A 461,373-nucleotide genomic window follows, 5' to 3' on the forward strand; every position below is an offset into this window, starting at 1 on the left:
ACCCGGACCTGTCCGGGTCAGGGGCCAGAACACCGGCATCCGTCCGGTGCTGGTTGCTCATGGGTGGAACGTTGATTATTCGGCCGGTTGTTCCGGGCCGGAGGCCTGCGAGTACTGCCCCTTCCGGGGGCGTGGAAAGCATGATCTTCGGACGGGAACCGGCCGGGCACGCTGTTGGGTGTCTGAGGGCACGGCCGCACGGCCTGTCTCTCGGTGCCGGCCCCGGTACAGCACCGCGCACGCGGTGCGTGACGGGTGGTCGGTCGTTGTTTGAGAACTGCACAGTGGACGCGAGCATCTGTGGCCAAGTTTTTAAGGGCGCACGGTGGATGCCTTGGCACCAGGAACCGATGAAGGACGTGGGAGGCCACGATAGGCCCCGGGGAGCCGTCAACCAGGCTGTGATCCGGGGGTGTCCGAATGGGGAAACCCGGCAGTCGTCATGGGCTGTCACCCACTGCTGAACACATAGGCAGTGCGGAGGGAACGCGGGGAAGTGAAACATCTCAGTACCCGCAGGAAGAGAAAACAACCGTGATTCCGGGAGTAGTGGCGAGCGAAACCGGATGAGGCCAAACCGCATGCGTGCAAGACCCGGCAGGGGTTGCGCATGCGGGGTTGTGGGATCTCTCGGTCATGGTCTGCCGGCCATGAGACGAGTCAGAAACCGCTGGCGTAGACGAAGGACATGCGAAAGGTCCGGCGCAGAGGGTAAGACCCCCGTAGTCGAAACGTCAGCGGCTCGTTGGAGAGACACCCAAGTAGCACGGGGCCCGAGAAATCCCGTGTGAATCCGGCGGGACCACCCGCCAAGCCTAAATATTCCCTGGTGACCGATAGCGGACAGTACCGTGAGGGAATGGTGAAAAGTACCGCGGGAGCGGAGTGAAATAGTACCTGAAACCGTGTGCCTACAAGCCGTGGGAGCGTCGCGCGGGGATTCGTCCCCGCGTCGTGACTGCGTGCCTTTTGAAGAATGAGCCTGCGAGTTTGCGGTGTGTTGCGAGGTTAACCCGGGTGGGGAAGCCGTAGCGAAAGCGAGTCCGAACAGGGCGCCCCAGTAGCACGCTCAAGACCCGAAGCGGAGTGATCTAGCCATGGGCAGGTTGAAGCGGAGGTAAGACTTCGTGGAGGACCGAACCCACCAGGGTTGAAAACCTGGGGGATGACCTGTGGTTAGGGGTGAAAGGCCAATCAAACTCCGTGATAGCTGGTTCTCCCCGAAATGCATTTAGGTGCAGCGTCGCGTGTTTCTTGCCGGAGGTAGAGCACTGGATAGGCGATGGGCCCTACCGGGTTACTGACCTTAGCCAAACTCCGAATGCCGGTAAGTGAGAGCGCGGCAGTGAGACCGTGGGGGATAAGCTCCATGGTCGAGAGGGAAACAGCCCAGAGCATCGACTAAGGCCCCCAAGCGTACGCTAAGTGGGAAAGGATGTGGAGTCGCACAGACAACCAGGAGGTTGGCTTAGAAGCAGCCATCCTTGAAAGAGTGCGTAATAGCTCACTGGTCTAGTGATTCCGCGCCGACAATGTAGCGGGGCTCAAGCGTACCGCCGAAGTCGTGTCATTGCGATATGTGCCCCCAACGGGGATCGTGATGGGTAGGGGAGCGTCGTGTGCCGGGTGAAGCAGCCGCGGAAGCGAGTTGTGGACGGTTCACGAGTGAGAATGCAGGCATGAGTAGCGATACACACGTGAGAAACGTGTGCGCCGATTGACCAAGGGTTCCTGGGTCAAGCTGATCTGCCCAGGGTAAGTCGGGACCTAAGGCGAGGCCGACAGGCGTAGTCGATGGACAACCGGTTGATATTCCGGTACCCGCTGTGAAGCGACAGACATCGAACCAGGCGATGCTAAGTCCGTGAAGCCGCCCCGGATCCTTCGGGTGAAGGGGAGTGGTGGAGCCGACGGACCAGACCTGCAGTAGGTGAGTGATGGGGTGACGCAGGAAGGCAGTCCAGCCCGGGCGGTGGTTGTCCCGGGGTAAGGGTGTAGGACGTCAGGCAGGCAAATCCGCCTGACACGTAGTCTGAGACCCGATGCCGAGCCGATTGTGGTGAAGTGGACGATCCTATGCTGTCGAGAAAAGCCTCTAGCGAGTTTCATGGCGGCCCGTACCCCAAACCGACTCAGGTGGTCAGGTAGAGAATACCGAGGCGTTCGGGTGAACTATGGTTAAGGAACTCGGCAAAATGCCCCCGTAACTTCGGGAGAAGGGGGGCCATCACCGGTGATCCGATTTACTCGGTGAGCTGGGGGTGGCCGCAGAGACCAGCGAGAAGCGACTGTTTACTAAAAACACAGGTCCGTGCGAAGCCGTAAGGCGAGGTATACGGACTGACGCCTGCCCGGTGCTGGAACGTTAAGGGGACCGGTCAGTCACTCTTCGGGGTGGCGAAGCTGAGAACTTAAGCGCCAGTAAACGGCGGTGGTAACTATAACCATCCTAAGGTAGCGAAATTCCTTGTCGGGTAAGTTCCGACCTGCACGAATGGCGTAACGACTTCTCGACTGTCTCAACCATAGGCCCGGTGAAATTGCACTACGAGTAAAGATGCTCGTTTCGCGCAGCAGGACGGAAAGACCCCGGGACCTTTACTACAGTTTGATATTGGTGTTCGGTTCGGCTTGTGTAGGATAGCTGGGAGACCGTGAAGCCGCCACGCCAGTGGTGGTGGAGTCGTCGTTGAAATACCAGTCTGGTCGTGCTGGATGTCTAACCTGGGTCCGTGATCCGGATCAGGGACAGTGTCTGATGGGTAGTTTAACTGGGGCGGTTGCCTCCTAAAGGGTAACGGAGGCGCCCAAAGGTTCCCTCAGCCTGGTTGGCAATCAGGTGGTGAGTGTAAGTGCACAAGGGAGCTTGACTGTGAGACCGACGGGTCGAGCAGGGACGAAAGTCGGGACTAGTGATCCGGCGGTGGCTTGTGGAAGCGCCGTCGCTCAACGGATAAAAGGTACCCCGGGGATAACAGGCTGATCTTCCCCAAGAGTCCATATCGACGGGATGGTTTGGCACCTCGATGTCGGCTCGTCGCATCCTGGGGCTGGAGTCGGTCCCAAGGGTTGGGCTGTTCGCCCATTAAAGCGGTACGCGAGCTGGGTTTAGAACGTCGTGAGACAGTTCGGTCCCTATCCGCTGCGCGCGCAGGAGTCTTGAGAAGGGCTGTCCCTAGTACGAGAGGACCGGGACGGACGAACCTCTGGTGTGCCAGTTGTTCTGCCAAGGGCATGGCTGGTTGGCTACGTTCGGGAGGGATAACCGCTGAAAGCATCTAAGCGGGAAGCCTGCTTCGAGATGAGGGCTCCCACCCACTTGATGGGGTAAGGCTCCCAGTAGACGACTGGGTTGATAGGCCGGATATGGAAGCGCCGTAAGGTGTGGAGTTGACCGGTACTAATAGGCCGAGGGCTTGTCCTCAGTTGCTCGCGTCCACTGTGTTGGTTCTGAAACCACGAACGACCCCACGCCCGTGGTGTGGTGCGGTTGAGTGTTTCATAGTGTTTCGGTGGTCATAGCGTGGGGGAAACGCCCGGTTACATTCCGAACCCGGAAGCTAAGCCCCAGAGCGCCGATGGTACTGCAGGGGGGACCCTGTGGGAGAGTAGGACGCCGCCGAACAAATTGTGACAGGGTTGGATCCCGAACTTCGGTTCGGGATCCAACCCTTTTTTGTTCTGCGTCACTTGAAGTTCACGTTGCGCCACGAGCATCCATCCCATGGGTACTGCTGCACTGCTCAGGGCCGCCGGTGTCGGAGTCGGTGACGAGGTGGTCGTGTCCGCCTTCGGGAACGTGGAAGTCGCCGAGGCTGTCACCCTTACAGGCGCGTTGCCGGTGTTCGCCGAGATAGATCCGGTGACCTACTGCCTCGCGCCGGCCGCTGTGGAAGCCGCCATAACTCCGCGGACGGCAGCCGTTGTTGCCGTCCACCGCTTCGGCAGGCAGGCCGACATCGCCCGGTTGCACATCCTCGGGCAGCGGCACAGCCTGCTGATACTGGAGCGCGGGGAGTCCGAGGGGCCGTACGAAGAGATCGCTCGGCGCAGGGCGCGGGCGGCCTATCTCGATGCGAAACTGCGGGGTGTTCGAACGCCCGACGGTGGCGACGGGCACACCTACCAGCAGTACGTCGTACGAGTGCCCGGGAACGGGCGCCCGGACCGGGACGCTTTTGCACAAGCCGTACGGGCCAAGGGGGTTGAGTGCAGGGTGCCGGTGAAGACGCCCGTGCACCGGCTGCCCGGATTCCGGCGGTGCGTGTCTCTGCCCGAGACCGAGCGGGCCGCCGACGAGACGCTGGCCCTGCCCGTGGACGCCTCGCTGACCAAGCGGGACATGCAGCGTGTCGCGTCGGCCTGCAACACGCTGGGCGGGTTGCTTCAGCCGGCTCTCTGAACCGTGGTTGGGAGCACAGGGCCGGTCAGGGTATGATCTATTCCGTTGCCACCGCGGGAAACCGCAGAACGGCAACAGGCCCCTATAGCTCAGTCGGCAGAGCGTCTCCATGGTAAGGAGAAGGTCAACGGTTCGATTCCGTTTGGGGGCTCCGACAGAAAGGCCCCGCCCTCCCGGGCGGGGCCTTTCTCATGCCCTGGCTCTCAGTCCTGGTGGAGACCCGGTACGCGCATGGCGAGGATCGCCATGTCGTCGGAGGGGGCGTCGGAGGCGAAGCGTTCCACGGCGCGCATGATGCGGGCGGCGACCGCGCCTGCGGTGAGGCCCGTGCAGGTCGTCAGGACATCGGCGAGGCCGTCGTCGCCCAGCATGTTCAGGCCCTCACGGCGCTCGGTGACACCGTCGGTGACGCACAGCAGGACGTCGCCCGGGTCGAGGGTGACCGTCTGCTCGTACAGATCCAGGTCCTCGAGGACACCGAGGAGGGGCTGCGGTTCGGCGGCGGGTTCCACGGTGCCGTTCTGGCGCAGGCGCAGCGGGAGGGGGTGGCCCGCGCACACCACCTTCAACTCCGCGCTGCCGTCCTCCTGCGGGCGCAGCTCGCCGTACAGGAGGGTGAGGAAGCGGCTGCGGGCGCCCTCGTCGAGGATGGCGGAGTTCAGGCGCTCAAGAACCGCCGGGCCGCTGAGGCCCTCGCGGGCCAGCAGCCTCAGGGCGTGCCGGGCCAGTCCGGTGACGGCCGCGGCGTTCGGGCCCGTACCGCAGACGTCGCCGATGGCGAAGCCGTAGGCGCCGTCGCTGATCGGGAACAGGTCGTAGAAGTCGCCGCCGACCTCGTTGCCCTCGCCGGCCGCGCGGTAGATGACCTCGACCTCGACGCCGTCGATGACGGGGAGTTCCGGCGGCAGGAGGCTGCGCTGGAGGGACTGGCTGATGGCCGTGCGCTCGGAGTAGAGACGGGCGTTGTCCAGGGCCAGGGCAGCCCTGCGGGAGAGGTCCTCGGCGAGTTCCAGGATCTCCTGCCGGAAGTGTTCGTCGGTCGGTTTGCCGAGTGTCAGCATGCCGATGACGCGGTTGCGGGCGACCAGGGGGAGGACCACGGTCTCGCCGCCCACCGCGGCGGCAGTGGTGAGTGTGGGGCCGATGCCGGAGGTGACCTGGTTGCTCGGGCCGCCGCTCAGGCCGAGGCTGCGCATGGAGGTGCGCAGGGCCGCCTGGTGGGCCACCTCGCCGGGCGCCGACCATACGCGGGCGCCGGGGGTGGGCACCGGGTCGGGCGGGGCCATCTTCGAGAGCAGGGACTTGATGCCGTCGATGAGTTCCTCGTCCTCGTGCAGGACGTAGGAGAGATACGGCTCGGAGGCCTGGTCGGCGATCGTGTAGACGGCGCACCAGGTGGCCAGGGTGGGGACGGTCATCTGGGCCATGAGCGCCAGGGTCTGGTCGCGGTCCAGGGTGCCGGCCAGCAGGTCGGAGGCCTCGACGAGGAAGCTCAGTGAGCCGCGGCGCAGTCGTTCCAGCTCGCCCAGGCGGGCCGACTCGACGGCCAGGGCAATGCGGTCGGCGGCGAACTGGAGGCGCAGCGCCTCCTCGTTGGAGTATCTGCCGGCTCCCTCCGCGGCGACGCCGAGAGAGCCGGTGAGGCGGCCCTCGACCTTGAGCGGGACGGTGACGACCGAGCGCATGCCGGTGCCGTTGAGGAGGGGGACCGCGCCGGGCAGAGCGGTGAGGTCGTCGTGGACGGCCGGCATCCGGGCGGAGCCGTAGCGGCCGGAGCCGGCCTCCACCGGGACGCGGGCGAAGCGCTGTCGGGCGGAGGGCAGGCCGGTGGAGGCGCGTACCTCGAGTTCGGTCTCGTCGTCGGTGGCGAGCAGGAGGAAGGCGGAGTCGCCGTCGAGCATGTCGCGGGCGCGTTCCACCGTGCGCTGGAGGAGGCTGTCGAGGTCGTCGGGGGCGGGTGAGCCGATGAACACCTCGAAGGGGTCGGTGCTCTGGTTCTCGGAGGTGTCGGAGGCGGCGACCCGCAACGGGGTCTGCAGGACGGCCCGTTCGTGGTCCCTGACGAGGAGGCACACGGTGGACGGATCGCCGTCCGCGTCGCGGACGCGCAGGTGGGAGGCGTAGACGGGGGTCACTCGGCCCTGGGCGTCCCTTATGCCGTAGCTGCCTTCCCAGCGGGAGAGTTGGAGTGCCTCCGCGATGCCGGTGCCGGTGCCGGGAGTGTGCGGCCAGGCCGCGAGATCGGTGAGCGGCTTGCCGGTGACCTGGTCGGCCCGGTAGCCGAAGAGCTCTTCCGCGTCCTCGTTCCAGGAGGAGATGGCACCGATCCGGTCGATCTGCACGACGGCGACGCGGACTCGGGTGTCGGCGAGGGGCAGGAGGTCGGACGGCAGTGCCGGACCGGCCGCGCGGGTGCCCACCGGGCGCTCGGGAATGTCGAGTTGGAACCAGACGGTCTTGTGGGTGGGGCTGTACTCCACACCCCAGCGGTCGGCCAGGGCCGCGCAGAGCTGGAGGCCGCGTCCGCCCTCGCGGTCGGGGCTGCCCATGGTGGCTGCCGAGCCCTGGAGTGGTACTTCGCGTTCCGGGTACCGGTCGGCCACCTCGATCCGTACGCCGTCGTCGCTGCGCAGGCACAGGAGGTCGGCGAAGGTGCCGGCGTGGACCACGGCGTTGGTGACGAGCTCACTGGTGAGGACCACGGCGTCGTCGATGATGTCGGCGAACCCCCACCCCTGGAGGGTGTCGCGGACGAAGGCGCGGGCACCCGCGACCGAGCGCCCGACGGGCTCGAAGCTGGCGGCCGCGCGCGCGGTGATCACAGAACTCCTCGACCGGTTCTCTGCGGGCATGGCTCCACGGCCGACCGGTTCGTCCCGCTGGTGCGGCAGGCCGTTCGTCGGCCGTGGGTCCGGGGGCTGGTCCCCCGGGATCAGTCCGGTGGTCATGTGTGCGGCCGCCCTCCGATGCCCGCTCGACTCCGTGCCGGCCATCGCCCGGGCCGGACGGACCGGCGTGGCTGGACAGCCGCATGCAAGGTTACTTACCTTCGCGGTTCGAGCTGATGCCGGTCTGCGGTGTTTCCGTCCGAAGGTGTCCGACGCCCGGAAACTGAGCGGACGATGTGCGAAGCTGCCGAACTGTTATGGCCTGGTTCGGTGGGGGTGAAACACTGGGCAGGCTTGTTGTTGCGAAGCTCAGGACAGGCGGGGTGTCTTCCGTGCCGGGCGGGCAGTGGCCTCGGGTGGCACTCCGGTCGGCCGGGCAGGTATCGCGGCAGTACAGGAACATGCACGAGTAAGCAGAGCAAACAGTAAAGACAGCTTTCACGGGTGCGCCGTGCGGTGATGCCCGAGCACAAGCAGTAACGGTCGACCCCTGCGGGAGGGACACAGTGGAGTCTGGCGCAGCGACGCGGGGCACGAACACGCGCGCGAAGGGCGGACGGTCCCTGAGTGGGCAGGGCAGGGCGCGGGGCGGGACCACCGAGGTGGACTCGGCGGCCCTGAACCGTTTGATGGTGGCCCTGGTGGCGATGCGGGACGGAAACTTCCGCAAGCGACTCACGGTGTCCGGTGACGGCCCGATGTCGGAGATCGCCGCGGTCTTCAACGAGGTGGCCGACCGCAATCTTCATCTGACGGGTGAGCTGGCGCGGGTGCGGCGCATGGTGGGGCGTGAGGGGAAGCTCACCGAGCGCCTGGAGACGGGGCCCTGCGAGGGCTCCTGGTCGACGGCGATCGACAACTCGAACGCGCTGGTGGACGACCTGGCACGACCCGTTTCCGAGGTCAGCCGGGTGCTGTCGGCGGTGGCCGAGGGCGATCTGTCGCCGCGGATGGAGTTGCGGACGCAGGCCACCGACGGATCGGGGCAGCCGCTGCGCGGAGAGTTCCTGAAGGTCGGCCGTACCGTCAACAACCTGGTCGACCAGCTGTCGAGTTTCACCGACGAGGTCACGCGCGTGGCCAGCGAGGTCGGTACCGAGGGCAAGCTGGGCGGTCAGGCCCGGGTGCGCGGCATGTCCGGTTCGTGGAAGGACCTCACGGACTCGGTCAACACCATGGCGGAGCGGCTGACGGCGCAGGTGCGTGACATCGCGCTGGTGACGACGGCGGTGGCCCGCGGCGACCTGTCACGCAAGGTCACCGTGCATGTCGAAGGCGAGATGCTGGAGCTGAAGAACACCGTCAACACGATGGTCGACCAGCTCTCGGCGTTCTCCTCCGAGGTGACGCGCGTCGCGCGCGAGGTGGGCACCGAGGGCGCGCTGGGCGGGCAGGCGCAGGTGCCCGGGGTGGACGGCGTGTGGAAGGAACTCACCGATTCGGTGAACACCATGGCCGGGAACCTGACGGCCCAGGTGCGCGGGATCGCGGAGGTGACGACCGCCGTCGCCAACGGCGACCTGTCACGGAAGGTGACCGTACCGGCGCGCGGCGAGGTCGCTCAGCTCGCCGAGACGATCAACCAGATGACCGAGACGCTGCGGATCTTCGCGGACGAGGTGACCCGGGTCGCCAACGAGGTCGGGGCCGAGGGGCAGTTGGGCGGTCAGGCGAATGTGCCGGGCGCCGCCGGTACCTGGAAGGACCTGACGGACTCGGTCAACACCGTGTTCCGCAACCTGACCACCCAGGTGAGGGACATCGCCGCCGTGACGACGGCGGTGGCCAACGGTGACCTGTCGCAGAAGGTCACCGTGGACGTGGCCGGCGAGATGCTGGAGCTGAAGAACACCGTCAACACGATGGTCGACCAGCTGTCCGCCTTCGGCGCCGAGGTCACGCGCGTGGCGCGCGAGGTCGGCGTCGAGGGTGAGCTGGGCGGGCAGGCACAGGTGCCGGGGGCGGCGGGGACCTGGAAGGACCTGACGGACTCGGTCAACACCGCGTTCCGCAACCTCACCGGTCAGGTGCGGAACATCGCCCAGGTGACGACGGCGGTGGCCAACGGCGACCTGTCGCAGAAGGTCACCGTCGATGTCTCCGGCGAGATGCTTCAGCTGAAGAACACCGTCAACACGATGGTGGACCAGCTGTCGAGCTTCGCCGACCAGGTCACGCGCATGGCCCGGGACGTGGGTACGGAGGGCCGCCTGGGCGGTCAGGCCCGCGTGGACGGCGTGTCGGGCACCTGGAAGGAACTCACCGACTCCGTCAACTCGATGGCGTCCAATCTGACCGGCCAGGTGCGCAACATCGCCCAGGTCACCACCGCGGTGGCCCGGGGCGACCTGTCGCAGAAGATCACCGTGGACGCGCGCGGCGAGATCCTGGAGCTGAAGAACACCGTCAACACGATGGTGGACCAGCTGTCGAGCTTCGCCGACCAGGTCACGCGGGTGGCCCGCGAGGTGGGTACGGAGGGCCGGCTCGGGGGCCAGGCGCAGGTGCCCGGTGTCGCCGGGGTGTGGCGCGACCTCACCGACTCCGTGAACGGCATGGCCGGAAATCTCACCGCACAGGTGCGGAACATCGCCCAGGTGGCGACGGCGGTGGCCCGGGGCGACCTGTCGCAGAAGATCACCGTGGACGCGCGCGGCGAGATCCTGGAGCTGAAGAACACCCTGAACACGATGGTGGACCAGCTGTCGTCGTTCGCCGAGGAGGTCACGCGGGTGGCCCGTGAGGTGGGTACGGAGGGCCAGCTCGGCGGTCAGGCCGAGGTGCAGGGCGTCTCCGGCACCTGGAAGGACCTCACCCAGTCGGTGAACGGCATGGCGAACAACCTGACCCTCCAGGTGCGCAACATCGCCGAGGTCACCACCGCGGTGGCCCGGGGCGATCTGTCGAAGAAGATCACCGTCGACGCCAAGGGCGAGATCCTCGAACTCGTCACCACCGTCAACACGATGGTGGACCAGCTGTCGTCGTTCGCCGAGCAGGTGACCAGGGTGGCGCGTGAGGTGGGCACCGAGGGCATCCTCGGCGGCCAGGCCCACGTGCCCGGGGTCACGGGCATCTGGAAGGACCTGAGCGACAACGTCAACCTGATGGCCAAGAACCTCACCACCCAGGTGCGGAACATCTCCGAGGTCTCCGCCGCGGTCGCCAGCGGTGACCTGACGCGACAGGTCACCATCGAGGCGCGCGGCGAGCTGGCGCAGCTCGCCGACACCATCAACATCATGGTGCGGACGCTGAGTTCGTTCGCCGAGCAGGTCACCAAGGTGGCCCGCGAGGTGGGTACGGACGGCATCCTCGGCGGCCAGGCGCACGTACCGGGTGTGGCCGGTACGTGGAAGGACCTCACCGAGTCCGTGAACCGGATGGCGTCCAACCTGACCGGTCAGGTGCGCAACATCGCCATGGTGACCACGGCCATCGCCAAGGGTGACCTGACGAAGAAGATCGACATCGACGCGCGGGGCGAGATCCTGGAGCTGAAGACCACCATCAACACGATGGTGGACCAGCTGTCCTCCTTCGCCGAGGAGGTCACGCGCGTGGCCCGTGAGGTGGGTACGGAGGGCCAGCTCGGCGGCCAGGCCCGCGTGCGGGACGTCGACGGCACCTGGCGGGACCTGACCGAGTCGGTGAACGAGATGGCCGGGAATCTGACCCGGCAGGTGCGGGCCATCGCGCGCGTGGCGACCGCGGTGACCCGCGGCGACCTGAACCTGAAGATCGACGTGGACGCGTCCGGGGAGATCCAGGAACTCCAGGACTACATCAACAAGATGATCGCCAACCTGCGCGACACCACGATCGCCAACAAGGAGCAGGACTGGCTGAAGGGCAATCTGGCCCGCATCTCCGCGCTGATGCAGGGCCGCCGGGACCTGGAGGACGTGGCCTCGCTGATCATGAGCGAGCTGACGCCCGTGGTCTCCGCGCAGCACGGCGCGTTCTTCCTCTCGATGCCGTTGGTCGACGGGGAGGACGTGAGCGTCACCGAGGACGACCAGTACGAGCTGCGCATGCTCGGTTCGTACGGCTACTCGCTGGGCTCCATGCCGACGTCGTTCCGGCCCGGTGAGGGGCTCATCGGGACGGCCGCCATGGAGAAGCGCACCATCCTGGTGGAGAACGCGCCCAGTGGCTACCTGAAGATCTCCTCGGGGCTCGGGGAGGCACCGCCGGCCCAGGTGATCGTGCTTCCGGTGCTGTTCGAGGGGACCGTGTTGGGCGTCATCGAACTGGCCTCCTTCACTCCGTTCACGCACATCCAGAAGGACTTCCTGAACCAGATCGCCGAGATGATCGCGACGAGCGTCAACACCATCTCGGTGAACACCAAGACGGAGCTGCTGCTGGCTCAGTCGCAGGAGCTGACCGAGCAACTCCGTGAGCGCTCTGCCGAGTTGGAGCAGCGGCAGAAGGCGCTGCAGGCTTCCAACGCCGAACTGGAGGAGAAGGCCGAGCTGTTGGCGCGGCAGAACCGCGACATCGAGGTGAAGAACACCGAGATCGAGGAGGCTCGGCAGGTCCTGGAGGAGCGCGCCGAGCAACTCGCGGTCTCCATGCGCTACAAGAGCGAGTTCCTGGCCAACATGTCGCACGAGCTGCGGACGCCGCTCAACTCCCTGCTGATCCTGGCCAAGCTGCTCGCCGACAACGCCGAGGGGAACCTCTCCCCGAAGCAGGTCGAGTTCGCCGAGACCATCCACGGCGCGGGCTCCGACCTGCTGCAGCTGATCAACGACATCCTCGACCTGTCGAAGGTCGAGGCGGGCAAGATGGACGTCTCCCCGACGCGTATCGCGCTCGTCCAGCTCGTGGACTACGTGGAGGCCACCTTCCGGCCGCTGACCGCGGAGAAGGGCCTGGACCTGTCGGTCAGGGTCTCCCCGGAGCTGCCGGCCACACTGCACACCGACGAGCAGCGGCTGCTCCAGGTGCTGCGCAACCTGCTGTCGAACGCGGTGAAGTTCACCGACTCCGGGTCGGTCGAGCTGGTCATCCGGCCCGCCCGGGACGACGTTCCGCAGGCCATCCGGGAGCAGTTGCTGGAGGCCGGTTCGCTGACCGACCCGGACGCCGACCTGATCGCGTTCTCGGTGTCCGACACGGGCATCGGGATCGCCTCCAGCAAGATGCGGGTGATCTTCGAGGCGTTCAAGCAGGCGGACGGCACGACCAGCCGCAAGTACGGCGGTACGGGGCTCGGGCTGTCCATCTCGAGGGAGATCGCGCAACTGCTCGGCGGTGAGATCCACGCGCAGAGCGAGCCGGGCCGCGGCTCGACGTTCACGCTGTATCTCCCGCTGTACCCCAGCGAGTTGCCCCCGCACGGTTACCAGCAGCCCATGCCGACGTTGGAGAGCGGCGGTCCGGCTGCGTCGACGGCGTCTGCCGACCCCGCGGTCGTGACACCGGCCGAGGTGACGCCGTACCGGGAGATCCAGAACGGTCCGGCCGCGCTGTTCCGGCGGCGCCGCAGGCCGCTGCCCCAGCTGGAGCGGCGGCCCGCTCCGCAGGCCCCCGAGCAGGGGTCCGGCACGGAGCAGGAGCAGGAGCCGGCGGCCCGGTCGCACCGCGGTATCCGGTTCGGCGGGCAGAAGGTGCTCATCGTCGACGACGACATCCGCAACGTGTTCGCGCTGACCAGCGTCCTGGAGCAGCACGGCCTTTCCGTGCTGTACGCGGAGAACGGCCGCGAGGGCATCGAGGTGCTGGAGCAGCACGACGACGTGGCGGTCGTCCTGATGGACATCATGATGCCCGAGATGGACGGTTACGCGACGACGACGGCGATCCGTCGGATGCCGCAGTTCGCGGGACTCCCGATCATCGCGCTCACCGCGAAGGCGATGAAGGGCGACCGTGAGAAGGCGATCGAGTCGGGAGCCTCCGACTACGTGACGAAGCCCGTCGACCCCGATCACCTGCTGTCGGTGATGCAGGAGTGGATGAGGGGCATGAGGGGGCATGAAGGGGCCTGAGGGCGACACCACGGGAGAGGGGGCGCGTGGGCGGCGCCCCCGCGGCGTGCGATGGTGGTGGAAGGCTTCGCCGCACACGGGGAATCGTTGTCGTGGTGTGCGCGAAGTTGTGTAGAAGTACGTGATCCGGGGAACCTTCTGGTCTCCTGCCGCGTTTCCGCTACGTGCACAGTGACATCACGGTGACAGGGTGTGGCGACAGGCGGGGTGCGGCTACGATGACCGGCACAAGGACGGGCGGCGCAAGGGAGTCGTCCCCTGGGGCGGCACCCGCCGGTGCCCATCCAGGTCCTGCGGACAGGGGAGGCCCCAAGCCGGGGCGAGGAGGGCGGGCCATGGTGCAGAAGGCCAAGATCCTCCTGGTCGATGACCGGCCGGAGAATCTGCTGGCGCTGGAGGCGATCCTCTCGGCGCTCGATCAGACGCTGGTACGGGCATCTTCCGGGGAAGAAGCGCTCAAGGCACTGCTCACGGATGATTTCGCGGTCATCCTGCTGGATGTCCAGATGCCGGGCATGGACGGCTTCGAGACCGCGGCGCACATCAAGCGGCGGGAGCGGACCCGGGACATCCCGATCATCTTCCTCACCGCGATCAACCACGGCCCGCACCACACCTTCCGCGGCTACGCGGCAGGTGCGGTCGACTACATCTCCAAGCCGTTCGACCCGTGGGTGCTGCGCGCGAAGGTCTCGGTGTTCGTCGATCTGTACATGAAGAACTGCCAGCTGAGGGAGCAGGCGGGTTTGCTGCGGCTCCAGTTGGAGGGTGGCGAGAAGGAGGCCGGGGAGCAGAAGGAGCCCGTCGGCCTGCTCGCCGAACTCTCCGCGCGGCTCGCGGCTGTCGAGGAACAGGCCGAGGCCCTGACCAAGCAGCTCAACGACGAATCCACCGACGCGGCCGCGGTGGCCACGGCGGCTCACCTGGAGCGCAAGCTCACCGGGTTGCGGCGCGCGTTGGACGCGCTGGAGCCGGGCACGGACCCCGCGTCGCCGATGCCGTCGCAGAACTGACCGGCAGGGTACGGCTCTTGCCGCTCACCCGGTGCGGTCCCGGGGTGAGGTGGCGTCAGTTCGGCGCCTCCGTCGAAGCGACACGAACGGGTGAAGCATCTGGCACGCGTGTCCACAGGCGTCTCCACCGGTAACCTCGCCCCCATGGCCTCACGTCCCTCCGCCGCCAAGCAGCCACCCGCGAAGAAGGCGGCTGCTTCCGCGAAGGCTCCGGCGAAGAAGGCCGCGGCCAGGAAACCGCCCGCGAAGAAGGCCGCGGCCAGGAAAGCCACTACGGCCAAGAAGGCCGCGGCGAAGAAACCCGCGCCCAAACCGGCTCCCAGCCCGACGGGCGGCGTCTACCGCCTGGTGCGCGCCCTGTGGCTCGGCCTGGCGCACGCCGTCGGGGCGGTCTTCCGCGGCATAGGGCAGGGTGCCAGGAACCTCGACCCCGCCCACCGCAAGGACGGCCTCGCGCTGCTGCTGCTCGGCATCGGACTCATCGTCGCCGCGGGCACCTGGGCCGACCTCGAGGGGCCCGTGGGCGACCTCGTGGAGGTCCTGGTCACCGGCGCCTTCGGCCGGCTCGACCTGTTGGTGCCGATCCTGGTCGCGGTCGTCGCCGTGCGCCTCATCCGGCACCCGGAGAAGCCGGAGGCCAACGGCCGCATCGTCATCGGTCTGTCGGCCCTCCTCGTCGGGGTGCTCGGCCAGATCCACATCGCCTGCGGCTCGCCCGCCCGCAGCGACGGCATGCACGCCGTACGGGACGCCGGCGGGCTCATCGGCTGGGGCGCGGCCACGCCACTGTCGTACACCGTGACCGATGTGCTCGCCGTGCCCCTGCTGGTCCTGCTCACCGTCTTCGGTCTGCTGGTCGTCACGGCCACCCCGGTCAACGCCGTCCCGCAGCGGCTGCGGCTGCTCGGCACCAAGCTGGGGCTCGTCCACGACCGGACGCCGGAGGAGTACGGCGAGCACGGCGACGACGACGAGCGCTACGAGGAGCAGTGGCGCGAGGCGTTGCCCGCGAGCCGCCGCGGCCGCGGACGGGCGCCCCAGGAGTACGGCCCCGGCATCCACGACATCGCGGAGCAGGAGGCGCCCTCCCGGCGACGCTCCCGCCCGCGCCGGTCCGCGGTGCCGCAGCCCGACACGAACCGGCCGATGGACGCCGTGGACGTGGCCGCCGCTGCCGCCGCCGCGCTCGACGGTGCCGTGCTGCACGGGATGCCGCCCTCGCCGATCGTCGCCGACCTGACCCAGGGCGTACGCGTGGGGGACCGCGAGCCGACCACGCCGACGCCGATCCCGGCCGCCCGTCCCCAGCAGGAGAAGCCCAGGGCGGGCGTCCTGGACATGACGAAGGCGCCGCCCGTCGAACCCCGAGACCTGCCCGCCCGCGCGGAGCAGCTCCGGCTCTCCGGTGACATCACCTACTCGCTGCCCTCGCTCGACCTGCTCACCCGCGGCGGTCCGGGCAAGGCGCGCAGCGCGGCCAACGACGCCATAGTCGAAGCCCTGCGGAAGGTCTTCACCGAGTTCAAGGTGGACGCCGCCGTCACCGGCTTCACCCGCGGCCCGACGGTCACCCGCTATGTCGTGGAACTCGGCCCGGCCGTGAAGGTCGAGCGGGTGACCGCGCTGACCAAGAACATCGCGTACGCCGTGGCCAGCCCGGACGTGCGGATCATCAGCCCGATCCCGGGCAAGTCCGCGGTCGGCATCGAGATCCCCAACACCGACCGGGAGATGGTCAACCTCGGTGACGTGCTGCGCCTCGCGGAGTCCGCCGAGGACGACGACCCGATGCTGGTCGCCTTCGGCAAGGACGTCGAGGGCGGCTACGTGATGGACTCGCTGGCGAAAATGCCGCACATGCTGGTCGCCGGCGCCACCGGCTCCGGCAAGTCGTCCTGCATCAACTGCCTGATCACCTCGGTCATGATGCGGGCGACCCCGGAGGACGTCCGGATGATCCTGGTCGACCCCAAGCGCGTGGAACTCACCGCCTACGAGGGCATCCCGCATTTGATCACACCGATCATCACCAACCCCAAACGGGCCGCCGAGGCGCTCCAGTGGGTCGTACGCGAGATGGATCTGCGCTACGACGACCTCGCCGCCTACGGCTACCGGCACATCGACGACTTCAACCGCGCGGTGCGCGAGGGCAAGGCCAAACCGCCCGAGGGCAGCGAGCGGGAGCTCCAGCCGTACCCCTACCTACTGGTGATCGTCGACGAGCTGGCCGACCTGATGATGGTCGCCCCGCGCGACGTCGAGGACGCCATCGTGCGCATCACACAGCTCGCGCGGGCGGCCGGTATCCACCTGGTGCTCGCCACGCAACGGCCCTCGGTCGACGTCGTCACCGGTCTGATCAAGGCCAACGTGCCCTCCCGGCTCGCGTTCGCCACCTCGTCGCTCGCGGACTCGCGGGTCATCCTCGACCAGCCCGGTGCCGAGAAGCTGATCGGCAAGGGCGACGGGCTGTTCCTGCCGATGGGCGCGAACAAACCCACGCGCATGCAGGGCGCGTTCGTGACCGAGGAGGAGGTCTCGGCCGTCGTCCAGCACTGCAAGGACCAGATGGCGCCCGTCTTCCGGGAGGACGTCGTCGTCGGGACCAAGCAGAAGAAGGAGATCGACGAGGACATCGGCGACGACCTCGACCTGCTGTGCCAGGCGGCCGAACTGGTCGTCTCCACCCAGTTCGGGTCGACGTCCATGCTCCAGCGCAAGCTGCGCGTCGGCTTCGCCAAGGCCGGCCGGCTCATGGACCTCATGGAGTCCCGGAACATCGTCGGGCCGAGCGAGGGTTCGAAGGCGCGTGACGTTCTTGTGAAGGCCGATGAGCTGGATGGAGTGCTCGCGCTGATCCGGGGGGAGTCTGAAGGGTAGGAGGGACGCGGCCGTTGCTCCGCAGCAGCCGGACGGCGGATCGTGACCCACCCGTAAGGGATCACCGCGCAACCGTTTCCCTTCGGCGTACGTCAACGTGAGGGAAGTGCCAAACCGCAGGTCCACCATCGGCATGTCGGGCCATTCCGATGGCGTACAAAGTCCTACCGCCCGGTTGCCCCACCCTTTTGTCATCCCCCTAGACTGAACCTCCAGCACAGGTGGCTACACGCTCGAAAGGCGCCCCCGTGTCCATCGGCAACTCTCCTGAAGACGAGCGTCCGTTCGAAGACGTATCCGAGGAAGCCCGCCCCTCCGTCGGCCGTGCGCTGCAGCAGGCACGCATCGCCGCCGGCCTCACCGTCGACGACGTCACCACCATCACCCGGGTCCGTATCGCCATCGTGCGCGCCATCGAGGCGGACAACTTCGAGCCCTGCGGCGGCGACGTCTACGCGCGCGGGCACATCCGAAGCCTGGCCAGGGCCGTGCAGCTCGACCCCGATCCGCTGATCGCCCAGTACGAGGCCGAGCACGGAGGCCGCCCGGCTCCCACCCCGGCCGCGCCCCTGTTCGAGGCGGAACGCATCCGCCCGGAGCGGCGCGGACCCAACTGGACCGCGGCCATGGTCGCCGCGATCGTCGTCGTGGTCGGCTTCGTCGGATTCACCATGGTCAAGGGCGGCGACGACGGCGGCAAGGAGAACGTCGCCGACGGCGCCACCCCCAGCACGTCCGCATCGTCCACCCCCAAGTCCAAGAAGCCCGCCGCCCCCGAGCCGGAACCCTCGGACAGCGCCATCGCGGCCGCACCGCAGGACAAGGTGACCGTCATGGTGAGCGCACCCGACGGGCGCAGCTGGATCTCCGCCAAGGACCACAGCGGCCGGCTGCTCTTCGACGGGCTGCTCAAGCAGGGCGACTCCAAGACCTTCCAGGACAGCACGAAGATCAACCTGGTACTCGGTGACGCCGGCGCGATCGACCTCTTCGTCAACGGCAAGAAGATCGAGGACGACTGGCAACCGGGGGCCGTGGAGCGCCTCACGTACACGAAGGGCGACCCGCAGGCCGGATAGCCGGATGCGGACGATGCCTCACCGGCGGGGCCGGCCCGGATCGGCCGGCCCCGATCGGTCAACCCCGTCGACGTGGGGTGTCGGCGGGACGAAGTAGTCTTGAGCCCATGCCTGAACGCCGCACCGTCGCACTCGTCACCCTTGGCTGCGCCCGTAACGAGGTGGACTCGGAGGAGCTCGCAGGCCGTTTGGAGGCGGACGGCTGGCAGCTCGTGGAGGACGCCGGAGAAGCGGACGTCGCCGTCGTGAACACCTGCGGCTTCGTCGAAGCCGCCAAGAAGGACTCCGTCGACGCCCTCCTGGAGGCCAACGACCTCAAGGGCCACGGAAGAACGCAGGCCGTGGTGGCGGTGGGCTGCATGGCCGAGCGGTACGGCAAGGAACTGGCCGAGGCGCTCCCCGAGGCCGACGGCGTGCTCGGCTTCGACGACTACACCGACATCTCGGACCGCCTCCAGACCATCCTGAACGGCGGCATCCACGCCTCCCACACCCCCCGCGACCGTCGGAAGCTGCTGCCGATCAGCCCCGCCGAGCGCCAGGAGTCCGCCACGTCCGTCGCGCTCCCGGGGCACGGCCCGGTGGACCTCCCCGACGGCCTCGCCCCGGCCTCCGGGCCCCGCGCGCCCCTGCGGCGCCGGCTGGACGGCACCCCGGTCGCCTCGGTGAAGCTCGCATCCGGCTGCGACCGGCGCTGCTCCTTCTGCGCCATCCCGTCCTTCCGGGGCTCCTTCATCTCGCGCCGCCCCAGCGACGTGCTGAACGAGACGCGGTGGCTGGCCGAGCAGGGCGTGAAGGAGATCATGCTGGTCTCCGAGAACAACACCTCCTACGGCAAGGACCTCGGCGACATCCGCCTCCTGGAGTCCCTGCTGCCCGAGCTCGCCGAGGTCGACGGCATCGAGCGGGTCCGCGTCAGCTACCTCCAGCCCGCCGAGATGCGCCCCGGCCTGATCGACGTACTGACCTCCACACCGGGGGTCGTCCCTTACTTCGACCTGTCCTTCCAGCACTCCGCGCCCGACGTGCTGCGCGCGATGCGCCGCTTCGGCGACACCGACCGCTTCCTGGAGCTCCTCGACACCATCCGGAGCAAGGCGCCGCAGGCCGGTGTGCGCTCCAACTTCATCGTCGGCTTCCCCGGCGAGTCCGAAGCCGACCTCGCCGAGCTCGAGCGGTTCCTGAACCACGCCCGGCTGGACGCCATCGGTGTCTTCGGCTACTCCGACGAGGAGGGCACCGAAGCGGCGACGTACGAGCACAAGCTGGACGAGGACGTCGTCGCCGAGCGACTGGCGCATGTCTCCCGGATGGCCGAGGAACTCGTCTCGCAGCGCGCCGAGGAGCGGGTCGGCGAGACCGTGCACGTGCTGGTGGAGTCCGTCGACGACGAGGAGGGCGTGTACGGGCGTGCGGCGCACCAGGCCCCCGAGACGGACGGCCAGGTGCTGCTCACGAGCGGCACGGGTCTGCGTCCGGGCCGTATGGTCGAGGCGAAGGTCGTCGGCACGGAAGGTGTCGACCTGGTGGCCGAGCCGCTCTTCCAGGGTTCGCCCGCGTTGAGTCAGGAGGCTGGCAGATGACGGGTGTCCCGGCATCCGCGGCGGGAGGCCCCTCCGGCGCGAGGAGGGCCTCGGCGAGTCCGGCGGGCCGCCGGAGGGCCGGCGGGACCGCGGGCGGTGACGCCTCCCGGACCTCGGTTTCCGGCGGCATGACCGACCGCGTCCCAGGCGGCAACGGCCACGGCAACGGCAACGACGACCGTGACAGCCAGTCGGCGCGGGGCGGGAAGATCACGGCGGCGGCCGTGAACCAGGCCAGCGTCTGGAACGTCGCCAACCTGCTCACCATGCTCCGGCTGGTGCTCGTACCGGCATTCGTCGCCCTCATGCTCGCCGACGGCGGGTACGACCCGGCCTGGCGCGCGTTCGCGTGGGCGGCCTTCGCCGTCGCCATGATCACCGACCTGTTCGACGGTCATCTGGCGCGCACCTACGACCTCGTCACCGACTTCGGCAAGATCGCCGACCCCATCGCCGACAAGGCGATCATGGGAGCGGCGCTGATCTGCCTCTCCGCGCTGGGCGACCTCCCCTGGTGGGTCACCGGCGTCATCCTCGGCCGGGAACTCGGCGTCACCCTGCTGCGTTTTCTGGTCATCCGCCACGGCGTGATCCCGGCCAGTCGCGGGGGCAAGCTCAAGACCCTCACCCAGGGCGTGGCCGTCGGAATGTACGTACTGGCGTTGACCGGGTGGCTGGCCACCCTGCGGTTCTGGGTGATGGCGGCGGCCGTCGTGCTCACCGTCGTGACCGGACTCGACTATGTGAGGCAGGCCATGGTGCTGCGCAGGAAGGGAATCATCGAGCGCGAAGCGGCGTTGAAAGAGCCGGAAGCTTGAGCTCCCGGGCTGCCGAAGTAGTGCGACTACTCACCGTCAAGGGTGGGACGCTCGCCGTCGCCGAGTCGCTCACCGGCGGTCTGGTCGCGGCGGAGATCACCTCCGTGCCCGGAGCGTCGAAGGTCTTCCGCGGCTCGGTGACGGCCTACGCCACCGATCTGAAGCACGAACTGCTCGGCGTCGACGCCACCCTGCTGGCGCAGCGCGGAGCGGTGGATCCGCAGGTGGCGGCCGAGATGGCGGTCGGCGTCCGCAAGGCGCTGGGCACCGATTGGGGCATCGCGACCACGGGTGTCGCCGGCCCGGATCCCCAGGACGGGCAACCCGTCGGGACGGTCTATGTGGCGGTGTGCGGGCCGACGGTGACGGATTCCGTTTTTGCCGGTGGTTTTGCCGGTGGCGGAAAAGTGGAGCATCTGCGATTGAACGGTGACCGGGCGGAAATTCGTATGGAGAGTGCACGGAGCGTACTCGCACTGCTTCTCGGGGAGCTTGCGGGCGAACAGACCGGGAATGAGCGGACACAGGATACGGAACGGAACGGGGGGTTTTGATGTTTGCAGCCCAGAGTGAACACGACATCGCTCCCCGCACGGCCGCAGCGCAAGGCGGTACGGTGGGGCGAGAAGGATCCGGATACACGGCCCGAGGAGGGAGCCACCGATGATTCTGCTCCGTCGCCTGCTGGGTGACGTGCTGCGTCGGCAGCGCCAACGTCAGGGCCGTACTCTGCGCGAAGTCTCCTCGTCCGCCCGAGTCTCACTCGGCTATCTCTCCGAGGTGGAGCGGGGGCAGAAGGAGGCTTCCTCCGAGCTGCTCTCCGCGATCTGCGACGCGCTGGACGTACGGATGTCCGAACTCATGCGGGAAGTGAGCGACGAGCTCGCCCTCGCCGAGCTGGCCCGGTCGGCTGCGGCGACCCCCAGCGAACCCGTACCCGCGTCGGTCCGTCCGATGCTGGGTTCCGTCTCGGTGACCGGCGTGCCACCGGAACGGGTGACCATCAAGGCGCCCGCCGAGGCGGTCGACGTCGTCGCCGCCTGAGCGGTGTGAAGGTGTGAGAGGCCCCGGCCGGGGTCCTTCCGGAAGACCCGGAGGGGCGCCGCCGGGGTTTTCGCTTGCCCACGGCTCCCCGGTGCGTGCGTTTGCCGGTCCGGTGTGTGGCGGCGATGGTTGAGGGAACGAGGGAGAAATCCATACGCGGTGACCAGCCTTGGAGGCGCGGATGTACGTCGTGAAGAGCCCGTTGTCCGACGAGAACCTGAAGACCGTGTCCGAGGCGCTCCAGGGAGCCCTTGTCGACCTGGTGGACCTCGCTCTGGTGGCGAAGCAGATCCACTGGAACGTCGTCGGGCAGCGCTTCCGCTCCGTGCACCTGCAGCTCGACGAGGTGGTGGCCCTCGCGCGGACCCACTCCGACACCGTGGCGGAGCGTGCCGCGGCACTGGGTGTCTCACCCGACGGGCGCGCCGCGACGGTGGCCGTCGGCAGCGGCATCGGGGTGACGCCCGAGGGCTGGGTCGACGACACGGCCGCGGTGGGCGCCATGGTGGACGCCCTGGGCGCGGTGATCGAGCGGATGCGCGAGCGGGTCGGTGCGACCGCGGAGCCGGACCCGGTGAGCCAGGACATTCTCATCTCGGCGACGGCGGATCTCGAGAAGCAGCACTGGATGTTCCAGGCCGAGAACGGGTGACGTGGCCCCGGGCGCTGTGCTGAGCGACGGGGTGGGCGTGCGGCACACGGGGCGTCCGCGGCCTGTGGCGGCTCCGGTGCGGCGGCCGGTGCGGGGCGCGGTGCGCCCGTGTGCCGTCGGTGCGCCCTGGCTGCCCGGATGAGTGCCCCTATAGCGTCCGGCTGGAGGTGCCGGAGGTGGGGGCCATGAGGGTGCGGGCAGTTCGCTGGGGTGCGGCGCTGGGGCTCGGGGCGCTGTGGTGGTGGGCCGTGGCGAGGCTGTTGCTCGTGCCCGAGGCGGGAGTGCTGGAGGCGGCGGTCGCGGCCGGGGGGTGGGGGCTGAGCGTGCTTCCGGTGCACTGCATGCCGAAGGCGCGGGCGGAAGGTGCCCTGGCGGCAGGGCGCTGGCGTCGGGCCTGGAACACGGGCGCGGCCGCCGTGCCCGGGACCGGCACACCGGTCGGCACCACGTCCGCGGTCGCCACGTCCACGGTCACCACGGCATCGCCGCGCCCCCGTCCGGGCGGGGAATCCGACCGGTGGTGAAGGCCGCCGCGGGGGCCGGGCCCGGCTGGCAGGTGGGGCACCAGTAGGTGGGGCGCTCGCGGGGACCATCGCCCTGGTCGGCCCGGCGGACCGGGGTGCGGCAGCGCAGACAGGGGCGGTCCGCGCGGCCGTATACGAACAGGTCCTGGCCGCGACGGCCGGTGGTGCTGCGGACCGGGCGGTCGCGGTTGTGCACCAACAGCTTCCTGGCGAACTCGGGCAGCTTCGCGGCGCGTTCGGCGGACAGTTCACCGACGGGGAGCCAAGGCGTGACACCGAGCAGGAAACAGAGCTCGCTCTTGTACACGTTGCCGATACCGGCGAGGTTGCGCTGGTCCAGCAGGGCTTCGCCGAGCGGGCGGGCCGGGTCCTGGAGAAGGTTCGCCAGCGCCAGGCCGGGGTCCCAGTCCGGGCCCAGGAGGTCGGGGCCGAGGTGGCCGACCACGCGGTCCTCGTCGGTGGTGCGCAGGATTTCGAGGACGGGCAGACGGTAGCCGACGGCGGTGCGGTCGGCGTTGCCCAGGATCGCGCGGATCTGGTGGGCGGGGCCGCCACTCCAGCGCTGCCCGTGCGCGTACACCCGCCAGGAGCCGTCCATCCGCAGGTGCGAGTGCAGGGTCAGACCGCCCTCGACACGGGCGAGCAGGTGCTTGCCGCGCGGGGTGACGTCCAGGAGGGCGCGGCCGGTCAGGTCGGCCGTGGCGAACCTGGGCACCCTCAGGTCGCTGCGGGTCAGCACCGTGCCCGCGAGGGCACTGTGCAGCCGCCGCGCGGCCTGCCAGACGGTGTCTCCTTCGGGCATGGGGCAAGGGTCGCACGCTCTCGTGCGGCGGGCGGGGCCGTTGGTCAGGGGCGCAGGCGCAGGCCTCGGGGGGTGGCGACGAAGCCCGCGGCCTCCAGAAGCGCCCCGAGCGGGGACGTCAGGGCGGAAACGCCGTTGAGGCGCTCCACCGTGACCGTGCCGAGGGAGCCCGCGCGCGCGGCCGCCGCGAGTGCTTCTGCCGCGGCCGGGAGGCGGGGGTCGTCGGCGGGCTCCCCGTCCGGGTCCGCGGGCCAGGCCAGTACCGTCTTGCCGCCGCGCTCCACGTAGAGCGTCAGCTCACCGTCGACGAGCACCACCAGCGAGCCCGCCTTGCGGCCGGGCTTGTGCCCGGCACCCGTCGGGGGCTCGGGCCAGCCCAGCGCGGCACCGTACGCGTTCGCGGGATCGGCGGCGGCCAGGACGACGGTCCGCAGGGTGAGGTCCGGGCCGGTGCGGCGGCCCGCGAAGGGGTCGTACGAGGGGCGTCCCCCGTGCTGCCGGGGACCGGGGGCGAGGTCGCGGGAGCCGTCGGTGGGCGGGGCGAAGCCATGGAGGGCGAAGGGGGCGGAGTCGCCGCCGAGGAGGCCGGAGCCGCCCTGGTCCGGGCGGTCCAGGCGGTCCGGGCCGTCCGGGACCGGGTTGGGGAGGGCCTCCCCCCGCTCACGGGCGTTGGCCGCCGCGCGGAGGCGGTCCACGGCGCCGTCCGTGGCGAACTGGGCGGCCCCCAGCCCTTCGACCACGTAGCCGCGCCGGGCCTGCCCGGTCTCCTCGAAGGCGGACAGGATGCGGTAGACCGCGGAGAAACCGCCCTCGACGCCCTCCGCCGAGACGGCGCCCCGAGTCACCACGCCGTGCCGGTCGAGCAGGGTGCGGGCCAGTGCGTGGGCGCGGACCGTGGGGTCGGTCTCCCGGTCCGGGAGCAGTGACCAGCGTCCGGCGACGGTCGGTGGGCCGGTGCGGGAGGTACCGCGGGCGGCTGCCGTGAGCGAGCCGTAGCGGCCGCGCGGTACCGGGCGCTTCGCGCGGTGGGCGGTCGAGCCCGCGGTGCGGCCCGAGCCCAGTAGGGAGCGCATGGGAGCGAGGGTGTCGTTGGTCAGCCGGCCGGACCAGACCAGGTCCCAGAGGGCGTCGGCCAGCTGGGGATCGGTGGCCTCGGGGTGGGTGGTGGCGCGGACCTGGTCGGCGATCTGGCGGAAGAACAGGCCGTAGCCGCCGGCGAGGGCGTCCAGCACCGACTGGTGCAGGGCGGTCGTCTCCAGAGGCTGTGCGGGCGGCAGGAGCAGCGGGGCCGCGTCCGCGAGGTACAGGGAGACCCAGCCGTCCTTTCCCGGAAGGGAGCCGGCGCCGGCCCACACCACCTCTCCGGCGGCCGTGAGCTCGTCCAGCATCGCGGAGGAGTAGTGCGCGACCCGGGAAGGCAGGACCAGCTTCTCCAGGGCGGACGCGGGCACGGACGCACCCTGCAACTGCTCGACGGCGCGCACCAGGCCGTCGACGCCGCGCAGCGTGTGCCCCCTGCCGATGTGCTGCCACTGGGGGAGGAACTGGGCGAGCGCGGCCGGCGGCACCGGCTCCAGTTCGTGCCGCAGGGCGGCCAGGGAACGGCGGCGCAGCCGGCGCAGCACGGTCGCGTCGCACCACTCCTGGCCGATCCCGGCCGGGTGGAACTCGCCCTGGACGACCCTGCCCGCCGCCGAGAGCCGCTGCAGGGCACCCTCGGTGACCGCCACGCCCAGCCCGAAGCGGGCCGCGGCGGTGGCCGACGTGAACGGGCCGTGGGTCCGCGCGTACCGCGCGAGGAGGTCGCCCAGCGGGTCCTTGACCGGTTCGGTGAACGCCTCCGGCACGCCGACCGGCAGCGCCGTGCCCAGCGCGTCGCGCAGTCGCCCGGCGTCCTCGACCGCCGCCCAGTGCTCGGTGCCGGCGATGCGGACCCGGATCGCGCGGCGGGCCGAGGCCAGCTCCTGCGCCCACCCCGGCTCGGCGCCCCGCTCCGCCAGCTCGGCCCCGGTGAGCGGGCCGAGCACGCGCAGCAGGTCGGCCACGCCCTCCACGTCCTTGACCCGCCGGTCCTCGGTGAGCCACCGCAGCTCGCGCTCCAGCTCGGCCAGCACCTCGGCGTCGAGCAGCTCGCGCAGCTCCGCCTGGCCGAGCAGCTCGGCCAACAGCCGCGAGTCCAGCGACAGGGCCGCCGCGCGGCGCTCGGCGAGCGGGGAGTCGCCCTCGTACAGGAACTGGGCGACGTATCCGAACAGGAGCGAGCGGGCGAAGGGCGACGGCTCGGGGGTGGTGACCTCGACGAGCCGCACCTTGCGGGACTCCAGATCGCCCATCAGTTCGACGAGCCCGGGGACGTCGAAGACGTCCTGGAGACATTCGCGGACGGCCTCCAGGACGATCGGGAACGAGCCGAACTCGCCCGCCACCTGGAGCAGCTGGGAGGCACGCTGACGCTGCTGCCACAGCGGGGTGCGCCTGCCGGGGTTGCGGCGCGGCAGCAGCAGCGCACGGGCGGCGCACTCGCGGAAGCGGGACGCGAACAGCGCCGAGCCGCCCACCTGGTCGGTGACGACCTGGTCGACCTCCCCCTTGTCGAAGACGACGTCCGCCGCGCCCAGCGGCGCCTGGTCCGCGTCGTACTCGGTGCCCGTCCTCACCGGCTCCTGGTCGAGCAGGTCCAGACCCATCAGGTCGGCGTCCGGCAGGCGCAGCACGATGCCGTCGTCGGCGTGCATCACCTGGGCGTCCATGCCGTACCGCTCGGAGAGGCGGGCGCCGAGCGCGAGCGCCCACGGGGCGTGCACCTGGGCCCCGAACGGGGAGTGCACCACGACCCGCCAGTCGCCGAGCTCGTCACGGAAACGCTCCACGACAATGGTGCGGTCGTCCGGGACGTGGCCGCAGGCCTGGCGCTGTTCGTCCAGGTAGGACAGCACATTGTCGGCGGCCCAGGCGTCCAGCCCGGCGGCCAGGAGCCGCAGGCGGGCCTCCTGCGGAGACAGTGAGCCGACCTCCCGCAGGAACGCGCCCACCGCGCGGCCCAGCTCCAGCGGGCGGCCCAGCTGGTCCCCCTTCCAGAACGGGAGCCGCCCCGGCACACCCGGGGCCGGAGAGACCAGCACACGGTCGCGTGTGATGTCCTCGATGCGCCAGGAGGTGGTGCCGAGCGTGAAGACGTCACCGACCCGGGACTCGTAGACCATCTCCTCGTCGAGTTCGCCGACCCGTCCGCCGCCCTTCTTGGGGTCGGCGCCCGCGAGGAACACCCCGAACAGGCCCCGGTCGGGGATCGTGCCCCCGGAGGTGACGGCGAGGCGCTGCGCCCCCGGGCGGCCGGTGATCTCGCCCGTGACCCGGTCCCACACCACGCGCGGGCGCAGCTCCGCGAACGCGTCGGACGGATAGCGGCCGGCGAGCATGTCCAGCACGCCCGTGAAGGCCGACTCGGGCAGCGAGGCGAAGGGCGCCGCCCGGCGCACCATGGCCAGCAGATCGTCGAACTGCCAGGTGTCCATGGCCGTCATCGCGACGATCTGCTGCGCCAGGACGTCCAGCGGGTTCGCGGGGACCCGCAGCGACTCGATGGCGCCGGTCCGCATCCGCTCGGTGACCACGGCGGCCTGGACGAGGTCGCCCCGGTACTTCGGGAACACCACGCCCGTGGAGACCGCCCCCACCTGGTGGCCCGCGCGGCCGACGCGCTGGAGCCCCGAGGCCACCGACGGCGGCGACTCGACCTGGACCACCAGGTCGACCGCGCCCATGTCGATACCCAGCTCCAGGCTGGAGGTGGCGACCACCGCGGGCAGCCGGCCCGCCTTGAGGTCCTCCTCGACCAGGGCCCGTTGCTCCTTGGACACCGAGCCGTGATGCGCGCGGGCGATGACGGCGGGCGCGCCCTGGGCGGCCCCGGAGCCGCCCATGAGCTCGGCCGGGGAGTGGTGCTCGCCCAGCGGCTCCCCGGTGGCCCGCTCGTAGGCGATCTCGTTGAGCCGGTTGCACAGGCGCTCCGCGAGACGGCGGGAGTTCGCGAACACGATCGTCGAGCGGTGGGACTGGACCAGGTCGGCGATCCGCTCCTCGACGTGCGGCCAGATCGACGGGCGCTCCGCCTTCTCCGATCCGTCGGCCACCGGGGAGCCTCCCAGCTCACCCAGGTCCTCGACCGGGACCACGACGGAGAGGTCGAACTCCTTGCCTGCCTCGGGCTGGACGATCTCCACCTTGCCGCGCGGGGACAGGAAACGGGCGATCCCGTCGACCGGGCGGACCGTCGCCGACAGGCCGATGCGGCGGGCCGGCCTGGGCAGCAGTTCGTCCAGCCGCTCCAGGGAGAGCCCGAGGTGCGCTCCGCGCTTGGTGCCGGCGACCGCGTGCACCTCGTCCAGGATCACCGTCTCCACGCCCGTCAGCGCGTCCCGCGCGGCCGACGTCAGCATCAGGAACAGGGACTCCGGAGTGGTGATGAGGATGTCCGGCGGGCGGGTGGACAGGGCCCGGCGCTCGGCGGGCGGGGTGTCGCCGGAGCGGATCCCGACCTTGACCTCGGGCTCGGGCAGCCCCAGGCGCACGGCCTCCTGGCGGATGCCGGTCAGCGGGCTGCGGAGGTTGCGCTCGACGTCGACGGCCAGGGCCTTCAGCGGGGAGACGTACAGGACGCGGCAGCGCTTTCGGTGGTCCGCGGGCGGGGGTGCGGCGGCCAGCTGGTCCAGGGCCGCGAGGAACGCGGCCAGCGTCTTGCCGGAGCCGGTGGGGGCGACGACCAGCACGTCCGCCCCCTCGTGGATGGCCCGCCAGGCGCCCGCCTGGGCCGCGGTGGGCGCGGAGAACGCACCCGTGAACCAGCCGCGGGTCGCGGCGGAGAAGCCGTCCAGGGCTCGGTGCGGAGTGCTGACCATGCGTCCATCCTGCACCCGGGCACTGACAACGGGCCTGAGCAGGCCGGACGTGGCCGTCCGGCCCGTTCGGCCCCGGCCCGGCGGGGTCGGACGGGGCCCGGCGGGGTCGGACGGGGCCCGGCGGGTCCGGTTCGGGGACGGGTGACAATGGCCGTATGGCGGAACAGGGCAAGGAACGGGCGCGGCACTGGCAGTACGCCGACCTGCCCGGCGTCGATCTGCTCCGGGCCCGCTACATCCACAAGACGTTCGTACGGCACACCCACGAGCACTTCGTGATCGCCGCCATCTCCGACGGCGTGGAGGTCTTCCACCACGGCGGCGGCGACCAGTACGCGGGGGCCGGGGCACTGGCGCTGGTGAACCCGGACACCCCGCACACCGGGCGGGCCGGGGTGCCGGAGGGCTGGCGGTACGGCGCGGTGTATCCGTCGCCCGAGGTGGTCGCGGCGATCGCCGCGGAGACCACCACCCTGCGCGGCACCCCGGGCTTCGTGCGGCCGGTGCTCGACGACCCGTACACCGTCCGCCTGGTGCACCAGGTACTGCGGGCCACCGACGAGGGCAACGCGCTCGCCGCCGACACACTGCTGCGGGTGGCCGTGACCCGGCTGCTGAGGCTGAACGGCGGGTCGCTGCCCCGACGCGAGGTGCGCACGGCCGGCGCCCGGACCGCCGCACGCGCGCGTGCCCTGCTGGAGGAGCGGATGGCCGCCCCGCCGACGCTGGAGCAGCTGGCCGACGAACTGGGCACCAGCCCGTTCGCGCTGCTGCGGGCCTTCAGGGACACCTACGGAATGCCGCCGCACGCCTGGCTCACCGACGCACGGGTACGGCGGGCGCGTCGGCTGCTGGACGCCGGGACCGTTCCGTCGGAGGCCGCCGTCGCGGTCGGATTCACCGACCAGCCGCACCTGAACCGGCACTTCGGCCGGATGGTGGGAGTGCCGCCGGGCGCCTACCAGCGCGAGCGCAAGAACGTACAAGACGTCCGGAGAGCGCTCCACGTACCGTCCGGGGTGTGGCATCAGAACAGACAACACTCGCGGACGTCCGGGACGGGGACGCACGGGGAGAAAAACCGGACGGCGCCGTCGTCCGGGACGCCCTGGGCGTCGGGATAGCCGTCGGACTCTCCGGATTCGCCTTCGGGGTGACCTCGGCCGGCAGCGGGCTCACGCTGCTCCAGACGTGTGCGCTCAGCCTTCTCGTGTTCACCGGGGCGTCCCAGTTCGCGCTGGTGGGGGCGCTCGCCGCCGGCGGGAGCCCGTTCACGGCCGCCGCCGGGGCGTTCTTCCTGGGGGTGCGCAACGCCTTCTACGGGCTGCGCCTTTCCCAGCTGCTGGCCCTCCCGCGCGCGGTGCGGCCGTTCGCGGCCCAGTGGGTCATCGACGAGACGGCCGCGGTCTCCCTCGCCCAGCCCACCCGGCGCAGCGCGCGGATCGGTTTCCTGGTGACCGGGCTCAGCCTGTACGTCCTGTGGAACCTCACCACGCTGCTCGGCGCGCTGGGCGCCGAGGCCATCGGGGACACCGGCGCGTGGGGCCTGGACGCGGCCGGCCCCGCGGTCTTCCTGGCCCTGCTCGCGCCGATGCTGCGCACCGGCACCGAACGGATGGTCGCCGGGCTCGCCGTCCTGCTGGGACTCGGTCTGCTGCCGGTCCTGCCCGCCGGTGTACCGGTCCTGGTGGCCGCGCTCGCGGCACCGGCGGTCCTGTGGGCACAGGGCCGTCGCAGGGGCACACCGCGCGGTGACGTACCGGGGGAGGACCGTTGAACATCTGGATCGCGATCGGTGTGACCGTCCTCGGGTGCTACGCCGTCAAGCTGGCCGGGCTGCTGGTCCCCGCCGGTGCCCTCGAACGGCCGCTGGTCAGGCGTCTGGCCGCGCTGCTGCCCGTCGCCCTGCTCGCCGCCCTCACGGCCCAGCAGACCTTCGCCGACGGGCAGACGCTGGTGCTGGACGCGCGGGCGGTGGGGCTCGCCGCCGCCGCCGTGGCGCTGATGCTGCGCGCCCCGTTCCTGGTCGTCGTCGGGGCGGCCGTGGTGGTGACGGCGGGGGTCCGGGCCCTGGGCGGCTGAGACCGGTGCCGGGTCAGCCGACCGGGCGGCCGTACGCCCTGAGCGCGCGCAGCGCGTCGATGGTCACCATGGAGCGCGCCACCAGGGCCGGGTCCGGCGCCCGCTCCATCGGGCCGGCACCGCCCTTCCTGAACTCGTGGGCGAACAGACGCTGTTCGAGCACCCGCGCGGTCAGCCGGACGAAACGCTCCGCGCGGGCGCGCGGGCTGTCGGCCGGGGGTTTCGGGGGCAGGGGGACCGATCCGGTTGATGACACGGGACGGACGTCAGGGCGCGCAGCGGTGTCGGCAGGCGGTCCCGGTTCGGGCCCACACGCTCGGGCGGGATACTGAGGGCATGCGGTTGACGGTCTTCTGGGAACGGATGGCGGAGTACTTCGGTACGGGCTACGCCGACACCTTCGCGCGCGATCACGTCATGTCGGAACTCGGCGGGCGCACCGTGCACGAGGCACTGAGGGCCGGCTGGGACGCCAAGGACGTCTGGCAGGTGGTCTGCGCGGTGATGGACGTGCCGCGGGAAAAGCGCTGATCGTCACAGAGACGGCCACAGGGCGGACGGCTGCCGGTGGTGTGCGCGAAACTTACTCCGTGGCACCCACAGACGAGACCGGGCAGGCGGCCCGGCACCCCTCGGCGCCCAGCGCGCCGCCGCCCCCCGGCCCGCCGGGTCCCGCTGCCCCGCCCGGCGCTCGCATGCCGCGCTGGCTGCCGCGCGCCATGGTGCTCGCGCTCGCGCTGATCGCCCTGTTCCAGCTGGGCAGTTGGGCCTTCCACGAACTCACGGGGCTGCTGGTCAACATCCTCATCGCGTTCTTCCTGGCTCTCGCCGTCGAGCCCGCGGTGAGCTGGATGGCCGCGCGAGGGGTGCGCCGAGGGCTGGGGACCTTCCTGGTCTTCCTGGGAGTGCTGATCGTGGCGGCGGGCTTCGTCACGCTGCTCGGATCCATGCTCGCGGGACAGATCATCAAGATCGTCGAGGATTTCCCGCAGTACCTCGACTCCGTCATCAACTGGGTCAACACCCACTTCCACACCGAACTGCGGCGGGTGGACATCCAGGAGGGCCTGCTCCGCTCCGACTGGCTGCGCAACTACGTGCAGAACAGCGCCACCGGTGTCCTGGACGTTTCCGCGCAGGTCCTCGGAGGCCTCTTCCAGCTGCTGACCATCGGGCTGTTCTCGTTCTACTTCGCCGCCGACGGTCCGCGGCTGCGGCGAGCCGTCTGTTCCGTACTGCCGCCCGCGCGCCAGGCCGAGGTGCTGCGCGCGTGGGAGATCGCCGTGAACAAGACCGGCGGCTACCTGTACTCGCGCGGGTTGATGGCGCTGGTCTCCGGCATGGCCCACTACGTACTGCTGGAGATACTCGAGGTGCCCTACGCGCCCGTGCTCGCCGTGTGGGTGGGCCTGGTGTCGCAGTTCATCCCCACCATCGGTACGTATCTGGCGGGTGCTCTGCCCATGCTGATCGCCTTCACGGTCGACCCCTGGTACGCGCTGTGGGTGCTGATCTTCGTGGTGATCTACCAGCAGTTCGAGAACTACGTGCTGCAGCCCAAGCTGACCGCGAGGACCGTCGACATCCACCCGGCGGTCGCCTTCGGCTCGGTCGTCATGGGCACCGCCCTGCTCGGTGCCGTCGGCGCGCTGATAGCCATCCCCGCGGTCGCCACCCTCCAGGCGTTCCTGGTCGCGTACGTGAAGCGCTACGACGTCACGGACGACCCCCGCGTGCACGGCCACCACCGCTCCGGCGAGCGGGGGAGCCTCGTCGCCCGCGCCCGGCGCCTCCGGAGCCGCCGACGGGGTGCGACACGACCCCGGAGTGGGGACACCGGGAACACCGGAGGCACCGAAGACCCCGGGGACTCCTGAGCGACGGCGGAGCCGTCGCCGGTGGGTGAACGCCTTGTGAGGGTGCCGCGTGGTGCGCTTGACACGAAAATCGAACATCTATTCTCATGGGTGTGCCGGTGAGGCCCGATGGCGGGTGCTATGGACCGGTTTGTGAGGGAAGGGGCCCCAGTTGTCCACAGGCCGGAGGTGCGCCGGGGCGCGTTGTCAGTGGCAGGCGCTAGCGTCGTCGACGTGAAGCGATCGAACCAAGCAAATCGGGTGGAACCCATGGCAGGAACCGACCGCGAGAAGGCGCTCGACGCCGCGCTCGCACAAATTGAACGGCAATTCGGCAAGGGCGCGGTCATGCGCATGGGTGACCGGACGAACGAGCCCATCGAGGTCATCCCCACCGGGTCGACCGCGCTCGACGTGGCCCTCGGCGTCGGCGGTCTGCCCCGCGGCCGGGTGGTGGAGATCTACGGTCCGGAGTCCTCCGGCAAGACGACCCTGACCCTGCACGCCGTGGCCAACGCGCAGAAGGCCGGCGGCCAGGTCGCCTTCGTGGACGCGGAGCACGCCCTGGACCCCGAGTACGCGAAGAAGCTCGGCGTCGACATCGACAACCTGATCCTGTCCCAGCCGGACAACGGCGAGCAGGCGCTGGAGATCGTGGACATGCTGGTCCGCTCCGGTGCCCTCGACCTCATCGTGATCGACTCCGTCGCGGCGCTGGTGCCGCGCGCGGAGATCGAGGGCGAGATGGGCGACTCCCACGTGGGCCTGCAGGCCCGGCTGATGAGCCAGGCGCTGCGGAAGATCACCAGTGCGCTCAACCAGTCGAAGACCACGGCGATCTTCATCAACCAGCTCCGCGAGAAGATCGGCGTGATGTTCGGCTCCCCGGAGACCACCACCGGTGGCCGGGCGCTGAAGTTCTACGCCTCGGTGCGCATCGACATCCGCCGGATCGAGACCCTCAAGGACGGCACTGAGGCGGTCGGCAACCGCACCCGCTGCAAGGTCGTCAAGAACAAGGTCGCGCCGCCCTTCAAGCAGGCCGAGTTCGACATCCTCTACGGCCAGGGCATCAGCCGCGAGGGCGGCCTGATCGACATGGGTGTGGAGCACGGCTTCGTCCGCAAGGCCGGTGCCTGGTACACCTACGAGGGCGACCAGCTCGGCCAGGGCAAGGAGAACGCCCGCAACTTCCTCAAGGACAACCCCGACCTCGCCAACGAGATCGAGAAGAAGATCCTGGAGAAGCTCGGCGTCGGCGTGCGGCCCGAGGAGCCGGCCGCCGAGCAGGGCACGGACGCCGCCGGCAGCACCGCTCCGGCCGAGGCGGCTGCGGCCCCGGCGGCCAAGACCACCAAGTCCAAGGCCGCCGCGGCCAAGAGCTGACCCGTGACACGACGAACCGACTGGGCCGAGTACGAGTTCGCCGCCTCCGGCGCCTCATGGGGGAGAGGCACCGGAGACGGCGCAGACCCAGCCGCGAGCGTTGACGGGACGGACGGGGACGCCGGCGGTACGGCCGGCTTCCCCGGTGAGGGCCCGGGCGGCGGCCGGCGCCGAGGCGGTGCCGGGTCCCGTCGTGCGGGCGACTCACGGGGGAGCGGCTCGCGTGACGGCGGGCCGCGCGGTGGGCGCAAACGCCGGGCCTTCGGTGAGGCGACCGCGGCGGACGGGGACGGCTCCTCCTCTTCGAGGGCCGAGCGGGAGGAGCCCGAGGGGGATCCGGTCGAGCGGGCGCGGGCCATCTGCCTGCGCCTGCTCACCGGGACCCCCCGCACGCGGAAGCAGCTCGCCGACGCCCTGCGCAAGCGGGAGATCCCGGATGAGGCCGCCGAGGAGGTGCTGTCCCGGTTCGAAGAGGTCGGACTGATCAACGACAGCGCCTTCGCGGACGCCTGGGTGGAGTCCCGGCACCACGGCCGGGGCCTGGCCCGGCGTGCCCTCGCCCGGGAGCTGAGGACCAAGGGAGTCGACGCCACCCTGATCGACGAGGCCGTCTCCCAGCTCGACCCCGAGCAGGAGGAAGCCACCGCGCGCGAACTCGTCGCCCGCAAGCTGCGCTCCACCCGCGGACTCGACCGTGACAAGCGGATCCGCCGCCTCGCCGGCATGCTCGCCCGCAAGGGCTACCCCGAGGGCCTCGCCCTGCGGGTGGTCCGCCAAGCCCTGGAAGAGGAGGGCCAGAACGGCGAGAACACCGAGTTCCTGGACGACGGGGGCTACTGAGGGGCCCCGCCCGGTGCCCGAACCGGCAGACCTGCCGTGCGCCAGGCCTGGAAACCGCCGATCAGGTCGGTGGCCCGGTGAAGTCCCAGCCGGTGCAGGGACTCCGCGGCCAGGCTGGAGGCGTACCCCTCGTCGCACACCACGACGACGCGCAGATCGTGACCGGTGGCTTCGGGGAGGCGGTGGCTGCCTTGCGGGTCGAGACGCCACTCCAGCTCGTTGCGCTCGACGACGAGGGCACCGGGGATGAGGCCGTCCCGGTCGCGCAGGGCCGCGTACCGGATGTCGACCAGCAGTGCCTCCCCGGCGCGGGCGGCCTCGTACGCGGGTACCGCCTCGATCCGTGCGTAGCCCGCGCGTACCCGCTCCAGCAGTTCGTCGATCCCGGGGGCACCGGCAGCCCGCTCGTGCGTCCCGCTCACTGCCAGTCCGCCGGGCGCTCGACCTGCTCCAGGCGCAGGGTCTGGCCGCTGCGGCTGTAGCGGCGCATCAGGGGCAGGGGCGGGTGGTAGGCGTGGACGGAGACCGCGTGCCGGTCGGGGGACTCGTTGAGCACCTCGTGCACGTGATGCCGGTCGAAGGCGCGGCCCTCACCGGCCGTCAGCCGGCGTTCCCGGTCCACGCCGTCGTTCAGTTCCAGCGTCTTCCAGCCGTCGGTGGGCAGCCGCACCGCGAGCGAGTTCTCCCGCAGCTCGCCCGCCGCGGTCATGAAGGCACCGAGGGATTCCCCGTGGTCGTGCCAGCCGGTGCCCGTGCCGGGCGGCCAGCCGATCAGCCAGGCCACGCTGCCGGCGGGTCCGTCGAGCCGTACCCAGGTGCGACCCTCCGGATCGAGCGGAAGCGCGGCGACCAGCTCGGCGTCGGCGGCGACGTGCCGTACGAAGTCGAGGAGTTCTGCCTGCGAAGGGCCGGGAGCAGAGGGGGAGCCCGCAGGGGAGGAGGGAAGAGCAGGGGAGGCAGACACGTGCACCGTCCTGAGGAAAGGTTCGCGGAGCGCGCACGGCAGCGGCGTGGAAGCGGCAAGCAGTACGCGGGAAAGAGGGAGCGCGAGTTCAGCAGGACGAGCGACACACGCAGCCCGCGTAGCGGACGAGGTCCATATGGACCCTCCGCCACAGGCGCACACAGGTGTCGGTCACGGACCGGAGTACACCACGACGACGCACACGGGATCAACTCGCCGTCAGCATGCGGACCCACCCGGAAGCATGCGGATACGGATCGTCCGCGCCCAGCACCTCAGCGCGATCCCGCTCCGGCCGCTGCCCGGGCCTCCGTCCCCGTTGTTCCCGTTGTTCCCGTTGTTTCCGTTGTTTCCGCTGTTTCTGCATCTGTTGGTCCGCCGAGCACCGTTTCGGCCGCCGCGTACAGGTCCGTCGGACGGACTCCGCCGAGCGCCGTGACCAGGTGACCGTCGGGGCGTACCAGCAGCACGGTGTGGGCCGCCGCCCCCGGATAGCTCTCCGCGACCAGCAGCTCGGCCGGATGCGGCAGCGCCGCCACGGCCGCCGCCAGCCGGGGCATGATCCCGGCGGACACCCAGTGCCTGCGCTCCCACACGCCGGTACCCGGCGCGATCAGCACCACCAGCAGCGCACCCCGGCCGAGCCGGTCCCGCAGCCGGACGAAGGTGCCGTCCTCCGCCGTGACCCGCACATCGGTGACCGGCGCCCCGAGGGGCGTGTCGACGGGAACCTCGCCTTCGAGGTCCCGGGGCGCGAGGGGCGACCCGGCGTGTCCGCCCGGCGCCCCCAGCGGCCCCTGCCCCAAGTGGCCGTCCACCAGGAGCGCGTCATGACCGCGGGCGGAGCCGGGGACGTAGGAACGCAGCCCTCCACCGCTCCGCAGCAGCGGCAGCGCCTGATCGGCGGCGCGCAGCCGGGCGGAGACGATCGCGCGCCGCTCGGCCTGGTAGCTGTCGAGCAGCGCTTCGTGGTGGCCGTGGTGCCAGGCCAGGGCCAGCTTCCAGGCGAGGTTGTCGGCGTCGCGAAGCCCCTCGTCCAGCCCGTGTGTGCCCAGTGTGCCGAGCAGATGCGCGGCGTCCCCGGCGAGGAACACGCGGTCCGCCCGCCAGCGCCGGGCGAGCCGGTGGTGGACGGTGTGGACCCCGGTGTCGAGCAGTTCGTACGGCGGCGTCGGGCCGCCGGCCCAGCCGGCGAGGGTCTCCCGGATCCGGGCCAGCAGCAGCTCGGGGGTGACCAGTTCCTTGCCCGGTGGCAGCAGCCAGTCCAGACGCCACACGCCGTCCGGCAGCGGACGCGCGGTGATCTCCCCGGCGAAGGGGCCGGAGGCGCGCCACGGCGGCATCCGGTGCAGCAACGCTTCGCCGGGCCAGGGAAGTTCCGTACGCAGCGCGGCCACGGCGTGACGTTCCACCGCCGTGCGGCCCGGGAAGCGGATGTCCTGGAGCTTGCGCACGGTGGAGCGGGGGCCGTCGCAGCCGACCAGATAACTGCCGCGCCACCACGTGCCCCTGGGGCCGCGGGTGTGCGCGGTGATGCCGGAGGGCTCCTGTTCGAGGGAGTCCAGACGGCTGTCCACGGCGACCTTGACGAGCCGTTCACGGGCGAGGGCCGCACGCAGGGCACCGGTGAGGACGTGCTGGGCGATGTGCACGGGGGCGGGCGCGGTGGTGTCGAAAGTGACCTCGTGTGTCACCTGCTTGCGCCGCATCGACCGCCATCCGGCCCAACGGGAGCCGGCCCGGGCCAGTGGCGCACCGGTCAGTCGCTCCAGCAGCGCCGTGGTGTCCTCGCGCAGCACCACCGACCGGGCAGGACGCGGTTCGTCCTTGCCCGGCCCCTCGTCGAGGACCACGCACGGCACCTCCTGACGCGCCAGCGCCAGGGCGAGCGTGAGCCCGACGGGCCCCGCTCCGACGATGATCACCGGGTCCACGGCGCGGCGCCCCCTGCTCGAAGTGACGTCCCGGAGGACAGGGAGGAACAGGACGATGGAGCAGGGTGCGCGATCACAGAACGTATGCAACCTACTGCCGGTGCTTGCGTCAAGTGACGGGCGCAGACGACGATCATGAAACCGGTCCGGTTCCGTCACATCACTTGACTGCTCGTCACACAGGCCCGACCCGTACCGGGATGATTTTCGCGAGCCCCCGATGCCCCCCTGCGCCCCGACATGGCTGTGGCCCGCCGGAAGGGCGGGCCACAGCCATGTCGTACGGAGGGGCGCGTCAGGTTTTGCCCGTCCCCGCTCCGCGCGTGTCCCCGACCTCGGCCGCGTTGAGGTCGTCGACCTCGGTGACACCGACGACCGCGCCCGTGCTGCGCTTGCTGCGGCGCAGGCGCTTCTCCAGCCAGGAGGCGAAGGAGGTGAGGGCGAAGTTGAGCGCGATGAAGAGCACGGACACCACCGTGAGGCTGGCGATGACGTTGGCGCCGTAGTAGCCGCTCATCGTGTTGGCCGCGGCGAGCAGCTCGGGGAAGGTGAGGACGGCGCCGCCGAGGGCGGTGTCCTTCACGATGACGACGAGCTGGCTGACGATGGCCGGGAGCATCGCGGTGACCGCCTGCGGCAGCAGGATCAGCCGCATCGTCTGGTTCTTGCGCAGGCCGATCGCCATCGCTCCCTCGGCCTGGCCCTTGGGCAGGGACAGGATGCCGGCGCGCACGATCTCCGCGAGGACGGAGGCGTTGTACAGCACCAGACCCGTGACGACCGCGTACAGCGGACGGTCGTCGGAGCTGACGCTGGTGTACTCGGCGAACAGGGCGAGACCGAAGATCATCAGGACCAGGACGGGGATGGCCCGGAAGAACTCGACCACGAGCCCGGCCGGGACGCGGATCCAGGCGTGGTCCGACAGCCGGGCGATGCCGAAGACGGCACCGAGCGGCAGCGCGATGACCACCGACAGCGCGGCGGCCTTCAGGGTGTTCTGCAGACCCGGCCAGATGTACGTGGACCACGGCTCGCCGCTGGTGAAGAACGGCTTCCACAGGAACCACTCCAGCTGGCCCTTGTCCTGGAGGGTGCTGAACACCCACCACAACAGGGCGCCGGAGGCAGCCAGGAAGACCGTCGTGAGGACGATGTTCCGCCTCTTGGCGCGGGGGCCCTGGGCGTCGTACAGGACGGAACTCATCGCTTCACCGCCACCTTCTTGCCCACCCAGCCGAGGAACAGGCCGGTCGGCAGCGTCAGAACCACGAAACCGAAAGCGATGACCGCGGAGATCAGCAGCAGCTGTGCCTCGTTCTCGATCATCTCCTTCATCAGCAGGGCCGCCTCGGCAACGCCGATGGCGGCGGCCACCGTGGTGTTCTTGATGAGCGCGATGAGCACGTTCGCCAGCGGGCCGACGGACGAGCGGAACGCCTGAGGCAGCACCACCTGGCCCAGGACCTGGCTGAAGCTGAGGCCGAGCGCGCGGCCGGCCTCGGCCTGGCCGACCGGCACCGTGTTGATGCCGGAGCGCAGCGCCTCGCACACGAAAGCCGAGGTGTAGAGGATCAGGCCGAGGACGGCGAGCCGGAAGTTGATCGTCTCGAAGTCGTCCGCGCCGAGATTGATGCCCAGCGTCTGGCTCAGGCCCAGCGACGTGAACAAGATGATGACGGTCAGCGGGATGTTCCGCACGATGTTCACGTACGCGGTCCCGAAACCGCGCATCAGCGGCACCGGGCCGACGCGCATGGCGGCCAACAGGGTGCCCCAGACCAGGGAGCCGACGGCGGAGAGCACAGCGAGCTGCACCGTCGTCCAGAAGGCCCCCAGCAGGTCGTAATCTTCAAGAAAGTCGAACACGATCTCCCGCGCTTCCGCGTGTAGGTATGCCCGCCCCGGTGCGCCGCCCCGCACTCGGGACGGCGCACCCTGTCAGGCGAGGCCTCAGCTCTTGACGTCGCCGATCTTCGGCGCGGGCTCGTTCTGGTAGTCGGCCGGGCCGAAGTTGTCCTTCACGGCCTTCTCCCAGGACTTGTCGGAGACCATGGCCTCCAGCGCCTCGTTGATCTTCGCCTTGAGGTCGCTGCCCTTCTTGACGCCGATGCCGTAGTTCTCGTTGGTCATCTTGAAGCCGGCGAGCTTGAACTTGCCCTTGAACTGATCCTGGGCGGCGTAACCGGCGAGGATCGAGTCGTCGGTGGTCAGCGCGTCGACGGCACCGTTCTGGAGACCGGGCAGGCAGGCCGAGTACGTCGGGTACGGCTGCAGCTGGGCCTTGGGCGCCAGCTTGTCCTTGACGTTCTGCGCCGAGGTGGAGCCGGTGACCGAACACAGCTTCGCGCTGTTCAGGTCCTCCGGCGCCTTGATCTTGTTGTCGTCGGCGCGGATCAGCACGTCCTGGTGGGCGAGCAGGTACGGGCCGGCGAAGTCGACCTTCTCCTGGCGTTCCGGGGTGATCGAGTAGGTGGCGGCGATGAAATCGACGTCACCACGCTGCAGCATGGTCTCGCGGTCGGCGCTCTTCGACTCCTTCCACTCGATCTGGTTCTCGTCGTAGCCGAGCTTCTTGGCGACGTACGTGGCGACGTCCACGTCGAAGCCCGCGTAGCCCTGCGGGGTCTTCTGGCCGAGACCGGGCTGGTCGAACTTGATGCCGATCTTGATCTTGTCGCCGCCGCCCCCGGAGGAGGACGAACCGCTGTCCTTGTCGCTGCCGCCCCCGCAGGCGGTGGCGGTCAGGGCGAGGGCGAGCACGGCGGCCGAGGCGGCGGTGACCTTGCGGAGCTTCATGGTGCACATCCTTTTGACTGGTGAAGTGATGCGGCCCGGTTCATCCGGTGACGCAAGTCGTCAGGGCGCGAGGGCGCCGTCAGTGGTGCAGGATCTTCGACAGGAAGTCCTTGGCACGGTCACTGCGCGGATTGTTGAAGAACTGGTCCGGCGAAGCGGCCTCGATGATGCGGCCGTCCGCCATGAACACCACGCGGTTGGCGGCGGACCGGGCGAATCCCATCTCGTGGGTCACGACGATCATGGTCATGCCGTCGCGGGCGAGCTGCTGCATGACCTCCAGGACCTCATTGATCATCTCCGGGTCGAGAGCCGACGTCGGCTCGTCGAAGAGCATGACCTTGGGCTCCATCGCCAGGGCCCGCGCGATGGCGACACGCTGCTGCTGGCCGCCGGAGAGCTGCGCGGGGTACTTCTCGGCCTGCGCGCCCACACCGACCCGGTCGAGCAGGGCACGGGCCCGCTCCTCGGCCTGCTTCTTGTCCTTCTTGCGGACCTTGACCTGGCCCAGCACCACGTTCTCGAGCACCGTCTTGTGCGCGAAGAGGTTGAAGGACTGGAAGACCATGCCCACGTCGGCCCGCAGCCTCGCCAGCTCCTTGCCCTCGTGGGGCAGGGGCTTCCCGTCGATCGTGATCGATCCGCTGTCGATCGTCTCCAGACGGTTGATGGTGCGGCACAGGGTGGACTTTCCGGACCCGGAGGGCCCGATGACCACGACGACTTCGCCGCGGGCGACCGTCAGGTCGATGTCCTGGAGCACGTGCAACGCGCCGAAATGCTTGTTGACGCTCTTCAGGACGACCAGGTCGCCGGTCGCAGCCACATCTTCCTTGGCCGCCGATACTTCGGTCATCGCTCTCAGGCTCCGTCCTCCTCGGTTTGGGAGGACAGTAGTAATCCTTCAGATCCGCGTCATTACATCTGAGGGGAATCTGAGCATCACGATCCGGTAGCAATCGGATACGTGTCGTGGCACTTGTGAGCAGGGCTCATTTCGGCCGGGTAACGGTACCGAAGCGCAACCGGAACCCTCTTGACTCCGTCCCCGTTCATCGGCGTCACTGCAAGGTGCACGCGCGTGCACACATTTTGTACGCAGACAGTTTTTACACAGGCAGAGCGTACGGCCGATGAACCGAAGGGGGACCGGATGAGACTGTTGCTCGTCGAGGACGACAACCACGTCGCCGCCGCCCTGTCGGCGATCCTGGCGAGGCACGGGTTCGACGTCACCCACGCGCGCAGCGGCGAGGAGGCACTCCAGGCGCTCGTCCCCGAGGCCGACGGCTTCGGCGTCGTCCTCCTCGACCTGGGCCTGCCCGATCAGGACGGCTACGAGGTCTGCGGCAAGATCCGTAAACGCACCGGCACCCCGGTGATCATGGTCACCGCCCGCTCCGACGTGCGCTCCCGCATCCACGGACTCAACCTCGGCGCCGACGACTACGTGGTCAAGCCGTACGACACGGGCGAACTGCTGGCCCGGATCCACGCCGTCAGCCGGCGCACCGTCCAGGAGGACGCCGTCGCCGCCGGTGAGGCCGAGCTGCGTCTCGGCTCCGTGCGCATCGAACTGCCGACCCGGCGGGTCAGCGTGAACGGTTCGGTCGTCCAGCTGACCCGCAAGGAGTTCGATCTGCTGGCCCTGCTCGCCCAGCGACCCGGGGTCGTCTTCCGCCGCGAGCAGATCATCAGCGAGGTGTGGCGCACCAGCTGGGAGGGAACGGGGCGCACTCTGGAAGTGCATGTCGCCTCCCTGCGCGCCAAGTTGCGCATGCCGGCCCTCATCGAGACGGTACGCGGAGTCGGCTACCGGCTCGTCGAGCCCGCGGCATAGCGTGGCCGGGTGCACACACGTCTGCTGCCGCTGCTCATCGTCCTGATGGCGGCCGTACTGCTCGCGCTCGGGGTTCCGCTCGCCGTCAGTCTGGCGCGTGCGCAGCAGCAACAGGTCGTCGTCGACCGGATCGACGACACGGCGCGCTTCGCGGCCCTCGCCCAGTTCGTCACCGAGCCGGCCGACCCCGTGGCCGGCGACGTCGACGAGCGCCAGGAGACCCTCAGCAGCGAGCTCCGCAGCTACCACGAGGTGTACGGCATCCGGGCCGGCGTCTTCCACCGCAACGACGTCCCGATGGCGCACGCGCCGGACGACTGGTTCCTGCCCGGGACGGGCGAGGTGCGCGACGCCTTCCAGGAGGCGCTGCTCAGCCGCCGCAGCCATGATCCCGAGCAGGTGTGGCCCTGGGAGCAGCGCAGACTGGTGGTGGCCTCGCCGGTCATCCGGGACGGCGACGTCGTCGCGGTCGTCGTCACCGACTCGCCCACCGCGCAGATGCGCTCACGCATCCTCCAGGGCTGGCTGATCATCGTCGTGGGTGAGGGGGCGGCGATGCTGCTGGCGGTCGGCGCGGCCCTGCGGCTGACCGGCTGGGTGCTCAAGCCCGTACGAGTCCTGGACGCCACCACTCACGACATCGCCACCGGGCGGCTGAAGTCCAGGGTCGCGGTGGCCGGCGGGCCGCCGGAGCTCCGGCGGCTCGCCCGGTCGTTCAACGAGATGGCGGACAACGTCGAGGGCGTATTGGAACAGCAGCGCGCCTTCGTCGCCGACGCCTCGCACCAGTTGCGCAACCCGCTCTCGGCGCTGCTGCTGCGCATCGAACTGCTCGCCCTGGAACTGCCCGAGGGCAACGAGGAGATCGCCTCGGTCCAGACCGAGGGAAGGCGGCTGGCGCACGTCCTGGACGACCTGCTCGACCTGGCGCTGGCCGAGCACAGCGAGGCCCAGCTCCAGGTCACCGACATCGGAGCCCTGGCCGCCGAACGGGTGGCGGCGTGGTCGCCCACCGCCGCGGCCAAGGGGGTCCTGCTGGCGGGGGACTGCCCGCCGACCACGGCGTGGGCCGACCCGGTCGCCCTGTCCAGCGCGCTGGACGCGGTCATCGACAACGCGGTGAAGTTCACGCCGGAGGGCGAGAACGTCGAGGTGGCCGTCTCCTCCAACGGTGACACCTCCACCGTCGTCGTCACCGACCACGGCCCCGGTCTGAACGGTGAGGAGTTGGCCCGCGTCGGGGACCGCTTCTGGCGCAGCGGGCGGCACCAGAACATCAAGGGCTCGGGCCTCGGCCTGTCCATCGCCCGGGCCCTGCTCACGGCGGGCGGCGGCTCGATCGCGTACGACCGCCACGAGCCGCACGGGCTGACGGTGACGGTGACGGTGCCGAGGAGCGCCCCCACGGGGGCGACCACGGGTCAGGGCTTGACGGACCGGTAGTACCGGCGTGCGCCGTCGTGCAGCCGGAGCGGATCGGTGTAGATGGCGGTGCGCACGTCGACCAACTGGGCGGAGTGGACGTGTGCCCCGATGCCGTCCCGGCTCTTGAGCACGATCCGGGTCAGCCATTCGGTGAGCCGCGGGTCCGTGTCCGCCCGTGTGATCAGCAGATTGGACACGGCCATCGTCGGGACGGTCGCGCCGTGCTGGCTACCGGGGTAGGCCGACTCCGGCATGTTGGTGGCCCGGTAGTGGCGCGTGGCACCACTCTGCCGGTGGAGCTGGGCGACCAGGTCGGCCGTTATCGGCACGAACCGCAGACCGGAGTTCTCGGAGAACGTCCGCAGGCCGTCCGTGGGCAGCCCGCCCGACCAGAAGAACGCGTCCAGCCCTCGCCCGAGCCGCTCCGGGCCGGTGTCGATGCCGTCCGCGGAGGGTCTGATGTCCTGCTCCGGGTCGATGCCCGCCGCCCTGAGCACCTGGTTCGCGATGAGCCGCACGCCAGACTTGGGCGGCCCGATGGCGACCCTCTTCCCCCGCAGATCGGCGACGGAACGGATGTCGGAGCCGGGCGGGACCACGAGCTGCACATAGTCGTCGTAGAGACGGGCGACTCCGCGCAGCTGGTCGGCACCGCGCTGGTCGCTCAGTCTGTACGTCTCCACCGCGTCGGCCGCCGTGATCGCGAAGTCGGCCTCTCCGGTCGCCACCCGGCGTACGTTCTCCTGCGACCCGTCGCTCGTCAGCAGCCGCACTTCGAGGTCCGGCATGTGTGTGCTGAGCGAGGTGCGCAGAAGCTCTCCGTATTTCTGGTACACCCCCGCGCGTATCCCCGTACTCAGGGTGACCGTCCCACGGGGCGGCTCCTCGCTCCAGGGGGCCAGCCACCACAGCAGCAGTCCGAGCGCCACGAAACCGGCGACCGCGCCCCGCAGGACCCGGCGCCTGCCGATACGGGACAGAGCGTTGGACATGGGCGCGATCCTGCCAGCCCGTACGCCCCGCTGACCAGGGCAGAGCGCACATACCCGGCCGGAAGGCGGGCAGGACGACGGACCGGACAATGCAGCCGGGACTGTCCGAGGCGGCGGCTAAAGTCACGGCATGAGCGCTTCGCCCGCCGACCTGGTCCGTGAGTTCCACCGTGCCTTCGGGCTGGACGCGCGCGAGACACCGACCGAGGTCTCCCCGGAACTCGCCGCCCACCGCGGCGAACTGCTCGCCGAGGAGGCCGCCGAGGTCGCGGAGGTGGCGGTGCACGGCCCGCTCGACCGGCTCGCGCACGAACTGGCCGATGTCGTCTACGTCGCCTACGGCACGGCGCTCGTCCACGGCATCGACCTCGACGCGGTGATCTCCGAGATCCACCGTTCCGACATGACCAAGCGTGGCCCCGACGGCCGGATCATCCGCCGCTCCGACGGCAAGGTCCTCAAGGGGGACCACTACGAGGCCCCGGACGTGTCCCAGGTGCTGCGCCGGCAGGGATGGACGCCGGGCGCGGAGGTCTGATCCGGGGTCTGGGCGGAGCCCGCTCCGCCGTCCCGGCGTGTCACGGCGAGCGCATACCCTGTAGGGCATGAGCAGCATCGACCGGAGCCAGTCAGTGGGCGGCACGCGCACCTACGAAGTCCGCACCTACGGGTGCCAGATGAACGTCCACGACTCCGAGCGATTGTCCGGGCTGCTGGAGGACGCGGGCTACGTCCGCGCCCCCGAGGGCGCCGACGGCGACGCCGACGTCGTCGTCTTCAACACCTGCGCCGTGCGGGAGAACGCCGACAACAAGCTCTACGGCAACCTCGGCCACCTCGCCCCGAAGAAGGCGCAGCGCCCCGGCATGCAGATCGCGGTCGGCGGCTGCCTCGCGCAGAAGGACCGCGACACCATCGTGAAGCGGGCCCCCTGGGTGGACGTCGTCTTCGGCACGCACAACATCGGCAAGCTGCCGGTCCTCCTGGAGCGCGCCCGCGTCCAGGAGGAGGCGCAGGTCGAGATCGCCGAGTCGCTGGAGGCCTTCCCGTCCACGCTGCCGACCCGCCGCGAGAGCGCCTACGCGGCCTGGGTGTCCATCTCCGTCGGCTGCAACAACACCTGCACCTTCTGCATCGTCCCGGCGCTGCGCGGCAAGGAGAAGGACCGGCGCCCCGGTGACATCCTCGCCGAGGTCGAGGCCCTGGTCGCCGAGGGCGTCTCGGAGATCACCCTGCTCGGCCAGAACGTCAACGCGTACGGCTCCGACATCGGCGACCGGGAGGCGTTCAGCAAGCTGCTGCGGGCCTGCGGGAGCATCGACGGCCTGGAGCGCGTCCGCTTCACCTCTCCGCACCCGCGCGACTTCACCGACGACGTCATCGCCGCCATGGCCGAGACGCCCAATGTGATGCCGCAGCTCCACATGCCGCTCCAGTCCGGCTCGGACGCGGTGCTGAAGGCGATGCGCCGTTCGTACCGGCAGGAGCGCTACCTCGGCATCATCGAGAAGGTCCGCGCCGCCATCCCGCACGCGGCGATCAGCACCGACATCATCGTGGGCTTCCCGGGGGAGACCGAGGAGGACTTCGAGCAGACCCTGCAGGTGGTGCGCGAGGCCCGCTTCGCGCAGGCATTCACCTTCCAGTACTCCAAGCGGCCGGGCACCCCGGCCGCCGAGATGGACGGCCAGATTCCCAAGAAGGTCGTCCAGGAGCGCTACGAGCGGCTTGTCGCCCTCCAGGAGGAGATCTCCTGGGAGGAGAACAAGAAGCAGGTCGGCCGGACCCTGGAACTGATGGTGGCCGAAGGGGAGGGCCGCAAGGACGACACCACCCGCCGCCTCTCCGGCCGTGCCCGGGACAGCCGCCTGGTGCACTTCACCAAGCCGGAGCAGGAGGTCCGCCCCGGCGACGTCGTGACCGTCGAGATCACGTACGCGGCCCCCCACCACCTTCTCGCCGAGGGCCCCACCCTGAACGTGCGCCGCACGCGCGCGGGTGACGCCTGGGAGAAGCGGAACGCCGAGAAGGCGGCGCGGCCGGCGGGCGTGATGCTGGGCCTGCCGAAGGTCGGCGCGCCCGAACCCCTGCCGGTCGCGGCGAGCGGCTGCGGCCGCGACTGACGGCGACCGGCCGGGGGCTCGCGGGCGGCCCGCGCGGGCTACGCTGCCGATCATGATGGTCGCCGCCGCAGTCTGCCCCTGCCCGCCGCTCCTCGTGTCCGAGGTCGCCGTGGGCGCCGCCCACGAGCTGGACGCCGCGCGGGCCGCGTGCAGGGACGCGGTCGGTGTGCTCGCCGACGCCCGTCCCGACCGGCTCGTGGTCGTCGGCCCGTTGCAGGGCGACGCGGGGCCCGAGCGCTACCCGGAGGGCAGCACGGGGTCCTTCCGCGGCTTCGGGGTCGATCTCGGGGTACGGCTCGGCGCGGACCAGGGCACGGCGACCGGACGGGAACTTCCCCCCGGGTTGGCGGTGGGCGCCTGGCTGCTGGAGCGGACCGGCTGGGCGGACGTCCCGGTCGAGGGACTCGGCGTGGGGGAACCTCTCGCGGCCGAGCGGTGCGTCCAGGAGGGAAGAGACATCGCCGCCGGTGCGGAGCGGGTGGCGCTGCTGGTGATGGGCGACGCCAGCGCCTGCCGCACACTCAAGGCCCCCGGCTACCTCGACGAGCGGGCGGCGCCCTTCGACGCGGAGGCCGCACGGGCACTGGGAGCGGTCGACACGGCGGCCCTGCGGGCACTGGACAGCGGCCTGGCGCGCGAACTCATGGTGTCCGGCCGGGCACCCTGGCAGGTCCTCGCGGGCGCGGCCGAGGGCACCGCCCTGGAGGGCAGCCTGCTGTACGAGGACGCTCCGTACGGGGTGGGCTACACCGTGGCCACCTGGTCGTAGCCACCGACCGGGTGCGACGCCGGCCTTGAGACTACGGACGGTCCGAGACTACGGACGGTCCGAGACGAGGGACGGCCGGGGGCGTGAGGCGCATCTCGTGCGCCTCACGCCCCCGGCCGTCCCTCGCCGTACCGCGCTCAGGAAGTGGGCGGCGGCCCCGCCTGCGGCGTGGTGCCGCCCGTGTCCGAACCGGGGTCGTTCTTGTGAGCGAGCCGGTCCATGGCGTGCTTGGCCTTGCCCGTGCCCGTCTGAATCCTGTCGCTGTACTTGCCCTTGGTCCGCTCGTCGACGGTCTTCGCGGCCTTGTCCAGCCCGTGCTGGATCTTGCCCTCGTGCTGCTGCGCGAGGTGTGAGACCTTGTCCTTGGCAGGCCCCAGCTTGGCCTTCATGTTGTCCAGGAGACCCATGGTCCACCTTCCCTCGCGGTGCGGTTCATGTGCGAAAACGCCCATATCCACTCCATACGGTACTCGGATGGAGGCTGTCCCGCCCGGCTGCGGCGTTTGCGAGACTGGACCGGTGAGCAGCGCATCCTCCGCCCCCCGGGTCATCGCCGTCGTCGGCCCCACCGCAGCCGGAAAGTCCGATCTGGGCGTGTTCCTGGCCCAGCAGCTCGGCGGTGAGGTGGTCAACGCCGACTCCATGCAGCTCTACCGGGGGATGGACATCGGCACCGCCAAGCTGACGCCCGAGGAGCGCGGGGGAGTCGCGCACCACCTCCTGGACATCTGGGACGTGACCGTCACCGCGTCCGTCGCCGAGTACCAGCGTCTGGCCCGGGAGCGGATCGACGCCCTGCTCGCCGACGGGCGCTGGCCCGTCCTGGTCGGGGGGTCCGGCCTCTACGTCCGCGGGGCCGTCGACAACCTCGAGTTCCCGGGCACCGACCCCGGCATCAGATCGCGCCTGGAGGAGGAGCTCACCCTGCGTGGCTCCGGCGCGCTGCACGCCCGTCTCGCCGCCGCGGACCCCGAGGCCGCGCGGGCCATCCTGCCGAGCAACGGCCGCCGTATCGTCCGGGCGCTCGAAGTGATCGAGATCACCGGTCTGCCCTTCACCGCCAACCTTCCCGGCCACGACTCGGTCTACGACACCCTGCAGATCGGCGTCGACGTGGCCCGCCCCGAACTCGACGAGCGCATCGCCGACCGGGTCGACCGGATGTGGGAGGCGGGTCTCGTGGACGAGGTGCGCGCACTGGAGGCGCAGGGGTTGCGCGAGGGGCGTACGGCCTCTCGTGCGCTCGGCTACCAGCAGGTCCTCGCGGCGCTCGCCGGAGGGTGCACCCTGGAGGAGGCGCGGTCGGAGACCGTGCGTGCCACGAAGCGCTTCGCGCGCCGTCAGGATTCATGGTTCAGGCGCGATCCGCGGGTGCACTGGTTGAGTGGGGCCGCGGCGGACCTCAGGGAACTTCCGCAGCTCGCGATGTCGTTGGTCGAACGACCGGTTACAGCCTGATCACGTCATGGCATCGGGTCGCCCAGGCCGTCATCCGGGCCTCTGGCGCCGTGCCATCATCGAGCTTCGATCGACCAAGTGGAGTCCAAGTTGGGAGGGCGCGTGGCGATGGAGGCCGGCCCTCGCGACACCGCACACGGCACCGAACACCTCACCACCGAGCGGGGTGCACCGGAGCAGGACCCCGACCGTCTCGACCCCGACCGTCTCAGCCCCGACGGGCCGGACGAGACACAGGGTGGAGTGACCGACGACGGCCCCGAGCCGGACGAGATGTTCGCGGGCGGCGACGAGGTCGAGGTCGAACTGCGCCCGCAGCGCCGGCTGCGCCTGTGGCAGCTCGCGCCCATCGTCGGCCTGGCCGCGGTCGGCTCGCTGATGTTCGCGTTCCCGCTCGCCTTCGACTTCGGCGACAGCGGTGCCGTGATCGCCATGCTGGGCCTGCTGATCTGCTCCTGCGCGGCCGGCTGGGGCATGATGGCCGCCCGCAGAGTGGGTCACACCTGGCCGGGGCTGCCGGCCCGGAGCACCGGACGCAGACCCGACTGGCGGGTCGTGACCGCCTACGCCGTGCTGGTCGCCGCGGTGGTGGCGCTGGCCGTCTGGCGGGTGGCCCGCCTCCGCTGACGCCCCGCGCGGGGTCGCGGCGGGGGCGCGCTGTCATGGCCACCCCGTACGATCGAGGGATGAGCACGCGGATCGCCTTCCTCAAGGGGCACGGCACCGAGAACGATTTCGTGATCGTCCCGGACCCCGAGAACGCCATCGACCTGCCCCCCGCCGTCGTCGCGGCCCTGTGCGACCGCCGCGCGGGCATCGGCGGTGACGGACTGCTGCACGTGGTGCGGTCCGCGGCGCATCCCGAGGCACGGCACCTGGCCGCCGAGGCCGAGTGGTTCATGGACTACCGCAACGGCGACGGCTCGATCGCCGAGATGTGCGGCAACGGAGTGCGGGTGTTCGCGCGCTACCTTCAGCGGGCAGGGCATGTGGCCGAAGGGGATGTCGCGGTCGCCACGCGCGGGGGCGTGAAGACGGTGCACATCGCCAAGACCGTGTCCGACGGCGGCTCCGCCGCGGGTGACATCACCGTCGGCATGGGCCGGGCACTGCTCCCCGACGGCGACGTCACCGTGAGCGTCGACGGGCGCAGCCGGCCGGCGCGGAACGTGAACATGGGCAACCCGCACGCCGTGGTTTTCGTGGACGACCTCGCGCACGCCGGTGATCTGTTCACCGCGCCCTCCTTCAGCCCCGTCTCGGCCTATCCGGACGGCGTCAACGTCGAGTTCGTGGCCGACCGGGGTCCGCGGCACGTGGCGCTGCGCGTCCATGAGCGCGGGGCCGGTGAGACCCGCTCGTGCGGCACGGGTGCCTGCGCGGTCGCGGTGGCCACCGCCCGCCGGGACGGCGTGGACCCGAGCGTCACCGGAACTCCGGTGACGTACACCGTGGATGTGCCCGGCGGCACCCTGGTGATCACCGAACGGCCCGACGGCGAGATCGAGATGACCGGACCGGCGGTGATCGTCGCCGAGGGAGTGATCGAGAAGGAGTGGCTGGAGAACCTGCCCCGCTGAAGTCCGGGCCGGCTCGGTATCCCAGATGCGCGGGGGCAGGAGGCCGACATCCGCGGGGTGTGGGGCGGATTTCGGCTTCGAGAGCATGACGCGCCCCCGGTCCCGTGGCGTGAAACCGCCGCAGTGCCGGGCTTCGCTCGATGGGGTGATCCGTTTCACGCTCGACGGGAGGCGGTCGGTCGCACGTGTTGAGGTCGGTAGCATCAAGCACCGGCCCGGACGGGGGACGAACGCCGTCCCCCGAGCCCGAGTCCGCCCTGGGGCGCGCCCGTCCGCCGGTCAACGCAGCCGGAGGTGCCCATGAACGCGGAGGCCGTGAATCCTGCGACCCCAGGTCCTGCGACATCGGGTCATGTCGCGCCCACAGGGGCCCGCAGGAAGGCCCGCCCCCGGCTCGACCTGCGCCGACTGGGCCGTGCCGCGCTGCTCGGCCCCGCCTCCCGCGACCGGCTCCCCGACGCCATCGGCCATGTGGTCGACGCCCATCGCGCCCACCACCCCGACGCCGCTCTCGAACCCCTGCGCCGGGCCTATCTCCTGGCCGAGTCCTCGCACCGCGGCCAGATGCGCAAGAGCGGCGAGCCGTACATCACTCACCCGCTCGCCGTGACCCTGATCCTCGCCGAACTCGGCGCCGAGACCACGACCTTGACGGCATCCCTGCTCCACGACACCGTCGAGGACACGGAGGTGACACTCGATCAGGTCCGTGAGCAGTTCGGTGAGGAAGTGAGCTACATCGTCGACGGCGTGACCAAGCTCGAGAAGGTCGACTACGGCGCCGCGGCCGAACCCGAGACCTTCCGCAAGATGCTCGTCGCCACCGGCAACGACGTCCGCGTGATGTCGATCAAACTCGCCGACCGGCTGCACAACATGCGCACCCTCGGCGTCATGCGTCCCGCGAAACAGGAGCGCATCGCCAAGGTGACCCGGGACGTGCTCATCCCCCTCGCCGAGCGGCTCGGGGTCCAGGCGCTCAAGACGGAACTCGAGGACCTGGTCTTCGCGATCCTGCACCCCGAGGAGAACGAGCACACGCGCGAGTTGATCCTCCGCAACGCCTCCCGCACGGACGACCCGCTCGCCGAGGTCGCCGACGAGGTGCGCAAGGTGCTGCGCGAGGCGGACATCCCCGCCGAGGTCCGCATCCGCCCCCGCCACTTCGTCTCCGTGCACCGGGTGTCCCGCAAACGCGGCCGGCTGCGCGGCGCCGACTTCGGCCGTCTGCTGGTGCTGGTGAACGAGGACGCCGACTGCTACGGGGTCCTGGGCGAGCTGCACACCTGCCTGACGCCGGTCGTCTCGGAGTTCAAGGACTTCATCGCCGTACCCAAGTTCAACCTGTACCAGTCGCTGCACACCGCGGTCGCCCGGGACGACGGCCAGGTCGTCGAAGTCCTCATCCGGACCCACCAGATGCACAAGGTCGCCGAGGCCGGTGTCGTCGCTCTGGGCAACCCGTACGCCGCCCCGGCCGAGGAGCAGTCCACGAGTGACGGCGAGCGCGTAGACCCGACCCGGCCCGGCTGGCTCTCCCGGCTCCTGGAGTGGCAGCGCGGCGCACCCGACCCCGACACCTTCTGGTCGACCCTGCGCGAGGACCTCGCCCAGGACCGCGAGATCACCGTGTTCCGCCCCGACGGCGGCACGATCGGTCTGCCCGACGGGGCGACCTGCGTGGACGCCGCGTACGCGCAGTACGGGGAGGACGCGCACGCGTGCATCGGCGCCCGCGTCAACGGCCGTCTGGCGACGCTGAGCACCACCCTGAAGGACGGGGACACCGTCCAGCTCCTGATGGGGCAGGACCCCGCCTCCGAGCCCTCCAGACAGTGGCTGGAGCACGCCCACACGCCCGCCGCGCGGATCGCCATTCAGCGCTGGCTGACCGCCCACCCCGAGCGGAGCGACCCGTCGGCCGCCCGGCCCGAGGAAGCCCGGCGGGCTCCCCGCCCCGTCGACGAGCCCGCCGCCCAGGCGCCCGGGGCGGTGCCCGGCCCCTCCACCGGAGCCCAGGTCCTGGCCGACCGGCCCGGCGCGGCCGTACGGCTGGCCGGCTGCTGTACGCCCGTACCGCCCGACGAGGTGACCGGCTTCGCCGTGCGCGGGGGAGCGGTCACCGTGCACCGGGTCGAGTGCGCCGCCGTGGCGCGGATGAAGAACGCGGGGCGCGCGGAGGTCGGCGTGCACTGGGGGGAGGGAGCCGAATGCCGGGTCACGCTCGTCGCCGAATCGTTCGTCCGGCCTCACCTGCTCGCGGACCTCACCGAGGCCATGGCCCTCGAAGGCGCCGAGATCGTCTCCGCGACCGTCGAGCCCCCGACCCATCAGCAGGTGCGGCACACGTACACCGTGCAGCTGCCCGACGCCGCGCACCTGCCCGCCCTCATGCGCGCGATGCGCAACGTGGCCGGTGTGTACGACGTGAGCCGGGCCAAGCCGCAGACCCAGGGCGTCTGACGGCACACGCGCGTGCGGAGCACCGCCCGGCCGTGAGCGCCCGCCGCGCCGCGGCCCCACCGTCCGAATGCCCCTCCGTCGGCCTACCCGATCGGGTGGGCCGGGAGCGCGCCGTCGCCGAGGCGCCCGCGCGCGCTGGTAGCCGTGGGCCATGCTGCTCACTCCCCACGGCCCGACCGCTCCCGGTCCGGCATCCGACCGTCCGGCATCCGACCATCCGACCTCCGACCGCCCGGCCGCCCCCGGACCGTCCGCCCATGGCGCGACCGCTCGCGCGGCGGTGCCTCGTGGCCGTCGACGGCGGACGTCCGCCGCGCTGCTCGCGTCGGCCGTCTCCGTCTGCCTCCTCGCCGCGAGTGCCCCGGCCACGCCGCTGGGCATCGGCGACCGCCTCTTCCCGCACCTGGGCAACCCCGGATACGACGTGGCGTCGTACGACCTCGCCCTCAGCTACCCCGGCACCAACGACAAGGCGCTCCGGGCCACCACGACGATCGTCGCCCGGCTGACCGCGGACCTGGACCGGATCAACCTCGACTTCGCCCACGGCACGGTCCAGTCGGTCGAGGTCGACGGGGCCCCGGCCGCCTTCACCACTGCCGGGGAGGACCTCGTGATCACGCCCGAGGGCGATCTGGACGCGGGTGAACGGACCCGCATCACCGTGCGGCACACCAGCGATCCGGTGCCGGCCGAGGGCCGCGACGGCGGCTGGGTGCGCACCGCGGACGGTCTCGCCATGGCCAACCAGGCCGACGCCGCGCACCTGGTGTTCCCGTGCAACGACCACCCGTCCGACAAGGCGATGTTCACCTTCCGCATCACCGCCCCCGAGGGGCACACGGCGGTCGCCAACGGCCTGCCGGCCGGTGTCGACCGCACACGCGGAGCGACCACCTGGACGTACCGCACCCGGCACCCCATGGCCACCGAACTCGCCCAGGTGTCCATCGGCCGCTCCACGGTCCTGCACCGCACCGGTCCGCAGGGGCTGCCGCTGCGCGACGTCGTCCCCACGAAGCACCGCGAGAAGCTCGAACCGTGGCTGGCGAAGACCCCCGACCAGATCGCCTGGATGGAGGCCAGGCTCGGCCGCTACCCCTTCGAGATGTACGGCCTGCTCATGGCCGACGCCTCCACCGGCTTCGCACTCGAGACCCAGACGCTGTCCCTCTTCGAGAGGGATTTCTTCACCGAGCCCGGCTCCCCCACGTGGTACATCGAGTCGATCATGATGCACGAGCTCGCCCACCAGTGGTTCGGCAACAGCGTCAGTCCTCGCACCTGGTCCGATCTGTGGCTCGGCGAGGGCCACGCCACCTGGTACGAGGCGTTGTACGCGCAGGAGAAGTCCGGCCCGTCCCTCGACGCCCGGATGAAGGCCGCCTACGAGGCCTCCGACCGCTGGCGCGCGGCGGGCGGACCCCCCGCCGCCCCCAAGGCCCCGGAACCCGGTCAGAAGATCAGCATCTTCAGACCGAGCGTCTACGCCGGAGCCGCGCTCGTGTTGTACGCCCTGCGCGAGGAGATCGGCCGCACCGCCTTCGAACGCCTGGAACGTCTCTGGGTGACCCACCACCAAAACGGCACGGCCACCACCGCCGACTTCGTCCGGCTCGCCTCCGACGTCGCGGGACGGGACCTGACGGAATTCCTGGAGTCCTGGCTCTACGACTCCAGGACCCCGCCCATGCCAGGCCATCCGGACTGGAAGTCCACGACCGAGCCCGGAGCCCAGTCCACGAGACTGCTCGCGCCGGTCGGGCATCGACCGGGTGGGAACCGGGAACAAACACGATGACGAGACGCCCCGTGCCGTGTCACCATCGTCAGGTCGCCGCGGCACGGGCGACGGGAATCTCCCGGAAGGCTCGTGCGTTGTGAACAGTGACGGCCGCATTCCGTCGCCACCTGCGACATCCCATCGACGTAAGGACCCAATGACCTCCTCTTCTTCCCCTTCCCAGGACACCAAGCGCCTCGCGCAGACCTACCCCGAGGGCCTCCGGGCCGATGCCCTGATGGAAGCGGACGTCGCCTGGAGCCTCGAGATCGACGGAGAGCGGGACGGCGACCAGTTCGACCGCTCCGAGCGCGCGGCCCTGCGCCGCGTCGCAGGCCTCTCCACCGAGCTCGAGGACGTCACCGAGGTCGAGTACCGAGAGCTCCGGCTGGAGCGGGTCGTGCTCGTCGGCGTGTGGACATCGGGAACCGCACAGGACGCCGAGAACTCCCTCGCGGAGCTCGCGGCCCTGGCGGAGACGGCGGGCGCCCTCGTGCTCGACGGAATGATCCAGCGCCGGGACAAACCCGACGCGGCTACCTACATCGGCTCCGGCAAGGCCGAGGAGCTGCGGGACATCGTCCTCGAGACGGGCGCTGACACGGTCGTCTGCGACGGTGAGCTGAGCCCCGGCCAGCTGATCCACCTCGAGGACGTCGTCAAGGTCAAGGTCGTCGACCGTACGGCCCTGATTCTGGACATCTTCGCCCAGCACGCCAAGTCCCGCGAGGGCAAGGCGCAGGTCGCGCTCGCGCAGATGCAGTACATGCTGCCGAGGCTGCGCGGCTGGGGTCAGTCGCTGTCCCGGCAGATGGGCGGCGGCAAGGCCGGCGGGCTCGCCACCCGTGGCCCCGGTGAGACCAAGATCGAGACCGACCGGCGCCGGATCCGCGAGAAGATGGCGAAGATGCGCCGGGAGATCGCGGAGATGAAGACCGGCCGCGACATCAAGCGCCAGGAACGCCGGCGCAACAAGGTGCCGTCCGTCGCCATCGCGGGCTACACCAACGCGGGCAAGTCCTCACTGCTCAACCGCCTCACGGGCGCGGGCGTACTGGTCGAGAACGCCCTGTTCGCGACCCTCGACCCGACCGTGCGCCGGGCCGAGACGCCGAGCGGACGGCTGTACACGCTGGCCGACACCGTCGGTTTCGTCCGGCACCTGCCGCACCACCTGGTCGAGGCGTTCCGCTCCACCATGGAGGAGGTCGGCGACGCCGATCTGATCCTGCACGTGGTGGACGGTGCGCACCCCGCCCCGGAGGAGCAGCTGGCTGCCGTGCGCGAGGTGATCAGGGACGTCGGCGCCACCGACGTACCCGAGATCGTCGTGATCAACAAGGCCGACGCGGCCGACCCGCTGACGCTCCAGCGGCTGCTGCGGACGGAGAGGCGCTCCATCGCGGTCTCGGCCCGCACCGGTCAGGGCATCGAGGAACTGCTCGCCTTCATCGACAACGAGCTGCCCCGTCCGGCGGTGGAGGTCGAGGCGCTCGTGCCGTACACGCACGGCAAGCTGGTCGCCCGCGCCCATGACGAGGGCGAGGTGATCTCCGAGGAACACACCCCGGAGGGCACCCTGCTCAAGGTGCGGGTGCATGAGGAACTGGCGGCGGAACTCACGCCGTACCTGCTCACGTCGGCCGCCCGCTGAGCCGGCGGCCCGCAGGAACGCAACGGCCCGCCCACTGCTCCGGCAGGGGGCGGGCCGTCGGCGGCACGCGAGGCACCGGCCCCGGGCTGCTCGGCCTTCGCCTTGTCGTCCGCGGAACCGCCGCACGCGGTCGAGGTGAGCGTCAGGGCGACGACGAGCCCGGTGGCGGCGAGAACTCCGCGATGCCGGGGCCGATGCCGAAGCCGGCATGGCGCGGACGTACCGGTGGAACGCATGACGCGAGCCCCCCCGTTGAATCCCGTGAACGCCCTGCCGGACATGTGCCCGTCCCCGGGTGCGCGGAGCACGCGGGAACGGGCACATCGGTCACTGTCCGGCGAACTTGTCGCTGACCGCGTCGTAGACGCCCTTGGCCTCGTCGCCCAGCCGGGGACCGGCCAGCCAGCCCGAGGTCACCGGGCCGATGGAGGTGTTGGACACCAGAGCGGGCTTGCCGTCCGAGCCCGCCGCGACCCAGCCGCCACCGGACGAACCGGCCGTCATGCTGCACCCGATCCGGTACATCGTCGGCTCGGACGTGTCGAGCGAGAGCCGGCCCGGCCGGTCCTCGCAACTGAACAGCTTCTGGCCGTCGTACGGAGTTCCGGCCGGGTAACCGGTCGCGGTCACGCTCTCCATGTCGGGCACCGCCGAGGCGTTGAAGTCCACCGGCAGAGCCGAACCGACCGTCTCCTCCAGCGACTTGCCGTCACCGCCCTTCTCCGGCGTCACATGGATGACCGCGAAGTCGTACGAGGCGCCGTCGCCACCGGTCGAACCGCCCTGCTCGATCCACTGGTCGGAGGTCTGCGCCCAGTCACCCCACCAGACGCCGTACGGAGCGACCTCCTCCTTTGCGGCGCCCTCGAGTTCCGCCGTCGGCTTGCCCGCGTCGTTGTACGACGGCACGAAGGCGATGTTGCGGTACCAGCCGCCCTTCTTGCCGGCGTGCACACAGTGGCCGGCCGTCCACACCATGTTGGACTTGCCCGGGTTGGCGGGGTCCTGCACCACGGTGGCGGAGCACACCATGGTGCCCTCCGGTGAGTCGAAGAACACCTTGCCGGCCGTGGGGGCGTTGGCGTGGTAGGAAGGCGGCACGGCCTGCGCCTGCACCGGCTCCGGCTTCGGGTCGGTCACCCCCTGGTCACCGGAGATGTCGCTCTCGTCGACTTCCTGCTCCAGCTCCTCCGCGTCCCGCATGCGGTCCGGGTCCCACAGGTCCTCGATGATCGGGTTGATGTAGTCGTTGGCCTCACGCAGCCAGTCGTCCCTGTCCCAGTTCTTCCACTCGCCGTTCCGCCACTTGTCGACATCGATCCCGTGCTCCTTGAGCCGGTCCTTGATGTCGTCCGGGATCGTGATCTTGCCGTCTCCGGCCGCGGCGGTCGCGGAGGCGTCGCCGCCCGCGGTGTCCTCGCTCGAACCGCAGGCGGTCGCCGTGAGCGCGAGCACCGAGGCGAGCGCGACGGCGGTCAGCACGGGGGAGGTTCCGCGGCGCGCCCTCCCGCTTCGGCGAGTGGTGGACGACGGTATGGATCGCATGATCTGACTCCCCCTGCTGTGGACGAACGTGGTGCTTCGGCCGTGCTCGCGTCCTGAACTCGAGCGGAGTCCGGAGCGAACGCACGATCACCGGGAACGGCACCACACACTATGCGCTCGCCGTGGGGGACGACCGACGGAACGGCAACGGTTTCGCTACGAGCGTTCCGACCTGGTCGGTCTCCGGGACCCACCACGGTGACGCCTTACCGGACACGGCCTGTCGACCCCTCGTGCTATGAGCAACGGCCGCCGGATTCACCGGAGTTCGCGGTGGGACGACTCCGCCCGGCCCGGCGCCGGCACCTCCCCGGGCGGTCACGGAGGGCATGATTGTCGGTGCCGGGCCGTAGGGTGGTCGCGCTATGACGAAGCCCTCACTCCCTGAACTCCTGCACGCCGCCGTCACCGCCGTCGGCGGCACGGAGCGCCCCGGCCAGGTGACCATGGCCGAAGCCGTCGCCGAAGCGATCGACGACGCCTCTCATCTGCTGGTCCAGGCCGGCACCGGCACCGGAAAGTCGCTCGGCTATCTGGTGCCCGCGCTCGCCCAGGGGGAGAGAGTCGTCGTGGCGACGGCGACGCTGGCCCTGCAGCGCCAGCTCGTGGAGCGCGACCTTCCGCGCGCGGTGGAGGCGTTGCATCCGCTGCTGCGCCGCCGCCCGGAGTTCGCGATGCTCAAGGGCCGGTCCAACTACCTGTGTCTGCACCGTCTGCACGAAGGCGTACCGCAGGACGAGGAGGAGGGCCTCTTCGACCAGTTCGAGGCGGCCGCCCCCACCAGCAAGCTGGGCCAGGACCTGCTGCGCCTGCGTGACTGGGCGGACGAGACGGAGACCGGCGACCGGGACAACCTCACGCCGGGCGTCTCCGACCGGGCCTGGTCCCAGGTGTCGGTGTCGTCCCGGGAGTGCCTGGGCGCCACGAAGTGCGCCTACGGCGCGGAGTGCTTCGCGGAGATGGCTCGTGAGCGGGCCAAACTGGCCGAGGTCGTCGTCACCAACCACGCGCTCCTCGCGATCGACGCGATCGAGGGCGCTCCGGTGCTTCCGCAGCACGAGGTGCTGATCGTCGACGAGGCCCATGAGCTGGTCTCCCGGGTCACCGGGGTCGCCACGGGAGAACTCACCCCCGGCCAGGTCAACCGGGCGGTGCGCCGTGCCGCGAAACTCGCCGATGAGAAGGCCGCCGACCAGCTGCAGACCGCGGCCGAAGGCTTTGAACGAGTGATGGAACTGGCTCTCCCGGGTCGCCTGGAGGAGATCCCGGAGGACCTCGGATACGCGCTCATGGCGCTGCGCGACGCGTGCCGGACCGTCATCTCCGCCATCGGGAACACCCGCGACAAGTCCGTCCAGGACGAGGACGCGGTCCGCAAACAGGCACTGGCCTCGGTGGAGAGCGTGCACGACGTGGCGGAGAGGATCAGCAACGGCTCCGAATGGGACGTCGTCTGGTACGAGCGCCATGAGCCCCGTGGCGGAGCCGCATATCGACACAGCGGCGCCTCTTTGCGCGTCGCCCCCATGTCCGTCTCCGGTCTGCTGCGTGAAAAGCTCTTCACCGACCGCTCCGTCGTCCTGACGTCCGCGACCCTGAAACTGGGCGGCGACTTCAACGGCGTGGGAGCCTCCCTGGGACTCGGCCCCGAGGGCGCCGAAGGAGACGACCTGCCGCGGTGGAAGGGCGTCGACGTCGGCTCTCCGTTCGACTACCCCAGGCAGGGCATCCTCTACGTCGCGAAGCACCTGGCGCGCCCGGCCCGTGACGGTGACCGCGCGGACATGCTCGACGAACTCACCGAGCTGATCCAGGCGGCGGGCGGCCGCACGCTGGGCCTGTTCTCCTCGATGCGGGCGGCCCAGCTCGCCGCGGAGGAACTGCGCTCCCGGATCCCGGAGTTCCCGATTCTCCTTCAGGGCGAGGAGACGCTCGGCGAACTGATCAAGAACTTCGCGGCCGGCCCGAAGACCTGCCTGTTCGGCACGTTGTCGCTCTGGCAGGGCGTCGACGTCCCCGGCCCCAGTTGCCAACTGGTCGTCATGGACAAGATCCCGTTCCCGCGCCCGGACGACCCGTTGATGAGCGCCCGCCAGAAGGCCGTGGAGGAGGCGGGCGGCAATGGCTTCATGGCGGTCGCCGCCACCCACGCGGCGCTGCTCATGGCGCAGGGTGCCGGCCGTCTCGTTCGGGCCACGGGCGACCGCGGTGTGGTCGCCGTACTGGATCAGCGGCTGGCGACGGCCCGCTACGGAAGTTATCTGAAGGCCTCGCTGCCCGACTTCTGGTTCACCACGGACCGGAATCAGGTCAGGAAGTCCCTGGCCGCGATCGACGCGGCGGCGAAGCGGGCCGAGACCGAGACGGAAGCGCCGGTGGAGACGGAGTGACAGCGGGGCGGCCTGTCACGGATCACGGCCACACGGCCGGACAGCACAGGGCCCCGGAACCGGCGCAGGGGTCCCGGGGCCCGGTCGGAGGGCGGGGCCGGACCGGCCCCGCACCGAACTCAGACGCGGCGCAGAACGGCCACCACCTTGCCCAGGATGGTCGCGTCGTCGCCCGGGATCGGCTCGTAGGCCGCGTTGTGCGGGAGGAGCCAGACGTGGCCGTCCTCGCGCTTGAAGCGCTTGACGGTGGCCTCGCCGTCGAGCATCGCCGCCACGATGTCACCGTTCTCGGCGACGGGCTGGCGTCGGACCGTGACCCAGTCGCCGTCACAGATCGCGGCCTCGACCATGGAGTCGCCGATCACCTTCAGGACGAACAGCTCGCCGTCACCGACGAGTTGCCGGGGGAGGGGGAAGACATCCTCGACCGACTCCTCGGCGAGGATGGGGCCACCGGCGGCGATACGGCCCACCAGGGGTACGTACGACGCGGCCGGCTTGCCCGCGGTGTCCGTGGGCTGCACGGAGGCGGCCTGGTCGGAGCCGCGCACCTCGTAGGCGCGGGGGCGGTGCGGGTCGCGTCGCAGGAATCCCTTGCGCTCCAGAGCCATCAGCTGGTGCGCCACGGATGACGTGCTGGAGAGACCGACCGCCTGGCCGATCTCGCGCATCGACGGCGGGTAGCCGCGGCGCTGCACCGAGTCCCTGATGACTTCGATCACCCGGCGCTGGCGGTCGGTGAGTCCGGAGCTGTCCGCCCGGATGCCAGGAGGTCGGCCCGGCAAGGAGCGCTTGGGCCCTTCAGGATGCGTGGCTTCGCTCATCGCATGCACCGGCTCGAGCCGGCCCTGGGCAGCGATGCTGGCGCTGTCGGCGGTGGTGGTCACGTCGGCCCCTCTCGATGGTCTCCCTGCAGGACAACGGTAGTAGCTTTCGAAAGGTTGCGCCAAACACACGTTCGAGTGAAAAATCGCGAATTACGTTATGCGATCGCGTGCTGAGGTGTATTGGCGGCGGCGCTTTCGTCGGGCAGGCGCGCCCATGTGTTGTGCTTCCCGGTTGCGCTTCTCGCCGCCGAGGTGAGGGTCTCCCGGGCGTCGGGCCAGTCTGCCACCGGGTGTCTCGCGGCACGGGCGTGGCCCCGGCTCTCATCGGGAGCCGCACGCGCTCTCCTTTCTGGGTGCACGACATCTCCCCGTGTGCCGCGGCGGCACATGACTGCCGGCCTCAGCGATGGGGAAGGCGTCCCGCGCGGGGGCCCGCCGAAGGTCCCGTGCGGGACGCTGTGAGGTGTCCGTACGGGGCCGTCATGAGGCCGCGCGGAGGCCGTGCGGGCGCCTGCGAGAGGGTTCCGGTCGGGCGTCGACTGCCCGGATTCGAGTGACACGCGTACTGGAGTGCATGTATGAGTCAATCCCCACATCTAGTGGTTGGATTGCACTCGCTACCCAGAAGTTGTGGTCCCCGGGTCTTGAGGCCCTCGGAGATCGCTTATGCTGGAGCAGCTTCGTGGGGCCGAACAGGCCTCGTGGGGCCATGGAGTCTGCTGTGAGGGAGGGTTGGGATTTCATGCACTGCCCCTTCTGCAGGCACTCCGACAGCCGGGTCGTCGACAGTCGCACGACCGACGACGGCACGTCGATCCGCAGGCGCCGCCAGTGCCCTGACTGCTCCCGTCGTTTCACGACCGTGGAGACGTGCTCGCTCATGGTGGTCAAGCGGTCCGGGGTCACCGAGCCGTTCAGCCGCACCAAGGTCATCAACGGTGTGCGCAAGGCATGCCAGGGGCGTCCCGTCACCGAGGACGCGCTCGCGCAGCTCGGCCAGCGGGTCGAAGAGGCGGTGCGGGCCACCGGGAGCGCCGAGCTGACCACCCATGACGTGGGGCTGGCCATACTCGGTCCGCTGCAGGAACTCGACCTCGTCGCCTATCTGCGGTTCGCGTCCGTCTACCGGGCGTTCGAGTCGCTGGAGGACTTCGAGGCCGCGATCGCGGAACTCAGGCAGGTGGAGCGCTCCGGCGCGGACGACGGAGACCGCGAAGGGGCTGTCGTGGGGAGCCAGGAGGACGGCGGCGGGCCCGGAGGGACCGCCCAGGTCCCGGAACCCGCTCAGGCCGCCGACTGACCGGCGGTCCCGCCCGGCCGACGGCCGGGTGCGGCCGGACGGCGGCGACGAGAAGATCTGTTGCGGGTGATGCCAGTGGGGCGCCCGCAGCATTGGACAAACACCGTGCCACGGGAACATCGGGGCACTTCAGGGCGTTTTTGCCCGTACAGGGAGGCGGCATGACAGAGACGGCGAGCGGTCCGACACGGAGTTCCCGGGCCAAGAACACCAAGGCCGGCAAGGGACTGCGTATCGAGCGCATCCACACCACCCCCGGGGTCCACCCTTACGACGAGGTGGTCTGGGAGCGCCGTGACGTCGTCATGACCAACTGGCGCGACGGCTCGGTCAACTTCGAGCAGCGCGGCGTCGAGTTCCCCGAATTCTGGTCGGTGAACGCGGTCAACATCGTCACCAGCAAGTACTTCCGCGGTGCCGTGGGCACCCCGCAGCGCGAGACCAGCCTCAAGCAGCTGATCGACCGCATCGTGAAGACGTACCGGAAGGCGGGCGAGGACCACAAGTACTTCGCGTCGCCCGCCGACGCCGAGATCTTCGAGCACGAGCTGGCCTACGCCCTTCTGCACCAGATCTTCAGCTTCAACAGCCCTGTCTGGTTCAACGTCGGCACCAAGCAGCCCCAGCAGGTCTCCGCCTGCTTCATCCTGTCCGTCGACGACTCCATGGAGTCGATCCTCGACTGGTACAAGGAAGAGGGCATGATCTTCAAGGGCGGTTCCGGCGCCGGCCTGAACCTCTCCCGCATCCGCTCCTCCAAGGAGTTGCTGTCCTCCGGCGGCAACGCCTCGGGTCCGGTCTCCTTCATGCGCGGCGCCGACGCGTCCGCCGGCACCATCAAGTCCGGCGGTGCCACCCGCCGGGCCGCCAAGATGGTCGTTCTCGACGTGGACCACCCCGACATCGAGGGGTTCATCGAGACGAAGGTCAAGGAAGAGGAGAAGATCCGCGTCCTGCGCGACGCGGGTTTCGACATGGACCTGGGCGGCGACGACATCGCCTCCGTCCAGTACCAGAACGCCAACAACTCGGTCCGCGTGAACGACGAGTTCATGAACGCGGTCCAGCAGGGCGGCCAGTTCGGTCTCCGGGCCAGGATGACCGGTGAGGTCATCGAGGAGGTCGACGCCAAGGCGCTCTTCCGCAAGATCGCCGAGGCTGCCTGGGCCTGCGCCGACCCGGGCATCCAGTACGACGACACGATCAACAACTGGCACACCTGCCCCGAGTCCGGCCGGATCACCGCGTCGAACCCGTGCAGCGAGTACATGCACCTGGACAACACGTCCTGCAACCTGGCCTCGCTGAACCTGATGAAGTTCCTCAAGGACGACGGCAAGGGCACCCAGTCCTTCGAGACCGAGCGCTTCCAGAAGGTCGTCGAGCTGGTCATCACCGCGATGGACATCTCGATCTGCTTCGCGGACTTCCCGACCCAGAAGATCGGCGAGAACACGCGCGCGTTCCGCCAGCTCGGCATCGGCTACGCCAACCTCGGCGCCCTGCTGATGGCCACCGGTCACGCCTACGACTCGGACGGCGGCCGTGCCCTCGCGGGTGCGATCACCTCGCTGATGACCGGCACGGCCTACCGGCGTTCCGCGGAACTGGCCGCGGTGGTCGGCCCGTACGATGGCTACGCCCGTAACGCCGACGCCCACAAGCGCGTCATGAAGCAGCACTTCGACGCCAACGGCACGGCCGTGCGCATGGACGACCTGGACAGCCCGGTGTGGGCCGCCGCCACCGAGGCATGGCAGGACGTGGTGCGCCTCGGTGACAAGAACGGCTTCCGCAACTCCCAGGCGTCCGTGCTCGCCCCGACCGGCACCATCGGTCTGGCGATGTCCTGCGACACCACCGGTGTCGAACCCGACCTCGCCCTGGTCAAGTTCAAGAAGCTCGTCGGCGGCGGTTCGATGCAGATCGTCAACGGCACCGTCCCGCAGGCCCTGCGCCGCCTGGGCTACCAGGAGGAGCAGATCGAGGCGATCGTCGCCCACATCGCCGACCACGGCAATGTGATCGACGCCCCGGGTCTCAAGCACGAGCACTACGAGGTGTTCGACTGCGCCATGGGCGAGCGGGCCATCTCCCCCATGGGCCACGTCCGGATGATGGCCGCGATCCAGCCCTGGATCTCCGGTGCGATCTCCAAGACGGTCAACATGCCGGAGACGGCGACCGTCGAAGAGGTCGAGGAGATCTACTTCGAGGCCTGGAAGCTGGGCGTCAAGGCGCTCGCCATCTACCGCGACAACTGCAAGGTGGGTCAGCCGCTCTCCGCCAAGAAGAAGGACGAGAAGGCGGAGGTCACCGAGAAGGCCGAGGAGACGATCCGTGCCGCGGTCGAGAAGGTGGTCGAGTACCGCCCGGTCCGCAAGCGTCTCCCGAAGGGGCGTCCCGGCATCACCACCTCCTTCACCGTCGGTGGCGCCGAGGGCTACATGACGGCCAATTCCTACCCGGACGACGGACTCGGCGAGGTGTTCCTGAAGATGTCCAAGCAGGGCTCGACCCTCGCGGGCATGATGGACGCCTTCTCCATCGCGGTCTCCGTCGGCCTCCAGTACGGCGTCCCGCTGGAGACGTACGTCTCGAAGTTCACCAACATGCGCTTCGAGCCGGCCGGTATGACGGACGATCCGGACGTGCGGATGGCGCAGTCCATCGTCGACTACATCTTCCGCCGACTGGCGCTGGACTTCCTGCCCTTCGAGACGCGCTCCGCGCTCGGCATCCACTCCGCCGAGGAGCGTCAGCGCCACCTCGAGACCGGCTCCTACGAGCAGTCCCTCGACGAGGCCGAGCTCGACGTCGAGGGCCTGGCCCAGTCCGCGCCGCGGACCCAGGAGCTGAAGGCGGTCGCCGCGCCGAAGGCCGAGGCCGAGGCGGTCAAGCCCGCCCCGCAGCAGGCGCACACCAGCGCCGAGCTGGTCGAGATGCAGCTGGGCATCCAGGCCGACGCTCCGCTCTGCTTCTCCTGCGGCACGAAGATGCAGCGGGCCGGCTCCTGCTACATCTGCGAGGGCTGCGGCTCGACCAGCGGGTGCAGCTGAGACAGGGTCTGACACCGCCGGCACCGGTGCGTCCGTCCGGTGACCGAGTGGTGGAGAGTGCGGGAGTGGGGCACCAGCCCATGGGCTGGTGCCCCACTCCTCTGTCTCTTCTCCCGATGCTTCCCGAGCCGCTGGGCGGCCGAGCCGCTGAGGGTTCGGGTCATGCCCTGCGGGCCGCTCCCATCGCACGGGTGAACGTCACCGGGTCGTCCAGGAAGCCCTCGACGCCGGGGTGGAAGTCCCATGCGCCGGTGTCGTCCCGGGTGAACTCGGCGACGATGGCCGCCGTGGCTCCCGGGACACCGCCGAAGTCGTCCTCGGCCAGGACGGTGTACCCCTGACGGACGCGCAGACCGGGGTGAGCCACGCCGGAGAAGGTCCGCCGCGTCTGATGCTGCTGAATGACGACGCCGACCACCACGCGCGCGTACCGCGCGTCGAGCCGGTTCAGCTCCAGCGTCATGACCTCGTCGAAGCCGAAGCCCAAGCCGTCCCTGCTGTCCCGGTTCAGCGTGATGGTGCCGTCGGGGGAGCGGCTGTCGAAGTGCACCACATAGGAGGGATCGCCGTGTGGATCGCTTGCCGGGTAGGGCGCGGCGACGAGATCGAGATCGGTGGACGGTTGTCCCGCGGGACTCGGGTCCCACCTCAGCGCGATCTCGACCTTGCCGATGCCCTTGTTGACACCGTTCACCCATTTCCCCTTCCCTGCGCGACCATCCTGCCCTTTCAGCCCAACTGCCGGGCAACTCCGGCAGGTTGTCCATCCTGTCATGTTCGGCCGGGTAAGTGCGGTGAAGCAGTCCGGACGAGGGTGACCGACGCCACGCTCCGCGGCCTTACGATGGCGCGGTGCTGGTCAAGTGGATTCGCTGCACCGTGGTGGACCGCCGGGGGTTCGAACGGGGACAGCGGAAGTGGGCGGGGCTTCTGGGGGAGCCGGGATTTCGTGGACAGGGCGGAGGATGGAGCCGGGCACGACAGGATGTGGCGCACATCTTCTCCTTCTGGGAGAGCCGCGCCTTCTACGACTCGTTCATGGCGCGTTCCCATGATCGGCTCGCCTCGGCCCAGGCGGGCACCTTCAAGGACGCCCAGGTCCGGCTCTTCGACCACCGCTTCGACGTGAAGACGGGCTTCGAACCGCGTTTCACGGACGTGGACCTGCTGCGAGTGGCGCTGTGCCGGGTCCACGAGGAGCGGGCGGAGCACTTCGTGCTGATGCACGAGAAGGTCTGGAACCCGGCGATGGCGGGCTCGCCCGGCATGGTGCGAGGTCTGTTCGGTGAGGCACCCGGCAACGAGTTCCTGGTGCTGTCGATGTGGTGGTCTGCGGCCGAGCACGGCAAGTACCGCACCGAGCGCGTGGAACGTCTCGCCCTGAGGGCTCAGACGGAGGCCGACATAGCGGCCCTGACGGGGGACGTCGTCGACATGGAGCCGGTCTGGACGGTCTGACGACCACGCGCACCGAGAGCGTCGCCCTGTATGTGACGTGTGTGAGTCATGTGGCTTGTGTGCCCCGTGGGGTGCGGATCGTGGCGCTGTCCGTGGTGCAGGAAATGTGTGACCTGTGCCGTACGGGGTGCGTACGGGTGCTCGGCCGGTCGCCACCCGTTCTAGGGTTTCGGCATGGCACGACCACGGCGCATCGTCCTTGTCCGGCACGGTGAATCAACGGGCAATGTTGACGACTCCGTTTATGAACGCGAACCCGATCACGCGCTGGCCCTGACCGAGCGGGGCCGGCGGCAGGCGGAGGAGACGGGTAAGCGGTTGCGCGACCTGTTCGGCCACGAGCGCGTCAGCGTGTACGTGTCCCCCTACCGCCGTACGCACCAGACGCTGAGCGCCTTCGGTCTCGACCCGGGGCTCATACGTGTGCGTGAGGAGCCGAGACTGCGCGAGCAGGACTGGGGAAACTGGCAGGACCAGAAGGACGTGTGCCTCCAGAAGGAACGCCGGGACGCTTACGGCCACTTCTTCTACCGCTTCGCCCAGGGAGAGTCCGGCGCCGACGTCTACGACCGGGTCGACGGCTTCCTGGAGAGCCTCTTCCGCAGTTTCGACGCCCCCGACCATCCGCCGAACGTCCTCATCGTGACGCACGGTCTGGCCATGCGGCTGTTCTGCATGCGGTGGTTCCACTGGACCGTGGCGGAGTTCGAGTCCCTGTCGAATCCGGGGAACGCCGAGACGCGGATGCTCGTTCTGGGCGAGGACGGCAAGTACACGCTCGACCGGCCTTTCGAACGCTGGCGAGAGCCGGAGCCGTATGGGATCACCGGATAGAGTGGCAGGGCGATGACCGCTGACTTCTCCTTTGCCGGGCGCCTGGACCGCGCCCTGGCCAGCCTGCGCGGACTGTCGGTGGGGGACGCGCTGGGCTCGCAGTTCTTCGTTCCGGGGAACTACCCGCTGCTCATGCGCCGTGAACTGCCCCCAGACCGCTGGCAGTGGACGGACGACACGGAGATGGCCTGCTCGGTCGTCGCCGTCCTGGCCGCTCACCAGCGGATCGACCAGGAGGCCCTCGCGCAGTCCTTCGCCGGGCACCACGACTTCGACCGAGGCTACGGACCCGCGGTCGGCAGGCTGCTGCGGCTGGTCCGTGAGGGCGGCGACTGGCGAGAGCTCGCCGCCGGGCTCTTCAACGGTCAGGGTTCCTGGGGCAACGGGGCGGCGATGCGCATCGCACCGCTGGGTGCCTGGTACGCGGACGATCCGGAGCAGGCCGCCCACCAGGCCGAGATCTCGGCCTACCCCACCCACCAGCATCGTGAGGCCGTGGTCGGTGCGATGGCCGTCGCCGCGGCAGCCGCGCTCGCCGCCGCCCCCGGGGGGACGCCGGCTCCGGAAGCCCTCCTCGACGGGGTCGTCGCCCTGGTGCCCAAGAGGAGCGCGGTCGGTGCGGGGCTGCGCCGGGCCCGGGACATGCTCGACTTCGGTGATGTGGCCACCGTCGCCGCCGTACTCGGCTGCGGACGGCGTACGACGGCCCACGACACCGTGCCCTTCGCGCTGTGGTCGGCCGCGCGGTCCCTGGGCGACTACGAGCAGGCGTTCTGGACGACGGCCCAGGCGGGCGGAGACGTGGACACGACGTGCGCCATCGTGGGCGGGGTGGTCGCGGCGGGGGAGGCCGGGATGCCGCCTTCCGGGTGGATCGAGCGGGTCGAGGCGCTGCCGAGCTGGATGCCGGTGTCGCTCTAGCCGCCCGTCCGGAGCCGCCGGTCCGTCCGGAGCGGTCCGGAGCCGCCCGTCCGGGCCGGCACGGCCTGACCCTGGAGGACATCGTCGCGGATGCCCTGCACTCGGTGATGCGCGAATGCGATTCCACGCGGGCCGAGGGGTTCCGTGCCGTGTTTTCCGGAGGGGTGTGGAGCCGGTCATCACGATGCTCCAGGAGGTGATCGAGCCCGGGACCGAGCGCGAGGAAGTGCGTCCGGACGCGGCGAACGGCTATGTCTTCGACGTCATCCCGGCGATGACGATGTGCCGCTCCACCATGTGCGGAAGTGAACGGCCGGACATGGGTGGGGAAGAAATGACCGGCCGGCTGATGGTTTTGCTGCTGCGGCCGAGCGGCTCCTGAGCCGGGTCGTCGTGGACCGTGACATCGTTCGGGGAACCTGGGTGTCGCGGGCCGTTCCGGGCGGCGTACGCTAAGGGCGCCATGCCGTACGAACCACCAACTCACACCGTCGAGCGCTCTCTCCGCGCCACGACCGGGGCGAAGATCGTCGCAGGTGTCGACGAGGTGGGGCGCGGCGCCTGGGCCGGTCCCGTCACCGTCTGCGCGGCGATCACCGGACTGCGTCGGCCCCCTGAAGGTCTCACCGACTCCAAGCTCCTCACCGTCAAGCGGCGCGCCGAACTCGACCGGACGCTGAGGAGTTGGGTGACGTCGTACGCCCTGGGGCACGCGTCCCACGAGGAGATCGATCAGCTGGGGATGACGGCCGCGCTGCGGCTGGCGGCGGTACGCGCGCTCGAGGCGCTGCCGGTCCGGCCCGACGCGGTGATACTCGACGGCAAGCACGACTATCTCGGGGCGCCCTGGCGGGTCCGAACCGTGATCAAGGGTGATCAGTCGTGCGTGGCGGTCGCGGCGGCCTCGGTGATTGCCAAGGTGCACCGCGACAAAGTGATGGCCGAACTGGGTGCCGACCATGCAGACTTCGGTTTTGCGGACAACGCCGGGTATCCGTCACCCGTGCACAGGGCCGCGCTGGAGGTCCGGGGACCCACCCCCTACCACCGGTTGTCGTGGGCGTATCTTGATGCGCTGCCCCAGTGGCGGCATCTCAAGAAGGTCCGCAACTGGGCGGACGGAAGCGTTCCGGAGGTCGAGGGCCAGCTCGGCTTCGACTTCTGACGGTTCCGTTCGCACTCATGTGCCACCCGGCGGCGCGAGCCGTACCAATGTTTGATAAAAATCAGCCCATGCCTCTCATTCCCGAGGAGCCTCAGATTCACGAGAGTGCCCAGGGTCCCCGCGCCACTCCGGCCAGCAGCCGTACCGCGCCGACCCCCCGCCCCGTACCCGGTCCCCGCCCTGTGGCTCCGCCGCGTCCCGGTCGTCCCGGCCCGGCCCGGCCGGCGCCCCCGGCGCAGCGCACGCCGCGCGATGCCACTGCGGCGGCCAAACCCGTCCCGCCGAAGCCGGCCGCCGCTGCCGCGGACGGCACCCAGATCCAGCTCGTTCCGGCCCCGGTCCAGGGGGCGCTCGACGCCGCCGAGGAAGCCGTGGACCTGCTGCTGGACTCGGGCCGTGCCCCGGGCGACGTGCTGGTGATCACCACCGGCGAGCCGCACCCGTGGGCCACCCACGAGCTGTCCTTCGGTGAAGCGTCCTACTGGGCTCTGCACGACGCCGGTGACGACGTCTTCCACACGGACGTCGCCGGTGCGGAGCGTGCCGGGGCGCGGCCCGTCGTCGTGGTCGCCGTCAACGGCGGTCCCGAGTCGGTGACCGCGTCGGCCCTGTCCGTCGCCCACGCCAAGGCCACCGCTCTGCTGATCGTCTGCGGTGACCCGAAGCGGATCAACTCGGTGATGAGCGCGGGCGTCTGAGCCGACTCCCTGGCGCCCGTCAGTACGGGCGCCAGGTCCCGGTTCTAGGGGCGCCGTGGGCCCTCAGCGTGCCGCCGCGCGGCGCAGGACCTCGGACGCGACACCGCCGGTGCGCGGTATCCGCGGCGGTGCCTCGGCCGTGGCGAACGGCTCCGGCGCCGAGTCGGCGCTGGGCCGGCGCCCCCCGCGACCCTCGCCGAGCACCTGCCAGCCGTCACGGGTCAGCGTGATGTACGCCCCGCAGCGCAGCCCGTGCAGCGTGCAGGCGTCCCGCAGCCCCCACATCCACGCGCCGTCCTCCTCCGTCCAACGCGCGTCGCCGTCACGGCAGTAGAGCAGCACGGCGGTACGCACCGGGGTGCGGCGCCGCAGATCGTGCGGGATGATCCGGCGCAACTGGGACAGCAGCGCGTTACGGAACATCCAGCCGTCCGCCGGGGCGGGACTGCGGGTGAACGAAGCGCTCGCCCGCAGTCGCTCGTCCGGGTCGAGCACGGCGACGACCGCGGTCGTCGGCCCGGGACGATGCCGGGCGTGCAGACCGCTGACGACCTCACGCGGGTTGCGCAGCAGCGGAATTCCCGCGGCAGCCCACTCCGCGGGTTCGAGCACACGAGTGGCGGACGTCGACAGTGATGCGGCCGAGGACGAAGCGAATCCGAAGGTCACGGTCCTCCCTTCGGCTACGCCCGGACTGCGGGCGGGGGCGGATTTCGGGGAGCGCGCACGCAACAGAGCCCAACCTGATCGGCGGAAGAACCGTGCGGGTGCGGACCTCAATTCTTCCCGTCGAACCTGGATGCGGCAACGAGCAATCACGCGGGGAGACTGGTATCTCATGATCAGCGGCTTATATCCCTGACGGGTGTACCGGGCGCGGTCCCTGCGGAGCGTCAGCCCTGTACGGCCAGTACCAGGGGCAGCACCCCCTCGGCGCCGGCCCGCCGGAGCAGGCGTGCCGTGACCGCGAGGGTCCAGCCCGTCTCCGTGTAGTCGTCCACCAGAAGCACCGGCCCCCGGGCCTCGGCGAGGGCCGCGGCGAGAGAGGAAGGGACGGCCAGCGCCCCGTCGAGGGCCTTCAAACGCTGCGCGCTGTTGCTCCGGGACGCCGGCCGGGCCTCGTCCGTGTACTGCACGGAACCCAGCAGGGGCAGGCGTCCGACCTCCGCGATGCGCGCTCCCAGCGACTGGATCAGGGCGGGACGGGTGCGGGAGGGGAGGGTGACCACACCGACCGGCCGGGGCTGGGCGTTTGGCGCTCCCGACGCCCAGCCGCCGGGCCCCTTGGCCCAGTCGGCCAGCACATCCACCACGGCCTTCGCCACGTCGTCGGGCACGGGCCCGTCCGGGGTCTGGGGCACGAACAGCGGACGCAGCCGGTTGCCCCAACCGATGTCCGACAGGCGCCCCAACGCCCGGCCCTGAGCGGTCTGTTCCCCGGCCGGGATGCGCCCCTTGAGGTCCATGCCGATCGCCGGAAGCCCGGTGGGCCACATGCGCCGCGGTTCCACCTCCACCCCCGCCCGGCCGAGATCCACGCGGGCCGCCTCGAGCGACGTGGGAGAGGCCTCGGGGATGTAGCGTGCGCCCGCGCAGTTGTCGCAGCGGCCACAGGGTTTCGCGCCGGCGTCGTCCAACTGGCGCTGGAGGAACTCCATCCGGCAGTCCGCGGTCGTCACGTACTCGCGCATCGCCTGCTGTTCGGCCCCCCGCTGGCGGGCCACCCACGCGTACCGCTCGGCGTCGTACGTCCATGGCTGACCGGTCGCGATCCAGCCCCCCTTGACCCGTCGCACCGCCCCGTCCACGTCGAGGACCTTGAGCATGGTCTCCAGCCGGGAGCGGCGCAGCTCGACCAGGGGTTCGAGGGCGGGCAACGACATGGGCCGGTCCGCACGGGCGAGGACGTCGAGTGTGCGGCGCACCAGTTCCTCCGGGGGGAAGGCGAGGGACGCGAAGTACGTCCAGATCGCCTCGTCCTCCTTGCCCGGGAGGAGCAGGACTTCGGCATGGCGCACACCACGGCCGGCGCGGCCGACCTGCTGGTAGTAGGAGATGGGAGAGGACGGCGAGCCGAGGTGGACCACGAATCCCAGGTCCGGCTTGTCGAAGCCCATGCCGAGGGCGGAGGTGGCGACCAGGGCCTTCACCTTGTTGGCGAGCAGGTCCTCCTCCGCCTGTTGCCGTTCCGCGTTCTCCGTCTTGCCGGTGTACGAGGCGACGGTGTGGCCGCGCTGCCGCAGGAAGGCGGTCACCTCCTCGGCGGCTGCCACGGTGAGGGTGTAGACGATCCCGGAGCCCGGCAGCTCGTCGAGGTGATCGGCGAGCCAGGCCATCCGGTGCGCGGCGTCCGGCAGGCGCAGCACACTCAGGCTCAGGCTCTCCCGGTCCAGCGGACCCCGCAGCACCAGGGCGTCCGAGGTGCCTCCCGTGCCGAGTTGCTCCGCGACGTCGGCGGTCACCCGGGCGTTGGCGGTGGCGGTGGTGGCCAGGACGGGAACGCCGGGTGGGAGATCGGTGAGCATGGTGCGCAGCCGGCGGTAGTCGGGGCGGAAGTCGTGGCCCCAGTCGGAGATGCAGTGCGCCTCGTCCACCACGAGGAGTCCGGTCGCGGCGGAGAGTTTGGGCAGCACGTGATCACGGAAGTCGGGATTGTTCAGCCGCTCCGGACTCACCAGCAGGACATCGACCGCGCCCGCGGCGATCTCGGTCTGGATGGTGTCCCATTCCTCGCTGTTGGAGGAGTTGATGGTGCGGGCGTGGATACCGGCTCTGGCCGCGGCCTCGACCTGGTTGCGCATCAGCGCCAGGAGGGGGGAGACGATCACTGTGGGGCCGCTGCCCCGGGCCCGCAGCAGAGATGTGGCCACGAAGTAGACCGCGGACTTGCCCCAGCCCGTGCGCTGGACGACCAGGGCCCGGCGCTTGTCGGCGACCAGCGCCTCGATCGCTCGCCACTGGTCCTCGCGCAGCCGGGCATCTCCCGAGGCATCCCCGACGAGCCGGGCGAGGACGGCGTCCGCCGCCGTCCGGAGATCCGCGTTGTTCGTGTGCTCCATGAGTCCCATACAACAGGACGGCAAGGACAGCCGGGCGGCGGTGTGGGGCGGTGAGAGGGTGGATCTTGTGTGGTAATCGGGTCGCAGTGGAAGCGGAAACGCAGGTCAGGCGGGTGTGTGACGTGTCCCCGACGGGAGTTGTCCACAGGGCGAGCAGAGTTTCCCGATCCGCGAAATCTTCTTCTCATGACGAACCGCAGCGAAACGAACGGATCCCCCGAAAACGACGACATCGCCGGGCGGAAGCGGGACGCGCGCGCCGGCCTTCCGGGCCCCGAGGACGTCGTCCATCCCGCCGAGCTACCACCGCAGAGGAAGCACGACGGCGAGCACACACACGCACGGCGTACAAAGGACATCGCCTGCACTGCCTACGGCAACCATGGGGACGCGCAGCAGGTCACGCTGCGCACCCCCGCCGAACTCGCCGACGCACTGCCCTACCTCCTCGGCTACCGGCCCGAGGACAGCATCGTCCTGGTCGCCCTGTACGACAAGGACGGACGGAGCCGGTTCGGCGGTCGTGCCAGGCTCGGCATCCCCACGCACAAGGACGACTGGCCCGCGGCCGCCCGGCAACTGGCCCAGGGGCTGGTGACGGGCAGCGAGCGCCGAGGAGCCAAGCCCGAGCAGATGGTTGTCTTCCTCTGCCAGGAACCGGGCAGCCGCGAACCCGGAGCGCAGGTCAAGGAGCGGTTGGGCCCGCTCGCTCACGCGCTGCGCGTGGAGTGCGGTGCCCTCGACGTTCCCGTGGTGGAGGCCCTGTGTCTGTCGGACGGCCGCTTCTGGTCGTACTGCTGTGACGACGAGGCATGCTGTCCGCCGGAGGGGACGCCGATGGGGTTGCCCGGCACCTCGGTGCTGGCCGCCGCCGCGACCTACGCCGGGCTTCAGGTCCGGGGCACGCTGCGGGAGCTGAGGGCGAGGTTCCTCCCGCGGGAGGACGCCGCCGCCCTCGAACAGGAAACCGCCCTGGACACCGCCAGCAAGGAGCTGATCCCCAGGATCCTCGATGCGGCGGGCCGATGCCAGGTCGCCGAAAGGACGCTGGAACTGGCCGAGCAGATCATGGGCCGGCTCGCCGGCGTCCCACCCGTGCCCGGCATGCTCCCGGCGGATCTGCGGGACGACGAACTGCTCCGGCACGACGAGGCGGCGACGCTGATCCTCGGTCTGCAGGACCGGACGACCCGGGACCGCGCGGCCGCGTGGATGGAGGGCGAGGAAGCAGGTCCCGCGCTCCGGCTGTGGCGGGCCCTGGCACGCCGCTGTGTCGGTTCGTACGGCGAACACGCCGCGGCGCCCCTGACGCTCGCCGGCTGGGTCGCGTGGTCCACCGGCGACGAACTGGAAGCCAGGGAGGCGCTTGCCATGGCCCTGGGCGCCGATCCCGACTACCTCTTCGCCCGCCTTCTGCACCAGGCCTGCAACGAGGGCCTCGACCCGGAATCGATCCGCCGATGCCTGCGAGCGGAACGCGAGAACCACGGGAAGACGGACCACGGTGGCCCGGCCGCCGCCCCTCCGGCCGCTCTCGTCACCGACCCGGCCGCCGGGACCGGCGCGGGGGAGGACACCGGGGCGCCGGGCGTACGGGAGCCGGATGCCGGGGAGGGGGCCACGCCTTCCGCGGAGGCGGCATCCGTACGGCACGAGATGTCCCCGTACCGCCGACGGCGCACGCATGTCTCCGGTACCGGTGGCGGGTCCCCGAGCCGGCCGCGTTCGGACGGACGCCGGCCGAGCGCGCGGATTCCGTATCCCCGCGATCCCCGTACCGTGATCGGTGGCACGCGTCCGGGTGGGGCGCGCCCCGGGCACGAGGGGCCGGGCGCCACGCGTTCTCGTCGCACGGCCTCGCCGGAAGGTGCGCGGTCCCGGCCCCGGCCCCGGCCCCAGGGCCGGGGGAGTGCGGGAGCGGAGTGACCGAGCTCAGTGACTGAGTGGGGGAGGGCGATGCCGCCGGCGGACGGTGCGCCCTCCGAGTCCCCGCCGTCCGGGTGAGCGGGTGAGCGGGTGAGTTGGCGAGCCGACGAGCCGACGGGTCAGCGAAGAGAGTGTTTATCGTCAGGGAGACGACTATGATCGCCGCATGTCCTACGACCCGTCAGCCTTTCCGCCCTTCGCCGTCACCGTGGACCTGGTCGTGCTGACCGTGCGCCGCCATGCCCTGTGCGCGCTGGCGGTACGCAGGGGCGAACCGCCGTTTCAGGGGCGCTGGGCGCTGCCCGGCGGATTTGTGCGGGCCGACGAGGACCTGTCCCAGGCCGCGGCGCGTGAACTGGCGGAGGAGACCGGGCTGCGGGTGCACGACCCCGCTGCCCCCGCCCAGGCCGACGGCGCGCACCTGGAACAGCTCGCCACCTACGGCGATCCCAAGCGCGACCCCCGGATGCGTGTCGTCAGCGTCGCGCACCTCGCGCTCGCTCCCGACCTGCCCGCGCCCAGGGCGGGCGGTGACGCCAGCAACGCACGTTGGGCCCAGGTCGAGGAACTGCTGCAACAGGCGGGGTACGGCAGAGGCGACGAGCCGGTGGTGCCCCTCGCTTTCGACCACGCTCAGATCCTGGCGGACGGGGTGGAGCGCGCCCGTTCCAAGATCGAGTACTCGTCGCTGGCCACGGCCTTCTGCCCGCCCGAGTTCACCGTCGGTGAGCTGCGCCGCGTCTACGAGGCCGTGTGGGGGGTGGCGCTGGACCCGCGCAACTTCCACCGCAAGGTGACGGGAACGCCGGGCTTTCTGGTTCCGACGGGCGGCACGACCACCCGCCAGGGCGGTCGCCCCGCTCAGCTCTTCCGAGCAGGCGGAGCCACCCTGCTCAATCCGCCGATGCTGCGCCCCGAGGTGTGACACAGGAGGCACATCGCGCATCCCGCACGGCTGATTCCCCGTCCCCAGCAGGCCTGGTGATGCCCGAAAAACCCGATATGGCGCGCTATCTTGCTTCGGGTGATCCAGGCCTTCGGACTGACCAGCAACCCTCGCAAAGAGCTTCCGCCCGCCGTCGACGACGTCTCCTTCGAGGCGCACGCAGGCCACGTCACCGCGCTGCTCGGAGCACCGGGCGCAGGCAAGACGACGGTGCTCAGACTCATGCTCGAACTCCAACCGGGCCGTGGGATCACCTATTTCAGAGGCCGTCCCCTGCACCGCATCGGCCACCCGTCCCGTGAAGTCGGCGTGCTGCTGGGTGAAGTGCCGGGTCATCCCGCACGCACCGTCCGCGGGCACCTGCGCATGCTGTGCGCCGCCGCGGGAGTCCCGGTCCGCCGTGCCGACGAAGTCCTCGAAGCCGTCGGGCTGGTGAGTCTGCGCGAGGAACGCCTAGGCACGCTCTCGCGCGGTATGGACCGACGCCTCGGGCTGGCCTGCGCGCTGCTGGCGGACCCGCACACCCTCGTGCTCGACGAGCCCGCTCGCGAACTCTCCGCAGGCGAGAACCGCTGGCTCCACGGAATGCTCCGGGCTTACGCGGCCCGGGGCGGCACCGTCCTGAGTGCGACGGCCGACCCCAAGGAGGCGGCGCGGGTAGCGGACCGGGTGGTCACCCTCGAGCGGGGCCGGGTCGTGGCCGACCAGCCGGCCGCGGACTTCTCGCGCACCCGACTTCGCCCCCGCGTCGCCGTCCGCACACCACACGCCGCCCGTCTGGCCGCGCTGCTCGCCAAGGAGGCCCGTACCGACCGGCGTTCCGTGGAGGTGGCTCAGGAGGGCGGCAACCGCATCTCCATCTACGGCAGTACCTGCGCCGACGTGGGTGAGATCGCGTTCCAGAACGGCGTCGTCGTACACCAACTCGCGGATGAGATCGGGGACATGGGCCCCGGCGCGGGTATGCCGCACACCGAGCAGCCGTCGACCCTCTCGGGCGAGCCGTCCTCCGCCGCCACGCCGCCCTCTGCCGCCACGCCGCCCTCTGCCGCCACGCCGCCCTCTGCCGCCACGCCGCCCTCCGCCGCCACGCCGCCCTCCGCCGCCACGCCGCCCCCTGTCGTCGAGCCGTCCCCCGTCGTCGAGCCGTCCCCTGCCGTCGGACCGTCCTTCGGCCCGCTGTCCTCCGCCGCCGAGAGCCCGGCCGAATCCCGTGCCGGTGGCGGAGACCGTCTCCCGGAGTCCTCGGTCGGTCTGCCGCCTCCCATTTCCGTCCGTCCCGCCCCCCGCCCCCTCCGTCCGGTGCGCTACGAAATCCGTCGGGTCACCGGCGTCGGTACCGGGTTCCTCGTCGGCGCCGTCGTGCTTGCGGTGTCCATGCTCACCGCGGTACTGCTGGCCCGCACCGGGCACACCCCGCAGCCGCGGCTGCTCGCAGCGTGGCCCAGGGAGTTGCCCCTGCCGCCCGCGGCCCTCGGGGCGGGGCTGCTCGGCGCGCTGGCCTCCGGTGACGAGTTCCGCCACCCCGCTCTGGCGGCGGACCGGGGCAGCGTGCCCCGGCGCCTGGGGCTGCTGACCGCGAAACTCCTCGTCGCCTCGGCCACTGCGCTGGTACTGGCCGTGCTGGCGATCGGGTGTGACGCCGAAGTGCTCTATCTCGTGTACGGCCGGGAACTCGTCGAAGTCCCCGGCGACTGGTTCCCGCTCGGGGTGAGTTGGCTCGGACTCGCGATCGGGTGCGCCTGGACCGGGGTGCTGGCGGCGGGGATCTTCCGGTCCACCGCCGCCGGGCTCGCCGCGGTCGTCGCCGTGCCCCTCCTCGTCGTTCCCCTGGTGCGGGAGGCGGTGAGCGGGCCGTCGGTGCGGACCACGACGGGGTTGCCGCTGCGGCTGCGTGAAATGTTCCCGCTCCAGTGGCCCTTCGGGGGCGAGCGTTACCTGGAGGGCGCGTTGTGGATGTTCGCCCAGCCTGTGGGCGGTGCCCTGGCGCTGTCGCTGGCGGTGCTGCTCTGCGCGTATCTGCTCACATGCTTGCGGAACAGGGCCCGTTGACGACCGACCGTGACTCAGTCGGTCCGTCCATGCCGACAACTCCCCGGAGAGGGCCCACTTCTTTCCGATAAGGCGTCAATTGCGACGGGGTGAGCGATCACCCTTTCGTGTGCTTTTCACCAAACTCCTCAAGGGAGTTGGGAACAGCGCCGACAAAAGATGCGTGAGTACCCTTGCGCACACCATGATGACCACCGCCCGCTCCGCAGACTCCAGCCTCGCGAGCCCGGGTGAAATCGACCGCTACCCCTATGCCGACACGCCCGTCGGCGGCCGCGCCGGGGCGTCTGTCTGGGACACCGAGCCCGAACTGGGCCGCGCGGGCCGCCGCGCCGCGGGCAGCCGCGGACGCGGGCTGCACGGCCAACTCGTCCAGCAGCTGGGTCAGATGATCGTTTCGGGTGATCTGGGAGCCGACCGCCCCCTGGTTCCCGAGGAGATCGGCCAGCGTTTCGAGGTCTCCCGCACCGTCGTCCGTGAATCGCTCCGTGTCCTGGAGGCCAAGGGCCTGGTCAGCGCCCGCCCGAACGTCGGTACGCGCGTGCGCCCGGTCAGCGACTGGAATCTCCTCGACCCGGACATCATCGAGTGGCGGGCCTTCGGGCCCCAGCGGGACGACCAGCGCCGTGAGCTCTGCGAGCTGCGCTGGACGATCGAGCCGCTGGCCGCCCGTCTCGCCGCCGGGCACGGACGTGAGGACGTTCAGCAGCGTCTGTCCGACATGGTGGAGATCATGGGCCACGCGATGGGGCAGGGTGACGCGCTGACCTTCGCCCGGGCCGACTCCGAGTTCCATTCGCTGCTCATCCAGGTCGCCGGCAACCGCATGCTGGAGCACCTTTCCGGGATCGTGTCCGCTGCCCTGCAGGTCTCGGGTGGGCCGACCACGGGCTGTGAGCGGCCCAACGAGACCTCGCTCGCGCACCACGGCCAGATCGTCGACGCCCTCGCCGGTGGTGACGGCGAGGCGGCCGAGGCCGCCATGAGCCAGCTGCTGATGGTCCACCCCGTGGTGCCCGCCCCGCGCGAGCACTGAAACCCCGCGCGTACCGAACGCCCCCGCGCGAGCACTGACCGCGTTCCGGAGGCGGTCGGGTCCGGCACGCCACCCCCTCCTGTGGCAGCGTCCGACCGATGAGCCGCCCCTGCCGGACCCCGCGGGATCACCTTTGATCCCGCGGGGTCCTACAGTGGTGAAGGGGCCGTAAGGTCCGGCACCGTGCCGCTGTCATCCCCGAGTGGCCGTTTCTGTCCCGGTCTGATTGATTCTGGACACTTACGGGGTGTGACTCGGGCCACGCGGATTGGGCGTAACACTCCTGGAAAGAACGCGATGACCTAAGAGGTGGCAGTCGCGGAGGGAATACGGACGCCGTTCACGGCGCTGTGTACCTCCCCGGCCCCCGCCCGCACCGTCGGCCCATCCCCAAGTCGGCGGTCGGCTCCTGTCCGTCGTGGACGGGGCCGGAAGCCGTTATTCAACGTTCCGAGAGGTTGTTCGTGTCGGCCAGCACATCCCGTACGCTCCCGCCGGAGATCGCCGAATCCGTCTCTGTCATGGCGCTCATCGAGCGGGGAAAGGCTGAGGGGCAGATCGCCGGCGATGACGTGCGTCGGGCCTTCGAAGCTGACCAGATTCCGGCCACTCAGTGGAAGAACGTACTGCGCAGCCTCAATCAGATCCTCGAGGAAGAGGGTGTGACGCTGATGGTCAGTGCCGCGGAGCCCAAGCGCACCCGAAAGAGCGTCGCAGCGAAGAGTCCCGCCAAGCGCACCGCCACCAAGACGGTCGCGGCGAAGGCGGCGACCACCCGGAAGACCAGCGCCTCAGCCACACCTGCCGCCTCCGCCGCGGACGCCGTCGCCGAGGAGGAGGCGCCCGCCAAGAAGGCGGCCGCCAAGAAGACCACCGCGAAGAAGACGGCCGCCAAGAAGGCCACCGCCAAGAAGGCGGCCGCCAAGAAGGCCGCGGCCAAGAAGGACGACATCGAGGCGACGGACGAAGAGACCGTCGAGGAGACCAAGGCGACGGAGGAGCCGGAGGGCACGGAGAACGCCGGTTTCGTCCTGTCCGACGAGGACGAGGACGACGCGCCCGCCCAGCAGGTCGCCGCCGCCGGTGCCACCGCCGACCCGGTCAAGGACTACCTCAAGCAGATCGGCAAGGTGCCCCTGCTCAACGCCGAGCAGGAGGTCGAGCTCGCCAAGCGGATCGAAGCCGGTCTGTTCGCCGAGGACAAGCTGGCCAACTCCGACAAGCTGGCGCCGAAGCTCAAGCGCGAGCTGGAGATCATCGCCGAGGACGGGCGCCGTGCCAAGAACCACCTCCTGGAGGCCAACCTCCGTCTGGTGGTCTCCCTGGCCAAGCGCTACACCGGCCGCGGCATGCTCTTCCTGGACCTCATCCAGGAGGGCAACCTCGGTCTGATCCGCGCGGTGGAGAAGTTCGACTACACCAAGGGCTACAAGTTCTCCACCTATGCCACCTGGTGGATCCGTCAGGCGATCACCCGCGCGATGGCCGACCAGGCCCGCACCATCCGTATCCCGGTGCACATGGTCGAGGTCATCAACAAGCTCGCGCGCGTGCAGCGCCAGATGCTCCAGGACCTGGGCCGTGAGCCCACCCCGGAGGAGCTGGCCAAGGAACTCGACATGACCCCGGAGAAGGTCATCGAGGTCCAGAAGTACGGTCGCGAGCCCATCTCCCTGCACACCCCGCTGGGTGAGGACGGCGACAGCGAGTTCGGCGACCTCATCGAGGACTCCGAAGCGGTCGTCCCGGCCGACGCGGTCAGCTTCACGCTTCTGCAGGAGCAGCTGCACTCCGTCCTGGACACCTTGTCCGAGCGCGAGGCGGGCGTCGTCTCCATGCGCTTCGGTCTCACCGACGGTCAGCCGAAGACCCTCGACGAGATCGGCAAGGTGTACGGCGTCACGCGCGAGCGCATCCGCCAGATCGAGTCCAAGACCATGTCGAAGCTGCGCCATCCGTCCCGTTCTCAGGTGCTGCGCGATTACCTCGACTAGGACTAGGCCGCCTGGTCCGCCCGGGTGACCGCCGTGCCGCGACGGGCAGCCCCGTCCGAGGCGTCTCCACCCAAGCGTCGAGCCACGTGTCCACTGAGGCCCGGTCCCGTTCTCGGGGCCGGGCCTCAGTGGTGTTCCGCGGGTGCGTGGCGCGACGAGGTGGATCACTCTGGGTGTCCCATCAACGCCCCAGTGTGAGGAGTGCGCATGCGTCGTCGCCTAGCTCGGATTCTGGCCCGACCACTGGCCCTCGCCGCCGCAGCGACCGCGATACCGCTGGCAGCGGCCGCTCCGGCGGCTCCAGCGGTCCCGGGCGGTGTCGTCGTCGGAGGATTCCCGGTCGATGTGTCCGAGAGCCCGTGGACGGTGGCACTGGCCAGCCGTGACCGGTTCGGAGGTACCCGAGCGGGGCAGTTCTGCGGCGGTGTGGCCGTCGGCCGGACCACCGTGCTCACCGCTGCCCACTGCATGGACAAGGAGATCCTGGGGGCGGCGCCGGACCGGGTGCCCGACCTCAGGGTGATCTCGGGCCGTACGGACCTGCTCTCGGACCGGGGCGAGGAGATAGCCGTCCGGAAGACCTGGGTGAACCCGGGCTACGACCCGGTCAGCAACTCCGGCGACTTCGCCGTACTCACCCTGGCCGCAGCGCTGCCCTCGGAGTCGGTCATAGGCATGGCCGCCGCGGGTGATTCCGGATACCAGGTCGGCACGGCCGCGACCGTCTACGGCTGGGGCGACACCACGGGCGCCGGTTCCTTCGCGGGCAGCCTGCACGCGGCACGTGTGCGTGTCCTGCGCGACACCCTGTGCGAGACCGCGTACCCGGGCGGTGACGAAGGCGAGTATCGCGCGGGGACCATGCTGTGCGCCGGTGAGGAGGCCGGCGGGCCGGATGCCTGCCAGGGGGACAGCGGTGGGCCGCTGGTGGCCCGGGGGCAGCTGATCGGCCTGGTGTCCTGGGGGAGCGGCTGCGGTTGGGAGGGCAGTCCGGGGGTCTACACACGTGTGTCCGACGTCGCGCGGACTCTCGGTCGAGCACCGGTCTGACGGTCGTGAACATGACAGTCATGAAAGAGCGCCTCAAGGCGCCTGGAAGGCCCTGAGGCGGGTCCCGGACGGCTCACGGGGAGCGGTCCTCGGGAGCTTGCCGGGTGCTTCTCGCGGTACTCCTTGCGTGCAGGGAGGGTGACCGCTTCCGCTTCGGGGGCGGTCACCCTCCCTGTCGGCCCGTGAGGGGCCGGCCCGTCGTGGTGCGCGAGGTGTCAGCGCTCTTCCTCGGCGGCACCCGCCGAAGGCGAGATCAGCCGCTCCGTCTCGTCCTGTATCTCGGCGGCGATCTTCTTGAGTTCCGGCTCGAACTTGCGGCCGTGGTGGGCGCAGAAGAGCAGTTCTCCGCCGCTCAGCAGGACGACGCGCAGGTATGCCTGGGCGCCGCAGCGGTCGCAGCGATCGGCGGCCGTCAGCGGGCTCGCGGGGGTCAGAACAGTAGTCACGTCGCCTCTTCTCTAGCTCGACGAGCTGTCGTACCAGGGTCAACATCCAACCAGCCCCAAACGTTCCCGCTCGTGGCTTCTTCTCGAAAAAATCTTTCCGAGGTGGCTGGGTGCTGCCGGTTGGGGGCGAATGTGCCGTATCGCGTGGCTGTGTCGTCGTACGGATTCGCGTCGGATCGATGGTGGTCGGCCCTCCCGGCTGGGTTGCCGGTTGTTATTGAGGACGTGCCCGGAGCCTAAATGGTTCATGCCTGGAAGGGAACGTGATGTGTGCTTCACTCCATCGAGGGATCGAACAGGTATACGACTCTCGACTAGTCTACGTTTCAGACGAGGGTGGCGTTACAACGGCTCTACCAGGCCTCGGTACCCTCTCACCGGTGACAAGTGACGTGCCCTTACCCATGAGGGCCCCATCTGAAATTCAGCGAGGAGCGAACCGCGTGACCGCCGAGACGTCCGTGCCGTCCACAGCGCTGCTGGCAGGAGCAGACCGGGACGGTTCCAACTACACCGCGCGGCACCTGCTCGTCCTCGAGGGGCTCGAGGCCGTGCGGAAACGCCCCGGGATGTACATCGGATCGACCGACAGCCGCGGTCTGATGCACTGCCTGTGGGAGATCATCGACAACTCGGTGGACGAGGCCCTCGGGGGCCACTGCGACCATATCGAGGTGGTCCTCCACGACGACGGTTCGGTGGAGGTCCGGGACAACGGCCGCGGAATCCCGGTCGACGTGGAACCCAAGACCGGCCTCTCCGGTGTCGAGGTCGTCATGACCAAGCTGCACGCCGGCGGCAAGTTCGGCGGCGGCTCGTACGCCGCGTCCGGCGGACTGCACGGCGTCGGCGCGTCCGTCGTCAACGCGCTGTCCGCGCGGCTGGACGTCGAGGTGGACCGCGGCGGGCACACCCACGCGATCAGTTTCCGCCGAGGGGTCCCCGGCGCCTTCGCCACCGCGGGCCCCGACGCGAAGTTCGAGGCCGGGAGCGGACTGCGCAAGGCCAAGAAGATCCCGAAGACCCGCAGCGGCACCCGCGTGCGCTACTGGGCCGACCGCCAGATCTTCCTCAAGGACGCCAAGCTCACCCTGGAGACCCTGCACCAGCGTGCCCGCCAGACCGCTTTCCTGGTGCCCGGCCTGACCATCGTCGTCCGTGACGAGTACGGGCTCGGCGACGGCGACAGCAAAGGTGAGGAGTCCTTCCGCTTCGACGGAGGCATCAGCGAGTTCTGCGAGTTCCTGGCCACCGACAAGGCCATCTGCGACACCCTCCGCTTCACGGGCCAGGGCACCTTCAAGGAGACGGTCCCGGTTCTGGACGAGCACGGCCAGATGACACCCACCGAGATGACCCGGGAACTCGGTGTAGACGTCGCGATGCGCTGGGGGACCGGCTACGACACGACGCTCCGGTCGTTCGTCAACATCATTGCCACCCCCAAGGGGGGCACCCATGTCGCCGGTTTCGAGCAGGCCGTCGCCAAGACCGTGAACGAGGTGCTGCGCACGAAGAAGCTACTGCGCGTGGCCGAGGACGACATCGTCAAGGACGACGCCCTGGAAGGCCTCACGGCCGTCGTCACCGTCCGCCTGGCCGAGCCGCAGTTCGAGGGCCAGACCAAGGAGGTCCTCGGCACCTCGGCGGCCCGCCGCATCGTGAACACGGTGATCTCCCGGGAGCTCAAGGCCTTCCTGACCTCCACCAAGCGCGACGACGCCCAGCAGGCCCGGGTCGTTCTGGAGAAGGCCGTCGCTGCCGCCCGCACCCGTATCGCCGCCCGCCAGCACAAGGACGCCCAGCGCCGCAAGACCGCGCTGGAAACCTCCTCCCTGCCCGCCAAGCTGGCCGACTGCCGCAGTGACGACGTCGAGCGCAGTGAGCTGTTCATCGTCGAGGGGGACTCCGCGCTCGGTACGGCCAAGCTCGCCCGGAACTCCGAGTTCCAGGCGCTGCTGCCGATCCGCGGCAAGATCCTCAACGTTCAGAAGTCGTCCGTGACGGACATGCTGAAGAACGCGGAGTGCGGTGCGATCATCCAGGTCATAGGGGCTGGATCGGGACGGACCTTCGACATCGACGCGGCCCGCTACGGCAAGATCATCATGATGACCGACGCCGATGTGGACGGCTCCCACATCCGTACCCTGCTCCTGACGTTGTTCCACCGCTACATGCGGCCCATGGTCGAGTCCGGCCGGGTGTTCGCCGCGGTGCCGCCGCTGCACCGCATCGAACTCGTCCAGCCCAAGAAGGGGCAGGAGAAGTACGTCTACACGTACTCGGACCGCGAACTGCGCGACAAGCTGATGGACTTCCAGGCCAAGGGCATCCGCTACAAGGACTCGATCCAGCGCTACAAGGGCCTCGGCGAGATGGACGCCGACCAGTTGGCCGAGACGACCATGGACCCGCGTCACCGCACCCTGCGCCGGATCAACCTCACCGATCTGGAGTCCGCCGAGCAGGTCTTCGATCTGCTCATGGGCAACGACGTCGCTCCGCGCAAGGAGTTCATCTCCAACTCGGCGGCGACGCTCGACCGGTCGCGCATCGACGCATAGCGGGCACACCGTCACCTGATGGGGTGAAGTGGAACGGGAAGAAGAGTCGGGGATCTTCCCGTTCTGTCCATCCTTGGGCATGCAGCAAAGCAATGATCGTCCCCACCCGGGTGGAGGCGGTCCCGCAGACGTGGGTTACGACGATCCCTGGTACGACGCCCTCGCCTCGGGCTGGGGTGAGTCGGCCGGCACCGGAGCGCCGACGGCGGTGCACCCGGCGCTTCCGGCGGTGAGGCCGGCGGCGGAACCGGCGGCACGCAGGCAGGAGGGGGTCGCGGACACGGCCGACGTGTACCTCCAGGTGCAGCGCAGCGCGGCGTTCCAGGAAGTGCGCAGCCGCTACCGGAGGTTCGTGGTTCCGGCGGTCGTCGTCTTCTGCGCCTGGTACGTGGCGTACGTCGTCACCGCCACGGCCGCGCCGGACCTCATGGCCCGACCGGTGGCCGGCGCCGTGAACGTGGGGCTGCTCGCCGGGCTCGGCCAGTTCCTGACCACCTTCCTGCTCACCTGGGCCTACACACGGCACGCGCGGCTGCGCAGGGACCGGGCAGCGTTGGAACTCCGCTGGGACACTCAGGAGTTGGCGCGGGAGCGGGGCGGTGCCTCGTGACGAAGGATCACCAGGCGCTGGCGCTGGTGCTGTTCAGCGCGTTCGTCGCGGTCACGTTGGGCATCACCACCTGGGTGAGCCGCAGGCGGCAGGGATCGGCCGAGGAGTTCTACGCCGGTGGCCGGCTCTTCTCACCGATGGAGAATGGTTTTGCCATCGCGGGCGACTACATGTCGGCCGCCTCCTTCCTCGGCATCTCCGGGCTGATCGCGCTCTTCGGCTACGACGGGATGCTGTACTCGGTGGGCTTCCTGGTGGCCTGGCTCGTGGTCCTGTTCCTGGTCGCGGAACTGGTGCGCAACTGCGGGCGGTTCACCCTCGCCGACGTGGTGGCGGCACGGATGCGGGAACGGCCCGTGCGGATCGCCGCGGGAACGTCGTCGGTCACCGTGTCCGTTCTGTATCTGGTGGCGCAGATGGTGGGTGCGGGCAGCCTGGTCGCGCTGCTGCTCGGCGGCCGGAGCGAGGCGGCGCAAGCCTGGACCGTGGTCGGGGTCGGCACGCTCATGGTGGTCTACGTCTCGATGGGAGGGATGCGGGCCACCACCTGGATCCAGATCGTCAAGGCGGTCCTCCTGCTCGGCGGCACCATCGCGCTGACCGTCCTCGTCCTGTTCCGGTTCCACGGCGACTTCAACCGCCTGCTGCTCACGGCGGCCGAGCGCAGCGGTCACGGGGAGGCGTTCCTGGCCCCCGGGCTCGCCTACGGCGGCGACTGGACCTCCCGGTTCGACTTCGTCAGTCTGGGGCTCGCCCTGGTGCTGGGTACGGCGGGGCTGCCGCACATCCTGTCCCGCTTCTACACCGTCCCGACCGCGCGGGCGGCACGGCGCTCGGTCGTCTGGTCGATCGGGCTCATCGGCGGGTTCTACCTGATGACGATCGTCCTCGGGTTCGGCGCGGCCGCCGTCGTCGGCCCGGACGCCGTGCGCGGGTCCAACGCGGCCGGAAACACGGCGGTTCCCCTGCTGGCGCTCGACCTCGGCGGCGGCGCCGACTCCACCGGTGGAACAGTTCTGTTCGCGATCGTCGCAGCGGTCGCCTTCGCCACGATCCTCGCCGTCGTCGCCGGGATCACGCTCGCCTCCTCGGCGTCCGTCGCCCACGACCTGTACGCGTCCCTGCGCCGCCGCGGAAAGCCGCACAGTGAGGTGACCGTGGCCCGGGTGGCCGCCGTCGGCATCGGCGTGCTCGCGATCGCGCTCGGCCTGCTGGCCCGCGACCTCAACGTCGCCTTCCTCGTCGGGCTGGCCTTCGCCGTGGCCGCCTCCGCCAACCTGCCCGTGCTGCTCTACTCCCTGTTCTGGCGGGGGTTCACCACCAGTGGTGCCGTGTGGGCCGTCTACGGCGGCCTGATCCCGGCCGTGGTGCTGGTGCTGCTGTCCCCGGTGGTCTCCGGCAGCCCCGACTCCCTGTTCCCCGGTGTCGATTTCCAGCTCTTCCCGCTCCAGAACCCCGGTCTGGTCTCCATCCCGCTGGGCTTCCTGGCGGGCTGGCTCGGCACGGTCACCTCGGCCGAGGCCCCCGACGAGGCCAAGCACGCGGAGACCGAGGTACGGTCGCTGACCGGCGCGGGGGCGGTGTGACGCCCGGGCGCCGGGGCCTCCCGCGCCGTCAGGCGCGGCCCGTCCACACGTAACGGTGCTCCGGGCGGCCCGCGTCGCCGTACTTGAGGGTCAGCGTGGCCCGTCCCGTGCGCTCCAGGAGCTTGAGATAGCGCTGCGCGGTCTGGCGGCTCACCCCTGTGCGGTCGGCGAGCTCCTGGGCCGACAGCGGTCCGCCGGCGTTCATCAGGCTCTGGCGTACCAGTTCCGTGGTGGTGGGGGAGTGCCCCTTGGGCAGACCGGGCTCCGCCGACGCCGACAGGGCGCCGAAGATGCGGTCCACTTCGGCCTGTTCCGCCTCGCCGCCGCCGTCCAGGGTGCGGCGCAGTTCCGCGTAGGCCTCCAGCTTGGCGCGCAGCCCGGCGAAGGCGAACGGCTTGACCAGGTACTGCAGTGCGCCCTGCCGCATCGCCGCCTGTACGGTGGACACGTCGCGTGCCGCCGTCACCATGATCACGTCGGTCTGGTGGCCGCGCCCGCGCATCTCCTGGAGGATTTCGAGGCCCGTCCGGTCGGGCAGGTAGTGGTCCAGGAGCACCAGGTCCAGCCGGGGGAGCGTCTCCAGCAGGGTGAGCGCCTCGGCCGCACTGTGCGCCTCACCGGCCACGTGGAAACCGGGCACCTTCTCGACGTAGGCGGCGTTGACGTGTGCGACCCGGACGTCGTCGTCCACGACCAGGACCTCGATCATCACGGCTCCTCCTTGGTGGTCTGCGGGACGGACACGGGGACGGACACGGGGACGGGCGCCCCGGTGAGGGCGGCCGGCGGGCCCGGCTCGGTCAGTGCCTCGGGCAGGACCACGGTGAACTCCGCGCCCCCGCCGTCCGCCTCGTCCACGGTCGCGGTGCCACCCTGGCGTTCGGCGAGCCGGCGGACGAGGGAGAGCCCGATGCCCCGCTCGCGGTGGTCCGGCGGCTCCTTGGTGGACCAGCCCTCAGTGAAGATCAACTCGCGTTGCTCCGCGGGAATTCCAGGCCCGGTGTCGCGTACGCCGAGCACCGCCGTACGTCCCTCGGCGCACAGTTCGACCTCCACGCGCGCGTGCGGTGCGCCCGCGACGGCGTCGAGCGCGTTGTCCACCAGGTTCCCGACGATGGTGACCAGGCCCCTGGGGTCGATCAGCCGGTCCGGCAGCCGTGTCCGGTCCGAGATCCACAGGGCCACGCCCCGCTCGGCCGCGACCGTCGCCTTGCCCACCAGCAGGGCGGCGAGCAGCGGGTCGCGGATCTTCTCGGTGACCTGCTCCGCCGTCGCCCGGTGATCGCCGACGACCTCGCCGACGAACTCCACGGCGTCGTCGTACATCTCGAGTTCGAGCAGTCCGAGCAGGGTGTGCATGCGGTTGGCGTGCTCGTGGTCCTGGGCGCGCAGCGCGTCGATCAGCCCGTGCGTGGAGTCCAGTTCCCGGCCGAGCCGGTCCAGCTCCGTACGGTCGCGGAGGGTGGCCACGGCGCCGCCGTCGCCGGTCGGCATACGGTTGGCGACCAGGACGCGCTGCCCGCGGACGGTGAGCAGGTCGGTGCCGGTCACCCGGCCGGTCAGCACGTCGGCCGTCCGGCCCGTGCCGAGCGCCTCGTCGGGGGAGCGGCCCACGGCCTCGTCACCGAGGTCCAGCAGCCGCCGGGCCTCGTCGTTGAGGAGGCGGACACGGCCGGTGCGGTCGAGGGCGACGACGCCCTCCCGGATGCCGTGCAGCATCGCCTCGCGTTCCGCGAGCAGCGCCGCGATGTCGGAGAAGGCCAGGTCCCTGGTCTGCCGCTGCACCCGCCGGGAGACGAGCCAGGCCGCGAGCGCGCCCACGGCCAGCGCCCCGCCCGCGTACGCGAAGAGCCCCGGGATCGCGTGGATCAGCCGGGCCCGGACACTGTCGTAGGCGATGCCGACCGAGACCGCCCCGATGATCTCGCCGTCGCCGTCGCGCAGCGGGACCTTGCCGCGTGCGGAGCGCCCCAGCGTGCCGTTGTCGATCTCCATGACCTCACGCCCCGCCAGGGCCTCGCCGGGATCGGTCGAGACCGGGGCGCCGATCCTGCGGGGGTCGGTGTGCGACCAGCGCACGCCCCGGCGGTCCAGCACCACCACGTACTCGGCGCCGGTGGCCTTCCGGATCCGTTCCGCCTCCCGCTGCACCGGTCCGTCCGGCGTGGGCGACGTGCTCCGCAGGTCCCGCGCGATCTGTGACTGCTGGGCGGTGGTCTGGGCGATGGCGAGCGCGCGGCGCATCGCCTGGTCGTCCAGCTGGGCACCGAGGGGCGCGAGGAACAGCCCGGTCGCGAGCACCGCGACTCCCGCGGCGATCGCCAGCTGCATCAGCAGGACCTGCGAGAAGACCCGCCGCGGCAGGCCGAGACGCAGGCGGCGGGCGAGGGGAGTGGCGCGCATGTCCATGACGGTACGTGGGCGGGCGCCGGGGAGTGCGCGGATGTGGCACGGATCGCCCCGCGCCTGCGAGGAGGGGCGTCGTCCGTGCGAGGAGGGGCCGTCGTCCGTGAACAATCGCGCGCGGCCGGTCAGCTCGCGAGTGCCGTCACGGTCACCTCGCGCACCGCCACCACGTCCATCCGCGCGGGTGAGCCCAGCACCGACGTCCCGCAGCTCTCCGCGCGGGGCGGCAGGGACGTGCCCTGCGCCACCTCCACCCGCCACCGACGCCCGTCGGCGTGCGCGACGAGCACCTGCCAGCGCGGTGCCGCGCCGTCCGTCCGTACGACGGTCAGTGCCCCGGCGGCGTACTCGCCCACCTCGGTACGCACGGCCAGCTCGGCCGCCTGGCCGGGGCGCTCCCAGGCGGAGTTCCCGCGGCACCCCTCCACGACGATCCGGCCCTCCCGCGCGCCGTGCAGCGCCTCCTTGACGGCATGCGCCCCGGCCCTGCCGTACGCGTAGCCGTGGGGCAGCACGAGCACCGTCGGTGCGAACCGGTGTCCGCCCAGATGGGTGACCTCCCAGACGCCCTGTACCCCGGAGGCGGTGAGTTCGGCCGCCAGGGGCCGTCCGAGGAGCGCGCAGCAGCGATCGCGTTTGCCGTTGGTGCAGACGAGGGCGAGCGGGTCCCCGTCGTGCGGCCGTCCGCCGAGCGCCGCGTCGAAGGTGTCGCTCTGCCCCCTGCCGAGAGCGGCGAAGTCGAGGTCGAGCAGCCGCTCGGGGTCCGTGGTCGCGGCGGCGTGCAGCCACGTGTTTCCCGGAACGGTGTGGGCCCCGTACACCCGGCGGGTGGCGGGCGTCCGGGGGTCGGCGTGTCGTCCCGGGCGCCGGATGAGGGCGATCCGCACCCCGGTGCCCTTCGTGGCTGCCTCCAGGGCGCGGCCCAGAGCGGGGTCGAGGTGGCTCGACGTGAGCGCCTTGGCGCCCCATGGGCCGGGCTGCTCCAGCAGGAGCCAGGTCCTCGCGGTGGCCGCGGTTCCCGCGACGGGCTCGTCGAGCCGGCGGGACACGGTTGAGCACGTACTCACAGAGGTGAGCCTAACCTGAGTTGTTCCGAGGCGGCTTTCCGGCTCACGGGTACCCCGTTCCGGCGGCGGCACGAGTCGGTCGGCCGCGCATATCCTGGCGGATCAGTCGGTTCGCGGACATACGCCGAGGCGTGAGCCGGTGTACGCGAGCGTGTGAGATGTGAGAGGGGTCGCGGAGTGGAGCGCAGCAGCGGTCGGCAGATTCCGGTCGTCGTCCTGGCCGGGTTTCTCGGATCCGGAAAGACCACCCTGCTCAACCATCTCCTCCACCACAGCGGCGGCAGCCGTATCGGGGCCGTCGTCAACGACTTCGGTGCCATCGAGATCGACGCCATGGCCGTGGCCGGCGCGCTCGGCGACTCGACCCTCTCGCTCGGAAACGGATGTCTGTGCTGCGCCGTCGACGGCAGTGAGCTGGACGTCTATCTCGAGCGACTGGCACGGCCGTCCGCCGGGATCGACGTCATCGTCATCGAGGCCAGCGGTCTCGCCGAGCCGCAGGAGCTCGTACGGATGGTGCTCGCCAGCGAGCACCCCGGCATCGTGTACGGCGGGCTCGTCGAGGTCGTGGACGCCGCCGAGTTCGCGCGGACACGCGCCGGGCACCCCGAGATCGACCGGCATCTCGGCCTGGCCGATCTGGTCGTCGTGAACAAACTCGACCGGGCGGCGGACGCGGAGCGCGTGCTCGACGTCGTGCGGTCGCTCGTCGACCGCGCCGCCGTCGTTCCCGCCACACACGGCCGTGTCGATCCGGAGTTCCTCTTCGACTGCAGGCCCAGTGAGGAACGCCTCGGGCAGCTCTCCTTCGACGACCTGCCCCGGCACGACCCCGCCGACGCCGACGAGCACACCGGGCACCTGCACGCCGCGTACGACAGCCTGTCCTTCGCCTCCGCCGCGCCCCTCGACCCCCGGCGGCTGATCCGGTTCCTCGACAGCCGGCCGGAAGGGCTCTACCGGATCAAGGGGTACATCGACTTCGGGCCGTACGACACCGGGAACCGGTACGCCGTGCATGCCGTCGGCCGGTTCCTGCGGTTCTACCCGGAAGCCTGGCCGGCCGGCGCGGAGCGGCTGACGCAGCTGGTGCTCATCGGGACCGGCATCGACGCCGCCACGCTCCGCAAGGAGCTGGAGGCCTGCGTCGCCGGCGCCCCGCACGCCGACGCCCCGCACATCGACGAGCAGGGCATGTGGGGCGTTCTGCGCTATGTGCAGGAGCCCGACGACCAGCGGGGTTAGCGCACCCCGCCGGTGCCGGTCGGCGGGGTCAGGACGGTCCCGCCACCACCGCCACCGTTTTCGGCAGGGGCACTCCCGAGCCGTCGCGGCGCGGGTCGGGTGCCGGCAGGTCGACCGGAGCGCCGTTCTTCTGTGAGGCGCGGGCCGGAGCGGGACCGGCCCAGGCCAGGGACAGGCAGTCCTCGCCCTTGAGGAACCGCTGGCAGCGCACTCCGCCGGTGGCCCGGCCCTTGCGCGGATACTGGTCGAACGGTGTCAGCTTGGCCGTCGTCTGGACGGAGTCGTCCAGCGTGCCGCGTGAGCCAGCGACCGTGAACACCACCGCGTCCGCCGCCGGATCGACCGCCGTGAAGACGATGACCTTCGCGCCCTCCGCGAGCTTGATGCCCGCCACACCGCCGGCGGGACGGCCCTGCGGACGGACCTGCGAGGCCTGATAACGCAGCAGTTGCGCGTCGTCCGTGATGAAGACCAGGTCCTCCTCGCCCGTGCGCAGTTCGACGGCGCCGACGATCCGGTCGCCCTCCTTGAGCGTGATGACCTCCAACTCCTCCTTGTTGGAGGGGTAGTCGGGCACCACCCGCTTGACGACGCCCTGTTCCGTGCCGAGAGCGAGGCCCGGCGACGACTCGTCGAGCGTCGTCAGACAGATCACCCGCTCACCGTCCTCCAGGGAGACGAACTCCGAAATCGGCGCTCCACCCGAGAGGTTCGGGGTCGGCATCGACTCCGGCAGCTGTGGGAGGTCGATGACGTTCACCCGCAGCAGACGCCCCGCCGAGGTGACCACCCCCACCTCGCCCCGGGCGGTGGCCGGCACCGCCGAGAGAATCATGTCGTGCTTGACCCGCTTGGCGTGCGCGCCCTTGGGGAACGGCTCCGCGTTCGCCGTACGGGCGAGCAGGCCCGTGTCCGACAGCAGCACCCGGCACGGGTCGTCCGCCACCTGAAGCGGCACGGCGGCGACCGGGGTGGCGGACGAGTCCAGCAGGACCGTACGACGATCGTTACCGAACTTCTTGGCCACCGCGGCCAGTTCGGCCGAGACCAGCTTGCGCAGCTCCGCGTCCGACTCCAGGATGCGGGTCAGCTCCTCGATCTCCTTGTTCAACCGCTCCTGCTCCGTCTCCAGTTCGATGCGGTCGAACTTGGTGAGGCGGCGCAGGGGGGTGTCCAGGATGTACTGCGTCTGGATGTCGCTCAGGGAGAAGCGCTCCATCAGACGCTGCTTCGCCTGCGCGGAGTTCTCGCTGGAGCGGATGAGGCGGATGACCTCGTCGATGTCCACCAGGGCGGTGAGCAGGCCCTCGACCAGGTGCAGACGGTCGCGCCGCTTGCCGCGGCGGAACTCCGAGCGGCGGCGTACGACCTCGAAGCGGTGGTCGAGATAGACCTCGAGCAGTTCCTTGAGGCCCAGGGTGAGCGGCTGGCCGTCCACCAGGGCCACGTTGTTGATGCCGAAGGACTCCTCCATGGGCGTCAGCTTGTACAGCTGCTCCAGGACCGCCTCCGGCACGAAGCCGTTCTTGATCTCGACGACCAGGCGAAGACCGTGCGCGCGGTCGGTGAGGTCCTTGACGTCGGCGATGCCCATGAGCTTCTTCGAGCCGACCAGGTCCTTGATCTTGGAGATCACCTTCTCCGGGCCGACCGTGAACGGCAGCTCGGTGATGACCAGGCCCTTCCTGCGGGCCGTCACGTCCTCCACGGTGACCGTCGCGCGGATCTTGAAGGTGCCGCGGCCCTTCTCGTACGCGTCCCGGATGCCCGGGAGGCCGACGATCCTGCCGCCGGTGGGCAGGTCGGGGCCCGGGACGTGCTTCATCAGGGCGTCGAGGTCCGCGTTCGGGTGCCGGATCAGGTGCCGGGCGGCCGCGATCACCTCGCGGAGGTTGTGCGGCGGCATGTTGGTGGCCATGCCGACCGCGATGCCCGACGCCCCGTTCACCAGGAGGTTCGGGAACGCGGCGGGCAGGGTCACCGGCTCCTGCTCCTGGCCGTCGTAGTTGGGCGCGAAGTCGACCGTGTCCTCGTCGATGGACTCGGTCATCAGGCTCGTGGCCTCGGTCATCCGGCTCTCGGTGTACCGCATGGCGGCCGGCGGGTCGTCGTTGCCCAGGGAGCCGAAGTTGCCGTGGCCGTCGACCAGCGGGACCCGCATCGAGAACGGCTGCGCCATGCGCACCAGGGCGTCGTAGATCGACGCGTCGCCGTGCGGGTGCAGCTTGCCCATGACCTCGCCGACCACGCGTGCGCACTTCACATAGCCGCGGTCGGGGCGCAGGCCCATCTCGTTCATCTGGTAGACGATGCGGCGGTGCACCGGCTTCATGCCGTCGCGCGCGTCCGGCAGGGCGCGGGAGTAGATGACCGAGTACGCGTACTCGAGAAAGGAGCCCTGCATCTCGTCGACGACGTCGATGTCGAGGATCCGCTCCTCGTACGAGTCGTCGGGCGGCGGGGTCTTCGTGCTGCGGCGGGCCATCGCTGCCGGCTCCTTGCTGAAGCGTGGGACGGTATCTGACGCGGACCATTGTGGACCGCCGCACCGACAACCGGGACCAGGACCCCGCTGCGGCCCCCTGTCGGAGGCCGGGGCCGGTGGCGCGAGCAGAGTACGCGCCCGCGCCGTCGGCGCCGCGGGCGGGCCGGGGCCTCGGCCGGCGGAGGGGCGCAGCGCAGGGGGAGACCCCACACGCCACACGGGCCACGTCCGCGTCCTCCCGCCCCACCCGGAACCCGCGGTTCTCGCTCTGGGCGAACCCGGTCCCCGTCCGGGAACTCCGTCGGTGCCCCGGACGCTTGCATACAGTGGCAGGACCGGCACAAACGGCGGATGCGACGACCGCCTCCGCGATCGAAGGGACGTACATGCCCATGGGTCACACGGCCACAGCCCAGGCAGGCTCCGGCGGCCTGACAGCGACCGAGCACCGTTTGGCCAACGGCCTGCGCGTGGTGCTCTCCGAGGACCACCTGACCCCTGTCGCGGCGGTGTGCCTCTGGTACGACGTCGGCTCGCGCCACGAAGTCAAGGGACGCACCGGCCTGGCTCACCTTTTCGAGCACCTGATGTTCCAGGGGTCCGGGCAGGTGAAGGGCAACGGTCACTTCGAGCTGGTCCAGGGCGCCGGAGGCTCGCTCAACGGCACCACCAGCTTCGAGCGGACCAACTACTTCGAGACCATGCCGGCCCACCAGTTGGAGCTCGCCCTCTGGCTCGAGGCCGACCGCATGGGCTCCCTGCTGGCCGCCCTGGACGAGGAGTCCATGGAGAACCAGCGGGACGTCGTCAAGAACGAGCGCCGCCAGCGCTACGACAACGTCCCCTACGGCACGGCCTTCGAGAAGCTGACCGCCCTCGCCTTCCCGGACGGTCACCCGTACCACCACACGCCCATCGGCTCGATGGCGGACCTGGACGCGGCCACCCTGGAGGACGCCCGCGCCTTCTTCCGCACGTACTACGCGCCGAACAACGCCGTGCTCTCCGTCGTCGGTGACATCGACCCGGAGCAGACGCTCGCCTGGATCGAGAAGTACTTCGGCTCCATCCCCTCCCACGACGGCAAGCCCGAGCCCCGTGACGGCTCGCTGCCCGAGATCATCGGCGAGGAGCTGCGTGAGCTCGTCGAGGAGGAGGTCCCCGCGCGTGCGCTGATGGCCGCCTACCGGCTGCCCGAGGACGGCACGCGCGCGAGCGACGCCGCGGACCTGGCGCTCACCGTCCTCGGCGGCGGCGAGTCCTCCCGGCTCTACAACCGGCTGGTGCGCCGGGACCGTACGGCCGTGGCGGCCGGATTCGGCCTGCTCCGGCTGGCCGGGGCGCCCTCCCTGGGCTGGCTGGACGTGAAGGCGTCCGGCGATGTGGAGGTGCCGGCCATCGAGGCGGCGATCGACGAGGAGCTCACCCGGTTCGCCGAGGAGGGCCCCACGGCCGAGGAGATGGAGCGCGCCCAGGCCCAGTTGGAGCGCGAGTGGCTGGACCGGCTCAGCACCGTCGCCGGCCGGGCCGACGAACTGTGCCGGTACGCCGTCCTGTTCGGCGACCCGCAGCTCGCCCTGACCGCCGTCGGGCGCATCCTCGACGTGACCGCCGAGGACGTCCGGGAGGTCGCCGAGGCCCGTCTGCGCCCGGACAACCGCGCGGTGCTCGTCTACGAGCCCGTCGCCCCCGAGGCCGGGGAGTCCGAAGAAGCAGCGGCCGCCGGCACCGAAGAAGCCGCGGCCGCCGGCACCGACGAGAACGAGGAGACGGCGAAGTGACCGAGCTTGCCACGATGGACTTCCACCCCCAGCCGCAGGCGGGCGAGGCCAAGCCCTGGGCCTTCCCGGCCCCCGAGCGCACCACGCTCGGCAACGGTCTGACGGTCCTGCGCTGCCACCGCCCCGGCCAGCAGATCGTCGCGGTCGAGGTGCTGCTCGACGCGCCCCTGGAGGCCGAGCCCGACGGTCTCGACGGGATCGCCACGATCATGGCGAGGGCGTTCTCCGAGGGCACCGACAAGCACTCCGCCGAGGAGTTCGCCGCCGAACTGGAGCGCTGCGGCGCCACCCTGGACGCCTACGCGGACCACCCCGGCGTGCGCCTGAGCCTCGAGGTGCCGGCCTCACGGCTCGCCAAGGGGCTCGGGCTGCTCGCCGACGCCCTCAGGGCGCCCGCGTTCGCCGACAGCGAGGTCGAACGCCTCGTCCGCAACCGTCTCGACGAGATCCCGCACGAGCTGGCCAACCCCTCCCGTCGTGCCGCCAAGGAACTCTCCAAGGAACTGTTCCCGGCGACTTCGCGGATGTCCCGCCCGCGGCAGGGCACTGAGGAGACGGTGGCCGGCATCGACTCGTCGGCCGTACGCGCCTTCCACGAGAAGCACGTCCGTCCCGCGACCGCCACCGCGGTGGTCGTCGGTGACCTCACCGGCATCGACCTGGACGAGCTGCTCGGTAACACCCTCGGCTCCTGGACCGGATCGGCCGCCGAGCCGCGGCCCGTTCCGCCGATCGTCGCCGACGACACCGGCCGGGTCGTGATCGTGGACCGCCCCGGCGCCGTGCAGACGCAGCTGCTGATCGGCCGGGTCGGAGCGGACCGGCACGACCGCGTGTGGCCCGCGCAGGTGCTCGGCACCTACTGCCTCGGCGGCACCCTCACCTCCCGCCTGGACCGCGTCCTGCGCGAGGAGAAGGGCTACACCTACGGCGTACGGTCGTTCGGCCAGGTCCTGAGGTCCGCGCCCCCTTCTTCCTCCGGAGGGGCCACGGGCGCGGCCATGCTCGCCATCAGCGGCTCCGTCGACACCCCGAACACCGGGCCCGCGCTCGAGGACCTGTGGACGGTGCTGCGCACGCTCGCCGCGGAGGGCCTCACCGACGCCGAGCGTGACGTCGCCGTGCAGAACCTGGTGGGGGTCGCGCCGCTCAAGTACGAGACCGCCTCGGCCGTCGCCGGCACCCTGGCCGACCAGGTGGAGCAGCACCTGGCCGACGACTACCAGGCCGAGCTGTACCGCCGGCTCGCCGCCACCGGCACCGTGGAGGCCACCGCGGCCGTGGTGAACGCCTTCCCGGTGGACCGCCTGGTGACCGTCCTGGTCGGCGACGCGGCGCAGATCAAGGCGCCCGTCGAGGCGCTCGGCATCGGCGAGGTCACGGTCGTGCCCGCCGAGTAGCCGGCGCACGCAAGCGGAGCGCACGCGCGTACGGGCCCTGGTGACACGAAAGTCACCAGGGCCCGCCTATGGCCGAATTGGGGTGGAGCGGGTCTGTATGCCCTGTGGGATGCGCTACAGAAGACGGGATCCGTTTGGGAATTGAAAGATGCCCCGCTTAGCGTCATCCGGGCTGTTCGTCGGGCAGTGCGCCGCACCCGCGGCACCGGACAGCCATCGCCGAGTCCCCGCACGGCGCGAGCCAGGGGAGCCGGGGGCCCGGTCGTGCAGTCCCTGAGGTGAATCGGACGCCCGCGCCTGTCGCGAGGGGCCCGTGGGAGACCTTCCTGCTCCGAACCTTCCCCCAGTGCCTGAACGGCCTGGGGGACCCCCACCGCTGACCCGGTAGGCGAGAGGGAAGGAAAGGATCACCCACTGCATGGCGTTCACACGCGCCACCGGGAAGCATCGTCGTCCCGGCCGCATGCACCGCGGCACCGCCAGGGCGGCGGGCGTCGCGGCCCTCACCACCACCGGCGTGGTCGGCTCCCTCGCGCCCTCGGCGCTCGCCGCCGGACCCGCCGCGCAGCAGACCGGCCTGACCCCCGTCATCGCCATGGGTGACGAGGTCGCCGCCCAGATCGACGCCCAGGCGGCCGCCCAGCACGAGGCCGCGCGGGAAGCGGCTCAGGCCGCCGCGCGCGAGGCCGCGGAGGAGGCCGCGCGGGAGAGGGCGGCGGAGGAGGCCGAGGAGGCCCGCGAAGCCGAGGAGCGTGCCGCGCGGGAGGCCGAGCGCAAGCGCCTCAACACCTTCGTGTCCCCGATCGCGGGTTCCCACGTCTCGACCGGTTACCTGTCCGGCGGCGCCGTCTGGTCCTCCGGCAGCCACACCGGCGTCGACTTCCACGCCGCGAGCGGTACCCCCGTGCTCTCGGTCGGCGCGGGCACCGTCGTGGAGGCCGGCTGGGGCGGCGCCTACGGCAACCAGGTCGTCATCAAGATGCACGACGGCACCTACACCCAGTACGGCCACCTGTCGGCCGTCGCCGTCTCGGTGGGACAGCAGGTCACCCCGGGACAGCGGATCGGCGCCTCCGGTGCCACCGGCAACGTCACCGGCGCGCATCTGCACTTCGAGGCCCGTACGACCGCCGAGTACGGCTCCGACATCGACCCGGTCGCCTACCTCCGCGCGCACGGCGTGAACCTCTGACCCGAGGCACCCGAGGACGGAGCCGCGCCGCCCGGAAAGGGTGGCGCGGCTCCACTCGCTGCCGGAGAACCCGGAGGACCTGTCGGTCAGACGGTCTCGGGGAGCTCCTCGAGGCCCTCGGAGACCAGCTTCGCCAGCCGGTCCAGGGCGGCGTCGGCGCCCTCGGCGTCGGAAGCGAGGACGATCTCCTCGCCGCCCTGGGCGCCCAGGCCCAGAACGGCCAGCATGGAGGCCGCGTTGACGGGGTTGCCGTCAGCCTTGGCGATCGTCACCGGGACGCCTGCGGCCGTGGCGGCTCGGACGAAGATGGAGGCGGGACGGGCGTGGAGGCCCTCGGCCCAGCCGACGTTGACGCGGCGCTCAGCCATGTGTTGCTGCCCTTCGGTGTTCAGGTTGTCTAGACCAGTTTCCCATATCGGGAACCACACCGGGAGCGGAACGTGTTCCCGCTCCCGGCGACACCGGACCGCGGCCTCGGTCCGGCTCGTGCACCCACAGACTGCCTCGCGCCGTTGTCGTACGCGAGCCGTACTCTGGGGCCCATGCAGATCTCGTCGGACCGGCATGAGTATCCCGCCCACTGGGAGGCCGACGTGGTGCTGCGCGACGGTGGCACCGCGCGCGTGCGGCCCATCACCGTCGATGACGCCGAGCGCCTGGTCAGCTTCTACGAGCAGGTGTCGGACGAGTCGAAGTACTACCGCTTCTTCGCGCCCTACCCTCGCCTGTCCGCCAAGGACGTGCACCGGTTCACACACCACGACTTCGTGGACCGGGTGGGACTCGCGGCCACCGTGGGCGGCGAGTTCATCGCCACCGTACGCTACGACCGGATCGGCCCCGACGGAGCACCCGCCTCCTCCCATCCGTCGCCCGCCGGAGCGCCCGCCCCTCCGGTCTCCGACGAGGCCGAGGTCGCCTTCCTGGTGCAGGACGCCCACCAGGGCCGGGGCATCGCCTCCGCCCTCCTCGAGCACATCGCCGCCGTCGCGCGCGAGCGCGGCATCCGCCGGTTCGCCGCCGAGGTGCTGCCGGCCAACAGCAAGATGATCAAGGTGTTCACGGACGCCGGGTACACCCAGAAGCGCAGCTTCGAGGACGGTGTCGTCCGCCTGGAGTTCGACCTCGAACCCACCGACCGTTCGCTGGCCGTGCAGCAGGCGCGCGAACAGCGTGCCGAGGCCCGTTCCGTGCGGCGCCTGCTCACCCCCGGCTCGGTCGCCGTCATAGGCGCCGGCCGCAGGCCCGGCAGCGTGGGCCGCAGCCTCCTCGACAACATCCGGGACGGCGGATTCACCGGCCGCCTGTACGCCGTGAACAAGGCCTTCCCGCCGGAGCTGAAGGAACTCGCCGGCACCGACGGGAGCGACGGGGTGCCCGCCCACCGTTCGGTGCGCGACATCGACGGGCAGGTCGACCTCGCCGTCGTCGCGGTACCCGCCGAGCAGGTCCCCGAGGTCGTCGCCGAGTGCGGCGAACACGGGGTGCGGGGGCTCGTCGTGACGTCCGCCGGATACGCCGAAGCGGGCCCCGAGGGCCGCGAGCGCCAGCGCGCCCTCGTCCGGCAGGCGCGTACGTACGGCATGCGGATCATCGGGCCGAACGCGTTCGGCGTCATCAACACCTCCCCGGACGTGCGGCTGAACGCCTCGCTCGCGCCCGAGATGCCGCGCCCCGGCCGCATCGGCCTGTTCGCCCAGTCCGGCGCCATCGGCATCGCCCTGCTGTCGCGGCTGCACCGGCGCGGCGGAGGCGTCACCGGCGTCACGGGCGTGTCCACCTTCGTCTCGTCCGGCAACCGCGCCGACGTCTCCGGCAACGACGTCATGCAGTACTGGTACGACGACCCGGACACCGATGTCGCCCTGATGTACCTGGAGTCCATCGGCAACCCCCGCAAGTTCACCCGCCTCGCCCGCCGGACCGCGGCGGTGAAGCCACTCGTCGTGGTCCAGGGCGCCCGCCACGGCGCCGGGCCCCGCGGGCACGCCGTGCGCGCGACGCGACTGCCGCACGAGACCGTCTCCGCGCTGCTGCGACAGGCCGGGGTGACCCGGGTGGACACCATCACGGAACTGGTCGACGCGGGCCTGCTGCTCGCCCGCCAGCCGCTGCCGTCCGGGCCCCGGGTGGCGATCCTGGGCAACTCCGAGTCCCTGGGACTGCTCACCTACGAGGCGTGCCTCGCCGAAGGACTGCGCCCGCACCACCCGCTGGACCTCACCACCGCGGCGTCGGCGGCGGACTTCCACGCGGCCCTGTCCCGGGCGCTGGCCGACGACACCTGCGACGCGGTGGTCGTGACCGCGATCCCGGCACTGGGAGGAAGGACGGTCGGTTCCGCCGGCGATGCAGCGCTCGCCGAGGCACTGCGCTCGGCCGCCGCCGCGACCCCGTCCAAGCCGGTCCTGGTGGTCCACGTGGAACTCGGCGGCCTGGCGGAGGCCCTGTCGGCGGCGGCGAGCACGGCCCCGCGGACGGGGCCGTCCGCCCGGCCCCGCCCCGTGCCGTCGGCCGGGGAGCGCGCACCCGCCGACAGCCCTTTGCCGGCGCCCGTGCCCCTCCCCGAGGACGCCCACCTGATCCCCGCCTACCCCGCCGCCGAACGCGCCGTCCGCGCCCTCGCCCACTCCGTCACCTACGCCCAGTGGCGGCGGGACGCCGCCGACCCCGGCAAGGTGCCCCAGTACGAGGACATCGACGAGAAGCGCGCCGCCGAACTCATCCGCGCGCAGCTCACCCGCGGGCAGGGCCTGACCCTCGGCATCGAGGAGACCTACGGACTGCTCGGCGCCTACGGCATCCACGTCCACCGCGCCCTCCCGGCCCCCACGCCCGACGCCGCCGTCGAGGCCGCCCGCACCCTGGGCCACCCCGTCGCACTCAAGGTGACCGCCCCGCACCTCAGGCACCGCGCCGACCTGGGCGGCGTACGGCTGGACCTGGCGGACGAGGAACAACTGCGCCGGGCGTACGCCGAACTGACCCAGCAGCTCGGCACGCCCGAGGAGCTGCACCCCGTCGTGCAGCGGATGGCGCCGCGCGGTGTCGACACCATCGTCCGCGCGGTGATCGATTCCGCGGCCGGTGCCGTGCTGTCCTTCGGGCTCGCAGGCCCCCCTTCGCAGCTGCTCGGCGACATGGCACACCGGCTGATCCCGGTCACCGACCGGGAGGCGACCTCCCTGGTGAGGTCGATCCGCACCGCGCCCCTGCTGTTCGGCTGGCGCGGCTCGACCCCGGTCGACACCCCCGCTCTGGAGGAGCTGCTGCTGCGGGTGTCGCGGCTGGTCGACGACCACCCCGAGGTCGTCGCCGTCAGCCTGGAACCGGTGGTCGTCGCCACCCACGGCGTGAGCGTCCTCAGCGCCTCCGTACGCCTGGCGCCGCCGCCCGCCCGCGACGACCTCGGCCCCCGGACGCTCCCGGTGTACTGACCGGCGTACTGAGGGGCGCAAGCCCTCGAGGCTCCGACTCGACCCACAGGCCACCGGCTGTTTGACGGAGTGTCGAGCGGGCACCTGTGCCCCGTTCCGCCCGCCCGACGAACGGAGAGAACGGCATGCGCCTCGGGGGCATCGACGCCGGCAGGACCGGATCCCCCTCACCCGGCACGCCCGCACGGGGGAGGAACGCCGGACTCTCCGCCGGACCCGTCGCCGTCCCCCGTCGTGCGTCCGGCCGCTCCACCGACCGGCCGGACGCACGTCTGCCGGAGCCCGACGCGGATCACCGACCCCGTACGCGCACCGTGTGCCGATCCTGAACGGGATGCCGTGCGGCTCCGCCGAGCCGCACGCCCTGCTCCGGGTGTGGCGCGGCGACGCCCCTGCGGACGGCTCTCCCTGCTACACAGAGCACTGAATGCCGACGAACCAGACATGACCCCCAGGGCTCGAGCGGAGGCCGCTCGCGCGTCAGCGGTCGGGCCACCGTGAAGGAGCAGGTGCTGACGTGCTGGTCCTGCTGGCCGCCTACGCGACGGTCGCAGTGTCGATCCCCTGGTGGGAACGGCGGCTCGGCCGTGCGGTGTGGGCCGTGGCGGCCCTGGTGCCGTTGGCGACGGTGGTCTGGGCGGGTACACGGGCGGCGGGCGTCCTGGACGGCGGCGCGTACGAGGAGTCCCTGCAGTGGGCTCCGTCGCTCGGTCTGACGATCGATCTGCGCCTGGACGCCCTGTCGCTGCTGATGCTGTGGGTGGTGGCCGGTGTCGGGGCACTGGTGCTGCTGTACTGCCGGTACTACGTCGAACGGGACGCCGGCCCGCTGGCCGCTCTGCTGCTGGCCTTCGCCGGGGCGATGATCGGACTGGTCCTGGCGGACAACCTCTTCGTGCTGTACGTCTTCTGGGAGCTGACCACGGTCGCCTCCTTCCTGCTGATCGCAGGGCCCGGAAAGCGGGCCGAGCAGCGCCGGGCCGCCCGTCAGGCCCTGCTGGTGACGGCGGCCGGCGGCCTGGCGATGCTGCTCGGTTTCATCGTGCTGGGCCAGGCGGCCGGCACCTACCGCGTCTCGGCGATCCTCGCGGACCCCCCGCGGGGCGGCGCGGTCTCCGCCGCCGTGGTGCTCGTCCTGGCCGGCGCGTTCACCAAGTCCGCGCAGATGCCGCTGCACGGCTGGCTGCCCGCGGCGATGGTGGCCCCCACACCGGTCAGCGCCTTCCTGCACGCGGCGGCGATGGTCAAGGCCGGGGTCTACCTGATCGCCCGCCTGGCGCCCGCCCTGGCCGACGTGACGCCGTGGCGGCCGATGGTGCTCGGCGTGGGGCTCGCCACGATGGTGGTGGCCGCGTGGCGGGCGCTGCGCGAGACCGACCTGAAGCTGCTCCTCGCCTATGGGACCGTCAGCGAACTCGGTCTGCTGACCGCCCTGCTGGGCGCCGGAACCCGGACGGCGGCGCTGGCCGGCGTGGTGATGCTGCTGGCGCACGCGGCGTTCAAGTCGGCGCTGTTCCTGTCCGTCGGGATCGTGGACCACCACACCGGTACCCGCGACATCCGGGAGCTGTCGGGACTGGGGCGCCGGCTGCCCGTGCTCTTCGGCGTCACGGCACTCGCCGTCGCGTCGATGGCCGGCCTGCCGCCCCTCGTCGGCTTCCTGGGCAAGGAAGCCGCCCTGGACGCGTTCCTGCACGGCACCGAACTCGCCGGCCATCAGCAGCTGACGGTGGCGCTGGTGTGCGGCTCCACGCTGACCGTGGCGTTCGCGGCACGGTTCCTGCACGGCGCCTTCGGCGGGCCGCCGACGGGGAGGGCGGCGCGGCCCGCGCGGAGCCCGGAGGCGGGATTCGTCGCACCGGTGGCCGTACTGTCCGGGGCGGGCCTGGTGCTGGGCGTGGCCTACCCCGGCACGGCGGCCCTGACCACCGCCTACGCCGACGTCTATCCGCCGGGAGCCGGCGGACCGTACGAACTGTCCCTGTGGCACGGCTTCACCCCGGTACTCGGGCTGTCCGTGCTGTCGCTCGTCGCCGGTGCCCTGATCCACGCGCTCCGCCGCCGCGCCGCCGTGGTGAACCGCCTGCCGCGCCTGACCGACGTGCAGCACGCGTACGACCGCGCGGTCGAGGCCGTGGACCGGCTGGCCGTGACACTGACCCGGCACACCCAGGTCGGCTCGCTGCCCGTCTATCTGACCGTGCTGCTCACGACGGTCGTCGCGGTGCCCGGCGGGGCGCTCCTGGCGGCGGCACCGTCGCTGGGGGCACCGCCCCTGTGGCGGTACTCGCTCGAACCGGTGCTGGCCGTGGTCATGCTGGCGGCCGCCGCGGCGGTGGTGGCCGCCCGGCACCGGCTCACCGCCATCCTGCTGACCGGGGCCGTCGGGTACGGCGCGGCGGGCCTGTTCCTGGTACGCGGAGCCCCGGACCTGGCGCTCACCCAGTTCCTGGTCGAGACGACGACGCTGGTCGTCGTGGTGCTGGTGCTGCGCCGGATGCCGGCCCGGTTCGATCCCGGCCGGAGGTCGGTGCCGGGGAGGGTGCTGCGGGGCACGGTGGCCGTCGGGGTCGGCGCCGTCGTCACCTGCTTCGCGCTGGCGGCGGCCTCCGCGCGCACGGCCCCGGTGATCTCGCCCGGATACCTGCGCCGGGCGGCGGAGACGGGCGCCCTCAACGTCGTCGACGCGATCATCGTCGACTTCCGGGCCCTGGACACGCTGGGCGAGATCTCGGTCGTGCTGGTGTCGGCGGTCGGAGTGGGCAGCCTGATCCGGTTCCGCGACCGCGAAGCGGTGCGGGGCGCCGACGAGGAGCCGCCCACCCGCTTCCCCACGACGCACTGGGACGAGCCCCGGCAGACCTGGCTGCCGGGAGCCGGTGAACGGCCCGGCGGCGAGCGCTCGGTCCTGCTGGAAGTGGCCATCCGGCTGCTCTTCCCCTCGATCCTGGTGCTCTCGGTGTTCCTGCTGTTCTCCGGGCACTACCGCCCCGGCGGAGGGTTCTCCGGCGGACTGGTCGCGGGGCTGGCGTTCGTCCTGCGGTACCTCGTCGGCGGCCAGGCCGACCTCGGCGCCGCCGTACGCCTGCGCCCGGTCGCGGTCGCGGGCACGGGCCTGGTGATCGCGGCGGTCACCGCCCTGGCGCCGCTGACCGTCGGCGGTGCGCCGCTGGACAGCAGTCTGCTGACCTGGCACCTGCCGCTGCTGGGCGAGGTGAAGTGGGCGACCAGCCTGTTCCTCGATGTCGGCGTCTACCTGCTCGTGGTCGGTGTCGTCCTCAAGCTCCTGTCGGCGGTGGGCGTCTCGCTCGGCGAGGCCGGTGCGGCGGCGGCCCGGGAAGGGGAGGGATCCGTCCGGTGAACGGCGCGGTGGACAACACGGTGAACACCCTCGACGTGACGATGGCCGTCGTGGTGGGCGGCCTGTTCACGATCGGCTTCCACCTCATGCTGCACCGGTCCCTGATGCGGATCGTCCTCGGCTTCATCCTCCTGGGCCACGGCACCAACCTGCTGCTCCTGGTCGCCGGCGGCACCCCCGGCCGGCCCCCGGTACTGGACGGGCAGCCGGCGGACCCGGCGGAGCCCGCCGACCCGCTGCCCCAGGCCATGGCGCTGACGTCGATCGTGATCACGTTCGGTCTCACGGCGTTCCTGATGGCCCTCGCCTACCGTTCCTGGCGGTTGTCCGGCAGCGACGAGGTGCGTGACGACGTGGAGGACCGGCGCATCGACATCGCCCTGCAGCGTGCCTGGGCCGACGAGGTGAGCGGCACACCCGGGGAAACCGACCGCCACGACGGCGACGGACCCGACGACGGTGACGGCGACGGCGACGAACCAGGCGGCCTCGACTGCCTCGACGGCGACGACGGCAATGACGACGGCAATGACGACGGCAATGACGACGGCAATGACGGCGGGCCGGACCACCGCGACCACGGCACCGCTCCGGGGGAAGACCGATGACCGCACTGCTGCTCACCCTGCCCGTGGTGCTGCCGGTCCTGGCCGCCGGTGTGACCCTGCTCGGCCTGCCCGGCCGGGTGGTCCGCGTGATGAGCACCCTCGTACTGGCGGGCGTCCTGGCGGACGCGGTGGCTCTGCTCGTCCTCGCCGACACCCGCGGTCCGCAGGCCGTGCACGTCGGCGGCTGGCCGGCCCCGCTGGGCATCACACTCGTCGCCGACCGGCTGTCGGCGCTCCTGCTCATGGTGTCCCTCCTGGTCACCCTGGCCGTGCTGCTCTTCGCCATCGGCCAGGGCACCGCCGAGGAACGCCGCAGCACGGCGGAGGTCTTCCACCCCGCCTACCTGCTGCTCGTCACCGGGGTGAGCCTGGCCTTCCTCACCGGCGACCTGTTCAACCTCTTCGTGGCCTTCGAAGTGCTGCTCGCCGCCTCCTACGTCCTGATCACCCTGGACGCCGACGGAAACCGCACCCGGGCGGGCATGACGTACACGATCATCAGCCTGACGTCCTCCCTGCTGTTCCTCACGCTCGTCGGCCTGGTGTACGCGGCCACCGGCACGGTCACCCTGGCCCAGCTGGGGCCGCGGCTCGCCGAACTCCCCGACGGCCTGCGCGGCGCGCTCGCCCTGCTGCTCCTGGCCGTCCTGGGCATCAAGGCGGCACTCGTCCCCCTGCACTTCTGGCTGCCCGACAGCTACCCCACCGCGCCGGCGCCGATCACCGCCGTGTTCGCCGCACTGCTGACCAAGGTCGCCGTCTACGCCCTGCTGCGCACCCAGACGCTGCTCTTCCCGCGCTCCAGCGTGTGGACCCTGCTGGCCTGCGTGGCGATCGCCACCATGATCGTGGGCATCCTCGGCGCCCTCGCGCAGGACGACGTCAACCGGCTGCTGTCCTTCGCCCTCGTCAGCCACATCGGCTTCATGCTCTTCGGGCTCGCGCTGTTCGACACCATCGGGCTCACCGGCACGGTCCTCTACATGGTCCACCACATCGTCGTCCAGGCCGCGCTCTTCCTGGCCGCCGCCCTCGTGGTACGCCACACGGAGACAACGGGCCTGGAACGCATGTCACAGCGGCCGCCCCCGACACCGGTGGTCGCCGTGCTGTTCGCCCTCCCCGCCCTGAGCCTGGCCGGGATCCCGCCGTTCTCCGGGTTCGTGGCCAAACTGACCCTGCTGCGGGCCGGCGTGGGGCAGGGCGGCACCGCGGCGTACGCCCTCGCCGCGGCCGCCCTGCTCACCAGCCTGCTGACGATCTACGCCATGACCCGGGTGTGGACCAGGGCCTTCATGCGGCAGAAGCCGTACCCGGACCGCCGCGACGCGGGCCGCCCGGACCCGCACCGCCGCGAAGGCGACCGCCGGACCCCGGCACCGCGGGACGAGCCCACGGCCTCCGACACCGTCCGCAGCCCGGAGCCCCACGGCGGCCGGCACGGGGCCGGGCTGATGACCGCCGCCACCGCCGTCATGGTGGTGACCGGCGTCGCGGTCGCCGTCTGGGCGGGCCCGCTCGCCCACGTCGGCGAACAAGCCGCACACGAACTGCTCGACCCGCGGGCCTACCGCTCCGCCGTCATGACCGGGGAGGACCGTTGACCCGCCGGGAGAACACCAGCCGGGTCCGGCACCACCTGCCCATGGTCGGCTGGCTGTGGCTGCTGTGGATCCTGCTGTGGGGGTCCGTCAGCCCGGTGGTCCTCGTCGGAGGTCTGCTCGTCGCCACGGCCGTCGTCGGGACCTTCTCCCTGCCGCCGGTCCTGCCGGGAGCCGTGCCCCGGCCACTGGCGATCGGGCGCCTGCTGATCGACCTGCTGACCGATCTCGTCGGGTCCGGGGCCACCGTCGCCTGGCAGGTCCTGAGACACGGGGGAAGAACGTCCGCCGCGATCGTCGAAGTCCCGCTGCACGTCGACAGCGACCTGCTGATCACCGCCGTGGCCGAGTTCACCACCATCGCGCCCGGCACGCTGGTGGTGGAGATCGACCGGCGCCGGCAGCGGCTGTACGTCCACACGCTCCCGGTCCGCGGCGAAGCCGACATCGCCCGCCGCAGAAAGGCGGTGCAGGCCGTGGAGCGCAGGGTCGCGCGGGCCGTCGGCAGCAACCGCCGCCACACCGGACCGCCCGGAGACGACGGCACCGGGTCTTTCCCCGGCCCCGATCGAGGAGGCAGAACACCATGACCGTCATGTACACCGCCACCCTGGCCATGTTGGCGGCGGCCGGACTGCTCACCCTGCTGCGCCTCGTGCGCGGTCCGGACGCGCTCAACCGCATCGTGGCGCTGGACGTCCTCCTGACGATGATCATCGCCGGGACCGCCGTGGGCATGGCCGTGCGCGAGGACACCACGCCCCTGCCCGTGCTCGTCGTCCTCGCCCTGCTCGCCTTCACCGGATCGGTGACGGCCGCCCACCTGATCGAGAAGCGGGCGGGCCTGCGATGACCACCGTCTCCGACGTGATCACCGCCGTCCTGCTCCCGGCCGGTGCGCTCTTCTGCCTGCTCGGCTCCGTGGGACTGCTCCGCTTCCCGGACGTCGGCAGCCGTCTGCACGCGGCCGCCAAGGCCCAGACGCTCGGCCTGCTGCTCATCCTGGCGGGAACCGCCGCGCAGACGCCCCTGCGCTACGCGCCGGTGCTCCTGCTCGTCATCCTGTTCCAACTGCTCACCGCGCCGATCACCAGCCAGATCGTCGGCCGTACCGCCTACCGGGTCCAAGCCCTCGACCGCCGCGAACTGTTCCGGGACGAACTCGCCGACCGCCTCGCGCGGGACGGCACCCCGGTGGACGAGCAGCCGTCGAGCGAGGACGCGGACCGTTGACGCCCCGCCGCTCGCACGACCGGGCGGCTCGACCGGGCGGCGGGGCCGAGCGGCTCCCGGCGGGCCCGCACCGGCGCGAGCGGGAGTGCCGCGACCGGTGCCTCGCAGTCAGCGGTCCCCCGTAGGATGGGCGCCATGGCCAAGACCAGTACGACGACCCAGGGGCTGCGTGCGGCGATCGAGCGCAGCGGCTACTACCCGGCCCTCGTGGCCGAGGCGGTGGAGGCCGCCGTGGGCGGCGAGCCCGTTCGGTCGTACCTGGTCCACCAGGAGACGACGTTCGACCAGAACGAGGTGCGGCGCCATGTGACCGTGCTCGTCCTCACCGGCAACCGCTTCATCGTCAGCCACACCGACGAGCAGGCCGCCGACACCACCTCCCCGACGCCCTACGCCACCACGTCCACGGAGTCCGTGAAGCTCGGCCGGATCTCGTCGATCGTGGTCAGCCGCGTGGTCGCCAACCCCGAGTCGTACAAGCCGGGCACCCTGCCCCGCGAGATCGTGCTCACCATCGGCTGGGGTGCGGTCTCCCGCCTCGACCTGGAGCCGGCCGCCTGCGGCGACCCCAACTGCGAGGCCGACCACGGCTACACCGGCAGCTCGACCGCCGACGACCTCAGCCTGCGGGTCAGCGAGGCCGGCGACGGACCGGAGACGGTGCGCCAGGCGCTCGCCTTCGCGCAGGCCCTCTCCGAGGCGACCGCGGACCCCACGAACTGATGACAGACACCTCCCGGACCCCGCACACCCCGAACCCCGCGCAGGCCGCCCACACCACCGCCTGGCCCCTCACACCAGGGGCCTACCCCGAGCCCCTCGCCCCGGCCTCCGCGCCCCGGCCCGAGTACGGCACCGGCTCACTGGCCGACCTGCTGCCCACGCTCGCCGCGGGCATGGGCGTCCCCGGCCTCCCCGCCGCGATCCCGGAGCTGCCCCCCGCCGACCGGAACTGCGTGTTCCTGATCGACGGCCTCGGCTGGGAGCAGCTGAAGGCGCACCCCGAGGAAGCCCCGTTCATGGCGTCCCTGCTGCCCGGCTCGCGCGGCGGCACCGGACGGCCGATCACCACGGGCTACCCGGCCACCACCGCCACCTCCCTCGCCTCCGTCGGCACCGGCCTGCCGCCCGGAGCACACGGCCTGCCCGGCTACACCGTGCGCAACCCGGAGACCGGCGAGCTGATGAACCAGCTGCGCTGGCAGCCCTGGACGCAGCCCGACACCTGGCAGCCGCACCCCACCGTCTTCGAGCTGGCCCACCGCGCCGGGGTACACGCCGCCCAGGTGTCCTCGCCCACCTTCGCCCACACGCCGCTGACGAAGGTCGCGCTGAGCGGCGGCACCTTCCACGGGCGGCTGTCCGGCGAGGAGCGCATGGACCTCGCGGCCGAACAACTGGCCGCCGCCGACCGCTCCCTGGTCTACACGTACTACGCCGAGGTCGACGGCGCCGGACACCGCTTCGGCGTCGACTCCGACACCTGGCGCGGCCAGCTCATGTACGTGGACCGTCTGGTCCAGCGCCTGGCCGAACAACTCCCGCCGCGCAGCGCGCTCTACGTCACCGCCGACCACGGGATGGTCGACGTGCCCTTCGACGAGGAGCACCGCATCGACTTCGACCACGACTGGGAGCTGGGCGCCGGGGTCGCCCTGCTCGGCGGCGAGGGCCGCGCCCGCCACGTCTACGCCGTCCCCGGCGCCGAGAACGACGTACTGACCTGCTGGCGCGAGGTGCTCGGCGAGCAGTTCTGGGTGGCCTCGCGGGACGAGGCGATCGCGGCGGGATGGTTCGGCCCCCGCGTCGACGACCGCGTGTACCACCGCATCGGCGATGTGGTCGCCGCCGCGCGGGACGACGTGCTGATCATCGCCTCGGAGCGGGAGCCGAACGAGTCGGCGATGGTCGGCAACCACGGTTCGCTGACCCCTGCCGAGCAGCTGGTCCCGCTGCTCGAAGTACGCTCCTGAGGCTCCCGCCCGCCGAACTCCCGCCCGCCGACTCCCGGCCGTCGCCCCCGACCCGGCCCGCCCCCACCGAAAGGTGCCCAACCTCCCATGCCCGAGCTGGTGTTCTTCTCCGGAACGATGGACTGCGGGAAGTCGACGCTGGCTCTCCAGATCGAGCACAACCGCTCGGCGCGCGGCCTGGTGGGCATGATCTTCACCCGTAACGACCGTGCCGGGGAGGGCAAGTTGTCCTCCCGCCTCGGCCTGGTCACCGACGCGGTGGAGGTCGGGGACCGTGCGGACCTGTACACGCACCTCGTCGACCACCTCACACAGGGCAGGCGCGCGGACTACGTGATCGCGGACGAGGCACAGTTCCTGGCACCGGAGCAGATAGACCAGCTCGCACGTGTGGTGGACGACCTGGAGATCGACGTCTACGCCTTCGGCATCACGACCGACTTCCGCTCCAAGCTGTTCCCGGGCTCCCAGCGCCTGGTCGAACTGGCCGACCGGGTCGAGGTGCTTCAGGTCGAGGCCCTGTGCTGGTGCGGCGCCCGCGCCACCCACAACGCCCGCACCGTCGGCGGAGTCATGGTCGTGGAGGGTGCCCAGGTGGTGGTCGGCGACGTCACCGACTCCGCGGACGAGGTCGGCTACGAGGTCCTGTGCCGCCGCCACCACCGCCGCCGCACGACAGCCGCGACGGCCCGCGCGGCGGCCCTCGCCCCGGACGTCCTGCCGATCACCTGACCGGTGCTCCCGGCCTTCTGTGAGGCGGAGTTCGCATGAAGAACGCCGCACCGAGGGCTCGCGAGGGCAGGTAGTCTGACCTGCGTCATCAGGACTCCCCAGGAGTCCGGCGGGGTACGAGAACGAAAAGGGGCGGACCGGTGGCGGACATCGAGGAAGCGCGCAAGCAGTTTGAGCGGATCGACGCGGACGGGGACGGGTTCATCACCGCTGCCGAGTTCAAGACAGCCCTGGCCCAGGGCGGTGACTGGAACGTCACCGAGCCGGTCGCGGAGGCCATCATCAAGTCCCGCGACCTGGACGGCGACAAGGTCCTGTCCTTCGACGAGTTTTGGGCACACCTGAACAAGTGAGCCTCAGGTCGGGGGCCGGCTTCCGCGCACTTCCGCGGCGGACCGGGCCCCTGACAGGGTTTCGGGCACCGTCGGTCCACTCCTTCAGTGCCGCCTTCCCCGGGAAGCCGACGACGTTCTTGTCCGGCTGGCCGTGGACGTATCGGTGAAAGCGCCGCCTCGCCTGGGGGAGTCCGCCCGGTCGCGGGGAATTCCTCCGGTTCAGTCGCCGAGGGTGAACGAGCGGCCGCCTGCGCGGAGTTCGTCCTCGGTCTGAGTGAGGCCGCCGCGATGGGAGACCTCGACCGTGCAGAACTTCGAGCCCGGCGGGATGCCGTCGACCGTGAAGGGGAACTCGCACCCCAGCTCCGTCTTCTGGCCGAGGCCCAGGCTCCCCATGGCGACGAGGTCCTGGTCGGCATCGCCCGCGAACTGGTCACCGAGGTCCGCCGTCAGCTCAAGCCCGACTGGATCGCCCGCGAGTCCGTCCGCACCCGCCTGCGCAGCACCATCAAGCGCCTCCTGGCCCGCAACAACTACCCGCCGGACCAGCAGAAGGAGGCCATCGACCTGGTCCTCCGCCAGATGGAGCACTTCGCGAACGAGTGGTCCACCAACGGAGAGACCGGCGGCTGAGCTCTCCACCCACAACGCCTCGCCCAGCGACCCAAGAGACATACAGGGAGGTAATTCCTCCCGGAAAGTCAGGTTTATTTCATGGCGGGTAAAGAGATGGAAGACCCGGGGTCGTACTTCTCCGCGGTGCTGGTCGCTGCGGCGAGACTTCCGGGTGTGCGTATCAACAGAGAGACGTACCTTCGGAAGGCACTGTCTCGCCATTGCTCCGAAGAGCAAATCAGAAAATCGATCGAAGAGACTCCGGCAGCGGCGGGTATCCCCCTCGACATTCTGGATAAGGCCGCCAACGACTCCATCAAGTACGAGACCGCCAAGGTCAGCGCTGCTTCCGCGGTTGCCGGACTGCCCGGCCTGGTCTTCCTTCCCGCCACCGTACCCGCTGACCTGGCACAGTACTTGGGTCACATGCTGCGCATCGCGCAGAAGCTCGCCTACCTCTACAGTTGGCCCGACCTGTTCTCCGGAGACGGCGACGACATCGATGACGCGACCGAGGGAGTGCTCACACTCTTCGTCGGCTTGATGTTCGGCGCCCATTCGGCGAACACCGCGATCGGGAAGGTCGCGGAGGAGATGTCGAAGCACGTCGCCAAGAAGCTTCCCCAGAAGGCACTCACCAAGGGGTTCATCTATCCCCTCGTGAAGAAGATCGCGGGCCATCTCGGTAAGGAGATGACGAAGCAGACCTTCGCAAGGACCGTCTCAAAGGCAATCCCTGTCGTCGGTGCCGTCGTTTCCGGCGGGCTCACCTTCGCGACCTACCGCCCCATGGCGAAGAAGCTGAAGAATCACCTGGCCGGACTGGAAATGACGAAACCCACCCTCCGGGTCGAGGACGTCGAGGTCGTGCAAGACCACGAGCCCTCCGCCACGGACTACGTCGAACAGTCCGACGGGGACGACGCTGCCTCCAGGTAGAGAATCCTCCGCTGAACCATGGCCGTCGGCCTGCTGTCACTCCTTGAGCATCCGGGCCCTCGTGAGCCCGGATGCGTCAGTGGCGCGCCAGACGGGACCCGGCAGGGCTCTTCGAGCGTACGAGCGTCAGACGCGCCGCTCCGACGAGGCCAGCCCGACGAAACCCGCCCATGCCTCACGCGAGACCGTGAGTATGGGGCCGGCTTCAGCCTTCGAGTCCCGGACGTGCACAACTGCCGTGGTGGCCGCCACCTCTACACAATCGCCGCCCTCGGCTCCGCTGTAACTGCTCTTGAACCAGGCGAGGCCGGATGCGGCGGTCGAGGACTCAGCGTTGTTCATAGCGATCCCAGCACCCCTTCGATGAACTCCAGTGACTCTCGCGCGGTGAGAGCCTGTGATCGGATGATCCCATAGCGGGCGGCGGTGAGATTCGTCTGTTCTGGGTCCGTCTGGAGAGCGCTGGTTCCCTGGGCCTCGGCGTACACGAACCTCTTGCCGTCCTTGCGTGTGACGATCGTGAACGGCCCATCCACGCCCGCACTTTCCTCGCAGGAGAGGGGCATGATCTGGATGACGACGTTCGGTCTCTGGCCCATCAGGAGCAGGTGCTCCAACTGCTCGCGCAGCACGTCTCTTCCCCCGTACGGACGCCGCAACACTGACTCGTCCATCACGAAGCTCAGCAACGGCGCAGGCCAGCGGTCGAAGATGTCCTGCCGAACCAGCCGTGCCGCCACTCGCTGCTCGATGGTCTCCGGGTCCAGGACCGGTCGCCGCATTCCCAGCAGCGCTCTCATGTACTCCTCAGTCTGAAGCAGGCCCTTGACCACGAGGGTGTCGTACGAGACCAGCTCAACGGCCTCCTTCTCCAGCACCGCCATTCCCTGAAAGAACACCGGATACTGAGCCCGCTCCACCTGCTCCTTCCACAGGCACAGCAACCCACCGGCCCTCAGTACCTCGTCCGCCCGCTCGATCGTCCGGGGCGTCGGAATTCTCCGCCCCTGCTCGAACGACGCGACGGTGGACGCCGAGTACCCGAGCCGCCGCCCGAACTCCTCGCGCTCCAGCCCTTCCCGCATGCGCAGCGTCTTCATGGTCTGCCCGAACGCGACGACGACACCTCGCCCTGCCTCGTCCTCCGGTCGCCGCCCGGCCCCATCGTCGTTCTCCCGCCCGTCCCCGAGACTCACGACCGCCGCTCCCGCGCCGTCGCCGTTCTCGCGCTCCCCGGGAACTGCCCCGGTCCCGGCCTCCGCACCCTTGCGCTCAGTCATGTCACCACCGCCTCTTTCGCTCAACGCCTCCACAAGGGACGCCGTCACGGCGCGCAGCTCCTAATCGCGCGGACAACGTGCGTACATCTGCCCCCTGTCGCTGCGTCACCGCTGGTCACGCTACGCGACCGACGGGGCCGTGAGGGGCGTGACGACGAAACCCATCAATCCCACCGACACCACCCAACCCATCACCTCCTACGCCTCCTTGAAGGCGGCCCGCCCCCGACCCGCACCTCCGAGATGCGCTTCACCTCCACACCCCGCGGAGCGCGTCTCGCCCGCCGCCTCGCAGCCATCCGCCTGGACGCGTGGGGCATTCCGTACGGCACCGACCCGCACGACACGATCGTGTTGATCGTCGCGGAGCTCACCGCAGCCGGGGTGGTCGTGGCGTTCCCTCGGCAGACGGGCACGTAGGGGCCAGCGGTATCCGGCTCCGAGCCGCCGGAGCCACCGCAACGGCCGATAGGGTTTTGCACTGTGGAAATCGGATCTTTGGTTGAGCAATGTGACGGCAGTGCGGTACGTCGGGTAGGTACCGTTCGTGCGCTGGACGAGAAGGAAGTCGTCATCGAGTGGGAGGGAGGTGAGAGCGAGCACCTGCCCGTACCCGTACCGGAATCGGTGAGAACTCTTGCCTCGGGAACGATCAGGTACAAGGCCGCCACCGACCTCCCGGCGCTTCAGGGTGAGTTCGAGAGTGATCCCGTGGGGGTGTTGGTCGAGCTGCTCCGCGAACTGGACGAGCGGGTCAACATCACCGCGTTGCGGAAGCACGTGGAGGACATGGGGCTCGTCGTCAACAAGCCACTCAAGTGGAGTCAGGTGCGTGAGTCACTCAGCGCTCATCCCGCGGTGCACACGACGAGCAAGGACATGCGATGGGACGGGGGCGGGACAGAGCCCAGCAGCTCTCCTCAGCAATGGTCCGCTTCCGAAGCCCTCCGCAAGCTGGTGGACAAGTCCCCTAAGCCGAGGGGCACTAGGCAACCATTGCTCGCCGCCGTGTCCGCCGGACTCGACGAGTTGTCGCCGTACGAACTTCTGGCGGTACATGCGCTCGACATGCCCGTGACCGAGTGGCCGCGGACCTGGACGGAACCCCACCCCGAGCGCGTGCCCGAAGAGATCAGCCTGATCGCTGTCGAGCACATCGTCGTGATGTCGCGTACCAGGAAACGCATCGTTCTCCCCGGTACCACCCCCAGTCCGGCTGAGAAGAAGGCTGCGAAGAAGGCTGCGGAGATCCCGTCGTCCCTCGATCTCCTTCCGTTGCTCATTCCTCTGGCGGCGATGCCCGCTTTGAGCCCCGCAGCAGACAGGGCAGCCAAGGCGCTGAGCGGCGAGCAGGCATGGAATGCCTTGCGCGCCGGGATGGAGTGCTTCGAGCAGGCGCTGTCCGCGAGCCCTGGCTCCGAGGCCGCACGGGCTCAGGAGGAGCGGCTGGTCCCTCTCTCGATCAGGGTCAGGGAACTCCTGAAGACGGTGCTGATGAGACGGCCGAAGGAGGACGATCTTCCATGGCTGGACTTCGCGGAGGAGATGGCCTTCCGGGCCTGCGCGTTGCTGGCGGATCCCCGGATCCAGAAGCAGCCGAACGGACTCGTACGGGAGTGGGCGCAGCACGTCGCCGGCCATCCGGACATTCCCGTCGAGCTGCGAGAAGCAGCCAGCGCAGCCCAGGCCGCCGCGGTGGCCGAAGCTGCCGATGCGGTGGAGGCGCATGGCACGGGTGACGGCGAGAGGACGGAAGAAGGCCGGGAGGCCGAGGCCGCACCCGAGGCGCCCACGGTGTCTGCGGAGGAGGCCGAGTCCAAGGGAGTCGAGGACGGAGGAGAAACCGACGCCGAGGCGAGCGAAGCCGACACCGTCGAGCCTGCGGACGCCATGATCGTGACCGGCGAACCTCTCCTGGAGGTGACGGAGGACGTCCCGGACGAGACACCGGAGGCGGCGCAGGAGGCAGCGCAGGAACCCGAGCAAGACCCGCAGGCCGAGATCGCGGCCCTGACCCGCCTGTTGGAGGAGGAACGCAGCAACGCCGAAGCGGCCAAGGCCGAGTTCGAGCGGCAGCGCCGGGCCGCTTCGGACGCACTGACCGAGGCGGAAGCGACGGCGAACCGGTTGCTGCTCCGCATCGCGGACGAGGAGAAGCACCGCGCCGAGGCCGAGACACGTGCCCACGCTGCCGAGGCCACGGCGGAGTCGGCCCGGCAGGGCCTCGCAGAGGCGGAGCAGCGTGTGGAGGCGATGACGCGTCAGCTCCGGCGGCGGGACGACGAGCTGCGGCAGTCCCGGCAGACCGCGCGCGGAGCGTCGCAGGCGCAGTTGCGGCAGGCCAGGATCGACACGTTGCGCGTGCTCGCCGCGGTGCTCACCGAAGTCGCGGACCAGGCGATCCACGAGGACGACGAGACAGGGCCGGCGAGCGCTCTGTACCGCAGGGCCCTGGCCCGCGCGGCAGCAGCGGGGGTGCTGGACATCGGAGCACTCGGAGAAGAGACGGATTACGACCCGGTGACCCACCGGGCCCCGGGCGGACCGGCGGCGCGGGTGGTGGTGGAGCGGCCCGGCTTCGTGTGGCAGAGCCCGCGTGAGCCCGAGCCCATCGTGCTGGAGCAAGTCCTCGTACGTGGGACCGACCAGTAGGCAAGACAGTTGATTCCCGCTGCCGGGGTTGAGGCCCTCGGCAGCCAGTGCCCATGGAGGACACCGGTGCAGCACGACAAGCCCTTGATCGGCATCGACTTCGGTACCGCGACCACCTTGGTGAGCCAACGGCTTCCCGGCGGGTCACCGGAAATCGTGCCGGTCGGTCACGGTACGTCCTGGATGCCGAGCGTGATCGCCGTCTCCGCCTCCGGTGAGCTTCTGTTCGGCGAAGGCGCCGAGGCTACGACCGGGGCCTCGGCGCTGCGGTCGGTGAAGCAGTGCATCACTCTCGATCTGACGCCGGACAAGCTACCGGGCCGGGAGGGGACCGGCACGATCCGGCACTCTGCTGACGACATGATCGAGCAGCTGCTGAAGCACGTACTGCTGCGTGCCAGGGCCGCCGGAGCGGACACCGAGGATGCCCACTTCCGTCTTGCCTGCCCCGCGATCTGGGACGGACCACGGCGCTGGCGGCTCGCCACTCTGGCCAGGGCCGCGGGTATCCCGGTGGCAGTCGGGGATGTTGTCGACGAGCCCGTGGCCGCCGGACTCGCCTGGTCGGAAGGGCTCTACTGGGAACTCGGCGAGGAAAGGCCCGATGGGACCACGCTGGTCTTCGACTTCGGCGGGGGCACCCTCGACATCGCCGTGGTCGAGGTCACCGAATCGCTCCAGGACGCCGCCCCCGAGCTCACCGTGCTCTCGGCGCGCGGTGTGGCCAGGGCCGGTGATGATCTGGACCTCCGGATCGCCCGGGATCTGGAACAGGACTTGGAGGCCCAGGGCGTATCGGTGGAGCGGATGCCCGACCCCGCCACCCTCAGGGCGCTTGTCCTGGCGGCGGCCCGACGGCTCAAGGTACTGCTCTCCGACACGCGGTACGACGAACAGGCGGTTCCGATCGGCGGCGGGTACACCAACCTGCCCCTGCTTACCTACACGCGCGGGCGGCTGGAGGAGGCGTTCCGGCCACAGATGCTGGAAGCCCTGGAGTACGTCAGGGCCGCCCTGTGCGAGGCACGGCTGCGTCGGCGCACCACGCCCGACATCGAGCGTCTGAAGCGTATGCCGCTGCGGGAGCTGGCGACCGATGTGCAGCATGTGCTGCTAGCCGGCGGCATGTCCCAGGTGCCGCTGGTACGCCGGCTTTTCGAGGAGAACTTCTCCCACGCCCAAGTGGAGTTCGACAGGGCGCTGGAATCACCGGAACAGTCGGTCGTGACCGGCCTGGTGGTGCACAACTACCATCGGCTCAACCTCCCCCGGCCCGGCTTCGACCTGGTGCTGGAGTGGGACGACCTGAGCGGAGGTCGTCGCAGCGAACTGCTCTACCCAGCCTTCCAGCCCCTCTACGAACCGTATCGGGTGCTGCGCGGCGAGGAACTGGCCCACCGCTGGCGGGGGACGCCGGATGTCCACCGGGTCACCAAAGGCCGGCTCCGGGCGAAGGCCGTGGACGGGGAACCGATGGACTTCTCGGTGGACGGTACGCCACTGCCGCATCTGCCCGTCGAACTCCACCCGAGGACAGCCTTCTCGCTGGCCCTGAGGCTCAACGGGGAAATGGTCGTGCATGATTCGACCGCCCGGCCCATGATTTTCCGGGTGGAGAGGTGGCCCGTGCTCCGGAAGGGAGAACAGGAGGCCATCCGCCTGACGCCGGTACGAAAGGGCGCCCTGGTACACCAGCGGGCGTCATTCACCGACGTGTACTCCCATCCGTGGCAGTGAGGCGCTGGACGGTGGCCCGGGTCATGTCCCTGGCCACCGTCCGGCGTCCGGTCAGTCTCCCTCGACCAGAACGAGGGCGACCGGCTCGGTGGACAGACTGAAGCGGGCATCCCGCTCCATCTGCGCCAGCAGGGCGTCCCGCCGGGTCTCCAGGTGAGTCACCCGGCTCTCGTGGAGGCGGCGGATCGAGGGGTGGTCCACCTCGTGGGCGAGACGGCGGGCCCGCGCGATCTTCAATTGAAGGGTGTCTCTCACCGTCGCGCGCCGACCTTCGGCGAGCCGCATGTTCTCGGCCTCGTAAAGCCGCTTGGTCGCGCGCTCCTGTACGGCCGCGAGGGCCTGCACCTCCTCCAGTGTCTCGACGATCATGGTGTCGACGTCGGCGGGCAGCGGCTCGTCGGTGCCGGTGAGTTCACCGCGGGCGAGAGAGGTCAGCAGCGCGGTCCCGACCTCGGGTACCTCTCTCATCGTCCGGATGTCGACCGCGGTGGTCCACAGTTCGCGGCGCGAACGGGTGCCGTCCGTACGCGCCAGCCGGACCTCCACCAGATAGTGGGACCCGGGTGGCAGGCCGGGCAGCCGTGCCCGCCCGTAGCGCAGGAGCAGCTCAGGGCGCTGGTCGTACCACCACTGGGCGGTGCGTACCAGCGGATGGCGGACACTGAGCAACGGAGCTCCGCTCGCCGATGAGACGCTCGCGGTGAAGCAGAAGCGCATCGGCGAACCGCTCTTGAGCCTGCCCAGCAGATCGCCGCGGGGATGAGGGAAGGCGCCCGCGTCCATCGCCTCGTACATCGCCTTGAGCAGGTCGCTGCTGCCTGCGATGTCCACCAGGTCGTCCTCGTGCGGGACTTCACGCAGCCGGCCGTACCCGCTGTCCGTGAGGAAACACTCGACGAGTCCGCGAATCTCCTTGGGACCCAGATAGCGACCCTTGCCCGGACTGGTTTCGTCGAAGCCCTCGATGAGCAGGCCGTCCAGGCCGGTGAGAAGGGCCTGGGCGTCGTTCAGGCTCTCCAGGTCCTTCTCCCGGTCCACCCGCGCGACCTCGATCCGGTCGACCTGGTGGCGGCGCTGCTCCGGGGTGAGGTGAGGGTCCAGGACGATGCGGTGCAACTCCTTGAGGCGCCCGCGCAGGATCGGTTCGAGTTCTCCGATGGAGTCCTGGAAGACCCCGATGCGCATGTAGAGGCGCTGGAAGATGTCGGTCTCGATGGTGCCGGGGACCTGCATGTTGAAGATGAAGATTTTCTCGTGCTGCTGGCCGAACCGATCGAGGCGTCCGATGCGCTGCTCCACCCGCATGGGGTTCCAGGGCAGGTCGTAGTTGACCAGGACGTTGCAGAACTCGAAGTCCAGGCCCTCGCTGCCCACCTCGCTCACCAGGAGCAGATCGAACGCGCCGTCACGGAAGTCCTTCATGATGCGTTCCCGCTCGACCGGCGGGGTCTTCCCGTGCATCACCCGGACCTTGAACTCCGGGGTCAGCCTCTCCTCCAGGTACTCCAGGGTGCGGGTGAAGAAGGAGAAGACCATCGCCTGCCGCATGCCCTTGGTACGGGCGCTTCGCAGCATCTGCGTGAACCGCTCGAACTTGGTGTCCACGGGAAGTTCCCGCAACAAGGAGCGCAGCGCCGAGAGGTCGTCGGCCTGCTCTGCCATCTCGCGGGCGAGCTTCTCGGCGGAGGCGGCCGGTACGGGAGAGTTCTCATCCGTGGCGTCGTCGACGACTTCGGACTCGTAGAGGAGTTCTTCGGCAGCCTCCTCCTCAGCCGGTCGGGGTGAGAAACGCTCCCGTAGCCGCTGCTGCATGGCCGGTATGCAGCTGGCTGCCTGCCGCAGCCACATCTGCGCGGCGAAGCCGGCGGCCATGCCGCTGCGGGCGGCGCGCTCGAGGCACCACGCGTGCAGGTTGTCGTAGAACTCACGCTCCTGCGAGGTCCAGGCGACCGCGACGTCCTTGGCCTCACGCAAAGCTTTACGGTCAGGTGTGTCGGCCTTGCGCGTACGGTTGACGACACCCGCGAGGGCGTTGAGTTCGGCGATGCACCGCCGCGCCTCGGCGCGTTGGTGGGGAGACAGCGGCGCGCCGCTCTTCAGAAGCTCCTTAAGGCGCAGGAACTCAGGTCGTCGAGCGGTGATCCTGCCGTACGTGGAGGTCTGGACCCGCATGAGCCGGGAGTGCAGGCTCCGCGCGCCGTCCGGAGTGTCCGCGCGGCCCTCAGTGAGACCGACGGCCACCGCGTTCAGATGACGGTTGGGCTCGAGCTGGTTCTCGAAGACTTTGGGTTCCGGGAAGGACGCCTCGTCGAGAAGGTGAACGAGGTTGTAGAGGTCCTGGTTGCCGAGGTTGAGGGGAGTGGCGGAGAGGAAGATCAGCGCGTCGGCCCAGTCTGCGAGCAGGGCTGCCGCGGCGTGGCTCCGGCTGCTCGCGTTGCGCAGGTAGTGTGCCTCGTCCACGATCACGAGGTCGAAGCGGGGCTGGAGTTCAGCGAGCTCGTCCAACTGCCCGGCCCGCCGGAGTCGCTCCAGAGACACCACTCCGGCGAACGGCTCGCTGGTGTCCCCGCTGCGGAACAGTTCCACCAGCTCCGCCATGCCCTCTTTGTCGAGGACGCGGAGGTGCCGGTCGAAGCGGTCGCGCATCTCGTTCTGCCACTTGGTGACGAGTGCGGCGGGACACACGACGAGTCCCCGGAAGTGCGTGCCACTGCGCCCTCCCGAGGAGCGCCGCAGGTGGGTACGCTGCTCCAATTCGTTCCAGATCAGACCGGCTTCGATGGTTTTACCGAGACCGACTTCGTCCGCGATCAGCAACCGCTGGCGGTCCGAACTCATCAGCTTGAGTACAGGTCGGAACTGGTAGGGCCGGAACACTGTGCGGCTCGACTGGTACGAGTACACGACATCCGTGAGCGGCGTGCTCAACTTGGCGAGAGTGAGCGCGAGCGCGGTCCGGTCGGCGGGAGCGGGCGGACGGAGGATCCAGTCCTCGGGGTCATCCGTGCTGGGCGGAAGCGCCTCGAGATCCTCTTCGAATGCCAACCGGCGACCGCCGGTCGCGTCCTGCAACCTGTACTGGACGCTTCCGTCTCGCGTTGGCGTCGCCTTCAGCACGGTGAAGGTTTCCTGCCTGCCCGCGAGACGGACGAGGTTGCCGCGGACGAAAGCGGGTGTGGCTTCGTCAGGGACGGCGGCGCACCATTCCCGGTACTGGAGGAGGGCTCGATGAAGCATGTGACCGTCGTCTATGTCCCGGAGACGCTTCAGTTGGGGAGCAACAGCAGATCCACCGTTGCTCAACGCGAACCCGACGAGAACCCGGCTGGCTCGCGACTCAAAAAGGTAGATGCCACTGGGCAGCTTGGCGGGGGAGTCGTCTCCATGTACTTGCGGAGCAGGACGCTGTCGTGCCGCGGGCACCGGAACTTGTTCGGAGCACTCCGGACTGTCGTAGAAGAACAGTTGCGCTTCGCTGAGTGCTTCCGGTGCTGCTGCTCCGGTCGGATCCCCCCAAGGGATGTACTGCAGTCGGAGTCGATCGTCGTCGAGTGGCACCTCTACCATCATTGGTGGGTTTCCACCCTTTGATTCCGCTCTCTCCCTCACTCCGTCCCCCTGTCTCATGGACACCGTGCCCGGGAACTTATGCGGATCATTTCCAACTGCTCAGGGAGGCAACCGGTATGACCAGGGCTGCCGAGGTGGCCAACAGGGGTTGGAATGATCTGCTGCCGGACTGTTGCGTGGTACCAAAACGTTCTCATCAAGCCGGTTTGACCCGAGCAAGACTACTTGGTGGCACTCGGTGACCCCGTGTCTCCTCTGCGAAAGCTGCCGTCACTTGTCGTCCGCCACCTCGTACTCTCCGAGCCGCCGACCGAATCCTGGATGGTGTTCCTCCGGGTGGTGCAAGTGATCTGGAGGTGGCGTTGCGGGTCGTGACGGTCGCGCTGCTCGGCGGGCGGTTTCCGTGGCTGTCCGGTGGGGCGGTGACCTCGACGTGGGCGATGCCGGGGCGCGCGTCCACGCCCCGGGGAGGTCGCACCGTCCCGAATTCGTGAGCATTTTGGCCGCTACTGTCCTGATGTCGCTCATCTGAGCGCTTACGTGACACATGTCCGCCGACTGCTCACGGTTTTCGGCAGGGCATCCGCTTCCGACCCCGCAGTGCCGGGACAGTGAAGATGCCCTGCACCACCCGGTGGGACACCATCCGGCACCTGATTCACAGCAGCGTCGGCCGCCGGCTCGAACAGGCGGGAAGGACCCTGAATGTCGAGCTCAGCAGAGCGCCCCTCACCGAGGTTGTAGGACAGGTCCGTGAACCATTCGTTCGCCTGGCCGTCCACCGCCCGGGCCCGTGGTCCTCGTGGGCTGCTTCGGTGGTCTCGTCGGTCGCCCGGGTCAGCCGCTCGGTGATCCGGGTGGCATAGGCCCACAGGAAGGACTGACGACAGGAGCGAGTAGGTGACGCCCCGTCGTGGTGGCTCCGGCTTCTGGCCGTCCGCTCGCGGAGCTCCTTAGCCGTGCGCTTGAATGATCGAATGGCTGTGGCAATGGACGAGGAGACGGTGTGCGCGTTCGCCGACGACACCGAGGTCACCGAGGGGCGGATCCTGCTCGCCGACGGTGCGGTGGTCGAGGCGGGGAGCGAGCCCCGAGGCATCGGCGGTCTGGTGCGGGGCGGCTCGGGCGCCGCCTGCGGGGTCCTGGTGCAGGTCGTGGGTCGGGAACTGGCGGCGGAATGCGATGGTGCGTGCGTCCCGACGTCGGGACGCTTGTGCCGGCATGCCGTCGCACTCGCCCTGTACGCCGTCGAGCGGCGCCTGCCCTGGCACGCCGCGCCTGCCGACGACGCTCGCCGTGTCATGGGTGAAGCCCTGAACGCGCTCACCGCCGTGGAGAAGGCCGCAGTGCTGGACAGGCTGCTGGAGGCCCGGCCCGAACTGCGTGTGGAAGCCGACCGGTTGGCCGTACGCGTGCTGGACCCGCGGGCACGCGCCGAACTGACAGCCCTTCAGGAGAGGACCGCGGCTGATGTCGAGCACCTCCTGCGGGCCCTGGACATCGACCATTTGAGCACCGGCCATCGTCCGGGCTTCGGGTACACCGACGTCCACGAGGCCGCGAGCCGCCTGATCGAGCCGGTCATCGAGAAGTACGAGGTCGATGTCCGCCGCCGTCTGGAGTTGGGCATGCTCGACGCGGCCGAGGCCGTGGCCCTCGGCGTACTCGACGGCCTGGACGCCTGTGAAGGCGAATACGACGGCGACGAGGTGCTGTGCTACGCCGGGGAGGACCTCGCCGAGACATACGGGTACACCCTCCGCGAACTGATGCGCACCGAGGGCCGGGCCGTGGAGTAGTCCCGCAGCGCCCGGCCCGCGTCGTGTGGACGTGCAGGCCGACGGCAACGCGCTGCGCTGACGTCTACGAGGGGCGCACAGCACCGGAACCGGCAGCGACCGGACCGGCCTGAACCCGCGTCCGCTTCCTCCCGGAGGAAGCCCTGCGTTCGCGGTGGTCGTCGGCCGCGAAACCTGACCGTCAGAGAGGGCTCTGCAGGAGCGCGAACCGCGCCCCCTCCGGGTCCGTCACCGTGGCGGTGCGGCCGTGGGCGTCGGTGTGGGACTGTCTGAGGATCTGGCCGCCCAGGTGCAGGACGTGGTCCACCGCGTCGTCGAGGTCGGCCACGGTGAAGTACGTCGTCCAGTGCGGTCCACGGTCCCGGAGCAGGCCGTTGCCCACGCCGTGGACGGCGGCCACGGGGCGGCCCCCCAGGTGCAGGGTCACGTGGTCGACGTCGGTGGAGATCTCCGGTTCCACGGTGTAACCGAACACCGAGGCGTAGAACTTGGCCACGCGTTCCGACTCGAAGGTCGTCAGCTCGTTCCAGGCGGGCGCGCCGGGCACCCCGGTGACGGCCGTGCCGAGGTGCGCGGACGCCTGCCGGATGCCGAAGACGGCCCCCGAGGGGTCGGAACAGATCGCCAGCCGCCCGGCGTCGGAGGCGTCCAGCGGGCCGACCCCGACCGTGCCGCCGCAGGACCGCACGAGCTCGGCCGTGCGGTCCACGTCCGCGGAGGCGAAGTAGGGCGTCCAGGCGATGGGCAGATGACGGTCCGGCGGCAGCAGGCCGATGCCGGCCACCTCGCGGCCGTCGAGCAGTGCGCGTGCGTACGGGCCGAGTTGCTGTGGGCCGGGCCGGAACTCCCAGCCGAACAGCGCTTCGTAGAACCTCCGGGCCGCGTCGGGTCCGTGCACCATGAGGCTCACCCAGCAGGGTGTGCCGGGCGCGTGCCGGACGGGTGCTTCACCGTCTCGGCGGGCGGACCCCCGTGCATCGGTCATCGTCACTCTCTTCTCGACCCGGGCGAGGGTCGTGTCGCGTCCGTTTCGCGGATCGTCGCCGTGCTGCTCCAGGCATCAGCCACGGCGCCGCGCGCCCTGGGCCCGCCCCGTACGGCGGTTCCGTCTCCGGAGGATGCCCGATGTACGGGCCTCCGCTCTTTTCGACGCGCTTGCCGGATGATGTCGATCGGTAGTACAGCATGTGCCCGATCCCATACGCCTCGTGATCGGGTCTGCCCGGCCGAGCAGATTAGCCGGACATGGACGACTCGGCCACCCCGTGCGCGAGGATGGTGACCATGAACGCCATCATCTCCGCATCCGAACTCGCCAGTGAACTGGCGGGCGGTGACCCGCCGGTGCTGCTCGACGTCCGCTGGCAGCTCAGCACGCCCGCGGCGGCCGGTGAGCCGCCGTTCGACGGCCGGGCCGCCTACCTGGCCGGACATCTTCCGGGTGCCGTTTTCGTCGACCTGGACCGGGAGTTGGCCGCCCCGCCGGCCGGGCGGGGACGCCATCCGCTGCCCGATCCGGAGGAGTTCGGTGCCGCGATGCGCCGCGCGGGCGTGTCGGCGGGCAGGCCGGTGGTCGTGTACGACGGCGGGCTGGGCTGGGGGGCCGCCCGCGCGTGGTGGCTGCTGCGCTGGACGGGTCACCCGGACGTGCTGGTCCTCGACGGCGGGTTGCCGTCCTGGGACGGCCCGCTCGAGACCTCGGTGCCACAGTCGGACGAGGGCGACTTCACGCCGGTGCCGGCGGAGGCCGGGCTGCTCGACGCCGACGGCGCGGCGGCGCTGGCCCGGTCCGGGCTGCTGCTGGACGCGCGGGCGGGGGAGCGCTACCGGGGCGAGGTGGAGCCGATCGACCGGGTCGGCGGGCACATCCCGGGCGCGGTCTCGGCGCCCACCACCGAGAACGTCGGCCCGGACGGCCGATTCCTGTCCGCCGGTGAACTGGGCGCGCGGTTCAGGGCGTTGGGCGCGTCCGCGGACACGCCGGTCGGCGTGTACTGCGGTTCCGGTGTCTCGGCGGCGCACGAGGTGCTGGCGCTGGCGGTGGCGGGCATCCCGGCGGCGCTGTACGTCGGGTCCTGGTCGGAGTGGTCGTCGGACCCGGAGCGGCCGGTCGCGGTGGGGCCGGATCCGCAGTAGGTGCGTGGCGGAAGCGGAAGGGGGGTGCTCGCCCGGGCGAGCACCCCCCTTCCACACTGACCGACGCCGGATCACCTCAGTGCCGGGTCCAGGTCATTCCTGCTTCTTGCGCCGCGTTCCGAACACGATCTCGTCCCAACTCGGCACCGCGGCGCGGCGGCCCGGCCGGACGCCGTCCGCCTCCGCCTGACGGTCGGTGGAGCCGACGAGACGGTCCCGGTGACTGCTGACGGCACGGGGCATCAGGACGTCCGCGTAGGCGGAACCGGCCGAAGCGGCCGGGGCCGGGGGCTCCTCCGCCTCGGGTTCGGAGTCGGGCTCCTCGGGGACGGGCTCGGGCGCCCGCTCGGGAACCACCAGGTCGCCCCGGAAGCTCGGCACCGCCTCCAACAGGCTGGTGAGCGAGTCCCGCTCACCGCCTGCCGGGACCGCCGACTCCTCGTCGGACTCGGGCCCGTGGCCGGGCGGCAGGCTCTGCCGCTCGCGCGGCAGCCGGGCGATGCGCGGCACGAACGGGAAGCTCGGTTCCGGTGCCGCGGCGAGGTCGTCGGACTCGCCGATCAGCGAGCGCGCCTCGTCGTCGACGGCCTGGACGAGCCGCCGGGGCGGGTCGTACGTCCAGCTCGCCGAGTGCGGCTCGCCCGCGACCCGGTAGACCAGCAGCACCTCCCAGGTGCCGTCGTCGCGGCGCCAGGAGTCCCACTGCACGGTGTCCTTCTCGGCGCCGCGCAGCAGCAGCCGCTCCTGCACGGCCTCGCCCAGCGGCGGGCCGGAGTTCTCGCCGGGCCGGCGGACGGGGGTCTTGCGGGCGCGCTCCGCCATGAAGGCGCGCTCGGCGAGCACGGGGCCCTCGAAGCGCCGGACGCGGTCCACGGGAATGCCGGCCATCTGCGCGACCTCTTCCGCGGTCGCGCCGGCGCGTATACGCGCCTGGATGTCGCGGGGGCGGAGATGGCTCTCCACCTCGATCTCGATCTGGCCGAGGCGTGGACGGTCGCCCCGTACGGCGGCGCGGAGTCGTTCGTCGATCGGAAGCGTGTACTCCGTGCTGTCCGCAGCCTTCAGCACCAGCCGTGTGCCGTCATTCGAGACGGCCACGACACGCAGTTCGGGCATGGGGACCTCCCGGGTGGTGCCTGCCGACGTCACGTGCGTCGCTGCTTCCGCTAGTCGAGTGTGGCCTGCCCGGGTGCAGCCTGCCACAACCTTGCCGAGTTGCCCGGCGTGTCGGGCATGGGCCCTGGATCGCCGTTATGGCACGGTTACCTATTCGCAACGCTAAGTGACCAACCGCGTCACCCTGTGCAACTAGCCCCCTCCCGGCGGTCCTCAAGGGCCGGAGCGCCCTGATGGGCGTCCGGACCCAGGGTTCGCAACAGTACTCCATTCGGGCCAAGTGCGTGGATCGGCGCGCCGCCCGACTTCTGGCAAGGGGTGCTGCTCGGCCGTCATCGCGCCGCAGCGGCCGGGCTTCCCCGGTCTCGGCGTGGCGTACTTCACGTAATCGCCGGAAACGGAACTAATGGTTTCGTTCGGGCGTCGACTTGGTGTGCATTGTCATGCAGTTGATCGTTCATGTGAGGGAACGTGCGGGAAGGCGGGCAAGGTCCGAGGATGCGTGAAAGGCCGGATGTCGCGGGTGAGTCGAGTGTCGCCGGGGAGGTGAGGGCCGAGGGGGAGGCGAAGAGCCCTCGGATCGACCTGAGCGTGCCGCAGGTCGCGGGCAGCGCGGTGGCCGCGGTGCTGGGCGCCCAACTCGCCTCTTCCTTCGGCGTCTACGGGACGATCATCGGCGCCGGAGTCATGAGCATCGTCGCCACCTGCGGCGGAACGCTCTTCCAGCACTTCTTCAAGCGCACCGGCGAGCAGTTCCGCGTGGCCTCCGCGGGGTCCGGCCGCCCGGTCACCGCGGCGGCCGGGCGGCGGAACGTGCCCGCGCCCGGCGAGTTCACCGAGGGCACCGTGTACCGGGGCCGGACCAGGGGAGTGCGGTGGAACGGGAAGCGGGTGCTGGTCGCGACCGCGCTGGTGTTCGGGATCACGATGGCCGGAATCACCACCTACGAACTCGTTTCGGGCCAGAGCCTCAGCGGTGAACCCAGCACCACCATCGGCAACGCCGTCACCGGTCAGCACGCGTCCGGCTCCGGGGGTTCCGGCGGTTCGGACGACCAGTACTCCGGTGACCCCGACGACTCCGGAACGTCGAACGACCCCGGTACCTCGGACGGTTCCGAGGACTCCGGCGGGGACGGACCGGAGCCCACGCCCTCCGCGACGCCTCAGGACGGAGGTGCCGCCACCGGATCCGGCGACGGCACGCCGGACGGCGACGACGCGTCGGCGGGCACCCCGGACAGCACCGGGAGCCAGGGCTCCGGCGACAGCGCGACCCCGGAACCGGAGGTGTCCGCTACGACCCCAGGACCCTCCGCAGATAGTCGTTCCGGAAGCGGCGTTCAGGATCAAGGCGGTTCCGCAACGCCGTGAACTCGGCGAAACGCGGATACACCCGGGAGAGGTAATCGGCGTCCCGCGTGTTGATCTTCCCCCAGTGGGGCCGCCCCTCGTGGGCGGTGAAGATGCGCTCCGCCGCCGTGAAGTACCCCTGATAGGGGGTCCCCCGGAACATGTGGACCGCGATGTACGCGGTGTCGCGGCCGGAGGCCGTGGACAGGGTGATGTCGTCGGCCGGAGCCGTACGCACCTCGACGGGGAAACTGACCCGGAGGGGTGAACGGTCGACCATGGCCTTCAGCTCGCGCAGCGTGTCCACCAGGGCCTCGCGCGGCACCGCGTACTCCATCTCCACGAAGCGCACCCGGCGCGGCGAGGTGAACACCTTGTACGGGACGTCGGTGTAGGTCCGCGCGGACAGGGCCCTGCTGGAGATCCGCGCGAGGGCGGGGACGGTCGCGGGCACCGCGCGGCCGACCCAGTTGGCCGCCTGGAAGACGCCGTTGGAGAGGAACTCGTCCTCGATCCAGCCCTTGACGGGATGCACCGGCCGTTCCGGGCCCGCACTGCGGTTGTTCCGCTTGGTGTTGGTGTTGCCGGTGTGGGGGAACCAGTAGAACTCGAAGTGTTCGTTCTCGGCGTGCAGCTCGTCGAACTCGGCGAGGACGCGGCCGAGGGGCATCGGTTCCTCGCGGGCCGTCAGCAGGAAGATCGGTTCGACGGCGAAGGTGATCGCGGAGACGATGCCGAGGGCGCCGAGGCCGATCCGGGCGGCCGCGAAGACATCAGGATTCTCCTTCTCGGAGCAGACGAGCACCGAGCCGTCGGCGGTGACCAGTTCCAGGCCCCGGATCTGCGCGGCGACGGAGGCCGAGTCACGGCCGGTGCCGTGGGTGCCGGTGCTGGTGGCCCCGGCGACGGTCTGCTCCATGATGTCGCCCATGTTGGTGAGCGACAGCCCCTCCCGCGCGAGAGCGGTGTTGAGCCGCTTGAGCGGGGTGCCGGCCTCCACCGTGACGGTGCCCGCCGCCCGGTCGATGTCGCGTATCCCCGTCAGCAGGTGGGGGCGGATCTGCACGCCGTCGGTGGCGGCTATGGAGGTGAAGGAGTGCCCGGTGCCGACCGCCTTCACCGGGAGACCGTCCTCGGCGGCACGGCGTACGGCCGACGCCAGCTCCTCGACGGAGGCCGGCGTGACCTCCCGCGCGGGGCGGGCGAGGACGGTGCCTCCCCAGTTACGCCATGTTCCGTTCTTCGCGCTCGCCGTGCTGCCCAACGGAGCCTCCCCGACCCGGAGCCGGCCGCTCGAGCCGGCGGTACCCGAGGAAACCGACCACGACCGCGACGGCTCCGGCCACCGCCGGAACCCCGTACCCGGCACGCGCCCCGGCCGCGTCGATCACCCAGCCGGACGCGGCGGAGCCGAGAGCGACCCCGACCGCGAGCCCGGTGCTCACCCAGGTCATGCCCTCGGTGAGCTGCGCGCGTGGTACGTGCTCTTCGATGAGGGACATCGTCGTGATCATCGTGGGAGCGATGGACAGACCCGCAAAGAACAGCGCCACGGTCAGAAACGGCAGGTTCCCGACCAGTAGGAGGGGGATCATACTCACGGCCATGGCACACACGCCCAGCAGCCAGCGGCGCTCTGGTGCTCCGGCGAAGCGCATCAGCCCGAACACGACCCCCGCCGTGCAGGAGCCCAGCGCGTACACGGCGAGCACCACACTGGCGGCGGCCTTGTGCCCGCGCTCCTCCGCGAAGGCCACGGTGACCACGTCCACGCCGCCGAAGATCGCCCCGGTCGCCGCGAACGTGGCCACCAGGACCCGCAGTCCCGCGGAGCGCAGCGCCGTGCCGCCGGGCGCCGACGCACGGCCCCCGCCCGTGCGTTCGCGCGGGTGCGGGGCGGGTTCGGTGGCGCGCTGTGCCGTCAGCCAGAAGACGCCGACCGCCAGGAAGCAGGCCGCGAGCAGCGGACCGGCCTCCGGGAACCAGGCCGTGGAGAGCCCGATGGAGACGATCGGGCCGAAGATGAAGCAGAGTTCGTCCACCACGGACTCGAAGGAGTACGCGGTGTGCAACTGCGGGGTGCCCCGGTACAGATCGGCCCAGCGGGCCCGGACCATCGCGCCGACGCTCGGCACGCAGCCGATGCCGACGCAGGCGACGAAGAGCACCCAGTCCGGCCAGCCGTAGTGCGCGGCGAACAGCAGCAGCGCCGCCGCGGTGAGGGAGAACAGCGTCGCCGGGCGCAGGATCCGCCGCTGCCCGTACTGGTCCACCAGGCGGGAGACCTGGGGGCCGGCCACCGCGGCGGCCATGGCGATGGTGGCCGCCAGGGCGCCGGCCAGGCCGTACCGTCCGGTCAGCTGGGAGATCATCGTGACCACGCCGATGCCCATCATGGACAGCGGCATCCGGCCGAGGAACCCCGCGGCCGAGAAGCTCTTGCTGCCGGGGGCGGCGAACAGGGCGATGTAGGGACGGGGCACGAGGTCTCCGAAAAGCTCAGCAAGGAACGACCGCGAGAGACCGGGCTCCCAGTAAGGTGCGACCGCAGTGGATACAGCTTACTGGTTAGGTGACCCTAATGTATCCCGTGGTCCGGTCGGCCCCCGCCGTTACCCGGCTGTCGGTGCCTGATGGCAGGATCGAGGCATGCCTGACGAGCTCGATCCCACCCCCTACGACGCCCTGCTGCTGCTCTCCTTCGGAGGCCCCGAAGGCCCGGACGACGTGGTCCCGTTCCTGGAGAACGTGACACGCGGGCGCGGCATCCCCAAGGAACGCCTGAAGGAAGTCGGGGAGCACTACTTCTTGTTCGGCGGGGTCAGCCCCATCAACGAACAGAACCGCGACCTGCTGGCCGCGCTGCGCGAGGACTTCGCCGACCACGGCCTGAACCTGCCGGTCTACTGGGGCAACCGCAACTGGGCGCCGTACCTCACCGACACACTGCGCGAGATGATCGGCGACGGCCGCCGCCGCATCATCGTCCTGGCGACCAGTGCCTACGCCTCGTACTCCGGCTGCCGCCAGTACCGCGAGAACCTCGCCGAGGCCCTGGCGACGCTGGCGGCCGAGGGCCTGGAGCTGCCCGAGGTCGACAAGCTGCGGCACTACTTCAACCACCCCGGCTTCCTGGAGCCCATGGTCGACGGGGTCCTCCGCTCGCTCGCCGAGCTGCCCGAGGTGGTGCGTGACGGTGCGCACATCGCCTTCTGCACCCACTCGATCCCCACCGCCTCCGCCGACACCTCCGGCCCCGTCGAGGAGCACGGCGACGGCGGCGCGTACGTACGGCAGCACCTGGACGCGGCCCGGCTGATCGCCGACGCCGTACGGGAGCGCACCGGCGTGGACCACCCCTGGCAGCTCGTCTACCAGTCCCGCTCCGGCGCCCCGCACATTCCCTGGCTGGAGCCCGACATCTGCGACCACCTCGAGGAGCGGCACGCGGCCGGGGTCCCGGCCGTGGTCATGGCCCCCATCGGCTTCGTCTCCGACCACATGGAGGTCATCTACGACCTCGACACCGAGGCCGCGGCCAAGGCGGGGGAGCTGGGACTGCCGGTGCGCCGCTCGGCGACCGTGGGCGCCGACCCGCGGTTCGCCGCCGCGATCCGGGACCTGATCGTGGAGCGCGCGGCCACCGAGCGCGGCCAGGACGACGTCACCCCCTGCGCCCTGGGCGCCCTGGGGCCGAGCCACAACCTCTGCCCGGTGGGCTGCTGCCCGGCCCGTGCCCCGCACCCCGCCGCCGCGGGCGCCGACAGCCCCTACGCGTGAGGAGCGCCGTGACCGACCCCCTGCACGCGGAACTGCTGGAGCTGGCCCGCGAGGCGGCGCGGCGCGCGGGTGAGCTGTTGCGGGACGGACGGCCGGCCGACCTGGAGGTCGCCGCGACCAAGTCCAGCCCGATCGACGTCGTCACCGAGATGGACATCGCGGCCGAGAGACTGATCACCGGTCTGATCGCCGAGCACCGGCCGGACGACGGCGTCCTCGGCGAGGAGGGCGGCACGACCGAGGGCACCAGTGGTGTCCGCTGGGTGATCGACCCGCTCGACGGCACGGTCAACTACCTGTACGGGCTGCCCACCTGGGCCGTCTCCATCGCCGCCGAGCAGGACGGCGAGACCGTGGTCGGGGTGGTCGCGGCCCCGATGCGCGGCGAGACGTACCACGCCGTCCGCGGCGGCGGCGCCCGTGCCACCGGTGCCTGGGAGGGCGAGCGCACGCTGACCTGCCGCCCCGCACCGCCCCTCGACCAGGCCCTGGTCTCGACCGGCTTCAACTACGTCACCGAGGTCCGCACCCGTCAGGCCGACGTCGCGCAACGGCTGATCCCGCTCCTGCGGGACATCCGGCGCGGCGGCTCGGCCGCGGTCGACCTCTGCGACCTGGCCTGCGGCCGCCTCGACGGCTACTACGAGCGCGGACTGCACCCCTGGGACCTGGCGGCGGGTGACCTGATCGCCCGGGAGGCGGGCGCGCTGACCGGTGGACGGCCAGGTGAGCGCCCCTCGTGGGATCTCGCGGTCGCGGCCACCCCGGGCGTCTTCGAGCCCCTCCAGCGGCTGCTGGAGGACTTCGGGGCCTGGCACGACTGACTGGCGGACGACCGGCGGACGACCGGCGGAGGACTCCGCGGGAGACGACGAAGCGGGCCCCCGGTGCTGGATTCACCGGGGACCCGCTTCGATCGCGTTCGCGCATGAGTACCGACGCGCCGGCAACGACGCGGTCGGGCTGATCAGGCGTAGGACGCGCCGACCTCCACACCGTGCTCGGCAGCGAGCCGGCGCAGGTCGTCGAGCTCGCCCTGCTCCACCTCGACGAGGAAGTCGTCACCCTCGTCGCGGGCCCGGGACAGATCGGACTCGGTCGTCCTTATGCGCTGCAGAAGTCCTGCGGTGAAAGCGTCCATGCTGCGCCCCCTCGTCCTGGGTCGTGGGTCGATGGCACGACGGCGTGCCGTTCGAAAGGGACGATCACGTCTGCGGTGGATGACCGGCGCCGCTCGGCCTTGGGTCTGCGGCGTCGGACACCCGGGTCCGCTCTGCGGGAAACGGACTGATGCGCACCACGGTGTGGCACGGTGCAAGCAGAGCGTGATCGCGGGATGTAAACCCGTCCTCCCCAGGCTCCCTTCCGCGGAAACCTCACCGCACGAGAAAATCTCGTATTTCCATGCTGTTCGTCCGGACGTTCCCCCGTCCTGTGCCCCCGAGCCACCGTCCGTTCCCGCTCGCGGACCTCGCCTTACAGCCGACTTATGGCCGAAAAGGGCAGGATGGAGGCAACACACCCACCGGCACCCTGCCCGCGTGCGCTCCGGAGCGCTGCCCGGCGGGACTTGAGGAAGGACAAGCGACGTGCGCGTACTCGTCGTCGAGGACGAGCAACTGCTCGCCGATGCGGTGGCCACCGGACTGCGCCGGGAGGCCATGGCCGTCGACGTCGTGTACGACGGTGCGGCCGCCCTGGAGCGCATCGGCGTCAACGACTACGACGTGGTCGTCCTCGACCGCGACCTCCCCCTGGTGCACGGCGACGACGTGTGCCGCAGGATCGTCGAACTCGGCATGCCCACGCGCGTGCTGATGCTCACGGCCTCCGGCGACGTCAGCGACCGGGTCGAGGGCCTGGAGATCGGCGCCGACGACTATCTGCCCAAGCCCTTCGCGTTCAGCGAGCTCATCGCGCGCGTGCGCGCCCTGGGGCGGCGTACCAGCGTGCCGCTCCCGCCGGTCCTGGAGCGTGCCGGGATCAAGCTCGATCCCAACCGCCGCGAGGTGTTCCGCGACGGCCAGGAGGTACAGCTCGCGCCCAAGGAGTTCGCCGTCCTCGAGGTGCTCATGCGCAGCGAGGGCGCCGTCGTCTCCGCGGAGCAACTGCTGGAGAAGGCCTGGGACGAGAACACCGACCCGTTCACCAACGTGGTCCGGGTGACCGTCATGACTTTGCGCCGCAAGCTGGGCGAGCCGCCGGTCATCGTGACCGTGCCCGGCTCGGGCTACCGGATCTGATCCCGTGGCCGCCACCCCCACACCCGCCCCGGGGTCCCCGCAGGCACCTCCGAAGCCCACCTGGGACCCCCGCAGACCGGTCCCGCCGTTCCCCTGGCTGCGCCCCACCATCCGGATACGGCTCACCCTGCTCTACGGCGGCATGTTCCTGATCGCGGGCATCCTGCTGCTGTCGATCATCTACCTGTTCGCCGCGAACGCGCTGAGGATGGGCAGTGAACTGCCCTTTCGGATCCTCTCCGGACAGGTGTCCAGCGAAACCTGTCAGCTGCGCAGCGCGCAGCTGCCCGCGGACGAGCTGAACAGAGCGCTGAACGAGTGCGTCAACGAGCAGCGCCAGCACGCTCTGGACAACCTGCTCAGCCGCTCCCTCCTCGCCCTGCTCGGCCTCGCGATCATCGCCTTCGCCTTCGGATACGCGATGGCCGGCCGCGTGCTGTCGCCGCTGGGCCGGATCACCCGCACCGCACGCGCGGTGGCGGGCTCCGACCTGTCCCGCCGGATCGAGCTGGACGGCCCGGACGACGAGCTCAAGGAGCTGGCCGACACCTTCGACGACATGCTGGAGCGGCTGCAGCGGGCCTTCACCGCCCAGCAGCGCTTCGTCGGCAACGCCTCGCACGAACTGCGCACCCCGTTGGCGATCAATCGCACACTCCTCGAGGTGCACCTCTCCGACCCGAACGCGCCGGTGGAGCTCCAGCAGCTGGGCAAGACGCTGCTGGCCACCAACGAGCGCAGTGAGCAGCTCGTCGAGGGCCTGCTGCTGCTCGCCCGCAGCGACAACCAGATCGTCGAGCGCAAGCCGGTGGATCTCGCCGAGGTGGCCTCCCAGGCCATCGACCAGGTGCACGCCGAGGCGCAGGCCAAGGGCGTGGAGATCCGCGGCGACCACGAGCCCGCGGTCGTCCAGGGCAACGGCGTACTGCTGGAGCGGATCGCGCTGAACCTGGTGCAGAACGCCGTGCGCTACAACGTGGCCGAACAGGGGTGGGTGGAGGTCACCACCCAGGTCCAGCACGGGCAGGCGGTCCTGGTGGTGACCAACACCGGTCCGGTGGTCCCGGCGTACGAGATCGACAATCTGTTCGAGCCGTTCCGGCGGCTGCGCACCGAGCGGACGGGCAGTGACAAGGGGGTCGGGCTGGGGCTTTCCATCGTCCGGTCGGTGGCGCGGGCGCACGGCGGGCACATCTGCGCCCAGCCGCGCGAGGGGGGCGGGCTCGTGATGCGGGTCACCCTGCCGATCTGACATCATGTCGCCGACAACGGAGACGTTCGCTTTCGGCGGAATTTCCGAAGGGTGTCTCCGTCGCCCCCGTGTGGGATCGCTCACAGGAGCGCTTCCCGGCCCATCCACCCTCCGTGATCATGAACCCGCTGAAAGGCCGGGAAGGTCCCGGTTTTCGGGACCCCTGATCACGGGAAGTACACGGTGGGGCGGCTTTGAAGTGCCGCGTTCGGACCGTGTACGGTCCCCATCGCATCCACGCCGGTCACTCGTGAGGAGTCCGGTTGGGTGTCGATTGAGTAACAGACCTTGATGTGAGGCAAAATCTCCGCCTCAGGTCGGGCACAAGTCCGGCCTCTCACGCGTTAGTGCGCTGGAGACACCGCATACACCCAGAGGGGGAGAGCGACAATGGCAACCGATTACGACACTCCACGTAAGACCGACGACGACGTCGACTCGGACAGTCTTGAAGAGCTGAAGGCCCGCCGCAACGACAAGTCGGCCTCAGCCGTGGACGTCGACGAGTTCGAGGCCGCAGAGGGCCTGGAGCTGCCCGGGGCGGACCTCTCGAACGAGGAACTGGCCGTCCGCGTCCTGCCCAAGCAGCAGGACGAGTTCACGTGCATGAGCTGCTTCCTCGTGCACCACCGCAGCCAGCTGGCCCGGGAGAAGAACGGTCAGCCGATCTGCCGCGACTGCGACTGAGGGCGGGTCGGCCGTGACCGGCTCGACCCCTCCTCGGAAGCGCCGCTTCCTCACGAGAGGAGCGGACTCGGGGCCGCAGGACGGCCCTCAGCGCGACACGCGTGACCACGAGCGAGGCTCAACCGACACCGGGGCGGCCTCGCTCGAACGCGCAGTCGACCGGGGTGACCTCCCGGTATCCGCGGAGGTCACCACCACCGCACCGGCGGCTCGCCGACGGGCCGAGGCGTTCCGGGACAAGGCCAGGGAAGGCGCCCGCAAGGGCGGTGCCCGCGCGCGTGCGGGCCTGGCACATCTCACGGACCGGATCATCGACATGGCCCCGCGGGTGCCCGTGAGGGACCTGCAGACGCTGCGGGGGCAGTTCCCCGGGCTCGGCCCCGAGGAGCTCGCGGACAAGCTCGTGGCGGGCGCGGCGAGGGCCACGGCGACGGTCGGGGCCGGAGTCGGCGCGGTGGCGATGATGCCCGTGCCGCCCGCGATCCCCACGGAGCTGGCCGCCGAGGTCACCGGCGTCGCCGCGATCGAACTGAAACTGATCGCCGAACTCCACGAGGTCTACGGCGTACGACCCGCGGGCAACCTCGCCCAGCGCAGCACCGCGTACCTGAACGCCTGGTCGCAGGAGCGCGGAATCGAGGCGACCAAGCCCTCCACCGTGAGCGCGGCGATGAACAGCCGCATGAAGCGCGAACTGCGCCAGCGGATCATGAAGCGCACCGTGCGCAATCTGCCGAACCTGATGCCGTTCCTGGTGGGCGCCGCCGTCGGCGCGGTCATGAACCGCAGGGACACCAGGAAGCTCGCCGCCCGCATCCAGACCGACCTGCGCAGGATCCAGGTCCCCTGGGACGCCCTGCCCGCGCTCCCGGCCCTCGAGACCCCGGCCGACGCCCTGGACCTGGACACGTTCACCGGCGAGGAGAGCGGACGCGGAGCCCCCTGAACCCCACCGGCCCCGTGCTGCCCGGCCGGCCGTGCCCGGCCGGGCACGGCCCTGCTAGGCGGCGGCCTTCGCCGCCCGCAGTGCCTCCGCCAGCCGCTGCGGCTCACGCGTCGAGAGGAAGGCGTACGGCGTCGGGTCCTCCGGGTCGGTGATCTCCACCCGCACCGCCCCCGGGATGTAGGCCCGCAGCAGCATGAAGCAGCGCGGGTCCGCGCGGTGGGTGCGCCAGGCACGGGCCTCCTCGGCGTCCAGGGCCTCCGCCTCGCCCAGTGCCGTCACCGGGATCCTCGCCTCACCGGCGATCAGCAGGCCGCCCACGACCCGGATGCGCGCCGAGCCGTACGCGCTGACCACGACCGCCGCCGCGGCGCTGCCGACGGCCAGGCCGCCGAGCATCGGCAGGGTGCCGAGCGGCAGCACGATCAGGGCCAGCGAGACACCCGCGAGCAAGGAGATCAACCACCAGGAGCGGGGCGCGGTCAGGCGTTCTTCGTACGGGGCGGCGGAGAGCTGCATGGATCCAGCTTGGCAGGTGTCGGGGGACGGCCGACGCGCGGGTAAGGTCTGCGCCTGTGAGTGGTACTTCCCCAGTTCTTCAGCCCCCCGCCGATGCCGTGAAACCGGTGCGCCACCCGGACGCGCCCGCACCCGGTGAGCTCCTGGGCGCGCACTACGGCCAGTGTTTCGGCTGTGGCGGCGAACAGCCCCACGGACTGCACCTCGAGGCGCGGGCCGGCGAAGGGGTGTCGGTCACCGCCGCGTTCACCGTGCGGCCCGCCCACCAGGGCGCCCCCGGCCTGGCGCACGGCGGGGTGCTCACCAGCGCCCTGGACGAGACGCTCGGCTCGCTGAACTGGCTGCTGCGGACGATCGCCGTGACCGGCAGGCTCGAGACCGACTTCGTCCGGCCCGTTCCGGTCGACACCACGCTCCACCTGGAGGCCGAGGTGACCGCGGTGGCGGGCCGGAAGATCTACTCCACCGCCACCGGACGCATCGGCGGCCCCGACGGGCCGGTCGCCGTCCGAGCCGACGCGCTCTTCATCGAGGTCAAGGTCGACCACTTCATCGACCACGGCCGCCCCGAGGAGATCCGGGCCGCCATGAACGACCCCGACCAGGTCCGCCGCGCCCGTGCCTTCGAGGTGAACCCGTGAGCGAGCCCCGCCGCGGCGAACTCCGGGTACTGCTCAGGCGCGTCGACCCGGACGTACCGCTTCCGGCGTACGAGCACCCCGGTGACGCGGGAGCCGATCTGCGCACCACCGAGGCGTGCGAACTGGCGCCCGGCGAGCGGGCCGTTCTGCCCACCGGAGTGTCTGTGGCCCTGCCGGAGGGGTACGCGGCCTTCGTGCACCCGCGATCCGGTCTTGCCGCGCGCTGCGGCGTCGCCCTGGTGAATGCCCCGGGGACGGTTGATGCCGGGTACCGTGGGGAGATCAAGGTGATCGTGGTGAATCTCGACCCGCGCGAGGCCGTGCGGTTCGAGCGCTTCGACCGGATTGCCCAACTGGTCGTCCAGCAGGTCGAGCGGGTCCGCTTCGTGCCGGTCGCGGAGCTGCCCCGCTCGGTACGGGCCGAGGGGGGCTTCGGGTCCACCGGCGGCCATGCCGCGGTGGAAGGTAAGAGCGGCACAAGCGTTCAGGCCGCCGAAGGCGGCACAGCGGGTGGGAATCGATACGCTTCGGTCGTATCCGACCGGGAAGGACAGTGACGTGTTCGGACGTCGCAAGAAGAGGGATGCCGCCGAGGACGCGGCCGGCGAGGCCGAGCAGGTCGTCGACGGTGTCGACACGGAGGCGGAGGGCGAGCGCGAGCGGCTGAGGCTCGAGCCCGCACCGCGGCCCGACGGGCCCTGGGACAGTTCCGAGGTGAGCGCGCCCGGCGAGGGCCGGGTCGACCTGGGCGGTCTGTTCGTGCCCGGTGTGGACGGCATGGAGCTGCGGGTCGAGGTCGCGGGCGACGCGATCGTCGCGGCCACCGTCGTGCTGCACGACAGTGCCATCCAGTTGCAGGGCTTCGCGGCCCCCAAGCGCGAGGGCATCTGGAGCGAGGTCCGCGAGGAGATCGCGTCCGGCATCACCCAGCAGGGCGGCATCATCGACGAGGTCGAGGGTCCGCTGGGCTGGGAGCTGCGCGCCCAGGTGCCGGTGCAACTGCCGGACGGCACGGGCGGTTTCCAGGTCGTACGGTTCGTCGGCGTGGACGGCCCGCGCTGGTTCCTGCGCGGGGTGATCTCGGGTCAGGGCGCGGTGCAGCCGCAGGCCGCTGGGCTGTTGGAGCAGATCTTCCGGGACACGGTCGTGGTGCGCGGGGACGGCCCGATGGCGCCGCGCGACCCGATCGTCCTGAAGCTGCCGAACGACGCCCAGATGGTCCCCGAGGGCGTGCAGCAGGACGAGGGTTCCGAGGGTTCCGAGGGCTCCCGTTTCGCGGGCGGCATGGGGCAGCTGGCGCGCGGCCCGGAGATCACCGAGGTCCGCTGAGCCCGTCGAGTCAGTCGAGCGGAGCAGGGGCCGCACCCGACCGGGTGCGGCCCCTGCCCGTCCCACCCGCCCCGACCCATTGATCGACGGGGCGCCCGGCAGCGATACTGGCGGCCCGGTCCGGCGGCGACGCGCGCGACCGGTACCCGGGGGAGGGCGGGCGAATGAGCCAGGCGGTCGGCCAGGTGGTCACCGAGACCATGGTGCGCGTCGAGAACGTGCACAAGTCCTACGGCACCGGAACCGCCGCGGTCCACGCCCTGCGCGGTGTCTCCTTCGACGTACCGCGCGGTGAGCTGGTCGCCCTCAAGGGGCGCTCGGGGTCCGGCAAGACCACCCTGCTCAACATCGTCGGCGGCCTCGACACCCCGGACGAGGGGCGGGTCACCGTCGACGGGCTCGGCCTCGCCGACCTGGACGAGAACGGGCTGCTCGCCCTGCGCCGGGACCGGATCGGCTTCGTCTTCCAGTCCTTCGGGCTCATCCCCATCCTCACCGCGGCCGAGAACGTGGGGGTCCCGCTCCGGCTGCGCCGCGCCGACCCGCGCGAGCGCGAGGAACGCGTGGACCTGCTGCTGTCCCTGGTGGGCCTCGCCGACCACGCGGCACAGCGGCCGGGCGAGCTGTCCGGCGGCCAGCAGCAGCGGGTCGCCGTCGCCCGCGCCCTCGCCAACGACCCGGCCCTGCTCATCGCCGACGAGCCGACCGGTCAGCTCGACGCGGAGACCGGGCACTCCGTGATGGAACTGCTGCGCGCGGTCGTACGCAGTGAGCAGGTCACCGCGGTCGTCGCCACGCACGACGCGACCCTGCTCGACCTCGCCGACCGCGTCCTGGAACTCGGCGACGGCGAGATCGTCGAACCCTGACAGAACCTGACAGAACCTGACAGGCCCTGACGGGCCCTGGCAGACCCTGACGGCCGACCGGCGGCGTTCAGCCCGAGTCCGTCGGCGTCCGTCAGGGTTCCGTCAAGGACGCGCTCCCCGCCCCGACCAGCACCTTTCGCCGCGCCGGACGACCATAGGGTCGACTCTGCACGGGCAGCAGGGGCCACCCGGACAGCGCTGCCCTCAGACCGGAAGACAATGAGGGCGTGACTCCGCTTCCCCTCCCGAAGGAAGGGGGCTTCCAACCCGAGGGTTGCGGTCCAGCCCGAACCGATCCCTTGCGGGACACCAGAAACGTACGTCAGGGATTCGATTCCCCCACCGGCTGAAGCCGGTGGTTCCCTCGAAAGAGGTCCGATGGGACGCGGCAGACTTCGGATCCACCTCGGCGCGGCACCGGGCGTCGGCAAGACGTACGCGATGCTGTCCGAGGCGCAGCGCCGTGTCGAACGGGGCACCGACTGCGTGGTGGGGTTCGTCGAACACTACGACCGGCCGCGCACCAAGGCGCTGCTGGACGGCCTCGAACAGATACCGCGCAGGGAACTGGAGCACCGCGGCGCCGTCCTCCCCGAGATGGACCTCGACGCCGTCCTCGCCCGCCGCCCCCAGGTGGTCCTCGTCGACGAACTCGCCCACACCAATGTGCCCGGGGTGCGCAACGCCAAGCGCTGGCAGGACGTGGAGGAGCTGCTGGCCGCCGGGATCGACGTGCTGTCGACCCTCAACATCCAGCACCTGGAGTCCCTCGGCGACGTCGTGGAGTCGATCACCGGCGTACGGCAGCGGGAGACCGTACCGGACGAGGTGGTACGGCGGGCCGAACAGATAGAGCTGGTCGACATGACGCCCGAGGCGCTGCGCCGCCGCATGGCGCACGGCAACGTCTACCAGCCGGACAAGGTCGACGCGGCCCTGTCGAACTACTTCCGCCCCGGCAACCTCACCGCGCTGAGAGAGCTCGCGCTGCTGTGGGTGGCCGACCGGGTCGACGAGTACCTGCAGCGGTACCGCAGCGAGCACGACGTCTCGGCCATCTGGGGCTCACGCGAACGGATCATGGTCGGCCTGACCGGCGGGCCCGAGGGCCGCACCCTGATCCGCCGTGCCGCGCGGCTCGCGGAGAAGGGCGCCGGGGGTGAGGTGCTCGCGGTCTACATCGCCCGCGGCGACGGGCTCACCGCCGCCTCGCCGGGGGAGCTGGCCGAACAGCGGACCCTGGTGGAGAACCTGGGCGGCACCTTCCACCACGTCGTCGGGGACGACATCCCGGCCGCCCTGCTCGCCTTCGCGCGCGCGGCGAACGCCACCCAGATCGTGCTGGGCTCCTCGCGCCGCAAGGCGTGGCAGTACGTCTTCGGCCCCGGCGTCGGCGCGACCGTCGCGCGGGACTCCGGCCCCGACCTGGACGTGCACATCGTCACCCACGAGGCGATCGCCAAGGGGCGCGGACTGCCGGTGGCCCGGGGCGCCCGGCTCGGGAGGTCACGGGTGGTGTGGGGCTGGGCGGTCGGGGTGGCGGGCCCCGCGGCGCTGGCCCTGCTGCTCAACGCCTTCGACCCGGGCCTGGCCAACGACATGCTGCTGTTCCTGGCGCTGACCGTGGCGGCGGCCCTGCTCGGCGGCCTGCGGCCGGCCCTGGCCTCGGCGGCCTTCGGCTCGCTGCTGCTGAACTACTTCTACACCCCGCCCCTGCACCGCTGGACGATCTCCGACCTGAAGAACATCGTCGCCATCGTGATCTTCGTCGCCGTCGGTGCGGCGGTGGCGTCCGTGGTCGACCTCGCCGCCCGCCGTACCCATCAGGCGGCCCGGCTGCGCGCCGAGTCGGAGATCCTCTCCTTCCTGGCGGGCAACGTGCTGCGCGGCGAGACCGGCCTGGAGGCGCTGCTGGAACGGGTCCGCGAGACCTTCGGCATGGAGTCGGCGGCGCTGCTGGAACGCGCCGGCGACGTCGAGCCCTGGACCTGCGCCGGGCGGGCCGGTACGGGACCGGTCCTCGAACGACCCGACGACGCGGACGTGGACGTTCCGGCCGGGGACCACATGGCGCTCGTACTGACCGGCCGGGTCCTGCCCGCCGAGGACCGCAGGGTCCTGGGCGCCTTCGCGGCCCAGGCCGCCGCCGCCCTGGACCGCCGACGGCTGCGCGCCGAGGCCGACCGGGCGCGCACCCTCGCCGAGGGCAACCGCATCCGCACCGCCCTGCTGGCCGCCGTCAGCCACGACCTGCGCACCCCGCTCGCCGGGATCAAGGCGGCGGTCTCCTCACTGCGCTCCGAGGACGTCGACTGGTCGCCCGAGGACCGGGCCGAGCTGCTGGAGGGCATCGAGGGCGGCGCCGACCGGCTGGACCACCTGGTGGGCAACCTGCTCGACATGTCCCGGCTGAACACCGGCACGGTCACCCCGCTGATCCGCGAACTCGACCTCGACGAGGTGGTGCCCATGGCCCTCGGCGGTGTCCCCGAGGGAAGCGTCGCCCTGGACATCCCGGAGACGCTGCCCATGGTCGCCGTCGACCCCGGCCTGCTGGAGCGGGCGGTGGCCAACCTGGTCGAGAACGCCGTCAAGTACGCTCCGGCCGGTACCACCGTCCTGGTCGCGGCGAGCGCGCTCGCCGACCGGGTCGAGGTGCGGGTGGTCGACCGGGGTCCCGGCGTCCCCGACGACGCGAAGGAACGCATCTTCGAGCCCTTCCAGCGTTATGGTGACGCCCCGCGCGGTGCCGGTGTCGGCCTCGGCCTGGCGGTGGCGCGCGGCTTCGTGGAGGCCATGGGCGGCTCGCTGAACGCCGACGACACCCCCGGGGGCGGCCTCACCATGACGCTGACCCTCCGAGCGGCGGGAACACCACCGGAACCCGACCGCCCCGCCGAAACGGAACCCGGCCGCCCCGCGGAGCCGGCCCGTCCCGCAGAACCGGAAAGACCTGAAAGGCAGTCCTCATGACCCGTGTGCTGGTGGTCGACGACGAGCCGGCGATCGTGCGCGCCCTCGTGATCAACCTCAAGGCCCGCTCGTACGAGGTCGACGCCGCCCAGGACGGTGCCGAGGCCCTCCGCCTGGCCGCCGCCCGCCACCCCGACGTGGTCGTCCTCGACCTGGGCCTGCCCGACATGGACGGCGTCGAGGTGATCAGGGGACTGCGCGGCTGGACCCGGGTGCCGATCCTGGTGCTCTCCGCCCGGCAGGCCTCCGACGAGAAGGTGCAGGCGCTCGACGCGGGAGCCGACGACTACGTCACCAAGCCCTTCGGCATGGACGAGCTGCTGGCCAGGCTCCGCGCCGCCGTGCGCCGGGCCGAGCCCTCCGGCGAGGAGGACCTGAGAGTGGAGACCGACGGGTTCACCGTCGACCTGGCCGCGAAGAAGGTGCACCGGGACGGCAAGGACGTACGGCTGACCCCCACCGAATGGCATCTGCTGGAGGTGCTGGTGCGCAACGGCGGCCGCCTGGTCGCGCAGAAGCAGCTGCTGAAGGAGGTCTGGGGACCCTCGTACGGGACGGAGACCAACTACCTGCGCGTGTACATGGCGCAGCTGCGCCGCAAGCTGGAGGCCGATCCGTCCCACCCGAAGCACTTCATCACCGAGCCGGGCATGGGCTACCGCTTCGAGCGGTGAACGCACGCTCCGGTGAACGCACGCTCCGGTGAACGCACGACCCGGTGAACGCACGACCCGGCGGTTCGAGCCGGGTCACCAGGGGGTACGTAACCGTCGGAGCACCCCGGTACGCTTTCAGACATGAGTGCTGTTCCTCGCTCGGACAAACCGGCGGGCCGGTTCCGGCGTATGCTCGATCGGCTCTCCTCGTCGCAGGAGGACCTGGAGTCCGAGGAGCTGCGCGAGGACACGGAGACCGCGGGCTGCACGCGGATAGACGACTGTCAGGACCGGCAGATCGTCACGGTTACTGGTACCTTGCGCACGGTCACGCTGAGGCCGCGCGCGGGAGTCCCGGCACTGGAGGCCGAACTGTTCGACGGTTCCGCCGCGCTGGACGTGGTGTGGCTCGGTCGGCGCTCCATCGTCGGGATCGAACCGGGGCGCAAGCTGATCGCATCGGGCCGCATCGCCATGAGCAGGGGTCGCCGGGTGCTGTTCAATCCGAAATACGAACTGAGACCCCTCGGACGGGAGTAGCCGGTGACGTCGCTCGACAAGCCGACAACCGAAGACACATCCGCCAACGACGCCAAGGCGGTGACCGAGGCCGCCCTGTTCGAGGCGTTCGGCGGAGTGCGGGGCATGGTCGAGACGGTGCTGCCCGGACTCCTCTTCGTCAGCATCTACACGATCAACAAGGACCTGCACATGTCGGCGATCGCGGCGCTCGCCGTGTCGCTGGTGATGGTCGTGGTCCGGCTGGCGATGAAGGACACCGTCAAGCACGCCTTCAGCGGCGTCTTCGGCGTCGGCTTCGGTGTGGTCTTCGCGATGATGACCGGCAACGCCAAGGACTTCTACCTGCCGGGCATGCTCTACACCCTGGGCCTGGCCCTGGCGTACATCATCACCGCGATGGCCGGTGTCCCGCTGATCGGTCTGATGCTGGGCCCCGTCTTCCGGGAGAACCTCTCCTGGCGCACCCGTAATCCGGGCCGCAAGAAGGCGTACACCAAGGCCAGTTGGGCCTGGGGCCTGATCCTGCTCGGCAAGAGCGCGATCCTGTTCCCGCTGTACTGGTGGGCGGACACGACGCAGCTGGGCTGGGTCCTGGTCGCCCTGAAGATCCCGCCGTTCCTGCTCGCCGTGTACCTGACGTGGGTGTTCCTGGCGAAGGCGCCGCCGCCGATCGACGTGTTCGCGGAGATGGAGGCGGAGGAGCGGGCCGAGGAGGAGCGCAAGGCCGCCCGTGAGGCGGAGACCGAGAACGGCGGGGCGACGACGACCGGCCGGCACCGCCGCCCCTGAGTTCCGCAGCCGAACACGTGAGTGGGGGCGCCCGGAGAACACCGGGCGCCCCCACTCACGTACAGCCGTCGGCTAGCGCGCGGCGTCGTTCCGGCGTACCGACAGCAGGTCCTCCAGTTGCTCCTCGCGGGACTGGGCGGCCACGAAGAGCAGCTCGTCGCCCGCCTCCAGGGAGTCCTCCCGGGTCGGCGTGAGAACGCGCGTCCCACGGATGATCGTGACCAGTGAGGTGTCCTGGGGCCACTGGACGTCGCCGACCCGGGTGCCCGCCAGCGCCGACTCCTCGGGCAGGGTCAGCTCGACCAGGTTGGCGTCACCATGGCTGAAGCGCAGCAGCCGGACCAGGTCGCCGACGCTGACCGCCTCCTCCACCAGGGCCGACATCAGGCGCGGGGTGGAGACGGCGACGTCCACGCCCCAGGACTCGTTGAACAGCCACTCGTTCTTGGGGTTGTTCACCCGGGAGACGACGCGCGGGACGCCGTACTCCGTCTTCGCCAGCAGGGACACGACCAGGTTGACCTTGTCGTCGCCGGTCGCGGCGATGACGACGTTGCAGCGCTGGATCGCCGCCTCGTCCAGGGAGGTGATCTCGCAGGCGTCGGCGAGCAGCCACTCGGCCTGCGGAACGCGCTCGACCGAGATGGCGGTCGGTGCCTTGTCGATGAGCAGGACCTCGTGGCCGTTCTCCAGCAGCTCGCCCGCGATCGAGCGGCCGACGGCGCCGGCTCCGGCAATGGCGACCCTCATCAGTGACCGCCCTCCTCTTCGGGACCCTTGGCGAACGCCGCCTCGACCCGGTCGATCTCGTCGGTGCGCATCATCACGTGAACCAGGTCCCCCTCCTGCAACACCGTCTGGGAGCTGGGCAGGATCGCCTCGCCGAGCCGGGTGAGGAAGGCCACGCGGACGCCGGTCCGGTCCTGCAGTTTGCTGATCTTGTGCCCCACCCAGGCCGGGGAGGTGTGCACCTCGGCGAGCTGGACCCCGCCGGTGGGGTCGCGCCACAGCGGCTCCGCGCCCGAGGGGAGCAGCCGGCGCAGCATCTGGTCGGCGGTCCAGCGGACCGTCGCGACCGTGGGGATGCCCAGGCGCTGGTAGACCTCCGCGCGGCGGGGGTCGTAGATGCGGGCGGCGACGTTCTCGACGCCGAACATCTCACGGGCCACCCGCGCGGCGATGATGTTGGAGTTGTCCCCACTGGAGACGGCGGCGAAGGCGCCGGCCTCCTCGGTGCCCGCCTCGCGCAGGGTGTCCTGGTCGAAGCCGATCCCGGTGATCCGGCGGCCGTTGAACGCGGAGCCCAGACGGCGGAAGGAGGTCGGGTCCCGGTCGATCACGGCGATCGTGTGCCCCTGCTCCTCCAGGGTCTGGGCCAGGGCGGAACCCACCCTTCCGCAACCCATGATGACAATATGCATCGCCTCACACCGCGCTTCCTGCAGGCCCGTCGATCTTCATGACCATCGTGCTCATGTCTCTCTTTCGGCTCGCCGGGCAACCTGTGGCGGCCTGAGTGCGGACCGCCGGGCAACATCATGCCGGGGTGGCGCGCTTCCGATGCCCTCCGGGGCTCCGGCAGCAGCGTGCGGGGGCCGCGCGGGGCCGCGTCCGGGCCGCCTGAGTCCAACGTATCGGCACGGCGGGGCGATCAGCGGCGGGTGATGCTGCGTACGCTCGCCAGGGTCAGAATCCCCAGGCCGAGAAGCGCGGCCACGGCACCGATCAGTTCGGCGGACGTGTGCATGGAACCTCCACGGAGGGGCAGCGGACGGGGCCCAGTCATATAGGCATGGAACCAGCGCCTCCCGCGGAACCCGCAGCGCCACCACCCCGTGTTTTCACCCGGAGAGCAGAGGCGCCCGCCCGTGCCGCGTCCCGCGGCACGGGTCCCGTTCAGAACCCGTTCGGAACCCGTTCGGAACCCGTACGGAAGCCGTATGGATGTGAGCGGCGGGCGGGTGTCCCCGTGTTCGAAGGCATACGATCCTCAGTTGTGTCCAAACTGACCGACGTGCCCAAACGCATTCTCATCGGGCGCGCGTTGCGCAGCGACCGCTTGGGCGAAACGCTTCTGCCCAAGCGCGTCGCACTCCCCGTCTTCGCCTCCGACCCGCTGTCGTCCGTGGCGTACGCGCCCGGTGAGGTCCTGCTCGTCCTCTCCGTCGCCGGTCTGTCGGCGTACCACTTCAGCCCCTGGATCGCGATCGCGATCGTCGCCCTGATGGTCACCGTGGTCGCCTCCTACCGGCAGAACGTGCACGCCTACCCCAGCGGTGGCGGTGGCTACGAGGTGGTGACCACCAACCTGGGCCCCAAGGCCGGCCGGACCGTCGCGAGCGCCCTGCTGGTCGACTACGTCCTCACCGTCGCCGTGTCGATCTCCGCCGGCGTCGAGAACCTGGGTTCGGCGATCCCGTTCGTCGTCGAGAACAAGGTGGCCTGCGCCATCGCCGTGATCGTGCTGCTGACGCTGATGAACCTGCGCGGCGTCCGGGAATCGGGCACGCTCTTCGCCATCCCGACGTACGTCTTCGTCACCGGCGTCTTCACCATGATCGCGTGGGGCGCGTTCCGCGGCGTGGTGCTCGGCGACGAGATGCGGGCGTCGACGGCGGACTTCGAGATCAAACCCGAACACCCCGGCCTGGCGGGCTTCGCCCTGTTCTTCCTCCTGCTGCGCGCCTTCTCCTCCGGCTGCGCCGCGCTCACCGGCGTCGAGGCGATCTCCAACGGTGTCCCGGCCTTCCGCAGGCCCAAGTCCAAGAACGCGGCGACCACGCTCGCGCTGATGGGACTGCTCGCCGTCACCATGTTCTGCGGCATCATCGCCCTGGCCGGCACGACCCGTGTGCGCATGGCCGAGAACCCGGCCACGGACCTCTTCCACAACGGCGTACCGCTGGGTCCGGACTACGTACAGCACCCGGTGATCTCGCAGGTGGCCGAAGCCGTGTTCGGCCAGGGCAGCCTGCTGTTCCTCCTCCTGGCCGCCGCCACCGCACTGGTGCTGTTCCTCGCCGCGAACACCGCCTACAACGGATTCCCGCTGCTCGGCTCGATCCTCGCCCAGGACCGCTACCTCCCGCGTCAGCTGCACACCCGCGGCGACCGGCTCGCCTTCTCCAACGGCATCGTGCTGCTCGCCGGCGCCGCCAGCGTGCTGGTGTGGGCGTACGGCGCCAGCACGACACGCCTGATCCAGCTCTACATCGTCGGCGTGTTCGTGTCCTTCACCCTCAGCCAGATCGGCATGGTCCGGCACTGGAACCGCCTGCTGGCCACCGAGAAGGAGCAGGCCAAGCGCCGTCACATGATCCGCTCCCGGGCCATCAACGCCTTCGGCGCCTTCTTCACCGGCCTGGTCCTGGTCGTCGTGCTCATCTCCAAGTTCACCCACGGCGCCTGGGTCGCGCTGCTCGGCATGTGCGTCTTCTACGTGACCATGACGATGATCCGCCGGCACTACGACCGCGTCGCCGAGGAGGTCGCCGCACCGGAAGAGCCGAGCGACGACATGGTGCGCCCGTCCCGGGTCCACTCGGTCGTCCTGGTCTCCAGGATCCACCGCCCCACCCTGCGCGCCCTCGCCTACGCCAAGCTGATGCGCTCGGACAGCCTCGAGGCGCTCAGCGTCAACGTCGACGCGGCGGAGACCCGGGCGCTGCACGAGGAGTGGGAGCGGCGCGGCATCGATGTGCCCCTGAAGGTGCTGGACTCCCCGTACCGCGAGGTCACTCGGCCGGTCATCGAGTACGTCAAGAACCTGCGCAGGGAGTCGCCGCGGGACGTGGTGTCCGTGTTCATCCCCGAGTACGTGGTCGGCCACTGGTACGAGCAGCTGCTGCACAACCAGAGCGCGCTGCGGCTCAAGGGCCGGCTGCTGTTCACGCCGGGCGTGATGGTGACCTCGGTGCCGTACCAGCTGGAGTCCTCCGAGGCGGCCAGGCGGCGCGCCCGCAAGCGGGCGGACTGGTCGGCGCCGGGTTCGGTGCGGCGCGGTCCGGCGGAGCGGTCGAAGGACTCCTCCCCGCACACGTAGACTGGACGGCTGTTGTCGCGGGCCACCGCCCGCATCTTCGCCCCCGATGTTGTGGAGTCACCCCGCCATGCAGGCAGAACCGAGGAAATCGCTGGTGGGGGAGGAGTACGAGGTCGAGGTCGGCCCCGTCGCCCACGGCGGACACTGCATCGCCCGTACGTCCGAGGGACAGGTGCTGTTCGTCCGGCACACGCTGCCCGGCGAGCGGGTCGTCGCGCGGGTGACCGAGGGCGAGGAGGGGGCCCGCTTCCTGCGCGCGGACGCGGTGACGGTGCTCGACGCCTCCAAGGACCGGATCGACGCCCCCTGCCCGTACGCCGGGCCCGGCCGCTGCGGCGGCTGCGACTGGCAGCACGCCAAGCCGGGAGCGCAGCGGCGGCTGAAGGGCGAGGTCGTCGCCGAGCAGCTGCAACGGCTCGCCGGACTCACGCCCGAGGAGGTCGGCTGGGACGGCACGGTGGTCCCCGCCGAGGGCGACAAACTCCCCGCCGGCCAGGTCCCGGCGTGGCGCACGCGCGTGCAGTACGCGGTGACCGCCGACGGCCGCGCGGGACTGCGCCGGCACCGCTCGCACGAGGTCGAGCCCATCGACCACTGCATGATCGCCGCGGAGGGCGTCAGCGAGCTGGGCATCGAGAAGCGGGACTGGACGGGCATGGACTCCGTCGAGGCGATCGCCGCGACGGGCTCGCAGGACCGCCAGGTCGTCCTGACCCCGAAACCGGGCGCACGCCTGCCCCTGGTCGAACTGGACCGCCCCGTCTCCGTCCTGCGCATCGACGAACGCAACGGCCAGGTCCACCGCGTCCACGGCCGCCCCTTCGTCCGCGAGCGGGCGGACGGCCGCACCCACCGGGTCGCAGGCGGCGGCTTCTGGCAGGTCCACCCGAAGGCGGCGGACACCCTGATCACCGCGGTCATGCAGGGACTGCTGCCCCGCAAGGGCGACACGGCCCTCGACCTGTACTGCGGCGTCGGCCTCTTCGCGGGTGCCCTGGCCGACCGGGTCGGCGAGCAGGGCGCGGTCCTCGGCATCGAGTCCGGCAAGCGCGCGGTCGAGGACGCCCGGCACAACCTCGCCGACTTCCCCCGTGTCCGCATCGAGCAGGGCAAGGTCGACTCCGTCCTGCCCCGCACCGGCATCACCGAGGTCGACCTCGTCGTCCTCGACCCGCCCCGCGCGGGCGCCGGCCGCAAGACCGTGGCCCACCTGACCTCCCTGGGCGCCCGCCGCATCGCCTACGTCGCCTGCGACCCGGCCGCCCTCGCCCGCGACCTGGCGTACTTCCGGGACGGCGGGTACCGGGTACGGATGCTGCGCGTGTTCGACCTGTTCCCGATGACGCACCATGTGGAGTGCGTGGCGATCCTGGAGCCTGCCGAAAAAGGCCGCTGACCTGCGACTTTAGTCGATGCGCATGATGTGCGCTATGGGCGTTACGGGCGATATCTTGACGCTCAAATGACGCTCTCCGAGGTATCTTGACGCTCATTTGACGCTCGTTCTGATCGCGTGTCAGGTGAATCTCGGGATGCCGTGACCTGAGCTGCAGCGTGGGCTGAGGAACGTGCGTGGGCGGCCACGGTCCTGCCCGAGGGGTAGCGCGCGCGTCGGATCGTCGGGTGGGTTCGCTTGTCGGCGCGTACGGTGTGTGCCACGTATGACCGTGTACCTGCGCCGTTCGAGAAAGGGTGGCGATGCCGCGGTGCCGAGCGATTCACCGTCGCCGTACAGCGAGCGTCCCGTCGCTCAAGCGCGGAGGGCGAAGGCGCGGGAGTTGGTCGAGCGGCTCGTGGCCGAAGGGCGCGTTCGATTCACGCACCCGAGCGACGACGAGGTCGCGGAGTGGCGGCGCGTCGTCAATTACGCGAAGCGGCACGGCATGGAGCCGGAAGGCCGCCGTATCGAGAAGGTTCCGTACGGTGGGCTCGGCCTGGAGTTCTTCCTTGCGGAGGGCCCGCATCCCAACGCGCGCAGTCAGCGGCCGACGGCGAGCGGTCCGGTTCCCGTGCCCGCGCGGCTGGTGCGCCTTCATCCGGCTGTGGCTGCGCTCAGGGACGACGACCAGCACCTGGTGATGCCGTCGGCGTTGCGCCGCAGGTCGCTCCTGCTGCTCCAAGGGCTGGCGGCTGAAGCGAAGCGGCGAGGTTACGAAGTCAGAAAGGTCCGGTCCCCGTTCTACAGGCGTGAGGGCGGGGTGGACGTCGTCGTTGACGGCTTTGCCTACACCGTCACCGTCAGGCAGGAGTCCCCGCAGTCCACGAATCCGGAGCGTTCCGCGCGCCTCGTTGTGGAGGTCGCGCACGGACTGACCAGACGGTCGGGACGCTGGCGTGACCGGAAGAACAGGTCGCTTGAGCAGGCCCTGGGCGTGATCCTCGCAGAGATCGAAGAGCGTGCGGTCGAGGACGCGAAGCACAGAGCGAACGATGAACGTAAGCGACGGGAGCGTGAGACCCGCTGGCGGGCAGCCGTGGAGGAGGCGAAGGAACTCGCGCTCCGGGAGCAACTCGCTGCGGTGCTGCGCGAGGAGGTCGGACGATGGCGTGAGGCTGCCCTGATCGGGGAGTACTGCGATGCCCTGGAGCGACGTCTTGGAGCGCTGGAGGCGGACGGTGACGAACAGCCCACGGGATCGCAGCGTCGTTGGCTGGAGTGGGCACGCCGGTACGCACGGGACATCGACCCGCTGCGGCGGCCTCCGGGTATGCCGACGCTGCGTGAACCGACGCCGGATGAGCTGCGGCCGTACCTGAAGGGCTGGAGTGCGTACGAGCCCAAACGCCAGGCTGAACCGTAGAACGCGGGGTTCGATCGCGCCGGCGCGCAGGTGGGCGAGCGCCTTGCCGCTCGGCGGCGACGAGAGGCGTCGCTGCCGCAGCGTGGCCGGCGCCCACGCGCGAGTGGTCGCCAGGTTCCTCGCACTCTGTATCGGAGATGGTACGTAAAGATACTCTTGCGCTGTGCCGGGTGAAGAAGAGCACGTAAAGGGCGCCGAGGCGGTGCAACGGGTCAAGCGCTGGCTCGAAGGCACCATGCGTGTGTCCCAGTCCTACACCAACCTCGAGGGCGTGTGGGCGCGGAAGCTCACCCTGCGGTGGCCGAACGGGAACGAGAAGCCCTTCTCGTACGACCTTGGTGGGGTCATGCGGGGCGGCGACTGGGACGGCCAGATGTTCTGCGCCGAGGTGAAGTGGCGGCGGAACGCGAGCGACCAAGGCCCCGCCTGCAAAAGCTTCCTGGCCAAGTGCTACGTGGCGCTGAGCCAGGGGTACATGCTCGGAGACCACTACATGTGGATCAGTTGGGCACCCTTCCGCGCCAACGACTGGGACCAGCTCACCAGCCCCCAGGCGATCCGAGAGGCCGTACTCGCAGAGTCGCTGCGCATCTTCGGTATCGAGGATCCCGAAACGGCTGCAGAGTCGATCAAAGATGAGCTGCTGGTGGACTTGTCAGAGCGACTCTGGCTGGTCGTGATGTCGGAGAAGCAAGAGAAGCTGGTTCCGTTGGACGACTGGCGCGGAGTCGTGGCCAACTTCTACAACAGCCAGGGGAGGTCGGCATGGTGACGCTGATGGCGCCGGAGATCAACAGCGCGCTCGACCACCCCGATCCTCGGCAAGCGGTCGAGCGCGTCAAGGATGTGGTGCAACGACGTCTCCTGGACGTCTATCCCACAGCCCGGATCGTGCGGACGGACTTCTTCAACCACACCTACGTGCCAGATCTGTTGATGACATGGAGCTCCGGCGCTCACCGCTCCGAACGGCGGGTCTACCTTCGTGCCTCCGGCGATCCTGGACTTCTGGCTTCGGATGTCCAGCTTCTCGAGCGCGAGCAACAACCGCTGGTCGTGCCCCTCGCCCACTTGGGGACTGGGCCCGCACGGGAGCAACTGGAAGCCGTTGCCGAGGAACGTCACACCCTTGTGCTCGATCCCTCCGGGCTCGGGGCACTGCCGGCCCGCACCCCCACGAGGACACCGACGGCTCTGGCATCCGACGCGATCGTCGAGGGTGGCCGCGGCGTCATGGGAGCGGGCCAAGTCGACCGCTTCCTGTACGCGGTCGGCACAGGCGTGGAGGCAGCCCGCGAAGGCCGAACAGAACCCACTCGCCTGGCCCTCTCCCAGGTCTCCAGGCACACGGTGCCCGACATCTCGCGCCGTATGTCCACGTTGATGGCGGCTATGTGGCAGGGAAGTGGCCGGTCACTGTCGGAGTTTCCGGCCAGTGTGCCCCACCTGGCGTCTCTCGACGAGACCTCGCTGAACCTGCTGCTGGCCTCTCCGGAGATCGCGGATGCGGGATTCTGGCGACGTATCCGACCGCTCGTGGACGCCAGGACTCTCCTGCGGACAGACATCACGGACACCCCCAACCTCCAGCACTTGATGCGCAGCGCGGTGCAGACGTGGAAGGGGCACGTCTGCATGGTGGTGGAACCGGAGCCCGCGAGAACCGGCGGCGCGTGGCGCTGGGCCATCGAGGATGGGCATCTTGGCCTGCACGGTCCCGGATTCGTGGCCTACGTGGCTTCCAGTCGTAAGGATCTCCACGTTCCCGAAGAGTTTGACGCACCCCTACTGGCGGAGGTTCGGGAACGCGCCGCCAGGTTTGCCATCCCGTTGACATCTATCCGCATGCTGATGACCAACCGCAGTATCGGCTATGACGCACCGGGTGAAGACGTCACTCATGACCCGCAACTCGACGGTATTAGCGCTGCGTTGGGACAGGAAGAGGGCGTGATCGAAGCGCGGGCTTTGACATCTACCCGCATTCCCCTGCGATGCAACTTCGTCAGTAGGATTGCCAGCCCGCCGGGAGCAAGGGCGCTCGTTCCCTTCGTTGAATTGCTGGGTACTACACTTCGGCTATTCCTGGGCTTGAATGCTGAGGAAGCGGCACAACTTGAGAATCTACTTGAATCCGGTGAGCCGATGTCAGCCCGCTGGGAGCAAGCCGATCTGTTCGACGCTTGATTCCTGAGGCTCGCTGCCGGGCTTTCATGCACTCTCGGGCGGAATGTCGAGGGCATCGCGCAGGGCGCTGAGGCGACGCGATAGAGCAGGTGCTTAGAAGGCGCCTGCTCTGTTCCTCGGCATCGGCAGGCGGGCGAGCGTGCTGGTAGGGGGGTCTCCTCTGTGACGCTGGGGGTGTGGTGATTCGCCGACGGCAGACACATCGAGTCCGCAACGGACTGGAATAGCACGGCGAAGCAAGCAAACCTAGAACGGTCCGGAGGAGCGCGTCGATGCCCAACTGTTCCTGCATGCACCTGGATGCCGGGAGCGTGCGGGCGGGGGCAACATAGCCGACGACCGCCGGTTAGCCAAACCGGCGATTCCACAGACCATTGAACCTGTCACGCGGTTCTTCGTGTGGGTCATTGAGATATTTCCCCGAAGAGTTCGGAGTTCAGAGCTGTGTCTGTCGACGTAATGGACGAAAAATGGTTGCTTTCCGCGGAGCAGGTTCGATCGCTGCTCAAGTGGATACGTGGGTACGCGGGTGCCAATCGCTCGGTGTACCCCTTCATGCTTACCGTCGCCGAGCAGGCTCTGCGTCCGGGTGAGGCTCGCGCCTTGATGGCGTCTCTTGTTGTGGTGTAGCCGATCAAGTGGGGGGCGTGCGCCGGGGTGCACGGGGCGGGGAGCTTCCGCTCCCTGCCCATGAGGCGGGCCACCATGCAACTCTCCTTGGCAAACGGGCAGTTCAACCCAGGAGGTGCACGGTGGCCCTGTCCCAGCATGACTTACTCCGGCTGCTGGAGTCACTACGTTCGGCGGATGGGCTCGAACTCGTCCGCGGTGTGGCCGAGCGGATGCTGCAGGAGTTGATCGAGGCCGAGACCACTGCCCGGATCGGCGCGGAGTGGAACGAGCACACCGACACCCGCACTGCTTTTCGCAACGGCCACCGGGACAAGACGCTGACCACCCAGGCCGGCGACCTGGACCTGGCCATCCCCAAGCTGCGGTCGGGGAGCTTCTTCCCCGCACTGCTGGAGCGCCGTCGCCGGATCGGCCAGGCGCTGTACGCGGTCATCATGGAGGCTTACGTCCACGGCGTGTCCACGCGGTCGGTCGACGACCTGGTCAAGGCCCGCGGCGCGGACACCGGGATATCCAAGAGTGAGGTCTCGCGGATCTGCCAGGACCTGGACGGCCAGCTGACCGTGTTCCGCAGCCGGCCCCTGGATCACGTCCGCTTCCCGTACGTGTACCTGGACGCGACCTACTGCAAGGCGCGGGTCGAGCACCAGATCGTCTCCCGCGCCGTGGTCATCGCCACCGGGATCACCGAGGACGGCGGCCGGGAGGTGCTGGGGGTGATGGTCGGCGACAGCGAGACCGAGGTGTTCTGGACCCAGTTCCTGCGCTCCCTGCGTGAACGCGGTCTGACCGGGGTCCGGCTCGTGATCGGTGACCACCACTCCGGGCTGGTCAAGGCCATCCGGAAGGTCATGCTCGGTGCGGCCTACCAGCGCTGCCGGGTCCACTTCCTGCGCAACGTGTTCGGCGTGATCAACAAGGATGCCGCGGAGATGGTCGCCGCGACCATCCGCACGATCTTCGCCCAGCCCACCGCCGACGCGGTCCGCACCCAGCTCGACACCGTCGCCGACATGCTCGGCACACAGTTCCCGAAGGTCAAGGCGATGCTGCTGGAAGCGAAGGACGACCTGACCGCCTTCGCGGTCTTTCCGGAGCGACATTGGAAGAAGATCCAGTCCACCAACCCGCTGGAGCGGATCAACCGCGAGATCAAGCGCCGCACCGACGTCGTCCAGGTCTTCCCCAACGACGACGCGCTCCTGCGGCTGGTCACCGCCGTGCTCTTCGAGCTGCACGACGAGTGGATCGCCTTCCCCCGCCGCTACCTGCCCGAGGGAAGCATGGACCAGATCTACCCCACCGAGCGCCCCGAAAGCGCCCCCGCGCTACCCAACACCACCAACACAACGTCTGATTGATCGGCTACACCACGACAAGGGACATGACCCGAGGCAAACCTCGCGCTCTTCGAGTACATCGACGGCTTCTATAACAGTCGCCGCATCCAGGGGAAGCTCGGCTGGCTCAGTCCCGTCGAGTTCGAGGAGAAGTACTACGCCAACCAGGCAACGGCCGAACAAGTGAACCTGGATCCCCGTCAACCCCTCCTGACCAGCTAGTCAGCACCTCCCGCACAGCGGGGGAACCTCATTGACCTGGCCTTTTCCGAGACTCGCTCAGGCCGACATCTTTCCGGTGACGTCGCATGTTGAGTGTGTGGCGATTCTTGAACCCGCTGCAAAGGGGCTCTGACCTACGGTTTTCTTGGGTTCCTCAGGCGCGGCCCGTTGTGCTCGGCGTGTTTCCCCGGTGGAAACAGTTCGAGGTGTGAGGGCGTGGCCCTATGGGCTCTGGCCTGGGCTTTTCCGGTGCGGTGGCGGATGGGTGCCTGGTCTGCGGACGGGGCGTCCTGGAAGTCCTGACGCTGGGAAGACGCCCGTTCTGACGGGCTTTCAGGTGGGGTGGTGCGCAGAAAACACGGGCGGCTGTCAGGGGCGGGGCGGGTGGCCCAGACGCTGCGGCCGAACTCGTCGCCCGTATCGCCGACCGGCTCGACTTCCCCAGCCCCACCCACTTCAGCAAGTTCTTCCACCGGCACACTGGCCGGTCCCGGATCTGGACTCCGGCGGCAACCGGGAGCCGACGCTGAACGCCGGGCTGATGAGGTCGGTAACCGGCCCGTCCTTGTCGATGCCGACGGCGGACGGATGACGCGGGAGGACGGATGACGTGGGATTCACGTGCCGCCCGTGTGTCGACGTCGACGAGGGAGCGAGGAAGTGTTCGACCTTCCGTCGCAGCCGCGGCGGATCCCCCCCCACGAGGCAGATGTGAAACCGGGCATCCGCTTCGAGCTGGGCGGTGCTCACGCGGCCGGCGTCCCGCTGGGTGGTGTGACCGATCAAGACGTCGGAATCCGCAGGTCGGATGGCGTATCCGCCAACCCGAGGGTTCAACTCGTCACGGCGGGGCGTCTTGTGGACTGCCGCCTCTACGGAGATCGGTCTGGGGCCGTGTGCCGGAACGCGTAACGCTGGGTCCCCCGCACCACGACGCGGGAAGCAACCCAGTGGGGTACTGCTGTGCAGCCGGTTCGGCCGGCGCGCTTCGAGGCCCGCTCGGCATGGAGAAGGCTGACCATGCGCGGACGCGGTGACTGCGGCAGTAGCACTTCACGCCGGGCGGCAAGCGGGGCACACGCGGATGCTTCCCGGCCATGCGCTACCCCCGTCGGCGCATCCTGCTCGGCTGACGGCCGTCGGACGCGGAGGCCCTCGAAGGTGCTGAGCGGCCGACGAGGCCGAGGAGGAGAAGGTGTCCAACGGTTGAGCTCCGAGGACCCGTTCCGGGAACCGGCACGCGGCTCGCGCTCGACCCACGTGGCGGCGCGGGCCTCGCCGTTCGTCCGGCGTGCCGTGTGGGACACACCGGGGTGAGCCCCCTGCGTCCGGCGCACCGGCCTCCGTTCGCAGGGGCGCCGTGGCCGTCGGTGCGGTTCAGATCCCGTGAACCTCGGTGCCCGGATCAAGGGAGCCTGGCGGGGCCCGGTCGAGTTTCACGAGAACCACCGGCCCCTTCGCGCGCGTCGTGCTCTACGGTGCCATCGGTCGCGCAGGGCACCGGAGCGGGGAGGGTTGCGTGGAGCAGGCGAGGACGGCGTTGGCCGAGCGAATAGCCGAGCAGAGGGCGGGGCTTGGCGATCCTCGGGCGCTGATCGGTGAGATGCGGCGGTCGGTGCTTCTGGTGCCGTCGGTGGACGGGCGGTTGTGGAGCGCGCATTCGGGTGGGGTGCGGTGGGTGTGTGCCTTCACGGACGAGACGGCGCTGGCCCGGTTCGCCGTGCATCACGGGCCGGGGGACCGGTCGATGGACTACGCGGCGCTGCTGGGGGCGTGGATCGTGGACGAGATCGTGCCGGGGTTGGGGGAGCCGGCCGGGCTGGCGGTGGACATCGCGACCGAGGACGGGTCGATGTTCTTCCCGCCGGTCGCGGGGGTCGTGCCCGACCAAGCTGCCGTCGACACCGTCGACGCCGGCTCGGACGGGAAGGGGGACGGGCGTGGCCGCTGAGGACGTGGACCTGAATCTCGATGCGGCGTCGGTGGCGAAGTTCACCAAGGGGGTGGGCGCCACCATCGACGGGCTGGGGGAGTTGGGTGGTGCCACCGGTTCTGTCATGGGCAAGGGCTTCTCCGGGTTGTCGATGACGGGGATGGAGGCCGGGCACCACGGTTTGTCGGTGGACTTCGAGGACTTCTGTGAGCGGTGGGAGTGGGGCGTGCGTGCCTTGGTCAACGACGCCAGCCAGATCGCGAACCGGCTCGGTCTGGCGGCGGGCACGCTGTGGGAGCACGACCAGTACGTGGCGGGGTCGTTGAAGGTGGGGGTGAACGCCCTGATGGGCGGCAATCCGCACGCCTCGGAGGAGGAGATCACCCAGCAGGGGTGGGGTGAGGTGTTCACGCCGGACGCCTTCGACCCGGACTGGAGCCGGGAGTCGTTCGAGCAGGCCGGTGAGGACATCGAGCAGACCTGGAAGGACACCGGCCGTTCGCTGTTGACGGAGGGGCGGGGCGGTCAGCAGGCCGAATGGCTCAACGAGCGGCTGGGCATCGACGAGAACGAGTGGAACCGGGCGTTGGACGAGACGTTCGGTCCGTCGCCCGAGGAACGCGCCCGACAGGCGCAGCAGCAGGGCGGTCCGGGTGACGGCGGGGGCAACTGAACGTGGGCATAGGCGACTTCATCAAGGACATCACTCCCGACTCGGTCGAGGAGGCGGTCGAGGACGGTGTCGAGTGGCTCGGCGACCGGGTCGAGGGCGCGGGGAACTGGACCGCGGACCGGCTGGACGAGGCCGGCTGGGAGTCCGGCGCGGACTGGGTGCGCGAGCAGTCCCGTTCGGTCGCGAACCGGATGGGCGCCGAGGTCGACGAGATGGACCTCGGGGACACCGAGGACAAGACGAAACTGGTCTACGGAAGTCCGGACAAGATCCGCTCCACCGCGGAGAAACTCCGCGGCTTCCAGAAGGCGTTCGACGACGCGGGCGGCGGACTGAAGGGACTGGACCCGGCACGGCTGAAGGGGGAGACGGCCGAGGCGCTGCGCAAGGCGGTGAGCACCCAGCCGCCGAAGTGGTTCGAGGGCGCCGACGCCTGCGAGAAGGCGGCCGCCGCTCTGGAGTCGTTCGCCTCCACCGTGACCTGGGCGCAGGGGCAGGCGCAGACGGCGATCGACAAGTGGAAGGACGGCGTGAAGGCGTCCGAGGACGCCGCCGACGCCCACCGCAAGAAGGTCGACACGTACAACAAGGCCGTCGACCGCTACAACGCCCTGCCCGCCGACGAACGCGACCCCTCCACGCTTCCCCCTTGCCCGGCTCCGACGTTCGACGACCCGGGCAAGAAGCTGATGAAGGAGGCGCAGGAGATCCTGGCCGAGGCGCGCAAGCAGCGCAACACCGCGGCCGAGACGGCCCGCACGGCGGTGCGCGCGGCCCGGGACATGGCGCCTCAGAAGCCGTCGTACACGGAGCAACTCGGCGACGGCCTCCAGGAGTTGCAGATCATGGGGGACCACGTCGGCGGCGGCATCATCAAGGGCACCGCCGGGCTGGTCAACTTCGTGCGCGGCATCAACCCCCTCGACCCGTACAACCTGACCCACCCCGCCGAGTACGCCACCAGCCTCAACAGTCTCGCGTCGGGCCTGGTGCTGGCCGCCAACGACCCGGTCGGCACCGGCAAGCAGATGGTCAGCGACTTCATGAAGGACCCCTATGAGGGCTTCGGCCGTCTGCTGCCCGACGTCGCGCTGACCGTGGCCACCGGCGGGGGAGGCGCCGCCGTCAAGGGCGTGCGCATCGCCGCCGACGCCGCCGACGCCGCCCGCGTGCGCCGCCTCGTCGACGACGCGCCCGACGGCACCCACAACCGGCCCGATGACAGCCGCACCACCGACGGCACCGACCCCGTCGACCTCGCCTCAGGCCGGATGTTCCTGCCGCAGACGGATGTGGAGATCCCCGGCATCCTGCCGCTGGTCTTCACCCGCCGCACCGAGTCCGGCTGCACGGCCGGCCGCTTCCTGGGATCGTCCTGGACCTCCACCGTCGACGAACGCCTGGAGATCGACCCGGTCGGCGTCGTCCACGTCACCCCCGACGGCCTGCTGATCACCTATCCGCACCCCGCCCCCGGAACCCCCACCCGCCCCGCATCCGGCCCCGCCCGCAGCCAGCTGGCCCGTGACGCGGACGGCGACTACACGCTCACCGACCCCGACACCGGCCTGGTCCGCCACTTCGCCGCCCCGGCCGGCGCCGAACCCGCCGGCGACGGAACCGCCTGGCTGGCCTGCGTCACCGAACGCAACGGCCACACGATCACCGTCGACCGCGCCGACGACGGCCTGCCCACGGCCCTGGTCCACTCCGCCGGCCATCAGCTGAAGCTGACCACCACCGACGGCCTGATCACCGCACTCCACCTGGTCGACGGGGGCGAGGACGGCGCCGGCCTGCCGCTGATGTCCTACGGCTACGACCAGGACGGCAACCTCACCGCCGTCACCAAACCCTCCGGCGCGACCACCACCTTCGTCTACGACGACCGCCGCCGCGTCACCGCCTGGATCGACTCCAACGGCAGCCGCTACGACTACGTCTACGACGACCGCGACCGTGTCGTGGCGGAGGGCGGCGAAGCCGGCCACGTCCAGATCACCCTGGCCTACACCGAACCCGACCCGGACACCGGCCACCGCACCACCACCCTCACCACCGCCGCCGGACACGCGACCCGCCACGTGTTCGGCCCCGGCTGCCGTCTCCTCGCCGTCACCGATCCGCTCGGCCACACCACCCGGTTCACCTACGACACACGCGGCAACCTGCGGACGCGCACCGACCCGCTGGGCCTCACCACCGCGTTCTCCTACGACGAGGACGGCCGGGTCGTCTCCGCCACCCGTCCTGACGGAAGCGAACTGCGTACCGTTCGCGGCCAGTTCGGTCTGCCGGTGGAGGTCGTCGGGCCGGACGGCGCCCGTATGGTCCATGAGTTCGACGAGCGGGGAAACCGCACGGCGGTCACCGACCAGGCCGGCGCCACCACCCGCTACACCTACGACCACGCCGGTCGCCTCACCTCAGTCACGGACGCACTCGGAGCCGTGACGCGCGTGGTGTGCGACGCGGCGGGGCTGCCCGTGGAGGTGACCGGTCCCGGCGGCGCCGGCACGCGCACGCAACGGGACGCCCTCGGCAGGCCGGTCCGCATCACCGACCCGGTGGGCGGCGTCACCCGCCTCGAGTGGCACGCCGACGGGCAACTCGCCCGACGCATCGGCCCCGATGGAGCCACGGATTCGTGGACCTACGACGGCGAGGGCAACCTGCTCACCCACACGGATGCGTCCGGTGGTGTCTCCCGCTTCGAGTACACCCACTTCGACCTCTTGGTCGGTCGCACCCGACCCGACGGCGCCCGCTACGAGTTCGAGCACGACGCCGAGCTGCGTCTCACCCGCGTCATCAACCCGCAGGGACTGACCTGGACCTACGAGTACAACGCCGCCGGCGACATCGTCTCCGAGACCGACTTCGACGACCGCGTACTCACCTACCGGGTGGACGCCGCGGGCCGGCTCGCCGCCCGCACCGACGCGCTCGGCGGGACCATCTCCTTCGAGCGCGACCAGCTCGGCCAGGTGGTCCGCAAGGACGTCGACGGCCAGGTGACGAGCTACGCCTACGACAGGGCGGGCCGCCTGCTGGAGGCGGCCGGACCGGACAGCGAACTCCGCTATCAGTACGACCGCCGGGGGAAGGTCAAGACCGAACTGGTGGACGGCCGCCACGTCTCCTACTCCTACGACGCGCTGGGCCGCCGCATGCGCCGCACCACGCCCACCGGCCACGTCACCTCCTACGCCTACGGCGCTGACGGACGGCCCCACCGCCTGACCAGCGGCGGTCACCGCATCGCATTCGCCCACGACGCCGCCGGCAGGGAAGTCACCCGCGTCTTCGGCGACACGATCACCATGACCTCTGCCTGGGACGAGGCAGGACGGCTCGCCGCGCAACACATCACCGCCGGAGTTCGCGTCGTCAACCAGCGTGCCTACTCCTACCGCGCCGACGGGCATCCCACCTCCGTCATGGACCGGCTGTCGGGCACCCGCACCTTCGACCTCGACCGGGTGGGCCGGGTCACCGCCGTCCACGCCCAGGGCTGGACGGAGCGGTATGCCTACGACGACGCCGGCAACCAGACCTCGGCGACCTGGCCGGACCGGCATCCGGGCGGTGAGGCGACCGGGGAGCGGACCTACAGCGGCACCCGTATCACCCGCGCCGGAGACGTCCGCTTCGAGTACGACGCCCTCGGCCGGGTCACCCTGCGGCAGAAGACCCGCCTCTCCCGCAAGCCCGACACATGGCGCTACGCGTGGGACACGGAGAACCGCCTCACCTCCGTCACCACCCCCGACGGCACCCGCTGGACCTACCGCTACGACCCGCTCGGCCGCCGCATCACGAAACAGCGTCTGGCGGCCGACGGCACCAGCGTGGTCGAGGAGACCCGGTTCACCTGGGACGGCCTCACTCTGTGCGAACAGACCAGCCACCAGCCGGACGTACCGCACACGGTCGCCCTCACCTGGGACCATCGCGCCGACGTGCCCCTCGCCCAGACCGAGCGCATCCTCACGGCCGACGACCGCCAGGAGGAGATCGACCGGCGGTTCTTCGCCATCGCCACCGACCTGATCGGCACGCCGACCGAGCTCATCGACGAGACGGGCGACCTCGCCTGGCGCACCCGGAGCACGCTCTGGGGCACCACGGCCTGGGCCCGTGACAGCAGTGCCTACACGCCGCTCCGCTTCCCCGGCCAGTACTACGACCCCGAGACCGGCCTCCACTACAACTACTTCCGCCACTACGACCCCGAGACCGGCCGCTACACCTCCCCCGACCCCCTCGGCCTCGCTCCCGCCCCGAACCCCGTCGCGTACGTGGACAACCCGTACAGCGGGTGCGACCCGCTGGGCCTCATGCCCAAGTACACGAAGGAGGAACGGGCCCAGAAACGGATCAACAAGGTACTGGACGCCATCGTGGAGGAAGCACAAGACGGCGGGTTCAGGAAGCGCCACGACTACCACGGAGACACCCGGCACGACTTCAGTGACGAACGGGTCGTCGAAATCCTCAAGAACCCGGACGCCGTGTACCACTCGACGGGCACGGCCGGGACGTTCACCTTCCGGCAGGGTAACGACATCGTGGTGATCGACGGCCCGGGCCAGACCCAGGGCCAGGCCATCACGGCGTACGGTCCCTCAGGCGTCAAGGGCGACTCCGGGGCCACGGCGCTCGGCGGGAAACCCACTGACCCCGGCGCCCCGGTGACGCACGAGGACATCGTGAACGGCAGGATTCCCGCCAAGGACGGCCGCTTCCAGCCTCCGGCGGTACAAATCAGATGAGGCAGTGATGACGACGAAACTGAAGTTCGACGGCGGCTGGTCCGCGGCGGTGACGGGCGAGCCGCTCGACCTCGTTCCCCGTCTCATCGGCACGTCCCTGATCGTGTCCCCTTATGCGGACCGGGTGGAACGGGAGAGGTTCTTCGCGGACACGTTCGGCAGCCAGGACGTGCTGTGGGACCTCCCCGACGTCTTCCGCTTCGCCCCGGGCGACCGGAAGCTGGTCGGAGCCGAGTTCCGAATTCCGGAGGAGTCAGCCTCGGCCGAGGACTCGGCCCGCGTTCCCGTCATGCCCGAAGTACGCCCGGGCGGTCTGCAGGCGGACGAGGTCAAGGACTTCCGGCACGAGATGTGCACGGTGCTGTGCCGCGCTCCCGGTGATGCCGTGCTGACCTGCCTGCGCGACCTCGACGTCCTCGACCAACCACTCGACGCCCGCATCGGAATCGCCCCCGACGTGGCGCTCCTCGTCCAGCACGGCACTGTCGTCGGCTGGAGCCTCACAGACCCCGCGCGCTACCTGACCACCGGCTTCGCCGCCCCCGACCCCGCTCCCCCCGTCCCGGCCACCCGCCGCCTGCTCACTGAATGCCTGGACCTGGTCACCGCGGTGCCGGTGGTCGACGGCCTGGTCGACGGCGAACCGGCCGCGCTGGCCCGTCTCCAGGCCGCCGACGAGGCCCTGCGCGTGCAACGCGAGGACCGGCACCGGGCCGACGCCCTGCTGGAGTTGATCGCCACCTACGTGGAGGACTACGGGAACTGGTGAGTGGGGGGAAGGTTCCAGGGAATCATCGACAACGGGTTCTTGCGGTGACCGGTCCAGAAGGCGGGGAGTCATCGGACCCGAGCAGGGTGCTCGATCCGGACGGCGCCTTCGCGTCGGACTGGCTGCGTGCGAAGTCGGTGGCCCCGATGCCCGTAGGAGCGAACATCGACGCGGCGTTGACCCGCAGGATTCAGGCCGGCTGTCGTGCTGTGGGGGCCTCGCACCTCCTCGCCACGGGCCTCGCCGACGCGACCGCGGCGACGTCCCGGCTTCCCGCGGACGCGGACTTCACGGGCTTGCGCCCGCCCCTCCTGCTGCGCACGCCCGACGCGCGGGGAGCCGTCCTCTTCCCCGAGGAGGGCTACGCGCTCATCGCGGGGACCACCGCCTTCATGGCCTCGGCCGTCAGCGAGGGCACGGACTCGGCCCGCGCACGCTTCGGCCGTCACGCACGCTCGCTCAGGGAACGTCATCCCTCGCTCGCACCCGTGGCTGCCTCCTATCCGCCCGGTGATCGCGCCTGGTCCAGGCTCGGCGATGTCGACCCGGCCAGCGCCACAGCACAACAACTGGCACTACTGGAGGCGTTCACCGAGGCCGGAACGTGCGGCGCACCGGACTTCGCCCACGGCTGGTGGGACGCTCGGCGGGCCTCCCAGACGAACGGGGAGCGGGTCCGAGGCGCGCTCGGTGATCTCCTGGACGAAGTGTTCATGATCCTCGAGGAGTACTCGGTCGACCCCGACCTCGCGGAACCCGGTGACCTCGACGACGCAGGACTCCGGAGCGCCGTGTGCGCGACCTGGGAGGCGTTCCGTCGCCGCACGACTGACTGGAGCCGTCCGTAGACGGCCTTCCGGGCACGGACCGGAGCAACACCTGACCTGACCCGCCGAAACGATACGGTCCCGACAGGCCGTCCACGAGCGCCGTTGTCACGGGCCCCGGCCGGCAGGAAGGGACCTGTCGGCCCCCGATGCAGGGGTTCGGGAAACCGAATCCCGCTCGTCGGCAGCGAGTGCGTCCGGTCGACCGCGATGACCGCCGCGCCGCCGCCCGCTCCGCGCCCTGCCGACCGGTGCCGAGCCAGTACGTCCGGTGCCAGGGGATGAGGCCACATGTGATTCGGTCGACATGATGACCCGGGCCGTGACGCTCGTTTGACGCTCCGGGTGTCCGAAAGGACTTCCAGTCGGGTCGGAAACAGTCGTTGACCTGCTGCTCTCTCGGCTTCCTGGCATGGTGACATGTTCCCGATGACGCACCACGTGGAGTGCGTGGCGATCCTGGAGCCTGCAGCAAAGGGCCTATGACCTGCTGTTTCCTAGGCTTGTGTGGGGGATCACGGATGCAAGGGCCCGATTCCGCATGGACGGGAGTGCATCGTCTCGACGCTCATTTGACGCTCGACCTGACCGGGCATCAGATGGGTGGGTGCTGCTGGTCTGCCGGATGCCGATACCTCGATTCAGTCCGCCCTGTACTCGGCTGGTCGGGCCTTCGACGGGGCCGGCGGCCGTGAGGAGCGGGAGCGGGTACAGGCTGCTGTGGGCGTGGGCCAGGTCGCAGCGGAAGGTGATGACACTGTTCCCGGGTCATCCGCTGAAGCCGGCGACGGGTGGTGTGCTCGCTCGTCCCGGCCGCCCCGCGGTCGAGGGAACCGAGGCGTTCGTCAGAGTGAGGCTGACGGATTCGAGGGTCCGCGCGTGGCACCGCCCTCGAGGTGGGCGACCGTCGCGGATCTCGCCGCGTCGTACGCGGTGACCCAGGCCAGGCCGTTCGCGCAGTCGTTCCCGGTCGGCCGCCGCAGTCGCGTCCACGCCCGTTCGAAAGTTTCGAATGTCGCACACATGCTTGCGTTGTGTCTCTCCCTCATCTCATTCCATCCCTTGCAATGGTTCGCATGAGAGGTGACTTGACCAGCGAAGGCACACTCACCAAGACCGCTCTTGGTTGAAGAATTCTTTCCGAAAGGCTGCCGAAAGTGTTGACAGGGTCATGGCGTTCTACGAAAACTGTGGCCACCGAACGGCAGGAGAACGTCGTTCCCCTCGCGTCATGTGACCGGGGACGGCGGTCGGTCGTTGCGGCACGACGACGGGCGGCCCCCGCCGTGTTCCATGCAAGGCCGCGGGCGGCAGGAGCCGCCCGCCCCCACCAGCCTTCATCGGGAGGACGCATGCAGCAGGACGGCACGCAGCAGGACCAGATCCAGCAGAACCAGATCCAGCAGAACCCCGCTCCCTTCAGCGGCTTGAGCCGACGAGGCTTCCTCGGCGGCGCCGGCACCGTCGCGCTCGCCACCGTGTCCGGACTGCTGCTGCCCGGCACCGCCCACGCCGCCACCACCATCACCACCAACCAGACCGGCTACGACGGCATGTACTACTCGTTCTGGACCGACGGCGGCGGCTCCGTCTCCATGACGCTCAACGGCGGCGGCAGCTACAGCACCCGGTGGACCAACTGCGGCAACTTCGTCGCCGGCAAGGGCTGGGGCACGGGCGGGCGCAGGACGGTCCGCTACACCGGCTACTTCAACCCGTCGGGCAACGGCTACGGCTGTCTCTACGGCTGGACGTCGAACCCGCTGGTGGAGTACTACATCGTCGACAACTGGGGCAGCTACCGGCCCACCGGCGAGTACAGGGGCACCGTCCACAGCGACGGCGGCACGTACGACATCTACAAGACGACCCGGTACAACGCCCCCTCCGTCGAGGGCACCCGCACCTTCGACCAGTACTGGAGCGTCCGGCAGTCGAAGGTGACCAGCGGCTCCGGCACCATCACCACCGGCAACCACTTCGACGCCTGGGCGCGCGCGGGCATGAACATGGGCCAGTTCAGGTACTACATGATCATGGCCACCGAGGGTTACCAGAGCAGCGGAAGCTCGAACATCACGGTCAGCGGCTGACCTCTGTCCGGCGAACAACCGGCTGCGGGCCCCGTCCTCGTAGCGGGCCCCGCAGCCGTGGCGAACTCGCCACCGCGGTGGAGGTGCCCCCGGCCGAAGGCTGGGGGCGGGCCGACCGGTTCGACAACCAACACCTCCACACAGCGATCGGGATGGCCTCCCGCCGAGTGGTGCAGGAGCACAAGGCGCGAATCCGCAGGCCCCCGTCGACGTCAGGGCTTTCCGGGCACGTGACAAGTGGCGACGTGCCGGCCTACTGGTCGGGCGGGCGCTTTTCCGCTACCGCCCGGGTCGGACACGCGGCCTCGTACGTGTGCGACGCCGGGACAGGCGCCCGCACCCCGGGCGTGACACACCATTTTAAAAGCGTGAGCACTTTGGCCGCCACTGTTCTGATGAGGCTCATTCGAGAGCTCTGATGACACCTGTCCGCCGACTGCTCACGCTTTTCCGCACGGCATCCGTCCCCGGCCCCGCAGAGTCGGCGCCGGGGACGGATGACCCTGCACCCCCCGGCGGGACACCATCTGGGGCCGCATCTGTCCTCTTCGGGCAGGCGGGGGAGGTCGGCTCCACGGGGCATGATTCTGTCGGGATTCGATCGTTGTCGGCCGGGTTTCGGGGAATCAACTGCCGGCCGCCCCGTGGGCGGGTGATGATGCAAGTGACAGGTGGTCAGGTCGGTGGCCGTGCGAGTACGGGGGAGTGGCCTGCCCGGATGGACTGGGGGAAATTCATCACGTTCGAGCAAGAGTGGGCCGAACTGCGCGCGGCGGCGGCCAAGCGGACTGCCATGCAGACCAACAGCATTCCGGCCGACGGCGGCAAAGGCGGTGGTGGCGGGGCCGACCTGGTGGTCAATCGGGACGACCTCGGCGCTATCGGCAATGACGCGTACGACCTGCTGGGTCGGCTGGCGAAGGAGGGCGACATCGCCCGTGCCTCCACGTTCGAGGCGGCGACGGCGCTGACCAACGGGAACTTCGTGAGTGGTTCGGCCGTGCTGAAGGTGCACGACTTATGGCAGACCCACCTGAAGACGCTGCTGGACGCCTGCGCGCGGATCTCGAATCACCTCGATTACAGCAAGGCCCAGCACGCCAAGGACGAGGCGAAGATCGAGGGAGAGCTGACGCGGATCTCCGTGCTCACGGAGTACATGAACTAGGGCTCGGGGGAGCGCTCAGCATGCTGAAGTACGAGGACATCGTCGACGCCCCGGTGGCGAAGCTGAAGGCCGCCGTCGACGACTGGTCGGAGATGGCGGGGAAGCTGGACAAGCTCGCCACCGCCGCCGCCGACGGGATGAAGACGAAGGCGGACAGAGCGGCCTGGGAGGGCGTCAACGCAGGGGTCACCAAGGCGTTCATCGGTAAGACGGCCAAGGAGTTCACGGACGCCGCGGCCGAGGCCAAGGGTGTGAAGCGGATCCTGGAAGAGGGGTACGCGGCCATCAAGAAGGCCAGGGACGACCTGGTCGACATCCGGGACCACGAGGGGCCCGCGGCCAACATCCGCGTGGACGGCAACGGCAAGGTCACTGTGAAGCACCCGTTGTCCGAGAACGAGGCAGCGCGGCACGACCCCGACTACAGCGAGCTCCTGCGGCAGGAGAAGCGGAACGCCGCGGCGTGGCAGAAGAAGATCGACCTCATTGTCGACAACTGCAACGACACCGACCTCGCCCTCAAGAACACCCTCGAGGCCAACGTCACCGACCGCAAGGACTTCAGCGCTCCGACGTACACGAAGCTGGACCAGGAGGAAGCCGCCCGCGCCGCCGCCCTGGCGGCCAAGGGCCAGGACATCACACACGCCGAACTTCAGCAGCTCAACGAGCTGCTGAAGGACAACAGTTCGTCGGTCGAGTTCTCCAAGGGCTTCTACGAGAAGCTCGGCCCCGAGAAGTCGCTCGCGTTCTTCGGTCAACTCTCCACCGACACGTACGAGTACGGCAAGGTCGACCCGGAACGCCTCAAGGACGTCCAGGAGCTCCAGAAGAACCTGGGCCTCAACCTGGCCACCGCCTCCCACGACAAGGGGTTCACCGACAAGTGGGGTCCGGAGCTCCGCAAGTTGGGTACGGAGCACATTCCGCTGAGCAAGCACGACTACGGCGGGCCGTTCGGATACCAGCTGCTCGGCGGGATCATGCGGTACGGGAACTACGACGCGAAGTTCCTCAACCCGATCGCCGAACACGTGGCGCAGCTGCACCAGAAGGACCCGGACATGTTCGCCGGGACCAAGATGGTGAACGGTCCGGTCAAGAACCCGTTCAACCCCTCCGGCGTGAACGGGGCCGGCTACGACCCGGCCACCGCCATGCTGGAAGCGCTCGGCAACAGTCCGGAAGCGGCGAAGAAGTTCTTCGCCGACCCCCCGACCGCGTACAACGAGGACGGTACGGTCAACCGCGGCGCCACGGCCGACCTCGGCAAGGACAAGGACGGCGAGGCGATCGACAACTACCTCGACTTCTTCGGCAACGAGGAGTGGGAGTCCTTCGGCGACGTCAACTCGTTCGGCCAGAAAGAGTTCAAGGAGTCGCTCGGCCACATGCCCGACGCCCTCGGCCACGCCCTGGAGGCGGCGACCCTCGGCTACCCGGCCGGGCACCCGGACCCCGGTGTGGTGCGGGACGCGGACAACGCCGCGGTCATGCAGCAGGTCATGGAGAAGTACGGTGACGACCCGGGTCTGCTCAAGAAGCACGAGACGATGGCCGACAGCCTGGGCGTCATGGGCGTCGGCTACATCGACGACATCAACTGGGCGTTGGCCAAGAACGATCCGGACAGTGTGTTCGCGCCGGGCAAGAACCCGGACGGACACATCGACTTCGCGGACACCGCGGACGGGGACGGGCGGAGCGTCGTCCGGGGCTTCCTCAGCACCCTGGGCCAGCACCCGGACGCCTACGCGACGGTGTCGACCGCGGAACAGGTCTACACCCGCAGCGTGCTGGAAGAGAAGGCAGTGGGCCCGGACGGAACAATCAAAGAGGGCCCTGCCAGGGCGACCGTGCGCGTGGGCGCCGAGGTGCAAGGCATGCTCGACCAGGCCCGGGCCGACCAGGTGGAGGCGACGAACCTCAAGACCCACGAGGACTACGAGAAGGCGGTCGCCAAGCGGGCGGGCTGGGTCGAGTTCGGGGCCACGGCGGGCGTCGCAGCGGGCGTCGCCTTCCTGCCCGCGACCGCGGCCGTGGGCACGGCCGCGGTGCTCATCCCGCTGGCGACCGACACCGCCAGCGGCGCTGCCGAACAGGTCATCAGCCAGGTGGTCGGCGACATCTCCGACAACTCGGTGGATGAGCACAAGGAGAAGATGGAGGACCTCAACGATGAGGAGAAGAAGGAGGTCTACTCCGCCGGTGAGCGCATGGCCGAGTCCCCGACGGAGGAGTTCCTGAAGTACCACGGCCTGAACCCCGAGGAAAGCGGGTTCGGGCAGGACCTGATCGAGTCGATGCTGCTCGGATACGGGGTCGGCAACGACCGGGCGAAGCAGCAGGGCAACGGCCCGGAGACCGGCTGAGGCCGGAGACCGGCCGAGGACACGTGAGGATGCGGACAGTGATCAGTCGTAGGTCGGTACGTAGAGGATTCCTTGCCGCGGCCGTGGCCGGCTCGTTGTTTTTCGGGGTCACGGGGTGTGGAGGGGATGGAGAGGTGGACGGAACTCCGAAGACTCCGAAGGACTACAAGATCGTCGCGGGGACGCAACTCTGCGGTGGCAAGGCGATGTCCGCCGATGCGTCCAAGGCGCTGAAGGTGATCACCGGGACGTCGCGGTTCGAGGCGTCGGCGGAGGAGTACACCGTCGCACAGGCCGCGACGGACATTGTCGAGGCGTACCCGGACACCACCGTGACCGAGGACGTCTGCCGTGTCTACACGCCCATCGGCACGCCGGATTTTGACCTCAGAATCACCTGGAGGCTGGCCGACGGCGCCCCGACGGGTCCCTCGGCCCCGAATTTCACCAGGCTGAAGATGGGGGAGCGGGCCGTGGCGGCGGCGGACAAGGCGTACGTCTTTTTCGCGTGCCGGGGCACCAGGTTGCCCGACTCGTTGGGGTTAACCCACATCGTCATCGGCGTGCGGCATTGGGCCGTGCCGACGGAGCCCGAGGGCGACGTAAAGGCGTTGAAGGACGCCTACGCGACCGTGGCCCACTCCGTCTCGCTGGCCATGGCCAAGGAACTGCGCTGCGAGAAGAACGGCGGGCTCCCCGAGCGGCCCGTGCTGGACCCCGCGTAGCCGCCGGCGTACGCGGGAACGCCCACGAGCAGGCAGCCCTTCCTGTCCGGAGGAGGGGTCGTCTGCTGTATGCGGTGCGCCACGGACGAGCGGTGCACGGACCTCGTCTCCAGGGGGCGCCGACCTCGCGCTCGCCACAATCCCGACCCGGTCCGGCTCCCCGTACCAGGCGGTGCGGAGAAGCCCTCCCCGGCGAAGACCTGGTCGAGATCTGCGTACTGGTCGCCCAGCCCCTCGCCGGTCGGGCCGTACCGACCCGCCAGGACCTGACCGGTGAACGCTGGGTTCACCCCTGGCCGACGGTGGCGAGTGCCCCATGTGGGTTCTGCTGCCTGTGGACCCTGCTGGAGCTCAACAACCGAGTGCAGATCGCACCCCTCCCGGTCGTGGAGTGCTGCACGGCGACCGAGCCCGGCGGCTCGACCGCGATGCTTCCCGGCGCCATGCGCCAAAGGCTCCCGAGGAGCCAGGTATGAGCGAGCCCCGGTTCGGGAGGGTCGACAATTGTTTCTACAGCTATGATAGCTGCGTCTATCATAGCTGTGAGGTGTTTGTTGATGGTCAAGCCGGAGCGGCTGTTCGCGCGGGACACCGAGTGGCGGGAGCTGGGTGAGTTCGCGGCGTCGGAGCAGGACGGTGCGTCGCTCGGACTCGTGTATGGGCGGCGGCGGCAGGGGAAGACGCTGATGCTCGAGCTGCTGGCACGCCGAACGGGCGGGTTTCTGTTCGCGGCGACCCAGCAGAGTGAGGCGCAGAATCTGGCGGACCTCGGTGCGGCGTACGCGGCGTTCCGGGGGTTGCGGCGGCCGGTGATGTTCGGCGACTGGCGGGAGGCGCTGGACGAGTTGCTGCGGATCGGTGAGGACGCTCCGGTGCCGGTGGTGATCGACGAGTTTCCCTACCTGGTGTCGGTGACGCCCGCGCTGCCCTCCTACCTCCAGCTGGCACTCAGTCCGATGAGTCACGCCAAGGAGCACACGCGCACTCGGCTGATCCTCTGCGGCAGCGCCCTGACTACCATGGCGCAGTTGCTCGGCGGAGGAGCCCCGTTGCGAGGGCGGGCGAGCATGGAGTTGGTGGTGCGGCCCTTCAGGTTCAGGGAGGCGGCCGCCTTCTGGGGGGTGGAGGACGACCCGGAGCTGGCGTTCCGGTTGCATGCGCTGGTGGGCGGGACCCCGGCCTACAAGGAGATGTGCGGGGGAGCGGGGCCGGAGAGCCTGGCGGACTTCGACCGGTGGGTGGTGCGCCGGCTGCTGAATCCGGCCTCGGCCATGTTCCGCGAGGGCGGGCTGCTGTTGCGTGAAGAACCCTCGATCTCGGATCCGACCTCGTACGCGGCGGTCCTGGCGGCGGTGAGCGCGGGACACCACCGGCGGTCGGAGATCGCGGGAGCACTGGGACGGCCGAGCAGCGCCCTGGCACACCTGCTCTCAGGACTTCAGGACATCGGGCTGCTGGAGCAGGTCGAGGACGCCATACGGGACAAGCGCAGCGTTTTCCGGGTCGCCGAGCCGGTGGTACGACTGCACCAGTTGCTGATCCAGCGGCACGAGCCGGAACTGGTCGTGGGCCGGGCCGACCGGGTGTGGGAGGAGAATGCGGACACTGTCGCCGGGAAGATCTACGGCCCGCATTTCGAGGAACTGGCCCGCCAATGGTGTTTCGAACATGCCGCGCCGGAGAGTCTCGGGGGCCGGGCGAGGTGGGTGCGCCCGACCGAGATCGCCTGCCGGGAACATCGGCGCGGTCACGAACTGGACCTGGTGGTCGCGGAGTCGCCGGCGTTCGGAGCGGAGCGGATCACCGCGATCGGTGAGGCCAAGGGGACGCTCACGCCTGTCGGCCTGCCGCAGTTGGAGCGGCTGGAGCACCTGCGAGGGCTGCTGCCCAGCGCCGGAGTGGGGGCCCTGCCGAAGCTCCTGCTTTTCGCCCGCTCCGGCTTCACCGGCGATCTGAGGCACGAGGCCGACCGGCGCGGTGATGTCGAGCTGGTCGACCTGCACCGCATTTACCACGGAGAGTGATGCACAGCGGGTACGGCGGCCGACCCAAGCCTTGCTGGTCGCAGCCGTACTCCTCGGCCCCCTCTGCTCGCCGCGTCTTCGTCCCGCGCAGCCCCGCATGAATCGACATAAGACTCGACGCTCGTTCGGCGCCTGACCTGCGGGTTCTTTTGGTCCTCCGGTCACGGGGTTGACCTTGACACGGTGGCAAGGTGTCCCCTGGGTGCAGGAGGTGGTTTCGATCAACCCGAGTAACGGAACCCCGCAGAACACCCGTGTGGTCGGCGCCCTGAGCGCCGAGGACGCGTCGGTCCGGCTGCAGGCGGCCCTGGCGGCCGGCTCGACCCCCGACGCCGGCTTCCTGGAGGCGCTCGTCGAGCGGTGCGCGGTCGAGCCGGACTTCTTCGTGCGGGACATGCTGTCCTGGGCGCTGATCCGCCTCCCGCCGGAGACCACGCTGCCCCGGATCCGCCGGGAACTCGCCTCCGAGCGGGCTCAGGCCCGCAGCCAGGCGTTGCACACGCTCTCCAAGATCGGCGACAGGAGAGCGTGGGCCTGGATCACGCGCGACCTGCTGCGCGACGCCGACGAGGAGGTCGCACGGACCGCGTGGCGGGTCGCGGTCGCCCTCGTGCCCGAGGACGAGAAGGGGGAGCTGGCCGACGAACTGGTCAGGCAGCTCGGCCGCGGTGACCGTGACGTGCGGCTGAGCCTGAGCCGGGCCCTCGTCGACCTCGGCGACGTGACCGAGCCCGCCCTGGAGAAGGCCGCGGCGAGCTCCGACCCGGCGGTGGCCACGCACGCCCGTGCCACCGGGCTGCTCCGGCAGAACCCGGAGACCGGTTTCGACGCGGCCGTCGAGGAGGCGAAGCGGGTCGTCGCACTCGGCCCGGAACGAGCCGCCACTGCCGCCGCTGCCGCCGCTGCGGAGACCGCGGAATGCTGATCGGCGAGGTGGCCCGCCGCTCGGGGGTGAGTACCCGGATGCTCCGGCACTACGACGCCCTCGGGCTGGTGCGGCCCACCGGTCGCACCGTCGGCGGCTACCGCGAGTACTCCGCCGAGGACGTCCGCAGGATCTTCCATGTGGAGAGCCTGCGGTCCCTCGGGCTCTCGCTCAAGCAGATCGGGCGCGCGCTGGAGGACCCCGCCTTCACACCGTCCGACCTGGTCAGCGATCTCATCCGGTGGACGGAAGACCGCCTGGAGCGGGAACAGGAGCTGCTCGAGCGGCTCCGCGCCGTCGACGCGTCGGCGCCCACCGGCTGGCAGGACGTCCTGCGCATCGTCGACCTCATGCAGGGGCTCGACTCGACCAGCGCCGCGCGCAGACAGCAGGCCGTCCTGGCCCGGCCGGGGAGCTCGCCGGTCCCCGCCGAGCTGCTGGCCGGGGCGGTCCTGGCCGAAGCCGACCCCCACGTCGCCGGAGCCCTGCGCTGGGCGCTCGCCCGATCGGGCGGCGAGGGCGTGGCGGCACTGGCCGACGGCGTGTACTCGCAGGACGCGGACGTCCGGCGGCGCGCGGTGCTGGCGATCGCCGAGATGGCCGAGGCGCCGGGGGCGGCCGCGGTGCTCGCGGACGCCCTCGGGGACCCGGACACGACGGTGCGCAGGCACGCCGCTCTGGCTCTGGGCAGGCGGGGGGCGACCGCGACCGTGCCGACACTCGTCGGCATGGTGGTCGAGGGGTCCCACGACGTCGACGCGGCGGAGGTCCTGGGAACGCTGTCCCGGGACCCCGGGTGCGCGGGCCGGATCATGACCGCCCTGGTCGACGAGCTCGCCGCGCCCACCGCGGACTCCGCGACGCGGATACGTCTGGCCCAGGCGCTGGTCGAGCTGCCGGGGACCGCCGTGCGGGAGGTCCTGCGTCAGCTGGCCCGCGACGACGACCCCGCCGTCGCCCTCGTCGCCTCGGCCTTCGTCACGGTTCTCGACGAGCGGTCCTCCGAAGACCGAGGAGATGACGAGGATTCCTGAAGACGCGTGGCCGAGGCGCTGCGGCACCCTGTCCCTCCGGTGTGCAGCCGTGGGACCGGAGACGGCGACCACTTCCTCGCGACCGTCACTTCCCTCTTCTCAGCGCCGGCCCTTGACGACTCATCCTCGTTGCTCCGGGGTACACCTCACGTCACGGGTGTGTGCTCCCACGTGCCCCGGCTGCGGTCCGAGCAGTCTCAAAGGGGAAGGCACACAGGCGTGTTGGCAGGCAAGACGGCACTGGTGACGGGTGCGAGCAGGGGGATGGGGCGGGGTATCGCGCAGCGGCTGGCGCAGGACGGCGCCCTGGTGGCGGTGCACTTCCGCGAGAACGAGAGCGCGGCCGAGGAAACCCTCGAGGCGATCCGGGACAGCGGCGGACGCGCTTTCGCGGTACAGGCGGACCTCGGCGAGCCGGGGGGAGTGGAGAGTCTGTACGACCGGTTCGACGCCGGAGTGGCACGGTACGGCACGGGTCCGGGCCTGGACGTACTCGTCAACAACGCCGGCGTCAGCGGGTCCGCCCGCATCGGCGAGGTGACGCCCGAACTCTTCGACCGGATCTTCGCGGTGAACACCAGATCCCTGGTGTTCACGACGCAGCAGGCCCTGAAACGCATGCCGGACGGGGGCCGCGTCATCAACATCTCGTCGGCGGTGACCCGCGTCGCCTATCCGGAGTCCCTCGTGTACTCCATGAGCAAGGGGGCGGTCGACACCTTCACCCTGGCGCTTGCCAAGGAAGTCGGGGCGCGCGCCATCACGGTGAACTGTGTCCGGCCCGGATTCGTCGAGACGGACATGAACGCGGAGAAGCGGCGTACGGGGGAAGCGGCGGCGGAGCTGGCGTCCTTGTCCGTCTTCGGGCGGCTGGGGCAGCCGTCCGATGTGGCCGACATCGTCGCCTTCCTGGCCTCCGAGTCGTCGCGGTGGATCACCGGCCAGTGCATCGACGCCTCGGGCGGATCCCGGCTGTGACGGCCCCCCACGGCGTGACCACACTGCGGACCCGGGTGGGGAAGGGCTAGGCGCGGGGGCTCAGCCCGGGGGCTCAGCCCAGGGGTTCAGTTCGGGGGTGCGGGGCGTTTCCAGGCGGTGACGTATCCCTTGCAGGTCGGCAGTCCGTCGGCACCGCCCTGCTCTTCCGTTCCTTTGCGGGCGGCGATGTGGATCCCTTCGGCGCGTTGATGAGTTCGCTGGGCGTTCTCCTCGCCGGTGCGAGCCTGGTCGTGCCGTACGCGCGGCTGGGTGGCTGGGACAGTCTGTACGCGTGGCTGGGCCTGTCCGTCGGTGCCGGCCGCTCGCCAGCGCTCGGTGAGACGGTCGGCGACTGTGCGGTCGATGTCGCGCTGTGCCGTCCATCAGTGCCTCACTGCAAGATCAGTGCCCCGGGCCGGACGTATCCGGCCCGGGGCACTGATCTTGCAGTGTGAGGGTCAGCCCTGCGCGGCGTAGGTGATGAAGTCGCTCCACACGGTGAGGGAAAGGGCGAGTTCGGGGCTCCGCTGGTCCTTGGAGTCCCGGACATGGATCGTTTGCGTGCCCTTTGCCACCTCGACGCAGTCGTCGCCGTCGGAACCGCTGTAGCTGCTCTTGAACCAGACCCGTTCGTCGATGCTGCTCATGGCGCTCCTCGCAGTCGCTTCAGCAGGCTCCTGGAGTCGTCGGAGGTGAGAGCCTGCGAGCGCAGTCTCGCATACCGCTGGAGCATGATGCTGACCTCTTTCGGGGCCATGACCAGCATCCCGCCACGCTGCCCCTCCGCATAGCCGAACCACTTGTTGTCCGGGGACTCCAGGAGCCTCAACGGCCCGTCGAACCCGGCATGGTCCGGCTGATGGCTCGGCATGATCTGCAACTCGACGTTGAACTGCGACGACCGTTCCAGGAGGCTGTCGAGCAACTCCCGTGTCACGTCCGGGCCTCCGGTGCCGCGCTCCAGCAGAGCCTGCTCGACGATGAAGCTGAACGTGATCGCCGGCCTGCGGTCGAACAGTTGCTGACGCTCCAGCCGGGCCGTGACCTGCTGGGTCACCTGGTCCTCGTCCTTGACAGGCGGGACGCTCTCCGTCACCGCCCGCGCGTAGCGTTCCGTCTGCAACAGGCCGGGAACCACCCGGCAGTCGTAGGTCCACAGCGTCACCGACTGGGTCTCCAGCCGCGCCCACTGCCGGAACCAACTCGCCAGCCCCGCCTGCCGCGACAGATGGGGCGCGGCCCTCCGCAGCGCGCCGGTGTTGCCGGTCGCCTCCTCCGCACGCTCCACGAAGCCCCGGTCCGGCATGCGGCGGCCCAGCTCCACCGAGGCCACCGTGTGCTTCGAGAAGCAGACCAGAGTGGCGAACTCCTCCCGGCTGAGGCCCGCGTGCTCCCGTAGGGCCTGGACGACCGCGCCGAAGGTGCGCATGCTGTCCGAGACCCCGGGCTCGCCACAACTCCCCGTGCCCGCCCCGCCGTCCGTGTTCTCATAGGCCACTGTCGGCCACCTTCCCGCGCACGTACCACGCCGTACTGCTTCTGACTGGGCTCCATCGTCACCCGGAGTGAGGCGTACCGTCCACGGAATGTGCGCGTACGCTGACACTGCGTACGCTGGGCATTGCCGGTCGACCGGTGCGAATGCCTGTCAACCGGGGCATATGGCGCCATCGTTCACCGCTGTAGCCGGGTCGAGTGGTTGTCACCGTACGTGTCTTCACCCCGCGGCTCGCGAAAGGGAGCACCGCCGCAGCAGGACGCCCCAGAGCCGCCCGCTCAGCTACTGCACCACAGCTCGGCGAGCCACCGGGCCACCCCGGGCGCCCCCGCCAGCAGAACCGGAGAGTCGAAGGAGAACGCCGTGCCGTCGGCGCCGAGGACCGTCCGCCCTCGTTCGCGGCACAACGCCACCCCGGCCGCGACGTCCCACGGCTTGGGGGCGATGCACACGCAGGCGTCCAGCCAGCCCTCCGCCACGCCCACCAGGTCCAGCGCCATCGAGCCCTGCATGCGGACCCGGTAGGCCTCGTCCTGGACGCGGTCGAGGAGGCGTCGCGCGCCGCTGCGCCCCGAGCCGGTGCCGGAGACACCCACGACCGCGCGGCCCACGTCCTCGGCCACCGGACGTGCGTCCTCCGGGCGGCTCGGCGTCGTCCACCGCCGGCCGAGGGCAGGTGCCTCCACCACGCCCACCAGCGGAACGCCGTTCTGCACGTAGGCGAGCGACACGGCATGCATTGGCGCGCCCCGGGCGAAGTTCATCGTCCCGTCGATCGGGTCGAGCACCCAGCAGCGCGCGGGCAGTGGGGCTCCGGGAGCCGACGACTCCTCGCCGACGACCGGGATACGCGGTGTCCGGGCGGCCAGCACCCGCGTCACCCGGGACTCCACCTCGATGTCGGCGGCGGTGACCTCCTCACCGGAAGCCTTGAACCGCGCAGTCGACCAGTAGCTCCCTCCGGCCGTCGCCAACCAGGCGGCAGCCTCGTCCACGGCCGCCTCGGCGACCGTCAGCAACTCCCGTGGGCCCGTCACGTCCGGCTCAGCGGTCGCTCCAGCAAGGTCTCCGCGTGGGCACCGTGCTCACCCATGACGTAGAAGCTGAGTCGGTCGAACACCCACTCCTTGGGGAGGTCGGTCCGGTCCCGCGCGGTGCGGACCAGGTCCAGGGCGGTCTCCTCCTCGGTACGGCCCAGTGTCACGTGCGGTGCGTACGCCTCGCCGGTGTACCGGTAGCCGTAGCGCTCGTAGCTGACCCGCTCGGCGGCGGTGAACCGGGAGATGTCCTTGCTGCCGTCGAAGGCCGCCCGGTCGAGATGCCGGTCCAGCGCGGCGAGCGCGGCCTCCTGCAGCGCTTCGAGCAGCGGCGGACGCTCCAGGGCGAGGAACAGCCAGCCGGTGGGCTGGTAGACCACACCCGTGGTGGACAGGGACACCTCGCCGTGCAGACCACTCTCGACCGCCGCCGTGCCGATCAGCTCCAGTGCCTCCGCCGGAGCGAGAGTGTCCTCGAACGGACCCTGGAAGAGCGTGACATGAGGGAGGTTGCCGTCCGGATGCAGCGGGGGCTGCAGACGCACCTCACCGCCGATGTCTGCCTGAAGTCTGACGGCGGCACGCAGGTGGTCCGCTCGCGGAAGCAGTGCAACACCGAGCCATCTCGTCACGGGTGAGCTCCAATTCTTGTGATCACATGACGTGCCGCGTCGAGGCCTCGCCGCATGGAGGCCGTCGGCGGCTCGCCGCCCAGCCAGCCGGCGATGACGCCCGCGTCGAACGCGTCGCCGCCGCCCGTTCTGTCCAACGGTTCCACCGGCACGGTGGGTTCATGGAACAGTTGCCCGGCGGCAGTGGCCCACATGGCGCCCTCGGCGCCCAACGTCACTATCACATCACCGGACACCACCTCCGCCGTGCGCCGCGCGGTCCCGATGACGTCGGACGCTCCGTAAGTCAGCGGTAGACGCGCCGCCTCATCGGCGTTCATGAAGTTGAGCGACGCTCCGTGCGCGAGCGGGCCCATGTCCCTGCCGTTCCACTCGATGGAGACGCTTCGCCCGGTCAGGTGCGCGAGTTCGACGACGCGTCCGAGTGCGGGAGTGGGCTCCCCGATGACATGGACGTGATCCGCCGTGCGTACGTCCTCCTCCGTGACGGCATCGAACGCCAGACCGCGGTCCGCGCCCGCGAACGTCAGCATCCGCTTCCCGACGCCCGACGACAGGACGACGGCCATGCTCGTACGAGCCCCGGCCTGTACCTGAACCAGCGAGGTGTCGACGCCGCTCGCGTCCAACACCTCCAGGCACATCGCGCCCGCCGTGTCATCGCCCACGGCGGACACCAGCCGGACGGAGCAGCCCTGCCGCACCAGTCCCACGGCGGTGTTCGACGCGGCGCCGCCCGGCAGCACGGAGCATTCCCTGCCCCGCAGCTTCTCGTGTTCCGAGGGAAACCGGTCGGCCTGTGCGATGACGTCGAAGTTGACACCGCCCACGACCAGCACGCGCTTCGGTGCGCTCACGGACGGCCCCAGCGGTAGCTCTCGAACAGCACGTGGCGCACCAGCCGTTCACGACTGTCAGGCAGCGTTTCCGGCGGGAACGAGGCGTGGGCCACCAGGTCGCGGACCAGACGCTCGAACATCTCGTCGTCGGACCCGCACTCGTGGAACGACCGCATCAGCTCACGGCGCAGCTCCCCGGGATGCAGATCCAGCTCCTCCAGCCACGCCCGGTTCGCGATGAGCACGTTGGCGGCAGCTGAACGCAGCCGTGCCTGGGTCGGTGCCGGCAGCATGTCGGAGTTGAGGAGTTCGAAGTAGGCATCGTCCTCCCGAGCGTGCATGCGCAGGTTCTGGCCGCCCACCGCCAACACGTCCCGGTTCAGATGGAACAACTCCAGCCCGAGATGGTGCGGTACGTCGAGGACACTGATCCCCCTGTCCGCGAGGCCCGCCTCGTCGGTCGACAGCGCCGAGAGCAGGTTGTCGAACATGTCGCTGTGCTTGGGCACCGCGATCTGAGCACCGGCCGGATCCGCGAGGAACTCCTGGGCCGTCACTCCGCCCCACCGGCCACCACGGGCGGCGAGCAGGTAGAAATTGCGGCCGCCCATCGAGTAGCCGACCCGTCCGATGGGCACCACCTGGTCCTGAACGGCCTCATCCGTCTCGAGCAGGCGAAGGATGCGCTGCTCGTTGTAGACCGCCGCGTCGAGGAGCCGGGCCGACACGTCCCGCACGAGATTGTCGGACCAGGGAAGCTGCAACGACACCACACGGTGGTTCCGTCGTGCCAGCGCCTTCTCCAAGCCGCAGCCCAGCAGGACGGCCTTCACCACGATCAGTGTGGAGTCCGCGAGCCGGGTCGTGCCCGTACTGCGCCGGTGGTCGGAAAGCTCGTGCCGGACGGCCTCCTCGGCGAGCGATCTGCTCGTCTGCCCGTACCAGACGGCCAACTGGGTCAAGGCGTTGAGGCACGGCCTGACGTCCTCGGCGGAGATCTCCTCGGCCGACCCGTCCTGAGCGTGACTGCCGTAGTTGCCGTAGTTCTGGATCGTGCGCACGGCGAGCACGACCTTGGGCGGCACCAGGTTCTTCGAGGTGAGCACGGTCAGCAGGGACTCGAGTGTCGGCTTCGAGCCGACCGCCTCTCGCATGGCGATGTCCAACAGGATCGACTCCGCCGCTCTCCTCGCTGTGCCGAGGAAGACCTCGGGGTCCGATTCCGCGTACCTCAGAGCTTTTCTGTACAGTCGGAGCGGCTCCCCCTCGTTGACCGTCACCCCGTGTCCCGCATCCTCTTCGCCCAGGTCCGCGCAGAGCAAGCTAGCGCGTGGTCAAGGACGGGTACAGGCGGTATCCGGTCATTGTGCCCGTCCCTCGACGGGGCAGGCACGGGTGTCATCGACTGTTGCCGGGGTCCCTGCCGCGCAGTGAGGACAGGACGAGGCGGCCGTAGCGTGTGGTGAGGACCAGGGCTGTGGCGGCCAGTGCGATGACGAGCGCGACGACGACGGGGACGGCTCCCTCGGCGCCGAGTACCTGGAGGATGCTCAGAGCTGTACCGACAGGCAGACCGAGAATGGTCAGGACGCCGAGTGCGCCCGCGATCTGCTGACTCTCCTGGGTCTGCACCAGCCGTGCGTAGTCCGCCGCTTCGGCGAGGATCTCGTCGAAGCGCTCCGCGAGGCGGTACTGGGTTTGGAAACTCAGCAGCAGTTCGTTGGCCGGGCCGTGGGCGGTGAGATGCTGGCGCCAGTAGGTGCTGCGGAACGTGGCGATGTGCCGTTCGAGGGCGGACACCCGGCGGGCGAGCTTCGGGCCGTCGAAGACACCGGAGAGACCGTCGGTCAGTTCGTCGATGTGGTCGCGCTGGACGCTGCCGAGCAGCAGGGCGTCGAGGTAGACGGTGCGGCCGTGCAACTGTGCGAAGGCGTAGAAGTCATCCCCGCCCGGGTCGGCGCGGTGCCCGAGGAAGGCCGCGCCGTGGCGCAGCACCAGAGCGCTCCAGTCGGCGGATATGCGCAGCGCTTGTTCCGTCCGGTCGGGCCAGTGCTCGAGCGGGGTGGGGAAGTCGGCCTCCGTGGACTTCGAGGCGAGGTACCAGAGCCAGCGGTCGGCCGTCTCCGGAAGCCGGCCGTCCTGCCGCAGCGCGGGGGTGTGCTGTGTGCCAGGTGTGAGGAACGCGACTGTGTACAGGCGGGCGAGCGCGAACGGGGCAGCGGCGCTGCGCGGCTCGGCGATCCCGGCCAGCAGCACCCCGGGGGAGAGCGGACCGTCGAACGGGTCGGAGGCGGCGGGGCTGCGATGGCCGATGGCGCGCAGCGTCTCCAGGAGGGCGGGGCCCTCGACGTCGAAGTGCAGCACCGCCAGACCGTGGTCCGGACAGCGGGCGGTGGCTGTGCGCAGTAACTCGATCCCCCTGAGATGCAGGGCCCCGTGCCGCACGTCCATGAACCGGTGCCAGCGGCAGGGCCTTTCAGGTGTGCCGTAGAGGGCACGGGCGGCGGCCGGGGTGAAGTACGTCTGCCGGGTGGCGGCATCGGTACGACGGCCGCCGAGTTCGAAGGGCAGGGGACCGGTCGGCCAGCCGGCGATTACGGTGAATCGGACAGGCAGTACGACGGCCAATGTCTGTCGGACGCCGGTGACGAAACTGAGGTCCGTGTTCAACGGGGGATGCCTCCGGTACGCAACGGATGGTCATGGGCCGGGCGGGCCCCAGGATACGGAGCGCACCACGGCTTGAGCAGAGCGTCTGAGGCTCTCGTGCGCGCGACGCAGGACGATCGGTACGTGACCGGCATGCGCAGGAACACGGAGGGTTTCCCGCCGAGTGCACACCTTTCAGCGCGGGTTCCGCTCTCCGCGTGTGTGCGTACCCTGACTCTGCGTACGCGGGGTGGTCCTGGTGGACGGGTCTGATGCTCCGTCAGATTGGGCGCATGGCACCACGGTCCACCCCCACAACCGGACAAAACCCGGTCACCGTGCGTGCGTTCACCCAGCGGTTCAGTTCCACCCCGCGCGGCGCCCGTCTCGCCTGCTGGCTCGTGCTGCACCAACTCAGCCTCTGGGGTGTCCCACGCGGCAGCGAGGCGTCCGACACCGCAGCCCTGCTGGTCGCCGAGCCGGCGGCCGCCGCCGTCACGCACGGCCGCGTCCCCGGCCGGGACTTCGAGGTCACCGTCAAACTCCCCGGCCGGACCCTGCGCATCGAGGTCTTCGACACCCGGGGCGAGCACCGGCCCCCCGCTCCCGGCTCGGCCCGCACCGCGCCCTCGCCACTAGCGGAGACCGGTCGGGGCATGGTCCTCGTGGCGTCGCTTGCCGACCGGTGGGAGGTCCTGGACCGCTTTCCTGTCGGCAAGACGGTCGTCGCCGAACTGGACCTGCCCGTGCCGCGCTGACCGCACTGCCCGCGCCCCGGGCAGTCGCGCTGCCAGGTGGCGACGCCGCCTGCGGGCTCTGCCTGGCGCGACGTCAGGCCGATCGGACCGTGCCGCCTGCCTCCTGCCCGCGGCGGCCGACCGCCCGCTCCCGGCAGTCGTTCCGGACCCGCGTACTGCCCGCGGACTCCGCTGCCCCGGCCGGAGTACCGGCGGCCGACGCCGGTTATCCACAGGGGATGCGTGTTTGCCGGGCGGCGCCGGACACTTCCCTCGTGCAGGATCTGACACGACTCACCCGCGACGGCGTGCTGCTGACCGCCCACGCCCTGGCCGCCGGCTGGCCCGCTCGCAGGCTCACCCGGCGACTGCGCCGCGACGGCTGGCTTCCGTTGCACAGAGGTGCGTGGTCGGCGCCGGGCGTGACAGTGGACTGGCTGCTGCGTGTCCGCGGGATGCAGATACTGCGCCCCCACCTCGTCTGCAGTCACAGCACCGCCGCCGCGCTGCACCGCATCGAACTGCTAGGGAAGGGCCCCGGTTCCGCGCCACTGGAGTTCAGTACGACGTACCGCGGCTCGACCGACCAGCCCGCGGGCGTCCGCGTGCGGGTGGCGGCGTGCCTTGCCGACGATGACCGGACCGTACGGAAAGGGCTCGCCGTGACCACGCCCACGCGGACGATCGCCGACCTCCTGCGCGCCGGACCTCGCGACGACGACGCCGTCGTCGCCGCAGACTCCGCCCTCTCGCCCCGCCGAGTGGCGGGCGTGACCCGCCCGGCCCTGGTGACCCGGGCCGGTCTCGCGGCCGAACTCGTCCCGTCCCTGCACGGGGCGCAGCAGGCGCGGCGCTGGCTGCGCCTCACGGACCCGGCCGCCGGGTCACCGGCCGAGACGTACGCGCGCCTGCGGATGCACGACGCCGGGCTGTATCCGGCTTCCCAGGTGGAACTGCGCACTCAGGCAGGCCGCAGCCTCCGCCCGGACTTCCTCTTCCTCGCGGAGGGCCTGGTGGTCGAGATCGAGGGTTACGCCTTCCACGGCACACGTGAAGCCCACGCGCGGGACGCCCGGCGCTTCAACGAGCTGGCCACATGTGTGGGTGTCAGGCGGGTGTTGCGCTTCACCGCAGCGGAGGTCTTCCTCCGGCCGGAGGCCACGATCGCCACCATCCGCGCGGCGCTGGCTGACCTGGCTGGGGCGTCGGGCGCGCCCGGTTCCCCCGTCATGGGCACTACGGGCCGTTCGCACCGGGGCGAAAAGGACATCCCGGTGTCTTGAACTGCCGATGACTCGGAGAGGGGGTGCCCCTATCTGTTTCGTCAACCCCGGCGGGGTCGGCTTGTAGGGGTTGACCCTGTTTTTCGGGAACGTTCCGCGAAGCGGGGCGTTCCCGGTGGATCGGGTGCGTGCCGCACCACCGCCCGCCCGCGCTGCGAGCCGGCGCGGGCGGCTGCTGGACGACAGCCACCCGCGGCCGGGTTACGGCTGCTTCGGTCCGACACCCGCGTACAGTCCGGGACGCCGGTCCGCGTGCACGTCGTTGAGTTCGCTGATGGACTTGTCGCGCGCTTCGGCGAGGTCGAGCGTCGCGGTGACGATCGTCGCCTCGCCCAGGCGCAGCGCCGTCACCGGGTACCCGTCGGCGTCGACGATCACACTGCCGCCGAGCCACTCCTGTCCTCGTTCGACACCGGTGCGGTCGGCGACCGCGACGAACATGCGGTTGACCGAGGCGTCCGCCTGTACCCGGACGATCTCGCCGGGGCGCTCGCCCTCCGGTCGCGGGTACAGCGGCCAGTTCACCGGTCCGCACAGCAGTTCGGCCCCCTCGAGCGCCGCCCTGCGCACCCACTCGGGGAATTCGAGGTCGTAGCAGACCATCATCCCGATACGGCCGTACGGGGTGTCGACCACCGGCGGCGGCGCCGCACCCGGCGTGAAGCCCCGGGTCTTCTCGGCGTTCCACAGATGTGCCTTGCGGTACACGGCACGGAGTCCGGTCTCGTCGATCAGGACACTCGCGTTGTGTACCTGGCCGTCGGTGCCGAGTTCCGCGAAGCCGCTCACGATCACCAGCCGCAGCCGGGACGCCAGGGCCTCCCACTCCCTGATCGTCTCGCCGTCGACCGGCTCGGCCGTCGACCGCAGCTCCTCGAGGTCGTCGAAGACGTACCCCGAGTTGGCCAGCTCCGGCAGGACCACGACGTTCGCGCCCCGGTCCGCCGCGGACAGGACCGCCTCGCGGATCTGCTTCCGGTTCTCCGGTACGCGGCCGACCTGCGGCGCGAGCTGGCAGCAGGCGACCGTGACGGCAGATGCCTCGGTCATGGCCGGTGACGGCTGCGATGGGGTCGGGGTCATCGGTTCGATCCCTCCAGTTCGGCTTCGCCCTCCACGCGGGCGTCGGTCTCGGCACCGTGGTCGAGGTTGCGCGAGAAGACCAGATAGAGGATGCCGGAGACGAAGAGCCCGACGACGAACGAGAAGTCGGCCCCGCCGAGCAGCTCCGCGACCGGTCCCACGTAGAAGCTGGTCGAGAAGAACGGGATCATCGAGAGGAACCCGAGGAGGTACGCGAGCACACCCCGCCATGCCCAGCGCCCGTAGACGCCGTTCGGCTTCAGGATCTCCCCGATCGCGTACCGGCCGCGGCGCACGAAGTAGAAGTCGACGAGGTTGACCGAGGTCCACGGCACCAGGAAGTAGAGCATCAGCAGTACGAAGGTGGTGAAGCTGCCGATGTAGTTGTCGGGGATCAGCAGTGCGACGAGGAGCGAGCCGAGGCCGACCGCGGTGAGTCCGACGACGCGCAGCCGGACCGTCGGGCGGACCTTCTTGAAGCCGTCGACGGCGCTCGTTCCGGTCAGCATCGCTCCGTAGGCGTTGACCCCCATGATGGAGACCAGCGCGAGCACCGAAACGATCACGGCTATGGTGCCGAACCCGGGGAAGACCAGGTCACCGATCTGCTGCACCGCCAGGATCGGGTCGGGGTCCGGCAGATAGCTGGCCAGGATCGCGCCGAGCGACATCAGCCATACGGCGGAGCACGTGGCGCCGGCGTAGACCGAGCCGATCAGCTTCTTCGCGGGCGCGTTCGCCGGAAGGTAGCGGGTGTAGTCGGAGACGTACACCGAGTAGCTGATGTTGTACCCGGCGGCGAGCGAGATCTGCACCAGGAAGGCCGTGGTGTCCCAGCCCGCCGTGGCCGCCGGTGCGTCCACCGCGAGCGGCGTCGAGGAGAAGTGCACGATGGCCACGACCGTGATGATCGCGAACACGACGATGAGCAGATACGTCAGCCACCGCTGCACGAAGTGCAGCAGATCGTGCCCGACCACCGCGATGACGATCGACGCGGCGATGAGTACGGGGTACCAGAACAGCTTGGCGTCGGGCAGGACGAGTCCGATGCCCTGCGCCGCCAGGATCGTGTCGAAGACGAGGAAGCCGACGTAGACGAAGACGGTCGCCGCGAACGGCACGACGGCACCGCGGCTGCCGAACTGCGCACGCGACTGGATCATCTGCGGCAGGCCCATCCGGGGCCCCTGGTTGGCGTGGAACGCCATGAAGAAGGTGCCGAAACCGACGCCGAGCACCACGGCGAGCACGCTGAATCCGAGACTCAGCCCCATGGCGGGTCCGACGAAGCCGGTGACCATGGTCGGCAGCACGAAGTTGCCGGTGAACCAGAACGGCCCCTGATGCCACACCTTGCCGTGGCGCTCGGATGCGGGGACGTAGTCGATCGAGTGCTGCTCGATCACACCTTCGCGACGGGTCGCGGTCTCGGGCGAAGACATGGCGATCCTCTCAGGGCAAGCGGGCTGCGGGGCTGATGCCGGTGTCGGGAGGGCCCAAGGGGGCTTCGACGGGGTTCATCGGAACCCTCCGGTTCTCCACTCGGAAAAGTCACCTATACGAAACAGATGATGCATATTAGGCAACCTGTAAGTCCCGGTAGTCTGACCTGCGCCCACCCCACTGTCAAGGTCCGCCGACAGGTCGATCGTTCACTGCGAGGACTCCATGAAGGCGCTGCATCCGAAGCCGTCCGCGCTCCCGGTCCGCGTCGGCGCGCGCCTGCGGGCCTGCCGCAAGGCGCAGGGCCTCACCATCGAACAGGTCGCGGCGGCCACCAGCCTGACCAGGGGATTCATCAGCCGCGTCGAGCGGGACGAGACCTCACCGAGCGTCGCCACCCTGGTCACGCTCTGCCAGGTCCTGTCGCTGCCGGTGGGGTCACTCTTCGAGGACGCCGACACCGAGGTGATACGCCTGGGCGACGCGCCCCAGATCAACATGGGTGGCCGCGGGGTCCTCGACCGCATGGTCACCCCGCGCGGCCAGTCGAAGGTCCAGGTGCTGCGCTCGCGCCTCGACGCCGGCGCGAACGGCGGAGACGACCTCTACACGATCAACTGCGACGTGGAGGTCATACACGTCATCGAGGGAGAGGTCACCGTGCTCTTCACGGGCCGCACCGAGACTCTGACGGCCGGTGACACCCTCACCTTCTCCGGCCGCGAACCCCACAACTGGCGCAACAGCGGCGACTCGGTCGCCGAGGTGCTCTGGACGTTCGTCCCCGCCCCGTGGAGCGGCTCGCGCTAGCCCGCCGAGTAGCCACCGGCGATAACTGCACCGGGCGCGATCGCTGCTCTTCGTCGCGGCGACCCGCGCCCGTGACGCATTCGCCATCACCTGGCACGGCGAGCCGAGCCGCTTTCTGGCGCGTGTTCACGACTCTCATGTGAGGTCGTGAAGGGGATGGAAGAATGTGCCGAGATGACCCCCGCCGACTACGCCCCCTTCGCTCACCTCACCGTCCCCAACGCACCCCTCTACCGTCAGTTGATGCGCGCCTTCCTCGCCGCCAAGGAGCGGTTCGCGGTGCATCTGCGGCCGGAGGACGTGTACGCCGCCCTGGACGCGGGGAGCCGGCCCGCCGACGTCGAGGCGGTGACGCAGGCGCTGGACAAGCTCGTGGAGTGGGGCAATCTGCGGGCCGACCCGGACCACGCGCGGGTGACGGCGGTGGAGGACTTCTACCGCCGGCGGTTCATCTACCAGCTCACCCGGGCCGGTGAGGCCGCCGAGGCGGCGCTGGGGACGTACGACGAGGTGCTGGGGCGGCGCGGCGAGCTCCAGGCGGTCGCGCTGCACGACATCGTCACGCAGCTGCGGGCGCTCCTGGTGATCGCCGCGGAGGACGAGCCCGACCCGGCCAAGACGTACGTCGCCCTGTCCGTGCTGACGGCGCGCTTCACCGACCTCGCGGACAACGCCCGCGCCTTCATGGGATCTCTCCAGCGCACCATCGACCTGCACGACATCGAGGTCGAGGCGTTCCTCGCGTACAAGGACCGGCTGATCCAGTACCTGGAGCGGTTCATCCAGGACCTCATCACCCTCGGCGGGCGGATCGCCCTGCTGATCGGGGAGCTGGAGGAGCGGGGGAGCGTGAAGCCGCTGCTCTCGCTCGCCGCCGCCCGCGAAGCCGTAGACGCCACCCCGGAGGACGCCGGGCGCGCTCAGGCGGTGGCGTACGAGCGGTGGGCCGCCCGGTGGTCCGGGCTCGCCGAGTGGTTCGTGTCGGGGGAGGGGCGGGAGTCGCAGGCCCGGCTGCTGCGCGGGCGGGCGCTCGGTGCGATCCCGCAGCTCCTGGCCGTCGTACGGCAGCTCAACGAGCGGCGGGCCGGGCGTTCGGACCGCTCGGCCGACTTCCGCACCCTGGCGCGCTGGTTCGCCCAGGCGCCGGACGACGCGGCGCGGCACCGACTGTGGCGGGTGGCGTTCGGGCTGCACTCCTCGCGGCACCTCACCGTCGACGCCGACACCCTGGCCGAACGGACGGCCTCCCCGGAGCCGGCCTCCACTCCGTGGGGCGAGGCGCGACCGCTGCGGATCAGCCCTCAGCTGCGCCGCACCGGCAGCTACGAACGGCGCGGCAAACCGCGCAAGGTGGCCGACCGGGGCGAGGCGAAGCGCAGGCTCGCCGAGATCGCCGCCCGGCAGACGGAGGAGACCCGGCGGGCACGGGACCGGCTCGTGACGGGCGGGCCGGTGCGGCTGTCCCGGCTCGGCGAACTCGACCCGCTCGCTTTCCAGTTGTTCCTGCGGTTGCTCGGTGACGCGCTCGCCACCTGGCGGCCGGACACGATCACCACCGCGGCCACCAGCGGGGACGGTTCGATGGAGATCCGGCTGACCGCGCTCGACGACGAAGCGAGGGCCGAAGTACGCACACCGGACGGGGTGTTCAGCGGTCCCGACCACCTGATCGACATCGTCGACCTCACGGTGGGGCACGGCGACCGCGCCGCACCCGGCCTCGTCCCCGTTCCCATACCCGCCCCACGGGAGGACACCTCCCCCCGGCTCACGGAGGACCGATGAGCAGCGGCCCCCTCGCCGAGGTCCTGGACGGCCAGCGCCAGGCCGACCTGCAGAAGGCCGCACGCGCCCTGCTGAAGGAGCCGCTGCTCACCGCCGACGGGCCGTACGCCGACGCGTTCCGGCTGGTGCGCCGGCACGCCGCCGAGCTGCGGGAGTGGTTCGAGCGCAACGTCGGCTGGACGCTGCGCACGGACGCCGACGCCGCCCGGCTGCGCAAGACGCCTGGCACCCTCACCGACGCCACGCACCCGGCGCGCGAGGCCGCCCGCAGCGCCCTGCCCTTCACCCGTCGCCGCTACGTCCTGCTCTGTCTGGCCCTGGCCGCGCTGGAACGGGGCGAGTCGCAGGTGGCGCTCGGGCGCCTCGCCGAACAGGTCGTGCTGGCCGCCGCCGATCCCGAACTCGTGGCCGCCGGCATCACGTTCACTCTGGAGCGGCGCGACGAGCGCCTCGACCTCGCGGCCGTCGTCCGCCTGCTGCTGCGGCTCGGGGTGCTGCGGCGGGTGGCCGGCGATGAGGACGCCTACGTCAGCGGATCGGGCGACGTGCTGTACGACGTGCGGCGGCGCGTGCTGGCCGGGATGCCGGCGTCCCTGCGGGGCCCCTCCATGGTCGAGGCCGAGGGCTTCGAGGAACGTCTGACGGAGATGACCGCGCGGACCGCGCTCGACAGCGACGAGCTCAGGTTCCGGGCGATCCGCTGGAAGCTGACCCGCGTCCTCCTGGACGACCCGGTGCTCTACTACGACGACCTCGCCGACGACGAACTGGCCTACCTCACCCGGCAGCGTGGCTTCATCACCGCGCGCATCAACGAACTGACCGGACTGGTACCGGAGGTCCGGGCCGAGGGCGTCGCCATGGTCGACCCCCTGGACGACCTCACGGACGTGCGCATGCCGGAGCAGGGCACCCACGGCCACATCACCCTGCTGCTGGCCGGGCACCTGGCACGGGCGGGCAGGCCGGTCGAACCGGCGGAACTGGAGGCCAGGGTGCGGGAACTGGCCGTGGAACACGGCGGGTTCTGGTCCAAGTCGGCGCGGGAGCCGGGAGCGGAACCCGAACTCGTCGAGAAGGCGCTGACCAAGCTGGTGGCGCTGGGACTCGCCGAGCGCACGGAGCGGGGCGTCGTCCCGCGGCCGGCCCTCGCGCGGTACGCGGTCGGTGAGCCCGTCGTGAGGGAACTCGGACGGGCCCGCCGGCCTTTCACGACCATGCAGGACGAAAGTTGACATCCTCCCCTCCCTGGAGGGAGGGGATTCCTGGCTCAGGCCGCCTCCGGGAGCAGCGCTCCCGAAGGTCTTACGCCCTCGACACCAGCCGGGTTGAGACCTGCCCGGACCAGCATCACGCGGGCGGAGTTCTTGTCCCTGGGGGACACGGCTCCACATGTGGTGCAGGTGTAGGTACGTTCCGAAAGAGGAGGTGCGTGCTTGGTTCTCGCTCCGCACGATGCGCAGTCCATGGTGGTGTGCGCGGGGTGCACGAGGCGGATGTCCCGCCCGTGCTTGCGGCCCATCTCGAGCAGGGCCTGCTTGGTGGCGCCGATGGCGGCGTCGGCCGCCTTGCGGGCCATGGTGGTCTTGGCGAGGAACTTCGGCCGGAAGTCCTCCACCGCGATGGCGTCGTGATCGCGCACCACTTGCTTGGCCCACTTACGGGCGGTGTCCGCTCGCTGCCGGGCGACCTTCTTGGAGACCTGCGCGGCCTGCCGTTGTGCCTTCCGGTAGCCCTTGGACGCGGCCTGCCCCCTGGCGGGGCGGCGGCGGGCCATCATCCGCTGATAGCGGGCGAGACGCTGCGCGGCCCGCTTGCCGTGTTCGGCGTGCGGGAGGTCGTGCGCGTCCGAGGTGGTGGTGGCGGTCTCCCTGACGCCCCAGTCGATGCCGAGCACGGCGCCGGTGGCGGGGAGCGGTTGCACCTGGGCGGTGACGACGAACGACGCGTACCAGTGGCCGAGGCTGTCCCGGTACACCCGCACCGACGACGGCGCGGACGGCAGTTCCCGCGACCACACCACCGTCACGGCGATGCCGCCCGCGAGGTGCAGACGGCCGCCCTTGAGGCGGAACCCGCGGGTGGTGTAGTTCAGCGTCGGCTCAGCGTCACGCTTGCGCTTGTGTCGGGGCATGCCCGCGCACTGCCTGACCGGCAGACGGCGTTCGATGTCCTTCAGGGCCTTGGAGCGGGACGTGGCGAAGTCCCGGATCGTCTGCTGCTGCGGGACGCTCGCGCCACCCCGCAGCCACGGCTGCTTGCTGCGAGCCTTGGTCAGCATCCTGTCGAGCTGCGCCGGACCGCACGTCAGCCTGTCGCCGGGGTGGGCCTTGTTGTGGGCTTGCACCTGCCGGGACTTGGCGACGCATTCGTTCCACACCCATCGGCAGCGGCCCCACTCGGCAAGGAGCGCGGTGCGGGCGGTCGACGACACGCGAAGCCGATAGGTGTACCGGGCGTGCCCGGCATCCTTGGCCATCCGTGGCATCGTCATGGCATCATTTTAGCATGGCCGATGAGAAAAGAATCTCCCTCCGACTCCCCACCGACCTGCACGCACGGCTGGTTGAACAGGCTCGTGCGGACCGGCGGTCCCTCAACTCCGAGATCATCCACCTGCTTGAGGTCGCCCTCACCAACACGGGTGGAGACGACCCGTCACCCTGACGGCGATTCACCTTTCCCCACCCTGCTCCGCAGGGGTCCGATTCCTCCCCGGCCTGAAGTCCGGGGCATCCTCGGAGGTACCCGGTGAACCACCCCGTGACCGCGCTCCCGAACCCCGCCCCCGGCCGGTGGCGCCCCCTGCGCATCGGACTCGTCGATCTCTTCCACTACGACGTCGAGGAGTTCTGGTTCCGCGACGGCCGGCTGCTGCTGCGCGGCAACAACGGCACCGGCAAGTCGAAGGTGCTCGCCCTCACCCTGCCGTTCCTCCTGGACGGCGACCTCTCCGCCCGCCGCGTCGAGCCCGACGGCGACCCGGGCAAGCGCATGGAGTGGAACCTGCTCCTGGGCGGCGCGCACCCGCACCCGGAACGCCTCGGCTACACCTGGATCGAGTTCGGACGGTCCGACGAGAACACGGGTGAGGCGCATTTCCGCACCCTGCTGTGCGGGCTGAAGGCAGTCGCCGGACGCGGCATAGCCCGCCACTGGTTCGCGGTGACGGACCAGCGGATCGGCGCCGGTCTCGACCTGCTGGACGCCACCCGGACGGCGCTGTCCCGGGACCGGCTCGCGGAGGCCGTCGGCAGCCACGGCATGGTGTACGACACGGCGAAGACGTACCGCAGAGCCGTCGACGAAGCGCTCTTCGGGCTCGGGGAGCGGCGCTACGGTGCCCTCGTCGACCTCCTGATCCAGCTGCGCCAGCCCCAGCTGTCCAAGCGCCCGAGCGAGGCCGCCCTGTCCCGGGCGCTGACCGAGGCGCTGCCGCCGATGGACCAGGCGGTCGTCGCCGACGCGGCGGAGGCGTTCCGGTCGCTGGACGAGGAGAAGGAGGAACTGCGGGCGGCCCGCGAGGCCGAACAGGCCTCCTCGGTGTTCCTCGACCACTACCGGCGCTACGCCCGCCTCGCCTCCCGGCGCCGAGCCCGCCTGCCCCGCCGCGAACACGCCCGGTACGAGAACCTGCAGCGGGAACTCTCCAAGGCGCAGGCGGACCGGGACCGGGCCGCGGCGGACCGGGAGGAGGCCCGGGCGAGGGGCGCCGCCCTCGACGAGCGGGCCGCGCGGCTGGCCGCCCAGGAAGCCACGCTCCGCTCCCGGCCCGAGATGCGCGACGCCCGCGCGCTCGACCGGGCGGCGGACGACGCCTCCCGCACGGCCGGGGAGCTGAAGCGGGCCGAGGCGGACCGGCGTACGGCAGCCGAGGCGCACACCCGGGCCCTTGGCCGGCTCGCCACCGCGGACAACCGGCTCACGGCCGCCCGGGAAGCACTGGACGACATCCTGGACCGGGTGGCCGAGAGCGCCGCAGCCGCCCGGCTCGACGTCCCCAGGACGGGGGGAGCCCCCGACGCGGTCCTGCGGAAGGAGGCGGACGAGGCGACGGCGAGCAGGCGGCGCGCCGTCGAGTACGTGGCGCAGCTCGCCGCGCAGGCCGAGCGGGCGGAGGAACAGCACCGGGCCGCTCGGCTGCGCGCCGACGAGGCCGACGAGGAGGCCGTGCACGCCGAGGAGCGGCTGGCCGAGGCGGAGGAGAGCGTCGCCCGGGCGGGGCGGGCGCTGGTCACGGCCGTACGGGAGCACCTTGCCGGGTGCGGGGAACTGCGGGTGCCCGGACTGCCGGGGATCCTGGACGCGATACAGGACTGGGCGACCTCCCTGGACGGCCCGCTGCCGGCCCGTACGGCGGCGACCGAGGCACATCGCACCGCCGCCTCCCGCCTGGCCGACCGGGCGGCCCTGCTGGCCCACCGCGAGGAGGCGGCGGCGGAGCGGCAACGGCTGGCGACCGAGGAACTGACCGCCCTCGAAAGGGGCGGGGAGCGAGGCCCGGCGGCTCCTCACACCCGCACCCCCGGGGTACGGGACCGGGGCCCCGGCGCTCCGCTGTGGCGGCTCGTCGACTTCCGCCCGCACGTCCCCGAGACCGAACGCGCGGGACTGGAAGCCGCGTTGGAGGCGTCGGGGCTCCTCGACGCCTGGGTGCGTCCGGACGGCTCCGCGGTCCTGGCGGACGGCCACGACGTGCGGCTCGACCCGGTCGGGCTACTCGGCGGGGCCGGCCTCGACCGCGTGCTGTGCCCGGCGGTCGACCCCGCGGACACGGGGGCCGCCGCGGTGGGGGAGGAGACGGTCGCGCGTCTGCTCGCCTCGATCGGGCTGGCCGCGGGCGGCGGCGACGGGCCCGGGGAGACCTCCTGGGAGGCCGGCGGCCACGACACCTGGGTCTGCGCGGACGGGCGCTTCCGCGTCGGGGCGCTCACCGGAAGCTGGGCCAAGGACAGCGCCCAGTACGTGGGGGAGGGCGCCCGGGAACAGGCACGTCGCGTCCGGATCGCGGAAGTGCGCACCGAGATCGACGACCTGGCGGCGGAGCGCGAACGACTGACCGAGGAGGCCCGCGCCGTGGCCGGGCGCCGTGCCGTGCTGGACGCCGAACTCGCCGCGCTGCCGGGCGACGACGATCTGCGGCACGCCCACGCAGGCGTCACCGCCGCGACCGACACGGCCCGCCGTGCCCGCGCCCGGCGGGACGAACGGGCCGCGGAACTGGCTCCGGCGGCGGACCGGGCCGACCGTGCGACGGCCGAACTCGCCGACACCGCGGCCGCCCTGAACCTCCCCACCGACCGCACGGCACTGGGCGCCGTGCGCCAGGCGCTCGCCGACCACACCGCCCTCCTGGCGGCCCTGTGGCCCGCACTGCGCGAACGCACGGAGGCCGAACGCGCGGTGACCGGCGAGCAGGAGGAGACCAGCCGGGCCGAACTCCTCGTCTTCGAACTCGCGGAGCGTACGACACAGGCGGCCCGGGTGGCCGCCGCGGCGGACGAACACCTCACGACGCTCCGCTCCACCGTCGGAGCGGCCGTCGCCGAACTCCAGCGGCACCTGGAGGAGACGGCCGAGGCGGTCCGGGTCTGCGCGCACGAACAGGATCAGGCCCGGGCGGAGTACGGGGACGCCGACCGGCGGGCCAGCCGCGCCGAGGGACGCATCGAGCGGCTCGCCGAGGACGTCACCGAGGCGACCGCCGCACGTGAGGAAGCCGTCGCGGCGCTCCAGCGGTTCGCCGCGACGGGACTGCTCGCCGTCGCGCTGCCCGACCTCGCCGTACCGGACGACGGCGGAGGGCCGTGGGCGGCGACCCCCGCCATCGCCCTCGCACGGTCCTTGGAGTCCCAACTCTCCTCGGTCGACGACACCGACGCGGCCTGGGAGCGCGTGCAGAAACGGCTGAGCGAGGAGTTCGGCAGGCTCCAGGACGCACTCTCGCGGCACGGCCACACCGCCACCGCCCGCCCGAGCGAGGACGGCATGCGGGTCGACATCGTCTACCAGGGCCGGGAACGGGCCGTGCCCGAACTCGCCGAGGCACTGGCGGTGGAGGTCGCGGAACTGACCCGCATCCTGTCCGCACACGAGCGCGAGATCCTCCAGACCCATCTGATCACCGAGGTCGCCGGCACGCTCCAGGAACTGATCGGGGCGGCCGAACGGCAGGTGGCCGCCATGAACAGGGAGTTGGAGGAGCGCCCGACCTCCACGGGGATGAGGCTGCGGCTGGTGTGGAGGGCGTCCCGCCGGGCCCCGCAGGGGCTGGCCCGGGCCCGTGAGCGGCTGCGCCAGTCCGCCGACGCCTGGTCACCCGAGGACCGGGCCGCGGTCGGCGCGTTCCTCCAGGAACAGATCGCCCGCCGGCAGGCCGACGACAGCGCCGGCAGCTGGCTGGAGGACCTCACCGCCGCCCTCGACTACCGGGCCTGGCACGAGTTCGGCGTCGAACGCCACCAGCACGGCAAGTGGGTGCCGGCCACCGGGCCCGCCTCGGGCGGGGAGCGGGTCCTGGCCGCGTCCGTGCCCCTGTTCGCCGCCGCGTCCTCCCACTACGCGAGCGCGGGCGGCGCGCACGCCCCGCGCCTGGTCACCCTGGACGAGGCGTTCGCCGGCGTCGACGACGACTCGCGCGCCAAGTGCCTCGGTCTGCTGCGCGCCTTCGACCTCGACGTCGTCATGACCAGCGAGCGCGAATGGGCCTGCTACCCCCAGGTACCGGGCATCGCCATCGCCCAGCTCTCCCGCGTCGACGACATCGACGCCGTGCTGGTGACGCGGTGGGAGTGGGACGGCGGCGAACGGCGGCGCGGCACGGAGCCCGGCGCACGGGCGGACGCGTCGAGGCCGGCTCCCCTCGCCGACGGCCTAGGCGAGGCGGCCGAGGGACCGGTGGGTTTCCCCGGTGAGCCCGGGGGGACCGGCGCCGGAAGCGCCGGAAGCGCCGGAAGTCAGGAGTCCTGGTGGACGTGAACCCTGCGGCGAATCCGTCCGCCCGCGACGGTCGTGTTCCCCCGGTCCGTGCGGCGGCCGTACGGGAGACCCCGGTGGACGGCACCGTCGCGGACACGGCGCCGGCCGTGCCGCCGGAGGCCGGGGACCGGGCCGGCATCGACATCGGGCGTCTCGGCCGTCTGCTCGGGGACCCCGGCCTCGCCTGGCTCGTGGACCGCGCCCGGCAGCGGATGACCCGTGGGCGGCCGCTCACCGGCTCCGTCACCCTGTCCGACCCCGACGCGTCCCAACGTCAGGCCGTCGAGCGCCTGTTGGGTCGGGCGCCACGAGCAGGCGGTTCTCTGAGCGTCCGCCTCGACACCGTGGACGCGGTCCTGCGCCGCTCCGGTGTCAGCCCCGACGGACTGGCGGCCGCCGTGGTGGTCCTCACCGGCCCCGTCCCCCTCCGTGCGGAGACACGGGACAGGGAAGAACGGGCCTGGGCGGAGGCGTACGCCCCGCTCGACACCCTCGGTGCCGGACTGGTGCCCTGGGCCGAGCGGGTCCGCGGGGACGGTCTCGTACGGCGCCTCGCCCGTACACCGCAAGCCGCGGGCTCCCTGGTGCAGGCTGCAGTGCGCGCGTTGCGCGCGCTGCCTGCGTCACCCCCGATCTCGCGAGCGACGTTCGCGGCACGGAACCTTTCGGGCGCTCACGCACTGGATGAGGGGAGGCCGCTCGCCACTCTCGTCCTGTCCGGCATCCGTTCTCTCACCGGCTTCCCCGACGGCTCCGGTGCGCAGTGGCTGCGGGAGGCATGGGCCTCGGCGGGGCTGCTCAAGGACGACGTGTCATCGACCGTTCTCACCCTCAACCTGCGCGGTACTCCAGCCCTCGACTGGACGGCCGACGCGGGGGAGCCGGCGGTGCTGACGCTCCGCTCCCTCACCCGTGGCGCACCGGTTGTCGCCGTTCCGGTGACGGGAACCGTCCACATCTGCGAGAACCCGGCTGTGCTGTCCGCCGCCGCCGACACCCTCGGCCCGGCATGCCCGCCCATGGTGTGCCTCCAGGGGCAACCGTCGGCCGCCGCTCTCACCTTGTTGCGCGACCTGTCCATGCGGGGAGCCGGCCTTCTCTACCACGGCGATTTCGACTGGGGCGGGGTACGCATCGCCGCAGCGCTGGCGGGAAACGTCCCTTGGCGGCCGTGGCGCTACGAGGCCGTCCACTACCGGGCAGCAGTGGCCGCGGTGGCCGAAGCCCCGGACCTGACGGGCCCGCCCGCCGAGACTCCCTGGGACCCTGACCTGGCCGTCGCTCTCGTCGAGCACGGTGTCCGGGTCGAGGAGGAAGCGGTGCTGGACGACCTGCTCGCGGACCTCGGGTCAGGGTCCCGTTGAGGTGCGTCCCCCACGTGTGGCGGGCACGGAATCCTACGCGTACCGAGCCGATGGCGACCGGAGCTCTGTCGTCCTGGGGATCATGACGCCCGTAACAGCCTTGTCGGGGAGTCGCTGACGTGGCTCTGAGGCGATCACCGCGAGTGACCCCTGCTGCCAGACGGCAGGAAAGTCGGGATGGACGGATTCTGTCTAAGTAGACTTAGACGGAATCATGGTCGATCCAGGCTGATGGGGAGTTCCGGTGAACGAGAGCGTGCTTGCCAAGCCCGAGGACGTGGTCGACCGTGATCGTGAGTGGGGCCTGCTCACCGAGTTCGTCACGGACCCGGATCCGGCGATGCGCCTGGGGATCGTGTCGGGGCGCAGGCGGCACGGGAAGTCGTATCTTCTGCAGGCGCTGTCGGAGCGGGTCGGGGGTCTGTACGTCACCGCGGTGCGGGAGGAAGGACGGCTGCCGGCGATTCAGCGGTTCAGTGATGCCATCGCGGCTCACGCCGGTCTGCAGCCCGGCACGCTGCGGTTGACCGACTGGCGTGAGGTCCTGTCCAACGCCCTTGACGTCACCGCGCGTTCGCGGACTCCGCTGCTGGTGATCGACGAGTTGCCGTATCTCCTCCAGCACTCTCCGGAGATCCCCGGTTTGCTTCAACAGCTCTACGACGAGCGTCAGCGCGGCACCGGTTCGGATCCAGGGCCCCGGCTGATCCTGTGTGGGTCCGCGATGAGCGTCATGCACGAACTACTGTCGGGAACCAAGCCGTTGCGCGGCCGTGCGGTGATCGATCTGCGGCTGGGGGCCTTCGACTACCGGGCCAGCCGTGTGTTCTGGCAGATCGAGGACCCGCTGACCGCCCTGCAGGTGCACGCCGTCCTCGGTGGCGCTCCCGGTTACCGGCCGGTGGCGGCCCGCCCGCACCCGAGCGACGGCTTCGCCGCCTGGCTGGCGCGGACGCTGCTGGACCCGGGTCGGGCGGTGTACTCGCGCACGGAGACGGAGTATCTGCTGCGTGAGGATCCGCGGATCACCCAGCACACCCTCTACTACGACATCCTCACCGCGATCGCCCGGGGCGCCACCACCCCCACCAAGATCGGCGCGGCCCTGGAACGGCAGCGCAACGCCGTCACCCACCCGCTCGACGTCCTGGAGTCCACCGGCTACATCCAGCGCGAGCAGGACATCCTGCGCCCCCGCCACCCCGTCATCACCCTGACCGACCCCGTCATCCGCTTCAATCAGCTGATCACCCTGCCGCAGGCGGCCACCGTCGAACAGGGCTTCGCCGAAGAGGCGTGGCAGGCCGCCGCGCCGACCTTCAACTCCAAGATCCTCGGCCCGCACTTCGAGGACCTCGCCCGCGCCTTCACCCGCCGCTACGCCCACACCCTGCTTCCCGGCGGCCTGCCCGGTCCGGTCGGCACCACCGAGGTGGCGGACCCGGCGGCCCGCACCAAGCACGAGGTGGACGTCATCGCCCTGGCCCTGGGCGAGCGCCCGCAGGCTCCACGTGCCAGGATCGCCCTCCTCGGCGAGGCCAAGGCCACCGCCGCCCGTCGCGGCACCGGCGACCTGCAGCGCCTGGAGCGCATCCGCACCCTGCTCGCCGACCAGGGCCACGACACCACGGGCACCACCCTGGCCCTGTTCTCCCTGCACGGCTTCCACCCGGACCTGGTCGAGTCCGCGGCCGACCGTGACGATCTGCTCCTGGTCGACCTGGCGACTCTCTACGGGGTCGGGTAGCCACCTGCCGCGGAGTCGGCGGAAGCCATGTTCGCCGGGGGGTCCCGGTGCCATGCGTCCCGCCCGCGGACGCAGCAGATGGGGGTCTTCGTCCTCGCTCAGCGCCAACTCCCAGGAGACGGCCGGCTCGTCCCGGATCAGAAGGCGTACAGCCGGCTCCTCGGTGACCGGGAACCGCCTCCGCAGCGGGTGGTCGGCCGTCGGCGCGACCTCGCCGCAGACGGTGACCGAGCCGGTCGGACGGCTGGGGAAGGACGGCACGGGTCCCGCGTCGGCGGAGATGCCCCGGATCGCGCGGGGCGCATCCGCACGCTCCGTCAGGACGGCATCCGGTCCGGCCCGGTCCGGTCCGCGGCCTCGTGCCGGTGATGCGCGTACGGCTCCCCCACAGGACACTGGATACGGGTCCTTCGGGCCCGCCGACGCTCGGACGGCTGGACGGCTGGTCGGCGGAATCGGTGATCGGCACCTGCGCGGCCGCAGGAGCGGACACGCTGCCGGCGGGCCGGCGGCCCTCTCGCGGAATCGTGACGGCCACGCGGGTGAGCGCTGCCCGGTCGGCGGCCCCCTGCCGGCCTCGGCCCGGTGACAGAGAAGAGGAACGCATGCGTACCTTCACCGGCACACGCGTACACACCGCAGCTCACGACAGCCCCTTGCACGGGCGCGTCGCCGTGGTGACCGGGGCGGCCCGCGGTGTCGGCGAAGCCCTCGCCCGGCGCCTGTCCGCGGACGGCATGCGCATCGCCCTGCTGGGCCGCGAGGAGAAGACCCTCTCCCGAGCGGCGGCCGCACTGACCTCTCCGAGCATCTGCGTCGAGACGGACGTGACCGACCAGGCCGCGCTCGACGAGGCCGCACGGCAGGTCGAGGAGCGGCTCGGGCCGGCCGCCGTCGTCGTGGCCAACGCGGGCATCGCCGCAGGCGGCCCCTTCATCCGTACGGCGGCCGACCTGTGGCGGCGCGTCGTCGACGTCAACCTCGTCGGGTCGGCGAACACGGCCAGGGCCTTCCTGCCGCAGCTCACCCGCGCCCGCGGCTACTTCCTGCAGATCGCCTCGACCGCCGCCTTCGGGTCCGCGCCCATGATGAGCGCGTACTGCGCGTCCAAGGCGGGCGCGGAGTCCTTCGCCCAGGCCCTGCGGGGTGAGGTGGAGCCCGACGGGGTCACCGTCGGCATCGCCTACCTCCACTGGACCGGCACCGACATGGTCGTCGGCATCGACGACCACCCGGTCCTGCGGGCCCTGCGCCGGAATCAGCCGTGGTTCGCACGCCGAGTGCACAGCCCCGACCAGGTGGCCGACTGGCTCGCCGCCGGCATCGCACACCGCGCCCGGCACGTCTACGCCCCGCCGTGGCTGCGCTGGTGCCAGCCTCTGCGACCGCTCTTCCCGTCCCTGGTCGCCCGCGTCGCCCGCCGTGAACTGCGGGAGTCGTCCACCGGCGAGCTCGGGGCCGATGTCGGAGTACTGGGCGCGGGCGGCCGCGCCGACTGGGAGACGTTCCTGTCCACCACCCGCTCCGGGACCGCTCCGGGACGGGAGTAGGAGCTCCGGCGGCGGGCGGTTCCGGTCGAATGCCTTGCACGGCGTCCTCGTCGCTTCGACCGGGTGATCGGGACAGCCGAGCGAGGCGGCGAGGGGCGGAAGGGACGCCATGGACGCGGGCCGGGCTCCGGAGAAGACCCCCGACGGGCACTTCGTCGTTGTCCGGGGACGGAGATGGCGGGCGACGGATCCCTCCGTTCCGGAGGAGACCGCGGCCCGTCTGCGCCGTCACCTCATGGCGGCCCGGCGCGCGGTGCGTGCCGCGACGGCCGCGGGCGACGCCCGAGCCGAACGCTCCGCACGCGCCCGCGTCCACCGGGCGAAGGTGGCGCTGGGGGAGCGGGGTACGCCGTGGTGGGAGCAGTCCGGGAGCGACCGCCGTCAGCGGTGGGAGCAAGGGCTGGCGCAGCTCGACGCGGACGTGCCGCGCTGAGGCGCCGGCAGCGCCTTGGCCGGGTCTGATGCCGCGTTCACCGGACAGCGGAGGGGACGGACCGGCGACGCCGGCCGATCGTCGTCGCAGACCCCCGCACCGGACGTGGGTGGGTTGCCGCTCCCGCACGGCACGCAGCGCCCGCGGGTGCGTCCCCACCGGGGCCGGGGCGGCTGCTCGGTTCACGGGCCGGGTGCCGGTCACGGGGCGGTTCGGGCCTTGGCCTCGGAGCCGCCGGGTGGCGGGAGGAGGGGCCGCCGCGGTGAGCGGGTCTTTCGGGCGGAGGTTTCAGGCGGGGTCCGCGACGGTGGGTGCGGCGGGGCGCGGGATGGCGCCGGCGGGGACGTACTGGGCGGCCTGGGCGTCGAACATCGCGGCGTAGCGTCCTCGGGCGGCCATGAGTTCGTCGTGGCTGCCGTGCTCGGCCAGACGCCCCTGGTGCAGGACGTAGATGCGGTCGGCGTGGCGGACGCCGGACATGCGGTGCGTGACGAGGACGACGGCGCGGTTCGGTGCGGCGAGCCGGCGGATGCGGTCGAACGCCTCGATCTCGGCTTCCGGATCGAGGGCGGAGGTGGGTTCGTCCACGATGAGGACGCTGTCCGCCGGCGAGGTGGAGCTGCGCCAGTGGGTGCGGGCCAGGCCGATCTTCTGCCATTCGCCGCCGGACAGTTCGACGGCTCCGCGGAACACGCGGGCCAGCAGGCTCTGCAGCCCGTCGGGGAGTCTGGCGACGACCGAGTCGGCCCTCGCGTAGTCGACGGACGCCTGCAGGTCCTTCGAGGAGGCGTCGTGGCCGGGGCGCCCGATGCGGATGTTCATCGCGGCCGTCACCGGCCAGCGTTGGAAGTCCTGGGTGAGCAGTGCGACGCGGTCGAAGACCTGGGAGCGTTCCAGGCCGGCGATGTCCGAGTCGCCCCACCGCACGGTTCCTTCCTGGGGCAGCAGCAGACCCGACAGGATCTTCATGAGGGTGCTCTTGCCGGAACCGTTCTCGCCCACCACGGCCGTGACCGAGCCCATGGGCAGGGTGAGCGACACCTGGTCCAACGCGGGAGCCTCGCGGTCGGGGTAGTGGTAGGTGACCCGGTCGAGAGAGACCTGCTCGACCTGTTTCGGGACCGGATCGCCGGTCTGGGGGAGGGCGTGTCGGGCGGCCTCGGTCAGGAAGCGTCCGTGATCGCGGACGTAGAGGGACTCCTCGTGCAGCGTGTTGATGTTCATCACCAGGGCGCCCAGGCTCGCCGAGCCGGAGCGGACGGCGATCACCGCGGTACCGGCCACCGCCAGGCTCATGTGCCCGCTCATGATCAGCCAGATCATGGTTCCGTAGGTGGCCGCCATCGCGACCCCGGACAGCGCGGCGGCCACCCACTCGGTGACCGCCTTGCTGGAGGCCAGCCGCTCCTGCTCGGCCTCGGCGCTTCGGGCCATGCGCTTGTACCGGCTCAGCAGAAAAGGACCGACACCGTGGATGCGCACCTCCTGGGCGGCGGTGCGCTCGGTCAGGAGATTGCCGATGAGGCGACTGGCCCGCACGTGCTCGACCCAGCTCATCACCGACACATAGCGCTCCTGGGCCACGCGCATGGCACCCCAGCCGCGCGGTGCGGCGATGAGGATCAGCATGGGCAGCAGCGCCGGGTGCAGGACGGTGAGCACGCCGGCCGTGGCCACCAGGGAGATGGTGCTGTTCAGCGCGGCGACACAGGCGCTGATCATGCGGCGGGCGGAAGCCGGGCCGTACTGGGCGATGTCGATCAGGCGGCGGAAGTCCGGGTCGTCGATGGCCTCCAGTTCGACGGAGACGGCGGCAGCCAGGTACTGGGTGGTGGCGATCCGCTCGACGAGCGGTTCCAGACGGCCCGCCCGGGACGTGGACCACCCGGCGAGAACCGAGTTGACGACGGCGATCGCGGCGATGGCGAGCAGACCGGGCAGCAGGGCGTGCAGCCGTTCCACGGCGCTGCCGGAGCCGAGGAGGGCGTGCATGACGGCGTTGACGGCAAGCAGTCCGACGGCAGCGGCGATGCCTTGCCCGACCTCGCTGATCCCGACGGCGATGAGCGCCCGACGATCGGCCTTCCACGCCATGCGCAGGGTCGCGCCGACCAGAGTCGGCATCGATCGGAGCGCGGACACCAGGGTCAAGTCCAGTTGAGCGTTTTCGTGTTGGGACCAGCCCATGTCGTAGCGCAGCGGGCCGCCGAACAGTTCGCGCTCTGCTTCGGACACCTCCGGCTCGGCCGGCTGGACTTTCCCGAAGAACCTCTTCACCGTGTGCCTCCCGGGGGCGAATTCGCAGTTCGCCAGAGAGAGTTGCGCGGTGGCCGTCCCTTGAACAGGGAGCAGTCACCACCGCCGGTTGCACACCCCCGGGTACACGCCCGCGCACACCTCGGCCCTGATCGGCCGCGAAGGGAGCAATGATGAGAAGGAACGCCGCGGACCGGACTCCGGCCCGCGTTCGTCAGGGCACCGTTCCCACTCGGTGCGGAAGCGGCGGCGAAGGCTCTTGGCGGCCCGCCACACGGCGATGTCGACACGTTCGCTCCCGTCCCGCTCGAAGCGGAACGGGTCGGCCGTCAGTTCGGCCGACCGGGACAAGCCTGTGGGTGTGTGGTGAACGGCTCGGTCGGCACCGGTCGTCGGCCGGCAGGGGAAAGCGTGAGCACGCGAGTGGTTCGGTGCTCACGCTTTCCGCTTCCCGGGCCGGAGCGTCGTGGTGTTACGGGTGCAGCACCACCTTGGTGTAGCCCTCGATGCGCTTGTCGAACTTGTCGTAGGCCGACGCCGCCTGGTCCAGGGGCAGTTCGTGGGAGACGACGAAGCTGGGCTTCGCCCTGCCCTCGATGATCATGTCGCGCAGCTGCCGGTTGTAGCGCTTCACGTTGCACTGCCCCGTGCCCATCCGCAGGCCCTTCTCGAAGAGCTTGCCGATCGCTACGAGGAGCATGCCGCGCTTGGCCTGCTCGTCCGGGCCTCCGGGGTCGGACGGGACGTAGAGGCCGGGCACGCCGAGCGCTCCGGTGGCCCGGACCGTACCGACGAGCGAGTTCAGGACGGTCGCCGGTTCCTCGTGGTCCGCGCCGTGCGCCGACGCCTGGTAGCCGACCGCGTCGACGCCCTTGTCCGTGCCGATGCCCTCGGTCTGGTCCTTGATCTGCTCCGCCGGGTCGCCCTCGGCGAAGTTGATCGGAATCGCGCCTATCTCCTCGGCCTTCTGCAGCCGCTCGGGGACCCGGTCCACGGAGAACACCTTCCTCGCACCGCGCAGCAGGGCCGAGTAGGCGGCCATCAGGCCGACCGGCCCCGCGCCGTACACCGCGACGCTCTCGCCGGGGCGGACCTGGGCGAGTTCACAGCCGTGGTAGCCCGTGGGGAAGATGTCCGCGAGCAGGATGAAGTCGGTCTCGTTCTCCTGTCCCGCCGGCAGCTTCAGGCAGTTGAAGTCGGCGTAGGGAACGCGCAGGTACTCGGCCTGGCCACCCTTCCAGGGCCCCATGGCCACGTAGCCGTACGCGCCGCCCGGGAAGCCCGGGTTGACGGTCAGGCAGTATCCGGTGAACCCCTCGACGCAGTTGGTGCAGAAGCCGCAGGCGACGTTGAAGGGCATGACCACGCGGTCGCCCTCCTTGAGCGAGGTGACGCCCTGGCCGGCTTCCTCGATGATTCCCATGTTCTCGTGGCCGAAGACGATGCCGGGTTCGGCAGCGGTGCGGCCCTCGTACATGTGCAGATCGGAGCCGCATATCGCGGTGGAGGTGACCCGTACGATCACATCGTTCGGATGCTGGATGCTGGGCTTTTCAACGTCCTCGACCGCGACGCTGAACGGCTCTTTGTACACGACGGCCTTCATGGCTGAGACCTCCACTCGATGGCATGCGTGTGCGACTGCCACGCCCCCGCCCGCTGTCCGCGTGACTCATGTCTCATGATTCTCCGGTCTGCTCGATCGGGCAAACCGGTACTCTCCGGATATAACTTTTCGGCGCCGTACCCCAGAAGGGAGTGGTGGAACATGGCAGCACAGAGGCTGGGAACCCTGCTCGTCCCCGTGCCGGGGTTGTCCGGCACCACGTACCCGCCAGGAACGACCGTGACGGTCCGTGGTCGCGGCGCGACAGTGGACGCCTTCGTCAATGGCGACTGGCTCCCTTTGTCATGGTGGGAGTTCTCCGACGGCCTCCGCGAGGACATCGCCGACCGCTGACGGCCGAGTCGGCTGCCGGTGGTCAGGTCAGGTGACCTTGACCCAGTCCAGGGTGCGTTCCACGGCGCGCTTCCAGCCCCGGTAGCCGTCCTGGCGCTGCTCCTCGCTCCACGCCGGGCTCCAGCGCTTCGACTCCTGCCAGTGCGAGCGCAGCTCGTCGGTGTCGTGCCAGAATCCGGTGGCGAGCCCGGCGGCGTAGGCGGCGCCCAGCGCGGTGGTCTCGGCGACCACCGGACGGCTGACCGGCACACCCAGCACGTCTGCCTGGATCTGCATGCACAGGTCGTTCGCGGTCACGCCGCCGTCGACCTTGAGCACGTCCAGGTGCACGCCCGAGTCCTGCTCCATGGCGTCGACCACGTCACGGCTCTGGTAGCAGATGGCTTCCAGCGTGGCCCGTGCGATGTGCCCCCCGGTGTTGTACCGGGCCAGGCCGACCATGGCGCCGCGGGCGTCGGAGCGCCAGTACGGGGCGAACAGACCGGAGAAGGCCGGAACGAAGTACATCCCGCCGTTGTCGTCCACCGAACGCGCCAGCTGCTCGCTCTCCGGGGCACTTGTGATGATCTTCAACTGGTCGCGCAGCCACTGCACGGCCGCGCCGGTGACGGCGATGGAGCCCTCCAGCGCGTAGACCGCCGGGCTGCCGGCGAACTGGTACGCCACCGTCGTCAGCAGCCCGTGCTGCGAACGCACCAGCTCGGTACCGGTGTTGAGCACCAGGAAGTTGCCGGTGCCGTAGGTGTTCTTGGCCTCGCCGGGGGAGAAGCAGACCTGGCCGACGGTCGCCGCCTGCTGATCGCCGAGTACGCCGGTGATCGGAACGGCGGCACTCAGCGGCCGTGAGGTGCGGGCCTGGCCGTACGCCTCGGGATGGGACGAGGGGTTGATGGCCGGCAGCATCGCGCGCGGGACGCCGAAGATGCCCAGCAGCTCGTCGTCCCAGTCCAGGGTCTCCAGATTCATCAGCATGGTGCGGCTGGCGTTGGTCACGTCGGTGGCGTGCACACCACCGTTCGGTCCGCCGGTGAGGTTCCACAGCACCCAGGCGTCCGTGTTGCCGAACAGGGCGTGGCCCGCCTCGGCGGCCTCGCGCAGTCCGTCGACGTTCTCCAGCAGCCACTTGATCTTTCCGCCGGAGAAGTAGGTGGCCGGCGGCAGGCCGGCCTTGTGGCGGATGACCTCGCCGTGGCCCTCACGTTCGAGGGCGGCGGCGATGCTGTCGGTGCGGGTGTCCTGCCAGACGATGGCGTTGTAGTACGGGCGGCCGGTGCGCGGGTCCCAGACCACGGTGGTCTCGCGCTGGTTGGTGATGCCGATGGCCTTCAGGTCGGTGGCCGACAGGTTCCCGGCACGGAGGGCGTTCTGGATCACCGTGTTGGTGCGCTCCCAGATCTCCACCGGGTCGTGCTCGACCCATCCCGACCGCGGCAGGATCTGGCGGTGCTCGAGCTGGTGCTTCGCCACCTCGTTTCCGTCGTGGTCGAAGATCATGAAGCGGGAACTGGTGGTGCCCTGGTCCACCGCGCCGACGAATTCGGGCATCGTGGCCACTCTCCTCGTGGTCGTGCGGGAAGGGGTGCGGGCGGGAAGGGGTGCGGGCGGGTCCGCCCGTGGCAGGACCCTAGGAGGGCTCCTCGGTGGCCGGGCCTTCCTCGGCCGCACTGAGCCGGGCCTTGAGTACCGGGCTGATGAGCAGGTCGTACACGAGGGTCCCGATGACTCCGCCGATGAGGGGGCCGACAATGGGGATCCACCAGTACCCGCTGAACCATCCGAAAGTTCCGGGTAGGGCGATGGAGCCCCAGCCTTCGAAATAGGTGAACAGCCTGGGGCCGAAGTCCCGGGCGGGATTGATCGCATATCCGGCGTTGGTGCCGAATGTGAAACCGATCCCGACGACGATCAGGCCGATGAGGAAAGGGCCGAGATTGGACCCGGGAGCCAGATTTCGGGTGTCGATGAGCGCGCAGATCAGCAGCAGCAGAATTCCGGTGCCGATGATTTGGTCGAGCAGGGGGCCCCACCAGGAATCTCCGAAGTATTCGGCGGGGAATGTTGCGAAGATCGAATATGTCGCCAGCGATTCGTCCCGCGGGATTCCCCGCCTTGGCGTCGGCCATGTCGATCGCCCATCGGTAGGACGCGTAGACGAGCGCGGCGCCGACGAACGCCCCCACGAACTGCGCCAGCCAGTAGGGCAGGACCTTCCGCCAGGGGAAGTCCCGCCGGACGGCGAAACTCAGCGTCACCGCGGGATTGATGTGGGCGCCGCTGATGCCGCCGGCCACATAGACGCCGAACACCACGGCGAGACCCCAGCCCCACGAGATGATGAGCCAGTTGGCGGGACCGAAGGCCACCGTTTCTCGCCCCGATCCGGGCAGGCCGACAACGGCGACGGCCACCGACCCGGTGCCCAGGAGAATCAGGACGAACGTTCCCAGGAATTCTGCGATCATCTCGCCGGCGAGGCCTTCTCGATAGCCGCGTCGACGGGCAATTCGTTCAGCCATCGGTTCTCCTCGGCTGGAATGGCGCAGTCTTGCCCTCCCCATTACCGGAAGCTTATGGCTGTCGGGGGCATCCCGCCTGCGCGGCGCCGGAATTCCCTCCCATGGAGTAATGGCGCCTTTCCGTTCTCGGCTCGAGGTGATCCGGCCGGGGCGGCGAGGAAACCGCGCCGGGCGTGTTGCTTGTGGCCGGTCAGACCGGATAGGCGTGGGTCTGGGTCGCCTTCACCGTGGCCCAGACGTCCGCGCCGGGGTGCAGGCCGAGTTCGGCGGCGGCGACCGTGGTGAGGTCGGCGGTCAGGGGCAGCTCTCCGGCGAGGGCGACGCGGATCTGGTCGCCGTGGGTTTCCATGCCGGTGACCTCGCCGTGCCAGAGGTTGCGGGCGCTGGAGCCGGTGGGGCGGTCGCGGTGGAGGGTCACGGCGCCGGGCGGGAACGCGACGAAGACCTGGCCGGTGAGGTCCTCGGTGGTGGTGAGCGTCGGACCGGACTCCAACCGCACGGTGTGGCTCCGGGCCCGGCCGGTGTAGAGGTTCAGGCCGACCAGTCGGGCGATGTAGTCGGTGCGCGGGCGGCGGGCGATGTCCTGGGGCGTTCCCTCCTGGACGACCCTGCCGTGCTCGACGACCACCAGGCGGTCGGCCAGCACCATCGCGTCCAGCGGATCATGCGTGACCAGGACGGCGACGGCTTCGAACGCGGCCAGGTGGCGCCGGAGCTGGGCGCGTACGTCAAGGCGGGTGCGGGCGTCCAGGGCGGCGAGGGGCTCGTCGAGGAGGAGCAGCCGGGGACCGGTGGCCAGGGCGCGGGCGAGCGCGACGCGCTGGGCCTGGCCGCCGGAGAGGCGGCGGGGCTTGGCACCGGTGTGGTCCGCCAGACCCATGCGCTCCAGCCACTCGGCGGCCGTCGCCCGTGCCTGAGCCTTCGTGGCGCCCTGGCAGCGGGGGCCGAAGGCCACGTTGTCCAGCGCGGTCAGGTGGGGGAAGAGAAGGTAGTCCTGGAAGACGACGCCGACGGGGCGGGACTCGGGTGGCGTACGGTCCAACCGTGCACCGTCCAGGTGCAGATGGCCGGCGGTGAGGGGCGCGAGGCCCGCGAGGGCGCGCAGCGCCGTGCTCTTGCCGGCGCCGTTCGGACCGAGCAGGGCGACGACCTCGCCCGGGGCGGCGGTGAGCGCGATGTCCAGGCGGAAGGTGCCGTGGTCGACGACGAGCCGGGCGTCGAGGCCCTCGGGTCCGGGGGTGCCGGGGCCGTCACCGGTGAGGTCGTGCCGGGGCTCGCCGGTGCGGGTCATGACGCGGTCAGCCAGCGGTCGCGCAGGCCGGCCAGCACCGCGATCGAGACGGCGAGCAGGACCAGGCTGAGGGCGATGGCCGCCTCCGGGTCGCTCTGCAGGGCGAGGTAGACCGCGAGGGGCATGGTCTGGGTGCGGCCGGGAAAGTTGCCGGCGAAGGTGATCGTCGCCCCGAACTCGCCCAGCGCCCGCGCCCAGGCCAGCACGGAGCCCGCGGCGACGCCCGGCGCGATCAGCGGCAGCGTGACCCGGCGGAACGCGGTGAAGCGGGAGGCGCCCAGGGTGGCCGCGGCCTCCTCGTAGCGGCGGTCGGCGGCGCGCAGGGTGCCTTCGACGCTGATGACCAGGAACGGCATCGCCACGAACGCCTCCGCGAGCACGACACCGGCGGTCGTGAAGGGCAGGGTGATGCCGAACCAGGCGTCCAGCCACTTCCCGACGACGCCGTTGCGGCCGAGTGCCATGAGCAGGGCCACACCGCCCACCACCGGGGGCAGGACCAGGGGCAGCGTCACCAGGGCCCGGACCAGGCCGCGGCCGCGGAATTCCGTACGGGCCAGCAGCCAGGCCAGCGGTACGCCGACGACCAGGCTCACCGCCGTCGCCGCGGTGGCGCACACCAGGGAGAGCCGCAGGGCCTGCCACACCTCGGGGCTGGTCAGCTGCTCGGGCAGGCTCCGCCACGGGGCCCGGACCAGCAGGCCGAGCAACGGCACCAGCAGGAACGCCAGACCGAGCAGCGCGGGCAGCAGCAGGGGAAGCGGTACACCTCGGGCGCCGCCCGCCGGTGTGCGGCGGAGCCGCGGACCGGCGCCCCTGCGGGCGGCGGCCGAGGCGCCTGGGGTGCCCGCGGGGGTCACGAGGTGAGGAACCCTGCGTCGGCCAGGACCTTCTGGCCCTCCTCGGATCGCACCAGCGCGATGAACGCCTCGGCCGCCGCGGCGTTGGGCGCGTCCTCGAGCAGGGCGATCGGGTAGTCGTTGACGGCCTCGGCGGCCTCGGGGAAGTCCACGCCCTCCACCTTGTCACCCGCCGCGAGCACATCGGTCCGGTACACGAGGGCGGCGTCCGCCTCCTTCAGCTCGACCTTCGTCAGGGCGCTCTTGACGTCCTGCTCGTACGACACCGGGGTGAGCTCCAGACCGCCGGCGTCCAGCGCCTTCTGCGCGGCGGCCCCGCACGGCACCGCCTTGTCGCACAGGACGACCTTCAGCTTCGAGCCGGTCAGGTCCTTCAGTGAGGAGACGCCCTCCGGGTTGCCCGGCAGGGTGGCGATCTCCAGCCGGTTGCGGACGAAGGTGGCCGGGGTGCCGGAAACGCCCCCCGCGTCCGTGACGGTCTTCATCGTCCTGGGGCTGGCGGAGGCGAAGACGTCGGCGGGGGCGCCACTGGTGATCCCGGCGGCGAGGCTGTCGCTGCCGCCGAAGTTGAACGTGACCTCGGTGCCGGGGTGGTCCTTCTCGAACTCCTCGCCCAGCGTCGTGAAGCTCTCCGTGAGGGAGGCGGCGGCGAAGACGGTCACCGTGCCGGACAGCTTGCCGGACGAGGACTTCGAGGAGGGGGCCTCGGAGGACGAGGAGCAGGCGGTCACGGCGCCCAGGAGCAGCAGCGCGGCGGTGCCCGCACCGGCCACCCGCCTCGTCCGACGGGTCCGGGGAGCGGGACGGGACGTCACAGGGCTTCTCCCTCTGCCTACTGCTTGCTTCTCATGGACCGATCCAGGGGAACGCGTCCGCTGATCATACTGCCGCAAATGCAAGGGTGAAATCCCTTCTTGGTGCGCACTTGCTGTTGAGATCGCACATCAGGGCTGCATGTGCGGCTTCGAAAGGGAAATGGGCGGCGTCTGGTGTATGAGATACGAAAGGGCGCACTCATGGCGTCCGGAGCCTTGTCAGCCCGGACGGGGGCACCCTATTCTCGCGGCGAGAAAGCGCTTTCCATCGAGTCGACGGCGTTCGACGGCACTCTGCATGACATGCCCATGACGTTAAGTGAACAGGGAGAGCCCCCGTATGAAGAGATCAGCAGCACTGCGGTTCCACGCGACGCTGGCCACGGCGGCCCTCGCGGCCGCGACCGGACTGGTGGTGGCGATGCCCTCGGCGTCGGCCGCGACCGGCAGCGCCACCGGCTACGCGACCCAGAACGGCGGGACCACCGGCGGCGCGGGCGGGCAGACGGTCCGGGCCACCACGGGCACCGCGATCCACACCGCCCTGTGCAACCGCGCCAGCAGCAGCACCCCGATCACCATCGAGGTCCAGGGCACCATCAATCACGGCAACACCAGCAAGGTGTCGGGCAGCAGCTGCAACACCGCCGCCGGTGTGATCGAGCTCAAGCAGGTCAGCAACGTCACGATCGTCGGGGTCGGCAGCGGTGCCGTCTTCGACCAGCTGGGCATCCACATCCGGGAGGCCCGCAACATCGTCATCCAGAACGTGACCGTCCGGAACGTCAAGAAGTCCGGCTCGCCCACCTCCAACGGCGGCGACGCCATCGGCATGGAGACCGACGTCCGCAACGTCTGGGTCGACCACGTCACCCTGGAGGCGTCCGGCGGGGAGTCGGAGGGCTACGACGGCCTTTTCGACATGAAGGACAACACCCAGTACGTGACCCTGTCGTACAGCACCCTGCGCAACTCCGGCCGCGGTGGCCTCATCGGATCCAGCGAGAGCGACCGCTCCAACGGCAACATCACGTTCCACCACAACCTGTACGAGAACATCGACTCCCGTGCGCCGCTGCTGCGTGGCGGCATCGCCCACATGTACAACAACCACTACAAGCGCCTCAACGAATCCGGCATCAACTCCCGGGCCGGGGCGCGCGCCAAGGTGGACAACAACTACTTCGAGGACTCCAAGGACGTCCTCGGCACCTTCTACACCAGCGAAGCCGGCTACTGGCAGGTCGGCGGCAACATCTTCGACAACGTGACCTGGTCCAGCCGCAGCGGCGACAACCAGCCCGCCGGTCCCAACCCGACGTCCAACACCTCGGTCGGCATCCCCTACTCCTACAAGCTCGACGCCGCCAACTGCGTGCCGGACGTGGTGAACCGGACGGCGGGCGCCAACAAGGGCCTGAAGGTGTCGGACGGCAACTGCACGCCGCAGAACCCGGCCCCGACCGACCCCACGGACCCCACCGACCCGACGGACCCGACCGATCCCCCCACCGGGACCAACCTCAGCCTCGGTGCCGGAGCTGACGGCTCCAGCAAGGCCAGTGGCACGAGCTACGGCAACGTGATCGACGGCAACCTCGGCACCTCCTGGTCGCCGAGCGGCTCGACCGGTTCCGTCTCGGTCAAGTGGTCGTCCGACGCCACGGTGTCGAAGGTCAACATCCGGGAGGCGTCGGGCTCCGTGGGCGCCGTCCGCTCCTGGCGGCTCCTCAACCACGACACCGGTGCCGTCCTGGCCTCCGGCAGCAGTGCGGGCGTCGTCTCCTTCGCGCGGACCTCGCTGCGCAAGATCACCTTCGAGATCACCGGCTCGAGCGGCACGCCGCGGATCGCCGAGTTCGAGACCTACAACGGATAGGGACGGGTGAGTCGTCGTCCCACCCATCGGGTGCCGTGCATCGGCTCGGCACCCGATGGCCCGTGTTTTCGGACAGTGCCGCCCGAAAGGAGTGTACGTTCGTACGCTCCCTGGATAAGGTCAGGCGCATGACCACTGACGTACTGCGTCGGCCCGCCCTGGCCGAGCGGCAGGCTCGCGCAGCCGTTGCCGTCCTCTTCTTCACCAACGGGGCCCTGTTCGCGAACCTCCTGCCCCGCTATCCGCAGATCAAGGCGGATCTCGGCATCGGCAACGCCGCTTACGGGCTGGCCGTCGCGGCGTTCCCGACGGGGGCCATCGTCGCCGGTATGGCGGCGGGGGTCCTCATCCGTCGCCTGGGGTCGGCGCGGGTGGCGGTGGCGAGCACCCTGCTGACCGGGGCGGGGATCCTCGTCGCGGGCATGGCGCACTCGGTGGTGCTGTTCGCGGGAGCGCTGTTCCTGGCCGGAGCGATGGACGCGATCACCGATGTCGCGCAGAACGCCCACGGCCTGCGGGTGCAGCGCCGCTACGGGCGCTCCATCATCAACTCCTTCCACGCCATCTGGTCCATCGGCGCCGTCACCGGCGGCTCCATGGCCGCCGCCGCCATAGCGCTCGACCTCGCGCGCGGGGCGCACCTGACGATCTCGGGGGTGGTGTTCGGCCTCGCCGCCTGTGTCGCCCTGCGGTTCGCCCTGCCCGGGCCCGACGCCGAACCGGCCGGGGACGCGGACGAGAACGGGCGCCGGGAGCGGGGCGCCGCAGCGGAACGGGCGTCCGGCCATGGCCTCGCGCGTCCGCTACGTGATGATCGCGCTCGTCCTCATCGCGACGGCCGGCACGCTCGTCGAGGACGCGGGCAACTCCTGGGCCGCGCTCTACCTCTCCGACTCGCTGAACGCGTCGGCGGCGCTGGCGGCATCCGGCTTCATCGCCCTGGTGGGCGCCCAGTTCGTCGGCCGGATCCTCGGCGACCGGCTCGTCGACCGGTTCGGCCAGCGTGCGGTGGCCCGCGCCGGCGGCCTCATCACCGCGGTCGGCATGGGGCTGGCGCTGGCCGTGCCCACGGTGCCCGGGACGATCCTCGGCTTCGCCGCGGCCGGGTTCGGCGTGGCGACGCTGGTGCCCGCGGCCATGCTCGAGGCCGACGAGCTGCCCGGCCTCAAGCCCGGATCGGGGCTGACGATCGTCTCCTGGCTGATGCGGCTGGGGTTCCTGCTCTCCCCGCCGGTCGTCGGGCTCGTCGCCGACGAGGCCGGCCTTCGGCTGGGGCTGACGGTGGTGCCCCTCGCGGGCGTGCTCGTGGTCGTGTGCGCGGGGGTGCTGCGGGCCGGCGGCGTCAAGCGGTAGTCCTCGGCGTGGGGAGTGTACGTTCGTACGCTCCGGGTGTACCGTCATTCCCATGGCGACGGACCACTTCGCACAGGACCCCCGCACCAACCTGGAACGGATGCAGGCGGGCGACCTCTACATCGCCGACGACCCCGAGATCGCCCGCCGGCAGCAGCAGGCCGTACGCCTGGCCGCCCGCTACCAGGCGGCCTATGCCGAGGACGCCGGGGCGGCGGGATCGATCCTCGCCGAGCTGCTCGGTGCGGTGGGCGAACAGGCGCATGTGCGCCCGCCCCTGTACGTCGACTACGGCAGCAACATCACCATCGGGGCGCGCACCTTCGTCAACTACAACCTGACCGCGCTGGACGTCGCCGCCATCGTCATCGGCGAGGACTGCCAGATCGGTCCCGGCGTCCAGCTCCTCACCCCCACGCACCCCCTGGAACCGCGGCCCCGGCGCGACAAGCTGGAGGCCGCGCAGCCGATCACCATCGGCGACAACGTCTGGATCGGCGGGGGAGCGATCGTCCTGCCCGGCGTGACCATCGGGGACAACTCCGTGATCGGGGCCGGTTCGGTCGTCACCAAGGACGTGCCGCCGAACGTGGTCGCCGTCGGCAGCCCCGCCCGCCCGGTCCGCACCCTCTGAGGCGCGACGCCCATGGCCACCGGACACACCGACCCGCAGCGGCGCGCACGCATCATCGCCGCCACCCTCGACCTCATCGCCGAGGAGGGGCTCGCGGCGGTCTCCCACCGCAAGATCGCCAAGCGGGCCGGGGTGCCGCTGGGGTCGATGACGTACCACTTCAGCGGGATCGACGAGTTGCTGCGGGAGGCGTTCAGCGACTTCACCGGCCACATCGTCGCCGTGTTCGACACGTATCTCGCGGCGCCGACCGGCCGTGAGGAAGCCCGTACGGCCGTGGCCGACCTCGTCCACGCCCTGTCCGAGGGCAGCTCGCGCGACCTGGTGCTCACCCAGGAGCTGTACTCCCTCGCCGCCCGCCGGCCAGCCTACCGGGAGCTCACCCATGAGTGGATGCGCCGCAGCCGCAGCCACCTCGAGAAGCACTTCGACCCGGACACCGCCCGCCAACTCGACGCCCTCATCGAGGGACTGACACTCCATCGCGCCCTGTCGCGGGAACCGCACGACCGGTCCCTGACCCGCGAGGCGATCGCCCGCATCACCACGACGGACCGCCGGGAGCCCTGAGCGTCGCCGCCCCCGGCCGGTCCCCTCCAGCCGCCCGTGCGGCACAGTCCTGACCCCTGTGCCGCACGGGCCCTGATCGGGCCGGTTCACGGCGTCGGCGGCGGTGTCGGCGGCGTCAGGGTCGCCGTGAACCGGTAGCGCGAGCCGCGGTACACCGCGCGGACCCACTCGACCGGTGTCCCCCGCTCGTCCCGTGAGTGGCGGGACAACAACAGCATCGGCAGGCCCACGTCCGTGTGGAGCAGGCCGGCCTCCCGCGGTGTGGCGGGCGAGGTCTCGATGGTCTCGTCGGCCTCCGCCAGACGTACCCCGTACACCTCGGCGAGCGTCGCGTAGAGCGAGGTGCGGCGGGCCAGGTTCCGGCGCAGGCCGGGGAAGCGGCGTGCGGACAGATGGGTCGCCTCGATCGCCATGGGCTCGCCCCCGGCCAGCCGCAGCCGCTCCACGCGCAGGACGCGCTCACCTCGTTCCACCTCGAGCAGGGCCGCCAGCTCCTCGCCGGCCGCGATGTGGTCGATGTTCAGGACCCGGGAGGCGGCGGTGAGCCCCTGGTTGCGCATGTCCTCGGTGTACGAGGTCAGTTGGAGGGTCCGGTAGATCTTCGGGCGGGCGACGAAGGTGCCCTTGCCCTGGATGCGGACCAGTCGGCCCTCGCTCACCAGCTCCTGCAGCGCCTTGCGCACGGTGGTGCGGGAGGTGCGGAACTCGAGGGCGAGGAAGCGCTCGGCCGGCAAGGGCGATCCCGGCGCACGCGCCTCGGTCATCCGCAGTAACCGCTGCTTGACGCGGTAGTACTTCGGTACGCGGTCGGTGCGGTCCGGCGCCCCCGTGACGGTCCGGGCGCTGCTGAGATCGGTGCTCATGGCCTGCCTTCCGGCTGCGGTGTCCGGCGCGCGGGCGGCAGGCGCCGACCGCGGTGCACGTCGGCGGACGGCCGGGTTCGGCGCCGCACACTCGGCGGTCCCGTTATAACCGCACGTCCCTCTTTGGTCTAGTCCAACCTTCGACACGTCCGCGTTTGGGGGGACTTGCAGGTCCGCGCGGGGGCCTCGGAAGTGGTCCGGGCTGTCGGCGGCGCGACCCTTGACAGGGCCATAGGTCTAGGCCAAGCTCCCCCTGCTGGTCTAAACCATTTAGAGGAAGCCGGGTCCCAGCCCGCCGAGTGTCGCGCCGTTGCGAGGGTCACCGCCGAAGGCGTGGGTGTGGAAGGCGTTCCTGAGGAGGGGTGGCGCGTGAAGCGCAAGCTGATAGCCGCGATCGGGGTCGCGGGCATGTTGTTCTCCGTCGCCGCGTGCGGGGGAGACGACGGTGACGGCAAGAGCACCGGGGCGAACGGGTACGAGGGCCAGACGCTCACCGTGTGGGTGATGGACGGCTCCTCGCCGGACGGGTGGCAGAAGGACCTGGCCACGGAGTTCGAGGCGAAGACCAAGGCGAAGGTCGAGTTCGAGGTCCAGCAGTGGAACGGCATCCAGCAGAAGCTGACCACCTCCCTGTCCGAGGAGAACCCGCCGGACGTCTTCGAGATCGGCAACACCCAGACCCCGGCCTACGCCAAGACCGGCGGCCTCGCCGACCTCGCCGACCTCAAGTCCGAGATCGGCGCCGACTGGACCGAGTCCCTCAACGAGTCGTCGGTCTACGACGGCAAGCAGTACGCGGCACCGTGGTACTTCGCCAACCGCGTCGTCCTCTACAACAAGAAGGTCTGGGCGGACGCCGGCCTCAAGGACACCCCCAAGACCCGCGACGAGTTCTACGACGCGCTCAAGACCATCGGTGACAAGACCGACGCCGAACCGATCTACCTGCCGGGCCAGAACTGGTACCACTTCGTCGGCCTGGTGATCGGCGAGGGCGGCGAGCTCGTCAAGAAGGACGGCGACAAGTACGTCTCCAACCTCGGTGACCCGAAGGTCGCCGCCGCCGCGGAGACCTACAAGAAGTTCCAGGCCCTGTCGAAGGCGCCCAAGGACAAGGACGAGGCCACCCCGCAGCAGGGCCAGGTCTTCGCCAAGGGCAACGTCGGCGCCTTCATCGGCATGGGCTGGGAAGCCGGCATCGCCATCGAGGCCAACCCGAAGATCGAGCAGGACATCGGCTACTTCACCATCCCGGGTGCCACGGCCGACAAGCCCGAGGGCGTCTTCCTCGGCGGCTCCAACCTCGCCGTCGCCGCGGGCAGCAAGAAGCAGGACCTCGCCCGGGAGTTCCTGAAGCTCGCCCTGTCCGACAAGTTCGAGGGCGGGCTGGCCAAGGCCAACGGCGTCATCCCCAACAAGGAGTCGCTGCAGAGCAACCTGAAGGGCAACGCCCCCGCCGAGGCCGCCGCACCCGCCGCCGCCGTCGGCGGAACCACCCCGCTGATCCCGGAGTGGGCCGCGGTCGAGAACGCGCCCAACCCGATCAAGACGTACCTGACCGCCGTCCTGAGGGGCAAGTCCCCGGCCGAGGCGGCCAAGCAGGTCGAGGGCGAGTTCAACAAGCGTCTGGCGCAGCAGCAGTAGAAGCGCACGCGCTCCGACCGGTGCGGGGGCCGGCCACGCGACGGCCCCCGCACCGCGTCCGGGTACGTCGAGAAGAGAGATCGCGAGCATGACCGTGCAGACCGAACGGCCGCCCTCCGGCCCGGCGGACCTCCGCAAGGCGGACGACGGGGCGGCACCCGGCAGGCCCCCCTCGCGAGCCGGCGCGCTCGCCCCGTACCTGTTGCTGCTGCCCGCCTGCGCGGCCACCGTGCTGCTGCTCGGCTGGCCGCTGCTGAAGGACGTGCTGCTGTCGTTCCAGAACCTCAACATGGGGCAGCTGATCCAGCGCGTCACCGAGTGGAACGGCGTCGACAACTACAAGGAGACCCTCACCAGTGGGGACTTCTGGCGGGTCACCCTCCGCTCGATCCTGTTCACGGCGGTCAACGTCGTCCTGATCATGGTCCTGGGCACCCTGACCGGCCTGCTGCTCGCCCGCCTCGGCAGGCGTATGCGGGTCACCCTGCTGCTCGGTCTGGTACTGGCCTGGGCCATGCCCATCGTGGCGGCCACCACCGTCTACCAGTGGCTGTTCGCCCAGCGTTTCGGCGTCGTCAACTGGGTCCTGGACGGACTCGGCTGGCACTCCATGGCCGACTACAGCTGGACCAGCAGCCAGATGTCGACGTTCTTCGTCGTCACTGTGCTGATCGTGTGGATGTCCGTCCCGTTCGTCGCGATCAACCTGTACGCGGCGACCACCACCATCCCGAACGAGCTCTACGAGGCCGCGTCCCTCGACGGCGCCGGCGCCTGGCGGAGCTTCACCACGGTCACCCTGCCGTTCCTGCGGCCGTTCCTCTACGCGACGACCTTCCTGGAGATCATCTGGGTCTTCAAGGCGTTCGTCCAGGTCTATCTCCTCAACAGCGGCGGCCCCGACCGGCTCACCGAGATCCTGCCCGTCTACGCCTACGTCGAGGGCATGGGCAACCAGCACTACGGCATGGGCGCGGCGATCGCCGTCCTGACCATCGCGATCCTGCTCGGGCTGACCGCCTACTACCTCAGGATCGTGCTCAAGCAGGAGAACGAAGAGGAGGCCGGGCTGTGAAACGCTCGCTCTTTGCCCGGGTCTGGCCCAACGCCACGGCCGTCGTCCTGTTCATCGGCTGCGTCTTCCCCGTGTACTGGATGTTCGCCACGGCCTTCAAGCCGACCGGTGACATCATCTCGGAGAACCCGGTCTGGTTCCCGACCGACGTCACCTTCGAGCACTTCAGGACCGCGACCGGCGTCGACCACTTCTGGACGTACGTCCGCAACTCGCTGACCGTCACCGTCCTGGCCGTCGTCTTCTCGCTGGTCATCGCGCTGGCCGGCTCATTCGCCCTGGCGCGGATGCGGTTCAAGGGGCGGCGCGGCTTCATCATCGGCTTCATGCTGGCCCAGATGGCGCCCTGGGAAGTCATGATCATTGCGATCTACATGATCGTGCGGGATGCCTCGATGCTGAACAGCCTCGTGCCGCTGACGCTCTTCTACACGATGATGATCCTGCCCTTCACCATCCTGACGCTGCGCGGCTTCGTCGCCGCCGTGCCGAAGGAACTGGAGGAGTCGGCGATGGTCGACGGCTGCACCCGCGCCCAGGCGTTCCGCCGGGTCATCCTGCCGCTGCTCGCCCCGGGCCTGATGGCCACCTCGCTGTTCGGCTTCATCACCGCCTGGAACGAGTTCGCGCTGGTCCTGGTGCTCAACAAGGACGCCGAGGCACGGACCCTGCCGCTGTGGCTGTCCAGCTTCCAGACCCAGTTCGGCGACGACTGGGGCGCGACCATGGCCGCCTCCTCACTCTTCGCCCTCCCGATCCTGATCCTCTTCGTCCACCTGCAGCGCAAGGCCGTCAGCGGCCTCACCGCGGGCGCCGTGAAGGGATAACGCCACCCCATGACGACATTCACCACCGGCACCGACACCCTCACCCGGGACGCCCTGGCCGTCCTGCAACCGGGCTTCGCCGGCACCACCGCGCCCGACTGGGTGCTGCGCCGCCTCGGCGAGGGCCTCACCTCCGTCGGCCTCTTCGGGCGCAACATCGCCTCGCCCGAGCAACTGGCCGCCCTGACCGGGCAACTGCGCGCCGAACGCCCGGACGTGCTGGTCGCGATCGACGAGGAGGGCGGCGACGTCACCCGTCTGGAGGTGCGCACCGGCTCCTCCTTCCCCGGCAACCACGCCCTGGGCGCGGTGGACGACACCGACCTGACCAGGGCGGTGGCCGCGGAGCTGGGCCGTCGGCTCGCGGCCTGCGGGGTGAACTTCAACTGGGCCCCCTCCGCCGACGTGAACTCCAACCCGGACAACCCGGTCATCGGCGTGCGCTCCTTCGGCGCCGACACCGGCCTGGCCGCCCGGCACACCGCCGCCTACGTCGCAGGCCTGCAGTCGGCGGGGGTGGCGGCGTGCACCAAGCACTTCCCGGGGCACGGTGACACGGCCGTCGACTCCCACCTCGCCCTGCCCCGCATCGACGCGGACGCCGCCGTGCTGGCCGAACGCGAACTGGCACCGTTCCGCGCGGCCATCGCGGCCGGCTCGCGCGCCGTGATGAGCGCGCACATCCTGGTCCCCGCGCTGGACCCGGACCGTCCGGCAACGCTGTCCCGGCGGACACTGACCGACCTGCTGCGCGGCGAACTGGGCTACGACGGCCTGATCGTCACCGACGGCATGGAGATGCAGGCCATCGCCGGCCGCTACGGCATCGAACGCGGCAGTGTGCTGGCCCTCGCGGCCGGCGCCGACGCGATCTGTGTGGGCGGCGGTCTGGCCGACGAGGAGACCGTACGGCGGCTGTGCGACACCCTGGTCGAGGCCGTCCGCTCGGGCGAGTTGCCCGAGGAACGCCTGGCCGACGCGGCGGAGCGGGGCCGCGCGCTGGCCCGCTGGGCCGCGGAAGCGCGGCGATCCCCGGCACCGGCGGCCGCACCGGAGCCGGAGATCGGCCTCACGGCGGCCCGCCGCGCGGTGACCGTCACCCGCACCGGACCTCCGGCACCGGTCACCGCACCGGTGTACGTGGCCACCTTCAGCCCCGAGGCCAACATCGCCGTCGGCGACGAGACGCCCTGGGGCGTCGGCGCGGAGCTGGAGCGGCTGCTGCCCGGCACCACCACCGGCTTCTTCACCGACACCGGCACCGGTGCGCGGGTGTTCGAGGCCGCGGCCGGCCGGCGCGTGGTCGCCGTGGTCCGCGACGAGCACCGGCACCCGTGGATGCGCACCGCCCTGGACACCCTGCTCGCCGCCGCACCGGACACCGTCGTCGTGGAGATGGGCGTCCCGCAGTCCGCACCGCGCGGCACCCCGCACATCGCCACGCACGGCGCGGCCCGCGTCTGCGGTGTGGCGGCGGCCGAGGCGATCCTCGCGGGCTGACCCGGAGAGGCGGTCCGGGCCCCGGGGCCCGGACCGCCTCTCCGCTTGCCAGGAGCAGGCTCCTGTCAGGCCGTCACGTGGCACCGCGTCACGGATGGAGCGTCTTACCCTCAGCGAGCATGGCGACGAACTTCTCGATACGGGCCGCCCTGGTCTGCGGGCGCTTGGCGTCCTGCACGCGGTAGAGGATCGCGTACCGGTTGCGGCTGTCGAGGGTGCCGAAGAAGTCGCGGGCCGCCGGAACCGCGTCCAGCGCGGCGCGCAGGTCGTCGGGGACGGTCGCGGTGCTCTGGCTCGCGTACGCCGCCTCCCAGCGGCCGTCGGCCCTGGCCCGCTCCACCTCGCGCAGTCCGGACTCCCGCATCCGGCCCGCCTCGATGAGCGCGGTGGCCTTCTGCCGGTTGATCTTCGACCACTTGCTGCGCGGCCGCCGGGGAGTGAACCGCTGGAGCCAGTGAGTGTCGTCCAGCTTCTTCTTGTGCCCGTCGATCCAGCCGTAGCACAGCGCCGACTCCAGAGCAGCGGCGTAGTCGGGGCCGGGCAGCCCGGAGTCCTTCCTCGGGATCCGCAACCAGACTCCGGGCACCTCGTCGTGGTGCTCCTCCAGCCACTTCTCCCAGTCGTCCTGCGTCTCGAAGACGAGAACCGGGTCCCCCGTGTGCGCTTCGTCAGCCATGGCACACAGGGAACCCGGTCGCGTCTGCGGGGTCAACGACACGGACCCCGCCGGTGCGGCGGTCGACTACGCCGGAGCGGTGGTCGGGGCCTGGGACCGGTCCGCCGGGTCCTGCTCGGCCGGGTGCTCCGTGTCCAGGGTGCGGGGGGCGCGGATGCCGGCCATGCCGGTCACGGTCACGGCCGCGGCCACCGCGGCGGCGACCCCGCACACGGTGTACGCGAGGCCGAAGCCGCTGCCCAGCGCGTCGAGGGCGATGCCCTGCGCGGCCGCTCCGGGGGCGTCCGGCGGCAGACTGTTGACGGCGATCGGTCCGGCGGCCCGGCCGATCTCCGTGGCGGCGCCCAGCTGGTCGGGCGGCAGGTTCGCACCGGCCAGCTTCGAGGCGAAGGTCTCGCCCGCGTGGCTGAGGGCGACCGCGCCGACGACCACCGGGCCCAGGGCGAAGCCGAGGTCGCGCAGCATGTTGGTGGTGGCGCTCGCCATGCCGGCCAGCCGGCCCGGCACGCTGTTCAGCGCGACGGCCGTGATCGAGCTGACGGCCAGCGCGAAGCCGATGCCGATGAGCAGGGTGGGCACGAGGAACGGGGTCAGGCTCCGGTCGGTGACGTCCAGCCGGGCGCACAGGAACGACCCGACGGCCATCAGGCTGAAGCCGGAGGTCAGCAGCCAGTTCGGGGAGACCCGGTGGAGCAGCCGGGAGACGACCGGGATCAGGACGAACGCCGGTCCCTGGAGCAGCAGGAAGGGAAGGGCGACGCGCAGCGGGTCCTGGTGCTGCACCGGGCCGAGCCACATGCTCGTCGCGAAGCACGCGCCGAGGAAGGCGATCATGCCGATGACCGCCACGACCGACCCCACCGCGAAGGCGCGGTCCTTGAACAGGGAGAGGTTGAGGATCGGGGACTCGGCACGGCGCTCGATCAGCAGGAAGGCGATCAGGAAGCCCGCGCCGACGGCGAACGCGCCCACGATGTCCGGCGCGCCCCAGCCCTTCTCGGGTCCCTCCACGGCCGCGTACAGCACCAGGATGAGACCGATCGCGAAGGTGATCTGGCCCGGGACGTCAAGACGGCGTCCCTCGGCGGCCTTCGACTCGGTGGCCAGGACCAGCGAGAGCACCATGCTGACGAAGGCCAGCGCGACGAGGACCAGGAACGAGCCCCGCCACGACCCGACCTTGGCGAACGCCCCGCCGATCAGGGGGGAGAGCGCCGCACCGGCCGACAGGAAGCCGCTCCACAGCGCGATGGCGCGGGCCCGCTCCAGGGCGCTGCGGGCGACGTCGGCGATCATGGTGAGCGATCCGGGGAACATGGCGCCGGCGCCGAGACCGTTCAGCGCGGCGCCGACCCACAGCCACTGCACGCTGGGTGAGACGGCCGAGACGATGCTTCCGGCGACGACGAGCGCCGCACCCGAGGCGATGAGCCTGCGGCGTCCGAACAGGTCGCCGAGGACACCGAAGGTGAACTCGAAGACGACCACGGCGATCATGAAGGACGCCGTGATCCAGGTCAGCTGGGATCCGTGCGTGCCGAGATCCTGCTGGAAGAGTCCGTTGAGCGAGGCCGGCAGGGCGTTGGCCAACTGGGCCACGAACACCGCGGCGCTCGCGGCAGCAAGCGTGCCCGCGTAGCCCGGCTTCCGGGCGGCCCCCGCGGAAGGGCCGGGGGACGTCGTCGTCCCGTTGTTGAGCGTCACTGCAGTCTCCCTGACTGGGATGGTGAGACGGCCCGGCCCCTTGTGGCCGGTTCCGGTGGGTGTGACGGGGTGGGCGCGACCCGTCGGACCACGTGGTGACGTGGTGTGGAGTGGGGGGAGGGACGCAGACCGGGCTTCCGGGAGGTGGCGAACGAAGCGCGGTGACGGCGAGAATGGCATTAGCTTTACGTCACGTCAAGGAAATGTATGTCGCGTACGAGAAATGATCGTGAAGTAAGGGAGAAGCCGTCGGCCGGGAGGCCGGCGATAGGATGAGCGCCATGACCGCCCCCACGGCCGACCCGTCCCCCAAGCCGTCCGACGCCAGGAAGCGGGGGCGCTGAGATGGCCGGGCTGCGCGAGGCGCAGAAGCAGATGACCCGCAAGCTCCTGCTGGACTCGGCACTGGAGCTGTTCCGCACCAAGGGCTACGCCGCCACCACCGTGGACGACATCGCGGCAGCGGCGGGCACCACCCGGGTGACGTTCTACGCGTACTTCCCGTCCCGCAGCGACCTGATGCGGGCGCTCATCGGCGAGCTGAACGAGAAGCTCGAGCGCATCGACTCACCCGTCCACGGCTCGACCGCCCGGCGCCTGGTCGAGGTCGTCCACGACGGCAGCCGCGAGGCGATCACCGAGTGGCTGTACGGCATCTCCGGCCGCTGGGAGTCGATCCGCCCCTACACGGTGGCCGCCTTCGAGGCGGCGGCGGTCGATCCGGAACTGCGCGGTCTGGTGAACGCGTGGCTGGAGGAGGCCGTCAGCGACATCGAGGAGGGCCTCGACCAGGCCGACCGCTTCCCTCCCGAGAGCCGCCACCTGCGCGGTGTGCTCGCGATGGCCCAGCTCGACCACGTGGCCCGCACCTGGACCCCCGGCCGCTGGGGCGCCGACCGCGCGTCCGTGGTCGACGTCCTGGCCGAGAGCTGGACCGGCCTGCTGAGCACCGGCGCCCCGGACGTGCCGGAAGCGCGGCGCGGCTGACCGCGGGGCGCGGGAGGGGCGGTCGGGCTCTCAGGCCGTCCCGGCCAGGTCCGTGCTCAGGGCCTGGGCCGCCGCTTGCAGGGTGCTGACCAGGAACTGCAGGTTGAGAGGGTCGTAGCGGGTGCCCGGCATGGAGATCGACAGGCCCGCCTGGACCGTGCCCTCGACGTCACGGACCGGGACCCCGACGGCCACCAGGCCCCGCTCGGAGCGGTTCCGGTTCACGGCGAAGCCCCCGCGGGCGATGTCCTTCAGCTCCGCGGACAAGGAGCCGAGATCCGGGCGCTCCTGGGGCCGGTCGCGGTAGTGCTCGCTCGCGTACACCTCAGCCAGCTCCTCCTCGCTCAGTTCCGCGAGCAGCAGCAGGCCGCCCGTCGTCCGGTGGGCCGGGAAGACCATCCCCTCCCGGGACCCGACCCGCAGCGCCCGGTCGCACTCCACGCTGGCGATGAACCGGGCCGTGTCCCCCGTGCGGATGGTGAGGTTCGTGGTCTCGTTCAGCAGGTCCACCACCCGGTGCAGGTGGGGCAGGGCCGCCGTCCGCAGCCGGGACACCAGGGAACGCGAGTGCGTCGCCAGCTCCAGCACCGGACCCGCGTGGTAGACCCGGTTCTCGTCCCGGACCGCGAAGTCCCGGTAGACCAGCATGGCCAGCAGCCGGTGCGCGGTCGACCGGGCCACCCCGAGCCGCTCGGCGACCTGCGTGACGGTCAGCGAGCCCTCCATCTGGAGCATCGTCGCGGCCCGCAGCGCGTGGTCGACGCTGGCGATGGCGTACGGCGGCGGCGTCTTGAGCGGCTTGTCCACGGCGAACCTCCCGATGCTGCCTTACTGCCTGCGCTGTCTGTTGCACCTCTCGTAGGTGTTCTGCTCTCCAGAATTTACACGTCCGTTCCGTGGACGTGGAGGACAGTGGGATCCGTGACCACCTCCTTCAGCACCCCCCCTGCCACGGGCTCTCCCGTCCGCCTGAGCGCTGTCAGCGCCGCGGACCAGCCCGACGTCACCCCGGCGCTCGAGGAGCTGTACCGGGGCTTCGAAAGCGAACTGCTCGTCCCGCTGTGGACCGAGATCGGCGACCTCATGCCGGCCCACCCGCGCTCCCGCGCCGTACCGCACCTGTGGCGCTGGGAGAAGCTGCGGGAACTGGCCGCCCAGGCCGGTGAGATCGTCCCGGTCGGCCGGGGCGGCGAGCGGCGCGCCATCGCACTGGCCAACCCCGCCCTCGGCGGCCGCCCCTTCGCCACGCCCACCCTGTGGGCGGCCATCCAGTACCTGATGCCCGGCGAGGACGCCCCCGAGCACCGGCACACCCAGCACGCCTTCCGCTTCGTCGTCGAGGGCGAGGGCGTGTGGACGGTCGTCGGCCGCGACCCGGTGGCCATGCGGCGCGGCGACTTCCTCCCGCAGGCCGGGTGGAACATGCACGCCCACCACAACGCCACCACCGAGCCGATGGCCTGGATCGACGGTCTGGACATCCCGTTCCAGTACACCAGCGAGTCCCAGTTCTTCGAGTTCGGCCGCGACGAGATCAGCGACGCCGAGCGGATCACCCCGGACCGGTCCCGCTCCGAGCGCCTGTGGGGCCACCCGGGGCTGCGCCCGGTCGCCGCCGGCTCGGCCGCCCCCGGCACGCCCCTGCTGGCGTACCGCTGGGAGCACACCGACCGGGCGCTCACCGACCAGCTCGCCCTGGAGAAGGAAGGCTTCGACGGCACCGTCGAGCCCGGCCACGCCGCCGTCCGGTTCACCGACCCGTCGACCGGCGCCGACGTGCTGCCCACCATCCGCGCCGAGGTGCACCGCGTGGCCCGCGGCGCCGAGACCGCCCCGGTGCGGGAGACCGGCTCGTCCGTCTACCAGGTCTTCGACGGCTCCGGCACCGTCACCGTCGGCGACGTGTCCTGGTCCGTGACGCGCGGCGACCTGTTCGTCGTCCCGTCCTGGCAGCCGCTCTCCGTACGCTCCGAGGCCGGTGCCACCGACTCCGACTCGGGCGCCCTGGACCTGTTCCGGTTCAGCGACTCCCCGATCTTCGAAGCCCTCCGGCTCGACCGCACCCACGTGGAAGGAACCACCCGCTCATGAAGCTCGCCACCCTCCGTACCGACGGCACCACCAAGGCCGTCCGGCTCGACGGCGACGTCCTGGTCGACCTCGGCTTCCCCGACGTGGGCACCCTGCTCGCGCAGGACGACTGGGCCGAGCGCGCCGCCGCCCCCGCCGCCGGCGACGCGACGACCTACCCCGCCGAGGGCGCCGACCTCGCCCCCGTGGTCCCGCAGCCCTCCAAGGTCGTGTGCGTCGGCCTCAACTACCGCAACCACATCCAGGAGATGGGCCGGGACCTGCCCGAACACCCCACCCTGTTCGCGAAGTTCGCCGACTCCCTGATCGGCGCGGGCGACGACATCGTCCGCCCCGAGGAGACCGACCAGTTCGACTGGGAGGTCGAACTCGCCGTCGTCGTCGGCAAGCAGGTCCGCCGCGCCAAGGGCGAGCAGGCCGAGCAGGCCATCGCCGGCTTCACCGTGCTGAACGACATCACCACGCGTGACTGGCAGTTCCGCACCCGCGAGTGGCTCCAGGGCAAGACCTGGGACTCCACCACCCCCGTCGGCCCGTACCTGGTGACCCCCGACGAGCTGCCCGGCGGCGTCCGCCCCGCGCTCGACGTCAAGCTCACCGTGGACGGCGAGGTCATGCAGTCCGACAACACCGGTGACCTGCTCTTCGACCCGGTCGCCCTGGTCGAGTACGTCTCCACGATCATCCGCCTCAACCCCGGCGACATCATCGCCACCGGCACCCCCGGCGGCGTCGGCCACGCCCGCAAGCCCGCCCGCTACCTGCTCGGCGGCGAGACCGTGGTCACCGAGATCCAGGGCATCGGCCGGCTGGAGAACAAGGTCGTCGAGGAGAAGCAGGCCTGATGCCCCGCACGTTCGACGACGCCCGCCGCTGGGCGGAGCTCGGCACGAACCTGGTGCTCGAGGCCACCGCCGGCTTCGACGACGAGGCCTACGACGCGCCCAGCGGCCTGCCCGGCTGGCGGCGCAGGCAACTCGTCGCCCACGTCGCCGCCAACGCGGACGCCCTCGGCAACCTCGTGCACTGGGCCGCCACCGGCGAAGAGACCCCGATGTACGCCTCCCCCGAGGAGCGGGCCGCCGGCATCGAGCGCGGCGTCGGGATGCCCGCCGCCGAACTCACCGGATGGCTCCGCCGGTCCGCCGCCGAACTCGCCGCGTCGACGGCGGAACTCAGTGACGGCCAGTGGCAGAACCCGGTCGTGACGGCACAGGGCCGCACGGTGCCCGCCACCGAACTGCCCTGGATGCGCTCCCGCGAGGTGTGCGTCCACGCCGTCGACCTGGACACCGGCATCACCTTCGCCGACCTGCCGGCCGACTTCCTCGCCGCGCTCTGCGACGACGTCATCGCCAAGCGCGCCAAGGCCCCCGGCCCGGCGCTGCGCCTGACGGAGACCGACACCGGAGAGGTCCGGGAACTCCCCGGCGACGGCGAGCCGACCGTGCTCACCGGTCCGCTCGCCGAGATCACGGCCTACCTCACCGGGCGCAGGCACGCCCTCACCGCCCCCGACGGCGGCCCGGCACCCACTCTGGGTCCCTGGCTCTGACCGACAGCGCCGGATCCCGGCGCGGCCAGGCAGAGCAGGGTCCCCTGCTCAGACAGGAAAAACGATGACCCCAGCAACCCCTCCCACCGAAGGCCGACCCGACGTCATCATCGTCGGCGGTGGCATCGGTGGCCTCAGCACCGCCTTCGCCCTCGCCCGGGAGGGGCTGCGCGTCCGCGTTCTCGAACGGGCCAAGGAGTTCGGCGAGGTCGGCGCCGGCCTCCAGATCGCGCCCAACTGCACCCGCATCCTCGACGAGTACGGCCTGCTCGACGAGGCCAAGGAACTCGGGGTGGTCCCCGAGAGCATGGTCATGCGCGACGCGCTCGACTCCAGCGAGCTGGTCCGCCTCGACCTGGGCGAGCTCGAGCGCCGCTACGGCTTCCCGTACATGGTCATCCACCGCAGCGACCTGCACGCGATCTTCCTGCGTGCCTGCCGCCGGGCCGGCGTGGACCTGGTCACCGACCAGACGGTCGTCGACTACGAGAACCTCGAGAACACGGCAGGCGGCGCCCGCATCACCCTGGCCGACGGCCACACCGAGGAGGCGCCGCTCGTCATCGCCGCCGACGGACTGCGTTCCGTGGCCCGGCAGAAGCTGGTTGGCGACGACGTGGTCAGCTCCGACTACGTGGCCTACCGGGCGGCCGTCCCGATCGAGCAGGTCCGGGACAACGGCATCGCCGAGAAGGACGTCACCGTCTACGTCGGCCCCCGCTGCCACTTCGTCCAGTACGCGCTGCGCGGCGGCGAGATGTTCAACCAGGTCGCCGTGTTCCAGTCGCCCAAGGCCCTCGCCGGGCAGGAGGACTGGGGCACCCCCGACGAGCTCGACGCGGCCTTCGAGGGGACCTGCGAGACCGTGGGCAAGGGCATCCCGCTGATGTGGCGGGACCGCTGGTGGCAGATGATGGACCGCGACCCGATCGACACCTGGGTGCACGGCCGCATCGCCCTGCTCGGCGACGCCGCCCACCCGCCGCTGCAGTACATGGCACAGGGCGCGATCATGGCGATCGAGGACGGCTGGGTCCTCGCCCGGCACGTCGCCCGGCTGCGCGCCGAGGGCGCCGCCGGGTCGGCCGTCGACTGGGACGCCGCGCTGGCCGCGTACGAGGCGGTCCGTGTCGAGCACTGCCGCCGGGTGCTGACGACTGCCCGCGCCTGGGGCGAGCTGTGGCACCTCGACGGCACGCCCCGGCTGCAGCGCAACGCGATCATGCGTGGGATCGACCCCGCCGAGTGGGCCTTCACCGACTGGGTGTACGGACCCACCGCGCTGTTCCCGGACGAGGAACCCGCCATGTTCACCCCCATCCCGCTGGCGTCGGCCCGTATCGAGGAGAGCGCCCCGGTGGTGACCGACGCCGCGGCCTGGGCCACGGAAGCCGGCGCAGCCGCGCTCGCGGGTGGCACGGCCCGCTGACGACGGGAGCCGAGCACGACAGAGCGCCGGCCGGTCCGCATGTCGCGGACCGGCCGGCGCTCTGTCGTGCTCACACCCGGCGGCGTGCGGTCAGCCCCCGGTCGGCTGCATCAGCCGGGCCAGCAGGTCGTCCAGGGTGACCAGACCGGTGAGCCGGCCCGCGTCGTCGCGGACGACCGCCAGCGTGCCCCGGCGCCGGCGCAGCACGTCGATCGCGTCGGCGACCGTCGTGGTGTCCGTCAGCTCGGGCACCGGGCGGGCCAGCTCACGGGCGCTGGTGGCGCGACCGCGGGCACGGGCGACCAGGGCGTCGCGAGCGTGGACCGAGCCGAGGACGGTGCCGCCCTCGCGGACGAGCAGCCGGGTGCGGTCGTGCGCGGTGGCCACCCGCAGCACCTCGTCCACACCCGCGTCGCCCTCGACGGAGGTGATCTTCTCGGCCGGGATCCGCAGAGCGGCGACTGGGGTGTCGGGCTCGGTCAGCGAGCGGGTGAGCAGTTGCGAGTCCGTCTTGCTGATCAGGCCGAGCCGCTCCGACTCCACCACCAGACGGGTGAGCTGTTCCCGGTCGTGGACCGAGGCCAGCTCGTCGCGCGGGCTCACCCGGCACAGCCGTACCAGGGCGTTGCTCACCACGTTCAGCACGTGGATCAGCGGCCGGACCACCTTCACCACCGCACGGAACGACGGGGCGAGCAGCATCGCGGAACGCTCCGGGTGGGCGATCGCCCATGACTTGGGCGCCATCTCGCCGACCACCATGTGCAGGAACACCACCACGGTCATCGCGACGGCGAACGCCACACCGTAGCTGACCGCGCTGGGCAGACCCAGGGAGTGCAGCAGCGGGTCCAGCTGGTGCGAGATCGCGGGCTTGGACACCGAACCCAGACCCAGCGTGCACACCGTGATGCCCAGCTGGGCACCGGCCAGCATGAGCGACAGCTCGCGCATTCCGGCCAGCGCGGCACCGGCGCCGCGCCGTCCCTCGGCCGCCGCCTTCTCCATCCGGTGCCGTCTGGCGGCGACCAGCGCGAACTCGGCCGCCACGAAGAACCCGCTGCCGATCAGCAGCAGCACGGTCACGAAGAGAGCCATCGGGAAACTCATACCGGCTCCTCCGTCCTGTGCTCTTCCCGGGCCAGGGGCGTGATCCGCACCCGCTCGGCGACATGCCGGTCCAGGGTGCGTACGTCGATCACCGCACGGCCGCCCCCGGGCAGCCCGACGGTGACCCGGTCACCCACGGTGGGGAAACGGCCCAACCGGTCCACGACCAGCCCGGCCACCGTTTCGTAGTCGTCCTCCTCGGGCAGCCGGACGCCGGTCGCCTCGGCCACCTCGTCCAGCCGGCGGCCCGCGTCCACGAGCCAGCCCTCGCCGTCGGCCACCGCGAGCTCGGTGACCTTGTCGGACTCGTCGGCGATGTCACCGACCAGCTCCTCGGCGATGTCCTCGTAGGTGACGATGCCGGCCACCCCGCCGTGCTCGTCGAGGACGACCGCGAACTCGTCGTCCTGCTCGCGCATCCGCGCGACCGCGTCCGGCAGCGGAAGCGTGTCCGGCAGCAGCAGGGGCAGCCTGGCCATCGCCCCGGCCGTGGCGCCCGCGAGCCGCCCGGCGGGCACCGCCATCAGCTCGCGCACGCCCAGCACCCCCGCGACGTCGTCGGGGTGATCGCCGAGCACGGGGTAGTTGGAGTGGCCGTGCGCGGCGATCAGGGCGACCGCCTCGTCGGCGTTCGCCTCCCCGCGCACGAAGACGGCGTCCGCGCGCGGCACCATCACCGCGTGCAGGGTGCGCTCGGAGAACTCCAGCGCGTGGTCCAGCAGGGTGGCGGTGTCCTCGGGCAGCGCCCCGTGCTCGTGGGACTCGCCGATCAGATGACCGAGCTCCTCCAGCGTGGCGCCGTGGTGCAGCTCCTCGACCGGCTCGATGCCGATGCGGCGCAGCAGCCGGGAGGCCGCGTCGTCGAAGATCCGCACCACCGGTCCGACGACCTTCAGATACGCCAGGGTCGAGCCGGCCAGCGCCTTCGCCAGCCGCTCGGGCACGGCGATGGCGAGGTTCTTCGGGGCCAGCTCGCCGAGCACCATCTGGACGATCGTGGCCAGCACGAAGGCGAGCACGACGGAGATGCCGCTCACGGCCGAGTCCGGCAGCCCGAGGCCGGACAGCGCCGGCCTGAGCAGCGCGGACACCGACGGCTCGGCGATGAAGCCGACGACTAGACCGGTGACGGTGATGCCGAGCTGGGCGCCCGACAGCATGAAGGACAGCCGCTCCAGCACCTTCAGCGCGCGGGCGGCCCTGCGGTCCCCGGCCTCGGCCTCGCGGGCGAGCGCGAGCCGGTCCACGGAGACGTAGGCGAACTCCTGGGCGACGAAGTAGCCGGTGCCGGCGGTCAGCACGAACACGGCGAACAGGCCCCAAAGGGCCTCCACGGCACTCATCCAGCACCACCCCGCCGGGCGCCGATTTCAACGATTTCGTGACGGGGCGGTCCGGGACTGTGTCCCGGGGGGTCCGTCGATCTGCCGGACACGTACGTGGCTCCTCGTGTTCCTGCGGGTCGGGTCTGTCGGCGGTCCAACGATTCTGACGGGAGCCATGTTCCCGCGACGGGCCGGACCGCACCCCTCCGGGCGCGGTCCGGCCTGCGGCTCACAGGTCGAACTCGTGGGGCGGCAGCCCCAGCGCGAAGCACGCCTCGCGGACGACCGCCTGCTCGTTCTGGTCGAAGTCGCCGTCGGCACCGCCGATGACGATGCCGATCTGGATCACGGCACGCGCCTCGGCGGGCTTCTTCTTCGCCTTCGCGACCTCCTGCAGCACGCTCACCTTGCCGAAGGCGAAGTCCGCGATCAGCTTGTCGAGGTTCTCCTCGAAACGGCGGCGCAGATCGTCCGCGGGGAAGTTCCGCAGGACGTCGTTGGTGCCGATGAGCTGAGCCACCCGCTGCCGCTCGGAGGGGTCGACCGAACCGTCGGCAGCGGCGACCAGGGCGCACATGGCCATGCTCGCGTCACGGAACGCGCCGCTCTTCAGGTCGTTCTTCTTCGCGTCGAGCTGAGTCTGCATCTGCGACGCGGACTCCTTGATGCGGTCCCACAGGGCCATGCGTTACTCCAGGTGTTCGGGTGCGGGGCGTCGGCTTCACGCCGTGCGGCCTGCCGGGCCCCGGACGGTGTCGACAGTAAGTATCTACAGCAGTGTAGAAGTTAGCGGATCCGTTCCCGGGGCAGGAGGCCCCACCTCGGACGGCCCCAGGTGGCGGAGTGTGTCGCATTGGGCCGAACGGGTGACCATGCGTAAGAATTGCCCGATGCAGACCATCAGCGCGACCCGGGACGGAGCATGCCGGTGAACAGCCACGACGTCACCGACGAACAGTGGGAGGGACTGGCCCAGGTCGTTCCGCTGCGGGGCCGGGACGCCTGGCCGTCCTCCGTGGGCCACCGCTCCATGCCGGAGGCCGAGACCGAGACGCGCCGCCGCCTCGTCGTCCTGCGGGTGAACGTGTTCGCGGACGCCCGCGACGTCGCGGAGACCCTGATGGCCGGGATCCCGGTCCTGCTCGACCTGACCAGCGCGGAGGGCGAGGTCGCCAAGCGGGTACTGGACTTCAGCACGGGCGTCGTCTTCGGCCTGGCGAGCGGAATGCACCGCGTCGACCGCAACGTGTTCCTGCTGACCCCGGCCGGCACCGAGGTGACCGGACTGATGCAGGGCATGGGGATTCCCGGGAACGGGCAGGGCTCCCGGCAGGGGTGAGCCGCCGGGAGCCGGCCGGGGCTGCCGGGAGTCGGCCGGGGTGTCGTCCGATCGGGGGAAGACCACACAAGCGGAACGGTTCGCCCCGCACCGGACCCCTTACCTTCCGCACATGACCCCGCCGCTCCCGTCGCCGTCCTCCGTCCCTTCACCCAGGCCCGCGCCGTTTCCCCCGCCGCCGTCCTCGGCTTCCCTGCCCACCGCGTCCGCCGCGCCTTCCGGCACGGACACCGCCCAGGGGCACCCCGACCGGCCGCGCGTCACCGAGCTGCTGCTGTCCGCGTTCGCCGGGCATCGCAACGTCGGGCTCCCGCTCGGCCCGCTCACCCTGCTCGCCGGGGCCAGCGGCAGCGGCAAGACCAGCGCGCTGCGGGCCTACGAGGCGCTCGCCCGGCTCGGCGGCGGGGCCGAGCTGTGGGAGGCGTTCCCCGAGCCGGACGCGTGCGTGCCGGAGCGGGCCCGTGCCGACGCGCAGCACCGCCGGGGCTTCCGGATCGGCTGCACCGCCGACGGCCCCGAGGGCCCGGTCCGGCTGGAGGTCGCCGTGCAGGCCGAACCGGAGCTGCGGATCGTGGGGGAGCGGCTGACGGCGGACGGGGTGGTCCTGCTGGAGACCGCGCTGCGCGACCCCGGCCGGCGCACCGTGCAGGCCGCGTGGCACACGGCCGGGTCGACCCCGGTCACCCGGGGCCCGCTGCCCGACGACCGGCTCGGCACCGCGCTGCTCCCGCTGCGCGTCGCGGGCAAGACGCCCGGACAGCGCAGGGTGCTGGCCGCAGCCGAACAGATGGTGGTCGCCCTGCGCTCCGTCTTCGCCTGCGACCCCCGCCCCGACCGCATGCGCGACCCGGTGTCGCTCGGCAGCGGGCGCCTGCTCGGAGGCTGCGGCAACCTCGCCGACGTGCTGTGGCGCACCCAGGCCGAGTGCGCGATCCGCTACGGGCTCCTGGTGTCCGCCGTGCGCGCGGGATGCGCCGGCCCGGTCGCCGCTCTGCGCGCCGAACCGTACGGCGCGGGACTGGTCCGCGCCCTGCTCGACCGGGGCGACGGCATCCGCACCGAGCTCGGCCGGCTGGGGGACGGAGAGCTGCGGTACACCGCCCTCGCGTTGGTGCTGCTCACCGGGCCCGGGGTGCTGGAGGTCGACGCGCCCGGCGAGGTGCCCGCCGCGCTGCAGACCCTCACCGTGCTCGCCGACGGACTCGACCGGGGGCTGGACCCGCTCCAGCGCGCGGAACTGCTGCGGCTGGCGGCGCGGATGTGCGAGCGCGGACACATCCGGCTGGTCGGCGCGGTGAGCGACGCGTCCTGGGCCGTGGGGGTGGGCGGAGTGACGGTGGTACACCTGGACCGTGACTGACTCGACCGACCCGACCGACTCGGACCACCCCGCCGGCTCGCGCGCCTCGCGCGCCCCGCTCGACGTCGCCGGACTCCAGCGCAGGCTCGCCGAGTTCGCCGCCGCGCGGAACTGGCAGCCGTACCACACGCCGAAGAACCTCGTCACGGCGCTCAGCGTGGAGGCGTCCGAACTGGTCGAGATCTTCCAATGGTTGACGCCCGAGGAGTCGGCCCGGGTCATGGACGACCCGGACACCGCGCACCGCGTCACCGACGAGGTGGCCGACGTGCTCGCGTACCTCCTCCAACTGTGCGAGGTGCTCGGCGTCGACCCGCTGACCGCACTGGACGCCAAGATCGACCGCAACGAGCGCCGCTTCCCGGTCTGAGCCGCCCCCGCCCGGAGACGAACTCCCCTCGTCACGTTCAGTAGTCGATATGTCGACCGTTTTTGAATTGTTGTCCCCAGATTTCCGCCTTCTCCGTGGCTTTCTGACTGAAAGAGACTCACTCTGGGTAGTTGACAAGGAAGTTGGGTGGACGCGTGGGCAGCGCGTCGGACAGACAGGGGCAGCGCACATGGACGCTGTGCGGCTGATAGCGGAGAGCAGACGGGCCCTGACCGCCGCCGGCGATGTGCCGGAGCTCTCGACGGAGGTGTGGCAGGCCCAGGCCCTCGCCCAGGCGATAGGGAGCCGCCTCGCGGTCGCCGGCCCACCCGAACTGCGGGGCGAGGCACTGGGTCTGACCGAACTGGCGGGCCGCGGCTGCGGTGTCCTGGACACCCCGCCCCTCGCTCCCGCCGACCTGCGCGCGGCCCGGCTCAGCGAACTGGGCGACGCCCGGCAGACGCTGACACACCTCGGCGGACTGCTCGGCGAGGTCGGTATCGCGCTGGTCGGCCTCGCCTGCTCCGCGGACGACGAGTCCGCGTACTGGCAGTGCGTGGAGGCCATCGACGCGGCGGACGAGTCCCGCGACCGCGTCCTGGAGATGCTCCGCAAACTGGCGGACCGCGACCGCGCCCTGTCGGAGCGCGAGGCGGAACGCACGTGAAGGCCGTCCCGGTGTCGCGGGCGGGTCGAAGTATCGCGGGCGTATCGAAAATCGCATACGCCACCGCAACGGCCCTCCGTCTTCCATGAGGGCATGAACCACGACACACCCCTGTCGGCACCACCCCGCCGCACGCGCAGGATCGTGCTCCTCGGCCTGGCGGCTCTCGGCCTGGCGAGCGCCCTGTTCGCCGTGCGGCGGCCGCTCATGATGGCCGCTCCGGCGTGCATGGCCGGGCGGTGGCACGGCTGCTTCGGCACGTTCAACGGTGTGGTGCTCATCACGCTGGTCACGCTGCCGTTGGCCGCACTGGTGGTGTGGGCTCTGGCGCGCCGTCGGCGGGCCGCCGGCGTCACATCGGCGTGGCGGATGTCGCTGGCCGAGGTGGGCATGGTCCACGGGACGGTGCCGTTCCTCTGGATGACCATGATGCCGGGCGCCGGCGCCGGCATCGTCCCCGGCCGGGTCAGCCTGGTACCGCTGCGGGACCTGCTCACGATGGGGACGCTCGGAATCCTCGGCAACCTGCTGGTCTTCGCATCGCTGGGGTTCTTCGCCCCGATACGGTACGCGACGCTGGCGTCCGTGCCGCGGATCCTGGCGCTCGGGGCGGGCTGCTCGGTTCTGGTCGAAACCGCACAGTACGTCCTGCGGCTGGACCGGGTGTCCTCCGTGGACGACGTCCTGGTCAACGCAGTCGGCGCCGCGCTGGCCGCGCTGGCGTCGCGCCGCTGGTGGCGCACCACGGCCGAAGCGCCGTCGGACCGGCCACGCCCCGCGCCCGTACCGGCGGGCTGAGTCGCGTGTCCTGTGTGCACACGTCCTCGTATACGTCGGCGATATGCCGTGCTGCTTAGGCTTCGTACATGCGCGTACTGATCTTGACATCCTCCCCCTTCTCTTAAGAGAGGGGGATTCCGACCCGGGTGGGTCGAGGTTCACGGGCGCTCGAGCGGCCGGCGGCCGCTGTCACCCCTCCGGCACCGGCTGTGCGCCGGGGGCGGGGGATCCCGCCCTGTCCTGCCGCGACGTTGACCGCCGCGTTCTCATCCGCGTTGCAGCTGAACCCGCAGGAGACGCAGACGAACTCGGCGTGGCTCTTGCGCGAGTCCTTCTCGATCCATCCGCAGGCACTGCACCGCAACGACGTGTAGGGGGCGGGCACGTCCTCCACCCGGCCCGGGGCCTTCTCCCCGGTCCGGCGGCGCAGCAGGCCCCAGCCCCGGGCGAGGATCGCCCGGTTCAGCCCGGCCTTCTGCCGCACCCGGGTGCCGGGCTGCGCGACGGTCCCTTTTGCCGAGCGGGTCATGGTCGTGATGTGCAGCTTCTCGAACCGGATCAGCCGGTAGGTGCGGGCGAGCATGGTGGAGGTCTTCTCGCACCAGTCCTTGCGCCGGGCCGCCTCCCGGGCCTTGAGCCTGGCCACCTTCGCATGCTCCTCCCGCTTATGGTCGCTGCCTTTGGGGGCGCGGGCCGCGCGGCGCTGGTGCTTGCGGACCCGGGCCCGTTCCCGGGTGGTGAGCTGGGGGCAGTTCAGCCTCCGCCCGTCGGACAGGGCGGCAGTGATCTTGATGCCCCGGTCGATGCCGATGACCTCCCCCGTGCCGGGCGCGTCGACCGGTTCGGGGATGACCGCGAAGGCGATGTGCCACTGGTTGTTGTGGAAGGTGACCCGGAACGTCTTCGCCACCGGCAGCCCGGCGCGGGTGAGGCGAAAGCGCACCCAGCCGCAGCCGGGCACCTTCACCCGCGCCCAGCGTCGGTTGAGTTTCTGCACCACCACCGAGCGGCCCATGACCTGCCGGCCCGTGGTGTTCAGCCTCGGGGTGCCGTCTGGCCCGGACTCCGGGACCCGGTCGGTGCCGATCACGCGGAAGCCCTCGTGCACATGCTTTCTGCGCCAGGTCGGCTCGCCGAACCCGGAGGTGAACCGGGCGTTCTTGGCCCTGGCGAAGTCCTTCAGGGCCTGCTGCTGCACGTCCGCGTTCCCTGCCCGCAGCCAGGCGTTGTCCCGCCGGGCCTCGGTGAGCTGACGGCACTGCTCGGCGAACCCGGGCGCGGACCTGCCGCCCGGCCGCCGGTGCGCGTGCTGCTCGACGGCCAGGTTCCACACGTACCGGGCGTGCGCGCAGTGCAGCAGCATCCGCTCCGCCTGCGCGGTGGTCGGGTACATCCGGAAACGTGACATGCCGCCCAACGTAGTCCCGCCCCTCGCTCGCCTCTTCGCATCCGGCCGGGCTCACCCGAACGAGCGACCGGCCCCCGCCCCCGGCCACGTACCATCACTCCCCTCCCATGACCAAGCCCGCCACCGTCCTCTTCCGGGACGCCGCATCGCCCCGTAGGCGATGCGGCTCCTCCTGCCCCGCTCCGCGCGATCGGCCTCACCAAGGCCTTCCTGCTGCTCAGCCGCAGCGACCGCGGGAACTTCACCCGCGAGAGCGTCGACCCCTCCCTCGTCGCCGAAGAGGCCGCCGAGACCCTGCTCCCCCTCGCCGAACGACGCGGGATCACGCTCGACGTCACCGGCGGAGCGACACGGACCGGCGGCTCCGCGGAGCTCCTGCTGCGGATGGTGACGAACCTCGTCCAGAACGCCGTCGTCCACAACCTCCCCGCCGGCGGCACCATGACGGTCCACACCGAGGCGCAGGGCGACGCGAGCGTGGTGCGGGTCGAGAACACGGGTCATCCGCTCCCACCGGAACTGGTGCCGACCCTCACCGAACCCTTCCAACGCGGAACGGAACGCGTACGCACCGACGAACACGCCAGCGTCGGCCTCGGCCTCGCCATCGTGCACAGCGTCGTCCGCGCCCACGCCGGGACCCTCGACCTCGCCCCCCGCCCCGCCGGCGGTCTCCTCGCCACGGTCCGGCTGCCCGGCATGCCGTAGGCATCGGCCCCGATGGGACCGGCCCGCCCGTACCGGGTCCGACCAGGCAGGATGAAGACATGGATCTCCGTATCTTCACCGAGCCCCAGCAGGGGGCGACCTACGGCACCTTGCTCACCGTAGCCAAGGCCACCGAGGACCTCGGTTTCGACGCCTTCTTCCGCTCCGACCACTACCTCAAGATGGGCTCCGGCGACGGCCTGCCCGGCCCCACCGACGCCTGGATCACCCTGGCCGGCCTCGCCCGCGAGACCAAGCGCATCCGGCTCGGCACCCTGATGACCGCCGGTACCTTCCGCCTCCCCGGCGTCCTCGCCATCCAGGTCGCCCAGGTGGACCAGATGTCCGGCGGCCGCATCGAACTCGGCCTGGGCGCGGGCTGGTTCGAGGAGGAGCACACGGCGTACGGCATCCCCTTCCCCAAGGAGAAGCTCGCCCGTCTGGAGGAGCAGCTGGAGATCGTCACCGGGCTGTGGGCCACCGAGCCCGGCCAGACCTACGACTTCCACGGCACGTACTACGACCTCACGAACTCCCCGGCGCTCCCCAAGCCCGCCCAGTCGAAGGTCCCGGTGCTCATCGGCGGCCACGGCGCCGTCCGCACCCCACGGATCGCCGCGCGCTACGCCGACGAGTTCAACATGCCCTTCGCCTCCCTCGAGGACAGCGAGCGCCAGTTCGGCCGGGTACGCGCCGCCGCCCAGGAAGCCGGCCGCGCCCCCGACGACCTCGTGTACTCCAACGCCCTGGTCGTCTGCGTCGGCAAGGACGACCAGGAGATCGCCCGCCGCGCCGCCGCGATCGGCCGCGAGGTCGACGAGCTCAAGGCCAACGGCCTGGCGGGCTCGCCCGCCGAGGTCGTCGACAAGATCGGCCGCTACGCCGAGATCGGCTCCCGCCGCGTCTACCTCCAGATCCTCGACCTCTCCGACCTCGACCACCTGGAACTGATCTCCTCCCAGGTCCAGTCCCAGCTGGCATAGCCTCTCCGGCCGTGCGGGCAGACCACCCGCACGACTCACACCCGCAGGCCTGCACGTACTCATGGCAGGCCTGCGGACGGAGTCTCGCCGTCCTCGCTCGTGATCTCGGGTTGCTGGGGTTGCTGTACGGCAACGACTACCAGTCCCGCCAATCGTCCGTGATCTCGGTGCGGCTGATGCCTCGCCTCGCTGCCAGAGCAGGGACGTCGATGCCGTGCTCCGTCAAGGTCTGATCGATGTAGAGGCACAGCTCTTCACGCTCTTCCGTCTCGTAGCCCGCGCCGTCGTGATCCTCGTTGATCTGGTTCAGCAACAGAACGATGCGCTTGATAGCTGCGAAGACCTGCTCGTCGCCCTGGCTCCGAAGCGCCTCCACATCCGACTCGAACGAGCAGAGTGCCTCATCCGTCGCCGCCAGCAGTGACTGAGGGAAGAGCTCCGACAGAAAGACATCACTCAGGGCCCGTGTCCCGACCGCGACCTCCGTTGCCTCTTCGTCCACGCGCGCACGCCAGCGTGCTGATGGTCTGACCGCCATGTCCAGGACCGTAAGCCCAGGCTCTGACAGCCGTGGGGCCCGTGCGTCTGGTGGTCTTCGTTGGTCGTCATGGGCCACTGTCGAGCAGCCTCGGACGGCCCAGAGACGGCCCGGATCCGTGGCGCTGTGGCAGGCTACGAACCTCAACTGTTGGGGGTGCGATGAACGAAGAAGAGACGGCGCGTGCGGTGGCTCGGGGACTGCACCAGTACGAGAAGGAGCGAAGGGCCGCAGAAGCTCGATGGGAGCGGCAGTTCAACAGGAAGCTCATGGGCGGCATCCTTCTCGGCTTCGTGATCTTCTCCCTCGCTACTCTGTGGAGCTTCGGCAAACTCGGCTGAGCGTTGGGCTGACACCTGATCAGTGGGCTGGTGCGGCGCCTTCTGTACCTCTGCCGACGATAGTCAGCCACTCAGAGTGCGGACCCGTGAGGACGTCAGCCGACTTGTCAGTGCAGGCAAACAACACCTTTGAGACGCGCGGAGGCTGATCGCAGCTTCCCAAGCTGATGAGCCAGACAAGGCAGACGTCCGGGTGACCCAGCTGCGAAACAGCGATCAGATCCATAACCTGCGCATACGATGTGATGCAGACACGCAACCTGGAGGGGGTCTTAGTGCCAGCGGACGAGAAGCAGCAGGAAGAGTCCGAATTCGAGGCCGAGGTCTTGCGCATATCCCGCGCGCTCTTCGCCCCGGAGAACGAGTTTCAGGGTTCCACCTACATCGGCACTGCCGAACGTGACGGCGTCTTCATAGGGCCGGACTCGGTCACCATCATCGAGTGCACAGTCTCCCGTCGCAAGGACAAGGCGGAGAAGGATGGAAAAAAGCTCCAAGAGGCGTGTCTGGCTATGGCCCGCCAGCACCCGTTCAAGTCCATCAAGGGCTTCTTTGTCACGCGCGACGAACCCACCGCCGACCAACGCACGGTTATCAAGGGTTTTGGCCCGCCCCTCCTCGCGTGCAGCTTCGCCCAGCTTCGAGGCCAGCTCGTCGACTCTTTGCGGTACCTGGAGCTGCGTGCTGCCTACCCCTTCGGCAGCGCGCGCGAGCCGAGCAGCGGCGACTATAGCGACCTCAAGCCTTACGTAGCGGTCGACCCTGTGGAAAACGGAACCAGCGAACCGTTCTCAATCAATCGCGTTGCCCAGCAACTTACGGACGGCAGGTCCGTTCTCCTGTATGGCGACTACGGCGCTGGCAAGAGCGTGTTCCTTCGCGAGCTGTACCAGCGCTTGGCCAAGGACCACCGCAGGAACCCGGTTCGGCCCTTTCCCATCCTCCTCAACCTGCGCGATCACCAAGGCCAAGTCCTGCCCGTCGAGGCCTTGGAGCGCCATGCCCGTGCCATCGGATTTCCCGCACCCTCCCAGTTGGTCCGCGCATGGCGCTCGGGCGATGTGACGCTCATCCTGGACGGCTTCGACGAGATCGCAACGCCCGGATGGATCGGCAAAACATCGGCGATGCGCGACATCCGCCGTCGATCTGTAGAGCTTGTGCGCCGGTTTTGCGACGAGTCACGCGCCACGACCTCCGTCGTCCTCGCGGGGCGAGCCCATTTCTTCGACAGCGAGCGCGAGATGCGCAGCGCGCTCGGCGCCCGTAAAAACTCCCTGTTCTTGATGGCGGGCGAACCGACGGAGGAGCAGGCGAAGGAGATCCTCAGCGCCTACGGATGGCACGACGCGCTCCCGGACTGGCTGCCCTCGCGTCCCCTCCTTCTAAGCTACCTGGGTTCATCGAGCGTGCTCCACGGATCGATCGAGGGAACGTTCGGCCGCTCGGCGGGTGAAGGCTGGCACATGATGCTGGACCGCATCGCCGAGCGGGAAGCCAGCATGGAAGTGGGGGTTGATGGATTCACCGTCCGGAAGGTACTGGAGCGGCTCGCTACGCAGGCGCGACGCTCCACTGACGGCCTGGGGCCCATCTCACAAGACGAGCTAACGTCCGTCTTCCAGTCGGTGTGCGGCTACGCCCCAGACGAGGGCTCGTACCAACTCTTGCAGCGGCTTCCCGGCCTCGGAGCCATGGACAGCGTCGACGGCTCACGGCGCTTCGTCGACATCTCTCTCGCCGACGCAGCCCGAGCCGGCGATGTCGCGGCATGCATTCTCAATCCGAATACGGCAAGTCCGTTGTTGGAGCTGACGGGCAGCATCACCTGCCTGGATGAGGTCGGCCTTGACGTTGCCGCAGTGCGGCTTGAGAGGGAAGGCATCGCGAGTTCGGGGGGGTCTTACTCGTCCGCTACCGCCTTCCAACGCCAGGGAGTCTCGGATGCCGTTATCGCGGACATCATTCGGGTTGCCGCGCGCCTCTGGCCCGAGGACGAGCCTCGCACATCGATCTCCCTGCACGAGATCGAGCTTCACAGCTTCTCGCTGACCGCCGATGTCAAGAGCTACGATTGGCTAAGCTTCCATGATTGCGTGATCCAGGAACTGGACCTCACCGACCATAGCGGATACGCGCTCCCACACTTTCAGGACTGCCTCATCGGGCATATGACAGGAGTAGCGGGGTGGTCGGCGCTCCAGCCAGATCGCTTCGCCGACTGCGAAGTTGCCCAGTTCGACGCTCAGATGTCGACGGCCAAGGGCATCCTCGCCCTGAAGACGACACCGATGAACAAGGTCCTCCTCACCATATTGAAGAAGATCTACGCCCAACGCGGCACGGGGCGAAAGGAATCCGCACTCTTCCGGGGCCTAGACACTAAGCACCGGGAGCTTGTCCCGGAGGCTGTGCAAAAGCTTACTGGTGCTGGGCTTATTGCTTCCGCCCGCTCCAGCGGCACTCGGATTTACCTCCCAGTTCGGGGCATGGCGAGCCGGGTCCGGCGGATCCTCCAGGCTCCTCAGTCGAGCACTGACAGCATCCTCGAATAAGCGGTAGGAAGAGCCTCCTCTACCGATGGGCTGTAACACCCAGGTGTTACGCCCTACCCCAAAACGCCAACCGGTCAGCTGGAACGTGGTCACGCCTCCGAGCAGGTGCGTTGCATGTCCGACGAAGCCCCACCATGTCCCAAGTGCAGCCATCCCATGAATTCCGGCGGCTTCATGCTCTCCAGGCGGGAGGACGGCGGCCGGCGAACCTGCCGGTCGCTGTGGAAGCGTTCCAGTCGTCATGTCTAAGGGCTTGCCGATCATTAACGTGTCGTCTTGATCTTGCAGTTGGGGCTGCTGCTTTGGGCGGTGACCCGGGCGTGAAGGGCCGTGAGAGCGGCGGGCGGGGTGGTGGCCGGCGGGATGACGATGCCCTGCGCCTCGAGCAGTCGCCTGACCTTCAGCAGGGTGCGGTGCATGGCGGTGCGGCTGCTGTCGAAGAGCACGGCGAGGGGTTCCGCGGCCAGGTTGACGTGCAGGTGGAGCACGGTGGCCAGGACCTGGTCGGGGAAGGCGAGCCGGGGCGGGCGGCCGCGCCGGGTATCTCCCGTCGGGGCCAGGGTCTGGATGAGACGGTCCAGTTGACGGCCGGACATCCCGGTCAGTGCGGGGTCGGACAGCAGCGCACGCTCCCACTGCGTTGCCGGTGTGGGGGAGGTGTCAGGTTCCGCAGCGGCCGGGACGGGGTGGGGGTGCAGAACATAGTTCCAGTCGCCGTGGAAGGCGTGACGGGTCAGCGGCAGGGCCGCCATCTCCGCGTCGTCGACCCTGACTCCGGTGGGGTAGGTGTGGGTGTCCAGCGCGGCTTTCACGCGCAGTCCGGTGCAAGTGGTGGTCGCGGCGAGGGACTCGAGGATGACTTCGTGGCTGGTCAGTGGGCGGCCGCGCCAGTTCGTCGTGATGTGGGAGAAGAGCCGGTGCTCGATCTTGTTCCACTTCGATGTGCCCGGCGGTAGATGGCAGACCGTGATGGTCAGGCCGGTTTCGGCGGCCAGTCGGGCGAGGTGGAGTTTCCAGGCCCGGGTGCGGTAGCCGTTGGAGCCGCCCGCATCGGCAGTGATCAACAACCGGGAAGCCTGCGGGTAGGTGTCGTGGCCCTGGGCGTGCCACCAGCGGCGGATCGACTCCACCGCGAACGCGGCGGTATCGTGGTCGGTGCCGACGTTGACCCAGCCGGTGTTGGCCGCCCAGGTCGTAGATTCCGTAGGGGATGGCCTTGCCCAGCTGCGGGTCGGCGAAGTCATGGACGCGCACCGGCACCGGACCGCCCGTCGGCCGCCAGGAAGGGCCGGGGTTTTTGAAGTCGCCGACCAGTTCCTTCTTCTTGGTGTTCACGCTGATCACCGGCTGGCCGGCATCCCGGTGGTCGCGTGCTCGCTCGTTGAGATAACGGAACTGGGCATCCCGGTCCGCATGCTGACTGCCCTCGAGCGTCTTGGCGTTGGCCTGCAGACGGAAACCCTCATCGCGCAGCAGACCGGCGACGGTGTCGGCACCGACCCGGTGCCCCCGGCGGGTCAGCTCGGCCGCCAGCGTGCGGGTCGACCTGGTCGTCCACCGCAACGGCGACATCGGATCCCCGCGCTCGTCCGGCTCGACCAGCGCCAGCAGCGCGGTCCGCAGTCCGGGGTCGAGGTCCGCGACGCGTTTGCGTCCGCCGCCCGGCCGCCGCACCCGCCCGAGCAGGGACTCGCCCGCTTCCAGGTCGGACACACCCTTGCGGATTGTCGTCTCGCTCACCTGGGCCGCCCGGGCCACGGCCCGGACACCGCCATGCCCCAGCCCCCGGGCCTCCGCGGCCATCAGCAGCCGCTGCCGCTCGTCCAGATGCGGGAACAGCACCGCGAGCTTCACAGCAAGCTGGTCACGAGTCTCGTCCGGGATGCGCATACGACATCAACGAGCCCCAGCCCCGAAAGCAACACCTTGATGATCGGCAAGCCCTTAGACAGCCTCCCCAGGAGGTTCCGATGCTACGCGACATCACTGTCACTCAGCATCATCTAGCCAAGCATTCACGGCATCTGAGAGGGCGTTTAGCGTGGACGGATTGCCGCTTATGACCTAGTAGGTTCCTCGCCAGGTTGGTGTCGTCTCATCCGTCATGCGCTTGGCGAGGTTGTCGATCGAGGCGATGTGGATCATGGCTTCGGAGCTGGCGGCGAGGGTCTCGTAGTCGCGGGCGAGGCGCCGGTGCATCATGATCCAACCGATACTCCGCTCCACCACCCAGCGCCTTTTGACGACATGGAAGCCGCGGACTCCGGGATTTCTGTTGACGACTTCGACATCGATTCCGAGCCGCGCTCCGTGCTCGACCACGGCGTTCTTGAAGCCGGCGTCGACCCAGCTTTTCGTGATGGTCGGGTACGTTTCCTTGGCCTGGTCGAGGAGGCGTGTTCCCACGACGTTTTCGGAGAGGCTCGCGGTGGTGACGATCGCGACGAGGAGGAGCCCGAGCGTGTCGGTGAGGATGCCGCGCTTCCTCCCGACGATCCTCTTGGCGGCGTCCGTTCCCTGGCTGGTCAGGGGCGCGTTGGTGGAGGTCTCCACGCTCTGGGTGTCGATCACGGAGGCGGTCGGTTCGGGCTTGCGCCCCTCCTTCACCCGGGCCAGGCCGGTGAGGTCATAGTTGAGCTGGGCGAAGATTCCCTCATCACGCCACGCGGCGTAGTAGGCATGGACGGTGCCGTGGTTCGGGAAGTCGTGCGGGAGGTATTTCCAGAAGATTCCCGTGCGGTTGACGTAGCGGAGCGCGTTGAACACCTCGCGCAGGTCGACCTTGGCCGGCTGTCCGGTCGGTCTGCGGTCGAGCCGGGCCTTTCTCCAGGCCGTCAGCGTCGGCTCGATCAGGGCCCACCGGGCGTCGGACAGGTCGCTGGGGTACGGCTTCCGCTCGCTCACCGTCCAACGCGAGCACGAGCATGCCGGAGGATTCGGTTCCGCCGGCTGCCGGGCGGTTCTGCATCATTTTCAAACCAGACGGACTTCCGAAGGCGAAAGCGGATGAGGCGGGCACTCGACCTTGTGGCCGGAGGGAGGGCATTCATCATCTAACAGATGAAAATCCTCAAAGGGGTGTGGAGATAGAAGCCGCATTCGGGAATAAGCCTACGTAAACGCCCTCTCAGGGGGCGTTCTGTGAGCTTTCGTCGGGTCCTAGGTTGAGGCGGGCTGTGGTGCGGGTTGAGTAGACCGCGGCAGGGTGAAGAGTCCGTGCTCGGGTTCGGTGAGGACGCCGCGGCTGACCTGGCGTTTCAGCTTGGCCCGGATACCTTCGAGAGGCAGCAGCTTCTTGCCGGTCGGGCCGATCTGGATGTGGGTGTCCGTCTGAAGGTCCTAAGTCCGGTGTAGGGGCGTGTCTAGATCCCTGGACCGATGGTGGCGCATCATCGCGTGACTAGAGTCAGATCACATGAAAATCGACAGCACGCTCGACGAGGCCTACGAACGGCTGCATCGGACCGGACCGGAATTCGAAGGCTGGCTGACCAATCACGGTCCCATGGCGGTGGAATCCATGGTCAGACGCGGACACGCGCGACAGGTCCACCGCTGGTTGGACCTCTACATGAGTCGGCTGGACGATCGGCCCCGCGGCGCCTCGCCCATCACCGCCGCCGAATGGCGCACGGCACTTGGGGGGGGCTTCCCCTGAAGCGTGGACACCGTTTGCTATGCGGCAGCGGCCAGCGTAACTGATCGCTGTTCAAAGGCGATCGGGCTGATGTAGCCGAGCCCTGAGTGCCTGCGTCTGGTGTTGTAGCGGGTGACCCACCGGAACACCGCGAGACGGGCCTCCCGTGCCCCTGACCAGCGTTTCTTTCCCTGCAAGGTCTCCCTTTTCAAGGTTGCGTTGAAGCTCTCTGCGGCGGCGTTGTCGGCGCTGGTGCCGACCGCGCCGCGCGAGCGGGTCACGCCGAGCCGACGGCACACCTTCGCGAACTCCTTCGACGCGTACTGACCAGGTTCAACCAGTGGATGCAACACCGGCTTATTTCATCGATAGTAGACGGTCGTTGAGGGCTTCGGCGGGTGTCTTCCAACCGAGGCTCTTGCGGGGGCGACTGTTGAGCGTGGCTGCGACCGCCTCGATATCCTCCGCCGCCCATCGAGAAAGGTCGGTTCCCTTCGGGAAGTACTGGCGCAGCAGGCCGTTCGTGTTCTCATTCGTGCCGCGCTGCCAGGGGCTGTGCGGATCGGCGAAGTAGACCGGGACGCCGGTCTCGATCGTGAACTGGGCGTGCGCCGAGAGCTCCTTGCCCCGGTCCCAGGTAAGCGACCGCCATAGTTGCTCGGGCAGGGTGCCGATCGTCGCCGCAAGCGCATCTTTCATCGTCACCGCGCCGTAACCGGCCAACGGCGGCCCGTTCTTGGTACGGGGAACGATGCCGTAGCCGTCCTGGCGGGGCAGGTGGACAAGCACCGTGTACCGGGTCGTGCGCTCGACCAGCGTGCCGATTGCCGATCGTTCAAGTCCGATCAGGAGGTCGCCCTCCCAGTGTCCCGGTACGGCGCGGTCGTCGGCTTCGGCCGGCCGTTCGCTGATCAACACCTCGGGCGTGACGTGGGCCCACGCCTTCCGCTTGGACCGGGCACGAGGCACCCGCAGGGCTCTGCCGGTGCGCAGGCAGGCAACGAGCTCACGCTTGAGCGCTCCACGGCCTTCGATGAACAGGGCCTGGTAGATCGCCTCATGGCTGATCCGCATGGACTCATCATCGGGGAAGTCGACCTTCAGCCGGTTCGCGATCTGCTCCGGACTCCACGCCATGACCCATTTGCGGTCGCCGCGGTGCGGCTTGTTCTTCCCCTTCCACCGCGGGCCCTTCGGCCCCAGTTCTGTCCCGTCCGGCCGGCTGACCTGGCCGGACAGCCTTTCCTGCACGTAGTCCCGCAGCCGGTCGTTCGCGGCCAGCTTCGCTGTCTTCGGGCGCCGGGCCACGAGGTCGGCCTTCCACTGCGCGACCGAAGCCCGGTAGTCCAGCCGGCCGCCACGGGTCGCGGCGTTGCGCCGCAGCTCCCGGGATACCGTCGATGGATCGCGGCCGAGACGTCGCGCGGCCTCCCGGACTCCGATGCCCTGCGCTTTGAGGATCGCGATCTCTTCACGCTCGTGAAAGGACAGGTACCGGCCGGACTGCGGAGCAAGATCCATTGGTGGCATGCCGCCACCGTGACGGAACCACCTGCAACCCGCCGCCTGGGATACGCCAACCGCAGCTGCCGCCTCCTCGGCGAGCAACCCCTTCGCGATCTCCCGCCAGAACTGACGTGCCACTTCCCGCCGAAGCACCGGCGCACCCGGGGACTTCATCGGCGACCGTCCAGTCAACGCCGCCATCCACCCTGCTGGCCTGCCCATCAACACCTCCGAGGACGAGGTGTTGCAACGACCGATTGAATCCGCCCTGCGCCCCGTTGTCGCTGTGGAAGATCGCCCCGTGAAGGCTGCCGCCACGGGTGCGGGCGGCGGCTTCGAGGGCGTCGGTGACCAGCCCGGTGCGCATGTGGTCGGCGATCGACCAGCCCACGAGCCGTCTGGAATGCAGGTCCAACACCGTTGCGAGATAGAGGAATTGACCGTCCCCGATGGGGAGATACGTGATGTCACCGACGTATTTGGTGTTCGGCTCGCTCGCGGTGAAGTTGCGTTGCAGCAGGTCCGGCACCGGGGATGCTTCCGGCTCGGGCACCGTGGTGCGGACCTTCTTGCGCAGGTGCACGCCCTGGACGCCGATCCGGCGCATCACCCGCTCGACGCGCTTGTGGTTGACGTCTATCCCGGCGGCCTTCAGCTCGGCCGTGACGCGCGGGATCCCGTACGTGCCGTCGGACTCCTTGTGGATCTCCCGGATCCGCCTCGCCAGCCGGGCATCGGACCGCGCCCGCTCGATGCGGGCCGGGGCGCCCTTCAGCCACCGGTAGAACCCGGACCGGGAGACCTCCAGAACCCGGCACAGCCGCTTGACGCCGAACGCGCCGCGATGATCCTCGACGAACTGGAAACGGCTCACCAGTTGGTCTCGCCGGCGAAATACTTCGCGGCCCTCCGCAGGATCTCCCGCTCCGTCTCCAGCTCCCTGATCCGGGCCCTGAGCTGCTTGTTCTCTTCCTTCAGCACATCGTCGGAGGCTACCTCGGCAGCCTGTGCCGTCCGCGGCGAGCCGCCGGCCCCCGCCGCGCGGCCCTGCCGGGCCCGCGCGGCCCGTACCCAGTTCCGCAGCGTCTCCCGGCTGATCCCCAGATCCTTGCCGACGCCCTCGAACGTGTTCTTCGGGTCCGACAGGTACAGCGCGACAGCGTCCGCCTTGAACTCCGCCGAGTACACCTTCATCACCATCTGTGACATCTCTTCCTCTGGACCCTCAAGGTCCAGTGTCCAAGGTGTCCACGCTCAGGGGGAAAGCCCCGGGGACCCTCACCGTCTCGGTGACTGGCTTGCGTTCTTCGAACGCGAGGTGACCGAACAGCCCTGGCGCGCGGTACTGGAGACGTGGTGGCCACGGCTTCTGCCCGGCATCGCGGCCGGCGCCACCCACGGGGTGATCCGTACTGGCCACGCCGTCCACGCCCTGCTGGACCACGAGGACGGACCGCGCTTGGTCGAGCTCGGCCAAGCGCTTGGCTACTGGGCGGCGCGCTGGCAGCGGGTGCCCTCCGCCACCCCTTCCGGAACCGCCGACCCGGCGTCCGCTCTCGCAGGCGTTCCGCGCGTTCCCGACCAGACCGCGGGCATCAACCACCGGCTCGACCAGCTCACCGACCTGACCGACTGGCCAATCGCGCTGGCCGCGCTGAGACCTGCCGCGGACGCCGGGCAGGCCCGGGACCTGCTGGCCGATCTGACGACGGCTGCCGCCGTGCACTACCTCCCGAACGCGCACGGCTCGCCCGTCATGCTGGTTCACGCCGCAACCGCACCCATGGCCGTCCTGCGTACCTTGCCCGCACTCCCCAGCACCCAGTGGGCCATGAGCCTGCACGCGGCCTGGGCGGCCAGCGCGGCCGTGACCGCGGCCTACACCCCCGCCGCACCCACACCTCGGCACGCCCTCCCCACCGCCCACCAGTCAGCGGAAGAGACCTTCGCCCTTGCCGTCCGCCACCAGGACGAACACGTCATCAAGCTCGCCGACACCTGCCTGGACGTTCACCAACGCACAGGCCGCCCCGATGCCCTCACCGCAGTGATTCGCGCGATCGAGCTGATCGACGAGCCCTGACGCCGCGGCTTTTGGCTTTGGTCCCAGGCAGGTTTTTCCGAGCCTCTGCTGGTCGCGGGTCTTGGTCGGCTATTACTGCCGGGCGAAGTTGCCGGTGTCGATCTCGGTGAGGATGCCGAGTTTGACGAGGCGTTTCAGTTTGGCGCGGGTGCCTTCGATGTTCTTGGGCAGCAGTTCGTGGTCGAGGGCTTCGCAGACGTCGCGGGCTCTGCCCTAACTGGCCTATCTTGGCCAGAGGATGGCCACGGGGCTGGGTGAGTGCCGCGCAAGCGTCATGGCTGGCGTCCCCACTCCGTAGGGCGCTGCGATCCGGCCTATCCGCGTACCTGAAACCGGATCATGTTCAAGCGCACATTGATCAGACACACAATCAACGTGCAATAGTGCAGATCGCATTAGGGAAATCCCGTTCGATCGGCATGACCGAACGGGATCTCTTGGTTCCCATGCGCACCGACAGTTCTGTGCCGTGTACGAGCTGGGCAGGGATTGCTCAGGCGATATGTGGTTCAGCCGCCCACGCGGCGCTCCGCGGCGTGAGCGTTGTCGTCCTTCGCCTGGGCGCGCGTACCGGGGGTGACGCAGACGAGGTCACTGGGTTGAGCCTCACGCCACACGAACCCCGGCTTGCACGTGGGGTCGTCCTCGCTGATCCGTCGCTCTGCGGCGTGAGCGTTGTCGTCCTTGACCTGGGCGCGCGTACCAGGGGTGACGCAGACCAGGTCGTTGGAGGTGACCTCACGCCACACGAACCCTGACTTGCACTTGAGCGACAATGCGGGCAGCTCCGGAGCCGCCCCCGCCGCAGTCGACAGCCCCATGCCCCCTGCCACTGCGACCAGAACAGCCGACACGACGGTGATCCTGCGAGAACGCTCGAGGATGCTTGCCATGTTTTCACACTCCTTCGTGGGATTGCGGGCCTTGTCTGTCTCGAAGGGTGTACTGACTTGAGAAGACCGTGACGGGGCCAGCCTCATCGAGGTGCGACATGCAAGCAGGGCCCGGCTCCGGAACTGGAGTGCCTCTGCTGTCAGATGAAGGTTGTGCGGCCTGGCCGATCACTCCGCGTGTGCCATGGCTTGTAGCGCGCAGACGGTTCAGGGGGAATTCCTGTCCTTTCCTCACCGGGTCCTGTATCAGGTTGGCACTTCACTCTTTGGGGCGCATCTTGAGTGATCTGCGAGCGCAGTGCATAGGTTGGCCGCAGGACCTTGAGTCGGCTACCCCGACGCGAACCTGGCCGAAGCCAACGGGGGAACCTCAGGCGCCCGCCTGGGGCAGGTTCGAGCCTCATCCTTATCAGGCCGATCACGGGGAGTCGGCAACGTCGGCCAACCGGCCGGCCTCCTTGGCTGATCGTCCGTTGTCATTCGGCGATGGTCGGCGCTGTCCGCACCGGTTGGTGTCAGCCGTTGATGTCAGCCGACCGACTCGGTCCAGCTCAGTCCCTGCGGGCATCCGGGAGAAGATCTTCTCCCGGATTTCTCCCAGCCCCGATAGGAGTCGGCCCCACGTTCACTGCCGCCTACGACGCGCCTGGCCGTCCTAGCTGTCCTGGCCGGGGGCGGAGGGCACGGAAGGCGGGGGAAGCGGGGACGGCGTGGCAGCAGACAGTGCGCCGAGCACGTAAGGCAGGTCCTCGCTGCCCGCGCCGATCAGTACTCGTGCGCCGGGCACCGGTCCGCCCAGGGCCTCGCACTCGGCGACGAGCGCGAGTTGCGCCTCCTCCGCCCCGTCCGTACGCCGGTAGCGGCCGAACCGCAGCCGCAGCGGGTCGTCCCGGTGCGGTGGCCGCACCCGGACCAGGCGCAGAGCCCCGGGAAAAGGCCGCGTCCCGAAGCTGCCGGTACCCGTGGCCGGTCCGGGTACGGCGGCAAGTCCCTGCGGGCCGGTCCGCAGCCACCCCATCGACAGCATCTGCCACGGGCCCGGTCCCCACACGGTGCCCAGGAAGCGGCGTTCGGCCACCGGCGCGACGGGCTCCATCCGCTCCAGTGCCGGCAGCCTGCGCCGCACCAACCGGTAAGCCCAGCAGGCCATGCCCACCGCGCTCATCGCACCCACGACACCCGCGGTCCACACCATCCTCCAGGGCGAATGCACCGCGAACATCGCGCCGAGAGCCCCACCCAGCCCTGCCAGGGTGAAGGTCACCCCTGGCACCGTCGTCTGCCACGGCCAGTTCAACCGGGACGCGCCCCCACGCACGATCCGCCACAGCCCCGACCACAGGAACGCCGCGCTCAGCCCGGCGAGGACCGCCCCGAAGGCGGCGGAGGGTACGAACTCCCGGCCCGGGTAGTGCGCTGTGTGCAGCGTCCGCTGTTCACTGCCCGCCGACACCTCCAGCAGCCGCACCGAATCGCGCCACCAGTACAGAGTTGCCTTTCCGTGCCTGCCGGCGGCTTCGACAAGGTCCTGGTCCGCGTAGTCGACGTCCAGCTTGAGGGTCAGCGTGCGCCCGCCGGACCGGCCGAACTCGAACTGGTAGCGGGCCCCGCTCTTCTTGTTCAGCTTCAGCAGTACCTCGTCCACTGACACATGCTCCGCCCGCAGGCAGAACGGCTCCTGGTACCGGTCCCCGCACACCTTCAGACTGCCCGTGTCCCGCCCCTGAGCGTCGTGTATCTCCAGGCGTGGGAAGTCGAGGTCGACAGAGCGATCACGCTCCGCGCTCCGCGCCAGCTGCCACGCCGCCCCCAGCAGCACGACGGCCAGCACCACCCGCACCGTCCCCCACACCACGTCATGCACCCGCCCTCGCACAGGCCACACCTCCCTGCCCCCCGGACGCCCCTCGTGCCGGTGCGGCAGATCGGAAGTCTGCCATCAGCCGGTGACGGCGCCCCCTCCATCCCGGTGCCGGCCGATCCCCCGCCGGAGGCATTGCCTTGACCGCGGGCCGCTCTGTGCGGTGCTCGGCCCATGGCTTACGGCCCTGTCCACGTGTGGGCGCGCGTCGGTGCAGCGCGGGCGGAGCGGGTCGAAGGCAGGAGCGGCGCCCGCAGCGGAGCCGGTAAGCGCGCCCGGCGGAGCGGAGCGCAGCCGGGGCTTGAAACCCGTGGAAACCCGTAGAGAAGGTTGTAACTCAGTGGGATCCGGATGTCTTGTCCGGTCCTGGGAGACGTTTGATGCTTCGGTGGTCGGGCGCCCTGTCGAGCCGCGAGTGCCGGGATCGCGGCGATCTTCTCTGCGGTGAGGGCCGACCAGTCGACTCCTGAGGGGCGGTGGGGGTTCGGGCAGGCGATGGTCTCGTCGGGGGTCACGATCAGGTCGACACCGACGTCGTGCTCGGTGGTGGGGATCGGGGTGTCGGTCACCTGGAGGGCGTGGACGGTGGTGACGACGAGGGTCTCCGGCGTCACCAGGCCGGCCTCGGTGAGCAGGGCGAACTCGATGTCGGAGTAGCCGGCGCCCTTGCCGATGCGGGCGCCGTCGCGGTGGACGGCGACGCTGCCGAGGATGATCAGGTCCAGCGGTCGGAGGGCGTCGACCTCGACGGTGGGGGCGATGGCGGCGGCGGTGCGGCCGGCTGCGGCCTCGGTGGGCGGGACGGTGAGGCCGGCCGGGCCGAGGAGGTAGAAGGGCTTGTGGGTGGCCAACTTCGGCACCGCCGTGTAGACGGTTTTGCCCTCCTCCAGGGCTCGTGCACGGACCGGGAGTTGGGCCTTGTCCGGTACGGCTTTGACGACGCTCGCACGCTGCCAGGCCGGGACTGTCGCGAATCGGACCGCGGCTTGTCCGGCGCCCTTGAAGTGGGGGATGCGGCCGTGGACGGAGGGGTCGTGGACGGCGTCCGCGGCGGTCAGGGTGTCCCAGACCTGCGTGCGTACCGCCTGCTTGGCGCGGTCCAGGGAGTTGGCTGCCACCGGTGTCTCCTTCTCTCTTCTGCGCTGCCGTCATCAGGCCGAGCAGTCTGTCGTGGACCTCTGCGACGAGGGGGGGCCTGTCGCCAGGGGCGCAGTTCGCGGGCGGCTCCGAAGACGATGTCCATGCCGCCGCCTCCGCGTCATAGACCGGGTCGGGCTGCACGCAACCTCCTACCCGCGCACCCCCTACATCAAGGGCCCGCACTCCCGGATGTACGAGTCGTTCTACGGCCTGATCGACCCGCCTCGTGACTACAGCGTCTACGACATGTCCTGGGCGTCCACCGCGGGTTCGATCGTCTCGACCACCGACGACCTGAACCGCTTCTACCGCGCCCTGCTGACGGGCAAGTTGATCGGACCGGCCGCCCTGGAAGAGATGCTGAGCACGGTCCCCGTCGCCGCCGGCGGCACCATCGACTACGGCCTCGGCATCTACGTGCTCGACCTGCCCGGCTGCGGCCGCTTCTGGGGCCACGACGGAGCGGTCTTCGGTGCCGGCACGATCGCGTTGTCCAGCCGCGACGGCAAGCGCCAACTCGCCATGGGCTGGAACCTCATGAAGTATCAGCGCCTCAACGAGGACGGCACAGCGCTGGAGCCGAGCGCGATCGACGGCGCCATCAACAAACACATCTTCCAGGCGCTCTGCGGGGCCCCGGGGTCCCGTGAGGCGGCGACAGGCACCCGGCAACTGCTTCCCGAGGGGCTGCCCGGAGTGGACCTCTCTCCCGGTCAGTGGGTTCCCCGCAGCTGAGACCAGGCCCGCCTGGTGCGGACGTACGGGCGAAGCCCTTCCCTGGCGCCCCTCGCTGCGGTGTGCCAGCCGCTCACTGGTCCAGATGACAAAGAACCCCCAGGTCAAAGACCTGGGGGTTCTTTGTCATGAAGCGGGTGACGAGAATCGAACTCTCGCTCTCAGTTCGGGAAGCGGTGAACCACTCGGGGCACCGATCTCTTCAGCTCAGTCCATGTTAACGCTTGCATTAACATAGGGCTCGTGGCTCAATGGGAAGTGGTTCTTGTCGCGGAGTTCGCGGCATGGTTCGAAGCGCTGGCCGAGGAGGACTGGGACAGTGCCGAGCAGGTGGAAGATGCCATCGACATACTGGCGGCCACAGGCCCGACGCTGGGTCGTCCGCTGGTCGACCGGATCAAGGGTGCCGACAGTCATCACTTGAAGGAGCTGACACCGGGTTCGTCCGGGAGCGGCGAGATCCGGATCCTCTTTGCCCTTCGACCCGGTGCGTAGGGCGGTGCTGCTGGTGGCCGGTGACAAGGCTGGAAACTGGCAAGGTTGGTACAACACCAACATCCCGATCGCAGAGGAGCGCTACCGAGCGCATGTGATCGATCTTGAGACCAGGGAGTACGAATGAGCACGGTCAGCTGGGAGGAGACCAGACGCAAGGCGCGCGAGCGGCGCGAGGCTGCCGGGCTGCCGGTGCGTTCTGCTCCGGAGAAGCAGGCAGCCATGGACAGGCTGATCGCTGAGGTGCGTGCCCACAAGCTTGCAGAGCTCCGGCGCGAACAGGCGCTGACCCAGCGCCAGGTCGCCGCATCCATGGGGGTCTCTGCTCCTCGCGTCTCCGCGATCGAGCACGGCGAGTTGGATCGGGCCGAGGTGGCCACTCTCAGGGCCTATGTGGAAGCACTCGGAGGCCGGTTGCGCGTGGTTGCGGACTTCGGAGACGCGGAGTACACCGTAGCCTGAACAGGCTGCCACTCTTGCCGCTCGGCACGGGCGCCTCTTCGGCGAGCTCCAGAACCAGTGGAAGCACCTGCGTGGGTAGGAAAGCCATCAGCAGTGAAGAAGGTCCAGGTTGCTGACCTGGGCCTTTTTCATGGAGTGGGTGACGGGAATCAAACTTATGTTCTCAGTTCGAGGGCGGTTCACCGTTGACTTGTACGGTGGCAGTGGTGCGTGCTGGGACGAGGATCGGCGCTTCGTTTGTTCTGACCGGCCCGGTGCCCTCTGTGGCCGGCTGTCTGCCGGCCTGGTGGGGGGCGCTGTTGTTCGCGCGGTAATTGAGTGTCGGTGTGGGCCCGACGCCGCCCATACTCGGTCACGTGTTCCTGACGATCAGTACCACCGGCGCCCCCGAGCGCCCCGCGACCGACCTGGGCTTTCTGCTGCACAAGCATCCCGGGAAGGCGCAGGCGTTCTCCACCTCCTACGGCACCGCGCACGTCCTCTACCCCGAGGCGGACGCCGAGCGCTGCACGGCGGCGCTGCTGCTGGAGGTGGACGCGGTGGCGCTGGTCCGGCGGGGCAGGGGCAAGGGGCGGGGCGGCGCGCCCGACGCCGCGCTCGCGCAGTACGTCAACGACCGCCCGTACGCGGCGTCCTCGCTGCTCGCCGTCGCGCTGAGCGCGGTCTTCTCCAGCGCGATGCGCGGTGTGTGCAAGGCCCGCCCGGAGCTGCCGGGGCAGCCGCTGCCGCTGCGCATCGAGATACCCGCGCTGCCCGCGCGCGGCGGCCCCGCACTGGTCGGCCGGCTCTTCGAGCCGCTCGGCTGGACGGTCACGGCCGAGCCGGTGCCCCTGGACACCGAGTTCCCGCAGTGGGGCGACTCGCGGTACGTACGCCTGGTCCTGGAGGCGGACACCCTCACCCTCGCCGAGGCCCTGCGGCACCTCTACGTCCTGCTCCCCGTCCTCGACGACGCCAAGCACTACTGGGTGGCGTCCGACGAGGTGGACAAGCTGCTGCGCGCCGGTGAGGGCTGGCTGCCCGGCCACCCGGAGCAGAAGCTGATCACCAGCCGTTACCTCACCCGGCGCTGGTCGCTGACGAGGGAGGCGATGGAACGGCTCGAGCTGGTCCGGCTGGCCGAGGCGGACGACAGTGAGGTCGAGGAGATCGACAACGCCGTGGGGGAGGACAGTGAGAGCGAGGAGAAGCCGACCCCGCTCGCCGTGCAGCGCCGGGACGCGATCGTCGCCGCGCTGCGCGCGTCCGGGGCGGCCCGGGTGCTCGACCTCGGGTGCGGGCAGGGCCAGTTGGTGCAGGAGCTGCTGCGGAACCCGGCCTTCACCGAGATCGTGGGCCTCGACGTGTCGATGCGCGCGCTCACCATCGCCTCTCGGCGGCTCAAGCTGGACCGTATGGGAGAGCGGCAGGCGGCGCGGGTGAAGCTGCTGCAGGGCTCGCTGTCGTACACAGACAAGCGCCTCAAGGGGTACGACGCGGCCGTGCTCAGCGAGGTGATCGAGCACCTCGACCTGCCGAGGCTGCCCGCCCTGGAGTACGCCGTGTTCGGCGCGGCCCGCCCCCGTACGGTCCTCGTGACCACACCGAACGTCGAGTACAACGTGCGCTGGGAGAGCCTGCCCGCCGGGCACGTCCGGCACGGCGACCACCGCTTCGAGTGGACCCGTGAGGAGTTCCGCGGCTGGGCGGCCGGGGTCGCCGAACGGCACGGCTACGAGGTCGAGTTCGTACCCGTGGGGCCGGACGACCCGGAGGTCGGACCGCCCACCCAGATGGCCGTGTTCGTGACCGTGGACAAGAAGACCGTGGACAAGAAGACCGTGGACGAGAAGAAGGAGGCGGAGGCGGCGTGAGCAGCGAGAGCACCGTTGGAGCCGGCAGCGCCGGGGGCCGGGTCCTGCCCGTCACCGACCTTTCCCTCGTCGTTCTCGTCGGGGCCTCCGGGTCGGGCAAGTCCACCTTCGCCCGCCGGCACTTCAAGCCCACCGAGGTCCTCTCCTCCGACTTCTGCCGCGGCCTGGTCGCCGACGACGAGAACGACCAGAGCGCGTCCGGGGACGCCTTCGACGTCCTGCACTACATCGCGGGCAAGCGGCTCGCCGCGGGCCGCCGCACCGTCGTCGACGCCACCAGCGTCCAGCAGGACTCCAGGCGCCAACTGATCGATCTGGCCAGGCAGTACGACGTGCTGCCGATAGCCGTCGTGCTCGACGTGCCCGAGGAGGTGTGCGCCGAGCGCAACGCGGCCCGCGCCGACCGCGCCGACATGCCCCGCCGGGTCGTCCAGCGGCACATCCGCGAACTCCGCCGCTCCCTGAGGAGCCTGGAGCGCGAGGGCTTCCGCAAGGTGCACGTCCTGCGCGGTGTCGCCGAGGTCGAGAACGCCACCGTCGTCACCGAGAAGCGGTACAACGACCTCACCCACCTCACCGGCCCCTTCGACATCATCGGCGACGTCCACGGCTGCGCCACCGAACTGGAGTCGCTGCTCGACGCGTTGGGCTACACCGACGGCGTGCACCCCGAGGGCCGCACCGCGGTCTTCGTCGGTGACCTCGTCGACCGCGGCCCGGACAGTCCGGGCGTGCTGCGCCGGGTGATGTCCATGGTGAAGTCGGGCAACGCGCTGTGCGTGCCCGGCAACCACGAGAACAAGTTCGGCCGGTACCTGAAGGGCCGCAAGGTCCAGCACACCCACGGACTCGCCGAGACCGTCGAGCAGATGGACCGGGAGAGCGAGGAGTTCCGGGCCGAGGTGCGGGAGTTCGTCGACGGCCTGGTCAGTCACTACGTCCTCGACGGCGGCAGACTGGTCGTCTGCCACGCCGGGCTGCCGGAGAGGTACCACGGCCGTACCTCCGGCCGGGTCCGCAGCCACGCCCTGTACGGCGACACCACCGGCGAGACCGACGAGTTCGGCCTGCCCGTGCGCTACCCGTGGGCCGAGGACTACCGGGGCCGGGCCGCCGTCGTCTACGGCCACACCCCGGTCCCGGAGGCCACCTGGCTCAACAACACCATCTGTTTGGACACCGGCGCAGTCTTCGGCGGCAAGCTCACCGCGCTGCGCTGGCCGGAGCGGGAACTGGTCGACGTACCGGCCGAGCGGGTCTGGTACGAGCCGGTCCGCCCGCTGCGCACCGAGGCCCCCGGCGGCCACGACGGCCGCCCGCTGGACCTCGCCGACGTGCACGGCCGCCGGGCCGTGGAGACCCGGCACGCCGGCCGGGTGGCCGTGCGCGAGGAGAACGCCGCCGCCGCGCTGGAGGTCATGAGCCGTTTCGCGATCGACCCGCGCCTGCTGCCCTACCTCCCGCCGACCATGGCCCCCACGGCCACCTCCCACCTGGACGGCTACCTGGAGCACCCGGTCGAGGCCTTCGCCCAGTACCGGGAGGACGGGGTCGAGCGTGTCGTGTGCGAGGAGAAGCACATGGGTTCGCGGGCGGTCGCCCTGGTCTGCCGGGACGCGGACGCGGCCGCCAGGCACTTCGGCGTCGAGGACGGCCCGGCCGGATCGCTCTACACCCGTACCGGCCGCCCGTTCTTCGACGACGCCGCGGTCACCGAGGAGATCCTCGGCCGACTGCGCACGGCGATCACCGAGGCCGGACTCTGGGACACGCTCGAGACGGAATGGCTGCTGCTGGACGCCGAGTTGATGCCGTGGTCGCTGAAGGCGGCCGGGCTGCTGCGCTCGCAGTACGCCGCCGTGGGCGCCGCCTCCGGCGCGGTGTTCCCGGGCGCGCTGGTGGCCCTGGAGAAGGTCGCCGCCCGGGGCGTGGAGGTGAAGGAGCTCCTGGACCGCCAGCGTGAACGCGCCGACGACGCCGCCGCGTTCACCGACGCCTACCGGCGCTACTGCTGGCCCACCGACGGACTGGACGGCGTACGCCTCGCCCCGTTCCAGATCCTCGCCGTCCAGGGCCGCAGCCTCGCCGCCCTGCCGCACGACGAGCAGCTCGCCCTGCTCGACCGCATGGTCGAACACGACGCCACCGGCCTGCTGCGGACCACCCGCCGCCTGTACGTCGACCCCGCCGACCCGGAGTCGGTGCGGTCCGGCGTCGACTGGTGGCTGGAGATGACCGGGCGCGGCGGCGAGGGCATGGTCGTCAAGCCGGTCACCGCCCTGGTCCGCGATCCGAGGGGTCGCCTGGTGCAGCCCGGAATCAAGTGCCGGGGCCGCGAGTACCTGCGGATCATCTACGGCCCCGAGTACACGCGCCCGGAGAACCTGGCCCGGCTGCGCGGCCGGTCCCTGGGCCACAAGCGGTCGCTGGCCGTCCGCGAGTACGCGCTCGGCCTGGAGGCCCTGGACCGGCTCGCCGAGGGCGAGCCGCTGTGGCGGGTGCACGAGGCGGTCTTCGGCGTACTGGCACTGGAGTCGGAACCGGTGGACCCGAGGCTGTAGCGGCCCCCGTCGCGCTCCTCGCCGTCAGCCGTCCGGCTGCCGCCCTCGACCGGGGGCCCGCCACCCGGCGGTCCCCCGGTCCGCCCCGGTGGCTCCCGGTTCACTCCGGCCTGCTCCGGTCCGCTCGGGCCGCCGCGCACCGGCCGGGGGAGGCCGATTTCCGTCCCCTCCGCGGAGGGGTGAATCTCCGCCTGGGTGGTCAGGATGGAGGCATGACCTACCACGTCGACTCCGAGGCCGGACGGCTGCGCCGTGTCATCCTGCACCGGCCCGATCTCGAGCTCAAAAGGCTCACCCCCAGCAACAAGGACGCCCTGCTCTTCGACGACGTGCTCTGGGTGCGCCGGGCGCGCGCCGAGCACGACGGGTTCGCCGACGTCCTGCGCGACCGGGGAGTCACCGTCCACCTCTTCGGTGATCTGCTCGCCTCGACGCTGGACATCCCGGCGGCCCGCGAGCTCGTCCTGGGCCGTGTCTTCGACGAGAAGGAGTACGGCCCGCTGGCCACCGACCACCTCCGCGCGGCGTTCGAGACGCTGCCCGCGGCCGAGCTCACCGAGGCGCTGGTCGGCGGGATGACCAAGCGGGAGTTCCTGGACGTTCACCCCGAACCGACGTCCGTGCGCTTCCACGCCATGGAACTCGACGACTTCCTGCTCCGCCCGCTGCCCAATCACCTCTTCACCCGGGACACCTCCGCCTGGATCTACGACGGTGTCTCCATCAACGCCATGCGGTGGCCGGCCCGGCAGCGCGAGACCGTGCACTTCGAGGCGATCTACCGACACCACCCGCTGTTCCGCGAGGAGGACTTCCACGTCTGGTCCGAGGGACAGGCCGACTACCCGTCCACCATCGAGGGAGGGGACGTCCTGGTCATCGGCAACGGCGCGGTGCTGATCGGCATGAGCGAGCGGACCACCCCGCAGGCCGTGGAGATGCTCGCGCACAAGCTGTTCGCCGCCGGTTCCGCCGAGACCATCGTCGCCCTCGACATGCCGAAGAGGCGCGCCGTCATGCACCTGGACACGGTGATGACGATGATCGACGGCGACACCTTCACCCAGTACGCCGGCCTCGGCATGCTCCGTTCGTACACCATCGAACCCGGTTCCGAGGACAAGGAACTCAAGGTCACCGACCATCCGCCGGAGCACATGCACCGCGCCATCGCCGCCGCGCTCGGGCTCAGCGAGATCCGGGTGCTGACCGCGACCCAGGACGTCCACGCCGCCGAGCGCGAGCAGTGGGACGACGGCTGCAACGTCCTGGCCGTGGAACCGGGCGTCGTCGTCGCCTACGAGCGCAACGCCACCACCAACACGCATCTGCGCAAGCAGGGCATCGAGGTGATCGAGATCCCCGGCAGCGAGCTCGGCCGGGGGAGGGGCGGACCGCGCTGCATGAGCTGTCCGGTCGAGCGGGACGCGGTGTAGGGGTGCCGACGGGTGCTTGCATATAAATGCTGAGATTCGTATAGAGTTCCAGATGTCCCCTGCACCTGTACCTCTGGAGCGCCCCATGGCGACAGTCCCGACCGCCCTCGCCGGCCGCCACTTCCTCAAGGAGGTGGACTTCACCGCGCAGGAGTTCCTCGGCCTGCTCGACCTGGCCGCGGAGCTGAAGGCCGCCAAGAAGGCCGGGACCGAGATCCGGCACCTCCGGGGCAGGAACATCGCGCTGATCTTCGAGAAGCCCTCGACGCGCACCCGCTGCGCCTTCGAGGTGGCCGCCGCCGACCAGGGCGCCGCCACGACGTACATCGACCCGAGCGGCTCGCACATCGGGAAGAAGGAGTCCGCGAAGGACACCGCGCGGGTGCTCGGCCGGATGTTCGACGCGATCGAGTTCCGGGGCGACTCCCAGTCCACCGTGGAGACCCTCGCCGAGCACGCGGGCGTGCCCGTCTACAACGGCCTGACCGACGACTGGCACCCCACCCAGATGCTCGCCGACGTGCTCACCATGACCGAGCACGGCGGCGGAAAGCCGGTCACGGAGATCTCCTTCGCCTACCTCGGCGACGCCCGCTTCAACATGGGCAACTCCTACCTCGTCACCGCGGCCCTGCTGGGCATGGACGTGCGGATCGTCGCCCCGAAGACGTACTGGCCCGCCCAGGAGGTCGTCGACCGGGCGCGGGTGCTCGCGGAGTCCAGCGGGGCCCGGATCACGCTCACCGAGGAGATCGCCGAGGGGGTCGCGGGCGTCGACTTCGTCGCCACCGACGTCTGGGTCTCCATGGGGGAGCCCCAGGAGGTCTGGGGCGAGCGGATCGCCGCCCTCGCGCCGTACGCGGTGACCATGGACGTCCTGCGCGCCACCGGCAACCCCGACGTCCGCTTCCTGCACTGCCTGCCGGCCTTCCACGACCTGGGCACCCTGGTCGGGCGCGAGGTGTACGAGAAGCACGGTCTGGAGTCGCTGGAGGTGACCGACGAGGTGTTCGAGTCGGACCACTCGGTCGTCTTCGACGAGGCGGAGAACCGGATGCACACGATCAAGGCGGTCCTGGTGGCGACCCTGGCCTGAGGTTCCGGCGGGTCGGCGCTGATTCAGGCGGGCCGGCGCTGGCGCGGCAGCGCCGACAACCGGAACCACACCGCCTTGCCGGACTCGGTGAGGCGGTGACCGCACGACGAGCTCAGGGCGCGGATCAGCAGCAGCCCCCGTCCGTGCTCCTGCCAGGGGTCCGGCGCGTCGAGGGTGGGACGGGTCAGGTCGCCGGGCGGAGCCGAGTCGCCGTCGTGCACCTCGACCCGGCAGCCGGTCGGCAGCAGCTCCACCACCAGCTCGATCGGTGTGTTCCCCGAGGTGTGCTCCACCGCGTTGGCCACCAGTTCGGCGGTGAGCAGCTCCGCCGTGTCGCTGTCCGCGGCGTGCTGCCGTTCGGCCAGTGCCGTACGGACCAGTGCACGGGCGACAGGCACGGCCGCGGTGGTGTGCGGCAGCGCGACGCGCCAGGAAGGGGAGGTCAGGGATTCGTACACATGGATCCGATCGGGGAGAGCAGGCAGGCGGCCCTGCTTTCAATCACTCAATCGTACGGGGCGCCGTACGAGCCCTTTCAGGGGTACCCGGATCCAGTTGTCGCGCACTCGTGACGACAGTCATAGATGAATGATAGCTTCGCGGGGTAGAGCTCAGTGAGCAGGGCAGCAGCCGCAGTGCGAGACCGCGCGGCGCGCCCGCCCGAGGAGGCCGCCCTCATGAGTCCCTTCACCGGCTCCGCCGCCCGCACCCCCCGCTGGGAGCATCTGCGCGTCGACCTCGCCGACGGCGTCGCCACCGTCACCCTCGCCCGCCCCGACAAACTCAACGCGCTCACCTTCGGTGCCTACGCCGACCTGCGCGACCTGCTCGCCGAGCTGTCCCGGGAGCGGGCGGTGCGGGCCCTGGTGCTGGCCGGGGAGGGGCGCGGCTTCTGCTCCGGCGGTGACGTCGACGAGATCATCGGCGCGACCCTCGGCATGGACACCGCCCGGCTCCTCGACTTCAACCGGATGACCGGGCAGACCGTACGGGCGATCCGGGAGTGCCCGTTCCCGGTGATCGCCGCGGTGCACGGTGTCGCGGCGGGTGCCGGTGCCGTCCTCGCCCTGGCCGCGGACTTCCGGGTCGCCGACCCCACCGCCCGCTTCGCCTTCCTCTTCACCCGGGTCGGCCTGTCCGGCGGCGACATGGGCGCCGCCTACCTGCTGCCCCGGGTGGTCGGCCTCGGCCACGCGACCCGGCTGCTGATGCTCGGCGAACCGGTCCGGGCGCCCGAGGCCGAGCGGATCGGCCTGATCAGCGTCCTCGCCGACGACGGCGGTGCCGGCGAGGACGCCCAGGCCCTCGCCCGCCGCCTGGCCGACGGCCCGGCGCTGGCGTACGCCCAGACCAAGGCACTGCTCACGGCCGAACTGGACATGCCCCTGGCCGCCGCCGTCGAGCTGGACGCCGCCACCCAGGCCCTGCTCATGAACGGCGAGGACTACGCCGAGTTCCACGCGGCCTTCACCGAGAAGCGCCCCCCGAAATGGCGGGGGCGGTAGCCGTGACGGACACCGGAGCCGGGGCGGAGTCCGGAGCCGGGACGGACACCGGAGCCCGGAGGGTCGCGGTGATCGGGGGCGGGCCCGGCGGCCTGTACACGGCGGCGCTGCTCAAACGCCTCGACCCCGCGCGCGAGGTCACCGTCTGGGAGCGCAACGCCCCCGACGACACCTTCGGCTTCGGCGTCGTCCTGTCCGACGAGACCCTCGGCGGCATCGAGCACGCCGACCCGGTGGTCCACGCGGCGCTCCGGTCGGACTTCGTCCGCTGGGACGACATCGACATCGTCCACCGCGGGGTGCGCCACACCTCCGGCGGTCACGGCTTCGCCGCCCTCGGCCGGCGCCTGCTGCTGGAGATCCTCCACGAACGCTGCCGCTCCCTCGGCGTCGACCTGCGCTTTCGCGCCGAGGCGCCGGACCCCGCACACCTGGCCCGGACGCACGACCTGGTGGTGGCCGCCGACGGGGTGCACAGCGGCACCCGCACCGCCTTCGCGGACGCCTTCCGCCCCCGGATCACCGAGCACCGCTGCCGCTACATCTGGCTGGCCGCGGACTTCGCCTTCGACGCCTTCCGCTTCGAGATCGCCGAGACCCCGCACGGCGTGATGCAACTGCACGGCTACCCCTTCTCCACCGACGCCTCCACGGTGATCGTCGAGATGCGCGAGGAGGTGTGGCGGGCGGCCGGGTTCGGTGAACTCGACGAGGAACAGTCGATCGAGCGCTGCGCCAAGATCTTCGCCGACGCCCTCGGCGGCCGCCCGCTGCGGTCCAACAAGTCGACGTGGACGACCTTCCGCACGGTCGTCAACTACCGCTGGTCGCACGGCAACGTCGTGCTCCTCGGCGACGCCGCCCACACCGCCCACTTCTCCATCGGCTCCGGCACCAAGCTCGCCGTCGAGGACGCCCTGGCCCTGGCCACCTGCCTGAGCGAACACCCCACACTGCACGCCGCGTTGCACGCTTACGAGACGGAACGGCGGCCCGTGGTCACCTCCACCCAGCGGGCGGCACGGGCCAGCCTGGAGTGGTTCGAGGACCTGGAGCTGTATCTCGCGGAGCCGCCCCGGCGGTTCGCCTTCAACCTGCTCACCCGCAGCCGCCGCGTCACCCACGACAACCTGCGCCTGCGCGACGCCCGCTTCACCGGGGCCGTGGAGCGAGAGTTCGGCTGCCCGCCCGGCACGCCCCCGATGTTCACCCCGCTGCGGCTGCGCGAACTGACCCTGCGCAACCGGGTCGTCGTCTCACCCATGGACATGTACTCGGCCGCCGACGGCGTCCCCGGCGACTTCCACCTCGTCCATCTGGGCGCCCGTGCGCTGGGCGGAGCCGGGCTGGTCATGACGGAGATGGTGTGCGTGAGCGCCGAGGGGCGCATCACGCCCGGCTGTGCCGGTCTCTACACCGAAAGCCAGACCGCGGCATGGCGGCGGATCACCGACTTCGCGCACACGGCGGCACCCGGCACCGCGGTCGGCGTACAGCTCGGCCACAGCGGCCGCAAGGGCTCGACCAAGCTGATGTGGGAGGGCATGGACGAGCCGCTGGACACCGGCAACTGGCCCCTCGTCGCCGCCTCCCCCCTGCCCTACCGGCCGGACAGCCAGACCCCGCACGAGCTGACCGTCGCGCAACTCGGCCGCATTCGCGAGCAGTTCACCTCGGCGGCCGTACGGGCCGCGCACGCCGGGTTCGACCTGCTCGAACTGCACTGCGCCCACGGCTATCTGCTCTCCGGCTTCCTCTCCCCGCTGACCAACCGCCGCACCGACGCCTACGGCGGCCCGCTCGGGCACCGGCTCCGCTTCCCGCTGGAGGTCTTCGACGCCGTCCGCGCGGTGTGGCCGAGGGACCGGCCCATGACCGTCCGCATCTCCGCCACCGACTGGGCCGACGGCGGCACCACGGCCGAGGACGCCGTCGCCATCGCCCGCGCCTTCGCCGCGCACGGCGCCGACGCGATCGACGTGTCCACCGGGCAGGTCGTGTCCGACGAGAAGCCGGAGTTCGGCCGTTCCTACCAGACGCCGTTCGCCGACCGCATCCGCCACCGCACCGGTGTCCCCGTGATCGCCGTCGGTGCGATCTCCTCCTGGGACGACGTCAACTCGCTGATCCTGGCCGGACGCGCGGACCTGTGCGCGCTGGCCCGCCCCCACCTCTACGACCCGCACTGGACCCTGCACGCGGCGGCCGAGCAGGGCTACGAGGGGGAGGGCGTCGTCTGGCCCGCGCCCTACCTGGCCGGCCGCAGGCCCCCGCGGACCGGCCGCACGGACGCCCCGAGGCCCCGGCTGACCCTGGGGAGCTGAGGAGACGGCCGGCCCCCGGGGTCACAGTCCGGCGAAGCCGGCCCCCGCGTCCCGCAGGCGTTCGTGCAGGCCGTGGAAGACGCTCGCCGAGCGGGCCCCCGGCCAGTCCGCGGGCAGCAGGCCGGCGGGCAGGCCCGGGTCGGTGTAGGGGAGGTGGCGCCAGGAGTCGAGGGCGAGGAGATAGTCGCGGTAGGCCTCCTCGGGCGGGGTGTCCGCACGCTCCCGCCAGGCGTCCAGCACACGCGCGTGGCGCTCCAGGAACGCCTCGTGCTCCTTCGCGATCCTCTCGAGGTCCCACCAGCGGGCGACCGCCTCGGCGGTGGGCGCGTAACCGAGGTGCTCACCGCGGAAGAAGTCGACGTAACCGTCCAGCCGCAGCCGCTGAAGGGTGTGCCGGGTCTCCTCGTACAGCCGGGCGGGCGCGATCCACACACCGGGCGCGGCGGTGCCGAAACCGAGGCCGGACAGGCGGGAGCGCAGGAGGTGCCGCTTCTGGCGCTCGGACTCCGGCACGGAGAACACCGCGAGCACCCAGCCCTCGTCACCGGGTGCGGCGGTCGCGTAGATGCGGCGGTCGCCGTCGTCCAGCAACTGGCGGGCTTCCGGTGACAGTTCGTAGCCGGCCGCGCCCTGCGCGGTGCGGGCCGGGAGGAGCAGCCCGCGCCGCTTGAGCCGGGACACCGAGGAACGCACGGAGGGGGCGTCGACGCCGACCGCGGCCAGCAGCCGGATCAGCTCGGCGACGGGTACGGGGCCCGGCACGAAGCGGCCGTAGGCGCCGTAGAGCGTGACGATGAGAGACCTAGGAGCGTGCTGCGCGGACTGGTCGGACACGTTGATCATCTTAGGTCGTCTTGATCCACTCCGGCCCCCGGGACCGGTGTCATCCCTGGTCAGCTCCCGTACCGGCGGCGGTGCGCAGGCGGAACCGCTGGAGTTTGCCGGTCGCGGTGCGCGGCAGCGCGTCCAGGAAGACGATCTCGCGCGGGCACTTGTACGGAGCGAGCTCCGACTTCACGAAGGCGCGCAGGGCCTCGGCGTCCCGCTCGGCGCCCTCCTTGAGGACCGTGTACGCCACCACGACCTGGCCGCGCGTCTCGTCGGGCCGCCCGACCACCGCCGCCTCCAGGACGTCCGCATGGCGCAGCAGGGCGTCCTCGACCTCGGGGCCCGCGATGTTGTACCCGGCCGAGATGATCATGTCGTCGGCGCGGGCGACATAGCGGAAGTAGCCGTCGGGCTCGCGGACATAGGTGTCGCCGGTGACGTTCCAGCCGCCGCGCACGTACTCCCGCTGGCGCGGATCGGCGAGATAGCGGCAGCCGACGGGCCCGCACACGGCGAGCAGCCCCGGCTCGCCGTCGGGCACGGGAGTGCCGTGGGCGTCCTGCACGCGCGCCTGCCACCCGGGGACCGGAACTCCCGTGGTCCCGGGTCTGATCCCCTCGTCGGCGGCGGAGATGAAGATGTGCAGCAGTTCGGTGGCGCCGATGCCGTTGATGACCCGCAGCCCGGTGCGCTCGTGCCAGGCCCGCCAGGTCGCCGCCGGCAGGTTCTCGCCCGCCGAGACGCAGCGCCGCAGCGACGAGATGTCGGGACCGGTGTGCCCGTCGGGTCCGCCGTGCCCGTCGAGGGTCTCGAGCATCGCCCGGTAGGCCGTGGGCGCGGTGAACAGCACCGACACCCGGTGCTCGGCGATCGCGGTCAGCAACTGTGCGGGATGGGCCTGTTCGAGCAGCAGCGCGCTGGCGCCCGCCCGCAGCGGGAAGACCACGAGACCGCCCAGGCCGAAGGTGAAGCCGAGCGGCGGACTGCCGGCGAACACGTCGTCCGCCTCCGGCCGCAGGACGTGCCGGGAGAAGGTGTCCGCGATCGCGAGCACGTCCCGGTGGAAGTGCATGCAGCCCTTGGGACGGCCGGTGGTGCCCGAGGTGAAGGCGATCAGCGCCACGTCGTCCGCCGTGGTGTCCACGGCCTCGTACGGCGTGCCGGGCGCCGGACGGTTCAGCAGGTCCTCCGGCGCGTCACCGCCGTACGGGGTGATCCGCAGGCCCGGGACCTCCGCCTTGGCGAGGTCGTCGACGGACCGGACGTCGCACAGCGCGTGCCGTACGTCGGCGATCTCGCAGATCGTGCTCAGCTCGTGCGGACGCTGCTGGGCCAGCACGGTGACGGCGATCGCGCCCGCCTTGAGCACCGCCAGCCAGCAGGCGGCCAGCCAGGGCGTGGTGGGGCCGCGCAGCAGCACCCGGTTGCCGGGGACGACGCCGAGGTCGCCGGTGAGGACGTGCGCGAGCCGGTCCACGCGGGCGCGCAGCTCGCCGTACGTCCAGATGCCGCCGTCGGGGGTGCGGAACGCCGGACGGCCGCCCGGCGGGTCGTGCAGCAGCTCGGCGGCGCAGTTCAGCCGTTCGGGGTAGTCCAGCCCCGGCAGGTCGAAGCGGAGTTCGGGCCACTGGCCGGGTGGCGGGAGGTGGTCGCGGGCGAAGGTGTCGAGGTGCCCGGTGGTGTGCGGGTGCCCGGTGGCCCGTGGATTCATGACGGTTCGCCCCCTCGGCGTGGTGGGCTCGCCTCAGGAGCGTATCGCGTTGATGACGACAGTCAACGGTTCGCGATAGCCTGACGGGGTCCACTCGGACGAGCCTCATGGCGGGCCGCATCGGGCGCGGGGAGGGAAGGAACCGGCGATGACCGCATTCTCGCTCGAACCGGAACAACTCGCCTGGTGCGAACGGCTGCGAGCCCTGGCCGCCGAGCGCCTGCGCCCGCTCGCCGAGAAGGGCGAACCGGGCCGGGTCAACCGGCCCCTCGTCGCCGAACTCGGCACCCTCGGCCTGCTGCCCCGCCTGTTCACCTCCGGCGCGCTCGACCTGTGCCTGATGCGCGAGTCCCTGGCCCACGGCTGCACCGAGGCGGAGACCGCCCTCGCGCTCCAGGGCCTGGGCGCCCACCCCGTGCACGCCCACGGCACCGAGGAGCTGCGGGCCCGCTGGCTGCCCCGGGTGGCGGACGGCACGGCGGTCGCGGCGTTCGCGCTCAGCGAGCCGGGGGCCGGCTCGGACGCGGCGGCGCTCTCCCTGACCGCCGACCCGGACGGCCCCGGCCGCTGGCGGCTCACCGGCGAGAAACGCTGGATCTCCAACGCACCCGAGGCCGACTTCTACACCGTCTTCGCCCGCACCACCCCCGGCGCCGGTGCCCGCGGCGTGACCGCCTTCCTGGTGCCCGCCGACCGCCCGGGCCTCACCGGCACCGCCCTCGACATGCTCTCCCCGCACCCCATCGGGGCCCTCGCCCTCGACGCCGTACCGGTGAGAGCCGACGACCTGCTCGGCGAGGTGGACCGCGGCTTCCGGGTCGCCATGGGAACCCTCAACCTGTTCCGGCCCAGCGTCGGCGCGTTCGCGGTCGGCATGGCGCGGGCGGCGCTGGACGCCACCCTCGAACACACCGCCGGACGCGAGGCGTTCGGCGGCCGGCTGAGCGATCTGCAGGCGGTGTCCCACCAGGTGGCCGAGATGGCCCTGCGCACGGAGGCGGCCCGCCTGATGGTGTACGCGGCCGCCACGGCGTACGACGCGGGCGCCCCCGACGTCCCCCGCCGCGCCGCCATGGCCAAGCTGCTGGCCACCGAGACCGCGCAGTACGTCGTCGACCGGGCCGTCCAGCTGCACGGCGCGCGGGCGCTGCAACGCGGGCACCTGCTCGAACACCTCTACCGCGAGGTCCGCGCCCCCCGTGTCTACGAGGGGGCCAGCGAGGTCCAACGGGACATCATCGCCAAGGAGTTGTACAAGAGCCTGGAGGACCGATGACCGCCGAGCGCGTCAACCCGCCCGACCTGTGTCCCCCGGCAGGCTTCTCGCACGCCGTCGTCGCGACCGGCTCCAGGGTGGTGTTCCTGGCCGGCCAGACCGCCCTCGACGGCGACGGCAAGGTCGTCGGCGGCACCCTGCCCGAGCAGTTCACCCGGGCCCTCACCAACCTCCTCACCGCCCTGCGCGCGGCCGGCGGCACCCCGGCCGACCTGGCCCGTGTCACCGTCTACGCCACCGACGTCGCCGCGTACCGCGTCCACGCCCGCGAGCTCGGCCGCGTCTGGCGGCGGTTGGCCGGCACCGACTACCCCGCGATGGCGGTGGTCGGGGTCGCCCGCCTGTGGGACGAGCAGGCGATGGTGGAACTCGACGGCTTCGCCCTGCTGCCCTGAGCCCCCTGCGGTCCCCGACTCCACGGTGAGGCGGGCGGTCCCCCGACGGCCGGTATCAACTCGCCACCGAAGGGGTGAGGGTCACCGCTCCCGGCCCGCTCTGCCGGTACTGGTGGTTGCCCCCATTCCTCGCCTCCGGGAGGTCCCCCGTGTCCGTGCCCCCTGCACCCCCTGCCCTCGCCTCACCCGTGTCCGCGCGTTCCGTCCTCGCCGGCGCGGCGGTCGGCGGGGCGCTGCTGCTCGGCGCCCTCGTGGCCGCACCGCCGGCGGTGTCCGCCGTCGCTCCCCAGGAGATCGTGACGGTGGACTCCGAGGGGCGGATCGCCGCCGACGGCAGCGTCGCCCTCTCCGGAACGTACCGCTGCCTGGACGCCACCGGGCCGGTCTTCGTCGGCTCCTCCGTCCACCAGGAGCCCGCCACCACGCGGTACGGCGTCGGCGGCACCCGGGCGGTGTGCGACGGTGAGACACACCGCTGGGAGAACACCGGACGCGTCCCCTCCGACGCCCTGAAGGCCGGTGCCGCCGACGTCGAGACCACCCTCATCGAGCTGCGCTCCGTCGACGGCCTCCAGCTGCCGAACTTCCACGCGGTCGAGCGGCAGACCGTCAAGCTGGTCCAGGACTGAGCAAGCGCTCCCACGCTCCGTGCTGCCGGGTCCCGGAAGGCCACCGGCGCCGTTTCTGCCGCGGGCGGGCCTGGTCCCGGGTGCGGGAAGCCCGTCATCCTGGCGGCATGGTCTCACTCAGCCACACGGTGGTGCTCGCCCCCGTTCCGCGCGCCTGGTTCGTCGACGCCCTCGCCGTTCTGGTGGAGTCGGCGGAGAACAGCCGCGCGGAGGAGGGGCGGGTACTGCTGCCGGACGGACGCACGCTGCCGGACGTGCGGCTGACCGAGGGGCGTCATCTGCGGCCCGGTGCGGTGTACGACGTGGTGCTCGACGAGAACGAGGCCGGGGCCGGGGCCGGGAACGGGGACGAGGCCGGGGTCGCGGAGGAGAAGAGGACGCCGGGGGACCCCGGGGACTCGCTTCGGATCACCGTGCGGGAGTGGGACCGGCGCCGTGCGCTGCGGCTGGGGATCGCCGTGTCCGGCGCGGACGCCGTCCTGGTGGGGGAGGGGACCCTGCGCAGCCCGGACCGGCCGCGCGAGGCCGAGATCAAGGGGAGGGCACGGGTCGACGGCGTGTGGTCCGTGCTGTCCCGGCCGACGGGCCGGGCCCGGCTGCGGCTCGACGACTGGTGGACCGCCACGGACACCGGACGGGCCCCGCGCTCCGCACCGCTCCGGGCCCGGCTGGAGTGCGGCGCCGCGCGGGCGGAACTGCGGGCGGTACCGCGGCCGGACCCCGTCGACGACGCCTGGGAGGTGGCGGTCACCGTACGGATACGGGGGCGCCGCCTGTTCCGCCCGGTGGCGGCCCTCGCCCTGCGCTTGGGCCGGCGACGACTGCAACGGGCCCTGACCGACGCCCTGGAGGACCTGGCCACGCACTGGAACGCCGAGGTGCCCCGTCTCACGGCGATGGGCCGCGACGACATCCGCCGGGAGATCCTGCCCACCCTCTGAGACGAGCGGACCTGGCCGCCCCGCGACCCGGACCAGCCGGAACCACGAACCCCACAGGAGTCACAGTTCGTTGGCCGGCCAGGCCAGCAGGCGGGCGCCGATGACCGCCGTCTGGAGCATGTAGCGGTGCGCCGGGTCCGACGGGTCGGCGCCGGTGAGTTTGTGGATGCGTTCCAGACGGTACGTCAGTGCCCGCACGCTCAGCGAGAGCCGGCGGGCCGCCTCCGCCGCGACACAACCGGAGTCGAAGTACGCGGTGAGCGTGTCGAGGAGGGGCTCGGCACCGCCCCGGGCCGTGGTGAGCGGACCGAGGGTGTTGTGGACCAGATCGGCCATGGCCTGGCGGTCGCGGGCCAGGACGGGGTAGACGAGCAGATCGGCGGCGTGCAGCAACGGCTCGTCGAGCCCCAGCCGTTCGGCTATCTCCAGGGTGCGCAGGGCCTCTTCGTAGGAGTGGACGACGCCGCCGGGCCCGGGCTGCGGGCGGCCGATGGCGATCTGGCCGCCGTCGGTGGCGGCGTGCGCCTGCTTGGCGAAGTGGATGAGCACCTCGCCGTGGTGACCCGGCGCGACGCACAGCAGCCGCCCGTCCTTGGTGGTGAGCAGGATGCTGCGGTCACCGAACCGGGCGACGAGGGCCTGTTCCACCTGCCGCGGCACGGCGTCCCCCTCGTCGTAGGCGACGGGGCCCCGGGCGACGGCGACGGCGTGCTCCTGGGACAGCCGCAGCCCGAAGCGGTCGGCGCGTTCGGCGAGCCGGCCCAGGTCGCTGCGTCCGTGGAGCAGATCGTCGATGAACTCCCGCCGGGCCGCCTCCTCCCGACGGACCGCCAGCCGCTGCGCCCGCTCGTAGCCCTCGGCGAAGGCGTCCACGGCCTGTTGGACGGCGGAGAGCGCCGCCTCGGCCGAGTCGGTGTGGCCGCGCGGCCAGGCGTCGCGTGCGGCGGTCAGATGGGTGCGCACCAGGGCACGCAGTCCGAAGCCCGCCTCCGCGGCGCGTTCCCCCAGCGCTTTCCGGGAGGCCAGCTCGTCCCGGGAGAGGCGTCGGCCGGTGGTCGCGACCTCCTCCAGGATCTGGGCATAACCTTCGAGATGCTCCTCCGGAATCTCCCGCTCCGCCACATCGCCCCTTCGTTTTTGACGCACCCTTGACGCCGTCTTGATGCGTCGTTGATGCCCTACCCGGCATGAAGACCCTAGTGAACATTGCCGGGTTCCGGCAATGCGCGGACGAACTCGGAGCGGGCAACATGGTCCGCGGGGAGCACCGCGGATGGTTCCGGTGCCCGGCACCGGCAGGCGTCGGGCACCGAACCCGAGAGGATCGGTGCTGCCGCCGGTACGAGCCGCGAACGGGGAGGGGGACGGGAATGTACATGATCGCAGAGGCCGCCACGGGCCTGCCCACCCTCCTGTTCACCGCGGCCCTCGTCGTGGCGGCCTGCTTCTGGCTGTTGGTGGCCGTGGGTGTCACCACCCCCCATGCCTTCGACTCGGACGCGGATCTCGACGCCTGGGGGATGGGCGGGGTGCCGGTCGCTCTCGCGCTCTCCCTGCTGGCTCTGTTCGCCTGGCTGCTGGCCACCGGCGCGACCGTGCTGCTGGCCGTCCACGTGCCCGACGGGTCCGCCGCGAGGTCGCTGCGTCTGCCGGTCGTGTTCGCCGCGTTGCTCGCCGCCTGGCGGCTGACCCGCTTCTTCGTACGCCCGTTGCACCGGCTCCTGCCCGACGAACCCAAGCCGTCCCGGTAGTTCCGCGGGCTCGGAGGGAACCGGGGCGGTGCGCCGCACGTGTCTCGTGACGGAGCCGCTCCACGGCTCCCGCGCAGGCCGAGCGTGCCGCGCGACCACGCCGTACGAGCCGTACGAGCTCTCTGGGTTCTCTGGGTTCTCCGAGCAGGGCCGCACCGGGGGAGGCTCCGCCCGCTCCACTTCTCGACGCCCGGCGTCGACCTGTCACTTCTGTCCGTCACAAAGCCCTGAAGGACGTGTCCCATGGATGCTGCCACCGTGGGTGTCGCCGCGCTCGTCGGCGTCTGCCTGCTCCTCGTGTTCGCCGCCCTGTTCGTCATGACCAAGCTGTTCCGCAAGGTGGAGCAGGGCAAGGCGCTCATCGTCTCCAAGATGCGCAAGGTCGACGTGACCTTCACCGGGCAGGTCGTGCTGCCGGTGCTGCACAAGGCCGAGGTGATGGACATCTCGGTGAAGACCATCGAGATCACCCGGGCCGGCAAGGAAGGCCTGATCTGCCAGGACAACATCCGCGCCGACATCCGCATCACGTTCTTCGTCAAGGTCAACAAGACCGTGCAGGACGTCATCAAGGTCGCCCAGGCGGTCGGCACCGCGCGGGCCAGCGACCGCAACACCCTGCAGGAGCTGTTCCACGCGAAGTTCTCCGAGGCGCTGAAGACCGTCGGCAAGCAGATGGACTTCACCGACCTCTACACCAAGCGTGAGGAACTGCGGTACCGGATCATCGAGGTCATCGGCGTCGACCTCAACGGTTACCACCTCGAGGACGCGGCGATCGACTACCTGGAGCAGACGCCGCTCGCCCAGCTCGACCCGGGCAACGTGCTCGACGCACAGGGCATCCGCAAGATCACCGAGCTGACGGCCATCGAGCACGTCCGCACCAACGAGGCCCAGCGCAACGAGCAGAAGGAGATCACCCGGCAGGACGTCGACGCGCGGGAGGCGATCCTGGAGCTGGAGCGCCGCCAGGCCGACGCGGAGATCAAGCAGCGCCGGGAGATCGAGACCGTACGGGCCCGGGAGGAGGCCGAGACGGCACGGGTGGTGGAGGAGGAGCGGCTCCGCGCGCAGAGCGCCTTCCTGCGCACCGAGGAACAACTCGGCGTGCAGCGCGAGAACCAGGCCCGCGAGGTCGCCGTCGCCGCCAAGAACCGCGAGCGGGTCATCGCGGTGGAGAGCGAGCGCATCGAGAAGGACCGGATGCTGGAGGTCATCGCCCGCGAGCGGGAGACCTCGCTGACCCGGATCGCCGCCGACAAGGAGGTCGAGGCGGAGAAGCGGGAGATCGCCGAGGTCGTCCGGGAGCGGGTCGCGGTGGACCGTACGGTCGCCGAGCAGGAGGAGTCGATTCTGAAGCTGCGGGCCGTGGAGGAGGCGGAGCGGCAGCGCCAGGCCGTGATCATCGCCGCCGAGGCCGAGGCGCAGGAGAAGCTGGTCAAGGACATCAAGGCCGCCGAGGCCGCCGAGCAGGCCGCCACGCACCGCGCCGCCGAGGAACTGACCCTGGCTGAGGCCCGGTTGAAGACCGCCGACCTGGACGCGCAGGCGAAGCTGCGGATGGCCGAGGCCGTCCAGGCGGAGGCCGCCGCCGAGGGGCTCGCCGCCGTGCAGGTCCGCGACAAGGAGGCCGAGGTCATCGAGAAGGCCGGCCGTGCCGAGGCCGAGGCGGCCGAGGCCCGGATGCGTGCCGAGGCCGAGGGCGCGCGGGCCAAGGCGCTCGCGGACGCGGAGGCCATCAGCGGGAAGCTCAGGGCGGAGGCGGCCGGCCTCACCGAGAAGGCGGCGGCGATGGCCGCGCTGGACGAGGCGTCCCGCGGTCACGAGGAGTACCGGCTGCGGCTGGAGGCGGAGAAGGACATACGGCTCGCCGGCCTGGAGGTGCAGCGGCAGGTCGCCGAGGCGCAGGCCACGGTCCTCGCGACCGGCCTGGAGAGCGCCGACATCAACATCGTCGGCGGGGAGTCCGTGTTCTTCGACCGGCTGATGTCGTCGATCTCCCTCGGCAAGAGCGTCGACGGGTTCGTCCAGCACTCCCGGACCGCCCAGGCCCTCGCCGGGCCCTGGCTGGACGGCACGGCGAGCTTCACCGACGACCTGAGCCGGATGCTGGGCTCCGTCTCCAGCGCCGACGTACAGCACCTGACGGTGTCCGCGCTGCTGATGCAGCTGATGAAGGCGGGCGGCGAGAACACCGGACAGCTTCAGCAACTGATCGAAAAAGCTGGGGAGTTGGGACTGGCGGACACCCCGCTGGCCGCACTGAACGGCCACGCGAGGGCCTGACGCGCCCGACCACCCCCCTCGGGAGCCGCCGCACAGGGGACGGCGGCTCCCGACCGCTCCCTCCCGAGAGGCAGCCATGAGCACCGGCACCCACGAGACGCCCGACGCCCGCGCCCACGCCCCGGCCGGCCCCGACAGCGGCCCCGCCGCCGGCTTCCACGAGTCGGTCGACGGCGGCACCTACCAGGTGCTGCGCGACCGGCTGTCCGCACAGGCCGCCGAACTGGCCCGCCGCACCGAGGCGTTGAACCGGCAGAGGATCGAGGCGTTCGGCTCCACCGAACTGCGCCTCACCGGCACCGAACGGCTGCGCACCGACCGCACGAGCGTGCCCCGCGACATCGTCGCCGTGGGCGACGTGCTCCTCTTCGGCTACGGCGCCCAGCCCCGCCCGGACACGGACACCGCCATCGGTGACGTCCTCGCCGCACACGACCGCGACCTGGGCCGGCTGTCCGACGACGCCGTGCCCGGACTCCTCGACGACCCCGCCTTCGTACGGGAGTTCGCCGCCCTGCACCGCTACTACCGCCAGGCACGCCTGCTGCGGCTGCGCCGCGTGGACGGAAAACTGCTCGCCGTCTTCCAGACCGGCGAGAAGGCCGGCGACATCCGCGTCCTGCGCTGGTCGGTGACCGAGGACGGCCGGGCCGCCTTCCTCGACGCGCGCGGCGACCGCGACCACGCGCGCACCCCGGCCCCGGACATCGAATGGATCCGCACCACCCGCGAGGACCACGTCCTCGGCCGGCACCCGCACGTCTCCGTCCAGGGCGAGGTCTTCGTCGACACCCTCGGCGGCACGCTCACCGTCAGGACGGAGAGCGACCCCGAAACCCCCGACGGCATCCACGGCGAACCGGTCGACGAACCGCTCCAGTCCCTTGCCGACGCGGAGATCTCCTACGCCCGCGTCGGCGCCCTGATCCTGCTGCGCGTCCTGCCCTACAAGGAGACCGCGCACCGCCACCTCGTCTTCAACACCCTCACCCGGACCGTCGTCCGCCTCGACGGCGTCGGACAGGGCTGCCGCCGCCTGCCCGAGGACCAGGGCATCGTGTTCCCCGGCGGCTACTGCCTGGCCGCCGGCCCTCACAAGACGTACGAACTCGACACGACCGGCATGGAGTTCGAGCGCGAGGTGCGCTCACCCAACGGCGAGGACGTGCTGTACGCCTTCCACGCGCCCGGCCGCGGCCGCGCCCTGCTGCTGTCGTACAACGTGATCCGCGAAGAGGTCGCCACCCCGCTGACCTGCCACGGCTGGGCCCTGTTCGACGACGGCGCGCTCACCCTGCTGCGGCCCGACGGCGACGACCCGGCCCGCGTCCACCCGCTCCAGCTGTGGCACTCGCCCTACGTCTCCGACACCCACGCCGCCGGCCGGCCCGTCGGCGACGGCCCCCTGGACCGGGTCGGCAACGCCGACCTCGTACGCGGCGTCTCCGACTGCCTCTCCCTGGTCCGCTCCGTCACCGAGACCACCCCGACCACCGAGGTCTACGAGGCCCTGGTCGCCGCCTGCGTCCGCACCGCGGACGCCCACCACTGGCTGGCCGACCCTGAACTCGGCGACCTGTACGCCCCGTTGGAGCAGGTGCGCGGCACCGCCGAACAGGTCCTGGCCGAGTTCGAGACCGTACGCGACCTCTCCCGCCGAGCCGCCGAAGCACTCGACGAGGCGGCCGCCCGCATCGCCTCCGTGGTACGCCGGCTGCGCGGAGAACAGCCCCGAGAGGCCACCGCCTGGGTCGCAGGACTCACCGAACTCCGCCACGCCCAGGGCCACCTGCTGACCCTGAAGGAGATGCGGTACGCCGACCACACCCGCATCGACGAACTCGCCGCCGACGCCGGGCACGACCTCGCCTCCTTCGGACAGCGTGCGGTCACCCACCTCGCCCGCGAGGACGCCTTCGCCGCCCACCACGCCGACGTCGAACGCCTCGTCGCCGACGCGGAGGCGATCGGCACCGCCGCCGAGGCGGCCCCCGTCGCCGCCCGCCTGGACGAACTCGCCGACGGACTGCGGACGGTGACCGAGGTCGTCGCCGGCCTCGACATCGGCGACGCGACCGTCCGCACCGCCGTACTGGAACGCGTCGCCGAGGCCCTCGGCGGTGTCAACCGCGCCCGCGCCACCCTCGACGCCCGCCGACGCGGCCTGCGCGACCGGGAAGCACGCGCCGGATTCGCCGCCGAGATCGCCCTGCTCGGCCAGACGGTCACCGGTGCCCTCGCCACCGCCACCGACCCCGAGTCCTGTGACGAACAACTGACCCGCGTACTGGCCCAGTTGGAGACCCTGGAGTCCCGTTTCGCGGAGTTCGACGACGTCCTCGGCGAACTCGCCGACCAGCGCACCGAGATCTACGAGGCGTTCGCCGCCCGCAAACAGAGCCTCACCGACGCCCGCGCCCGCCGCGCCGAACAGCTCGCCTCCGCCGCCGACCGGGTCCTCGCGACGATCGCCCGCCGCTCCACCACCCTCGCCGACACCGACGAGGTGAGCACCTACTTCGCCTCCGACCCCCTGGTCGCCAAGGTCCGCCGCACCGCCGGTGAACTGCGCGAACTCGGCGACCGGGTCCGGGCCGAGGAACTCGACGGACGTCTCCGCTCCGCCCGGCAGGAAGCCGCCCGCGCCCTGCGCGACCGCACCGACCTCTACGCCGACGGCGGCCGCGCCATCCGCCTGGGCGGCCACCGCTTCGCCGTCACCACCCAGCCCCTCGACCTCACCGTCGTCCCGCACGGCGACACCCTCGCCTTCGCCCTCACCGGCACCGACTACCGCAGTCCCGTCACCGACCCCGCCCTCATCGACGGCCGCCGCCACTGGGAGCGGCACCTGCCCTCCGAGTCGCCCGAGGTCTACCGCGCCGAACACCTCGCCGCCCGCCTCCTGGACGAGCACGGCCCCGGCGCCCTGAACGACGCCGACGACCTCGACGCCCTGGTGCGCCGGGCCGCAGAAGAGGCCTACGACGAGGGGTACGAGCGCGGCGTCCACGACCACGACGCCACCGCGATCCTCACCGCCGTGCTGCGCCTGCACGAGGGGGCCGGAGTCCTGCGCCACGAGCCCGCCGCCCGCGCCCTCGCCCTGCTGCACTGGACCCACGCCACCACCGCCGAGGAGCGCGCCGACCTCACCCGCCGGGCCCGCTCCCTGGCCCGGGTCCGCGACGCCTTCGGCCCGCCCCCGGCGCTCGCCGAACTGCACACCGAACTCGCCCGCACGATCGCCGACCGGCACCCCGACGCGATCGCCGGCCCACAAGCCTGCGCCGCCTACCTCTTCGACGAACTCACCACCGGACCCGACGGGTTCGTCATCAGCGCACAGGCCCGCACCCTGCTCGACAAGTTCCGCCGCACCGTCGCGACCGAGGCCTACGACGAGGACCTGCCCGCCCTCACCGCCCTCACCGCCCGCCGCCAACTCGTCGAGGCCTGGCTGTCCGCGTACGCCACCGCCACCGGCACCCACCTCACCCCCGGCGACCTCGCCGAGGCCGTCGCCGCCGAACTCTGCCCCGACCAACTCCGCCACGAGTCCGACGCACCCCTCACCACCACCGTGGAGGGCCTGCTCGGCACCCACCCCCGCATCACCGACCGGCGCCTGGTCCTCCGCCTGGACGAATTCCTCGCCCGCACCCAGGAGTTCAGGGAGCACGACACCCCCGCCTTCCGCGCCTTCCAGCGCCGCCGCACCGCCCTGGTCGACGCCGAACGCACCCGGCTGCGCCTGGACGACCACCGCCCGCGCGTGATGTCGACCTTCGTCCGCAACCGCCTGGTCGACGAGGTCTACCTCCCCCTCATCGGGGACAGCCTCGCCAAACAGCTCGGCACCACCGGCGAGTCCGCACGCACCGGCACCGGCGGACTGCTGCTCCTGGTCTCCCCGCCCGGCTACGGCAAGACCACCCTCATGGAGTACGTCGCCGACCGGCTCGGCCTCGTCCTGGTGAAGATCAGCGGCCCCGCGCTCGGCCACACGGTCACCTCCCTCGACCCGGCCGAGGCACCGAACGCCACCGCACGCCAGGAGATCCAGAAGATCAACTTCGCGCTGGCCGCCGGCAACAACACCCTCCTCCACCTCGACGACATCCAGCACACCTCGCCCGAACTCCTCCAGAAGTTCATCCCGCTCTGCGACGCCACCCGCCGCGTGGAAGGCGTGTGGGAGGGCGAGCCGCGCACCTACGACCTGCGGGGCAAGCGGTTCGCCGTCTGCATGGCCGGCAACCCGTACACCGAGTCCGGCGAACTCTTCCGGGTACCCGACATGCTGGCCAACCGCGCCGACGTGTGGAACCTCGGCGACGTCCTCACCGGCAAGGAAGAGGCCTTCGCGGCCAGCTTCGTGGAGAACGCCCTCACCGCCAACCCGGTGCTCGCACCGCTCGCCGGGCGCGACCACGCCGACCTCGACCTGCTGCTCCGCCTCGCCGAGGGCGACCCCACGGCCCACGCCGACCGGCTCACCCACCCCTACGCACCCACCGAACTGGACCGCGTCCTGGCCGTGCTGCGCCACCTGCTCACCGCCCGCCGCACGGTCCTCGCGGTCAACGCGGCCTACATCGCCTCCGCCGCCCAGTCCGACGACGCCCGCACCGAGCCGCCGTTCCGCCTCCAGGGCTCCTACCGCAACATGAACAAGATCGCCCAGCGGATCCAGCCGGTCATGAACGACGCCGAACTCACCGCCGTCATCGACGACCACTACACGGCCGAGGCGCAGACCCTCACCACCGGCGCGGAGGCGAGCCTGCTCAAACTCGCCGAACTGCGCGGCACCCTCACCCCCGCGCAGGCCGACCGCTGGGACGAGGTGAAGGCCGCCCACCTCCGCACCCGCACCCTCGGCGGCCCCGACGACGACGCCCTCACCCGCGCGGTCGCCGCCCTCGCCCTCCTCGGCGACCGCATCGCCGCCGTCGAGTCGGCCATCACCCGCGCGGCCGGCCCCCGGAGCGCCGGCCGGGGCCCCTCGGGAGATCAGAACGTCATCTGAAAGGACTGTGAATTCACTTAGATGACAGGGGTTTATCCACGCGTGAAGCCGGCCCGCCTGAATGATCATTCAGGCATTACGGGCGGCTTTTCGCCGAGGTGTTACTGACGAGTTTCAGCCCTGCTAAAAGAGTGGTTGCTTCATCAACCAACCGCTCTTTCCCCGCACTTCGAAGGGCTGACCGCTATGTCAGTGCGTTCTCTCCGGGCCTCCGTGCTGGCCTTCGTCATGGGTGCCGCAGCCGTCCTCGGCATGGCGCAGCCGGCCTCGGCGGCCGGCCACAACTACGTCGCTCTCGGCGACTCCTACTCCTCCGGCGTGGGCGCCGGAAGCTACACGTCCGAGAGCGGCACCTGTAAACGCAGCACCAAGGCCTACCCCCAGCTTTGGGCCGCCGCGAACGCCCCGTCCTCGTTCAAGTTCGTCGCCTGCAGTGGCGCGACCACGAGCAGCGTCTCCAGCGGCCAGCTGGGCGCGCTGAACACATCGACCACGCTCGTCAGCGTCACCGCGGGCGGGAACGACATGGGGTTCGCGGACGTCATGCAGGCCTGCGTGCTGCAGAGCGAGGCGACCTGCGTCAGCCGCGTCAACTCGGCCATCTCCCTCATGAACAACTCCCTCCCGGGCAAGCTCGACACGATGTACGCCAACATCCGCTCGCGCGCCCCGCAGGCCCGTGTGGTGGTCCTGGGGTACCCGCGCTTCTACAAGCTCTCGGGCAGCTGCATCGCCGGACTCACCGAGACCGAGCGCGGCGCGATCAACAACGCCTCGGACGTGATGAACGGGGTGATCGCCAAGCGGGCGGCCAACGCCGGGTTCACCTTCTCCAGCGTGGTGGACGAGTTCACCGGACACGAGCTCTGCTCGGGCGACGCCTGGCTCCACAGCGTGACGGTCCCGATCGACGACTCCTACCACCCGAAGGCCGTCGGCCAGTCGAGCGGCTACCTGCCCGCCTTCCGCACTTCGGTCTAGGCGGGGCCCGACAATCGAACGGTGCCGGGCGTGCAGGGTCCGGCACCACCCGAACCGAGCCCCCGAGCAGACCCGCTCTCCTCCCACCCCGCGCGCGACGCCCCCCCCAGATCGGCCCGCGGCGCGGACATCTGCACTCCCAGGGTGTTTCCGGCCGAACGAGGACTTGTCCTCCGACAACGGGTGCGTGATCAGGCCACCCTTTCCCTCTTGGGCTTGTCAGGCTACTGCGACCATTGACTTTGTCCACAGGTTGGACCTGGTCATTGAGTCCATGGGCGGGTGCAGGAACGCTCGGTGGCCGGGCTTTGTTGCGTACTGGAGCGGCTCGGCCGATAGTGTCAACGCTGTTGATCGAGCCGAGGGCAGAGGGCGCATCCCACGCCGATGGGGGGAGCGGAGCTGGTCCGGCACATGGTGGGGGAGAGGCGCGTGCACGCTCAGGAAACCACGTTCAAGGAGCTCGTCCAGGGCGAGAAGCAGTTCCAGGTGCCGCTCTACCAGCGCACCTACAGCTGGGAGCGAGAGGAACTCAAGCAACTCTGGGACGACGTGCTGGAGCTGGTCGAGGAGCAGCTGGAGGGCAGGGCTCCCGCGACCCATTTCCTCGGCTCCGTGGTGCTGGCCCCGGGAAGGATCACCGCGGGAGGCATGCAGCGCTGGCTCGTCGTCGACGGACAGCAGCGGCTCACCACTCTCATGCTGGCCCTCACCGCCCTGCGAGACCGTTACCGTGAGCGCGGCTCCGAGCGGGACGCCGACCGCATTCACGACCTCGTGCTCGTCAACAGGTACCGCAACGGCGACGACCACTACCGCCTCCTGCCGACGCAGGCGGACCGCGAAGCCTTCACCGCGTGTGTCGAGAACACCCCCAAGGCCGGCGGCCCCGGCAATGTGGGCGCCGCCTACCGCTTCTTCCTGGCCGCCTTCACCGACGGCGAGGAGAACGGCGGCGAAGCGTGGACGGGCGCGGTGGAAACCGTCCTGAGCAGTCTGCTGTCCATCGTCGAGATCACCGCGGCCGAAGGCGACAACGTCTACCGCATCTTCGAATCGATCAACAACACCGGTGTCGGCCTCCGACAGAGCGACCTGCTGCGCAACTACCTCTTCATGTGCCTGCAGACCCGGGGCGAGTCCGTCTACCGCAACCACTGGCTGCCCATGCAGGAACTCCTCGGGCCCGACAACCTCGAACTGCTCGTCTGGCTCGACCTGGTCGTGGCCGGTAACAGCCGGGCCAAGCAGAGCGAGATCTACCGCGACCAGAAGAAGCGCCTGGAGCCGCTGAGTACCGACGAGGCGGCACTGGAGGCCGAGATCGCCTCCCTCGCCCGGCGGGCCGAACGGCTGATGCACATCCTGGAGCCCCGGCGGGAACCGGACCCGGAGCTGCGCGAGGTGCTGGAGCGGCTGTCCCGTTGGGGCGGCCAGACCCACTACCCGCTGGCGCTCCAGCTCCTCGACCGCGTCGACGACGGACGGGCCACGCCCCAACAGGCGGCCCGAGCGCTGGCCTATGCCGAAAGCTACATGGTGCGACGCCTCTTGGCGGGTCTGTCCACCACGGGTAGCAACCGGGTCTTCATGGAGATGCCCAAGGAAGTGGAGAAGGACGACGACCCGGCGGACGCCGTACGCCGCTTCCTGTCGCGGAACAGGACGGGGGCACGCGTCTGGCCCGGCGACGAAGCGCTGCGCGAGGCGGTCCGCACCCGCCCCTTCTACAAGGCGGGCCGCAGCAACCAGCGTTTCCAGGTGCTGCGCCGATTGGAGGAGAGCTACGGCGGCAGTGAGCCCGTCGACTATGCCAAGGCATCCCTCACCGTCGAGCACGTGCTGCCGCAGAGCCCGGCCCAGCAGTGGTACGACCTTCTCGCCGAGGATGCCGAGGACGGCCAGAGTCCGACCGAACTTCACGCCCTGCTCGTCCACACCCTGGGCAACATCACCCTCTCCGCGGACAACGCGCGCCTGTCGAACCACCCTTTCCGCCGCAAGCAGGAAATCCTCGACGCCAGCGCCCTGCGCATGAACCAGCGGATCGCCGCCGAGGAACGGTGGGGGAGGACGGAGATTCTCGCCCGCGCCGACGAACTGGCGGACAGGGCAGTGCGGTTGTGGCCCGGTCCCGCCGAGGAAGTCGTCCAGGCAGAGGACGAGTGGGCCGGCTGGAAGGAGCTCCGGGCCGTGCTCCTCGCCATGCCGGCCGGTACGTGGACGACGTACGGCGATGTGGCCGCACTCATCGGCACCCATGCCGTCCCCGTGGGCCAGCACCTGGCGACCAAGGTCGGCCTGCACGGCGCCTACCGCGTGCTGACGGCGGACGGCCGTGTCTCGGCGGGCTTCCGGTGGCCGGACGGCAAGGAGTCCGGCGATGCGCGAACCCGCCTGGAAGCGGAGGGCGTTCCCTTCAACGACGCGGGCCGGGCCCGCCGATCCCACCGGCTGACCACCGCCGACCTGGCGGCCCTGGTCGGCAAGGACACCGCTGATGAGACCGTGCCGTCCGAGCAGGCTGAAGACGAACAGCAGCCGAGGGCAGACCGGTTCGAGGCGCAACTGCGCGACAATCAGACCGAGGAGACCGTGCATGGCGTCCTCGGCGTGCTGCGTTCCTGGGAGCAGCAGGGGGGCCACCTTGCTTACGGCCGGGCCGACGAGACCAGTTGCTTCCCGATGGTGCGGTTCGGCGACACGCGTGATACCGCCCGCGCGCTCTGGCCGCTGGCGATCTATCCGGTCGCGGGCACCGTCGAAGTGGTCTTCCAGCACTTGAAGCGGCGTCCCCCGTTCGACGACGAGCCCCTGCGCCGTGAGCTGATGACCCGGCTGAACGGCATCGAGGGCGTCGACCTGGCCGAGGCCAAACTGGACCTGCGTCCGTCCTTCCCGCTGGAGGTCTTCTCCGGGCACGGTGAGGAGATCCGCGGGGTGCTGGAGTGGTTCGCGCATACCGCCGCGCTGGCCGAGGCCCGCCGCATGGTGGACGAGGGCCCGGACACGTTCTGACGCTCGACGTTCCCCTCAGGCGCGTGGGGCCCACGGTTTCCCGGGTCCCACGCACGTCGAACACGAGGTGCTATTGGCCCGGGCCGCCGATGACAGGCGCCAGGAACGGGCTCGGCGCCCCGTGCCAGGACACCCGCAGCGCCTCCCGCGCCCGCGTGCACGCCACGAACAGCACGCTCAGCTCGCTGTTCACGTCCTCCTGATGCTGCTGGGCGTCGACGTCCACCGGAGTCACGGCGAACTTCATCGGAACCGTGCCGTCCATCACCCCGGCCACGGCGACGCAGCGGAACTCCAGCCCCTTCATCCGGTGCATGGTCCCGATCCGCACCCCCGCACCACTGCGCCCGGCTCCCAGCACAACGGCGGAAATGCCGGCGCGCTCCAGGGCCTGGGCGATGTCCCGCCCGAACTGGATGAACCGCACCGCGATGCCGATGTGTTCCGCCTCCACACCCGAGGCTGCCCACTTCTCCACCTGGGCCACCAGCGCCGCCATCTCCTCAGGCTTCGTCGCGTGGCCCGCGGTCTTGGGCCGTTCGCCGTGCATCGTGGAGCGGTAGCCGGCCAGAGTCTCCTTCCCATCGTCCATGTCGTCCGGTTTCTCCCCGATCAGCAGCGCCGTGGACCAGGTGAGAATCTCCTGTGTGGTGCGGTAGTTGACCCGCAGCCGGTACGAGCGTCCGACGACCTCGATGCCGAGCGAGCGAAGCGAGACCCGGTTGCCGTAGATGCGCTGGTGGGTGTCCCCGGCGAGGAAAAGGTCGTCGGCGCCGGGGTCGACGAGGGCCCGCAGGAACCGCCATTGGGCGGGGTGCAGATCCTGCGCCTCGTCGACCACGACGTGCCGGAAGGGCCGCTCGTCGCGCCCCTCCAGGACACGCGCCGCCGCGGCGCACACCTGCAGGAAGGTCCACTCCCCGGCCTGACGCAACTGCTCCTCGAAAGCGGAGACCGCACGCCACACCTGCAACCGTTTCAGCGGCCCGAGCCCGCTGCCGCGGCCCGTCCGCAGCACTTTCAGGTACTCCTCGGGCGTGGCGATGGTGTGCGCGAGAATGACGTGCCGCCACTCCTGGTCGAGGAAGACGTCCGTGAGGTCGAGGTTCAACCGCCGCGCGATCCGCGCCCACCGTGCGGTGATCTCCTTCTGGTCGAAGACCAGCTTGAGCGGTCCGCCGCCGCGGTCCGCCCGTACGATCTCGTTGGCCAGGGCGTCGACGTTCACCACCCGGATCTTCGCGCGGACGGCATCCTCCGTGATCAGTAGCTCCACGCAGCGCTGCAGTTCGGCGGCCAGGTCCTTCGTGTAGGTCGTCAGCAGCACGCAGCCGTCGGGTGCGTCGGCGGGCAGGTGCCGCGCGAGGTGGTACGCCCGGTGCAGCGCGACGACGGTCTTGCCGGTGCCGGGCCCGCCGGTGACCCGCGCCGAACCGGCATAGCTTTCCTGGTAGGCCACCCGGTACTGGCTCGGGTGCAGGAAGACCCGCCAGGCGTCGAAGGGGCGCTGAAGGATCTCCAGCAGTTCGTCGGCTCCGGAGACGAGGGCGATACGGCCGCGCGAGCGGGCCATGGCGGTACCCAGCTCGTCACCCTCGGAGGGGCGGGCGCTCTGCGGGACGGTCCGGGCGTACGCCTGCACGAGTTCGCGGTCGATCTCCTCGGGCTTCATACCGGTGGCGAGCCCGAGCAGCACGTCGTACTGCTGCTCGGGAAGCACCTTGTGCAGCGCCTCCAGGTGGGCCTCGTCGGGGACCAGCCGGATGATCGGCAGGATCTCCTCGTCCACGCCGAGGCTGCGCAGCACCTTGTCCGGATACGCGGAGGCGGGGAACAGGCGGGACGGCTCGTCGGCGGCCAGCGCGCGCAGTCCGGCCGTGGCCCGCTCCAGCGCCACGTCGTTGCGTATCTCGATGCCCTGGGTGGCCTCGTTCACCGAGGCACGGTGCTTGGTCGCCCAGTCGTTGGCCTTGTCGTGCGGGAGCACCTTCAACAGCAGATAGCTGTCGCCGGACTCCGCCTTGAGGACGACACCGCGCCAGAAGCCGGTGATCCGGATGGTCCGCAGCCGCGGATCCTTCTGGTGCGTGAGCTTCTCCAGGTGCAGTCCCGCGTGCGTGGCCGCGGCGAACTTCTCGAACACCTCGAAGACGCGTTTCTGGACGGGTTTCTCCAGCGCGGCGAACTCCATCAGAAAGTCCCGGTGCATTCCCAGCGTCGCCATACACGCCCCCTCCGACCGGCCTCTCCATGAATCACGATCACTTTACTGACCGACGCCGACTGGGAAGACCGTTCCGTCATTGCGGCGGAGTGAGTGCGGTAGCGGCATACCCCCTCTCCGACCTGGAGGCCATGCTCATCACGGGTGGTGATGACGAAACGGTCCGGTTCTGGCACTGCGACTCGGGGACCGAGGCGCTGGCGATTCCCCTGGGGCTTCATGTGCACGATGCCGCCGTTGTCGATGGGGAGCTGGCTCTGGCCACTGCGGAAGGCCTGCTGCAAGTGAGCCTCGAAGCGGCGTCCAACCTTGCTGGTACGTTCTGAGCCGTGCTTCCCCGGACCTGCTCGTACTGCCACCCTGACGTAACCACGCGGCCAGGGCTGGCTGCGCAAGGGCGTCAGTTCGTGGTCACGAGCTCGTCAAGCAACCGCTCCAACAGGTCGTTGTCACCAAGGAAGCTCTTCACCGAGGCGTCCTCGTTGCGCTGGGGGTTCATGCCCGACCAGTTCAGGTCGTATCCCGCGTCGGCGCTGAGCTGCGTCAGGAACGCCCGCTGGGCACGGCCGTTGCCCTCGCGGAACGGGTGGAGGACGTTCAAATCGCCGTACAGTTCGGCCAGTCGGATGACGAATTCCTGGCGGGGAAGATCCCGCAGATGGCCGGAGGAAGCGAGACGGCCGAAGACCTCTCCGGCGTAGGGCACGAGATTTCTCGCCGGGCAGAGCGGCGTGCGCTTGGCGATGTTCACGGTGCGTAACTCGCCTGCCCATGGACAGATGTCGCCGAAGACCGTGGCATGGAAGCCTGGAGATGGCCGAGGTCGTACGCGCCGGGTAGGGGGCGTTCGGCGAGCATGACGAGGCGCGCCCGGGTGATGTCCGCCTCCGCTGCCGCGAGCAGCCGAGGGTCGGTGATGCCGAGCTTGTTGCGCAGCACGCCGTTGGGCATGGCGTACGGATCGTTCACCCTGCCCGCCGCTGCGAAGTCGGTCGGTGGCGGGCGATCGCGCGAGCGACAAGGGTGTCCGCGTCGAGGTCACCCTTTACGTACTCCTCGGTGTCCCGGTCGGAGGCCTCGGAGGCGTAGAGCCCCTCGGCCTGGATGGAGCCGGTGGCCGAGGCGGCAGCCGCACGCCGTGCCGCTCGGCCGCTCAGCGCCTCGAAGGCCTCGACGGACAGAAGGACGCCCTGGGGCTTGCGGTGGGCGCCGATCAGGACCGGGTCAGCATCCGCGCCGGACTCCGACAGGTCGGTCAGGATCCGCGACAGTCTCGCGCGCGCGTCGCTGACGGTCACGACCTCGGGGATCTCCACGCTGTCACCGTACCCATAGAGAGGCTTGATTCTGTACAGATTCTAGTACGGATTCCGATGGGATGCGCGGTGTGGCGAGGATGTGGCCCGTCGTGTCGGCCGACCTTGAGGACTGTCGTGAACTCACCGAATCCAGAGTGCGCAGAAACCCGGAAGCCGGCGTGTTCGTCATCGGCGGTGCCGCTCCGCAGAGAACCGCCGAACACATCCGGGAACTGCAGCGCCGGGGAATTCTGAGGCCCTTGCCTTGAGCCGGTCACCTTCTGCCACACCACGGTGGCCGTACCCGGCGAGGCGGGGCCCGGCGACGTGGGGCTTGTGAACCGGCTTTCCGCGCAGGCTGCCCGAGCCGGGGGTCATCTGCCGTCGGCGTGCTCCGCGGGCTCCGGGGACACTGCGATGAGCGCGGCCAGTTCCTCCGGTGTCCGGGGCCCGGCGGCCGTGTCGGGCAGCAGGCCCTGGGCGCGGAGCAGGCGCGCGGCCGCCACGCCCCACGGCAACCGCAACCCCGCCGCCGCGAGGAGGTCCGTGCGGGCCAGCATCGTGGGCGCCGGGCCGGTCCGGGCGCCGGACGGGGTGAGCAGGGCGGCGTCGTCGGCCCAGCGCAGGGCGAGGTCCACGTCGTGGGTGGCCATGACGACCGTGGTGCCGTTCGCGCGCAGCCCGTCGAGGGTGGCGAGCAGCCGCTCCTGACCGTCGGGGTCGAGCCCCGCCGTCGGCTCGTCCAGGATCAGGACCCGGGGCCGCATGGCGACCGCCCCCGCGATCGCCGTCCGCTTGCGCTGCCCGTAGGAGAGCAGGTGCGTGGGACGGTTGGCGAGAGCGGTGATGTCCAGCGCGGCCAGCGCCTCCGTCACCCGCGCCCGAACCTCCGCGTCGGGCAGCCCGAGGTTCAGTGGTCCGAACGACACGTCCTGGCTGACGGATGCCGCGAACAACTGGTCGTCCGGGTCCTGCACCACCAGCTGCACTGTCGTCCGCAGCCGGGTCAGCCCCTTGCGGTCGTACCGGGCGGGCCGACCAGAAACGGTCAACTCGCCCTCGCTCGGCCGCAGTCCACCGCTCAGCAACCGCATCAGCGTCGTCTTGCCGCTGCCGTTGCGGCCCAGCAGGGCGAGCGCGCGCCCCTCCCGCACCTCGAAGTCGAGGCCGGTGAGCACGGCCGGGCCGTCCTCGTACGCGAAGGACGCGCCCCGCAGGGCGACCAGTGCGGGCTCGCTCAAGACAGCGGCCTTTCCAGGAGGAGGGCGAGGGCGGCCAGTGCGACGAGTAGGGCCAGGCTCATGACCGTGAAGCGCACCGAGACCCGGGCCTCCGGCACCAGCACGCGCAGCGTGCCGTCGTAGCCGCGTCCGGCGAGCCCCGTCTGCAGCCGCGCGGCCCGGTCGAAGGACCGGACGAACGCGGTCGCGCCGAGCCCGCCCAGCGAACGCCAGGTCGCCGCCCGGGTGGTGTGCCCGAGCCGGGCCGCCTGCGCCTCCCGGACCCGGCGCACCGAGTCGAGCAGCAGGAAACTCATCCGGTACGTCACCAGCGCCACATCGACGAGGGGAGCGGGCAGCCCGGCCCGTACCAGACGCGGCAGCAGATCGGACATCGGCGTGGTGAAGGCGAACAGCAGCACCCCGAGGGAGGCCGCCGAGGTGCGCAGCATCAACTCACCGGCGCGCAGGGGCCCGTCATCCGCCCAGGCCACGAACCCGCCCGGCCCGCCCACCTGCACCAGCAGCGTCAGCGCCCCGGTCACGCAGAAGCCCAGCGGCACCCGGTAGGCACGCCACAACCGCCGCCCCGGCACCCCCGCAGGGCCCAGCAGCACCGCGAGCGCGGTCAGCAGCACCAGGGCCGAGCCCGGCCAGGGCGGCAGCGAGACCGCCAGCACGGTGAGCCCCAGCCCGAGCACGGCCTTGTCCACGGGATGACGGCGGCGCCAGCGACTGCTGTGCGCCGCCGCGTCGATCGGCAGCACGGGGGATCAGGTCCCGGGTCCCGCGGGGGCCGCGTCGTCGACGTCCGCCTCGGTGTCGACCCCTTGCGCCCGTTCCGCCCCCTGCCGGCGCCCCCGCCGCAGCCCGAAGTAGTACGCGAGCACGCCCGCGCCGATCGCCGCCTGGAGGGCGAACAGCGCCGACTCGATCTCCCCGGACGGTGGTTCGTACAGCGGCGAGAACCACGGCTCGTAGTCCGGGGCGATCTCGGTGATCGCGGTCTCCGCCTCCGCGTCGGCGCCCGCGAACGGCTCCTCCTTGTGATCGCCGAGCCCGAGGACCAGCGGCACCACGGCGAGCACGGCGACAAGGAGCAGCAGCAGGGAGTTGATCTTCGCGTTACGGCTCATCGGGCCACCGCCTCGCCCGCGCCCGCTCCCGCGCCCGCCGACTTCTTCCCGAGCCCGGCCACCAGCACCCCGAGCCGGGTCAGTTCGCCCTTGCTGGACTGCACCAGCATGCGCATCACCAGCACCGTCAGCAGCCCCTCGCTCACCGCGAGCGGGATCTGCGTGACGGCGAAGATGGAGCCGAACTTGCCGAGCGCGCCCGCGAATCCGCTGCCCGGGTCGGGGAAGGCGAGCGCCAGCTGCACACTCGTCACGCAGTACGTCGACAGGTCGGCGACGAACGCGCCGCAGAACACCGCGACCATCAGCGGCGCCCCGTACCGCCGCAGCAGCCGGTAGACCCCGTACCCCGCCCACGGTCCGACGACCGCCATCGAGAAGACGTTGGCGCCGAGCGTGGTCAGCCCGCCGTGGGCGAGCAACAGGGCCTGGAACAGCAGGGTGATGGTGCCCAGCACCGCCATCACCGGCGGCCGGAACAGGATGGCGCCCAGCCCGGTGCCGGTGGGATGGGAACAACTCCCGGTCACCGAGGGCAGTTTCAGCGCGGACAGGACGAAGGTGAACGCTCCCGACGCGCCCAGCAGCAGCGTGCTCTCGGGATGCTCCCTGACTTCACGGGTGAGCGACCGGGCTCCGTGGACGACGAACGGCGCCGACGCGACGCCCCAGGCGACCGCGTGCGCCGGCGGTAGAAAACCCTCGGCTATGTGCATGGCTCAGCAGACCCTCTCCAGCACCTCGTGGATGGTTGACGCGCCTTGGCCGGTCTCCTGGCTGACGGGTACCACCGCCCGTGCTCCGCCTTCCCGGGTCCGAGGGGGACCCAGTGGCTGCCGTTCGGTCCTGTCGGGGGACAGGACCTGGGGCCGGAGCCGGACTTCCCGATCACAGTGGCGAGGGCCGCACCGGTATCACACCGGATTTCCCGTTCACCAAGGCGTGGCGACACTAGACCCTGTCCCGGGCCGCTGACAAGCAGTCCCGGGGGGCGCACGGACGGCGCCCCGCAGCTCGCACCCCGACGGGCCCACCACGCCGAAGTGCGGGAATGAGGGGAGGGGGTCCTGGGCAGAACCCTGCTGCAACTAATATGCAACAACGAGATCCGGGCAGCAAAGGTGTGGAATTCGATGACGACCCGACGAATAAAGGGTGCCGCCGTCGCGGCGACCATGGCCGCCGCGGTCGCCGCCTGCTCGGCGCCCGGCGGCGGCACGGACGGCGCCGCGGGCGGCAGCGGGTCCGCCGAGTCCGTGGTGATCGGGGTCGCCTCCGAGCCGGACACCCTGAGCCCGCTGCTCGGCTACGGCAAGGACGGCAACTCCAAGATCTTCGACGGGCTGCTCGCCCGGGACGCCGGCCTGGAACTCGAGCCCGCCCTGGCGAAGGCGCTCCCCGAGGTCACCGACGACGGCCGCACCTACACCTACACCCTGCGCCCGGGCGTGAAGTTCAGTGACGGCGAACCCCTCACCGCCGAGGACGTCGTCTACACGTACGAAACGGTCCTCGACGACAAGACCAACAACACCGCCAAGAGCGAACTGGACGCCGTCAAGGAGGTCCGGGCGGACGGCGACGACAAGGTCGTCTTCACCCTCAAGTACCCCTACGCGGCCTTCCCGGCCCGCACCGTCCTGCCCATCGTCCCCGAACACGTCGCGGGCGAGCAGGACCCCAACACCGGCGCCTTCAACACCGAGCCGATCGGCACCGGACCGTACGTCCTCACCGGCTGGAGCAAGGGCGAGAAGCTCACCTTCAAGGCGAACCCCGACTACTGGGGCGGCGCACCGAAGGTGAAGAAGCTCACCATGGCGATCATCGCCGACGACGACGTCCGCGCCACCCGGCTGCGCTCCGGCGACCTCGACGGCGCGACCCTCCCGCCCAACCTCGCCGCCACCTTCAAGAACGACGACGCCCGCAAGACCTACCGGGCCACCACCTACGACTTCCGCGCCGTCACCCTCCCCACCGGGAACAAGATCACCGGCGACACCACGATCCGCCGCGCCCTCGACCTCGCCGTCGACCGCCAGGCCATGGTCGACAAGATCCTCGACGGCGCCGGCCGCCCCGCCTACGGCCCGCTGCCCCTCGACGACCCCTGGTACGCCAAGGACGTCGAACGCCCCCAGGACCTCGCCGAGGCCAAGAAGATCCTCGACCGCGACGGCTGGAAGGCCGGCCAGGACGGCATCCGCGCCAAGGACGGCGCCCGCGCCGCCTTCACCCTCTTCTACCCCTCCGGCGACAAGGTCCGCCAGGACCACGCCCTCGCCTACGCCTCCGACGCCAAGAAGGCCGGCATCGACGTCAAGGTCGAGGGCGCCACCTGGGAGGTCATCGAACCCCGGATGGGCAAGGACGCCGTCCTCGCCGGCTTCGGCAGCACCGGAGACCCCGACTTCGGCCTCTACACCCTGCTGCACTCCTCCCTCGCCGGCGACGGCTTCAACAACATGCCCCACTACGACAACCCCGCCGTCGACAAGGCCCTCGAAACCGGCCGCCGCGCCCAGGACCCCGACGACCGCAAGGCCGCCTACGACGACCTCCAGCGCGCACTCGTCAAGGACCCCGGCTACACCTTCCTCACCCACATCGACCACCTCTACGTCCTCGCCGACCGCTGGGGCGACCTCACCACCCAGGTCGAACCGCACGAGCACGGCTTCGCCAGCGGCCCCTGGTGGAACGCCGAGGACTGGCAGCCCAAGAAGTGAAGACCCTGCCCTGGGCGGCGATGGGACACCTCGTGGCACGGCGGGCCCTGCTCGCCGTGCCCGTCCTCCTCGTCGTCACCTTCGGCGCCTTCGCCCTCGCCGCCGCCTCCCCGTTCGACCCCGTCAAGGCCTACGCCGGAACCGCCGCCCTCGGCGCCGACCAGGAAACCCTGGACCGGCTCCGCGACAACCTCGGCGTGGACCAGCCCTTCACCGTCCGCTGGTGGGAGTGGCTGACCTCCGCGCTCACCGGCGACCTCGGCCACTCCAGCGTGATGCGACAGCCGGTGGCCGAGGCGATCGGCGAACGACTGGTCTGGTCGACCCTGCTGTGCACCGTCGCGTTCGCCGTCGCCGTCCTCCTCGGCACCCTGCTCGGCGTCCTCGCGGCCCGCCGCCCCGGCTCGCTCGTCGACCGCACGGTCACCTCCCTCGCCTACTCCCTGGAAGCCGCGCCGGTCTTCTGGATCGCCCTGCTCGCCGTCTGGCTGTTCGCCCTCCACCTCGACGTCCTCCCGGCCGGCGGCCTCACCGACACCGGCAGCGAACACGTCACCGCCGGCCAGGTCACCAGCCACCTGATCCTGCCCGCCGGCGTCCTCGCCGTCTCCCAACTGCCCTGGTTCACCCTCTACGTCCGCCAGGGCGTCGGCGACGCCCTCGCCGAGGACCCCGTGCGCGGCGCCCGCGCCCGCGGCCTCGCCGAACGCACCGTCCTGCTCGGCCACGCCCTGCGCTCCGGACTGCTGCCGGTGCTCACCCTCATCGGCTCCCGCGTCCCCGAACTCATCACCGGCGCCCTCCTCGTGGAGACCGTCTTCAGCTGGCCCGGCATCGCCGCCGCCACCGTCGAGGCGGCCACCGCCGTCGACTTCCCCCTCCTGGCCGCCCTGACCACCCTCGCCACCGCCGCCGTCCTCGCCGGAAACCTCCTCGCCGACCTCCTGTACGGACTGATCGACCCGAGGGTGAAGCTCAATGAGATGTGATCCCCATGGCTGACACCACCGTCGAGAAGGCCGACGCGACCACCCCCACGGCCGCGACCGCCTGGCGCTCGCACGGCACCACCCGCCGCTCCACCCACACCCTGCGGCTGCGCGTCTCCGCCACCCTGGTCGGCCTCACCGCCCTCGCGGTACTGCTCGTCCCCCCACTGGTCCAACTCGACCAGCAGGCCGTCGACCTCGCCTCGAAACTCCTCCCACCCAGCTGGGACCACCCCTTCGGCACCGACGACGTCGGCCGCGACCTCCTGCTGCGCTGCGTCTACGGCCTCCGCGTCTCCCTGCTCGTCGGCGTCGTGGCCGCGCTCACCGCCACCGTCATCGGCACCGCCGTCGGAGCCACCGCCGGAGCCCTCGGCGGCTGGGTCGACCGCCTCGTCATGCGCCTGGTCGACACCATCTCCTCCGTCCCGCACCTGCTGCTCGGCATCTTCATCGTCGCCATGTTCCGCCCCGGCGTCTGGCCCGTGGTGATCTCGGTCGCCCTCACCCACTGGCTGTCCACCGCCCGCATCGTCCGCGCCGAGGTCCTCTCCCTGCGCTCCCGCCCCTACATCGACGCCGCCGTCTCCGGCGGCGCCTCCCGCCGGCGGGTGGTGCTACGGCACCTGCTGCCCGGCGTACTGCCCCAGGCCGGCCTCGCCGCCGTCCTGATGATCCCGCACGCCATGTGGCACGAGTCGGCGCTGTCCTTCCTCGGCCTCGGCCTGCCCGCCCACACCGCCAGCCTCGGCACCCTCATCCAGGGCGCCCGCGGCTCCCTGCTCGCCGGCCACTGGTGGCCCACCCTCTTCCCCGGCCTGTTCCTGATCATCCCCACCCTCGCCATCGCCGGACTCGCCGGAGTCTGGCGGGAGCGGATCAACCCCCGCCGCCGATCGGAGCTGACGCTGTGACCGAGCGACCTCCCGTGCTGTCGGTCCGCGGACTGTCGGTGCGCTTCCTGGTACCCGGCGGAGGCCGCATCGCCGCAGTCACCGACGCCCACTTCGACGTGGCGCCCGGCGAATGCCTCGCCCTGATCGGCGAGAGCGGCTGCGGCAAGTCCGTCCTCGCCTCCGCCCTGCTCGGCCTGCTCCCCGCCAACGCCCAGACCGCCGGCCACGCCCACCTCGGCGAACTCGACCTGCTCACCGCCGACGAACGCACCCTCGCCCGCACCGTACGCGGCCGCCGCATCGGCCTCATCCCCCAGAGCCCGGCCGCCCATCTCACCCCCGTCCGCACCATCCGCTCCCAGATGGAGGAGACGGTCGCCGAACTCACCGGCCTCCGGGGCCGCACGGCCCTGCGCACCGCCGCCGAGAAGGCCGCCGCCCGCGCCGCCTTCCCCGCCGACCACCTCGACCGCCACCCCCACGAACTCTCCGGCGGCCTCGCCCAACGCGCCGCCACCGCCCTCGCCCTCATCGGCGACGCACCCCTCCTCCTCGCCGACGAACCCACCACCGGCCTCGACCGCGACCTGGTGGACCACACCGTCGACGAACTACGCCGGCACGTCGACGCCCCCGGCGACGGCACCGACCACGCCCGAGCCCTCCTGATGATCACCCACGACCTGACGGCAGCCGAACGCATCGCCGACCGGGTCGCCGTCATGTACGCGGGCCGCATCGTCGAACTCACCGAAGCCGACACCTTCTTCGGCACCCCCGGCCCCCGCCACCCCTACAGCCGCGGCCTCCTGAACGCCCTCCCCGACCGCGCCTTCACCCCCATCCCCGGCATGCCCCCCGAACTCGGCGCCCTCCCCGACGGCTGCGCCTTCGCCCCCCGCTGCGACCGAGCCACCACCACCTGCGCGACCCTCCCGCCCCTCACCGCGTCGGTCGCCTGCCACCACCCGGTCCCGGTCGAGGCCCTGACCCCGGAGGACGTCGTCCGTGCTTGAACTCCGCGACATCACCGCCGGCTACGACCGACGGTCGGCCCCCGCCGTCCGGAACGCCTCCCTCACCGTCGCCCCCGGCGAGGCCGTCGGCCTGCTCGGCCCCAGCGGCTGCGGCAAATCCACCCTCGCCAGGGTCGCCGCCCTCCTGCACCGCCCCGACGCCGGCACCCTCACCCTCGACGGCACCCCCGTACGCCACTGGCGCCACCGCGCCCCCCGCGCGCTGCGCACCGCCTTCGGCGTCGTCTTCCAGCAGCCCCGCCTCTCCGCCGACCCCCGTCTGACCCTCGCCGACCTGATAGCCGAACCCCTGCGCGCCACGGGCCGCCGCGCCGAAGCCCCCGACCGGGTCGCCGAACTGGCCTCCACCGTCGGCCTCACCCCCGACCTGCTCACCCGCCGCCCCCACGAGGTCAGCGACGGCCAACTCCAACGCGCCTGCCTCGCCCGCGCGTTGGTGCTGCGCCCCCGTTGGCTGATCTGCGACGAGATGACCGCGATGCTCGACGCCTCGACCACGGCCGCCCTGGTGGCGGTGGTCGAGGACTACCGCACCGCAACAGGCGCCGGCCTGCTCGCCGTCGGCCACGACCGCACCCTCCTCGACCGCTGGTGCGACCGCACGGTCCACTGGGACACGGTGACGGCCCGGCCGGTCACGGCGGAGTAGCGGCGCGTGCCCGTCAAGAGGCTGCTTGCTCCGCACGTTCATCCGTACCCGGCTCCGCGCATGAGCGAGTACGCCGACACCTCCGACCGTGATCCGCCGGATGGAACTCAGGGGTGCATGACGATCTTTCCCACGTGCCCCCTGCGGGCGAGTTCCTCCTGCGCCTGAGCGGCCCGGTCCAGTGGGAAGGCCGCGGCGATGACGGGCTGGACCTCGGCCTGACGGGCCAGGTCCATGAGGAGGCCGAAGTGCGTGGGCGTGTGCGTCGAGGAGCCGATGACCTGCGCGTTGTGCAGGTAGAAACGGCGCACATCACATTTCACGTCGTATCCGCCTGAGCGCGGTTTTGGTCTCAGAACGACTGGCGGCGGGGCGACGGGCGGGACGGGCGTGGACTGCAACGTGAAAGACAGCCCGGCCGGTGTCGTCTGCCCGGTCCGCGCAGTGAGCGTATCGACGTCACGCCCCACGTAACCTCTTCCTGTGCCAGCCCCCCGCCTGCATCGCGTCGCCGTCCTCGTGCTCGAGGGCGCGAAGCCGCTCGATGTCGGAATTCCCGCGCAGGTTTTCACGACCCGCGCGAGCATGCCGTACGAGGTGCGGGTGTGCGGGGCGACACCCGGTCTCGTGACCGGCGGCGACGGCCTCGCGTACTACGTCGCCCACGGCCTCGACGCCCTTGCGTGGGCCGACATCGTCTTCGTCCCCGGCTACCGGTTCCCGGACCGCGACGACCCGCCGCAGGCCGTCGTCGCCGCACTGATCGCCGCCCACGACCGGGGCGCGCGGCTCGCCGCCATCTCGACGGGCGCCTTCGCGCTCGCCGCCACGGGCCTGCTCGACGGCAGGCGCGCCACGACGCACTGGCACTACACGCGGGCACTCGTGGCCAGGCATCCGCTCGTCCAGGTCGACGAGAACGTGCTCTTCGTCGACGAGGGCAGCGTGCTCACCTCGGCCGGCGCCGCCTCCGGCATCGACCTGTGCCTGCACATCCTGCGCGGCGACCTGGGGGTGGCCGCGTCCAACCACGCGGCCCGGCGTCTGGTCGCGGCCCCCTACCGCAGCGGCGGTCAGGCCCAGTACGTGCCGCGCAGCGTCCCCGAACCGCTCGGCGAGCGGTTCGCCGCCACCCGTGAGTGGGCGCTGCACCGGCTCGGCGATCCCCTCACCCTCGACGTACTGGCGCGGCAGGCGGGGGTCTCGCCGCGCACGTTCTCCCGGCGCTTCGTCGAGGAGACCGGCTACACGCCGATGCAGTGGGTGATGCGCGCCCGCGTCGACGTGGCCCGCGAACTGCTGGAGCGGTCGCAGCGCAGCGTCGAGCAGATCGCCGCCGACGTCGGCCTCGGCACCGGCGCGAATCTGCGGCTGCACTTCCAGCGCATCCTCGGCACCACCCCGAGCGAGTACCGGCGCACCTTCACCCTGGGCGAGTAACCCGCCCGGCACCGCGTGGCGAGATCCTTTCGAACCATGGCGACCCCGCCACTGTCAGCGGCGCGAGCCGCGGGCGAGCCTGGTGGCGAAGGGAAGGGACACCACTCATGACTCGCATCGCCATCAACGGATTCGGCCGCATCGGACGCAATGTGCTGCGCGCACTGCTGGAGCGCGACAGCGCCCTCGAGGTCGTCGCCGTCAACGACCTGACCGAGCCCGCCACGCTCGCCCGGCTGCTCGCCTACGACAGCACGGCCGGCCGGCTCGGGCGCCCGGTGACCGTCGACGGGAACGCCCTCGTCGTCGACGGCCGCCGGATCACGGTGCTGGCCGAGCGTGAACCGGCGCAGCTGCCGTGGGCCGAACTCGGCGTCGACATCGTCCTGGAAGCCACCGGCCGCTTCACCTCGGCCAAGGCGGCCCGCGCCCACCTCGACGCGGGCGCGAAGAAGGTGCTCGTCAGCGCGCCGTCGGACGGCGCCGACGTCACGCTCGCCTTCGGGGTCAACACCGACGCCTACGACCCGGCCGTGCACACGGTCGTCTCGAACGCCTCCTGCACCACCAACGCGCTCGCGCCGCTGGCCGTGGTCCTCGACGAACTCGCCGGTATCGAGCACGGGTTCATGACGACGGTGCACGCCTACACGCAGGAGCAGAACCTGCAGGACGGTCCGCACCGCGACGCCCGTCGCGCCAGGGCCGCCGGCGTCAACATCGTGCCGACCACGACCGGTGCCGCCAAGGCGATCGGCCTGGTGCTGCCGAACCTCGACGGCAAGCTGTCGGGCGACTCGATCCGCGTACCGGTGCCGGTGGGCTCGATCGTCGAACTCAACACGACCGTCGCCCGCGACGTGACGCGCGACGACGTGCTGGAGGCGTACCGCGCCGCGGCACAGGGGCCGCTCGCCGGCGTCCTCGAGTACTCGGACGACCCGCTCGTGTCGTCCGACATCACGGGAAACCCCGCCTCTTCCATCTTCGACTCGGCCCTCACCCGCGTCGACGGCCGCCACGTCAAGGTGGTCGCCTGGTACGACAACGAGTGGGGCTTCTCGAACCGCGTGATCGACACGCTCGAGCTCCTCGCCACCCGCTGACCGGACGCCGGGGCGGTACCCCGCCTCCGGCGACCGCTCCGGCCGGCACTTGCTTCGGGCGCTCTGGTTGACCAGTCGGGCAGCCGGAGCGCTCAGTCACAGAAGGGGGCCCGCCCGGCCTCCGGAGGGCGTGGGAGCGCCACGGCCGGTCGAGGGGCTCTTCGAGCGTCGCTCCGCGATGGCTTACAGCCACCCCTGACATTCCGCGACGCCCCTCGTGGTGGGGTAAGGGATCCTGCCCCGGTCAACCTCACGCCGAGGCCGCGGCAATGCAGAACTCATTGCCCTCCGGGTCGGCCATCACGACATGGTGCTCGTCGCATTCCTCCAGGACGCTCCCGCCCGCTTTCACCAGCCGCTCGGACTCCGCCCTGATCCGCGCCCACCGTTCATCGTGACTGCCGTGTCCCGGCACCCGGACGTCGATATGGAGTCGGTTCTTCGCGGTCTTCGGTTCAGGGACCTTGAGGATGCAGAGCCGGGGCCCGACGCCGTCAGGATCGCAGAGCCACGCGCCGTCGTCCGCGGAGTCGTCCTCCGGAAGGTCGAACTGCGCGAGCCACTCCTCGCGGGTCTTGAAGGGAGCGGGCGGCGGCTCGTCCACATACCCCAGGGCCGTCTTCCAGAACTCGGCAAGAAGCTTCGCGTCTGCGCAATCAAGGGTCAGATCGATTCTGGCTGTCATGGCAGGACCGTACTGCGCACCTCTGACAGTCGCGGCTGAGGCGGAGGCGAGACGGCGGCTGATACGCCGTGACGGGTCGGCCACAGCTTCGCCCAGCCGGACGTTCTCCACCGACCGAGCCGATGCCCGCCTCCGTCGTCCACCTCGGTGTCCGCCCGGCGCCCGGCCCCCAACCCCGCTAGTGTGCTGCGCCGGAGATCCCTCGTCCGGTTCTGCCGACGGATCTCCGGCGCAGCCCCTAGTAGTACTTCGTTAGGTTGGTTTGATCTTGGGTGCCGAGTCCGGCAGGCTGCCCGTGTGGACTTGGGGGAGATCGAGCAACTCCGGGGTGAGTTGGCCGCGTTCGTGGCCGAGGTGTTCGCGTCGGTGCCGCGCCGGGATCAGCGGGCGAAGGGCGACTGCTACCTGCGCGGGTTGATGCTGGACGGTCGCAGGAAGTCGATCCAGCCGATGGCCGAGCGGCTGCCGGACGGCGATATGCAGGCGTTGCAGCAGTTCGTGAACCAGTCGCCGTGGGACCACGCCGCGGTGTTGCGGGCGGTGGCCGTCAAGACGGTCCCCGTCGTCGATCCCATGGTGTGGGTGATCGACGACGTGTCGTTCCCCAAGGACGGGAAGATGTCGGTGGGGGTGGCCCGGCAGTGGTGTGGGGCGCTGGGCAAGCAGTCCAACTGCCAGGTCGCGGTCAGCCTGCATGCCGCGTCCGACACCGCGTCCGTGCCGATCTCGTGGCGGCTGTTCCTGCCGCAGGAGTGGCAGGACGACGCCGGGCGCCGGGCCAGGGCGGGGGTGCCCGAGGAGGTGGGGCACCGGGAGAAGTGGCGGCTGGCCCTGGAATTGATCGACGAGGCGAGCGGCTGGGGCCTTGTCCCGCAGGTGATCGTCGCGGATGCCGGGTACGGGCAGAACACCGCGTTCCGGCAGGCTCTGGCTGACCGCGGACTGGACTTCGTCGTCGCGGTGCGGGCGGACGAATCCGCTCATCCGCATGACGCCGTGCCCACCGCACCGGCCTGGAGCGGGACCGGCCGCAGGCCCGCCCTGCGCTACCGCACCGGAGCGTTCTCGTTGAAGGACCTGGCCGCCGAAACCGGCCGCAAGGCCTACCGGCAGGCGACCTGGCGCACTGGGTCCAAGGGGCCGATGCGCTCGAGATTCCGGGTGCGGATCGTGCGTCCGGCCGGTGTCGCGGCCCGCAGACACGCGATGGCCTGGGCGGGCGGCCCCACCGCCTGGGACGGCGTTCTGCCCCCGGCGACACTGCTGAGTGAATGGCCCGCCGGCGAGAAGGCACCCACCGAGTACTGGCTGACCAGCCTGCCCGCCGACACCCCCCTGCGGCACCTGGCCCGCCTGGCGAAGATGCGCTGGCGGATCGAGCACGACTACCGCGAGATGAAGCACGGCCTGGGCCTGGACCACTTCGAAGGCCGCACCTGGCGGGGCTGGCACCACCACGCCACCCTCGTCACTGCGGCCCACGCCTTCCTCACCCTCCGCCGTCTCGACCCAAAAGCAACAGCGCCGGCCTGACCTTCTACCAGGTCCTCGACACGCTCCAGGACCTCATACGCGCATGGACCGGCACATGCCCCACCTGCCACCGCGGCATCCCCGCTTCAGCTCCGCCAGAACACCACCCACGCCAGCCAACCTAACGAAGTACTACTAGTGTCCTGCGCCGGTAGTCCGTCGTTAGATCGTGTATGAGTTCTCCTGCCGGGGTGCCGGTGCCGCGTCGTGGTCCGAAGCTGGAACCGCTGCTGCTGGGCGATGACGAGCGTGCCGTGCTGGAACGCTGGACGAGGCGGGCGAACTCCGCCCAGGCGCTGGCGTTGCGGGCGCGGATCGTGCTGGCCTGTGCGGGCCCTGACGTGCCGCCCATCGTCGAGGTGGCCCGGGAGCTGCGGATTTCCGCGGACACGGTCCGCAAGTGGCGGCGGCGGTTCCTGGCCGAGCGGCTGGACGGCCTGGCCGACGAGCCCCGGCCGGGCCGGCCGCCCACCATCAGCGTGGATCAGGTGGAGGCGGTCGTGGTCGCCACCTTGGAGGAGATCCCGAAGAACGCCACCCACTGGTCGCGGAAGTCGATGGCGGAGCACAGCGGTCTGTCGAAATCCACCGTCGGCCGGATCTGGCGCAGGTTCCAGCTCAAGCCGCACCTGACGGACACCTTCAAGCTGTCCACGGACCCGTTCTTTGTGGAGAAGGTCTACGACGTCGTCGGGCTGTACTTCAACCCGCCCGAGGGCGCGGTGGTCCTGTCCGTGGACGAGAAGTCCCAGATCCAGGCCCTGGACCGGTCCCAGCCGGTGCTGCCGATGATGCCGGGGATGCCCGAGCGGCGCACCCACGACTATGTCCGCAACGGCCTGACCACGCTGTTCGCCGCGTTCGACGTCGCCACCGGCGAGGTCATCAGCTCCCTGCACCGCCGGCACCGGGCGGCGGAGTTCAAGAAGTTCCTGATCAAGATCGACAAAGAGGTGCCCGCGCACCTGCAGATCCACCTGATCTGCGACAACTACGGCACCCACAAGACACCCGCGATCAGGACGTGGCTGGCCAAACACCCTCGGTTTCATATGCACTTCACCCCGACCGGCTCCTCGTGGATCAACCAGGTCGAGCGGTGGTTCGGCTTCCTGGCCGACCAGAAGATCCGCCGCGGCGCACACAAAAGTGTCCAGAGCCTCGAAGCTGACATCCGCGCCTGGGTCAAGGACTGGAACTCAGATCCCAGGCCGTTCGTCTGGGCGAAGACCGCCGAGGAGATCCTCGAATCCCTCGCCCGCTTCTGCCGACGGATCTCCGGCGCAGGACACTAGTGCTCTGACCGCATAGCTTCACCGGGTTGGTGAAGCGCCGGCGGGGCGGACTACGTTCTCGGCATGATCGACGCGGAAGTCGCCTCACTCTTGGCCGGATGTTCTCACTGCCCGTACCCCGGGATGTGGCAGGCCTCCCCTTTTGCGGAACGCACGGTCGGAGGTGCGCGGTATGCCCTGGTCGCGGTCGACCCAGGGCTGAGCGCGTTCGCTCTGCGGCGTGATGACGGCTCGCTGTGGTGTCTGCCGGAAGGCGGTGCTCCCCAACTGGTGAACTCCAACATTGAGGCGTTCGTCGCCTTCAACCGCGCTTATGAGGAGGCCGCTGCCGAGGCCGCTGCATACGAGGGGTCCGGTGACGGTCTGGGTGACGACGAGGCCGTGGACCTGGCCGAGCAGGCCGCCGACGCGCTCACTGAAGCGCTGCTGGAACGATTCGAGATGCTTGACGCCGAGGCCGTTGCCGACGAGAACTCCTTCTGGCACATCGGGGCTGAGGAGCTGGGCTACGGCATGAGTGTGTGACCACGCAGAACGTCGGGCGGGCTGCTCAAGCTGCAATGCCGAGGGGGCGTCCGCCCCAGCGGATGCCCTTCTCGCCGCGGATGCGGGCGCGTTCCTTGCGTTGGGAGGCCAGCACGTCGGGGTGACGAGCGTGAGCGTTGCGCCGGCGCAGGTAGCGGTGCAGGACCCGAGTTTGCACCGTGTGGTTGGGGTGGTGGGAGTTGACCAGGGTGAACTGCCGCAGCGGGCCGAAGCGGGCCTCGCTCGGGTTGGCCCAGGAAGCGTAGGCCGGGGTGAAGCACAGCTCGACCTTGTTCCTCTCCGCCCAGCGCCGGATGTCCGCGCCGGTGGGGCGGAGAGATTGTCCAGGATGATGTAGATCGGGGCGCCGTCGGGGCGGGCGGCACGGATCGACTTCAGCGAGGCCAGGGTGTTGGCGGTGCCCTTGCGGCGGCGGTTGACGCCCCACAGCCGGTCGTCACCGACGGGGTAGCAGCCGTGGAAGTAGGTGACGCCGTGGGTGCGGCGGTAGGTCGCGGGCAGGCGGTCGGGCCTGCCCTGCTTCGCCCAGCAGGAGCCCGCGGTGGGCCGGATGCCGAGGGGCCCGAACTCGTCGAAGGCGAAGACCCGGTCGGGGAAGCGGTCCAGCACCTCCTCGATCCGGTCGAGCTTGGTATCACGCTCGGTGTCCGGGGACTCCTTCCAGGCCTTGGTGCGCTGGAAGACGATGCCGCGGCGCATCAGCAGGCACCGTAAGGCTTCACGGCCGCCGCCTCCGTGCACCCGGCGCAGGTAGGCGGCGAGTTTACGGATCGACCAGCGGGTGACGGGCTGGCCGAGCTTGGTGGGGCGGGTGGTGGCCGTCTGGACGACGAAGTCCTCGTCGTCATCGCTGAGCAGGCTGGGGGTACCCCCGGGCGGAGCCCTGGGGGAGGACGGCCTCCCGCCCATTGAGGGTCCAGGCAGGCCAGGTCGATCTCGTTGAACCGATGGATCACCTCCCGCACCGTGTCCTCGTCCGCCTGGACCAGCCGGGCGATCACCGGGACGCGGTTCCCGCCGGCCGAGGCCAGCAGCATCATCGCCCGGCGATAGCGCACCGAGCTGGTACTGCCCCGGCGCACAATCTGCTGCAGCTTCTGCCCTTCCTGGTCGGTCAGTCGGCGCACCCGCACAGGCTCGGCCACCACACCTCCAGCGGTCGGAACGGACGTCACCGCCCATCCAACCGCTTCGAGCGCCACCCCGGCGAACCTATGCGGTCACAGCACTAGACGACCCACCCGTCGGAGCCAGGTCGACGCCCCTTACGAGCACTGGACAGGAGTTCCACAGCTCCACCCCGGCCGTGAGCAGTTCCAGCACCGCGCGTTGCTCGTCGGGAGTCCATGCGGCGCACTCGTCCCCGAACAGCTTCTCGTAGGCGCTGTTATGCACCGCGCCCTGCTGGGGCAGCCGGTGGACCTCACCAAGTCCTCGGGCCAGATCCTCGAAGAAGTTCCACGCGTCCAGCACCGCACCCGAGGGGACGCGTCGGCGCGACGGGTCCTTCAACCAATGCTGGACACGGACGAGCTCCAGCGTGTCGGTCTCAGAAGTGGCCAGCCTCCGCCCTCTCCGGCTCGCATACACCCGCACCTGCCGAACAGTCGTGAACACCGGCACCCGACAGTGATCAGCTCCTGGCAACGCCAGCACCTGATCAGGGTCGTCGCCCCTGCCACCGATCCACAGAACTACCCCGCTGCGGCCGAGCCCTCGCACCCGGTACGCATAGAGACTGCCACCCCCACCGCGCTGTCCGGTCGCGAACACATCTGCCCTCTCGATCTTTGCCACGCTCTCACCCTGGCACGACCCGCGAGAGCCGTCGCGGAATTTCTCCGCAGCGGGTCAGCCGGGGATGCAGACGGTCCCACGCCTGCGCGGTCGCCTTCCGTGGAGCCGCCGGTCCGTGACCGCCACGGCCTGCTCGATGCCCTCAGGTCGCCGGGTCACCGAAGACGAAATCGCCACCATGCTTGGTCAGCCGCCCGTCCTTGGCAACGGCACCCCGACCAGGGCACCCTGTGACGGAGCGCAAGACCACGGCGAGACCACCCGCACGCCGGAACCGGAGCCGAGGCAGGCCGCTTCCCGACTCCCGTTGCTCCGCATGACGGCCACCGCAAGGGACATCACCGAGGACCTGATCCGGGATCTGCTGTGCGAGCAGCACCCCGACCTGGCGGACCGTCCCCTGAAGCTCGGAGCGCTCGGCTGGGACAACCAGGTGTGGCGGCTCGGTGACGACCTCGCCGTCCGGTTGCCCTGGGCGACGCAGTCCGCGCGCCCGCGCTGCCGCGCGCCGAAGCCACCTCGGCCCTGTCGGCATCGCCCGCGGGGCACCGCCATCGATCTCGCGGTGCTCCACGGGATTCAGCTCTCAGGAGGGTGGAGCGCGCACGGGATGGGTGGCCGGGATGCTCAGCCGTGTGAGGTCTCGGCCACGTCGACCACCTCGAAGCCTTCGCGACGCATCCGCTCACTCCCCCAGGCGCCGAGCGGCCCGAGCGCTTGATTGAGCGTGCGCCCGTGCTCGGTCAGGGAGTACTCCACCCGCGGCGGCACCTCGGCATAAACCTCCCGGCGCACGAGACCGTCCGCCTCCATCTCGCGCAGGTGCTGCGTCAGCATCTTCTCGCTCACTCCCGGCAGACCGCGACGGAGCTCAGCGAAGCGGCAGACGTGACGGGTATCGAGTTCCCAGAGGATCAGTCCCTTCCACTTGCCGCTCACTACATCGAGCGCAGCGTCGATGCCGCAGATGTAAGGCCCGCGTCTCGGCGCCTTGGCCATCACTGGTCCCCTTACTAAAAGGTAAGTACCGCAGAAAATAGTGGGTACTTCCGAGAGTAGTGGCGCTCTTCGAGGATGGAGGAGTGAACGAACAACGGAACCTCACGACCCAGCAGAACAGCGCTGTCACCGTGATCGGACTCGGCCCGATGGGCCAGGCGATGACGCGCGTCCTCCTCACCGCCGGCCACCCGGTCACCGTCTGGAACCGCACCGCCAGTCGGGCCGACGGCGTCGTCACCGACGGAGCGACGCTCGCGGCGACACCCAGCGAGGCGGTCGAAGCGAGTGACCTCGTGATCCTGAGCCTCACCGACTACCAGGTGATGTACGACGTCCTCGACAGCGCCACCGAATCGCTCGCCGGCCGGACGCTGGTCAACCTGAGCTCCGACACTCCCGACACCACACGCGAGGCAGCAACCTGGGCAGCGGGCCACGACGCCACCTTCCTCACCGGAGGTGTCATGGTCCCCGCGCCGATGGTCGGCACGGAGGCAGCCCATGTCTACTACAGCGGCCCCGACGACGCGATGCAGCGCCACCTGGCGACGTTGGCCCTGCTGGGAAAACCAAAGCATCTGGGCGAGGACCCGGGCCTCGCCCAGATGATGTACCAAGCCCAACTCACGGTGTTCCTCACCACCTTGTCCGGACTGATGCACGCCACCGCGATGCTGGGCACCGCAGGAACCAAGGCCAGGGAAGCGCTGCCGGAGTTGCTCTCCTTCACGGACTCGATAGGCGACATCCTGAGGGCTGGTGAAGAGAACCCCGGCGCCGCGCTTGACGCCGGAGAGCACCCCGGCGACCTCAGCACGGTCACCATGATGGGCGCCACGTCCGACCACATCGTCGAGACCAGCACGTCACTCGGCCTCGACCTCGCGCTCCCCCTGGCCGTGCAGGCCCACTACCGGCGCGCGATCGAGGATGGACACGGCGGCGACAACTGGACCCGCATCATCGACGGCATCCGAGGACCGCGCTGACCGAACGCGGGACCGATGAACACAGGCCCAGCCGCGACGCACGCGGTCGGTCCTGGGGCGTCGACCCACGCGGTCTGCTTCGGGGGCCGTGTTCGGCGAGGGCAGGTGTTCCCACGGCGGTCGTCGGACCTGGGACCATCCCCACGTGTACGCGGAACGAGGTCGGCGACGACCAACCCCAACGCGCCTGCCTCGCACGCGCGTTGGTGCTGCGTCCCCGCCGGCTGATCTGCGACGAGATGACCGCGATGCTCGACGCCTCGACAACGGCCGCACTGGTCAAGGCCGTCGAGGACTACCGCACCGCAACAGGCGCCGGCCTGCTCGCCGTGGGTCACGACCGCACCCTCCTCGACCGCTGGTGCGACCGCACGGCCCACTGGGACACGGTGGTGGCATCCGGCGCGCCGGCGGTCAAGGCGGGTCAGCGGAACTCCCCTCATGACTCCGGCCGTGATCCGTCGGGTGGAACTCAGGGGTGCATGACGATCTTTCCCACGTGCTTTCTGCGGGAGAGTTCCTCCTGCGCCTGAGCGGCCCGGTCCAGCGGGAACGTCGCGGCGACAACGGGCTGGACCTCGGCCCGGCGAGCCAGGTCCATGAGGAGGCCGAAGTGCGTGGGCGTGTGCATCGCGGAGCCGATGACCTGCGCGTTGTGCAGGTAGAGGCGGCGCACGTCGAAGGTCACGTCGTACCCGCCCAGTGCGCCGGCGATCACCCACCGGCCTCCTTCGCGCAGCAGCGGCAGCCCCTCACTCACCAGTTCGCCGGCCACGACGTCGAGTGCGACGTCGATGCCCTCCGGGGCGGCGGCGCGGATCTGCTCTGCAACGTTTCCTGCGCGGTCGACGACTTCGTGCGCACCTGTCTCGCGCACCGCATCGATCTTGGGCCCACTACTGATGGCGAGCACCCTCGCGCCGCGCGCGCGGGCGATCTGCACCAGCGCGAGGCCGACGCCGCCGGACGCCCCCGAGACCAGGACGGTTTCCCCCTCCCGCAGCCGACCCCGCTCGATCATGCCCAGCGCCGTGCCGTAGGCGGTCGGCAGTGTCGCGAGCTGGTCGTCCGTGAGCGGGGATTGCGTCACATCGTGCACACGCTCCGCCGGCGCGGTCACGTACTGGGCGTAACCACCGTCGCGCTCGCTCCCCATCAGGCCCACCGGGTTCGCGTCCGGCCCTTCGGTGTCGTAGATCGCCGGGTCGACGACCACCCGGCGCCCGACGAGGCTTCCGCCCACGTCGGGGCCGACCGCCACGACCCGACCGGCCACGTCGGCGCCCTGGATGCGCGGAAAGTCGATCGGGCCCCGCCAGCCCGACAGGGCCCTCGGGTCTCCCGGGCGGCCGTAGGCGCCCTCCCGGGTCCACAGGTCGGTGTTGTTCAGCGCCACCGCGCCGACCCGGACCAGTACCTCTCCCGCCTGGGGGGCGGGCACGGCCACTTCCGTCAGCTCAAGAACCTCCGGCCCTCCGTGTCCTGTGATACGCACCGCGCGCATGGACTCGGGCACACCCATCGCCAGGACCTCCTCGCCACCCAGCTCCTCGTGCTGCACGAGGGTGCCCTCGCCACGCAGCCGTTCTCGCTCGACGCTTTTCTGCAAAGCGCCGGCCTGGCGCAATCCCTGCCCCAGGCCGGCGCGCCACCCCGCCACCAGCCGTCGAACAGGGCCCCGGGATCAGGGTGTTCGGTGACTCGCTTGTTTTTGGTCTCACGGGTCTCGCCGGTTCCTCTGATACGGAAGCGGATGATGTCGCCTGCGACCTCTCGGCTTCATGTCAGCGAACCACCCGGGGATGCACCGCCTCATGACAGTGAAATCCGGTGCCCGTGCCACCCCGGCGTCAGCGGCGGACCTTCATGCGCCCCACCGCGGCTGGCAGGAAAACGGCTGACAGCGTTCGACGACGACTGCCGACCACTCCACTGACACGAACCCGACACATCGCAGTACCCGCTTGAGCGCAAGGCAAAACCTGACGAAAGTTTCCGCGGTGCGGCCGGTTCAGCGGATCCCCGCCTCAGGGCCGAAGACCGGCCGGCGGAAGCGCGCAGCGCGTGCGGGCTTCCGCCGGACCGCCCAGGAGCGGCGGCCCGCCTCCTCCGGCACGGCAACCGTGTCGGCGACCTTCCCGGCCGTGGTGTCGGCGGATTCTCACGGCTGCTGTGCTCAGGCTGCCGGACCGTCGGGAATGCGGAGATCACCCGGAATTGATTCAAGATGAAACATGTTGGGGAGGGTGGAAAACCTCCCCTCCTTGAAGGACGACCCCATGGGCCTGCTCAACCGTCGCCGCGCCACCGCGCCCACCCCGGCCGCCGACTCGGCCTCCGTGCCGAACGCCGCCCGGTTGACCGGCATCTGGACCATCGACCCCGCACACAGCAGCATCGCCTTCGTCGCCCGGTATGCCATGATCACCAGGGTCCGCGGCACCTTCGAAGACTTCGACGGCCGCCTGTACCTGGACGGCGAGCGGCCCGGGCGCTCCACCGCCGACGTGACCATCAAGGCCGCCAGTCTCCACACTCGCCAGGAGCAGCGCGACCGGCACCTGCGCAGCGCCGACTTCTTCCACGCCGAGGCCCACCCCACGTTGTCCTTCCGCAGCACCTCCGTGCGGCAGCTCTCCGCGGACGCCTACCACCTGACCGGCGACCTGAGCATCAAGGGCGTCACCCGCCCGGTCGTCCTGGACCTGACCCACACCGGCACGGCGACCGATCCCTTCGGCAACGAGCGCGCCGGTTTCGAGGGCTCCACCACGGTCGACCGCACCGACTGGGGCCTGACCTGGAACAGCGTGCTGGAGACCGGCGGCGTGCTGGTCGGCGAGAAGGTGAAGCTGGAGTTCGACGTCTCCGCAATCCGCGCCGCCTGACCACCGCCCCGCGGGTCTCAAGGCGGCCGGCCCGGCCGCCTTGAGACCCGCGGGCAGCCGACCCGCCCACACGCCACTGCCGCCATGCAACTCAGCGGTTCACCTGAAGATCCTGTCAGGCAGCGTCCTCGACGAGCCCGAAGTTGTCCGGAAACTCTTCCAGGAACGCCCGCCGTGACGCGTCGGCCTCTTCGGCGGCCATGGTGCCGAGCAGGTCGAGGAACTCTTCCTGCTGCTCACGCGACAGTTTGCTCACGACGTGGGCGACGCCCTCCAGGACCTTGACGGCATCGTCCGGGTCCATTTGATCGTCTTCACAGCCCTCGACGAACCAGAGGGCGTCAACCAGGGCCTCGGCCAGGGCGCGGGTCAGGGAGGGGTATGCAGCAGGCACTGAGACGATCTCCCGGCGAGGCGGCGAGGCGGCGAGGCGGCGAACAGGGGCTGGCCATCTCATCACACACCGCTGAGAACGAGGTCAGCGACCGCCCCACGGAACTTGGGTCAGCCCCGGAACAACCTGTCCAGAACACCTCGGCTTTCCGAACTGTCGGACACCGAGCCCAGTCCGGCTGCGAGAGTTCGTCTCGGCCGGACGAGCACGGAGCAGATCCTCTGCGGTGAGCGGCTGAACCCGATCCGGTGACGCGTCCCACTCCCGGCAGCCGGAGAGCGGGCGGAGCTGGAGGTACGGGCCCGCCTGCCCCATGACGACACCGACGCGATCGTGCTCGGTGTCCAGGACGGCGGTGCCGGGCGGGGGAGGAGTGGGCTCGCGCTCGGGGACCCCGGGACTCGGCGCGCTCACCGGTCAGCGCCCCTACGGACCCGGCCAAACAGGGAGTCCGTGCGTTCAGCACCCGGTCGCGGTGGGCCTCGTCGAACGACGGTGGGAGCAGCTTCCGCGCCGAGCGGCAAGAACGCGTCGGGACGGCGATGGCGGGCAGGGCCATGGCGACGGACGACAGGGGCATCCGGTCCAGAGGACGGCGGAGCACGCCGAAGGCGGCCCCCCGCACCTTCCGGGGAGCCGCCTCCGTAGCGGCCGTCGGCTTGTCGCCTCAGTCGGCCGTGTTCAGCCGGACCGCTCCGGAGCCCGTGCGGATGGTCAGTGCACAGGCGACGGCCACCGTGGCGCAGGCCGCTGCGAACAGCAGGGCGGTCGGCAGGGTGAGGCCCGCCGGGCTGCCGGTGGTGGCCAGGGCCACCACGGCGAGCACCGTCTGGCCGAGGCCCAGCAGGGCCAGCCAGGTCACCGTCAGCACACGCGGCGCCCGGGACCGTACGCGCTCCAGGCCCAGCAGGGCCGCACCGCCGGTCAGGCCCACCAGCGTGAGCGCCACCAGGGCGGCGTTCAGCGGGCTGAAGCCGGAGGGATCGGTGTGGTCGAGTTCCGCGGTGTCCGGCCAGAGCGTCAGAAAGGCGATCTGGAGCAGACCCTCGTAGGCGACCTGGAGCAGCAGTATCGCGGGAGCGACGCGGCGCGCAAGGAAACGGATCATGCGTTGCTCTTCACAAGCTTCTTGCTCTTGATGATCCACAGCTTTCCGTTCTTGACGTAACTGATGCACTGGTCGCGGGCCTTGGGGTTCGACTTGCTCTTGCCACGGTAGTCACGGCCGATCTTGCGGCCGATCTTGTTGTTGCGGAGATCCATCTCCTTGTCGACACCGCGGGACTCCGACTCATGACGGGTCGCGACCTCGTAGGCGGTTTCATGGTCGATGTTGATCTCCATACGGGCGTTCCAGTAGCAGTGGCGGAACGCGTCGCCGGTGCCCTGGTACAGAGACGCCCTGGGGTAGCGCTTCGCGGCCTCGCCGAACGCCTTGTCGGCATCCTTGCGGGCCTTGTTGCAGTCGTACGCGTTGGTGCGGCAGTAACTCCGTTCCGCGGGGGTCAGATCGCCGTACCCGGCGCCCGGGTCGGGCAGGACCGGGAAGGTGACCGTCCGGTCCGGCGCGGGGGCGAGGGAGACGATGAAGTCGTTGCCGGAGAGCCGCATGGAGACCGGCGCGGTCTCGCCCTTGGCGTCCAGGGCGAGCGGGGCGGAGATGAAGGCGGTCGCGTCACCCTCCGCGTCGGAGATCATCAGGGTGCTCTCGCTGACCGCGGTGATCTCGTGGCCCGGCTGGATGTTGGCCGTGTAGGTGAACGACTGCGGCGCGTTCGGGCTGCGCAGCAGGTGGAAGACCTCGACCGCGCTGGTGCTGTTGCGGACGGCGACGGTGTCGGCGTCCTGCTGGGTGTGGGGGTAGACCACCAGACCGGTCTCGCTCAGCTCGGCCGGGGAGGCCACCGCCGGGGGCAGGTTGACCAGGGTCTGGGTGGCGCCGTCGGGGCCGGTGCCCACGATGGAGCTGTTCGCGGCGTCCGGGAGCTGGGCGATCGCGTCGGCCCCGGCGGAGTCCTCGGTCTCCTCGGCCTCGGTGTCCTCCTCCTCGACGTGGCCGGGGGGGGGCGTGTCGTCCTCCTCGACGACCGTCTCCTCCGGGAACTCCTCGACCTCCTCCGTGGTGTCGTCCGCCGGGTGCAGGAGGGAGCCGAAGTGGGTCTCGGCGATCTCGTTGATGAACGAGGTGGTCAGGTCGCCGGTGATGTCGGATGGCTTTGTCCACGAGAACGGGTTCTGGCTCAGGTTTTGTGGGCCCTGCACGCTGAGTGACGGATGAGCGTTACACAGGACTCCGTGAAGTCGCCCGAAGGAGATCGGTGACCGACCCGTCGTGACTGACAGTTCGGGACCGTGGAAGAGGTTGTGCTCCCCTTCAAGAAGCTGTTGCTCCCGTCGATCGCGGACGTCGTGGTGCTGTCGGTGGACGTGAACATCGAGGTGGTGCGCGTGGATGCGCGGTGCACCGCGACAGGAGCTGTGTGTCCGGAGTGCCGGACTCGGTCCAGCCGCGTTCACGGGTCCTATCTGCGGTTTCCCGCTGATGTGCCCAGCGGCGGGCGAAGCGTCGTACTCCAGTTACGGGTTCGCCGGTTCATCTGCGGGAACGACTCGTGCGCGCGACGCACCTTCGTCGAGCAGATACCCGGCCTGACTCGCCGGCATGGTCAGAAGACCGAGCGGCTGCGTGCCACCCTGGCCGCGGTCGGTCTCGCCCTGGCCGGCCGGGCCGGCGCCCGGCCGGCCCGCGCCTTCGGGGTGCCCGTCAGCCGCAGTACGGTCCTGCGGCTGGTCGCGGCGCTTCCCGATCCGGAGCCTCCCGCCCCGCGGGTGGTCGGCGTCGACGAGTACGCCACGCGCAAGGGCCGCCACTACGGCACCGTCCTCGTCGACATCGAGACGCGGCGCCCCGTCGACCTGTTACCCGATCGGGAGGCGCCGACGCCGGCCGCGTGGCTGGCCCGGCGGCCCGGTGTCGAAGTCGTCTGCCGTGACCGTGCCCCGTTCTTCGCCGAAGGCGCCGCCGCCGGGGCGCCGCAGGCCGTCCAGGTCGCGGACCGGTGGCACTTGTGGAACAACCTGAGCGAGGCCGCCGAGCGGACCGTCGCACAGCACCGCCGCTGCCTGCATGTCCTGGTCCCCAAGGCGCCTGAGCCCGAGCCCCAGCAGGCCCCGGAGGAAGAGACGTCCGGCGCGCCATGGCCAACCGGCCACCGTTTCGCCGACCGCACCCGGACCACCCACGCGATCGTCCACGCGCTGCTGGAAGCCGGGCACAGCCGCCGCTCGGTCCAGCGGCAGCTGAGCATGACCAGCCGCACCGTCAAGCGCTACGCGGACGCCGCCACGCCGGAAGACCTCTTCACCGGCCAGTGGCAGAACAGGGCCTCCATCCTGGACGAATACAAGACCTACCTCGACGACCGGTGGAACGAGGGCTGCACCAACGCTTGGAAGCTCTGGGAGGAGATCGTCCCGCTCGGCTACACGGGCAGCTACCAGCGCGTCCGGGCCTACCTGCACAAGAAGCGCACCTCACCTCGGCCGGTGACCGCACGGCCGCCCTCTCCCCGGACGGTCGCCGGATGGATCCTCCGCCGCCCGGAAACCCTCACCGAGACCGAACAGCTCCAGCTCAAGACCGTCCGGGCCCGCTGCCCGGAACTGGACGCCCTCACCCGCCATGTCCGTTCCTTCGCGACCATGCTCACCGAGCGCCAGGGCGAGAGTCTCCTTCTCTGGCTCGAAGCCGTCCGGCAGGACGACCTGCCCAGCCTCCACAGCCTCGCCGCAGGCATCGACCGTGACCGCGACGCCGTCATCGCCGGTCTTACCCTGCCCTGGAACTCGGGTGCCGTCGAAGGACACGTCAACCGGACCAAGATGCTCAAGCGCCAGATGTTCGGCCGCGCCGGGTTCAATCTCCTACGAAAGCGCGTCCTGCTCTACGCATGACACCACGCACCATGCCGGCTCGACGACGCCATAGCCTCCGCCTGTGACCAACAGCCGCAGGCAGACCGAGAATCCTCGCCTCGACGGGCTACCTGACTATCAAACGCTTCTGGACGGTACAGATTGGGCGTCGCTCGCCACTGCGTGCGGGACAGGTGAATCCCTGCCGGCGGCGCTGGCACGCCTCCTCGACCCCGACCCGGTCGTCAGGGCAGACGCCGCCAAGAACGCGTTCGGGGGAGTAACCCACCAGAACACCATTTACGAAGCCACCGTGCCCGTAGCGCTCTACGCCGCGGCCATTCTCGACCACCCGGCCATCACGGCGGGCGACTTCGGCCACGATGCGGACATGCCACCGCGTCACCCGACCCTCGTGAGGCTACTTAACTGGCTCAGCGACACCGCCTACGACGCCGACGACGAGTGCGTCGCCCTTGGCGAACGTCATTACGGCGAGGGGTTTCTCCACGAGTACGGGGAGATGCGCGCGTTTCGAGACCTGCGCCCGGCGATCTTCTCCGCTGTCCGTCCTCTCCTCAGCCACGACAACGCGGACGTACGTGACGCGGCCTTGGTCGCCGCCATCCCCCTCGCAGAGCACCCCGCCCTCACCACGCACCGGGGCGAGCTGGTCGACCACGCCCGCCATCTGCTGGCCACCAGCACTGACCGCCACAACAGAGACCGCGTCCTGGACGCGCTGAAGTCATGGCGTTACGACACCAGCGACCTGGAGAACGCAGCCGACATCGCAGCCCGGGAACGTCACGCCCGTCTCATGGCCGAACGCGCCTCCTGGGCAGGCGACTGGACAGGTGGCTACACCGAAGACCCGCCATTTTGACTCTGACCCGCAGAGCCCCCCAACCATCCGCTGATCACCCAGCGTGGCCACACCACACAAGCTGAGCCCGAACCCGTTCTCATGAACAAAGCCATCCCCTCCCAAGGGCCGATCCACGACAGCGCCTACGAAAAGATCTTCGGCGGTGACGCTCTCGAACCGACCGCTGGTGAGGGAGCCCGGACGGGCGAGGAGACCGCGGCCGTGCGCGAATTCCTCCGCGCGGGGCTGGATCTCTGGGAGCAGGCCGTGCGGGGGTCGGCACCGTCCTGATCGAATCTCCGGAACTTCCGCACGCACGCAGCCCGACCACCGCTGTAGTACCAGCCCGGAAACTGCTCCCCGCACCCGAGGGGCCGGTTCCCGGTGCAGGAGGTGGGTCCGGTAACCGGACTCGACCTGACCCGTGAGTAGTTCCAACACGGGCAGCATCACCGCGGCCCGCGTCGTAGAAGCTGCACCGAAGGCAACGAATGATGACACCGGATGGGGGAGGGGCATGTGAACGACGGGGTGAAGCGGCTGCCGGGGCTGCGGGTGGAGGAGCCGGGGCGCCCGCACGGCTTGCGGGGGCCGCAGCCGATCTCCGTTTCGATGGTGGCGGTGCTGGCGATGGCTCCGGCCGCCGTGGAGATCGTGGGCTTCGTGGAGATGGCGGGGGAGTCTCCGATGCGCGGCGATGGTCCCGGCATCGGGTTGCTGACGCTTCCTTTCCTGTTCTGCTTCGGTCTTCCCGTGGCGTTCCTGGGTACGTTGTTCGGGGTGTTGCCGACGCTGTCGGTCGCCGTGTGGGCGGGGCGACGGTGTGCAGGGCGGCACGTGGGAGGGTGGATTCCGGTGGTGGCCGGTTGTTGGGCGGCTGCGGTGGCGCTGTGGCCGGCGGTGGTGGGGGACGGCCTGGAGACCTGGCTGTGGGTGTGGCTGTCCGGTACGGCGGCGCTGTCGGCGGTGACGCTGCTGACACGGTGGGCCCTCACCCGTGGACGCCCGTACGGGACGGTCGTCGGGGTCGGCCTGCTGTCGGCGGTCGCCGTGGTCGCCGTGGGGTCCTCGGCCTACGGGACCGGGCTGGTGGACGAGTACGCACCGCCCCGGGTCCACGCCTCGGAGCTGGTCGGCACGTGGAACGACGGCCACGGCGGCACGCTGCGGCTGGACGAAGAAGGGCGTGCGGTGGCCACCGGCACCTGGAGCGGAGGCGGAGTGGACTCGCCGGACGGGCGATGTGAGGGCTCGGGCACGTGGAGGTTCGCACCGGACGACGACCCCTGGCTCCAGAGCGTCACCGTCGATGTCGGCGATTGCTGGTCGGGGGAGTGGACACTGAGCGGCACGGGCGGCAGCCCCAAGCTGAACTACCAGCTCGGAGACACGGACGCGCCCGAGTGGTACGTGCTCACCCGGTGAGAAGGGCAGGCGCACCGGCTGGTGCGCAGTACTCGTATCGAGGCGAGCCGCGCAGTCGGCCGGACCGGCCGACTGCGCGGTGGTGACCGCGCTTGCCTGGTGGCTGCGACCGCTGACGGAGTCGTGCCGGCTGTTCGCGGCGGCAGGGGACGTCACGCAGCCGGGGCCGGAGCCTCCGGCGGGGCGGGGAGTGTCCGTCCCAGGCGGGCGAGTGGGGACAGGGCCATCAGTGCCGGTGACAGCAGCATGCCTGCGGCTGTCACCAGGAGGCTGGTGCGCGTCCTCCACGCTTCCGCGAGGAAGCCGCCGAGCAGCGAACCGAGCGGGGTCAGCCCCATGCCGACGAAGTTGATCGTCGCGGCCGCGCGGCCCTGCATCCCGTCCGGGGTGAGGGTCTGCCGGACGGCCATGAGCGTGACGTTCACCAGCTGACCGAAGGCCCCGAACACGAAGCTGATCGCAAGGAGCGCGGGAACCGTCACCACGGAGGAACCGTGCAGTGCGGGGACGAGCAGGAACACGCCGTCGCCGAGTGCCGCCGCGGACACGAGCACGGCGCCGTGTCCGAACCGGCTCGGCAGGCGGGCGGCCAGCAGCGAACCCAGGAGCGCCCCGGGCCCCGTCGCCGCGAGTACCAGCCCGACGGCGGTGCCCGACAGGTGCAGGTCCCGTGGCAGGAACAGCAGGTGGAGGGTCATCACGGCGGCGAAGAAGAACTGGAAGGCGGCTGAGGCGAGGCACACGGCCCGCAGCGAGGTGTCGCCGGCGACGAAGCGGAGGCCCTCGTGGATCCGCCGCCAGACCCGCGGAGGACGTTCCGAGCGCTCCGGGACGGATTCGTGGCGACCGATCTGTCGGATCGACAGGAACGACAGCGCGAAGAACAGCGCGCTGGAGGCGGCGGCGACCGGCGCCGACAGCACGGACACCAACGCACCACCGAGGGCGGGACCACCGATCTGCGCAGCGGACCGACTGCCCTCGAGCGCGCTGTTGGCTTGCACCAGCTGATCACGTTTCACCAGCCGTACCAAGGACGCCTGGTACGCCACGTCGAAGAACACGGACAGGGCCCCGACGGCGAAGGCGACCACGAGCAGCACCGGCAGGCCGAGCCAGCCGAGGAGACCGGCCACGGCGGCGGCGCCCAGCGCCAGGGCCCGGCCGGCGTCCGCCAGCACCATCACCGTGCGGGTCCGCCACCTGTCCACCCACGCGCCGACGAAGAGCGAGAGCAGCAGAATCGGCGCCTGCCCCACCGCGCGCAGGGCACCCAACTGGCCGGCACCGGCGTCGAGCGTCAGGACGGCGAAGAGCGGCAGGACCACCAGACACGCGTGTTCGCCCAGTTGGGAGGCGGTCTGGCCCACCCAGAGCCTGCGGAAGTCACCGTCCCGCCCCAGGCGTGACGGAACAGGTCGGCCTGAATCGGATACAGCGGAGGAAGCGGAGGAAGCGGAGGAAGAGGACAGCACAGGGACCCCTCGGATGACCGAAGACGAGAGCTGCCAACCGGCGCACGCCAGGTGCACCGACGGTTTCAGGCAGCGGGAAGGGAAGGCTCGCTGTGCCGCGCCGTGAGGGCAGCACGCGATGACGGGCCGCTCGCGGCCTCAGACGTCAACGCGTGCTCGGACGACCGACCATGTCTTCGCTCCTTGTGAGTCACTCGCTGCGCGAACACTAACTCCCGCTCGGCAGGGCCCGAAAGGCAATTAAGGACCGGGCAGACGGCGGGAGGAGCCCGGCTGTTCGCGCCGGGGCACGAGGGCGGGGCGGCTCGACCGGTCGCTTGGGCACCGAGGACGCATGGTGACCGCAGAGTCCTGGGTCGGCACCGCCTGGACTACAGGGCTGTTCCGTCGATCGAAAGTGCTGCCGTGCGCCTGAGCTGTGTGTACGAAGGCTGAGCGCAACTCGGTGGCGTCCGGAGTGGAAGTCAGGAAGGCTTGCGCGCATGGTTTCGGTAGTGCAGAACGTGGCGATCGACTGTGCGGATGCCTACGGGCTGGCCCGGTTCTGGAGCGGGGTGACCGGCCGCCCACTGCATCCGGAGGACAGACCGGGCGACCGGGAGATTCAGGTGCTGCTGGCGGAGGGTCCGGTGCTGCACTTCAACCAGGTGCCCGAGGCCAAGACGACCAAGAACCGGATCCATCTGTGTCTGCGCCCCGAGACCTCGCGCGAGCAGGAGGTGGAACGGCTGCTGGGGATCGGTGCCACCTTTGTCGCCGATCACCGGAATCCCGATGGCTCCGGTTGGGCAATCCTCGCTGATCCCGAAGGCAACGAATTCTGCGTTCTGCGCAGCGATTCCGACCGAGCCGCGATGAGTTCCTGACGCTCACGCGCCATCATGGCCGGTTTCGCATAGCCGGTGGTGCAGGTGTGGACGAGGAGCGCGGGGACCGACATGCTCCCGAGCCTGTGCCGACCGGTCCGCCCTCCCCTCAACCGCCGGCGTCCACGTCGTTGCGGGGCGCTCCGTCCCCGGCCGGCGGCAGATCGCCGCGCTCGACGGGTTCGGACGGCGCCGCGCCGCCGACGGGCGCGGACGGCAGCAGCTCGGCGGCCTCCTCACCGGACGGCCGGCGGGCGTCCCGCGCCGCCTTGCGCAGGACGTCGCGGGGGACGCCCGCATCGCCCTCGAGCCGTACGACGTGGCCCTTCTTCACCACGGCGTACTCGTGTGCCCCCTGTCCGGAGCGGTACCAGATTCCCTCCTCGTCCGACTCGCATGTCTGCTGCCCCTCGGCGCAGTCGGAGGCGGACATCGTGCCCCGGTCGACGTACAGCCGCAGCTGCTCGCCCCCCTGCCGCGAGACGTACGTGGCGGAGAAACCGTCCCCGCCGTACACCCCGACGGACTGCCGGGCGAGCGCGAACCCGGGTGCCTCGATGACGTAGACGAGCTCCGGGGCGATGCCCAACGCCCTGGACCGGGTGATGAGTTCGGCGGCGGGGGCGTCGGTGTCCCGCGTCTGCCCCGGTTCACTACCACAAGCGGTGAGCAGCAGAGGAACGAGCAGCAGCGGCAGCAGTGGGCGCACGGTACGGATCATGTGCCCATCCAACCGGACGCCGATCGCCGGCGCCTGTGCCATCGGGATGGTCGTCTCCGGCATGGCCGCCTCCGTAGCCTTCCGCCGCCGACTCGGGTTCGCGTTCCCCGGCGCGGGAGGCTCAGCCGCCGAGGGCGGTGACCATGTTCATGATGGTCTGGACCTGGGCGCCGCCCTTGATGGGGTAGTTGGTGGCGCCGAGGTAGCCCCACCAGTCCCAGCACCCGTTGGGGTTCACGTAGGACGACGTGGCCTGCGGGTACAGGACGATCATCTTGTTGTGGTCGGCGTACTGGTTGAGGTTGGCGCGGTCGACGAAGGTCGTACCGATCTTGTCGTAGCCCTGCTTGCAGCCGTGCAGGGAGACCATCAGGCGGCAGCTCGATCCCGCCTCACAGGCCGTGGGGACGTAGGCGAACCCGGAGCTGCCCATGCTCAGGGTGCTCGCCATTCCGTTGACGGCGTGGGTGCTCTGCCCGAACTTGATGAGCCTGCCCGTCAGCGGCCCGGTGTTGGGGGAGGAGACCGAGCCGAAGAGCTTCTGCAGCAGTGCTTTTTGGGGGTCGGTGCCGCAGTCGTTCATGTACGGCGCGCTGTTCGCGGTGCAGTTGTTCGGCCCGTACGGGGTGACCCAGGAATGCCCCGCCGCGGAGGTGTCGTCGTAGGTCACGTCCGCGCCGAAGTGCTGGTAGAAGGCCTTCCCGGCATCGCCGACCGAGGGCTTCACCGTGGTGTCGTTCCTGCCCTGGTAGAGGTACACGGGGCTGCCGGACAGGTTGCCGACCGGGTCGATCCAGCCGTAGGAGGACCAGGTGGAGGCCCGCGAGGTCAGAGTGCTCAGATAGGTGGGGTAGATGTCGTCCCCGCAGCCGTACAGGGCCTGGTAGACGTTGTTCTGGGCGCAGTAGTACGGTCCCGCCCCGAAGATCGCCGCGCCCTTGACCTTCTTCGAGTGGGCGACGTGCAGCTGACCGGCCATGTAGCCCCCGGAGGAGATTCCGGACACGTACACGCCGGAGATGTTGTGGCCGGTGAGGCTGCCCGCCACCGGGGGCACCGTGTGGAGCGTGGCGGCCTGGGCGGTACCTGTCGGCGTCAGCAGGGCCACCAGGACGGAGAGGATCAAGACGGGGGACCACCGGAGGACGCGTTGACGGGCTCGCATCATGTGCACCTGCTCCCTGGGGCTCGCGGTCCGGTCAAGTCGCCGGTTTGTGCGGTAGCGGCACTGTAGGAGCGACGCGAGAGCACTGGCGATGTGTGCGGCACACATCCGACAGCGCACCACAGTGGCTCAAAGACACTGGACCTACAGCACGCTACGAGCGGCCGACCCGACCACGTCCCGTTACCCCCAGACAAGTCGGCGGTTCAATTCGGCCAGGTCCGATCGCTTTGTGTCATTCGTCGGCAACTGCCTCCCACATCACCGAGGCGCGGCTAAACAAGAAGGCCGGGGCGGCGTACTGCCGTCCCCGTGGGGTGTCGGCCGGACGGTGAGGGGGGTTGGACGGTTGCTGACCATCAACGTGGCGGTGCTGCTCGCAGCTGTCGCCGTCTGGCGGCTGCGGCGGCGTACGGAGGCCCGCAGCCGCTTCGACGAGAAACTGACCGTCGTCATGGTTCTGGCGCTGGGGGTCCTGATCGCACCCACCCCGGTAGGCCAGGGGATCCAGGACGTCCTGGGGCAGCTCGCGAGCGGCGTCACGCAGGCCGACCGATGAGCCCCCGCGCGCGCAGGGGCCGGGCGGCGGCCACCAGGCGCCCGTCGGCGCGACGGCGCACCCGCCGACCGGGCAGGCGGCGGCAGCGCGCGGACGACCGGCTGATCGGTCTCCTTGTGGCCGTGGGCCTGGCCGTCGCCCTGGTGGTGGCCGTCATCAACTGGCTGCTGGTCCACTGGTGGGTCATGGTCGTCATCAGCGTGCTCGCGGTGCTGGCCGGTGGCAGCCGGCTCTACCGGAGGCAGCAGCAGGCGCGGTGGGAAGCGGTCCGCGCGCAGGGCCTGCGCTACGGACTGTCACAGCTGGACGTCCTGCACCACTCCCGGTTCGAGGACGCGGTGCGGGACCTGATGCGTCGTGACGGCTGTGGGGACGCGGTCCGCGTCGGGGGCGGCGGAGATCTGGGCGCTGATGTGAAGGCCACCGACCCCTACGGGCGGCGCTGGGTGATCCAGTGCAAACACAGGCGCAGCGGCCTTGCCGGGTCCGCCGTGGGCACGCCGGACCTTCAGGTCCTCAACGGCACCGCCCGCCAGGTCCACGGCGCCGACGTCGCGGTGATCGTGACGAACGGTCGGGTCACCGCACCGGCCGTGGCCTTCGCCGAGCAGCAGCGCCTCCACGTGGTCGACCGCCACACCCTCGGAGTCTGGGCGTCCGGCTCACGTCCCTTGTGGGAGCTGCTGCGGGCCGTCCCGCCGCCCCGCAGACCGACCGCCCTGTCCTGAGCGGACCGCAGCCGCGGCCCGTCACCGAGTCCTTCGGACAGGCGCCGCGGATCTTCGCGTTGCGCCGGGCACGAGCCGAGCGGGCGGGAGCGGCGCCCGGGGAGACCACGGCCCGCTGGGGAAGTCGGCGTGAGGTGGGCGCGCGGGGTTCAGGGGTGGAGGGCGAGGACGTCGTCGATGCGGGATGCGTCGGCGACCCGGGCCGCGGCGGCCGGCGCCATGAAGCCGAGCACGGTCCGGATCTCGTCACGGCGGGCCGGACCTTGTTCGTGACCGCCGTGAGGAGCGGTGAGCCGGGCACCTGACCCAGGACGACGTGCGGGTGCGTCCCGTTCAGGATGTCGGGTGCCCCGGGTACAGCCACCGTCGCAGCAGGCGGCTCATGAACGGCATGACCGCGTAGGTGAGGAGAGGCGCGAGGACGATCGGGAAGACGAGGGTGCGTGCCGCCAGGGGCCAGGTGTGGAAGAACTCCGCGACCAGGCCGTCGTAGAGCAGCGCGAAGGGGTAGACGGCGAGGATCGTCACCAGTGACATCTTCCAGCGCGCCGGCGGCCGGGCGGCGCCGTTGGGGATGTTGAACCACGTCTCCAAGCCGGTGGTGGTCAGCTTCGGGTGGGCCGGGTGGCCGTAGGGTTTCACCCGGTCCTGCCATGCGGCTCGCTGGGGTGACGTCATCCAGCGGTCCAGACTCTCGGTGTCCGCGAAGCGGACGATCGCGTGGTAGCGGTGGCTGTCGTCCTCGGGGCGGAGCCAGGTGACGCCCCGGTGTCCTGTGAAGGCGGCAGCCTCCGCCTCGACCCCGTGGGCCCACTGCTCGAATTCGGTCTCCCCCGCCGGGCGTCACCTCCCAGGTGTAGACCACTGTCACCGCTTCTCGGGCTTCAGTTGCACGCTGGTCCATGTTCCAGATCTTACGTTTGCGGCATTTTTGGGTGTCCATGAGAATGAAGGGATGGCTCTTTGGGAGGTGTGTCATGTCCGCACGCGGCCCGGCCCTCACCGAGCGAGGCGCAGCCCTGCTGGAACAAGGCCCCGGCCCAGTCCGGGTCAGACTGTCGGTGAACGGCACCGAGCGCACTCTGGACATCGAGCCACGCGTCAGCCTGCTCGACGCGCTGCGTGAACACCTGCACCTGACGGGCGCCAAGAAGGGGTGTGACCAGGGAACCTGCGGGGCGTGCACCGTGTGGGTCGACGGGCGGCGCGCGCTGGCCTGCCTCACCCTCGCCATGACCTGCGAAGGCCACGAGATCACCACCGTGGAAGGGCTGTCCGAGAACGGTGAACTGCACGAGATGCAACGGGCCTTCATCGCCGAGGACGCCTTCCAGTGCGGCTACTGCACTCCCGGCCAGATCATGTCCGCCGTGGCGTTGGTCCACGAGGGGCACGACGGGGACGACGACGAGATCAAGGAGTGGATGAGCGGCAACATCTGCCGCTGCGCCGCCTATCCCCACATACGGGCTGCGATACGCGCTGCCCGCGACCGCATGTAGACCGCATGTAGGGAGGCACCCGGTGCGCCCCATCACCTACCTCCGCGCGACCGACACGGCGAGCGCCGTCACCGCCGTGAGCACCGACCCCACCAGCGACTTCCTCGCCGGTGGTACCACCGAGGTCGATCTGCTGCGCCAGAACGTGCTGAACCCGCGCCGCCTCGTCGACATCAACGATCTCCCGCTGACCGACGTCGAGGGCGCCCCGGCGGGAGGGGTGCGGATCGGCGCGCTGGCCCGGATGAGCGACGTCGCCGCCGCTCCCGTCGTCCGTGAGCGTTTCCCGCTGATCACCCAGGCGCTGGAGCTGGGAGCGTCCGCGCAGCTGCGCAACATGGCGTCCATGGGAGGCAACCTGCTGCAGCGCGTGCGCTGTTCTTACTTCCGCGACGCGGAGTCCCCCTGCAACAAGCGCGAGCCCGGCACCGGTTGCTCGGCCGTCGAGGGCTTCAGCCGGGGGCACGCGGTGCTCGGCACCAGCGAGCACTGCATCGCCACGCACCCCTCGGACGTGGCCGTGGCCCTTGTCGCGCTGGACGCCCAGGTGCGCACGACGGGCCCGCACGGCGAACGCACCTACGCCATCGACGACTTCTTCCTCCTCCCCGGTGACTCCCCGCATCGGGAGCACCCCCTGGAGCACGGTGAGCTGATCACCGGGATCGAGGTGCCCGCCACGCCCGTCGCCCGGCACTCCCACTACCTGAAGGTCCGGGACCGGGCCTCGTACGAGTTCGCGCTCGTCTCGGTCGCGGCCGCGCTCTCCGTCGTGGACGGCGTGATCGCCGACGTACGGATGGCACTGGGCGGGGTGGCCACCAAGCCCTGGCGGGCCAGGCGGGCCGAGGACTTCCTGATCGGCGCGCCCGCCCGGCGGGACGACTTCGCCATGGCTGCCCGCGTCGAGATGGCCGACGCCCGGCCGACCCCCATGAACGCCTTCAAGGTCGAACTTGCGCAGCGCGCGATCGTCCGCGTCCTCGACCTGCTCAGCGACGGAACGGGAGACGGGTCCGAGCCCGGACCCGGCCCCGGGGCCGGGAGCCCGTCATGACCACCATGCCCACGACGACACCGCCCGCCATCGGACAGCCCCTCGACCGCGTCGACGGCCGCCCCAAGGTCACCGGGAGCGCGCACTACTCCGCCGAGATCCCCCTCCCGGACATGGCGTACGCCTACGTGGTCGGCTCCCGCATCGCCGCCGGACGGGTTTCGGGGATCGACGCGAGTGCCGCGACGGCCGAGGAAGGCGTACTCGCGGTCCTCACCCACGAGAATCTGCCGAGGATCGCGGAGCAGCCGCCGCTCGTGCCCTCGCTCGCCGGCACGGCGGCGCCCGGACAGACGTACTTCCCGATGCAGGACGACATCGTCCACTACGCCGGCCAGCAGATCGCGCTCGTCGTCGCCGACACCTGGGAACGCGCCCAGCACGCGGCGCACCTGCTGCGTGTCTCGTACGAGGAGACCGCCCCGGTCACCACCCTCGACCAGGGCCGGGACCGGGCGTACGTGCCCGAGAGGATCTTCGGAGGATGGATACCGGGGCGCATCGAGCGCGGCGACGTGGAGGCCGGGCTGAGGGACGCGGACGTGCAGGTGGAGGCGACGTACACCTACGCGGCGAACAACCACAACCCGATCGAACCGTCCAGCACCACGGCCCACTGGGACGGTGGCGTCCTGCTGCTGTACGACTCCACCCAGGGAGTCAACGCCACACAGATGACCGTGTCACGGCTGCTCGGCGTTCCGATGTCGAGGATCCGGGTCATCGGCCACTACGCCGGTGGCAGCTTCGGCTGCAAGGCGATGATCCACGCCCACCCGACGCTCGCCGCCATGGCGGCCCGGGAAGTCGGCCGACCCGTCAAGCTCGCCCTCACCCGGGAGCAGATGTTCACCTCCGTCGGCCATCGGGAGGAGCAGGAGCAGCACGTGACGCTCGGCGCGACGCGCGACGGTCGGCTGACCGCCGTTCGGCACCACAAACTCTCCCCGACCTCCCCCTTCGACGACTGGGCCGAACCCTCCCTCGGCACCTCGTCGCAGATCTACGCGTGCCCCCACTACGAGGGCGTCTACCGGCTGTTCCGGGCGAACACCATGACCCCGACGTTCATGCGGGCGCCGGGTGAAGCGAGCGGTATGTTCGCGCTCGAGTGCGCGATGGACGAGCTCGCCCACGAACTCGGTGTGGACCCCGTCGAACTGCGGCTGCGCAACCACACCGACGTCGACGCCATGTCGGGCTTCCCCTGGTCCAGCAGCGGGCTGCGGGAGTGCTACGAGCGCGGAGCCCGGCGGTTCGGCTGGTCCGGCCGCGATCCCCGGCCGGCCGTGCGCCGTGAGGGCGACTGGCTGATCGGCACCGGCATGGCCACCGCGACGTATCCCGTCGCGCCGCTCGCCAACCCGCAGCGCGCCCGCGCACGCCTCTACGCCGACGGGACGGCGGTCGTCCAGGCCGCCACCCCCGACTTCGGCACCGGCGTCGCCACGGTCATGACCCAGGTCGCCGCCGACGGACTCGGCATGAGCGTGGAACGCTGCCGCTTCGAGAGCGGGGACACCGACCTGCCCAACATCGCCGCCGCGGTGGGCTCGGCGGGTGCCGGCATGATCAGCGCGGCCGTGCACAGTGCCGCCACCGCCCTGCGCGGTCAGCTCGTCAACAAGGCCGTGGCCGACGCCGGTTCACCTCTGCACGGCGCGAACCCGGTCGACGTCGTGGTCCGGGACGGCGTCATGACCGCCGGAACCGCGTCCGAGGCGTACACCGATCTGCTGCGGCGCAACTTCCAGCCGGACGCCGAAGCCCTGGGCCAGTGGAACCCGCCCGCCCACGACATCCCCTACGGGATGATGACCTTCGGCGCCCAGTTCGCCGAGGTCGCGGTGGACGCGGAACTGGGCCTGGTCCGGGTGCGGCGCATGACCGGTGCCTTCGCGCCGGGCCGGGTGCTCAACGCCAAGACGGCCCGCAGCCAGCTGATGGGGGGCATGCTGTGGGGGCTGGGGCAGGCGCTGCTGGAAGCCAACCACACGGAGCCGGACACCGGCCGCTGGGTCAACTCGAGCCTCGGCGAGTACCTCGTCGCCGTCAACGCGGACGCTCCGGACGTGGACGTCGAGCTCATCGAGGTCGAGGACGCCATCGTCAACCCGTTGGGCGTGAAGGGCGTCGGCGAGATCGGCCAGGTCGGCGTGGCGGCGGCGATCGCCAACGCCGTGCATCACGCCACCGGGCGCCGGGTGCGCAAGCTGCCGATCACGATCGAGGACCTCCTCTGAGGGCGGCGGACCTCCTTCGAGGGCATACGGACCGTCCCGCCGGGCCTCCCGGGACCAGGCCGTGATGACGTCGGTGCCGGCCCGGCTCAGGGCGGTGTGCAGCTCGGCCGGGAACGGTGTGCCGGTGACGAGGGCGTCGCATGCCGAACACAGACACGGCGTGAGACCGACGGCCCGTGCAGCAATCGCTCCTACGACTGCACAGGCCTCGGTGCCCCCCATCAGCCCGACCCACGCTCCTAGCCGGAAACTCGCCCGTCAACGGGTCGGGCTGATGGGGGGTGCCGGCTCCGAGCCCCGTCCGGCTGCGCGCGTTCGTCTCGGCCAGCCGGGCCCGGAGCAGCTCCTCCGAGGTGAGCGGCCGGACGCGCTCCGGGGAGGCGTCCCACTCCCGCCCGCCGGACAGCGGGCGGAGCTGGAGGTACGGTCCCGCATGCCCCATGACGACACCGACACGATCACGCTCGGTGTCCCGGACGGCGGTGCCGGGCGGGGGGAGGAACGGGCTCGGGGACGCCGGAACCCGGCCCGCTCACCGGGCGGCCCCCCTCGCGATGACAGCGGCGAGGGCCAGGGCGACCGGCGCCGAGCAGACACCGAGGTGCACGAGGGCATAACGGGCACTGGCGGGAACGTGGAGCTCCTCGGCCACGTCCGCCGTCCGCACCTCCGCGCCGTCGGGCAGCACGTCACCCCAGGGCGTACGGACGTCCATCGCGGGGAGCTGGATACCGGCCTGGGTGAGGGCGGCGGCAAGGGCGTCGCGAGCGGCGGTGGCTTCCTGGAGCTTGGGGGCGGGACGGCGTGTTGCCATGAGGGGCCTTCCGTTCGGAACGGGTGAGGAGCGGGTGTGGCCGGGCAGATTCGCGATTCGGCCACCACCGCCCAGCACCACGTATTACTTTGCGTAGTCGGCGCGTTACGAGAATGCGGCCGGGGTGAGGCGCGACGCGCCGTGGGCGCGGTCGGGTTCCCCTCCCGGAAACGCACGTGCCACACGTTCCACGGAGGTGAGTCACCTTGCCGCAGCGCCGCATCGTCACAGGCCGCAGTCAGGAACCGCGCCAGCGGTTCGCCGAGGAGTTAAGGCAGTTGAGGACGGCAAGGGGCGACAGCCTGCGGCAGCTCGGGGAGCGGATGGGCTGGGACTGGTCCCTGTTCGGAAAGATGGAGAAGGGCGACACCCTGGGCGGCCCCGAGGTCGTCCAGGCGCTGGACCAGTACTACGGGACGCCGGGGCTCCTGCTCGCCCTCTGGGAGCTGGCCGCCGGTGACCATACCCAGTTCCGTGAGCGGTATCGCCGGTACATGGCGCTGGAGGCCGAGGCGGTGAGCCTGTGGCACTTCGCGGTGAGCGTCCTGCCGGGGCTGCTGCAGACGCCGGGCTACGCCAGGGAGGTGCTGGCGGCGGGCGGGAGCCGAGGAGCAGAGCTCGAAGATCGAGCAGGCCGCCAGGTCGGCCGCACCAATCAAGGCTTAGGACTCCTGACACAATGAGCTACCGGGAATGACTCTCTGTCAGAGAGACGTGGGGTGGGGGTGGGGTGCGTGACGGCTCGCGGCCGACCCGACCGGCGACGGTTACTGCGCAGGAGAACTACACGCATGCTGCTCGGTGCCGTTCTCCGATCCCGTTGAGCAGTTCGGGACGGGGACCGGGGAGGTGGGCGGGTGCCAGGTGAGAATCCAGCCGGCGGTAAGCGCCGCCGCACCGCCTGTCAGGGCGATTGCGCCGCCTGTTCCGATGCCTGCGGCCACCGCGCCGCTGCAGGCCGGCCCGACGCCCTGCAGCGTCATGCTGCCGGAGCCGAGCAGACCGAAGGCCTGGCCCTGGCCATCCTGCGGCAGGGCGTCCAGGAACGGCCGTTGCAGGCCGAGACCGTAGGCGAATCCCAATCCGCAGAGCAGCAGCAGACAGGACGAGACGCCCACTCCGGGCTCGGCAGCGAAGCCGACCAGCGGCAGTCCCATCAGCGCAATCAACGGGACTACCAGTCGCTCCCGGGTGGGCGGCCGTAGCAGTCGACCCACCAGCAGGTCACCGACAAGCATGCCGACCGGCAGACAGCCCATCAGCACCGCGTACCAGCCGGGCGCGAAGTGGCGTTCTCCCGCGTAGGCGACGATGAGGCCTTCCGCGCCCGCTACGAACGCGACGGGTAGCCACTGGGCCAGCATCAGTCGTCGCACCGTGCGTCCGCGCAGCAGCAGGCCTGCACCCTGCAGGCTTGCACGGACGGCCCCGTTATCGCCCCCAGCGCTGCCGGGTGTGCCGCCGAACTCTCCCGGCTGCAGCCGGGGTAGCCGGATGCGGATAGCAAGCGCGCAGCCGAGGTAAAGGCCGGCGCTGACCGCGAGCGCCCGGCGTGGGCCGAGTGCCGCGACGACCGCACCTCCCAGCGCCAGGCCGAACAATTGCGCGCCGGCGCCGGCGATGTTGTTCAGTGACCGGCCCAGTACATAGGCGTCGCCCTCCAGCGACTGCGCGACCAGCCGACTCGACGCGCCGTGAAACACCGGTGTGGCGAGGGCGACCAGCGCCACGACACCGAGGCTTGCCGCGATCGGCATCCGCACCAGGGCGAGCAGCAGGGCGGCGGCGCACGTCAAGGCGTAGCCGCCGGTGATGAGCGCGCGGGGCGGCAGTCGGTCGGCCAGTGAGCCCAACAGCAGCGAGCCGAACAGTTGCGGGATGAAGCCGATGCCGAAGGCCACTGCGCTCAGCAGCGCGGAGCCGGTGGCCGCGAAGACCAGCACCGAGAACGTGGTGATCCGCAGCGCGTCCGCAGTGATCGCGACGGTGCGGGTTGAGAAGAGCAGCCGGAATCGTGGCTCGGCCAGCACCTCCCGGTAGGTGGCACGGTGGTTGCCCTGCGCGGGTTCGGCGGTTGGGGCCATGACGCCCAGCCTCGCCGTGCGCCCACGTCACTCACCAATGATTCGTCGCTGGACGAATCGGAACAGACGTCCTTCGGTAGCATGGCGCGGTGCTCCGCTTCGAAGTCTCCGTCGAGGACCTGCTGCGCAGCCGCTTCGCACTGTCGCCCGCGCTGGACCTGTGCTTCCTGCTGGGCTCGCTCGCCGACCGAGACAGGCCGCTGCCGCGAGCCTGGGCCACCCGGCTCCTGCCGGCCTTTGAACGGCTTCGCCGCGAGAGCGAACTGAACGCCGCCCTCGCCCTGCACACCCCGCAAGGCGGACCGAACTTCGTCGCCCCGCCCCCGCGCGGCCTCAACCAGACCTGGGCGGACGACCTGGCCGTGATCCGGGCCACACCGCTGGTAGCGGCCCGCCACGAAATCGCCACCAACGCGACCGGCCCGTCCGCCCGTGATCCCCGCGTACGTGCAGTGCTGGACTCGACGGACGCCGTCTCCAGGATCGCCGAGGCGATGGACCAGGCGTGGCACGAACTGCTCGCCCCGGACTGGCCGCAACTGCGCGCGATCTGTGAGCGCGACATCGTGCACCGGGTGGGTGTGATCGGCGAACGCGGATGGGCCACGACCATCGAGAGCCTGCACCCGAGCATCACCTGGCAAGCCGGCGGCATCGAGATCGGCCACTTCCCTCAAGTCGGAACAGTCCGCCTCGCCGGCGACGGGCTCCTGCTGATCCCTTCGGTCTTCGTCGCGAATATCGCCGCCCACACGGAAGACCCCTGGCCCCGGACCTTGATCTATCGCGCCCGCGGCACCGCCGCCCTGTGGGGCGAACAGGAGAGCGTCCCCCGACCGGATGCCCTGACCGCTCTGGTCGGCCGGTCCCGAGCCCGGCTGCTGTTGGCGCTGGACGCCCCGGCCAGCACCAGCCACCTCGCCCGAAGCCTCGCCATGGCACCCGGCGCGGTAGGAGACCACCTCGCCATCCTGCGAGGCGCGGGGCTGCTCGTCCGCGCCCGGTCCGGACGGTCGGTGCTCTACCGGCGCACCCCGCTCGGCGAGGCACTGGTCGCCGGTTCGGGCTGAGGGCTCAGATCAGCACTGTTTTTTGAGGCGCCGCCAGCAGATGATCGCGCAGCCGAGGGTGAGGAAGGCCTGGTGGATGTCGGCGCGGATTTCCCAGCGGATACGCAGTCGGCGGAACCAGCGCAGAAGCGCGAAGGCCGCTTCGACGACCCAGCGGTTCTTGCCCAGGCCGCTTCCGTGCTCGGTGCCGCGCCGGGCGATGAGCGGGCGGATGCCCAGCTCATGGACCTGGCGGCGGTAGACGTTGTGGTCGTAACCGCGGTCGGCGTAGAGGACGTCGGGGCGCTGACGGGATCGTCCACGATTGCCGCGGATGGGCGGTACGGCGTGGATCAGGGGCAGGCGCTGGGTGACGTCGTTGCGGTTGCCACCGGTCACGGTGGCGGCCAGGGGCATGCCGTGGACGTCGACAATGACGTGGTGCTTGCTGCCCGTCTTGCCCCGGTCCACTGGCGAGGGCCCGGTGGCGTCTCCGCCCTTCAGGGCCCGCAGGTGGGAGCCGTCGACGGAGGCGGGGGCCAGGTCCAGCTCGGCCCGCGGTCCCCGGTCATGCCGTCCAGCTGAGCTGACGAGCGTGCTGGTCCCGGCGGGAACAGGATGATCGTGAGCTGGTGAAGGAACCAGAGCAAGAACGGCGAAGGTTTGTCGAACGTCGGCAGCAATCATTCCGAGCTCTGTCGAGCGATGATCTTGTTGCAGCGGAGCGCAGGTGTCAGCCCAGGGCGAGCCATCGGATGCCGAGCTGTTCGATCTGCGCGGCCTCCGATTCGTCCAACGGCTCGCGGCCGGTAGCTTTACGCAGGAAATGCGGCTGGCTCCAACCCAATTTTTCGGCGGCCGCCATCTGCTCTGCGCCGAGAAGCAGCTCCAGCACGGCGTCACCGGCTGACGAGGTGAGCCAGGGTTCGCGTCGGAGTGCATCAGCCAGGTCGAGGCCGTGGACAGCGACTTCGACGACTCGGGTGAGCAGGAACTCCGACAAGAGCATGGCGTCACCATGACGCGTCCAGACGGTACGGCTGGTCGGCTGGACCCGGCACAGCCGGTCGACCCGCCGCCAGGTCGCGGTGAAATCCTCGGCGAAGGCGGCACCATCAGCAGGCTCTGCTGCCCGGTCCTGAGCCAGAGCGATCCGGGCACTGTTGGTCTGGGGTGAAAAGCGGTCGTCCGGACGGTAGTAATCCGCAGCGGAAATCGTGGCCGCCCCCGGGGCTGGCGCGTCCAGCATGCCCGGAAGCCAATCGATCACGACGCACACGTGCCCGAGCAGGTCGCGTACGGTCCACGGGGTGCAGCGTGTCGCGAGGCTCCACTCAGCTTCGGACAGTCCTGACACGGCATCAGTGAACGCCCCGGATTCCCGACGAAACGCCTCGAGCACACGGTCTTGACTCATGCCGGTGACGCTACCAACCGGGCGCCTTCAGGCACCCGGTTGGCCATGACCTGGAGCTCAGCACGCAGGATTCTCAACCGCGCAGACCGGTCCGCCGATATGCGGCGTCCCGTCAGAGCCGGGGGCCGCCATGATCTGCGACCCGCTGCCCTGGGTGACCGCAACAGCCCGCCCCAACCGGTCGGCGAGCAGGAGCGCTGCCGCGCCGGTGGCTTCGTCCTCGTCGATGCCGTCGCCACGGGCCAGGAATCCCCGGGCTCGGACTCGGTCGGCGGCCTCGTCCTGCCAGGCCCGGGCGTACACCCACTCTCCGGGTTCCGGCACCGCCAGCGCCTCTACCTCCTGCGTGCTGCCGTACTGCCGCAGCGTGCGCGGCGGCACCCGCTCTGCTCGCGCACTGATCCACGTGAAGCCGTCGGCACGGCGGACAGGGATGCTCCCCACAGGAAGCTCCAACCTCTCCAGACCGAGGAGCCAGGCCACACCGACGAGCGGGTACCCGGCAAACGGGAGTCGCACCCCTGGCGTATAGATGTCCACGATGCCCCGATGGGCGTCGTCCATGAATACTGTTTCGCCAAGCCTCAGTTCCCGGGCCAGGACCTGTCTGGACTCCTCGTCGGGGAAGGCACGGCCGTCGTGCACTACGCCCAAGACATTGCCGTGGTTGCCGTTCGTGTCGCAGAAGACGCGGAGAAAGGGAATGTCAGGGGTCACCAGGGCGTTCAAGCAGGTCAGCAAGTCATTCGCCCTCGCCTCCTGACTCATGGAGCCAGGCCGCTCTGTCATGGCCGCCTCGGCCGCGCCAGCGGCGCGGCACCAGCACTTACCGCGGTCAGGTAGCGGCGTTCTGGCCGAGGTGGCCGAAGCCGGCCGAGCAATTGTCAAGATTTGTGGATCGCTGAAGTTACGGCCTGACGCTCCGGTGCCATCGGATCTCGCCGTCATGCCATTCGTTGGTGGGCGTGAGCCCGGCGGCTGCGGCGACGGCAGCGGAGGTTCGGTGTTCAGGGTGGACGTGCGCGATGATGGCGTGCACCGAGGGCCGGCTGAGCCAGCCGGCGAGCCCTTGGGCCGCTTCGGTGGCGATGCCTCTTCCCTGCCACGGGGTTCCCACCACCCAGGCGATCTCCGCGACGGCGCCGCGGACGCCGGGGCTGATCGTCGCCTGGACGGTGCCCGTCAGGCAGGACTCGTCACGCAGCCGGATCACCCAGTTCAGCCAGGCCACGGCCGGGTCGGGGGAGCCTGCGGTCATGCGCTGGTAGCGCGACCGCAGGACCTGGGCAGTGTCCGGGGTGCCGCCGATGAAGGTGTGCAGGGCGGGATCGGACAGCACCGCGGCCATCTCCTCGGCGTGCTCGACGTGCAGCGGCAGCAGGTCCAGCCGGCGGGTGCTGATGGTCCGGGCCGTCATGATGCTCACGCCGCGGCCGCCTCGGGGCGCTCGACCAGCTCGCCGTTCTTGAACACTGCGCCGGCGCGGACGAGGGCGACGAGTTGGGGTGCGGTGACCGCCCGCCAACGCTCCTGCGCGGACTCCACGAGCTTGAACACCATCGCCAGGGCCGCGGCCGGGCTGCCCGCACCCCGGGTGACCTTGGTCCGGAGCTTCACCGAACTGAAAGTGGATTCGATCGGATTCGTCGTTCTGAGATGGATCCAGTGCTGGGCGGGGAAGCCGTAGAAGGCCAGCAGTTCCTCGGTCTCGTCGGTGATCTTCTTCACCGCCTTCGGCCACCTCGCCTCGTAGGTCCGGGCGAACTCGCGTACCGCCTTCTCGGCGTGGTCGCGGTCCTCGGCGTTGTAGATCTCCTGCAGGGCCTTCTTTGCCCCGGGCTGCGCGGACTCCGGCAGGGCGTTGACCACGTTACGGATCTTGTGAACCCAACACCTCTGGTGCCTGGCCTGGGGAAACACCTCCGCGAGGGCCCTCCACAGGCCCATCGCGCCGTCCCCGACGACCAGTTCGGGATCGCGCATGCCGCGACGGCGGCAGTCGCGCAACAGGTCGGCCCAGGACTCGGTGGACTCCCGCAGCCCCTCCGCGAGCGCGATCAGTTCCTTGGTGCCGTCCACGCGCACACCCATCAGGACCAGCACGCAGGAGCGGGCCTGACCGAGGCGGACCTTGGGGTGCACGCCGTCGGCCCACACATAGACGTAGTCGGACGCCGAGAGGTCGCGTTCCTGGAAGGCGGTGTGGTCAGCCTGCCACTGCTTGGTCAGCCGCGTCACCGTCGTCGACGACAGCCCGGCCGAGCCGCCCAGGAACTGCTCCAGCGCCGGCACGAAGTCCCCGGAGGACAGTCCGTGCAGGTAGAGCAGGGGGCGGCACCTCGCTGATCTTCGGCGATTTGCGGCACCAGGGCGGCTGGGGGCACCTCCCGGCCGAAGGCTGGGGGAGATCTTCGAGGAGAACCGTGCCCGCTCGCCGGTAGCCTCGTCCACCCGGCGGTCGTTCACCCGCGGCGCGGTGACTTCCACCGGCCCGGCGGCCGTGGTCGCGGTGCGCGGCCGGTGGCGGCCGTTGCGGACCACCAGGCGCCGCCCGGCCTCGTCCTTCTCGGCGGCGAGATCGGCTATGTACTGATCGACCTCGGCCTCCAGGGCGGCGGCGAGCATCCTCCTCGCTCCCTCGCGGACGATCTCGTCGATCAGGAAGCCGTTGGCGGTGGTGCCGTCGTCGTTGACTACGCTGAGCACGGGCGTGCCTTCCCGGCCGGTGCTGCGAACACCGGCCTACTCGATGACCATCAGTCGATCACTCGGGAAGGTACGCCCTTTCACGTCCCAACCCGAGGCCGATCCACAGGTCTTGAGCATTGCTCGTTTTTCAGCTTGTTCTTGCGAGGAACCCCGGGGCTTCAGCCCCGGGAGGAATCGCATCCTCGTGTATCGCGGCGTGCAGCGTTGCGGTATCGCTGTGTCCGTCCGGCCGTGGAGTGGCCGGGGCTCGCCCACGGGCGCGGTGAGGCGGACCCGGTCATGCCGGGTTTCACTCGATGGGGTGGCCGGTGGGGAACGTGTGGTGCGGCGTCGTGCGGGTGTCCACGATCGGTGATCGTGAAGCTGGTGGTGCAGGTGAAGCTGCTGCCGACGCCCCTGCAGGCGGCGGCCCTGGAGGCAACCCTGCGCGCCTGCAACGAGGCCGCCACCTGGGCCAGTGACGTCGCCTTCGAAAGGGGTGTGAAGAACAACTTCGCGCTGCGCAAGCACACCTACCACCAGATCAAGGCGCGGTGGAACCTGGGCGCCCAGGCCGCCCAGCACGTGATCAGGAAGACCTGCGATGCGTACGCGACGCCGCAGGCGAACCTGAAGGCCGGGAATCTGGGCCGGCCGGGTTCGAAACGCTACCGCGGGGCGGGTGGAGAAGCCGGTCGTCTTCCGGCCGCAGGGCGGGCAGCCCTACAACGACCGGATGCTGTCCTGGCAGACCGACCGGCGCCGGGTGTCGATCTGGACGACTTCCGGGCGGGTGAAGGACGTGGCGTTCACCGCCGGGCCGGAGCAGCCGGCCACGCTCGCGCTGTACCGCAGGGGCGAGTCCGATCTGCTGGTGCGGGACGGCAGGTGGTTCCTGCTGGCCACCCGTGAGGTGCCCGAGGCGCCGCCGAATGCGGAGCCGGTGGACTTCCTCGGCGTCGACCTGGGCATCGTCAACATCGCCACCACCTCGGACGGCGAGATCATGGCCGGACGGGAACTCAACCGGATCCGCACCCGGGAACGCACGCTCCGCAGCAAGCTGCGGCGGAAGAACACCTCGTCCGCGAGGCGGCGGCTGAAGAGGCGCCGGGGCAAGGAGGCCCGGCGGGCGAGGGACATCAACCACAAGATCGCGAAGCATGTGGTGGCCGAGGCATGGGGGTACCTCCCACGCCGTTCAGGCAGTGGGGGAGCACCGGTCGCGGTATCGCCCTGGAAGACCTGACGGGCATCCGTGCGCGGGTACGGCTTCGCAGGCCCCAACGGGCCACCCTGCACTCCTGGGCGTTCCATCAGCTCGGGCAGTTCATCGCGTACAAGGCCCGCCGGGCGGGGGTGCCGGTGGTGTATGTCGATCCGGCGTACACCTCCCGTACCTGCGCCGAGTGCGGGCACCTCGATCAGGCGAACCGGGTTTCCCAGGCCCGGTTCGCGCGCCGGTCCTGCGGATTCGTTGATCACGCGGACCGGAACGGCTCCCGCAACATCCGCGCCCGGGCGTGGGAGTTGTGGCGATGCGGGGTCCCGTCAACGGCCCCTGCCCCGCTCCCGCGCCCGCGGGACGGGGCTGGACGCAGACGCAGCATCACAGCCAGTGGTGCCCGTTGTGCAAGCCCGTCGCTTTAGCGACGGGTAGTTGACCGCGGTCGGTGACTACCTGGACCGTGAGCGTCCGCCGGTCGAGCACGACAGGTTGTCCGTGGTGTTGCTGTGGCTGAGTGCCGTAGGTGGCCGCAGTGGCGCTCAGTCTCTGTGCGGGGTACTGAGCCGAAGTGTGATGACTTTCATCGAGGCAGGCGTGTTGTCACCAGGACCAGCGGACAAGGCGCACTGGGCTGACCCCGGTTCTTTCACTTCGTGGTCATGTCACCGGTCTGCGACAGCGGTGTCCTGGAACGAAGACGCCGGGATCTCCTCGGCTCACAGTCCCCTCATAGTGAATAGGCAAGCACCGAGAAGCCGAAACCGCTTCGGCCTCAACCACTGATCACCAGGGGGATTTCATGTCTGGCAACCGTCGCAGGGCCTTACTCGTCTCCACAGCCATCGTGGGCGGCGCCATGCTGATGACCGCGTGTCAGGGCTCGGACTCGGACGCGGCCACGGACACCGGCGCCGCGCAGAGCTCTCCGTCCGCAACTCCGGCCGGCGATGCGGTCACCCCGTCCGGCTCGTCGACTGCGGGCAGTGACCAGGGCACCGACAAGGGCTCCGACACGATGGGCGAGGGGACCGAGGACGCAGACGGCTCCGGCGTCGACACCGGCGACGGCAAGCGGGTGCCGGTCGAGCAGAGCTGCGGCGCCAACGACATCTCCTGGAGCACCAGGTCCGAGACCCAGGCCGGCGGATACATCCTGATCATCGCCAAGGCTAAGCCGGGGATCACCTGCTACCTGCCCGCCGCGCTTCCGACCGTGGCGTTCGGGTCCGACGGCACCCAGGCGGGTCCCGCGGAGCAGGCCGTCGGCGAGCAGATCAAGCTGAGCGGGAGCACCGCCGCCTACGCCGGGGTGAACCCGAAGACCACCAACGGAAACGGTGGCAAGGAACTGGACTCCATCATCGTCGGCGTCGGTGACGAGGACCCCAACCCGGTCTCCCTCAAGGTCGGCACCATCACCGTCGAAGACCCGATCGTCACCAACTGGCACACCGCCCCGGCGGACGCCGTTCCCTTCGGCTGAACGGACCCGCAGCTCGTGATCCACGCTGGTGACATCCGCCGTCGTCGCCGGAGTCGTGCCGGCTGTTCGCGGCGGCAGGGGACGTCACGCAGCCGGGGCCGGAGCCTCCGGCGGGGCGGGGAGTGTCCGTCCCAGGCGGGCGAGTGGGGACAGGGCCATCAGTGCCGGTGACAGCAGCATGCCTGCGGCTGTCACCAGGAGGCTGGTGCGCGTCCTCCACGCTTCCGCGAGGAAGCCGCCGAGCAGCGAACCGAGCGGGGTCAGCCCCATGCCGACGAAGTTGATCGTCGCGGCCGCGCGGCCCTGCATCCCGTCCGGGGTGAGGGTCTGCCGGACGGCCATGAGCGTGACGTTCACCAGCTGACCGAAGGCCCCGAACACGAAGCTGATCGCAAGGAGCGCGGGAACCGTCACCACGGAGGAACCGTGCAGTGCGGGGACGAGCAGGAACACGCCGTCGCCGAGTGCCGCCGCGGACACGAGCACGGCGCCGTGTCCGAACCGGCTCGGCAGGCGGGCGGCCAGCAGCGAGCCCAGGAGCGCCCAGCTTGAAGTCGACCGGGCCTTGGCAGCCGCCGCGCTCAACGAGAGTGTGCGCCGGCTCGCAGTCGAACTGGCGAGCCGGATCGTTGGTGAACCTCTCGATGATTTCGCTGACAACAGCGATGTCATCGACCGTTATTTCGATGAGTTGGAGGCCGACTCGTCGGTGAAGTGAGCGACGAGCTGAGCTCTTTGGAGGCCGAGGGTGCACTGCCGCTCGGCGCCGGCGCCGCGTCCCCGACCGTCGGGGGGCAGCGGCTTCCTCCCGGTCGGGCCGACGTGTACGGCCGTGTCCGTCCGAGGACCCACCCCACAGCCGAAGCACGGCGTCCAGCGGCGGTCCTCGACCCCCGTCCCGTCGAGGGCGGTCAAGCCCTGACCCGTGCGGAGGCAACCCCCGACGACCCGGCCGGGTCTTACGGGCATGATCAGACACCTTGCCCGTACAGGTGCGGTGCTCACCATCGCGTCTCTGCTCCTGACCGCCTGCTCCGGTGACCAGGACGCCCCCGCCGAGCGCCCCGCCGAGCCCCCCGCCGAACACCCCGTCTTCGACCAGAAGCTCGACCTCCAGGTCTACCTCGCCCTGCGCCAGACGCAGAAGGCGGACGGTGCCGACTTCGTCCAGACCATGACCTTCGAATCGAAGAAGGGCCGGGCGGTGCAGACCGTCAGCGGGCGGATGGACTTCGCGAAGCGAACGGGCGAGGCGACCACGAAATGGCGACTGCCGAAGGATCTCCCCCGAGAAACGAAGGACACGCTCCTGGGCGCCACCCCGGGCAAGGGCAACGCCGCCTCCTCGGCACGCGTCCTCGTCGACCCCCAGCACATCCACTACCGCGCCGGGTCGGCGGCCTACTGGCTCCGGTACACGACGGGCGACACCGGTCCGGACCTCGGCATCGACCGCATCGACCACCTGCGCGGATCCGAAGGACCGGTGGGCGGCACCCTCCTCGAAGGACTCGGTGCCGCGGAGGCGACGTCCCGGCGGACCGACGGCTCCCAGCGCACCTATGAGGCGGACATGCCCAACAGCGCCGCCTGGCAACTGTTCCCCGAGGACCTCAGGCGCGAGCTGTCCACCCCCTACCCCACCGGATCCTCCGGCAAGAGCGCCCCGCTGCCGACGACCGTCTCCGTGGACGGCCGGGGACGCGTCACACACGTGCGAGCCGACCTCTCGACGACCCTGGGGAAGAAGGGCAGCGCGTTCGAGGACATGACCTCCCTGACCATCGACCTCCGGCTCTCCGGACACGGCGTGTCGAAGCCCGCCGCGAAGCCCGACGGATCCGTCCGACCGGCCCGCGAGGCGGTCCGTTCCGTCGACTCGGTGGAGCCCGGTGGCTGCGTCGACTTCAGCACGGGCCAGCGGGTCGTGGACACCGTCGTGGACGTGCCGTGCTCGGGCGCGCACGACGGCAGGATCTTCGCCCAGAGAACACTCGGCACGGGCCCCTACCCGGGTAGCACGGCCGCCCGGGAGAAGGCCGACGCCGCCTGCCGCGCCGCCTATGACACCGCCCCCGGGCCATGGGTCTCCGAGTCGGGCCGGGCCGGAAACTACTGGTACATGTGGTCGAATCAGGAGGAATGGGAACAGGGCGGAGGGCGCGCCAGCTGCTTCGTCGTCACCGCCAGGGGCACCACCTGAAGCAGGTGACGGAGGTCCGTGACCAGGCGGTCCGAAGCAGGGCGGCCTGGCCACCGGAAACGGGGCGCATTTCACCCGCCAGGACAGGATGAAAGAGGTTCACTGACCGATCTCGGCATGCCTGGCGCTCCGCCGGAGCGCACTCGAGCATGTGCGCATGAAGCCCCGGGAGCGTGCTCTCGCGTCACGGCAACGAGCCTGTGAGCCAGACCACTTCACCGTTGACTTCCGTGGAAACGTGATCCCGCTCGAACCCGAGCTTCTCAAGGACACGGAGCGACGGTGTGTTCCACGCACCGACGGTCGACCAGAGCCGTTTCCGCCCGGTCGCGACAGCGGCATCGAGCACCGCCCTGGCCGCCTCGGTGGCGTAGCCACGCCCATGCACGCGCTGGAACAGCTCATACGCGATTTCAGGCTCCTCCAGGGTGGAGCGGCCGATGATCAGCCCGCAGTAGCCGATGAAGTCGCCTTCGTCACGGCGCTGGATGGGCAACAGGGCGATCCCCGTAGTCGCCGTCGCGGTGAGCAGCTCCGTGATGGACGTCCGGATGTGCTCAACCGTGGGGGTTCCCTTGCCGCGTTCGGAGAGGAGGGCGCAGAACTCGGCGGCGTCCGACTCGGCCCACGGCCGCAGTATCAGCCGCTCGGTCTCAAGGTGGAACGGCATCGTCTCGTACGTGGTCATGCCCCCACTTTGCCCCCTCGCGGGTCATCGCGAACTACAGCTGGAGTACCAAGAACTCGGCCGCCGACGAGACGGTTTCGGTGTCGGCCGATGCCATCGGCACCGCGGTGGCCATTGACGGCGCGGCGCCGAGGGCGATTCCGGCAAGTCGGTTGATGCGCAAGGCTTTTCCCTTCCTGCTGTCGAACCGTTTTCGGAGCAGTCCTCATGGGTCGTCGATGCGTCTTACATCCTTCCTGTGGATGATCACCTTCATGGCCAGTGTTCTGATATCTCTTCACCTCTCGTGATTCATCCAGCGGCCGGAGCTTCCAGGCAGCTGAGCGGGGATCTCCCGGCTTTACAAGCAGCGCGCAGCTCGGCTCTCGTGATGGTGAAGTTACGGGTGGTAGCCGATTGCGCGCACGATGAGCTGTTTCCAGCCCCGTTTTGAGGCGTTGAGGTGGAGGGTGAGGACGGCCTGGACGAGGGCGGTGATGCGGGTGGTGCTGCACCGCAGCTTGCGCAGGGGCCGCCAGGTCTTGAGGGCGGCCGTGGCCTGCTCGCCGAGCGCGCGGATCCCCGCGTGGGAGACGTTGACGGCTCGCTGACCTGATGCGGCCGATGGGCAGCAGCGTGCCGTCGAGGACCACGAACGCTCTGCGCGCCGCTGTCCGGGTGGCAGCGGCCAGGTCCGGGGCGAGCGCTGCGAGGACCTCGACGGCCTCCGCCACGTAGCGGTACACCGTGGCAGTCCCGACGACGGAACCCGCTGCGAGCCGGGGGCATGTGTGTCCACAGCGCGGATGGGCCGGCACGAGCAGGGCCTGCCGGCCGGAAGCCGACGCCACCGCGTGCCGCGTTCGCGGCGCCGGGCGCTCGGCAGACCGGACAGGAACCGCAGGATGGAACCGGACAGATCGAGTCCCGATGGGGAGACAGGCACACGAAGCTCCGGGCGGACAGGTCGCTCTTGGCCGACACCCCGTCTGCCGGGGCTTCACTTCGTCACGCCCGCGGTGTCCCAACCGGTCCGACCAGGCCCCCGGGAGGTGGCCGAGGCCCGCACCGGGCCTCAGGCCGCGGGCAGCGGAAGCGCCACGTGTCGCCCCAGTCCGAACTCCTCGGCCTCGTCGTCACTGACGACCGCGAAAGCGCCCGCGGGGACCCCGGGCAGCGTGGCCACCCGGGAGGCCGCCGCCAGCAGTTCCTGTTCACCGGCTCCGGCGACGAAGAAGACGTAGGCGTCCTCGTCCTCCTCCCCGTCGTCGAAGACCTCCACGTCACCTCGGTCTTCGAGGTCGGACAGGAAGTCCTCGATCTCCTCGATCCACGGAAACGGGTAGGCGCCTTCCGGCAGTTCCGGAGTCGGCAGCAGCGGCACGTGGATCTCGACAACCATGGTGGGCACGGCGCGCATCCTGCCCCTCGCGCCTCCGCCCGGCGCAGCCGGGGGCCCGTCGGCAGCCTGGTGAGGTCGAAAAGAGCTCAGTGGCTCTCGTACCTCGGCCGAGGACGCGGCGCACATGTGCGCCTGCCGAAGGGACGCTTCCGCAGGTGTGGTCGCCAAGCCGATCACCTCAGGGAGTCGAGCGGAGCCTGACTGAACTCCCGCTGACCGTGGAGGACCTGGCCCGCCGGGCGCGGATGAGCTCACGCCACCTGGGACGCCACTTCAGGTCGGTGACCGGTACCACCCCGCTGCAGTGGCTGCTCGCCCAGCGGATACGCCACGCCCAGGAGTTGCTGGAGACCACCGACCACAGCGTCGACGCCATTGCGGCGGCCACCGGCATGGGCACCGCCACAACGCTGCGCCGACACTTCAGCCGCACGGTCGGCGTGCCTCCCGACACCTACCGCCGCACCTTTCGCTCGCGGACCCGCCCCGGCCCGAACGGCAGCGGGCGACACCACCAACGCCCCTGAGCCGTAGGGATCAGCAGCGGCTGTGTGAGCGGCATCGAGCCAAGGCGGCCGTCCCGTTTCGCCGCGGATGCCCCTTCGGTGCGGCGAGCGGTCCAGCGCCGAGTGCTTGCGGCTAACGGTGATGGGGTGGGTGGGGCGGCGGGGGCGGCGGGATCGTGGCGACGCCGGGGGCGGTCTCGGGCCAGACGAGCAGGACGGGGCAGGGGGCGTGGTCGACGACGAAGCGGCCGGCGGGGCCGAGACTGCGAGGTCCGAGATGGGTGCGGTCGCCGTCGCGGGCGAGGACGAGCAGGTCGGCGCCCTCGGCGGCGGCCACGACCTCCCGTTCGACACGGCCGGTGCGCTCGACACGGTCACAGGGACGCGCCAGGCGCTGCGCGGCTTCGGCCAGGAGCCGTTCGGCGGAGGCGGTGGCCAGGTGCTCGACCGCCGTACCGGGGTCGCGTTCGGGACGGCCGCGGCCGAGCAGCCCGGCGAAGGCACCGTGTGCGGCGCCGGGGGCTTCGGGGCCGGTGACGTGCAGCAGCACGATGTCGGCGGCCTCGGGTGCGTGGTTGCGGGTGGCGTCGATGCAGGAGGGCCAGGTGCCCTCGGTGATCCAGGCGACGACTCTCACGATGATCAGCCTCCGATGACGGTGAGTGAGGTCCACAGGGCCACCACCGCGAGCAGCAGGGTGGCGGGCACGGTGCACAGGCCGAGCCGGGTGAACTCACCGAGCTCGACGTCACTGTCGTGTTCGCGCACGATGCGCCGCCACAGCAGGGTGGCCAGGGAACCGGCGTAGGTGAGGTTGGGTCCGATGTTCACCCCGAGCAGCATCGCGAGGACGGCACCGGGCCCGGACGGTGCGGTCAGTGGCAGCAGCACCAACACGGCGGGCAGGTTGTTGATGAGGTTCGCCAGCACCGCGGCCAGCACCGCGACGGCGAGCAGGGCCGCGAAGCCGGTTCCGCCCGGGACCAGACGGCCCAGGCCGGTGGCGAGGCCGTTGTCGACGACCGCGCGGACCACGATGCCCAGGGCCAGGACGAAGGCGAGGAACGGGACCGCGGCGGCGCGCACGAGGGCGGTGGGCCCGGTGCGGCGCTGCGCCAGAGCGCGCACGGCCAGCACGACGGCTCCGGCGAAGGCCGCCCAGGCGGGGTTGACTCCGAGGGCGGAGGTCAGGACGAACCCGGCCAGGGTGCAGGCCACGGTGGCCAGGGCGAAGACCGGCAGCTCGCGGGGTTCCGCGGTGGGGGGAGCCTGGGCTCCGGCGTCCAGTTCGGTGGCGAAGAACCGGCGGAAGACCACGTATTCGGTGGTGACGGCGACCAGCCAGGGCAGGGCCATCAGGGCGGCGAAGCGGGTGAAGCTCAGTCCGCTGGCGGCGAACGCGAGCAGATTGGTGAGGTTGGAGACCGGCAGCAGCAGCGAGGCGGTGTTCGACAGGTGGGTGCAGGCGTAGACGTGCGGCTTGGGCCGGGCGCCGAGCCGGGCGGCGGTGGCGAAGACCACCGGGGTGAGGAGCACGACGGTGGCGTCCAGGCTGAGCACCGCGGTGATCACCGACGCGGCTGCGAACACCTGGACCAGCAGGCGGCGCGGGCGGCCTGCCGCGGTACGGGCCATCCACGCTCCGCACGCGTGGAACAGGCCCTCGTCGTCGCAGAGCTGGGCCAGGACCAGGACGGCGGCGAGGAAGCCGATCACCGGTCCGAGCCGCGCGGCCTCCTCACGGGCGTGGTCCAGCGAGATCGCTCCGGTGGCGATGACCACGCCCGCGGCCGGACGGCGACGACCGCCTCCGGCCAGCCGAACGGGCGGACGACGGCGCACGCCAGCACCGTCAGGAGCAGAACGACGGAGACGGCCTCCGCCAGCGGGGAGCTCACGATCAGATCTTCTCCCAGCCGTGCGGTCCGGCGGCCGGGGCGTCCACCGTCCGGCGGCCGGGGCGTCCACCGTCCGGCGGCCGGGGCGTCCGCCGGACGGTGGATCACCGCGGTCTGGCCCGCCCCGGCCGCGTCTTCCGCATCCCCTCCGACGTACTCGACGACGTCTCACCCACCGGCGGCCCGGTTCGCATCGCCGTCGGGTGGCCCACGCCGCCCCGGTCCCTCGCGGGGCGTGAGCACATTCCCGGAAAGTGCTCAAGCCCCGCTCATCCGAGGCCGGTGAGGACACCAGCGCCCGAAGTGTCCACGATTTCGCGGGCACCCCTGACCGGCACCGCCCGTACCGCCGTCATCAGTCGGCCTCGGGGCCCGGCCCGAACTCGAAGCAGAGGCACCGCTGAGGCCCGCCACGCACTCGCCGGGGTCGCTTCCGTCCGCGACAGCAGGGCGCGGTGGCGCGACACATCGAGGCCCCGGAACCGGCGGTGATACACGGTGATACAAACCGGGCAGGAGTCACAGGGTCGCGTCGGACCACTGGTCGAGGATGTCGTCGCCGGTCAGGGCGGCGCCGGGTTCGCTCGCCCCGCCGTCCAGTTGCTGCTCGGCCCAGATCACCTTGCCGGTGGGCGTGTACCGGGTGCCCCAGCGCTCGGCGTAGCGGGCGACGAGGAACAGGCCGCGTCCGCCCTCGTCCGTGGCCGCCGCCTGGCGCAGGTGGGGCGAGGTGCTGCTGCCGTCGGAGACCTCGCAGATCAGGCGGCGGTCCCGCAGCAGACGGACGTGGATGGGGACGGTGCCGTGGCGGATGGCGTTGGTGACCAGTTCGCTGAGGATGAGTTCGGTCGTGAAGCCCGCCTCCGTCAGGTCCCACGCCTCCAGCTGCCGGGTGACGTCGGCGCGGATGCCGGACACGGCGGCCGCTTCGGGGGGCACGTCCCAGCCGGCGACCCGCTCGGGGTCGAGCACCCGGGTGCGCGCGACCAGCAGGGCGACGTCGTCGTTCCCGCGGTTCGGCAGGAGGGCGTCGAGCACCGCGTCGCAGGTCTGCTCGGGAGTCCGGTCGGGGTGGGACAGCGCGTCGCGCAGGATCTCCATACCGACGTCGATGTCCCGGTCGCGGCTCTCGATGAGCCCGTCGGTGTAGAGGACGAGCTGGCTTCCCTCGGGCACCTCGAACTCCGTGCTCTCGAAGGGCAGGTCGCCCAGGCCCAGCAGCGGACCGGCGGGCAGGTCGGGGAAGGTCACGGTGCCGTCCGGACGGACGAGGGCGGGCGGCGGGTGGCCGGCCCGGGCCGCGCTGCACGTGCCGGAGGCCGGGTCGTAGACGACGTACAGACAGGTGGCCCCGATGACTCCCTCGTCGTCACCCTGGTCCGCCCGCTCCCGGTCGAGCCGGGCCACCAGGTCGTCCACCCGGGCCAGCAGCTCGTCCGGCGGGAGGTCGAGGGTGGCGAAGTTGTGCACCGCGGTACGCAGCCGCCCCATGGTGGCCGCCGCGTGCAGACCGTGCCCCACCACGTCCCCGACCACCAGTGCCACCCGGGCGCCGGACAGCTCGATGACGTCGAACCAGTCCCCGCCCACCCCGGACTGGGCCGGCAGATAGCGGTGGGCCGCCTCCAGCGCGCTCAGGTCCGGCAGGTCACGGGGCAGCAGACTGCGTTGCAGGGTGACCGCCAGCGCGTGCTCGCGGGTGTACCGGCGGGCGTTGTCGAGCGCCACGGCGGCCCAGGCGGACAGCTCCTCGGCGAACAGCACATCGCTCTCGTCGTACGGCTCCGCCCGCTCCGAGCGCCAGAAGTCCACCGAGCCCAGCACCGTGCCGCGGGCCCGCAGCGGTACCGCGATCAGGGAGTGGAAACCGTGTCCCAGGAGTTCCTCCGCGCGGTCGGGGGCCAGTGTCCGCCATCCCTCGGAGGTGCTCAGATCCTCCTCCAGCACCGCGCGGCCGCTCTTCACACAGCGTGCCTGCGGTGTGGCGTCGGGGAAGCGAACCGTTTCGCCCACCGCCATCAGCGGCAGGCCGTCGTGGATGGTGCTCAGCCCGGCCCGCCGCATGACGGTGTGCCGCCCGGTCGGCTCCTCGCCGCGCAGCACCTCCTCGGCCAGGTCGACGGTGACCAGGTCGGCGAAGCGCGGAACCGCCACCCCGGCCAGTTCGTGGGCGGTGCGCTCCACGTTCAGGGAGGAGCCGATCCGTGCCCCCGCGTCGTAGAGCAGGCTCAGGCGCTCCCGGGAGGCCTCGGCGCGACCGGACAGAGCCCGCAGCTCCGTGGTGTCCCTGAGCGTCACCACGCTCCCGGAACTCCCGTTGCCGGGCACTGTGCGCCGCTTGTTGACCGCCAGCAACCGGTCGGCCGAGAGGAGCACCTCGTCGGTGGCCGTCCGCTCCGAGGCCAGCAGTTCGACGACGCCCGGGTTCAGACCCAGGTCGGTGACCTTCCGGCCCTCCGCATCCGGCGGCAGATCCAGCAGCCGCCGCGCCTCGTCGTTGGCCAGCACCAGCTGCCCGTCACCCTCCACGATCAGCACTCCCTCCCGCACCGCGTGCAGCACCGCGTCGTGGTGGTCGTACATCCGGGTCATCTCCACCGGACCGAGACCGTGGGTCTGACGCAGCAGCCGCCGGCTCACCAGGGCGGTGCCGCCCGCACAGATGGCCAGGGCCACGCCCGCGGCCCCCAGGATCACCGGGAACTGCTGGGCCGCCATGCCCGCCACCTTGTGGACCGTGATCCCGACCCCCACCGAGCCGACCGGCGTCCCGTCGGGCTCGGTGGCAGGGGCGTACGCGACAACCGCGCGCCCCTTGGCCGTCTCGATGGTCTGCGTCCGGGGGGAGGTCGGCGGGTCGATCGGGCCGGTGACGGCCTTCCCGACCAGCGAGGGGTCGGGGTGCGAGTAGCGAACCCCGTCCTTCGAGTACACGACGACGAGGTCCACGTCGGTCGCCCGCTGGATCTGCTCGGAGAGCGGCTGCAGGACCTTGGTGGGGTCGGGACCGGTCAACGCCGTCAGCGTCTGCGGGGAGTTCGCGAACGTCGTGGCGACGGCCAGGGACCGGGTCTGGGCCTCGTGGGTGCTGTCACGCCGGGCCTGGAACACGAGGGCGACCAGTGCGGCGGTGATGATCAGGGTCACGACCAGGGCCTGAAGCACGAACACCTGACCGGCCACGCTGCGGACCCGGAGCAGGGAACGCAGCCGCCCGGGGGGCCGCACCGGCCGGGAACCCTCGCCGCGCCGGTTTCGCCGCCGGGCCGACCCGGCGCGTGCGGTCCGGCCCCCGAACAGGCGGGGTGACACGAGGGGAGGACGACGGGGATGTGCGGTCACTGCATCGTTCGCCTCCTCGGCAGCGGTGCCCCGGCCGTCCATGGTCACCCGTCCGCCGGCCGGCCGGCGGGGAAGGCCGGCGGTGCGTGGCCTCCGCGGCGTCGCGTCCGGCGAGCGGACACCGGGACCACCGGCCCGGACATTCTTCGTATTCTTCGCGAACGAGTCAACGGTACCCGTTCATCCCCGGTCCGGTTGCGGAACCGCTGCGCGCGCAGGGCGCCACACGCCACAATGCGGCTCAGGAGCGACACCACCGCAGGGGGGGAAAGCCATGGCCGGCCATCGAAAGTTCCAGACAGCGGTCAGAGTCGAGAAGGCGCGGATCTGGTCCGCCTGGGCGTCCGGCGGTTCCGTCATGCTGGCCGCCGCCCTCGCCACCCAGGACATCCGCGTCGTCGGCGTCGTCACCCAGGTCCTGCTCGTCGGCGTCGGCATCGCGTTCACCGTCACCGCCGTACGGATGACCGACCGGCTCAACCGCAAGGCCGAAGCGGCCCGCCGGAACGCCCTCGGGGGCCTCTGACCAGGGGCTCAGTCGGCGACCTGCCCGGTGAGGCTCCGCCCGATCCCCCGGGCCGCCACCTGCAGGGCGCTGACCAGCCGTGCCCGGTCGCGTTTGAGACCGGGGGCGACGATGCCGAGCGCCGCCACCACCGCGCCGTCCGACCGGATCGGTACGGCCACCGTGCACGCGCCCAGGCTCATCTCCTCCACCGTCGTGGCGTAGTCGTCCTCGCGCACCTTCTTGAGCTGGCCGCGCAGCGGTCCCGGCCGGCTCACCGTGTAGGGGGTGATCCGGGGGAGGTCGGCGAGCACCTCCTCCTGGACGTCGGCCGGAGCGTGCGCGAGCAGCACCTTGCCGACCCCCGTCGCGTGCAGCGGCAGACGGGAGCCGATCGCGCTGACCACCGGCACCGAGGCGTGCCCGGAGAGCCGGTCGACGTACAGCGCCTGCAGGCCGTCGCGCACCGCGAGGTGCACGGTGGCGAGGGTCGCGCCGTAGAGGTCGTGGAGGTACGGGGAAGCGATCTGCTGCAGCCCGGTGTGCACGGGCGCGAGCAGGCCGATGTCCCACAGCCGGCGCCCGACGACGTACTCCCCGGACGCGGTACGGCTCAGCGCACCCCACGCGACGAGCTCGCCGACCAGCCGGTGCGCGGTCGGGACCGGGAGACCGGCGCGGGCGGCGAGTTCGGTGAGGCTGAGCCGCCGGTGCCGCCCGTCGAAGGCCCCCAGGATCGCCAGCGCACGACTGGTCACGGAACGCCCGGGCTCTGCGGAATTGCCTGCCATGCCCGGCATCCTTCCGCTGAGCGGAAACGAAGACAACCCCGGCACCGGTTCCACGGCTCCCCGGCAGCGGCCCCGGGACGGCAGGAAAGGTGGGCTGCTCGTCATTGCGGCCACCCGGCTCCCCGCCGAGGATGAACGCCATGACGAGGAGATCGGTGCTGGTGGTCGTCTTCGACGACGTGCAGAGTCTCGATGTGACCGGCCCCCTGGAGGTGTTCACGGGGGCGGGACGCCACAGCGGGAACCCGTACGAGATCCGCACCGCCTCGCTCGACGGTGCTCCGGTCCGTACCTCGAGCGGTCTCACCGTCGTTCCGGACCGCGCACTGGGCGAGGCCGAAGTGCCGCACACCCTGCTCGTCCCGGGTGGCGACGGCACCCGTCACCCGGCTCCCCGGCTGATCGACTGGCTCCGGGAGCACGCCCGGGGCGCCGAGCGCATCGTCTCCGTGTGCAGCGGTGCGCTGCTGCTGGCCGAGGCCGGGCTGCTCGACGGCCGTCGGGCGACGACCCACTGGTCGGTCTGCGACCACATGGCCAGGACCTATCCGGCCGTGGACGTCGACCCCGATCCGATCTTCGTACGTGACGGCCGGATCGCCACCTCGGCCGGAGTCACCGCGGGCATCGACCTCGCGCTCGCCCTGGTCGAGGAGGACCACGGCAGGGACACCGCGCTCGCCGTCGCCCGCCATCTCGTCGTCTTCCTCCGGCGTCCGGGCGACCAGGCGCAGTTCAGCGCCCAACTCGCCGTCCAGACCGCGCGGCGCGAACCACTGCGGAAGGTCCAGCAGTGGATCACCGAGCATCCGGACGGGGACCTCTCCGTCGAGAGCCTGGCGGGGCGCGCCAACCTCTCCCCCCGGCACTTCGCCCGCACCTTCCACTCGGAGACCGGTACGACACCCGGCCGGTACGTCGAGCGCGTCCGCCTGGAGCACGCCCGGCGGCTCCTCGAGGACACGGCCGACGGCGTCGGGCAGGTCTCCCGCGCCAGCGGCTACGGCACACCCGAGGCGATGCGCCGCGCCTTCGTGAAAGCCCTGGGCACCGCTCCGGCCGAGTACCGCCGGCGCTTCCGCCCGTCCACATCACCTGAATCCGCCTGACTCAACCTGACCCAAACTGACCCAAACTGAATCCGCCCGCTGAAAGGCAGACGATGCAGATCGCGATGGTCCTCTTCGACCGCTTCACCGCGCTGGACGCGGTCGGCCCGTACGAGATGCTCTGCCGCACACCCGGCGCCGAGACGGTCTTCGTCGCGCAGCGACCGGGCCCGGTGCGCAACGACCGCGGCGACCTCGCACTCGTCGCGGACCGCAGCCTCGACGACGTGCCGGCCCCCGACATCGTCGTGGTGCCCGGCGGCCCGGGGCAGAGCGCGCAGATGGAGAACGAGACGCTCCTCGACTGGCTGCGCACCGCCGACGCCACCAGCACCTGGACGACCTCGGTGTGCACGGGCTCGCTCCTGCTCGCGGCGGCCGGGCTGCTCGCCGGCCGCCGGGCCACCTCGCACTGGCTGGCGCTCGACAGCCTCGCCGCGTTCGGCGCCGAACCGACCGGTGAACGCGTCGTCACGGACGGCAAGTTCGTCACCGCGGCCGGAGTCTCCTCCGGAATCGACATGGCCCTCACCCTGGTCGGCAGGATCGCCGGCGCCGCACACGCGCAGGCCGTCCAGCTCGGGACCGAGTACGACCCCCAGCCGCCCTACGACGCGGGCTCACCCCGAAAGGCCCCCGCAGCGCTCGTCGACAGGCTCCGCGCCGGGAGCCGCTTCATCCTCCAGTAGCCAGTAGCCAGTAGCCAGTAGCCCCATCCGACGGGCGGCTCCACGCACGCGCCTCAGCCGCGGACGCAGTCCTCGATCACCGAGGCGACCTGCTCGGTCGCGGCCGAGACGCGGTGCGTGCGCCGGGCCAGCATCAGCTCGACGGACTCGGAGCCGGTGAGCGGTACGTAGGTCACGCCCTCGAGGCTCAGGCTCTGCACCGACTGCGGCACCAGGGCCACGCCGTGTCCCGCCGCGACGAGGACGACCAGGGTGGCCGTCTCGCCGATCTCGATGAGTGGGTCGGGCCGGAAACCGGCCCGCCGGCAGGCGGACAGGACCCGGTCGTACATCGAGGACCGGGACTGCGAGGGGTGGATGACGAACGGCTCGTCGGCCAGGGCCTTCAGCGGGATGCTCGGCCGGTCCGCCAGCCGGTGGTGGGCCGGCAGTACGGCCACCAGCGGCTCGGACCGCAACGGCGTGGTGCGGATGTTCTCCTCTGACACCGCGCCCCGCAGGACGGCGAGGTCGAACGTGCCGGAGAGCAGGCCCTCGACGAGCCGCGGGGTGAGGACCTCACCCCGCAGGTCCAGAGTGATGCCCGGCAGCTTCGCCCGTACGGTGCGGGCGACCCTCGGCAGGACGTCGTAGGTGGCCGTGCCGATGAAGCCGACCGAGACCCGGCCCGCGTGACCGGTGGCGAGTTCCCGCAGGTGGATCCGCGCGCGTTCCTCCTCCGTGACGAGGGTGCGCGCGTAGTCGGTGAGATGACGGCCGGCCTCGGTCAGTTCGACGCGCCGGGTGGACCGGTTGAACAGCGTGACGCCCAGCTCCCGCTCCAACTGCTTGACCTGTTGGGACAGGGCCGGCTGCGCCACGTGCAGGCGGGCGGCCGCGCGCCCGAAGTGGCACTCCTCGGCCAGGGCGAGGAAGGAGCGGAGCTGACGGAGTTCCATACCCCCATTTTATAAGTGCTGCTTATGAATCCATGCAGACTAGGTCTTGGACATGATGAAAGGGCTCCTCGTACTGTGGGGGCGTGAGCGACAGTTACCTTTACGCAGCAGCAAGAACACCTTTCGGTAAATTCTCGGGTGCCCTCGCCGAGGTCCGGCCCGACGACCTTGCCGCGGTGGCTGTCACCGGGGCCCTGGCCAAGACCCCCGCACTCGACCCGGCCGAGATCGACGACGTCGTCTGGGGCAACGCCAACGGTGCCGGCGAGGACAACCGCAACGTCGGCAGGATGGCCGTCCTGCTGGCGGGACTGCCCACCTCGGTCCCCGCCACGACCGTCAACCGGCTGTGCGGGTCCTCCCTGGACGCCGCCGTCATCGCCTCCCGCGCCATCGAGACCGGCGACGTGGACATCGTGCTCACCGGCGGCGTCGAGTCGATGACCAGGGCGCCCTGGGTCCTGCCCAAGCCCTCGCGCGCGTTCCCCGCCGGGGACGTGACGGCCGTGTCCACCACGCTCGGCTGGCGGCTGGTCAACCAGCGCATGCCCAAGGAGTGGACCGTCTCCCTGGGCGAGGCGAACGAGCAGCTGGGAGACCGCTTCACCATCGCCCGCGAGCGGCAGGACGAGTTCGCCGCCCGCTCCCACAACCTCGCCGACGACGCCTGGAACGCGGGCTTCTACGACGACCTGGTGGTGCCCGTCGTCACGGACCGCAAGGGCACCACCGTCACCCGGGACGAGGGGATCCGCCCCGGCTCGAGCGCCGAGAAGCTCGCCGGGCTCAAGCCCGTCTTCCGCACCGACGGCGTCATCACCGCGGGCAACGCCTCCCCGCTGAGCGACGGCGCCTCCGCGGTCCTGCTCGGCTCGGGCGAGGCCGCCGCCCGCATCGGCACCGACCCCCTCGCCCGCATCGCCGGCCGGGGCGTGTCCGCGCTGGACCCGCAGCTGTTCGGGTACGCCCCCGTGGAGGCGGCGAACCGGGCGATGAAGGGCGCCGGGATCACCTGGTCCGACGTCGCCGCCGTCGAACTCAACGAAGCCTTCGCCGTCCAGTCGCTGGCCTGCGTGGACGCCTGGGGCGTCGACCCGGAGATCGTCAACGCCAAGGGCGGCGCGATCGCGCTCGGCCACCCCCTGGGCGCCTCCGGCGGCAGGCTCCTGGGCACCCTGGCCCACCGGCTGAAGGAGTCGGGGCAGCGCTGGGGCGTCGCCGCCATCTGTATCGGAGTCGGCCAGGCGCTCGCCGTGGTCCTGGAGAACGTCTCGGAAGGCAACCGATGAACACACAACTGTGCGACCACGCCGACGAGGCGGTGGCCGGGATCGAGGACGGCTCGACCGTGCTCGTCGGAGGGTTCGGCATGGCCGGCATGCCGGTCGACCTGATCGACGCCCTCATACGCCAGGGCGCCAAGGACCTCACCGTCGTGTCCAACAACGCCGGCAACGGCGACACCGGACTGGCCGCACTGCTGGCCAAGGGGCGGGTCCGCAAGGTGATCTGCTCCTTCCCGCGCCAGGCGGACTCCTGGGTGTTCGACGAGCTCTACCGGGCGGGCCGGATCGAACTGGAGGTCGTCCCCCAGGGCAACCTCGCGGAACGGATGAGGGCGGCCGGGGCCGGCATCGGCGCCTTCTTCTGCCCCACCGGGGTCGGCACGCTCCTCACGGAGGGCAAGGAGACCCGCGAGATCGACGGCCGCACCTACGTGCTGGAGTACCCGATCAAGGGCGACGTCGCGCTGATCGGCGCCCACCGCGCCGACCGCATGGGCAACCTCGTCTACCGCAAGACCGCCCGCAACTTCGGTCCGGTCATGGCCACCGCCGCGACCACGGTGATCGCGCAGGTCCGCGAGATCGTCGAGACCGGCGCCATCGACCCCGAAACCGTCGTGACCCCCGGCATCTACGTCGACCGCGTGGTCAAGGAGGCAGCCACCGCATGAACGCGACCAGCCGAGCGATGAACGACCGGGGCCCGCTGAACGACCGGGGCCCGCTGAACGACCGGGGTCCGCTGAGCAAGAACGAGATGGCCGCCCTCGTGGCGCGCGACATCCCCCAGGGCGCCTTCGTCAACCTGGGCATCGGGCAGCCGACCCTCGTCGCCGACCACCTGCCCGCCGACTCCGGGGTGGTCCTCCACACCGAGAACGGCATGCTCAACATGGGGCCCGCGGCGAAGGAGGGCGAGGTCGATCCCGACCTGACGAACGCGGGCAAGATCCCGGTGACCGAACTGCCGGGAGCCGCCTACTTCCACCACGCCGACTCGTTCGCGATGATGCGCGGCGGCCACCTGGACATCTGCGTCATGGGCGCGTTCCAGGTCTCGGCCACCGGCGACCTGGCCAACTGGCACACGGGGGCACCCGACGCCATCCCCGCCGTCGGCGGGGCCATGGACCTGGCGATCGGCGCCAAGAAGGTCTACGTGATGATGACGCTCTTCACGAAGACCGGCGCCCCCAAGCTGGTGCCCGAGTGCACCTACCCGCTCACCGGGCTGCGCTGCGTCGACCGCGTCTACACGGACCTCGCGGTCTTCGACGTCACCCCCCAGGGCCTGAGGGTCACCCAGACCTTCGGCACCACCCTGGACGAACTCGCCGACCGCCTCGACGTCCCCCTGCTCCCCGCCGAGGCGTGACCCCCGGGCCGACGACCCGCCCGACCATGCGCTGATGGCCTGCCCGCGGACCGCGGGCAGGCCATCAGCGCATGGTCGGGCACCGCGACACCCGGCGGACGGGAGCGGGACACCGGCCGGAGAAGCGTGGACGTCGAGAACTCTTCGTCCTCCGCAAGCTCCGGGGAGATCTTCAGCGGCCGCCTCAGGTGCGGCGGGACCGCACGACCAGGGTCGCGCCGAGGGCCACCGCGAGGACCGCCGCACCGCCGAGGACCGCGGCCCGCTCACTCGCGCCGGTCTTGGCGAGACCGGGGCGCGAGCCGTGCGCGGCCTGCAGGATCAGATCGGTGACGTCGCCCGGGTTGGTCTCCAGTACGGCGTGCGGGGCGTCGACCTCGACGGTGGTCGAGCCGGCCCGCTTCGCCATGAACCGCAGGTTCTCGGTGCCGATCGTGCGGTCGTCGGTGGCCACGAGGTACCACGAGGGGATCGTCTTCCAGGCGGCCCCCTCACTCGGCTGGGTGTTCGTGGCCACGTTCGCGGGCCGCTGTGAGGCGGCCAGGGCGTTCGCCCGAGCCGCGTCGAGCCGGTTGCTCAGGAAGACGTCGCTGAATTTGTCCGGCTTGATGTACAGGTCGACATCGTCGGGGCCGCCGCCGAGCGGCACGGCGTCCAGCGCGGTGGGGACGGGGGCCCGGGGGTCGTCCGTCAGATGACTGCCGGGGTGCTTGGCGACCAGCTGCAGAGCCGTCTCGCCCTTGTCCGGGGCGAACCCCGCGACGTACACGAGGGACTTGACGTTCGGGTTGCCGGCCGCCGCGTTGGTGATCACCGAACCGCCGTAGGAGTGACCGACGAGAACGAGGGGGCCCTTGATCGACTTCAGTCGGGCGGCGAGGTAGTCGGAGTCGCCGGAGAGGTTGCGCAGCGGGTTCGCGGTGGCGACCACCGGATAGCCCTGGGCCTGGAGGCTCCGAACGACCTCGTTCCAGCCCGAGGCGTCCGCCCAGGCGCCGTGCACCAGCACGACGGTCGGCTTGGCGCCCTCGTGAGGGCCGGCACCACCGCCGCTCTCGGAGGCCAGGGACGGGCCGGCGGCCATCAGGGCCGCGGCGGGGAGGAGGACGGTCAGGGGGAGTGCCCGCCGGGCGGCGTGCCGTATGTGCGTCATGACCACTCTTTCTCTGAGGGGAACGACTGCACGACGACACTGCGTTCCACCGGCCGGTACGGCACTGCGAGCTGGTCCGGTCGAGTGAAGGCCGCCGTCGAGGCCTCGGCCTGCGAGGCCCCCGAACCACCCGGATGTCCGCCTACTGGGACATGCATCTCAGACAGGTACGTTTGCAGGACACCTCGGCGTTTTGCCGGGGGTCGTAGGAAATGCGAGAAAAGGAAACACGTATGTCCCACCCCCTGCTGGTGGACCCGGCCTGGCTGCACGAGCGCCTCGGGGACCCCGCGATCCGGATCCTCGACGCGACCACCTTCCTCACCCAGCCCGAAGGCGACGGCTACTACGACGTCGAGTCGGGCCGCCAGGCGTACGAGAAGGCCCACATACCCGGCGCCGTCTTCGCCGACCTGCTGAACGACCTCGCCGACCCCGACGCGGCCAACACGTTCACCGCGCTCGACAGCGAGACGTTCGCCGCCCGGCTCGGCGCTCTCGGCGTCGGCCCCGGCGCGCACGTGGTCGTCTACGACCAGGGCCCGAACATCTGGGCCACCCGGCTGTGGTGGAACCTGCGCTACGAGGGCTTCGACGACGTCTCGGTGCTGAACGGCGGCCTCCCCGCCTGGATCCGGGCGGGCCACGAGGTCAAGAGCGGCGTGGAGTCCAACGAACCCGCCGTGTTCACCGCGAACCGCCGTCCCGAGCTGTACGCCGACAAGGACGCCGTCCTCGCCGCGATCGAGGACCCCGGCACCCGGCTGGTGAACTCCCTCGACCGGCCGACCTTCGCGGGCACCCGCCAGACCTACGCACGCCCGGGCCGTATCCCGTCCAGCACGAACGTGCCGTTCCCCGAACTCGCCGACTCCGACGGTCTCTTCCGCGGTCCGGACGAAGTCCGCGGGCTCTTCGACGAGGCCGGCGCCCTGGACGGGTCCAAGAAGGTCATCACGTACTGCGGCAGCGGCATCGCCGCCACCGGCCTGGCCTTCCAGCTGGCCCTCCTCGGCCGCCCCGACGTCGCGATCTACGACGGCTCCCTCACCGAGTGGGCCGCCGACCCGGCCCTGCCCCTCGAAGTCGACTGACGGCCCCGGCTCACCCGGACACCCCCGGACCCGCGCTGTCCGGGGGTCCTGCCGGGCGGTCGGGTGCTCAGCACCGATCCGCCGCCGACCTCAGCGCCCGCGCCCGCCGCCGTATCCTGCCCCGGACTGCACCGCTTCAGCCGCCGACCGGGAGTTCCCGCGTGACCGAGCCGACCGCCCCGTTCATCCCGCCCGTCCCGTCCGCCTCGGGCAAGAGGCCCTTCCTCTATGTCGTCGTCTGCGCGAGCGGAATAGCGGGTGACGTCGGCACGCTGATCACCGCCGCGCAGCAACGGGGCTGGGACGTCGGGGTCGTGGCCACCCCGCAGGGACTGGGGTTCCTCGACGTGGAAGCGGTCGAGGCGCAGACCGGCTATCCGATCCGGTCCGCCTGGCGCAAACCCGGCGAGGCCCGCCCCCTTCCTCCCGCGGACGCGATCGCCGTGGCCCCGGCCACGTTCAACACGGTCAACAAGTGGGCCGCCGGCATCTCCGACACCCTGGCCCTGGGCATCCTGTGCGAGGCGTACGGCATGGGCGTCCCCATCGCCGTCCTGCCGTACCTCAACGCGGCCCAGGCCGCCCACCCGGCCTACCGGCAGAGCCTGGAACGGCTGACCGGGATGGGCGTCCTGTTCGGCCGCTCGTACGAACCGCACCGGCCGAAGGCCGGGGGAGGCGCCGACGGCTTCCGCTGGACGGAGGCACTGGACCTCCTGGAACCCGGAGTGCCCGCGTAGCGCGCCGCGATCGGCCGACGCGACCGCCGCGTGAACCCGGTTCCGGGTCTGTGCGCTCCCTGCTCCAAGGCGCAACCCTGGCCGGCTAGTGGCTCGGCTCAGGTCCTCGGTCTTTCGATTGCCCTTTGTCGCGTGGTCAGCCCGTTGGGGTGTCGGCGATCTGAGTGACGAGGAAATCGAGCCGTTCCTCCTGGCCGTCCGGGGGGATGCGGCCGCTGTCGGACAGGACGGCCATGCCGTGCAATGCGCTCCAGGTGACTTCGGCGAACAGTTCGCGTCGCTCGTCGTCCGGGCGGAAGCAGTTGACGAACTCGCCGAAAGCGGCCCGTAGCGGGGGCGGTGTCTCGGTGCTCGCGAACTTCACGTCGGTGGGCAGGACGAACATGGCCTGGTACAGGGCGGGCCGCTCGGTCGCGAACTCCAGATAGGCGCGGCAGACGGCGCGCAGGGCCTGCCCCGGCTCGGGGGCGGCCTGCCGCGCGTGGCTCAGGTGGGCGGCGAGTTCGCTGAAGCCGTCGACGGCGACGGCGCGCACGATGGCGTCCTTGCCGTCGAAGTGGCTGTACAGCACCGGCTGGCTGTACTCGACGCGTTCGGCCAGCCGTCGTGTGGTCACCGCCTCCCAGCCTTCGGCCTCCGCGAGTTCGCGCGCGGCTGTGATGATCAGCTGATGACGGTGGGCGCGTTCACGTTCACGGCGCTCGTTGATGGCGGACATGACGACACCCTAGCAATGCTAGACATCCTGCCGAGGCTAGGTCTATCGTCGCTATCACTGCTAGCGCCGCTAGGAATCGCTGCGGGCGCTGCCACCGAGAGGGGAAGCAACCCATGCTCACCAACGTCGCCACCGTGCTCGCCGGACTGATCGGCGCAGGCATCATCTTCATCGGCGCACGCGCCTTCTGGGCGCCGCAGGCCGCGGCTGGCTTCGGCATCCCCGGCACGCCGACCGAGGACCGGAACTTCCAGGCCTGGCTGTCCGTCAAGGCCGTGCGCGACATGGCTTCGGGGCTCTTCATCTTCATCCTGCTGGCCGGAGCGACACCCCACCTGCTGGGCTGGTTCATGCTGGCCGCCACCGGCATACCCGTCGGCGACGCGCTGATCGTGCTGCGTAGCAACGGACCCAGGGCGGCCGTCTACGGCATCCACGGGGCCACCGCCGTGGTGATGCTGGCGATCAGCGTGCTCCTGCTCGTCGCGTAACCGCCTGTCACGCCGCTTGGGCCGGTCGGCCCGGACGGTCCTGCCGCTGGGCGGGTGGGGGCGGTGTCCCAGTGGTCGGTGAGGGCGGCGACGAGGGTCGGTCCGCGTCCGCCGGTGCGGAGTGCGTCGGGTTCGGTGTCCGCCGGGAGGGGCCGCGGGATCAGGTCCCCGCGGGCGTCGCTGACCTCGACACGGAGGCGGCCGGCCGCCGGGTCGAAGGTGAGCGGCAGCCGGGAGCAGCGGCCGGGCGCGCGCGGCCATGGGGGACGGCGTCGGCGGCCGGCTCCGCGACGACCGGTTCGGCACGCTCCGTGCGGCCCTGCGGAGCACCCCAGGATCGCAGTTCCGTCACGGTGGGGAGCCGGGCGAGCCGGGCGCCGCGCCGCGTGGACGACAGCGGTTGTGTGAAGGTGGCGGTGGGGGCGCCGGCTTGGGGAGTCGCGTGGTTCATGACGTCGGAGTGCCGGTCGGGCGCGGGTGGGAACGAGTGCGGCACCCCGTATGCCGAGTCATCGTGCGGACGCGGAGAGTGGGCGGCGTGCCGGTCCTCCGTCACGTCGTGCGGTGGGCGCGGGCGTGAGTCGACCGATGGCCGGCCCTTTCGATCAGTGGACGGCCACAGCCCCGCTTCGACCGCCCGGGACGGGCCCGGGTGTCCGCCGGAGGCTCAGCCGCCCACCCTGGGGAAGTGGCCCGCGTCACACCCGGCCCCTGTCAGCAATCGGGGCGCCGTCTCGTTCAAGGGGCACGCGAACGAGACAGGAGCATCGCCATGAAGCACCGCATCGTCGTCCTCGGCGCCGGATACGCCGGGACCTTCGCCGCCGGAAACCTGGCCCGCCGGCTCTCCCCCGCCGACACCGAGATCACCGTCGTCAACGCCGCGCCCGACTTCGTCGAGCGGATGCGGCTCCACCAGCTCGCGGTCGGCCAGGACCTCGCGGTCCGCAAGCTCGCCGACGTGTTCGCCGGTACCGGGGTGCGGCTGCGCCTGGCGCGCGTCACCGGCGTCGACCCCGAGCGCGGGACCGTCGCCGTAACCGGCGAGGACGGCGACGGCCAGCTCGTGTACGACACCCTTCTCTACGCTCTCGGCAGCTCCGTCGCCCACCACGGCGTCCCCGGCGTGGCCGAGTACGCCTTCGACGTGACCGGCCGGTCCTCGGCGCTGCGTCTGCGTGAGCGCATGGCCGGCCTGGGCGGGGGCGGCACCGTGCTGGTCGTCGGCGAGGGGCTGACCGGCATCGAGACCGCCACCGAGTTCGCCGAGTCCCGGCCCGACCTCTCGGTCGTGCTCGCCGCCCGCGGCGAGCCGGGCGCCTGGCTCTCCCCGAAGGCCCGCCGCCACCTGCGCCAGGCCTTCGACCGGCTCGGCATCACCGTCCACGAGCACACCGGCATCGAAGCCGTCGAGCCGACGCGGGCGATCGCCGCCGACGGCAGGTCCCTCCCGGCCGACGTGACCGTGTGGTCGGCCGGGTTCGCCGTACACCCCATTGCCGCCGCCGGCGGCCTGGCGGTCGCCGAGACCGGCCAGATCGTCGTCGACCGCACCATGCGCTCGGTCTCGCACCCGGACGTCTACGCCGCCGGTGACTGCGCCTACGCGATCGGCGAGAACGGCCGGCCGCTGCCGATGTCCTGCGCCTCGGCCGGCCTCACCAACATGCGGGCGACCGCCGCGATCATCGCGCGCCTGACGGGCAGCGGGGTTCCGGCCACCGGGCTGAAGTACTACGGCAACCACATCAGCCTCGGGCGGCGGGACGCGATCGTCCAGATGGTGGACGGGGAGGTCCGGTCGAAGTCCTGGTACCTGGGCGGCCGGACCGCCGCGTGGTTCAAGGCGGGCGTGCTCAAGGGGGCCGAGTGGGGCATCGTCCACCCGACCTTCGGCATGCCGAAGCGCAAGCGCCGCCTGGCCACCGCACCGGATCGGGCCGGTGTGAGGGCCGCCGCATAGGCTGCTCCGCATGGACAGCGCAGCCATCGATCGCTTCGAGGCCGGCCGGGGCCGGCTGGCCTCGCTCGCGTACCGTCTGCTCGGCTCGGCGGCCGACGCCGAGGACGCCGTGCAGGACGCGTTCCTGCGCTGGCAGGCCGCGGACCGCGAACGCATCGAGGTGCCGGAGGCGTGGCTGACCAAGGTCGTCACCCACCTCTGCCTCGACCGGCTCCGCTCGGCGCAGGGGCGCCACGAGCGCGCTGTCGGAGACTGGCTGCCCGAGCCGCTCCTCGAGGGCGACCCGATGCTCGGCCCGGCCGACACCTTCGAGCAGCGCGAATCGGTGTCCCTGGCCGTACTGATCCTCATGGAGCGCCTCTCACCGGTCGAGCGGGCCGTCTACGTCCTGCGCGAGGCCTTCTCCTACAGCCACGCCGAGATCGCCCAGATCCTCGACATCACCGAGTCCGCGAGCCAGCAGCACGTCCACCGCGCCCGACGCCGGGTCACCGCAGAGCGCCGCCGCGGCAGAGACGAGGTGGACCCCGCGTCCGCGCGCCGGGTCGTCGAGGAGTTCCTCGCCGCCGCCACGTCGGGGCGCACCGAACGGCTGGTGGCGCTGCTCACCGAAGACGTGACGGCGGTCTCGGACGGGGCCGGACTGGGCAGGCGGCTGCTGCGGTACACGACGCGCGAGCGGGTCGCCTCCTTCGTGCGGGCCGGCTTCAAGCCCACGTCGGCGAAGCGGCGGCTGGCCGGCGGCTCGCCCGCGATCCACATCGCGCTGGTCAACGGCTCCCCGGCCGTCCTCGCCGTGGTCGACGGCCGGGTCGTGGGCGCCGTGGCGTTCGAAGTCGGCGAAGGCAAGGTCGCGTCCTTGCGCGGCATCGCCGCCGCGGACCGGCTCGGGCGCCTCAACGAGGCCTGGCGGCAGCACGAACCCGACGCGCCGGTCATCAGCGCATGGTGACCGGAGCCACCGGAATCCAGTGACGCGTCCGGACCACCGCGGGCACGACCGCGGGCGCGATGCAGTGCCGGGCGCGTGCGCGGCTCTCGCCCGTCGAGGTGCGAGCGCGGTCGCCGTCGTGACACCGTCCACCAACGAGGCCGCGGTGGCGCTCCACCGGTCGGCCGGGTTCACCGTCGTGCGCGAGAACCGTGACCGGGCCCGCGCCGGACGAGCCTGAACAGCGCACCCGTCCCGCCGACTACGCCACCGGGCAGGCCAGTTCGGGAAGCGTGCGGTTCGGGGAGCACGTCACCACGGCCAGGGAGGGGTAGGAGGGGCGTTCGTCCAGGCGCTGCGCGAGCACGCGGGGCTCAGCCGGGTCGACCTCGGCGCCCGGGTCCAGTACTCCCCACACACGGTGGAGTCGGTGGAGTCGGGGCGCCGGATGCCGGACGAGGCGTTCGTGGAGCGCGCGGAGGAGGCGCCGAGCCCGGGCGCCGGCGGTGAAGTCCTGGTAGGTCATCGGGGTGTGCCGGCTCAGGCTCCCGCCCTCGCCCCGGTAGTCGGGGATGCCCGACTCCGTGGAGATGCCCGACCCGCTGAGCACCGGCACACCGCCGGTGCTCAGCACATCGACGACCGGCTCGAGATCCGTGGTGCCCGGCGGCAGGTCCTCGGCAGGGGGCCGACTCACAGTGGGGCGCACGCGCGTACCGCCAGGGTGCGGAACCCGGGAGCCACGGGCGGACAGAAAGCACCCGTGCGGTCACTCACCGTGCGAGTGCGGCGTCCGGGCCCGTCAGCGCTCGGCGCGATCAGAACTCGTCCTCCGGGAAGTCCGGGTCGGCGTAGTCGCTTTCGTCCCACTCGGCGTCGTCCATCGCCGGGCCGGCGAAGAAGCCCTCCATGAGTTCCTGCAGATCCAGCTCGGTGGCACCGGCGGGAGCGGTGGGCTTGGTGCCGTCGCTCATCCGCACGGTCAGGCCGAGCTTCTTGACCTTGGCGTCCTCGGCCAACGCGGCGAGGTCCACATTCACCTCGGTCAGCTCGTCGTTCTTCAGCGTGAAGTCCGCCGTCACCTTGGTGTCGGGCGCGTCCTTGAGGTCCTTGTCCGTCGGCAGCTCCATGCCCGGCGGCAGGTCCTTCGCCAACGGGCGGATCTCGCCGAGCAGCTCGGTGATCAGCGTGCGGAAGGGAGCCGTGGCGGTGACGTGCTCGGTGCCGTTCTCTCCGCCGGCCGTCTTGAAGCTCACCTCACGGGCGACGACCGTCCGGAGGGATTTTACGAGCTTCTTCTGCGTCTTGGCGTCGAGGGACGGGGCGGGCGCGGGACCGCCCTGGTCCTCCTGGCCCTCGGCGGCGAGCTCCTCCATCTTCTTGGCGTTGAACTTCACCCACTTGCCCTCAAGGACGTTCTTGAAGGACTGAGCCTGCGGAGGCAGGTCTTCCGCGGCCGGTAGAGGGCTGCCCATCATCTTGCCGATGGTGTCGACGTCGGCACGGACGTAGACGTAGTCGCCGATCAACCGGTACTCGGCGAGATCGCCCTCCGGATTGCTGATCTTCATGGCCATGCCGACGAGATCCTTCTCGCCGGACTCGTCGAGCGGCTTCTTCGACTGCACGGTAACCGTGATCGTCGTGTCGCTCATCAACTCGGCGGCCTCATCCGGGATCTCGTCGCCGGGCGCGGGGTCGGACTTGGCGTCCAGCGCCTTCAGGGACGTGATGTCGGTGTCCAGGTCGAGCTCGAAGGAGAGCGTCTTCTTCTTGCCGAGCTGCTCGAAGGCCTGGTCGAGCTTCTGGCCGGCGGAAAGCTGCTCCGCCGTTCCGCAGGCAGCGGAGCCCGCGAGTACGGCACCGACGACGGCGGTCGCGGTGAGGGTCTTGCGTATGGCGCTGATGATGGTCTCCTCGTGGGTCCGATCACGAAAGTGATCGATCAGAAGACTCACAACCGGCCCACAAGGTTGCACTGCCCGATCGGGCAACCGAAGTGAGCGGCAGGAGAGGACATTTGGCGCAGCGTTCGACGAGTGGTCGGCGTAAAACAGGACGGAGCGTTGAGGGAGCGGCCGCTCACGCTGGACCTGTCGGACGCGCGCTCGACTCCCCACACTGCGCGACTGCTTCCTGTGCCCTGCGGCAGTCCTCGGCGCCGGCAGCCCTCTCGGCGTAGCTCGTCGTTGCGGGCCGTGCAGCGGGACGGCTGTGCGGGCGGGAGCAGCCGGCCGAGGCAACGGACAGCGGCGGGACAGCAGGCATCCGGTCAGCGCGGCGGCGAGGCCGGCCAGCCCGGCCGCCGCGAAGCCGCCCGCCGGCACGGAGACGTCGATCGCCATCCCGACGATCGGGGATCCGAGCGCGAAACCCGCACTCTGCGCCGAGGACCGCAGACCTGTCGCCTCACCCCGCACGCCGGCCGGCGGCGAGGTGGGCGTCCACGGCGGCGACACCGTCGACGCCCTGGCAGAGGCCCACGATCACCGGAACGAGCCGCGGTTCCGGGACGTGCCCCCGAAGGGTGACGACCCCGTCCCGGACCTCGACCGCGACGGTGCCCTCGTCCAGGCCGAGGAGGCGCCCCAGGACGTCCTGTTCGACCTCGCCGCGGATCTCGACGTCGGAGCGGATGAAGGCGTCGAGCAGGTCGCTGCGGGTGACGATGCCGATGAGGAGCCCGTCGTCGTCGACCACCGGCAGCTGCTTGACGTGCCGCCTGCGGAGTTCCCGCGCGGCCCGGGGGATCGTCCAGTCGGCGCGGGCGGTGAAGACGGGGCTGCTCATGAGCGCGCCCGCGGTCCGGGCCCGGGCCTTGCCCCAGGAGCGCTCGTCGTTCCCGTCCTGACCCTGCGGATCGGGCATGCCGGTCTCGTGTCGCAGCACGTCGGACGCGGACACGACGCCGACGAGGGCGCCGTCCTCGTCGACGACCGGGGCCGCGACGATGTCGTTCGCGTCCAGCAGGGCGGCGACCTCCTGGAGCGGTGTGGTGGGGCGGAAGGTGACGACCTCCTCGGTCATCACGTCACCGACCGTGCGGCGGTACAGCATGGGCATCGGCCTCCTCCGCTGTGCGACGGGGCGGCCGCGCCCTTGCCGGCTCGTCCACGCCGTCCTCCCTCCCCATGACAGCACCGCGCCGCTCCGGCGACCAGTGACGTTCGGCCTGATGGGGAGGCCGGCGGTCGCACGGCCAGGAGTGCGGCCGAGTGCGCGTGAGACGCCGACGACGCCGGGCGCCCGGCCCCTGCGCTCGTCGATGGGGAGGATCAGGTCGCCCCCTGACCGCTCGACCACGCGCACGGGCAGGCCAGTTCGGGAAGCGTGCGGTTCGGGGAGCACGTCACCACGGCCAGGGAGAGGTACGAGGGGCGTTCGAGGTAGCAGCCGTACGACACGTCGGCACCCGCGTGCAGCCGTCCGGCGGCGGCGTTCACCAGCCGGGCCAGGCGGGTGGTGTCCCGGTCGCTCTCCGACGCGAACCGAGGGGCGTACTCGGCCAGCCGCTCGCCGAGCCAGACCGCCGCCTCCTTCGCCTCGTCCCACGTGCCCCGAACCGATGAACGGGGCTTGACGAGCCAGTACGCCGTCTCCAGGGGCGGGAGGTCCGACGTGGAGAACTCCGCGGCCACCTGGCGGTAGCGCTCGATCAGTTCCGGTCTGCTTCCGGCCGGGGGCGGCTCGGGATGCGGGGGCCGCCGCAGGGCCTCGTCGTCGAAGCGTGCCTTCGGGCCGGTCCACAGATAGCCGTGGTGGTGCACGAGCCGTTCCCGTTTCGAGAAGGGCCGGCCGGACACGGGGAGGGACCCGGTCCGGCCGGCGGTAGGGAGGGGGTGGGGATCAGACGCCGAGGCCGAAGCGCGCCGGGTCGATACCGGCCGCGTCCAGCTCCTCCGTGGTGAACCGCAGCGGCTGCGCGTCCGGCCGCTTGCTGTCGCCCAGGGCCCAGGCGTCCTCACCGATCCGGGCCAGGGTCACGCACCCCTCGGTGCAGGGGCCGCCGCACGCCTTCACGAACGAGGCCCCGCTGATGTCGAGCGCGTACAGGGTGGTTCCGTTCTGCATGACTGCACCTTCCAGCTCGTCTGAACGCGGCCGGGTCCGGCCGCCGCCGCCCGCTCTGGGCGGGAGTTCACGGGAGGGGAGGCGGCCGCCCGGGTGTTTCCGCAGGTGACCGGCGGACGCGGACGGTTTCTCCTCGCTCTCCGTGACCTCAGAGTGGCGGTCGGACGGGGCGGGGACGAGTGTGGCAGCCCGTACGCTGAGTCAGCGTACGGACACGAAGAGTAGACGGTACGTCTGATTTTCCGTCACGCTGGACGGTGAACGCGGGCCGGCGTGAGGAGCCGTCGCGGTGCGGCACGGAGGAAAGGGGCGGCGCATGGACATCGTCGGAGTCGAGGGGGAGGCGGCCGGAGGCGGCGCCGGTGCGCGGGCGGTTCCGGCGGGGGAGTGGGAGCGGGAACCGCATCCGTCGGACAGCCTGCGCACGTTCGGGGCGTTCGTCCAGGCACTGCGCGAGCACGCGGGGCTCAGCCGGGTCGACCTCGGCGCCCGAGTCCAGTACTTCAAGCACACGGTGGAGTCGGTTGAGTTGGGCCGCAGGATGCCGGACGAGGCGTTCGTGGAGCGGGCGGAGGAGGCGCTGGGCAACACGGGTGCGCTGCGGAAGGCGGCGCGGCATCTCACGCGGGGGGAGGCGGGGCTCGCGGCGTGGTTCCGGCGGTGGGCGCGGCTGGAGCGGGAGGCGGTGAGCCTGTGCACGTACGAGTGCCGGCTGGTGCCGGGGTTGTTGCAGTCGGAGGCGTATGCGCGGGCGGTGTTCGACAACAGCATCCCGTTGCTGACTGATGAGCAACGAGAGGCCCAGGTCGTCGCACGGATGGAGCGGCAGACGATGATGCGGGAGCGGCCGACCGTGCCGTTCGGCTTCATCGTGGAGGAGTCGGTTTTCCGACGCGGGTTGGGTGGGGCGCAGGTCCAGGCGAACATGCTGGACCATGTGCTTGAGCTCACCACGCCGCGCAACGTGACGCTTCAAGTGGTGCCGCTGGAGTTGGAGTTCCACGGGTGCCTGGACGGGCCTGTCCAGTTGGTGGAGACCTCGGAGGGGCGGCGGCTCGGGTACTCCGAGGGCCAGCAGAACGGGCGGCTGATCTCCGACGCGAAAGAGGTGAGCCTGCTCTGCCGACGCTATGACACACTGCGCTCGCAGGCCCTCAACCCCAAGGAATCCCGGGACCTGCTGGAGCGACTGCGAGGAGAGCTATGAGCAGCGGTATGTCGGAACTCGCCTGGTTCAAGTCCAGCTACAGCGGCACCCAGGGCGACAGCTGCGTGGAGGTCGCGATCGCGGAACAGGCCGTCCACGTCAGGGACTCCAAGGACGTGACCCGCCCGGCCTTCGCCGTCGGCCGTGAAGGCTGGGGGCGGTTCGTACGGTTCGCGTCGGAGCGCTGAGTGACTTGAGGGCGTGCCGTCCGCCGTGCCGAGTGCTGGAGCGGCGGACGGCACGCCCTCACCTCTTTTGAGGTCTCTTGGTTTCGTCAACGGGGGCGAAGCTGAGGGCCGCACGATTGATGAAACGGTCGCCGAGGTCGCGAACAGGCGTGGGCTTCGGCTTCTGCGCCGTGCTTTTTACCGTGGACTTCTTAGTAGGGCTTTGTTAGGTCCTGTGGTGTGGTTCCGGGGTCGGTGCGGGTTGGCCGCATATCGAGCAGGCGCCGGTCCAGGTGGCCAGGAGGGCCTGGAGTGCGCGGAGGACCGCGTAGAGGGTCAGGCCGGCGCAGGGACTTTTGGGTCGAGCCGCAGCAGGGTGCAGAAGGCCTGGGCGAGGGAGGCGAGGGTGACGTGCCGGTGCCAGCCGGGATAGTTGCGGCCCTCGAAGTGGTCCAGGCCCAGGCCGTCCTTGAGCTCGCGGTAGTCGTGCTCGACTCTCCAGCGGATCTTGGCGGTGCGGACCAGGTCGCGCAGCGGGGTGTCGGCGGGCAGCGTCGAGAGCCAGTAGTCGGTGGGCTCCGCGGCACCGGGCGGCCACTCGGCCAGCAGCCAGCACTCGGGCAGCGAGCCGTCGGCGGCTCGGCGGATGGTGCGGTTGGCCGGGCGGACCCGCAGCGCCAAAAAGCGCGAGCGCATCGCGGCGCGGGGGTTGCCCCTGGTGGCCTTGCTGCCCCGGCGCCAGGTCACCGTCCGCGCCACCGACCTTCCTGCATCCAGGGCGAGTTGACGCAGAGTGGTGTGCGGCTGCGGGTAGGCCGGGACGGGCGGGCGCCCTCGGCCTGCGTAGGGCGGGCGCTGGGGGACCGCGTCGCCCGGGTAAGCGGTGGTGGTGCCCTTGACCGCGACCGCATAGGTCAGACCGCGCTCGGTCAGGCCCTCGCGAAAGCCGGTGGCGTCGCCGTAGCCGGCGTCGGCGACCACCGGCAGATCGGGCAGTTCCCAGTCCTGGCGGGCCTCGTCGAGCATGTCCAGGGCCAGGCGCCACTTCTCCCGGTGCCGCTCGGCCTCGGGAATGCCGGCTCGCTGCCTGCGGCGGCGGATCGCCTCGGCCAGCAGCTTGTCGTCGCCGACCGTGGCATCGTCCCAGCTGTCGGGCATGAACAGGCGCCAGTCGACAGCCGCCGAGGCACGGTCGGACACCAGGTTGACACTCACGCCGATCTGGCAGTTGCCACGCTTGCCCAAGGCGCCGCAGTACATCCGCGCCACCCCCGGGGAGTCGTAGCCGTCCTTGGGGAAGCCCACGTCGTCGATGGCGTACGCCTCCGGGCCGATGTGGGCGGCGGCCCAACGGGCCAGCCGCTCCCGGACCGTGGTCCAGTCCCAGGTGGAGGAGGACACGAACTGCTGGAGCTGCTGGTGGTCCACCCCCAGGCGCTCGGCCATCGGCTGCATGGACTTGCGCTTGCCGTCCAGCATCAGTCCGCGCAGGTACAACTCGCCCTTGGCCCGCTGATCCCGGCGCGGCAGCGAATCCAGCATCTGGGCGGCGAACGCCTCCAGACGCGGGCGGACCGTCTCCATCTCCTCAGGTGTCACCCTGGCAGAAGACCACACCTCACCCGGTGCTCAGCGGTTGGGGCACCTAACAAAGCCCTATTAGAGGGCGTTAAGTCCGTTTCTTGTAGCGGCCGCGTCCGGGTTGTTCGAGGAGTCCCTGGCGGACGAGTCGTCCCAGGCGGGAGCGGGTGACGTTGATCGAGGGCTCGTCGGTGGGCAGGCCGAGGTGTTCGTGCAGGTCGCGGACGCGGAACACCCTCTCGGGGTGTTCGTTGAAGGCAACCACGATGCGCTGGTAGACGGTGGCGGTCTCCGCGGGGGCCGTTGCGTGGTTGGGAGGGGTGAGGCCGTCGATGACCTTGCGGGTGGCGGCGAGCTCGGCCAGGCGGGCCTCGGTCTCGGCGAGGGCGGTGGTGAGCTGCGCGATCTGCTCGCGCAGGTTGTCGGCGCGTGCGGTGGTCTCGTCGTGTTCGGCCTGCAGCAGCCGCAGGAGTTCGGAGACGTTCACGCGGCCAGCTCCACGTCGTCACGCCAGGTGGGGGGTGGGGGTGGTGAGGCGGCGGAGCATGCCGGCGGTGGAGGCCCAGTAGACGCGGGAGGCCGCGTTGTCGGGCCGGTGGTCATAGTCGCGGGCGAGGCGGCGGTGGAGCATGAGGGTGCCGTTGACCTGCTCGACCACCCACCGTTTCGGTTGCGGGACGAAGCCTTTGCCCTGGTTGTCGGGGTTGCGCCGGACCACCTCGACGGTGATGTCCTTCACCGCTCCGTGGATGATCACGGCGTCCTTGAAGCCCTGGTCGACCAGGGCTTTCTCCAGGCGCATCCCGCATCGTTCGGCCGCCTGGTCCAGCAGGGCGATGCCGGCCTCGTTGTCGTGCGCGCTCGCGGCCAGGACCACCACGCCGATGATCAGGCCCATGACGTCCACGGCGAGCCCACGCTTGCGGCCAGGCGTCTTCTTGTTCGCGTCCAGTCCCGTGGTCTCCTTCGGCACCCCGGCCGCCACGCGGACGGACTGGGTGTCGATGATCACCAGGGACGGGTCCTCTAATCGTCTGGCCCGCTCCCGCACCTGGCAGCGCAGGATCTCCTGGATCCGCTGGTCGAGGCCGTCCTGGCGCCACAGGGTGAAGTAGTAGAACACCGCCGACCAGGCCGGGAGGTCGTGGGGCAGGAGCCGCCACTGACAGCCCGTCCGGTTCTGGTAGAGCAGCGCGTTCACGGCCTCGCGCAGGTCGCAGGAACCTGGGGCCCCGGTCGCCGACCGCGCCACCCGCTCCTGCTTCCACGCGGTGACCAGCGGCTCGATCAACGCCCACTGCTCGTCGGACAAGTCGGTTGCGTACGGCATCCGTTCCATGCCCACGACCCCATCATGCACACGACATGACGTGAGGGAGGAACCGACCCATCACCCACGAACGGGCGACACCACATCACCAGGAACGGGACTTAACGCCCTCTTAGGGGCAGGTTTCTTTCCGTCGGCACGCTTGGCTGGTGTCAGCTTCGATTGATTGGCGTTCCTCGCGGCAGGCGTGTCACGCGCCGCGTACTTCTTACGGAGTTCTGAGAGCCGCTCGCATTCCTGGACGGTCCGGTCGGCGGGAGGGCGTTGACGAGGGCCCGAGCCCGGCTGAGCGCGTAACGCGCCTGATGGGGTCTTCAAAGTCGAGCGGTGCGCTGGTTCGGCTTGTTGACGCGGCGTCATATTCCTTTTCGCTGCGGGCGACTTGGCCCTGGGCACAAGGTACCCGTGGTCCTGCGTGATCATTTCTGTTCTCTACGCAGAACAATCATGCAGGAGCCACGGGCTTGCTCAACAATACGACGGTGCTGCTCGGCCTCGACGGGGTCTCCGTCGCCCGGGTCGAGCTGCTGACGGATGGGACACGCCGAGTCCACTTGGTCACGGCCGATGAGAGGGCCCGGGCTTGTCCAGCCTGCGGGATCTTCGCTATCCGGGTGAAGGGCTCCGCGACCACCCGGCCCCGCGATCTGCCGTACGGCGAGAGCGGACTGGAGTTCCGCTGGTACAAGCGCCGCCGGCTGTGCCGGAAGCCCGGCTGCCCGCGCCGGTCCTTCACCGAGCAGATCGAGCAACTGCCGGCCGGCACGCGGATCACCATGCGGCTGCGCGATGCCGCCGGGCGGCGGATACGCGACGCCACATCCACTGTCATCCAGGCCGCCCGTGATCTGCACGTGTCCTGGCCCACCGTGATGGACGCCTTTCGTGCCGCCGCACGCGAGGTCACCGAGGCACCGCTGCCCCAGGTTCGAGTGCTGGGCATCGACGAGACCCGGCACGGACGGCCGCGCTGGGAACAGGACCCCGCCACGGGCAAGTGGACGCTGACGCGCGATCGGTGACATACGGGGTTCGTCGACGCGCTCGGCACCGGCGGCCTGCTCGGCCAGGTCGAGGGCCGCATCGTCGCCGATGTGCTCGCCTGGCTCGCCACCACCCCGCTGACCTGGAGAAAGAACATCGAGTACGTGGCCACCTACCACGCTGCCATCCGCACCGGTCTCCCGCACGCCACCGTCGTGGTCGACCACTTCCACGTCGTCCAGCTCGCCAACAAGATGCTGTCCATGGTCAGGCGCCGCACCACCGCCGAGCCCTGCGGCCGGCGCGGACAAGTCAGTGACCCAGAATGGAAAGCCAGGCGGCGCCTGCTGCGCAACCGCGAAGACCTCACCGACGAACAGTTCGCCACGATGTGGAACGCGCTGTTGGGCGAGGGAAAGATCGGCCAGACCCTGCTGACGGCATGGATCGCCAAGGAGAACCTCCGCATCCTCCTCGCGTGCGCGCACCGGTGCTGACCGCCACCAAGTCGTCCACGCACGCTGGAAGTTCCTCACCTGGTGCGCGGACTCCGACCTCCCCGAGGTGCGGCAGCTCGCCACCACCATCGACCGCTGGTGGCCGGAAATCGAAGTGTTCATCGACACCGGACACAGCAACGCCAAGAGCGAAGGCATCAACCGAGTGATCAAGCTTGTCGCCCGTAACGCCTTCGGCTTCCGCAACGCCGACCACCAGCGCCTGCGGACACGCTGCGTCACCACCCGCCGAGCCCGCGGACACCTCCGCACCGCTCAACTTCGAAGACCCGCTTTGCTGTGACCGGTGGCGATGAACGCCTTCGAACCGGCCGGCGACGGCCTTCTGGTCCTCGGCTCCTGTTTCGGGCTCCCGCCCCACCTGCGGGCCGCCGCCCAACCGCCGATGGGTCGGTGCGGCGTGTCACCCCAACAGGCGCAGCGTGGAGTCCTCGATCTCCGCTGCCTCGGGCGGAAGCCCGGCGTCCCAGTGCGGGCTCGCCGCGAGGAGCTTCGCCCGGAGCTCCTTGGCCAGCGCCCGGCGTTCGCGTCCCGTTGGGGCCGCTACGATGCGACGGCCCCAGCGGACGGTGTCCACCAGGGCGGACTTCATCTCCTCGTAGGCGAGGTAGAAGTCGAGGCCAGCCGACGAGCCCACACGGCAGTCGGCCGGGGCCGCCCGTTCCCAGCCCGCGATGATCCTTTGGTGGTCCGCCGCCGTGTACACGGTCTTGTGCAGGTGATCGGCCAGGTCGTAGAGAGGATCCCCCCACAGGGCGAGTTCCCAGTCCAGAACGACTAGCTTGGCCCGATCGGAAAGGATCATGTTCTTCCGATGGATGTCGCCGTGCAGCAACCGAAAGGGCCGCTGCGCGAGCTCCCGGTCCGCCCGCTCGGAGAGCGGGCCGCATGGGTTCGCGGGCACTCCTAGCGCCTGGTACAGGGCGTCCACCGAAGCGTCCGCCCGCTCCCGCACATGGCGCGCGAAGTCCAGGAGGCGCCCGGCGAAGCCGGGTGTGTCCCCGTCGTCCGGCCAGTCGGCCGGCACCGCGGCGAGAGCGGCAGCCGGCACCCGCAGGACCTCGCTGAAGAACTCTTCCACACCGTCGAGGACAACGTTCGGCAACGGCTTGCCGTCCTGCGCGATCTCATCGACCCGACGTCCCGCGATGAACTCATGGATCTGGAATTCCGGGCGGACCCCGGCATGGACGAGTCGTGGTGCCCGGGACACGAACGGGCGGATCGCCTCGAGCACTTCGGGCTCCGGCCAGAGAGTGAGGTCCATCGGCTCTGCAACGGGGCCCGGAATCCGCACCAGTACGGGCCCGGAGTCGCCCTCCAGCCGTACATTGCGGTTGTAGAACCCTGACAGCGCGTCCTCGTGCGCGCATGCCTCTTCGTACAGCGCCATGGCGTCCATGACTATCTCTGTACCCACGGCGCCAGTGCCCGAGCGACCCGCTCCGGAGTCATCGTTGGTTCCTCGCCCCACACCGCCCGGGCCACGTTCAGCTTCCTCGCCAGTCGCTCGATGAGGAACTCCCGTTGCGGTTCGTCGGCCCTCGCGAGCTGCTTGGAGTAGCGGATCGTGTCGATGATCGCCGACTTGATGCGTTCGTGTGCCAGGTACAGATCCAAATTCGCCGCCGGTCCGGCGGTGGATCTCTTCGGCAGACGGGTACGCCACTGTCGGAAGACCTCGGCACGCTGGTGGTCGGGGTAATCCATCTTGTGGAAGTGGATTCCGATCTCGTACATGGGATCACCCCACAGCGCCAGCTCCCAATCGAGGAACCAGGTCGACCCACTGGAGACGATCATGTTCTTGCGGTGGAGGTCGGAGTGCAGCACCGCGAACGGGCGGGAAGCGAGTCCGTCCCACAGCGGCTCGACCACCGCGAGCGGCTCGTCCGGGATCCCGAAGTCGGCGAACACAGTGCCGTACTCGTCCCGGTGACTGTCGTAGACCTGTTGGGTGAGGCGGGCCAGCAGGCGGGCGAACCCGCCGCTGTCGCCCGAGGCCGGCCAGTCGGCCGGCAGGGGCGGCGTCTTTTCCCACGGGATGCGGGCGAGCGCGTCCATTACTTCCACCACGTCGCCCATGACGTGATCGGGTACCGCGCTCCCCCGGGGGGAGAAACTGTCCAGTACCCGCCCCTCGATGAAGTGGTGGACCTGGAACCGGGGAGACCGCGACACATGACGCAGTTCGGGTGCTCTCGGAACGTAGGGCCGGATACAGGCGAGCACGTCCTCCTCGTGCCACACGCGTACGTCCATGACGTCTGCGGCTTCGAGGGGAATGCGGACGTTCACCTTCCCTTCGGGCGTCGGCACACCGACGTTACGGTTGTAGTACCCGGCTGCGGCTTCGCCCTCTCTCAGGGCCTCTCTGTACAGCGCCAGCCAGTTCATGCGCCCACCTCGAGGAACATCGACAGGACGGAATCGGCGCGACGCTGGAGTTCGTCGAGGGAACCGAGCGGGCGTACGGCGGGACGGGCCCGCCTGGCGAGTGCCGCCAGCTCGGGTTCGTCGACGCCGCTCTGCTCGGCGGCCCGGTGGATCGTCAGGATCAGCGACGGATAGACCTGGCAAGCCACGAACTCCCGGGCCGCATGCACCAACAGTTCCCGGGCGCCTTGCCGGTCGCCCTGCCGCAGCATGAGGAACGCCCGGAACATGTCGGCCCTGGCCCTGCCGGAGCGGTAGCCCGCCTGGTCGAGGGCCGCATTGGCGTTGAGGAACGACGACGAGGCCCTCTCGTACTGCCCCAGTCTGGTCTGTGCCATGGCCATGGCGGTGTACGCCTTGCCGATCTCGTGCTGCGCCCCCAGATCGCGCTGCACCTCCAGCGCCGAGGAGGCGGCCTCCACCGCCGCTTCCGGATCGGTGAAGGCGTACAGCTCGGCCCAGTTCGTCCTGATGTTCGCAAGGCCCCCCAGTGCGTTCGACGCCTGGTACTCGGCCTGGGCCTCGGCGAGGAGCTGCGCCGAGCTGTCGAAGTCCATCAGGAAGCGGTATCCGAGGTGCATGAGCCGTTTCAGGTCGCCCCGGATGATCGCTTGGTCGGTGGCACAGATCCCGTGCACTTCCTCGGCCAGCGAGAACGCCCCGGCGAAGTCGCCCTGCCACATGCGGATGTCGGCGACGCAGAAGCCGGCGGCGGGACGCGCCTCGCCTTCGTGCTCCGCCCAGACCCGTTCGAAGATCGTGGCGGCCAGGGTACTCTCACCAGCGATGCGGCGGGCGTTGGCCCCCGCGAGCGAGAGCCTCGCGGACACCAGCTCGCGTACTGGCCGGTCCAGGTGCGGAGTGAGCGCTATCGCACCGGCGGCATCACCCAGCTCCAGTTTCGATTCCGCTTCTAGGCAGTCCGCGGCGTCATGGAGACCGGCCATCGCCTCGACGTCCTGATCCTCGACCCGGTCCGCCCTCCTCTCCGCCAGATGGTGCCTGAGGTCCTTCACGATGCCGTCGACGGCCTGCCTGCCGCTCAGCACGATGGCCCGGTCGGCATGCCTCTGGATCTCTTCCGGGGTGATGTCGGCGGCGCGCAGCCCGTGGTAGACGGCCTCCCGGAGCGGCGAGAGGCGGGCTCTGCCTCCGCCCGGCCCCTGGCCTCGCTCCATCCGGTCCGCGAGGCCCTCCCAGTGGGCGCGGAGCACGCTGTGCACCTGCCGCTGGACCGCGGGCGAAAGGCGGCGCTGCAGCGCACCGATCATGAGCTGGTGCAGCCGGTACCAGCCGTCGGGCAGGGGGTAGGCGAAGGAGTAGGCGGTGAGCGATTCCCAGATCAGGAGGTTCGCGGGCAGGTCGAAGGCGCGAGAGATGCCCCGGAACACCCCGAAGTCGAAGGACCGGGCCACGCTCAGCAGCTCCAGGATCCGCACCTCGTCGGCGGGGACGTGGTGCAGGAACCTCTGGACGATCTCCTCGGACGTGGCGGCGTGCTCCAGTCGTGTGGGGTTTTGCAGGTGGGTGTCGACGGCCAGATGAAGGTAGAAAGGAACGCCTTCACTGGCCTCGGCGATCGAGCGCTGCCGGGGGATCTCTGTGATGCCTGCCTGGGCGAGCAGTTCCAGCCGGGCGGGCATGGGAAGGCCGTCGATGTCGGCCCTGCAGATCACCGACTCCCATTCGGGGTCGTACGCCGCCCAGGGCAGGGGCTCGCGGCTGGCCAGCACGGTCAGCCCGCCGTGGAGCTGACCGAGCAGGTCGCGCAGCCAGGCGTCCGTGCTGAAGCTGCGGCCGCCGGGCAGGGGTGTGGGCACGAGCGCCTCGTAGGCGTCGACGTACACGACGTAGGGTGCCTCTTCCGCGGAGGCCCTCAGCTCATCGGCGAAGAGGTACGAAACCGCATGCCCCAGCTCGGCGTTGCTGAGGCCGTCGAGCTCGTTCAAGGTGAGGTCGGCTTCGATCCGCTGACGGCGCTGGCGGTTCTTGACCGCACGGCCGGTCAGCCGCACTAGGCCGGCCGCAGTCCCAAAGACCGGGATGCCCATCGCATCGTCGAGGATCCGCGTGAGGATGTCGCTTTCCTCTGCGAAGGGGGTGTTCCGCCGGTTCAGCTGTAGTTGTGGGTGCACCCTCTGCCAGAGCACGGCATAGGCAATGTCGAACCGGTCGAACTTTGCGCCCTGCGCGCCGAATTCCATGCGCAGCACGGCGAGGGCGTCCTCTTGCTGGCGCATGGTCGGCAGCTGCAGGTCGAGGCGGGCGGTTCGGTAGTTTTTCGGACTGCGGTTGCGTAACTCCTGCAGCAGCCGTGATTTTCCGATTCCGCCGATGCCGACAATGTTCAGGATGCGGGGGCCCTCCCCGAGGGTCCGCAGTTCCTCGTCGTACGCAGCGAGCGTGCCTTCCCGGTTGAAGAACTGCCGCTGCAGGGCTGACACCCGCCGGTACTGCGGCCGGATGGACATGCTCGCTCCCCCTGTGTCGCTGTGCCCGGGCGAGAGCAGGCTATCCGGCAGCGACTGGTAAGGAAAGGGAGTTCAGAGGCACGGAGCAGGGTGATCGCCGTGCGCCCCGGCCCGGGGGGATCAAGCCGGATAGGCGTGGGTCAGGTGAGGAGGGTGCGTTCACGGGTGGGGGCGCGTCGACGACCTCGCAGGCCTGGTCGCGGAAGGCATGCATCACGGTCGGCCAGGACAGGTGCAGGTCCCGGGCGGCCCGGACGACGGTGGAGCCGGCGTCGCGTATCCGGCGCCCGGCCCAGGTCCGCAGCCGTGTGGTGATCCGCGCGCCGGCCAGGCCGTCCAGGTCGAGCAGCAACGTCGTATCGTTGTCCAAGCCCGTGGTTTCTGGATGATCGTTCTGCGTCGAGAACAGAAATGATCACTCATGGCCACGGGTGTCCTGCTGCCGGGACCACCCCCACTGCCCCTGGCCCTCACGCAATGTGACAGACAGTCAGCCCATTCAGGACGCCGCACCGCTCAAGTTCGAAGACCCGGATTCGGGCGGGCTTTGGCTTCGCCTTGGGTTTCTTGCCGCTCCGGGGAAGCGCCTGCCTGCTGCGAACTCCTTTCGTGTTTCGGAGAGTTGCTGGATTTCCTGCACGGTCTGTGAAGCCGGAAGGGCTTCGACGAGGGCTCGGGCCCGGCTGAGGAGGTACTGACTTCGGCTCGTCAGGGTGAATTTTCGTGAAGTCCCTGATGGGCCCGGTGTGGTGGCTGTATTCCATGGCGTGTGAGGTATGTGGATGGGGGCGGGCTGACCGCTGCGAAACGTCGGCGCCGGGAGTCGGTAAGGACACGCGTCGCAGCATGGGCGAGCGCGACTTCATCGCTCTCCTGGACGGCGTCCACCAGCTCGTCAAGGCGCCGATCGTGCTGGTCTGGGACCGGTTGAACACCCACGTCTTTCACGCCGTGCGGGAGGTGACCGCCGAGCGTGCATGGCTGACGGTGTTCCTGCTGCCCGCCTACGCGCCCGACCTCAACCCGGTCGAGTGGGTCTGGGCGCACGTCAAACGCAGCCTGGCCAACCTCGCCGTGGCCGCCCTCGACCGGCTCGAGGCGCTCGTCCGCAACCGGCTCAAACGACTTCAGTACCGGCCCGACACCCTCGACGGCTTCATAGCCGGCACCGGCCTGTCCCTCGACGACCCAGTGTCACCCTGACAAGCCGAAGTCAGTAACGGCGGGGGAGATGCGTACTCCATCGTCTTCTCGGCGGCCGGAGCGTACATCCGCGGGTTCGACCACGAGCCCCCGATGAGCCCGTACGCGGGCGACGGGACGCCGTGGCCCGGCGTGGTCGACACCGTCCCGGGGGTCTTCCGGTCCTGCGCCGAGGAACCTGCCTTCCATCTGGAGGGCATTGTGCACATCACCGTCTGCCTGTGGCGGGAGAACACTGACGGGCAGCGGCGGACGGGAGAGGTCGACTTCGACGGCGGCCGTTTGGTCCCGGACGGGTCCGACTGGCTCTTTCGCCGCCTGGTCGAGGGGACGCCCGAGACGTACCAGGCATGGGCCCAGAGGTACTACCGCACTCCGGTGGACCTGGACGCAGTCATCGATGTGTGCGAACTGCGGCCTCTCACGTCGGAGCTGGTCGTTGCCCTGAACCCCAATGTGACGCTGGAGCAGCTCGGTGACACCATCGCGTCGATCGGCTACCGGGCCTGAGCAGAAGCGGAGCCCTCGGCGGGCCGTCCCTGCCCTGCGTCTTCCGCTACTGGAACTTCTCCACAGGCGTGCGCCGACCGGCCCGGAAGTCGATCAGGGCGGCACCGATGTCGAGCGCCGAGCCGAAGAAGAGCACCGACCGGTCGGCCGCCACGAGGATCGTCCCACCACCCCGCACACGGTGCACGACAGCCACCGCACCGTCCCCGGGCAGCAGCACGTGACCGGTATCGGCGTCCGGAGCGATGCGGCGGTACAGCGCCTCGCCGAACTCGATGAGGCGCCGCTGCTCCGGCGTGGGCGGCAAGGCGTCTGCGGACTTCCCCGCGCTCTCCTCCCTCATTCCGCCGCCCCGTCCGGGACCGCGGCGAGCTCCGCGATCAGGTCCGCGTCGCGCATCCCGGGCAGGGCGTACCCCTCGGCCTCGTCCCACGGGACGTCGAGGTCGTCCATGTGCACGCGCCATTCGGCATCCGGCATGGCCCGGCGCAACTCCGTGACGGAATCCAGCACATGGGCGATCACCGGCATCAGGCGACCGGGATCGAGCGGCATCTTGGTGGACCCGGCGACGATCTCCTGAGGCCCGGCCGCACGCCGGTCGTACACGTACAGGCTTTCCTCGTCGCTGTAGGGAAACAACGCCATGTGTGCGGCGACGACGCGCGCGATGGAGGCCGACTCGGCCTCGGTCAGTGGTGTCGTGCGGTGCGCGCTGTAGTAGAGGGAGACGCTCATGGCGGGCAGCGTATGACGGGGGTGTGACGGTGCGGGCCGAGCACCGGTTCGGCCGTCGTGAAGCGCCGGTCCCGGCCCAACGGCATGGCTGCGCGCCGATCCGCCGGAGACACCGTCGCGCGGCGTCGCCCCACGCCTCGACGCGGGACTACGACCGGCTGCGGAAGTGGGCCGTCGACGGTACTTGAAAGAAGGTCTTCACCACCCTGCCAGCCCGAGCCGACGCCGACGCCGAAGTCGGCCCGGACCGGATCGTCGCGGTCGACTTCGCAGTCTTCATCCTGCTGACCGACACGGAAACACTGATGCGTCTCCGTGTCGCCGGAGGCATCGTGCTCCTCCACGCACAGCCCGTGAGCCGTATCGTCCGGTTCACCGTCGACGACGTGATCCGCGACGGCGACACCGTGCTGCTACGACTCGGGGAACCCGCCTCACCCGTTCCCGCACCGGTCGTCGACCTACTGCTGGAGCACATCGCGAACCGCGACAACATGAACACCGCCACCGACCCGGCAGCCTGCCGGCTCTTCCCGGGGCGCCGGGCGGGCCGGCCGTCCCGCCCCGACCACCTGTCCGCGCTTCTGAACGAGGTCGGGGTCCCGTCCGCCGCTGCCCGCGGCGCGGCCATTGGCCAGCAGCTCCTCGAACTGCCCGCACCCGTCGTTGCGGACGCCCTCGGCTACCACGACAGGACCACCACCCGACTCCGCAACGAGACCGGCGGGACATGGAGCCGATACGCCCCGGGAGATCACGCAAGATCGCCAGTGGGCTGGGCTCCTCGGGGAGCCGGCGACCGCTGAATACGCAGGCCCACCAGCAAGGACGTACCGGTGGGCAGATGGATCGGCTCTCCTCTCAGTGGGCCTGCGGATAGCCGATTTCGGAGATGTCCTGGGCCAGGTCCGCCAGGGTGACCTCTACGTTCAACGACGACACGCGTTCCTGGTTCAGCGGCGGCAAGGCATACAGGTCACTCACCACTTCTAGGGCGTGTTGCGAAAGTGGCAGCTGGAAAGGCGTTTGACGCCCGCCGGCGTCCGATGGTCGGATGCACGTCCATGAGCACAGGGCAGATGCATCCCGGTATGCACCCCATCGACGACGGCCTTGTACGCCGGTTGATTGCCGGACAGTTCCCTCAGTGGGCAGGGCTGGCGGTGGAGCGGTGGCCGTCCGGTGGCACGGTCAATGCCATGTACCGGCTCGGCGATGACCTGGTCGTAAGGCTGCCGCTGGTGCAGGGCGGGGCCGCGGACGTGTCGATGGAGCAGGAGTGGCTGCCGCGCCTCGCGCCCCACCTGCCCACGCGCATCCCCGAGGTGCTCGGGGCCGGGGAGCCAGCCCAGGGGTATCCGTGGCCGTGGTCGGTGTACCGGTGGCTGGCGGGGGAACTTCCCGAAGCGAGGGCGCTGAGTGAGCCTGTGCTGCTGGCCGCGGACCTGGCTGCATTCGTGGCGGCGATGCGGAGCATCACGCTGCCGGCTGCGCCGAAGGCGCACCGGGGCGGACCGGTCGCCTCGCTTGACGCGGAGACCCGGGCGGCAATCAAGGAATTGCGTGGGATCCCACAGGAGGACGTCGACTGCGATGCCGCGGCCACCGTATGGGAGGAGGCGCTGCGAGCCCCGGACTGGGACGGGCCGCCGGTGTGGCTGCACGCTGATCTGATGCCGGGCAACTTGCTGGTCGACGGCGGCAGGCTGGCCTCGGTGATTGACTTCGGGTGCACGGGGGTGGGAGATCCAGCCTGCGATCTGTTCCCGGCGTGGAATCTGCTGCCGGCTGATGCACGGGAGGTCTTCCGCGAGGCGCTGGCCGTGGACGACGCGACCTGGATCCGTGGCCGGGGGCGGACACTCTCCCAGGCGCTGATCGCGCTGCCGTACTACCGGAGGACGAACCCTGCGATGGCACACAACGCCCGGCATGTGATCCGGGCGGTGCTGGACGAAGGCTGAGACATGCCAGTGCATGTCGGGATCGTGCTGGTCACAGCCACTCGTTGATGGCTGCTACGAGGACGGTCGCCTCGTAGCGGACCGCGAGCTTGTCATACCTCGTGGCCACGGCACGGTGCCTTTTGAGGCGATTGATGCCGCACTCGACCGCGTGGCGAGCCTTGTAGTCCTCCGGGTCGAACTTCGGCGGCCGCCCGCCGCGGGAGCCGAGCTTCTTGCGGTTGCGGGCCTGATCGGCATTGTCCGGGATAGTGCAGCAGATGCCGCGCCGACGCAGGTAGGCGCGGTTCTTCCGGGAGGCGTACGCCTTGTCGGCGCGTACGCGGTCGGGCCGTGTGCGGGGCCTGCCCGGTCCGTGGCGGGGCACGCGTACCTTCGTCAGTACAGGCTCGAACTGGGGGGAGTCCCCGCGCTGCCCGGCCGTAATCACGATGGACATCGGCTTCTGCCCCTGCTCGACGGCCAGGTGCAGCTTGGTGGTCAGGCCGCCGCGGGAGCGCCCGAGGCCGTGGTCGTCCGGCTCGGTGGCGACGCCGCCGGGCGGTTCCTTCTGCAGGTCCCCCTTTTCCGCGTCCCGGCGGCGTGCTGGTGGGCCCGGCAGATGGTGGAGTCGACGTTGAGGTCCCATGTGATCGCCCCCTTGGCGTCGGCCCGGGCCTGCAACTCGGTGAAGATCCGCTGCCAGGTGCCGTCCCGCTGCCAGCGGCGGAACAGGTCATACACCCGGCCCCAGGGCCCGTATCGCTCCGGAACATCTCGCCACGGCGTCCCGGTCCGGGTCCGCCACCGTATGCCGTCGATCAGCTGCCGCCGGGTCCATATCGGCGGCCGGCCAGACTTCTTGCCTTTCGGCAGCAGCGGCTCCAGCACCGCCCACTGCACGTCCGTCAGATCTCCACGCGCCACGAACCAAGATCATCTCACGCTGAAGATCCACTTTCGATACACGCCCTAGATCCACAGAGGCCTCGTAATAGTCCTCGGCGAAGCGCTGGAACGCTTCGGGTGAGCGGTCGACCAGTAGTTGGAACAGACCCGTCGCCCCATCAGGGTCGGCGCGGTTCGAGGGGAAGTCGATCGTGCCGTGGTGCCACTGATCATCCATCGCCTCCCGCCACAAGCAGACCGTCACGACGGGCACGCCGTCCTCGTCGGTGAACGCCGGCTCCTCGACGAAGGTCTTGAAGACATCGGGAACGTCGTCGATCACTCCCGGCCAAGGCTCGCCATCCTGGCCGTATGGGCTCATCGGCGATTCGTGGCCGAAGCCGCGGACATAGACCCCGGCCGCCGAGAACACGATGGAGTACTCGTCTCCTAACCCGTTGCGCATCGAAGCCATCTCCTCGCCTTCAGCCCAAGTGGCGTTGAAGGAGTAGTACCGGCCTTCCCAGTCCGGGCTCAGGATCGCGTCGAGCATCGCAAGCGAGCGGCACAAGTCCCGCAGGTCACCGATGGCGGGAAGCTGCCGGGCTACGCCATGGACAGTCACGCGCTCATCCAACCGGATCCCTCTGACATCAACCCCAGTCCGCCAGCCGGCGGTGCCGGCGGTATGCGTGCGGCGGGCAGCAGCACGGGATCTCTGCTCACCCGCGCATTATGGCCACGCGCGATACGCCCGGACGGCTCAGCCCGGTGTGTGCGGTACCTGCCCTGCTCCATGCCTCGTCAGCGGGGGTGTGGCCGAGGGCGGCACGGTTGATTCGGCTCTGGCCCGTCATCGGCGGTGACGACGGGTGACGAGCTTCGCCGACATGGTGTGCGAGATGTCAACGAGCTGGTGAGCGTGGTGTTTTCGAGGTTGTCGGCGCTGGTCATCGAGGGTGTGGCGGACGAGGGCAGTCTGATCCGGGTGGCGGCGCGGACCCGGGACGATCCGGTGCCGTGCCCCGAGTGTGGGACGCCGACAGGGCGGGTGCACGGTTTCCACGGGCGGAGGGCCGCGGACGTGCCGGTGGACGGACGGCGGGTCGTCGTCCCGGTGAGGTCGCGGCGGCCGGGGTGCCCGGTGCTCGGCTGCCCGCGGCAGACGTTCCGTGAGTAGGTTCCCGGCGTCGTGGAACGCTGCCAGTGCCGGACCGACCGCCTGACCGGCCAACTCGGCTCCGTGGTGCGGGAACTCGACGGGAACCGGGTCACTTCGGCGCCGTTCTGCGTGCGTAACCAGCGGGGCCGAGGTGTCGTTGGGCTGGTGCCGGGGCTGCCGTCGCGCGTCGGGGTGGGAAGGGGGGAGTGGTTCGAACGTGGCCGGGACAAGGCACCGGGCAAGGGTCGTCAGTGGGGTGCCCGTCGTGGCCGGGGAGGGGGCCGTCATCGCAGGGCCGACTCGGCACATCGTCCGCAGGCCCGGCTGCGGGACCACGTGTACCAAGCGTCGTGGGGCCGGTGACCACGTCGAACCGGTGCCCCTGCGTACCGCAACGACACCTGCGGACAACGGACCGGGTCGGCCCGGGCCGGTCCGGTCGCCGACGCAGTCGTCTCGGCCGTCCTGCCGACCGCCACTGCGGTCGTGCTCGTCCCCCGGCACGACCGGGGACCGTCATCCCCGAAGCAACCCGTCGGGCCGACGCCCGCCACAGAGGAAAGCGATGTCGTATGAGCTCTGGAGAAAGCCCGGGCCTGCCCCGTCCGTCACGGTCCCCGGGACGGTACGTGCCTGCCCGGGGGCTCTACACGGAGGCGGCGCGGCTTCAGCGGCTGGACTGGCTCCGCTCCATGACCGGGTCGGCGCTGGACTCCCTGCAGCACACACGGCTCGACGCCGACAAGCTGACCGGCAATATCGAGGGACTCGTCGGCACCGTCGAGATCCCGGTCGGCGTGGCCGGACCCCTGCTGTTCTGCGGGACGAACGTCCAGGGTGAGGTCTACGCCCCCATGGCCACGACGGAAGGCGCCCTGGTCTCGTCGGCGACGCGAGGAGCCCTGGCCGTCACCATGGCGGGCGGCGTCAGCACACGCGCCGCCCTGCAGGCGATGACGCGTGCTCCTGTCTTCGCGTTCTCCCGACTGTCCGGCGCCGGCCGCTTCGCCTCGGCGATCCTCCGGCACCTCGGCGACCTCCGCACGATCATCCGGCAGGTGTCCGACCACGCCGCGCTCATCTCGATCGAGCCCGTGGTCCTGGGCAGGACCGTTCACCTGAGGTTCAGGTACACCACCGGGGACGCGGCAGGGCAGAACATGACGACCGCCTGCACCTGGCACGCGTGTCAGTGGATCCTGCGACAGCCGCACCTGGTCGCAGACGAGGAGCTCGAATCCTTCATCATCGAAGGGAACACATCCGGAGACAAGAAGGCGTCGGCCCAGACCGTGGCAGAAGGCCGCGGGATCAGGGTGGCCGCTGACTGCCTCCTGCCGGCCGGGATCGTCCAACGGGTCCTGAGGACCACCCCCGACGAGCTGGTCACGGGGTACCAGCACATCACGGCCGGAGCAGTCCACAGCGGGGTCCTGGGGTCCAACGCGAACACCGCCAACATCGTGGCGGCGATCTTCACGGCGACGGGCCAGGACATCGCCTGCGTCCACGAGTCGAGTGTGGGGCAGTTCATCCTCGAACGCACGCGGGACGGCGTCTACGCGAGTATGACCCTGCCCGGCCTGGCAGTCGGCACGGTCGGGGGCGGCACCCACCTGCCCACGCAGCACGAGCTCTTGAAAGCGATGGGGTGTACCGGCCGGGGAAGCGCCGTCCGGCTGGCGGAGATCATCGCCGGCTTCGCCCTGGCCCTGGACCTCTCGACAGTCTCCGCGGCCGTTTCCGGGCACTTCGCCGACGCTCACGAACGCCTCGGGCGTAACAGGCCGCCCCGCCGGCACAGCACCGAACACCGGATCAACATCCCTTCGACGCCGACGGCCGGTGGACCCCGACCCGTACCGGTGCCTCGCCCGGCCTCGGAAGCCGGGCCTTGACCCCGGTTCCGGCCAGGGCTTTCACCTCGCAGCGGCATGCGTGTCCGTACTCGCCGCAGCGGGGCACGCGTCCGGTCCGGACGAACGGCAGCGCGCTTCTGGGGCGGCTCGTGGCCGGTGGGGAACCTGGGGTCCGGGCGTCGGAGAATGGCACTCGGCCCGTACCCTGGGCGGCCGTGGCCCGTTGACGGTCGGCAAGAATGGCGGGGGCGCCGGCGGGGAAGTCGCTGAGGCCGGCACAGGCGCCGCCCGATCGCTCACCGTGTGCTGCACACCGTCTTCGGAGCCGCTCTGCTGTCGGCGCCTTGTGCGGACTGCGCGTCCTGCATCCTCTGCACATCGTGGAGGACACTCGTGATGTCGGGGTCCTGGCCGTTGGCGACCCTCGCGATGGTCAGCAGGACGGCCTCGTAGAAGGCGTCCCGCACGGCAGGTGCCATGACGTCCGAGGCGTCCAGGCAGCGGGGGCCTTCACGGAGCCGTTGTGCGATCTTTTGTTTGACCGCTTTGCCTTCCGGCTTCACCTGACGATTCGCCGAGAAGACGTCCGCCAGATCGGCCCACCTCTGCTGGCCCTCCTCGGAGGCCAGCCGACGGATCAGTTCACGGGCCTGGGGGCGGTCGCTGAACAGCGCCGCGAAGTCGCCGGTCACCTCGTGGGCCCGGACCCGGCTGCCGCCTTCGGGCAGGAGCGGAGCGGAGTCCATCAGGTCTGCGTGCTTCGCGTCGTTCCTGTAGAAGGAGAGCGCGAAGGAGCCCTGATGCTCCAGGGTGCACCCGCGCTGGTCGTCGAACAGCAGCCCGTTGTCGTCCGGGTCGCCGCGATGGTCGGTGAGCAGAGCGTTCTCGGCCGCGCCCCTGTTCTGCCGGAGCAGATCGGCCCACGCCTCCCAGGCCGTGTGCACCGGATCACTGCGCCACCACTCCACCTCGCCCGTGCCCAGCGCCCACTTCTCGTAGACGTCCGGGCCCTCCCGTTGCAGCACGAGGTCCTCGATCCAGTCGGTGCCGGGCCAGCCGGAGGCGCCGTCGTCCCCCATGCCGATGCACCAACTTTTCAGCGGAGCAGGCCTGTGGGCGGGCTGGTGACCCCGGCGGTACCAGACGATGCTCTTCAGGTCCGCCTTGACCGGGACCCAGTAGACGTGTTCGGAGGGCGAGCCGGTCGGCTTCCAGGGGGCGCCGTACTCCTGCGGCTCGTAGAGACGGTTCAGTGGTTTGAGGAGTTCCTGATCCGCGTATTCGGCGAGTTCGCCGAGGCCCGGCATGATCACGATGTCCGGGGGCTCCCCCGACTGCACCTTGGAGAGCAGCACATCCCGTTGGGCCGCGGTGCCCTGGTAGCGGAAGGGGATGCCGAAGCCGTGCAGCAGGGTTTCGAACTGCTCCGCCTGCTTGGCCGTCCACGTTCCGAGGATGGTCACCGGCTCCTCGTCGTCGTGCTGCGCCCAGACCACCACCATGCCGCAGGCGGTGATCAGCAGCATGACCATGACGAAGATCAGCATCTTGAACCGCCGGGTCACCGTCGCCTCCAGTAGTCGTTGTCGAGCCGAAGGCCGAGCCCCAGCGCGGGCAGGACGATGGCCAGCAGGCTGCCGACGAAAGTGCCCTGGTACACCGGGGCGGTCCAGGCGTCATCGGTCGTCTTCTGCCGGACCTCCTCCGACCTCTTCGTGACGTACTGCTGTGCGGCGGCCGGCTCCGTGCCGCTTTTCCGGGGCACGTCGGTGATCTGCCGCAGATCCTTGATCGCCCCGTCGAGGTCGTCCTGGGTGGAGGACATCGCCGTCAGTGGAAACACCGCGAGCAGCACGGTGAGGACGAAGGCCGCGAGCAGGTACGGATTCCAGTCACGGCCGCAGCGGTCGCGCAGCACGAACAGCGCCGAGAGCAGGGTCAGTCCCACCAGGGCCAGGGCGAGTTCGGCGAGCCACCACCCGCCGCGCTGCCACTTCCCCATGGTGGCTGTGGCTTCGGCGTGCTTCAGCTGGACTTGCTGCAGTGCCTCCAGGCGGGGTACGAGCCCCACCGAATCGCGGTTGAGCAGCGAGTCCGCTTCTTTGAGTTTCTGCTTCCGCATGAGGGGCTGGTCAAGGTAAGGGGACGTGCCGAGGCCGAGCGAGTTGCTGTAGGTGGCGAGCAGGCCCTTGACCGTGCCGAGGTCCTGGTCCGTGCGGTCGGCGATCCGGGACAGGCCCTGGTCGGCGGCCGAGAGCTGGGACCGGTAGGCCTCGCCCGAGCCCGTGACGTCGATGAGCTTCATGTGCACCAGGGCCTGGGCCTCCTGGTCGGCCCGCAGGGCCGCGAGCCGGGTGGCGGCGAGCCCCTGCACGGCCGGCGCCTCGCGGGACGCGAGCGCTTCGGCGCTGTGCTGGACCTGACGGCAGGAGAGGAACAGGGCGGTCGACGCCACGGCCGTGAGCAGGAACAGAACCAGCAGGTGCACCTCCAGCAGCCGACGGGTCCGCCAGGGGCTCAGACGCCGGCGCCAGAAAGCGGCGAGGGAGAACCGATGCCAGGAGGCGGCGCGTTTGGTCGTCACAGCAGCTTCTCCCCGCATGCGATGCAGTAACGGGCCTCGCTCCCGGCCGGGGTGCCGCAGCCGCCGCAGCGCGGGCCCGGCCGCGCCCCGACGGCGTCGGCCAGGGGCCCGCCGGGACGGGACCCGGCGCGCAGGATCATCGGGCCGAGGGCACCGGCGTCGACGGCGCGCAGCCGGACCAGCCCCGCGGCCGCGTCCTCGATGTCGGCGACCGTGCGGATCTCGTCCAGCACCCAGTCCGTGCCCAACCGCGCCGCCAGCCGGGCAGCCTGTCCCAGGCGGTCCTTGGCGATGTCCGGTCGGTGTTCCTGAAGAGCGCTGAGGCCCTGGCGGAGAAACTTCCGCATCCTGGCGGTGGCGTTGAGGTCACGCACGCTGCCGGTGCCCGTCGGGGCGTGGGGCGGGGACTGCTCGGGGAGGTGCCAGCGGGCGATGACGGGCGCGTGGACATCACCGATGGAGACCATGGCGAACTGCAGCTCGGTCTCCAGCGGGTCGGCGTCGGAGTCGGCGACCAGGGTGAGCAGGTAGTCGCGTCTGCCCTGCTCCCACTGGTAGGTCGGGAATGTCCAGCGGTGCGGCCGGCCGGGCTGGAGCAGCCCGCCGAGGCGGTGCGGCCGGGGCGCCTTCTCGCTGAGCGAGACCTGGCGCACGGAGGGCCGCACGGTCACTTCGATCGGCAGCTGGGGCGTGTGCACCCGGCGCAGCCGCTGGATGGCGGCAGTGACCGCATGACCGAGTCCGTCGTCCACGAACTCGGCGGTACCGTGCAGCCGTTCGGCGAGGGTCAGCAGGGGGTCGGGAATCCAGTCCGCGCCCACGGCGAACACATCGCAGGTGAACTGCCCTGCACAGGAGTCCAGTTCCTCTTCCAGACGGGTCTCCCCGACGGCGCTGCTGCCATCGGTGATCAGCACCAGATGGCGTACGGACACCGGCCGTCCGAAGAGCAGGGCGCGTGCTCCGGCCACCCAGGCGGCGTACCCGGCAGGACGCGGCCCCTCCCGGTGCAGCGGGAGCGATCCCGCGACGAAGGCGGCCCGGCGCCTTTCCTCCCGGTCGGCGACGGTCCACTCGTCGGCGCCCCGCGGATAGCACCGGACCGGCTCGGGGCCGCTGCCGAGCACGGCGAAGGAGATACGGTCGGGCAGGGCACGCAGCGCCGACGGCAGGGCGTGCCGGACGACCGCCCGGTTGGATTCGGCGACGTCCACCGCGATGATCACGGCGAGCTGGACCGCGGGCAGATCGGTGGGAGCGCCGTCGGCGGCCACGTCCACCCGCAGATGGGCCTCTATCTTCGCGCTCCGGTGCGGGCGCAGATCGTCGCCGAGGTCGACGTGCAGTCGGATGCCCGGCTGCGGCGGCCGGGTGTGGCTGCTCATGTCGTAGGTCACCGCTCCTTCGCCTTCGTCGCCGCGGCACACCGGGTGCCGGGTGCCGAATCGGTCTGTCGTGCCGTGCGGTCAGAACACGGTCTGGGGCCGTACCGCGTGCATGAGGTCCACGAGGTGTTCATGGGCGGCCGGCTCATGGTGGCGGGCCGCCAGTCGCCGGTAGTGCGCCTCCAGCTGCTTGCGCGACTCGCGCTCCGGCGTGCTCAGACGTCTCAGACTGCGGGCGTTGAGCCGTCCGGCATCCCTTCCCGGTGAACCGGGCCGGTCGCTGAGGCTGTGCACCGCGTCCAGTTTCCATTCGTGGAGTTCGGTGCCCAGGCGCAGCGCCTCGTCCTCCGACAGGCGAGGCTCCCCGGCGCCCGGACTCCCGCCCTCGAGCCCGCGCAGTTCGGCCAGCGCCGCGTCGACCTCGGCGGGCGCGGGCAGCGGATCGCCGTCTCCGGGCAGCCGGGCCGCGCGGATGCGCAGGGAGGCGATCCGGGCGACGGTGTGGTCCAGAGTGCCCTGCCGGACCCGGCCGAGCACATCGATGGCCGCCCGGCGGTCGCGCGCGCGGAGCGCGAGCCTGGCCAGGCCGAGGGCGGCGCCGCCGTGCGCGGGGTTGCGGGCGAACACCACCTCGTACAGCTCCTTGGCCGTGGGCTCGGCCGTGTCGTCGCCGAGCCGCTCCGCGCAGTAGGCGAGGGCCAGTTTGGGCGCGTACTCGCCGGGCAGTTCGAGGTGGACCTGCGTGAAGTGTCTCCTGGCCTCGACGACCTGCCGCGGGTCGTCGTCGAGGTCGGCGCTGCGCAGCGCGAGCAGGGCGCGATGCCACTCCAGCCGCCACCGGCGCACGGCGGGCGGCCCGGGAATGGAGTCGGCCGTGTCGAGCTCCTCCTGGGCCTGCTCCAGGTCCTCCCCGGTGTTCCGGTCCAGCAGAACGCGCACGTTGTGCAGGCAGATCTCCACCGAGCGCGGCTTCTCGTCCTCCTGCTCGAGGAGCTGGCCCGGGGCGTAGCCGCTGCTCACCTCGAACCGCGCGGTCTGCGGATCGCCCGGATACGGCCTCGGCACCGGCAGACAGGCGGCGATCTCGGTGGGTGTGGGGGCGCCGAGGTCGAGGGCCGGTGCCACGGGCGGTTCGTACCGGTCGCGGCGGGGGCGGTCCAGCCAGTGTTCGATGCCCGGCACCGTGCCGAGCCGGGCGCCGAGCAACCGGGTGGACGGCCGGAAGTAGTCGGAGGGCTCGGGCGGGTCGCTCTTGCCGCGCAGCGCGCGGATCTCCCGCAGGGCGCCGCGCAGTTGGCCGGCCATCTCACGGGCGTCGGCGAAGCGCCGGTACGGGGAGGGCCGGACGGCACGGTCGACGACCCGCTGGAAGGAGGCGGTACCGAGGCCGGGCACCTCGGCGACGGCCCAGCGGGCGAGTTCCCGCAGGGTGGCGCCGACGGTGTGCAGGTCGTGGGCGACGGTGGGCATGGCCGACGTTTCGGTCTCAGGTGCCGTGTAGTTGGCCGTGACATGGGCGGACGGCTGGCTCTGGCCCTGTTCGCGCATGCCGCCGAGATCGATGACCTTGATGCCGTCCCTGTGGTGCACGACGTTGGAGGGCTTCATGTCCCCGTACACGAAGACCCGTTCGCCGTCGGCGTGCAGGTGGACGAAGGCTTCGAGGATCTGGCAGCCGTACGCCGCGACGTGCTCGATGTCGAGGACGGATTCACCGCGCCGGACGTCCTCGACGACTTTCGCAAGGGTGCCGTCACCGACGTCGTCCATGACGATGTATCCGCCGGTGACCTGGCCGGTGTCGTCCCTCCGGGCGACGAAGTCGCGGATCTGCACGATGCGGGGGTGGCGGATGGCGACGAGGTTGCGGCGTTCGACGTCGGCGAGCCGGGCGCCGTCGTGCTCGTACCGGTTGAGCAGTCCCTTGACGGCGACGACGTCACCGAGATGGGTGTCCTCGGCGAGGTAGACCCAGCCCTGTCCGCCGTGCGCGATGGGTCCCATGATTCTGTACTGGTCGCGCAGCATGTCGCCCTTGGCGAGTTCGGGCTGGTACGAGTAGCGCTCGCCGCAGACCGGGCAGAATCCCTTGATCGGTACCGGGCCCTCGGTGTAGGGCGGGGCGAAGGTGATGCCGCAGCCGGTGGACGAGCAGTCCATGCGGATGCGCAGTGGCGCCTCGGGACGGACGAGGCGTTCCTCGGCGGGGCGTGGCTCTCGCTCGGGGAGTGAGAAAAGCTCGCGGGGGCCGCGTTCCCGGGGGTCCTCGGGAAGGGCGGGCAGCCCGGGGCCGTTCTCCGCGCGGCCGCATGCGGCGCAGTGGCCGGTGGGCAGCACGGTGCCGCCGCAGGGGGTTCCGGTGAAGCGCCGGTGCGGGCAGGTCGTCATCTTCCCGTGGTCCTCCTCCCTCGCCCGGGTCTGGTGGAGCACCGCATCACCGGTCTCCATGGCGGCTCAGGTCGGCGCGCAGGGTCCTGATCAGTGCGCGCAGCCGGGTCAGTTGCTGCTGCGGGTCCCGCACCTCGTCGATCAGGCGGCGCGCGGCCCGGTGCCGGTCGGCCGTCTCGGTCACGGAGCCGAGGGAGGCGCTGTCGACGATGTCGCGGCGGATCGCCCGGCTGAACTCCACGCGCTGCAGACGGTCGAGCAGTGTGTCCGCGTGGCAAAGGAGCGCGGGCCGCAGGAGCCGGTCGCGGGACGCGGTCCAGCCGGGGCCGCCCTCGTGGCGGAAGACGAGCAGCAGCCGGAAGCCGAACACCCGCAGCCGGACCAGAAGTTCGATCAGGGGACCCGGCTGGGGCTCCTCGTCGAGACCGTCGACGAGGACCGTGACCGGCCGGACGGGCGCGCGGTCGGCCGCCTGCGCGGGCGGGGGCTTGGCGCCGCGCAGCCAGTCCCAGTACGTCAGGTACTCGCCGGCCGGGAAGGTGACCTGGTCCAAGGCGTGGTCGACGAGGTCCGGCCTGCTGGCGCCGCCGCGATGGACGACGTGGGCGCGGTGCAGCAGATGGCGCAGCGAGCGGTCCTTTCCGCTGCCCGGAGGCACCACGGTGATCTTCACCGGGTCCTCGTCCGGGTCGTCGAACCACCGGGTCAACCGCTCCTCGAAGCCGTGATCCCAGGCATGCGGGCTGCTCAACTCCTTTATGATCGGCGAGAGTTCGGCGATGCGGTCAATGGGGATCAGGTACGAGAAGGAGATCCGGTTGGCTTCGGGCAGCAGTTCGCCCAGGTCGCCGCGCCAGCTGACGACGAGGCCGACCACACGGGCGGGACGACCTTCCTGCGGCCGGGTGCACACGGCCGCGCCGCTGAAGCCGGCGCGCACCACCTCCGACTTGGTGACGGCGTCGAGCTGCACCCGCTCACCGCTGGCGCCGCCGATGCGCCCCCACAGGCTCATGCCGTCGTCGAAGCCCTCCGCGTAACCGGTCGCGTACACCTCCATCCCGCCCCACAGCCTGGGTTCCAGCAGGGCGCGACGCGCCTGCGGGCGAGGACTGTCCAGGCGCAGCACGGCGACGTCCTCGCCGCTCTCGCCCTCCGGCAGCCAGCCGCCGGGCAGGACGCGTGCGGAGACCGGTTCGAGCCCGCTGTTCTCGGCGAACTCCAGCCACATGACGGCGTCCGGGTGGCGCACGACGTGTGCGCAGGTCAGTGCGGTGTACTGGTCGACGAGCACGCCGGCACCACAGATGGGGCCGTGCGCGTCCTCGCGCCGCAGCCTGAGCCTCCAGTCCGCACGCAGTTCCCCCATACTGCCTCACACTACGCGCAAAGCGTGGTGCGTCCCTAGACTTGCGAGCAGAGTGGATAGGTCAACCGACTGAAGACGGGGGTGTGTTGACATGGGGGATATGGAACCGATCGGTCTTGCGGAGGCCATCGGCTCGGTTCGTGCGGAGCTGGCGCGAGCCCAGGCAGAAGGAGCGGAGAGCGACTGGCGGTTCAACGTGGAGCAGGTCAGCCTGGAGTTCTCGGTGCAGTTCCACCGGGCCGGCGAGGGCGGGGCGGGTCTGCGCCTGGGCGTGGTCGAGGCACGTCTGGGCGGCTCGGTCAGCCATGACTCCACGCACCGCATCGAGGTCACCCTCAAGCCCCTTCCCCGCCCCGACGGCACTCACCATGAGGTGAGCCGCGAGGACGCCGCTGCCCCCCACCGGCCAGGACCGCACGACTGCTCCCTCTTGCGGGGCTAGGGTCAAGGCCGTGAAGTTCGGGGTCTGGGGCAGGTCGTCGAGGGCTTGGGGACGCGAGGATGTTGATGCTGGTGGTGGCCTTGTAGCTGGTGCGGTCGATGCGGGAGCCTCGGGTCTGGTTCTTGGAGACGGCGCGTTTGACGACGCGTGGGCTGACGCGTAGCCGCCGTGCGGGCAGCAGGCCGGCCAGGACGTGCCGGCCGATGGTGCCGGCCCGGTCGATGACGGTGTCGGCGATGACGCCCGCGGCCAGGATGACCAGGTCGCGGGCGGCCTGCCAGGCGATGGAGAAGCCGGCCCGGTCCGGATCGGTCCCCGCTTGCGTGCTGCTCGCGTCCGCCATCGCGGTCCGCAGCAGTGGGTCTGTCAAACGAGCGGATCTGTCTCACTTGCGGTGGTGGCGGAAAGTGAAGTCATCCCAGGAGGACGTGGTGGCGGAGGAGGGGGAAGCCGGCCCGGCCGTACATCTGTCGTTTGATCAGTTTCGTTTTGTTATTGACGCCTCCGGTGCCGCCGTTGTGATACGCCCTGGTCAGGGCGGCGGTCACGGCGGTCACGGCGGCGCGGTCTCGCTCGAGGCCGCGGGCAAAGGCGTGCAGATGGGGGAGGTCCTCAGCCTGCGCTGCGGTGATCCACGCGCTGAGTTGCCCGGCGTTCTCTTCGGTGGGTCTCAGCAGTGCGGCAAAGGCGCTGATCAGCTTGGCGAGGGCGGACATCTCCGGGCAGGCGGTGGTGGCCTCGATCCGTTCCCGCTGGTGTTCCTTGCGGTGATCGGGGTGGATGAGGAGGTAGCGGGCGAGTCGACGCGGGGACGGCGCGGGGCGATCGACTTCGACGCGTCCCTGGTTGATGTACTTGTGGAGCAGGTTGGAGCTTCCGCGACAGCCGAGTTCTTTGATCTCCCGCAACAGGTGCAGGATGGGCACGGCCGGGTCTTCCACGCGTCGCCGCTGTAGGTGATCACGGTAGGGGTCCACGAGAGTGGGCCGGTACCTGGGGGCACGGATGAGGTGCTTTGGCTCGGTGACACGGTCGTAGCGCTTGACAGTGTTCAACGACAGACTTGGCCGGCGGGCGCATTCCAGCAGGCCGACTCCACGTTTACGCAGGTCAGGCAGAGTGCGGTGGCACCGTCATATCAAATATGTCCTGGAAGGGACCGGCGAACGCCGTGACCTGCCGCTATGAGCCCGTGACTCCGGCCGAACGCGTCGTGTTCATCCTGCACGACGTCTTCCGCTCCTCCTTCACCGAAGTCGCCGAGACCGTGGGCCGCAGCCGGGCCATTTGCCGCCAGCTGACCTCCTCGGCCCGCCGCCGGCTCCGCGACGAGCGGTCGCCCTCCCACCCGGTGCCGGTCGGCGAGACCGCCGGCATCGTCAGGAATTTCAAGCAGGCCTGGGAAGTCGAGGACATCGGTGCCCTCATCGGCCTCCTCGACCCCGCCGCGACGGCGGTCGGTGACGGAGGCGGCCGGGCCACCGCCCTCCGGCATCCGATCGAAGGCGGCGAGCAGGTGGCGCGCTTCCTGGTGGAAATCGCTGCCAAGGCAACCGGGCTGACGTTTGCCGAGCGGACCGTGAACGGCCGCCCCGGTCTCGTGACCGAGCGCGTCGGTGCCACCGTGGCGGTGTACGCGTTCGACATCGTCGGCGGGCGCATCACGTACATCTGGGGCGTGCTGAACCCGGAGAAGCTCCGGCCGTGGACCGCGTGACGGCGCCCGGCTTCGCGGCCCCGAGGCGGGACGGGGCGTGGCCTGACAGCGGGGAGTGCGCTGCGGGCCCGTCCTCAGCCGGTTTGCGGCAGGGCGAAGTTCCGGGCGCCGTGCAGCCAGGCGACGTACTCGTAGAGGTCGTCCTCGCTGAGGGACCGCAGCATCGCGTTGCGGGCCAGGGCCTCCTCGCCGGCGAGGTGGTAGAGCCGCTCGCCCATCTCCCGGGCGAGCAGCTGGATGCGTGCGGTCCGCTCACGTCGTGCGGCGTTGTACTTTTCCAGGCGCTGCGGCACATCGTCGGTGGCGCCCGCGAGCACATCTCCGAGGACGACGGCGTCTTCCAGCGCCTGGCAGGCTCCTTGGGCGGCGTACTGGAGCATGGCGTGGGCGGCGTCGCCCATCAGCGTCACGCGGCCGTCGGACCAGACGTCCACGGGATCGCGGTCGCACAGCACCCATTCGTGCCAGTCCTCGCCCAGTTCGAGGAGCTGCCGGGCGCTGTGCCCGAGTTGCCGGAAGCGGTGCAGTACGAGGTCCCGGGGCACGCGGCGCCCGGCGACCGGCTCGCGGGCGCCGTCGTCCAGGGTCGCGGCAAGGTTGAGGTAGCGGCCGTTGCCGATGATGTAGTGGACGAAGTGCCACTTCGGTCCCGCCCACAGCGTCACGGCATTCCACCGCAACTCTGGCGGCACCCTCTCGATGGGGATGACCGAGCGGTAGATGGTGTGGCCGGAGATCGTGGGCGGGCCGTCGCCCACCAGCCGCGCGCGCACCGTCGACCGGATGCCGTCGGCTCCGACGAGCAGGTCCCCGGTGAACGTCCGGCCGTCCACCGCGCTCACCGTGACGCCTGCCGGGTGCTGGGTGTACGACTCGACGGACGCGCCGGTGACCAGCTCGACGCCGTCGACCGCGCGGCAGGCCGAGAGCAGCGGCTCGTAGAGATCGACACGCTGCACCACGGCGTACGGGTTCCTGAACCGCGCGCGGTACCGCTCGGTGAGAGGCATGGTGACGACCGTCTCGCCCGTGACGCCGTCCATGAAGCACAGTTCGTCGGTGAACACCGCGCGGTCCCGCACCCGCTCGCTCAGCCCCAGCAGATCGAGGGCGTGGAACGCGTTCGGGCCCAGCTGGATCCCGGCGCCCATCTCGGTGAAGGCGTCCCGGCGCTCGAGAACGGTGACACCGTGACCCCGTCGCGTCAGGGACAGCGCGGTCGCGAGACCACCGATGCCGCCACCGGAAATGAGCGCGTGTGCCATATCGTCGCTCTCTCAGGCTGTGACGGCCATGGCGGTCAGCGGCTCGCCGTCCCGGTCGCCGCTCGACGCGGAGCCTCAGGGGCAGGCAGGTCGTCCGCGTCGCGAGCGGCCGCGATCTTCAGCTGGCGCACCAGCATGAACAGGCCGTAGCTGGCGATCAGGGCCAGGAGCGGAGCGCCGACGATGTACGCCCACACGTGCCGGATCCCAAACCGCCGCCCTTCGACGATCATGTAGGCGCCGAGTGCCGCCCAGGTCAGTACCAGGTCGGCGTAGATGAACTGGGAGGCCAGGTTGGAGGTCGCGTCCCGGAGGAAGTTGGTGACGACTCCGCCGGGACCGGCGTCCGCGTTCTGCACGACGAACATCACGGCCAGCGTGCCCATGACGGCGGCGCCTATGAGGGCGGACACCCCGTACAGAACGCACAGGGAGCGGTCCCTGCCTCGTACCTCAAGAAAACGCATCGCTTCGTCCCCCTAGCAGTGGTCGTCGAGCGGTCGACAGGTCGCGGGATCATCGTTCGTACCGGTAGTCGTCCAGGTCGAAGTGCCTGGCGCGCCAGGCCGCCTCGAAGGTGAAGGCCGGGCGGACGGCGGGAGCGTCCCCGTGTTCGTCGAGGTAGTAGGTGTTCGACCCCTGACAACTGGGGTCGAGGAACACCGTGTGCTCCTGCCGGCGCAGCGTCCTGCGGAACGATTCGTCGTGCTTCGCGGTGCGAATGACCACTTCCGTGGCACGCCGCCGCCGCGCTTCCCTGATCACGCGCATGGCGTGGGTCACCTGGTAGTCGATCATCCCGAACCACGACCCCCCGGTGAAGGAGTAGGGGCCGACGATGAACCACAGATTCGGGTACCCCTTGATGGACGTTCCTTCGTACGCCTGGAAGCGCTCCGTCCGCCAGAACTCCCTGAGGTCCCGGCCGCCCTTGCCGTGCGTCGGGAACGGGGGCAGGTTGTCCAGGACGTGGAAGCCGGTGGCCAGGATCAGCACGTCGAAGTCCTGCGTCTCGCCGTCCGCGGTGCGGATGCCCGTCTCGGTGATCTCCGCGATGGGCTCGGTGACGAGGTTGACGTTCTCCCGGGTGAAGGCACGCCAGTACCCCTTGGCCAGGGACGGCCGCTTGCACCCCACCCGGTAGGAAGGCGTGAGCTTGCGCATCAGCCCGGGGTCACCCTTGACCTGACGGCGCAGGTAGAGCCGGGAGGCGGCCTCACCGGCCTTCACGAGGAACGGGAAGCGGCGGTAGTGGACCATGGCGATGACGAAGCTGATCTCCGTCGCCACATCCGTGAGCAGCCGGACCGTCCGCTGCGTCCACGGAGCCGTCGCGAACATCCGGCGGACGGCCTGCGGAACCGCGAGGTCGGGCTTGGGAAGGAGCCAGATGGGCGTGCGCTGGTAGATGTGGAGGTGCTCCACCCGCGGCGCGATCTCCGGCACCACCTGCACGCCCGAGGCGCCGGTACCGATCACCGCCACGCGCCGGCCGTCCACTTCCAGCGACGGATCCCACTCCGCCGTGTGCACGATGTCGCCCTTGAACCGGTCGAGGCCCGGGATGGCGGGCTTCTTGGGCTTGGTGAGCCACCCGGTGGCGCAGACCACGAAACGCGCCGACAGGGAGGTCCCATCGTCCAGGAACACCTCCCACACGTGCGCCGACTCGTCATAACTGGCGTGTATCACCGTGGAGTTGAAGCGCAGATGCGGTCGGAGGCCGTACTTGTCGACACAGTGGTCCGCGTACGCCTTCAGCTCCTCTCCCGGCGGGAACAGCCGGGACCACGACGGGAAGGGATCGGAGGCGAAGGAGTAGGAGAAGGCCGAGATGTCCACGGCGATGCCGGGGTACCGGTTGGCGTGCCAGCTGCCTCCGACGTCGTCCCGCTCCTCCAGGAGCACGAAGTCGTCGATGCCGGCCCGCCGGAGACCGATGGCGGTCCCTATGCCGGAGAATCCCGCACCGATCACCAGCACCTCATGATCCGGGTCCATCGTTTCACTCCTCGGCTTCACAGGGCCAGACCGATCGCTTGCAGGGTCCCGAACACGAGGAGCAGCAGACAGGTGTGCTCCAGCGCCGGAATCAGTTCACGGCCGCCCGCTTTGCTGACCACCCTGCGCATCGGGAAGACGGCGAACGGCACGGACCCGAGGACGAGCAGTGCCCAGGGACGGGTGAAGGCCGTGAGCAGCGCGGACACGAAGGCGCCGGCCACGCAGAACACGTAGAACCGGCGCGTCCATCCGGCGCCCATCCGAACCGCGAGGGTGATCTTCCCGGCGGCGGCGTCGGTGGGGAGGTCGCGGAGGTTGTTGGTGGTCAGCAACGCGCACGCGAGCAGGCCCATGGGTACGGAGGCGGCCAGGGCCGGCCCGGGGACATCGCCGGTCTGGACGTAGACGGGCGTGCAGACGAAGACGACGCCGTGGTGGAGGAAGATGCTGATCTCGCCGAGGCCGCGGTACCCGTAGGGCCGGGAGCCGCCGGTGTAGAACCAGCCGCCGAGACCGACCAGCAGGGTCACCGGGAGGAGCCACCAGGAGACCGTCACGGCCAGCACCACGCCGGCCAGGGCGCCGATGCCGTACAGGACCGCTCCGTGACGGAAGACCTGCCGCGGTGTGGCGCGTCCCGAGCCGACCACCCGGGTGGGGCCTTCGCGATGGTCGTCCACCCCGCGGATTCCGTCGCTGTAGTCGTTGAAGAAGTTCGTGCCGAGGACGAAGCCGAGCACGAAGACCACGGTCAGGGCCGCGCTCCACCAGTCGACGGTGCCGGAGGCGTGGGCGATGGCGAGGCCGACGGCCAGCGGCGCGTAGGTGACGGGCAGTGTCTTGAGCCGTGCACCGATCACCCAGTTGCGCACAGCGCCGCGTACGGGTTCCTGTTGCAGAGTCACTTCTTGGTTCCCACGCCCAGATAGAGGACTGATGTGGACCGTGTGCGCACCATGCGGACCTCATCGAGCCGTCCGACCGCGTAGCGGGCCATCTCGCGCATGCGCGGACGCAGGCCGAGGAGGCGCAGTTCCACGCCGTGTTCCCGCGCGAACCGGGTCAGCCGCTCCCGGTTGACGAAGAGGCGGTGATCGTGAGTTCCGCGCGGCGGGCGGCCGGCGATCGGGACGTTCTCGGCCAGCGTGATGGAGACGAACCGGGCCGCCCTGGTGTCGGCGATGGTGTCGACGACGAGCGTGCCTCCGGGGCGCAGCACCCGGCACGCCTCCGCCACCACCGTGAAGCGGGTCCGGGATGTGCTCCAGGCACTGCCCCGCGGTGACCACGTCGAACGACGCGTCGCCGAACGGCAGGTCGGCGACATCGGCCCGGACGACCTCGTCGAAGCCGTGCCGGAGCGCCTCGCGGAGCGACATCTCCGACAGGTCGACGCCCACCGTGCGATACCCCTTGCCGACCGCGTGCGGGCCGAACAGGCCTCCGCCGCAGGCGATGTCGAGCAGCCGAGCCTGCTCGTGGCCGGCGGCGGGGACGAAGTCGGCGCGAGCGCGCGCGATCCAGCCCAGCGGTGCCAGCGCCCCGCGCGGATCCCACCATTGGTCGGCGAGTCCGTCGTAGTCGGAGATGAAGTCCTTCCTGATCCCTGACACGTCTCCTTTGCGCCCAAGCATCGGCCTACCCCCTTCATGCAGTCTTTGGCCGCGGCCTTGTCGATCGGCGCACACACGAGTCCCGGGCTCGCCCGTGAAAGAGGCAGGCCCGGTGTTGGCGATCTTGAAACCCCATGCGTCGCGTCAGCCAGGGGACGTTCCTGCCCGGCTGGAGCGCAGAGGGGAATTACTGAAGCGTACGAGATGCGGGAATGCGGAAGACCCACCCACTCGAATCCGAGCGGGTGCGTGGCGGTCCGTCCTAGTTCTCCATGAATCGGGCTGCGCCGCGGACGGCTGGGTCCGCCGACCGTCCGCTCCTCAGTGCACGTCCGGAGACGACGTTCACCGATGCCCCCTTCCCCGTTGGTTCGCACAGGTGACCGTGCGAGCTGTGGACCACATTAGGAAGCGGGGCGCTGTCGCGCAATAGTTGAGCATGGAAAGAACAAGAGATTGTCATGATCCATCGCGAGTTTCTCCGACCTGCTGCGCCCGATCCTGGTCGTGGTCTACGGTGACGGCCACGACTGTCGAGTCGATCTGACGCAGCGTCATAACGCGTGAAAATAGCGGCAGTTGATCTCTCATGTGCATCCGCTTGGGCCGACTTCGGCCGGTGCCCACATCGTGACAGGCGCGACCTCTTACTGCCACACAGCCACAAGCCGATTCGGAAAACTGACGGCGCGAAAAGGGGGGGGAGTCAGGTGAACATATTCAGCCGGGACTTCGGGCGCACTTCTGTCATTTATCCGGAGAGAGTGGTACGGGACGGTGACGACGGATCCGTCGAGCACATCATGAGACAGGCGGCCGCGGCCGGCCAGGAAATGGCGGTGCGCGGAGCCGGCCGCTCATGCAACACCCAGACGCTGTCCCCCGGGATCGTGCTCGACAACTACCGCCCTGACCGCATGCCGTGGTTCACCGGAGAAGAGCACCTGGTGGAAGCCCCGAGCGGCATCACATGGCTCGAACTGGAGAAATGGCTGAACCGGCACGGCCGCTCCAACCCGGTTCTTCCCAGCTATCTCAACATCACGGTGGGGGGCAACCTTTCCGTCGGAGGATTCGGCCTCGCGTCCGTCCGGTCCGGACTGCAAAGCGATCAGGTGGTCGAGCTCGAACTCGTCGACGGAAGAGGGCAGTCTCTTCGCTGTTCCCGCCGGGAGAACTCCGAGCTGTTCCGATTCGCTCTGGGTGGGCTGGGGCAGGTGGGATTCATCAAGAACGTGGTGTTGCAGACGGTTCCGTACCAGCCCGTCACCCGGGCGGCCAGGATCCAGCACGGCGGCCTCCGCGATCTCATGGAATTCATGATGAACGGCGCACAGGATCCAGCGGTGTCCAGCTATTTCGGCATGTACGAGCGGGACTCCTGGTACTCGTATGTGTCGCTCACCGCCGACGCCCCCGAGCCCGCGGACCTGGGACAGGTGCTGTCGGTTCCCGACTACATGCTGTTCAGCCATCGCGAGACGGAGAAGCAGCTGCACCACCTGCTGGAAGAGGACTCCCACGCCAACATGTGGGTGGACCACGTCTTCGACGAGGCCGGGTTTCGCGGGTTCGCGAGGACGGTGGAGGACCGGGTCGGTGAGTATCCGCTGTCCGGCACGCTCGTCGCCCTGTACTTCCTGGTGATCCGGCGCCCCCAGCCGGCCACCCACTTCCCGCTCGCCCCGGTGGTGGACGCCCCGGTCCAGTATCTGATCGGCATCTTCACCGCCGCCGAGAGGTCGGACGTACGCGGGATCTCCGAGACCAGGCGAGTGCTGCGCGACCTGCTGGATGCCTGTGCGGAAGGCAAGGGGCGTCCGTATCTCTACGGCACGCACGACTTCGACGCGGACCGGCTGGAACGTTTCTACGGAGCCTCGGCACTCGAGCGCCTGGAGGAACTGCGCGTGCGGCACGCGCTGACCCACTTCAACACACGGGCCTTCGGCGGTGTCAGGCCGTAATGCCCACACGAGACTCGGTCACAGAACGTACGGGGAGGTGTCACACGATGCGTGAATTCAGCAGCGACTTCGGGCGCTCCAGCTTTATTTCTCCCGAGAAGGTGGTCCGGGAAGGAGAGGACGGGACCATCGAGGACATCATGCGAGAGGCTGCCGCCGCCGGTCAGGACATGGCCGTGCGCGGCGCGGGCCGATCGTGCAACACCCAGACGCTCACCCGCGGGACCGTACTGGACAACTTCCGTGACGGTGCCACGCCGCGCTTCACGGGCGAAGACCGTCTGGTGGAGGTTCCAAGCGGTATCACCTGGCTGGAGCTGGAGAAATGGCTCAACCAGCACGGCCGTGCCAACCCGGTGCTCCCCAGCTATCTCCACCTCACGGTCGGGGGAACGCTGTCCATCGGAGGCTTCGGTCTCGGGTCGATACGGTCCGGTCTTCAGATCGATCAGGTGCGGGAGATCGAGATCGTCGACGGAACAGGGCGTACGCATCGGTGTTCCGGCCGCGAGAACTCCGAACTGTTCCGCTTCGCCCTCGGCGGTGTGGGGCAGGCGGGATTCATCAGGACAGCGGTGCTGCGGACGATTTCGCGCGAGGCTGCCGGCCATGTCTCCCGGGTCGAGCACAGCGGCCTTCTCGACCTCGTGAAGTACCTGCCGAGCGTCGCCCGGGAGCCAGGGGTCCGCGGGTATTTCGGCATGTACGACCGGACCTCCTGGTACTCGCAGGTGTCCTGGGCTGCCGACGCAGCCGAGTCCGCGGCTCCGGGGCAGGCGCACCCCGCGCCCGACTACGCGTTGCTGCTGCACCGGGAGGTGGATCAGCACCTGTCCCCGCTGCTCCAAGGGGAAACCCACGCCAACCTGTGGGCCGACTACGTTCTGGACGAAGCGGGGTTGGAGAGGTTCGCGGCGACGCTGGAGGGCCTGATATCCGAGCCCCCGCTGACCGAAACCCTGATCAGCCTGTACTTCCTGGTGGTGCGGCGTCCTGAGCCCGCGATCCCCTTCGTCTTCGCACCCGTACTGGACGCGCCCGTCCAGTACGGGATCGGCGTGTTCGCCTCGGCGGCCAGCTCCGACAGCCGCGCGGTCTCCGAGACCAGGCAGGTGCAGCGGCAGCTCCTGGAGATCTGCGCGGAGGTCGGAGGCCGGCCGTATCTCTACGGCGCCCACACCCTCGACGAGGAGCTGCTGCAGACGTTCTACGGTGCGCCCGCCCTGCGAGGGCTCGAGGAACTGCGGGTGCGGCACGAGCTGACCCACTTCAACCGGCGGGCGTTCGGCGGAGTCCGGCCGTAGTACCGGAACGTGGTCTCTTCTCCCGCCGGACGCTGTTCGGCGGGAGAAGTGTTTTCACCGCTCCCTCGCGTGTCCGGGACGGTGGATCCGTCCGGGCAGTACTGCGCGGGGAGTACCGCAACTGCGGTAGCGCCGACGGCATAGTGCCTGCATACGCACATCGACGTGGGGCCGCCTGCTCGTGAGTATTGAGCGCAACGCTCAACGACTCGAGGAGAGACGATGCCAACGGAGACTCCCCGCACGGACGGAGCTCTGGCGGGACTAGCCCGGTTCTGTTACCGGCGCCGCCGCTTGGTCCTCATGACCTGGATCATCGGCGTGATCGCCCTGGCATTCGTGGGATTCCGCTTCGGTGCCGCCACGGACAACGACTTCACCGGTGGTGACTCCGGGTCGGCCAAGGCTCAGGCTCTGATCGAGAAGCACTTCCCCGAGCAGCAGGGGGACACCCTGACCCTCGCGATCAAGGCGGAGAAGGGGATCGACGACCCCGCCGCGCGGGAGAAGATCGAGAAGGTCATCGCCGAACTGGACGCCTTCTCGGTCACCGGACCGGTGACCTCGCCGTACGACGACGAGCAGCTGGTGACCGAGGACCGCCGGATCGCGCGTACGACGATTCCGCTGACCGATCAGGACGTGAAGAAGACCGAGGTCAAGCCCCTGGTGACCGCGGTCAAGGACGCCTCCGGCGACGGTGTGGTGCTGGGCCTGGGCGGCGACAAGGCCGAGAAGGCCGAGACGCCTCCGCAGGGCCCCGCCGAGAGCGTGGGCGTCCTGGCGGCGGCGGTCATCCTGTTCATCGCCTTCGGGTCGTTGGTGGCGATGGGCCTGCCGATCGTGACCGCGCTGATGGCGATCCTCGGCGGTATCGCCCTGATCAAGCTGGTCGGGCACCTCGTCCCTTCGCCGGACTTCACCGTGCTCGTCGCCGCGCTGATCGGACTCGGCGTCGGCATCGACTACGCGCTGTTCATCGTGACGCGGTACCGGGAGAGCCTGGCGGAGGGCGACGAGCCGGAGGCCGCCACAGTCAAGGCCATCACCACCGCCGGTCACGCGGTGCTGTTCGCCGGCACGACCGTCGTGATCGCGCTGCTCGGCCTGATCGCCATGGGGCAGCGGCTGATGACCGGTGTCGCGATCGGCGCGTCCGTCACCGTGCTGGTGACGATGATCGCCGCGGTGACACTGCTGCCTGCGTTCCTGGGCTTCACCGGGTACAAGATCAACTCGCTGCGGCTGCCCCGTCGTACCCGCAGGCAGCGCACCGATGGTGTCCCGCCGCGGGAGCGTCGTACCCCCGCCGAGCGCTGGGCCGGTGTGGTGCAGCGCAAGCCGCTGATCGCCGCGGTGCTGGCCAGCGCGGGCCTGCTGGTGCTGGCCGCCCCCGTGCTGTCCATGCGGCTGAGCCTGCCGGACGCGAGCGTTCAGCCGCGTGACCGCAGCAGCTACACCTCGTACGAGATCCTCTCCGAGGGCTTCGGCCCCGGTTACGGCGCGCCGCTGATCTTCGCCACCGAGGTCGACTCCCAGGGCGCCGGTCTGAGCCCGGTGATCGAGGCGGTCAGGAAGACGGAGGGCATCGCCTACGCCACGGAGCCGCGGGTCAGCGAGGACCAGCAGGCCGCCACCTTCATGGCCTTCCCCGAGACCGGATTCCAGGAGCAGGCGACCACCGACCTCGTGCACGAGCTGCGCGACGACGTGCTGCCCCAGGCGTCCGGCGGCGAGAAGGTCCAGATCGGCGGCCCGAACGCCGGCGCGATCGACTTCGCCGAGGAGACCAGCACGCGTCTGCCCTGGATGGTCGCGGTCGTCATCCTGCTGTCCCTGTTGCTGCTGGTCGCGCTGGTCCGGTCGGTCACGATCGCCCTGCAGGCCGCGGTGATGAACCTGCTCTCGATCGGCGCCGCCTACGGTGTGCTGGTGGCGGTCGTGCAGTGGGGCTGGCTCGGCTCGGCCCTCGGGTTCCCGACCGAGATGCCGGTCACCACATGGGTGCCGATGATGATGTTCCCGGTCCTGTTCGGTCTGTCGATGGACTACGAGGTCTTCCTGATCTCGCGGGTCCGCGAGGAGTACGAGCGCAGCGGTGACACGCGAACGGCCGTCACCCGGGGTCTGGCGAGGACCGCCAAGGTCATCACCGCCGCGGCCGCCATTATGATCGCCGTGTTCACGACCTCGCTGCTGGGCCCCGACGTCGCGATCAAGCAGATCGGTCTGGGCATGGCCGTCGCCGTGCTCATCGACGCCACCGTCATCCGGATGGTCCTCGTCCCCGCGGTGATGGAGCTGTGCGGCAAGGCCAACTGGTGGATGCCCGGAAGCCGGGCAACGAAGCCGACCCCGGTTCCCCCGGCCGGGGTTGAGGAAGAGGCCAGGGTCTGACCCTGCCTCGGATCGAGGTGCGGGAACCCCCTGGGGGTCCCGCACCTCTCGTCGTCTCTCCCGCAGCTCGCTCGAGAGCCCCCGTCCCACGGTGGACGGGGGCTCTCGTACGTGGTGGGCGAGTGACGACTGTCCGTTTCCGCTGTGGCCCGACGACAGCCGGCTCCGCACTCCATGACGTATGTCATGGTCCGCCGTCAGCGAATGTCATGCCGAAAGGGTGGGAAGTGCACACTCAAGCCATGACAAAAGTTATATGGGAATGCGGCCGGATTTCCCTTATGATTCGCGCCGCCCTACGCCTGGCTCGGGCGGTTGTGAATATATGTGGCATCCTGGGCCTGAGGTTTATATGCTTGCCTCTTATGGTGACTGAAAACATTCGGTAGGATTCTTGCATGAGGGGCGAGCTGCGCCCGCCGACGGGTCGTCGGCGCCCTCTCGTCTGCTTCGTCGGCAAGTGAATAGAAGAAGTGCGCGGTCTCGCAGTGCACCGGATGGTAGACGGGGGTAAGTCGGAGTTATGGTATCTGGACCGACGATGGGGAGCCGCAAACCGAAGGTCAAGCGCAACGATCCGAGATTCAGGCGGATGGTTCTGAGTTCGCTGAACGAGGGCGCTACCGACGAACAGGTCCTGCGCAGCATTCTCGGGGGTGACCCCGATCGTGAACTGCTCGACTTCGCAACCGGCGCCGGAGGGAATAAGCTGCTGCTGGTCGAATTCGCACTCGGATTAGTCGAAGAAGAACTCGTCGAGGAACACGACGACGCCGTGCAGTTGATTGAACGACGGATTCCACGTCGTGTTCCGGCGTTCGTCAAGCGCCGGCTGGACGATGTGAGCACCAACTGCCGGCACTTTCTGAAGGTCGCGGCCGTGTTGGGCGGGTCCTTCATGCTGGAGGATGTGTCCAGGATGCTGGATCGTTCCTCCGCCAGCCTGCTGTCGCCGCTGGACGAGGCGATCGCCTCCGGCTTCGTCGTGGCGGACGAATTGCGACTAGTCTTCCCAGGTGAATTTCTGCTGCAAGGAATCATCGAATCCATTCCGGCGCCGGCGCGCGATGCGTTGCAGCGCGAGGCGGTGGGGCATTCCAGGAGGCAGACCGAGAACTACGATCAGCCGTTCTGGGCGACCGAGCGTCCGATATGGGCGACCGGACACCGGACGGAGTCGTCCACCGGGGCGGAAAAGGACCCCGGTAAGGTCTGCTCACGCGCCCACGCTCTGATCATGGGTGGACAGGCGACAGCCGGAATCCGGGCGGCGGAACGTACTCTCGCCACCCCCGGAAGCTCGGCTTCCACCCGGCTCGACGCCGAAGCGTCGGTGATTCTCGGGCACTCGCTGCTGGGCGCCGAAGAAGCCGAGAGATACGCGGAGCGGATTCTGCGGGAGCGCAGGGTCGGCCAAGGCGATGTCGTCGCGTTGATGGCGTTGACGGCACTCTCCAACGCGCGCTGGCGTGCCGGGGAGCTGGGCGAGGGCATCAGTCTGGGACGTACCGCGGTGCGCTACGGCGGCAGCGCCGACCCGGTCTGGCGCATGCATTTCCAGCTGGCGCTCGCCGGGAAGCTGGCGAATCTCCGCGAGTTCGAGAAGGCCGAGTCGCTGATCAACGACGCCGAAGCCGGCCTGCACGCACTGCCCACCCGGGTCTGGGACGCCGCGCCCGCGGCCATGAGATCCCGGCTGTTCCTTCAGGCGGGACGATTCGGCGACGCCCGCCGGGAGGCGGAACTGGCAACTGCCGCGGCGGAGCCGGACGCCGTGCCCATCCTTCGGCCACTGGCGTACTCCGTGCTCAGCACCGTTTCCCTCTACGTGGGGGACCTGCCCACCGCGGCCGAGCACCTGAAGCGGGCGCAGCGCGAGCTGGCGACCGACCAAGCGGCGCTCCACTCCGTGCAGTACGCCTGGACGGACGTGCGTATCGCGGTGAAGAGGGACGGTCCCCGGGCGGCTGTCGACCTTTTCGCGGACAAGTACGGTCACCTTCCCACGCAGCGGAGTCTGTACATCGAGGACCCGTCCGCCGCCGCATTCCTGGTTCGCCTCGCGCTCGACGTGGGCGACACCGTCCTGCGGCAGAGCGTTCTCGAAACCGTGGACGGTCTGGTGGCGGACAACCTCGGGATCTCCGTCGTCAGTCTCGGCGCCCTGCACGCCAACGCGGTGGCGAACGGGGATTCCGCCGCCCTGTCGCGCATCATCGCGCAGTCGCCGGACCCGATATCCGTCGCCCTGGCGACCGAGGAACTCGCCAAGCTCTACGGAATCAAGGCTCCGGCCAAGAGGAGAAACACGACGTCGCTTCCCGCCGGGCCGTCTCCGGTCGGCTCCGAGGAAGTCACCGCCTCTCAGCTGAATACCGCGTGCTGGGCCGGTCTTTCCGACATGGAACGGCGTATCTCGTATCTGGTGAGCGTGGGAATGACGAATCGCCAGATCGCCAAAAGGGTTCACCTCTCGGCGCACACGGTGAACTACCACCTCCGGAAGATCTACCGGAAGCTGGGAATCAACACCCGCGTCGAACTGGCGAGCGGCGCCGCCACCTATTCGAGCAGGGCGGCGATCTATTCCACCGAGGACGAGAAAAACCCTGGCATCGGGCGTTTCGGCGGTGCGGCCGTCTGATCTGCCGTGCGGCCGTTTGGCCTGCCGCGGTGTGACGGCCGGACCGCGTAAGGACGAGGCCCTCGGAGGGCCGAGTCGAGACCGGGAGTCTCGACTCGGCCCTCCGAGGGCCTCGTTGTGTGCGTTCAGCCCGCCGACCCCGGCCGGCGGGAGGCGGCCAGGCCGGAGGAGACGGCCTCATGGACGAGGAAGTGCCTGGTCAGTTCGACACGGCTGTTGATGTTGAGCTTGGAGAACACGCGCCGCAGATGGCTGTCGACGGTGTGCGGCGACAGGAACAGGCTGCTCGCGGCCTCCCGGTTGGTCATGCCGTCCACGATCGCCCGTACGACGCGCAGCTCCGCGCTCGTGAGGCTCTCCCAGCCCGACTTGGGCCGGTCGACGCCCTGCCCGCGCTCGTGGCGCACGCCGAGCCGACGCAGCTTCTTCTGCACCCGGACCGTGTCCCGCTGCGCCCCGCAGTCCAGATAGAGATCCATGGCGGACTCCAGGAGCCGGACGGTGCGGGTCTTGTTGCCCATGCTCTGCTCGACCATGGCCGCGTCCTCCAGCGCGCTGCCCGCCGCCAGCGGGCGGGCAGAGTGCCGGTGCAGTTCCACGGCGCGGTGCAGCGCCACCATGTCGTTGCGCAGGACGCCCTCGGCGTGTTCGGCGCCTCCCGCGAGCGACTGCACGGTCGGGTTGCGCTCGGCGATGCGCCGGGCGAACGCGGCCGCCTGTCCGGCCTCCGCGCCGAGCCCCGCCTGCCCGGCCAGCCGTACGAGCATGGCCGCGGCCGCCGGAGCCTCGGAGAAGAGCAGGGGGTCGGGTTCGACCCGGCCCTCGACGTTGATCAGCGTCCGGACCATCATCGCCGGACGTCCACTGGCCGCGTGGAACTGCGCAAGCGCCCAGTCCAGGCGGACTTTGTCGGCCCCGCCGTCGGCGGGCGTCAACCGCTCGGTCATGCGCAACTGGTCGCTGGCGGTGGCGAGATCGCCCCGGTGCAGGCTGAGCCGGGCCAGCACGAGGCGCGCGGGGACGGAATCCTCCGGTGCCGACCGGTCCGCCAGCCGCAGCGCGGCCTCGGCCTCGCCCCGCGCCTCCTGGAGCCGGCCCGCCGCTGCCAGAAGTTCGGCGTGGTGGCCGTACCAGAGGGTCTCCGGCCAGTCCTCGCCGTACCTTTCCGCCTCCTGCCTGGCCGCCTCGCAGACGGCCGTCGCCCCGTCGAACCGGTCGGCCGCGACGAGGGCGCGGACCAACCAGGTCCACAGCGGGCGCTCGCACGCGCCGCAGTACGCCGGTGACACCGCCTGCCGCGGCGCCCGGGCGGACAGCCCGTCGGCGCCGGCGGGCTGTCCGCCCCGTGGTGACGTGACCGCCTCGGGCGGGCCGTTCGAGAGCCGGGCGACATCGGCGAGCACCCCGTGCAGCGCGGCCCGCTCCGGCTCACCGACGTCCTGGCGCGTCAGCGTCCGCCGCAGCAGCTCCGCCGCCATGCCGGGGCAGTCGGCGTCCCGCAGTCCCCGGCTCAGTTCGAGCACCAACTGCGTCTCGGCCGACGCCTCCACACCGGGGCGCAGGGCGATTTTCGCGAGGCGGGCGGCCTCGGCGCCCCTGCCCGCTCCGGCGAGCAGCCGCAGGGCGGCGGCCAGCGTCCGCGGCACCTCGTCGAACACGTCCCCCAGGGACGCCATGGTGCGAGCCGCCAGATCGTCGCAGCCGCACCCGGACGGCTGCGGTGCCGGTGCCGCCGGTGCGGCGGGCGTGAGGGCCGCTGCGGCGGGCGCGAGAGCCGGTGCCGCCGAGCCCGGCCGCCGGGCCGGGGAAGGCGTCGCACCCGCCGGGGACCGGTGATCCGCGCCGTGCGCGGCCCGCGGGAGGACAGCGGGCCGTGGCCCGCCCCAGGCCCGGGCACCGATCGCCGCCACGGCGGACGGCACGACCGCGACGGGCTCCCGCTCCTGCGGGAACGAGGGAAGCAGACGCACCAGCGCTTCCTCGACCACCTCGTGCGTGAAGGCCAGCCCGCCGCCGTCTTCGCGGACCAGGCCCGCGTACACGGCCTCCTCGACGGACCCGGACAGTTCCGGGGCCGACTCGCCGAGCGCCGCTGCCGCGTCCTCGGCCGTGAACACCCGGCCGAGCCTTCTGCCGGACACGAGCAGGCGCCGTACCGCGGGGGACATCCCGTCCAGCAGACGGGCGACGGCCGTGAGAACGCCTTCGGGCAGCCGCTCGGCCACCACTGACGCCGTGCCGTCCACGACCACCACCTGCCCCGCTCGGCGAAACGCGCCCAGCAGGCTCTCCACCAGCCACGGGTTGCCGCCGCAGCGGTCCGCCCAGCGCAGCACCGACGCGTCCGGTTGGGCGCCGAGGACGTCGGTGCACAGCGCTGCCACCGCCCCGTCGTCCAGCGCTCCCAGCGGGAGCCGCAGCGCGGCGTGGTCGGTCAGCCAGCCCAGGGCGTGCTGGGCGAGCGACCGGGCGGGCGCCGGCCGGCGGGCGAGCAGCCACAGCACCGGTGAGGAGGCCAGGGACTGCACCAGGCCGCGCAGGGCCAGACCACTGATGTCGTCGATCCGCTGGACGTCGTCCAGCACGAGCACGAGGGGGCGCCTGCGCGCCGCGCTCTCGGCCAGTTCGCCGACTCGGTCCGTCAGCCAGAACGGATTGCTGTCCGGACGGGCCAGATCGTCGAAGTCGGCCTCCCCCGGCATGAGATGCCGCAAGAGATTGATCAGTAAGTGCAGGGGGGCCGGTTGATCGGTTCCGCTCGCCTGCCCGGCGACCACCGTCAGGCCGCGTTCCGACGCCTCCAGGGCCAGCGTCCGCAACAGCTGAGTCTTTCCCGTCCCGAACGGCCCCTCGACGACGAGGCAGCCGCCGAAACCCCGCGAGACGGCTTCCATATGACTGTCCGCCACGGACAGCACGTGTTCACGCCCTATCAAATGATTCATGATTACCCCGTGTCGCTCCGGACGATCGTCCAACGCCTGCTATGGCCTCGCAACAAACGGGGGTGTTCAACGGTTCGTTCCGGCGGGTTGAACACCCCCGAGCAACCACGGCCGCACAGGTAATGTGCGGGGTAATCTACGGCCGGTGGCCGCCGAAATCCCTTGTTCAGACGAGTGGTCGGTACTACTCACACGAGTAGTGGGCAGGGCGTCACGCCGTGGCTAATATCGGGTCATGCCGATTCTGTGTTGAGTGGCGCAGGGCAGTGGATGCGCTTCTCCAGGAATCGGCGCCATTTTCCTGAAGACGCTCGACAGCGTTCATCACACCGCCTTCCCTGTCATGGAGGTGCGGCGGCGAGTGTGCGTTCTGAAGAGATTGGTAAGCCGCGCTCGAAGTGACGTGATCCCAGCGAATTCCTGGGAGTACGAGATGCATGCCAATGAGAGTGATCGTCGCCTCCATCGGGAGTTGAGAGCATGACCGTCAGCTATCTCGGGGCAGTCACGGACACGTTCGCCGTCGACGCCGCGCTCGGGGACTTCTTCGCCGAGCGCCGGGCCGAGGCCGACGCGCTCGGCCAGGACGTCGTGGCGATGGTCGCCGAGCTGGAGAGCTATGTACTGAGCGGCGGCAAGCGGGTGCGGCCGGTCTTCGCCTGGCTGGGCTGGATCGGTGCCGGCGGCGACCCGGACGGCCCGGCCGCCGCGGCGGTGGTGAGGGCCTGCGCCGGGCTGGAACTGCTGCACGCCTCGGCCCTGATCCACGACGACATCATCGACGCGTCCCGCACCCGCCGCGGCCGTCCCGCCGCACATGTCGCTTTCGCCGAACGGCATCGAACGCGGCGCTTCCTCGGCGACCCGGACGCCTTCGGCACCGGCACCGCCCTGCTGGTCGGGGACCTCGCCCAGACTTGGGCCGACGCCGTGGTCCGCGCGTCCGGGCTGGCGGCGGACGCGCAGACCCGGATCGGGCCGGTGTGGTCCGCTGTGCGCTCGGAGGTGCTCTACGGTCAGCTGCTCGACCTGGTCAACCAGGCGAGCGGCGCCGAGGACATCGCCTCGGCGCTGCGCGTCAACCAGTACAAGACGGCCTCGTACACGGTGGAACGCCCGCTGCAGTTCGGTGCCGCGATCGCCGACGCGACGGCGGAACTCGACGCGGCCTACCGGGCGTTCGGCGCCGACATCGGGATCGCCTTCCAGCTCCGCGACGACCTGCTGGGCGTGTTCGGCGACCCGGTGGTGACGGGCAAGCCGTCGGGCGACGACCTTCGCGAGGGCAAGCGGACGGTTCTGCTCGCGACGGCGCTGGAGCGCGCGGACGAACGCGATCCGGACGCGGCGGGGTTCCTCCGGGCCACGACCGGCACCGACCTGTGCGACGACGAACTCGCCACGGCACGGCGGATCCTCGTCGAGGTCGGCGCGGTGGCCCACGTCGAGCGGCAGATCTCGCTGCGCACCGACCGGGCCCTCGCCGCGCTGGAGGCGAGCGGAGCGACCGAGCCCGCGAAGGTCCAGCTCGCCGCGATGGCGATCAAGGCGACGCAGCGGTCCCGATGATGGCGGCGACGAATCAGAGCACCTTCGCCGACCGGGGCGGCCCGGCGGACGACGCGAGTGCCCGAGGAGACCGGATCGGGGTCGGACGCGCCCACGGCAAGGCCGTCCTGCTCGGCGAGCACGCCGTGGTGTACGGCGCTCCGGCACTGGCCCTGCCGGTTCCGCAACTGCCGGTCACGGCGAACGCCACCCGCCACCACGGTGCGCTCGAGGGCGAGGACAAGGTCTCCTTCGCGGTGACGGGACCGGGCTCCGCGTCGGTGACACCGCTGGCCACGGAGGGCCTGCGGCGCCTGGTGGCGGAGTTCAAGGCGCGGACCGGCGTGGCCGGACGGATGTGCGTCGATGTGCTCATCGACTGCGCGATCCCGCAGGGCCGCGGGCTCGGCTCCAGCGCCGCGTGCGCCCGGGCGGCCGTGCTGGCCTTCGCGGATCTCCACGAGCGCCGGCTCGACGCCGGAACGGTCTTCGATCTCGTCCAGGTGTCGGAGAAGGTGGCGCACGGCAGGGCGAGCGGCATCGACGCGGTCGCCACCGGATCGGCCTCACTCCTGCTCTTCCGCTCCGGCACCGTCCAGGAACTACCCGTCCCGTGGGTGGGAGGCGGCCGGGTACGCCCGGTGGAGCGGACCGAGGGCCACACCGGCGACTTCGGCGGGTTGTTCGTCATCGCGGACAGCGGTGTCAGCGGCAGCACCAAGGAAGCGGTGGAGCTGTTGCGACAGAGGTTCGAGCGCGACGCGGGAACGCGGACGGAATTCATCAGCCGGGTGTCGGACCTGACCCACGCCGCCGCGAGCGCCCTCGCCCACGGCCGGCCGGACGAGTTCGGCGCGCGGATGACCGAGAACCACGAACTGCTCCGTGACGTGGGGCTCAGCACCGACCGGATCGACGCGCTGGTCGACAGCGCGCTCGCGGCCGGCGGACTGGGCGCCAAGATCAGTGGCGGCGGACTGGGAGGCTGCATGATCGCGCTGGCCGGAGAGCCGGACCGGGCCGAGGAGGTCGTACGGAGCCTGCGGGAAGCGGGCGCCGTCCGTACCTGGGTGGTGCCGGTGGGGAGGTTCGCCCGCCATGCCGACTGACCACGCGCGGGAGACGGCCAGGCCGCGGCACAGCGTGCTCGACCGCGGCTCGACCGCCGTCGCCCATCCGAACATCGCGCTGATCAAGTACTGGGGCAAGCGCGACGAGGAACTCGTCATCCCCTACGTCGACAGCCTGTCGATGACGCTGGACGTCTTCCCGACCACCACCACCGTCCGGCTCACCCCCGGGGCGGGCGGTGACGCCGTCACGCTCGACGGCGCGCCCGCACAGGGCGAACCCCGGCGGCGCGTCATCGCCTTCCTGGACCTGGTACGGGAGCTGGCCGGGCGCGGCGAACCGGCCGCCGTCGACACCCGCAACGCCGTGCCCACCGGGGCGGGACTGGCCTCCTCGGCGAGCGGGTTCGCGGCCCTGGCCGTTGCCGCCGCCGCCGCGTACGGCCTCGCTCCCGACGACACCGCGCTGTCCCGGCTCGCCCGGCGCGGGTCCGCCTCGGCCTCCCGGTCGATCTTCGGTGGCTTCGCGCTGTGCCACGCGGGCCAGGGCGCCGGCGCCGCCGCGGACCTCAGCTCCTACGCCGAGCCGGTGCCCGTCCCGGACTTCGACCCCGCGCTGGTGATCGCGCTGGTCAACGCGGGTCCCAAAGCCGTGTCCAGCCGGGCGGCCATGCGGCGCACCGTCGAGACCTCGCCGCTCTACCCGGCGTGGGCGATGTCGAGCAAGGGCGATCTGGCCGACATGCGGGCGGCCCTGGACCGGGGCGACCTCGACGCGGTGGGGGAGATCTCCGAGCGCAACGCCCTCGGCATGCACGCGACCATGCTGGCCGCCCGGCCCGCAGTGCGCTACTTGTCCCCGGCCACGGTGGCCGTCCTCGACGGCGTCCTGCAACTGCGCCGCGAGGGGACCCCGGCCTACGCCACCATGGACGCCGGACCGAACGTCAAGGTGCTCTGCCACCCCGCGGACGCCGCCCGGGTGGCCGAGAGGGTGCTCGCCGCCGCGCCGGGATGCTCGGTGCTCACCGCGCGGCGCGGGCCCGGGGCCCGCCTGCGGACGGGGGACGAGCCGTGAGGCGCCGGCCGGCGGTGAGCCGGCAGGCGGTGAGCCGGCAGGCGCCGGGCAAGCTGTTCGTCGCCGGTGAGTACGCGGTCGTGGAGCCGGGCCACCCGGCGATCCTGGTCGCGGTCGACCGCCATGTGCGCGTGACCGTGTCGGCGGCCGAGGGCGCCGACGTCGTGATCGAGTCTGATCTGCGGCCCGCTCCGGCGCGACTGCGGCGGCGGGCCGGCGGGCTCGCCGCGGACGACGGGGCACCGGCGCCCGACGGGCTCACCCATGTGGTGTCGGCGATCGACGTGGTCGGCGCGCTGCTGGCCGAGCGCGGGCTGGGCGTGCCCCCCGTCCGTGTGTCGATCAGCAGTCGCCTGCACCGGAACGGGACCAAGCTCGGCCTGGGTTCGAGCGGCGCGGTCACGGTCGCCACGGTGGACGCGGTGGCCGCGTACTGCGGCCTGGAACTGTCGCCCGGCACCCGGTTCCGGCTCGCGATGCTCGCGACGGCGCGGATCGAGGCCGGGTCCTCCGGCGGCGACCTCGCCGCCGGCGTCTGGGGCGGCTGGATCGAGTACCACGCGCCCGACCGGGCCGCCGTGCTCGACCTGGCGCGGCGCCGGGGCGTCGAGGAGACCCTCCGGGCGCCATGGCCCGGTTTCGCGGTACGGCCGCTGCCGCCGCCCCGGGGACTGGTGCTTGAAGTGGGCTGGACCGGCCGGCCGGCCCGCACCACGTCCCTGACGGGGCGTCTCGGCCGGCGCGCGTGGCAGGGCAGCACCTCACAGCGGAGCTTTCTGGCCCGCAGCGACCAGTGCGTGCGCACCGCGGTCTACGCGCTCGAACAGGGAGACGACCAGGTGGTGCTGCGGCAGATCCGTGCCGCCCGCCGCCTGCTCGCCGGACTGGACGACGAGGTCGGCCTCGGCATCTTCACCACCGGCCTGACAGCGCTGTGCGACACCGCCGAGGCCGTGGGCGGTGCGGCCAAACCCTCCGGCGCCGGCGGCGGCGACTGCGGCATCGCGCTGCTGGACGCCACGGCCGAAGTGGAGATCTCGCGACTGCGGGAGGGGTGGATCGCGGCGGGGCTGCTCCCTGTACCGATCCGGATCACATCGACGAAAGGGAGCGCGGAGTGATTGCTGAGCGCAAGGACGACCATGTGCGGTTCGCCGCCGAGCAGCAGCGCCGCCTGGGCGGGACCAACCAGTTCGACGAGGTGTCGTTCGTCCACCACGCCCTGGTCGGCATCGACCGGTCCGATGTCTCGCTGGCCACCCGGTTCGGCGACATCGACTGGCGGGTGCCGCTGTACATCAACGCGATGACCGGCGGCAGCGAGCGGACCGGCGCGATCAACCGGGACCTGGCGATCGCCGCCCGCGAGACCGGTGTCCCCATCGCCACCGGCTCCATGAGCGCGTACTTCGCCGACGCGTCCGTGGCCGACACCTTCGGCGTGATACGCCGGGAGAACCCCGACGGGTTCGTCATGGCGAACATCAACGCGAACGCCACGGTCGACAAGGCACGCCAAGCCGTCGACCTGCTGCGGGCGGACGCCCTGCAGATCCACCTCAACGTCATCCAGGAAACGGTCATGCCGGAGGGCGACCGGTCGTTCTCCGCCTGGGCACCGCAGATCGAGAAGATCGTGGGGGGCGTCGACGTCCCGGTGATCGTGAAGGAGGTCGGCTTCGGGCTGAGCCGCGAAACCGTGCTGATGCTGCGGGACACGGGCGTGTCGGTGGCCGATGTCGCCGGCCGCGGCGGTACCGACTTCGCGCGCATCGAGAACGACCGGCGCCGGGACGCCGACTACGGCTACCTGGGCGGCTGGGGGCAGTCCGCTCCGGCCTGTCTGCTGGACGCCCAGGGCGTCGGTATCCCACTGCTGGCCTCCGGCGGCGTGCGCCATCCGCTCGACGTGGCGCGCGCCCTGGCGCTCGGCGCCGCCGCCGTCGGGGTCTCCGGAGGATTCCTCAGGACCGTTCTCGACGGCGGGGTGTCCGCGCTGGTCGCCCGGATCACCACCTGGCTCGACCATCTTCAGGCCCTGATGACCGCGCTGGGCGCGCGGACCCCGTCCGAACTGACCCGGTGCGACGTGCTCGTCCATGGCGACCTGCGCGCGTTCTGCGCCGACCGGGGAATCGACACCGGTCGGCTTGCCACACGCTCCAGCTCTTACGACAGCACTCACGAGACGGTGGGAGGCATTCGATGAACGACACCCAGGCGATCGCCGGTGTACCGATGAGGTGGGTGGGACCCCTGAAAATCTCGGGGAACGTGACCGTCACCGAGACGCGGGTTCCGCTCGCCACGTACGAGTCGCCCTTGTGGCCCTCCGTCGGCCGGGGCGCCAAGATTTCCATGTTGGTCGAGCAGGGCATCTCCGCCACGCTCGTCGACGAGCGGATGACGCGCTCGGTGCTCGTCACAGCCGAGGACGCGCAGACCGCGCACCTGGCGGCCTTGGAGGTCGACGCCCGGTTCGAGGAGCTGCGCGAGGTCGCGCGCGGCTGCGGACGGTTCACCGAGCTGATCGGGTTCCGCCACGAGATCGCGGCCAACCTGCTCTTCCTCCGGTTCGAGTTCACGACCGGAGACGCCTCCGGCCACAACATGGCGACGCTGGCCGCGGACGCCCTCCTGACGCACATCCTGAAATCCATACCGGGGATCGCCTACGGCTCCATCTCGGGCAACTACTGCACCGACAAGAAGGCGACCGCCGTCAACGGCATCCTCGGCCGCGGCAAGAACGTGGTCACCGAGCTGTTGGTGCCGCGCGACATCGTGCACAGCGCGCTGCACACCACGGCCGCCGCGATCGCCCAGCTGAACCTGCGCAAGAACATGATCGGCACGCTGCTCGCCGGTGGCATCCGCTCGGCCAACGCGCACTACGCCAACATGCTGCTCGGGTTCTACCTGGCGACGGGCCAGGACGCCGCCAACATCGTCGAAGGCTCACAGGGCGTGACCGTGGCCGAGGACCGGGACGGCGACCTGTACTTCTCCTGCACGCTGCCGAACCTGATCGTGGGCACGGTCGGCAACGGAAAGGGCCTCGACTTCGTCGAGGAGAACCTGACCCGCCTCGGCTGCCGGGAAGACCGCGAACCCGGCGACAACGCGCGCCGGCTCGCGGTGATCGCGGCCGCGACCGTGCTGTGCGGCGAACTCTCCCTCATGGCGGCACAGACGAACCCGGGCGAACTCATGCGCGCCCACGTCCGGTTGGAACGCAAGAACGTGACCACGAAGGTCGGAGGCTGACGATGTCCGCAGATCTCGCCGTAGGGATTCACGACATCTCCTTCTCGACGACCCAGTTCGTCCTGACGCACGCCACCCTGGCCGCCCACAACGGCACCGACATCGGCAAGTACCACGCGGGCATCGGCCAGCGCGGGATGAGCGTGCCCGCCGCCGACGAGGACATCGTGACGATGGCCGCCGCCGCTGCCGCGCCCATCGTGGAGCGGCACGACGCCGACCGGATCCGGACGATCGTCTTCGCAACCGAGTCCTCCGTCGACCAGGCCAAGGCGGCTGGCATACATGTCCACTCCCTGCTGGGCATGCCCTCGGCCACCCGCGTCGTCGAGCTGAAGCAGGCCTGCTACGGCGGCACGGCGGCCCTGCAGTTCGCCATCGGCCTGATCCACCGCGACCCCTCGCAGCAGGTCCTGGTGATCGCCAGCGATGTCTCGAAGTACGACCTGGACAACCCGGGCGAGGCCACCCAGGGCGCCGCCGCGGTGGCCATGCTGGTCAGCGCCGACCCCGCGCTGCTGCGCATCGAGGAACCGTCCGGTCTTTTCACCGCCGACATCATGGACTTCTGGCGGCCCAACTACCGGGCCACCGCGCTGGTCGACGGGCACGAGTCCATCTCCGCGTACCTGGAGGCGGTGGCGGGCGCGTGGAAGGACTACGCCGAGCAGGGCGGCCGCGCGCTCGACGAGTTCAGCGCCTTCTGCTACCACCAGCCGTTCACGAAGATGGCCTACAAGGCGCACCGGCACCTGCTGCAGAACTGCGGGCACGAGATCGACGAGGAGCGCGTGGCCCGTGCCATCGGCCTCACCACCACCTACAACGCCGACATCGGCAACAGCTACACCGCGTCGGTGTACCTCGGTCTGGCCGCTCTGCTCGACCAGGCCGACGATCTGACCGGCCAGACCGTCGGCTTCCTCAGCTACGGGTCCGGCAGCGTCGCCGAGTTCTTCGGCGGCACCGTCGTACCGGGCTATCGAGAGCGTCTGCGGACGACGACGCACCGCGACGCGATCAGCCGGCGGCAGCCCATCGACTACGCCAGGTACCGGGAGCTGCACGAGTACTCCTTCCCGGTCGACGGCGGTGACCACCCCGTGCCGACGGAGACGACCGGTCCCTACCGGCTGGCCGCGCTCTCCGGTCACAAGCGCGTCTACGAGCCGCGCTAGGGCGGCTGTCAGGACGAGTCGTACGCGTACGCCGACGGGCGTACGCGTGCCCGCAACCGGCTCTCGCCCGCCGGGGACCAATTGGAGGAGATATGTTTGAAACTGCCGGGGCGGCAGAACTCTACGCGGCCATCGAGGAATCGGCTCGGCTGCTGGGCGTCACCTGCTCGCGCGACACGGTCGCGCCCATCCTGTCCACGTACGGGGACGCGTTCGAGCACGATGCCACCGTCGTCCGCCTTCCGGGTCGCGACCGCCAAGCGCCACATCGGTGAACTCGACTGCCGCTTCACGACCCATCCCACACACCGCGACCCCTACGCCTCCGCCGTGTCGAACGGCCTCACGCCGAAGACCGGCCATCCCGTCGGCTCGCTCCTGTTCAACCTGCAGGGACGGCTGCCCATCGACAGCTACGGGGTCGACTTCGGCGTCGTGGGCGGCTTCAAGAAGGTCTACTCGTTCTTCACCCCGGACGGCCTCCAGAAGGTGTCGTCACTCGTCGACGTTCCGTCCATGCCGCGCGCTCTGGCCGAGAACGGGGGCTTCTTCGCCCGCTACGGCCTGGACGACCGAGTCGGGGTGATCGGGATCGACTACCCGCACCGCACCATGAACGTGTACTTCAACGACGTGCCTGCGGAGTGCTTCGAAACGAGCGCGATCCGCGCGATGCTGGCTGAATCCGGCTTCGTGGAGCCGAGCGAACAGATGCTCAAGCTCGGCCAGGCGGCCTTCGGGCTGTATGTCACGCTGAGCTGGGACTCTCCGAGAATCGAGCGGATCTGCTACGCCGTGACCACGACGGACCTGCAGACCCTCCCGGTGCGCATCGACCCGGAGATCGAGAAGTTCGTCACCAGCGTCCCCCACAGCGGTGCCGACCGGAAGTTCGTCTACGGCGTCGCGCTCGCCCCCGAGGGTGAGTACTACAAGCTTGAGACGCACTACAAGTGGACGCCCGGGGTCATGGACTTCATCTAGGGATCTCGGTGATCGAGCGCCCTCCTACCACGCCGGCGAATCCGGGGCACCTGTCCGGATCCGTCGGCGTTTTCAGCGGCCTTGCGGAGTGACCAGGCCCGACTCGTAGGCGAACACGACGAGCTGGGCGCGGTCGCGGGCCTGGAGCTTGATCATCGCCCGGTTGATGTGGGTCTTCGCGGTCAGCGGGCTGATCACCATGCGGTCGGCGATCTCGTCGTTGGACAGGCCCTGCGCGGCCAGGGCGACGGCCTCGCGTTCGCGGTTGGTCAGCTCGTCCAGGCCGGTGCCGACCTCCAGGTGGGGTGGCTGGGCGACGTACCGGCCGATCAGCATCTTGGTGATCGACGGCGCGAGCAGGGCGTCACCGCGCGCGGCGACACGGACGGAGTGCAGCAGGTCGTCCGGCTCGATGTCCTTGACCAGGAACCCGGCCGCGCCGGCGCGCAGGGCGTTGAACACGTACTCATCGACGCCGTAGTTGGTCAGGATGACCACGTGCACCCCGGCCAGGGACGGGTCCGCCGCGATCTGCCGGGTCGTCTCGATGCCGTCCATGACGGGCATCTGGATGTCGACCAGTGCGATGTCGGGCAGGAGTTTCCTGGCGAGGGCGAGGCCCTCCTTGCCGTCGGCGGCCTCGGCCACCACCTCGATGTCGTCCTCGGCGTCGAGAAGCGCGCGGAACCCGCTGCGCAGGAGCGGCTGGTCGTCGAGCAGCAGAACACGAATCATGGCAGCAGCAGATCACGAATCACGGAAGCAGCAGTACCCGAATCATGAAATGCGAGCCACCGGAATCTCGGCCTGGACCGTGAAACCACCCTCCTTGCGCGGTTCCGCCAGCAGACGGCCGCCGAGGGCGGCGACGCGCTCGCGCATCCCCAGCAGCCCGACGCCGGGCACCGGGGCGTTGCCCGGCTCGGCTCTGCCGTCGTCGTCGACGCGGATGGCGAGGGCGTCCGGAAGGTAGTCGATGCGGATGGACGCGGTGGCGGCCGCGGCATGGCGGGCCACGTTGGTGAGCGACTCCTGCACGATCCGGTAGGCGGTCCGGTCGACCGCGTCCGGCACGTCCTGACGCTGCCCCTCGATCGTCAGCGTGGTCCGCAGCCCGATCCCGTGGGCGCGCTGTACCAGCTCCGGGACACGGTCGAGGCCGTACGACGGGGACTTGGTCTCGTCGCGCAGCGTCTCCAGGGTCGCGCGCAGCTCGCGGGTCGCCTCACGGCCGGCCTCCTGGATCGCGAGCAGCGTCTCCGGCACTTCCTCGCCCCGCTTGCGCGCGAGGTGGACGGCGACCTCGGACTGCACCTTGATGATCGAGATCTGGTGGGTGAGCGAGTCGTGCAGCTCCCGCGCGATGTGCAGCCGTTCCTCGGTCGCGCGCAGCCGCGCGGTCTCCTCGCGGGTGCGTTCGGCCTCGTCCGCCCGGCGTTCGGCCTGCCGCAGCGCCTCACCGGCGGCACCGGCGGCGATCAGCCAGGCCAGTTCCAGGACGCCACGGGCCTGCTGGAACGCGTCCCCGTACGCGCCTCCCGAGGGGGAGGCCATGACCGCGAAGGGCAGGCCGAGGAGCATCACCGAGCACACCACCACGGTGGCGAGGCCGTGTCCCGACCGCACGGCGGTGTAGACCGCGAACAGGTAGGCGACGGCGGCCACGTCGAAGCCGATCAGGTTGTAGCCCACCACGCACAGCCCGATGAAGACCAGGACGGGCACGGGAGCCCGGCGGCCGACGGCCAGGGCCAAGCCGCTCGCCACCACCAGTGCGTAGCCGAGTGGTTCCAGGTCCGTGGCGGCGTGTTCCCCGGACAGTGCGTTGGCCAGCAACACCGCCGCCATACCGGCCCCGATGCCCCAGTCCCTGACGTGGGCCCAGATGCGGGACAGTCCTGTGCTCATAAGTGAACCTTAGCCGCGACTCGCATGCTTTAAGTACTACTTGTGGAGGAGCAGTTGGGTACTGCCCACGCGGTACTCCCTCAACGTCGCGGGGGCCGAACCGGGGTGGTGCATCCCGGGTCGGCCCGCCGCGGATCGGTTTCGAGCCGCCTCAGGAAGCGACATCGCCGTTGATGTGGCGCTGCGCGAACTCGTAGGCCAGGCCGCCGAACTGCGTGCCGTAGCCGATGGAGTTCTCGACCGTCTTCTGGGAGTGCACCCCGCCCCGTACCCGGCTGCCGGCACAGTCCCGGACGAGGTCGGTCCAGGTGGCGTGGTGCAGCTCGGTGTCGCGGTGGGGGATGCCCGGCTCCACCCGCGACTTGCCGGCGGCGGTGGTGTGCTTCAGATCCAGGACGTCGTCGCCGAAGAAGCGGCGCACCGCCTGCGCCTGGGCGGCACAGGGCGTCGTGGATCCGGGCGGGTACTCGGGGTGGTCTCCCACGTTCAGGTAGCCGGTGCACTCGTCGGCGGGGATGTCGTGGACCGTCCCCTTGCCGGGGCCGCCCCAGACGGTCACCTCAGTGCTGCCGTACACATGGCGGATGGCGCTGAACGGCCTTACGGAGTCGTACTTGACCTTCTGGTACCAGCAGGCGACCAGCGGGTCGAACAGCGACACCGTGTTCGTGAAGAACAGATGGATCCAGCGGTCCAGGTTCATCTGGTCGGCGTGGGTCCGGCCCGCGGCGCCCACCGACCTGCCGATGCCCAGCAGCTTGTCGTCGAAGAACTCCGCCGCCATCTTCTTCTCGCCGGTGAGCGAGGCCGACGCCTCCAGGATCTCGTCCACCGAGCGCTTGTACTTGCGTACCCGGGTGTGGTCGGTGCGCCGGGGCGGGGCGAGCTTGAACCGGCTCGGGTCCTGGAAGGTGGGGGCCTTGGTCCGTGCCATCTACGGGGTGGCGAAGTGCTGCACGATGAGAATGTCCTTGCCACCCGCCCCCCGCCGGGACGGCGGCCGTGCGGGCCCCGCCCCGGCTGCCGGCGCGAGGGGTTGACCAGCTCGTAGGCGGTGTTCACCGGCCGTAGCCGGTGTAGTCCTCGTACGGCTTGCCGTGGTGGCGGCGGTCCATGTCACCCAGCCGGTTCATGCCGTCCCGCTCGGTGCCCGCGACGACGGCCTTGCCGGCCAGGTTGCCGATGCCGACCGGACTGGTCCGGCCCTCCGAATGGTCGTCGGGGTCCAGGCCGATCGCGACCATCGGCTCCCGGAACGCCGCCACCCGCCCCGGCTCCACGCCCTGTATTACTCGGTACGAGGCGTACATGCCGGCGATGTTCTTGTTCTTTTTGGTGGCGGCCTCGCCGGAGGGACGACGGCCGAGCCGGGAGTGCACACCCACCGTGGTCGGGTGGTAGGGCGCCACCGCGTTGGATTACGCGGTCGTCGACAGGTGGGCGAACCGGTGCAGCACGGTCACGTCCATGGGAGCGGTGCTGCTTTCGAGCGGGCTGTACCGGTAGATCAGGTCCCAGACGAAGTTGCCGGTCTCGAAGTCGAAGTCGGCGGGGGACGCCGCGGCCGCGTCGGAGGGCCGGGCGGCGGCCGTGCCGCTGAGACCGACGCCGGCCAGCGTCACGGCCGAGGCGCCGCTGAGCCCGCCGAGCAGCACCGACCTGCGTCGCGGGGAGAATCCTGAGACCGGGGAACGTCTGGAAGGCGTCACGGATCGTGTCTTCTTCTCATAGGAACCGCAAGGGAGTTGAACTCTGTGGCCACGAGCCTAGTGAAATCCGGCGTCTCGGCCACTGTGCGAACGAGTAGTGGAAACTACCCACGTCGGGGCCCTGGCCGGTGTTGCTTTCCAGGGCTGCGACAAGGGATGCTCACCGGCGGCGCGCCCCCACGCGCACCTCCGGAACGCCGGTACTTCCCACCTCCCTCAGCAGCGAGGTGAGCAGTTCGCCGAGGATCCGCGGACCGCGCTGGGTGAGGATGGATTCCAGATGGAACTGCACGGAACGGAATCCCGCCCCCCGCAGGGCGTGCACTTCACCGGTCCCGGGATGCCGGCTCACCTCTATCGGCTTCCGCTGTGCGGTGCCGGGGATGAAGTCCTGTCCGGCGCGGGCGGCGTAGGTGTTGTAGAAGCCCACGAGTTCGCCGCGGCCGAAGAGGTTGACCTGCCGCTGCACGCCCTGATTGGGCACCGGGCGGCGCATGAGTTCCAGGCCCAGTTCGGAGGCGAGCACCTGGTGCCCCAGACAGATGGACAGGAAGGGGACGGTGCCCGCCAGCAACTCGCGGGTGAGCGCGCGCAGCGAGCCGATGCGCGGGTCCGTCGCGTCACGCGGGTCGCCAGGGCCGGGGCCGACGATGACGAGGTCGAACTCGTCGACCGGCACCGGGCGGTCGAAGCGGGTGAGTGTGGTGTGCAGGCCCAGGGCGCGCAGTTGATGGCCGAGCATCCCCATGAAGGTGTCCTCGTTGTCGACGATCAGCACATGCCGGCCGGTCAGCACCGGGTCCGGCGCGCTGCGCTGGGCTCCGTCGAGCCAGAAGGGGGACAGCGAGGTGTTGCGGGACCGGAGCGCCTGGCGCACCCGGGGATCGTCGGCCGGTGACGGGCGTGCGGCCACCGGGGCGGACGCGGTGCCCCCGGCGCCGTCGCCCTCCGGGGCGAGGCCGAGCGCTTGCAGCACGCCCGCGGCCTTGGCCCGGGTCTCGGCCACCTCGGAAGCCGGGTCGGAGTCCCGGACGAGGGTGGCGCCGACGCCCAGTCGCAGCCGGCCGCCGTCGTCGATCTCGGCGGTGCGGATCATGATCGCCGAGTCCAGGGTGCGGCTGCCCGCCGCGTCCTGGCCGATCAGCGCGAGGACACCGCCGTAGTATCCGCGGCCCGTCGTCTCATGGCGGCCGATGACCCGGAAGGCGTTCTCCAGCGGAGAGCCGGTGACGGTCGGCGCGAGCAGGGTCTCGCGCAGCACGTCGCGGACATCGAGTTCGCTGTGCCCGGTCAGGATGTATTCGGAATGCGTCAGCCGTGTCATTTCCTTGAGGAACGGTCCGTGCACCCGGCCGCCGAATGTGCACATACGGGCCATCATTTTCAGTTCCTCGTCGACGACCATATAGAGTTCGTTGGCCTCTTTCCGGTCGTTCAGGAACTCCAGGACCCCGGAAATGTCCGGGCCGGTCGGAGGATGCCGGTACGTCCCGCTGATCGGGTTCATGGAGACGGTGCCGTCGGCCATGCTGACGTGCCGTTCCGGCGACGCGCCGACGAAGGTGCCCGCCCCGGTGTGGAACAGGAACGTCCAGTACGACCCCAGCTCGCCGGTCAGCAGCCGCCGGAAGACGGCCAGCGCCGTGTCCACCGAGTAGTCGTCCAGCCGCGCGACGAAGGACCGCCGGATGACGAAGTTGGAGCCGGCGCCCTGCCCGATCTCGTCGCGCAGCACCCGCTCGACGAGCGCCGCGTACTCCTCGTCGCCGATGTCGAATCCGGCGCCGGACACCGGCACGTCCATCTCGGGCAGGCCGGCCAGGGCCTGCACGCGGCTGACCTGGGCCTGTTCCCGCACGCGCAGGGCGAGCAGGGGCGCGTGGTCGTCGCGACAGGCGAAGCCGCGCTCGGTGATCTGCCGGTAGGGAACCGCCACGAGCAGGTCGTGCCGCGCTTCGCGCACCGGCCCGTCGGTCAGCGGCAGCTCGGCGAGACCGGGGACCTCGCAGACGTCGCCGGTCAGGATCTCCACGGGCGCGTTCTCCGCCGAGCCGGGCCGGTACAGCAGGGCGAAGGCACGCCCGTCGCGGCCGAGGGCGGCCAGAGCGTCCGGAGGGCCGGCCATGCTCGAATCCGTCCCATACATATTGCTTCCCTTCGCGTGAGATCGGATGACCCCTCTCGATATTGCGGAGGAGAAAGTCGCCGCACATGACGTGAAGCCGCTATCCCGTGTTTCAGCTAATGGCGTCCTCATGGCGTACCCGTATGGCGTGAACAACTGAAGGGTGTGGCACTACTCGGGCGGGTAGTGGGCGGGGCCGTGCGACGCGATTACTGTCGAGGCATACCAGTTCGACGAGAGCGGTGAAAACGACTGTGGATGTGCTGGTCCAGAAATATGGCGGTACCTCTTTGCAGACGCTCGCCTGTGTTCGGCACGCCGCCCTCCGGGTCGCGGCGGCGCGGCGGCGCGGCGCGGCGGTGGCCGTGGTCGTCTCCGCCCGCGGCGGCAGGACCGACGACCTGCTGCGCCTGGCGGCGGACATCGGCGCCACCTCCGCGTCCCGCGAGCTGGATCAGCTGCTGGCCGTGGGCGAACAGGAGTCGGCGGCGCTCATGGCCCTCACGCTGAACAGGCTGGACGTGCCCGCGATCTCGCTGACCGGCCAGCAGGCCGGGATCGAGACCACCGACCGGCACGGCGAAGCGCTCATCTCGCGCATCGGAGCCGCCCGGGTGCGGGCGTCCGTGGAAGCCGGCCAGGTGGCCGTGGTCACCGGATTCCAGGGAGTCGACCGCACCGGGGACGTCGCCACGCTCGGGCGTGGCGGCTCCGACACCACCGCGGTGGCGCTGGCCGCGCGACTTCGCGCATCGGCCTGCGAGATCTACACCGACGTGGACGGCGTCTTCAGCGCCGATCCCCGCATCCTGCCCGCGGCGCGGTGTCTGCCCTGGGTCGAACCCGGCGTGATGGCGGAGATGGCGTTCGCGGGCGCGAAGGTGCTGCACACCCGGTGCATCGAACTGGCCGCCATGGAAGGGGTCGAAGTGCACGTCCGGAACGTGTCATCGCAGGCGCCCGGAACCATCGTCGCCGAACTGCCGGAGGACCGGCCGCTGGAGACCCGGCGGGCCGTCGTGGCGGTGACGCACGACACCGACGTCGCTCGGGTGCTCGTGCACTGCCGCGACAGCCGCCGGGACCTGGCTCCCGACGTGTTCGAGGTGCTGGCCGCCCAGGGGACGGTAGTGGACCTGGTGGCCAGGTCCGGTCCCCATGAGAGCGAGTTCCGCATGGGATTCACCATCCGCCGCAGCCAGGCCGACTCCGTGCGGAGCGCACTGCACGAGGTGACGGCCGCCTACGGCGGCGGAGTGCACTTCGACGAGAACGTCGGCAAGGTCTCGGTCGTCGGGATGGGCCTGCTCAGCCGGCCCGAGTACACCGCCCGGCTCATGGCGGCGCTGGCCACGGCCGGCATCCCGACGAGCTGGATCTCCACCTCCCAGATGCGGTTGTCCGTGATCGTGCCGCGTGAGCGCACGGTCGACGCCGTCGAGGTCCTGCACCGCGAGTTCCACCTCGACCGGCACGAGCCGCTCGACGTCACGTCCGCGGCCTCCGGCCCTTCCGCCACCGTTTGAGAGAGGCAGGACACAGTGGCAGTACACAACGCTTCGTTCGCTCGAAGCCTCCGCTTGCGACGGCTGTTCCGGCACGGCGACGGGCGCCTGCTCGTCGTTCCGCTGGATCACTCCGTCACCGACGGGCCGCTGCGGCCCGGCGACCTCGACTCCCTGGTCGGCGAGCTGGCCGGCACCGGCGTCGACGCCGTGGTCCTGCACAAGGGCAGTCTCCGCCATGTCGACCCCGACTGGTTCGGCGGCATGTCGCTGATCCTGCACCTCAACGCGAGTACCCGGCTCGCCCCGGACCCGGACGCGAAGTACTTGGTCGCCCATGTCGAGGAGGCGCTGCGGATGGGCGCCGACGCGGTCAGCGTCCACGTCAACCTCGGGTCGCGGCAGGAGGCCCGGCAGGTCGCCGACCTCGCGGCCGTCGCGGAGGAGTGCGACCGCTGGAACGTTCCGCTGCTCGCCATGGTGTACGCCCGCGGACCGCAGATCAGCGACTCACGTGCGCCGGAACTGGTGGCGCACGCCGCGACGCTGGCCGCCGATCTCGGCGCGGACATCGTCAAGACCGACTATGTGGGCACGCCCGAGCAACTGGCCGACGTGGTCCGCGCCTGTCCCATCCCGCTCATCGTGGCTGGCGGCGCCCGCTCGGCCGAGACCGACACCGTCCTGGCCTATGTGTCCGACGCGCTGCGCGGTGGCGCGGTCGGTGTGGCCATGGGGCGCAACGTCTTCCAGGCCGACCGTCCCGGCTGGATGGCGGCCGCCGTCGCGCGGCTGGTGCACGACGCGCCGTATGCCCCGGTCCCGAACGGCGTGAACGACGGCCTCGCCCTCCTGACCTGACCCTCCCGGTCACCCCGAGACCCATCGCCCCTGCTGAGGAGATGCTTGTGAAGCTGTGCTGGCTGGACGTCCGCAACGTCGACGGAGCCAAGGAAGCCATCATCGAGGAAGCCGTTCACCAGCGGGTGGACGCCATCGTCGCGGCCGACCCGGCCGACCTGGAGCCGCTTCCTCCGACGGTGAAGAAGGTGCTGTTCCCCAAGGACCTGCCGCTGCCGGAAAAGCTGGAGTTCGCCGACCTGGTCATCGTCGACCCGGCCCGCCACGGAGAGCCCGCCGAGCTGGCGCTGGAGTACCCCGACGTGGAGTTCGGCCGGTACGTGGAGATCAAGGACGCCGACAGTCTGGAGGACGCCTGCCGGGCGGCGCGCCTGGACAGCTGGAGCCTGCTGTACTTCCGGGACCCCACCAAGATCCCGCTGGAGATCGTGCTGGCCGCCGCGGCCGGCGCGAACGGCAGCGTCATCACCCAGGTCGCCGATGTCGAGGAGGCCGAGATCGTCTTCGGTGTCCTCGAACACGGCTCCGACGGGGTGATGCTCGCCCCCCGCGTCCCGGGCGACGCCACCGAGCTGAAGACCGCCGCGGTCAGCAAGGCCGCGGACCTGCCGCTGGTGGAGTTGGAGATCACCGGCATACGGCGGGTCGGCATGGGCGAGCGCGCCTGCGTCGACACCTGCACCAACTTCGGCCTCGACGAGGGCATTCTCGTCGGCTCGCACTCCACCGGCATGATCCTGTGCTGCAGTGAGACTCACCCGCTGCCGTACATGCCCACCCGGCCGTTCCGGGTCAACGCCGGTGCCCTGCACTCGTACACGCTGTCGGCCAACGGGCGGACCAACTACCTGAGCGAACTCGTCTCCGGCGGTCGCGTCCTCGCCGTCGACTCGAAGGGCAGGTCGCGGGCCGTCACGGTGGGTCGGGTCAAGATCGAGACGCGTCCGCTGCTCGCCGTCGACGCGGTGTCGCCCTCCGGTGTGAAGGTCAACCTCATCGTCCAGGACGACTGGCACGTGCGGGTGCTCGGCCCGGGCGGCACGGTGCTGAACGTCACCGAGCTGACGCCGGGGACGAAGGTGCTCGGCTGCCTGCCGGTCGAGAAGCGGCACGTCGGCTACCCGATCGACGAGTTCTGCATCGAGAAGTGAGTGATGCCGCGATGAGCGCGCAACCCGTGCTGGACTTCCACGTCCGGCTGGCCCCCAGACCGGGGGCCGGCGAGCGGCTCCTGGCGGCGATGGACGACTGCCGGCTGGCCCGAGCGGTGGTCTGTGCGGGCGGCACCATCGACCTCGACCGCCTCTCCCGCCAGCTCGTCGAGGGCGGGCACGTGGAGACCGACGCCGACAACGACGCGGTGCTCGAGGTCTGCGCGGGCAGCGGAGGGCGCCTGGTGCCGTTCTTCTTCGCCAACCCGCACCGCCCACCCGAGGTCTACCGGGTCAGGGCCGCCGAGTTCCGCGGCCTGGAGATCTCGCCCGCAGTGCACGGCGTCGGTCTGACCGACGCCCAGGTGGCCGAACTCGTCGGCGTCGCCGCCGAGTTCGGCCACCCGGTGTACGTGGTGTGTCTGGATCGTCCGGGAGCGGGCGTGACGGACCTCGTCACCCTCGCCCGCCGGTTCCGGCAGGTGAGCTTCGTACTCGGGCACAGCGGCATCGGCAACATCGACTTCTACGCCCTCACCCTGATCCGGGACGAACCCAACATCCTGCTGGAGACCTCCGGCGGCTACACCTGCGTGGCCGAGGTGGCACTGAGCCGCCTCGGCGCGGGGCGGGTCGTGTTCGGCTCCGAGTACCCGCTGCAGCATCCGGCCGTGGAGCTGGCCAAGTTCCAGGCGATGGACCTGCCGCCCGGGCAGTGGCGGCAGATCGCCTGGGACAACGCCCATCGACTGCTAGGAGAGGAAGAGCAGTGAACCAGCCACCTTCGAGTCTGCCTCGACTCGGCCAGTGGAACGGACCGGAGGACCTGCTTTCCCTGCAGGAGAAGCAACTTCAGCAGACCGTCGCCTGGGCGGCCCGCTCACCCTTCTACCGCGAGCGGCTGAACGCGGCGGCCCTGCCCACGACCGCCGCCGACCTCGCCTCCCTGCCGCTGACCACCAAGCAGGACCTGCGGGACAACTACCCGTTCGGAATGCTGGCGGTCCCGAAGGAGCGGCTGGCCACCTATCACGAGTCGAGCGGGACCGCGGGCCGGCCCACCCCCTCGTACTACACGGCGGAGGACTGGGTCGACCTGGCCGAGCGCTTCGCCCGCAAGTGGATCGGTATCTCCGCCGAGGACGTCTTCCTGGTGCGCACCCCGTACGCGCTGCTGCTGACGGGGCATCTCGCGCACACCGCCGGCCGGCTGCGCGGGGCCACCGTCGTGCCCGGCGACAACCGGTCGCTGGCCATGCCGTACGCCCGGGTGGTCCGGGTCATGCACGACCTGGGGGTCACGCTGACCTGGTCGGTGCCGACCGAATGCCTCATCTGGGCCGCCGCGGCGACCGCGGCCGGGCACCGGCCCGCCACGGACTTCCCCGCGCTGCGCGCCCTGTTCGTCGGCGGCGAGCCGCTCACCGCCGCCCGCCGCCGCCGGATCAGCCGGCTGTGGGGCGTGCCGGTGATCGAGGAGTACGGCTCCACGGAGACCGGCAGCCTTGCCGGCGAGTGCCCGCACGGGCGGATGCACCTGTGGGCCGACCGGGCGCTGTTCGAGGTGTACGACCCGCGCACCGGTACCGTCCGCGCGGAGGGCGAGGGCCAGCTCGTGGTCACCCCCCTGTACCGCGAGGCGATGCCCCTGCTGCGCTACAACCTCGAGGACAACGTGTCGGTCTCCTACGACGACTGCGCGTGCGGCTGGAACCTGCCCACGATCCAGGTGCTCGGCAGGGCCTCGTTCGGCCATCGTGTCGGTGCCGCGACCATCACCCAGCACCGGCTGGAGGAACTCGTCTTCTCCCTCCCGGAGGCCTACCAGGTGGTGTTCTGGCGGGCGAGGGCGGAGCCGACCGCGCTGCGTATCGAGATCGAGGTGCCCGAGGAGCACCGGGCGGCCGCCGAGGCGGAACTGGCGGCCTCGGTGCGGGCCGCGTTCGGTGTCGACAGCGAGGTCACCGGACTGGCCGCGGGGACGCTGATACCGCACCACGCGCTGACCGCCATGCCCGACGTGGTCAAGCCGCGCAGCCTCTTCGGGTCCGACGAGGACTGGGGCAAAGCGCTCCTCTACTACTGATGGGGACGACATGTCGCAGATGAGGGTGGTCGTGGCCGGTGCCGGAATCGCCGGCCTCGCCTTCGCCGCCGCCCTGCGCCGCACCGGCATCGACTGCCACGTCTACGAGCAGGCGGGCCGGCTGGCCGAAGTCGGGGCGGGTGTCCAGCTCGCCCCGAACGCCACCCGGTTGCTGCGCCGGCTGGGACTGCGGGACCGGCTGCGCAGTGTGGCGATCACACCGCAGGTGATCGAGATGCGCCGCTGGGACGACGGCACACTGCTGCAGCGCACCGCGCTGGGCGACGCGTGCCACCGCCGCTTCGGGGCGCCCTACTACACCGTGCACCGCGCCGACCTTCACAGCAGCCTGCTCTCGCTCATCCCGCCCGGACAGCTGCACCTCGGTGCCCGCTGCGTGGCCGTCACGCAGGACGCCGGCGAGGCCCGGCTGCACCTGTCCGACGGCACGACGGTCGCGGCGGACCTGGTGGTGGGCGCCGACGGCCTCCACTCGGTCGCCCGGGAGCAGATCGTGGTCGACCGGCCGCGGTACTCCGGGCAGACCATCTACCGGGGTCTGGTGCCCGCCGAACGGGTGCCCCAGCTGCTCTCCGATCACCGGGTGCGGCTGTGGTTCGGACCGGACCAGCACTGTGTGTGCTACCCGGTGTCGTCCGGCCGGCAGGTGAGCTTCGGGGCGACCGTCCCCGCCTCGGGCTGGCGGGAGGAGTCCTGGTCGGCGCGGGGCGACGTGGCCGAACTGGCGGCCGCGTACGCGGGCTGGCACGAGGACGTCACCCGGTTGATCGGGGCGGCGGAGACGGTCGGCCGATGGGCGCTGCACGATCGCGACGCCCTCGACCGGCTCAGCTCGGGGCGGGTGACCGTGATCGGCGACGCCGCGCATCCGATGCTGCCGTTCCAGGCGCAGGGCGCGAACCAGGCGATCGAGGACGCCGTCGTGCTCGCGGCCTGTCTGGCCGACGTGCGCCCGGACCGGATCGACGCGGCCCTGCGCCGCTACGAGCGGGTCCGCCTTCCCCGCACCGCGCGGATCCAGCGCCAGTCCCGCGACAACGCCAAGACCTTCCACCTGGCCGACGGTGACGCGCAGCGCCACCGGGACGGCACCGCGCAGTCCTCCTCGGGTCTGGACCGGCACGAGTGGCTGTTCGCCTACGACGCCGAGCAGGCCCTGACCAGCAGGAGCGCATGATGGAACTGACCGGAATCGAGTCGACGGTCGCACTGGTCACCGGTGCGGCGCAGGGCATCGGCGCGGCCGTGGCGGCCACCCTGGCGGGCGCGGGAGCGCAGGTCGCCGCCGTGGACCGCAACGCCGAGGCGCTCGCCACCGCCGTGTCGAAGCTCCAGGCCGAGGACCGGTCGGCCCGCGGCTACCGCGCCGATGTCTGCGACAGCGAGGCGGTGGACGCGCTCGTACGGCGGGTGGAGGACGAGCTGGGGCCCATCGGCATCCTGGTCAACGCGGCCGGCGTGCTGCGCACCGGCCGGGTGGTCGACCTGTCGGACCGGCAGTGGCGGGAGACCTTCTCGGTCAACGCGGACGGCGTGTTCCACGTCTCCCGCGCGGTGGCCCGGCGGATGACGGGCCGTCGCCGCGGCGCGATCGTGACCGTGGCCTCCAACGCGGCCGGCGTGCCGCGTACGGAGATGGCGGCCTACGCCGCCTCGAAGGCCGCGGCCGCCCAGTTCACCCGGTGTCTCGGACTGGAACTCGCCGAGTACGGCATCCGGTGCAACATCGTCTCGCCCGGTTCGACCGACACCCCGATGCTGCGCGCGATGCTCGGCGACGCCGACGCCCGGCGGGTGATCGAGGGCTCGCCCGCCGCCTACCGGGTCGGCATCCCGTTGCGGAAGCTGGCCCAGCCGCGGGACGTGGCCGAGGCGGTCGCCTATCTCGTGTCCGACCAGGCCGGTCACGTGACCCTGCACGACCTGTACGTGGACGGCGGCGCCGCCCTGCACGTATGACGCCCCCGGACGAAACAGGAGACGAACCATGGCCATGACCCCGATCCAGCCGTACCGCATGCCAGGCGCCGGCGATCTGCCGAGCGCGGCGGTGCCCTGGCGCCCGCATCCGGACCGGTCCGTCGTGCTGGTGCACGACATGCAGCGCTACTTCCTGCGCGCGTTCGCGGCCGGGCAGTCCCCGCTGGCCGAGCTGGTCGCCAACGTGGCGAAACTGCTCGCGGTGGCGCGTACGGCCGGGGTACCGGTGATGTACACGGCCCAGCCGGGCGGCATGCAGCGCCGGGACCGCGGACTGCTGTACGACTTCTGGGGCCCCGGCATGGCAGCCGGGGAGTCCGACCGCGGCATCGTCGACGAGATCGCACCCGAGCCGGGCGACACGGTGCTGACCAAGTGGCGCTACAGCGCGTTCCACCGGAGCGACCTGGAAGACCGGCTGCGGGAGTCGGGACGGGACCAGCTCGTCGTCTGCGGCGTGTACGCGCACATGGGCTGCCTCATCACCGCCTGCGACGCCTTCAGCCGCGACATCCAGCCGTTCCTGGTGGCGGACGCGCTGGCCGACCTGACGCTCGACGACCATCTCATGGCCCTCCGCTACGCCGCGGACCGCTGCGCGGTGCCGCTGACCACGGACGACGTGCTGGCCGAGCTGACGCCGTGACCGGCCGGTCCGGCCACACGCCACGGACGACCCGCCCGCGTTCACCTGATCACACGAGCAGAGTCAAACGAAAGGAACATCCTCCATGTCCGATCGCACCCAGGTCGTCGTCATCGGCGGAACGTCGGGAATAGGGCGGCACTTCGCCCAGACGTGCGCTGACCGGGGCCACGACGTGGTCATCACCGGCCGCACGGAGGAGCGGACGAAGGGGGTGGCCCACGAGATCGGCGGGCGGACCCGTGGGCTCGCGCTGGACCTGGCCGAGCCGGAGCGGGTCGCGGAGGCGCTGGCCGACGTCGAACGTGTCGACTGGCTGGTGATCTCGGCGCTCGACCGGGACTTCAACACGGTGCGCGACTACCGGCCGGCCGCCGCGACACGCCTGCTGACGGTGAAGCTCACCGGCTACACCGCGGTGCTGCACGCGCTCGCCCCGCGGATGTCCGACGACAGCGCGGCCGTTCTGCTCGGCGGTCTGGCCAGCCACCGGCCCTACCCCGGTTCCACCACCGTGACGACCGCCAACGGCGGTATCAGCGCACTGGTCAGGACCCTCGCGGTGGAACTGTCGCCGATCCGGGTCAACGCCCTGCATCCGAGCATCGTCGCCGACACGCCGTTCTGGAGCGACAAGCCCGCCGCCCGGGAGGCCGCCCAGACGCGGGCGCTGACCAGGCGGCCGGTGACGACGGAGGACTGCACCGACGCGATCACGTTCCTGTTGCGGAACCGGTCGATCAACGGTGTCAATCTGAACATCGACGGCGGGGACGTGCTCATCTGACGCTCGTCGTCACCCGCCAGGGCCCCCACCAGCCGCTCGCGCCCTGCCCGTGCTCCCGCTCCGCGCGGGGGTAGCGGGTCAGGTCGCGGGCGGAGAACAGGGCCATGCCCGCGGTGAACCCGGAAACCGGCACCGGGAGCCGCGCCCAGTACAGGAGCCGGCCGTCGACGTACCATTCCGCCCGCCGTGTCTCGGGCCGGTAGGCAAGGGCGTAGCGGTGCTCCTGACCCGGTTCCGTCGGCACGTCCAGGACCACGCGGTGGATGTAGTGGTCGTCGGGCCGGCTCACGCCGGGGAGCACCAGTCGCTCGACGACCGCGTACACCGTGTCGTTGGTCGCCGCAGTGTTCAGCACGACTCCGGTGTCCAGGTCGAACAGGTTCACCGTGCCGAAGGCGTCGAGCAGGTCGTAGGGGGTCTGGCCGTAGGTCCGCACCCCCATGCCGACCTCGAAAGCCACCCGTCCCGTGGCCGGCACGGGAAAGCGCCGCACGGACCGGTACATCTGCTTGGCGTTGTTCTGCCTCGGGTCGAAGTCGTGGAAGCGGGTGAACGGATGGACGGTCAGCTCCAGCCGGCCGTCACCGGTGCGCACGTGTGCGTTGCGATCCCGGTACCGGTGGCGTTCGCCGTCGGCGCCCTCGATCGACATGACGGTCCAGCGGGCGGGGTCGAGTTCGCCGCTCGTGAAGTCGTCGTACGTCCACGTGTCTGTCTTCGGTACTGACGTCATGGGGCCACCTTCCGGGCCGTCGCCTCACCCGGACATCACCCGTTCGCGCTGTTCGGACGAGGCGGCACGCCAACGCGCCACGGCACGACGAGTTCCCGTGAACGGGTCATGTCCCCGCGGGAGCGTCGGCCGAGACTTCGGTACCGACTGCCACATCAAAAGACGTCCTCGCTGCGACGTCCTCAACAGGGAGTGTCATGAGCACGATGGATCCGCCCGTGGACGGTGACCGCTATGTCGCCGTGCACGACAGCACCCAGTTCAAGGAACTGCGGCGCCGCTCGAGCACCTTCAACACCTGGACGAGCGTCATCTTCTTCGGGTGGTGGTTCCTCGGCAGCGCGCTCGCCACCTTCGTCCCGGACTTCTTCCGGCAGGGGGTCAGCGGCCCCGTGAACGTGGGTGTGCTGTTCCTGGTCCTGTCGATGGTGCTCGTGGTGACGACCTCGGGGGTGTACCTGCGCCACGCCAGGACCCGGCTGGACCCCCTCAGTGAACGCATCCGGGCGGACCTGGAAGGAGACCCCCGATGAACATTGCTTTCGCCGACCCCCGATCCTCGACGAGCATGATCCTCGCCGACCCGCCGCCCCCGGTCGACAACACCTGGGCGGCGCCCGTGATCGCCATCCCCGTCACCATCGCCGTCACCGTGCTGCTGTACTTCCTCGTGAAGGCGGCCCGCGGCGGCATACGCGACCAGGACGACTTCCTGCTCGCGGGCCGCAGGGTCGGCCCCGTGCGCAACGCGCTCGCCCTGTCCTCGGCGCCCCTGATGTACTCGACGCTGTTCATCATCACCGGGCACATTGCACTGAGCGGGTACGACGCCGCCCTCCTCGTGACGGCGTTCACGATCTCCATGATGCTCGGGCTGCTGGTCTTCGCCTCCCACCTGCGCAACCTCGGCGTCGCCACGCTGGGCGACCTCTTCGCCCTGCGCCTGCGCGAACGCGAGGCACGGCTCGCGGCGGCGGTCGTCACCATGCTGATCTACGCCATGTTCACGATCATCCAGATGGCCGCGATCGCCTTCATTTTCAACCGCTGGTTCGGCCTCGACTCCCTCGCTGGGCTGGCCCTGGTGGTCGCCGTCGTCGGCCTGGTCACCGTGCTGTTCGTGTACATCGGCGGGATGCCGGGCGTCACCCGGATCCTGGTGGCCAAGGTCGTGCTGGTGCTCGGCGTCGTGGCCGTGCTGACCGCTCTGGTCCTGGCCGAGTTCAACCTGAACGTCATCAGCCTGCTCGAGAAGGCGGAGGCCAACGCGGCCCCGGCACCGGGCGGTTACGACCTGCTGGGCCCCGGCCGCCTCTTCGGTGAAGGCGCCGGACGGTGGGTGCACCTGTCGAAGCTCTTCTGCATCGCCGTCGGGGTCGCCGCGATGCCGTTCCTGTTCATGCGCAGCTTCACCGCGACCAGCGGACGGGACGCGCGACGGTCCGCCGGCTGGGCCTCGATGATCATCGTCGGTGTGTACGCGTGCATGATCGTCGTCGGCTTCGGCGCCGTCGCGGTCCTCGGCGCGGACAACATCGGCGTGATCAAGGCCCACCGGGACATCAGCCTGCCCAAGCTCGTGGACGAACTCGGCGGGCCGGTGCTGGTCGGCGTGCTCGGGGCGGTCGCCGTGCTCACCATCGCCTCGGTCTTCGCCGCACTGCTGATCAACGCGGTCACCTGTGTCACCAAGGACCTCAACGTGGTGCGGGGCCGGCAGGTGGCCCCGGCCGACGAACTGAAGGACGTACGGCGCAACGTGGCGGTGATCGGCGTCGCCTCCGTCGTGGCGGCCGTCGCCATGCTTCCGGTGCGGACGCACATCTTCATCCCGACGTCGATCGACGTGGCCGGCGCCGCCATCCTGCCGGCGGTCGTCTACGCGCTGTTCTGGCGGCGCTTCAACACCGCCGGACTGAAGTGGACCGTATACGGCGGGATCGCCCTGACCCTGCTCATGGTCGTGTTCTCCAACGGAGTGTCGGGTCCGGACGACGCCATCTTCGCCGGTTCCGACTTCAAGTTCATCGACATCGAACCCGGTCTGATCTCGGTGCCGGCCGGCTTCCTGCTCGGCTGGATCGGCACCCTCACCAGCCGCGAGCGCAATGACGCCGCCTTCGCCGAGATGCAGGTCCGCGCTCTGACGGGAGGCGTCGTCCCCGCTCGGCGGGAGCGGCCGGAAGAGCCGGCCGGCCGTAAGAGCCCGGCGCCCAGTAAGGCGCTCTGAGACGTCGTGAACGGTGTGGGGCGGACGACCCGCCCCACACCCCTGCGAAGGGGCAATCGTGGATCCGGTACCGGTTCTGGTCGTGGGCGCCGGCCCAGTCGGCATGGTCGTCGCTCTGGAGCTCGCCCGCCAAGGCGTCTCCTGCGTTCTCGTCGACCGCGAATTCGAGACATCCGTTCATCCCAAGCTCGACTACGTCAACCCGCGCAGCATGGAGTTCTTCCGGCGCCTGGGCATCACCGACGACATCCGCGCAGCCGGGGTCGCGCCCGAGCACCGGGCCGACGTGATCTGGTCCACCGGCCTCGCCGGCGAGCCGATCACCTCATGGGAACTCCCCTCGGTGGCCGAGGAGCGGCAGCGCATCGCCGAACTCAACGACGGCACCCAGCCCACCGAACCCGGCCAGCGCATCTCCCAGATCGACCTGGAGCCGGTCCTGCGGGCCCACTGCCGGCGCAATCCGCTCATCGAGCTGCGCCGCGGGCTGCGCTTCGACTTCCTCACCCAGGACGACGAGGGGGTCACCAGCCACTTCGTCGACGTGCTGACCGACGACGAGGTCCGGCTGCGCTCCCGGTACGTGATCGGGTGCGACGGCGCGTCGAGCCAAGTCCGCGCGGCGCTGGGCATCGGCGAGGAGAGCTTCGACGTCCCCGGGCTCCCGGGCGCCTTCATGGTGCACTTCAAGAGCCGCGACCTGGACACCCTGCACCGGCACGGCCGGTTCTGGCACTACTTCGCCTTCCGGTACGTCATCATCGCCCAGGACGAGGTCGACACCTGGACCGCGCACGTCAACGGCCTGCACCCGAACGAGTTCGACACGCCGCCGACCGATCCGGCCGCCTTCCTGCGCGACACGACGCAGACCGATCTGAAGATCGACAAGGTGCTGCTGACCTCGCGCTGGCGCCCCGGCTTCCTGATCGCCGACCGTTACCGCGACGGCCGGGTCCTCCTCGCCGGCGACTCCGCGCACCGCATGTTCCCGACCGGCGCCTATGGCATGAACACCGGCATCGGAGACGCGGCCGACGCGGCCTGGAAGATCGCCGCCCTCGTCAAGGGCTTCGGCGGCCCCGCGCTGCTCGACAGCTACGAGGCCGAACGCCGCCCGGTGGGGCTGCGCGCCATGCACACCTCCCACCGGCACCTCGGCGTGCACCTCAAGGCCGGGGAACTGCTGCGCGGCGGCGCCTCGCCGCAGGCCGTCGCCGCCTATCTGCAGGACGAGCGGGGCGAGAACGAGTACCGGGGGATCGAGCTGGGCTACCGCTACCACGACTCACCCGTCGTCTGTTCCGACGACGAGCCCGAACCCCCGTACACACCCCGCGCGTACACACCGACGACCTGGCTCGGCGGCCGCCCGCCGAGCCTTCTCCTCAAGGACGGAAGACCGATCTACGACCTCTTCGCCCCGTCCTTCACCCTCGTGGACTTCGCCGGTGACGGCCGGGGCGAGGCGCTGCTCGAAGCAGCGGCCACCCAGGGACTGCCGGTCGGCCACACCGTGGTGACCGACGCCCTGGCCCGGCGGGCCTGGGAACGCGACCTCGTGCTGCTCAGGCCCGACCAGCACGTGGCCTGGCGCGGCAACGACGCCCCCTCGGACCCGGCCGCCGTGATCCGGCGGGTACGCGGCGCGGTCTGAGACATCCGGTGAGGTGACACCGGACCGACGGCCGGACCGCGCCCGGCGCCGTACCGGAAATCCGGTACCGGGCGGGCCCGGAGCAGCGCGAAGACGTGATGTGCGCGCCTGGCCCGGCAGGTCACGCTAAGCGCATACGTCTCGATCGGATGGGAGGCTCCGGCGCGGTCGGGCCCGGCCGGGCACCTGGCACCCGCTCATCCGGCGACCGGCCGGCGGTCGTTCCGCGGTCCCCGGGGGCACGCCTCGCTGATCTCTCGACGGGAGCACTCATGACGCAATCCAGCTCTATGGCGGACATCGCCCGACCCGGACCGTGGGAGGAGATGCCGGCGGCCCAGCAACCGGACTGGCGCGACCACGCCGCCCACCCCGAGGCCTGCGCGCGGCTGGAGTCGGCTCCGCCCCTGGTGACGGTCGGCGAGATCCGGCACCTGCGGCAGACCCTGTCGCGGCTGACGATGACCGAAGCGCTCCTGCTCCAGCTGGGCGACTGCGCGGAGAGCTTCTACGAATGCACGCCCCGACATGTGGAGCAGAAGCTGCGGGTCGTCGACCGGCTTGCGGACCGCTTCGGCGAACTCACCGGCAGCAGTGTCGTCCGGGTGGGCCGCATGGGCGGGCAGTTCGCCAAACCGAGGTCGCAGGCGACCGAGTCGCACGGTGCGGTGAGCATGGCCTCCTTCCGAGGGCACATGATCAACTCGGAGATCTCCGCACCGCTGACCCGGCAGCCCGATCCGCGCCGCATGGTGTGGGCCTATGAGGCCAGTGCCGAGGTGCAGCGGACGATGCGGACGTACCGCCGGGACAACGGCCGCATACCGACCGGGGAGGGGCCCTGGTCCAGCCATGAGGCCCTGGTCATCGACTACGAGTCCCGGCTGGTCCGCCGCGACCCGGAGACGGACGGGCTGTATCTGTCCTCCGCCCACCTGCCCTGGGTGGGGGAGCGGACCCGTCAACCCGGTGACGCGCACGTCTCGTTGCTCTCCTCCGTGGTCAATCCGGTGGGCTGCAAGATCGGGCCGGCCGCGGACCCGGACGACGTACTGCGGGTGTGCGAGGTGCTCGATCCGCGTCGTGAGCCCGGCCGCCTGGTTCTCATCCCGCGGATGGGCCGGGACGGGATCCGGGAGGCCCTGCCGCCGATCGTCCGCCGGGTGGCGAACGCGGGACACCCGGTGATCTGGCTGTGCGACCCGATGCACGGCAACACGGTGAAATCCCGCTCCGGCCTGAAAACACGTCACCTCACCGATGTCATCACCGAGGCGGTGCGATTCCGGGACATTCTCCAGAATCACCGCCAGCACGCCGCCGGACTCCACATAGAGGTCGCGGCGGAGGGCGTGACGGAATGCATCGGCGGCTCGGTGGAGAACGAGGGCCAAATTTCCCGCCATTACACCTCGCTGTGCGATCCGCGACTCAATGCCGACCAGGCCGTGGAACTCATCGAGGCCTGGGCGAAAGGCACGGTCCCGGTCGGCGGGCAACACCCCTGAGGATCCCGCATCGGTAGTCTCCACTACTCGATCGAGCAGTGGACGTGCCGAAGTGGGGTCGGATAGCGTTCCAGTTAAATCTCGGGCAATTCACAGAGCAGCACGACTCTGGCCTGATTCCTCCCGCTGGCGATCTTTTCACGATACGAAGTCCGATCGAAAGGAGAATTTCCGGTGACGAAATTGAGGCGGCCGCGGAGCCGACGCCTGGGATACATGGTGACCATCGCCACCGCGGCGGCCTTGGTGGGTTCGCTGACCGGTGCCGCGCCGGCGGCCCCGCGACAGGCGGCACCCGGTGTCGACCTCGATCACGGGAACGCCCTGGTCCAGGTGGTCTACCCAAAGTTCCAGCGCGTGTCGCGCGACGAGAGCTCCGGCCGTTCCGTGTCACTGACCGTCGACCACGCCATCCTCATCGAGATGCCGTGGTTCGACGCCATCGCGCCGTACCATCCGACCGCGAAGGGCATCTTCTCGGACCTCGGCCGCCGTCCGAAGGAAGAGCACACGACGCGCAACAGGAACATAGCCGTGATCTACGCGGCGTACACGTCGCTCAACACGGTCCTCCCGCAGTACAAGACCCGCTGGATCGAGATGATGGAGTCGGCGGGCCTTGATCCCCACAACACCGCGGAAGACCCCACGACGCCGAGCGGCATTGGCGTTCTGGCCGCCAAGAACGCCATGAAGGCACGTCTGGACGACGGTTCCAACCGGTACGGTGACGAAGGCGGCCGTCAGTACAACCGGAAGCCGTACAGCGACTACACCGGGTACCGGCCGGCCAACACCGCGGAGCAGCTGCGCAATCCGTCCCGCTGGCAGCCGAACGTGACCTCGACGAACGGTGTCCACAAGGTCCAGCAGTTCGCGACGCCCTATTACGGCAGGGTCAAGCCGTTCACGTTCGACGACCCGAGCCGGTTCAAGGTCGCTCCGCCGGCCGCCAGCAACCACCACAACCGCAAGTCCTACAAGCGCCAGGCCGACGAGGTGCTGAAGGCGTCGGCGGGCCTGGACGACCGGAAGAAGATGACCGCCGAACTCTTCAACGACAAGGTGGTGACCTTCGGGACCGTCGCCGGAACTCCGGTGGTCACGCACGGCAATTACGACATCGAGAAGATGGTGCACTACATCACCTCCTCCGATGTGGCCTTCATCGATTCCACCATCGCCACCTGGCACTTCAAGCGCGCATTCGACTCCGTACGGCCGTTCAGCGCCGTCCGGCATGTGTACGGCGACAAGGAGATCACCAGCTGGGGCGGACCCGGCACGGGCACGGTCGACGACATCACCGGAAACGAGTGGCAGGGCTACCTGAGCGGGCGTTCCGCCGACTCCCCCGAGTACCCGTCGGTCAGCTCCGCCCTCTGCCTCGCCTTCACCCAGCAGGTGCGGCGCTTCACGGGCACCGACAAGGCCAACATCAACCACCCGGTCGCGAAGGGCGCCTCGCTCATCGAGCCGGACGTCACCCCGGCCAACGACATGACGCTGCACTGGGACAACTGGACGGACTTCGCCCGGGACTGCGGCCAGAGCAGGATCTGGGGCGGTGAGAACTTCCCCGCCGCGGTCGACGCCGCGAAGCAGTACGCACCGAAGATCGGCGACATGAGCTACGAGTACGTTCAGCGCAAGGTGAACGGCGGCTGATCCGCCCGCGCACCGAACCAGACTGCCGCCGGCGTCCCCAGGACGCCGGCGGCAGTCTGCTGCCGGCCAGCACCTTCGGACAACCACTCGCCGGACGCCCTGTCGGCGGGTTCGAGGGTAGAGGAGTCGAGGCCGGTCGGGTTAAGGTCACGGCTGCGACTCGAACGCATGGCGGGGGATTCGATCTCAATGAACTGTCACGCACTTCCAGTAAGTTCGCGCTTACCTGTTTCGGTGGCACCCGGCATCGGTCCCGGAGGTGCGGGCCCGGGTTCCGCTCGCGGCGCGCGAGGGACTCGCCGGCGCCCGGCCCCCACCGTCGGGCGTGGTGCGCGAGCCGGGTCCCGGGGCATCCCCCTGACACGGTCTCGGTCGACCGGCGGCCTCCGCTTCGGCCCGTGGACGCCCGTCCACGGCGAGTGACCGGAACCTGCCCGTCGGTCACCGGCCGGGCCCCTGCGGCCCCGGCGGCCGTGACCGCGGAGGTCGATGGTCGGGACGTCCACGCGTCCCTGTCCGGACACCGGCCTGCACACCTGACCGGCCGGACCAGCTCTCGCACTCAGGCATTCCTTAGGGGGGACACTCCGATGACAGTCGTCTTTCCGTTTCGTGCGGCGGCGAAGACGTATTCCGTGCTCGTGTCCGATCCCGACGTGTCCGTCCGAGCGGACCTGTCGGCGGTGATCGGAGCCGCTCCCGGACTGGACGTGGTGGGTGAGGCGGCCGACGCGGAGGAGACGCTGACGCGGGCCGCGCGGACCCGCCCGGACCTGGTGCTGCTGGGCGCCGGGGCGGCCGGCCCGAACCTGGTCACCGTGACCAGGCGCCTGCTCGCCGCCGCCGGCCCGCCCAAGGTGATCATCCTGGCCGTACCCGGACATCAGGAGCACTGTCGCGAGGCGCTCCGGGCCGGGGCCTCCGGGCTGCTCCTGCGGGGCGCGCCGGCCAAGGATCTGCTGTGTGCCATCTCTGCGGTCGTTGCGGGATACGTGCTCATGGCCCCGGCCTTCGCCGCCCAGGCGACGGGGAGGGGCGCCCGCAGCGACGCACCGTCGGCCTTGCCCGCGGGCCCGGTGACGGTGTGGTCGCGGCCCGGGCGGGAGTCGGCGCGCAGGGTGGTCACGGCGGACGACCGGCTGCTCGCGCGGGACGTGCACGACGTGCTCGGCCGCACCCTCGCCGCGATCAACCGCAAGGGCGAGCTGGTCGCCCGGCTGCTCGCCACCCAGCCGGACCGGGCGCGGACCGAGCTGGAGACCGTACTGGTGCTCGCCCGTCGGTCCATGACCGAGGTCCGTGCCCTGGTCGGCGGCTATCGCCTCGGTGATCTGGCCACCGAGATCGAGGGGGTGCGCTCCGACCTGGAGGCCCTGGGCACGCGGGTGGAGGTCACCCGTACCCAGGCCGCACTGCCCCGGCTGATCCAGGAGGCGTTCGGCTGGGTGGTGCGGGAGGCGGCCGCGAATGTCATCCGGCACAGCGAAGCCGCGCACTGCTCGATCGAGGTCTGGATCAGCGACCGGACGGCACGTCTGCGGATCTCCAACGACGGCGCCCGGCAGCGGGTCTCGGCCTCCGGAAGCGGGCTCTTCGGTCTGATGACGCGGCTGCGGGCCGTGGGCGGCACGCTCACTCACGGCCCGGGACCCCAGTCCAGCTATCGCGTCGAAGTGACCGCGCCCATGAGTCGGAGCGACTGCTGGAGGGAAGATGGCGATCAAGCTGGTCCTGGCTGAGGACGAAGCCCTCACCAGGGAAGCCCTCACTGAACTTTTCCAACTGTCCGGCGGCATCGAGGTGGTCGCCCACACCGGGCGGGGCGACAGGGTGATCGGGCTGCTGGAGGAGTACGGCGCGGAACTCGCCGTACTTGATGTGTACATGCCTGGCATGAGCGGAATCGAGGTTGCCGAGCAATTGCACCGGGAGCGGCCCGGATTTCCCCTCGTGATCCTCACCTGCGAAGTCCGGCCCGGGCATCTGCAGCGGGCGCTGAAGGCCGGAGTGCGCGGCATCCTCACGAAGGAGACCTCGATTCGTGAGTTGAGCCGGGTGATCCGTGAAGTGCACGCGGGCGGACGCCATTTACCGCCCGAATTCATCGCCGAAATGCTGGCCGTGGGGGAAAGTCCGCTCACGGCCCGCGAAGCGGAGATCCTGAAGGCGGCCGAGGACGGCCGCCCGCTCAGCGTCATCGCGTCCCAGTTGCATCTGAGCCCGGGCACGGTCCGCAACCACATTCACTCCGCCATCCGCAAACTGAAGGCGAGGAACAGGGCGGGGGCCGTGCGGGCCGCGTCGAGGGTCGGCTGGATCTGAGCGCCCGGCCACGGCGTCATCGCCGTGGCCGGCCGGGCCGCGACCGGGTCGGTCCGGCGGCTCAGCCGACGGTGGCGGGACGGATCAGTGTGCCGACACGGTCCCGTCGCCCCCAGGCGACCAGGACGCTGAGCAGGAGAAGGATCACCGCCAGCAGCGAGAAGGCGTCGATGACGAGGTTGGTGATCACCGCCCCGGTCATCAAACCGGCCAGCCCCAGCGCGGCAAGTCCGACCAGACGTGGCACGAGCAGTCCGATCGCGCCGATGACTTCGACGACTCCGACGAAGTACCTGAGCCACTGACCGGCTCCGATGTCGTCGAAGGCTTTCACCATCTCCTCGGCCCCGGCGAGCTTCGCGGAGCCGGCGGCCAGGAATACGAGCACCAGAACCGCTTGACACGCCCATATGGTGATGTCCACGGCACGGCCCGCTCTGTAACCCGGTGAAGTTTCCCGCTCGCTCATCGAAGTCCCCAAGTTCTCTTGGCAATTGGGTTGGCCGGGCAACTGGCTGCCTGGACGATAGCCCGTAATGATTAAGCGGGTCAATAATCAAGCTTTGAACGTATCCGGAATCGCCGCCTCGAATAACCCGAGTCGTCCGCGAGAGGCGCGGACGGCGCCGGAGCGGGAACACCGAACAGCGGGTGAGGGTCGCGCGAGATTGCTGCGGACGCGGTAGTGGACTGCTGTGACGGCAGACTCCGCCCCGGACCGATACCGCTGCGACGGTAGGCGAAACGGCTACTGCGGCATGACGACCTGAGACGAGCCGGTACCTACGCTGAAACCCGTCCCCCCGTCAGGAAAACCGAAGGGAACCTCCATGTCCGTCCGTCGTTTGCTCACCGCTGCCGCTGCCGCTGCCGCAGCCGCCGTGACCACGGGATTCCTGCTTGCCGCGCCGGCGGCCGCCAACGTCATGGTCGCCGCCGACGGCGACGACGGTGGCTCCGGGCGAGGTCCGTCCCTCGCGGCCCTGGTCGTGGCGGTGATCGGCGTGGTGCTCGGGGTACGGGCCCTGCGTGCCGCCGGCCGTGGCGCCGACAACGCGCGGGGCGGCGCCATCGCCGCAGTGGCGGGGGGGCTGGTCGGTGTGATCATCGCCGGCATCGCCCTGGCCGCCGCGGACGGCGGTGTGGGTACCGGCTCCGGCCGAGGCGGCGCCGTCGTCGCCCTCGTGGTGGGGCTGGTCGGTGTGGTCCTCGGCGCGCTGGCGCTGTCCCGCTCCCGGCGAGCCGTCGTCTGAACCGGCCCGTCGCCGCTCTCCTGGCCGACCGGAAACCGCCGACACCGGCGGCCTGGTCGGCCTGCGGCCGTTTGTGCGGGACCACGCGCCGCCCGCCCAGGGCGCCGGAATCCCGCAGCGCCGGTGAGGGCCATCTCCGCTCTTCACCGCGTACGTCGAGGCGCCGACGCCCAGCAGTCCACAACGAGCGAGGTCGGGCGGAGGGCGTGGAGGTGTGCCATGACGGGTACGGCGTTGTCGAAGGCTGAGTGGACGTCGGTGGTCGCTACGATCTGGCGCAGTCTGCGGCCGCCCGTCACGGGGGCACCTCGCAGATGTCGGCGCCCGGCGTCCTGAGCTTGCCGGCCAGGTCTGCGTGGCCGCGGCGGAGTTGGTCGATGCCGCCGAGTGTGGTGATCCCGCGGGCCCTGAGGACGGCGTGATCGCCCGGCTGGAGGAGAGCGCTCCGGACGGAGCCCGCGCGTGGGAGTCCTCGCGAGAGCACGGCTACCACGCCCTGCGTCACTTCTGCGCTTCCGAGCAGTTGGAGGCCGGTGAGTCGGTGGTGTCCCTGGCGCGGTGGCTCGGCCACTCGGATCCCGGGTTCACGCTCCGGAAGTACGCCCACTTCCTGCCCCGCGCGGGCGCACGTGGCAGCGCCGCCGTAGACGCCGTTTTCGGGTAGCTCCCGAGCGATTGGGAACAGCCCGGCCCCGGCCCAAAGTCCCAGAGAAGTCCCAGAGGCGCCGCCGCACCCCTTCCAGACCCGCATTCGTGCAGGTCACATAGGGTGCGGCGGCATCCGTTGCTCAGATGTCCCGGAAGAGACCGGCCAGGGCTCTGACCTGCAGCGATGAACAGTCATGCATCGCTGACCTGTACGAATGCTCTTCTTGCTCTTTCATACTGACGCCCGTTGATGCGGTTGGAAGTCCCAGAAAAGTCCCAGAGCAGAGGCCCCTGCCTCGGTGGTCCGGGGAATGGCGCTCGGCCCGTGCCTGCGACCGTGGCCTGCTGACGGTCAGCAAGAGTGGTGGACCAGTGTGAAGGTGCTGAGGGAGCCTGACAGCGCTCAGTTCGGCTACGAGGTCTTCACCGAGCCGTCGGGCTGGATGTGCAAGGTTGGCGAGCGCGATGCCCCGGAGAAGGAGCCTTCGCTCGGAGCCACTTCGACCTGAGCCTGCACCGCAGCGTGGACGCGGGGTACAGAGCACCCCTTGGTGGTCAGCCACATGGTCTTCCCGGCTTCCACCGTCGCGGTGACGTAGCTGTCCACGGCTCCGCACGGCGCGAATTGCTGGGTGCGCACGTATCCGAGACGTAGCCGCAGTACCTGGTGTCCGCCGGCATTGCTTGCCATGACACCGAACTGGACCGAGTCCTCGGTGACGCGTGCGCAGGGCGTCCACACCACGGACCCCACGGCCTGCGGGCGGGTGGCGCAGTGGGTGTCGGGGTCGGTCGGCAGGGGGACCGAACCGGTGACCGCCCCCGGCCTGCCGCTCACGGGCGTCTCCACGATTGGCCGTTCGGCGACGTCGGAGGGACGATCACGGTCGTCGCCGAACCAGCCCGCTGCCCATGTCCCCACCAAGCCGGAGACGATGGCGGGGACCAGCAGGGCCATCGCTTTGTGCCACCACGACGACCCTGGCGGTGCAGGCGGCTGGGGAGGTGGTGGGGTCATGAAGCGCCCGTTCTCGATCGGTCCAATAGGTGTGTGCCCGGGTCCCTGCGGCCCGGGGTGCTGTCAGGGTGACGACCTCCGCGTCAGCCAGCTGCCCAGAACGGCCACGAGGACCATGCCGGTCAGCACGCTCTCTGCGGTGTGGCCGAGGGACCTGCCCACCAGCCAGCCCGCAGCCGCCCCGGCCACCGCGAGGGACCCGATCTCCAGGACGCCACCGATTCGTCCGCCGGTCCCGCCCCGCCAGCGGCGCACGACCAGCAGCGGAAGGACGAGCCCCGACGAGCCGAGCAGGGCGATCAGGGGAGCGTGGAGACGGACTGGCACGGGGACCTTGTACGCCAGGGCCTGGATGGCGGTCAGCGCGAGCAGAACGGAACCGATGACCGTGGCTTGGACGAGAGACAGGTACTGCTGGTGACTCTGCAGTCGCTGCGCGGCGGACTCCGTGGCGACCCGAGCAGCCTCGGCCACCTGCTCCCGGGCGATGTCCATGTACGTCACGTCGTCATCGAGCACCGCAGCCAGTTGCACGCGCAGTTCCTCGTCGTTGTCGAGGACTCTCGGCTGACCGTCCGCGTTCGCCCCCAGCACGCGCAGGCCGGCTGAGGCGACATCCAAGGATCGTGTCATGTAGCGCAGGCCATGGTTGGACGCGCTCGCCAGCCGTTCCTCGGTAAGAGCTTGCTGGGCCTGCTCTGCGATGCGCTCCCAACGCGCGAGGGTCCCTCGGCCGATGGCGGGCTGTGCCGCCGAAGTCGCCGTCAGCTCATGCCACTGCCGGGTCAGTTCCTCGCCGACCCGCTTCATCCGATCAAGACGTTCATTCAAGGTGGCGTCGCTGTCGAGGCGTAGCCGATAGTTCTCGCGCATGAGGGCGGCGCCGATGAGATACCGCGTCAGCGGTACGAGACCATGCTCGGAATACCAGCTCCAGTCGTCCAGCAGACCTTCCTGCTGGTCGGTCGCCACAGTGGTGACGAGGAGATCGCGGTGGCCGGAAAGCATCTCCCTCGATCGGGTGATCTCCCACAGAGTCAGACCGGTGTCCGTCTCCACCGGGCGCGAGAGCCGGGACTGCGGCGCCAGTTCCCGGCACAGCCCTTCCCCCACGAGCGTCGGGTCCGGGCACGACGTGCCGTCGGGAACGCTGAGTGACCGGTGAACGCGGACCGATCCGATGAGTGACGTGTCGGTGTTGGCGTCGCCCCTCGCTGCCGCTGCTCGGGCACGGGTCTCTTCCCAGGAGCGCTCGAGCGCACGCAGCACCTGTGCGCTCTCCTCGGCGGTGCGGCCAGGCCCCTCGTCCGCTGCCAGCATGACGGTGAGGCCGACCACGTCGTGCAACCGGTAGAGCATCGCCTGTCTCGTCCCGGTGGCGTCGGACCTTTGCCGCAGGGAGTGGAATCCGGCCCCACCCTTCAAGCCGACGGGAAGGGACAGCTCACCGCCGGGCTGGAGGGCCGTCTCCATGCCGGCCCGCGCACACGTCTCCCAGAGGAGACCCAGCAGGCGTCCTCCCGAGCTACCGAACCGCTGGGACGCGAAGAAGTAGTGCAGCTGCAGTGCCTCGCGCGCAAGGCGCGGTTCACCGCTCATCCTGGTCCTCGGTGCGCTCCCGCTCGTGCTCGTCCCCACCCAGCCGGTCCTGGATCAGCGCCTTCCGCTCGAGGACTCGCTCCGAGGGCCCTTCGCCCGTCAACTTCCTGGGTGCACGCATCACCGTCACGGTGTCCTCGAGACGGAAAAGTGCTCGGCGGAACCCGTCGTGGTCGCCCCGGTCCAAAGCGTCGGACATAGTGACCAGGAAGCCCTCTACTTGCTTCCAGCCCTCCGGAGTGAGCCGACTGTGGACCGCGGCTTCAAGGATCTCCTCGGCCAACTGACGAAGGCCGCTCAACTCGGCTCGCACACCGCCCCCTTGCTACTCTCCGACCGTTGTGCCCAGGTTAAGGGATCGGACGAGATGGCTATGGGGGGCGGATGAGCCGCGCGAACGGTCTGAACGGTTTCGGACGTTTCCTGGGACGGCTGCTGTTCGTCAAGGATGCACATCTCGTCGCCGCCGACATGGGCCGGTACGCCGTCCAGGACCTTCAGCGCTGGTACGACGATCCGAGCGACGTGCAGGCCCTCCAGAGCGCCATCTCCTTCTATCGAACCGCTCTGAAGAACACCACGCCGGACCACCCGCAACGAGCCGCCTTGGAAGAGCAACTGGGTGCCTGCCAGGGCTTCTACTGGATCGCGACAGGCGTCCCGGACGCCCTGCACCAGTCGATCGACCTCATGGTGGCGTCCGCCGGCCGCACGCCGACGGGCGACGCCGAGAACTGGATCGGCCGCCGCTGGATGCTGATGCTCTTGCACGTCCTGCGCTTCGGCATGACAAGGGACCCGTCCGACGCCCGACTCGCCGAAGACTGCCACCGGTCGCTGGCACCGATGCTCGACGCGTCGCACGGGCAGCCGTGGGCGCCTGACCAACGTGCGGTGGTGTGCCTCACCGCAGCTCAGCTCGCCGCGCTACGAGGGGACGATACGGCCGGCGCCTCCTGGCTGGGACAGGCCCGGCAGACCTTAGGCGGCTCTCTGGTCCCGACCCTGGGCCCGGGGGTCGAGACCTGGTCCCTCCTGCTCCGGCGACGCATCCGCTTCCTGCTGGAACGCTACGAGAGCACTCATGACCACCAGCTCTGCCAGGAGGCGGTCGCCCTGTGCTCCTGCGGCATCGGCGCGTTCGGTGAACGGCTGGGCGATCCAGCGCTGTTCGAGCTGCGCGGCCGTCTTCTCTTCACCCGCTACCGGCTCCTGGGACAGCGGCAGGACGCCCAGGGCGCCCGCCTCGACTGCGAGGCCGCCCTGCGCCTCGCCGACCCCGCCACGGCACAATGGCGCGCCGACGTGCAGTGGCGACTGGCCATGCTGCTCCTGCTGACCTCCCAGCACGAGCAACTCGCGCCTGCGGACATCGCCCTGACCCACCGCCTCGCCATCGAATCCCTGGCAGCGGTCACGCCCGGTTCGGCGGATCACGCGGCGCACATGCGTCTGCTGGCCGATGTCCGCTACCAGTTCCCGTCCGAGGCCGGCATCGCCTACATGCGGGAGACGGCGGTGCTGTACGAGCGGGCTCTCACCGAGCTGAGCGGCACTGATCACGCCTGGCTCATCCACAACCGGCTCGCCCTGCTCAACGGAGACTTCTACCGGGCCACCGGAGACCCGGAGCAGCTGTCGACCGGAATCAGCCACGCGGAACAGGCCCTACGCCTCTGCCCACCACGCGAAGCACCGCAACAGCTCCCGGTCGCGCACACCGTGCTTGGCGACCTGCTGCGCCTGCGGTACGAACGCTCCGGCGACCGGCGCGACCACGAGCGGGCACGGGAGCACACGGGCCAGGGCATCGCCCTCGCGCGGTTCCCGGGAACCGCGCCCCAGTGGGCACAACGCCTCTCCAACCATGCGCTGGTTCTCGCCCTCCCGGGCCGCCCCGAGGACTACCGCGCCGCGGAGCGGCTGCTGCGCGACGCCCTCGACAGCGAGAACCTCCTTCCGCAGGACAAGCCCGTCCTGCACCACAACCTCGGGACGATCCTGCGGCAGGCCGGTGAGGTCACGCATGACCGGGAGCAGCTCCGGCACGGCGTCGGGCACCTGAGAGTGACGGTGGCCGCCAGCACGGCGAACGAAGCCCTCGGCAGACTCGCCCGCCACAACTTGGCTGCGACGCTGCACTCCTGGTGGCTGATCGACGAGGATCCCGCTCTGCTCGACGAAGCACTGGAAGTGGTCGAGGCCGCACTTGACGAGGCTCCCACCGAAGCACCGGACCACCCCCTGCTGCTGTGCGATCTGGGCGGCTGCCTGGTGAGCCGCGGTGTCCACCACGCCGAGCGGAACGACGTGGAGCGCGGCCGCCGCGATGTGGAGCGTGCGGTGGAGGTGTTGCGGCAAGCCCTGCGTGCGCTGCCGCCCGGGTACACCACCCGTCCGGCCGTCGAGAACCAGTACGGTGAAGCCCTGAAGGCTCTCGGGCAGGTCACCGGTGATCGGCGGGGCTGGGAGGAGGCGCTGGCCGTCCACCGTCAGACCGTGAATTCGCTTGATGCGGACGATCCGTCCTGGGCGCTGTCCGCGCTGCTCCTCGCCACCACGCTCGTCAGCGTCGAGGCACCGTCGGCCGAGGAGGTGACAGAGGCCGCGGGTCTGTGCCTGCGGGCCGCCCGGCAGCCGTCGGCGACTGCGACGACCCGATGGAACGCGGCTGTCAAGGGCGCCGAACTCCTGGCGGGGCGGGGCGACTGGACGGGGGCCCTCGACGCCTGCACCGCCGCCATCGCCGTCCTGCCGTGGCTGGCCTGGGGTGGCCTCGCTTTTGACGACCGGCTGCACGCCCTGAGCGACACCTCCCAGATGGTCTCCGACGCGGCCGCCATCGCCCTCCACGCCGATGCCCCCGAAAGGGCGCTGGAGATCCTCGAACACGGCCGCGGCCAACTGCTCTCCCATGCCCTGGACATGCGCGCCGACCTGGAGGCCGTACGTTGCCAGAACCCCCGACTGGCGACTGAGCTGGAGCTGCTCCGCAACGACCAGGACCCAGCCCGCAGCGGCGAACCTGAGCTTGTGGGAACGTATCGAAGGCAGCGTCAGCACCACTGGGAGCATCTCGTCCAGCAGGTACGACAACTTCCGGGTCTGGCCGACTTCCTCAAGCCTTTGCCGTACCGAGACCTCCTCTCGGCCGCGCAGGACGGACCAGTCATCGTCCTCAACTCCAGCCCCTTCCGATCGGACGCGCTCGTCCTCCATGACAACGCCCTCACGGTCGTCCCCCTGCCCGGGTTCAGGCACAGCAAGGCAGTGCTCCGCGCTCAGGCCCTGTCACGGCTTGCGCATCCCTTCGAGGAAGGGGACGGCGCGGACGACGAGCAGCACATCGAGTTGCGCCCGTATCTGACCGACCTGTTGGACTGGCTGTGGACGACGGTCGCGGAGCCCGTGCTGAGGGTCGTGCCCGCCGCGCCGCACGCGGACGAGAACGTGCCGCCCTCCCGGGTCTGGTGGTGCCCCACCGGCGTGTTCAACCACCTTCCGGTCCATGCGGCCACCCGGATCAAGGACCCGTTCGACCGGAACAGCCTGGCCGACGACAGCCTCACCGACCGGTTCGTCTCCAGCCACACCCCGACGCTCCGTGCTCTCAAGGCCGCCCGTGTGGCCGATCGGGCCGCGCCCCGGGCTGAGCCGTCGATGCTGCTCGTCGGGGTCGGCAGGACTCCGCCCGGGACGGACCTGGCCGAGCTGCGCCACGTGGCCGTGGAGATCGACGCTGTCGCACGGCTATTTCCGACGGCCGAGCCGTTGCGAGACGAGGACGCGCTACGGGAGACCGTCCTGCGGCGACTCCGGGCCAGCGGCTGGTTCCACTTCGCGGGCCACGGTGAGCAGAACCCCGAGGAACCCGATGGGCTTCTCTATCTGTGGGACCACGCCACGAGCGACTCCCTGCGTATCCGGGACATCGCCGGTCTCCGCCTCGACAAGGCGGAGCTCGCGTTCCTCTCGGCCTGCCAGACCCACCTGGCGCCGCGGGCCCACTCCGACGAGCCTGTCAGTCTTGCCGGAGCGCTTCAGCTCGCCGGCTTCCGGCACGTCGTCGCCGCACAGTGGCAGATGAACAGCCTCCGGGCCCGGCACGTCGCCACCAGCTTTTACGAGAAGCTGCTGGAAAGCTCCGGCGCGCGCGGGCGGGTGGCACTTGTCCCGACAGCCCGCGACGCGGCACATGCCCTCTATGCAGCGGTGCGGGAGCGTCGCCGCGAACGACCGGAAGCCGTAGAGGTGTGGGCGGCGTACGTGCACCTCGGACCGTGACCAAGAAGCGGGTCTTGTCCCGACACGTTCAGTCGGTGTCCGGATCATCGGCTTCTTCGATGAGACGGGCCGCAAGTTCGTCGGCCCATTCCAAGGCCCAGGCGCGGAGAGCGTTGATCGTGGCGTGATCGAGCCCGTAGGCGGCGAAGGCTTCGTCGTCGGTCCACTCGGCGCCCGTGAGGTTGGCCTGCAGGTCCTCGCGCTCGAAGCGGCCGCGGGCGTGGCGGCGGCCGAACTCCTCGAGCTCGGCGTTGGGCCAGCGGCGGGAGGCTGCGAACACGTCGATCAGGTCGCGGGGCGCTCCGCGGTCGGCCAGGGCGCGGACCTTCGTCCCGATCACGTCCTCCTCCGCGAGGACGGGCCCGTAGGGGCTCTGGGCGACCGGCCGCCAGAAGATCTCCTTGAGGATGTCGACTTCGCACTCCTGCCCGGTGGCCGGGTCGGTCACGGTGAAGCGGGCGGACAGCGGGGCGGTCTCCAGCGCGTGCACCGTCCAGCCGCGGGCTTCCAGGCCGGCACGGAGCGTGGCGGCGATGTCGGCCATGGGCGCCGGGTTCTCGGTGGCGACGTCGAGGTCCTGGCTGGGACGGTTCACGAGACGGTGTGCCCGCACGGCATATCCACCGGTGAGAACGAGGGGGTATGGGGAGCCGAGTGCGATCACATCCGCCAGGAGCCGCGTGTGCAGCTCCGGCATGTCCGTCACGCGGCTGCCCGGGTGCGGGAGGCGAGCTGGGGGAAGGCGTCTTCCCATACGGCGCGCACGGTGCGGCCGACGAGGGTGCGCAGCACCGGCCACAGCTCAAGGAGCAGGTCCTGGTTGAGGTAGCGGGGCAGGTCGTCGTGCAGGCCCTCGTGCAGGACGGTGCGGTACAGGCCCATGCGCTGCCGCGGCTTGCCCAGGTCGTACGAGGTCATGCCCGACCAGGCCATGTGCAATGGCAGCTCCACAACTCCCTGGGTCGGGCCGTGCAACTCGTCCAGCGACTCCGGCAGACGCCGTCGGAACTTCTCCCGGTACAACGCGAGATCCTCGGCGACCGCGTCCGAGAGGCGGCTCGGCGCGGGTGCGGGGCGCTGTGGGGTCGAGGACATGCCTCCATTATGACCGCAGGGAAGCGGTAAGGGTCATGATGCGTGAGCTTGCGTTCGCAGTGAGCGGGACGGGCTCGTGGAGGGTGTCTGAGCGTGACAGTAAGGCAGTGAGTGGAGAACCCGGCCCGACCTGTCCTCGTCCATGAGTCGTTCAGGCCGATGCCCGTCCGGTGACCCATCACCTGTAGTGCCGGGCAATCCGTCCCTCAGCCCCTGAGACCGACAGTCTCCCGGCTCGGCCCAAAAGTCCCTGAGAAGTCCCACAGGCGAAGCCGAATCCCCTCCTGGCTTGCATACGTGCAGGTCAGGGGGGGATTCGCGTTACCTTTTCTTACAGCTTTCAGATGTCCCGGAAGGTCTCGATCTGGGCCCCGACCGAGTTCAGCCGTTCCGCCAGGTCCTCGTAACCCCGGTTGATGACATAGACGTTGCGGAGCACCGACGTGCCCTCGGCGGCCATCATCGCCAGGAGGACGACCACGGCGGGGCGCAGGGCCGGGGGGCACATCATTTCGGCGGCGCGCCAGCGGGTGGGGCCCTCGACCAGGACGCGGTGGGGGTCCAGGAGTTGGAGGCGGCCGCCGAGGCGGTTGAGGTCGGTCAGGTAGATGGCGCGGTTGTCGTAGACCCAGTCGTGGATGAGGGTCTGGCCCTGCGCGACCGCCGCGATCGCCGCGAAGAACGGGACGTTGTCGATGTTCAGGCCCGGGAAGGGCATCGGGTGGATCTTGTCGATCGGCGCCTCCAGCTTGGAGGGCCGGACCGTGAGGTCGACCAGCCGGGTGCGGCCGTTGTCGGCGACGTACTCGGGGCTGCGGTCGTGGTCGAGGCCCATCTCCTCCAGGACCGCGAGCTCGATCTCCAGGAACTCGATCGGCACCCGGCGCACCGTCAGCTCGGACTCGGTGACGACGGCCGCGGCGAGCAGGCTCATCGCCTCGACCGGGTCCTCGGAGGGGGAGTAGTCCACGTCGACGTCGATGGTGTGCATGCCGTGCACGGTGAGCGTGGTGGTGCCGATGCCCTCGACCCTGACGCCCAGCGCCTCCAGGAAGAAACACAGGTCCTGGACCATGTAGTTGGAGGAGGCGTTGCGGATGACGGTGACGCCGTCGTGCCGGGCGGCGGCCAGCAGCGCGTTCTCGGTGACCGTGTCCCCGCGTTCGGTCAGCACGATCGGCCGGTCCGGGCGCACGGAGCGGTCCACCACCGCGTGGTACTGACCCTCGGTCGCGGCGATCTCCAGGCCGAACCGGCGCAGCGCGATCATGTGCGGCTCGACGGTGCGGGTGCCGAGGTCGCAGCCGCCCGCGTACGGCAGCATGAAGCGGTCCTGGCGGTGCAGCAGCGGGCCGAGGAACATGATGATCGAGCGGGTGCGGCGGGCCGCGTCCGCGTCGATGGAGTCCAGGTCCAGCGTGGCGGGCGGCACGATCTCCAGGTCGACGCCGTCGTTGATCCACCGGGTACGGACGCCGATGGAGCCCAGCACCTCGAGGAGGCGGTACACCTCCTCGATGCGGGCGACGCGGCGCAGCACCGTGCGGCCCTTGTTGAGCAGGGAGGCGCACAGCAGTGCCACGCACGCGTTCTTGCTCGTCTTCACATCGATGGCGCCCGAGAGGCGGCGGCCGCCGACGACCCGCAGATGCATGGGGCCGGCGTAGCCCAGGGAGACGATCTCACTGTCGAGTGCTTCGCCGATGCGGGCGATCATCTCAAGGCTGATGTTCTGGTTGCCGCGCTCGATGCGGTTGACGGCGCTCTGGCTGGTACCGAGAGCCTCCGCCAGTTGCGCCTGTGTCCAGCCGCGGTGCTGCCGGGCGTCGCGGATGAGCTTGCCGATGCGTACGAGGTAGTCGTCTGACATGAGGCTGAGGCTATCTCAGATATGAGATGGCGCCTTCCGGGGGCCCCTTGCGTGGGTCCATTCGGGTGATAAGACGTCAATATTACCTGGTGCGGCGAGTGCTGCGCGTGCGCCGCCATCCGAAAGGTCCGGGCAAATCAATCGATGTCGTACGACGTCCCGTACTGCTCGTGGTGTGGCGCGGGCCGCGCCTCCCGCCGGTGGTGACGGACCAGGAGCGCTTGTTGATGTTCAGGCGCACTCCCGGAAGGATCCTGAAGCTCTTGCGGAACGTGAACGGCATCCCTGTCTCCCTCCCTGGGTTCGTGACGCCGGGTTCGCGACGTCGTTCCGGTGCGCATACCCCGTCCGGGCCCGGTGATGACGGGATCGGGGAGGGGAGGGCCGGGAATGGGGAGAGGGCCGGGAACGGGGTACCCGGAAGGGCGGTATCCGGGTGCCGCGAGCGGGCCCACGCATGACCATTCGGCCGCGGTGTACTAGAGTTATCT

376 protein-coding genes, 1 tRNA gene, 2 rRNA genes, 34 pseudogenes and 1 riboswitch are annotated in these 461,373 nt (G+C 70.4%); of the genes and pseudogenes, 251 read left to right on the forward strand and 162 right to left on the reverse strand.

Going from position 1 to position 461,373, the window contains the following annotated elements; all coding sequences use genetic code 11:
- The first annotated feature begins 302 nt into the window (after window positions 1–302).
- The 4 genes from ACVW19_RS24925 (at window position 303) to ACVW19_RS24940 (ending at window position 4,553) form a co-directional block, all read left to right on the forward strand.
- Window positions 303–3,424: ribosomal RNA gene (locus tag ACVW19_RS24925) — 23S ribosomal RNA — on the forward strand.
- 84 nt (window positions 3,425–3,508) lie between these two features.
- Window positions 3,509–3,625, forward strand: a 5S ribosomal RNA gene (gene rrf, locus ACVW19_RS24930).
- Window positions 3,626–3,739: 114 nt separating this feature from the next.
- Window positions 3,740–4,402, forward strand: a complete 663-nt coding sequence (locus tag ACVW19_RS24935) for a DegT/DnrJ/EryC1/StrS family aminotransferase (RefSeq protein ID WP_457464773.1) — start codon at window positions 3,740–3,742, stop codon at window positions 4,400–4,402.
- Window positions 4,403–4,480: 78 nt separating this feature from the next.
- Window positions 4,481–4,553: transfer RNA gene (locus tag ACVW19_RS24940), tRNA-Thr, on the forward strand.
- A 52-nt stretch (window positions 4,554–4,605) separates the two neighbouring features.
- On the opposite strand, the gene ACVW19_RS24945 is transcribed toward ACVW19_RS24940, so the two are convergent.
- The gene (locus ACVW19_RS24945) at window positions 4,606–7,350 is read right to left on the reverse strand and encodes a SpoIIE family protein phosphatase (RefSeq protein WP_457461899.1); all 2,745 of its coding nucleotides are present in this window, start codon (window positions 7,348–7,350) and stop codon (window positions 4,606–4,608) included.
- A 446-nt stretch (window positions 7,351–7,796) separates the two neighbouring features.
- On the opposite strand from ACVW19_RS24945, the gene ACVW19_RS24950 reads away from it, so the two are divergent.
- The 10 genes from ACVW19_RS24950 (at window position 7,797) to ACVW19_RS24995 (ending at window position 22,885) form a co-directional block, all read left to right on the forward strand.
- A complete protein-coding gene (locus tag ACVW19_RS24950; protein ID WP_457461901.1) occupies window positions 7,797–13,289 on the forward strand; it encodes a HAMP domain-containing protein in 5,493 nt (1,830 codons plus the stop codon).
- A 335-nt stretch (window positions 13,290–13,624) separates the two neighbouring features.
- Window positions 13,625–14,302 carry a response regulator gene (locus ACVW19_RS24955; RefSeq protein ID WP_457461903.1) on the forward strand — a complete coding sequence of 226 codons (678 nt, stop codon included), beginning with the start codon at window positions 13,625–13,627 and terminating at the stop codon, window positions 14,300–14,302.
- A 144-nt stretch (window positions 14,303–14,446) separates the two neighbouring features.
- On the forward strand, window positions 14,447–17,185 hold the full coding sequence (locus ACVW19_RS24960; RefSeq protein ID WP_457461905.1) for a DNA translocase FtsK: 2,739 nt from the start codon (window positions 14,447–14,449) through the stop codon (window positions 17,183–17,185).
- A 248-nt stretch (window positions 17,186–17,433) separates the two neighbouring features.
- Window positions 17,434–18,264, forward strand: coding sequence for a helix-turn-helix domain-containing protein (locus ACVW19_RS24965; RefSeq protein WP_457461907.1), 831 nt, complete (start codon window positions 17,434–17,436; stop codon window positions 18,262–18,264).
- Window positions 18,265–18,371: 107 nt separating this feature from the next.
- Window positions 18,372–19,847: a 30S ribosomal protein S12 methylthiotransferase RimO gene (gene rimO / locus ACVW19_RS24970; RefSeq protein WP_457461908.1), complete on the forward strand. Its 1,476-nt coding sequence runs from the start codon at window positions 18,372–18,374 to the stop codon at window positions 19,845–19,847.
- A complete protein-coding gene (gene pgsA, locus ACVW19_RS24975) occupies window positions 19,844–20,665 on the forward strand; it encodes a CDP-diacylglycerol--glycerol-3-phosphate 3-phosphatidyltransferase (protein WP_457461910.1) in 822 nt (273 codons plus the stop codon). The genes rimO and pgsA overlap by 4 nt, the downstream gene beginning before the upstream one ends.
- On the forward strand, window positions 20,662–21,219 hold the full coding sequence (locus ACVW19_RS24980) for a CinA family protein (RefSeq protein WP_457461911.1): 558 nt from the start codon (window positions 20,662–20,664) through the stop codon (window positions 21,217–21,219). The genes pgsA and ACVW19_RS24980 overlap by 4 nt, the downstream gene beginning before the upstream one ends.
- A 109-nt stretch (window positions 21,220–21,328) precedes the next feature.
- Window positions 21,329–21,709, forward strand: a complete 381-nt coding sequence (locus ACVW19_RS24985; RefSeq protein WP_109380085.1) for a helix-turn-helix domain-containing protein — start codon at window positions 21,329–21,331, stop codon at window positions 21,707–21,709.
- A gap of 181 nt (window positions 21,710–21,890) precedes the next feature.
- Window positions 21,891–22,361 carry a Dps family protein gene (locus tag ACVW19_RS24990; protein ID WP_457461913.1) on the forward strand — a complete coding sequence of 157 codons (471 nt, stop codon included), beginning with the start codon at window positions 21,891–21,893 and terminating at the stop codon, window positions 22,359–22,361.
- A gap of 185 nt (window positions 22,362–22,546) precedes the next feature.
- Entirely contained in the window at window positions 22,547–22,885 is a 339-nt protein-coding gene (locus ACVW19_RS24995; protein ID WP_457461914.1) for a hypothetical protein, read from the forward strand.
- Here the strand turns inward: ACVW19_RS24995 and ACVW19_RS25000 are convergent.
- A complete protein-coding gene (locus ACVW19_RS25000) occupies window positions 22,833–23,687 on the reverse strand; it encodes an Fpg/Nei family DNA glycosylase (protein ID WP_457461916.1) in 855 nt (284 codons plus the stop codon). The genes ACVW19_RS24995 and ACVW19_RS25000 overlap by 53 nt on opposite strands.
- 44 nt (window positions 23,688–23,731) lie before the next feature.
- Window positions 23,732–28,585, reverse strand: coding sequence for an ATP-dependent helicase (locus tag ACVW19_RS25005; protein WP_457461917.1), 4,854 nt, complete (start codon window positions 28,583–28,585; stop codon window positions 23,732–23,734).
- Window positions 28,586–28,740: 155 nt separating this feature from the next.
- Here ACVW19_RS25005 and ACVW19_RS25010 point away from each other — a divergent pair, with 155 nt between their 5' ends.
- Genes ACVW19_RS25010 through ACVW19_RS25020 form a run of 3 tightly spaced genes read left to right on the forward strand, consistent with a single transcriptional unit; the run spans window position 28,741 to window position 30,667 of the window.
- Window positions 28,741–29,709 (forward strand): AraC family transcriptional regulator, encoded by a 969-nt coding sequence (locus ACVW19_RS25010; protein WP_457461918.1) that lies wholly within the window; start codon window positions 28,741–28,743, stop codon window positions 29,707–29,709.
- On the forward strand, window positions 29,607–30,362 hold the full coding sequence (locus tag ACVW19_RS25015) for an AzlC family ABC transporter permease (protein WP_457461919.1): 756 nt from the start codon (window positions 29,607–29,609) through the stop codon (window positions 30,360–30,362). The genes ACVW19_RS25010 and ACVW19_RS25015 overlap by 103 nt, the downstream gene beginning before the upstream one ends.
- The gene (locus tag ACVW19_RS25020; protein WP_109380092.1) at window positions 30,359–30,667 is read left to right on the forward strand and encodes an AzlD domain-containing protein; all 309 of its coding nucleotides are present in this window, start codon (window positions 30,359–30,361) and stop codon (window positions 30,665–30,667) included. The genes ACVW19_RS25015 and ACVW19_RS25020 overlap by 4 nt, the downstream gene beginning before the upstream one ends.
- A gap of 13 nt (window positions 30,668–30,680) precedes the next feature.
- Here ACVW19_RS25020 and ACVW19_RS25025 read toward each other — a convergent pair whose 3' ends face one another.
- On the reverse strand, window positions 30,681–30,923 hold the full coding sequence (locus ACVW19_RS25025) for a hypothetical protein (protein ID WP_457461920.1): 243 nt from the start codon (window positions 30,921–30,923) through the stop codon (window positions 30,681–30,683).
- 80 nt (window positions 30,924–31,003) lie between these two features.
- Here ACVW19_RS25025 and ACVW19_RS25030 point away from each other — a divergent pair, with 80 nt between their 5' ends.
- The 4 genes from ACVW19_RS25030 (at window position 31,004) to recX (ending at window position 34,749) form a co-directional block, all read left to right on the forward strand.
- Window positions 31,004–31,198 carry a DUF3046 domain-containing protein gene (locus ACVW19_RS25030; protein WP_109380094.1) on the forward strand — a complete coding sequence of 65 codons (195 nt, stop codon included), beginning with the start codon at window positions 31,004–31,006 and terminating at the stop codon, window positions 31,196–31,198.
- A gap of 59 nt (window positions 31,199–31,257) precedes the next feature.
- Window positions 31,258–32,544, forward strand: coding sequence for an AI-2E family transporter (locus ACVW19_RS25035; RefSeq protein ID WP_457461922.1), 1,287 nt, complete (start codon window positions 31,258–31,260; stop codon window positions 32,542–32,544).
- 249 nt (window positions 32,545–32,793) lie between these two features.
- Window positions 32,794–33,909, forward strand: a complete 1,116-nt coding sequence (recA, locus tag ACVW19_RS25040) for a recombinase RecA (RefSeq protein WP_457461923.1) — start codon at window positions 32,794–32,796, stop codon at window positions 33,907–33,909.
- A gap of 3 nt (window positions 33,910–33,912) precedes the next feature.
- Entirely contained in the window at window positions 33,913–34,749 is an 837-nt protein-coding gene (gene recX, locus ACVW19_RS25045; protein WP_457461925.1) for a recombination regulator RecX, read from the forward strand.
- Here the strand turns inward: recX and ACVW19_RS25050 are convergent.
- The 8 genes from ACVW19_RS25050 to ACVW19_RS25085 form a co-directional block, all read right to left on the reverse strand.
- Complete coding sequence (locus ACVW19_RS25050; RefSeq protein WP_457461927.1) at window positions 34,743–35,171, reverse strand: rhodanese-like domain-containing protein; 429 nt, start codon at window positions 35,169–35,171, stop codon at window positions 34,743–34,745. The two genes, recX and ACVW19_RS25050, sit on opposite strands and share 7 nt — an antisense overlap.
- Complete coding sequence (locus tag ACVW19_RS25055) at window positions 35,168–35,713, reverse strand: cysteine dioxygenase (RefSeq protein WP_457461929.1); 546 nt, start codon at window positions 35,711–35,713, stop codon at window positions 35,168–35,170. The genes ACVW19_RS25050 and ACVW19_RS25055 overlap by 4 nt, the downstream gene beginning before the upstream one ends.
- An 88-nt stretch (window positions 35,714–35,801) precedes the next feature.
- Complete coding sequence (locus tag ACVW19_RS25060; RefSeq protein WP_331454204.1) at window positions 35,802–35,849, reverse strand: hypothetical protein; 48 nt, start codon at window positions 35,847–35,849, stop codon at window positions 35,802–35,804.
- Window positions 35,850–35,988: 139 nt separating this feature from the next.
- Window positions 35,989–37,647 carry an FAD-dependent monooxygenase gene (locus ACVW19_RS25065; protein WP_457461931.1) on the reverse strand — a complete coding sequence of 553 codons (1,659 nt, stop codon included), beginning with the start codon at window positions 37,645–37,647 and terminating at the stop codon, window positions 35,989–35,991.
- A 295-nt stretch (window positions 37,648–37,942) separates the two neighbouring features.
- Window positions 37,943–38,854 (reverse strand): amino acid ABC transporter permease, encoded by a 912-nt coding sequence (locus tag ACVW19_RS25070; protein ID WP_457461933.1) that lies wholly within the window; start codon window positions 38,852–38,854, stop codon window positions 37,943–37,945.
- On the reverse strand, window positions 38,851–39,516 hold the full coding sequence (locus ACVW19_RS25075; protein ID WP_457464775.1) for an amino acid ABC transporter permease: 666 nt from the start codon (window positions 39,514–39,516) through the stop codon (window positions 38,851–38,853). The genes ACVW19_RS25070 and ACVW19_RS25075 overlap by 4 nt, the downstream gene beginning before the upstream one ends.
- A gap of 84 nt (window positions 39,517–39,600) precedes the next feature.
- Entirely contained in the window at window positions 39,601–40,446 is an 846-nt protein-coding gene (locus ACVW19_RS25080; RefSeq protein WP_457461935.1) for a glutamate ABC transporter substrate-binding protein, read from the reverse strand.
- 79 nt (window positions 40,447–40,525) lie between these two features.
- Window positions 40,526–41,302 carry an amino acid ABC transporter ATP-binding protein gene (locus ACVW19_RS25085; RefSeq protein ID WP_457461936.1) on the reverse strand — a complete coding sequence of 259 codons (777 nt, stop codon included), beginning with the start codon at window positions 41,300–41,302 and terminating at the stop codon, window positions 40,526–40,528.
- A gap of 297 nt (window positions 41,303–41,599) precedes the next feature.
- Here ACVW19_RS25085 and ACVW19_RS25090 point away from each other — a divergent pair, with 297 nt between their 5' ends.
- Together ACVW19_RS25090 and ACVW19_RS25095 are read left to right on the forward strand one after the other, a co-directional pair.
- Complete coding sequence (locus tag ACVW19_RS25090) at window positions 41,600–42,286, forward strand: response regulator transcription factor (RefSeq protein ID WP_457461938.1); 687 nt, start codon at window positions 41,600–41,602, stop codon at window positions 42,284–42,286.
- Between the two features lie 9 nt (window positions 42,287–42,295).
- Window positions 42,296–43,729, forward strand: coding sequence for a sensor histidine kinase (locus ACVW19_RS25095; protein ID WP_457461940.1), 1,434 nt, complete (start codon window positions 42,296–42,298; stop codon window positions 43,727–43,729).
- On the opposite strand, the gene ACVW19_RS25100 is transcribed toward ACVW19_RS25095, so the two are convergent.
- Window positions 43,708–44,703 (reverse strand): TAXI family TRAP transporter solute-binding subunit, encoded by a 996-nt coding sequence (locus ACVW19_RS25100; protein ID WP_457461942.1) that lies wholly within the window; start codon window positions 44,701–44,703, stop codon window positions 43,708–43,710. The two genes, ACVW19_RS25095 and ACVW19_RS25100, sit on opposite strands and share 22 nt — an antisense overlap.
- 130 nt (window positions 44,704–44,833) lie before the next feature.
- On the opposite strand from ACVW19_RS25100, the gene ACVW19_RS25105 reads away from it, so the two are divergent.
- From ACVW19_RS25105 to ACVW19_RS25115, 3 genes are all read left to right on the forward strand, one after another.
- Window positions 44,834–45,241 (forward strand): pyrophosphohydrolase domain-containing protein, encoded by a 408-nt coding sequence (locus ACVW19_RS25105; RefSeq protein WP_457461944.1) that lies wholly within the window; start codon window positions 44,834–44,836, stop codon window positions 45,239–45,241.
- A gap of 67 nt (window positions 45,242–45,308) precedes the next feature.
- The gene (gene miaB, locus ACVW19_RS25110; protein ID WP_457461946.1) at window positions 45,309–46,826 is read left to right on the forward strand and encodes a tRNA (N6-isopentenyl adenosine(37)-C2)-methylthiotransferase MiaB; all 1,518 of its coding nucleotides are present in this window, start codon (window positions 45,309–45,311) and stop codon (window positions 46,824–46,826) included.
- Between the two features lie 52 nt (window positions 46,827–46,878).
- Window positions 46,879–47,595, forward strand: a complete 717-nt coding sequence (locus tag ACVW19_RS25115; RefSeq protein WP_457461948.1) for a class III extradiol dioxygenase subunit B-like domain-containing protein — start codon at window positions 46,879–46,881, stop codon at window positions 47,593–47,595.
- 137 nt (window positions 47,596–47,732) lie between these two features.
- Here the strand turns inward: ACVW19_RS25115 and ACVW19_RS25120 are convergent, their stop codons facing one another.
- On the reverse strand, window positions 47,733–48,002 hold the full coding sequence (locus ACVW19_RS25120; protein ID WP_457461949.1) for an antitoxin: 270 nt from the start codon (window positions 48,000–48,002) through the stop codon (window positions 47,733–47,735).
- A 112-nt stretch (window positions 48,003–48,114) separates the two neighbouring features.
- On the opposite strand from ACVW19_RS25120, the gene miaA reads away from it, so the two are divergent.
- The 6 genes from miaA (at window position 48,115) to hflX (ending at window position 56,533) form a co-directional block, all read left to right on the forward strand.
- Window positions 48,115–49,053 (forward strand): tRNA (adenosine(37)-N6)-dimethylallyltransferase MiaA, encoded by a 939-nt coding sequence (gene miaA, locus ACVW19_RS25125; RefSeq protein ID WP_457461951.1) that lies wholly within the window; start codon window positions 48,115–48,117, stop codon window positions 49,051–49,053.
- A 108-nt stretch (window positions 49,054–49,161) separates the two neighbouring features.
- Window positions 49,162–49,680, forward strand: a complete 519-nt coding sequence (locus ACVW19_RS25130; protein ID WP_457464777.1) for a hypothetical protein — start codon at window positions 49,162–49,164, stop codon at window positions 49,678–49,680.
- Between the two features lie 59 nt (window positions 49,681–49,739).
- On the forward strand, window positions 49,740–50,633 hold the full coding sequence (dapF, locus tag ACVW19_RS25135; protein ID WP_457461953.1) for a diaminopimelate epimerase: 894 nt from the start codon (window positions 49,740–49,742) through the stop codon (window positions 50,631–50,633).
- Window positions 50,634–50,933: 300 nt separating this feature from the next.
- Entirely contained in the window at window positions 50,934–53,096 is a 2,163-nt protein-coding gene (locus ACVW19_RS25140) for a RelA/SpoT family protein (RefSeq protein WP_457461955.1), read from the forward strand.
- Window positions 53,097–53,247: 151 nt separating this feature from the next.
- Window positions 53,248–54,897 (forward strand): M1 family metallopeptidase, encoded by a 1,650-nt coding sequence (locus ACVW19_RS25145; protein WP_457461957.1) that lies wholly within the window; start codon window positions 53,248–53,250, stop codon window positions 54,895–54,897.
- A 139-nt stretch (window positions 54,898–55,036) separates the two neighbouring features.
- Window positions 55,037–56,533 (forward strand): GTPase HflX, encoded by a 1,497-nt coding sequence (gene hflX, locus ACVW19_RS25150; protein WP_457461959.1) that lies wholly within the window; start codon window positions 55,037–55,039, stop codon window positions 56,531–56,533.
- A 327-nt stretch (window positions 56,534–56,860) separates the two neighbouring features.
- Here hflX and ACVW19_RS25155 read toward each other — a convergent pair whose 3' ends face one another.
- Window positions 56,861–58,078, reverse strand: a complete 1,218-nt coding sequence (locus ACVW19_RS25155; RefSeq protein WP_457461960.1) for a trypsin-like serine peptidase — start codon at window positions 58,076–58,078, stop codon at window positions 56,861–56,863.
- A 365-nt stretch (window positions 58,079–58,443) separates the two neighbouring features.
- Between ACVW19_RS25155 and ACVW19_RS25160 the strand changes: the two genes are divergently transcribed.
- On the forward strand, window positions 58,444–60,468 hold the full coding sequence (locus tag ACVW19_RS25160; protein WP_457461962.1) for an ATP-dependent DNA helicase: 2,025 nt from the start codon (window positions 58,444–58,446) through the stop codon (window positions 60,466–60,468).
- A 119-nt stretch (window positions 60,469–60,587) separates the two neighbouring features.
- On the opposite strand, the gene lexA is transcribed toward ACVW19_RS25160, so the two are convergent.
- Entirely contained in the window at window positions 60,588–61,355 is a 768-nt protein-coding gene (gene lexA, locus ACVW19_RS25165; RefSeq protein WP_457461964.1) for a transcriptional repressor LexA, read from the reverse strand.
- A gap of 682 nt (window positions 61,356–62,037) precedes the next feature.
- Here lexA and nrdR point away from each other — a divergent pair.
- Window positions 62,038–62,595, forward strand: a complete 558-nt coding sequence (gene nrdR / locus ACVW19_RS25170; RefSeq protein ID WP_457461966.1) for a transcriptional regulator NrdR — start codon at window positions 62,038–62,040, stop codon at window positions 62,593–62,595.
- 161 nt (window positions 62,596–62,756) lie between these two features.
- Window positions 62,757–65,654, forward strand: a complete 2,898-nt coding sequence (locus tag ACVW19_RS25175) for a vitamin B12-dependent ribonucleotide reductase (RefSeq protein WP_457461968.1) — start codon at window positions 62,757–62,759, stop codon at window positions 65,652–65,654.
- Window positions 65,655–65,814: 160 nt separating this feature from the next.
- On the opposite strand, the gene ACVW19_RS25180 is transcribed toward ACVW19_RS25175, so the two are convergent.
- Entirely contained in the window at window positions 65,815–66,348 is a 534-nt protein-coding gene (locus ACVW19_RS25180; protein ID WP_457461970.1) for a TerD family protein, read from the reverse strand.
- Window positions 66,349–66,506: 158 nt separating this feature from the next.
- Here ACVW19_RS25180 and ACVW19_RS25185 point away from each other — a divergent pair, with 158 nt between their 5' ends.
- From ACVW19_RS25185 to ACVW19_RS25210, 6 genes are all read left to right on the forward strand, one after another.
- Complete coding sequence (locus ACVW19_RS25185; protein WP_109380122.1) at window positions 66,507–67,112, forward strand: YdbC family protein; 606 nt, start codon at window positions 66,507–66,509, stop codon at window positions 67,110–67,112.
- 174 nt (window positions 67,113–67,286) lie between these two features.
- On the forward strand, window positions 67,287–67,946 hold the full coding sequence (locus ACVW19_RS25190; RefSeq protein ID WP_457461973.1) for a histidine phosphatase family protein: 660 nt from the start codon (window positions 67,287–67,289) through the stop codon (window positions 67,944–67,946).
- 12 nt (window positions 67,947–67,958) lie between these two features.
- Complete coding sequence (locus ACVW19_RS25195; RefSeq protein ID WP_457461975.1) at window positions 67,959–68,867, forward strand: ADP-ribosylglycohydrolase family protein; 909 nt, start codon at window positions 67,959–67,961, stop codon at window positions 68,865–68,867.
- 184 nt (window positions 68,868–69,051) lie between these two features.
- Window positions 69,052–69,249: a hypothetical protein gene (locus ACVW19_RS25200; protein WP_457461976.1), complete on the forward strand. Its 198-nt coding sequence runs from the start codon at window positions 69,052–69,054 to the stop codon at window positions 69,247–69,249.
- Window positions 69,250–69,330: 81 nt separating this feature from the next.
- Window positions 69,331–70,032, forward strand: a complete 702-nt coding sequence (locus ACVW19_RS25205; RefSeq protein ID WP_457461977.1) for a ribonuclease HII — start codon at window positions 69,331–69,333, stop codon at window positions 70,030–70,032.
- A gap of 68 nt (window positions 70,033–70,100) precedes the next feature.
- Window positions 70,101–70,730 carry a hypothetical protein gene (locus ACVW19_RS25210; protein ID WP_457461979.1) on the forward strand — a complete coding sequence of 210 codons (630 nt, stop codon included), beginning with the start codon at window positions 70,101–70,103 and terminating at the stop codon, window positions 70,728–70,730.
- Between the two features lie 63 nt (window positions 70,731–70,793).
- Here ACVW19_RS25210 and ACVW19_RS25215 read toward each other — a convergent pair whose 3' ends face one another.
- Window positions 70,794–71,399, reverse strand: a complete 606-nt coding sequence (locus ACVW19_RS25215) for a hypothetical protein (RefSeq protein ID WP_457461981.1) — start codon at window positions 71,397–71,399, stop codon at window positions 70,794–70,796.
- 224 nt (window positions 71,400–71,623) lie between these two features.
- Window positions 71,624–73,789: a RecQ family ATP-dependent DNA helicase gene (locus ACVW19_RS25220; protein ID WP_457461983.1), complete on the reverse strand. Its 2,166-nt coding sequence runs from the start codon at window positions 73,787–73,789 to the stop codon at window positions 71,624–71,626.
- 186 nt (window positions 73,790–73,975) lie between these two features.
- On the opposite strand from ACVW19_RS25220, the gene ACVW19_RS25225 reads away from it, so the two are divergent.
- From ACVW19_RS25225 to ACVW19_RS25250, 6 genes are all read left to right on the forward strand, one after another.
- A complete protein-coding gene (locus ACVW19_RS25225) occupies window positions 73,976–75,715 on the forward strand; it encodes a DUF4192 family protein (RefSeq protein ID WP_457461985.1) in 1,740 nt (579 codons plus the stop codon).
- 166 nt (window positions 75,716–75,881) lie between these two features.
- On the forward strand, window positions 75,882–76,640 hold the full coding sequence (locus ACVW19_RS25230; RefSeq protein ID WP_457461986.1) for an NUDIX hydrolase: 759 nt from the start codon (window positions 75,882–75,884) through the stop codon (window positions 76,638–76,640).
- 99 nt (window positions 76,641–76,739) lie between these two features.
- On the forward strand, window positions 76,740–78,713 hold the full coding sequence (locus tag ACVW19_RS25235; RefSeq protein ID WP_457461988.1) for an ABC transporter ATP-binding protein: 1,974 nt from the start codon (window positions 76,740–76,742) through the stop codon (window positions 78,711–78,713).
- A gap of 163 nt (window positions 78,714–78,876) precedes the next feature.
- Window positions 78,877–79,749 (forward strand): FadR/GntR family transcriptional regulator, encoded by an 873-nt coding sequence (locus ACVW19_RS25240; RefSeq protein WP_457461990.1) that lies wholly within the window; start codon window positions 78,877–78,879, stop codon window positions 79,747–79,749.
- Between the two features lie 464 nt (window positions 79,750–80,213).
- The gene (locus ACVW19_RS25245; RefSeq protein ID WP_457461992.1) at window positions 80,214–81,743 is read left to right on the forward strand and encodes an RNA polymerase sigma factor; all 1,530 of its coding nucleotides are present in this window, start codon (window positions 80,214–80,216) and stop codon (window positions 81,741–81,743) included.
- Window positions 81,744–81,950: 207 nt separating this feature from the next.
- Window positions 81,951–82,793, forward strand: coding sequence for a S1 family peptidase (locus tag ACVW19_RS25250; protein WP_457461994.1), 843 nt, complete (start codon window positions 81,951–81,953; stop codon window positions 82,791–82,793).
- A 215-nt stretch (window positions 82,794–83,008) separates the two neighbouring features.
- Here the strand turns inward: ACVW19_RS25250 and ACVW19_RS25255 are convergent, their stop codons facing one another.
- Window positions 83,009–83,239, reverse strand: a complete 231-nt coding sequence (locus tag ACVW19_RS25255; RefSeq protein ID WP_457461996.1) for a DUF7455 domain-containing protein — start codon at window positions 83,237–83,239, stop codon at window positions 83,009–83,011.
- Window positions 83,240–83,682: 443 nt separating this feature from the next.
- On the opposite strand from ACVW19_RS25255, the gene ACVW19_RS25260 reads away from it, so the two are divergent.
- The 3 genes from ACVW19_RS25260 (at window position 83,683) to ACVW19_RS25270 (ending at window position 88,002) form a co-directional block, all read left to right on the forward strand.
- The gene (locus ACVW19_RS25260) at window positions 83,683–85,806 is read left to right on the forward strand and encodes a DNA gyrase/topoisomerase IV subunit B (protein WP_457461998.1); all 2,124 of its coding nucleotides are present in this window, start codon (window positions 83,683–83,685) and stop codon (window positions 85,804–85,806) included.
- Between the two features lie 79 nt (window positions 85,807–85,885).
- Window positions 85,886–86,416, forward strand: coding sequence for a DUF485 domain-containing protein (locus ACVW19_RS25265; protein WP_457462000.1), 531 nt, complete (start codon window positions 85,886–85,888; stop codon window positions 86,414–86,416).
- Window positions 86,413–88,002, forward strand: coding sequence for a solute symporter family protein (locus ACVW19_RS25270; protein ID WP_457462002.1), 1,590 nt, complete (start codon window positions 86,413–86,415; stop codon window positions 88,000–88,002). Before ACVW19_RS25265 ends, ACVW19_RS25270 begins: the two co-directional genes overlap by 4 nt.
- Before the next feature lie 28 nt (window positions 88,003–88,030).
- Here ACVW19_RS25270 and ACVW19_RS25275 read toward each other — a convergent pair whose 3' ends face one another.
- The 3 genes from ACVW19_RS25275 to ACVW19_RS25285 all read right to left on the reverse strand — a co-directional run bounded on the left by ACVW19_RS25275 (window position 88,031) and on the right by ACVW19_RS25285 (window position 91,475).
- Window positions 88,031–88,711, reverse strand: coding sequence for a response regulator (locus ACVW19_RS25275; RefSeq protein ID WP_457464778.1), 681 nt, complete (start codon window positions 88,709–88,711; stop codon window positions 88,031–88,033).
- Window positions 88,711–90,405 carry a sensor histidine kinase gene (locus ACVW19_RS25280; RefSeq protein ID WP_457462004.1) on the reverse strand — a complete coding sequence of 565 codons (1,695 nt, stop codon included), beginning with the start codon at window positions 90,403–90,405 and terminating at the stop codon, window positions 88,711–88,713. Before ACVW19_RS25280 ends, ACVW19_RS25275 begins: the two co-directional genes overlap by 1 nt.
- A 128-nt stretch (window positions 90,406–90,533) precedes the next feature.
- Window positions 90,534–91,475: a sucrase ferredoxin gene (locus tag ACVW19_RS25285; protein WP_457462005.1), complete on the reverse strand. Its 942-nt coding sequence runs from the start codon at window positions 91,473–91,475 to the stop codon at window positions 90,534–90,536.
- 177 nt (window positions 91,476–91,652) lie between these two features.
- On the opposite strand from ACVW19_RS25285, the gene ACVW19_RS25290 reads away from it, so the two are divergent.
- Window positions 91,653–92,720, forward strand: coding sequence for a CobW family GTP-binding protein (locus tag ACVW19_RS25290; protein WP_457462007.1), 1,068 nt, complete (start codon window positions 91,653–91,655; stop codon window positions 92,718–92,720).
- 28 nt (window positions 92,721–92,748) lie between these two features.
- On the opposite strand, the gene ACVW19_RS25295 is transcribed toward ACVW19_RS25290, so the two are convergent.
- A complete protein-coding gene (locus ACVW19_RS25295; protein ID WP_457462009.1) occupies window positions 92,749–95,205 on the reverse strand; it encodes a DNA gyrase/topoisomerase IV subunit A in 2,457 nt (818 codons plus the stop codon).
- 392 nt (window positions 95,206–95,597) lie between these two features.
- On the opposite strand from ACVW19_RS25295, the gene ACVW19_RS25300 reads away from it, so the two are divergent.
- From ACVW19_RS25300 to ACVW19_RS25310, 3 genes are all read left to right on the forward strand, one after another.
- Window positions 95,598–96,986 carry a M16 family metallopeptidase gene (locus ACVW19_RS25300; RefSeq protein ID WP_457464780.1) on the forward strand — a complete coding sequence of 463 codons (1,389 nt, stop codon included), beginning with the start codon at window positions 95,598–95,600 and terminating at the stop codon, window positions 96,984–96,986.
- Entirely contained in the window at window positions 96,983–98,386 is a 1,404-nt protein-coding gene (locus tag ACVW19_RS25305) for a M16 family metallopeptidase (RefSeq protein WP_457462011.1), read from the forward strand. Before ACVW19_RS25300 ends, ACVW19_RS25305 begins: the two co-directional genes overlap by 4 nt.
- A gap of 418 nt (window positions 98,387–98,804) precedes the next feature.
- On the forward strand, window positions 98,805–99,578 hold the full coding sequence (locus ACVW19_RS25310; protein ID WP_457462013.1) for a M23 family metallopeptidase: 774 nt from the start codon (window positions 98,805–98,807) through the stop codon (window positions 99,576–99,578).
- A gap of 86 nt (window positions 99,579–99,664) precedes the next feature.
- Here ACVW19_RS25310 and ACVW19_RS25315 read toward each other — a convergent pair whose 3' ends face one another.
- Window positions 99,665–99,946 carry an HPr family phosphocarrier protein gene (locus tag ACVW19_RS25315; RefSeq protein ID WP_003993478.1) on the reverse strand — a complete coding sequence of 94 codons (282 nt, stop codon included), beginning with the start codon at window positions 99,944–99,946 and terminating at the stop codon, window positions 99,665–99,667.
- A gap of 174 nt (window positions 99,947–100,120) precedes the next feature.
- Here ACVW19_RS25315 and ACVW19_RS25320 point away from each other — a divergent pair, with 174 nt between their 5' ends.
- From ACVW19_RS25320 to ACVW19_RS25380, 13 genes are all read left to right on the forward strand, one after another.
- Window positions 100,121–103,015: a bifunctional acetate--CoA ligase family protein/GNAT family N-acetyltransferase gene (locus tag ACVW19_RS25320; RefSeq protein ID WP_457462015.1), complete on the forward strand. Its 2,895-nt coding sequence runs from the start codon at window positions 100,121–100,123 to the stop codon at window positions 103,013–103,015.
- A 517-nt stretch (window positions 103,016–103,532) separates the two neighbouring features.
- Window positions 103,533–106,376 carry a Na+/H+ antiporter subunit A gene (locus tag ACVW19_RS25325; protein ID WP_457462017.1) on the forward strand — a complete coding sequence of 948 codons (2,844 nt, stop codon included), beginning with the start codon at window positions 103,533–103,535 and terminating at the stop codon, window positions 106,374–106,376.
- Entirely contained in the window at window positions 106,373–106,984 is a 612-nt protein-coding gene (locus tag ACVW19_RS25330) for a Na(+)/H(+) antiporter subunit C (RefSeq protein WP_457462018.1), read from the forward strand. Before ACVW19_RS25325 ends, ACVW19_RS25330 begins: the two co-directional genes overlap by 4 nt.
- Window positions 106,981–108,588, forward strand: coding sequence for a Na+/H+ antiporter subunit D (locus ACVW19_RS25335; RefSeq protein WP_457462020.1), 1,608 nt, complete (start codon window positions 106,981–106,983; stop codon window positions 108,586–108,588). The genes ACVW19_RS25330 and ACVW19_RS25335 overlap by 4 nt, the downstream gene beginning before the upstream one ends.
- Window positions 108,585–109,175 (forward strand): Na+/H+ antiporter subunit E, encoded by a 591-nt coding sequence (locus ACVW19_RS25340; RefSeq protein WP_457462022.1) that lies wholly within the window; start codon window positions 108,585–108,587, stop codon window positions 109,173–109,175. The genes ACVW19_RS25335 and ACVW19_RS25340 overlap by 4 nt, the downstream gene beginning before the upstream one ends.
- Window positions 109,172–109,438, forward strand: a complete 267-nt coding sequence (locus ACVW19_RS25345) for a monovalent cation/H+ antiporter complex subunit F (RefSeq protein WP_457462024.1) — start codon at window positions 109,172–109,174, stop codon at window positions 109,436–109,438. Before ACVW19_RS25340 ends, ACVW19_RS25345 begins: the two co-directional genes overlap by 4 nt.
- Window positions 109,435–109,818: a monovalent cation/H(+) antiporter subunit G gene (gene mnhG, locus ACVW19_RS25350; RefSeq protein ID WP_457462025.1), complete on the forward strand. Its 384-nt coding sequence runs from the start codon at window positions 109,435–109,437 to the stop codon at window positions 109,816–109,818. The genes ACVW19_RS25345 and mnhG overlap by 4 nt, the downstream gene beginning before the upstream one ends.
- Before the next feature lie 126 nt (window positions 109,819–109,944).
- A complete protein-coding gene (locus ACVW19_RS25355) occupies window positions 109,945–110,541 on the forward strand; it encodes a DUF5998 family protein (protein ID WP_219933639.1) in 597 nt (198 codons plus the stop codon).
- Window positions 110,541–111,791 carry an alkaline phosphatase family protein gene (locus ACVW19_RS25360; protein ID WP_457462026.1) on the forward strand — a complete coding sequence of 417 codons (1,251 nt, stop codon included), beginning with the start codon at window positions 110,541–110,543 and terminating at the stop codon, window positions 111,789–111,791. The genes ACVW19_RS25355 and ACVW19_RS25360 overlap by 1 nt, the downstream gene beginning before the upstream one ends.
- 87 nt (window positions 111,792–111,878) lie before the next feature.
- A complete protein-coding gene (locus ACVW19_RS25365) occupies window positions 111,879–112,523 on the forward strand; it encodes a thymidine kinase (RefSeq protein WP_457462028.1) in 645 nt (214 codons plus the stop codon).
- Between the two features lie 140 nt (window positions 112,524–112,663).
- The gene (locus ACVW19_RS25370; protein ID WP_457462030.1) at window positions 112,664–112,876 is read left to right on the forward strand and encodes an EF-hand domain-containing protein; all 213 of its coding nucleotides are present in this window, start codon (window positions 112,664–112,666) and stop codon (window positions 112,874–112,876) included.
- Window positions 112,877–113,146: 270 nt separating this feature from the next.
- Complete coding sequence (locus tag ACVW19_RS25375; protein WP_457462032.1) at window positions 113,147–113,491, forward strand: type I restriction enzyme endonuclease domain-containing protein; 345 nt, start codon at window positions 113,147–113,149, stop codon at window positions 113,489–113,491.
- Between the two features lie 81 nt (window positions 113,492–113,572).
- Window positions 113,573–114,412 (forward strand): hypothetical protein, encoded by an 840-nt coding sequence (locus ACVW19_RS25380; protein WP_457462033.1) that lies wholly within the window; start codon window positions 113,573–113,575, stop codon window positions 114,410–114,412.
- Between the two features lie 126 nt (window positions 114,413–114,538).
- Here the strand turns inward: ACVW19_RS25380 and ACVW19_RS25385 are convergent, their stop codons facing one another.
- Window positions 114,539–114,754, reverse strand: a complete 216-nt coding sequence (locus ACVW19_RS25385; RefSeq protein WP_457462035.1) for a DUF397 domain-containing protein — start codon at window positions 114,752–114,754, stop codon at window positions 114,539–114,541.
- Entirely contained in the window at window positions 114,751–115,692 is a 942-nt protein-coding gene (locus ACVW19_RS25390) for a helix-turn-helix domain-containing protein (RefSeq protein ID WP_457462037.1), read from the reverse strand. Before ACVW19_RS25390 ends, ACVW19_RS25385 begins: the two co-directional genes overlap by 4 nt.
- A 243-nt stretch (window positions 115,693–115,935) precedes the next feature.
- On the opposite strand from ACVW19_RS25390, the gene ACVW19_RS25395 reads away from it, so the two are divergent.
- The 3 genes from ACVW19_RS25395 (at window position 115,936) to ACVW19_RS25405 (ending at window position 120,081) form a co-directional block, all read left to right on the forward strand.
- A complete protein-coding gene (locus ACVW19_RS25395; protein ID WP_457462038.1) occupies window positions 115,936–116,112 on the forward strand; it encodes a hypothetical protein in 177 nt (58 codons plus the stop codon).
- Window positions 116,113–116,403: 291 nt separating this feature from the next.
- Window positions 116,404–118,344 (forward strand): hypothetical protein, encoded by a 1,941-nt coding sequence (locus ACVW19_RS25400; protein WP_457462040.1) that lies wholly within the window; start codon window positions 116,404–116,406, stop codon window positions 118,342–118,344.
- A gap of 66 nt (window positions 118,345–118,410) precedes the next feature.
- On the forward strand, window positions 118,411–120,081 hold the full coding sequence (locus ACVW19_RS25405; protein ID WP_457462042.1) for an Hsp70 family protein: 1,671 nt from the start codon (window positions 118,411–118,413) through the stop codon (window positions 120,079–120,081).
- A 51-nt stretch (window positions 120,082–120,132) separates the two neighbouring features.
- Here the strand turns inward: ACVW19_RS25405 and ACVW19_RS25410 are convergent, their stop codons facing one another.
- A complete protein-coding gene (locus ACVW19_RS25410; protein WP_457462044.1) occupies window positions 120,133–123,126 on the reverse strand; it encodes a helicase-related protein in 2,994 nt (997 codons plus the stop codon).
- A gap of 1,502 nt (window positions 123,127–124,628) precedes the next feature.
- Here ACVW19_RS25410 and ACVW19_RS25415 point away from each other — a divergent pair.
- Window positions 124,629–125,450 carry a hypothetical protein gene (locus tag ACVW19_RS25415; RefSeq protein ID WP_457462046.1) on the forward strand — a complete coding sequence of 274 codons (822 nt, stop codon included), beginning with the start codon at window positions 124,629–124,631 and terminating at the stop codon, window positions 125,448–125,450.
- A 181-nt stretch (window positions 125,451–125,631) separates the two neighbouring features.
- On the opposite strand, the gene ACVW19_RS25420 is transcribed toward ACVW19_RS25415, so the two are convergent.
- Window positions 125,632–126,435, reverse strand: coding sequence for a VOC family protein (locus tag ACVW19_RS25420; RefSeq protein ID WP_457462048.1), 804 nt, complete (start codon window positions 126,433–126,435; stop codon window positions 125,632–125,634).
- A gap of 299 nt (window positions 126,436–126,734) precedes the next feature.
- On the opposite strand from ACVW19_RS25420, the gene ACVW19_RS25425 reads away from it, so the two are divergent.
- Window positions 126,735–127,586, forward strand: a complete 852-nt coding sequence (locus tag ACVW19_RS25425) for a sulfurtransferase (RefSeq protein ID WP_457462050.1) — start codon at window positions 126,735–126,737, stop codon at window positions 127,584–127,586.
- Between the two features lie 93 nt (window positions 127,587–127,679).
- Here ACVW19_RS25425 and sepH read toward each other — a convergent pair whose 3' ends face one another.
- Window positions 127,680–128,702, reverse strand: a complete 1,023-nt coding sequence (sepH, locus tag ACVW19_RS25430; RefSeq protein WP_457462052.1) for a septation protein SepH — start codon at window positions 128,700–128,702, stop codon at window positions 127,680–127,682.
- 498 nt (window positions 128,703–129,200) lie between these two features.
- On the opposite strand from sepH, the gene ACVW19_RS25435 reads away from it, so the two are divergent.
- Window positions 129,201–130,076 (forward strand): hypothetical protein, encoded by an 876-nt coding sequence (locus ACVW19_RS25435; RefSeq protein ID WP_457462054.1) that lies wholly within the window; start codon window positions 129,201–129,203, stop codon window positions 130,074–130,076.
- Here the strand turns inward: ACVW19_RS25435 and ACVW19_RS25440 are convergent.
- Both ACVW19_RS25440 and ACVW19_RS25445 read right to left on the reverse strand, forming a co-directional pair.
- Window positions 130,000–131,319, reverse strand: coding sequence for a D-arabinono-1,4-lactone oxidase (locus ACVW19_RS25440; protein ID WP_457462055.1), 1,320 nt, complete (start codon window positions 131,317–131,319; stop codon window positions 130,000–130,002). The genes ACVW19_RS25435 and ACVW19_RS25440 overlap by 77 nt on opposite strands.
- Window positions 131,279–132,538, reverse strand: a complete 1,260-nt coding sequence (locus tag ACVW19_RS25445) for an MFS transporter (protein ID WP_457462057.1) — start codon at window positions 132,536–132,538, stop codon at window positions 131,279–131,281. The genes ACVW19_RS25440 and ACVW19_RS25445 overlap by 41 nt, the downstream gene beginning before the upstream one ends.
- A 166-nt stretch (window positions 132,539–132,704) precedes the next feature.
- On the opposite strand from ACVW19_RS25445, the gene ACVW19_RS25450 reads away from it, so the two are divergent.
- Window positions 132,705–133,835: a ferrochelatase gene (locus ACVW19_RS25450; protein WP_457462059.1), complete on the forward strand. Its 1,131-nt coding sequence runs from the start codon at window positions 132,705–132,707 to the stop codon at window positions 133,833–133,835.
- 8 nt (window positions 133,836–133,843) lie between these two features.
- Window positions 133,844–134,659, forward strand: coding sequence for an inositol monophosphatase family protein (locus ACVW19_RS25455; protein ID WP_457462060.1), 816 nt, complete (start codon window positions 133,844–133,846; stop codon window positions 134,657–134,659).
- A 143-nt stretch (window positions 134,660–134,802) separates the two neighbouring features.
- Here the strand turns inward: ACVW19_RS25455 and ACVW19_RS25460 are convergent, their stop codons facing one another.
- On the reverse strand, window positions 134,803–134,976 hold the full coding sequence (locus ACVW19_RS25460) for a hypothetical protein (RefSeq protein ID WP_457462062.1): 174 nt from the start codon (window positions 134,974–134,976) through the stop codon (window positions 134,803–134,805).
- A gap of 448 nt (window positions 134,977–135,424) precedes the next feature.
- On the opposite strand from ACVW19_RS25460, the gene ACVW19_RS25465 reads away from it, so the two are divergent.
- The 4 genes from ACVW19_RS25465 to ACVW19_RS25480 all read left to right on the forward strand — a co-directional run bounded on the left by ACVW19_RS25465 (window position 135,425) and on the right by ACVW19_RS25480 (window position 138,963).
- Complete coding sequence (locus ACVW19_RS25465) at window positions 135,425–136,078, forward strand: response regulator transcription factor (RefSeq protein ID WP_406725090.1); 654 nt, start codon at window positions 135,425–135,427, stop codon at window positions 136,076–136,078.
- A gap of 4 nt (window positions 136,079–136,082) precedes the next feature.
- Complete coding sequence (locus ACVW19_RS25470) at window positions 136,083–137,330, forward strand: sensor histidine kinase (protein WP_457462064.1); 1,248 nt, start codon at window positions 136,083–136,085, stop codon at window positions 137,328–137,330.
- 390 nt (window positions 137,331–137,720) lie between these two features.
- Entirely contained in the window at window positions 137,721–138,017 is a 297-nt protein-coding gene (locus ACVW19_RS25475) for a DUF4193 domain-containing protein (RefSeq protein ID WP_003993510.1), read from the forward strand.
- A gap of 13 nt (window positions 138,018–138,030) precedes the next feature.
- Complete coding sequence (locus ACVW19_RS25480) at window positions 138,031–138,963, forward strand: hypothetical protein (RefSeq protein WP_457462065.1); 933 nt, start codon at window positions 138,031–138,033, stop codon at window positions 138,961–138,963.
- A gap of 54 nt (window positions 138,964–139,017) precedes the next feature.
- Here the strand turns inward: ACVW19_RS25480 and ACVW19_RS25485 are convergent, their stop codons facing one another.
- Window positions 139,018–139,479 carry a DUF3093 domain-containing protein gene (locus ACVW19_RS25485; protein ID WP_457462066.1) on the reverse strand — a complete coding sequence of 154 codons (462 nt, stop codon included), beginning with the start codon at window positions 139,477–139,479 and terminating at the stop codon, window positions 139,018–139,020.
- Between the two features lie 56 nt (window positions 139,480–139,535).
- Between ACVW19_RS25485 and ACVW19_RS25490 the strand changes: the two genes are divergently transcribed.
- The 8 genes from ACVW19_RS25490 (at window position 139,536) to ACVW19_RS25525 (ending at window position 147,258) form a co-directional block, all read left to right on the forward strand.
- Window positions 139,536–140,120: a PaaI family thioesterase gene (locus ACVW19_RS25490; RefSeq protein WP_457462068.1), complete on the forward strand. Its 585-nt coding sequence runs from the start codon at window positions 139,536–139,538 to the stop codon at window positions 140,118–140,120.
- Window positions 140,117–140,677: a dUTP diphosphatase gene (gene dut / locus ACVW19_RS25495; protein WP_457462070.1), complete on the forward strand. Its 561-nt coding sequence runs from the start codon at window positions 140,117–140,119 to the stop codon at window positions 140,675–140,677. Before ACVW19_RS25490 ends, dut begins: the two co-directional genes overlap by 4 nt.
- Window position 140,678: 1 nt before the next feature.
- Window positions 140,679–141,449, forward strand: coding sequence for a DUF3710 domain-containing protein (locus ACVW19_RS25500; protein ID WP_457462071.1), 771 nt, complete (start codon window positions 140,679–140,681; stop codon window positions 141,447–141,449).
- 164 nt (window positions 141,450–141,613) lie between these two features.
- On the forward strand, window positions 141,614–142,318 hold the full coding sequence (locus ACVW19_RS25505) for an ABC transporter ATP-binding protein (RefSeq protein ID WP_457462073.1): 705 nt from the start codon (window positions 141,614–141,616) through the stop codon (window positions 142,316–142,318).
- Between the two features lie 378 nt (window positions 142,319–142,696).
- A complete protein-coding gene (locus ACVW19_RS25510) occupies window positions 142,697–145,291 on the forward strand; it encodes an ATP-binding protein (protein ID WP_457462075.1) in 2,595 nt (864 codons plus the stop codon).
- A complete protein-coding gene (locus ACVW19_RS25515) occupies window positions 145,288–145,965 on the forward strand; it encodes a response regulator (protein ID WP_457462076.1) in 678 nt (225 codons plus the stop codon). Before ACVW19_RS25510 ends, ACVW19_RS25515 begins: the two co-directional genes overlap by 4 nt.
- Before the next feature lie 123 nt (window positions 145,966–146,088).
- Window positions 146,089–146,487 carry an OB-fold nucleic acid binding domain-containing protein gene (locus ACVW19_RS25520; protein ID WP_202277656.1) on the forward strand — a complete coding sequence of 133 codons (399 nt, stop codon included), beginning with the start codon at window positions 146,089–146,091 and terminating at the stop codon, window positions 146,485–146,487.
- A gap of 3 nt (window positions 146,488–146,490) precedes the next feature.
- A complete protein-coding gene (locus ACVW19_RS25525; RefSeq protein WP_457462078.1) occupies window positions 146,491–147,258 on the forward strand; it encodes a DUF3159 domain-containing protein in 768 nt (255 codons plus the stop codon).
- A gap of 72 nt (window positions 147,259–147,330) precedes the next feature.
- Here ACVW19_RS25525 and ACVW19_RS25530 read toward each other — a convergent pair whose 3' ends face one another.
- Complete coding sequence (locus tag ACVW19_RS25530) at window positions 147,331–148,008, reverse strand: potassium channel family protein (protein ID WP_361455465.1); 678 nt, start codon at window positions 148,006–148,008, stop codon at window positions 147,331–147,333.
- The gene (locus ACVW19_RS25535) at window positions 148,008–148,679 is read right to left on the reverse strand and encodes a potassium channel family protein (RefSeq protein ID WP_457462079.1); all 672 of its coding nucleotides are present in this window, start codon (window positions 148,677–148,679) and stop codon (window positions 148,008–148,010) included. The genes ACVW19_RS25530 and ACVW19_RS25535 overlap by 1 nt, the downstream gene beginning before the upstream one ends.
- 575 nt (window positions 148,680–149,254) lie before the next feature.
- Here ACVW19_RS25535 and ACVW19_RS25540 point away from each other — a divergent pair.
- The 21 genes and pseudogenes from ACVW19_RS25540 (at window position 149,255) to ACVW19_RS25640 (ending at window position 179,234) form a co-directional block, all read left to right on the forward strand.
- Complete coding sequence (locus ACVW19_RS25540; protein WP_457462081.1) at window positions 149,255–151,300, forward strand: APC family permease; 2,046 nt, start codon at window positions 149,255–149,257, stop codon at window positions 151,298–151,300.
- Window positions 151,301–151,367: 67 nt separating this feature from the next.
- The gene (locus tag ACVW19_RS25545; protein WP_457462083.1) at window positions 151,368–152,696 is read left to right on the forward strand and encodes a class I SAM-dependent RNA methyltransferase; all 1,329 of its coding nucleotides are present in this window, start codon (window positions 151,368–151,370) and stop codon (window positions 152,694–152,696) included.
- A 265-nt stretch (window positions 152,697–152,961) separates the two neighbouring features.
- Window positions 152,962–154,101 (forward strand): hypothetical protein, encoded by a 1,140-nt coding sequence (locus tag ACVW19_RS25550; RefSeq protein WP_457462084.1) that lies wholly within the window; start codon window positions 152,962–152,964, stop codon window positions 154,099–154,101.
- 163 nt (window positions 154,102–154,264) lie between these two features.
- Window positions 154,265–154,873, forward strand: coding sequence for a hypothetical protein (locus tag ACVW19_RS25555; RefSeq protein WP_457462085.1), 609 nt, complete (start codon window positions 154,265–154,267; stop codon window positions 154,871–154,873).
- A complete protein-coding gene (locus ACVW19_RS25560; protein ID WP_457462087.1) occupies window positions 154,867–156,288 on the forward strand; it encodes a hypothetical protein in 1,422 nt (473 codons plus the stop codon). Before ACVW19_RS25555 ends, ACVW19_RS25560 begins: the two co-directional genes overlap by 7 nt.
- Window positions 156,289–157,040: 752 nt before the next feature.
- Window positions 157,041–158,282, forward strand: a complete 1,242-nt coding sequence (locus ACVW19_RS25565) for an IS256 family transposase (RefSeq protein WP_457462088.1) — start codon at window positions 157,041–157,043, stop codon at window positions 158,280–158,282.
- A gap of 30 nt (window positions 158,283–158,312) precedes the next feature.
- Window positions 158,313–158,414: pseudogene (locus ACVW19_RS25570) on the forward strand (IS3 family transposase); the annotation flags it as partial.
- Window positions 158,415–160,002: 1,588 nt separating this feature from the next.
- Window positions 160,003–160,434: a hypothetical protein gene (locus ACVW19_RS25575; RefSeq protein ID WP_457462090.1), complete on the forward strand. Its 432-nt coding sequence runs from the start codon at window positions 160,003–160,005 to the stop codon at window positions 160,432–160,434.
- A complete protein-coding gene (locus tag ACVW19_RS25580; protein ID WP_457462092.1) occupies window positions 160,424–161,089 on the forward strand; it encodes a hypothetical protein in 666 nt (221 codons plus the stop codon). Before ACVW19_RS25575 ends, ACVW19_RS25580 begins: the two co-directional genes overlap by 11 nt.
- 2 nt (window positions 161,090–161,091) lie before the next feature.
- Window positions 161,092–165,864: a putative T7SS-secreted protein gene (locus ACVW19_RS25585; RefSeq protein ID WP_457462094.1), complete on the forward strand. Its 4,773-nt coding sequence runs from the start codon at window positions 161,092–161,094 to the stop codon at window positions 165,862–165,864.
- A gap of 7 nt (window positions 165,865–165,871) precedes the next feature.
- Window positions 165,872–166,633 (forward strand): hypothetical protein, encoded by a 762-nt coding sequence (locus ACVW19_RS25590; protein WP_457462095.1) that lies wholly within the window; start codon window positions 165,872–165,874, stop codon window positions 166,631–166,633.
- 44 nt (window positions 166,634–166,677) lie between these two features.
- Window positions 166,678–167,481, forward strand: coding sequence for a hypothetical protein (locus ACVW19_RS25595; protein WP_457462096.1), 804 nt, complete (start codon window positions 166,678–166,680; stop codon window positions 167,479–167,481).
- A 1,331-nt stretch (window positions 167,482–168,812) separates the two neighbouring features.
- Complete coding sequence (locus ACVW19_RS25600) at window positions 168,813–169,553, forward strand: glycoside hydrolase family 11 protein (RefSeq protein WP_457462098.1); 741 nt, start codon at window positions 168,813–168,815, stop codon at window positions 169,551–169,553.
- Between the two features lie 736 nt (window positions 169,554–170,289).
- On the forward strand, window positions 170,290–170,721 hold the full coding sequence (locus tag ACVW19_RS25605) for a hypothetical protein (RefSeq protein WP_384202814.1): 432 nt from the start codon (window positions 170,290–170,292) through the stop codon (window positions 170,719–170,721).
- 20 nt (window positions 170,722–170,741) lie between these two features.
- Window positions 170,742–173,093 (forward strand): hypothetical protein, encoded by a 2,352-nt coding sequence (locus ACVW19_RS25610; RefSeq protein WP_457462100.1) that lies wholly within the window; start codon window positions 170,742–170,744, stop codon window positions 173,091–173,093.
- Window positions 173,094–173,227: 134 nt separating this feature from the next.
- On the forward strand, window positions 173,228–173,818 hold the full coding sequence (locus ACVW19_RS25615; protein ID WP_457462102.1) for a hypothetical protein: 591 nt from the start codon (window positions 173,228–173,230) through the stop codon (window positions 173,816–173,818).
- A gap of 557 nt (window positions 173,819–174,375) precedes the next feature.
- The gene (locus ACVW19_RS25620; RefSeq protein WP_457462103.1) at window positions 174,376–175,842 is read left to right on the forward strand and encodes an AAA family ATPase; all 1,467 of its coding nucleotides are present in this window, start codon (window positions 174,376–174,378) and stop codon (window positions 175,840–175,842) included.
- Window positions 175,843–176,044: 202 nt separating this feature from the next.
- Window positions 176,045–176,767 (forward strand): HEAT repeat domain-containing protein, encoded by a 723-nt coding sequence (locus ACVW19_RS25625; RefSeq protein ID WP_457462105.1) that lies wholly within the window; start codon window positions 176,045–176,047, stop codon window positions 176,765–176,767.
- A complete protein-coding gene (locus ACVW19_RS25630; protein ID WP_457462107.1) occupies window positions 176,761–177,801 on the forward strand; it encodes a HEAT repeat domain-containing protein in 1,041 nt (346 codons plus the stop codon). The genes ACVW19_RS25625 and ACVW19_RS25630 overlap by 7 nt, the downstream gene beginning before the upstream one ends.
- A 222-nt stretch (window positions 177,802–178,023) precedes the next feature.
- Window positions 178,024–178,779, forward strand: a complete 756-nt coding sequence (locus ACVW19_RS25635) for an SDR family oxidoreductase (RefSeq protein ID WP_457462108.1) — start codon at window positions 178,024–178,026, stop codon at window positions 178,777–178,779.
- Between the two features lie 209 nt (window positions 178,780–178,988).
- Window positions 178,989–179,234 carry a hypothetical protein gene (locus ACVW19_RS25640; RefSeq protein ID WP_457462109.1) on the forward strand — a complete coding sequence of 82 codons (246 nt, stop codon included), beginning with the start codon at window positions 178,989–178,991 and terminating at the stop codon, window positions 179,232–179,234.
- A gap of 3 nt (window positions 179,235–179,237) precedes the next feature.
- Here the strand turns inward: ACVW19_RS25640 and ACVW19_RS25645 are convergent, their stop codons facing one another.
- From ACVW19_RS25645 to ACVW19_RS25675, 7 genes are all read right to left on the reverse strand, one after another.
- Window positions 179,238–179,426 carry a DUF397 domain-containing protein gene (locus ACVW19_RS25645; protein ID WP_457462111.1) on the reverse strand — a complete coding sequence of 63 codons (189 nt, stop codon included), beginning with the start codon at window positions 179,424–179,426 and terminating at the stop codon, window positions 179,238–179,240.
- On the reverse strand, window positions 179,423–180,277 hold the full coding sequence (locus ACVW19_RS25650; RefSeq protein WP_457462113.1) for a helix-turn-helix domain-containing protein: 855 nt from the start codon (window positions 180,275–180,277) through the stop codon (window positions 179,423–179,425). Before ACVW19_RS25650 ends, ACVW19_RS25645 begins: the two co-directional genes overlap by 4 nt.
- 278 nt (window positions 180,278–180,555) lie before the next feature.
- On the reverse strand, window positions 180,556–181,314 hold the full coding sequence (locus ACVW19_RS25655; protein WP_457462114.1) for an inositol monophosphatase family protein: 759 nt from the start codon (window positions 181,312–181,314) through the stop codon (window positions 180,556–180,558).
- Window positions 181,311–181,859, reverse strand: a complete 549-nt coding sequence (locus ACVW19_RS25660; protein ID WP_457462115.1) for a 2'-5' RNA ligase family protein — start codon at window positions 181,857–181,859, stop codon at window positions 181,311–181,313. Before ACVW19_RS25660 ends, ACVW19_RS25655 begins: the two co-directional genes overlap by 4 nt.
- A gap of 83 nt (window positions 181,860–181,942) precedes the next feature.
- Entirely contained in the window at window positions 181,943–182,803 is an 861-nt protein-coding gene (locus ACVW19_RS25665; RefSeq protein ID WP_457462117.1) for a carbohydrate kinase family protein, read from the reverse strand.
- Entirely contained in the window at window positions 182,800–184,065 is a 1,266-nt protein-coding gene (locus ACVW19_RS25670) for a DUF4145 domain-containing protein (RefSeq protein WP_457462119.1), read from the reverse strand. The genes ACVW19_RS25665 and ACVW19_RS25670 overlap by 4 nt, the downstream gene beginning before the upstream one ends.
- A 118-nt stretch (window positions 184,066–184,183) precedes the next feature.
- Window positions 184,184–185,455, reverse strand: coding sequence for a hypothetical protein (locus tag ACVW19_RS25675; RefSeq protein WP_457462120.1), 1,272 nt, complete (start codon window positions 185,453–185,455; stop codon window positions 184,184–184,186).
- A gap of 272 nt (window positions 185,456–185,727) precedes the next feature.
- Here ACVW19_RS25675 and ACVW19_RS25680 point away from each other — a divergent pair, with 272 nt between their 5' ends.
- Complete coding sequence (locus ACVW19_RS25680) at window positions 185,728–186,192, forward strand: ATP-binding protein (RefSeq protein ID WP_457462122.1); 465 nt, start codon at window positions 185,728–185,730, stop codon at window positions 186,190–186,192.
- A gap of 254 nt (window positions 186,193–186,446) precedes the next feature.
- Window positions 186,447–187,454 (forward strand): endonuclease domain-containing protein, encoded by a 1,008-nt coding sequence (locus tag ACVW19_RS25685; protein WP_457462123.1) that lies wholly within the window; start codon window positions 186,447–186,449, stop codon window positions 187,452–187,454.
- Between the two features lie 201 nt (window positions 187,455–187,655).
- Here ACVW19_RS25685 and ACVW19_RS25690 read toward each other — a convergent pair whose 3' ends face one another.
- Together ACVW19_RS25690 and ACVW19_RS25695 are read right to left on the reverse strand one after the other, a co-directional pair.
- Window positions 187,656–188,537 (reverse strand): nitrilase-related carbon-nitrogen hydrolase, encoded by an 882-nt coding sequence (locus ACVW19_RS25690; protein ID WP_457462125.1) that lies wholly within the window; start codon window positions 188,535–188,537, stop codon window positions 187,656–187,658.
- Window positions 188,534–189,982, reverse strand: coding sequence for a purine-cytosine permease family protein (locus tag ACVW19_RS25695; RefSeq protein ID WP_457462127.1), 1,449 nt, complete (start codon window positions 189,980–189,982; stop codon window positions 188,534–188,536). Before ACVW19_RS25695 ends, ACVW19_RS25690 begins: the two co-directional genes overlap by 4 nt.
- A gap of 226 nt (window positions 189,983–190,208) precedes the next feature.
- On the opposite strand from ACVW19_RS25695, the gene ACVW19_RS25700 reads away from it, so the two are divergent.
- The 3 genes from ACVW19_RS25700 (at window position 190,209) to ACVW19_RS25710 (ending at window position 193,813) form a co-directional block, all read left to right on the forward strand.
- On the forward strand, window positions 190,209–190,793 hold the full coding sequence (locus tag ACVW19_RS25700; RefSeq protein WP_457462128.1) for a helix-turn-helix domain-containing protein: 585 nt from the start codon (window positions 190,209–190,211) through the stop codon (window positions 190,791–190,793).
- 174 nt (window positions 190,794–190,967) lie between these two features.
- Window positions 190,968–192,578, forward strand: a complete 1,611-nt coding sequence (locus ACVW19_RS25705; protein WP_457462130.1) for a TIGR02677 family protein — start codon at window positions 190,968–190,970, stop codon at window positions 192,576–192,578.
- Entirely contained in the window at window positions 192,575–193,813 is a 1,239-nt protein-coding gene (locus ACVW19_RS25710; RefSeq protein WP_457462132.1) for a TIGR02678 family protein, read from the forward strand. The genes ACVW19_RS25705 and ACVW19_RS25710 overlap by 4 nt, the downstream gene beginning before the upstream one ends.
- Window positions 193,814–193,848: 35 nt before the next feature.
- On the opposite strand, the gene ACVW19_RS25715 is transcribed toward ACVW19_RS25710, so the two are convergent.
- On the reverse strand, window positions 193,849–195,072 hold the full coding sequence (locus ACVW19_RS25715; protein ID WP_457462134.1) for an RNA-guided endonuclease InsQ/TnpB family protein: 1,224 nt from the start codon (window positions 195,070–195,072) through the stop codon (window positions 193,849–193,851).
- Between the two features lie 14 nt (window positions 195,073–195,086).
- Here ACVW19_RS25715 and ACVW19_RS25720 point away from each other — a divergent pair, with 14 nt between their 5' ends.
- The 6 genes from ACVW19_RS25720 to ACVW19_RS25745 all read left to right on the forward strand — a co-directional run bounded on the left by ACVW19_RS25720 (window position 195,087) and on the right by ACVW19_RS25745 (window position 204,650).
- Window positions 195,087–195,245, forward strand: coding sequence for an Arc family DNA-binding protein (locus ACVW19_RS25720; RefSeq protein ID WP_457462136.1), 159 nt, complete (start codon window positions 195,087–195,089; stop codon window positions 195,243–195,245).
- Between the two features lie 84 nt (window positions 195,246–195,329).
- A complete protein-coding gene (locus tag ACVW19_RS25725; protein ID WP_457462138.1) occupies window positions 195,330–199,556 on the forward strand; it encodes a TIGR02680 family protein in 4,227 nt (1,408 codons plus the stop codon).
- Window positions 199,547–200,920 (forward strand): TIGR02679 family protein, encoded by a 1,374-nt coding sequence (locus ACVW19_RS25730; protein ID WP_457462140.1) that lies wholly within the window; start codon window positions 199,547–199,549, stop codon window positions 200,918–200,920. Before ACVW19_RS25725 ends, ACVW19_RS25730 begins: the two co-directional genes overlap by 10 nt.
- Window positions 200,921–201,164: 244 nt before the next feature.
- Window positions 201,165–202,667, forward strand: coding sequence for an AAA family ATPase (locus ACVW19_RS25735; protein WP_457462142.1), 1,503 nt, complete (start codon window positions 201,165–201,167; stop codon window positions 202,665–202,667).
- 605 nt (window positions 202,668–203,272) lie between these two features.
- The gene (locus tag ACVW19_RS25740) at window positions 203,273–204,217 is read left to right on the forward strand and encodes an SDR family oxidoreductase (protein ID WP_457462144.1); all 945 of its coding nucleotides are present in this window, start codon (window positions 203,273–203,275) and stop codon (window positions 204,215–204,217) included.
- Window positions 204,218–204,326: 109 nt separating this feature from the next.
- The gene (locus ACVW19_RS25745) at window positions 204,327–204,650 is read left to right on the forward strand and encodes a hypothetical protein (RefSeq protein WP_457462146.1); all 324 of its coding nucleotides are present in this window, start codon (window positions 204,327–204,329) and stop codon (window positions 204,648–204,650) included.
- A 288-nt stretch (window positions 204,651–204,938) separates the two neighbouring features.
- Here the strand turns inward: ACVW19_RS25745 and ACVW19_RS25750 are convergent, their stop codons facing one another.
- Complete coding sequence (locus ACVW19_RS25750) at window positions 204,939–206,927, reverse strand: ABC transporter ATP-binding protein (RefSeq protein WP_457462147.1); 1,989 nt, start codon at window positions 206,925–206,927, stop codon at window positions 204,939–204,941.
- Between the two features lie 451 nt (window positions 206,928–207,378).
- Window positions 207,379–208,512, reverse strand: coding sequence for a glutathione-independent formaldehyde dehydrogenase (locus ACVW19_RS25755; RefSeq protein ID WP_457462149.1), 1,134 nt, complete (start codon window positions 208,510–208,512; stop codon window positions 207,379–207,381).
- Window positions 208,513–208,674: 162 nt separating this feature from the next.
- On the opposite strand from ACVW19_RS25755, the gene ACVW19_RS25760 reads away from it, so the two are divergent.
- Window positions 208,675–208,866 (forward strand): hypothetical protein, encoded by a 192-nt coding sequence (locus ACVW19_RS25760; protein WP_030931808.1) that lies wholly within the window; start codon window positions 208,675–208,677, stop codon window positions 208,864–208,866.
- Window positions 208,867–208,893: 27 nt separating this feature from the next.
- Here the strand turns inward: ACVW19_RS25760 and glpK are convergent, their stop codons facing one another.
- The 5 genes and pseudogenes from glpK to modA form a co-directional block, all read right to left on the reverse strand.
- Entirely contained in the window at window positions 208,894–210,411 is a 1,518-nt protein-coding gene (glpK, locus tag ACVW19_RS25765) for a glycerol kinase GlpK (RefSeq protein WP_457462152.1), read from the reverse strand.
- Window positions 210,412–210,490: 79 nt separating this feature from the next.
- A pseudogene (locus ACVW19_RS25770) lies at window positions 210,491–211,328 on the reverse strand (MIP/aquaporin family protein).
- Window positions 211,329–211,572: 244 nt separating this feature from the next.
- Window positions 211,573–212,673, reverse strand: a complete 1,101-nt coding sequence (locus ACVW19_RS25775) for an ABC transporter ATP-binding protein (protein ID WP_457462154.1) — start codon at window positions 212,671–212,673, stop codon at window positions 211,573–211,575.
- Window positions 212,670–213,533, reverse strand: coding sequence for a molybdate ABC transporter permease subunit (gene modB / locus ACVW19_RS25780; RefSeq protein WP_457462156.1), 864 nt, complete (start codon window positions 213,531–213,533; stop codon window positions 212,670–212,672). The genes ACVW19_RS25775 and modB overlap by 4 nt, the downstream gene beginning before the upstream one ends.
- Window positions 213,530–214,348: a molybdate ABC transporter substrate-binding protein gene (modA, locus tag ACVW19_RS25785; RefSeq protein ID WP_457462158.1), complete on the reverse strand. Its 819-nt coding sequence runs from the start codon at window positions 214,346–214,348 to the stop codon at window positions 213,530–213,532. Before modA ends, modB begins: the two co-directional genes overlap by 4 nt.
- Window positions 214,349–214,688: 340 nt before the next feature.
- Between modA and ACVW19_RS25790 the strand changes: the two genes are divergently transcribed.
- From ACVW19_RS25790 to ACVW19_RS25805, 4 genes and pseudogenes are all read left to right on the forward strand, one after another.
- Entirely contained in the window at window positions 214,689–216,227 is a 1,539-nt protein-coding gene (locus ACVW19_RS25790; RefSeq protein ID WP_457462160.1) for a pectate lyase family protein, read from the forward strand.
- 128 nt (window positions 216,228–216,355) lie between these two features.
- Window positions 216,356–217,580, forward strand: a pseudogene (locus ACVW19_RS25795) (MFS transporter).
- A 52-nt stretch (window positions 217,581–217,632) separates the two neighbouring features.
- Window positions 217,633–218,214: a sugar O-acetyltransferase gene (locus ACVW19_RS25800; protein ID WP_457462162.1), complete on the forward strand. Its 582-nt coding sequence runs from the start codon at window positions 217,633–217,635 to the stop codon at window positions 218,212–218,214.
- Between the two features lie 12 nt (window positions 218,215–218,226).
- Entirely contained in the window at window positions 218,227–218,784 is a 558-nt protein-coding gene (locus ACVW19_RS25805) for a TetR/AcrR family transcriptional regulator (RefSeq protein WP_457462163.1), read from the forward strand.
- Between the two features lie 86 nt (window positions 218,785–218,870).
- Here ACVW19_RS25805 and ACVW19_RS25810 read toward each other — a convergent pair whose 3' ends face one another.
- Window positions 218,871–219,647, reverse strand: a complete 777-nt coding sequence (locus ACVW19_RS25810) for a GntR family transcriptional regulator (RefSeq protein ID WP_457462165.1) — start codon at window positions 219,645–219,647, stop codon at window positions 218,871–218,873.
- Window positions 219,648–220,016: 369 nt separating this feature from the next.
- On the opposite strand from ACVW19_RS25810, the gene ACVW19_RS25815 reads away from it, so the two are divergent.
- The 4 genes from ACVW19_RS25815 (at window position 220,017) to ACVW19_RS25830 (ending at window position 224,693) form a co-directional block, all read left to right on the forward strand.
- Complete coding sequence (locus tag ACVW19_RS25815) at window positions 220,017–221,291, forward strand: extracellular solute-binding protein (protein WP_457462167.1); 1,275 nt, start codon at window positions 220,017–220,019, stop codon at window positions 221,289–221,291.
- Window positions 221,292–221,379: 88 nt separating this feature from the next.
- On the forward strand, window positions 221,380–222,366 hold the full coding sequence (locus ACVW19_RS25820) for a carbohydrate ABC transporter permease (RefSeq protein ID WP_457462168.1): 987 nt from the start codon (window positions 221,380–221,382) through the stop codon (window positions 222,364–222,366).
- On the forward strand, window positions 222,363–223,193 hold the full coding sequence (locus ACVW19_RS25825) for a carbohydrate ABC transporter permease (RefSeq protein WP_457462169.1): 831 nt from the start codon (window positions 222,363–222,365) through the stop codon (window positions 223,191–223,193). Before ACVW19_RS25820 ends, ACVW19_RS25825 begins: the two co-directional genes overlap by 4 nt.
- Before the next feature lie 9 nt (window positions 223,194–223,202).
- Window positions 223,203–224,693 carry a glycoside hydrolase family 3 protein gene (locus ACVW19_RS25830; protein ID WP_457462171.1) on the forward strand — a complete coding sequence of 497 codons (1,491 nt, stop codon included), beginning with the start codon at window positions 223,203–223,205 and terminating at the stop codon, window positions 224,691–224,693.
- Between the two features lie 88 nt (window positions 224,694–224,781).
- Here ACVW19_RS25830 and ACVW19_RS25835 read toward each other — a convergent pair whose 3' ends face one another.
- Complete coding sequence (locus ACVW19_RS25835) at window positions 224,782–225,369, reverse strand: YdeI/OmpD-associated family protein (RefSeq protein WP_457462172.1); 588 nt, start codon at window positions 225,367–225,369, stop codon at window positions 224,782–224,784.
- A gap of 66 nt (window positions 225,370–225,435) precedes the next feature.
- On the reverse strand, window positions 225,436–227,073 hold the full coding sequence (locus ACVW19_RS25840; protein WP_457462174.1) for an MFS transporter: 1,638 nt from the start codon (window positions 227,071–227,073) through the stop codon (window positions 225,436–225,438).
- A gap of 345 nt (window positions 227,074–227,418) precedes the next feature.
- On the opposite strand from ACVW19_RS25840, the gene ACVW19_RS25845 reads away from it, so the two are divergent.
- Complete coding sequence (locus ACVW19_RS25845) at window positions 227,419–228,060, forward strand: TetR/AcrR family transcriptional regulator (RefSeq protein WP_457462175.1); 642 nt, start codon at window positions 227,419–227,421, stop codon at window positions 228,058–228,060.
- A gap of 30 nt (window positions 228,061–228,090) precedes the next feature.
- On the opposite strand, the gene ACVW19_RS25850 is transcribed toward ACVW19_RS25845, so the two are convergent.
- Complete coding sequence (locus ACVW19_RS25850; RefSeq protein WP_457462177.1) at window positions 228,091–228,867, reverse strand: IclR family transcriptional regulator; 777 nt, start codon at window positions 228,865–228,867, stop codon at window positions 228,091–228,093.
- 114 nt (window positions 228,868–228,981) lie between these two features.
- Between ACVW19_RS25850 and ACVW19_RS25855 the strand changes: the two genes are divergently transcribed.
- From ACVW19_RS25855 to ACVW19_RS25870, 4 genes are all read left to right on the forward strand, one after another.
- Window positions 228,982–230,151: a cupin domain-containing protein gene (locus ACVW19_RS25855; RefSeq protein WP_457462178.1), complete on the forward strand. Its 1,170-nt coding sequence runs from the start codon at window positions 228,982–228,984 to the stop codon at window positions 230,149–230,151.
- The gene (locus ACVW19_RS25860; protein ID WP_457462180.1) at window positions 230,148–230,996 is read left to right on the forward strand and encodes a fumarylacetoacetate hydrolase family protein; all 849 of its coding nucleotides are present in this window, start codon (window positions 230,148–230,150) and stop codon (window positions 230,994–230,996) included. The genes ACVW19_RS25855 and ACVW19_RS25860 overlap by 4 nt, the downstream gene beginning before the upstream one ends.
- Window positions 230,996–231,706: a maleylpyruvate isomerase family mycothiol-dependent enzyme gene (locus tag ACVW19_RS25865; protein WP_457462181.1), complete on the forward strand. Its 711-nt coding sequence runs from the start codon at window positions 230,996–230,998 to the stop codon at window positions 231,704–231,706. Before ACVW19_RS25860 ends, ACVW19_RS25865 begins: the two co-directional genes overlap by 1 nt.
- Before the next feature lie 64 nt (window positions 231,707–231,770).
- Window positions 231,771–233,135: an FAD-dependent oxidoreductase gene (locus ACVW19_RS25870; protein WP_457462182.1), complete on the forward strand. Its 1,365-nt coding sequence runs from the start codon at window positions 231,771–231,773 to the stop codon at window positions 233,133–233,135.
- Between the two features lie 90 nt (window positions 233,136–233,225).
- Here the strand turns inward: ACVW19_RS25870 and ACVW19_RS25875 are convergent, their stop codons facing one another.
- The 3 genes from ACVW19_RS25875 to ACVW19_RS25885 form a co-directional block, all read right to left on the reverse strand.
- Window positions 233,226–234,245 carry a hemolysin family protein gene (locus ACVW19_RS25875; RefSeq protein WP_457462183.1) on the reverse strand — a complete coding sequence of 340 codons (1,020 nt, stop codon included), beginning with the start codon at window positions 234,243–234,245 and terminating at the stop codon, window positions 233,226–233,228.
- Window positions 234,242–235,588 carry a hemolysin family protein gene (locus ACVW19_RS25880; RefSeq protein WP_457462184.1) on the reverse strand — a complete coding sequence of 449 codons (1,347 nt, stop codon included), beginning with the start codon at window positions 235,586–235,588 and terminating at the stop codon, window positions 234,242–234,244. The genes ACVW19_RS25875 and ACVW19_RS25880 overlap by 4 nt, the downstream gene beginning before the upstream one ends.
- Window positions 235,589–235,799: 211 nt before the next feature.
- The gene (locus tag ACVW19_RS25885) at window positions 235,800–236,255 is read right to left on the reverse strand and encodes a tellurite resistance TerB family protein (protein WP_457462186.1); all 456 of its coding nucleotides are present in this window, start codon (window positions 236,253–236,255) and stop codon (window positions 235,800–235,802) included.
- 237 nt (window positions 236,256–236,492) lie between these two features.
- Here ACVW19_RS25885 and ACVW19_RS25890 point away from each other — a divergent pair, with 237 nt between their 5' ends.
- The 5 genes from ACVW19_RS25890 to ACVW19_RS25910 all read left to right on the forward strand — a co-directional run bounded on the left by ACVW19_RS25890 (window position 236,493) and on the right by ACVW19_RS25910 (window position 240,104).
- Complete coding sequence (locus ACVW19_RS25890; protein ID WP_457462187.1) at window positions 236,493–236,909, forward strand: cell division protein SepF; 417 nt, start codon at window positions 236,493–236,495, stop codon at window positions 236,907–236,909.
- A gap of 112 nt (window positions 236,910–237,021) precedes the next feature.
- Window positions 237,022–238,269: an ATP-binding protein gene (locus ACVW19_RS25895; RefSeq protein ID WP_457462189.1), complete on the forward strand. Its 1,248-nt coding sequence runs from the start codon at window positions 237,022–237,024 to the stop codon at window positions 238,267–238,269.
- Window positions 238,262–238,639 (forward strand): nucleotide pyrophosphohydrolase, encoded by a 378-nt coding sequence (locus tag ACVW19_RS25900; protein ID WP_457462191.1) that lies wholly within the window; start codon window positions 238,262–238,264, stop codon window positions 238,637–238,639. The genes ACVW19_RS25895 and ACVW19_RS25900 overlap by 8 nt, the downstream gene beginning before the upstream one ends.
- Window positions 238,640–238,829: 190 nt before the next feature.
- Window positions 238,830–239,306, forward strand: a complete 477-nt coding sequence (locus ACVW19_RS25905) for a DUF6099 family protein (protein WP_457462193.1) — start codon at window positions 238,830–238,832, stop codon at window positions 239,304–239,306.
- Window positions 239,307–239,399: 93 nt separating this feature from the next.
- Window positions 239,400–240,104 carry a VanZ family protein gene (locus tag ACVW19_RS25910; protein WP_457462195.1) on the forward strand — a complete coding sequence of 235 codons (705 nt, stop codon included), beginning with the start codon at window positions 239,400–239,402 and terminating at the stop codon, window positions 240,102–240,104.
- Between the two features lie 103 nt (window positions 240,105–240,207).
- Here ACVW19_RS25910 and ACVW19_RS25915 read toward each other — a convergent pair whose 3' ends face one another.
- Window positions 240,208–241,494 carry an RNA-guided endonuclease InsQ/TnpB family protein gene (locus tag ACVW19_RS25915; protein ID WP_457462197.1) on the reverse strand — a complete coding sequence of 429 codons (1,287 nt, stop codon included), beginning with the start codon at window positions 241,492–241,494 and terminating at the stop codon, window positions 240,208–240,210.
- Between the two features lie 183 nt (window positions 241,495–241,677).
- On the opposite strand from ACVW19_RS25915, the pseudogene ACVW19_RS25920 reads away from it, so the two are divergent.
- Together ACVW19_RS25920 and ACVW19_RS25925 are read left to right on the forward strand one after the other, a co-directional pair.
- Window positions 241,678–242,202 (forward strand): annotated as a pseudogene (locus ACVW19_RS25920) (sensor histidine kinase); the annotation flags it as partial.
- Window positions 242,203–242,261: 59 nt separating this feature from the next.
- A complete protein-coding gene (locus ACVW19_RS25925; RefSeq protein ID WP_457462198.1) occupies window positions 242,262–243,185 on the forward strand; it encodes an LLM class F420-dependent oxidoreductase in 924 nt (307 codons plus the stop codon).
- A gap of 136 nt (window positions 243,186–243,321) precedes the next feature.
- Here the strand turns inward: ACVW19_RS25925 and ACVW19_RS25930 are convergent, their stop codons facing one another.
- Window positions 243,322–243,723 carry a hypothetical protein gene (locus ACVW19_RS25930; protein WP_457462199.1) on the reverse strand — a complete coding sequence of 134 codons (402 nt, stop codon included), beginning with the start codon at window positions 243,721–243,723 and terminating at the stop codon, window positions 243,322–243,324.
- Between the two features lie 161 nt (window positions 243,724–243,884).
- Between ACVW19_RS25930 and ACVW19_RS25935 the strand changes: the two genes are divergently transcribed.
- Both ACVW19_RS25935 and ACVW19_RS25940 read left to right on the forward strand, forming a co-directional pair.
- Window positions 243,885–244,064 carry a hypothetical protein gene (locus tag ACVW19_RS25935; protein WP_457462201.1) on the forward strand — a complete coding sequence of 60 codons (180 nt, stop codon included), beginning with the start codon at window positions 243,885–243,887 and terminating at the stop codon, window positions 244,062–244,064.
- A 275-nt stretch (window positions 244,065–244,339) separates the two neighbouring features.
- A complete protein-coding gene (locus ACVW19_RS25940; protein WP_457462203.1) occupies window positions 244,340–246,619 on the forward strand; it encodes an NACHT domain-containing protein in 2,280 nt (759 codons plus the stop codon).
- Between the two features lie 263 nt (window positions 246,620–246,882).
- Here the strand turns inward: ACVW19_RS25940 and ACVW19_RS25945 are convergent.
- Window positions 246,883–248,509: pseudogene (locus ACVW19_RS25945) on the reverse strand (ISAzo13 family transposase).
- A 174-nt stretch (window positions 248,510–248,683) separates the two neighbouring features.
- Complete coding sequence (locus tag ACVW19_RS25950) at window positions 248,684–249,523, reverse strand: IS5 family transposase (RefSeq protein ID WP_457462205.1); 840 nt, start codon at window positions 249,521–249,523, stop codon at window positions 248,684–248,686.
- Between the two features lie 511 nt (window positions 249,524–250,034).
- Here ACVW19_RS25950 and ACVW19_RS25955 point away from each other — a divergent pair.
- Window positions 250,035–250,262 (forward strand): annotated as a pseudogene (locus ACVW19_RS25955) (questin oxidase family protein); the annotation flags it as partial.
- Window positions 250,263–250,294: 32 nt separating this feature from the next.
- Here the strand turns inward: ACVW19_RS25955 and ACVW19_RS25960 are convergent.
- From ACVW19_RS25960 to ACVW19_RS25970, 3 genes and pseudogenes are all read right to left on the reverse strand, one after another.
- Window positions 250,295–250,582: pseudogene (locus tag ACVW19_RS25960) on the reverse strand (transposase); the annotation flags it as partial.
- A 31-nt stretch (window positions 250,583–250,613) separates the two neighbouring features.
- Window positions 250,614–251,963, reverse strand: coding sequence for an IS30 family transposase (locus ACVW19_RS25965; RefSeq protein WP_457455537.1), 1,350 nt, complete (start codon window positions 251,961–251,963; stop codon window positions 250,614–250,616).
- 67 nt (window positions 251,964–252,030) lie between these two features.
- Window positions 252,031–252,962 (reverse strand): annotated as a pseudogene (locus ACVW19_RS25970) (IS3 family transposase); the annotation flags it as partial.
- A 118-nt stretch (window positions 252,963–253,080) separates the two neighbouring features.
- Between ACVW19_RS25970 and ACVW19_RS25975 the strand changes: the two are divergent.
- Complete coding sequence (locus tag ACVW19_RS25975) at window positions 253,081–253,845, forward strand: questin oxidase family protein (RefSeq protein WP_457462207.1); 765 nt, start codon at window positions 253,081–253,083, stop codon at window positions 253,843–253,845.
- Between the two features lie 509 nt (window positions 253,846–254,354).
- On the opposite strand, the gene ACVW19_RS25980 is transcribed toward ACVW19_RS25975, so the two are convergent.
- The 3 genes and pseudogenes from ACVW19_RS25980 to ACVW19_RS25990 all read right to left on the reverse strand — a co-directional run.
- Window positions 254,355–254,738 (reverse strand): hypothetical protein, encoded by a 384-nt coding sequence (locus ACVW19_RS25980; protein WP_457462208.1) that lies wholly within the window; start codon window positions 254,736–254,738, stop codon window positions 254,355–254,357.
- Between the two features lie 655 nt (window positions 254,739–255,393).
- Window positions 255,394–256,614 carry a hypothetical protein gene (locus ACVW19_RS25985; RefSeq protein ID WP_457462209.1) on the reverse strand — a complete coding sequence of 407 codons (1,221 nt, stop codon included), beginning with the start codon at window positions 256,612–256,614 and terminating at the stop codon, window positions 255,394–255,396.
- Between the two features lie 380 nt (window positions 256,615–256,994).
- A pseudogene (locus ACVW19_RS25990) lies at window positions 256,995–257,717 on the reverse strand (5-formyltetrahydrofolate cyclo-ligase); the annotation flags it as partial.
- Window positions 257,718–257,856: 139 nt separating this feature from the next.
- Here ACVW19_RS25990 and ACVW19_RS25995 point away from each other — a divergent pair.
- From ACVW19_RS25995 to argF, 7 genes and pseudogenes are all read left to right on the forward strand, one after another.
- A pseudogene (locus tag ACVW19_RS25995) lies at window positions 257,857–258,474 on the forward strand (serine hydrolase domain-containing protein); the annotation flags it as partial.
- A 234-nt stretch (window positions 258,475–258,708) separates the two neighbouring features.
- Window positions 258,709–259,096: pseudogene (locus tag ACVW19_RS26000) on the forward strand (type II toxin-antitoxin system RelE/ParE family toxin).
- The gene (locus ACVW19_RS26005; protein WP_457462211.1) at window positions 259,093–259,431 is read left to right on the forward strand and encodes an XRE family transcriptional regulator; all 339 of its coding nucleotides are present in this window, start codon (window positions 259,093–259,095) and stop codon (window positions 259,429–259,431) included. Before ACVW19_RS26000 ends, ACVW19_RS26005 begins: the two are co-directional and overlap by 4 nt.
- Before the next feature lie 356 nt (window positions 259,432–259,787).
- A complete protein-coding gene (locus ACVW19_RS26010; RefSeq protein ID WP_457462212.1) occupies window positions 259,788–261,284 on the forward strand; it encodes a 3' terminal RNA ribose 2'-O-methyltransferase Hen1 in 1,497 nt (498 codons plus the stop codon).
- Complete coding sequence (locus ACVW19_RS26015; RefSeq protein WP_457462214.1) at window positions 261,281–263,845, forward strand: polynucleotide kinase-phosphatase; 2,565 nt, start codon at window positions 261,281–261,283, stop codon at window positions 263,843–263,845. The genes ACVW19_RS26010 and ACVW19_RS26015 overlap by 4 nt, the downstream gene beginning before the upstream one ends.
- Before the next feature lie 212 nt (window positions 263,846–264,057).
- Window positions 264,058–265,281, forward strand: coding sequence for an arginine deiminase (locus ACVW19_RS26020; RefSeq protein WP_457462216.1), 1,224 nt, complete (start codon window positions 264,058–264,060; stop codon window positions 265,279–265,281).
- 85 nt (window positions 265,282–265,366) lie between these two features.
- Complete coding sequence (gene argF / locus ACVW19_RS26025; protein WP_457462218.1) at window positions 265,367–266,377, forward strand: ornithine carbamoyltransferase; 1,011 nt, start codon at window positions 265,367–265,369, stop codon at window positions 266,375–266,377.
- A 23-nt stretch (window positions 266,378–266,400) separates the two neighbouring features.
- Here argF and ACVW19_RS26030 read toward each other — a convergent pair whose 3' ends face one another.
- The gene (locus ACVW19_RS26030) at window positions 266,401–266,835 is read right to left on the reverse strand and encodes an ATP-binding protein (protein WP_457462220.1); all 435 of its coding nucleotides are present in this window, start codon (window positions 266,833–266,835) and stop codon (window positions 266,401–266,403) included.
- 219 nt (window positions 266,836–267,054) lie between these two features.
- Here ACVW19_RS26030 and ACVW19_RS26035 point away from each other — a divergent pair, with 219 nt between their 5' ends.
- Together ACVW19_RS26035 and ACVW19_RS26040 are read left to right on the forward strand one after the other, a co-directional pair.
- Entirely contained in the window at window positions 267,055–267,882 is an 828-nt protein-coding gene (locus ACVW19_RS26035) for an enoyl-CoA hydratase family protein (RefSeq protein WP_457462222.1), read from the forward strand.
- A complete protein-coding gene (locus tag ACVW19_RS26040) occupies window positions 267,867–270,206 on the forward strand; it encodes a bifunctional salicylyl-CoA 5-hydroxylase/oxidoreductase (RefSeq protein ID WP_457462223.1) in 2,340 nt (779 codons plus the stop codon). The genes ACVW19_RS26035 and ACVW19_RS26040 overlap by 16 nt, the downstream gene beginning before the upstream one ends.
- Before the next feature lie 21 nt (window positions 270,207–270,227).
- Here the strand turns inward: ACVW19_RS26040 and ACVW19_RS26045 are convergent, their stop codons facing one another.
- A complete protein-coding gene (locus ACVW19_RS26045) occupies window positions 270,228–271,049 on the reverse strand; it encodes a PaaX family transcriptional regulator (RefSeq protein WP_457462225.1) in 822 nt (273 codons plus the stop codon).
- Between the two features lie 40 nt (window positions 271,050–271,089).
- The gene (locus ACVW19_RS26050; protein WP_457462226.1) at window positions 271,090–272,745 is read right to left on the reverse strand and encodes an AMP-binding protein; all 1,656 of its coding nucleotides are present in this window, start codon (window positions 272,743–272,745) and stop codon (window positions 271,090–271,092) included.
- Between the two features lie 148 nt (window positions 272,746–272,893).
- Between ACVW19_RS26050 and ACVW19_RS26055 the strand changes: the two genes are divergently transcribed.
- From ACVW19_RS26055 to ACVW19_RS26070, 4 genes are all read left to right on the forward strand, one after another.
- Window positions 272,894–274,021 carry an acyl-CoA dehydrogenase family protein gene (locus ACVW19_RS26055; RefSeq protein ID WP_457462228.1) on the forward strand — a complete coding sequence of 376 codons (1,128 nt, stop codon included), beginning with the start codon at window positions 272,894–272,896 and terminating at the stop codon, window positions 274,019–274,021.
- Complete coding sequence (locus tag ACVW19_RS26060) at window positions 274,018–274,416, forward strand: RidA family protein (RefSeq protein ID WP_457462230.1); 399 nt, start codon at window positions 274,018–274,020, stop codon at window positions 274,414–274,416. Before ACVW19_RS26055 ends, ACVW19_RS26060 begins: the two co-directional genes overlap by 4 nt.
- A gap of 188 nt (window positions 274,417–274,604) precedes the next feature.
- The gene (locus tag ACVW19_RS26065) at window positions 274,605–275,045 is read left to right on the forward strand and encodes a DUF6299 family protein (protein WP_457462232.1); all 441 of its coding nucleotides are present in this window, start codon (window positions 274,605–274,607) and stop codon (window positions 275,043–275,045) included.
- 107 nt (window positions 275,046–275,152) lie between these two features.
- A complete protein-coding gene (locus tag ACVW19_RS26070; protein WP_457462234.1) occupies window positions 275,153–275,986 on the forward strand; it encodes a hypothetical protein in 834 nt (277 codons plus the stop codon).
- Between the two features lie 60 nt (window positions 275,987–276,046).
- Here ACVW19_RS26070 and ACVW19_RS26075 read toward each other — a convergent pair whose 3' ends face one another.
- Entirely contained in the window at window positions 276,047–277,108 is a 1,062-nt protein-coding gene (locus ACVW19_RS26075; RefSeq protein ID WP_457462235.1) for a PucR family transcriptional regulator, read from the reverse strand.
- A gap of 248 nt (window positions 277,109–277,356) precedes the next feature.
- On the opposite strand from ACVW19_RS26075, the gene ACVW19_RS26080 reads away from it, so the two are divergent.
- The 5 genes from ACVW19_RS26080 (at window position 277,357) to ACVW19_RS26100 (ending at window position 289,057) form a co-directional block, all read left to right on the forward strand.
- On the forward strand, window positions 277,357–277,737 hold the full coding sequence (locus tag ACVW19_RS26080) for a hypothetical protein (protein WP_457462237.1): 381 nt from the start codon (window positions 277,357–277,359) through the stop codon (window positions 277,735–277,737).
- Between the two features lie 243 nt (window positions 277,738–277,980).
- Entirely contained in the window at window positions 277,981–280,026 is a 2,046-nt protein-coding gene (locus tag ACVW19_RS26085) for an SPFH domain-containing protein (RefSeq protein WP_457462239.1), read from the forward strand.
- Window positions 280,027–280,102: 76 nt separating this feature from the next.
- The gene (locus ACVW19_RS26090) at window positions 280,103–285,058 is read left to right on the forward strand and encodes a DNA repair ATPase (RefSeq protein ID WP_457462241.1); all 4,956 of its coding nucleotides are present in this window, start codon (window positions 280,103–280,105) and stop codon (window positions 285,056–285,058) included.
- A 186-nt stretch (window positions 285,059–285,244) separates the two neighbouring features.
- Window positions 285,245–286,039, forward strand: a complete 795-nt coding sequence (locus tag ACVW19_RS26095) for an SGNH/GDSL hydrolase family protein (RefSeq protein WP_457462243.1) — start codon at window positions 285,245–285,247, stop codon at window positions 286,037–286,039.
- Window positions 286,040–286,471: 432 nt separating this feature from the next.
- Window positions 286,472–289,057, forward strand: coding sequence for a GmrSD restriction endonuclease domain-containing protein (locus tag ACVW19_RS26100; RefSeq protein ID WP_457462244.1), 2,586 nt, complete (start codon window positions 286,472–286,474; stop codon window positions 289,055–289,057).
- 70 nt (window positions 289,058–289,127) lie between these two features.
- Here ACVW19_RS26100 and ACVW19_RS26105 read toward each other — a convergent pair whose 3' ends face one another.
- Window positions 289,128–291,281 carry a UvrD-helicase domain-containing protein gene (locus tag ACVW19_RS26105; protein ID WP_457462245.1) on the reverse strand — a complete coding sequence of 718 codons (2,154 nt, stop codon included), beginning with the start codon at window positions 291,279–291,281 and terminating at the stop codon, window positions 289,128–289,130.
- Between the two features lie 131 nt (window positions 291,282–291,412).
- Here ACVW19_RS26105 and ACVW19_RS26110 point away from each other — a divergent pair, with 131 nt between their 5' ends.
- Window positions 291,413–291,607, forward strand: coding sequence for a hypothetical protein (locus tag ACVW19_RS26110; protein ID WP_457462246.1), 195 nt, complete (start codon window positions 291,413–291,415; stop codon window positions 291,605–291,607).
- Between the two features lie 74 nt (window positions 291,608–291,681).
- On the opposite strand, the gene ACVW19_RS26115 is transcribed toward ACVW19_RS26110, so the two are convergent.
- From ACVW19_RS26115 to ACVW19_RS26145, 7 genes are all read right to left on the reverse strand, one after another.
- Window positions 291,682–292,032, reverse strand: a complete 351-nt coding sequence (locus ACVW19_RS26115) for a Fic family protein (protein ID WP_457462247.1) — start codon at window positions 292,030–292,032, stop codon at window positions 291,682–291,684.
- On the reverse strand, window positions 292,029–292,250 hold the full coding sequence (locus ACVW19_RS26120; RefSeq protein WP_457462249.1) for a hypothetical protein: 222 nt from the start codon (window positions 292,248–292,250) through the stop codon (window positions 292,029–292,031). The genes ACVW19_RS26115 and ACVW19_RS26120 overlap by 4 nt, the downstream gene beginning before the upstream one ends.
- Window positions 292,247–292,597, reverse strand: coding sequence for an antitoxin VbhA family protein (locus ACVW19_RS26125; protein WP_457462251.1), 351 nt, complete (start codon window positions 292,595–292,597; stop codon window positions 292,247–292,249). The genes ACVW19_RS26120 and ACVW19_RS26125 overlap by 4 nt, the downstream gene beginning before the upstream one ends.
- 356 nt (window positions 292,598–292,953) lie before the next feature.
- Window positions 292,954–293,820 carry an energy-coupling factor ABC transporter ATP-binding protein gene (locus tag ACVW19_RS26130; RefSeq protein ID WP_457462253.1) on the reverse strand — a complete coding sequence of 289 codons (867 nt, stop codon included), beginning with the start codon at window positions 293,818–293,820 and terminating at the stop codon, window positions 292,954–292,956.
- Entirely contained in the window at window positions 293,817–294,566 is a 750-nt protein-coding gene (gene cbiQ, locus ACVW19_RS26135) for a cobalt ECF transporter T component CbiQ (RefSeq protein WP_457462255.1), read from the reverse strand. The genes ACVW19_RS26130 and cbiQ overlap by 4 nt, the downstream gene beginning before the upstream one ends.
- A 6-nt stretch (window positions 294,567–294,572) precedes the next feature.
- Window positions 294,573–294,935, reverse strand: a complete 363-nt coding sequence (locus ACVW19_RS26140) for an energy-coupling factor ABC transporter substrate-binding protein (protein WP_457462256.1) — start codon at window positions 294,933–294,935, stop codon at window positions 294,573–294,575.
- Entirely contained in the window at window positions 294,932–295,651 is a 720-nt protein-coding gene (locus ACVW19_RS26145; RefSeq protein ID WP_457462257.1) for an energy-coupling factor ABC transporter permease, read from the reverse strand. Before ACVW19_RS26145 ends, ACVW19_RS26140 begins: the two co-directional genes overlap by 4 nt.
- Window positions 295,652–295,681: 30 nt before the next feature.
- Window positions 295,682–295,890: riboswitch (cobalamin riboswitch) on the reverse strand.
- Window positions 295,891–296,068: 178 nt separating this feature from the next.
- Between ACVW19_RS26145 and ACVW19_RS26150 the strand changes: the two genes are divergently transcribed.
- The 5 genes from ACVW19_RS26150 to ACVW19_RS26170 are packed head-to-tail and all read left to right on the forward strand — an operon-like array spanning window position 296,069 to window position 301,238.
- Window positions 296,069–297,667, forward strand: a complete 1,599-nt coding sequence (locus ACVW19_RS26150; RefSeq protein WP_457462259.1) for an ABC transporter substrate-binding protein — start codon at window positions 296,069–296,071, stop codon at window positions 297,665–297,667.
- A 20-nt stretch (window positions 297,668–297,687) separates the two neighbouring features.
- Window positions 297,688–298,656, forward strand: a complete 969-nt coding sequence (locus tag ACVW19_RS26155; protein ID WP_457464782.1) for an ABC transporter permease — start codon at window positions 297,688–297,690, stop codon at window positions 298,654–298,656.
- A 5-nt stretch (window positions 298,657–298,661) separates the two neighbouring features.
- Window positions 298,662–299,570 carry an ABC transporter permease gene (locus ACVW19_RS26160; protein WP_457462261.1) on the forward strand — a complete coding sequence of 303 codons (909 nt, stop codon included), beginning with the start codon at window positions 298,662–298,664 and terminating at the stop codon, window positions 299,568–299,570.
- Complete coding sequence (locus ACVW19_RS26165; RefSeq protein WP_457462263.1) at window positions 299,567–300,568, forward strand: ABC transporter ATP-binding protein; 1,002 nt, start codon at window positions 299,567–299,569, stop codon at window positions 300,566–300,568. The genes ACVW19_RS26160 and ACVW19_RS26165 overlap by 4 nt, the downstream gene beginning before the upstream one ends.
- Window positions 300,561–301,238 (forward strand): ABC transporter ATP-binding protein, encoded by a 678-nt coding sequence (locus ACVW19_RS26170; RefSeq protein WP_457462265.1) that lies wholly within the window; start codon window positions 300,561–300,563, stop codon window positions 301,236–301,238. The genes ACVW19_RS26165 and ACVW19_RS26170 overlap by 8 nt, the downstream gene beginning before the upstream one ends.
- A gap of 107 nt (window positions 301,239–301,345) precedes the next feature.
- Here the strand turns inward: ACVW19_RS26170 and ACVW19_RS26175 are convergent.
- Window positions 301,346–301,573 (reverse strand): annotated as a pseudogene (locus ACVW19_RS26175) (zinc-binding dehydrogenase); the annotation flags it as partial.
- A gap of 148 nt (window positions 301,574–301,721) precedes the next feature.
- Between ACVW19_RS26175 and ACVW19_RS26180 the strand changes: the two are divergent.
- The gene (locus ACVW19_RS26180; RefSeq protein WP_457462267.1) at window positions 301,722–302,678 is read left to right on the forward strand and encodes a GlxA family transcriptional regulator; all 957 of its coding nucleotides are present in this window, start codon (window positions 301,722–301,724) and stop codon (window positions 302,676–302,678) included.
- A gap of 107 nt (window positions 302,679–302,785) precedes the next feature.
- Complete coding sequence (gap, locus tag ACVW19_RS26185; protein WP_457462268.1) at window positions 302,786–303,784, forward strand: type I glyceraldehyde-3-phosphate dehydrogenase; 999 nt, start codon at window positions 302,786–302,788, stop codon at window positions 303,782–303,784.
- Between the two features lie 250 nt (window positions 303,785–304,034).
- Here the strand turns inward: gap and ACVW19_RS26190 are convergent, their stop codons facing one another.
- Window positions 304,035–304,469: a VOC family protein gene (locus ACVW19_RS26190; RefSeq protein ID WP_457462270.1), complete on the reverse strand. Its 435-nt coding sequence runs from the start codon at window positions 304,467–304,469 to the stop codon at window positions 304,035–304,037.
- Window positions 304,470–304,766: 297 nt separating this feature from the next.
- Between ACVW19_RS26190 and ACVW19_RS26195 the strand changes: the two genes are divergently transcribed.
- From ACVW19_RS26195 to ACVW19_RS26205, 3 genes are all read left to right on the forward strand, one after another.
- Entirely contained in the window at window positions 304,767–306,002 is a 1,236-nt protein-coding gene (locus tag ACVW19_RS26195; protein ID WP_457462272.1) for an IS701 family transposase, read from the forward strand.
- A 173-nt stretch (window positions 306,003–306,175) separates the two neighbouring features.
- Window positions 306,176–307,297 (forward strand): IS630 family transposase, encoded by a 1,122-nt coding sequence (locus ACVW19_RS26200; protein ID WP_457462273.1) that lies wholly within the window; start codon window positions 306,176–306,178, stop codon window positions 307,295–307,297.
- Window positions 307,298–307,360: 63 nt separating this feature from the next.
- The gene (locus ACVW19_RS26205; RefSeq protein ID WP_457462275.1) at window positions 307,361–307,822 is read left to right on the forward strand and encodes an SUKH-4 family immunity protein; all 462 of its coding nucleotides are present in this window, start codon (window positions 307,361–307,363) and stop codon (window positions 307,820–307,822) included.
- A gap of 25 nt (window positions 307,823–307,847) precedes the next feature.
- Here ACVW19_RS26205 and ACVW19_RS26210 read toward each other — a convergent pair.
- Window positions 307,848–308,988, reverse strand: a pseudogene (locus ACVW19_RS26210) (IS630 family transposase).
- Window positions 308,989–309,055: 67 nt separating this feature from the next.
- Window positions 309,056–309,640 (reverse strand): hypothetical protein, encoded by a 585-nt coding sequence (locus tag ACVW19_RS26215; RefSeq protein WP_457462277.1) that lies wholly within the window; start codon window positions 309,638–309,640, stop codon window positions 309,056–309,058.
- Between the two features lie 316 nt (window positions 309,641–309,956).
- On the opposite strand from ACVW19_RS26215, the pseudogene ACVW19_RS26220 reads away from it, so the two are divergent.
- Window positions 309,957–310,130 (forward strand): annotated as a pseudogene (locus ACVW19_RS26220) (aminoglycoside phosphotransferase); the annotation flags it as partial.
- Window positions 310,131–310,267: 137 nt separating this feature from the next.
- Here ACVW19_RS26220 and ACVW19_RS26225 read toward each other — a convergent pair.
- Entirely contained in the window at window positions 310,268–310,639 is a 372-nt protein-coding gene (locus tag ACVW19_RS26225) for a winged helix-turn-helix transcriptional regulator (RefSeq protein WP_457462279.1), read from the reverse strand.
- Between the two features lie 83 nt (window positions 310,640–310,722).
- On the opposite strand from ACVW19_RS26225, the gene ACVW19_RS26230 reads away from it, so the two are divergent.
- Together ACVW19_RS26230 and ACVW19_RS26235 are read left to right on the forward strand one after the other, a co-directional pair.
- On the forward strand, window positions 310,723–311,631 hold the full coding sequence (locus ACVW19_RS26230) for an NAD(P)-dependent oxidoreductase (RefSeq protein WP_457462280.1): 909 nt from the start codon (window positions 310,723–310,725) through the stop codon (window positions 311,629–311,631).
- A gap of 155 nt (window positions 311,632–311,786) precedes the next feature.
- Window positions 311,787–312,164, forward strand: a pseudogene (locus tag ACVW19_RS26235) (hypothetical protein); the annotation flags it as partial.
- Here the strand turns inward: ACVW19_RS26235 and ACVW19_RS26240 are convergent.
- Entirely contained in the window at window positions 312,104–313,153 is a 1,050-nt protein-coding gene (locus ACVW19_RS26240; RefSeq protein ID WP_457464784.1) for a zinc-binding dehydrogenase, read from the reverse strand. The pseudogene ACVW19_RS26235 and the gene ACVW19_RS26240 overlap by 61 nt on opposite strands.
- Before the next feature lie 757 nt (window positions 313,154–313,910).
- Here ACVW19_RS26240 and ACVW19_RS26245 point away from each other — a divergent pair.
- Window positions 313,911–314,519 (forward strand): YceI family protein, encoded by a 609-nt coding sequence (locus tag ACVW19_RS26245; RefSeq protein ID WP_457462282.1) that lies wholly within the window; start codon window positions 313,911–313,913, stop codon window positions 314,517–314,519.
- Between the two features lie 115 nt (window positions 314,520–314,634).
- Here ACVW19_RS26245 and ACVW19_RS26250 read toward each other — a convergent pair whose 3' ends face one another.
- From ACVW19_RS26250 to ACVW19_RS26260, 3 genes are all read right to left on the reverse strand, one after another.
- On the reverse strand, window positions 314,635–314,913 hold the full coding sequence (locus ACVW19_RS26250) for a hypothetical protein (protein WP_457462284.1): 279 nt from the start codon (window positions 314,911–314,913) through the stop codon (window positions 314,635–314,637).
- A 667-nt stretch (window positions 314,914–315,580) separates the two neighbouring features.
- Window positions 315,581–316,021, reverse strand: coding sequence for a hypothetical protein (locus ACVW19_RS26255; RefSeq protein ID WP_457462286.1), 441 nt, complete (start codon window positions 316,019–316,021; stop codon window positions 315,581–315,583).
- Complete coding sequence (locus ACVW19_RS26260) at window positions 316,018–317,175, reverse strand: DUF6973 domain-containing protein (RefSeq protein WP_457462288.1); 1,158 nt, start codon at window positions 317,173–317,175, stop codon at window positions 316,018–316,020. Before ACVW19_RS26260 ends, ACVW19_RS26255 begins: the two co-directional genes overlap by 4 nt.
- A gap of 90 nt (window positions 317,176–317,265) precedes the next feature.
- Here ACVW19_RS26260 and ACVW19_RS26265 point away from each other — a divergent pair, with 90 nt between their 5' ends.
- From ACVW19_RS26265 to ACVW19_RS26280, 4 genes are all read left to right on the forward strand, one after another.
- Entirely contained in the window at window positions 317,266–318,867 is a 1,602-nt protein-coding gene (locus ACVW19_RS26265; protein ID WP_457462289.1) for an ISL3 family transposase, read from the forward strand.
- 43 nt (window positions 318,868–318,910) lie between these two features.
- On the forward strand, window positions 318,911–319,714 hold the full coding sequence (locus ACVW19_RS26270; RefSeq protein ID WP_457462291.1) for a hypothetical protein: 804 nt from the start codon (window positions 318,911–318,913) through the stop codon (window positions 319,712–319,714).
- Window positions 319,715–319,795: 81 nt separating this feature from the next.
- The gene (locus ACVW19_RS26275; protein WP_457462292.1) at window positions 319,796–319,987 is read left to right on the forward strand and encodes a hypothetical protein; all 192 of its coding nucleotides are present in this window, start codon (window positions 319,796–319,798) and stop codon (window positions 319,985–319,987) included.
- 228 nt (window positions 319,988–320,215) lie between these two features.
- Window positions 320,216–321,121 (forward strand): hypothetical protein, encoded by a 906-nt coding sequence (locus ACVW19_RS26280; protein ID WP_457462294.1) that lies wholly within the window; start codon window positions 320,216–320,218, stop codon window positions 321,119–321,121.
- A 152-nt stretch (window positions 321,122–321,273) separates the two neighbouring features.
- On the opposite strand, the gene ACVW19_RS26285 is transcribed toward ACVW19_RS26280, so the two are convergent.
- Window positions 321,274–322,524, reverse strand: coding sequence for an MFS transporter (locus ACVW19_RS26285; RefSeq protein WP_457464785.1), 1,251 nt, complete (start codon window positions 322,522–322,524; stop codon window positions 321,274–321,276).
- Window positions 322,525–323,078: 554 nt separating this feature from the next.
- Between ACVW19_RS26285 and ACVW19_RS26290 the strand changes: the two genes are divergently transcribed.
- A complete protein-coding gene (locus tag ACVW19_RS26290) occupies window positions 323,079–323,462 on the forward strand; it encodes a VOC family protein (RefSeq protein ID WP_457462295.1) in 384 nt (127 codons plus the stop codon).
- Window positions 323,463–323,571: 109 nt separating this feature from the next.
- On the opposite strand, the gene ACVW19_RS26295 is transcribed toward ACVW19_RS26290, so the two are convergent.
- Both ACVW19_RS26295 and ACVW19_RS26300 read right to left on the reverse strand, forming a co-directional pair.
- Window positions 323,572–324,183 (reverse strand): hypothetical protein, encoded by a 612-nt coding sequence (locus tag ACVW19_RS26295; protein ID WP_457464786.1) that lies wholly within the window; start codon window positions 324,181–324,183, stop codon window positions 323,572–323,574.
- Window positions 324,184–324,304: 121 nt separating this feature from the next.
- Window positions 324,305–325,309: an extracellular catalytic domain type 2 short-chain-length polyhydroxyalkanoate depolymerase gene (locus ACVW19_RS26300; protein ID WP_457462296.1), complete on the reverse strand. Its 1,005-nt coding sequence runs from the start codon at window positions 325,307–325,309 to the stop codon at window positions 324,305–324,307.
- Between the two features lie 388 nt (window positions 325,310–325,697).
- On the opposite strand from ACVW19_RS26300, the gene ACVW19_RS26305 reads away from it, so the two are divergent.
- Window positions 325,698–325,907, forward strand: a complete 210-nt coding sequence (locus tag ACVW19_RS26305) for a hypothetical protein (protein WP_457462297.1) — start codon at window positions 325,698–325,700, stop codon at window positions 325,905–325,907.
- Complete coding sequence (locus tag ACVW19_RS26310; protein WP_457462298.1) at window positions 325,904–326,635, forward strand: restriction endonuclease; 732 nt, start codon at window positions 325,904–325,906, stop codon at window positions 326,633–326,635. Before ACVW19_RS26305 ends, ACVW19_RS26310 begins: the two co-directional genes overlap by 4 nt.
- A gap of 333 nt (window positions 326,636–326,968) precedes the next feature.
- Here ACVW19_RS26310 and ACVW19_RS26315 read toward each other — a convergent pair whose 3' ends face one another.
- Both ACVW19_RS26315 and ACVW19_RS26320 read right to left on the reverse strand, forming a co-directional pair.
- Window positions 326,969–327,313 carry a hypothetical protein gene (locus ACVW19_RS26315; protein ID WP_457462300.1) on the reverse strand — a complete coding sequence of 115 codons (345 nt, stop codon included), beginning with the start codon at window positions 327,311–327,313 and terminating at the stop codon, window positions 326,969–326,971.
- A gap of 27 nt (window positions 327,314–327,340) precedes the next feature.
- Window positions 327,341–327,394, reverse strand: a pseudogene (locus tag ACVW19_RS26320) (hypothetical protein); the annotation flags it as partial.
- Window positions 327,395–327,612: 218 nt separating this feature from the next.
- On the opposite strand from ACVW19_RS26320, the gene ACVW19_RS26325 reads away from it, so the two are divergent.
- The 3 genes from ACVW19_RS26325 to ACVW19_RS26335 are packed head-to-tail and all read left to right on the forward strand — an operon-like array spanning window position 327,613 to window position 331,437.
- Window positions 327,613–328,137 carry a (2Fe-2S)-binding protein gene (locus ACVW19_RS26325; protein WP_457462301.1) on the forward strand — a complete coding sequence of 175 codons (525 nt, stop codon included), beginning with the start codon at window positions 327,613–327,615 and terminating at the stop codon, window positions 328,135–328,137.
- A gap of 22 nt (window positions 328,138–328,159) precedes the next feature.
- Entirely contained in the window at window positions 328,160–329,194 is a 1,035-nt protein-coding gene (locus ACVW19_RS26330) for an FAD binding domain-containing protein (protein ID WP_457462302.1), read from the forward strand.
- On the forward strand, window positions 329,191–331,437 hold the full coding sequence (locus ACVW19_RS26335) for a xanthine dehydrogenase family protein molybdopterin-binding subunit (protein WP_457462303.1): 2,247 nt from the start codon (window positions 329,191–329,193) through the stop codon (window positions 331,435–331,437). Before ACVW19_RS26330 ends, ACVW19_RS26335 begins: the two co-directional genes overlap by 4 nt.
- A gap of 532 nt (window positions 331,438–331,969) precedes the next feature.
- Here the strand turns inward: ACVW19_RS26335 and ACVW19_RS26340 are convergent.
- Window positions 331,970–332,251 carry a hypothetical protein gene (locus tag ACVW19_RS26340; RefSeq protein WP_457462305.1) on the reverse strand — a complete coding sequence of 94 codons (282 nt, stop codon included), beginning with the start codon at window positions 332,249–332,251 and terminating at the stop codon, window positions 331,970–331,972.
- A gap of 206 nt (window positions 332,252–332,457) precedes the next feature.
- On the opposite strand from ACVW19_RS26340, the pseudogene ACVW19_RS26345 reads away from it, so the two are divergent.
- A pseudogene (locus ACVW19_RS26345) lies at window positions 332,458–332,901 on the forward strand (Scr1 family TA system antitoxin-like transcriptional regulator); the annotation flags it as partial.
- A 117-nt stretch (window positions 332,902–333,018) separates the two neighbouring features.
- On the opposite strand, the gene ACVW19_RS26350 reads toward ACVW19_RS26345, so the two are convergent.
- Window positions 333,019–334,335, reverse strand: coding sequence for an MFS transporter (locus ACVW19_RS26350; protein ID WP_457462307.1), 1,317 nt, complete (start codon window positions 334,333–334,335; stop codon window positions 333,019–333,021).
- Window positions 334,336–334,424: 89 nt separating this feature from the next.
- Here ACVW19_RS26350 and ACVW19_RS26355 point away from each other — a divergent pair, with 89 nt between their 5' ends.
- Window positions 334,425–335,405 carry an ArsR/SmtB family transcription factor gene (locus tag ACVW19_RS26355; RefSeq protein WP_457462308.1) on the forward strand — a complete coding sequence of 327 codons (981 nt, stop codon included), beginning with the start codon at window positions 334,425–334,427 and terminating at the stop codon, window positions 335,403–335,405.
- A gap of 9 nt (window positions 335,406–335,414) precedes the next feature.
- Here ACVW19_RS26355 and ACVW19_RS26360 read toward each other — a convergent pair.
- From ACVW19_RS26360 to ACVW19_RS26380, 5 genes and pseudogenes are all read right to left on the reverse strand, one after another.
- Window positions 335,415–335,936, reverse strand: a pseudogene (locus tag ACVW19_RS26360) (IS5 family transposase); the annotation flags it as partial.
- Window positions 335,937–336,117: 181 nt separating this feature from the next.
- A complete protein-coding gene (locus ACVW19_RS26365) occupies window positions 336,118–336,801 on the reverse strand; it encodes a maleylpyruvate isomerase family mycothiol-dependent enzyme (RefSeq protein WP_457462310.1) in 684 nt (227 codons plus the stop codon).
- Window positions 336,802–336,858: 57 nt separating this feature from the next.
- Window positions 336,859–337,569 (reverse strand): PhzF family phenazine biosynthesis protein, encoded by a 711-nt coding sequence (locus ACVW19_RS26370; protein WP_457462312.1) that lies wholly within the window; start codon window positions 337,567–337,569, stop codon window positions 336,859–336,861.
- 139 nt (window positions 337,570–337,708) lie between these two features.
- Window positions 337,709–338,218 carry a GNAT family N-acetyltransferase gene (locus ACVW19_RS26375; protein ID WP_457464789.1) on the reverse strand — a complete coding sequence of 170 codons (510 nt, stop codon included), beginning with the start codon at window positions 338,216–338,218 and terminating at the stop codon, window positions 337,709–337,711.
- Window positions 338,219–338,223: 5 nt separating this feature from the next.
- On the reverse strand, window positions 338,224–339,507 hold the full coding sequence (locus ACVW19_RS26380) for an IS256 family transposase (protein ID WP_457462314.1): 1,284 nt from the start codon (window positions 339,505–339,507) through the stop codon (window positions 338,224–338,226).
- 360 nt (window positions 339,508–339,867) lie between these two features.
- On the opposite strand from ACVW19_RS26380, the pseudogene ACVW19_RS26385 reads away from it, so the two are divergent.
- Window positions 339,868–341,139 (forward strand): annotated as a pseudogene (locus tag ACVW19_RS26385) (RNA-guided endonuclease InsQ/TnpB family protein).
- A gap of 377 nt (window positions 341,140–341,516) precedes the next feature.
- A complete protein-coding gene (locus tag ACVW19_RS26390) occupies window positions 341,517–342,200 on the forward strand; it encodes a hypothetical protein (RefSeq protein ID WP_457462315.1) in 684 nt (227 codons plus the stop codon).
- Window positions 342,201–342,284: 84 nt separating this feature from the next.
- Here ACVW19_RS26390 and ACVW19_RS26395 read toward each other — a convergent pair.
- Window positions 342,285–342,749: pseudogene (locus ACVW19_RS26395) on the reverse strand (MFS transporter); the annotation flags it as partial.
- A 16-nt stretch (window positions 342,750–342,765) separates the two neighbouring features.
- On the opposite strand from ACVW19_RS26395, the gene ACVW19_RS26400 reads away from it, so the two are divergent.
- Together ACVW19_RS26400 and ACVW19_RS26405 are read left to right on the forward strand one after the other, a co-directional pair.
- Complete coding sequence (locus tag ACVW19_RS26400; RefSeq protein WP_457462316.1) at window positions 342,766–342,918, forward strand: hypothetical protein; 153 nt, start codon at window positions 342,766–342,768, stop codon at window positions 342,916–342,918.
- A 249-nt stretch (window positions 342,919–343,167) separates the two neighbouring features.
- Window positions 343,168–344,403, forward strand: coding sequence for a septum formation family protein (locus tag ACVW19_RS26405; protein ID WP_457462318.1), 1,236 nt, complete (start codon window positions 343,168–343,170; stop codon window positions 344,401–344,403).
- A gap of 184 nt (window positions 344,404–344,587) precedes the next feature.
- On the opposite strand, the gene ACVW19_RS26410 is transcribed toward ACVW19_RS26405, so the two are convergent.
- The 4 genes and pseudogenes from ACVW19_RS26410 to ACVW19_RS26425 form a co-directional block, all read right to left on the reverse strand.
- Window positions 344,588–345,091: a GNAT family N-acetyltransferase gene (locus ACVW19_RS26410; RefSeq protein ID WP_457462319.1), complete on the reverse strand. Its 504-nt coding sequence runs from the start codon at window positions 345,089–345,091 to the stop codon at window positions 344,588–344,590.
- A gap of 34 nt (window positions 345,092–345,125) precedes the next feature.
- Window positions 345,126–345,254 carry a hypothetical protein gene (locus tag ACVW19_RS26415; protein WP_457462320.1) on the reverse strand — a complete coding sequence of 43 codons (129 nt, stop codon included), beginning with the start codon at window positions 345,252–345,254 and terminating at the stop codon, window positions 345,126–345,128.
- Between the two features lie 216 nt (window positions 345,255–345,470).
- Window positions 345,471–346,016: pseudogene (locus ACVW19_RS26420) on the reverse strand (hypothetical protein).
- Window positions 346,017–346,145: 129 nt separating this feature from the next.
- Entirely contained in the window at window positions 346,146–346,490 is a 345-nt protein-coding gene (locus tag ACVW19_RS26425; RefSeq protein WP_457462321.1) for a hypothetical protein, read from the reverse strand.
- A 191-nt stretch (window positions 346,491–346,681) separates the two neighbouring features.
- Here ACVW19_RS26425 and ACVW19_RS26430 point away from each other — a divergent pair.
- Window positions 346,682–346,999: pseudogene (locus tag ACVW19_RS26430) on the forward strand (helix-turn-helix domain-containing protein); the annotation flags it as partial.
- Between the two features lie 112 nt (window positions 347,000–347,111).
- Here the strand turns inward: ACVW19_RS26430 and ACVW19_RS26435 are convergent.
- The 3 genes and pseudogenes from ACVW19_RS26435 to ACVW19_RS26445 form a co-directional block, all read right to left on the reverse strand.
- Window positions 347,112–347,615 (reverse strand): universal stress protein, encoded by a 504-nt coding sequence (locus ACVW19_RS26435; protein WP_457462323.1) that lies wholly within the window; start codon window positions 347,613–347,615, stop codon window positions 347,112–347,114.
- 5 nt (window positions 347,616–347,620) lie between these two features.
- Window positions 347,621–348,876, reverse strand: a pseudogene (locus ACVW19_RS26440) (SLC13 family permease).
- A 519-nt stretch (window positions 348,877–349,395) separates the two neighbouring features.
- Window positions 349,396–352,104, reverse strand: a complete 2,709-nt coding sequence (locus ACVW19_RS26445; RefSeq protein ID WP_457462325.1) for a SpoIIE family protein phosphatase — start codon at window positions 352,102–352,104, stop codon at window positions 349,396–349,398.
- Window positions 352,105–352,492: 388 nt separating this feature from the next.
- On the opposite strand from ACVW19_RS26445, the gene ACVW19_RS26450 reads away from it, so the two are divergent.
- Complete coding sequence (locus ACVW19_RS26450) at window positions 352,493–352,744, forward strand: hypothetical protein (RefSeq protein WP_457462326.1); 252 nt, start codon at window positions 352,493–352,495, stop codon at window positions 352,742–352,744.
- Window positions 352,745–352,752: 8 nt separating this feature from the next.
- Here the strand turns inward: ACVW19_RS26450 and ACVW19_RS26455 are convergent, their stop codons facing one another.
- A complete protein-coding gene (locus tag ACVW19_RS26455; RefSeq protein WP_457462328.1) occupies window positions 352,753–353,514 on the reverse strand; it encodes an IclR family transcriptional regulator in 762 nt (253 codons plus the stop codon).
- Between the two features lie 140 nt (window positions 353,515–353,654).
- Between ACVW19_RS26455 and ACVW19_RS26460 the strand changes: the two genes are divergently transcribed.
- Both ACVW19_RS26460 and ACVW19_RS26465 read left to right on the forward strand, forming a co-directional pair.
- The gene (locus ACVW19_RS26460; RefSeq protein WP_457462330.1) at window positions 353,655–354,623 is read left to right on the forward strand and encodes a GlxA family transcriptional regulator; all 969 of its coding nucleotides are present in this window, start codon (window positions 353,655–353,657) and stop codon (window positions 354,621–354,623) included.
- A 53-nt stretch (window positions 354,624–354,676) separates the two neighbouring features.
- On the forward strand, window positions 354,677–355,312 hold the full coding sequence (locus ACVW19_RS26465) for a DJ-1/PfpI family protein (protein ID WP_457462331.1): 636 nt from the start codon (window positions 354,677–354,679) through the stop codon (window positions 355,310–355,312).
- 53 nt (window positions 355,313–355,365) lie between these two features.
- Here the strand turns inward: ACVW19_RS26465 and ACVW19_RS26470 are convergent, their stop codons facing one another.
- Window positions 355,366–356,250 carry a LysR family transcriptional regulator gene (locus ACVW19_RS26470; protein WP_457462333.1) on the reverse strand — a complete coding sequence of 295 codons (885 nt, stop codon included), beginning with the start codon at window positions 356,248–356,250 and terminating at the stop codon, window positions 355,366–355,368.
- An 83-nt stretch (window positions 356,251–356,333) separates the two neighbouring features.
- On the opposite strand from ACVW19_RS26470, the gene ACVW19_RS26475 reads away from it, so the two are divergent.
- From ACVW19_RS26475 to ACVW19_RS26485, 3 genes are read left to right on the forward strand one after another with little or no spacing between them, the layout of a single operon-like run.
- A complete protein-coding gene (locus ACVW19_RS26475; RefSeq protein ID WP_457462335.1) occupies window positions 356,334–357,539 on the forward strand; it encodes a thiolase family protein in 1,206 nt (401 codons plus the stop codon).
- Window positions 357,536–358,207 (forward strand): 3-oxoacid CoA-transferase subunit A, encoded by a 672-nt coding sequence (locus ACVW19_RS26480; RefSeq protein WP_457462336.1) that lies wholly within the window; start codon window positions 357,536–357,538, stop codon window positions 358,205–358,207. Before ACVW19_RS26475 ends, ACVW19_RS26480 begins: the two co-directional genes overlap by 4 nt.
- A 17-nt stretch (window positions 358,208–358,224) precedes the next feature.
- Window positions 358,225–358,911, forward strand: a complete 687-nt coding sequence (locus ACVW19_RS26485; RefSeq protein ID WP_457464791.1) for a 3-oxoacid CoA-transferase subunit B — start codon at window positions 358,225–358,227, stop codon at window positions 358,909–358,911.
- 184 nt (window positions 358,912–359,095) lie between these two features.
- Here the strand turns inward: ACVW19_RS26485 and ACVW19_RS26490 are convergent, their stop codons facing one another.
- Window positions 359,096–360,064: an alpha/beta fold hydrolase gene (locus ACVW19_RS26490; RefSeq protein WP_457462338.1), complete on the reverse strand. Its 969-nt coding sequence runs from the start codon at window positions 360,062–360,064 to the stop codon at window positions 359,096–359,098.
- Window positions 360,065–360,297: 233 nt separating this feature from the next.
- On the opposite strand from ACVW19_RS26490, the gene ACVW19_RS26495 reads away from it, so the two are divergent.
- On the forward strand, window positions 360,298–361,158 hold the full coding sequence (locus ACVW19_RS26495) for a sulfurtransferase (protein ID WP_457462340.1): 861 nt from the start codon (window positions 360,298–360,300) through the stop codon (window positions 361,156–361,158).
- Window positions 361,159–361,319: 161 nt separating this feature from the next.
- On the forward strand, window positions 361,320–361,898 hold the full coding sequence (locus tag ACVW19_RS26500; protein WP_457462342.1) for a flavoprotein: 579 nt from the start codon (window positions 361,320–361,322) through the stop codon (window positions 361,896–361,898).
- Between the two features lie 136 nt (window positions 361,899–362,034).
- Here the strand turns inward: ACVW19_RS26500 and ACVW19_RS26505 are convergent, their stop codons facing one another.
- The gene (locus tag ACVW19_RS26505) at window positions 362,035–362,616 is read right to left on the reverse strand and encodes a TetR/AcrR family transcriptional regulator (protein WP_457462344.1); all 582 of its coding nucleotides are present in this window, start codon (window positions 362,614–362,616) and stop codon (window positions 362,035–362,037) included.
- Window positions 362,617–362,729: 113 nt separating this feature from the next.
- Here ACVW19_RS26505 and ACVW19_RS26510 point away from each other — a divergent pair, with 113 nt between their 5' ends.
- The 4 genes and pseudogenes from ACVW19_RS26510 to ACVW19_RS26525 form a co-directional block, all read left to right on the forward strand.
- Entirely contained in the window at window positions 362,730–363,107 is a 378-nt protein-coding gene (locus tag ACVW19_RS26510; RefSeq protein WP_457462346.1) for a DUF4267 domain-containing protein, read from the forward strand.
- Between the two features lie 772 nt (window positions 363,108–363,879).
- Entirely contained in the window at window positions 363,880–365,070 is a 1,191-nt protein-coding gene (locus tag ACVW19_RS26515) for an NAD(P)/FAD-dependent oxidoreductase (protein ID WP_457462348.1), read from the forward strand.
- A 10-nt stretch (window positions 365,071–365,080) separates the two neighbouring features.
- Window positions 365,081–366,022 carry a sigma-70 family RNA polymerase sigma factor gene (locus ACVW19_RS26520; RefSeq protein WP_457462349.1) on the forward strand — a complete coding sequence of 314 codons (942 nt, stop codon included), beginning with the start codon at window positions 365,081–365,083 and terminating at the stop codon, window positions 366,020–366,022.
- A gap of 316 nt (window positions 366,023–366,338) precedes the next feature.
- Window positions 366,339–366,488: pseudogene (locus ACVW19_RS26525) on the forward strand (helix-turn-helix domain-containing protein); the annotation flags it as partial.
- Here the strand turns inward: ACVW19_RS26525 and ACVW19_RS26530 are convergent.
- From ACVW19_RS26530 to ACVW19_RS26550, 5 genes and pseudogenes are all read right to left on the reverse strand, one after another.
- Window positions 366,486–366,710: pseudogene (locus ACVW19_RS26530) on the reverse strand (NAD-dependent protein deacetylase 1); the annotation flags it as partial. The pseudogenes ACVW19_RS26525 and ACVW19_RS26530 overlap by 3 nt on opposite strands.
- 109 nt (window positions 366,711–366,819) lie before the next feature.
- Window positions 366,820–367,959, reverse strand: coding sequence for a hypothetical protein (locus ACVW19_RS26535; protein WP_457462351.1), 1,140 nt, complete (start codon window positions 367,957–367,959; stop codon window positions 366,820–366,822).
- Window positions 367,960–368,410: 451 nt separating this feature from the next.
- Entirely contained in the window at window positions 368,411–369,064 is a 654-nt protein-coding gene (locus ACVW19_RS26540; protein WP_457462353.1) for a CBS domain-containing protein, read from the reverse strand.
- Between the two features lie 212 nt (window positions 369,065–369,276).
- Window positions 369,277–369,768: a hypothetical protein gene (locus ACVW19_RS26545; protein WP_457464792.1), complete on the reverse strand. Its 492-nt coding sequence runs from the start codon at window positions 369,766–369,768 to the stop codon at window positions 369,277–369,279.
- A 79-nt stretch (window positions 369,769–369,847) separates the two neighbouring features.
- Entirely contained in the window at window positions 369,848–370,072 is a 225-nt protein-coding gene (locus ACVW19_RS26550) for a DUF397 domain-containing protein (protein WP_457462354.1), read from the reverse strand.
- 316 nt (window positions 370,073–370,388) lie between these two features.
- On the opposite strand from ACVW19_RS26550, the gene ACVW19_RS26555 reads away from it, so the two are divergent.
- Window positions 370,389–371,279, forward strand: coding sequence for a helix-turn-helix domain-containing protein (locus tag ACVW19_RS26555; RefSeq protein WP_457462355.1), 891 nt, complete (start codon window positions 370,389–370,391; stop codon window positions 371,277–371,279).
- Window positions 371,276–371,467: a DUF397 domain-containing protein gene (locus tag ACVW19_RS26560; RefSeq protein WP_457462357.1), complete on the forward strand. Its 192-nt coding sequence runs from the start codon at window positions 371,276–371,278 to the stop codon at window positions 371,465–371,467. The genes ACVW19_RS26555 and ACVW19_RS26560 overlap by 4 nt, the downstream gene beginning before the upstream one ends.
- 315 nt (window positions 371,468–371,782) lie before the next feature.
- On the opposite strand, the gene ACVW19_RS26565 is transcribed toward ACVW19_RS26560, so the two are convergent.
- The 3 genes and pseudogenes from ACVW19_RS26565 to ACVW19_RS26575 form a co-directional block, all read right to left on the reverse strand.
- The gene (locus ACVW19_RS26565; RefSeq protein WP_457462359.1) at window positions 371,783–373,045 is read right to left on the reverse strand and encodes an IS701 family transposase; all 1,263 of its coding nucleotides are present in this window, start codon (window positions 373,043–373,045) and stop codon (window positions 371,783–371,785) included.
- Between the two features lie 70 nt (window positions 373,046–373,115).
- Window positions 373,116–373,514: a type IV toxin-antitoxin system AbiEi family antitoxin domain-containing protein gene (locus tag ACVW19_RS26570; protein WP_457462361.1), complete on the reverse strand. Its 399-nt coding sequence runs from the start codon at window positions 373,512–373,514 to the stop codon at window positions 373,116–373,118.
- Window positions 373,511–374,366: pseudogene (locus ACVW19_RS26575) on the reverse strand (IS5 family transposase). The gene ACVW19_RS26570 and the pseudogene ACVW19_RS26575 overlap by 4 nt, the downstream one beginning before the upstream one ends.
- A gap of 473 nt (window positions 374,367–374,839) precedes the next feature.
- Here ACVW19_RS26575 and ACVW19_RS26580 point away from each other — a divergent pair.
- The 3 genes and pseudogenes from ACVW19_RS26580 to ACVW19_RS26590 all read left to right on the forward strand — a co-directional run.
- Complete coding sequence (locus ACVW19_RS26580) at window positions 374,840–375,379, forward strand: helix-turn-helix domain-containing protein (RefSeq protein WP_457464794.1); 540 nt, start codon at window positions 374,840–374,842, stop codon at window positions 375,377–375,379.
- 36 nt (window positions 375,380–375,415) lie between these two features.
- Complete coding sequence (locus ACVW19_RS26585; RefSeq protein WP_457464795.1) at window positions 375,416–375,838, forward strand: ISL3 family transposase; 423 nt, start codon at window positions 375,416–375,418, stop codon at window positions 375,836–375,838.
- 16 nt (window positions 375,839–375,854) lie between these two features.
- Window positions 375,855–376,142: pseudogene (locus tag ACVW19_RS26590) on the forward strand (transposase); the annotation flags it as partial.
- Between the two features lie 120 nt (window positions 376,143–376,262).
- Here ACVW19_RS26590 and ACVW19_RS26595 read toward each other — a convergent pair.
- Genes ACVW19_RS26595 through ACVW19_RS26610 form a run of 4 tightly spaced genes read right to left on the reverse strand, consistent with a single transcriptional unit; the run spans window position 376,263 to window position 381,136 of the window.
- Window positions 376,263–377,279 carry an aminoglycoside phosphotransferase family protein gene (locus ACVW19_RS26595; protein ID WP_457462363.1) on the reverse strand — a complete coding sequence of 339 codons (1,017 nt, stop codon included), beginning with the start codon at window positions 377,277–377,279 and terminating at the stop codon, window positions 376,263–376,265.
- On the reverse strand, window positions 377,264–378,256 hold the full coding sequence (locus ACVW19_RS26600; RefSeq protein WP_457462364.1) for a phosphotransferase family protein: 993 nt from the start codon (window positions 378,254–378,256) through the stop codon (window positions 377,264–377,266). Before ACVW19_RS26600 ends, ACVW19_RS26595 begins: the two co-directional genes overlap by 16 nt.
- Complete coding sequence (locus ACVW19_RS26605; protein ID WP_457462366.1) at window positions 378,253–380,766, reverse strand: hypothetical protein; 2,514 nt, start codon at window positions 380,764–380,766, stop codon at window positions 378,253–378,255. Before ACVW19_RS26605 ends, ACVW19_RS26600 begins: the two co-directional genes overlap by 4 nt.
- A gap of 40 nt (window positions 380,767–380,806) precedes the next feature.
- Window positions 380,807–381,136 (reverse strand): transposase family protein, encoded by a 330-nt coding sequence (locus ACVW19_RS26610; protein WP_457462368.1) that lies wholly within the window; start codon window positions 381,134–381,136, stop codon window positions 380,807–380,809.
- 455 nt (window positions 381,137–381,591) lie between these two features.
- Between ACVW19_RS26610 and ACVW19_RS26615 the strand changes: the two are divergent.
- Both ACVW19_RS26615 and ACVW19_RS26620 read left to right on the forward strand, forming a co-directional pair.
- Window positions 381,592–381,969, forward strand: a pseudogene (locus ACVW19_RS26615) (transposase); the annotation flags it as partial.
- Between the two features lie 93 nt (window positions 381,970–382,062).
- Window positions 382,063–382,479 carry a hypothetical protein gene (locus ACVW19_RS26620; RefSeq protein WP_457462370.1) on the forward strand — a complete coding sequence of 139 codons (417 nt, stop codon included), beginning with the start codon at window positions 382,063–382,065 and terminating at the stop codon, window positions 382,477–382,479.
- 46 nt (window positions 382,480–382,525) lie between these two features.
- Here the strand turns inward: ACVW19_RS26620 and ACVW19_RS26625 are convergent, their stop codons facing one another.
- Window positions 382,526–382,822, reverse strand: a complete 297-nt coding sequence (locus ACVW19_RS26625) for a hypothetical protein (protein ID WP_457462372.1) — start codon at window positions 382,820–382,822, stop codon at window positions 382,526–382,528.
- Complete coding sequence (locus ACVW19_RS26630) at window positions 382,819–383,217, reverse strand: hypothetical protein (RefSeq protein WP_457462373.1); 399 nt, start codon at window positions 383,215–383,217, stop codon at window positions 382,819–382,821. Before ACVW19_RS26630 ends, ACVW19_RS26625 begins: the two co-directional genes overlap by 4 nt.
- Window positions 383,218–383,570: 353 nt before the next feature.
- Between ACVW19_RS26630 and ACVW19_RS26635 the strand changes: the two genes are divergently transcribed.
- On the forward strand, window positions 383,571–384,023 hold the full coding sequence (locus tag ACVW19_RS26635) for a hypothetical protein (RefSeq protein ID WP_457462375.1): 453 nt from the start codon (window positions 383,571–383,573) through the stop codon (window positions 384,021–384,023).
- A 55-nt stretch (window positions 384,024–384,078) separates the two neighbouring features.
- Here the strand turns inward: ACVW19_RS26635 and ACVW19_RS26640 are convergent, their stop codons facing one another.
- Window positions 384,079–384,201, reverse strand: coding sequence for a hypothetical protein (locus tag ACVW19_RS26640; protein ID WP_457462376.1), 123 nt, complete (start codon window positions 384,199–384,201; stop codon window positions 384,079–384,081).
- Between the two features lie 80 nt (window positions 384,202–384,281).
- On the opposite strand from ACVW19_RS26640, the gene ACVW19_RS26645 reads away from it, so the two are divergent.
- The gene (locus ACVW19_RS26645; RefSeq protein WP_457462377.1) at window positions 384,282–385,181 is read left to right on the forward strand and encodes an aminoglycoside phosphotransferase family protein; all 900 of its coding nucleotides are present in this window, start codon (window positions 384,282–384,284) and stop codon (window positions 385,179–385,181) included.
- 31 nt (window positions 385,182–385,212) lie between these two features.
- Here ACVW19_RS26645 and ACVW19_RS26650 read toward each other — a convergent pair.
- Window positions 385,213–386,087 (reverse strand): IS5 family transposase gene (locus tag ACVW19_RS26650; protein WP_457462379.1). Its coding sequence is split into 2 segments (ribosomal slippage): window positions 385,213–385,712 and window positions 385,712–386,087, totalling 876 coding nucleotides; the frame shifts between segments, so codons are not numbered across the junction.
- A gap of 28 nt (window positions 386,088–386,115) precedes the next feature.
- A pseudogene (locus tag ACVW19_RS26655) lies at window positions 386,116–386,673 on the reverse strand (hypothetical protein); the annotation flags it as partial.
- Window positions 386,674–386,943: 270 nt separating this feature from the next.
- On the opposite strand from ACVW19_RS26655, the pseudogene ACVW19_RS26660 reads away from it, so the two are divergent.
- A pseudogene (locus ACVW19_RS26660) lies at window positions 386,944–387,312 on the forward strand (transposase family protein); the annotation flags it as partial.
- Window positions 387,313–387,839: 527 nt separating this feature from the next.
- Window positions 387,840–389,108 carry a hydroxymethylglutaryl-CoA reductase gene (locus tag ACVW19_RS26665; protein WP_457462381.1) on the forward strand — a complete coding sequence of 423 codons (1,269 nt, stop codon included), beginning with the start codon at window positions 387,840–387,842 and terminating at the stop codon, window positions 389,106–389,108.
- A 257-nt stretch (window positions 389,109–389,365) separates the two neighbouring features.
- Here ACVW19_RS26665 and ACVW19_RS26670 read toward each other — a convergent pair whose 3' ends face one another.
- The 5 genes from ACVW19_RS26670 to ACVW19_RS26690 all read right to left on the reverse strand — a co-directional run bounded on the left by ACVW19_RS26670 (window position 389,366) and on the right by ACVW19_RS26690 (window position 396,795).
- On the reverse strand, window positions 389,366–390,634 hold the full coding sequence (locus ACVW19_RS26670; RefSeq protein WP_457462383.1) for an ABC transporter substrate-binding protein: 1,269 nt from the start codon (window positions 390,632–390,634) through the stop codon (window positions 389,366–389,368).
- Complete coding sequence (locus ACVW19_RS26675; protein WP_457462384.1) at window positions 390,631–391,653, reverse strand: hypothetical protein; 1,023 nt, start codon at window positions 391,651–391,653, stop codon at window positions 390,631–390,633. The genes ACVW19_RS26670 and ACVW19_RS26675 overlap by 4 nt, the downstream gene beginning before the upstream one ends.
- Window positions 391,650–393,038 (reverse strand): hypothetical protein, encoded by a 1,389-nt coding sequence (locus tag ACVW19_RS26680; RefSeq protein WP_457462385.1) that lies wholly within the window; start codon window positions 393,036–393,038, stop codon window positions 391,650–391,652. Before ACVW19_RS26680 ends, ACVW19_RS26675 begins: the two co-directional genes overlap by 4 nt.
- Before the next feature lie 81 nt (window positions 393,039–393,119).
- Window positions 393,120–395,486 (reverse strand): tetratricopeptide repeat protein, encoded by a 2,367-nt coding sequence (locus ACVW19_RS26685; protein ID WP_457462387.1) that lies wholly within the window; start codon window positions 395,484–395,486, stop codon window positions 393,120–393,122.
- On the reverse strand, window positions 395,473–396,795 hold the full coding sequence (locus ACVW19_RS26690; protein WP_457462389.1) for a S1 family peptidase: 1,323 nt from the start codon (window positions 396,793–396,795) through the stop codon (window positions 395,473–395,475). The genes ACVW19_RS26685 and ACVW19_RS26690 overlap by 14 nt, the downstream gene beginning before the upstream one ends.
- A gap of 91 nt (window positions 396,796–396,886) precedes the next feature.
- Here ACVW19_RS26690 and ACVW19_RS26695 point away from each other — a divergent pair, with 91 nt between their 5' ends.
- The gene (locus ACVW19_RS26695; protein ID WP_457462391.1) at window positions 396,887–397,237 is read left to right on the forward strand and encodes a trypco2 family protein; all 351 of its coding nucleotides are present in this window, start codon (window positions 396,887–396,889) and stop codon (window positions 397,235–397,237) included.
- 413 nt (window positions 397,238–397,650) lie between these two features.
- Here the strand turns inward: ACVW19_RS26695 and ACVW19_RS26700 are convergent.
- A pseudogene (locus ACVW19_RS26700) lies at window positions 397,651–398,346 on the reverse strand (transposase); the annotation flags it as partial.
- A 35-nt stretch (window positions 398,347–398,381) separates the two neighbouring features.
- Between ACVW19_RS26700 and ACVW19_RS26705 the strand changes: the two are divergent.
- Complete coding sequence (locus ACVW19_RS26705; RefSeq protein ID WP_457462392.1) at window positions 398,382–398,954, forward strand: hypothetical protein; 573 nt, start codon at window positions 398,382–398,384, stop codon at window positions 398,952–398,954.
- A 74-nt stretch (window positions 398,955–399,028) separates the two neighbouring features.
- Here ACVW19_RS26705 and ACVW19_RS26710 read toward each other — a convergent pair whose 3' ends face one another.
- From ACVW19_RS26710 to ACVW19_RS26735, 6 genes and pseudogenes are all read right to left on the reverse strand, one after another.
- Window positions 399,029–400,219 (reverse strand): 3-hydroxybenzoate 6-monooxygenase, encoded by a 1,191-nt coding sequence (locus ACVW19_RS26710; protein ID WP_457462394.1) that lies wholly within the window; start codon window positions 400,217–400,219, stop codon window positions 399,029–399,031.
- A 35-nt stretch (window positions 400,220–400,254) separates the two neighbouring features.
- Window positions 400,255–400,686 carry a DUF2834 domain-containing protein gene (locus tag ACVW19_RS26715; RefSeq protein ID WP_457462395.1) on the reverse strand — a complete coding sequence of 144 codons (432 nt, stop codon included), beginning with the start codon at window positions 400,684–400,686 and terminating at the stop codon, window positions 400,255–400,257.
- A gap of 49 nt (window positions 400,687–400,735) precedes the next feature.
- The gene (locus ACVW19_RS26720; RefSeq protein ID WP_457462397.1) at window positions 400,736–402,220 is read right to left on the reverse strand and encodes a flavin-containing monooxygenase; all 1,485 of its coding nucleotides are present in this window, start codon (window positions 402,218–402,220) and stop codon (window positions 400,736–400,738) included.
- Window positions 402,221–402,237: 17 nt separating this feature from the next.
- Window positions 402,238–403,128, reverse strand: a complete 891-nt coding sequence (locus tag ACVW19_RS26725; protein WP_457462399.1) for a 1,4-dihydroxy-2-naphthoate polyprenyltransferase — start codon at window positions 403,126–403,128, stop codon at window positions 402,238–402,240.
- On the reverse strand, window positions 403,125–403,442 hold the full coding sequence (locus tag ACVW19_RS26730; RefSeq protein WP_457464902.1) for a hypothetical protein: 318 nt from the start codon (window positions 403,440–403,442) through the stop codon (window positions 403,125–403,127). Before ACVW19_RS26730 ends, ACVW19_RS26725 begins: the two co-directional genes overlap by 4 nt.
- Before the next feature lie 85 nt (window positions 403,443–403,527).
- Window positions 403,528–403,857, reverse strand: a pseudogene (locus ACVW19_RS26735) (class I SAM-dependent methyltransferase); the annotation flags it as partial.
- 743 nt (window positions 403,858–404,600) lie between these two features.
- Between ACVW19_RS26735 and ACVW19_RS26740 the strand changes: the two are divergent.
- From ACVW19_RS26740 to ACVW19_RS26755, 4 genes are all read left to right on the forward strand, one after another.
- Window positions 404,601–405,803: an FAD-binding oxidoreductase gene (locus ACVW19_RS26740; RefSeq protein WP_457464796.1), complete on the forward strand. Its 1,203-nt coding sequence runs from the start codon at window positions 404,601–404,603 to the stop codon at window positions 405,801–405,803.
- A 47-nt stretch (window positions 405,804–405,850) separates the two neighbouring features.
- Window positions 405,851–407,107, forward strand: a complete 1,257-nt coding sequence (locus tag ACVW19_RS26745; protein WP_457462401.1) for an FAD-binding protein — start codon at window positions 405,851–405,853, stop codon at window positions 407,105–407,107.
- Between the two features lie 222 nt (window positions 407,108–407,329).
- Window positions 407,330–409,504, forward strand: coding sequence for an MMPL family transporter (locus ACVW19_RS26750; protein ID WP_457462403.1), 2,175 nt, complete (start codon window positions 407,330–407,332; stop codon window positions 409,502–409,504).
- A gap of 541 nt (window positions 409,505–410,045) precedes the next feature.
- Complete coding sequence (locus ACVW19_RS26755; RefSeq protein WP_457462406.1) at window positions 410,046–412,148, forward strand: LuxR C-terminal-related transcriptional regulator; 2,103 nt, start codon at window positions 410,046–410,048, stop codon at window positions 412,146–412,148.
- A 125-nt stretch (window positions 412,149–412,273) separates the two neighbouring features.
- Here ACVW19_RS26755 and ACVW19_RS26760 read toward each other — a convergent pair whose 3' ends face one another.
- The gene (locus ACVW19_RS26760; RefSeq protein WP_457462408.1) at window positions 412,274–415,093 is read right to left on the reverse strand and encodes a BREX system ATP-binding domain-containing protein; all 2,820 of its coding nucleotides are present in this window, start codon (window positions 415,091–415,093) and stop codon (window positions 412,274–412,276) included.
- Between the two features lie 480 nt (window positions 415,094–415,573).
- Here ACVW19_RS26760 and ACVW19_RS26765 point away from each other — a divergent pair, with 480 nt between their 5' ends.
- The 9 genes from ACVW19_RS26765 (at window position 415,574) to ACVW19_RS26805 (ending at window position 424,218) form a co-directional block, all read left to right on the forward strand.
- Window positions 415,574–416,662 carry a polyprenyl synthetase family protein gene (locus ACVW19_RS26765; protein ID WP_457462409.1) on the forward strand — a complete coding sequence of 363 codons (1,089 nt, stop codon included), beginning with the start codon at window positions 415,574–415,576 and terminating at the stop codon, window positions 416,660–416,662.
- Complete coding sequence (gene mvk / locus ACVW19_RS26770; protein ID WP_457462410.1) at window positions 416,662–417,750, forward strand: mevalonate kinase; 1,089 nt, start codon at window positions 416,662–416,664, stop codon at window positions 417,748–417,750. Before ACVW19_RS26765 ends, mvk begins: the two co-directional genes overlap by 1 nt.
- Complete coding sequence (gene mvaD, locus ACVW19_RS26775) at window positions 417,740–418,789, forward strand: diphosphomevalonate decarboxylase (protein WP_457462411.1); 1,050 nt, start codon at window positions 417,740–417,742, stop codon at window positions 418,787–418,789. Before mvk ends, mvaD begins: the two co-directional genes overlap by 11 nt.
- The gene (locus ACVW19_RS26780) at window positions 418,786–419,910 is read left to right on the forward strand and encodes a phosphomevalonate kinase (protein WP_457462413.1); all 1,125 of its coding nucleotides are present in this window, start codon (window positions 418,786–418,788) and stop codon (window positions 419,908–419,910) included. The genes mvaD and ACVW19_RS26780 overlap by 4 nt, the downstream gene beginning before the upstream one ends.
- A complete protein-coding gene (fni, locus tag ACVW19_RS26785) occupies window positions 419,907–420,998 on the forward strand; it encodes a type 2 isopentenyl-diphosphate Delta-isomerase (protein WP_457462415.1) in 1,092 nt (363 codons plus the stop codon). Before ACVW19_RS26780 ends, fni begins: the two co-directional genes overlap by 4 nt.
- Window positions 420,995–422,056, forward strand: coding sequence for a hydroxymethylglutaryl-CoA reductase (locus ACVW19_RS26790; protein WP_457462417.1), 1,062 nt, complete (start codon window positions 420,995–420,997; stop codon window positions 422,054–422,056). Before fni ends, ACVW19_RS26790 begins: the two co-directional genes overlap by 4 nt.
- 2 nt (window positions 422,057–422,058) lie before the next feature.
- Window positions 422,059–423,234: a hydroxymethylglutaryl-CoA synthase gene (locus ACVW19_RS26795; protein ID WP_457462419.1), complete on the forward strand. Its 1,176-nt coding sequence runs from the start codon at window positions 422,059–422,061 to the stop codon at window positions 423,232–423,234.
- Between the two features lie 92 nt (window positions 423,235–423,326).
- Window positions 423,327–423,509, forward strand: a complete 183-nt coding sequence (locus tag ACVW19_RS26800) for an aromatic prenyltransferase (protein WP_457462421.1) — start codon at window positions 423,327–423,329, stop codon at window positions 423,507–423,509.
- Window positions 423,457–424,218, forward strand: coding sequence for an aromatic prenyltransferase (locus ACVW19_RS26805; RefSeq protein WP_457462422.1), 762 nt, complete (start codon window positions 423,457–423,459; stop codon window positions 424,216–424,218). The genes ACVW19_RS26800 and ACVW19_RS26805 overlap by 53 nt, the downstream gene beginning before the upstream one ends.
- 72 nt (window positions 424,219–424,290) lie before the next feature.
- Here ACVW19_RS26805 and ACVW19_RS26810 read toward each other — a convergent pair whose 3' ends face one another.
- From ACVW19_RS26810 to ACVW19_RS26835, 6 genes are all read right to left on the reverse strand, one after another.
- On the reverse strand, window positions 424,291–424,953 hold the full coding sequence (locus tag ACVW19_RS26810; RefSeq protein ID WP_457462424.1) for a response regulator: 663 nt from the start codon (window positions 424,951–424,953) through the stop codon (window positions 424,291–424,293).
- A 42-nt stretch (window positions 424,954–424,995) separates the two neighbouring features.
- Entirely contained in the window at window positions 424,996–426,126 is a 1,131-nt protein-coding gene (locus tag ACVW19_RS26815; RefSeq protein ID WP_457462426.1) for a sensor histidine kinase, read from the reverse strand.
- 151 nt (window positions 426,127–426,277) lie between these two features.
- Window positions 426,278–427,060 carry a hypothetical protein gene (locus ACVW19_RS26820; protein ID WP_457462428.1) on the reverse strand — a complete coding sequence of 261 codons (783 nt, stop codon included), beginning with the start codon at window positions 427,058–427,060 and terminating at the stop codon, window positions 426,278–426,280.
- Between the two features lie 124 nt (window positions 427,061–427,184).
- Window positions 427,185–427,535 carry a DUF6851 domain-containing protein gene (locus ACVW19_RS26825; RefSeq protein WP_457462430.1) on the reverse strand — a complete coding sequence of 117 codons (351 nt, stop codon included), beginning with the start codon at window positions 427,533–427,535 and terminating at the stop codon, window positions 427,185–427,187.
- 9 nt (window positions 427,536–427,544) lie between these two features.
- Window positions 427,545–427,835, reverse strand: coding sequence for a hypothetical protein (locus ACVW19_RS26830; RefSeq protein WP_457462431.1), 291 nt, complete (start codon window positions 427,833–427,835; stop codon window positions 427,545–427,547).
- Window positions 427,836–427,995: 160 nt separating this feature from the next.
- Window positions 427,996–429,960 carry an anthranilate synthase family protein gene (locus tag ACVW19_RS26835; RefSeq protein ID WP_457462432.1) on the reverse strand — a complete coding sequence of 655 codons (1,965 nt, stop codon included), beginning with the start codon at window positions 429,958–429,960 and terminating at the stop codon, window positions 427,996–427,998.
- A gap of 242 nt (window positions 429,961–430,202) precedes the next feature.
- On the opposite strand from ACVW19_RS26835, the gene ACVW19_RS26840 reads away from it, so the two are divergent.
- From ACVW19_RS26840 to ACVW19_RS26880, 9 genes are all read left to right on the forward strand, one after another.
- A complete protein-coding gene (locus ACVW19_RS26840) occupies window positions 430,203–431,486 on the forward strand; it encodes an aspartate kinase (RefSeq protein WP_457462434.1) in 1,284 nt (427 codons plus the stop codon).
- A gap of 15 nt (window positions 431,487–431,501) precedes the next feature.
- Complete coding sequence (locus ACVW19_RS26845) at window positions 431,502–432,326, forward strand: 2-amino-3,7-dideoxy-D-threo-hept-6-ulosonate synthase (protein ID WP_457462436.1); 825 nt, start codon at window positions 431,502–431,504, stop codon at window positions 432,324–432,326.
- A gap of 47 nt (window positions 432,327–432,373) precedes the next feature.
- Window positions 432,374–433,477: a 3-dehydroquinate synthase II family protein gene (locus ACVW19_RS26850; protein ID WP_457464798.1), complete on the forward strand. Its 1,104-nt coding sequence runs from the start codon at window positions 432,374–432,376 to the stop codon at window positions 433,475–433,477.
- Between the two features lie 11 nt (window positions 433,478–433,488).
- The gene (locus ACVW19_RS26855) at window positions 433,489–434,250 is read left to right on the forward strand and encodes an amidohydrolase family protein (RefSeq protein WP_457462438.1); all 762 of its coding nucleotides are present in this window, start codon (window positions 433,489–433,491) and stop codon (window positions 434,248–434,250) included.
- Window positions 434,247–435,563: a phenylacetate--CoA ligase family protein gene (locus ACVW19_RS26860; protein WP_457462439.1), complete on the forward strand. Its 1,317-nt coding sequence runs from the start codon at window positions 434,247–434,249 to the stop codon at window positions 435,561–435,563. Before ACVW19_RS26855 ends, ACVW19_RS26860 begins: the two co-directional genes overlap by 4 nt.
- Before the next feature lie 10 nt (window positions 435,564–435,573).
- Window positions 435,574–436,761, forward strand: a complete 1,188-nt coding sequence (locus ACVW19_RS26865; RefSeq protein ID WP_457462441.1) for an FAD-dependent monooxygenase — start codon at window positions 435,574–435,576, stop codon at window positions 436,759–436,761.
- Window positions 436,761–437,543, forward strand: coding sequence for a 2,3-dihydro-2,3-dihydroxybenzoate dehydrogenase (locus tag ACVW19_RS26870; RefSeq protein ID WP_457462443.1), 783 nt, complete (start codon window positions 436,761–436,763; stop codon window positions 437,541–437,543). Before ACVW19_RS26865 ends, ACVW19_RS26870 begins: the two co-directional genes overlap by 1 nt.
- Before the next feature lie 28 nt (window positions 437,544–437,571).
- Window positions 437,572–438,210, forward strand: coding sequence for an isochorismatase family protein (locus ACVW19_RS26875; RefSeq protein WP_457462445.1), 639 nt, complete (start codon window positions 437,572–437,574; stop codon window positions 438,208–438,210).
- 85 nt (window positions 438,211–438,295) lie between these two features.
- Window positions 438,296–438,997 carry an SDR family NAD(P)-dependent oxidoreductase gene (locus ACVW19_RS26880; protein WP_457462447.1) on the forward strand — a complete coding sequence of 234 codons (702 nt, stop codon included), beginning with the start codon at window positions 438,296–438,298 and terminating at the stop codon, window positions 438,995–438,997.
- On the opposite strand, the gene ACVW19_RS26885 is transcribed toward ACVW19_RS26880, so the two are convergent.
- Window positions 438,990–439,730: a DUF6081 family protein gene (locus ACVW19_RS26885; RefSeq protein WP_457462449.1), complete on the reverse strand. Its 741-nt coding sequence runs from the start codon at window positions 439,728–439,730 to the stop codon at window positions 438,990–438,992. The two genes, ACVW19_RS26880 and ACVW19_RS26885, sit on opposite strands and share 8 nt — an antisense overlap.
- 197 nt (window positions 439,731–439,927) lie before the next feature.
- On the opposite strand from ACVW19_RS26885, the gene ACVW19_RS26890 reads away from it, so the two are divergent.
- From ACVW19_RS26890 to ACVW19_RS26920, 7 genes are all read left to right on the forward strand, one after another.
- Window positions 439,928–440,263, forward strand: a complete 336-nt coding sequence (locus ACVW19_RS26890) for a DUF485 domain-containing protein (protein WP_457462451.1) — start codon at window positions 439,928–439,930, stop codon at window positions 440,261–440,263.
- A complete protein-coding gene (locus ACVW19_RS26895; protein WP_457462453.1) occupies window positions 440,260–441,960 on the forward strand; it encodes a solute symporter family protein in 1,701 nt (566 codons plus the stop codon). Before ACVW19_RS26890 ends, ACVW19_RS26895 begins: the two co-directional genes overlap by 4 nt.
- A 58-nt stretch (window positions 441,961–442,018) precedes the next feature.
- Window positions 442,019–443,617: an FAD-dependent monooxygenase gene (locus ACVW19_RS26900; RefSeq protein ID WP_457462455.1), complete on the forward strand. Its 1,599-nt coding sequence runs from the start codon at window positions 442,019–442,021 to the stop codon at window positions 443,615–443,617.
- A gap of 272 nt (window positions 443,618–443,889) precedes the next feature.
- Window positions 443,890–445,125 carry a 3-deoxy-7-phosphoheptulonate synthase gene (locus ACVW19_RS26905; RefSeq protein WP_457462457.1) on the forward strand — a complete coding sequence of 412 codons (1,236 nt, stop codon included), beginning with the start codon at window positions 443,890–443,892 and terminating at the stop codon, window positions 445,123–445,125.
- A 174-nt stretch (window positions 445,126–445,299) separates the two neighbouring features.
- On the forward strand, window positions 445,300–446,793 hold the full coding sequence (locus ACVW19_RS26910; protein WP_457462458.1) for a DUF6851 domain-containing protein: 1,494 nt from the start codon (window positions 445,300–445,302) through the stop codon (window positions 446,791–446,793).
- Window positions 446,794–447,449: 656 nt separating this feature from the next.
- Window positions 447,450–448,532, forward strand: a complete 1,083-nt coding sequence (locus ACVW19_RS26915) for a histidine kinase (RefSeq protein WP_457462460.1) — start codon at window positions 447,450–447,452, stop codon at window positions 448,530–448,532.
- Window positions 448,507–449,115, forward strand: coding sequence for a response regulator (locus tag ACVW19_RS26920; protein WP_457462462.1), 609 nt, complete (start codon window positions 448,507–448,509; stop codon window positions 449,113–449,115). The genes ACVW19_RS26915 and ACVW19_RS26920 overlap by 26 nt, the downstream gene beginning before the upstream one ends.
- A gap of 61 nt (window positions 449,116–449,176) precedes the next feature.
- On the opposite strand, the gene ACVW19_RS26925 is transcribed toward ACVW19_RS26920, so the two are convergent.
- On the reverse strand, window positions 449,177–449,584 hold the full coding sequence (locus ACVW19_RS26925) for a DoxX family protein (RefSeq protein ID WP_457462464.1): 408 nt from the start codon (window positions 449,582–449,584) through the stop codon (window positions 449,177–449,179).
- 361 nt (window positions 449,585–449,945) lie between these two features.
- Here ACVW19_RS26925 and ACVW19_RS26930 point away from each other — a divergent pair, with 361 nt between their 5' ends.
- Window positions 449,946–450,368 carry a DUF6223 family protein gene (locus ACVW19_RS26930; protein WP_457462466.1) on the forward strand — a complete coding sequence of 141 codons (423 nt, stop codon included), beginning with the start codon at window positions 449,946–449,948 and terminating at the stop codon, window positions 450,366–450,368.
- 173 nt (window positions 450,369–450,541) lie between these two features.
- Here ACVW19_RS26930 and ACVW19_RS26935 read toward each other — a convergent pair.
- Window positions 450,542–450,667: pseudogene (locus ACVW19_RS26935) on the reverse strand (bifunctional metallophosphatase/5'-nucleotidase); the annotation flags it as partial.
- Window positions 450,664–450,813 (reverse strand): annotated as a pseudogene (locus ACVW19_RS26940) (UDP-N-acetylglucosamine 1-carboxyvinyltransferase); the annotation flags it as partial. The pseudogenes ACVW19_RS26940 and ACVW19_RS26935, both read right to left, overlap by 4 nt.
- On the opposite strand from ACVW19_RS26940, the gene ACVW19_RS26945 reads away from it, so the two are divergent.
- On the forward strand, window positions 450,787–451,032 hold the full coding sequence (locus tag ACVW19_RS26945) for a hypothetical protein (RefSeq protein ID WP_457464904.1): 246 nt from the start codon (window positions 450,787–450,789) through the stop codon (window positions 451,030–451,032). The pseudogene ACVW19_RS26940 and the gene ACVW19_RS26945 overlap by 27 nt on opposite strands.
- Before the next feature lie 396 nt (window positions 451,033–451,428).
- Here the strand turns inward: ACVW19_RS26945 and ACVW19_RS26950 are convergent, their stop codons facing one another.
- The 3 genes from ACVW19_RS26950 to ACVW19_RS26960 form a co-directional block, all read right to left on the reverse strand.
- Complete coding sequence (locus ACVW19_RS26950) at window positions 451,429–451,974, reverse strand: hypothetical protein (protein ID WP_457462468.1); 546 nt, start codon at window positions 451,972–451,974, stop codon at window positions 451,429–451,431.
- A gap of 123 nt (window positions 451,975–452,097) precedes the next feature.
- The gene (locus tag ACVW19_RS26955) at window positions 452,098–453,633 is read right to left on the reverse strand and encodes a CATRA conflict system CASPASE/TPR repeat-associated protein (RefSeq protein WP_457462470.1); all 1,536 of its coding nucleotides are present in this window, start codon (window positions 453,631–453,633) and stop codon (window positions 452,098–452,100) included.
- Window positions 453,623–453,946 carry a CATRA system-associated protein gene (locus ACVW19_RS26960; RefSeq protein ID WP_457462472.1) on the reverse strand — a complete coding sequence of 108 codons (324 nt, stop codon included), beginning with the start codon at window positions 453,944–453,946 and terminating at the stop codon, window positions 453,623–453,625. Before ACVW19_RS26960 ends, ACVW19_RS26955 begins: the two co-directional genes overlap by 11 nt.
- A 71-nt stretch (window positions 453,947–454,017) precedes the next feature.
- Here ACVW19_RS26960 and ACVW19_RS26965 point away from each other — a divergent pair, with 71 nt between their 5' ends.
- Window positions 454,018–457,917 (forward strand): CHAT domain-containing protein, encoded by a 3,900-nt coding sequence (locus ACVW19_RS26965; protein ID WP_457462474.1) that lies wholly within the window; start codon window positions 454,018–454,020, stop codon window positions 457,915–457,917.
- A 28-nt stretch (window positions 457,918–457,945) separates the two neighbouring features.
- Here the strand turns inward: ACVW19_RS26965 and ACVW19_RS26970 are convergent, their stop codons facing one another.
- From ACVW19_RS26970 to ACVW19_RS26985, 4 genes are all read right to left on the reverse strand, one after another.
- Window positions 457,946–458,614 carry a nucleotidyl transferase AbiEii/AbiGii toxin family protein gene (locus tag ACVW19_RS26970; RefSeq protein WP_457462476.1) on the reverse strand — a complete coding sequence of 223 codons (669 nt, stop codon included), beginning with the start codon at window positions 458,612–458,614 and terminating at the stop codon, window positions 457,946–457,948.
- Between the two features lie 5 nt (window positions 458,615–458,619).
- Complete coding sequence (locus ACVW19_RS26975; protein WP_457462478.1) at window positions 458,620–459,012, reverse strand: hypothetical protein; 393 nt, start codon at window positions 459,010–459,012, stop codon at window positions 458,620–458,622.
- A gap of 340 nt (window positions 459,013–459,352) precedes the next feature.
- Window positions 459,353–460,882: a helix-turn-helix domain-containing protein gene (locus tag ACVW19_RS26980; protein WP_457462479.1), complete on the reverse strand. Its 1,530-nt coding sequence runs from the start codon at window positions 460,880–460,882 to the stop codon at window positions 459,353–459,355.
- Window positions 460,883–460,964: 82 nt separating this feature from the next.
- A complete protein-coding gene (locus tag ACVW19_RS26985; protein WP_457462481.1) occupies window positions 460,965–461,165 on the reverse strand; it encodes a DUF4236 domain-containing protein in 201 nt (66 codons plus the stop codon).
- Window positions 461,166–461,373 lie beyond the last annotated feature (208 nt).

The organism is Streptomyces sp. TE5632, from assembly GCF_054061295.1.

Coding starts and splice junctions, on each gene's coding strand:
- ACVW19_RS24945 (WP_457461899.1), bottom strand. CDS start 7,350: ATGACCACCGGACTGATCCCGGGGGACCAGCCCCCGGACCCACGGCCG.
- ACVW19_RS24955 (WP_457461903.1), top strand. CDS start 13,625: ATGGTGCAGAAGGCCAAGATCCTCCTGGTCGATGACCGGCCGGAGAAT.
- ACVW19_RS24960 (WP_457461905.1), top strand. CDS start 14,447: ATGGCCTCACGTCCCTCCGCCGCCAAGCAGCCACCCGCGAAGAAGGCG.
- rimO (WP_457461908.1), top strand. CDS start 18,372: ATGCCTGAACGCCGCACCGTCGCACTCGTCACCCTTGGCTGCGCCCGT.
- pgsA (WP_457461910.1), top strand. CDS start 19,844: ATGACGGGTGTCCCGGCATCCGCGGCGGGAGGCCCCTCCGGCGCGAGG.
- ACVW19_RS24985 (WP_109380085.1), top strand. CDS start 21,329: ATGATTCTGCTCCGTCGCCTGCTGGGTGACGTGCTGCGTCGGCAGCGC.
- ACVW19_RS24990 (WP_457461913.1), top strand. CDS start 21,891: ATGTACGTCGTGAAGAGCCCGTTGTCCGACGAGAACCTGAAGACCGTG.
- ACVW19_RS24995 (WP_457461914.1), top strand. CDS start 22,547: ATGAGGGTGCGGGCAGTTCGCTGGGGTGCGGCGCTGGGGCTCGGGGCG.
- ACVW19_RS25000 (WP_457461916.1), bottom strand. CDS start 23,687: ATGCCCGAAGGAGACACCGTCTGGCAGGCCGCGCGGCGGCTGCACAGT.
- ACVW19_RS25005 (WP_457461917.1), bottom strand. CDS start 28,585: ATGGTCAGCACTCCGCACCGAGCCCTGGACGGCTTCTCCGCCGCGACC.
- ACVW19_RS25010 (WP_457461918.1), top strand. CDS start 28,741: ATGGCGGAACAGGGCAAGGAACGGGCGCGGCACTGGCAGTACGCCGAC.
- ACVW19_RS25030 (WP_109380094.1), top strand. CDS start 31,004: ATGCGGTTGACGGTCTTCTGGGAACGGATGGCGGAGTACTTCGGTACG.
- recA (WP_457461923.1), top strand. CDS start 32,794: ATGGCAGGAACCGACCGCGAGAAGGCGCTCGACGCCGCGCTCGCACAA.
- ACVW19_RS25070 (WP_457461933.1), bottom strand. CDS start 38,854: ATGAGTTCCGTCCTGTACGACGCCCAGGGCCCCCGCGCCAAGAGGCGG.
- ACVW19_RS25080 (WP_457461935.1), bottom strand. CDS start 40,446: ATGAAGCTCCGCAAGGTCACCGCCGCCTCGGCCGCCGTGCTCGCCCTC.
- ACVW19_RS25085 (WP_457461936.1), bottom strand. CDS start 41,302: ATGACCGAAGTATCGGCGGCCAAGGAAGATGTGGCTGCGACCGGCGAC.
- ACVW19_RS25090 (WP_457461938.1), top strand. CDS start 41,600: ATGAGACTGTTGCTCGTCGAGGACGACAACCACGTCGCCGCCGCCCTG.
- ACVW19_RS25100 (WP_457461942.1), bottom strand. CDS start 44,703: ATGTCCAACGCTCTGTCCCGTATCGGCAGGCGCCGGGTCCTGCGGGGC.
- ACVW19_RS25105 (WP_457461944.1), top strand. CDS start 44,834: ATGAGCGCTTCGCCCGCCGACCTGGTCCGTGAGTTCCACCGTGCCTTC.
- miaB (WP_457461946.1), top strand. CDS start 45,309: ATGAGCAGCATCGACCGGAGCCAGTCAGTGGGCGGCACGCGCACCTAC.
- ACVW19_RS25115 (WP_457461948.1), top strand. CDS start 46,879: ATGATGGTCGCCGCCGCAGTCTGCCCCTGCCCGCCGCTCCTCGTGTCC.
- ACVW19_RS25120 (WP_457461949.1), bottom strand. CDS start 48,002: ATGGGTCTCCTGGACAACATGAAGGCCAAGCTGGGGCCTGCCAAGGAC.
- ACVW19_RS25130 (WP_457464777.1), top strand. CDS start 49,162: ATGGAGGCCGGCCCTCGCGACACCGCACACGGCACCGAACACCTCACC.
- dapF (WP_457461953.1), top strand. CDS start 49,740: ATGAGCACGCGGATCGCCTTCCTCAAGGGGCACGGCACCGAGAACGAT.
- ACVW19_RS25140 (WP_457461955.1), top strand. CDS start 50,934: ATGAACGCGGAGGCCGTGAATCCTGCGACCCCAGGTCCTGCGACATCG.
- ACVW19_RS25145 (WP_457461957.1), top strand. CDS start 53,248: ATGCTGCTCACTCCCCACGGCCCGACCGCTCCCGGTCCGGCATCCGAC.
- hflX (WP_457461959.1), top strand. CDS start 55,037: ATGACCTCCTCTTCTTCCCCTTCCCAGGACACCAAGCGCCTCGCGCAG.
- ACVW19_RS25155 (WP_457461960.1), bottom strand. CDS start 58,078: ATGCGATCCATACCGTCGTCCACCACTCGCCGAAGCGGGAGGGCGCGC.
- ACVW19_RS25160 (WP_457461962.1), top strand. CDS start 58,444: ATGACGAAGCCCTCACTCCCTGAACTCCTGCACGCCGCCGTCACCGCC.
- nrdR (WP_457461966.1), top strand. CDS start 62,038: ATGCACTGCCCCTTCTGCAGGCACTCCGACAGCCGGGTCGTCGACAGT.
- ACVW19_RS25175 (WP_457461968.1), top strand. CDS start 62,757: ATGACAGAGACGGCGAGCGGTCCGACACGGAGTTCCCGGGCCAAGAAC.
- ACVW19_RS25190 (WP_457461973.1), top strand. CDS start 67,287: ATGGCACGACCACGGCGCATCGTCCTTGTCCGGCACGGTGAATCAACG.
- ACVW19_RS25195 (WP_457461975.1), top strand. CDS start 67,959: ATGACCGCTGACTTCTCCTTTGCCGGGCGCCTGGACCGCGCCCTGGCC.
- ACVW19_RS25200 (WP_457461976.1), top strand. CDS start 69,052: ATGCTCCAGGAGGTGATCGAGCCCGGGACCGAGCGCGAGGAAGTGCGT.
- ACVW19_RS25205 (WP_457461977.1), top strand. CDS start 69,331: ATGCCGTACGAACCACCAACTCACACCGTCGAGCGCTCTCTCCGCGCC.
- ACVW19_RS25210 (WP_457461979.1), top strand. CDS start 70,101: ATGCCTCTCATTCCCGAGGAGCCTCAGATTCACGAGAGTGCCCAGGGT.
- ACVW19_RS25220 (WP_457461983.1), bottom strand. CDS start 73,789: ATGGAGCACACGAACAACGCGGATCTCCGGACGGCGGCGGACGCCGTC.
- ACVW19_RS25225 (WP_457461985.1), top strand. CDS start 73,976: ATGACGAACCGCAGCGAAACGAACGGATCCCCCGAAAACGACGACATC.
- ACVW19_RS25230 (WP_457461986.1), top strand. CDS start 75,882: ATGTCCTACGACCCGTCAGCCTTTCCGCCCTTCGCCGTCACCGTGGAC.
- ACVW19_RS25250 (WP_457461994.1), top strand. CDS start 81,951: ATGCGTCGTCGCCTAGCTCGGATTCTGGCCCGACCACTGGCCCTCGCC.
- ACVW19_RS25265 (WP_457462000.1), top strand. CDS start 85,886: ATGCAGCAAAGCAATGATCGTCCCCACCCGGGTGGAGGCGGTCCCGCA.
- ACVW19_RS25275 (WP_457464778.1), bottom strand. CDS start 88,711: ATGATCGAGGTCCTGGTCGTGGACGACGACGTCCGGGTCGCACACGTC.
- ACVW19_RS25280 (WP_457462004.1), bottom strand. CDS start 90,405: ATGCGCGCCACTCCCCTCGCCCGCCGCCTGCGTCTCGGCCTGCCGCGG.
- ACVW19_RS25295 (WP_457462009.1), bottom strand. CDS start 95,205: ATGGCCCGCCGCAGCACGAAGACCCCGCCGCCCGACGACTCGTACGAG.
- ACVW19_RS25300 (WP_457464780.1), top strand. CDS start 95,598: ATGGGTCACACGGCCACAGCCCAGGCAGGCTCCGGCGGCCTGACAGCG.
- ACVW19_RS25310 (WP_457462013.1), top strand. CDS start 98,805: ATGGCGTTCACACGCGCCACCGGGAAGCATCGTCGTCCCGGCCGCATG.
- ACVW19_RS25315 (WP_003993478.1), bottom strand. CDS start 99,946: ATGGCTGAGCGCCGCGTCAACGTCGGCTGGGCCGAGGGCCTCCACGCC.
- ACVW19_RS25320 (WP_457462015.1), top strand. CDS start 100,121: ATGCAGATCTCGTCGGACCGGCATGAGTATCCCGCCCACTGGGAGGCC.
- ACVW19_RS25335 (WP_457462020.1), top strand. CDS start 106,981: ATGACCGCACTGCTGCTCACCCTGCCCGTGGTGCTGCCGGTCCTGGCC.
- ACVW19_RS25345 (WP_457462024.1), top strand. CDS start 109,172: ATGACCGTCATGTACACCGCCACCCTGGCCATGTTGGCGGCGGCCGGA.
- mnhG (WP_457462025.1), top strand. CDS start 109,435: ATGACCACCGTCTCCGACGTGATCACCGCCGTCCTGCTCCCGGCCGGT.
- ACVW19_RS25355 (WP_219933639.1), top strand. CDS start 109,945: ATGGGCGCCATGGCCAAGACCAGTACGACGACCCAGGGGCTGCGTGCG.
- ACVW19_RS25360 (WP_457462026.1), top strand. CDS start 110,541: ATGACAGACACCTCCCGGACCCCGCACACCCCGAACCCCGCGCAGGCC.
- ACVW19_RS25365 (WP_457462028.1), top strand. CDS start 111,879: ATGCCCGAGCTGGTGTTCTTCTCCGGAACGATGGACTGCGGGAAGTCG.
- ACVW19_RS25375 (WP_457462032.1), top strand. CDS start 113,147: ATGGGAGACCTCGACCGTGCAGAACTTCGAGCCCGGCGGGATGCCGTC.
- ACVW19_RS25380 (WP_457462033.1), top strand. CDS start 113,573: ATGGCGGGTAAAGAGATGGAAGACCCGGGGTCGTACTTCTCCGCGGTG.
- ACVW19_RS25385 (WP_457462035.1), bottom strand. CDS start 114,754: ATGAACAACGCTGAGTCCTCGACCGCCGCATCCGGCCTCGCCTGGTTC.
- ACVW19_RS25390 (WP_457462037.1), bottom strand. CDS start 115,692: ATGACTGAGCGCAAGGGTGCGGAGGCCGGGACCGGGGCAGTTCCCGGG.
- ACVW19_RS25395 (WP_457462038.1), top strand. CDS start 115,936: ATGCGCTTCACCTCCACACCCCGCGGAGCGCGTCTCGCCCGCCGCCTC.
- ACVW19_RS25415 (WP_457462046.1), top strand. CDS start 124,629: ATGGCTGTGGCAATGGACGAGGAGACGGTGTGCGCGTTCGCCGACGAC.
- ACVW19_RS25420 (WP_457462048.1), bottom strand. CDS start 126,435: ATGACCGATGCACGGGGGTCCGCCCGCCGAGACGGTGAAGCACCCGTC.
- ACVW19_RS25425 (WP_457462050.1), top strand. CDS start 126,735: ATGAACGCCATCATCTCCGCATCCGAACTCGCCAGTGAACTGGCGGGC.
- sepH (WP_457462052.1), bottom strand. CDS start 128,702: ATGCCCGAACTGCGTGTCGTGGCCGTCTCGAATGACGGCACACGGCTG.
- ACVW19_RS25435 (WP_457462054.1), top strand. CDS start 129,201: ATGCGTGAAAGGCCGGATGTCGCGGGTGAGTCGAGTGTCGCCGGGGAG.
- ACVW19_RS25450 (WP_457462059.1), top strand. CDS start 132,705: ATGCCTGACGAGCTCGATCCCACCCCCTACGACGCCCTGCTGCTGCTC.
- ACVW19_RS25460 (WP_457462062.1), bottom strand. CDS start 134,976: ATGGACGCTTTCACCGCAGGACTTCTGCAGCGCATAAGGACGACCGAG.
- ACVW19_RS25475 (WP_003993510.1), top strand. CDS start 137,721: ATGGCAACCGATTACGACACTCCACGTAAGACCGACGACGACGTCGAC.
- ACVW19_RS25485 (WP_457462066.1), bottom strand. CDS start 139,479: ATGCAGCTCTCCGCCGCCCCGTACGAAGAACGCCTGACCGCGCCCCGC.
- ACVW19_RS25505 (WP_457462073.1), top strand. CDS start 141,614: ATGAGCCAGGCGGTCGGCCAGGTGGTCACCGAGACCATGGTGCGCGTC.
- ACVW19_RS25510 (WP_457462075.1), top strand. CDS start 142,697: ATGGGACGCGGCAGACTTCGGATCCACCTCGGCGCGGCACCGGGCGTC.
- ACVW19_RS25515 (WP_457462076.1), top strand. CDS start 145,288: ATGACCCGTGTGCTGGTGGTCGACGACGAGCCGGCGATCGTGCGCGCC.
- ACVW19_RS25520 (WP_202277656.1), top strand. CDS start 146,089: ATGAGTGCTGTTCCTCGCTCGGACAAACCGGCGGGCCGGTTCCGGCGT.
- ACVW19_RS25530 (WP_361455465.1), bottom strand. CDS start 148,008: ATGAGGGTCGCCATTGCCGGAGCCGGCGCCGTCGGCCGCTCGATCGCG.
- ACVW19_RS25535 (WP_457462079.1), bottom strand. CDS start 148,679: ATGCATATTGTCATCATGGGTTGCGGAAGGGTGGGTTCCGCCCTGGCC.
- ACVW19_RS25545 (WP_457462083.1), top strand. CDS start 151,368: ATGCAGGCAGAACCGAGGAAATCGCTGGTGGGGGAGGAGTACGAGGTC.
- ACVW19_RS25550 (WP_457462084.1), top strand. CDS start 152,962: ATGACCGTGTACCTGCGCCGTTCGAGAAAGGGTGGCGATGCCGCGGTG.
- ACVW19_RS25560 (WP_457462087.1), top strand. CDS start 154,867: ATGGTGACGCTGATGGCGCCGGAGATCAACAGCGCGCTCGACCACCCC.
- ACVW19_RS25590 (WP_457462095.1), top strand. CDS start 165,872: ATGACGACGAAACTGAAGTTCGACGGCGGCTGGTCCGCGGCGGTGACG.
- ACVW19_RS25600 (WP_457462098.1), top strand. CDS start 168,813: ATGCAGCAGGACGGCACGCAGCAGGACCAGATCCAGCAGAACCAGATC.
- ACVW19_RS25610 (WP_457462100.1), top strand. CDS start 170,742: ATGCTGAAGTACGAGGACATCGTCGACGCCCCGGTGGCGAAGCTGAAG.
- ACVW19_RS25620 (WP_457462103.1), top strand. CDS start 174,376: ATGGTCAAGCCGGAGCGGCTGTTCGCGCGGGACACCGAGTGGCGGGAG.
- ACVW19_RS25630 (WP_457462107.1), top strand. CDS start 176,761: ATGCTGATCGGCGAGGTGGCCCGCCGCTCGGGGGTGAGTACCCGGATG.
- ACVW19_RS25640 (WP_457462109.1), top strand. CDS start 178,989: ATGAGTTCGCTGGGCGTTCTCCTCGCCGGTGCGAGCCTGGTCGTGCCG.
- ACVW19_RS25645 (WP_457462111.1), bottom strand. CDS start 179,426: ATGAGCAGCATCGACGAACGGGTCTGGTTCAAGAGCAGCTACAGCGGT.
- ACVW19_RS25680 (WP_457462122.1), top strand. CDS start 185,728: ATGGCACCACGGTCCACCCCCACAACCGGACAAAACCCGGTCACCGTG.
- ACVW19_RS25690 (WP_457462125.1), bottom strand. CDS start 188,537: ATGACCCCGACCCCATCGCAGCCGTCACCGGCCATGACCGAGGCATCT.
- ACVW19_RS25695 (WP_457462127.1), bottom strand. CDS start 189,982: ATGTCTTCGCCCGAGACCGCGACCCGTCGCGAAGGTGTGATCGAGCAG.
- ACVW19_RS25700 (WP_457462128.1), top strand. CDS start 190,209: ATGAAGGCGCTGCATCCGAAGCCGTCCGCGCTCCCGGTCCGCGTCGGC.
- ACVW19_RS25705 (WP_457462130.1), top strand. CDS start 190,968: ATGACCCCCGCCGACTACGCCCCCTTCGCTCACCTCACCGTCCCCAAC.
- ACVW19_RS25710 (WP_457462132.1), top strand. CDS start 192,575: ATGAGCAGCGGCCCCCTCGCCGAGGTCCTGGACGGCCAGCGCCAGGCC.
- ACVW19_RS25715 (WP_457462134.1), bottom strand. CDS start 195,072: ATGACGATGCCACGGATGGCCAAGGATGCCGGGCACGCCCGGTACACC.
- ACVW19_RS25720 (WP_457462136.1), top strand. CDS start 195,087: ATGGCCGATGAGAAAAGAATCTCCCTCCGACTCCCCACCGACCTGCAC.
- ACVW19_RS25740 (WP_457462144.1), top strand. CDS start 203,273: ATGCGTACCTTCACCGGCACACGCGTACACACCGCAGCTCACGACAGC.
- ACVW19_RS25745 (WP_457462146.1), top strand. CDS start 204,327: ATGGACGCGGGCCGGGCTCCGGAGAAGACCCCCGACGGGCACTTCGTC.
- ACVW19_RS25755 (WP_457462149.1), bottom strand. CDS start 208,512: ATGAAGGCCGTCGTGTACAAAGAGCCGTTCAGCGTCGCGGTCGAGGAC.
- ACVW19_RS25760 (WP_030931808.1), top strand. CDS start 208,675: ATGGCAGCACAGAGGCTGGGAACCCTGCTCGTCCCCGTGCCGGGGTTG.
- glpK (WP_457462152.1), bottom strand. CDS start 210,411: ATGCCCGAATTCGTCGGCGCGGTGGACCAGGGCACCACCAGTTCCCGC.
- ACVW19_RS25775 (WP_457462154.1), bottom strand. CDS start 212,673: ATGACCCGCACCGGCGAGCCCCGGCACGACCTCACCGGTGACGGCCCC.
- ACVW19_RS25790 (WP_457462160.1), top strand. CDS start 214,689: ATGAAGAGATCAGCAGCACTGCGGTTCCACGCGACGCTGGCCACGGCG.
- ACVW19_RS25800 (WP_457462162.1), top strand. CDS start 217,633: ATGGCGACGGACCACTTCGCACAGGACCCCCGCACCAACCTGGAACGG.
- ACVW19_RS25805 (WP_457462163.1), top strand. CDS start 218,227: ATGGCCACCGGACACACCGACCCGCAGCGGCGCGCACGCATCATCGCC.
- ACVW19_RS25810 (WP_457462165.1), bottom strand. CDS start 219,647: ATGAGCACCGATCTCAGCAGCGCCCGGACCGTCACGGGGGCGCCGGAC.
- ACVW19_RS25820 (WP_457462168.1), top strand. CDS start 221,380: ATGACCGTGCAGACCGAACGGCCGCCCTCCGGCCCGGCGGACCTCCGC.
- ACVW19_RS25830 (WP_457462171.1), top strand. CDS start 223,203: ATGACGACATTCACCACCGGCACCGACACCCTCACCCGGGACGCCCTG.
- ACVW19_RS25835 (WP_457462172.1), bottom strand. CDS start 225,369: ATGGCTGACGAAGCGCACACGGGGGACCCGGTTCTCGTCTTCGAGACG.
- ACVW19_RS25845 (WP_457462175.1), top strand. CDS start 227,419: ATGGCCGGGCTGCGCGAGGCGCAGAAGCAGATGACCCGCAAGCTCCTG.
- ACVW19_RS25860 (WP_457462180.1), top strand. CDS start 230,148: ATGAAGCTCGCCACCCTCCGTACCGACGGCACCACCAAGGCCGTCCGG.
- ACVW19_RS25865 (WP_457462181.1), top strand. CDS start 230,996: ATGCCCCGCACGTTCGACGACGCCCGCCGCTGGGCGGAGCTCGGCACG.
- ACVW19_RS25870 (WP_457462182.1), top strand. CDS start 231,771: ATGACCCCAGCAACCCCTCCCACCGAAGGCCGACCCGACGTCATCATC.
- ACVW19_RS25875 (WP_457462183.1), bottom strand. CDS start 234,245: ATGAGTTTCCCGATGGCTCTCTTCGTGACCGTGCTGCTGCTGATCGGC.
- ACVW19_RS25880 (WP_457462184.1), bottom strand. CDS start 235,588: ATGAGTGCCGTGGAGGCCCTTTGGGGCCTGTTCGCCGTGTTCGTGCTG.
- ACVW19_RS25885 (WP_457462186.1), bottom strand. CDS start 236,255: ATGGCCCTGTGGGACCGCATCAAGGAGTCCGCGTCGCAGATGCAGACT.
- ACVW19_RS25890 (WP_457462187.1), top strand. CDS start 236,493: ATGCCGGTGAACAGCCACGACGTCACCGACGAACAGTGGGAGGGACTG.
- ACVW19_RS25895 (WP_457462189.1), top strand. CDS start 237,022: ATGACCCCGCCGCTCCCGTCGCCGTCCTCCGTCCCTTCACCCAGGCCC.
- ACVW19_RS25905 (WP_457462193.1), top strand. CDS start 238,830: ATGGACGCTGTGCGGCTGATAGCGGAGAGCAGACGGGCCCTGACCGCC.
- ACVW19_RS25910 (WP_457462195.1), top strand. CDS start 239,400: ATGAACCACGACACACCCCTGTCGGCACCACCCCGCCGCACGCGCAGG.
- ACVW19_RS25915 (WP_457462197.1), bottom strand. CDS start 241,494: ATGTCACGTTTCCGGATGTACCCGACCACCGCGCAGGCGGAGCGGATG.
- ACVW19_RS25925 (WP_457462198.1), top strand. CDS start 242,262: ATGGATCTCCGTATCTTCACCGAGCCCCAGCAGGGGGCGACCTACGGC.
- ACVW19_RS25930 (WP_457462199.1), bottom strand. CDS start 243,723: ATGGCGGTCAGACCATCAGCACGCTGGCGTGCGCGCGTGGACGAAGAG.
- ACVW19_RS25935 (WP_457462201.1), top strand. CDS start 243,885: ATGAACGAAGAAGAGACGGCGCGTGCGGTGGCTCGGGGACTGCACCAG.
- ACVW19_RS25965 (WP_457455537.1), bottom strand. CDS start 251,963: ATGGCGGCGTTGACTGGACGGTCGCCGATGAAGTCCCCGGGTGCGCCG.
- ACVW19_RS25980 (WP_457462208.1), bottom strand. CDS start 254,738: ATGGCAAGCATCCTCGAGCGTTCTCGCAGGATCACCGTCGTGTCGGCT.
- ACVW19_RS26005 (WP_457462211.1), top strand. CDS start 259,093: ATGAGCACGGTCAGCTGGGAGGAGACCAGACGCAAGGCGCGCGAGCGG.
- ACVW19_RS26020 (WP_457462216.1), top strand. CDS start 264,058: ATGACCTACCACGTCGACTCCGAGGCCGGACGGCTGCGCCGTGTCATC.
- argF (WP_457462218.1), top strand. CDS start 265,367: ATGGCGACAGTCCCGACCGCCCTCGCCGGCCGCCACTTCCTCAAGGAG.
- ACVW19_RS26035 (WP_457462222.1), top strand. CDS start 267,055: ATGAGTCCCTTCACCGGCTCCGCCGCCCGCACCCCCCGCTGGGAGCAT.
- ACVW19_RS26040 (WP_457462223.1), top strand. CDS start 267,867: ATGGCGGGGGCGGTAGCCGTGACGGACACCGGAGCCGGGGCGGAGTCC.
- ACVW19_RS26045 (WP_457462225.1), bottom strand. CDS start 271,049: ATGATCAACGTGTCCGACCAGTCCGCGCAGCACGCTCCTAGGTCTCTC.
- ACVW19_RS26050 (WP_457462226.1), bottom strand. CDS start 272,745: ATGAATCCACGGGCCACCGGGCACCCGCACACCACCGGGCACCTCGAC.
- ACVW19_RS26055 (WP_457462228.1), top strand. CDS start 272,894: ATGACCGCATTCTCGCTCGAACCGGAACAACTCGCCTGGTGCGAACGG.
- ACVW19_RS26060 (WP_457462230.1), top strand. CDS start 274,018: ATGACCGCCGAGCGCGTCAACCCGCCCGACCTGTGTCCCCCGGCAGGC.
- ACVW19_RS26070 (WP_457462234.1), top strand. CDS start 275,153: ATGGTCTCACTCAGCCACACGGTGGTGCTCGCCCCCGTTCCGCGCGCC.
- ACVW19_RS26080 (WP_457462237.1), top strand. CDS start 277,357: ATGTACATGATCGCAGAGGCCGCCACGGGCCTGCCCACCCTCCTGTTC.
- ACVW19_RS26085 (WP_457462239.1), top strand. CDS start 277,981: ATGGATGCTGCCACCGTGGGTGTCGCCGCGCTCGTCGGCGTCTGCCTG.
- ACVW19_RS26090 (WP_457462241.1), top strand. CDS start 280,103: ATGAGCACCGGCACCCACGAGACGCCCGACGCCCGCGCCCACGCCCCG.
- ACVW19_RS26095 (WP_457462243.1), top strand. CDS start 285,245: ATGTCAGTGCGTTCTCTCCGGGCCTCCGTGCTGGCCTTCGTCATGGGT.
- ACVW19_RS26105 (WP_457462245.1), bottom strand. CDS start 291,281: ATGGCGACGCTGGGAATGCACCGGGACTTTCTGATGGAGTTCGCCGCG.
- ACVW19_RS26110 (WP_457462246.1), top strand. CDS start 291,413: ATGCTCATCACGGGTGGTGATGACGAAACGGTCCGGTTCTGGCACTGC.
- ACVW19_RS26140 (WP_457462256.1), bottom strand. CDS start 294,935: ATGAGCCGTAACGCGAAGATCAACTCCCTGCTGCTGCTCCTTGTCGCC.
- ACVW19_RS26145 (WP_457462257.1), bottom strand. CDS start 295,651: ATGCACATAGCCGAGGGTTTTCTACCGCCGGCGCACGCGGTCGCCTGG.
- ACVW19_RS26150 (WP_457462259.1), top strand. CDS start 296,069: ATGACGACCCGACGAATAAAGGGTGCCGCCGTCGCGGCGACCATGGCC.
- ACVW19_RS26155 (WP_457464782.1), top strand. CDS start 297,688: ATGGGACACCTCGTGGCACGGCGGGCCCTGCTCGCCGTGCCCGTCCTC.
- ACVW19_RS26160 (WP_457462261.1), top strand. CDS start 298,662: ATGGCTGACACCACCGTCGAGAAGGCCGACGCGACCACCCCCACGGCC.
- gap (WP_457462268.1), top strand. CDS start 302,786: ATGACTCGCATCGCCATCAACGGATTCGGCCGCATCGGACGCAATGTG.
- ACVW19_RS26190 (WP_457462270.1), bottom strand. CDS start 304,469: ATGACAGCCAGAATCGATCTGACCCTTGATTGCGCAGACGCGAAGCTT.
- ACVW19_RS26200 (WP_457462273.1), top strand. CDS start 306,176: ATGAGTTCTCCTGCCGGGGTGCCGGTGCCGCGTCGTGGTCCGAAGCTG.
- ACVW19_RS26205 (WP_457462275.1), top strand. CDS start 307,361: ATGATCGACGCGGAAGTCGCCTCACTCTTGGCCGGATGTTCTCACTGC.
- ACVW19_RS26225 (WP_457462279.1), bottom strand. CDS start 310,639: ATGGCCAAGGCGCCGAGACGCGGGCCTTACATCTGCGGCATCGACGCT.
- ACVW19_RS26240 (WP_457464784.1), bottom strand. CDS start 313,153: ATGGGTGTGCCCGAGTCCATGCGCGCGGTGCGTATCACAGGACACGGA.
- ACVW19_RS26245 (WP_457462282.1), top strand. CDS start 313,911: ATGGGCCTGCTCAACCGTCGCCGCGCCACCGCGCCCACCCCGGCCGCC.
- ACVW19_RS26255 (WP_457462286.1), bottom strand. CDS start 316,021: ATGATCCGTTTCCTTGCGCGCCGCGTCGCTCCCGCGATACTGCTGCTC.
- ACVW19_RS26275 (WP_457462292.1), top strand. CDS start 319,796: ATGAACAAAGCCATCCCCTCCCAAGGGCCGATCCACGACAGCGCCTAC.
- ACVW19_RS26290 (WP_457462295.1), top strand. CDS start 323,079: ATGGTTTCGGTAGTGCAGAACGTGGCGATCGACTGTGCGGATGCCTAC.
- ACVW19_RS26295 (WP_457464786.1), bottom strand. CDS start 324,183: ATGATCCGTACCGTGCGCCCACTGCTGCCGCTGCTGCTCGTTCCTCTG.
- ACVW19_RS26310 (WP_457462298.1), top strand. CDS start 325,904: ATGAGCCCCCGCGCGCGCAGGGGCCGGGCGGCGGCCACCAGGCGCCCG.
- ACVW19_RS26315 (WP_457462300.1), bottom strand. CDS start 327,313: ATGACGTCACCCCAGCGAGCCGCATGGCAGGACCGGGTGAAACCCTAC.
- ACVW19_RS26325 (WP_457462301.1), top strand. CDS start 327,613: ATGTCCGCACGCGGCCCGGCCCTCACCGAGCGAGGCGCAGCCCTGCTG.
- ACVW19_RS26335 (WP_457462303.1), top strand. CDS start 329,191: ATGACCACCATGCCCACGACGACACCGCCCGCCATCGGACAGCCCCTC.
- ACVW19_RS26340 (WP_457462305.1), bottom strand. CDS start 332,251: ATGGCAACACGCCGTCCCGCCCCCAAGCTCCAGGAAGCCACCGCCGCT.
- ACVW19_RS26350 (WP_457462307.1), bottom strand. CDS start 334,335: ATGGCCCCAACCGCCGAACCCGCGCAGGGCAACCACCGTGCCACCTAC.
- ACVW19_RS26365 (WP_457462310.1), bottom strand. CDS start 336,801: ATGAGTCAAGACCGTGTGCTCGAGGCGTTTCGTCGGGAATCCGGGGCG.
- ACVW19_RS26370 (WP_457462312.1), bottom strand. CDS start 337,569: ATGAGTCAGGAGGCGAGGGCGAATGACTTGCTGACCTGCTTGAACGCC.
- ACVW19_RS26375 (WP_457464789.1), bottom strand. CDS start 338,218: ATGACGGCCCGGACCATCAGCACCCGCCGGCTGGACCTGCTGCCGCTG.
- ACVW19_RS26390 (WP_457462315.1), top strand. CDS start 341,517: ATGTCTGGCAACCGTCGCAGGGCCTTACTCGTCTCCACAGCCATCGTG.
- ACVW19_RS26405 (WP_457462318.1), top strand. CDS start 343,168: ATGATCAGACACCTTGCCCGTACAGGTGCGGTGCTCACCATCGCGTCT.
- ACVW19_RS26410 (WP_457462319.1), bottom strand. CDS start 345,091: ATGACCACGTACGAGACGATGCCGTTCCACCTTGAGACCGAGCGGCTG.
- ACVW19_RS26425 (WP_457462321.1), bottom strand. CDS start 346,490: ATGCGCGCCGTGCCCACCATGGTTGTCGAGATCCACGTGCCGCTGCTG.
- ACVW19_RS26450 (WP_457462326.1), top strand. CDS start 352,493: ATGGCCGGCCATCGAAAGTTCCAGACAGCGGTCAGAGTCGAGAAGGCG.
- ACVW19_RS26455 (WP_457462328.1), bottom strand. CDS start 353,514: ATGGCAGGCAATTCCGCAGAGCCCGGGCGTTCCGTGACCAGTCGTGCG.
- ACVW19_RS26460 (WP_457462330.1), top strand. CDS start 353,655: ATGACGAGGAGATCGGTGCTGGTGGTCGTCTTCGACGACGTGCAGAGT.
- ACVW19_RS26465 (WP_457462331.1), top strand. CDS start 354,677: ATGCAGATCGCGATGGTCCTCTTCGACCGCTTCACCGCGCTGGACGCG.
- ACVW19_RS26470 (WP_457462333.1), bottom strand. CDS start 356,250: ATGGAACTCCGTCAGCTCCGCTCCTTCCTCGCCCTGGCCGAGGAGTGC.
- ACVW19_RS26480 (WP_457462336.1), top strand. CDS start 357,536: ATGAACACACAACTGTGCGACCACGCCGACGAGGCGGTGGCCGGGATC.
- ACVW19_RS26485 (WP_457464791.1), top strand. CDS start 358,225: ATGAACGACCGGGGCCCGCTGAACGACCGGGGCCCGCTGAACGACCGG.
- ACVW19_RS26490 (WP_457462338.1), bottom strand. CDS start 360,064: ATGACGCACATACGGCACGCCGCCCGGCGGGCACTCCCCCTGACCGTC.
- ACVW19_RS26495 (WP_457462340.1), top strand. CDS start 360,298: ATGTCCCACCCCCTGCTGGTGGACCCGGCCTGGCTGCACGAGCGCCTC.
- ACVW19_RS26505 (WP_457462344.1), bottom strand. CDS start 362,616: ATGTCCGCCATCAACGAGCGCCGTGAACGTGAACGCGCCCACCGTCAT.
- ACVW19_RS26510 (WP_457462346.1), top strand. CDS start 362,730: ATGCTCACCAACGTCGCCACCGTGCTCGCCGGACTGATCGGCGCAGGC.
- ACVW19_RS26515 (WP_457462348.1), top strand. CDS start 363,880: ATGAAGCACCGCATCGTCGTCCTCGGCGCCGGATACGCCGGGACCTTC.
- ACVW19_RS26520 (WP_457462349.1), top strand. CDS start 365,081: ATGGACAGCGCAGCCATCGATCGCTTCGAGGCCGGCCGGGGCCGGCTG.
- ACVW19_RS26540 (WP_457462353.1), bottom strand. CDS start 369,064: ATGCCCATGCTGTACCGCCGCACGGTCGGTGACGTGATGACCGAGGAG.
- ACVW19_RS26550 (WP_457462354.1), bottom strand. CDS start 370,072: ATGCAGAACGGAACCACCCTGTACGCGCTCGACATCAGCGGGGCCTCG.
- ACVW19_RS26555 (WP_457462355.1), top strand. CDS start 370,389: ATGGACATCGTCGGAGTCGAGGGGGAGGCGGCCGGAGGCGGCGCCGGT.
- ACVW19_RS26560 (WP_457462357.1), top strand. CDS start 371,276: ATGAGCAGCGGTATGTCGGAACTCGCCTGGTTCAAGTCCAGCTACAGC.
- ACVW19_RS26600 (WP_457462364.1), bottom strand. CDS start 378,256: ATGAACTGGCTGGCGCTGTACAGAGAGGCCCTGAGAGAGGGCGAAGCC.
- ACVW19_RS26605 (WP_457462366.1), bottom strand. CDS start 380,766: ATGTCCATCCGGCCGCAGTACCGGCGGGTGTCAGCCCTGCAGCGGCAG.
- ACVW19_RS26620 (WP_457462370.1), top strand. CDS start 382,063: ATGAGCCCGTACGCGGGCGACGGGACGCCGTGGCCCGGCGTGGTCGAC.
- ACVW19_RS26625 (WP_457462372.1), bottom strand. CDS start 382,822: ATGAGGGAGGAGAGCGCGGGGAAGTCCGCAGACGCCTTGCCGCCCACG.
- ACVW19_RS26630 (WP_457462373.1), bottom strand. CDS start 383,217: ATGAGCGTCTCCCTCTACTACAGCGCGCACCGCACGACACCACTGACC.
- ACVW19_RS26645 (WP_457462377.1), top strand. CDS start 384,282: ATGAGCACAGGGCAGATGCATCCCGGTATGCACCCCATCGACGACGGC.
- ACVW19_RS26680 (WP_457462385.1), bottom strand. CDS start 393,038: ATGAGCAGCCACACCCGGCCGCCGCAGCCGGGCATCCGACTGCACGTC.
- ACVW19_RS26685 (WP_457462387.1), bottom strand. CDS start 395,486: ATGGAGACCGGTGATGCGGTGCTCCACCAGACCCGGGCGAGGGAGGAG.
- ACVW19_RS26690 (WP_457462389.1), bottom strand. CDS start 396,795: ATGGGGGAACTGCGTGCGGACTGGAGGCTCAGGCTGCGGCGCGAGGAC.
- ACVW19_RS26695 (WP_457462391.1), top strand. CDS start 396,887: ATGGGGGATATGGAACCGATCGGTCTTGCGGAGGCCATCGGCTCGGTT.
- ACVW19_RS26705 (WP_457462392.1), top strand. CDS start 398,382: ATGTCCTGGAAGGGACCGGCGAACGCCGTGACCTGCCGCTATGAGCCC.
- ACVW19_RS26710 (WP_457462394.1), bottom strand. CDS start 400,219: ATGGCACACGCGCTCATTTCCGGTGGCGGCATCGGTGGTCTCGCGACC.
- ACVW19_RS26715 (WP_457462395.1), bottom strand. CDS start 400,686: ATGCGTTTTCTTGAGGTACGAGGCAGGGACCGCTCCCTGTGCGTTCTG.
- ACVW19_RS26720 (WP_457462397.1), bottom strand. CDS start 402,220: ATGGACCCGGATCATGAGGTGCTGGTGATCGGTGCGGGATTCTCCGGC.
- ACVW19_RS26745 (WP_457462401.1), top strand. CDS start 405,851: ATGCGTGAATTCAGCAGCGACTTCGGGCGCTCCAGCTTTATTTCTCCC.
- ACVW19_RS26750 (WP_457462403.1), top strand. CDS start 407,330: ATGCCAACGGAGACTCCCCGCACGGACGGAGCTCTGGCGGGACTAGCC.
- ACVW19_RS26755 (WP_457462406.1), top strand. CDS start 410,046: ATGGGGAGCCGCAAACCGAAGGTCAAGCGCAACGATCCGAGATTCAGG.
- ACVW19_RS26760 (WP_457462408.1), bottom strand. CDS start 415,093: ATGAATCATTTGATAGGGCGTGAACACGTGCTGTCCGTGGCGGACAGT.
- ACVW19_RS26765 (WP_457462409.1), top strand. CDS start 415,574: ATGACCGTCAGCTATCTCGGGGCAGTCACGGACACGTTCGCCGTCGAC.
- mvk (WP_457462410.1), top strand. CDS start 416,662: ATGGCGGCGACGAATCAGAGCACCTTCGCCGACCGGGGCGGCCCGGCG.
- mvaD (WP_457462411.1), top strand. CDS start 417,740: ATGCCGACTGACCACGCGCGGGAGACGGCCAGGCCGCGGCACAGCGTG.
- ACVW19_RS26790 (WP_457462417.1), top strand. CDS start 420,995: ATGAACGACACCCAGGCGATCGCCGGTGTACCGATGAGGTGGGTGGGA.
- ACVW19_RS26795 (WP_457462419.1), top strand. CDS start 422,059: ATGTCCGCAGATCTCGCCGTAGGGATTCACGACATCTCCTTCTCGACG.
- ACVW19_RS26800 (WP_457462421.1), top strand. CDS start 423,327: ATGTTTGAAACTGCCGGGGCGGCAGAACTCTACGCGGCCATCGAGGAA.
- ACVW19_RS26805 (WP_457462422.1), top strand. CDS start 423,457: ATGCCACCGTCGTCCGCCTTCCGGGTCGCGACCGCCAAGCGCCACATC.
- ACVW19_RS26810 (WP_457462424.1), bottom strand. CDS start 424,953: ATGATTCGTGTTCTGCTGCTCGACGACCAGCCGCTCCTGCGCAGCGGG.
- ACVW19_RS26815 (WP_457462426.1), bottom strand. CDS start 426,126: ATGAGCACAGGACTGTCCCGCATCTGGGCCCACGTCAGGGACTGGGGC.
- ACVW19_RS26820 (WP_457462428.1), bottom strand. CDS start 427,060: ATGGCACGGACCAAGGCCCCCACCTTCCAGGACCCGAGCCGGTTCAAG.
- ACVW19_RS26835 (WP_457462432.1), bottom strand. CDS start 429,960: ATGGCCGGCCCTCCGGACGCTCTGGCCGCCCTCGGCCGCGACGGGCGT.
- ACVW19_RS26855 (WP_457462438.1), top strand. CDS start 433,489: ATGAGCGCGCAACCCGTGCTGGACTTCCACGTCCGGCTGGCCCCCAGA.
- ACVW19_RS26865 (WP_457462441.1), top strand. CDS start 435,574: ATGTCGCAGATGAGGGTGGTCGTGGCCGGTGCCGGAATCGCCGGCCTC.
- ACVW19_RS26870 (WP_457462443.1), top strand. CDS start 436,761: ATGGAACTGACCGGAATCGAGTCGACGGTCGCACTGGTCACCGGTGCG.
- ACVW19_RS26875 (WP_457462445.1), top strand. CDS start 437,572: ATGGCCATGACCCCGATCCAGCCGTACCGCATGCCAGGCGCCGGCGAT.
- ACVW19_RS26880 (WP_457462447.1), top strand. CDS start 438,296: ATGTCCGATCGCACCCAGGTCGTCGTCATCGGCGGAACGTCGGGAATA.
- ACVW19_RS26885 (WP_457462449.1), bottom strand. CDS start 439,730: ATGACGTCAGTACCGAAGACAGACACGTGGACGTACGACGACTTCACG.
- ACVW19_RS26890 (WP_457462451.1), top strand. CDS start 439,928: ATGAGCACGATGGATCCGCCCGTGGACGGTGACCGCTATGTCGCCGTG.
- ACVW19_RS26895 (WP_457462453.1), top strand. CDS start 440,260: ATGAACATTGCTTTCGCCGACCCCCGATCCTCGACGAGCATGATCCTC.
- ACVW19_RS26905 (WP_457462457.1), top strand. CDS start 443,890: ATGACGCAATCCAGCTCTATGGCGGACATCGCCCGACCCGGACCGTGG.
- ACVW19_RS26920 (WP_457462462.1), top strand. CDS start 448,507: ATGGCGATCAAGCTGGTCCTGGCTGAGGACGAAGCCCTCACCAGGGAA.
- ACVW19_RS26925 (WP_457462464.1), bottom strand. CDS start 449,584: ATGAGCGAGCGGGAAACTTCACCGGGTTACAGAGCGGGCCGTGCCGTG.
- ACVW19_RS26930 (WP_457462466.1), top strand. CDS start 449,946: ATGTCCGTCCGTCGTTTGCTCACCGCTGCCGCTGCCGCTGCCGCAGCC.
- ACVW19_RS26950 (WP_457462468.1), bottom strand. CDS start 451,974: ATGGCCCTGCTGGTCCCCGCCATCGTCTCCGGCTTGGTGGGGACATGG.
- ACVW19_RS26955 (WP_457462470.1), bottom strand. CDS start 453,633: ATGAGCGGTGAACCGCGCCTTGCGCGCGAGGCACTGCAGCTGCACTAC.
- ACVW19_RS26965 (WP_457462474.1), top strand. CDS start 454,018: ATGAGCCGCGCGAACGGTCTGAACGGTTTCGGACGTTTCCTGGGACGG.
- ACVW19_RS26970 (WP_457462476.1), bottom strand. CDS start 458,614: ATGCCGGAGCTGCACACGCGGCTCCTGGCGGATGTGATCGCACTCGGC.
- ACVW19_RS26975 (WP_457462478.1), bottom strand. CDS start 459,012: ATGTCCTCGACCCCACAGCGCCCCGCACCCGCGCCGAGCCGCCTCTCG.
- ACVW19_RS26980 (WP_457462479.1), bottom strand. CDS start 460,882: ATGTCAGACGACTACCTCGTACGCATCGGCAAGCTCATCCGCGACGCC.
- ACVW19_RS26985 (WP_457462481.1), bottom strand. CDS start 461,165: ATGCCGTTCACGTTCCGCAAGAGCTTCAGGATCCTTCCGGGAGTGCGC.